This is a genomic window from Cupriavidus sp. GA3-3 (assembly GCF_000389805.1).
Lineage (GTDB): Bacteria > Pseudomonadota > Gammaproteobacteria > Burkholderiales > Burkholderiaceae > Cupriavidus > Cupriavidus necator_D.
In genome coordinates, this window is the sequence record NZ_KB944479.1 from 1 (window position 1) to 381,134 (window position 381,134).

Genomic DNA, 381,134 nt, shown 5'->3' on the forward strand with positions numbered 1-381,134 from the left:
GATTCCCTGGCGGCTTGACCGCCTTGAAGGGTCGTTCGAGACCAGGACGTTGATAGGCTGGGTGTGGAAGCGCAGTAATGCGTTAAGCTAACCAGTACTAATTGCCCGTAAGGCTTGATCCTATAACCAGTGTGTTTTGCCTGGTGAGTCGATCGCCTTGTGCCAGATACGCACAACCCCAACTACATCCCTATTCGCAGCGTTGACCTCAACCTCAGCGCTGCAACCCCTCATGCCTGGTGACCATAGCGAGCTGGAACCACCCCTTCCCATCCCGAACAGGTCCGTGAAACAGCTCCGCGCCGATGATAGTGCGGATTCCCGTGTGAAAGTAGGTCATCGCCAGGCTCTTATTCCCAAAACCCCTCGACAGCGTGTGCTGCGAGGGGTTTTGTCTTTTCCGGCTCGGAATCTTGCGGGCTCAGTAGTCCGCCAGCTTCTCGCCGTCGACTTCCAGGAGCTGGTCCAGGCGCAGGGTCTCGCCAGTCTTGAGCGTCAGATATTCGGCGCCGCCCAGGCTGTACACGTCGGTAATGGTCTCGGTGCGCTGCTGGAGCAAGCCATCGGCGTCGCGGTAGTGGATCTGCGTGGGCCTGCGCACGGTGGCGAGGTCTTCCAGGCGGTCGTGGAACTCGCAGCTGATCGGGCTGTACTGGGCGGCTGTGCTGGTCATGGCTATGGATCCTGTGTGCTGGTTCATTCGCTGTCTTTCACCGACTGGATCAGGTTGTTGCGCAGCGACGCAACTGCCTTCTGGATCCGGGCGAATTCGTCCGGGGCCAGGCCGGTCGCTCCGGCGAGGCTGGATTCCAGGCGCCGCTCGCGCAGCTTGCGGCCGGCCTTGGTCAGGCGCACACGTACCTGGCGCTCGTCTTCGGGGTCGCGCTGCCGCTCCACATAGCCCATCGCCTCCAGCTTCTTCAGGATCGGCGTCAGGGTGTTCGATTCGAGAAACAGCTTCTCTCCCAGGCTGCCGACGGTCTGGTCGTCCTGCTCCCATAGCGCAACGATGGTGATGTATTGCGTATAGGTCAGCCCCAGTTGCTCAAGGACCGGTTTGTAGGCCTTGCCGAAGGCAAGGTTCGCGGAATAGACCGCGAAGCACAGGAAGTCCGAGAGCATCGGGGTTGCGGCGGGCTTGTCGGTGGGTTTCATTTGCTGCCTCGTTGGCCAAAGACGGATGGATCGCAAGCGTCGATTATAGATCGTATGCGATTTTATCGCAGGTGCGATAACTTTCCGCGGCGGTTCCTGGAGCCCGAGGGAAGGGCGCCCGGAACCGGCAGAGAATCGTGCGCACAATCTGGCCTCCGCGGCGCTACGCGGTCTCAGGCGCGTGCGCCGTCGAGGTAAGGGTCGACCTTGCCGCGGGCGCCGTCGTAGTACGGGCTGCGCGTGCCGTGTACCGAGCGTGCGCCGTCGGTGTACGGATCGGCTGCGCTGGTGACCGAGCGGGCGCCCTCGGTGAAAGGGTCGCGCGCCGAACCGGCGGCTTGCGCGGCGGCGGCGGTCAACAGAGCGGCGGCGACAACGGTGTAGCGGGCGATGGAGATGAGCGTGGTCATGGTATGCATCCTTGTATCAGGTGATGTTTAGTCGTATCCGATTACATCGCATACGACTAATGGGAAATAACGAAAAGGTCAGGGAGTTACGACGTAAACACGTTCAGCGCCACCTCGATATTGCCGCGGGTTGCCTTCGAGTAGGGGCAGATCGCATCGGCGGCGTGAGCGAGTTGCGTAGCGACATCCTGCGGCAGGCCCGGCGCGCGCAGATTCAGGCGTGCCTGCAGGAAGTAATCCGCGCCGGTCTGGCCCAGGTCGACTTCGATGTCCACGGCCAGGTCGGACGGCAGTTCCAGCTTCATCTCCTTGGCCACGAGGCCGACCGCGGCGATGTAGCACGCCGACCAGGCACCCGCGAACAATTGTTCCGCGGTCGGGTGGGGCTGGACGGTCGTGAACACGTGCGCCGGGGTGGTGCTGTTGCCGGGCGACAGCGCGATGTCCAGCGTGCCGTTGTGGCCGCGTGAGGTAACGCCGGCGCTGCTGTGCATGGTGTGGGTCTTGCCGGTGGCGAGGACTTTTTCGATCTTGCTCATGGAATGGATCTCTGGTGGTTGTCAGTTGTATTTGAATCGCATCCGCTTAGATCGCATGCGATGGAATGCATAGTGGAACATGGGGCTTCCCTTGTCAAGGAAAAATATCGTGTGCCCGGAAGAGGGCCGGAAATGCGTCCTTGCCTACGCTTGCGCAGTGCTGTTTGACATCTTAAGACGACTGGTCATATTATTCCGCCATGGCACGCACTGCAGACAAGACCGACATCCCCAACCGTTTGACGAAGGCGGGGCGCGAACTGTTTACGCGCCACGGCTACAACGCCACCGGCATCCAGCAGATCACCGACCACGCCGGCGTGCCGAAGGGGTCGTTCTACAACCATTTCGAGAGCAAGGAAGCGTTCGCGGCGGTCATCGTCGCGCAATACGCGGGTTTCCTGCAGCGGTCGTGGGAGGCGATGATCGATGAGGCGCCGTCTGCGCCAATGGCAGCGATCCGCTATGTCTTTGCCCGGATGATTGCGTACCACGAATCGAGGAAGCTGCAGGCTGGGTGTCTGATAGGTAACTTCGCGGCGGAGATTGCCTTGTCGAGCGAAGTCTGCCGGGCCGCCCTGCAATCCGCGCAACTGGCGTGGCGCGAACGCCTCGCCAGCATGATCTGCGAGGCCCAGGCGCACGGCGATATCCGTGCCGACATAGCGGCTGCCGAGCTATCCGGGCTGGCGTGGGATGCCTGGGAGGGCGCCTTGCTGCGCATGAAGCTCGAATGCTCTGTCGAGCCGCTGCGCCGCAGCGTCGACCTGATGTTTGACCACCTGTTCCAGCCGGCCGCTAACGGCGGTTCTCGCCGCAACAAGCCATAGACCAACTACGGAGTAAGTGATTCATGGGTGTACAGAACGAAGCCTTCCTTGCCGACGCGCTGTTCCAGCCAATCAAGCTGGGCAAGCTCGAACTGGCCAACCGCATGGCCATGGCGCCGCTCACGCGCAGCCGGGCCGACGACAACCTGGTGCCGACCGAAATGGTGGTCGAGTACTACAGCCAGCGCGCCAGCGTAGGCCTGATCATCGCTGAAGCCACCCAGGTCTCGACCACTGCCCAGGGCTACACCAATACGCCGGGCATCTACACCCCCGAGCAGATTGCTGCCTGGAAGAAGGTGACCGACGCGGTCCACGCTAAGGGCGGCAGGATCTTCCTGCAGATCTGGCACACCGGCCGCATGTCGCACACGCACTTCCAGCCGGACAACCAGGCCCCGGTCGCACCGTCGGCCATCGCTGCCAATGCCAAGACCTATATCAATGGCAAAGGCTACGTCGAATGCTCGGTCCCGCGCGCGCTCGAGACGGCCGAGATCGCTGGCATTGTCAACGACTTCCGCACCGCTGCAGCCAATGCCGTCCAGGCCGGCTTCGACGGTGTCGAAGTCCATGGCGCGCACGGCTACCTGCTTGACGCCTTCCTGCGCGATGGCACGAACAATCGCACCGACGCGTATGGCGGCAGCATCGAAAACCGCGCGCGCTTCCTGCTCGAAGTCATGGCTGCCGTGGTTAAGGAGATTGGTGCCGACCGGGTCGGCGTTCGCCTGGCGCCGGTCTCGCCCGTCAACGACGCGCTGGAGAGCAACCCACAGCCACTGTTCGAACATGTCGTGCGTGAACTGGAGAAGCTGCATCCGGTGTATATCCATGTCGTGGAAGGCCACACCGGCGGCCCGCGCGACAACGCCCCGTTCGACTATGAAGCGCTGCACCGTCTGTACACCGGCGTATGGATGGTCAACAACGGCTACTCCAAGGAAATGGCCGAAGAGGCGATTCGCCGTGGCAGTGCCGACATGGTCTCGTTCGGCCGCAAGATGATCACCAACCCCGACCTGCCGCGCCGCTTCCGCGAAAACAAGCCGCTGAACCGTCCGTTTGAAGACGCGTCGCTGTACGGCGGCAACGGTGCGCACGGCTACGTCGACTACCCCGAGCTGGGCTGACGCGGGCTCCGGCCAGCAAAAAAGCGCCCTTTGGAGCCGGGAGAAATACGTTCCAAAGGGCGCGTAAGCGCGTTTGACGATGGCTGCCTGCCTGAGGCAGGCTCGCTATGCGCGGGCTTATGCCAGGGCGCCATCAGTATAAACGTCGAACTTGCGCGCGGGATCTGCCGATACCCCGCTGCGGTCCATGCCGGCCAGCGCGCCGTCGGTGTAGATGTCGAATTTGCGGGCAGGGTCGGCCGACACACCACTGCGGTCGAGGCCGGAAACGGACTGCTCGTTGATGGGTGAAGCCTCAACGCGAGTACCGTCGATGAAGACGTCGAAGCGGCCGGCCCGCGCAGCTTCGCTATAGACGTCGCGCATGTCGACGCGGAAGGTGTAGCCGGACTTGTCGCCGGCAGGAGCGCTGTCGCGGGCGGCGGCATGGGCAATGCCGGCAGTGCAGGCGACTGCAATCGCGGCGGTGGCGAAGATCGTGTTGGCGAGCTGGCGGATCATGGCGGTACTCCGATTTGCGGTAAGGAGGGCAGAACGCGGCGGGCGTCCTCTCGCTTATACGCAGAAGCTGTGCCACCGGATGCGGACCGACAAAAATGGAGTCGCAGCCCCGTCATCAGCGAATTCCGCCCGGCTGGCGGAGCAAATGTTGGGCAGAAACAAACTTGCGGCGTATCAGCCGCCCACCCAAACCAACAGCTTCAGCCATCAGCCGCTTCTCGCGCCGGCATCCCCGCCTCCAACTGCTCCCGACAACGTCATGCTCGCCAGGCCAGTGCGGGCATTGCCCGCGCTGATGGACGGCGCCAACGCCATGCTCCCCCTGTAGAATCGGCTTCCACGCAACCCTGGAACGTCCCGCATGGACTCTCACGCCCCGGATCGCGGCGCGCTGGTGCCGCTTGCCTATCACGCAACGGTGGTCGACTACCTGCGCCGCCATGAGCCCGAGGTCTGGCGCTGGGCCGGCGCCCGCGCGACCGGCGCCGATCACCGCGAGGCACTGCGCTCGATGCTGCTGCGCGACACCTACCGCATCGAGGCGGACGCACATGCCGACGTGCACGCGGCGCTGGCCGAGGCGATGGCGCGCCTCGGCATCGACGCCCCCGCGACGCTTTACCAGTCGCCGGGCCATGACATGAACGCGTCGCTGGTCTACGTGCCGGGCGAGGTCCACATCATCCTGCAGGGGCCGCTGTTGGATCGGCTGTCGCCGCCGGAGCTGCTGGCGGTGTTCGGCCACGAACTGGCCCACTACCTGCTGTGGTCGCGCGACGACGGCCAGTTCCTGGTGGCCGACCGCATCCTGAACGACGCGCTGGCCGCGCCCGGCGCCAGCGCCAGCCATCGCGAGACCTGGCGCCGCTACGCGCTGCACACCGAGCTGTTCGCCGACCGCGGCGGCGCCGTGGCCGCCCGTGCGGTGGCGCCGGCCGTGTCGACGCTGGTCAAGGTGCAGACCGGGATCGGCAGCGTGGACGCGGCCGCCTACCTGCGCCAGGCGGCCGAGATCGAGGCCCACGAAGCGGGCGCGAGCGCCGCCCACAGCCATCCCGAGACCTTTATCCGGGCGCGCGCACTGGCGCTGTGGTGGGAGGGCGCGGCCGATCTCGATCCATGGATCGAAACCCGGCTGCACGGCCCGCTGGCGCTGGAGAAGCTGGACCTGCCGGGCCAGATCCGCCTGCAGGCGCTGACGCGCGGCTTCCTGGCCCACTTCCTCGCCGGCACGCCGCTGGCGAGCGAGGCAGTACTCGCGCAAGTGCGCATGATGTTCCCCGACTGGCGCGACGACGAACCAGCGATCGGCCCCGAGGGGTTGGGGCCGGACGTGGCCGACGACAGCGTGCGCGGCTACCTCAACGCGCTGATGATGGACCTGGCGCTCGCCGACCCCGACCAGCAGGACGCGGCGCTGCTGCGCGCCGGCCAGGTGGCGCAGGCGCTCGGCAGCCTGGAAGCGCTGCATGGCAACCTGCGCCGCGACGCCGGCTTCGGCAAGCGCGAGCTGGACCGCTACCAGCGCCAACTCCACCGCGAACTGGCCAGGGAGGGCCGGGCATGACTGACAGCACGACCCACGGCACCAATACCATTCCGGATATGACCGGCAGCGGGGAGCCGCGCATGCTGCGCGCCCTGATCGAGGCGCAGGCGGGCGCGGCGCTGCCCACCGACGACGTCCTGGTGCTGGTGCTGCCGCTGTTCGCGCAGGTTGCCACGCTGCACGCGCAGGGCAGGGTGGCCGCGCTCGATCGCGACAGCATCCTGGTGGACGAGGATGGGGCGCTGCGCCTGCGCCGGCCCGATGGCGAGGCGCCCGTCATGGACATCGGCGCGGTGCATCGCGTGCAGCCGCATCCGGCCTCGGGCCTGAACATCGTCGGCGCGCTGCAGCTCGGCCATGCCGACGACGGACAGCGCGACCAGGCCGACCTGGCGCTGCAGCTTGACGCTACGGCGCCCGTCGCGCGCCCGGTCTACCTGCCCGGCCCGGCCAGCTGGGAACGGCTCGTCGGCCACCACGACGAAATCGGCGACATCTTCCTGCTCGGCATGGTGCTGGCGAGCCTGGCCTGCGGCCTGGACTTCGCCGACGAGGACGACCTGCGCAGTTTCGTGGCGCATCGCCGCAACCTGTTCCTGCTGCATGAGCGCTTGCATCCGATCGTCGCCGCGGTGATCGTCGAGATGACCGAGATCAACCGCCACGACCGCGCCACCGATGTCGCCGCGCTGGCGACCCGGCTGCGCACGTGGCGCGACCAGCCACTCGGCCTGGACGTCGAGCGTGCGCTGGCCGGCACGACCGGTGCCACGCCGCGCCGCGCCGCCGTGCTCACGCACCTGCGCGACCGCCTGTTCGATCTGTCGCGGCGCAACCGCCTGCTGCATTTCCGTCCGACCGCGGTCAGCGTCAACGTCACCGTGGCCAGCGTGCCGCTGATGCTGCAGATCGAAAGCGTGCGGCCCGAGCATATCTGCACCTGGGGCGGACCGTTCGCAGCCGACCTGGTGGCGGGCAAGCCGGTGTCGCTGCAGCGCTGGCTGCGCTTCGACGACCAGCCCTACCTGCCGGCGTCGCTGGACCGCCTGATCGCCGAGACCCGCCGCGACCGCGCCGAGTACGGCTTCAGCAACCTGCGCCTGGTGGTGGCGTTCCTGCGCTGGCACAACCTGAAGGAGGCGCCGGACGAGCGCATCGTGACGCCGCTGCTGTGGCTGCCGGTGGAGCTGGTCAAACGCAAGGGCGTGCGCGACCAGTACGTGATCCAGTGCGCGGGCGGCGAGGCCGAGTTCAACCCGGTGCTGCGCCACTACCTGAGCCAGCTGTACGACATCCGGCTGGATGAGACGGTGGATCTCGGCAAGACCTCGCTCGAGGAGATCCATGCCGGCATCCTCGCGCAGATCCGCCGCTCGGAACCGTCAGTGGAGCTGCGCCTGGTCGACAAGGCCGCGGTGCGGCTGGTGCGGCAGAAGGCGCTGCAGCGGATGCAGCAGTTCCAGCGCCGCAAGCCGGGCCCGGCCGCCGCGCGCACCGGTGGCTGGCTGCCGCCGTACAGCTATGCGCAGGACGACTACCGGCCGCTGGGACGCGCGCTGTTCGAGCACTGGGTGCGGCCGAGCGAGCTGCCGCAGCGCTTCGAGGCGGGCGCCGCACCGGGCGCCGGTCCGCGCCAGCCGCACATGAGCGGCCCCGCCGCCGCGGAAAGCGACGAGCGCCAGGGCTACGTGCTCGAGGAGTCCGAAGGCCACCGTTATGCCTGGGACCTGGACCTGACGCAGGTAACGCTCGCCAACTTCAACTACCGCAAGATGTCGCTGGTGCGCGACTACGCGCAGTTGCTGGACGAGCCCGGCGCCAATCCGGCGTTCGACCGCGTGTTCTCGATCGATCCGCGCGATGTGGAGACGCAAGCGCCCGCGCCGCTCGCACCGGCCGAGCAGTGGAACGTGGTGGCGGCCGATGCGACGCAGAACGCCGCGGTCGGCCTCGCGCGCAGCCAGCGCAGCTTCATCATCCAGGGCCCGCCGGGCACTGGCAAGTCGCAGACCATCACCAACCTGATCGCCGACTACGCGGGCCGCGGCAAACGCGTGCTGTTCGTCTGCGAGAAGCGCGCCGCGCTCGACGTGGTGTTCCACCGGCTCAAGCAAAGCGGGCTGGACTCGCTGTGCTCCCTGATCCACGACTCGCAGACCGACAAGAAGGCCTTTATTGCCGACCTGCGTGCCTGCTACGAGCAGTGGATCGCGCAGCCGCACGATGGCGACGCGCTGGCTGCGCGCCGCACGCAGGTCGTCGAGGCGCTGGCCGCATACCAGCAGCGCATCGACGCATTCGAGTCGGCGATGGCCAGCGCGCCCGAGGCACTCGGCGACAGCGTGCGTGCGTTGCTGCGCCGCGTGGCCGCGTTGCCCGCTGTGCCCGAGGCAGGGCCTGCGCTGCGCGAGCGCCTGCCGGCGCTGGCCGCCTGGGACCGTCAGCGCGATCTCGCGCACCGCGTGCACCGCGCGATGCGCGAGCGCTTCGGTGTCGACAGCCTGGCCGCGCACCCGTTCGCGCGCCTGTCGCCGCAACTGCTGGCCGACGAGCGCGCCTATGGCCGCGCCGAGCAGCTGTGCCATGACGCCGAGGCGCTGTTCGATGCGCTCGACCCGCTGCTCGACAGTACCGCCAGCCTGACCGGCCAGGACACCGCGCTGGAGCAGGCACGCGCAATCGCCGCCGACAGCCAGTGGCTGCTCGACACGGGCCTGGCCGCGCATCTGGACCTGCTCGATGCGGCCTCGCCGGCGCAAGCCGCGCTGCGCGAGATCCGCGCGGAGCTGGAGTCGCGCGCACAGGCACTCGCCGACGCGCAAGCCGCAACGTCTAACTGGCAGGACAAGCTGAGCCCCGGCGATACCGAATCGGCGCTGGCGCTCGCGCGGCGGCTGGAGCCGTCGTTCGCGCGCTGGCTGCAGCCCGCATGGTGGCGGCTGCGCGGCGAACTGAAGCGCCGCTATGACTTCGGCAAGCACGCCGTCCATCCGGGCTACGGCAAGGTGCTGGAAGCGCTGGCCGCTGAGCACGCCGCGAGCGCCGCGCTGGCGGCGGCCGATGCCGACAGCCGCCGCCGCTACGGGGTCGGCGAGATGCGGGCTTTCCTGCGCGCGCTCGGCGAACTCGAGCGGCGCCTGCAGTCGGGCGCAGGCCCGCGCGAACTGGTCGCGCACTTGCGCCAGGCTGTCGACCCGGTCGCGGCGGCGCGCGCCGAGGCCGGTGCGCGCGAGTCGCTGGAGAAGCTCGCGCAGCGTGTACGCGACGGGCTGGCGCTGGCCGCCGATGCGCGCCTCGGCGACATCGCCGAACTGCTGCGCGACCTGCGCGAGGCGCTGGACGACCTGCCAGACCTGTTGCCGCTGTTGCGCGCGGTGCATGCGGGCGACCCCGCCTGTGCCGCCACGCTGCAGTGGCTCGATCACGCACCGGTGCAGCTCGAGGCGCTGGTCGCCGATGAGGCACTGCGCCGTCTCACGCGCGAGAACCCGGTGCTGGCGCGCTTTGGCGGCGCGGCGCTGGCGCAGGCTGCGCGCGCCGTGGCGCAAGGGCAGCGTGAACTGCTCGCGCTGAACGCGCAAGTGGTTCGCGCCACGCGGCACCGGCAGTTTGCCGAGCACGTGCGCGTGTCCTCGCTGTCGGCCACGATGCTGGATGCCGACGGCAAGGCGTTCAAGAAACAATACGCCACGGGTCGCCGCGAACTGGAGCACGAGTTCGGCAAGAGCATGCGCCACCGTTCGATCCGCGATCTCTGCGACGACGAGACCGGCCTCGTCATCAACGACCTGAAGCCGATCTGGCTGATGAGTCCGTTGTCGGTGTCCGACACGCTGCCGCTGTCGCCTGATCTGTTCGACGTGGTGATCTTCGACGAGGCCAGCCAGATTCCCACCGAGGAAGCCGTGCCGGCGCTGAGCCGTGCACGCCAGGTGGTGGTGGTCGGCGACGAGATGCAGCTGCCGCCGACAAGTTTCTTCACGGCCGGCGGTGCCGAGGGCGACGACGAGATCGTCGTGGAAGAGGAGGGCGAGCGCATCGCGATCAATCTCGATTCGGACAGCCTGCTGAACCAGGCCGCGCGCAACCTGCCCGCCACGCTGCTGGCGTGGCACTACCGCAGCCGTCACGAGTCGCTGATCAGCTTTTCCAACGCGGCGTTCTACGACGGGCGCCTGGTCACCATTCCCGACCGTTTGCTGGAGCAGGCCGAGGACGAGGCGCCTGCGCTGCGCTCGGACCAGGAAGATGCCGACATCGCGGGCGCCGACGCGCTGCTGGCGCGGCCGGTCAGCTTCCACCGGCTGGCCGACGGCGTCTACACGGACCGCCGCAATGCGCAGGAGGCGAACTACATCGCCCGGACCGTGCGCGAGCTGCTGCGGCGCGAGACCGGGCTGAGCCTGGGCATCGTGGCGTTTTCAGAGGCGCAGCAGGGCGCCATCGAGTCCGCGCTCGAGGCGCTGGCCGCCGAGGACGCGGACTTCGCGATGCGCCTCGAGCGCGAGTACGTGCGCGAGGACGACGACCAGTTCAACGGACTGTTCGTCAAGAACCTGGAGAACGTGCAAGGCGACGAGCGCGACGTGATCATCCTGAGCATCTGCTACGCGCCGGGGCCGGACGGCAAGATGCTGATGAACTTCGGCCCGATCAACCAGCGCGGCGGCGAGAAGCGGCTGAACGTGATCTTCAGCCGCGCGCGCCATCGGATGGCGGTGGTGTCGACGATCCAGGCCGAGGCGATCACCAACGTGCACAACGATGGCGCGGCCGCGCTGCGTGCGTTCCTGCAGTTCGCGCAGGCCAGCGCGCGCGGGCAGTTCGAACGCGCCCAGTCGGTGCTCGGCGCGCTGAACCCCGGCGCGCGCGACGCCTTCACGCGCGAGGCCACGCCGGACAGCGTCCGCGACGCACTGGCCGAGGCGCTGCGTGCGCGCGGCCACCAGGTGCACGCCAACGTCGGCCGCTCGCAGTTCCGCTGCGACCTGGCCATCGCCGATCCGTCGGGACAAGGCTACGCGCTGGCGATCCTGCTCGATGCGCCGTCCGAGCCGGTGACGGACACCGCCGAGCGCTATGTGTTCCGCCCCGGCGTCCTGCGCGGCTTCGGCTGGCGGGTGCTGGACATCCCCGGCAAGGACTGGCTCGACGATCGGGACGCGGTGCTGGCCCGCATCGAGGCCATGCTGGCCGATGGCGAGGATCGCGCGCTGGACGTGGAGGTCGAGATGCCGGTGCCGTTGGCGAAGCCGGCCGCGGCGCAGGATCCGGCGTCAACGGGCGAGGCCCGGACGGACGCGGCGACGGCATCGGCTGCGCAAGCGGAACTGGTTCGGAGCCTGCGCTTCGAACAGGGCACATCGCGCAAGTTCTGGCGTGTCAGCGTACGCGGGGCGGAGCTCTCCGTCACCTACGGCCGCATCGGCAGCACAGGGCAGACCAGCGTGAAGACCTTCGACAGCGCCGAGCGGGCACGGCGCGAGGCGGACAAGCTGGTGTCGGAGAAACTGCGCAAGGGCTACATAGAGGCGTAGCGCCTGGACAGGGCACAGGAGGCGGCACTACTAGCCGCCTTCGTCCTTGGGCCAGAAAGTAATGAGGATATTGGACGGTGCAACGCCGTTTTCGTCGCGCGGCAGCGGGTCGGATCGCTGCACCGCGCGCAGCACGGCGTTGTCCCAGGCCGCATTGCCGCTTGACTTGGCGAGCCGCGTCGACAGCACCGAGCCATCCGGCGCCATGCCCACGGCCACCACCGCCGCCGGATTGCCGCTGACGTCTTCATTGAAAATGATGTTCGGCTTGACCCGCTGCCGGACCCGCTCGGCATAACCGGACGAAGGCTTGGTGCCGGAGCCGGAGCCGACCCGTGTTCCCGAATTGCCCGCCTGCGACCGCAATCGCGCCAGTTCGCCCTGGCGCTGGGCATTGTCGGCCTGGCGCTGCGCTTCCGTCGCCTTGCGCTGCGCCTCCTTGCGGGCCGCTTCGGCACGGGCCTGGTTCTCGCGCTGCCGTGCTTGTGCCTGGTCGCGCGCGGCCTGCTCGGCCTTGCGCTGCTTTTCCTGCAGCGAGATGTCGGCGTCTTCCTCTTCGACCGGCTTCGGGCTTGGCGCCGGCGTGATTGCAGGCGCTGGCGTTGCGGCTTCCGGGATCGCCTCCCACAGTTCGGCCGCGATACCCTCCGGCGCCGCGCTGCGCCAGCGCACGCCATAGTAGAGCAGGGCACCCAGCAGCAGGTGCATGAACAAGGCCAGCAGGAAGCACCTCAGGGTGCCCCGTTCAGGCACTGGCTGATAGGGATAGGCGACGGTCTGCATGGATCGCGCGCCTTGCCGCTGCTCGTTTTGCGCTTGCTCTCCTAGGTACCGCCAGTTCCGCCGGCGGACGCATCCACGTGCCGCTCCAGTTTCAGATACGAGTCAGCCGCGACCAGGCCGAACACGATGTGGGCAATGGCGGTCACCCAGCCTCGCGCTTCGGCAAACCATGGGAAGACGGCAGTCATGCCGTGAAAATTGACCAGGTACAGGACCAGGCCGAACAGCGCCCCCACCACCGAGGCCATGCCGACGCTCGAATCGAAACGGAACGGCGCCATGATCGCTGCCAGGATCACCGCGAACACGACAGAGAGCACGAAGTGGACCACCACGGCCGCTACCAGCACGCTCATCTGGAAGGTGGCAGCTTGCGCCAGCACATCAGGGCCCAGCATGATGGCCGCGATCATGGTCAGCGGCTTCCAGACGCTGGCCCCCATCAGCATGGCCGCCAGCAAGTCGAGCACCAGGAATACCACCCCGGCGACGAGGCCCGCCAGCGCCGCCGCACGCCAGTCCGGCCACCGGTGCGTGTAGCGATGCGATTGCATATGAAGTTCCATGACATCCTCCTTTGATGCGGCAGAAACCAGAGCCGCTTTCCAAGGCGCAACTTCATTCTATGGGGTGCAACCGCATCAACCAAGCGCAGTCAACGCTGCAAAGCATCGAGCTGGCGTGGCAGGGCGCCAGTGTCTCGTCAAAGGCTCATGACAGGACACTAGCCCTTCGTAAAGATCTCCAGAAAGTGCTTGCTCGGATCCTCGAAGTAGATCCGACGGCCGCCATCGTCGGTGTTGACCTCGCCTGGGCGGCGGCGGTACGGGTCCGCCCAGTAGGTCAGGTTGCGCGCGCGGACGCGGGCAAAGCCCTGATCGAATTCGGCGTCGCTGACCAGGAAGGCATAGTGCTGCAGGGCAACATCGCCCTCCGCGTCCATGAAGTCCAGGGTCACGTCATTGTCCAGCCGCACGCCGAGAAACGGCCCGAACGGCTCGGCCGGGGGACGTCCGAGGATCTCGCAGAGGAAGTCGGCGGAGACCTTCTTGTCGTGAGAAAAGACGATGGTGTGGTTGAGCTGGATGGCCATGCCGCAATCTCCGGGAAGGATATGTGCAAGGAACGGCGAGCAAGCCGGCCGGGGACGGCCAGCCGGCCGTCACGCAGAAGCTGGCGTGCGCCACGCTTGCAGCGTAGCCAGCGCGGGCAATGACGGCAACCTTGCCTTGCAGGCCAGGCTTGGCTGGCGCATCCCTTCAGGCGTGGCGTTAGCGCCTGAAAGTCCGGCCGGGTCAGATGCATCCTGCATGGCTTCACTTCCAACCATCCGCCCCGTAGCCACCATTCGGCCATCACCAAACGCGATGGCACGCTCGCCATTTATTGCTTTACGACACCCTTCACCTCTTTCATCCTCATCGAATCACGGCTTGCTGCTTATGCTTCACAACTGGTGGCATGCCGCTTCAAAGGAGACATGAATTGAAAGGTATCAAAGGGAAGGCATTGCGTCTTCTCCGTACTGGAGGCTTGGTTCCGGCGCTAATGATAAGCGGCTCAGGCTGGGCGAGTGGGTATCCGGTGAAGCCGGTGACACTGATCGTTCCACAAGCGCCTGGTGGTGCCAACGATGCCGTGGCGAGAATCGTGGCGCAAAGACTCGGTGCGGTGCTGGGCCACCCCATTGTCGTCGACAACCGGCCGGGCGCCGGTGGCAATATCGGCATCCAGGTAGCCGCGAAGGCACCGCGCGACGGCTACACGCTACTGCTGACAGTCGGCAGTTCGTTCACCATCAACCCGTCGCTATACCGGAAGATTCCGTTTGATCCGGTCAAGGACTTCGAGCCGATTACGCTGGTGGCAACGGCGCCGTACGTGCTGGTCACGAACCCCGCAATCCAGGCCAGGTCTGTCCACGATCTGATTGGCCTGGCCAGGTCGAAGCCAGGAAAACTGGACTATGCCTCCGCGGGCAATGGCACGCTGAATCATCTGCTCGGGGAAATGCTGAAGGCAAAGGCTGGCATCGATATTACTCACGTTCCGTACAAGAGCGCAGCGGCAGCGGCTACTGACGTGGTTGCCGGCCAGGTTCCCATAACGTTCGGCAGCTTGCCAGGCGTGATGCCGTTCGTGAAAACGGGGCAACTCCGCGTACTTGGCGTGGCCACAGAGAAACGGTCAAGACTGATTCCCGAGGTGCCGGCGATAGGGGAGGCCATTCCCGGGTACAGCGCGGTCTCCTGGTATGGGTTGCTTGCGCCAGCCGGTACGCCAAAGGAAATTCTTGCCCAGCTTCATGCGGAGGCCACCAAAGTCCTGAATAGCAAGGACGTGCAGGACAAGCTGGCCGCGCAAGGAGCAGAGGCCGCATCCAATACGCCAGAGCAGTTCCGCGTTCTGATCAAGGACGATCTGGTGAAATGGGCGAAGGTCGTCAAGGACTCGGGAGCACAGGTCGATTGAGTGACGGGGGGCGAGACAGTCGGCGTGTCCATCGGGCCGGACGGCATGTCGGCCCGCCTTGCTATCCCCGCTGCCGTTTGCTGCGACATTCTTTCTGGAGCCGGGCCTGCTTTACCTCCGTGGTCGTCTCCGTTTGCGCCCGTTGATCGGGCGCTTTTTCCCGCCACAGATTGGCGCTATGCAATGCAGGTGTTCCAATGGCGAAACCCTTCAGCGGCTGCCCTATTCAATTTCCACCACATCGACAACCTGGTGCTGATTTTTGTAGCGAACTTCCTGGCGCATGACGAATCGCCGGGCGGGACAATACCAGTCGGTCATGTCGAGCACCGTCGGCTCCAGTTCGATATCCGTATCGACCAGCCGAAAGCGGCCAGGATCCACGAACTTGGTATATCGGATCGGCCAGCAGAGGAGGGTGCCGGTGGCAAGCTTCAGGCGCTGCAGCGGACCCACCGTCCGCTCAGACAAGGTCAGGCGAACATTGGAACCAACGAAATCAGAGACCGTGGTGCCGGTGCGGCGATCCACAATACGAAAGTCGTAGCGGGACGCAAACGTTTCCGCCGGGAGTACCTGGCCCTCTGTCAGCGCCGGCGGATACAGCAGCAGTCCGTTCGAGTTGGTACTCATTTCCCCGACCAGCTCGGTGTACTGGCCGTGGGCCTGAACGCGTGCATTGAGGCTGCGCACGACTGGCTGTCCCGAGCGTTCGTCAATCACGAGCCGGTGACGCTGCACGGTCTCGACGGGCGGCCCCATCAAGCGCCGGAGGGCGGACCTGGAATAGATGTCCAGATCGAACGAGCAAAGGTCGCGCTCGAAGTCGTTGACGTTGCGGAAGAAGGCAATGGTTGTCATCGGCGTCAATCCGTCCGCTTCGAAGCGGATCCGTCCGCCGTCATGGACATAGGGCGCATCGCATATCTGTCCGGCGTGCACGCGGTGCGACGCGGTCCCGAGCAGACCGCCTGCGGCGAGCCAGGCCGCGGCAAGCGAACGCCAGACTGGGGCCGCTCGTATCTTCATCACGGTTCGTTTCAGCATTCGAGTGGGAGTTCAAGTGTGTAGGCGCGGTGGAGTCATTCCGCGCCGGCAAGGCTCTATCATGCTGGATAATGAGCAAAACTGTATCCTTCATCTTCATGAAAAGAGGTGTGACAAATGATCCAGATCCTGGGAATTTCCGGCAGCCTGCGGGCACAGTCGTACAACACCGCACTGCTGCGGGCGGCGCAGGCTGAGGCGGGCACGCAGGTCCGGCTTGATATCGCCACCCTGCATGGCATTCCGCTTTACGATGCGGATCTGGAGGCGCGTGAGGGCTTGCCTGCCGCCGTGGTGGCGTTGCGCGAACAGGTCATGGCGAGCGATGGCCTGATTCTGGCCACGCCTGAATACAACAATGGCATCCCCGGGGTCTTCAAGAACGCTATCGACTGGCTCTCGCGGCCGGCCGGGGATATTCCCGTGGTCTTCGGCAATCGCCCGGTTGCGGTGCTCGGCGCCTCGGCCGGGGGCTTCGGCACGGTGCTGGCACAGAACGACTGGCTGCCGGTGCTCAAGACGCTGGGCACGCGGCACTATACCGGCAACCGGCTGCTGGTTGCGCGCGCCGGCCAGGTATTCGACGCGCAGGGCGAACTCACCGATGCCGGCATGCGTGCGCGGCTCAGGGAGTTCGTTGCCGGCTTCGCCGCGTTCGTGGAGGGCCCGCGCGCGGGCTGAGCATAATCGGGCCGGTGCATCCTTGCCGCGCGCCATGATTCGCGCTTCGCGTGCGGCCCCAAACTCAAAGTGGCGCCAGCACCCGCAGGACGATCTTGCTCCCTTCCGGGCGATTTCTTGCGCCCCATTCCTTGTATGCGTTCAGCAAGACCTGCCAGCCATCACCTTGCACCAGCAGTCCGGGCCCCGCGCCGAACACGCGCTCGCGCGAATCCGCCTGGCGGATGCCGTCGATGCGGTCCTCGCCGAGCTGCGTCAGCATGTAGCTCGCCACACCTGCCCGCAACCCCGATGATGCTGATGTGCTCGAGAAATCCCGTGAACAAAAGCATGCGCTGTGCGCCTTTCTGGTTCCAGAAGTCATAGAGGACCACTGCAGTCGCCAGCGTGAAGGCCGCCAGCAGGAGGGCGGCAATCCCGGTCTGGTAGCCGGCTACGATGGCCAGGCCACATGTCAGCTGCACGAGGATGGTCAGCGACAGCACCAGGCGCGGGAACGGCAAGTTGCGCGAGCGCACTTCGTCCAGGCCGTGGCTGAAGAAGATCAGCTTGTTTGCGCCGCTCAGCACGAACATGAAGGCAATGAACAAGCGGCGCGAAACGAGATAGTAGTCGGCCATGCCGGCTCCCGTCTGAACGGTGTTGGGTGAGAAGGAAGAGGGATGGCGCCCCGCGCAGCGCGAGGCGCATGATGGAACGGGCCGGCATGCCGGCCCGCCTGCACGTCAGGTGCGATCGTAGGAGAACTGGATGCCCGCGGTGCCGCCGGTCTGGATAAAGAGATCCATGAACGCCGGCACGGTCTCGCTGCGCGACCAGTCGCGCTGTAGTTCACAGAACAGCTGCGGCACGCTGATCATCTTGCCGCCGGCCTGTTCGATGCGACGCAGCGCAGCCTCGTGCGCGGCCACGGAAGTTCCGCCCACTGCATCGGCCACAACATAGACTTCATAGCCTTCCTTGAGCGCGTCCAGCGCCGGGAAGGTAAGGCAGGCTTCCGTCCACAGCGCGGTCATGATCAGCTTCTTGCGGCCCGTTGCCTTCACCGCTTCGCGGAACTCAACGTCTTCCCAGGAGTTGATGGTGGTGCGGTCGTAGGTGGGGAAGTCGCCCAGCACCTTCTGCAACTGCGGGATCGGCGGCTTGTTCAGGCCGGTCTTCACATTGACGGTGGAATGCACGATCGGCAGTTTGTACGCCACGGCGGCACGCGAGGCGCGGGCACCAGCACGGCAAGCCTGCAGGCCGCGATGGCGGCGATGAAGAGCGACGGCGCCGCGGTGGGCTACAGCGTCGCATACCCAGTCGGCGTGGCAGGGCCGATCCTGTTTCTGTATGCGCTCACCGCGCTGCTCAAGCCGAATATCGTGCGGCCGCCGCCAAAGCTGATCGAGACCGCCGAGATTGCGCTGACGAACCCGGCGTTTATCGGCGCGCGGCTGTCGGAGGTGGTAGCGCGCCTACCGGACGGGGTGGCGATTGCCGCCGTGCGTCGCGCCCACCACAACCACCCCTCCGCCGACGACCTGGTCCTGCAGGCCAACGACGTGCTGCTCGCGACCGCCACTGACCCGGCCATGCTGCGTGAAGCCACTTCGCTGTGCGGGGAACTGCAGCCGGGCCGCATGACAAGCCATCGCGAAGACCTGGACTATATGCGCGTGTTCGCCTCTAGCCGGCTCGTGGTCGGGCACACGCTGCGCGATATCCGCTTTCCCGAAGGCATGGTCTGCTCGATCGCCCATGTGCGGCGCGGTGATGCGGACCTGATGCCCCGCGATGACCTCACCCTCGAGTTCGGTGACCGCGTCGGCCTGCTGGTCAATCGCGCCCACATGAAGCCGATTCGCGCGCTGTTCGGCGACTCCATCAAGGGCACCGCCGAGCTGAGCTTTATCTCGATCGGCATCGGCGCGGCCCTCGGGCTGCTGGTGGGGCTGATCCCGGTGCCGATTCCGGGCGTCGGCACGCTGGCGCTGGGGCTGGCGGCGCTGCTGCTGGTCGCCCTCATGCTCGGCCGGGTGCGCCGTCTCGGACCGTTCGTCTGGACCATGCCGCTGTCGGCCAACCTGGTCCTGCGCAACTTCGGGCTGACCATCTTCCTGGCACAGGTGGGCATTGCATCCGGGCCGAAGTTCTTCGCCACCATCGGCGTAACCGGGGTGTCCTTCCTGATCTATGGCGTGGTGATCCTGCTCGCCCTGCTGCTGATTACTGCGATTTTCTGCCTCTGGGTCTTCAGGCTGCCGTTCGACCTGGCGGTGGGCGTGATCTGCGGCGCCACCGGCAATCCCGCCATCCTTGCCTTTGCCAACCGCGTCGCGCCCACCGACCGGCCCGACCTCGGCTACTCGATGATCTTCCCGTCAATGACCATCGTGAAAATCCTGTTCGTACAGGTCGCCGCCACACTGGCTGGCGGATAGTGCAGGGCAACCTGGGCGAAGCGCGCCATGCGATTCGCCGCGGAGACACATCATGGAAATCGCCGTCTTCAGCGCAAAGTCCTACGATCGTCAACATCTCGATGCCGCGAATGCGGCCGAAGGCCATCAGCTCAAGTACTTCGAAGTTCCCTTGGACAATGAGACGGTGGGCCTCGCCGCGGGCCACGGCGCAGTGTGCATCTTCGTCAATGACCGGGCCGATGCGACCGTGCTGGAAGCGCTCGGACGCGGCGGCACCAAGCTGGTCGCGCTGCGCTGCACGGGGTTCAACAACGTCGACCTGAAAGCCGCGCAGGCGCTCGGGATCAAGGTGGTGCGCGTTGTCGACTACTCGCCCAACGCGGTCGCCGAGCACGCGGCGGCCCTGCTGATGGCGGTCAACCGCAAGATCCACCGGGCCTACAATCGCACGCGGGACTTCAATTTCTCGCTCGAAGGCCTGATGGGCTTCGACCTGTGCGGCAAGACCGTGGCCGTGATCGGCACCGGCAAGATCGGGCGCGTGTTTGCGAAAATCATGGTCGGGTTCGGTTGCAACGTGATCGGCTACGACAAGTACCCGTCCCCGGAATTCGAGGCCCTTGGTGGACGCTACGCGGACGAGGGAGAAATCGGCGCAAGCGCGGACTGCATCTCGCTGCATTGCCCGCTCACGCCCGAGACCCATCACATCATCAATGCCGAAACGCTGTCGCGCGCCAAGCCGGGGGCCTTGCTCATCAACACTAGCCGCGGCGGGCTGATCGACACGGAAGCAGTCATCGAAGCGCTCCGGAGCGGGCAACTCGGCGGGCTGGCGATCGACGTGTACGAGCAGGAGGCGGGCCTGTTCTTCCGCGACCTGTCCGGCATCATCGTCGACGACTCCGTGCTGCAGCAGCTAATCACGTTTCCTAACGTGATCGTGACCGGGCACCAAGCCTTCCTCACGCGCGAGGCCGTGACGACCATTTGCGAAACAACCTTGCGCAGCGTGACGGAGTTCGAAAGCGGCAAGCCGCTCACGAACGAAGTCGGTGCCGGTTGAACACGGCTGTTGGCCTCAAATCGTGCCGCGCTAATGGCTTAAACCGCTCCCCGAAAAGCCCACGGTCGGGAGCAGGGCGCATGAAGAAGACTTCGGGAAATTCAAGCCGCTCGAAGGGAATAGGGCAGCAAGGTCAAGGAAGCCAAAGCCGCGATGACCCTGGCGTGGTGGAAATTCTTGCATCGACTTCAACGTTGCGAGCCGTCCTCCGTGGTTCCGCAATGCGCCTGGCTGCCCGCTCCGGCGAATGAACTTGCGAGCGAGCTACTACAAGGCAATTTGCATCAGCGTCCCGACATCGGCTGGGGGACGGTTGAGTTCCTGCGAGCGCATTACGGCAGGCGGCAGGTCAGAAAGGTTGATTGGCGCGAAGCCGAGGCGCGCGAAATAGCCGGATGCGGTCTTGGTCTGCAACACTATTGATGCGACCCCTTGCAGCCGGACGTCTGCCACGATTGCGGAAAGCAGAAGCTCGCCGAGACCTGCAGACCTTGCGCGCTGCGCAACAGCCAGTCCTCGAAGAAGTCCTGTTTCCCCATAGCGCTCCACGCCGGCACATCCGAGGAGCCCGGCATTGTCGCGGACCATGATGAAATGGGTGATATGTTCGCGTACCCCCTCGACGCAAAGTGAGGAAGCACGCAGGAGGGCCTCAACCTCAGGCCAATCCTTCTCAGTCGCATAGCGGGGACGCATGACATATTCCTTCATGCAAAGTTCGTCCCGTCATCCTACTTTTGCCGGGATGCTTCCGCCCGTAGGGATTCTTCTTAAGTAGATTTGCTATCTCCCGGAAGCAGTCTGGCCGGCATGCCGGGAAGACAACATTCTTGCTCTTCAGCGGAGTTCTTTTGCGATGGCATGCGAGCGCGAAGTCCCTTGCCTGCGTCAGCCGGTGGCCCGACATGCGAGATGCCGCCCAACGTATCGCTGTTGGGACAGCATGAACTGGCTAGTTCCAGATGAGCGTGGCTTCTTGCAGCAAGTGACCAGGCAGGATGTAGTCGCCGTGCTTGATAGCGAGTGCCTCGAGTTCGCACAGACAGTCCTCGGATAATGCCGTCATGTCGAACCGGCAGTAGAGGTGTCGCTGTCGGAATGTGAGTTTTTCTCCGCGGAGCCCTCTGGCTAGCGCATCTGCAGACTCCACACAGACATGTTCGATGGTTCGGAACTGTACGACGATGCCGCGCTGTTGCCCAAGTCGTCCGAGTTCGAGCGCGTCTTCCCACGCGGTTTCATAGTCTAGATCGACAGTACTATCTACGCGCGAACTGATGTGCTCAAGCGCGCTTGCTCGATCACGTGCGACGTATACGCTCATAGGGGAGTCTCCCCGATGGGGTCTTTGTGGAGAAAAATATATTCCGAAATCGGGGGCTGGGCAACCCCAATCGTACATGCCTTCGCAGCCCAGTTATATCCCGCGCAATCGACCGGAGTCGGTTGGGCCGCAGCAGCCGGGCGGCTCGGCGCAGTGTCAGGGCCCGCACTGGGTGGCTACCTCCTGAGCCAGCAGTTTCCTAACACGTTCAACTTCATGGTGTTTGCCATCCCCGGCGTGGTGGCCGCGATCGCGGTCTTCCTAATCTCGGATCACGGCAAGAGGGAGTCAGGCGTCGTGCGGGTTCTGGCCGGCTCTGCCGATTGATGACGCTGGCGATATTCCTACAGTATTTGCGGAGACATTAATGACCAATAGCAATTCATGCGCATGGGAAGGGCGGATCTTCTCGAACGGTTGGGTGCCTGGCACTGGCAGCGTTGCGGACGTCGTCGAGCCGTCGACGGGGAAGATCCTGGCGACGATCGGAATCGGCCTTGCGGATGATATCGACCGGGCAGCTAATGCCGCGCAGCGTGCGCAGCCAGGATGGGCGTCCACAAGCTTCGATAAACGCGCTGAAATCCTCCGCGAAGCCGCGCGCCTATTGAAGGCGCGGGCCGACGAGATCAACGGATGGAACGTCCGCGAGTGTGGCTCGACGGCGGCGAAGGCAGAATGGGAGCTGCACGCTACCTACGAGCAGCTGCTCATGGCGACGGCAATGCCGATGCAACCCGAAGGCGCGCTGTACGCATCGGCGATGCCTGGCCGCATGAATATCCCACAGGCCCAGGATGTCGCGCGTGCCATCCGGCAGCACGCCCAAGGCCAGGTTGACGGCCTTGTTACGTACCACGCCGTCCTCACGCATCTTGACACGGTGGCGTGGGATATCGACCCGCAGTGGACCGTCCTCGGTCAGGACAGTCTACTCCGCCCAGGGCGCGCTCAATCAGGGCCTTTTTGAATGCCATCGAGGCGTCTTGAACCGCCTCGGCAGGCATCGGACCCATTTACGAAATGGGCAATCAGGTCCTCGGGAATGGGGCGGCGGTTCACGGTTGGCAGCCTGACTGGTCGTGGTTTTTAGTGGCATACATGCTCCTTGGTGACATGTTATGCCTAAACACAAAATTTCTGACGGATCCATCGGTTGCCCTAGTGATGTGACGCACTTTCGCTTTCAGGAAGACCCAGCCCTTGGTACTGTCGGTAGGACCACCAGGCGAGAAGCACGGATACCAACAAGCACACCAAAAGCGGAGCCAGACACAACGATCAGGCCAGTCTGGCAACCAATCGTGCAGACGCCGCTCGCAAAGCTACAGACGGCAGCGACGATAAAGGAAATCTGTCCGCGTATGTAAGACCACGGCCTTGAGCATGGCGATGAGGATTGCAACGAAGCGCGAGCTGGCGATTGCGAGGGTGTTGCGTCCGCTTGGGACGGCTCCCCTCACGCTTAAGCAAGCTGAGACTGCTGGCAAATTGCTTGGAATCCATTGGGCCACGGTTTATCACTTGCGCCGGCGCTTTCTCGCGGATCCTGTGGCGAGCGCATTGATACCTTATGACCGAGGCCCAAAAGTGGGAAAGCCGCGTCTACCAGCGACCATCGAGGAAATCGTGAATGAGGTCCTGACCGATTGGCTGCCGCGACAGCCTCATCTCGCTCATCCGCTCTTCGAGCTCGACGTCGAAATTCGGAAGCGATGCGCAGGGGCAAGTGTTAGTCCGCCAAGCAGATCTACCATTTCGCGACGATGGGCCGCCCATCGGAAAGAGGACGCCCTTCGGCTCGCAACGCAGCCGGGCTCTGAGATTCCACCAGGTCATCTTGTGGCGCGCTGTCCGATGGATATTGTGCAGATTGATCACACGCTGGCCGATCTGATCCTGGTTGATGATGCGAGCCGACGCCCAATTGGCCGGCCATGGCTAAGCATAGCCCTCGACGTTTCGACAAGATGCGTCGTCGGCGTATATGTCGGGATGGATCGCCCTAACGCCATGGTGACGTTCGGCGCACTTTTGTCCCATCCCGCTCACCGACTTGGGTCTCGAACTACTGTAGCAATTGGTTTCCGTCATTTCGGACCGCGCCACTGTCGCTCTGGATTCTGGCGGCGAGGCCATGGCCCCGGAAGAACCGGTCTTGGGGTGCACGGTCTGATTCCTGTCCCATCAAGCTCAGTTGCACATGCGAGGGATGCCGCACGGAACGGCGCATCCCACCTCTGCCACGCTCACAAGGAAGTGAGATGGGTCCAATTGTTCAACGGTGCGCCATTGTGTAGCGCCCCTGTCGGTTATGGACCTGAATTCGGTGAAGAGGCGGGAGAAGGCCACTGTGAATGACGATCTGAAGTTCGGCTTGACGGTGCTTGCTGTGCTAGGGGTCGTAATCTTTGCGACCACCCAAGCCATAAGTATGGACATGAGCATTGCCGATCTGGTTGTGCAACTGGTGCAACATGCCATTGATCTGCTACGCCATCTGTTCATACAGGTGCGCGCGGAGAATCCACCTCACAACTTGGCTTAGCGGTCATGGGCCTCTTCTCCAGGATATTTGCGCCAAGTCCCAGCAGGTGCATGGCCTTTCAGTAGTTGTCGCGCTCAGGATCATTAGGCTGACGCCCGACCACTTCCAGCGGTTGCCACTGCCCGCCTACAATAGCCACTCGGGGAACTTCGCCGCGGGCGATTGGACGCCAAGAACGGGAATACATCGGCTGTCGCTCGACACGGCTTGGCTTGAGAGGGCTGACGAGTCGCTTGATTTTCCGGACGGCGACGACCCGGACTCAAACGCGTCGTAACCGCCGTAGCACCCTTTCGACTGCCGACAGGTGCTCCGGCGATGCGTGGGCAATGGCCTGGAATGCGGCCGCCATGTCCATATGCACGCGCAGATCGATATGCCCGGCCATCGCGCAGCAGGCGCTTGACCATGCGGATCGCATCGGCAGGATGTCGGCGATGGCGTGGGCGAGTGCATTTGCATCCCGCATCAGGTTGTCGCCCTCGGCAACTGCGGAAACCAGGCCGATCCGTAGCGCCTCGCTGGCGTCGATTGGCGCGGCGGTGAAGGTCATCTCCATCGCCTTGGACAGGCCGAGCAATTTCGGCAGGCCCCATGAGCCGCCATCGCCGGAGACGATCCCGAATTGGGCGAACGTTACGCAGAAGGTGGCATGCGGGCTGGCGAAACGGATGTCGCAGTAGGTGGGGATGTCGGCTTGCTGCAAGGCCAGCGGCACCGCTGTACGGTATCGCGATATCGCAACTGCACGTCTTCGGGCGTGCCTGCGGAAAAGCCTTCGCGCCGGGCCATCTGGCCCAGGTCGCCGCCGGCGCAGTAATGAACATTCCTACCGCGATAGGGAATGAGGTAAAGCGTCAAGGTCTCGACATTGGCGGAAATAGCGATCCGCAACACTTGCTGCGGCGCAGCGCATGACAGGAAACGTTGTAGAGCAATCATTAGTGATGGCGCCATCGCAGAATACGATGGCGGACCTCCGCACTTCGATATATATAGGGAAGGACGGTCGGTCGAGCGTAAGTTTCCAAGATTCCCACCTTGAGTTGCTCGAAGTGAGCATGCATCTTCCCCATGAAGGTTCTCGTGGGGACGACGAGCTACCGGGGGGAGCTGCCAGCAACTATGCGTATTGCTACAAAACCGCTCAACGCATATGCAATCAGTGGTGCTAGCGGACACTTTGCGCCGTGCTTCAGAAGCCCTCGCATTTCGTGGCGATGGCACGCCCGGGACCGGCCAGCCGCGCAGAACGCCCTCCAGAGGTTGACGGAGAGCTATTAGGGACATACAAATTTGCAAGTATTGCCAGCCGTACCCGCAGTGCAGCAGGTATGACCAAGCGTGTTTGGGCCGTGCAAATTCTTGTACCCGGACGCGCATCTACGAGGAGCCCAAGATGAGCAAGACCTACAAGCGTCTGGACAAGAGCCAGGCGGCGGTATTGATGGTGGATCATCAGGCCGGCCTGCTGTCGCTGGTGCGCGACATTGAGCCGGACAAGTTCAAGAACAACGTCCTCGCGCTGGCGGATCTGGCGAAATACTTCAAGCTGCCGACGATCCTGACCACCAGCTTCGAAGACGGCCCTAACGGCCCGCTGGTGCCGGAACTGAAGACGATGTTCCCCGACGCGCCGTTCATTCCACGCCCTGGCCAGATCAATGCCTGGGACAATGAGGACTTCGTGAAGGCTGTCAAGGCAACGGGCAAGAAGCAGTTGTTGATCGCCGGAGTGGTGACCGAAGTCTGCGTGGCGTTTCCCGCGCTATCTGCGATCGAAGAAGGATACGATGTGTTCGTCGTGACCGATGCGTCAGGGACATTCAATGAAGTGACGCGCGAATCGGCATGGCACCGCATGGCCGAAGCCGGTGCACAACTGATGACCTGGTTCGGCGTCGCTTGCGAACTGCATCGCGACTGGCGCAACGACATCGAAGGGCTGGGAACCTTGTTCTCGAATCATATTCCGGATTATCGGAACTTGATTACGGCATATACGACCGCGAAGGGCGGAAGATAACGCAATCCGCCCACGATCAGCCATCAAAGAAGAACGCGATCAGGCCACGCGAGCCTTTGACAGGCGACGAGATTCGAGCGACCGTTGGCGTTGGTAGATAACCCGGTCAGCTTCATCGCTGACCACAACCACACTGTTGTTCGAGTGCAGGTCGATTTCACTAAACTTGTTCATGCCGGCCTCCTGTGCGTCACGTCGGTATTCGCAATTCGACTCTACGCCAGCCGTTCGACCCGAACGGAGGGAGGCTGGCTATATGATTATCAGAACCTCTTCTCGCCCCGCTGGAAACGAGAATGGCTGAGTCCGTCGGCCGACGGTCTGCGAGGTTCACGACCGCCGCCTCGAGACCATCCCTTCGTCCACAGCGGCAATCTCAATGCTGTGATCAGTCGGATCGGGCGAGGAGCGGTCCGGCGTCGCGAACGCTACCAACACCTTGCCGACACGCCACGGTCGCGGAGTTAGTGGCCGCCAGTCATAGAATTAGCGGTCCTCAACAGCAATGTTGGCGAGGGAAGGAACAGCCAGCGGCTTCATGGCAACGACAGGACCGAAAGCCGACACAATAGCTTTCTGCGCCATTGAACGGCGGTCGTCTGCACCCGCTCACGCCACCTCAGGGAGCGACGGTGCGTCAGCCCGCCTGCGTCGTTGCGAGCTCCGGCACCACGCCACTCGTCTGCAGCAACGTCTTGCGGAAGATCTCCACCAGCGGCCGCAGGTTGACCTTGTGCCAGGCCGCCCACAAGGGCGTGCGATAGCTGAACCACGACAGCTCGTGCAGCACCACGCCCGGTGGCGCCTGGTGGCGCAGGCTTTGCTGGATCGTGGTCACGCCGAGTCCCGCGGCCACGAGTCCCAGGGCGGCTAGCGGTTCGGTCGCCTCCATGGTGATCGTCGGCGTGAAGCCGGCTCTGGCGCAAGCCGCGATGAACGTGTCGTGCCGCAGCGCGGTTTCTTGGTGCATCACGCCGATCCATTTTTGCGCAGCCAGGTCATCCGGGCTGAGCTGCTCCGCTTTGGCAAGCGGGTGACCTTCGGGCAGCGCCAGCAGCATCGGATCATTGAGCACCTGGGCAGCCTCGAGGTCTGGATCGTCAGGTGGCGGCGGCTCGCAGACGAGTGCGATATCGAGGCTGCGCTGGCGCAGCCCCTCCAGTTGAACGTCCGACTGCTGGTTGTACAGCGCGATATGCACCGCAGGCCGGCTGTCGCGCAGTTCGCGCAAGGCATTCGGCAGCACGCCCGAGTGCATCGCGTATTCCAGGTAGCCGATGCACAGCCCGCCTTCGTCGCCGCGGCCAAGCCGTCGCGCCAGCGATTCGAGCCGGTTGGCATGCGTGAGGAATGCGCGGGTTTCGGCCAGGAACGTGCGGCCGTCGCGTGTGAGCCGGATGCGTTGCTGGGAGCGCTCGAACAACACCAGCCCGAGCTTTTCCTCGAGCTGGGCAATCTGCCGGCTAAGTGGCGATTGGGAGATATGGAGCCGTTCGGCGGCGCGTCCGACGTGCTCGTCTTCGGCCACGGCCACGAAATAGTGAAGTTGGCGGATATCTAGCATGTCCAGTCCTGAATTCAGACCTCTAAGGAATCAAGTCTTTCAAATTCTGTCTTGGACAGACTTAATTGGCAACCCTAGACTGCCTTCACCCCAACTTAATTTGTGGAGCAGTCATGAGCATCAAGGACAAACTGGCCGGTAACGTACTCGGCTTTGGTACCGCCCCGCTGGGCAATATGTTCCGCGACATCCCGGAAGCGGAGGCGCAGGCCACCGTGGACGCGGCCTGGGCGCAAGGCGTGCGCTACTACGACACCGCGCCGTTCTACGGCGCGGGCCTGGCCGAAATCCGGCTGGGCGAAGCGCTGTCCCGGCACCCGCGTGACGAATACGTGCTCAGCACCAAGGTCGGCCGCCTGATCCTGGACGAAGTCGAAGACGCCAGCGCGCGGGCGCTGGGCGAGAAAAGTGGCCTGTTCGCCGCCGGCCGCCCGAACAAGCTGGTCAACGACTACTCGGCGGACGCCACGCTGCGCTCGATCGAGGACAGCCTCAAGCGGATGAAGGCCGACCGCCTCGACATCGTGTGGGTCCACGACATCGCCCAGGACTTCTACGGCGACGAGTGGCTGGCCTATTTCGAGACCGCCCGCAAAGGCGCTTTCAAGGTGCTGACCCGGCTGCGCGAAGAGGGCGTGATCAAGGCCTGGGGCCTGGGCGTGAACCGCGTCGAGCCGATCGAACTGACGCTGGACCTGACTGAAGCGCAGCCGGACGGCTTCCTGCTGGCGGGCCGCTATTCGCTGCTCGACCATGAGCGCGCGCTGCAGCGCCTGATGCCCAAGGCCGCGGAGCGCAAGACCGAGATCGTGGTCGGCGGCCCGTACAGCTCGGGCATCCTGGCCGGCGGCTCGCACTTCGAGTACCAGAAGGCGCCGCCCGAGATCATCAGCAAGGTCGAGCGCATCAAGGCGATCGCGCAACGCCACGGCGTCAGCATCAAGGCCGCCGCGCTGCAGTTCGTGCTGGCCAACCCGGCGGTCGCCGCCGTGATCCCGGGTGCAAGCCGGCCCGAGCGCATCGCCGAGGACACCGCCGCGCTGAAGGCGGTCATTCCAGCCGATTTCTGGCGCGAGCTGCGCGAGCAGCACCTGGTCGCGGCAAATGCGCCGCTGCCTGGCGACAGCAACTGATCCGGGACCACATTCGATTCAAGGAGTCCACCATGGCACAAGCTTCTGCAACGATCACGCTGCCGGTTGCACCGGACCGCGTCTGGCAACTGATTGGAGGCTTCGATTCGCTGCCCGACTGGCTGCCGTATATCCCCAAGAGCGAACTGAGCGAGGGCGGCCGCGTGCGCAGCCTCGTCAATCCGGACGGCGACGCCATCGTCGAACGTCTCGAGGCCTTCGACAACAGCGCGCGCAGCTACACGTACTCGATCCTGCAGGCGCCGTTCCCGGTCACCGGCTACCGCTCCACGCTGCGCGTGGTCGGCATCGACGGGGACCAGGCATCGCGCGTCGAATGGTCCGGCCAGTTCACGCCGGCCGGCGTGAGCGATGACGACGCATCGCGGCTGTTCGAGGGCATTTATCGGGATGGCCTCAAGGCCCTGGAGGCAACGCTGGCCGGGGCGGCATCATGAGAGGGCCGATGGCCTTGTCGCTGGCTTTCGCGCTTATGTTCGGCGCGTTTGCACCGGCGCAGGCGGCTGTTGGCGTGCCTGGCGAAGGGCGCCTCCTGTTCCAGTACGGCGAGTAAATCCGTGGGGTGGCGCGCCGTCGCGCCACCTGCAGTGCCATTACGACGGTATCTTCATCAGGCCGTTATCGATGGAAATCCGATTCGCATCGATGGCGCGAGGCTGCAGAGGAGGGAGCGACTCTGCCGTGGTCGGTGCGGCTTGCCCGGGCCTGCCGGCGCGGGGAACGGGATGAATCACCTGGCTGTCCGGCAGCGGCTTCCCTTCACGGAGATGCGCCAGCATGGCCTCCAGCGCGCGCACTTGATAAATGGAAACCGGTGCCATGCGCACATCGAAGCCAGGTGAAGAGATACGGCTCTCTCCGTGCATGCCGCCGACGACCTCGATATAACGCAGCCGGCTCGCGCTCGGCTCATTCCGCGATTGGGTCGCGGCGTAAGGGCGACTGGTGAAATTCGGGCCCTCGATTTCGTCGCTTCTGCCATGAACGATGATGGCAGGCTTGCCGCGCAGTCGCGCCGAAGCCGCAATCGCATCGATGCCCCGGCGCACCCGCATGGCGGCGGGGTCTTCGCCGGTGAACAGGCGGCGCAGGCAAAGGGCGGCATCCATATCGTAGTCGTTGCGTCCCGTCGAGCGGGAGATCGATCGACCGTCTTCGCGAGGCCCGCGCGGATCGTCGTCATTGATCAGCGCAACTTGCGATCCATCGGGCGTTCCGCCCCAAAGCCGGGCGAAACGCTGCGCCAGCAATTGCGGGTCCGCCGCCCTGGGTGCGCCGTCACGGTCGACCGACGCGAAGCTGAGCTTGCACAGGTGCTCGTGGACCCGGAACTGGCCGAACTGGCTGGCCTGGCCCAGCACGCCCTGGTTGCCGATAGCAGAGGCTGCCGTGGCGATGTCGGCATCCGGCAGGAAGCCGAAATCATGCAGCTTGCGTAGCGCCTCTTGCGCCTGGGCTTTCACGGTCTGGCTGCGTAGCAATCCTTTCTCGGCGAGGGACTGGCAGCGATTGCTGGCAAAGGCGAGTCCGGAGGCGAGGGGATCGTCGGCGACTGCCAGTGCCGCACAGGCCTTGTACAGGTTTGCATACGACAGGAAATCATAGCTGCTGCGAGCGGATCCGGCCCAGCGCCTGCCCCGGTCGTCGATCACGATGTCCGGGTCGGCACGGATATAGATCTGCGGCGCAAGCGAAACGACCCCGTCGAGCAAATGGTGGTGGTCCTGCTCGGCCGCCCGCAGCACTGCCCCGCCGCCGTTCGAATATCCCGATGCAATCACCGTGATGCGCTCACGCGATAGTCGCTGCTGGCCTGGCCACGTGCGCGATTCGAGCTCGGCAAGCGCGAACGCGGCGGCATTCAGGACGGCGCGCCCCCAATCCGCCTCCTGGTTCCACCCGGCACTCGCCCATTTGAAGGCCAGCCGGTTTGGCTTGGCATGGGCGAATTGCCGGGCTTCCGGCGCCCCTGTCAGCACGTCAAGACGCAGGTCGGGGGCTGCCGTGGCGGTGGTCCCATCCTGCGTCGTCGAAGTTCCGCTATCGAGATCCTGGATGCCTGCGCCCGTGCCCTTGTCAGTCCACGCGACGGCACAGCCGCGCCTCAGTCCCCAGTACCCCGCCCGTTGCATGTCGGCCCAGACATTCTGGCTGCCCGGCGTGGCGGTGACCACCAGGCAAGCTGCGTCGGGCCTGAACGTGACCGGAACCTGAAGCAGGATGCTTGTGCTTCGCCCGGATGGACCGGCAGTGAACGCCAGCACTTCATCGCCGGCGAGCTTGCCGTCATCCTCATACAGTTTCCCCGTCGACGGATCGACGTTGGGTCCATACAGCGTGCCGAAGCCATTGGCGGGATTGCCAGGCCTGAGCAATACGGCGCGTCTCAATTCGGCCGCCGAGGGACGCAGCGGATCCTCGTAGGCCGGCCTGGCGGATCCGGAGAGCATGGCGGCGACGCCGTAGCCGCCGGTGATCAGGTCATCGCGTATCCCATCGTAATGGGTACGCCGGACAATATGCGTGTCCGGTGGCGGCATGGTCTGCGCCATCGATCCCGTTGCCGACAGAGAGGCCAGGCATGCGAGCAGGCCGAATTTGGCGCGCGTGGCGCCACGAAGTATCAATGCGTTCAAGATTCCGTCTCCTGAGCCATGCGGATGGATTGCCGCTGCATCCCAATGAGTAATCGTTGTAGCGGTATGGGACCGGCATAGATTAGGAGGCTGCTCCAGCCGCGAAAAATTCTTTTTTTTGCGACAAGAATAATTTTTTGTTATAGGCGTGGCATGAAGCGCGTTTGCACCGCGCGTTTGCACCGCGCGTTTGCGACGGTACGGCTACCCTCCGCGTGCAGCAGGCCCCGTGGATTCCCGGCGCACAAGCTTGATGGGCAGGATATCGTGGACAGGCGGCGTCAGCGCTCCCGCGCGAATGCGCTCTATCATGCGGCGTGCCGCCGTCCGGGCCATGGCCTCGACGGGTTGCTGGATCGACGTCAGCCCCACCAATGGCGATCCGGCGAGCGGCATGTCGTCGAAGCCAATGATGGACAACTGCCCCGGGACTTCGATGCCTTGCCGCTTTGCGGCCTCCAGCACACCCAGGGCAATCGTGTCATTGCCGGCAACAATGGCCGTGACCCGGTCCGGCCCATCGAGCATTCCCATCGCGCTGGAGTAGCCCGACTCGCTGGTGTAATCCCCCCACACGAGCGCGACACGGTTCGCATCCACGCCCGCATCCGCCAGCCACCTGAGTGCGCCTTGTGCCCGATCGCGGCTGGTCGAGGTGTTCTGCGGCCCCATGAACAGGCCGATGCGCCGATGGCCAAGCTGGAACAGATGCTCGACGGCGACCGCGCCGGCGTGGATGTTGTCGATCTCGACAATGTCGGTCCTGACCCTGTCCACGGACCGCACGACGAGAACCAGCGGCACGCCTCGGGCCTGCATTTCCGCAACGACGGGCGAATCCAGCGTCGCGGTGGCGAAGATCAGCCCATCCAGGTATCCGTCGATCAAGGGCCGGAACGCCAGGAGATTGCGGGCATCGTTCATCGAATCGATCATCAACGTGATCTGATAGCCGTACTCCTGCAAGGCATCGTGCAGATGCGTCAGGAACAGCGTCATGAAGCGGTTATGCAGCGCCCCGACGACGACGCCAATCAGCTTCGTCGATGTCTTCTTGGCGCGCCGCCCCTCCGTTGGCACGCGGTAGCCCATGTCTGCTGCCACCGCCATCACCGCGTCACGCGTTTGCATGCTGATGGCAGGGTGCCCGGCCAATGCCCGGGACACTGTCGAAACGGATACGCCAAGCCGTTGCGCGACCGCGTCCAGCGTGACCTTGTTCGTCGGCTTGTCGCCTCGCTTGATGTTTTCTGGCTGCATGATTTGCATTCGTTTGCGTGAATGCTAATGCCTGTTGGGCCGGATGCTGGTGCCAGATAGGGAAATTCTTGAGGTTTTGCACCAGCCTTGCATGCAAATCTGCGCGTACATTGCATTTCACTGCGCTTGCCGCATCACAGGGCAAGTTTCCTTTCCCACCTCAGGAACAGCAAATGGCAATCCAGCACCTCAAGCATGGCCGCAGCGCCAACGCGTCGTCGCGGGACGCAGCGAAAGTACGCGACACCGTGACCGCGATTCTCGCGGATGTCGCCGAACGTGGCGACGCAGCGGTCGCGGAACTGTCCGCGAAGTTCGATGACTGGCAGCCGGCAAGCTTCCGTCTGTCCGAAGACGAGATCGCAGCCTGCGTGCGTTCCCTGTCGCCGGGGCAGCTCGATGACATCAGGTTCGCCCAGGCACAGGTGCGCAACTTTGCCCAGGCGCAGCGCGAATCGCTGCGCGATATCGAAGTGGAAACGCTCCCCGGTGTAGTCCTCGGCCACAAGAACATGCCGGTCGACAGCGTGGCCTGCTATGTGCCGGGCGGCAAGTTTCCCCTGGTGGCTTCTGCCCATATGGGTGTCGTGACGGCCAAGGTGGCAGGCGTGTCCCGCATCATCACCGCTTCTCCGCCGGTTCAAGGCAGGCCGAATCCCGCAGTCGTCGCGGCCATGCATCTCGGCGGCGCGGACGAGATCTACACCTTCGGCGGGGTGCAGGCCATCGCTGCCATGGCATTGGGCACGCAAACCATCGATCCGGTATCGATGGTGGTAGGCCCCGGCAACGCGTTTGTCGCGGAAGCGAAGCGCCAGCTCTTCGGGCGGATCGGCATCGATCTGATTGCCGGGCCCTCCGAAACGCTCGTCATTGCCGACGACAGCGTGGATGCCGAACTGTGCGCGACGGACCTGTTGGGCCAGGCCGAGCATGGCTTCAATACGCCGGCCGTGCTGCTGACGAACTCGCTCAAGCTGGCGCAAGAGACCATGGCCGAGGTCGAGAGAATCCTGAACATTCTGCCGACGGCCAACACCGCCGGCGTGTCCTGGCGCGACTATGGCGAGGTCATCGTCGTCGATACGCTGGAAGAGATGGTCAGCGAGGCGGACCGCATTGCATCCGAGCACGTGCAGGTGATGACGCGCGACCCGGACTACTTCCTGAAGCACATGAAGCACTACGGCGCGCTGTTCCTCGGTCCGCGCACGAACGTCGCTTACGGAGACAAGGTCATCGGCACGAACCACACGCTCCCCACCGGAAAGGCGGCCCGCTACACGGGCGGCTTGTGGGTCGGCAAATTCATCAAGACCTGCACCTACCAGAAGGTGCTGACCGATGAAGCCAGCGCCATGATCGGGTCGTATTGCTCGCGGCTGTGCGCCATCGAGGGCATGACCGCGCACGGCGAGCAGGCCAACATCCGCGTACGGCGCTATGGGCACAAGGACGTTCCGTACGGATCGGCGGTTCCCGCCTGAGTCAGGCTTCTCAGTGAGAGGCAAGCGGGCACTCGTCACCGGCGCAGGACGCCTGCTCTCTCACTGGATTGGTGCGAGACGCGTGGGCGCCGACACAGCGCTCACGAAGCGACCAGGGCGCGCCTGTCTGCCCGGCTGAGCCACACCACCAGGAATCCCGCCGCAGCCAGCAGGCCGCCAGCGACTGGCACCGCACTGTAGCCGAGGTCCAGGCTGATGACACCGCCACCGAGCGCTGCGCCCAGGGCATTGCCGAGATTGAACGCGCCGACGTTGATCGACGAGGCGAGTCCCGGTGCTTCCGCCGCGGCTTCCATCACCCGCATCTGCACCGGCGGGACGACCGCGAAGGTCGCGGCTCCCCAGGCCAGTAGTCCAAGGGCCGCGGTGACGTGGTGGGAGAGGGCCAAGGGGAGCACCAGCATGATGATGGCGAGCGCCGAAAGGACGATCTTCGTCGCGCCATCGAGCGACCAGTCCGCGAGCCGTCCCCCCACGTGATTGCCGACCGTGAAACCAATGCCGATCAGCACGAGCGAGACGGTGACGAAGGTGTCGGATGCGCCGGTGAGATCGGCAAGCACTGGCGCGATATAGGTGTAGAGCGTGAACATGGCGCCCGCGCCCAGCACCGTTGTCGCCATCGCCAGCAACACCGGCGGGCGGGTGAGCACGGCCAGTTCCCGGCGCACATTGGGCGGGGTGCCGCGCTCGCCCTGCGGCAACGCCAGCCAAAGCGCGGCAATGGCGACCAGCCCCAGCACCGCGGTGCCGGCGAACGCCAGGCGCCAGCCGACCTGCTGCCCGATCCAGGTTGCCGCCGGCACGCCGCCGATGTTGGCGATGGTCAGTCCCATGAACATCGTTGCCACGGCGCTGGCCTGCTTCTCCTTCGGCACCACGCTCGCGGCCACCACGGCGCCAAGGCCGAAGAAGGCGCCATGGTTGAGGCTGGTGACCAGGCGCGACGCCAGCAGCGTGGCGTATCCCGGCGCCAGCGCCGACAGCAGGTTGCCGACGGTGAAGATGGCCATCAGCGCCATCAGTGCGGCGCGCTTGCCAAAGCGGCTGAACAGCAGGGTCATCACCGGCGCGCCGACCATCACCCCAACCGCGTACGCGGTAATCAGCATCCCCGCGGTGGGGATGCTGACGTCGACGCCTTCGGCGATCACAGGGAGCAACCCCATCGGGGCGAATTCGGTGGTGCCGATGCCGAAGGCGCCGATGGCGAGCGCTAGCAGTGCGGTATTGGATTTCATCGTGGCAGATCCTGGCAGGTGCCTTACGCCGCGGCCTTGCCGTCGTAGGCGGGATAGTCGGTGTAGCCTTCGGCGCCGCCGCCATAGTGGAGCGCGCGATCGGACATGGCCAGGGGCCAGTCATTCTCGAGGCGTGCCCTCGGTCACGATCAGGCCGGCGTCAGCGCGTTGGCTGTAGTAGAGCGCGTTGAGGTCGTTGGGAACCCCGTCCGGATTGCGGGAACGGGTCAGCGGCGCCATGGCGATCCGGTTAGCGAGCTGGCGCTCGCCCATGGTAAAGGGCTTGAACAGTAGACTCATTTTGGGACCTTGATCAGGGAGGGTGCGGCCACCGGGGGTACGTGGCCGCGGGCTCGGGAAGTTCGTCGATGGACCGCAGTTTGCGCGGTTTATATTTGTTGATTAAGCCGTGTATGGGTCAAATACTTTTGATTTCATATCAAATGTCAGGACCCGTCGTGCCGGGAGGGCAGGGCAGCAGCGGAGGCCGCCGCGCAGACCAGGCACGGGTGACCGCGATGACCCGGCGCTTATGCCGAAAAGTGCTCACCGGACCCATTGGCGCCGCGAGCGCCTTCTGAATAGGGATCGCGCGGGCTGTTGCCGCGTGCGCCATCCAGGTACGGGTCTGCCTGGCGCGCAGGACTGGCCGAGACACAGGTGCCGTCGAGTCCGGCAACCACTTGCAGGTCGGGATGCGAATCGGCTGCGTTGGCGCCGTCGTAGAACGGGTTGCGACGGTCATTGCCGCGCGCACCGTCCAGGTAGGGGTCGACCTTGCGGGTGGCAATGTAGCCATCCCGATTGGTGATCCTGGCGCCATCGGTATAGCCGTCCCGGTTGCTGATGCGGGCGCCGTCGGTGTAGGCGTCACGAGGCGTGTTCACGCGGAATGCTCTGCCGGCGGTTTCCGGCTGAGCGGCGGCGTGGGCCATGCCGGCGGTCAGGGCGGCGGCCAATGTGATGGCCGTGAGGATGGTCTTTGCTTGCATGATGCTCTCCTGTCTAGTCCGATCGGCCAGGCAACCCTTGGGTTTGGTCGCAGGGCCAGTCTGTCATCGAGATTGCAGCTTTTAAGTGATGCTATCTACTGGTAGATAGATGAGCGAATCAAAAAAAAGACTGCCGGGTTTCACTGTTAAGAATCCGGGCATTGCCCGGGGGTGACTGGAGTCTAGGTAGGGGCGATATGTCTGTCCAAGACGGAATACGTCGGACTTGAGACCTTGCAGGTCTTGTGGGCCGGTTTGCTCCCCTCTTCCGCCCGCGGGAGGGGCCCGGGGGTGGAGGCTGGCGCCTCAACGAAGTCCGGCCGCCACCCCGCAGCTCAGCGATGCCCCTTACTTTTCGACAAGACGGCCCAGCGTCTCCGGCACGATCGTAGCGCCCACCAGATAGACCAGCGTGACGGCCGCGAGGAAAACACCAAGGATCACCGGAAGGTCGGCGGGCGTGCCGGCGGCGAGCGAGGCCAGCGTCGGCATCATCCCGCCGATGGCGAAGCCGATGTTCCACGACAAGCCCGTGCCGGAGGCGCGGATGCTGGTGGGAAACCGCTCGTTCAGGAAGATGAGGATCGGCGCGAAGCCGGCGCACCCGAGCATGCTGAGCGCCACCGCGTAGACGCCGCGCAAGGTGGCGGTTGGCGCGGCCGGCATCCACTGGTAGAGCAGGGGCATCAGCACCAGGCTGAGGGCGCCGATCAGCAGGAAGGCGCGCTTGCGCCCGACCAGCGTGCTGAAATGCCCCGCTGCCACCGATGCGACGATCACACCGAGGCTGCTCAGCATCAGGATGGCCGAGGACTCGCCGGGGGATGCCTTGACCACGACCTTCAGAAAAGTGGGAAGGTAGCCGGAAGTCAGGTAGTAGGCGCTGCCCGCGCCCACGGTCAGCAGGATGTTGACCAGCAGGATGCCACGATACTCGCGCGAGAACAGCGTGCGCAGCGGATGCGCTTGCGGCTTGGCGTGGCCGCTGGCGGCCTTTGCCGCCTGCAGCTGCTTCCACAGCGGCGACTCCTCCAGCGAGTTGAAGATGACCAGCCCCAGCACCGAGCTGACGATGCCGGCAAAGAACATGCAGCGCCATCCCCAGACCTCGAAGGCGTCGCCGGGAAACAGCGCCGTCATTGCCATGTAAGTGATCGACGCCAGCAGCGCGCCGATGCCCGCGCCGCCGCCGCCCACCAGGCCGGAAACCGCGCCGCGCCACGACGGCGGCACCGATTCCGTGCCTATGGTATGCGTCGAAGCGACCACGCCGCCGACGAACACGCCCTGCACCAGCCGCAGCAGGATGAACAGCGCCGGCGCGAAGAGGCCGACCTGGGCGACCGTCGGCAGCAGCCCGAACGCCGCAGTCGACAGGCCGACGCCGGTGACGGCCACCACCATGGCACCCTTGCGCCCGTGCCGGTCCGCGTACGCGCCGAAGATGGCCGAGCCGAGCGGGCGCATCAGCAGCGTCACCGCGAATGACGCGTACACGGCCGCCAGCGACAGCATCGCGTGCTCGGACGGAAAGAACAGCTTGCCGATCACCGGCGCCACGAACAGCAGGATAAACAGGTCGAACAGGTCGAGCGCCCATCCCATGCACGAAGCCGTCACCGCGCCCAGCACCTGCCGGTTGTTCGCGGCCACGGGCGCCGCGCTCTGCGCGCCGCTGGTCGGCACCTTGTCATTTGCCAGCACTTCCATCGTTGTCTCCATATATTTTTGAATGAACGGCTCCCCGCGATGCCCGCCAGGGGCATCGTCGATAGGTCCGTATGCGTCCGTATCTCCGGCGCGGCAGGCGGGTCAGCCCCGCCCGCGCTCAGCTGCCGCGGAAATCGGGATTGCGCTTCGCGTGGAACGCTTCCACGCCTTCGCGGAAGTCGTCCGAGCTGCGCAGGCGGCTGTAGCAGTGCCCTTCGAGTTCGATGGCGGTCGACAGCGGTGCGTCCTCGGTGTCGTTGAGCAGCTTCTTGGCGGTGCGCTGGGCCAGCGGGGAGAAGGCACGCAGTTCGTCGACCAGCGCATCGGTGGCGGCTTCCAGCTCGGCGTCAGCGACGCAATCCACGGCGATGCCCCACTCGTACGCCTGGCGCCCCGGGATGCGGCGCGAGCGCATGACGATGTCCTTGGTGCGGCCCACGCCCACCATCTTCTGCAAGCGCGCCGAGCCGCCGGATCCCGGAATCTGGCCGAGCTTCTGCTCGGGCAGCGCGTATTCCGTGGTGGCGGTGGCGATGCGGAAGTCGCATGCCAGCGACAGTTCGAAGCCCACGCCGAAGCAGTAGCCCTGGTTGGCCGCGATCACCGGCTTGCTGCAGCGCGCCGGCGCCGCCACGTTCCACGCGAGCTTCGACACATGCTCCGGCGACGCTTCCAGGAAGCCGCGGATGTCGCCGCCGCTGGAGAAATGCTTGCCCAGCGCGCGCAGCACGATGACGCGCACGCGGTCATCGGCGTCCAGCGCCTCGAACACGGCACGCAACTGGTCGCGGGCCGCCATCGAGATCACGTTGTAAGGCGGGCGGTGCAGGATGATGTCCGCGCGCTCGCGGGCCGGGTCGATCTCCACGGAAAAACCGTCGAGGTCCTGCAGGCGCTGCTGGTCGGGATGGGTCAGTGCGAAGGCCTGGGTCATGTCGTTACTCCTTGATGGGGTCGCTGTGGGGAAGAGAGGAAAGTGCGCTGTATTCGCCCGCCGACAGCTTGCGGCGCAGGATCTTGCCGACCGGCGATTTCGGGATGTCGGCGACAAACACGTAGTCGCGCGGGCGTTTGAAGTTGACGAGGTCGGAGCCGCGGCAGTAGTCGTCGAGCGCGCCCGCGTCGACACAGCCGCGCGGCTTGACGAAGGCCACCACCTTCTGGCCCCAGCGGGCGTCGGGCACGCCGGCCACCGCCACCTCGTCCACGGCGGGGTGCAGGGACAGCACCGATTCGATATCGGCGGGCGAGATGTTTTCGCCGCCGCTGATGATCATGTCGTCGACCCGCCCGGTGACGAACAGGTCGCCGTCAGCGTCGAGGTAGCCGATGTCGCCGGTGAAGTACCAGCCGTCGCGCAGGGACTTGGCATTGGCGTCGTCGCGGTTCCAGTAGCCCTCGAAGGCCTCGTCGCCGCGCAGGTCGGCGATGATCTGGCCTTCCTCGCCGGGCGCGGCCAGTTCGTCCGGCGAGGCCGCGTCAAGCCGCGCCACGCGCAGCCGCGTGTTGAGGCCGGCGCGGCCCGCACTGCCGGGTTTGCGTGCCGCGTGCTGGTCGACGCTGAAGGTGTAGACCTCGGACGAGCCGTAGTGGTTGACGAACAACTCCGGTCGGAACGCGTGCTCGAGCCGGGTCAGCAGGCCATCGTTCATGGCGGCGCCGGCGAAGCCGAGCTTGGTGACGGTGCACACATCGTTGCTGTCGAAACCGGGCTCGGCCAGCAGGTCATGGTAGAGCGTGGGCACGAGATAGAGGCAGCTGACGCGATGGCCGGCGATGGCCTGCAGCGCCTGCGACGCGCTCCAGCGCCGCACGCAGACGAACAGGCCGTCCACCAGCGCCATGGCCAGCAGGGACCGCACGCCCATGGTGTGGTACAGCGGCATTACGCCCAGCGTCCGTTCGCCGCGCCGGTACAGGTTCTGCGCAACATGCGCCAGCGCGGCTGCGCGTTCCTGCCGGTGGCGGCGTGGAACACCTTTTGGCTTGCCGGTGGTGCCGGAGGTGTACAGCATGAGCGAGATGTCGCCGGCTTCAGCCTGCGTGCTGTCCCGGCGGGGCGTGGCACGGAGCAGGGTGTCGAACGACAGCGAGCCGCCCGGCGCGCCGTCCAGCGCGATGCAGGGGATTTCCTGCGCGGCGGGGCTGTCCAGCACCGCGTCGGCGCTGACCGGCTCGAACACCAGCGCCTTCACGCCGGCGTCGCGCACGCAGTAGTCCAGTTCGTCCGGCTTGGCGCGCCAGTTCAGCGGGACGATGACCAGGCCGGCGAACTGGCAGGCCCAGTGCAGGGTCGCCATCTCCCAGCGGTTCTGCAGGATGGCGAGCACGCGGTCGCCCGGCTGCAGGCCCAGGTCGAGCAAGCCGGCGGCCACGCCGCGAATGCGCGCAAGCCATTGCTCGTAGGTCAGCAGCAGGTCGCCGTCGACGATGGCGGGGGCGTGGGGGCTGCGCTCCACGCTTTGCAGGAAGGTGCGGCCGAGATCAAGCATCGCAGTGCTCCTCGGCAAGGGGTGCCGCAATCCGGCGCAAGCGCGCGCGGCTGGCGGCCACGTCGAGGACGGCGGCGACGATCGGCGTGTAGCCCGTGCAGCGGCACAGGTGGCCGGACAGCATGTCGCGCACCTGCGCCTCGGTCGGCTCGGGCACCCGCTCCAGGTAGTCCGCGCACGACATCAGGATGCCGGCCGTGCAGAAGCCGCACTGCAGCGCATGGTGGCGGCGGAAGGCTTCCTGCAGGTCGCCCAGGCCTTCGCGCGGGGCCAGTCCTTCGACGGTATCGATGGCGCGGCCATCGGCCTGCACTGCCAGCATCAGGCAGGAACGCGCGGCGACGCCGTCCACCCGCACCGTGCATGCGCCGCAGACACCGTGCTCGCAGCCGACGTGGGTGCCGGTGGCGCCGAGCTCATGGCGCAGGAAGTCGGACAGCAGCTCGCGCGGCGCGCATAGGCCGCTGCGTTCGGTGCCGTTCAGGGTCAGGGTGATGCGCTGGCGCTCATCGCGCCGCATCACCGGGGGCGCACCCAAAGGTGCGCCGTGGGGGGTCTTGCTCATCTTGCCTCCTCGATTACGCGCATGCCCAGTTGCCGCACCAGGTGGCGGCGGTACTGCGCGCTGACATGGGCGTCGTCCTGCGCGCCCAGCTTCCAGCTGAAATCGTTGATTGCCTCGGCCAGCGCCTTGCCCTGCAGGCGTGGCCAGGTCTCGAGCACCGGCCGGTCAGCCACGCCGCCCACGGCCAGCGCAATGGCGTCGTCCGTGACGATGGCGGCGCACGCCGCCAGCGCGAAGTCGCCATGCCGGGCCGAGAACTCCGCAAAGCCGTAGCGCGCGCCGGGGCGCCGAAGCGGGAAGCGCACCGCTTCCACCAGCTCGTCGGGCTCGCGCGCCGTCATCAGCATGCCGCGGAAGAACTCGGCGGCCGGCAGCACGCGGCGCCGGCGCAGCGAGCGCAGCACCACCTCGCCGCCGAGCGCGGTGAGCACCAGCGGCAGCTCGGCGCTCGGATCGGCGTGGGCGATGGAGCCGCACACGGTGCCGCGGTTGCGGATCTGGAAATGCGAGATATGAGGGAAGGCGAGCGCGAGCAGCGGCACCTCGCTGGCCAATGACGGGCGCCATTCCACGCTGCCTTGCGTGGCGGCAGCGCCCACCACCAGATGGCCGTCTTCCACGCGCACGGTATCCAGGTCAGGGGTGCGCGAGATGTCGACCAGCAGTTGCGGCTGCGCGAGGCGCATGTTCAGCACGGCCATCAGCGACTGGCCGCCGGCCAGCACGCGGGCACCCTCGCCGGCATGGGCCAGCGCTTCCAGCGCATGCTGCGCGGATTCGGCGCGCAGGTAGTCGAATGCGGCGGGTTTCATCGACGGACTCCCAGGAGCGCCAGCAGGCGCGCGATCCAGCCCGGCTTGCGCGCGGGCTTGCCCCCGGCCTGGCGGCCGAGCGATTCGAACAGCTGGCGCAGCACCACCTTGGCCGCGCCTTCGAGCATGCGGCCGCCGACCGCGGCGACCTTGCCGGACACCTCGGCCTCGTAGTCATAGGTGAGACGGGTGCCGGCACCGTGCGGGGCCAGTTCGACCAGGCCCGCGCCGCGCGCGCTGCCGAGCGACGACAGGCCCGCGCCCGCGAGCCGCAACCGATGCGGCGGCTCCAGGTCGGACAGCGCGATCTCGGCTTCGTAGCGGGCCTTGATCATGCCCACGCCCACGGTCACGTCGGCGCGATAGCGGTTGTCGCCGATGGGCACGAGCGCGTGGCAGCCCGGCACGACCTTGGCCAGCGCCTGCGGGTCGAGCAGGACGGCGAAGACGGCCTCGGGCGTGGCGTCCAGGTCGACGGTGCCGCGCGCGCTCAGGGCCTTGCCGCCCTTGCCGCCGCTCTTGTTGTTTGCCGAGGCCTCTCTTGCTGCCTCGGCCAGTTCCGGACGCGATGGCGGCGGGTCGTCGAAGCCGATCATCGCCATCACCCTGGCGGGCGTGAGCGGCAGGCGGATGTCGCGCACGCCGAGCGCATCGGCCACCGCGTTGGCGACGCATGGCGGCGTGCTCATGTTGTTGCCCTCGCCGAGGCCCTTGGCACCGAGCGGCGTGAACGGGCTCGGCGTCTCCAGGTGGACGATGAGCGGGTCGGGCACCTCGCACGTGGTCGGCATCAGGTAGTCCGCCAGCGTGCCGGACTGGAAGCTGCCGTCCGGGCCGTAGCGGAACTCCTCCATCAGCGCCGCGCCCAGCCCCTGCGCGAAGGCGCCGCGGATCTGGCCGTCGGCCAGCGCCGGGTTGAGCAGCTTGCCGGCGTCGTGCGCGGTTACGTACCGGTCGATGCGCACGCGTCCGGTGGCACGGTCGATCTCGACGCCGCACAGGTCGAAGGCAAAGCCGTAGCAGGCGGAGGTGTTGACGCGGTCCTGCTCGTCCGGAGCGTCGAGGTTGGGGGGCGACCAGAACACGGTTTCGCGCAGGCCGGGCTCCTCACCGGCCGGCAGCAGCTGCGGCGACCAATGCGGCGCGTTACTGGCCGCGCGCGCAAAGGGCAGGGCGGTATCGGGCGCGCCCCGGCGCACGATGCGGCCATCCGCGAAGACCAGTTCGGCCGGGTCGCAGCCCAGGTGCGAGGCCACGATGCGCGCCAGCTTGTCGCGCACGCGCGTGGCGGCCAGGTGCACGGTGCCGGCCACGGCGCCGGCGAAGCGGCTGGAATAGTTGCCGGCGGCCACGGACCACGCATCCTTGTGCGTGTCGAACTCGACGTTGACCACGACGTCGCCCGGATCGATGCCGAGCACGTCGGCCACGACCTGCGCCGACACGGTCATGTGGCCCTGTCCCGCCGGCGTGGACGCGATGGTCACCACCACGCCGCCGAGCAGGTCCACGCTGACCGTGGCGCTGGCGATGGCGCCGTTCTTCGGGCCCGCCTTGCGGCGTGCCTCGGCCGGCGTCGCGGTGGTGATATAGCCCATGTTCGACACCGAGGGCTCGACGATGGCCGCGAAGCCGATGCCGTACAGCCTGCCCTCGGCGCGCGCGGCGTCGCGGCGGCGAGTGAGTTCACCGTAGTCGCCCGCTTCCAGCGCGCGCGACAGCGCCAGCTGGTAGTTGCCGGAGTCGAGCAGCGCGCCCGCCGCCGCGCGATAGGGAAAGGCATCGGCGGGCACGAAGTTGCGGCGGTAGACGTCGAGCGGATCCAGGCCCAGCTCCACCGCGATCCGCTGCACCAGCCGCTCCAGCGCGAAGTACACCTGCGGCCCGCCGAAACCGCGCACGAGGCCGGTCGGTGTCTTGTTGGTCAGCACCACGCGGTTGCGCACCAACAGGTTCGGGATCGAGTAGGCACCGGTCAGCAGGCCATGCATGCGGTAGAAGGTGGCGGGCTCCGGCGCACGCAGGTAGCCGCCGCAATCCTCGAGCTGGTCGTACGAGAGCGCGACGATGCGGCCGTCCGCCTCGACCGCGGCTTCCAGGGTGGAAAGCCGCGCGGTGGCAGACGTGGCGGCGCTCAGGTGCTCGAGCCGGTCTTCCACCCATTTCACCGGCGCGCCCGCCTTGCGCGAGGCAAGGCACATCAGCACCACGTAGGGGAACACCGCCTGCTTGACGCCGAAGCTGCCGCCCGAGTCGCGCGGCGCGACATGGCGCAGGCGGTTGGCCGGGACCTGCAGCGCCATCGCCATCACGGCATGCAGCGAGAACGGCCCCATGAAGTTGGAAGTGACCTGGTAGCCCTCGTTGCCCGGCAAGTGCTCGGCAACCACCACGCCACACTCGATCGGCGTGCATGTGTTGCGCGGGTAATGGGCGGTCAGCGCCACGCGGTGCGGCGCGGCGGCAAAGGCGGCCTCGGGGTCGCCGTAGCGGAAATGGCGGTCGCTGGCCACGTTGCTGCCGAGACCGGGATGCAGCACGCTCGCGTCGTCGGCGATGGCGGCCTCGATCGACACCACCGGCGGCAACACGCGGTACTCCACCCGCATGAGATCGAGCGCATCCTCCGCCAGTGCGCGGCTCTCGGCCACCACCACGGCCACCGGCTCGCCCACGTAGCGCACGCGCTCCATGGCCAGTGCCCACTGTTCCATCGGCGCCTTCACGCCCACCACGAAGGGCTTCGACCAGGAAGGCAGGTCGGCCCCCGTCAGCACGGCACGCACGCCCGGCGCCTGCAACGCGGCGGCGCAGTCGATGGCGCCGAGTTCGGCATGCGCGTGCGGCGAGCGCAGGATGGCGGCGTGCAGGGTGCCGGGCCTGACGCCGAGGTCGTCGGCGTAGCGGCCGCGGCCGGTCAGGATGGCGGCGTCCTCGACGCGCGGCATCGGGCGGCCGACATGTGGCGCCGGCCGGGTCTGCTGTGTCTCCACCGTGCTGGTCGTTTCGCCAGCATCGAATCTTTTCATTCGCGACTCCGTTCCGTGCGACGGAACCGCGCCGGAAGGCGATGGGGCCGTGCAACGTCAAACGGAGATTAGTGACATCTCGATATAAGATCTAATATTGATTTCTGATTAAGTTCATCATTGTTGATGATGGATAAGGGTCTTCCCGGAGGCAAGCGGATGCGCAGTAAGCTGGTTAAATGCCCAAGTTTTCGCCATCGCGAGCCGCCCTTGCTTCATCACTAAAATTGATGCCGGAACGACAATGCCATTGATACCAACCCATGGACCTTAAGCAAATCCAGTACTTCATCGCGCTGTTCGAGGACGGCTCCGTCACGCGCGCGGCCAAGCGCCTGAATATCGTGCAGCCGGCGCTCAGCATGCAGATCGCGCGGCTGGAAGAGGAGTTCGGACAGAAGCTGTTCGACCGCATCCCGCACGGCATGGTGCCGACTGCTGCGGGTCGCATGATGTACCGCCTGTTCCTGCCCATCGTGCGCGACATCGCCGGCGCGCGGCAGCAGATGATGCAGCGCGAGGAGCAGATGGCCGGCCGCATCACGCTTGGCATGGTGGCCTCCGAGACGGAGAGCGTGCTGGTGGGATCCCTGGCCCGCTTCAATGCGCGCTATCCGAACGTAGAGGTATCCGTGGCGGACGGCTTCAGTGCCGCGCTGATCGATCTCGTTTCCGCCGGCCAGCTTGACGCGGCCGTGGTGCATCGCCAGCGCGGCCGGCCGGCGCTGCATGTGCAACCGCTGCACGACGAGGAAATGGTGCTGGTGACCAGCGTCGAACACGGCCCCGAACTGCCGGAATCGGTAGAGATGGCGAAGCTGCCAGGACTGGAACTGGTGCTGCCGACCAAGCGGCATGGCCTGCGCGTGGTGCTGGACACGGCGACGCAGGCGCAGGACGTCACCCTTGCGCCGAAGTTCGAGATCGACATCCTCGGCACCATCGTCCAGTTCGTGCAAGCGACGCGCTTTGCCACTGTGCTGCCGCGCATCGTGGTGCTGCGCGCCGTGGAAGAGGGACGGCTGCGGATGCATACCATCATTGCGCCGCGCATCGTGCGGCATCTGGTTTGCGTGAGCCATCCGCAACGGCCGCTGAGCACGGCGGCCGAGGCGTTGATCGCGATCGTTGCGGAGGAAATTAGGCGGGTTTCCGGGGTGGCTTAACGAGGTGGCTTAACGGTGGGGGTGATCGCCTGGGCACTGACGCAGGGGCCGGTGCGGTTGTCGCAACCGTTATCGGTCAATCCAGTCTTTTCATTACCGGGATCGGCCTGGCTCTCTTACTGTTCAGGCTGCGGTCCAGCGACACGCCGCGAGTGCCGCGCGTGCAAGAGGCCAACCCGCTCGGCCTCCAACGGCTTGTGAAAGGAAGAATCGAATGCTCAAACGCCTCTGGAAATCTCTTGGTGTCGCACTGGCCCTTTGTTGCGGCTTTGGCCCGGTCCATGCGCAGTCCGCCGCGCCCATCACGATGGGCCAGATCAACCGGACCTTCTACGTGGCGACCGGCGCCGTGATACAGGCCGTGCTCGAGGACCTTGGCCATGGCGTCAAGGTGACGGAAGGCAATCATCCGGCCATATACGATCGCCTTGGCAAGGGGGAGGTCGATATGCTTGTCGCCTCCTGGCTGCCGCATGCGCATGGCAAGCTGCAGGCACCACTTGCCAGCCAGCTGGTTGAGGCGGCCACGCTTTACGAGGGGGCCCGCCTGTATTGGGCAGTACCGGCCCATGTGCCGGCATCGGTGGTGCGTTCGGTGGATGACCTGAAGAAGCCCGATGTCATCGCCCGCATGGACAAGGAAATCGTCGGCGTGGGCCCGGGATCGGGCCTGATGGTCGGATCCGCAGAAATCATGCAGCGCTACGGCCTCGAATCCGCCGGCTACCAGTTGAAGCTGGGCAAGCCCGACGAATGGGCGAAGCGGCTGGCAAACGCTTCCGCGTCCGGCAAATGGATGGTGATGCCGTTGTGGCAGCCGCAGTACCTCAACGCGCTGTACCCGGTGCGCGTGCTCGACGAGCCCGCGGGATTCTTTGGCACGGACCGCGCGGTGGTGGTGGTGCGTAAGGCCGTCTGGGAATCGTGGCCCGCGCGCACGCGTACCGTGGTGTCGCGGATCCAGCTGGGGATTCCAGTCGTGACGGACCTTGAACGGCAGATCGTCGTCGACCGGAAGCCGCCGGCGGCTGTCGCGCGCGACTGGATGAAGGCAAATCCGGAAATCGTGCGCGCATGGTTTGCCTCGTGAACGTGCGGCTTGTGCCCGGCTTTCTTTCGTTTCGCAGGGGATGGACGGCGCGCTAGCGCAATGCGCCCTGGCTATTTCCCTGTTCACTACCCTTACTAAATGCGCCAGGATCCCTGAATGCATGTCGCTGCCAGGCGCAGCGACATGTAGTTCGGTGGCATCCTGATTTGGCAGATCCCTCGCGCATTCCTGCCCCAGGCCGTCGGGGCCGCCATACCACTCAACCCACTCAGGGGCCGTTCCATCGGCCTCTCTTTGCGCTCCAGCCGTGACTGGATCGAGCAGACCTCCCTCCGGCTCGACGCAACCTTCCGCTTGCCACCGCTGCGCCGACCAAGCCAGCCTGGCCCGACAACAGCCCGATTTGCCTCTCTGAACCATTAGCGGCCTGGCCGGGTTAACGCTGATGGAAGGCCCATATTTGTGTACATAGAATCCATAAAAACACACGAAGTATAAAAACGAACACGCAGTTCAATTTCAACGGAGCACACAGCCATGGGTGAAATCCGGGCGGAAACGCGCAATGCGATCCGCATCCTGACTATCTGCAATGAACGCATCCGCAACGCGTTCGACGAGGCCATGTCAGTAGCGTTGCTCGCCGCATTCGACGAGGCAGAGGCGGATCCGCGCATTCGCGTCGTGGTCGTCACTGGCGCCGGCGACCTTGCATTTTCGAGCGGGCACGACCTGAAGGAACTTGCTTCAGGTGCGCATGCCCGCAGCACTGTCGGCGAGGCGCCGTTCGTGCGGCCGTTGACCATGAAGAAGCCGGTGCTCGCGGCGATCAATGGCCACTGCTGGGCGGCGGGTTTCATGCTCGCGCTGTCTTGCGACCTGCGCATCGCCAGCAATAACGCGGTGTTCGGCTCGCCGGGCGCACGCCTCGGCATCCTGCCCGAGGGCGGCCAGCTGTACCGGTTGCCGCAGTTGATTGCGCCGACGCGAGCGCTCGAAATGATGCTGACCGCGACCCCGATGAGCGCCTATGACGCCGCGAGCTGCGACCTGGTGTCACGGCTGGTGCCAAATGGCGGGGCGCTTGCCGAAGCCATCGCGCTCGCCGAAGTGATCGCATCGCGCTCGCCGGCGGTCGTGCAGGCGGTGAAGTCGGGGTTCAACCTCGGCCTGCGCGAGGGCAGCGTGCGCGCCGAGCGCTACGAGGCCGAGACCGCCCACATCCTGCATCAAGGCGACGACGCCCGCGAAGGGATTGCCGCGTTCCTCGAGAAGCGGGCGCCGCGCTTCGCGGACCAGCCTGCCTTGGCCAACCCGTTGTCCGCCGAACATCCTGGAGCCTGATCCGAACATGACTACCACGCATCCTCTGCAGCGCCTCTTCCGGCCACGTCACGTCGCGTTGCTGGGCGTATCCCGGGACACCGACAAGGCCGGCTACAAGTTCCTGCGCTCGTTGCTTGACGCCGGCTTCGCCGGGCGGATCTCGCTGCTCGGCAGGCAGGCCGGCGAGCTTGACGGCCTGACGATCCACACCGAGCCGGACGATCTACCGGGCGATATCGATGTCGCCTTCAATCTGCTGGGCCCCGCGCAGACGCCGGCGGTGCTTGAGGCGGTTGCCGCGCGCGGCGCTGCATTCGCGGTGGTGTTCACCGCGGGCTTCGCCGAGATGGGCGAGGAAGGCGAGCGGCTGCAAGATGAGATGGTGCGTGCCTGCAACGCGCATGGCATGCGCATCGTCGGGCCGAACTGCATGGGATTGGCCAACCTGCATGTCGGGCTGAACCTGACCGAGATCACGCCGCTGCCGGCCGGCCCGGTTGCGCTGGTGTCGCAAAGCGGCAATGTCGCGGTCACGCTGTGGGACCAGGCACGCAAGCACGATCTCGGGTTCTCCTGCTTCGTTGGCTTCGGCAACCAGGCCGACATCCCGATGCACGAGTACATCGACTACCTTGGCCAGGACGACGACACGCGCGTGGTCGCGGTCTACCTGGAAGGCCTGCGGCCCGGCAGCGGTGATGCGTTCTTCGAAGCCTGCGCGCGGGTTTCCCGCAAGAAGCCGATCGTCGTGCTCAAGGGCGGGCGCACCTCGGCGGGACGGCGCGCGGCGCAATCGCACACCGCGTCGCTGTCGTCATCCGAACGGGTTTACCAGGCGCTCTTCGACGAGGCGGGCATGGTCGAGGTGAGCCAGCTGGAGCATCTGCTGCCAGCGGCCGAGGCGCTGATGCGCTGCCCGCCGATGATGGGGGACGATGTCGCAATTGTCGGCTCGGGCGGTGGCCACTCGACCGTCTGCACCGACGAGGTGGAGTCCGTGGGCCTGCGCGTGCCCGAATTCCCGGCAGCGGTGGTCGAGACACTGTCCGGCCTGTTGCCGTCGTGGGCGCCAAAGCGGAATCCGGTCGACATGACCGGCGCCTACATCAACGATCCGAGCCTGTTCTCGTCGCTGACCGAACTGGTGATGCGCGCCTGCCCGTCGTTCGATGCCGCCGTCAATTACGGGCTTTACGGGCTGTGGAAGGGCGGCGTGCTCGGCAAGGAAAGCCCGCACGACTACGCCAGCGCCGCGCCGTTGCTCGGCGCCTTGCAGACGAAGCTCGGCAAGCCGCTGGTCTTCTACACGCCTTACGCTGACCGCGCGCATCCGTCGTTCACTGCGATGCGCCAATCCGGGGTGCCGTGCCTGGAATCGATCGAATCGGTCGGCGTCGCGCTCGCGGCGTTGCGGCGGCGCGGCCGCTATCTGGCACGCGCCGGTGAAGCGCTGCCGCAGCGCCAGGTGGCACCGCTGCCGGCAGCGGCCGCCACGTCCGCGGTGCCGTCGCAGGACTACTCGTCCGAAGTCGCCGCGTACCGCCTGCTGGCGCGCCACGACGTGAAGCTGCCCGAGGTGCTCACGGCGGAGTCGCCCGAGGCGGCCGTAGCGCAGGCGGAACGGATCGGATATCCGGTCGTCGTCAAGGCGATCCTGCCTGGCGTCGCGCACAAGAGCGACATTGGTGGCGTACGCACCGGCCTGGGCGATGCCGGCGCGGTGCGCGACGCGGCGCGCGCGATTTCCCACAGCGTGTCGCAGGCGCTCGGTGCCGCCGCGCTCGACGGCTTTACCGTCACGCGCGACCTGGGCCGCCGCCGCGAGCTGATCGTTGGCGTGCGGCGCGACGTGTCACTGGCGTCGCTTGGCCTGATTGGTCTTGGCGGCGTGCTGACCGAAGCGTTCAACGACGTTGCCGTGGTGCTGCTGCCAGCCACGCCAGAACGCGTGTCGCGCGCACTGGCACGCCTCACCAGTGCGCGTGCCTGGGGCGAGTTCCGTGGCGAGCCCGCCGTGCCCGCCGATGCGCTTGCCGACCTGCTCAATCAGCTTGACGCCGCCCTGGGATCCGATCCCGTCATCGACAGCGTCGAATGCAACCCCGTGATGGTAGTCGGCCGGGAACTGGTTCCCGTTGACGCCGCCATCACCATCACCGAAAAGGAGCCGACGTGACTATCCCGATGCCGCTTACCGAAATGCGGGACAACGTGCTGACCATCACGTTCAACCGTCCGGAAAAACTCAACGCGCTCACGCCGGAAATCTACGCGTTTGTGGGTGACCGCGTCAGCGAAGCGAGCGCGGATCCCGCCTGCCGCGCGGTGGTGTTGCGCGGCAATGGCCGCGCCTTCTCGGCGGGCTTCGACCTGTCGCTCCAGATGGGAGAGCGCTCGCACGAAGACCGGCTGCACTCGCTGCACGAAATCGCGAACCGCGCGCGTTGGGCGGTGTGGCGCTGCAAGAAGCCGGTGATCGCGGCGATCCACGGCTACTGCATGGGGGGCGCGTTCGAACTGGTGCTGCCGTGCGACTTCACGATCGCCACCGAAAGCTGCACGCTGGGCGAGCCCGAGATCCTTTTCGGCGAAGGGCCGGCATTCATGATGGTGCCCTGGCTGGTCAACCACAAGATCGCCAAGGACATCCTGCTGACCGGCCGGCAGTTCACCGCGCCAGAAGCGCTGCGCATGGGCATCGTCAGCACGGTAGTGCCGGACGACGGGCTGGACGCCGCGGTGGCATCGCTGACGCAGAAGCTGTTGCGGCTGCCGCCTGCCGCGGTGACGATCAACAAGGTCGGCATCAACCGCGCCTACGAGACGCAAGGCATGGCTGCGCATATCGACAGCTGGGTGGAGACGGCGGCGTACCTGTCGTTCATGGACGACGAGGCGCGCGGCGAGTTCGCGCGCCGCGTGAAAGAGCAGGGGCCCAGCGCCGGCATCCAGTGGCGCACGCAGTATTACGCCGACGGCAAGACAGCCGCCGGGAGCTGACGCCATGCTGAACCTGATCAGCAAGCAGATCGGACTGGGGCTCGCGGTCGTCATCACGGCGGTCACGCTGACATTCTTCATGGTGCGCATGAGCGGCGATCCGACCGCGCAGATCCTGCCGCAGGACGCGACCGCCGAACAGCGCCTCGCCATGCAGAAGCAGCTCGGGCTGGACCAGCCGCTGCCACGCCAGTACATGAACTACATGCAAGGCGCGGCCAGGGGCGAGTTCGGCAACTCCTACTTCGATGGTGACACCGTGACGGCGATCATCATGCGCCGCCTGCCCAACACGGCGCTGCTTGCGTCGAGCGCGCTGGCCATCGCACTGGTCTTCGCCATTCCACTTGGTGTGCTGGCCGCCACGCGGCGCGGCGGCCTGCTCGATCGCTCGGTCCAGGTGATCAGCGTGCTGGGCGCGTCGGTGCCGTCGTTCTGGATGGGCCTGCTGATGATCCAGGTCTTCGCGGTCGGGCTGGGCTGGCTGCCGACTTACGGCATCGGCGGATGGCGGCACCTTGTGTTGCCGTCGCTCACGCTCGCGCTGTATGTGTTTCCCAGTGTCACGCGGCTCACCCGTTCGTCGATGCTCGAAGTCTTGCCATCGAGCTACGTCAATGCGGCCAGGGCGAAGGGAATGCCTGAGCGCCGCGTGATCTTCCGCACGGTGATGCGCAACGGCATCGTGCCCGTGCTGGCGCTGATCGCGCTCGAGATCGGCTCGCTGTTCGGCGGGGCCGTGCTGACCGAGACGGTGTTCTCCTGGCCGGGCATCGGCCGGCTCGCGATCGAATCGATACAGCGCCGGGACTTCCCTATCACCCAGGGCGTCGTGGCCTACGTGGCGGTGATCTTCGCGGTGCTTACCGTGCTCGTCGAGATCGTCATCCGCATCGTCAATCCGAGATTGAGGCAAGCATGATATCCACCACCACATCCGCTTTGCCTGCGCCGGCATGGCGACGGCTGAGCCGGCGCCTCGCGCACCAGCCGGTCGCCATGCTGCTGTGCGCAGCCTTCATTGCCCTCACGCTGGTCGCGGCAATTGCGGGAGATGCGCTGACGCCGTTCGACCCCACCTTCCAGGATCTCGGCAGCCGGCTGCTGCCGCCTGGCACGATCGGCGCCGAAGGGCGCTATTGGTTCGGCACCGACGCGCTCGGCCGCGACGTGCTGTCGTTGCTGGTGATGGGTGCGTGGCCCGCGCTGTTCGTGTCGGTTTGCGCGGTCTCGCTGGCGGCCGTGGCCGGGATTGGCGCGGGCATCCTGGCCGGCTACCGCGGCGGGCGCTTCGCGGTGCTGCTGCTGTACCTGTCGAACATCCAGCTGTCGTTTCCGTTCTTCCTGCTGGCCATCACGATCGTCGGCATCCTGAGCCCGAGCGTGCCGCTGGTGATCGCGGTGATCGGGCTCGGCACCTGGGTGCGCTTCGCCCGCGTCACCTACTCGGACACCAACCAGATCCGGCAGCTCGAATACGTCGAAGCGGTGCTGGTCATGCGCGGCAGCATCTGGCGCGTGCTGTTCCGGCACATCCTGCCCAACGTGCTGCCCAACGTGCTGGTGCTCGCGACCTTCGCCTTCGGCACCGCCATCGTCATGGAGAGCGGGCTGAGCTTCGTCGGCCTTGGCGTACCGACCGATTCGCCGACCTGGGGGCGCATGCTGAGCGAAGGCCGTGACTATATGGAGACCGCCTGGTGGCTCACCGTGTTCCCGGGCTCCTGCATTTTCCTGCTCGTACTGTCGATCAACGTGCTTGGCGAGCAGGTGCGCGACATATCCGATCCGAAAGTCAACCGGCGCTGAAGACGCCGGGTCCGCTCCGCCAACCAAGCTGTTCACCTCCAAGGAGAAGGTCATGAAAACGGGAGACTTTGTCGAAACGACAGCCATGCGCAGGGCAGCGCTGCGCGCCTGCCGTACGCTTGGGCTGGCGCTGGCCATATCGGCCGGCCTGGCCACCACGCCACCTGCGTACGCGGCAGGCACGGACGTGCGCATCGCGCTGTCGGGCGGTATCGACCAACTCGATCCGGCACGCACCGCCAATGGTCCCGACCTGGCGATCATCAGCCAGATCTACGACACGCTGCTGGTGCTGGATCCCAAGACCGGCAAGCTGCTGCCCAACCTGGCAACGTCCTACGCGCTCAAGGAGCCGACGTTGTGGGAATTCAAGCTGCGCAGCGACGTCAGGTTCCAGGATGGCAAGCCGCTGACCGCGGATGACGTCAAGTATTCGATCGACCGCATCCTCAATCCGGCGACGAACTCACTGCACGCGCCGCAGCTCGCGTCGGTTGCCGAGGTGATCATCGTCGATCCGGCCACGGTGCAGATCCGGACCAAGACGCCGGATCCGCTGTTGCCGCGTCGCATGCAGCCGATCGGCGGCAGTGGCCGCGTGTTCATCGTACCGAAGCACTATTTCGAATCACACAGCCAGCAGGAAGTCAATGACAAGCCAATGGGCTCCGGCCCGTACAAGCTGGCCGAATGGCGCAGGGGCACCTCGCTGACGCTCGAGCGCAACCCCGGCTACTGGGGCCAGAAGCCGGATGCGACCAGCGGACGCTACACGTTCATTCCCGAAAACGGAACGCGTGTGAACGCGCTGCTGCAGGGCGAGGTGGATATCATCCAGCGCGTGCCGATTGCCGATGTCGATCGCATCGAGAAGGCGCAGAACACCAAGGTCATCACCAGTATGGACGGCCTGGTGCACACCCTGCTGCTCGACTCGCGCAAGCCACCGTTCAACGACATCAAGGTGCGCAAGGCCTTTGCCGAATCGCTGGACATCAACAACATCGTCACGCACCTGCTGGGCAAATACGGCCGCGTCCTGGCGGTGCCGATGGCGCCGACTGTCGTGCAGTATGACAAGTCGATCAAGCCATACCAGACTGACCGCAAGGCGGCGAAGGCGGTGCTCGGGGGCAAACCCATTGAGCTGAAGACCTATACGTCAGACGGGCGCTATGTGAATGACCGCGATATCTATCAGGCGATCAACGCGCAGCTCAACTCGACCGGGTTCAAGATCCAGCCCCAGGTAATGGAGTGGGGGCGTCTGATCAGCCTGATGCAGACGAAGAGCGGCGGCCCCTTCTACATCATCGGCTGGGACTTCGGCGAAGGCGATGCGAGCAAGATCAACTCGTTCCTCAATTCGGTCTCGCCACTCAGCGTGACCAACGATCCCGAGTTTGACCGGCTGGCCGCGCAGGCGGGGAGCCAGATGGACGATGCGAAGCGTACCGAGGACTGGAAGGCCGCGCAGAAGCTCGTGAACGACCGCTACTACGTCGCTGCGGTGTGGCAGGCCGCATCGATCTACGGCTTCTCGAAGCGGCTGCAGTGGGATGCCCGCTTCGGTGACAATTTCGACCTGGCCACGGTCAAGGTTTCGGCGAAATGACCGTGTCCACGCTACGTGAACCGTCCGATGCGCCGGTGCTCGAGGTTGCCGACCTGGACGTGTCGTTCCGCACCCGCACGGACGACGTGCGGGTGGTGCGCGACCTGTCCTTCACGGTCGCGCGCGGCGAGGTGTTCGCGGTCATCGGTGAATCGGGCTCCGGCAAGTCGACGATGGCGCAGGCGGTGATGGGCCTCTTGCCTGGCACCACGCACACCAGCGGGCGCATCTCGCTTTGCGGGCAGCCCATCCATAATCTTGCGCCGGCCGCGCGCCGGCGCCTGTGCGGCGAACGGATGGCACTGATCAGCCAGGATGCCCTCGCTGCGCTCAATCCGTGCACGACAGTCGGCTTCCAGATCGCCGAGACGCTGATGGTGCATCGCGGCCTTGGGTACGGCGCGGCGATGCGGCGTGCGGTCGAGTTGCTGAAGCTGACCGGCATCCCTTCGCCCGACGAGCGCGTGCATCACTATCCGCATGAGTTCTCGGGCGGCATGCGCCAGCGCGCGCTGATCGCGATGGCGCTGGCGCTCGAGCCCGACATCCTGATCGCCGACGAGCCGACCACCGCGCTGGACGCGACCATCAAGGCGCAGATCCTGCAGTTGCTGATGCGCCTGAAGCGCGAACTCGGCATGGCCGTCCTCATCGTGACGCACGACATGGGCGTGGTCGCGCGCATGGCGGACCGGATGCTGGTGATGTACGCGGGACGGGCGGTCGAGACCGGTCCCGTGGTCGAAGTGTTCGACGCGCCTGCTCATCCCTACACGCGTGCGCTGCTCAAGGCGATTCCGCGGCTCGACCAGCCTGGCTTGGCGCTGCGCGCGATTTCCGGCGCGCCGCCGGCGCCGCAGGCAATGCCGCCGGGCTGCCCCTTCCATCCCCGCTGCCCGATGGCCGTGGCCGCCTGCGCCAGCGAGCTGCCACAGCCGATCCGGTTTGCCGGCGGGCGAACGTCGCAGTGCCGAATCCCACCGGGCGAGGTTCCATATGCAGAACGTGCATGATTTCCCGAAGGTGAAGCCTTCCAACGACGACACGCCGGTGCTGTGCACAAGCGGCCTCGGACGGCGCTTCCGCATCCCGCAGCCGTGGCCGGCAAAGCCGCTCACGCTCGATGCGGTCGACGACGTGACGCTGTCGCTCGCGCCAGGGAGGACGCTTGGCATCGTTGGCGAATCGGGCTGCGGCAAGTCGACGCTGTCGCGCATGCTGGTCGGTATCCTGCCGCCGTCCGAGGGCAGCCTGTACGTGGACGGCATCGACATCACCACTCTGCGAGGCGAGCGCTGGCGCGAGGTCATGCGCGATGTGCAGATGGTGTTCCAGTCGCCCTATACGGCGCTCAACCCGCGGCTGACCATTGGCGAGATCGTGCGCGAGCCGCTCGACATCCACGAGGCGCACCTGCCGAAAAGCGAGCGCACCGCACGCGCGGCCGCGATGCTCGAACGCGTCGGGCTGAACGCCGGCCATGCGTCGCGCTACCCATACTCGCTGTCGGGCGGGCAGCTGCAGCGGGTGGGCATCGCGCGCGCCCTGGTGCGGCCCGCGCGCGTGGTGGTCTGCGACGAGCCGGTGTCGGCGCTTGATGTATCCGTCCAGGCGCAGGTCGTCAACCTGTTGCGTGAACTGCAGGACGAACTCAAGGTGTCGTATGTGTTCGTGTCCCACGACCTGGCGGTGGTCGCAAACGTTTCGCACGACATCGTGGTGATGTACATGGGCCGCATCGTCGAGTCAGGCGTCGCCGCCGACGTCCTGCAGTCGCCGCGTCACCCCTATACGCAGGCGCTGGTCGACAGCGCGAACGTTCCCGATCCTCACGCCGAGCGCGCCCGCAAGCCGCGCGTGCTGACCGGCGATCTGCCGAGCCCGACCGATCCGCCGTCCGGTTGCCGCTTCCGCACGCGCTGCTGGATGGCGAGCGACGAGTGCGCGCGTTCGGTGCCCGCATTGATCCAGCGCTCGGGAGCGCCGCAGCGGGTCGCGTGTCATTTCGCCTGAGCCCTTTTTTGCCTGAACCATTTCGCACGGCCCCTAGCGGGCGCCATCGGGGATCATGAGATGAAGCATTGCCATACCTACGCCGCTGGAGCGTGGTTTGAATCGGGGGGATCGGAGGAAATCGATCTCGTCGACAGCTATACGGAAGCGGTGTATGCGAGGTTGCGCGCCAGCTCGCGTGCTGACGTCGATGTTGCGGTAGCGAGCGCGCGCAGCGCGGGGCGTTCCTGGGCGCAGACGCCGGTCGAAGTACGAGCGAACGCGCTTGTGCGCATCGCCGAAGCGCTGGCCGAACGCGCCGATGAACTCGCGCAAGCCATCACGCGCGAAGTTGGCATGCCCGGCAAGCTGAGCCGGCGCATCCAGGTCGACGTACCCATCCGGGCGTGGCGGCGCCAGGCGGAACTGGCTGAGACGCTGGCACGGCCAGAGCGAATCGGTCATTCGATCGTAGAACGGCTGCCGGCTGGCGTGGTGGCGTGCATCACACCGTGGAACTATCCGCTGCATCAGCTCACGGCCAAGGTGGCTTGCGCGCTCGCCGCGGGCTGCACCGTGGTCGTCAAGCCTTCGGAAGTGGCGCCCGCGAGCGGGCTCATTTTGGCCGATGCGGTAGCGTCGGCGGGGCTGCCGGCAGGGGTTTTCAATCTTGTCAACGGTCGCGGTGAAAATGTGGGCGCGGCGCTCGCCGGGCACCCGGATATCGACATGGTCTCGTTCACCGGCTCTACCTCGGTGGGGCGCAGGATTGCCGCCGATGCGGGGGCACAGCTCAAGCGCGTCGCTTTGGAATTGGGTGGAAAGTCTGCCGCACTGATCCTGCCGGATGCGGACCTGGCAACGGCAGTCAAGGCCACGTTAGCTAATTGCCTGCTCAATTCCGGTCAGACCTGCTCGGCGCTGAGCCGGCTCCTCGTGCCACGTGAACGCTACGCGGAAGTCGTTGCCATGCTGCGCGAACAGGTCAGGACCTACGTCATGGGCGACCCTTCGGATCCTGCGACGCGGCTTGGCCCGCTGGCTTCGATGTCCCAGTTGGCGCGGGTGCGGTCCCTCGTCGACGCTGCACTGGCGGATGGCGCGACGGTCGTCGCAGGTGGGCCCGACGCGCTGCCGGTGCCGTCGCACGGCTATTTCTTCGCGCCGACAGTGCTGGGCAATGTGGATCCGTCGATGCCGGTCGCACAGCAAGAAGTGTTTGGGCCGGTGCTGGTGCTGCTGGCCTACGACAACGTTGACGAGGCCGTGGAGATCGCCAACGGCACGCGTTACGGGCTCGCCGCCAGCGTATGGGGGCCAATGCCCGACGCCGCATGGTCGGTAGCACGCCGGTTGCGCGCGGGACAGATCGACGTGAACGGCGCGCCGTTCAATCCCGACGCACCGTTCGGCGGCTTCGGCGACTCGGGCATCGGGCGGGAAAACGGCCTGCACGGCCTGCATGAGTTTGTCGATACCGTTTCATATCAATTACCTGCCGACCACATCGGGAACCTGGTCGGCGCAAGCTGAGGAAGCCACGACATGGACTACACAGAGTTGAACTACGTCGTACAGGACGCCGTTGCCACGATCGAGCTCAATCGGCCGGACCAGCTCAATGCGCTGACGTTCAGGCTGGAGGCGGAGTTGTACCAGGCGATTGCCGACGCCGATGCCGACCCGGAGGTGCGGACCATCCTTGTCACTGGCGCGGGCCGGGCATTTTGTGCCGGCATGGACATTTCCCAGCTGGAAGGCTTGCCGCCCGAGGATATCCGCTCGCGGCGCCACATGCGGACGTTCGACATGAACCGGCGGGCGGACTACCAGACGCGCTATTCCTACTTTCCCGCCTGCAGCAAGCCCATCATCAGCGCCGTCAACGGTGCGGCCGCTGGCCTGGGGCTTGTGCTCGCGCTTTACAGCGACTTTCGGCTCGCATCGCGTTCGGCGGTATTCACGACGGCATTCGCAAAGCGGGGGCTGGTCGCCGAGCATGGCGTGGCGTGGATCCTGCCGAGGATCGTCGGCGCCGCGCATGCGACCGATCTGCTGATGACGTCGCGCAGGGTGGAAGCGGACGAGGCGTTGCGTATGGGGCTGGTGCACCAGTTGTCGGATGCCACTGATTTCCGCGCCAGCGCACATGCCTTCGCGATGCGGCTCGGTCGCGACGTGTCGCCGCGCTCGCTACGCGTGATGAAGCGGCAGCTCTGGGAGGCCCCTTTCCAGGCCCTGGCCGAAGCGGTGCGCCTGGCCAACGACGAGATGGTGAAAAGCCTCGGAAGCGATGACTTCCGTGAAGGTGTCGCGCATTTTGTTGAACGTCGTGCACCGGCGTTTACCGGCCAATAGGCCAAGCGGGCGGGGCATAGGACCGCCTTTGTTAGAATCGCTGACTTGACATGTGAGAGAGGGGAAGTCGATGACGGCAGACTCGCTTGCCGGGGCGGGCGACGTACCATCGTCACTGAGATTCGAAGAGATGCTGGGGCGCAAGTCCCTGGATCGGTCGTTGTCGAAGCGCGAGCGTACCCGCTATGTATTCATGACGATCGCGGCGCGTTGCCTCCAGGATAATCCCGCGGAGAATCCCACGGTAGAAGTCGTCCTCTCGCAATCCGGGCTGGCGCGCAGCACCTTCTACAACCACTTCAAGGACATCGACGACTGCATCTTCGAAGTGCTCGACCTGTTCTTCGAGTACATCGAGGGCAGCCGCGTCAGCAGCTCGCGCGAACTGTCGACCTTCGATGCCATTGTCGAAGCCAATATGTGGTACGCGCGCGCCTACGCGGCGAACGCGAACCTGTTCGCGGCCATTCATCGCAACAGCGCCTTGCGCAAGGTGCGCGAACAACGTAACGCGCAGTGGGCGATGAAGATCGTGCATGTATCGGGGCGTCGGCGTGGCCGCGAATTCATTGGCGCCGAGCGCATCGAATATGCCGGCACGATCCGCATGCTGATCACGATGACGATCGAAGTCCTGCGCGAGCGTTTCGTGGCCAATGACGTGCTCCTCGCCGAAGCGTTTCCGACGGCCGACGAGGTCGCAATGAAAGTGAGTGAAATCTGGTACGAGGTGATGCAGCGCTATGAGCAGAAGGCGTGAGCGGAACCGGCTCCGGCTGCGGCTCCGGTAACGAGCCGCTGGTCCGCCAGCGCCCGTGAACTGCACGCCAACAGCCGGACACCGGCTGTTGGCGTGCAGTTCAAATCGGCCGGACTTCATGCGCGTTTGATGGCAGCGCCCAGCGTCAGACCGCGGCCGTCACGATGATTTCCACCAGCAATTCGGGACGTGCGAGCTTGGCCTCGCAGGTTGCGCGCGTCGGCACGGCGTCCTCGGGAATCCAGGCTTCCCAGGCGGCGTTCATGCCGGCAAAGTCCTTGTCGATATCCTTGAGCCAGATCTGCGCGGACAGCAGCCTGGTCTTGTCGCTGCCGACGGTGGCGAGGTAGCCCTCGATCTTTTCCAGGACATCGCGCGTCTGGGCGCCGATATCCCCGGAGATGTCGCTGGCCGTGACACCGGCCACGTAGACCACGCCGCTGTGCACGACGAGACGGGAAAGACGTTTGGTGGACTGGAAGCGCTGGATATTGCTCATCCGTATGACCTCGAAGAAGAATGAAGGGTGGAGCGGCCGGCTGGAACCTGCTCCCGTAGTGCGCCGGCCAGGGCACTGCGGGGCTTGCCGAAGCGGCCGATGGCAAAGGCATCGATCGGCAGGGTGGAGCGTTGCTCGGTGATGAGTTCGGCGACGATCTGGCCGACGATGGGGCCGAGTTCGAAGCCGTGCGCGGAGAAGCCAAAGGCATGCACCACGCCTGGAGCGGACTGGCTGGGGCCGATGACCGGAATCTGGTCGGGCATGAAGGCCTCGACGCCGGCCCATGCGCGGTTGATGCCAAGCGGGCCAAGGTGCGGGAACAGCGCCGTCACCGTCCGCGCGCTGGTGCCGAGCCTGAGCATGTCGACTTCGCCATGACGTGCCTGCGCATCGGCAGGGCAGCGCAAGCCGCCGCCGATCAGCACGGTGCCGTTGTCGAACTGCTTGAACGAGAGCGCACGCCCGGTGGCGCCGAGCACAGGCTTCACGAACGGGGCCACGCGGTGCGTGATCATCAGCATCAGTCCGCCGGCCTCGAGCGGCACGGGTTCGCCGAGCTGTGCCGCGAATTCCCCGGCCCAGGCGCCCGCCGTGTTGACAAGGCGTTCGGCGCGGAACACGCCCCGCGGCGTATGCACATGCCAGCGGCCGCCGGCCTGTTCCAGGCGTCCCGCCGGCGTGGCTTCGTGCACCACCACGCCTGCCGCTTGCGCGGCCCGGCGGAACGCCATGACGGCACGATAGGGCAACGCGTGCCCGTCGCGGCACGCCCAGATGGCGCCGGTGACATGCGGCGCGATGGACGGGACCAGCTCCCGCACCGCGTGTCCGTCGACAAGCCTTTCGTGCGTAAAGCCGAGGGCTTCGAGCCGGGTCACGCGCTGGCGCAGCGTGTCGAGCTCGGCATCGGTTTCCGCCACCTTCAGCTGGCCGCTGGGGACGAAGCCGGCGTCGTCGCCGGTGAGTTCGCCAAGGCGATGCCAGAGCTCGCGCGAGGCCAGCGCCAGCGGAATCTCGGCGAGGTGGCGGCCCAGGGTGCGCACGCCGCCGGCATTGACGCCGGACGCGTGCCGGCCGCAATACTCGGCTTCGAGCAGCGTGACGCGCAGCCCCTTGCGCACGAGATGGAGCGCGCTCGAGGTGCCATGCAAGCCGCCGCCGATGACGATCACGTCGGCATCGGCACCGCGATCAGGCTTCACTGGCCAGTTCTCCGAGCGTGACCGGCTTGATCGGCGGCCGGATGCGGTAGTAGCCGACCTCCTGCGGCGGCACGCCACGCGCGTCGGCGATGACCTCGGTCACCGTCAGCCCGCATTGGCGCCCCTGGCAAGGCCCCATGCCGCAGCGCCCGAAAGACTTGGCCTGGTTGGGGCCGCTGCAGCCCAGCGCGACGAAGCCGCGGATATCGCCGGCGGTCACTTCCTCGCAGCGGCATACGACCACATCGTCGGCCGGCACTCGGTTGGCCGGCTTGGGGCGGTACAGCGCGTCGAGGAATGGCCGGATGCCCAGGTGCGAGCGCAGCGCGGCGCGCAGCGGCACGGCCAGGCGGTCCCGTTGTGGGGCGCCGAGCTTGCCCACGTTGTGGGAGGCCGCCAGGCCGGCCAGCTCGCCCTGCAGCGCGGCGGCCACGGCGCCGCCAATGCCGCGGCCATCGCCCGCCACGAAGATGCCGGGCACGTCGAGCGTGCCCCATTCGTCCACCACCGGCTGCCAGCACAGCTGCGTGTCGTCCCAGCGGTGCGCCGCGCGCAGCGCCCAGCTGAACTGGGTGTTGGGCACCACGCCCTGGTGCAGCAGCACCGCATTGGTGGCAAGGCGGTGGGCCTGCCCGCGGCTGGTGAAGTGGAGGGCCCGCACCGCGTCGTCGCCCTCGATCGACAAGGCCGACGCCCCTTTGTAGAACGGCACGCCGCCGCGCTTCAGGGCGCGCATCAGCGCCAGGCCCTTTTTCAGGTAGCGCCAGCCGGCCAGCGCGCCGCCCAGGTGGGCCAGCGCGCGCTTGTAGTCGGCGCCATCGGTGGTGTCGACGATGGCGCGGATCGGCACCCCGGCCCGCACATATTGCCAGCCCAGCAGGTACAGCAGCGGGCCGCAGCCGGCCAGCACCACCGGTTCGGCAGGCACCACGTCGGCGCTCTTGAGCAGGATCTGCGCGGCGCCGGCAGTCAGCACACCGGGCAGTGTCCAGCCCGGGATCGGGAAGGGGCGTTCCATGGCGCCAGTGCACAGGATCACCTGCCGGGCCTGCAGGCTGGCCACGCTGCCGTTGCGCAGGTAATGCACCGTGTGCTCGCGCGTGACCTGCCACACCGCTGCGCCGGTGATGTGCTGCGCGCTGCTGGCGGCAAATCGGTCTGCCAGCGCGCGGCCGGCCGCGTAGTCGGGGCCCAGGATACGCAGTCGCTCCGGCGGGGCGCTCTGGATGCTGCGATAGATCTGGCCGCCACAGGCTTCCTGCTCATCGAGCAGGGCCACGCGCGCGCCGGTAGCGGCGGCGGCCACCGCGGCAGCCATGCCGGCCGGGCCGGCGCCGACGATGGCGATGTCCACCTCGAGGTCAGCCATGTTCCACCTCCGGGGCACGGGCAGCGGGCACGGCGGGCGGCAACGGCAGGGTGCGCGCGCCATCCTGGGTGCGCACGCGCATGCCTTCGCTGACGGTCACCAGGCAGCTTTGCCGGCTCGGTTGCCCGTCGATTTCCATCAGGCATTCGAAGCAGACGCCCATCATGCAGTACGGTGCGCGCGGCTCGCCGCTGACCGGCGAATTGCGGAAGCGGGTCACGCCGCTGGCCAGCAGCGCCGCGGCAACGCTGCACCGGGCCGGCACCCGCAGCGGCGCGCCGTTGAATTCGATGGCGACCGTATCGGCGCCGGCGCTGCTGCCGGCATTGCCGCCGGGGGCGGCCATCCGTTTGAACAAGCGATCAGTGGGCATGGTGGAAGGTCTGGTTGGAGTTCAGGAAGCGGTCGCCGGCGAACACGTCGATACCGTGCGGGCGCTCGCCGCCCGCCACCCAGGGTGCGACCCGCAGCGCATGCGAGGCGGCCAGCGTGACGCCGCTATGGCACGTGGTGACAAAGGCGCCCGGACAGGCCTGGCTCTCCTGGTAGATCGGGAAGCCGTCCGGGCTCATCACGCGCAGCGCACCCCAGGCCCGCACCAGCTTGAGGCCGGCCAGCGCGGGGAAACTGCGCACGCCGCGCCGGGCAATCTGGGCGAGCACGTCGGCGGTGGTGCCGTCGTCGAAGCCGACGTCTTCCATCGAGTCGCCCAGCTGGATCGTGCCTTCGTCGGTCTGGCGCACGTAGGTGGTCGGGAAATCGAGGAAGGGCGTGGCGCGTTCGCCGATCAGGACCTGGCCGCGGTTCGGCGCCACCGGCGCATGCAGGCCAACCTGCGCCGCAAGCTCGCGGTTGCCGAGGCCGGCGGCCAGCACGACGCGTGGTGCGGCAAAGCGCGCCTTGCCACCTTCGCCCGCATGGACGGTGAAGCCGCCCGCCTCGGGCGTGATCGATTGCGCGCCATGCCGGCCGACGATGCGGACGCCGCGCGCCTGGCAGGCGGCATGCAGCGCGCGCAGCAGCTTGAGCGGATTGGTGTGCCCGTCCATCGGCGTATAGCTGGCACCGGCCACGGCCGGCCCGACGCCGGGTAGCCGCTGCGCCACCTCGCGGTGGTCGAGCATCTCGAACGGATAGTCGCCGTCCAGAGCGTCCTGGATGCCCTGAAGGCGTTGCCGGCGCTCTTCGATCTCCTGCTCGGAAAAACACAGGTGGAAGCCGCCGGGCTGCCTGAGGCAGACGTCGATGCCGGTTTCGTCGCGCAGCGCATCGCGCAGCTGCGGCCACAGGCGCGCCGAGCCCAGCGTCCAGCGCGCGTAGGGCGCCATGCCGAAGCCCTTGCCCTGGACCCATACCAGGCCGAAATTGCCGCGCGAGGCGCGCAGGGCATCGTCGCCCTCGTCGAGCACGGTGACACGCGCGCCTTGCCTGGCCGCGCCGTAGGCGATGGCAGTGCCAACCAGGCCGCCGCCAATCACGATGAGATCGGATGTAGTCATGTCAGTCGGGGGTTCAGTTCTTGCCGATCAGCACGCGGTCGAGGCCGACGATACGGTCCAGCAGCACCATCAGCACGAGCGTGCCGACGATCAGCACCGTGGATACCGAAGCGACCAGCGGATCGATAGTCTGCGCGATCTGGTTGTACATCGCCACTGGCAGCGTGGTGGTGCCGGGCGTGGCCACGAATACGGTCATGGTCAGCTCGTCGAAGCTCTGGATAAAGGCGAGCATCCAGCCGCCAACCACGCCGGGCAGGATCAGCGGCAGCACCACGCGGCGAAATGCCGTGAAGCGGCTGGCGCCGAGCGAGAGCGCCGCGCGCTCGGCATCGCGGTCCAGGCCCGTGGCCGCAGCCAGCACCAGCCGCAGCGCATAGGGCATGACCACCACCACGTGCGTGAGCGCCAGCCAGAAGAACGAGCCGGTCGCGCCCAGCGTGGTAAAGAAGCGCAGGAAGGCCACGCCCAGCACCACATGCGGGATCATCAGCGGCGACAGGAAGAAGGCCATCAGCGCGCCACGGCCGGGAAAGCGATGGCGGACCAGCGCCAGCGCGGCGGGCACCGCCAGCGCCACCGCGATGGTGGCGCTGGACAGGCCGAGCGTCAGCGACAGCCAGAAGGCGTCGACGATCTCGTGCGCATCGGCAATGGCGCGGAACCAGCGCAGCGAGAAGCCGTCGGTGGGCATGGAGATATAGCCCTTGCCGGTGAAGGACACGGCCACCACCATCAGCAGCGGCGCCACCATGAAGACGATGAACAGGGCGTGGAACAGCAGGGAAAGCGGACCATTCTTGCGCATGGCGTCGGCTCCTTATGCGTCGAAGACTTGGCGGAAGCGGCGCTCCACCAGCCGGTTGCAGCCGACGATGACGATCACGTTGGCCACCAGCAGCAGCACCGCGATCGATGCGCCCAGCGGCCAGTTCAGCGTGTTCAGGAATTCGTCGTAGGCGGCGGTGGCCACCACCTTGAGCCGGCGGCCGCCGAGGATGGCCGGGGTGGCAAAGGCCGATGCCGACAGCGCGAAGACGATGATGCTGCCCGACAGGATGCCGGGCAGGATCTGCGGCAGGACCACGCGGCGGAACACCGTGAACGGCGAGGCACCGAATGCCTGGCCGGCCTGTTCCACCTGCGGGTCGAGTTTCTGCAGCGACGCCCACACCGAAATCACCATGAACGGCATCATCACGTGGGTCAGCGCGACAATGACGCCGGTCTGCGTGAAGACGAGCTTCAGCGGCGCGTCGACAATGCCCAGCCATTGCAGTGCCTCATTGATCAGCCCGTTGTTGCCCATCAGGATGGCCCAGCCCAGCGTGCGCACCACCACCGAGATCAGCAGCGGACCCAGGATGACGATCAGGAACAGCCCGCGCCACGGGCTGCGCATGCGCGACAGGATGATGGTCTCGGGCACGCCGAACACGATGGACAGCACCGTCACCGCCAGCGCCATGCCCGCCGTGCGCAGGAAGATCTCGTGGTAATAGCTGTCGCCGAGGATTTCCAGGTAGTTGGCAGCCGTCATCTCCGGCAGCACGCCGCGCGTGCCGTCGAACGCGTGGAACGACAGCAGCGCCGTGAGTGCCAGCGGGACCAGCAGCATCGCGCAGAACAGCAGCAGGGCGGGGCCGCACAGCAGCCACGGTGCGGCGCCGGCGAACGGCTGGCCGGCCGGGCGTGGCGCCGACACGGGCGCGCCGGCCAGGTTGGGGCTTGCGGTATCAGCCATGCTTCGACTCCGATGCCAGCACGCGTAGGTCCTGGTCTTGCCAGAGCACGCTGACCGCGGCGCCTTCCGCGGGTGGCGCCTCGCCAAGGTTGGGCTGGCTGACGCGCAGCCGGCCCAGCGCGCTGTCGACCTCGAGCATCCAGTGGTTGCCGAGGAACAGGCGTGCCTGCACCGTGCCGGGAATGCCGCCGTCGCCGGCCCGGCCGAGCCGGATCTTCTCGGGGCGGACGTAGACGTGCACGTCGCGCCCGACCTGGCGGCCTTCATGCGGCACGTGCGCAAGCGTTTCGCCCAGGCGCACTTCGCAGCAACGCGGATTGGTCTGTTCGACCACGCCCGGGATACTGTTGGTCTTGCCCAGGAATCCCGACGCGAACGCCGACTGCGGGCGCTCATAGGCCTCGAACGGCGTGGCAAGCTGGACGATGCGCCCGCCATGCATCACCGCGATGCGGTCGCTCATCGTCATCGCCTCGACCTGGTCGTGCGTGACCAGGATGGTGGTGATGCCGAGGTGGCGCTGGATCGCGCGCAGCTCGATGTGCATGTCCTCGCGCAGCTTGGCGTCGAGGTTCGACATCGGCTCGTCGAGCAGCAGCACCTCGGGACGGATCGCCAGCGCCCGGGCAATGGCCACGCGCTGGCGCTGGCCGCCCGATAGCTCTTTCGGAAAGCGCTTGCCGAGGCCGCCCAGGCGCACCAGCTGGAGCGCCTCGTCGATCCTGCAGGCGCGCTCCGCCGCCGCCACGCCGCGCATTTCCAGCCCGAAGCCGATATTGCCGGCCACGGTCATGTGCGGAAACAGCGCGTAGCTCTGGAACACCACGCCCATGCCGCGCTTTTCCGGGCGCAGCGCGGTGATATCGCGCCCGTCGAGCACGATGCGCCCGCGCGTTGGGTCGACAAAGCCGGCAATCATCTGCAGCGTGGTGGTCTTGCCGCAGCCGGACGGGCCCAGCAGCGACAGGAATTCGCCGCGCCGGACTTCGAGGCTCAGGTCTTCGACGGCATGAAAGCTGCCAAAGGATTTCGCGAGGCCGCTCAGTGTAAGGAAGCTCATGGTTATGCAGGGGCGGTCATGTTGACGGTGTCGAGGGGCGGGAGGATGGCCGGACTAGCGTTCCACCGTCCGGTTCCAGCGGTTGGTCCACTCGGCGCGCTTTTCGTTGACCAGGGTCCAGTTGGTGGGCAGCAGCTTGTCGACCTGCGCCTGGCCATACGGCACCTTGGCGGCCACCTTCGGCTCGAGTTTGGCCTTGCCATTGACCGGCCCCCAGCCCTGGCTGTCCGCCAGGATGGCCTGGACTTCCGGCGTGAGCAGGTATTGCACGAAGGCCTGGGAGGCTTCGGGCACATCGCTCTGCACCACCGGGCACGCGGCGGTCAGCAGCGCCGGGGCGCCTTCCTTCGGATAGACGAATTCCACCGGAAAGCCGGTGTCCTTCAGGCTTTGCGCGCGCCCGCTGCCCCACACGGCCAGCGTGACATCGCCGTTCTGGAACAGCTCGGTCATCTTGCCCGGCGACGGCTCCCACGCCAGCACATTGGGGCCGACCTCCCTGGCCAGCGCGCTGAAACCGGGGTCGATGTTCTGGTCGCTGCCCTTGCGCAGCTTGGCGAACACCATCAGCGTCTGCAGCCCATAGGTGTTGCTGATCGGCGGGATGGCGACCTTCTGGCGGAATTTCTTGTCGGTCAGAGCTTCCCAGGAATCGGGCTTCGGCAGGCCCGTCTTCCTGAACGCTTCGGTGTTGTAGACCAGGCCGGTTGCCACCACGCCGATGCCGGTGGCCTTGTTGCCGCCGATTTTCGCGATCGGGTAGAGGTCCTTGTAGATCGGCGCGTCCTTGATGGTGTCGCAGAAGCCGAACTGCACGGCCTGGTACATCGGGCCGTCATCCAGCAGCACCACGTCGAGTTCCTGCTTGGCTTTCTGTGCCTGCAGCTTGGCCAGTGTGTCGGTGGAGTTGCCGGCCACGTAGACCACCTTGACCTTATGCCTGGCCTCGAAGGCGGGAATGATCTTTTCCTTGAACGCCTTTTCGGTGGAGCCGCCGTACGAACCGACGTAGAGGGTCGGCTGCTGGGCCATCGCCGCTGACGCACTGCATAACGCGACCACTGCCGCGGCCAGAACTTGCTGCTTCATGCTTTCCTCCGTGGTATGCACCAATAAAATGCAAGTCGATCACCACATCCATGCATTAGGGTTATCCCTGCACCATAACGACTATGCTCAGGAACTATGCGGCGTTGGGATAGATTAGGAGGATGGAGCGGCCGTGAAAAATTCTTTTTTTTGGCACATCCATAATGGCATGTTATAGACTTGCCGCATGAAAATCCGCCAGCTCGAAGCCTTCCGGGCCGTGATGCTCTGCCAGACCGTCACGCGCGCCGCCGAGATGCTGCACATCTCGCAGCCAGCCACCACGCGCCTGATCGCGGATCTGGAAGAGGCGGTAGGGTTTGCCCTGTTCGAGCGGTTGCGCGGCCGGCTCCATCCCACCGCCGAGGCGCAGGCGCTGTTCGAGGAGGTGCAGCGCTCGCTGGTGGGGATCGACCGGATTGCGCAGACGGCCCTGGAGATCCGCGACATGCAGCGCGGGTCGCTGCAGATTGCCGCCGCACCGGCGCTGGCGCTGTCCTTTCTGCCGCGGGCGATCGCCGCGTTCATGCAGGATCACCCCCAGACCCACATCACCATGCTGCCGCATTCGTCACGCACGGTGGTCAATATGGTGTCGGAGCAGCGCTGCGACGTGGGCTTTGCGATCCTGTCGATGAACCACCCCAGCACGCACGGCGAGCGCCTGCTTTCGACCCGGATGGTCTGCGCCATCCCGGCGGGACACCGGCTTGCCGGCAAGGAGGTGATCCGGCCCGAGGATCTCGCGGGGGAGCGCTTTGTCTCCCATCCGCGCGTGCTGGACTCCCGGCTGCAGATCGATGCGCTGTTCGCTTCCTACGGCATCGAGTGCAAGGTGCAGGTGGAGACGCAGGTGTCCTGGAGCATTTGCGCGTTCGTGGAGGAGGGGCTGGGCGTGGCCCTGATCGACCCGATCACCGCGCTCGAATACAAGGGCACTGGCGTCTGCTTCCGGATGTTCGAACCGTTGCTGACCACTGACTTTTCCGTGCTGTTTTCGGCCCAGCGTTCGCCGTCGATATTGCTCAAGGCGTTCGTCACCCACACGCGCGCCTTCGCGTTGGCCAGGCTGGATCCCCGCTTTGTGGTGGCTTAGCGGTGGGCTAATGGTGGATTGGCGCGGCAGCGCGACGTCCCGGCCGGGACGTCGCGCTGCTGATGCCGGGCTGGCCTGGGTCAGGCCTGAGCGGCGGTGATGACGATTTCAATGCGCCAGGCGGGATTTGCCAGCTGTGCCTGGACCGTGGCCCGGCTGGGACATTGGCCCTTGGCGACCCACTCGTCCCAAACGCTGTTCATGCCTGCAATGTCCGCGATGTCGGTAAGGAAAATCTGGCAGGACAGGATTCGCTCCTTGCTCGAACCGGCTTCGGCAAGCAGATTGTCGATCGTAGCCAGGACCTCTGCGGTTTGCGCTTCAATCCCTTGATCCAGGGTCTTCCGGGGTACCTGGCCGGCGAGGTACACCGTGCCGTTATGAATGGAGACGTCGGACAGGCGAACGCCGGTGTTGATGCGCGAGATGGTGTTGCTCATTTTCTGTGTTGGGGTTTGGGAGGGTTTAAACAAAAATTTTGCCGTTGCGCTGTTTGACAATGTCCATGACAGATTCACGGCTGCGCTTGATGCCAGCGAGGGTCCGGCTGGCCGCAAGGTCGCCGTCGCCGGAAACCAGGACGTCAATCATGCCTTCGTGCCCGTGTCGCCACGAAGCCGAGCGGTCGCTTGCACTGATACTCAGATAAAGCACCCGCAGACTTTGGTCATGAAGTTGTTCCAGGATCAAGGCGAGGCGACTATTGCCGCAGGCCCTGGCAATGCCTACGTGGAACGCGGCATTGGCCAGCAGGAACGCCCGCTTGGCGTCCGTGTCGTCAAGGTCGTATTCCTTCGTGCAGGCCGCGTTAAGCTGCTCCAGCGTGGCTTTCGATATCTGGCCGGCAGCCAGGCGCGCCGTTTCAGGTTCGATGAGCTCACGCGCATCGAAGATCTCAATCACGTCACGCAACAGCAGGGGTGACACGACGTGCCCCTTGCGTGGAGAACTTACCAGCCAGCCGGCCTCCGTCAGGCGTGTGAGGGCGCTGCGGATCGGGGCTTTCGTCACGCCGTACGCTTCCGCCAGGGCCTTTTCCGTGACCTCGACTCCCGGCAGCAAGTCGCAAGTGATGACGCGTCGCTTGATGTCGTCAAAAATCTGGCGCTGCAGCGGACGGTTATCTCCGGTCTCAGCCAGCAAAGCAGGGTCGATGGCATTCATTGCTGCTCCTTACGCAAAGCGCGAGATGGAAAACTCGCGCCACGTTTCACTGATGACGCTGTTTGCCGCCGCGAGTGCAACCGCGCGCCCCGTGAACGACGCGGCAGTCAATCCGATGTGGCCATGGCCAAAGGCACAGATAATACGTTCGTTGCCTGGCAGCGGGCCAAGGACGGGGAGCGAATCAGGGGTGCAAGGCCGGTGGCCCATCCATTCCTTCCGATCCTCGGTCCTGGCATCCGGGTAAACCTCCCGCAGCGTCGCCAGGAGCTGATCAAAGCGGCTCCGGGTCGGCGCGGCATGCAATCCGCCAATCTCGGCCGTTCCGGCAACACGCAAGCCGTCATTGATCGGTGTCACGAGCGTCTTCCGCTCTGCCCACATGACGTTGCGCGAGACACCTACGCCGGTGTCACTCACTTGCAGGTGATATCCGCGGTGACTTTCCAGGGGAACCCGCCAGCCGAGCGGCTGGACCAGAGACTTGGAATGGATGCCGGCCGCAATCACAACCTGTCCGGCGAGACGTTCGCCGCCGCTGGTGCGTACGCGAACGCCATGGCTGCCTGGCCGGAGGTCAATCACATCTTGCTGGACAAGCCGGGCGCCCCCCTTGTTGACGCATGCCCTGACGATGCGCTCCACGAACTGCTGTGGATTGGAGCAGTGGCCGTGGCCTGGGAAGTAGATAGCATGCCTGAAGATGTCCGACAGGGCTGGCTCATACTCCCTCAGTTCCCGAGCGCTCAGGACGCGCTGTTCGATCCCGAGCTCGGTCCGGGTGCGCAGCGCACGCTGCTCATCCTGAAAGCCCTCGTCGGTGCTGTAAAGATAGAGCTGACCCACGTGGTGGACCAGGTCTTCCGCGCCGGCGAACGCGATGATCGGCGCATAGTCGTCGAGGGAGTTTCGCATCATCTTGCGCACGCCTTCGGCTGCAACGCGTGACCTGGCGGGGGTTGCCTCGTGCAGGAACTTCAACAGCCAGGGCAGCGCAGCCGGCAGGTGCTTCCACAATACCGTCACCGGACTCGCGGGATTCACCAGCCACTCCGGAATGTGCCGGTAGATGCCCGGCATGGCGAGCGGGAAGCTGATGCCCGGGCTCAGTCCGCCGGCATTGCCGAACGAGCAGCCATATCCAGGCGCCTGCCGGTCAATGATGGTCACGCGCCGACCTTGCTGAACCAGGTTGTAGGCAGCGGTTGCGCCGATGATGCCCGCGCCGATGACGACCACGTCGTCTTGTACAGGATCGCTCGTCATGCTGCGCTCGCGAGTTTGGCCGACTTGCGGCGAAGGAGGTAGGAGATCGCCATCACCATCAGGATGGCGGCAAAGAGCAGGACGGATACCGCCGCCAGGGTCGGGCTGACCTTCAGGAGGGCGTCGTCCCACATCTGCTTCGGCAGCGTCGTAAACATCCCGCCACTGACAAACAGCGCCAGGGTCAGGTCGTCAAACGAGGTGACGAATGCAAAGATGAATGCGGACAGGATTCCCGGCGCAATAATGGGAAGGGTAATCAGCCGGAGCCTTGTTAGCGTATTGGCACCGGAGATACTGGCCGCCGCATCCAGCCGGCGGTCATAGGAACGCAGTGCCGCCGATACCGTGATGACCACATACGGAACCGCCAGTGCCGTGTGCCCGATAACCAGGGCAAGCGACGAGCCCAGCCAGCCGATACGGGAAAGCACGTAGAAAAGGCCCAGGGCAACGATGATGCGAGGCAGGATCATCGGCGCCAGGATTGCACCGAGAACCAGCGAGCGCAGCGGAAGCTTCTGTTGGGCAAAGGCGAACGCCGCCGGAATGCCGATGACGCTTGCCAGAATCGCCGTGCCCACGGCGACTCCCAGGGAGCGCTGGATTGCCGAGGTCCAGAGCGGCGACGCGAAGATCTCCTCGTACCAGTGAAGCGTGAATCCTTGGGGCGGCCAGTCGATGAAGGCGCTCGTGGTGAAGGACTCTGGAATCAACAGCAGCACCGGAAGGCTCAGGGCAACGATGATGCCGACCGCGATTGGCCTGGAGATGCCCTGCGCCCCATCGGCCTTCGGGCGACGCGAGACGGCGGGTCCGATGAACCGGTCTACGGCCTTGCCCGCAACCCAGCATGCGCTGAAGGCGGCATTGCGAATGAACCCCGTGCCAGAGCGGTTGCCGGCCTTGGTATTCGATGTGTCGCCCGTCATTGTCGACAGGCCTACCAGTTTGTCATAGAGCCAGTAGATGATGAGCGTTGCCAGCAATGTAACGACGGCTAGTGCAGCTGCCAGGCCCCAATCGAGCATTTCCTGCACTTGCTGGATGATGAGCTGGGCCATCATGGTTTGTTTGGGGGAGCCAAGCAGCGCCGGTGTAATAAAGAAACCCAGTGCGGAAATGAAGGTCGAGAGCCATGCGGCAGTCACCCCGGGGGCGCTCAACGGCAAGTAGACCGTGAAGAATGTCACCCCTGGCTGCGCGCCGAGCGTGTGCGCGGCTGAAAGGAGCCGTCTGTCGATGGATTCGAACACCGGCAGCATGGTCAGGATGGCGAGAGGCAGCAATACGTGAACCAGGCCAACGACGACGCTGAAGTTTGTATACAGAAGCTCCATCGGTTCGCTGATCACCCCCATGTTTACGAGGGAGCTGTTCACCACGCCGGTCCGGCCAAGAATCACGATCCAGGCAATGGTGCGAACCAGAAAGCTCGTCCAGAACGGGAGCAGTACGCCAAGCCAAAGCCATTGACGCCAGCCGGGTGTCGCCCGCGTGATGGCCGCGGCCACGGGGAAGCCGGCGATAACGGCAATGGTTGCCGCGGCGGCCGACAGATAGAGACTCTGGATGAGCACCTGGGTGTAGACAGGCGTGCGCACCAGCCGCGTGAACGAGGTGGACGAGAAGCCGTCATTGCCAAGCAATGACGCGCTCAGCAAAAGCACAACGGGAACGAAGACCGTAGCCAGCAGGAAGATCAGTGTGGGGGCGACCAGGGCCGGGCCGGTCCAGCGCCCACGGAAGGTGGCCGCGCTAGACATGCTTCTCTCCGAAGATGATGGCGGTTGGCGCGTCGAATGCAATCTGGCTCCTGCCCCCCGTTATCGGCTTTGTGGCTTGGGTCAGGCCAACCGAAACCATCGTCGAACCGTCGTCCAGCTTCATGCGCGTGCGGGAAAGCGAACCCATCACCGTGCATTCCTCAATGGCACACGAGATCTGGTTGACATTGGCATCGGCCTTGTCAGCGCCGACCCGGATGGATTCGGGTCGGACCAGTAGAACTGCCGAGGCGCCAACCTTTGCAGAGTCCGCGACGCGCCCGCGAAGCGTCATACCGCAGGGGAGGCTCAGCGTCCCCGTGCCAGAGGCCGCGTCGATGCCAGAGAGCTTGCCGCGGACGCAATTCGAATCCCCCAGGAATTGGCCGGCAAACAATGTGCGCGGGGAGAAATAAAGGTCTTCCGGCGAGCCGATTTGCTCGATCGCCGCATTGTTCATCAGGCAGATGCGATCCGACATCGTCATCGCCTCTTCCTGGTCATGGGTGACGTAAAGAACGGTGATACCCAGCGCCTTCTGCAGTTGACGAATCTCGGTCTGCATATGGGAGCGCAGGGCTTTGTCGAGCGCGGCCAGCGGTTCATCCATCAGCACGATCGACGGCTTGTGGACAATCGCCCGCGCCAGCGCAACTCGTTGCTGCTGGCCACCGGAGAGCTGGGTCGGAAAGCGGCCATGGATGCCGGGAAGCTTGATCAGGTCGAGGATGGCGTCGACTTCCTGCCGGATCTGCTCCGCACTCATGCCGCGCATGCGCAGGGGAAAGCCGATGTTCTCCGCCACGGTCATATGCGGGAACAGCGCGTAACTCTGGAACATCATGCCGATGTCACGGCGATGAGGCGGCGAGAAGGTAGCGTCCTTCTTCTCGATCCAGATTTCGCCGCTCGTTGGCTGGGTCAGCCCCGCAATCATCATCAGCAGCGTCGTTTTTCCCGAACCCGACGGGCCAAGCAGCGTGACGAATTCGCCTTGCTGCACAACCAGGTCAGTGGCGGTCAGGGCGAACGTCTCGCCATAGCGCTTGGACAGGCCGGCGATCCGGAGCTTTTCACTGCTCTGGCCGCCTTGGATGACCGGCTCGCTCATCCGTGCCACGCGCGCTATGCCGCCGACTGCGGAACGATGCTCAAGCATATTTCTATTCATGACTTCCATTTCCTTCCACCGTCTTCTGCTCAGGCCAGCAACCAGGTATTGAACGATTCCGTCAGCTTGTCCTTGCTCTTGCCCCAGTATTTCGCGTCGATCTGGATGGCCCTGGAAATGTTGTCGGGATGGGTGGGCAGCGCTTTCGCCCGGACCGGATCGATAAACTTGTACGCGTCCGGATTGGAGGGACCGTAAGTCAGAATCTTCGTGTACGTTGCCTGGCGCTTTGCATCGCACGTGAACTTGATGAACTCGCGGCAGATGTCGGCCTTTGGCGTGCCTTTCAGAATGCAGAATCCTTCCGTGCTCCAGAGACCCTGATTCCAGATGATCTTCACCGGCGCCCCTTCATCGATGGCCGCCTGTGCCCGGGCATTCCAGGTGGGGCAAATGTCCACCTCACCGCTCTTCAGGATCTGGGAAGTCTGGGCGCCACTGGTCCACCAGACGTTGACGTTCTTCTTGATCCGGTCAAGGCTGGCGAATGCAGCCTTCGCATCAATCGGATACAGGGAAGCGGCCGCCCCGCCACCGCCGAGGAAAGCTTCTTCGAGCGTGTCTTGCGGCGCGCGACGCAACGCGCGGCGGCCAGGGAAATTCTTGATGTCCCAGAAGTCAGCCCAGGAATTCGGCAGCGGCCGGTCCTTGAACTTATCGGTGCGGACCGCAAGCACCGTCTGCAGAACCAGCGTGGCGATCATGTACGGGCTGTTGTACCTGGCCGGAATCTCCGGGGCATTGACGCGAACCTCTTCCAGGAACACGCCCGTGGAAGGATCCGTCAGGACTTCCTGAGACTGGCGATTCAGCAACGCCATGTCCCAGGCAAAGTTCTTTGCCTCAACCATTCCCTTGATCATCGCGGTGGGATCCGATTGCGCAACCACCGGAACCACTTCGATGCCAGTCGCTGCCTTGAACGGGCGATAGAACGCCTCCGCAAAGGCTTCCGAGTAGGGGCCGCCCGGATCACGGACTACGATCCGCTTGTCGGCAGCAAGCGCACCTTTGTTGATGAAAGGGAATGCCAGGCTGGCGGTGCCAGCCATGGCAAGTTGCCGCAGTACACGACGGCGCGGCGTACTGACTTCAGGGTTTTGGGTAGGGGTGACCATGAACGACTCCGTAGGCTCTGCTGTTATTCATGACAACGGTTACTGACATGTCACAGGCATCGTAGACATGTCAGAAATCGAAGTCAAAGATCTTCTTATGAGCGTTTACCCGTGAGCAGTGCTATTCCTGTGATTCGCGCTTTGCACAAATGCCTGCGCACGCACTTGTCGGTGCACGAGGTCATGGATTGACGATGGGAACAGCTGTAGCGCTCTGCAAACAGGGCCAGGGCGACTATGGCGATGAGGAGGAAAGGGAGGGGCGAAAAAGCGTGCCGCCGAAGCGTTCGGATCGACGGTATTCAGGACAGCCTGCGATGCAGGCTGTCCTGTCCATGAGAGGGAAGAAAGTCAGAAGAAAAAGGAGTCCGTCGCCGACGCGGTGGGCAGGATTTCCGCGGTGCCTTTTGCGGAACGCTGATAAGCCATCAGCGCGTCGTGTGCCAGTCGCGCCATCTCGCGCGTCGCCGGAGACAGCAATTGACCTCTGCGCTTGACCAGCGCGAGCGTATCGTAAAGGGGTTCTTTGAAAGAGACGTGGAACAGCGATGGCGGAAAGCGATCGCTTGCGATGGCGGCACGGCAGGCAATCGTGTCTCCGATCCCCTCGCTGACAAGCGCCAGGGCGGACGTCAGGTATTCCACCTCGATCATCGGCGAGATGCGAATGCCAGCGACCCTTGCACGGTCGATGATCTGGCGCCTGGCGGGGTCGGTGTCGGCATAGTGCGCGTCATAGAAGACGAGCCGGGCTTCGCTCAGATCCTGGATCGAAACGGGTTTTGCGCAGTGTTCCGTATCTGCACTCACGAAGCAGACTTCGTCGCGAACGAGGGGCACGACATCCAGATCGGTATCGTCGACCGGGAGCGTGACAAGACCTGCCTCCAGGTAACCTGAGGCCACATCAGTGGCCGTCTCCGCGCTGTTCTGGCCGATCAGCCGGATGCGTACATTTGGATAAAGGGCGTGGAACTGCTTTGCCAGGTTGGTACTGAGATAGAAGTCCGCATTGCGCAACAACCCGAAGGTCGCGGTTCCCCCGCCGAGCGACATCATAGCTTTGACGGCTCGTTCACCTTGCTCGGCTGACACCGTGGATTGCTCCGCAAATGGCAGAAGCTGCTCCCCCGCCACGGTAAGCACGAGTTGCTTGTTTGCGCGATAGAAGAGTTTCGTACTGAGCTCAGCCTCCAGACGCCCCACCAGGTCGGAAACGCCAGGCTGGCTGATGCCCATTTCAGCGGCCGCGGCACTGAACGTGCCAAGGCGAGCGGCCCGGATAAATGCCTCAAGCTGCACAAGTGTCACAAGTAAACCTTATGGAAGGTACAAGGATTTGCACATTGTCTCACGCGCGGCGCGGCGCCGTTGCGTGAGAGCCAGCTTGAGAAGCCGGGACCGCCGAAAGGAAGCAAGCATTGCCCTGCCAATGGCGGGCAATGCTCGGAGCTTGTCAGTGAAGGGTCGAACTTCTGCCGATTGAGATCGCGCTTCTCACGCGCCGGTTTTCACCGCCCAGTCAGGCCTGGTGCCTTTGGCACGGGCAACACGCACGTCCCCCGATCGCGCATGCCCTTCGAAATTCTCGGCACGTGATGCGCGCGCGCACAGCTCCCCCATTGCGGCGCTTGCTTCCAGCGAAGCGATTTCCTGGTACGTCACTGTCTTCAGGAACTTCCCCACCCAAAGCCCGCCGGTGTAACGGCTGGCGAGGCGGGTCGGCAGAACGTGATTGGTACCGATGACCTTGTCGCCGAAGGACACGCAGGTATTCTCCCCCATGAACAGAGCGCCATAGGTTGTCAGCTTTTCGAGCGCGTACCGGGGGGTCCTGGTCAGCACCTGGACGTGCTCGCTGCCGTAGCGATCGGATACGGCAAAGGCCTCTTCGATGGTGTCCGTAATGATGATCTCACCGAAATCGCGCCATGCGGCCTGGGCCACCTCTCGCGTCACCAGGTTTGACATCTGGGCATCCATTTCCTTGAGTACGACCTCGCCCAAAGCCCGCGACGTCGTGACCAGCACTGCCGGTGAATCGGGACCGTGCTCGGCCTGGCTGATCAGATCCGTGGCGACGATGAACGGATCCGCGGATTCGTCCGCGATGATGAGCACCTCGGTGGGGCCCGCGAACAAATCGATTCCGACTTCACCGAAAAGCTGGCGTTTCGCTTCCGCCACGTAGGCGTTGCCCGGGCCTGCGAGCATGTCGACGCGCTGCATCGTTTCCGTACCAATGGCCATGGCGCCAACGGCTTGCACCCCGCCCAACAGATAGATTTCATCGGCACCGGCGTAATGTGCGGCGGCCACGGAGGCATAAGGAATTTCACCGCGATTCGGCGGCGTGCAGGCGATGACGCGCTTGACCCCCGCAACTTTGGCCGTCGTGATAATCATGTGTGCCGACGCCAGCAGCGGATAGCGCCCGCCGGGGATATACGCCCCGACCGAGTTGATTGGGATGTTTTTCTGTCCGAGCACGATGCCAGGCTGGACCTCGGATTCGAAATCCGTGATGGACGCGCGCTGGAGTTGGGCGAAGCGCTGCACGTTGGCCTGGGCCTGGCGAATATCGGCCAGGGTTTGCGCTGGCAGTTGGGCGATGGCAGCTTCAATCTGCTCGGGCGTCAGACGAAACGACGCCGGGTCCCACTTATCGAATTTCACGGACAGATCGCGCACTGCCGCGTCGCCGCGGCTCCGAATGCCGCGCAGCGCGTCTTCCACGACTTGCCGTACCTGCGGCGACGAGGTCTCGGCGGCACCATATTGGATGGCAGGGGATTTGAGGTGGTATTCCATGTTGACGATCTCCTTGTTGCCCGGCTTTCGCGACATGCGTCGAGCAGTGCGTCGGAGCATAGAATTCACCGCAGCATTAGACAATCACTGATGATATTATGCTTTTCATAACCTAATCTTATGGGTGAAAAGGTGGACACTGATTCGCTTCAAGAGCTGATTGCATTGGCTGAGGAGCTGGCTAACGCCGCGCGGTCAAAGGCAAGACACTACTTTCGATCTGGCGTGGCAGTCTCGACCAAATCGGACGCCAGCCCCGTCACCCAGGCCGACAGGGAGATTGAGTCGGAATTGCGATCCATGATCGCAAGCCGCTACCCAGGGCACGGCGTATTCGGCGAGGAGCATGGCGGCTCGATTGAAGCGGGGCTGAGCTGGGTAATCGATCCCATTGACGGCACCAAGAGCTTCGTCTGCGGTGTGCCGCTGTTCGGTTCCCTGATTGCCCTTCTCAATCACGGCAAGCCGGTTCTGGGCGTCCTGGAAATGCCTGCGCTCGGCGAGCGCTGGATCGGACATTCCGGGCGAACCACGCTGAACGGAACTGAAGCGCGCGTGAGTTCATGCACGTCGATAGGAGAGGCTCGACTCTTTGCCACATCGCCGGACATGTTTTCCGGCCCGGATGCGGAAGCGTTCGCTGCGCTCAGTCGCAAGGTCGGCATGCGCAGATTTGGTACGGATTGCTATGCGTACGGGCTGCTCGCATCGGGGCATTGCGACCTGGTGGTTGAAGCCAGTCTAAAGACTTACGACGTGATGGCGCTTGTGCCCGTGATAGAAAACGCGGGCGGCGTTGTGACCGACTGGGACGGGCATCCAATCGACATGGATTTTTCGGGCCGTATTGTGGCGGCGTCGACCCCTGCACTGCATGAGCAGGCGCTGGCGCTGCTGAAGCACGCTGATTGACCATCCGACGCCAGGTGTACAGGTGTGAAGCCCAGTGTCATGGAGCGGAACGAACGCGCCTGAACGCGGCAATTCCTGCGACAATGTCGACATTCGACATTTGATCATCGGGGCTATGCAAACCAAATTCGAGCCGCAACTGCTGCAGACCTTGCCGCTGCAGATCGCGGAGCAATTGGTGCAATCGATCATGACTGGCAGTTTCTCGCCAGGCACGCGGCTGCGTGAAGTCGAGCTGGCCGAGGCATTCGGCGTCAGCCGGGCAACGATTCGCGAGGCGCTGCGCCTGCTGGAGCAGCGGGGACTGGTGAAGATCCAGCCGCAACGGGGCGCGCACGTCACTCAGTTGTCGGCACAGGAACTGAACGATCTGTATGAAGTGCGCGCCTCGCTGCTGGCCACGGGCTCGGCGCTTGCCGCCGGGCGCTGCACGCCCGAGCACATTCCTGTGCTGCACAGGTCGCTTGACCAATTGGCAGCGGTCATCGATGACCTGTCCCGCTATGCCACGCTGAGTGGTGAACTGGTGGCCTACATCATGGACATGTCCGGTAATGTGGTGCTGGCGGCATATGTCGCCGACTTCGCCCAGCGCATCGGCCGCTATATCCGCATGGGACTGACGACGCCCGAGCGGCGCGCCGCGTCGATGGCGATGTGGCGGCAGATTGTCGACGCCATCATTGCCGGAGACGGCGAGGCCGCCGGTGCGGCACACCGCAAGCTGGCGCTGGAAAACCGCGACGCGGCGATGGCAGAGTTCGCCAGGCTCGAATCCAGTCCTTCGCCGGCGGCGTCTCCAGTCACAGTGACAGCGTCCTGATCTTCCTTGCGCACGCGATGCGCGTTTGCTAAAGTTCAAATGTCGACATTTTAAATGACAACACCGGAGACAACGTCCATGATGCTTCAGCGAACCCGAGCTGTTGCGGTCGCGCTGCTCTGCGCGCTCGGCGCAACCATCGCGGCGGCGCAGCCTGACACCAAGCTGCTGCCCGCCAAGCCTGTCCGGATCATCGTGCCTTTTTCTGCCGGCGCACTGACCGACATCATTGCCCGCATCTATGCCGAAAAGCTGACGCCCAGGCTCGGCCAGCCTGTCCTGGTGGAGAACCGCCCCGGAGCGGGCGGTGTGGTGGCGTCCCAAATGGTGTTGAAGGCGCCTGCGGACGGGTCTTCGATCCTGTTCGTCTCATCGGCGCATGCGGTCAATCCGGCGCTGCAGAACAACCTGCCATACGACACGCTGCACGATTTCTCAGGCCTTGCCTTGCTCGCCTCGTCACCCTCGGTGATCGTCGTCAATGCCAACCACCCGGCCAAGACCTTGCCGCAGTTCATTGCCATGGCCAAGCGCAAGCCGGAGAGCATGAGCTACGGCTCCGCCGGGGTCGGTGCGGCCACGCATCTGGCTGGGGAATATTTCAACCAGGAAGCCGGCATCAAGATGCTGCATGTCCCCTACAAGGGCGTGCAGGAAGCCGTCGCGGAAGTGGTCGGCGGCCGGCTCGACGCCGCCTTCCCGCCGGTCGCGCTCGCGCTACCGTTCACGCGTTCGGGCCAGCTGCGCGCGCTTGCCGTGACCAGCTCCGAGCGCTCGCCGATGCTGCCGGACGTGCCGACGGTGCAGGAGCTCGGCATTGCCAGGTTCGACTACAGCATCTGGTACGCGCTGGTCATGTCGTCGAAAGCGCCGAAGCCGGTGATGGAAATGCTTGCCGGCGAAATGCGGGCGGTGTCCGACCTTCCCGACGTCCGTGAAAAGCTCCTCTCGCAGGGCCTGGTCACGCAGCAGCTCACGCTTGCCGATTTCGACCGCTTCATCAAGGCGGATATCAAGAAAATGGACCGCATCGTCAAATCGAGCGGCGCCAAGGTTGAATAAACAAGGAGACCCTTTACATGAGCGCAATCACTGGCGGCCAGGCCGTTGTCGAATCCCTCCGGATCGAAGGCACCTCGCATGTATTCGGCTTGATCGGCTCCGCCGGCATGGAGATCTTCGACGCGCTATACGATGCCGATTCGATTCGCTTCATCGGAGTGCGCGATGAAAAGACCGGCGTGCATATGGCGGACGGCTTTGCCCGCGCGTCCGGACAGGCCGGCGTATTCCTCGCTGGCCAGAATGGCCCCGGTGCCACCAATCTGGTGACTGGCCTGGCGCAGGCGTACGCCGCTTATTCACCCGTGGTGGCGCTTGCCGGTTCGCTGTCTTCCGCCCACATCTACCGCGATGCTTTTCAGGAGGTGGACCAGCAGGCGCTGTTCCGCCCGGTGACCAAGAAGACCTGGACCCTGACGCAGTCCTCGCGCATTGCCGAGATGATGCGCGAGGCCTTCCGCACGGCCCTGAGCCCGCGCCGGGGTCCGGTGCTGCTGAACCTGCCGCGCGACCTGTTGGCCGAAACCATCGAGTCTGGCGCCACTGCCTATGCGCCGGATGGCCGCCAGTTTGACGGCGCCTTCGGTGCGCCGAGGGGCGTGACGGAGCGTGCCGCACAATGGCTGCGCGGGGCCAAAAAGCCGTTGATCGTTGCCGGTGGCGGCGTCAAGAATGGCCGCCACGCCGCGAGCGTGCTCAAGCTGGCCGAATTGCTGAATGCTCCCGTAGCTATGTCGCCGGGTCATGGCGATGCCATCCCGTGTTCGCATCCGCTCTATGCAGGCCAGATGGGCCCGCGCGGCAACGTGGTCGCGTCCGATCTCGCGCGCCAGGCTGATGTCATCCTGGCGCTCGGCACGCGCCTGGGATTCAACACGACGTTCTATTCAGCGGAGAATATCAACGCGGCGGCCGCCATTATCCAGGTCGAGGTCGAGCCGACCGCGATTGGCCGTTTCTTCCCCGTGGAGGAGGGAATCCTCGGCGATGCCGGCACGGCAGCCGACGACATTGCAAACGCCCTGCGAGGTCACCAGCCGGGCGCCGACGTTGCGGCCTGGACGACCGGGTTTGCCGAGCGCCGCCGCGCGTTGCTGGAAACACGCGACATCGAAGCCGGCACCGCGCAGGATCCGCTGCAGCCCGGCTTTCTGTTCAAGACCTTGCGCGATGTGCTGCCACAGGACGCCATGTTCACGATGGACGCGGGCACCCTGTGCCTGCAGGCTACCGACCAGCTCAACTATTTCCAGCCACCCGCGCTGTTCACGCCGCTCGACTTCGGACTGGTGGGATTCTCATATGCATGCGGCCTCGGCGTGAAGCTCGCTCACCCGGGCCGCACGGTGGTCAGCCTGATGGGCGACGGCGGCTTTGGCATGACCAGCAGCGAGATCGGCACGGCCGTGGCGAACGGCATCAACACGGTCTGCATCGTCATGAACAACGGCTGCTGGGGCGCGGAAAAGGCTTATCAGCGCGACTTCTTCGGCAAACGTTACCTTGGCGCGGACGTGCCCAACCCGCCGTATGACAAACTGGCCGAGCTTTGGGGGGCGAAAGGATTCCGCGTCGACCGCGCCGCGGACCTGGCGCGAACCGTCGCGGATGCCGTCGCCTGCGGCCAGCCCGCCATCGTCGACGTGCAGGTCGATCCGAACGCGCTCTACAGCTTCCGGCGCGATTCCTTCAAGCATCGTGCTACGGGTGCGAAATGAGCCGCGAGGATTTCGATTTCATCGTGGTCGGGGCCGGCTCGGCCGGCTGCGTGGTCGCCGCGCGGCTGACGGAAAGCGGCAAGCACCGCGTGCTGCTGCTGGAGGGCGGCGGCAAGGACAACCATGTGTGGATCCATATCCCGCTGGGGGTGGGCAAACTGCTGACGAACGACACCTACGCATGGCGCTTCCAGACCGAGCCGCAGCAGTACATGCAAGGCCAGAACATCTACTGGCCGCGCGGCAAGGTTTTGGGCGGTTCCAGCGCACTGAATGGCATGGCCTACGTCTGGGGCGATCCGGCCGAGTACGACAGCTGGGCCAGCCAGGGCGTCACCGGCTGGAGCGCCAGCGACGTGCTGCCGTACTTCAGAAAGCTCGAGTCGACCGAGTACAGCGCCAATCCGCTGCGGGGCAGGGACGGGCCGATCCGCATCACGGACCGCGCCGTGCGCGAGCCCGACCAGATCTCCGATGCATGGATCGCCGCCTGTAAGAGCCAGGGCATCCGCGAGACGCTGGACTACAACGCGGTCAGCTACGAAGGCGTGCGCTATCTTGAGCAGACCGCCTACAACGGCCGCCGCTGGAGTGCCGCCGTGGGTTACCTGAAGGACGCGCAGCGGCGCAGCAACCTCGTGATCCGTACGCACGCGGTAGTCAGCCGCGTGATCGTCGAAGGCGGGCGTTGCACCGGGGTCGAGTACACCTGGCAAGGCCGCCGCCACGTAACCAATGCGCGCTGCGAGGTAGTCGTGAGCGCGGGCGCGATCCAGTCGCCGCAGATCCTGGAGTTGTCGGGCATCGGCCAGCGCGCCCATCTGGAAAAGCTGGGCATTCCGGTCCGGTGCGATTTGCCAGCGGTGGGCGAGAATATGTCCGACCATCTGCAGGTCCGCTGTACCTACCGGACGCGTATTCCGGAAACCATCAATGACCTGATGAACAGCCCGTGGCACAAGATGCGCGCGGGACTCAAGTACCTGCTGCAGCGCAAGGGACTGCTTGCGGGAACGTCTTCCACGGCGCACGCCATCACGCGGTCCTCGCCGCAGGCGATGCATCCGGATGTGATGATCCGCATCTACCACATCAGCGGCGCGGACCGTTACTCCCGCAGCAAGATCGCCGGCATGGACCGGTGGTCGGGCTTCTCCGTGGGCGGCTTCATGCTGTATCCGTTCTCGCGCGGCAACATCCACTGCATGTCGGCCGATCCGACCGCGGCGCCGGCGATCCAGCCCAACTACTTCGCGGACGAGCGGGACCGGCGCACCACCGTCAACATGCTGCGCCTGATCCGCGAGGTCGCCGATCAGCCGACGATGCGCGACATCGTCATCGAGGAGAACCGGCCCGGACCGGCCGTCACGAGCGACGAGGAACTGCTCGACTACGCCAGGCAGATCGGGCAGACCGCATGGCATACGGTCGGCACCTGCCGCATGGGGACGCCCGACAGCTCCGTGGTCGATTCCCGGCTGCGCGTGCATGGCATCGCGGGCCTGCGTGTCGCCGACGCCTCGGTGATGCCAACGATCGCCTCATCCAATACCAATGCGCCGGCCATGATGATCGGCGAGCGGGCGTCGGAGCTGTTGCTGGCCCAGGCAAATCACTGGTAGGAGACGCGGCATGACCGAAACCGAGCGTATTCCGACCCCGTTGTGCGAGGAGCATATCGCGCGGGGTGACTGGAACGTCCTGTGGGACCAGATGCGCGAACTTGACCCTGAGTTCATGGAAGCCTATCTGGCGTTCCGCAGCGTGCCGCACCGCAAGGGCCCGCTGCCCCCGAAGGTCAAGGAGCTGATCATGGTCGCCATCAACGCGGCGACCACCCACTTGTATGCCCCCGGCGCGCGCAGGCATATGCGCAATGCCATCCGGCATGGCGCCACGCGGGAAGAAATTCTCGAGGTGCTGCAACTCACCACCGTGATGGGTATTCACTCCTGCAATATGGCCATCCCGATCCTGATGGAGGAGATCGAAGCCGCGCGGCAGTCCTGAGATTCCGCGATATCACCGATCCGTCCACGTCGCCGCCCCGCGCGCGGGGCTCCTGCTGCCGAGCACCTCGATCAGATACTCGACGAACGACGCGATCCGTGACGAGATTGCCGTGTTGCGGTAGTAGACCGCATGCACCGGCTGCCGCACGTCCTGCGTGTGGCGCGCAAGGACCTGCACCAGGCGCCCGGACTCGCGATCCTGCGCGGTCATGAAATCCGACAGGCAGACGATGCCTGCCCCGTCGAGCGCAAGTTGCCTGAGCGTCTCTCCGCTCGACAACCACAGGGCCGGCGCGATCCGGTACGGTTCGCCGTCCGCGCCAAGTACCGGTCACACGTTCAGCGACTCGGGCTGGTTGAAGCCGAGCAGGGGCATGCCTGCCAAGGTCCTCGGCCTTGCGCGGCTGGCCATGTGTGTCGAGATAGGCGGGGGTGGCGAGAATGCGCACCCGGCTGTTGCCGATCAGCCGGCTGTGCAGCGTCGAATCCTTCAGGCGGTCGATCCGGATCGCCACGTCGGTGCGCCGCTCGAGCAGGTCGATGATGCCTTCATTGCTGTTCATCTCCAGTTCCACCTGCCGATAGCGCTCGCGATAGCCGCGCACGAGCGGCAACGATCACGTGCAGCATGAACGGCGTCGCGGCGTCGACCCGCAGGCGTCCAGACGGCTTCTCGCGCCGCGCCAGCATCTGTTCTTCGGCGCTTTCGACCGAGTCGATGATTGCCCGCGCGTTCTGCAGGAATGCCCGGCCTTCCTCGGTCAATTCGAGGCGGCGCGTGGTCCGGCGAAGCAGCGTGGTCTTCAGCTTTTCCTGAGCCGCGCGAGCGTGCGGCTGGTGGCCGACACGGTCAGGTCCAGCTGCTGCGCGGCGGCGGTGATCGAGCCGGTGTCAACCACCGTCGCAAACGCCTGGGGTTCGTCGAGCGTGATGTTCATTGTTGATCTGAAATCAAGACAGTTTGGTTTATAGACCACTTTTTTGGCAATAGTAAAGCGGGCACACTGATGGCCCATCGCTTCCTAATTTCACGCCTTCGCAGGAAACCGTCCATGAACGCACCGACCCATCGCCCACCGTTTGCCGGCAAGACGTTCGACGTCCGCTACGCCGGGCTGACCGCGATCAACGCCTATGCCGAAGACGGCATCCACATGCGCTACGAGATCACCGAAGGCGATTTCGCCGGTGCCACGGGCGAAGTCGCCTACACGTGGCAGCACGTTGCCGGCGAGATCTATGCGATCTCATGGCAGGAAGCCGACCGGGCCACGGTCGTCCACCTCGACGACTTTGCCGCCGGCACTTCGCGTTCGTTCTTCACCGCGCCGTCGCTGGACTTCTACCGGCTGGAAGGCAGCCTGCGCGCCCTCTGAACGGCGCCCTTGAACGGATTTAAAGCCCGTTCCGGGCGGCATCAATACTTGATTTGAAATCAAATATTTTTGTCCAGTAACGGCGTTTATTTCATCAGTTTCCGCCGGCAGAATCTCCTCCAGATCAAACCGGTCCCTTCCAAGGAGCACACCATGCGCAATATCCCCGCTTTCGGCCTCGGCACGTTCCGCCTGCAAGGCCAGGTTGTCATCGACTCGGTCCGCAACGGCCTCGAACTCGGCTACCGGGCGATCGACACTGCCCAGATCTACGGCAACGAAGCGGAAGTGGGCGAGGCGATCGCCGCTTCCGGCGTGCACCGCGACGACCTTTTCCTGACGACGAAGATCTGGGTCGACAACTACGCCAAGGACAAGCTCGTGCCCAGCCTCGAGGAAAGCCTGGCGAAGCTGCGCACGGACTACGTCGACCTGACCCTGATCCACTGGCCGGCCCCCGGCAACGGCGTGCCGCTCGAGGCCTACATGACCGCGCTCGCCGAGGCGAAGGAGAAAGGCCTGACGCAGCAGATCGGCATCTCGAACTTCAACATCGAACTGACAAAGCAGGCGATCGCCGCGGTCGGCAAGGACGCGATCGCGACGAACCAGATCGAGCTGAGCCCCTATCTGCAGGGCCGCAAGCTGGTTGACTTCCTGCAGCGCGAGGGTATCCACGTCACGTCGTACATGACGCTGGCGTATGGCAAGGTGCTCGGTGACCCGGTGATCGGCGCGATCGCGCAGCGGCACCAGGCGACGCCGGCCCAGGTCGTGCTGGCCTGGGCGCTGCATCTCGGCTTGTCGGTGATCCCGTCGTCCACCAAGCGCGAGAACCTCGCCAGCAACCTGCTCGCGCAGACGCTACGCCTGAGCGACGAAGACATGGCGCAGATCGCCGCGCTCGAGCGCAACGGCCGCGAAGTCAGCCCCGACGGCCTCGCGCCGCAATGGGACTGAACGCGCAGCGACCCTTTTTCGACTCTTTTTCGACCCGTCTTTCATCGATCCCTCCGCGGCCAGCAGGCCGCGGATCCGACAGGACACGCACCATGACCCAGGATCCGCTGTTCCAATCGCTTCAACTCGGCGGGCTGACGCTGCCGAACCGCGTCGTAATGCCACCGATGACGCGCTCGCGCGCCAGCCAGCCCGGCGACGAGGCCAACGAGCTGATGGCCGCGTACTACGCGCAGCGCGCGGGCGCCGGCCTGATCGTCAGCGAAGGCACCTACATCGCGCCGCTCGGCAAGGGCTATGCATGGACTCCCGGCATCCACACGCCCGCGCAGGTGGCCGGATGGCGCAAGGTGACCGATGCCGTGCACTCGGTGGGCGGCCACATCTTCGCGCAGCTCTGGCACGTGGGCCGGCTGAGCCACGCGAGCCTGCTTGGCGGGCAACAGCCCGTGTCGTCGTCGCCGATCCAGGCGCAGGGCGTGAACGTGTTCATCGCCGGCGAGGACGGCAGCACGCCCGGCTTCGTCCAGGCCTCCGCGCCGCGCGCGCTGACCGCCGACGAGATCCGCGAAGTCGTGGACCAGTACCGCGCCGGCGCGCGCAACGCCATCGATGCGGGCTTTGACGGCGTCGAGCTGCACGGCGCGAACGGCTACCTCGTGAACCAGTTCATCGACTCGAATGCCAACACGCGCACGGACGCATACGGCGGGTCGCTGGAAAACCGCTTGCGTTTCCTTGGTGAAGTCGCGCAGGCGCTGATCGCAGGCACGGGCGACGCGTCGCGCGTCGGCATCCGTCTCGCGCCGCTGACCACGCTGAACGGCTGCGTCGACGACGATCCCGAAACCACGTACCTTGCCGCGGCCAGGCTGCTCGGTGAACTCGGCGTCGGCTACCTCCACGTCGCGGAAGCGGACTGGGACGATGCGCCGCTGATGCCGGCGGCATTCAAGCGCAAGCTGCGCGAAGCATTCCCCGGCGTGCTGATCTATGCGGGCAAGTACACCGCGGAACGCGCGCGCGAAGCGATTTCGGCGGGCTGGGCCGACCTGGTCGCCTTTGGCCGTCCGTTTGTCGCGAACCCGGACCTGCCCGAGCGCCTACGCGTTAGCGCGCCGCTCGCGCAGCATGACCGCGGCACGCTCTTCGGTGGCGGTGCGCAAGGCCTGACCGACTACCCAACGCTGGCCGAAGCCGCAGCCTGAACGGGACCCGGAGATCGATGATGAAGACGACTTTCGCGAAACTTGCGCTGGCCGCCATGCTGCCGCTTGCCATGCACGCTGCCTCCGCAGCGGACTGGTATCCGTCCGCCTATGGTCCGAACGACGAAATCGGCGCGGCGAACCTGCTGACCCCCGATGTGGTCAGGCAGGCCGTCACGCTGGTGAAGTCTGGCAAGACATATCCGCTGGCCGTGCCCGTGCACAAGGAGCTGCCCGCGTTCCGCCACCGTAGCTTCCGGCTCTACAACGTGCAGGTGGGCCAGCAGGGTGGAAAGTCGCTGGGGCCCAACAAGTTCACCTTCAACGATGAACTCGTGAATGCCTGGACGGGTGTCGGCACGCAGCTCAACGGCATCGGCCACATTGGCATCGACAATGTCTACTACAACGGGAACAAGGCGGAGGATTTCGTCACCGTCGACGGCGTGAAGAAACTCGGGGTCGAGAAGGTGCCGCCGATCGTCACGCGCGGCGTGGTACTCGACATGACCGCGCACTATGGCAAGGCGATCGTCCCGGGCGGTACCGAGTTCACCGTCGCCGACATCCAGGCAGTGCTGAAGAGGGAAGGCCTCACCCTCCGGAAGGGCGACGTGGTGCTGTTCAACACCGGCTGGCTGGAACTGGTCGGCAAGTACAACCAGCAGTTCCTGGAAGCAGAGCCGGGCATCGGCATGGAAGCCGCGCAGTGGCTGGCCAACCAGGGCATTGTGGCCTTCGGCGGCGACACCTGGGCGTCTGAGGTCTACCCGAACCCGCACAGCAAGGAAGAGTTTCCGATCAACCAGTACATGCTCGCCAGGCGCGGCATCTACAACCTGGAACTGATCGACAGCCGCGCACTCGTGCGCGACAAGGCGTGGGAGTTCCTGTTCGTACTCGGTCAGCCGCTGTACGTGGGTTCCACACAAGTCAACATCAATCCGGTGGCCATCCGATGAACACGAACACTCCCCAAAAGCCGCTCTTCGCCGGCCGCAGCTTCCGCGTCGACTACGACGGCCTGTCTGCACACAACATCTATTCCGAAGATGGCGAGTCGATTCGCTACGCCATCGTCGCCGGCCCCTACGCCGGGGCCACTGGCGAGGCGCGCTGCCAGTGGCAGCAGGTCTCGGAGGGTGTGTATGCCATCTCATGGCAGGAGGCCAACGGTGCGACCGTGGTGCATATCGACGATTTCGTCAACGGCCGGTCCATGGCGTTCTTCACTGCCGCCGACATGACCTTCTACCGGATGCAGGGACCGTTGACGGCGCTGAGTGGCACCGATGCCTGAAATGGCTCGGGCGAAGAGGAAAAAAAACATGCGTATTTCCGTACCTGCGAAACGCCGCCCTGTAGTCCTCGCTGGCGCATCCGGGCGTGGCCGCGGTCATCCCGGGCGCCAGCCGGCCGGAGTGCATCGCCGGGAATCTGGCGCTTGCCAGGGCGGAAATTCCCGCTGCGTTCCGGCAGGCATTGCGCGAGAAAGCATTGGGGTTCGGCAGGGCATAGCGGGAAAGGGCCGGGGCAGGGTGCCGCCCGGCCCTTTCCCGCTTTGGAGTGGTCGCGCCCGCCGCATTCAGGTCGGCTACCTGATTACCAACGAAATGGCCGGTACGTCTCTGGACCAGGTAGGGTGCGAGCAATTGCAGGGCATGCCTGCTGCGGCCCACCGGTCGCCATCGACCAACACCGTGGCGGGAGCGGGATACACCATTTATAGACTCTTCAGCTTCAGCTTTTGGACCAGCTCCTTGTAGAACGCATGGTCGTGGGCCATTACCGCGCCGAACGCGTCGCCATCGGCGTACGCATAGCCCATGTTCTGCTTGTCCAGCGCTTCGCGCAGGCTGGGCTCCTGCACGGCCTGCGCAGTCATCGTGCGCAAGGCGGACACGATCGCCGGCGGCGTGCCCTTGGGCACCCCCAAGCCGCGCCAGGTGCCGATCTGGATGTCCAGGCCGCGCTCCTTCAGCGTGGGCACGCTCTCGAAGCCCTTGATGCGCTGGTCCGACATCACGCCCAGCACGCGCAGCTTGCCGCCAGCGACATAGTTGTAGACTTCGGCGGCGCTGACGGTGATGGCCTCGATGTGGCCGCCCAACAGCGCCAGTGCGGCAGGGCTCGCACCGGCGAAGGGGATGTGGTTGAAGCGCACGCCGGTCTTGTTCTCGATCGCCGCCGCAGCCAGGTGCCAGGTTGAGCCGTTGCCGGAGTTGCCGATGCGGAAGTCGCTCTTCTTGGCGGCCGCGATGAACTCCTCCACTGTCTTCCAGGGCGCATCGGCGCGCACCGTGATTGCCGCCGGGTCGTAGTTCAGGCGCGCGATCGGCGTGAAATCCTGGTAGGTGATCTTCGTGAACCCCATGTTCGGCTGGGTCATGAGGTCGGTCGCCAGCAGCGCCATCTTATAACCGGGTTCTTTGCTGGTCAGGACATCGGCCCAGCCGATCGCGCCGGAGGCGCCCGGCTTGTTCATTACGATCAGCGGCTGCGCAAAATGCTTGCTCGCGGCCAGTGCGAAGGCGCGGCCCAGCACGTCGGTGCCGCCGCCGGCCGAGTAGGGCACGACCAGTTCGACCGGCTTGGTCGGGTAGGCGGCCTGTGCAAAGGCCGCCACGGGCAGCGCCGCGGCGCAGAACAGTCCGAGAAGGCGGCGTTGGAAGCAATGGATCATTGTCTTATCTCCTTTGGTTGATTTATTTAATGTGATTCGGTGCAAACAGGATCGCGCCGGCCGGCACTGTGGCGCGGGCATCCACCCTCCACGGCGTCCGGCCGGAGGTGGACGCGTCCATCAGAGCTTGCCTGTCGCCAGCAGCCCGCACCGTGCCAGATTGGCGATCAGGGCGCGCAGGCCGAAGGTCCAGGGCGCCGCCTATTGGTGCGCGGCGATTGCCTGGTCGACGATATCCTGCGGCTCGCGGCTGATGAACGCCATGGAGTTCACGCCTTCCAGCACAAAGCCCTCGGGTCCGTCCACGCGCAGGTCGATCCTCTCCTGGCGCACGTCAGCCAGGCGCCAAAGCTGGCGTCGAACAGGCGCATGAAGGGGCCGATGGCGCAGGAGGCGTTGTTGTCCTTGGCCGTGGACAGCAGCAGGGCGCTGCGGCCTTCCAGGTCGCGCAGGTTGACGTCGTTGCCCAGCGTGGCGCCCACGATGCGGCCGCGACTGTCGATGCCAGCACCACTTCGGGCTCCGGGTTGTTCCAAGAGGAGTCGCTGCGGATGCCGATGTCGGCGCCGGTGCCCACCGACGAGAGCACCGGCGCCTTGGAGAACATCTCGGCATCGGGGCCGATGCCCACCTCCAGGTACTGGGACCACAGGCCCTGTTCCTCCAGAAGTGTTTTCAGCCGCATGGCCTGCTCGCTGCCCGGCTTGAGCGCGGCCAGGTCGGTGCCGATCTGGGCGACCACGCGGGCGTGCACTTCCTCGGCCTTAGCCGGGGCGCCATCGGCCTGCTCTTCGATCAGCCGCTCGATCAGGCTGGTGGCGAAGGTGACGCCCGCCGCCTTAATCACCTGCAGGTCGCAGGGCGCCAGGAAGAACGGCTTGCCGGCGTCGCGCTGCGACTCGTCGCTGTTGGCCAGGATATCCTCCAGGCTGCCGATTCGCTGGCCTGGGGCCTGTTGCACGCTGTGCGCCGGCTCGGGCTGCTCCATCCTCGTGGCCATGGTGGGGAATTCGGCACTGACGTCGAAGACGCCTTCTTCGCGCAGGGTCACCACGGACGGCCCCTGGACAGCGGGGCGCCAGACGCGCGCCACCAGCGTGCCGGCATAGCCGTCATCCGGCAAGAAGCGCCGGGCTCGTAGAGAAAGGGGAACGGACTTCATCACGGCGCAATGGGGCGGGCTGCGTCCGCAAGCTTCTTCATGTCGGTCATGCCGTAGTACCTCCTGTAGATCGGGGTGAACTTGGCTAGAGGGCGCGGCTCGCCCCACATGATGCTGATCGCGAGGTCGAAGGTGAGGATCACGAACTTCGACTCCCAGGACTTCTGCGGGCTTCTGGCGGAGATTTGGTTCACGTGAATTGCGCTGCAAATGACGCAGTTTTGGAGGTGCATCAACCAACAACCTGTTGAAGCCTCACCCCGTTCGTCGCAGCAGCTGACGGAGCGAATCAGAAGGTGCCAGGATAGGCACCGCCGTCAAGCAGGACGTTCTGGCCCGTGAAATAGCCGGCGTGCGCACTGCATAGGAGAGCGCAGAACGCGCCGAACTCTTCGGGCGATCCGAAACGCCCGGCCGGAATGAGTTGCCGCTTTGCCTCCAGCGCCGCGTCGTAGCTCTTGCCTTGCGCCTTCGCCGCGGCATCCGTCGATTGGCGCAGGCGGTCGGTGTCGAACAGCCCGGGCAGCAGATTGTTGATTGTCACGTTGCGTTCCGCGATGCGCTTCTGCCGGGCGATTCCAGCGATGAAACCGGTCAGGCCCGAGCGCGCACCGTTCGACAGCCCCAGCACGTCGATCGGCGCCTTCACGGCCCCGGACGTGATGTTGACGACGCGCCCGAAGCCGCGTTCGGCCATACCGTCGACGGTCGCCTTGATCAGTTCGATCGCCGTCAGCATGTTGGCGTCGAGCGCGGCAATCCAGTCTTCGCGCGACCAGTCGCGGAAGTCTCCCGGCGGCGGGCCGCCCGCGTTATTGACGAGTATGTCGAATCGCGGCGCGGCCGCGAGCGCCGCAGCGCGGCCCGCGCTTGTCGTGATGTCGCCGGCCACGGCCGTCACCGTGACAGCCGGATTGAGCTGCCGCAACGCCTGAGCGGTCGCTCCGAGGGCCTCGCTGCCGCGCGCCGTGATGACGACGTTCACGCCCTCGGCAACGAGCGCTTGCGCGCATCCCTTGCCAAGTCCCTTGCTTGCCGCGCAGACCAGCGCCCAGCGGCCCTTGATATTCAGATCCATCTGCCTTGCTCCTCGATTCCAACGATGGCCGGCCCGGCGGCAAGCCGCCGCCGGGCCGGAAAAGTTAATTAGCCGTCGCGGCCCTTCCTGTATCTGTATCGCGCGCGGCGTCTTACATGGATGCCTCGAGCATTGCGCTGTAATCGCTTTCGGAAGCCACGCGCGGATTGGTCTTGTGGCTATGGTCCTTGAGGGCCCCCCTGATGATGTCCGGGAACATTTCCCGCGTGACGCCCAATTGAGCGAGTCCCGTCGGCAAGCCGAGCCGCTCGGTCATTGCCCGTACTGACGGCGCCACGCCGGCACCGCTACCGAGGTCCATCGCCTTCGCCATGCGGTTGAGCTTGTCCTCGTCGCGCACTGACGGGGCATCCTTGTTGAAGTCGATCACCGCTGGCAGAAAAATCGCATTCAGCGTGCCATGATGCAGGCGCGGATTCATCCCGCCGAGCGAATGGCTCAGGCTGTGCACGCACCCAAGCCCCTTCTGGAACGCCAGCGCGCCCTGCATCGACGCGCTCATCATGTTCAGGCGGCCCGCACGGTCGTCGGGCTGATGCATCACGCGCTCGATGTGACGCCATGCGCGCCACAACCCGTCGAGCGCGATACCATCCGCCGGTGGATTGAATGCGGGCGACAGGAAGGTCTCGATGCAGTGCGCGATGGCGTCCATGCCGGTCGCCGCCGTCATTATCGGCGGCAGGCCCAGCGTCAGCGTCGGATCGCAGATCGCCACCTTGGGCACGACAAACGGCGAGATCACGCCGACTTTGCGGCCATCGTCCAGAATCAGGACCGCGCCCCGGCCCACTTCGCTGCCGGTGCCGGCTGTCGTCGGCACCGCGACGACGGGTGCCGTCCTTGACGTGATGCGAGCCGCGCCGCCTTCAATCACGGCAAAGCTCTGCAGCGGACCTTCGTGCGTCGCGCAGACAGCAACGCCTTTCGCGAGATCGATGGCCGAGCCGCCGCCCACGGCGACGATGCCGTCGCAATCGCTCTCCTTGTATGCCGCCACGGCCTCGCGCACGGCGGCCTCATTCGGATTCGGCGGTGTGCCGTCATAGATCGGAACGGGCTCGGCGTTCGCAAGCGCCCCGAGAACGATGTCGATGATGCCCGCCGCCCTGACGCCCTTATCCGTCACGACCAGCGGACGACGCATACCGACTCGCTCACATTCTTCCTTGAGCAGGTGAATGGCGCCGAAATCGAACTGGATCTGGGTGATGTAGTTGATGAGAGACATGGCAATGAGCTTTAGTTATATAGTGCGTGCAAATACCGCAGTGCCGATGCATCGGCACACGAAGCCGCGCAACCCATGTGCGCCGGAAAATTCCCTTGTTTCGTGCGAGTATAGGGAGGCCTTCGTCCGCGCAGCAATTGAGAAGATCTGATACTGGTATAACTTATTCGCAACCCAAATGACGCCCTCGCTCAATTCGATCATCTCCCGGCTCCATCTGAAGCAGTTGCGGCTCCTGATTGCCCTCGGCGATCACGGCTCGCTCTTGAAAGCCGCCCAACAGGTCGCGCTGACGCAGCCAGGCGCAAGCAAGGCATTGCAGGAAATCGAAACGACGTTTGGCACGCCGCTGTTCAATCGCACCAATCGGGGACTGGAACCCAACGAAGTCGGCCATTGCGTGATTCGCTATGCGCGCCTGATTCACACGGATGTCGCCCATCTGCGCGAGGAGATCGTCGGGATCCTGCGCGGGCATGGCGGGCGGGTGACGGTGGGGGTCATCATGGGCGCGGTGCCGCTGCTCACCGACGCCATTTCCACGCTGGTCGAGCGGCATACGGAAATGTCCGTCGAGATCGTCGAGGACACGAGCGCAACCCTGCTGAGCCAGATCGATGCAGGCAGGCTCGACCTTGCGATCTGCCGTACGACGATCAGTCAGCTGCCGCAGCTCTACGACAGCGTAAAGCTCCAGGATGAGACGCTCGCCGTCATTGCGAACGTCCGTCATCCACTCAGGCACGCGAAGACGCTGACGCTCCAGGACCTGGCGGAGTATCGATGGGTGGTGTACCGCGCGAACATGCCGATGCGGCTTCTGCTCGAGCGCGAGTTCCGCGACTCCGAAATCCGGTTTCCGCCGCACCTGCTCGAAACCACGTCCGCCTTTGCTACGCTGACGCTATTGCAGGGCAATCCGTCGTTCGTTGCACTCGTGTCGATCGACGTGGCACAGTTCTTCGCCCATCACAAGATGACATGCATCCTTCCGCTCACCCTTGCGTCGCGCAGCGAACCTTATGAGCTGGTCACTCGCAAAGGGGCGCCGATCTCGCCCGGTTCGAAACTGCTGATCGATGAACTGATTGGCAAACGGGGGGCGCAGCCGATCCTTTGCCCACGGACGCTCTGATCAATCGCCGATTCTGAGCACAAGGTGTAGCGCTGTGGGCAGCGTAGGCGTCGATTGCAGGCCCTGTACTCCAGGCAGCCTGGGCGTGAGGATTCGGACCGCGGCTCGCAGTATGTCAGCATTCGCTACACTGAACATTTGGCTGAGGCGGCATCGAGCCCTCGGTGGGCAGCAAGGGCGACTCCTACGACAACGCCCTGGCCGAGACGATCAACGGGCTATACAAGGGGAGTTGATCCATCGCCGCGCACCTTGGAAGCCCAAGGAGTCTGTGGAGCTGGCAACGCTGTGTCCTGGTTCAACAATCATCGGTTGATGGCACCTCTGGGATACGTGCCCCCGGCCGAGTAGGAGGCCAACTACTATTGCCAACTTGAGCAGCAGGCCATGTCGGCCTGACTCAAGCCAAGGGGCCTCCACGAAAGCCGGGGCGGTTCAGCCAATCCTGCGATCGAGACTTTTACTGAACGCCCGGCTCGAATTGCCGGTCCGGGCAGCGCCGTGATTGAGTTCTGGGTCCGCGTGCGCGAAGTGCCGGTCAGTGGCTATCGCGTAGCCCCAGCACGTTTGCGCCGATCTTCGGGTCGATGCCGCATTCCAGTTGCTGCGGGTAGGCCGTCACCGTCACTTCCAGCAATCCGGTGCCGACCTCCATCGACAGGCGCTGTCGCCGGCCACGCCCTGCGCATGGATCGACGGCTTGCCTTCTTTCCACGCGAGGCTGCCGACGATGCTGGCCATCTCCACGTTGCGGAAGGTGCGCGGGTTGAACTGCTTCTTCGCGGCATCTCAGGAGCCGCAGGCTTCAATCTCCGTTGGTTGCTCCGGGCCATTGCCCGCCTGGGCGTCCACGGGTTTTTTTCGTCTTGACTCTGCTCACGGGCATGGCTCGATCCGCCAGGGATGCAGTCAATCAGTCAATCGACCTGGTCCGCACGCAGCAGTCAATTGATGGGGTTCATCCACCCTTCAGCCACGCTGAGCTCTCAGACTGAATTTTTCAGGTCCGACTATTGATGTCGGCCTGGATCAGGCGCGCAAAGCGCAGCGCACTGGCCCGCCCCGGTAGGTAATAACCCTCGATTTGTCCGCTCGAGCAGCTCCACGTGCAAGGTCTGCTCCAGCTCGCGCAAGGCCTTGCTCGCACCGGGCTGGGTGAGCCCAACCTTGTCCGCAGCGCCAAGCAGGGAGCCGCTTTCCTCGATGGCGATGAGCAGCCGCAGCTGCTTGGCATGTAGGCGCGACATCATGGAATTCAGGCTGGGTACTGCGGTTGCCATGAGGGAAAGTTATATCGCTATGGAAAGCTGTCAGTGTACCGAAACCGGCTGCCTCCTTAGACTTCGCCATCTCGAATGCACAGCAACAGGGAATGGCAAATGAGCACCTTTAATTTCTATATTCCGACGCGCATCCAATGCGGAAGCGGCCTGGCCAAGGAAACCGGCAAGTTGCTGAAGCCGTATGGGATCCAGAAGCTGCTGATCGTCACCGATCCCGGCCTGAAAGCCACCCCCGTGGTCGACGTGGTGGTGCAATCGCTGAAGGCTGCGGAAATCGGCTACGAGATATTCAGCGATGTGGAGCCCAACCCCACGACGGACGTCTTGGATGCCGCCGTCGACTTCATCAAGCAGACCGGATGCGATGCGGTCCTGGGGCTGGGCGGGGGAAGCTCCATCGACACCGCCAAGGGCGTGGCGGCCATGGCCACCAATCCGGGCGGCATCCTGGATTACGAAGGCTACGAAAAGATCGGGGCGACGCCGCTGCCGCTGTTCGCCATTCCGACGACGGCGGGCACGGGCAGCGAATGCACCGCCTCGACCGTATTCACCAATACGCAGACCCGCTTCAAGACGGTGATCGTCAGCTCGCTGCTGCTGCCCAAGCTGGCCATCCTGGATGCTGATCTCACCGTGAAGCTGCCCCCGGAAATCACGGCGGCCACCGGCATGGATGCGCTGACGCACGCCATTGAGTCCTATGTCTCCAAGCAGGCCAATCCCATCAGCCAGAGCATGGCGCTGCATGCCATCAAGCTGATCGCGCAAAGCCTCTACAAGGCCTATATCGTGGGCTCCGATATCGAGGCTCGCGAGAACATGCTGGTGGGCTCCCTGCTGGCCGGAATGGCTTTTGCCCAATCCAAGCTGGGCAATGTGCATGCGATCTCGCACACCTTCGGCGGGGTTTTCAATATCCCCCACGGCATTGCGAATGCGGCGCTGCTGCCGTACGTCATTCACTTCAATATCGATGCCTGCCCCGAGAAATTCCGCGATATCGCGATCGCCATGGGCCAGGACGTCTCGGGCCTGACGGCCACTGAAGCCGCCCGCACGCTGGTCAAGGCCGTCATCGATCTCAATGCCAGCCTCGGTATTCCCAGCAATACCAAGGATCTCGGCGTGAATCTGGATGCACTGCCGAAAATGATCGATGACTCCATGCGCAGCGGCAATGTGTTGGTGAATCCCCGCATCACCCGGGCGCACGATGTGAAGCAGATCATCGAAAACGCCTACCACGGCACCTTCTGAATTTAGTTTATGTCGCCTCGACAAGGAGAATCCCATGTACTACGAAATGCGCACCTATACCTTGAAAGTCGGCACGGTCAAAGAATATCTGAAGCATTTTGAGGAGGTCGGCCTGCCAGTTATCTCCAAATACGCCAAGCTGGTGGGCTGGTGGTATTCGGAGATCGGCGAGCTGAACCAGATCATCCACATCTGGGCCTATGAAAGCCTGGATGACCGCACCGAGCGTCGCACCGCCCTGTACCGCGACAAGGCCTGGCTGGAGGAGTTCATCCCCGTTGCATTCCCGATGCTGCTCAGGCAGGAATCGGTTCTGATGCGCCCGGCGGATTTCTCTCCGATCAAGTAATGGAAATGGACGCCATCCGGCCAATGCAATGCCCTGGCATTGGCCTGGTGAAGCGTGAAAAAACCTGGGAAATACCAGGCCATCATAAAAAAGGAGACAGGTCATGCGAGTTCTGACGGATGGATTGAATCGCTTGCTGGGAATCGTGATCGGTGTTTGCCTGGCCGTCATGGTGGTGCTGGTTTTCGGAAATGTCGTGTTGCGATATGCCTTCAATTCCGGCATCACCATCAGCGAGGAAATATCGCGCTGGCTATTTTTGTGGATGACCTTCCTGGGCGCCATCATTGCGCTGCGCGAAAACGCACACCTCGGAACCGATGTGCTGACCTCGCGGCTTCCTTTGGTGGGGCAGCGTATCTGCGCCGTGCTGGCCCGGCTGCTCATGCTGTATATCAGCTGGCTGCTTCTGTCCGGCAGCTGGGCGCAGATGCAGATCAACCTGGATGTCCAGGCGCCGGTCTCGGGCGCATCGATGGCGATTTTCTATGGATCCGGCTTTGTATTCGGCTTGGCCAGCATGGGGATACTGGCGGTGCAGCTGTGGCAGTCGCTGAAGGGTGACCGGAGTGCCTTCTCGCTGAGCCAGGAAAGCGAAGAGCTGACCCAGTACGAAGCCAGGCTCGATGAGGCCAAGCAGGCGCGTTAAGGCGCCCCCATAACCATCCATTGCCATCGATTCAAGAGGTCCCGCAATGACTGTATTTATCTTTCTTGGCTCGCTGCTGGCTGCCATGGCCATAGGGCTGCCGATCGCCTATGCGCTTTTGGCTTCGGGTGTCGCACTGATGTGGCACCTGGATCTGTTCGATGCACAGATCCTTGCCCAGAACGTCATCAACGGGGCGGACAGCTTCCCCCTGCTGGCGGTTCCATTCTTCATGCTGGCCGGCGAAATCATGAATGTGGGCGGTCTGTCGCGTCGCATCGTGCATCTCGCCTTGACCCTGGTCGGCCACAAGCGCGGCGGCCTGGGCTTCGTGGCCATCGTCGCCGCCTGCATGCTGGCCGCGCTTTCCGGCTCGGCGGTGGCGGATACGGCAGCGCTGGCCGCGCTGTTGCTGCCGATGATGAAGCGCGCCGGCCACGACCCGGCGCGTGCCGGCGGACTGGTCGCCTCGGCGGGCATCATCGCGCCGGTGATTCCCCCGTCCATCGGCTTCGTGATCTTCGGGGTGGCGGCGAACCTCTCCATCAGCAAGCTGTTCATGGCGGGCATTGTTCCCGGGCTGCTGATGGGCCTGAGCATTGCCATCGCCTGGTGGTTTGTGGCCAAGAAGGAAGCCATCACCACGCCGCCTAAGGCCAGTTGGGAAGAGCGCCTGGCGGCGCTCCGGGAGTCGACCTGGGCGCTCTTTCTGCCGTTGATCGTGATCGTCGGCCTGAAGATGGGTGTGTTCACGCCGACCGAAGCCGCGGTGGTGGCAGCGGTGTATGCGCTGGCGGTGTCCATGCTGGTCTACAAGGAGATGAGCTGGCGCCAGCTGTGCGCGGCGTTCCTGAGTTCGGCCAAGACCACGGCCGTCATCATGCTCCTGGTTGCCGCCGCCATGGTGAGCGCGTGGCTGATCACGGTGGCCGAAATCCCCGACCAGGTGATCGCGCTGCTGGAGCCGTTCATGGGCAACAAGACCTTGCTGCTGATCGCCATCATGGTGCTGGTCATGGTGGTGGGCACTGCCATGGACATGACGCCAACGATCCTGATCCTGACCCCGGTACTGATGCCGGTGGTGAAGGCGGCAGGCATCGATCCCATCTATTTCGGCGTGCTTTTCATCATCAATAACTCCATCGGCCTGATCACGCCGCCGGTGGGCACGGTTCTGAACGTGGTGGCAGGCGTCGGGAAGATGAAGATGGACCAGGTGACCCGTGGTGTCCTGCCATTCATGAGCGCGCAGCTCATCGTGATGTTCCTGATGGTTTTCTTTCCGGTATTGGTGACGGGGCCCGCCCGCTGGTTCTACGGCTGATGCCTTCGGCTGCCCGCAATCGTTTTGGTATTCAAGGAGATAGTCATGCAGTATTCGTTTTCCGTCACGGCGAAGATCCTCGCCGCCTGCACCCTGTTCACGGCCGTGCTGGCGTCCAACGCCCAGGCCCAGGTTTCGGACCGCACCCTCAAGGCGGCAGCCAGCGTTCCCCCGGACCACCCCGTGGTGATCGGCCTCAAGAAATTCGGCGAAATCGTCAACAAGAGCAGCGGTGGAAAGATCAAGGTGCGCGTCTATCCCAATGCGCAGCTGGGCAACGACCTGCAGGCGCAATCGGCACTGCAGGGCGGCACGCTGGATTTCTTCCTGGGCGCCACCACCACCCTGGGCGGGATCGTCAAGGATTTTGGTGTCTACGACTTCCCATTCCTCTTCAACAAGCCGGAAGAGGCCGATGCGGTGCTCGATGGCTCGTTCGGCAAGAAGCTGGAGGCCAAGCTGCCCGAGAAAGGCCTGGTGTCGCTCGGCTACTGGGAAAACGGCTACCGGAACGTGACCAACAGCAAGCGCCCGATCGTCAAGTGGGAGGACCTGGGCGGCCTGAAGATCCGCACCATGCAAAGCTCGGTGCTGCTGGATGTCTTCAACAACTTCAATGCCAATGCAGTGCCGCTGGCGTTTTCCGAGATCTACTCGGCGCTGGAGACCCGCGCCGTGGATGCCCAGGAGAACCCCAATGCGCTGATCGAGGCATCGAAGTTCGATGATGTCCAGAAATACATCAGCCTGACGCGCCACGTATACAACCCCTTCATCCTGCTGATCAGCAAGAAGACCTGGGACAAGATGAGCGCGGACGAGAAGAAGCTGATCAGCGCCGCGGCCGAGGAGGCCAAGCTGTTCGAGCGCCGCCTGAACCGCGAGAACGACAACAAGGCGCTGGCGGAGCTGAAGAAGCGCGGCTTGCAGGTGAATGACTTCTCGGATGCCGAGCGCGCCCGCATGGCAGAGCGGACCAAGCCCATCATCGCCAAGCACTCTGCACAGATCGGCGACACCGTCGTGAGCGAACTGCAGGCCGAGATCGCCAAGGTCAGGGGCGCGAGGTAAGCCCTTTGCCCCGCCTCCTTCCCTGTTTCCAGCCCTTCATACCGACAACGGACTTTTTCCCATGCAACCCACCGGAGCAATGCTGTTCGGACATGCCGCCGTGCGCGGCCAGGCCGGAAGCCAGCGCGCCTTCAACCCCGCAACCAATGCTGAGATTGCCGAGCCCCAGTTCGGCTTCGGCACCCGCGACGACGTGGATCGGGCCGTGGGCCTAGCCACCCGCGCTTTCGACAGCTATCACAGCCTGCCGCTGGAGCGCCGCGCCGCGTTCCTCGAAGCCATTGCCGACGAAATCATGGCGCTGGGCGATGCGCTTATCGAGCGCGCCCATGCCGAAAGCGGCCTGCCGCTGGCACGCCTGACCGGCGAGCGTGGGCGTACCGTGGGGCAGCTGCGGCTGTTCGCCCAGGTCGTGCGCGACGGGCATTTCCTGCGTGCCACCATAGACACGGCCCAGCCCGAGCGCCAGCCGCTGCCGCGCGCCGATCTGCGGCTGGCCAAGGTCCCACTTGGGCCGGTGGCCGTGTTCGGCGCCAGCAACTTCCCGTTGGCCTTCTCGGTGGCCGGCGGCGACACCGCCTCGGCGCTTGCCGCGGGTGCACCCGTGGTCGTGAAGGCGCACAGCGCCCACCTGGGCACCTCGGAGCTCGTCGGCCGGGCCGTGCAGAAGGCGGCGCAGAGCCAGGGCATGCCCGAAGGCGTGTTCTCGCTGCTGATCGGCGCCGGCCGCGAGATCGGCGAGGCGCTGGTCGCCCATCCCGGTATCAAGGCCGTGGGCTTCACCGGCTCGCGCCAGGGCGGCTTGGCCCTGCTGCGCATTGCCAACAACCGCCACGAGCCGATTCCCGTCTATGCCGAGATGAGCAGCATCAACCCGGTGTTCCTGCTGCCCGAGGCGCTGGCCGTACGGGCCGAGGCACTGGCCCAGGGCTTTGCCGATTCGCTGACCATGGGCGCCGGGCAGTTCTGCACCAACCCTGGCCTGGTGCTGGCCGTCGACGGCCCCGACCTGCAGCGCTTCGTGGCTGCGGCCGGCAAGGCGCTGGGCGTCAAGGCCGCGCAGACCATGCTGACGCCGGGCATTTACGCGGCCTACCGGGAAGGCAGGGCCCAGGTGGAGGCCGTGGAAGGGGTCGAGCGCGTGGCCTGCGGCGCGGATGCCGCCGGCCAGCCCAACGCCGCCCAGGCTGCACTCTATGTGACGGACGCCCAAAACCTGCTGCGCAACCCGGCGCTGCAGGCCGAGATGTTCGGTCCCGCGTCGGTGGTTGTGAAGGCACGTGATATTGACGAGATGCGGCAGGTGGCCGATCTGCTCGAGGGCCAGCTTACCGCGACCCTGCTGCTGGACGAGGGCGACCACGAGGCCGCGCGCCAACTGCTGCCGGTGCTGGAGCGCAAATGCGGCCGCATCCTGGCCAATGGCTTTCCGACCGGTGTCGAGGTCTGCCATGCGATGGTGCACGGCGGCCCGTTCCCGGCCACTTCCAACGCCATGTACACCTCGGTGGGCGCCAGTGCGATAGACCGCTTCCTGCGGCCGGTGTGCTACCAGGACATCCCCGATGCGCTGCTGCCCGCGGCGCTGCAAAGCGCCAATCCGCTGGGCACCTGGCGGCTGACCAACGGGGTGATGGCGCAGGCCTGACGCCGGGGCATGCCCGACCGCGCAGCGGCCATGGCTGCTGTGGCCGGCCGGGCACCGGAGCCGGTTAAAGTCGCACTTGGTTGTCCATGGCGACTTTTGCAATCCCGCGCCGACGGCGCATTTCGTATGCCCAGAAAAATCCCCCCCCTGAACCCGCTCCGCGCCTTCGAAGTATCGGCGCGGCAGATGAGCTTTACCAAGGCGGCCGAAGAGCTGTTCGTGACGCCTTCGGCGGTGAGCCACCAGGTCAAGTCGCTGGAGGAGAACCTGGGCATCGCGCTGTTCATCCGCGACTCCAAGACGCTCACGCTCACGCCGGCGGGCAAGGCGTATCTGCCTGGGGTGCAGGAAGCCTTCCGCCAGCTGGAGGTCGCGACCTACCAGCTGCACCGCGAGAAGAGCGCTTCGCTGCTCAAGATCAATCTGCCGCCGACATTCGCCGTCAAGTGGCTGATACCGCGCCTGCGCGGCTTCGACCAGGCCCATCCGGACCTGGACCTGAAGGTTTCCACCTCCAAGCACATGGCGGACTTCTCCCGCGACGACGTGGACATGGAGATCCGCTACGGCCGCGGCGTCTATGCCGGCCTGCATTCCGAGATGGTGCTGCCCGTCGAGGTCTTTGCCGTGTGCAGCCCGGTGCTGCAGCAGGGGCCGCACCCCATCGAGGGGTTTGCAGACCTGAGGCACCATGTGCTGCTGCATGACGACAGCACCTATGACGACGTCAGCAACCCGAACTGGGCCACCTGGCTGACGCACATGGGGGTGCATGACCTGGACACCACCCGCGGGCCGTCCTTCTGGCCCAGCCACCTGGTGATCGATGCCGCGATCGACGGGCAGGGCGTGGCGCTGGTGAAGAAAAGCTGGGTGCAGCAGGACCTGGCTTCGGGCAGGCTGATGCGCCTGTTCCCGGAATACGGCCTGCCTGTCGAGTTCGCGTACTACCTGGTGTTTCCGCAGGATCGGCTGGGCGATCCGCGCATCGCGGCCTTTGTCGGCTGGATGCGCGAGGAGCTGGCCCGGGGACCGTGATAGGTTTCGGGGCCTTACCTGCCGCCAGCGACCTGCCCGATCCGGTAGATGCGCGCCGCATTGCCGGCCCACAGCGCCTGCTGCTGGGCGGGCGCCAGAGGCGCAATGGCCTCGGCAAAAGCCGCGACGATGGCCGGGTAGCTGGTGACCAGGCTGTCGACCGGGAAGTTGCTGGCGAACATGCAGCGGTCTGCGCCGAAGATGGCAATGGCGTCGCGGATCACCGGGAGGTTGGCCTCTGCGGACCAGGGGATGTTGCGCTGGCCCAGTCCCGAAATCTTCAAGGCGGCATTGGGGGCCTGGGCAAGGGTTTCCAATGCCCTCCTCCAGCCGGCCAGTCCTTGCGTGCTGCGGTCCGAGGGCAGGCCGGTGTGGTTGAGTACCAGCGTGGTGGCCGGAAAATCGCGCGCCAGCTCCAGGGCCTGCTCCAGGTGCCACCACGGCGCCTGGAGGTCGAAGGACAGGCCGAACTGCTGCAGCAGCGCATATCCGTCGCGCCAGCGCATGTCGTCCATAGAGCCCGGTTCGCCGCGGCAGAAGTCGCCGATCCGCGCCGCCACCACGGGCTTGTGGCGGATGCCGCGGACCATGTCAAAGGCGGCCTGCGCCGCCAGCACCTGCCTGGCATCAGCGGCGCCCAGATCCGCGTGCGCCACCACCACCGAGGGCCGCTGGTAGCGCTGCGCCAGCGTGGCCAGCCATTGGGTTTCGTCCACCGGCGTGCCGCGATCCCACTCCGCTTCGATATGGACCGTGGCCACCGGCGCGCAGCCCCGGGTGTCGGCCGCGAAGTCGTCGGACAGGTAGTTGCGCTGCAGCGCCTCGTAGCTGCCGTACCGGAAGTCATGGACGGTTTCGCCCTGCAGCCAGGGGTAAGGGTTGCGGCCGAGGTCCCAGAAGTGGTGGTGGGCGTCGATGAAGGCCGGAATCCCGGCGTTTGCAGAAGTCATGGTCGATGAGGGCGCGCAGAAGGGCTGCAGGAATGTACCGCTTATGCGGCCACGGCGACCTTGCCCTGAGCGCCGAACGCGCCCGCATTGTGCAATTGTTCAATGCGCTCGGACGACAAGCCGAGTTCGGCAAAGACCTCTCGCGTGTGCGCGCCGAGCAGGGGCGCCGCGCGGCGGATCTGCTGCGGTGTGCCCCGCAGCTTGACCGGAAAGCCCAGCACCTTGACCTTGCCTTCGACGGGGTGGTCCATCTCCATCACCATGTCGCGGGCCACGGACTGCTCGCAGGCCAGGGCTTCTTCGTAGTTGTGGATCGGCGCTGCTGGCACGCCCGCGGCGAGCAGCAGATCCACCCATTCGGATGCGGGCCAGCGCGCAAACTCGGCCTCCAGCAGCGGGATGAGCACGGCCCGGTTCTTGATCCGTTCCACGTTGTCGGTGAAGCGCGGGTCGGCGAGCAGGTCCTGGCGCTCGATCACCTTGCACAGGGCCGCCCACAGCTTGGGGTTGGCGGCGCCGATGACGAAGTGGCGGTCCGCGGCCTTGACGGCCTGGTAGGGCGCGCTCATGCGGTTGGCGCTGCCCAGCGGCGTCGGCACGCGGCCGGTGCCCCAGAATTCGGCGCTTTCCCAGATCGACAGCCCCAGCGCGGTCTCGAACAGCGAGGCATCGATGTACTGGCCCTGGCCCGTCTGCTCGCGGCCGATCACGGCACTCAGGATGGCATAGGCGGCAAACAGGGCGGCGCCCAGGTCGGCAAAGGGCACGCTGGACTTCATGGGCGCACCGCCGGGTTCGCCCATCACGCTCATGGGGCCACAGCTGGCCTGGGCGATCAGGTCCAGGCCGGGGCGCATGGCCCAGGGCCCGGTCTGGCCAAAGCCCGAGATGCTGGCATAGACCAGGCGCGGGTTGATGGCCTGCAGCGTGGGGTAGTCGATCTTCAGCCGCGCGGCCACGCCGGGGCGGTTGTTCTCCACGAGCACGTCGGCGCTGCGCACCAGCTCGTAGAAGGCCTCGAGTCCCTGCGGGTTCTTCAGGTCAATCTCGACGCTGCGCTTGTTGCGGTTCAGCGCGATGAAGCCACCGCTGTCCTCGCCCTTGAGCTTGAAGCCCATGGCGCGGCGGGTCTGGTCGCCCACGCCGGGCGTTTCGACCTTGATCACGTCGGCGCCCATGTCGCCCAGCAGCATGCAGCAATAGGGGCCGGCCATGATCTGGCTGACGTCAAGGACGCGGATGCGGGAAAGTGGAAGAGTCATTGCAGTCGGAAGGAAGAGATGGGGAAGACGGGTTCAGCGGCCGACGAAGCTGGGGCGCTGCTTGGCCAGAAAGGCCTGGAAGCCGATTTGGAAATCCTCGGTCTCGAAGCACTCGTAGGCGACTTCCTGCTCGGCGTCGGTCAGCGATCCGGGCTGGGCCAGCCGGTGGACGAAGCCCTTGTGCCAGCGCGCCACCAGCGGTGCGCCGGCAGCGATGCGGCGGGCCGCGGCATAGCCCTCTTCCAGCACGGCTGCATCGGGCACCACACGGTTGATCAGTCCTTTCTGCATGGCTTCCGCCGCGTCGAACACGCGGCCTTCGAGAACGATCTCCAGCGCCACGGCGCGGCCGGCGAGCGCGACGAGGGCGCCCAGCTCGCCGTAGGACATCACCAGGCCCAGGCGGTTGATCGGGGCGCCGAAACGGCTGGACTCGCCGCAGATGCGCATGTCGCAGACCGCGGCCAGTTCCAGCCCGCCGCCGACACAGGCACCCTGGATGACGGCCAGCGTTGGATGCCGGCTCTCGGATACCGCTTTCATGGCCCGGTTCGTCACCTTCCCATAGGCCATGGCCTGGGCCTTGTTCAGCCGGGTGCGGGGAAACTCCTCGATGTCGGCACCCGCCGAGAAGGCCCGCTCCCCCGAGCCCCGCACCACGATGCAGCGGACCGAGTCATCGGCCTCCAGTTCCTGCATCAGGTCGCCCAGGCGCTGCCACATCTCCAGGTTCATGGCGTTCATCTTGTGTGGGTTGTTCAGCGTGAGGGTGACGATCTGCTGTTCGTCGCGGGAGAGGAGGATGGCGTCTTCCATGGTTCAAATGCCTTTGTCGAATGGGGCGATGGGGTCACGCATGGAAAGAAGTGTAGGAAAGGCGCTGCTGGCTCTCAACCGAGAAAAACTGGGCGTCTGCACAAGAAAAATTCAGCCTGCAGTGCATGAGAAAATCTCGTCGATCGCTTGAGTTAATCCACGTTGTTGCGCGTGATCGCGACTTCTAAACTTTCTGCCAAACAAGCCTGCCAACCCCTACGGACTGGCCCGGAAAAGCAGGCCCTGGACAAGGAAATCAAGGAGGCAGCACATGCAACGACGTCAATTTCTGGCCGCCACAGGGCTGGCCGCCCTGCACGGGATTTCGCTGGCAAGCGAGACCGAAGCGCTGTTGCCCAAGACCCCGATCCGGATCATTGTGGGATTTCCGCCGGGCGGCGGAACCGACGTCATGAGCCGTGTGCTTTCGCAGCAGCTGAGCCTGCGCTGGAACCGTACCGTTATCGTCGAAAACAAGGCGGGCGCTGCGGGCGTCATCGCTGCGGAGTACGTTGCGAAGCAGCCGCCGGACGGCGCTACCCTGCTGATGACCAATTTCAGCAATCACACCATTGCCCCCAGCCTCTATCCAAAGATCGGCTATGTCGCGGAACGCGATTTCACACCCATTGTGCTTGTGGGCACTACGCCCTGCCTGCTCATCTGCCGAAAGGAGCAGCTCGCGCAGACGATTGCCGAGATCATTCAGCGCTGCAAGGAAAACCCGGGCACGGTGAGCTTCGGGTCGTCGGGGCCTGGCTCCATCCAGCATCTGGCGCTGGAGATGTTCCAACTGCGCGCCGGAGTGAAGGCGCTGCACACCCCGTATCGCGGCTCCGCGCCCATGATTTCGGACCTGATGGGCGGCCAGATCGACTACAGCTTTGAAACCATGACTTCGGCCGCTCCCCATGTGAAGAGCGGCAAGGTGGTGGCGATTGCCCAGACGGGGCTGGCACACGCCAAGGCACAGCCGGACGTTCCCACGGTGGCGGAGAGCGGGTTCCCGGGTTTTGACGCCAAGGTCTGGTATGGCCTTGCCGGCCCGCGCGGCTTGCCGGATGCCCTGGTGCAAGCCATGAACAAGGATGTGAACGAGGCACTGCTGGTCCCTGCGGTAGCAGAAAAGCTGGTGTCGTTCGGTGCCGAGGATGGCGGCGGATCCGCCGCCCAATTCAACGCTTTCATTGCCAGCGAAAAGAAGAAATGGACGCAGGTGATTCGTGATGCAAAGGTGACGGTCTGAAGATGAATACGGAAAAATTTGTAATCGATTGCTCTCTTCCCGAGGACCGGGCCGCAGCGGCCCTGGTGGGCCGGGTGTGGCGCCCGCAAGGCGCAGAGGGCCGCCTGGAAGGCCCGTGTGTCGTGGCGGTGCGCGGCGGGCGGCTCGTCGATCTGAGCAGGCAGGTGGCGACGATGTCCGACCTGCTGGAGCGCGACGACCGGCTGCAGCTGGTCCTGAATGCAGGAGGCGAGGACCTGGGGCCGGTGGAGGACTGGCTGGCCAGCAGCCTGTGCCACGGCGGCGATCCGCGGCATCCGCATCTGCTGGCGCCCTGCGATCTGCAGGTCGTGAAGGCGGCTGGCGTGACCTTCGCGGCCAGCATGCTGGAGCGGGTGATCGAGGAGCAGGCCAGGGGCGAGCCCGAGAAGGCGCATGCCATACGGGCCTCGATGACGGCCATCGTGGGAGAAGACCTGTCGGCCATCAAGCCGGGCTCTGATGAGGCGCGCAAGCTCAAGGAGGTGCTGTCCGCCCAGGGGCTGTGGTCGCAGTACCTCGAGGTAGGCATAGGGCCCGATGCCGAGGTGTTCACCAAGGCGGCGCCGCTGTCGTCGGTAGGGCATTGCACGGCGGTCGGCCTGCATCCGGCATCGCACTGGAACAACCCGGAGCCGGAGATCGTGCTGGCCGTGAACTCGCGCGGCAAAATCGTGGGCGCGACCCTGGGCAACGACGTGAACCTGCGCGACTTCGAGGGGCGCAGCGCATTGCTGCTCGGCAAGGCCAAGGACAACAATGCCTCCTGCGCCATCGGTCCCTTTGTGCGCCTGCTGGACCAGCATTTCACGCTTGAGGACATAGCCTGCGCCGAGGTGCAGCTGACAGTCTCCGGCACGGACGGTTTTGTGCTGAACGGCAGCAGTTCTATGCAATACATCAGCCGCTCGCCCGAGGGCCTGGTCCGGCATGCGATGGGCCGGCACCACCAGTACCCCGACGGCATCTTCCTGCTCTGCGGAACCATGTTTGCCCCGACTGAGGATCGCGGCGCGCCGGGGGCCGGTTTTACCCACCATATGAACGACCAAGTCTGCATCTACAGCGCCAGGCTGGGCGGGCTGTTCAACCCCGTCGGGCTCAGCGACCAGTTGCCGGCCTGGACCTTCGGTATCGGCGCGCTGATGCGCAATCTGGCCGCGAGAAAGTTGATCTGACATGAGTTTTCCTAATATTGGTTTTGTCGGCATAGGCCTGATGGGCGAGGCCATGACGCTGCGCCTGCGCGATCTCGGCTATCCGGTCTTTGTCTCGAACCGCGAGCCCGAGCGGCTGGCCGCGGTGGCGGCTGCGGGCGCTACGGCGCTGGCATCGCCGGCTCAGGTGGCCCGGCAGTGCGATGTGGTGCTGATGTGCGTGCTCGATGATGCGGCGGTCGACTTCTGCACCCGGGGGCCGCAGGGCATTGCGCAGGCTGAAGGGGGAGCGGGCAAGCTGATCATCGATTTTTCGACCATCTCGCCCCGCACCACGCGGGACCTGGCAGCGTATGCGCGCCAGCATGCGGGTATGAACTGGATGGATGCACCGGTGTCTGGCGGGCCGCAAGCGGCACGCGACGGCCAGCTCACCATCATGGCGGGCGGCAGTGCGGAGGATTTCGAGCGGGCGCGCCCGGTGCTGGAAGCGTTGGGCAGCCAGGTGTCGCTGATGGGCCCGGCAGGTGCCGGCCAGACGGCAAAGATCATCAACCAGGCCATCGTCGGCGTGGGCTTTGTGCTCATGAGCGAGGCCGCCTTGCTGGCCGAGGCTTCCGGCATCGACGCGGCGCGGTTGCCGGCTTGCCTGAAAGGCGGGTTTGCGGACAGCGTGCTGCTGCAGAAGGTCTATCCGCGCATCCATGAGCGCCGCTTTGATCCACCCATTGGCTATGCGCGCCAGCTGTCCAAGGACATGGACGCGGTGCAGGCCTTTGCGCGCGATGCCGATTGCGATCTGCCCATGGTGCAGGAGGCTGCGCGGCTCTTCGCACGCTATGTGGAGGGCGGCGCCGCGATCGCCGATTCGGCCTCCATCATCCGCCTGTACGAAATGGGGCAGGCCAGAAATCAGGATCGCCAGGGCGGCAACGAGGGAGAGGGCGCATGAAGCAGACCATCACCTGCGTAGAAGACCTGCGCGTGCTGGCGCAAAAGCGCGTGCCGCGCATGTTCTACGACTATGTGGACGTGGGCTCCTGGACCGAGAGCACTTACCGGGCCAATTCCGCGGACTTCCAGAGCATCCTGCTGCGCCAGCGCGTGGCGCTCGATCTGTCACAACGCTCGGTGCGTTCGACCATGGTGGGGCATGACGTGGCGATGCCGGTGGCCATCGCGCCCACGGGCCTTACCGGCATGCAGCATGCGGACGGTGAGATCCTAGCCGCCCGCGCGGCCAAGGCCTTTGGCGTGCCGTTCACGCTGTCCACGGTCAGCATCTGCTCCATCGAGGATGTGGCCGAGGGTACGGACGGCCATCCCTTCTGGTTCCAGCTGTATGTGATGCGCGACCGTAAGTTCGTGCAGCGGCTGATGGAGCGGGCCGAGGCCGCAGGCTGTTCGGCATTGGTGGTGACGCTGGACCTGCAGATCAGCGGCCAGCGCCACAAGGACCTGAAGAACGGGCTTTCCGCGCCACCCAAGCTCAGCCTGCTCAATCTGCTGAACATGGCCGGCAAGCCGCGCTGGTGCCTGGGCATGCTGGGCACCCGCCGGCACAGCTTCGGCAACATCATTGGCCACGTCGATGGGGTGGACAGCATGACTTCGCTGGCCGAATGGAGTTCGCAGCAGTACGACCCCGCGCTGAGCTGGGACGACATTGCCTGGATCCGCCGCCTGTGGAAGGGCAAGCTGATCCTCAAGGGCATACAGGACGTGGAGGATGCGCGTCTGGCCGTGGCCAGCGGCGCCGATGCCGTGATCGTCTCCAACCACGGCGGGCGGCAGCTCGATGGCGCGCCGTCCTCCATCCGCGCACTGCCGGCCATCGCCGAGGCGGTTGGCCAACACATCGAGGTCCATATGGACGGCGGCGTGCGCTCGGGCCAGGACGTGCTCAAGGCCATTGCCCTGGGCGCCAAGGGCGTCTACATCGGGCGGGCCATGCTCTACGGCCTGGGCGCCATGGGCGAGCAGGGCGTGGCCCGGACGCTGGAAATCATCCGTAAGGAGCTAGACCTGACGATGGCGTTTTGCGGAAAAACGGACATCAGGAATGTGGACGCATCCATTCTGCTTTTCTCTTGAGAACGAATTTAAGAGCGTGTTCACGATCTCTACGCGGCGCGAGGAGATCGTGAACACACTCTTACAACACCTAACCGGAGACACTCATGAACCATTCCCTTGCCCAAACCATGTCGGCGGCTCGCCGCAAGCAGCTGCTTGCCGGCATAGGCCTGCTGTCGCTGGCCGCCGCTCCAGCCTTGGCCCAGCCCGGCGCCTATCCGCAGCACTCGATAGAGCTGGTCGTGCCCTACCAGGCCGGCGGCGGTGCCGACGTGATGGCTCGGGCCTTCTCCAAGGCCGCGGCCAAGGTGATGCCCCAGGGCATCGTCGTCGTCAACAAGCCCGGCGCGGCCGGCGTGATCGGCTGGCAGGAGGTCATCCGCGCCAAGCCGGACGGCTACAAGCTGGCACTGACCACGGTGGAAGTGACTTTTCTGCATTACCTGGGCCTGGCCAAGTTCGACCAGCATGCGCTGCGCCCGATTGCCAAGCTGAATGCGGACCCCGCCGTGATCGTGGTGCGCAGCGATGCGCCGTATGCGAGCATCGAGGACTTCCTGGCACAGGCGCGCAAGCCTGATTCCAACGTACAGATAGGCAACGCAGGCCAGGGTTCCATGTGGCACATGGCCTCGGCCGCATTGGCCGAAAAGGGCAAGGCCAAGTTCAACTACATCCCCTACCAGGGCGGCTCGCCGGCACTGCTGGCGCTGCTAGGCAGGCATATCGATGCCGTGATCGCGAGCGCACCGGAAGTGATTCCCTATGTCAATTCGGGCAAGCTCAAGGCGCTGGGCGTGATGTCGGAAAAGCGGATCAAGGGACTGGAGAACACGCCCACCATGCGTGAGAAGAACATGGACCTGGTGCTGGGCACTTGGCGCGGTCTGGCCGTGCCCAAGGACACGCCGGAGCCGGTGGTCCAGGTGCTGCGCGAGGTCGCGGAGAAATCCATGCGCGATCCGGAGCTGCGCCAGGTGATGGAAAAGCAGTTCTTCACCACCGACACCTATGAGAATACTGCCGCCTTCACCAAGAGCATGGCCAAAGAGAGCGCGGAGCTCAAGGTGATTGCCAGCGGCATCTCGCTGCAATAAACACGTTCCAGCACGCATTGAAGGCTGGCCGCTTAGTCTAGCCAATTGACCCGATTGCCCGGCCGCCACGCACTTGTCGTCTTGCACCCAGCGGGACGGATCGAAGTGAAGGTGGAATTGGAGGGGGAGGGCGCTGCGGCTACTGTAACAAGAGCGGCCCTCGTTCGATCGGCACGCAAAATCATAGAAGGCCAGCTCCATCTGCCCGATTATGTCTTCTCGCGGCCGGAAGGCAGCCGAGCAAAGCAGGCATCGTCTCGGCATTCGCTGCGGATTATCGTACCCACCCGTGCGGGGGGCGGCAACGATCTTGGTCGCCCACATGAAGCGCGAGCCTGGAAGGTTTCGCTACGCGTCCGCAGGGGACGGTACACCGCCCCACTTTGCCGCAGGGCTTTTCCAACTGGCCACTGGTACTTCGGTGCGCAGTACCACCTTCGAGGGCGCAGCGCCTGCCATCGCGTCGACCATTGACGGACAGACACAGGTTATGTTCGCCAGCCTGCTGACAGCGTATCGGCCAGTGGGTGCCGGTCAGTTGCGAGCCCTGGCAGTCGCCGGACCCAAACGTCTGCCAGTGCTGCCAGAAGCACCGACGCTTGCGGAGTTGGGCGTTAGGGGCATGGAATTGACTCAGTGGTATGGTCTGTTCGCCCCGGCGGGAACCGCTGCCACGATGGTGGAACAGCTCAATGGCGCCTTGTCTGCAGTCCTACGGGATCCAGAGGTCAAAGCGGGCTTCGAGAGGTATGGCGCAACCCCCGAGCCAGGCGGTCCTGAGCTGCTCGCAAGACGGGTAGAGACTGAACTAGAGCGCTGGCAGCGCATTATTAAGGTGTCAGGTCTTGCGCCTTCGTCGATCGACGGTGACCCAGTGCAACAGTTTCTGGAGCCCTGCTAAATTGCCTCGCAAGGGTGGTGGTCGGTACCCGATGTGGTGCTTGAAACTGGGCACGCTCGATAGGTGGGTTTCGCCTGCCGTGAAGGAGAGCGTGCAAAGGTTGGGGAGGCCACCAAGAAAGTGCCGCTTAGGGACCGCGCCGGTTGTGTGTGGACTAGGCTGATCGGTATCGCAACGGTCGGAGCAAACCATGCGGTTGATCATCGAAGCCAGGTTGGCGGACGAGGGCAGCGATAATGGCCAGGGCGTCGACGGCGTTTTGGCAGTGATTGAGCGCTGTGACGGTAGTCTTGCGGATCTGGGCCTGACCCTCGCGGAGGGCCGGTCGCTGTTGGCCAAGGTTCAGACCGAGTTGGTTTCGAAACAGGTCGCGGGATGGCTCTCGGGCCAGACTCGTTGTCGGTGTTGCGGGGCGGCCTTGAGCCACAAGGACCGCCGATCGACGGTGGTGCGCACGGTGTCGCACGCGGCAGGATTCTCGATTGGTTCCACATCGCTATGAAGTTCAAGGCGGCGCAGCGTTCCGTGTTCGGCAGTAAGGTCATCGATTCACTGGAACGAGAGTCGATAGAGACCGAAATCATGCACGCCAAGTGGCTCGCATGGCATGGCAAGGGCCGCAAAGCGTTGGAGCGCATCAAGGCATTGGACGCGCAGCTCCTGACGAGGACGGGGTATGAACTCAGTACGCTGTGGTGGAACCTAGATAGAGTCTGCGGGTACCTTCGGAGCAACGCGTCCACGTTGGTCAACTACGGCGGCCGGCATCGAAAGGGCTTGCCGATCAGCGGCGGAGTCCGCTGTGAATCAGGTCATCAGCCAACGCATGGCTAAGAAGCGACAGATGCGCTGGACGGACGAGGGGGCGCACTGCATGGTCCAGGTCAGGGTGGCGGTTTTGAACGGAGAACTCTCACCCGAGCGCATCTCCGCACTGGCGATCGGCTCGCGTCACAGCAGATGCTTCAATAATTGTTCCCCCCCGCCGGCATCAGCCAGACAGAATCGACCGCGACATCCTCGTCGCAATCCAGGGCGCCTGACGAAACGGTCTCCCCAAATTTTGCACGCTCTCACTTGGATCGAAGGCAAAAGTGTCATTTCGCACGCAGTCCGCATGAATTTTGCCACTTCGCATCCTAGACTTCGAGAGCTGAGAGCTGAGAGCTGAGAGCTGAGAGCTGAGAGCTGAGAGCTGAGAGCTGAGAGCTGAGAGCTGAGAGCTGAGAGCTGTCCGTTAGTTCTTGATCTGATGGTAAATTTTCCGCATTTCACGCAACCGGTCGCGCTTGTTTGACCGTCTGGCGCACACCCATTGGAAGCCTTTAGCCCGAGGCTGGGACGACGATTGACGGGTCGGGAAGCTGCGCGCTCCCGAAATTGCCTCAAACAAAAAGGGGAACCTAAAATGCGCCATTTCGCTGCACTGGGTTGTCTGACGGCTGTCGTTTTGTCCATTCAGGCCGCGCCGCTGCCCGACTCGAACCGGCCGGCACCCGGCACGGAGGCAGCGCGTTCGGCCCGCCTAGTCGACCGTGACGGCGACCGGGTCTCCGATGATCTGCAGGCGCGGATCGCGGCGGCACGGCCAGGTGACCTCGTCCGTGTCGTCGTCACGTTCAGCGGCCCGGGCACTGCGGCCACGGCGCGGCAGGCGGTCGGTGCTTTCACGCTGGACCGCGAATTCAGGATCATCCGCGGATTCTCCGCCACCATGACGACCGCCCAGATAAGGGCGCTGGCGCAGCAGCCTGGCGTGCGGCGGATCGAGGAGGACTTCACCGTTTCGACCAAGCTCAACGCCGCCCGCGCCGACTTCGGCACGGAAGCGGCACGCGCCAGCTTCGGGGTTGACGGCGCCGGCATCAAGGGTTGCATCGTCGACACGGGCGTCGATCCGAACCACGAGCAGCTTGACGCGCGACCGATCCCGTTCTTTGATGTCATCAATGGACGGACCAGTGCATATGATGACCACGGCCACGGCACCCACGTCGCGTCGATCGCCTTCGGCGACGGCACGGGCGGCTCGGGCGCCGCCACCTACAAGGGCGTGGCGCCCGGCGCAGCGATCTACGCGGCCAAGGTGCTCGACCAGTCCGGCTCCGGACTCGAGAGCCAGGTCATCGCCGGCATCGACTGGTGCGTGTCCCAAGGGGTGCGGATCATTTCCATGAGTCTGGGCTCCAGCGCGCCGTCAGACGGACAGGACTCCCTGAGCCAGGCCGTCGATGCAGCGGTGAGCAGCGGTGCTGTCGTGGTGGTGGCGGCCGGAAATTCCGGCGACGAACCAGGGACGGTCGGCTCGCCCGGGGCCGCAGCGCAAGCCATCACCGTGGCGGCATGCGCGGAGTGGTCCGCTCCCGCCGGCGCGCCCAACCATTCGGACGGCATCTACGTGACGCCGTTTTCGAGCCGGGGACCGACGCTGGATAGCCGTGTCAAGCCGGACATCTGTGCACCCGGACTGACCATCACGGCTGCAGAGGCCGGCACGGTCAGCGGTTATGTAACCTACAGTGGCACCTCCATGGCCACGCCGTTCGTCTCCGGCATCGTCGCCCTGGCGCTACAGGCGAATCCGATCCTGTCGCCAGCGGGCCTGCGGCAGAAGCTCGAAGCCACGGCGCAGGACCGCGGCCCCGCCGGCAAGGACAATGATATCGGCGCCGGGCTCCTTGACGGCTACGCCCTGGTGGCCAGCGCCAAGGGGGGCACCAGCTACCAGCCGACCGTCTTTCCGACGTATCGCAGGGTCACCGGCAGCGTGGCGAATCATGGTCAGTGGAGCTACACGTTCTCCATCGCCCAGGCTGACCTCGGTGTTCCCATCGGTGCCATGGTCACCATTAACGGCCAGGCGAAATGCATCCTGCCGCTATTGGGCGGCTGCTTCGCCGCGCAGTGGGATCCCGATCTCGACGCCCGGCTGCTGGACCCCAATGGCGTCGTGCTGTCCGAGAGCCTGTGCATGGCCGGCGTCGAATGCGGTGGCATCGGCCGTCAGGAAACGCTGCACGCACTGCCAACCGTGGCCGGGACGTACACCATCCAGGTGTCCCCGTCCGAGGACAGCGTGAACCTGGGCAAGGGCGGCAGCTTCGCCCTGGACCTGTCGAGCGGCCCTCGAGCCGACATCGCGAGTCTGCCCGTGGTGCACGTGGGCGGCCTGAGCGCCAGCAGCACCGGAAACAAGACGGGATGGACCACCACCGTCACGGTCACGGTGCACGATGCCAGCCACAACCCGGTGCCGAACGCAACCGTGAGCGGAACCTGGAGCGGCGGCTACAGCGGGAGCTCGGCCTGCACAACGGGCGCCGGCGGACAGTGCATGGTCACGAGCGGAACGATCTCCAAGCGAAAGAACAGCGTGACCTTCGCCGTGACCAACATCACCGGCACGCTCACCTACCAGGCCAGCAGCAACGACATGACAAGCGTCACGGCGACAAAGCCGTGATGCGTTCGCGCGCGGCTGCGACCGGCATCGCTTCGATCTCAGCCCTGACCGCGTTCCACAGGTCGTGGCTCAGGTAGCGCGTGATCCGCGGCCGGGTCGGGGGCGCCCCGGCGAGCGAGCGCGAGCGGATTGCCGGCCAGGTAGCCGGCTTCGGTCAGCCACGCGAACACTCGTTAAGGATAGCCAGCGCCTGGCGCACGCAGGGGGGCGCGAGCTTGCCTTGGCTCGTTTCCCAGGGATTGGCCAGAACGATGCCGACTCCTTCACCCGCGCGATTCCTGCCTGGTACGGACCGACATATACGATTGCACCGGATGTCCTGCCGGGCCTTCACTCCCCGGTGACGACTACGATCAACTCCGTCCTGGCAATCTGGTCCGTGGAAGTCGCTCTGCTTCTGGGCATTCTGCTGGTTGTTGCCACCGCTTTCCGCGAACTGCGTGACCGGTTTGCCGCTGGAACCAGGGATGCGGTCGCCGGGGCGTTGCTCGCGTCGGTCAACACCGCTTCGGAGTACGGTTTCGGAGGTGTCGTCGCCGCGTTGCCGGGCTTTGCTGCTGTCATCGGCACGCTCGGGAGTATCCCCAACCCGCTTGTAAAGGTCGCGGTGTCTGTCAGTGCCCTCGCAGGCATGACGGGTTCGGCGTCGGGCGGGATGAGCATAGCCCTCGCTGCGATGTCAGATCTGTTCGTGAAAGGTGCACAAGCCGCGCAAATCTCGCTCGAGGTGCTTCACCGTGTCGTGGCAATGGCGAGCGGAGGCATGGATACGCTGCCGCATAACGGTGCCGTCATCACATTGCTTGCAGTGACCGGTCTGACGCACCGGGAATCCTATCGTGACATCTTTGCGATCACGATGATCAAGACGCTCGCCGTATTCTTCGTGATTGGTCTCTATTACTCATTCGGTGTGGTCTGAGAGAGGACTCACGGCTGTCGCCCGAGGCAGCACGTGCAAGCATGCACGTTCATACTTTCAATGAATCAGGAGCAAACCATGGATCAAAAGGTCGCCCTAGTTACGAATGCCTCTGGCTACGCCGGTCCGCCTGCGGTGGCCGCATTGCTGCAAGCAGGCTTCCGCGTTTTCGTGGAAGACGACACATTCACCGTCCAGGATGGCTGGAACAAGTTCGTCGCCTCGCATCCGGGCGCAGAACTTCTGAGCGCCGAAACGCCTGAGCTCCTGCTCGAGGCATTGTGGCAAAAAGCGGGTCGCGTCGACGCCATCGTCAGCAATGACCATTACCCGGCGATACACCGATCCTCGACCGATGTATCGCTGGATGACCTCCGGCAGACGCTCGAAATGCTCGTGGTCCGGCCGTTCGCACTAGTGAGGGCCGCAATCCCTCATTTCAAGGCCCAGGGCGGCGGGAACGTCGTCATGATCACCTCATGCCGAACGCATCTTCCGATGTATGGCGCGGCAATTCCCGATGCGGCCAGGGCTGGAGCAAATGCCCTGCTTCGTTCTTTCGCCATTGAACTTGCCCCGCTCAATATTGCAGTGAACGCAGTCGCCCCAAACTTCCTTTACAGCGAAGCCTACTACCCGCGCGCCGTTTTCATCGACGCCCCGGCCGGGAGGGAATACGTGAAGTCCGAGGTACCTGTGGGTCGACTTGGTCATCCCGAGGAAATCGGCGATCTGATTCGGTACCTGGCATCAACCCAGTCTCGCTTCCTGACCGGTGCGGTGGTCGATTTCTCCGGTGGATGGCCGGCAGCAAAGGTCCGCCCCGGGAGCTGACACCAACCTTGTACCGTAGCCAGGCCCGCAATCATTTTTTTACAAATCCCGCAGCCAAGCCCGCATACGATGCACCAGCAGGTCAGCGCGCCCGTAAAAAAGCAGGGCTACCATGGCTGGCGACGTGAGGCGCGGTTCAGGCGACGACAGCTTCCCGGCTGCCGGTCAAGCTGCACAATCCGAGCTCCTCGGGCGTAAACTCCGGGCCGCGTATTGCCCCGAATGCCTGAGCCGCAGCCAGCGTCCGGGTCGGCGCTTCGTTCAGGCGGTCTGGGCCTTGCAAGCGGAACGAGACCGGCGACAGGGGGCCGAACAACAGCGCGCGTTCGAGCTCGGGCCAGCGCGCCAGATCGGGCTCCACGCCGATCTGGCGTGCCAGCGAGACCGCAAGATCATGTAGCACTGGCTGTTGCCCGCGCTGCCGCATCGCCCGGCACGCCGCCAGCCCCTGAGCCATCTGTGTCGGCGACGGCATGGGTGCCAGGCCGGCCAGCGTGTAGGCAATCCCATGCGGCCAAGATCGGCGAGGATGCGGCGTGGGGACAGCATACCTGGCTGGAAGCGTAGAGCCGAGATCAGGCTGGGCGTCAACCTCGGAGGCGCCCCCGATGGTGCAGAAATACTTCTGGCTTGCCGCGCGGGTCGCGCCTTATGTCTTGCTGGTCCAGCCGATACGATGCCGCTCCTGCGTAGCTTCGTGTCGCGCATCCTCTTCGCTGTGCAGGTAGGCGCTGGTGGTCGCGATCGAGGCATGGCCAAAATTGTCGCGCACAAAACGCAGGTCGACCTGCTGATCGGTCATGTGCGAGCCGGCGGTGTGGCGCAGCCAGTGCGCCGAGGCGCTCGCCAGGACATCGGCCTGCGCTTTCCATTCGGGCCCGCGCGCGCGCAGGCGCGCGGCTGCCATGGCGAACACTTCCTTCAGCACCAGGTGCAGCGCCCCGCGTGACAGGGCCTTCTCGCGACCCTCGCGACCCGTCTCACGGCCGATCACCGGCAGCACCAGCGGACGCGTTTCCCCAGGCTGCGGGGTCGGCGCCAGGCCGTGGGCGCGACGGTAGCGCGCCAGTTCGGCGACCAGCTCGTCGGAGGCCGGCACCAGCCGGGTCTGGTTGCCCTTGCCGGTCACCTCCAGCCACCAGCGCTCCACGCCCGAGCCGTCGCGCCGACAAAAGAACGCCCCCATGGGGGTGCTCGTTAGTTCCGACGCGCGCAGCCCGCCTAGGTAGAGCACCGTCAGCACCCAGCGGCAGCGCGCCGCATGCAGCCGCTCGCGCTCGGTGCCAACCGGCATCGCCTCGACGGTTTCCTTGACGGTCGCCCACAGCTCGTGGCTCAGGTAGCGCGTGATGCGCGGCTTGGTGGGGGCGCGCCGGCGCCGGGCCAGCGCGAGCGGGTTGCCGGCCAGGTAACCGGCCTCGGTCAGCCAGGCAAAGAGCGCATTCAGGATGACCAGGGCGTGTCGCACGCTGGCGGGCGACAGTGGCCCGGCAAACGGGCGCCAGTCGGGGTGGCTGCGCGCGAGCTTCTTGCTGCCGGTCAGGACCCAGCGCGCGGCCGGCTGGGGGGCGGCCAGGAAGCGTTCATAAACGAGCAGGTCTTCGTGCGTCAGTGAAGACAGTGGCTTGCCCAGTTGCAGCACGGCCCACAGGATCAGTCGCTCGACCTCGCGGCGGTAGGCGGAGAGCGTCGCCGCGCTGTCGGTATAGCGCGCGAGCCAGGCGGTGACGGCGGCGAGGTCGTCGGTCGCGGCAATGCGGGTGGCCGTGGCCGGTGCGCGGTTGCTGCCGGCCGCGCCGGACAGCGCCAACGGCAGCCGCAGCTGCTCCAGTGGCGTGGGCAATGCGGTGAGGAGGCCGGACACAGGCGGGCAGGGCGGATGGGCGGGCGATTCCAAGGTCGGGTCAGCGTGGGAGGCGGTTCGAGCTGTTATTATAGACATAAGCGCAGTTATGTCTAAAGTCGTCCCTAGAAAATTGGATATAGATCATATTACGTAGTAATATTTATCATCACTTTTCCGTTTTTCTCCCGATGGCCGCTGCCGACCTGGATCTGACCGACACTGCGCTACAGGCCGCGATGGCCAACGACATTGCCGAGCTGCGCGGGCGCTTTCCCGAGACCCGCGCGCTGTACCGCGAGGTGTGCGGCCTGCTGTTCTTCCGCTACGGCGTCACGCCCACCGCCAACAAGCTCTACAGCCTGGTGCGCAAGGGCAGCATGGGCACGCCCGCCGAGGTGCTGCAGGCGTTCTGGCAGGAGCTGCGCGGCCGTACGCGCGTCACCATCGACCATCCCGACTTGCCGGAGGCGCTGAAGGACATCGCGGCCGGGGCGGTGCAGACCATCTGGCAGGCGGCCAACGAGGCCGCCACCGGCGAGCTGGCCACGCTGCGCGCCGAGGCCCGCCATGCGGCCAGCGCCGCCGAGGCCGAGCGCGACGCCGCGCGGACCGAGACCGCGGGCGCGCGGGAGGAGGTGGCCGCGATCTCGGCGCAGCTGGCCGAGGCGCGCCAGGCGCACGACGCCGTGCAGGCGGAGTTGGTGGCGGAGCGCCAGGCGCACGCGGCGACGCAGGCCCGGCTGGACGCGGGGCGGGCGGAACTGGAGGCCGCGGGTAGGCAGTTGGCGGAACTGCGCACCCAATTCTCGACCGAGCTCGCGCGCGCCCGCGAGGCGGTGACGCTCGCCCAGGAACGGACCGAGGCCAGTGAGCGGCGCGCCTTACGCGAACTGGACGTGGAGCGTACCGCGCGCCAGCAGAGCGAGCGCACGGCCGAAGCGTTGCGCGGCGAACTGGTGGCGGCGCGCAGCGAGGCCCGCGACGCGGCCGTGGCGCAGGCCGAAGCCCGCGCCCGGCTCGAGGCCCAGGCCACCACGCTCGCCGATCGGCTCGCCAGCGCCGAGCAGGCGCAGCGCAAAGCGGCGCACGACCTGGACGCGGTGCAGGCGGAGCTGGCTGCGGCGCAGCGCCGGGCCGAACGGGCCGAGGCCGAAGCGGCGCTGGCGCGCCAGCTGCTGGCAGAATTGCGGATGGGACCACCTGAGCGGCGGGGGGAGAGTGGTGGCGGGCGGCGGCGCAAGGCCGGGAGCCCGGCGCCGACCGAGCAGGCGGTGCCAGGCGAAAAACAGGACCAACAGCTGGACGAACAGCAAGACGACAAGCAGGGCGCGCCGACCGCCGCCTCCAATCCGGAAGACGGCAGCGACAGGCAGTGACGACAGCAACGACAGCAAAAACTGAGCGGGCGGCGGCGATCCGCTGGATCCAGGCGGAGATGGCCGACTACGGGCTGACCATGGAGGAGTTGGAAGCGGCGGGGTGCTTCGATCCGCCACCGCCACCGCCACCACCCGCACCAGCGCCAGTGGTCTGCTACCGCAACGCCGCGGGGCAGAGTTGGGACGGGCAGGGCCACATGCCCGACTGGCTGCGGCGGGCGGTCAATGCGGGGCAGAGCGTGGAGTTTTTCCGGGTCGGATAGTCGCCGGGTTCGCCGCTTGCCGCTGCCCGCGCATTCCGGAGCACCTCCCTTGCGCTATCATCCGGCCCATCTGGTCCACAGCAAACGACAGGAGCAGCCAATCATGCGACACATCGGTCAGACCGTCTCGTTCATCCGTCCCGACGGCCAGTCGGTCAACGGCTACCTTGCCAGGCCGGATCTCACCGACGGCGCCCCGGCCATCATCGTTGTCCAGGAGTGGTGGGGGCTGAACAACCAGATTCGCGGCGTGGCTGACCGCCTTGGGCGTGCCGGTTACTACGCGCTGGTGCCTGATCTCTACCGCGGCGCCAGCACGGTCGAGCAGGAAGAGGCCCACCACCTGATGTCCAAGCTGAACTTCGGCGACGCCGTGGCGCAGGACATCCGCGGCGCCGTGCAGTACCTCGGCACCCTGAGCAGCCGCATCGGTATCACCGGCTTCTGCATGGGTGGTGCGCTGACGCTGCTGTCGCTGAACGCCATCCCCGAGCTGAAGGCAGGTGTGCCGTTCTACGGCATGCCGCCGCTGGAAGCCATCGACCCTGCCAATATCAAGGTGCCGGTGCTCGTTCACTCGGCCGCGCAGGACGCGTTCTTTGCGGCCGAGGACTTCGACAAGCTCGAGGAGAAGCTGCGCGCCGGCGGCGTCGACGCGACGTTCCACCGTTACCTCGCGCACCATGCCTTTGCCAACGAGGAAGCCATCGGCGACGGCCGCATCGCCGGTACCCAGTACGACGCCGCTTGGGCGCAGGTCGCCTGGGACCGCACGCTGACGTTCTTCGCGCGCCACCTCTGGCGCTGATCATCGCCTGCCGGGAAGCATCCCGTCTGCGGCTAGGCCGCCCTGAACGCGGCGATAAGGCGCGATAACGTTCTGCTTATCGCGTCCTCGCCAGCACTGAAACTGCCGAAAGCGTAGTGCGTCGTGGTAGCGTCGGCACCTCAGTCGGCTGTCGACGTGCAGGCGCTCGGAACGGGGGCAAAGTCGAAATGGGCAGCGGCATAAACGGCGTTGCAGGCCCACACCTCTTCACCGTCCTTATAGAACGTGACGCATTTGCCGTCGCTGACGCAGTGCGCGCCGGGGAAAACTTCGTCATGGCCGTTCGAACCGTCCAGTGGGAACGGCGCATGCGGCGTGGCCCAGTAGTGGCCGCTCGGTAGGGGCGAGATCGATTTTTAAGGCATTCTCATCAGCCCCGCAATGCGGGGTCACACAACGCGCGAGCTGCTTCGTGACGGCAAAACAGAGGCACTGTCAATCCTCCAAGGGCGTAGCATCGTCTCGCAGCATCCTCGTGTAGGCTCGCGACCAAACCACCCCCTGCTAGCCGGTGCGATTTCCATGGAACGATACCTTCAGTTTGTGGCCAGGGCCTTCATCGCTGGTGCCATCATTGTGATCGTCGCCATGGTCTCCCGGCAAGTATATCTGCGCAACGCCGCTGAAGCCGGCATCGCCGGCGCGGATGAGGACCCAGCGGTAATGATGCTGATCAGCTGCGAGACGATGCACAACCGCCTTCAACAACGGCATGGTCCGATAGATGTAGCGGATTCTCACGAGCCACGCGCTCGTTGTCGGGAGTCCTGAGTTCGCGCAACGCATGCCTACGGTTTGGCAGTTCACATTGCTTGCGTAACGCTGGCGGCCTGTTCAACTATTGCCACTTGGGGTAATCGTCCTTTTCTTGCCGATTGATACGGTTATCCCAATCAGCCCCGAGTCCCCTGTTGGCGTGGCGTTGCAGCCCATTCGTTGACGTTATTGCGGCCATCCGAGCACTTGTCGTACAGTTTTGACCCGAACGACACCCCAAAAAGTGCAGATGTCGGCATTTGCGTATCGCTACGTTGGCAGGGAAGAGTTGCCTGCCCGCTTGACAGAATTTGACCTGCAGCAGTTCTTTCAGCTCACCAGTGCTGACATCGCGGCAATACGGGAGCGGTTTCGGGCCGACAGATTCGCCGCGGTCGGCCTGCAGCTCGTTTGCCTCCGGGCCTTCGGTCGGCCGTTGGACCGGTTTGCTGTCGTTCCGCGCAATCTCCTTCAGTACGTGTGCGAAGCTTTCTCCGCGCCGTTGCTGTCGATTGCCAGCCTGAAGTCACTGTACCAACGACGTCCGACGTTGTACGAGCATCAGCAATGGGTCAAGGAGTACCTTGGCATCAAGCCGTTCGATGTCACCAGCCAGACCGCTTTGCAAGAGATGCTCCGCGTACAAGCTGCCGCTGCGCCAGACGTGGATGAGCTTGTCACCACCGCTCAGCGATGGCTATACGATCGCTGCCGCCTCATTCCCGGCCAGCGCCAGATCACCAACTTGGCACGGCATGCATTTTCCAGCTACGAGGCGCAAATGCTCGCAGCGGTCAACCGCGCAGTGTCGGCGGCCACGCTGCAGCAATGCATGGAATCCGTCCGCAGTCCACGGGCTGACAGCTCTGCAACGCACCTCGAGTGGATCAAGGCGCCTTCCAGACGCAACGGCCCCAAGAACCTCGCTGAAACGCTGGACAAGATCCGCTACCTGAAGTCCCTCGCTGTGCATGAGTGGAATCTGGATGACATCGCTTTGCCTAAACTGCGTGCCTATGCGCAGAAGGTGCAAGCAAGGCGTCCGGCCAAGACCAAAACACTGAAGGAGAGCACCCAGGCGCTTGAACTGGTGTGCTTTCTACGGATGAGTTTGCTGGAACTCACCGATATCGCGATGCACCAGACCAGCCGACGCAGCCAGGATCTATTCCGACGCGCGGCCAGCACGGCGCAGTTGACGCACACCCGCTCCGCCGTGGAAGACAGGCAGCAGGCGCTCAAGGCCAAGGCCGTCCTGCAAGACAAGAGCAAGTCGACCGAGCAGCGAGTGGATGAAGCCCTGGAGCATCTGGCCGTCGTCACCGACGCGGCGCATTCGAGCTTTGCGTCACACGTGCGCGCGGCCTTGACCGGTGACCATCAGCGGATTCACGCTCTGCTGTCGGGCCTGGAAGGCCTGGAATTCGGCGGCAGGGAAGACGATCCCGGCTTTGCGAACCTCAAGACGTGGCGCGACCTGCAGACACGGAAGCTCAATGCTCTGCCAGAAGACTTTTCGGAGACCGGCGTTGGCACGGCGTGGCATGACCTCGTCCATGATCCTGACCCAAAGCGCGGCTATCAGGCCTTCTCTGCCTGCACGATGTCGAGCGCTACATTGACTCGCTGATCCGCAGTGGCGCAACAACCCGACAGGCTATGGCATAACTGCCATCGAACGCCGCAGAGCAATCTGCCACAGATTGGCACAGGCTGGGACAGCAAAACCGCGGCGGCAATACGGACCCGGCTCGCCAAGCTCACCACTGACGCCGCGCCATTTCCCCCGGCCTCCATGGGCGGCAGCAGGTGGGGCCCTGCCAGAACCGGTGCGCCGCGCTGGGTCAAGCCATGCCTTGTGGCCGAGGTTGAGTTTGCCGAATGGACGCCGTCGAATCAGGTACGCCAGGCATCGTTCAAGGCGTTGCGTAGTGAAACGCCAGCGAGCGAGGTCCGCAAGGAAGCCGTTCGGGTCGAGGCCGGTGCAACGCTCGCTGCCCTGAAGATAACCCACCCTGAGCGGGTGATTGACCCTACCACGGGTATCACCAAACTCGACCTGGTGCGGTACTACGAAAGCGTGGCGGACTGGATGCTTCCGCATCTCGCGGTGCGGCCCGTGGCGCTTCTCCGCGCGCCGGATGGCATCGGTGGCGAAGCCTTCTTTCAGAAGCATGCCGAAACCACGAAGCTGCCTGGGTTGACCGAGCATCCGGCATCCCTATGGCCGGGGCATGGCCGCTTGCTGACCGTTGACTCGGCAGATGCGCTCATCGGGGCCGCGCAACTGAACGTGGTCGAATTTCACACGTGGAATTCGACGACCGTCGATCTTACTCACCCGGATCGCATCATCTTCGACCTGGATCCCGGCGAAGGCGTGTCCTGGCAGCATGTCCAGGAAGCGGCGTTACTGGTGCAGACTCTCCTAGGCGAACTCGGCCTGGCGGCCTGGCTCAAGACCAGCGGCGGGAAAGGCCTGCACGTCGTCGTGCCGGTGGCACCCGAGTTTGACTACGATGTGGTGAAGGCCTTCTCACGCGCGGCAGTGCAGCACCTGGCCAAGACCCTTCCTCAGCGGTTCGTGGCCAAGTCAGGGCCAAGTAATCGCAAGGACAAAGTGTTTGTGGACTATTTGCGTAATGGCATCGCGCAGACCACGGCTGCGGCATTCTCGGCCCGAGCACGGCCCGGCATGGGCGTGTCGATGCCGGTAGCGTGGGATCAACTGCCGCAACTCAAGAGTGCCTACCAATGGACGGTGCGAAATGCCCGGGAGTACCTGAGTTTCCGGACGAATGACCCATGGTGTGATTTCTGGTCAACGACGCAAAGCCTGCGAGGTCCCATGGAACACTTGAGCTGATAGCGTCATGGGTACTCGCTCGTGGAGAGTTGATTTTTCCGCTTACTCAACGCGGGTCGCGCATCACCACAAAGCCCGGATCGCAGTGGTCGTGGCCCGCCGCGATAGCTTCCTCCTCTGTTTCGAATACTCCGGCATCGGTTAGGTTCGGTGTGTAGCCAACGTCCCCGCCTTGAGGAAACAGGTAGTCATTCCCAGTGCGAACGATCCATCCCTTCCGCGTGCTATCCGACATCCTCATCCTTGCGTAGTTGTTTCAAATAGGGTGTCAGCCTCAGGCGCTCTCTTGTGAGAGAGTGCGGCAAGCCAGCCACGATTCAATGGTGGTAACCATCGTTTGATCAAGCACCATCTGCTCTCGGACGCACTGGGCTTTTACGCTATCGGCTAACTTCATACCGAGAGATGCAGTGTCATTGGGGCCGTCTTCAAACGAGTGACCGCAAAAGAGAAGACCACGAAGGACGTGGTTAATGTCCGAGCGACTGATTGGCGTCCCCGATGCCTTGCATCGGTCGCGCACGCGCTTTGTGGTCTCGATGAGATGGAATGGATGAGCGAGAACGTCTGCCTGCACGTTCCCCAGCAGCAGCCGGTACCGCTGCGGGGAAAGCAGCGGCATCCCCGTCACCTCATGCACCTGCTTTGCAGCTGAGTGAAGGTGCTGAGCGTCGCCCCACAGGTCCAGCGGTCGTTGCATGGGAGCGGTGCTCGCCCCGTTGGAGACAATTCCGCCTGAGGTAGACCAGTCGAATACAGCGGGGCGCACATCGAGAGACTCAGCAAACTTGCGGAACGTGCCGCGGCCATTCCAATCCACAGCGAGTTGGGGGTACTTCTGGATAATCAGGTTCGCCAGCGTGGCGCATTGGATCGGTTGTTTAGCCCCGCCCACCTCGAGTTTCACAAAGTCGGTGACCGCCCTTGCCAGGCCATCGGAGTCGCCACCGCCTTGCCGGCGCACTGGCGTTGATGCGGCATGGCGCTTCGGGTCGTGCACGGTCCCGCCTCCGTCCCAGCTAACCTGCAGGGGAGCCAAACCTCGAGAGTCTAGCAGCGCCTTGAAACTGCCGAAGCCCGCCCAAGATGAGGCGTCCATGCCGTCCACATCGGACAGCACCAATGCCGCGAGGCGCGAGAGAGCCACCGGACCAGGAGCCTCCGCCACAACCTGATGCATCAGCTTGAACGCGGCGTCGGCGAGCTCTCCACGAGATGCGCCTGGCTCGCCGGCCGGCGCCGGAGCTTCGACATCGTCGTCAAATCCCAACGCGTTGCGAATGAAATCGTCGGGGTTGATGAGCAGATCGGCGGATGCCCGGTACGCTGCCGAAGGAAAGCCGATGGCAAGAACTGTCGTGCGGCGGTCCCAGCGACGCAGCTTTCGGAGAACGGGGGTGAAGTCGGCGTCCGCAGAGAAGACAATGAACTCCTCGTATCCGGCTTCATGCTGGAGGAGATCAACAATGTCTAGCACCATATGAATATCGGTGCTGGTCTTCCCATCACTGGTAAGGGCGGGGCAATCCACGATCTCGAATCCGGCCAGATTGAACGGTGGCCGAAAACGTTGGTAGGCCTGGGGATTGAGGTAACAGCGGCGAACGAGCACGCGTCGTCTTGCGCCAACGGGTGCGTGATCGGGCGAACTCAGCGTGCCAATGAGCCATTCCATCCACTGGGTGGGATGGCGAGCGAAGCGGTCTGCATACGCAGGGTCGAGCCGCCTCAAGCCCGAATAGACGTTATCGAAATCGACGAACAGTGCGCTCTTCATTGTTCCTTGCAGCAATCTGGGTTGACACGTCCTGTCAACCGGTGAGCAACTCGAGCTCCGATTGTATTACGAGCCAGTCAGCCGGGGGGCACGCCATGCACAGCCGGCGTAAATGCTAGTCCTCGGATTCCGCACGATGCGGACGGAGTTAGCAGAAATTACGGCTCGCCGTATCAAGGCGGCCAAGCATCGCAGAGAGATCCACGACGCGCTGCGCGATCAGATGGCGAACTTCGCCTTCGCATTGCCACTGTCCGTAGACGCCGGCCATCCTCGCGCCGAGGACCTCTTTGCGAAAGCGTTCGAAGACGCCAGGCCACACGATCACGTTCACAACGCCAGTCTCGTCCTCCAACGTCATGAAGATGACGCCATTCGAGGTGCTCGGGCGCTGCCGCACCGTCACAATGCCGGCCGCGCGGGCGGTCTGCCGTGGCTGGTATTGCGCCAGCTCCGACGCTGGCACGAAGCGCCGAGAGGCCAGCATCGGGCGTAGCAAGGCAAGCGGGTGGCGACGAAGCGTCAGGCCCATCGCCCTGTAGTCCCCAACGATCTCTTCACCCTCCGTCGCCGGCGCGAGTTCCGCCGGCTCTTCGACCAGTTCAGCGGCCCGCAGTATGTCCTTGTCGGGTACCGCTGCAGCGGCCAACCAAAGGGCCTGCCGGCGCCCGCCGGTCATCGATGCCAGGGCATTGCCTGCGGCGAGCGCTTGCAGGTCGTTCCGATCGAGCTCCGCACGCCGAGCCAGTTCCGCAGTGCTGGCGAACGGCCGAATCGCGCGGGCCTCCTCGATGCGGTGTGCGGCCTCACGCCGCATCCCGCGCAGCAGGGACAGGCCGAGTCGCACTGCAGGCCGCGCGCCGTCACCGAGCGAATGTTCGAGAGCGGAATCCCAGCCGCTCACCGATACGTCGGCGGGCAGTACGATGACGCCGTGGCGCTTCGTATCCTGCACCAGCTGAGAGGGCGTGTAGAAGCCCATGGGCTGGCTGTTCAGCATCGCGCATAGGAAGGCCTCGGGCTCATGGCATTTCAGCCAGGCGCTGGCGTAGACGAGCAGGGCGAAGCTGGCCGCGTGGCTCTCTGGGAATCCGTACTCGCCGAACCCCTGGATCTGGCGAAAGATGCTCTCGGCAAACTCGCGGTCGTAGCCGCGCTCGAGCATGCCCGAGACGATCCGATCGTAGTATTTGTCGATACCTCCCTTGCGCTTCCATGCGGCCATGGCGCGCCGCAACTGGTCGGCTTCGCCGGCCGAGAAGCCGGCGGCCAGCATGGCCACCTGCATCACCTGCTCCTGGAAGATCGGCACGCCCAGCGTGCGCGATAGTGCCTTCTCCATCGCGGCACTGGGGTAGGTGACTGGCTCGAAGCCTTGGCGCCGGCGCAAGTAGGGATGCACCATGCCGCCCTGGACGGGTCCGGGGCGGACAATGGCGACCTCGATGACCAGATCGTAGAACGTGCGAGGCTTCAAGCGTGGCAGCATTGACATCTGGGCGCGCGATTCGATCTGGAACACACCCACGGTATCGGCCTGGCAGATCATGGCGTAGGTCGCCGGGTCTTCCGCGGGAATGTCCTGCAGCTCGAAGGCTTCGCCGCGCTGGTCGGCGACGAGGTCCAGTGCGCGTCGCACGGCGGAAAGCATGCCGAGCGCCAACACGTCCACCTTGAGAAGGCCCAAGGCGTCCAGATCATCCTTGTCCCACTGGATCACGCTGCGGTCCACCATCGCGGCATTCTCGATAGGCACGAGTCGTGACAGCTTATCGCGCGCGAGCACGAAGCCGCCCGTGTGCTGGGACAGATGGCGGGGAAAGCCGAGCAACGCGACGGCCATGTTTGCCCATCGTTGGGACAGCTCGGCGTCGGCGTCCACACCGCTTTCCGCAAATCGCTTGAGCAGGTCCGCCTTGCCATCGAACCAGTGGTGCGACTTGGCCACGAGGTCCACGATAGCCGGATCCACGCCCAGCGCTTTGCCGGTATCGCGCAAGGCGCTGCGCGGGCGGTAAGTCGTCACCGCGGCCGCAAGCGCTGCCCGATCTCGCCCATATTTGCGGTACAGGTACTGGATGACCTCTTCGCGTCGCTGGTGCTCGAAGTCGACGTCAATGTCCGGTGGCTCGCCGCGCTCCTTGGAAATGAAGCGCTCGAACAGAAGGTTGCCCCGTGCCGGGTCGACCTCCGTAATGCCCAGGCAGTAGCAGACCGCGGAATTGGCCGCCGAGCCGCGGCCCTGGCACAGGATACCGTTGGAGCGTGCGAAGCGGACAATGTCATAGACGGTCAGGAAGTACCGCTCATAGTCCATGTCCCTGACGAGCGCGAGTTCGTGCTCGAGCTGCTGTTGCACGACAAGAGGAATGCCGGCGGGGAAACGGCGGTGCCCCCCGGCGTATGTCTCTGCGCGCAGATAGTCCGCGGCTGTGGTGCCGTCCGGAACCACTTCGTCGGGGTATTCGTACCGCAACTCGTCCAGAGAAAACTGGCAGAGGTTGGCGATGTGGATGGATTCGGTGAGATAGCGGTGCGGGTAGATGTTCGACAGACGCAGGCGCGAACGCAGGTGCTGCTCGGCATTGGGTGCCAGGTCGTAGCCGCACTCTGGAACAGGACGGCCCACGCGGATCGCCGTCAGCACGTCGTGCATTGGCTTGCGCGAGCGCACGTGCATGGTGACACAGCCGGTGGCCACGAGCCGCAGATGGTGGCGCGCCGCGGCCGCCTCGACCGTCCCGCGGTGGATATCGTCCATCGGGCGGTACAGCAGGTTCAGGCCCATCCAGGCCCGACCGGCGAAGGTAGTGCTCACCCATGTCGCTTGTATGTCGAGCTTGTCCGCCGGCACGCCGTAATCCGGCGTGAAGACAATCAGGCAGTCGGGCAACCCCTTGAGGTGCTGGTGGGGCGCCTCCGGTGCCGCGAGGTCGCGTGGCGTCAGAACATAGGAGCCTTTGGCGACGCGCATGCGAGCCAGCGTGATCAGTTCGCATAGGTTGCCATAGCCTTCCCGGTTTCTGACCAGTGCCAGAAAGGACAGGGCAGGGGAGCCATCGGCATTCTGCAAGCGGAACGAAGCCCCGACGACCAGGCGCATGCCTGCCCTCTTCGCCTCGGTGTGCGCGCGCACGATTCCCGCCAGCGAGCATTCGTCCGTGATCGCGAGCGCGTGGTAGCCCAACTGCGCCGCGCGCTCGGCCAGCTCTTCAGGACGGGATGCGCCCGTGAGAAACGAAAAGTTGGACAGACAATGCAGTTCGGCATACTCGGGCAGGCCTGCTGCGAGGATCTCACTCATGGTGGCTACCCGAAGAGGCCGTGCAGGTACCACCGCGATTCGTCCCCTTCGCGGCTACCCATACGTTCCTGGAAGATCCAGTAGCAGGTGTGGTCCTTGCCTTCCGCCACGAAATAGTCGCGCGTGACCAGTTGCCCATCCCACCAGCCGGCTTCGATGCGCTCGGGTGGCGAGACGATGTGCAGCGGCGAGCCGTAGAACGGCCGATGATCCCGCTCGATGAGCGGAACCGGCTTGCCCAGGAGCCAGGTCGGCCGAGGCAGGGCTGCCGGCAGGGACACGCGTGCTGGCTTCTCCGTAGCCGGCTGCCAGTCGTTGGCCACTTCGGGGCGGTAGTCTGCCCGCAAGCAGGACTGGCGAACCTTGTCGGCGCCGAGGCGAGCGCTGAGCAGCTCGAGCAGCCGGGCGTGATCGGCGGGCGTCCCGCCAGGTTCCGGGAAGAGGGAATCCGTAGGCGGCGCCACGGGCTCCGTGTCGATCGCAGACACGGCCACGGCGATCATTGGCGCTTCAACGGCAACGAGGGCGAGCCGCTCCTTGAGGATGCGGACCAGGTGTTCCTCATGCCAGTTGGGCTCCGCGAGCGCGATCTCGATGGCCGTCGGCGCGATTGCCGCGCGGCCGCGCTCATGGCGCAATTCGACCCGAAACCGCTTGATGGCGAGGTGCCGGGCAGTTAGCCAGCCGACCATCTGCACCAGCAGGCCGCGGACATACGCCAGTGTCTGTTCGGCATTTTCGATGCGGTCAGGCAGGTCCACCGCCGCATCGAATGCTGGCGGCGCCTCGGCCCACTCGAAAATTTCCGGCGCTTCCCCGTAGGCGCGATCCAGCGCATCCAGGAAGTCGGCGCCACAGCGACGCTGCAGACCGGCACGAGGCAGGCGGCGCAGATCCTCCAGCGTGCGGCATCCGAGCCCATCGAACCAGTCGGCAAACTTGCGCGCCGCGGGTAGGGTAAGTATCGGCAGGCCGGCCAGCCGGCTTTGCAACGACGCCATGGTCAAAGCAGTACCACCACCCGAGCGCGCGATCAGCCACGCTCCTTGCGCCGTCGGGGCGCTGCCGACCATCGCGCTGAAGCCCATCGCCGCGACGGTCTCGATGATCCGTCGGCGGAGCTTACGCGGCCCACCGAAGAGCCGCAGCGTAGTGCTGACATCGATCAGGATTGCCGCCTCTTCCGCTGCGGCCACATTCGGCGAGAACTGCAGCGTCGCCATGGTGATTCGTGCAAGCGCATCGCTTTCCCGGCCGGAATCGCGGTCGAACAGGATGGTGGCCGGCGCGATGGTTTGCACACCGCCGCGGCGCATGCCCAGCTTTACGCCTGCGGCTAGTGCCAGGGGCGTAGCGAGATGGACCCGTTCCTTGTCGAGGACGGCAACGGCCAGTTCAGTGGTGGACCAGGTCGGCCGGAAGACTTCGAGGGGGAGCGACGGCAGGCGTAGGCAGATCCACAGGCGCAGCATGGCGGTACAACAGAATGGGTGACGGTTCCAGCGCGACGAGCAGAGGGGTCTCTTGCTGCGGCCCGCGACGCTTCACAAAGTTGACGGTCACGCCGCCGACGGCCGGCTCGAGGGCCAGGCGCAACGGTGCCGGCGAGGCATCCCGCGCACACGCGGCGGGGCGCACCACGAAGAAGAGCGTGTCCGACGTCTGCGCGGCGAGGTGCAGGCGTCGTAGCGCCTCGTTTCGAAAGTGGGACTGCCAGAGAATCAGCGCGCCACAGGTGCCGGCCCGCAAGGTTTGCTCGGCCGCCCACAAGACATCGGCGGTCCGTTGCGCATCGATCCAAAGCAGCCGCTCCGGCGGAATTCCCCAATTTGCCAGTGACAGGGCTTGTGGCGCGTGCGGGGGAGCCAGGAGCGCGATCGGCCGCCCAGAGCGGGCAACGAGTGCAGGGCGGAGCAGTCGGAGTTCGCCGATGCCTGGCTGCTGCAGCAAGAGTTCCGTCTGGCTCCCGACCGGCCAGCCGCTGCCCGGCAATTCCTTATCCAGTGCGGCATAGCCGGTCGATACAGTGCGCGCGTTGCCTCGGGCAAGCTGTGCAGCGACCCAAAGTGACGGATGGATGGTTTCAGGGGCGATGGTGAGCATGGCATGTCCTGTCACCAGAGTACTGTATATTTATACAGTTGTCACCTGGACGGAACGCCACGCCGGGTCCCCGCGGTGGTCATCCTTTGATATTCCGCGGACCGTGACCGAAAGAATTGCGCTCGCGGATTTTTTCGTCCCGGCCATGGATGAGGAGCTCGACCTTGTCGCGTTTGGCACGCTCGGTACCGGCGGCGATAGCAGCCTCTTGTGTGGCGTGGATAGTTCGGTCAGCTTTACCGCCAACTTCAACGGCCCAGCCATTGTCGGCCGGCACGACATGGACGTCTTTCATGACGCCCTCGCTATAGGCTGCTATGGCATCAGTCCCGCGTTAGACCGGCGCGGCGGGATATCCGAAGCTGTCCTACACGGGCGGATGCGATTTGTCGGCATGCACTGGTTAGGTTGGCGATTTAGTCGCGATGTGCAGACGCGCGGCTCGGCCTTCGATGTAGCCGCTGCTCCAAGCCAAGGATTGGCCCGAAGCGAGTGGGTAGGGGCAGGCGGTCGATGAGATGCCTCGACCTGCGTCGAAGCCGGAACGCCAAGCTCGTGCATCGAGGGCGATGGCGGGCGGCGTTGAGACTTGTTTCATTCTGGCTGCGTCAACAACCTATGAAATCCGCGGATTAACGGTGCACTTCCCATCCGCCCGCGTAAGGCAGACGCGTCAGCCGTCGTCGGCAAGAAAGGGCGGATGTTGCCAGAGCGCGGTCAAAAAAACAGCCCTCAACCCGATGGAATAGAGCCGTAGAACGTCCAAGAAGAAATCGGGCACCGCCTTACGGGTTGCCCGCAGCATCAGTATCCGCCAAGTCGCCGTGGCCGGCAATTCGCCCACGCCGCGCGGGGCGTCGGATCGCAAAAAGAACCCGCGCTCACCGGGGACGGGGCGCGGGTAGTAGCAGGCCTACCCCCGCAGGATACGGCGATATAAACATTGGGCAATACTGGATTAAACGCCAGTTTCCCCGGCAGTTCTGGGGGCGACGTTGACGCCGCGTCGACCCTGCAATCGCAATTGCCGTGTTGTGACACGGACTGAAGGAGAGAGGAGCACTTTCACGTGTGAAAGTCAGTTGGCTGTCGAACCCATGCGTCACCGTGCAGGAAGATCACCGTCATTCCGATGCCCTATCAGCGTCGACTTCCGGGCTGGAGCGCAACAACGCGCGGCGACAGTAAGCCCGATCACACCAGCAGCCCGCAACGCTGAACCGCCGGCTTCCAGAACCTCCCGACCCGGACATCAGACCCGGTTAAGGCCGGCTTCCAGTAATGCAGCCTGCGCCGAAAAGTCGCTGGGTCGTCGCTGGCGGAAGGTTTCCAGATTGCTGAGCTTCCATCGCAGTGCCGGCATTTCCGTGGCATGCCGGCATTGCAGCAGGGACCAATCAGGTTCCGCACGGGCCAGGCCACACAGGAATTGCTTCTGAGCCGCACTCAGCCGTCGCGGCAATTCCTGACGCAGTCGCGCGCGAGCCTCCAGCAAAGTTTCCAGGGAACAGGGAACTTCAGTCATGCCGACAAATGCCCGGTCGTACTCTGCGGCAATATCCTTGTCGTTGCCGAGAAGGACTTCATGCGTGGGCCGGTTGTGGCCTGCTAGATAGACCACGAAGCATTCCACCATGCCGTCGGTAAGGCTGCCCGATTCATAGAGTTGCCACACGTCGAACAAGTCGCGGGGATGCTGCCGGTCCAGCGCGGCCACCAGCTTGCCTGCGTAAAGTTCATCCTGCGCGAGGATCGGCAGCTCAAACTCGACGCCGAACAGGTCGCTGGCCTTGGCACACAACGGCCGGTGCTCCACCGGCAATACGGTGCCACGGAACACCACGTTCACCTCAACCTTCACTTGGCTCGTCTCGTTCTCAACGATCAGCTTGGTTTCTCCGAGATCCTTGGCCCCGGATCAGGCGCGTTTGTAGGCCCAGCGGCTGAACCCGTTCCCCGACGGCAGCCAACTCCTGGTTGATCGCCCGGAGCGCCTCATCGCGCGGCACTTGCCACGGCAGGTACACCACGTCGATATCAACCGACAGACGTGGCATGTTCTGCACGAAAAGGTTGATGCCGGTGCCGCCCTTGATGGCGAAGATGTCGTTGGCGAACACGTCGGGAGCGACGGTCAGCAGCAAGCGAACGGTGTCTGCGTAGGATTTATCCACGGGGTTTTAAGCTAAGCAAAGTGCCGTCGTCCAGTCGGCTCATCCAGCGCTTGGGGCTGCCAGTACGGACCGCGTACTGGTCCAGCAGGGTATCTACGTCCACGAGGTTCGTTTCGCGTGCCCATGTGAGGAACAGGCGTACTGCCTTCACGCTGGTACAGCATGTCAGCAACCGTCCCAGCAGATCCTTTCGGGGCGAGCGCAACCCGTCAAAAAGATTACGAGCCTCTTCCAGGCTTTGCTTGACACCCACCTCGTACAGCAGCTCGAGCATGGCGCGTTCGGGCGTGGCAACGTGCAACCCTTCAGGCAGGCTCGGCGGGGTGGTCAGCGTTTTTCGTGTCAATTCGTCGTCGGGCCAATCGAACAGGTGAGCATGGACGTAGCGCGCGGGAAAACGCTTCGTGAACCAGGTCGGCAAGGGAAAGCGGTTGTCGCCCCAGAGCACCAGTGCATCCCGGCTGACTACGTTGTGCCTCACCCCTTGCCATGCCAGCGCACTTTTGCCGCCGACATGAAGCCCCGGCACCCTCCTCTGGAGAAACAATAATGCGCCGTAGACACTGAAGTCGTCGTTCGGGTAAGCGTAGACCCCTTGGGCGAGACGCACGAGCCACCCGCCGTCGGCGTAATGGGCGGCGAGCTGGGGCGAAACCCCGAATTGACTCAGCACCGCAAGGTCGAACGGGGCTCCGCGGGGCAGTTCCGCCTGTAGGCGCTTGATTACATCAAATCGAGAATTTAACTCCATGTTTGTAATTTTAAACCCGATGTAATCAGTCGCGGCTAAAACAGGCGGAATGCTCTGGAAATAGTAGATAGCTTTATTATTCCGACATAATCTAATCACTCTTGTTCCCCGACAGAATGGCCATCCCGCCCTGACGAACTACGCGCGTAGGCTACGCTTGTACGTTGAAACAAACCATCCGCAGGTCGCAGCAAGCCGTCGTTGATGCGTCGCCGCCGACGTACCAGGGCGGCGCTACGCTGGTGTCTCAATATTCTGCTTACCGTTCCGATGCGTGGCGGCCGGCACGGCCTCGATGCTCACCATGGCCGTTCACGCCAAATCAGTGCCATCCGAACCTGTTACCACTCCGTTTCCTCCTCCCACGGCCCGGGCCGCCACAGAAAGCGACAAGACGCTGGGCGCCATCGTTGTTACAGCGAAGCGATTGGATGACGCGCGCAACGCGTTGTCGCCGCAAACAGGTAGTTCGGTCTATCGCTTCGACGGTAGCGACATCAATGCGCTGCCAATGGGAGAAAACACACCTCTGAACAAAGATCGTTGGTGGCGAAGTCGGCGGCGTGATTGGCAGTCACACCGACCGCGAAGTCAATGCGCAAGTCCAAGGTAAATTGGGTCATGTGAGTTATTACTTAAGTGGATCCTTCGTTGATAACAATCTTGGCATCGAAAATCCTACAGATGGACGCCTAGCGATTCACGATCATACGAATCAACGCAAAGCGTTTGGTATGCTGTCCTATCTTTTAAATGATGACAGCCGTGTCAGTTTACTTTTTGGGAGCGCCAACAGCCAGTTCGAAATCCCAAACCGACCGGGCATCACACCTCAATTCACGCTTGTCGGTGCGAATGCGCCAGCTTCGGAGAACCTGACTTCGAGCCAGCGGGAAAAGACAGATTTCCAGATACTCTCGTACCAGAGAAAAGTGTCGGATGCACTGGATTACCAGATCTCGCTGTTTCACCGGAATAGCCGCCTGGAATACACTCCCGATCCCGTCGGGGACTTGGTATACAACGGCATTGCATCCTATATTGCACGTAGCAATGAGGCGTATGGTATCCAGACGGATGTCAGCTATGTTCTCAATCAGCGGCACACAGTTCGCAGCGGTTTGTTCGCGCAGCACGAACAATTTGGTGTGCGCAATACATCCAGTGTGTTTCCCGCTGGGGCCGATGGCATGCAAGTCAGCAGCGTACGATTTGGGATCGTCGACAACACAAGCCACACCGGAACTACCATCGGCATCTATCTGCAAGACGAGTGGAAGGCTATGGAAAATCTAACCATAAGCTATGGTGCGCGCTACGATCAGGTTGGAACGGTCGTGGATGAACAACAATTAAGTCCTCGCGTCGGACTAACCTACGAACTTTCCAACATCACGCGTTTGCATGCCGGCTACGCACGCTACTTCACGCCTCCGGCGACCGAGAAGATCGATACCACCGACGTGTCAAAGTTTGTCGGAACAACGAGTGCTTTACCTTCCGACGCCAATAATTCGGTGCGTTCCGAACGGTCGGATTACTTCGATGTGGGCGTTTCTCACCAGGTCACACGTAACCTGACGCTTGGTCTCGATGCATATTTTCGGAGATCTCGCCACTTGCAGGATGAGGGGCAGTTTGGTAATGCGCTGATCTTCTCTTCTTTCAACTTCGGACGTGGCAAGATCTACGGCATCGAAGGTACCGCCAGTTATCGTAATGGCAACTTCGCATCATACCTAAACGTCAGCATTTCGCGTGCGCGCGGAAAAGATATTGAAACAGGTCAGTTTAATTTCAGTCCGATGGAGCAGGCTTTTATCGCAAGAAATTGGGCACATCTGGATCACGAGCAAACCGTCGCGGCATCATTCGGCGCCTCGTATCTATGGGATGGTATGCTACTGACAGCCGACGCCATCTATGGAAGTGGTCTTCGAAATGGTTTCGCCAATACTACCCATCTTCCGGCATATCTTCAATTCAACATCGCGTTGGAGCGTAGCTTTGATGTTTCCGTTTTCGGAAAAATAAAGTCTAGATTTACTGTGCTGAATCTGTTCAATCGTTCCTATCAACTTCGGGATGGGACCGGAATTGGTGTGGGTGCGCCTCAGTATTCACCCCGACGCAGTTTTTATATATCCGTATCCAAGCTATTCTGACGATGTAAGCGTCTGAGCTAGTCTTTCACGTTCTATCCTTGACGGTGTCCCAATACCTGCAATGCTAGCCGGCTAGCTAAACGTGTGAGTCATAGATGCGACTACCCCGCAAGCACCTTCAAACATCTTTACTGCTGGCCGCTCAGCTGGCCGCATTCCTTGCCGCAGTTCCCGTGATGGGCCAGACGACCGCGGCGCCTTACCCGACTCACGCTGTCGAGCTGGTGGTGCCAAGCTCAGCGGGCGGTGGGACTGACACGGTTGCGCGCGCCTTCAGCGAAGCCATGCGAAAGTACCTCTCGCAGCCGCTGACCGTGGTGAACAAGCCAGGCGCCAGTGGCGCAATCGGTATGACAGAAGTGGGTCGCGCCAGGCCGGATGGCTACAAGCTCGGCATCATCATCGCGGAAGCCGTGATCTTCCCGCATCTCGGGCCGACCACGTTCGACGCTGCCCAGCTGGTGCCGATCGCGCGCCTGAATGCCGATCCGTCCGCGATCACGGTCAAGGCCGACTCGCGCTGGAACACCATCGAGGCATTCCTTGCATTCGCCAGGGCGCACCCTGGGGAGGTGCAGGTCGGGAATTCCGGCCCGGGCTCGATCTGGCACCTGGCGGCGACGGCGCTGGAGGACAGGGCGCACGTCAGGTTCAATCATGTGCCGTTCACCGGTGCGGCGCCGGCGCTGGTGGCGTTGATGGGCGGGCATATCGATGCGGTGGCCGTCAGTCCCGCGGAGGTGTCGGCCTATGTGGCCGCGGGCAAGGTGAAGACGCTCGCGGTGATGGCCGACCAGCGTGTCAGCGGTTTCGAGAACGTGCCCACGCTGCGTGAGAGGGGTATCGCCCTCTCGATCGCCACATGGCGCGGGCTTGCCGCGCCCAAAGGCACACCACCCGAGGTGCTTGAAATCCTGGCGGCCGCCAGCCGCAAGGCAGTGGCGGATCCAGTCTTCGTGGCGACGCTGCGCCGGCAGAACCTGGGCATTGCCTATGCCGACGCGGCGACGTTCAAGGCGATGATCGAGGCTGACAACGCGGTGATGAAGGCGCTGGTAGCCAGGACCAACCTGAAGAATTGAGGCAGCGCGTTGGGCCTGCCGCTCGCGTCGCAGGGTTATCGGGAACTCCGTCGAAGCCTGTGCAGGTGATGACAAGCGGGCGGGTATGGGTTATCGGAGTGTGAGCGTCAGAAGGCAAGGGGCGGCGGGGGGTTAGGACAGGCGGGCAATCTCCTCGAGCAGCGCCGTCTCCATCGCCTCGATCGGCGCGCGTGCGCAGCCGGTGGAGAACTCGACCTGGGCGCAGGCCTGGTGCAGCATCATGCGCGTGCCGTCGATGGTGCGGCAGCCGAGCGCGGCGGCATCGTGGATCAGCTTGCTCCTGACCGGGATGAAGGCGGCGTCCATGACAATCAGGTGCGCGGCGAGCTGTCCGGCGACCGGGTTGACATCGGGTGCGCGGAAACCCGCGGCAGTCGCGTTGGCGAGCAGGTCGAAGTCCGCCGCGCGGAAGTCGGATAATTCGCCGCCAAACCGCAGGCCAAGCGAGCCAGCCAGTTCCTCCCCGCGCGCCGCCGTTCGGTTGAACACGGTCACGCTGGCGCCGGCCTCGCGCAAGCCATAGGCCATCGCGCGCGCGGCGCCGCCCGCGCCCAGCAACGCAATGCGCTTGCCGGCCACTTCCGTCACCTCCTTGAACGCCCGCACGGCGCCGATGCAGTCGGTGTTGTAGCCGGTCAGCACGCCATCGAGATTGTTGATGGTGTTACCTTCTAATTTATATAGTACCGTACGGTACGGGTTAATTATATTTGAATCTGAGAGGTGCGGGGCAGGTGCCCCGGCCGACACAAGGTTCTTCTTAGTGGAAAAGGAGCAAGTGATGAAAAAGGCATCGATTGGCGCAATCTTGATAGTGGTGATGGCGGCCGGGGCGCAAGCCGCCGTGTGCGCCCCGGACGTTTACACAAACGGGGGGCATGTCGCCGAGGCCCTGCAGCGTGCGCAATCCGGCCGCCTGGCCGATGAGCAGTTCCGCCGGATTGCCGTGCGCAAGGCGGATCCGTTCACCGATGGCGCACTGCGGCAGATGGATCCGTTCACCGACGGCGCAGTGCGCCAGGTGGATCTGTTCACCGACGGCGCCCTCGCAAAGATCGGCAGCGCCGACCCGTTCACGGATGGCGCCTGAACGGCAAGCCGGTCCTGTACGACATGCAGTGCCGGCCGCACGTGACGATGGCGGGTGCGGGTTTACCGTTCTACTTCCTGTTCCTGCTGACCGGCCGCGAGCCCGACGCAAAGCTGGTAGCGATCACCGATGCCTGCCTCGTGGCGATCGCGGAGCATGGCCTGGTCCCCTCGGTGCAGGCAGCCCGCATGACGCTGGCCGCCGCGCCGGATGCGTTGCAAGGCGCCGTGGCGGCTGGAGTGCTGGGTTGCGGCTCGGTGATCCTGGGTGCATCGGAAACCGCGGGCCAGCTGCTGGCGGAAGTGCTCGCCGGTCGGGAACACGGCACGCTGGCCGAGAGCGCGAACTCCGTGGTCCGGGCCGTTCGCCAGGCGCGCAAGCCGCTGCCCGGCTTTGGCCATCCGACGCACAAGCTGGGGGATCCGCGTGCGCACTGGCTGCTGGCCGTCGCGCGTGAGCTGGGCATCGCCGGCGACCACGTGGCCGCGCTGGAAGCGGTAGCCGCCGCCGTGCCCGAGCACTACAGCAAGCCCCTCCGGCTGAATGTTTCGGGCGCGATCCCCGCCGTCCTGCTGGACGCCGGCTATCCCGCCACCGCGCTCAAGGGAGTGCCGCTGCTGGCGCGCGTGGCCAGCCTGATCGCCCATCTGCAGGAGGAACGCCGCCAGCCCATCGGCTTCATCCTGGCCGATGCCGCCGAACAGGCCATCGCCTACAGCGCCGCGCCGGCGCAAGCATCATGAGCGCGCCCGCCACCCGCACCGGCACGATGGCGCCGCTCGACGTGCTCACGCAGTATCCGGCGCATGACTTCACGCTGACCGGTTTCCTCGGGGCCCGCATGGCGGCGCATCCGGACAAGCCGGCGTTGCTCTTCGAGGGTGAGACCTGGAGCTATCGCGAGCTCGAGGGACGGATCGCGCAAGCCGTGCAATGGCTGCCCAGGGCGGCACGCTCAAAGGATTCGCACGCGAGCTCTCAATCAGCAATGTAACCGTGCAGAAGTTCGTCCACGCGGGGGCATTCCCCGAGCGCGCGCCCAAGGCTCGGGGTCCGACGCCTTTGGATCCCTATCGCGACTATATCGAGGAACGAATCGCCCAGGGCTGTCGCTTTCCTGAGCTGATCTGGCAAGAACTCAAGCAGCGAGGCTAGAAGGGTAGTCCCGCCTGCGTGCAGAGTTGCGTGGCCTGCCTTCTCTTTCCGCAGGGCAAGGCACCGCTTGTCCAAGTACCCGTGCGTACGATGCCGTGCCCGTCGGCTCGGCGCGTATTCGGACGGCTTTTCGGATAGAGAAAGCTCGCTGTCGCGAAGCCAAAGCGCGCAGACCACGAGCGCTTCGTGCAGGCGCTGTGCAAGATCGAACCCGTGGTGGGCGAGGTCCGCAGCCTGGCGCGAGAGTTTCTCGGACTCATGCACCGGCGAAGTCTGCGACATTTCGATCGATGGTTGAAACGTCTGTCGTGCTGCGACGCTGCGGAAATGCGTCGGCTCGCGCAAAGCCTGCGCGCCGACCTGCCGGCAGTGCGGGCGGCCTTCAAGCTGCCATGGAGCAATGGCCAGACCGAGGGTCATGTCAACCGGCTCAAGCTCCTCAAGCGCCAAATGTATGGCCGCGGGAATATCGAGCTTCTGCGGCTGCGGGTGTTGAAGCCGAACTGAATGACCGGCCTGCTTGTACTGCTGGACCCGCTAGTCCAGTCGCCATCGCAGGCGCGCGAGTTCGTGCGGGCAAGGACGAGGCTGGCGGGCTCGCCCATCAACGAGGTCTCGAAGGCTAAGCTTGTAACGCAGGTACCACCGCACGCACAGAACGATGACTTCGCGGTCGAAGTGCCGCCCGTTGAACAACCAGTCGATGTCTCTCAGCGTACTCATTGCGGCTAGCACTTGTCAAAAAGCACATTGGCCCCTCCGATTTGCACCCGAACCGTCAGGCGCGGCCGGCAACTTCCCTTGCGGCGGGCAGGCGCTGGTCCATCGCGCCTTGAGCGCGATGCCGAGAAAGGCGGCAATCTCCAGGATCTGTCCGCTCAGCATATGCTCGCCGTGATGCACAAGGCAGCCCCGCGCGCGCGCGGCTTTCAGCAGCGCCGTATCGCCATCGCGTACGACCGCCTCGCAGACCAGTGTGCCGCGGGCCAGCTGTTCGGCGGCAAGCGGCAGTGCATCGCTGTCCTGCAGCCCCAGTGAGGTGGCGTTGACGACTACGTCGAAATCGCCTGGATCGGCTTCCCCGCCGCGTATCGTCACGGAGGGCAGGGCGCGACGCAGCCCCTCGGCCAGCTCGGCCGCGCGCCCGGCTGAGCGGTTGTGGATGACGAGTTCCACAGGCTGTTCGCGCGCAATTGCGTAGGCCATGGCCTTGCCGGCGCCGCCCGCGCCGATCTGGAGCACGCGCTTGCCGCGCAGGCTATGCCCCTGCTGTCGCAAGCCCTGCACGAAGCCATCGCCGTCGAAGTTCGCGCCTTCCCAACACTGGCGTACCGGATCGAAGCGCATGGCATTGACGGCGCCGACCAGGCTGGCTGTCTCCGTGAGGGCGCCGCACGCTGCCAGCACCGCTTCCTTGTGGGGAATGGTTACCACCAGGCCGCGCAGGTTGCGCAGCACGGTGGCGCCGGCAAGCGACGCTTGCAGGCGCTCTGGCTCGACGTGAAAGGGCACGCAGACCGCATTGATGCCCTGCTCGGCAACCAGGGCGTTGATCCGTTGTGGTGTGCGCACGTGCGCAATGGGATGGGCGATGATGCCGATCAGCTGCGTATTGCCATCGATATGCATAGGGGATTCCGTGGTGAAGTGGTCACGGACTCAGATGCCGGCCATGCAGGTGTACTTGATGACCAAGTAGTCCTCGATGCCGTAGTGCGAGCCTTCGCGGCCCACGCCCGATTGCTTGACGCCGCCGAAAGGCGCGACTTCATTCGAGATCAGTCCGGTATTCACGCCCACCATGCCGTACTCCAGGCGTTCGGACACGCGCCAGACGCGACCGAGGTCGCGCGCATAGAAGTAGCTGGCTAGGCCGAATTCGGTGTCGTTAGCCATGGCGACAACCTCGTCCTCGGTGTCGAAGCGGAACAGTGGCGCCAGCGGACCGAAGGTTTCCTCGCGCGCGACCAGCATGGCCGGGCTAACGTCGGCCAGCACGGTCGGCTGGAAGAAGGACTGGCCCAGTGCATGGCGATGTCCGCCATGCAGCACGCGCGCACCCTTGCCGACCGCGTCGGCAATATGCTCCTCGACCTTGGCCACGGCCTTGTCGTCGATCAGCGGCCCGATGCGCACGCCGTCATCCATGCCGTTGCCGACCTTCAGCGCGCTGACGGCAGCCACCAGCTTCTCTGCAAAGGCGTCATAGACCTTGCTTTGCACGTACAGCCGGTTGGCGCAGACACAGGTCTGGCCGGCATTGCGGTACTTGGAGACGATGGCGCCTTCGACGGCTGCGTCCAGGTCGGCGTCGTCGAAGACAATGAAGGGGGCATTGCCGCCGAGTTCCATCGACACTTTCTTGATGGTCGACGCCGTCTGCGCCATCAGCACGCGGCCCACCTCGGTGGAGCCTGTGAAGGTGAGCTTGCGCACCACCGGATTGGTGCTCAGCTCGCCGCCAATGGCATTGGCCGAGCCGGTCACCACCGACAGCACGCCGGCAGGAATGCCGGCGCGTTCGGCAAGCGCCACCAGCGCCAGTGCGGTCAGCGGTGTTTGCGAGGCGGGCTTGAGCACCATGGTGCAGCCGGCAGCCAGCGCGGGGCCGGCCTTGCGGGTGATCATGGCGGCGGGGAAATTCCACGGCGTGATGGCCGCGCACACGCCCACGGGCTCTTTCGTGACCACGATACGCTGGTTGCTGAGCGGCGCGGGAATGGTCTCGCCGTAGATGCGCTTGCCTTCCTCGGCAAACCACTCGATGAACGAGGCGGCATAGGCGATCTCGCCGCGCGCTTCCGCAACCGGCTTGCCCTGTTCGGCAGTCATGATGCGGGCCAGGTCTTCCTGGTTGGCCATCAGCAGCTCGAACCACTTGCGCAGCAGCGCGGAGCGCTCCTTGGCGGTGCGTGCGCGCCACGCGGGCAGCGCGCGGTTGGCCGCCTCGATCGCTTGGCGCGTTTCACTTGCGCCGAGTTGCGGTACTTGGCCAACGCGCTCGCCGGTGGCCGGGTTGGTAACTTCGATATGACGTTCGCCGTCGATCCAGCGGCCGTCGACATAGCATTGATGCAGCAGCAGGGAAGGGTCTTGGAGGTTCAGCATGGTCCGTTTGATCCGGGCGGGTTGAAAGTCAGCCGGCGATGTAGAGGCCACCATTCACATGCAGCACTTCACCGGTGATGAAGCTGGCGGCGCTGCTGCACAGGAAGCCGATGGCAGTGGCGATCTCACGCGGCTGGCCGAGGCGCCTGAGCGGGGTCTGCTCGACGGAGTCGGCGCCGCGCTTTGCGATCAGCGCAGCGGTCATGGGGGTTTCGATGATGCCGGGCGACACGGTGTTCACGCGGGTCCGGGGCCCCAGTTCTCGCGCCAGGCTGCGCGTCAGGCTCAGCAATCCGCCCTTGGAAGCCGAGTAGTGGGCATTGTAGTAGGCGCCGCGATGTGCCGCGACCGAGGTCAGGTTGACGATCGCACTCTGCTGGCGCAACGCCGGCATGGCGCGGCGGACCAGGTAGAACACGCCGTCCAGGTTCACGGACAACGTGCGCCGCCATTGCTCGTCGCTCATCTCCCCGACCGGCTGGGCCTCATAGATGCCCGCCGACGGCACCAGGAAGTCGATGCCGCCAAATCGGTCTTGCGCCAGCGCAACGGCGCGGTCGCAGTCCTCCGGAGTGCCGGCGTTCATGCGCAGCGTCGCCACGCGCTCACCGCAGGGGTCCAGTTCCTGCGCGAAGCCGGCAAGGCCGGCCTCGTCCAGATCAGTCAGGAGCAGCCGCGCGCCATGCGCGTGGAAAAGCCGCGCGGTCTCGCGGCCGATGCCGCCGTTGGCGCCGGTCAGGAGCAGGGTGCGTTGGTCGAAATCGTACATGGCAGTGTCCTTCATTCAGATATGCAGTGCCCGTCCATAGGCGGCGAGCACAGCCTCATGCATGGCTTCCGACAGGGTCGGGTGCGGCAGGATGGCCGACATCAGCTCGGCCTCGGTGGTTTCCAGCGTTTGCGCAATGGCGTAGCCCTGGATCATCTCCGTGACTTCCTCGCCCACCATGTGCGCACCCAGCAGCTCGCCGCTGCCGGCGTCGAACACGACCTTGACCAGCCCGGCAGTGGTGCCCATGGCGATGGCCTTGCCGTTGCCGACAAAGGGGAAGCGCCCGACCTTGACGTCGCGGCCTTGCTCTCGCGCCTGTGCCTCGGTCAGGCCCACGCTGGCCACTTGCGGATGGCTGTAGGTGCAGGCCGGAATGCGCAATGGATCGATCGCGTGCGAATGCAGGCCGGCAATGCGCTCTACGCACACCACGCCTTCGTGGCTGGCTTTGTGGGCCAGCCACGGCGCCCCCGCCACATCGCCAATGGCATAGATGCCGGGTTCGCCGGTGCGGCCGAACTCGTCGGTCACGATATGGGCCTTTTCGACCCGCACCGCAGTGCCCTCCAGGCCCAGGTTCTCCACGTTGCCGACGATGCCCGCGGCCACCAGCACGACATCGACCTCGAGCCGCGTGGCCTGGCCCTGCCTGGGTTGCAACTCGACTTCCCACGCGCTGCCCTTGCGCACCGTGCGCTCGACGCCGGTGGCCGTATAGAGCACGATGCCCTCGCGCCCCAGGCTGGCGGCGACCTGCGCGGAAATCTCGGCGTCCTCGGCGGGCAGGATGCGGTCGGCCATTTCGACGACCGTCACCTGGCTGCCGACGGCGCGATAGAAACTGGCGAACTCGATACCGATGGCGCCGGCGCCGACGATGAGCAGCCGCGCCGGCGCTTGTGGCGGCGACAGGGCCTCGCGGTAGGTCCAGACCGTCTTGCCATCGGCCGGCAGGGCCGGCAACTGGCGCGCGCGCGCGCCGGTGGCCAGGATGATGTGGGGCGCCGACAGCGTCTGGTGCGTGCCGTCGGTCGCCGTCACCTCCAGCCGCCCCTTGCCCGCCAGCTTTCCGTGCCCGTCGATCACGACCACGCCGTGCTTTTTCATCAGGTGGGTCACCCCCTTGTTGAGCTGTGCGGCGACGGCGCGCGAGCGCGCCACCATGGCCGGCAGGTCGGCGCTCGGCGCCGCGGCGCGTACGCCGAATGCCGCCGCATCCCGCACCAGCCGCAGCACGTCGGCCGAGCGCAGCAAGGCCTTGGTGGGGATGCAGCCCCAGTTCAGGCAGATGCCGCCGAGTTGCGCCTTCTCGACCAGGGCGGTCTTCATGCCGAGCTGGGCCGCGCGAATGGCGGCCACGTAGCCGCCCGGGCCGCCGCCGACAACGATCAGATCAAAGCTTGAGTTGGCCACGTCCGCTCCTCAGATCAGCATCGACAGCGGGTTCTCGATCAGGCGCTTGAAGGCTGTTAGCCATTGCGCCCCCAGGGCGCCGTCGATGGCGCGATGGTCGGCCGACAGCGTGCAGCGCATCACCTGGCCGGGGCGGATCTCGCCGCCTTCCACCACCGGCACCGCCTGCGTGGCGCCCACCGCAAGGATGGCGGCCTGCGGCGGATTGATGATGGCGGAGAACTCCGCGACGCCGAACATGCCGAGGTTGCTCACGCTGAAGCTGCCGCCCTGGTATTCCTCCGGACGCAGTTGCGAGGCGCGCGCGCGCGCGGCCAGGTCGGCGATTTCGGCGCTGATGACCGACAGCGGCTTCTGGTCTGCCGCACGCACGATCGGCGTGATCAGGCCGGTGTCGGTGGAAACGGCCACAGCCACATCGGCCTGGTGGTACTGGCGCATGGTGGTGTCGGTCCAGCCGACGTTGGCGCCGGGCACCTCGCGCAGCGCCACGGCAACAGCGCGCACGATGAAGTCGTTGACTGAGATTTTGTGCGCCGCGCCGGTGTTGATCTCCGCGCGCAGTGCCAGCAGGCGTTCCATGCGGCAGTCCGCGCTCAGGTAGAAATGCGGGATGGTCGCTTTGCTTTCGCCCAAGCGCCGGGCAATGGTGCGGCGCATGCCGCTGTGCGGCACTTCGGTGTACGCCCCCGCGGGGAGCGCCGCAGAAGCCACGCCAGCGGCGTTTGCCGCTGCCGGGGGCTCTGCCTGCCCTTGACCAGCTTCGCGCTCGATATCGCGCTTGACGATGCGTCCGTTGGGGCCGCTCCCCCTGAGGCCGGCCAGAGCCACGCCGTGCTGGCTTGCCAGCCGGCGTGCCAGCGGGCTGGCGAAGATGCGTGGGGCTGCGGCTTCGGCAGGCATTGCGACCGGGGCGGGAGGCGCTTCGGCGGGCTGCGGCTGCGCGGCCTGCGCCGCCGGCGCGCCGCCAGCAGCGGTAATCAGCGCGTCGATGTCGATGGCGGTCTCGCCGTTGACCAGCACCACGCCGATCGGTGCGCCGACCTCGACTTCCTGCCCGGCGCGGATCAGCTGGCGGCCCAGCACGCCGGCCGCTTCGGCATTCAGTTCGACCACGGCTTTGTCAGTCTCTATTTCCGCAATGCAGTCGCCGACGGCGATGGCTTCGCCTTCGTTCAGGGCCCATGCCTGCAGCGTGGCGTGGGTGGCATTGGCCGCCACCTCGGGCATACGCAAGAGAACGGCCATGTCAGCGCTTCTCCTGCTGGTGTACGTCGGGGCGGTAGGCGGCGATGTCGCTATACTGGACGATTTCCAGCACATTGCCCTCGGGGTCGTGGCAGAACGCCAGGTACACCCCGGGGCGCACTTCGATCCGTTCGGGACCGGTCAGGAAATGCACGCCGGCCGCCAGCAACTGGTCGACCACGGCCTGGATGTCCTCGACGATGAAGGTCAGGTAGCTGGCGTTGGGGCGCTCGAGGATGAACGCGGGTGCCGGTGCGGCCGCCGGCGTGTTGGCCGGTGCCAGCAGCTTGATGCGCTCGCCGCGGTTGGTCTGCAGGCGCACGGCGGTATAGCCGTCCAGGTGCATTGCCGCGCGCGCGGCGCTGGCCGGCGGCACGGCCACTTCGCTGACAAAGGCAAAGCCCAGCACCTGCTCATAGAAGCGGCGCATGAGCGGGAGGTTGCGCACGGCGACGCCTACCTCCAGCGGGACAATCATATTCACGGTCATCGTGGGTCCTTTGCTACATCGTTCGGTTGCGGCGCGCCGGCGGTCAGGCAGCGCCCTTGTTGCGCATGGCTAGGCGCAGGCCCTCTGCGACTTCGTCGGTGCGCGCGGCGGCGGCGCGTTCGAGCACCTTCGAAATGCTCGGTGCGGCCTCTGCACCGGTGACGCGCTGCACCGGCTGGTCCAGCCAGTCGAAGCAGCGCCGCTGGATCTCGTCGGCCAGCCAGCCGCCGTACGATGTGCCACGCGCGCCTTGCTCGACGATCAGCACATTGTTGGTCTTCCTTACGCTGGCCTCGATGGTGTCCCAGTCAAGACTGGCGCGATCCAGCCAGCGCAGATCGATCACCTCGGCGTCGATCCCGGTCTGCTCGACGGCTTCGAGCGAATGGCCCACCATCGACAGGTACGTGATGACTGTCAGCTCGGCCCCCGGGCGTCGCACGGCGGCCTTGCCGACCGGCAGGTGGTAGTCCAGGTCATCGACCGGACCGATGCCCGTGCCGTTGTAAAGGTCGACGTGCTCGATCACCAGCACGGGGTCATTGCAAGCCAGCGCGGTGTTCATCAGGCCCACGTAGTCGAACGGGTTCGACGGCGCCACGATGCGCCAGCCGGGATTGGTGGCGAAGATGCCGGCCGGGTCCATCGAGTGCTGCGAGCCGTAGCCGGTGCCCATCGCCACCTTGGTGCGCAGCACCAGCGGCACATCGCTCTGGCCGCCGAACATGTGGCGTGCCTTGCCGATCTGGTTGAAGACCTGGTCCGCCGCGACCCACATGAAGTCCGGGTACATGAACTCGACCACCGGCTTGAAGCGGCCGTCCAGCGCCAGCCCGCCGCCGAGGCCAACAAAGGCGTTCTCGCTGATGGGGGTGCCCAGCACGCGCTCCGGGTAGCTGTCGCGCAGGCCGCGGGTGGCGCCGTTGGTGCCGCCCTTGAGCCGGTGCACGTCCTCGCCCATCACCACCACCGAGGGATCGGTCTGCATGCGGCGGTGCATGACATCGGCGACCACATCGATGAACTTGCGCGGCTCCAGCTTCCCCGCAAAATCGTCCTGGTCCGCGAGCCGCAGGCCTTCGAGTTCACGCAGGTCGCCGCGGATGCCGACGTCGCGGAAGTCGGGGCTCGGCCACAGTTCCGGCCGGATGCGGCGCTTGCCGGGCTTGCCCGACGGATCGGCCTCGGTCAGCGCGGCGGCGGCATCGCGCATGGCCTGGCGGACGCGTTCGCGCAAGGCGGCAATCTCGTCGGCGCTGATCAGGCCACGCGCCTCCATGCGGCGCGCCATCAGGTCGAGCGGATCGCGCGTGCGCCATTGCTGTTCCTCTTCCTTGCTGCGATAGCCGAAAGCACTGCCGGGGAAGGGGCCGTTCTGATGGAAGAAGCGGTAGAGGTCCGCCTCGATCACGGTCGGCCCCTTGCCGGCACGCATGTGCGCCAGTGCTTCCTGCGTGGCGAGGTGGACCGCCAGCGGGTCCATGCCGTCCACCTTCCAGCTCGGGATGTTGAACGCCAGGCCGCGCGCGGACAGGCGGGGCTCGGCAGTGGACTCTTCCACCGTGGTCGAGACCGCGTAGCGGTTGTTCTCGATAAAGAAGCACAGCGGCAGCTTCCAGGCGGCGGCCAGGTTCATCGTCTCAAGGACCGAGCCGATGTTCACCGCGCCGTCGCCGAAGTACGTGATGGCCACCGCGTCGGTGCCGGCATGCTTGTGCGACCAGGCGGCGCCGGCCGCCATGGGCACGCCGCCGCCGACAATGGCGTTGGTGCCGAGCGCGCCGGCCTCGGCCCATTGCAGGTGCATGGAGCCGCCGCGGCCCTTGCAGAACCCCTGGGCCAGGCCCAGGATCTCGGCCAGCGTGCGTTGCAGCAGGGTCTGGACCTCGGCCGGCAATGGCGCGCGCGGATTGATGCCGGCGGGTGCCAGGTAGCCCAGTGCCTTCGACAGGAACTGGTGGTGACCACGGTGTGAGCCGTTGATCTGGTCGGCCCCTGTCAGCGTGACCAGCGAGCCGGCGGCGCCGCCCTCCTGCCCGATGCTGGAGTGGGCAGGGCCGTGCACCAGCCCCTCGGCGGCGAGTTGGAGCACGGCTTCTTCAAACGCGCGGATCAGGTGCAGATGGCTCAGCATGGTGCCAAGCAGGGCCGGATCGGCACGCACCCAGTCCTCGTCGGTGGCGCGCAGTTCCACCCATTCGGCGCCGGGGCGCAGAAGGCTACGTTCAGACATGCGGAATTCCTTGATTACCAGTCGATAGTGTTGGGGGCGGCCTCAGAAGCCGTCGGCGGTCCAGCCGCCATCGGAGACCAGGGCGTGGCCGGTGATGAACGCGGCCGAATCGGAGGCGAGGAAGAGGGCCACTTCGGCCATCTCTTCAGGTGTGCCGAGTCGGCGCAACGGTGTGCGCGCCAGCAAGGCCTCGCCGTCGAGGGCCTGGCGTGCGAGCAGGGTGTCCACCAGGGCCGTGCGCGTGTAGCCCGGGCATACCGCATTGACGCGGATGCAGTATTCGGCCCACTCGGCGGCCAGCGACTTGGTCATCGACACCACGCCGGCCTTGGCCGCGCAGTACGCGAGGCGGTTGGCCGAGGACGTCAGGCCCCACATCGACGCCGTGCTGAGGATGGTGCCGCCCCCCTGGCGCACCATGCGGCGGCCGGCTGCCTGCGAGCAGTAGAACACGCCGGACAGGTCGATATCGATGGCGCGCTTCCATTCGAACGGAGTCAGCTCCAGCGACGGCTTGTTCATCGAAATGCCGGCGTTGTTGAGCAGGATGTCGATGCGGCCAAAGCTTGCCTCGGTGGCGGCGCAGGCGTCCTCGACCGCGTCGGGGTCGGTGATCGATGCGGTTACGGTCTCTACCTCGAGTCCCGGATAGGCGGCAGTCAGCTCGGCGCGGGCGGCGGCCAGGCCGTCTGCGTCCAGGTCCAGCAGCATCAGGCGCGCGCCGTGGCGCGCAAAGCCATGTGCCATGGCGCGACCGATACCGCTCGCGCCGCCGGTGTTGAGCACGACCTTGCCGGCCAGTCCGGCGTACTGCGCAGGCACAAACGGCTGCGCGTTCGGGTATCCATTGGGCATTGCGGAGCTCATACGGCTAACCAGTCCTTCATCAGTTGGGTATTGGCGGTGAGTTGTTCGGGCGTGCCTTCGTAGACGATGCGGCCGTGCCCCATGACGCAGACGCGGCTCGACACTTTCAGGGCAATCGCCAGCTTCTGCTCGACCAGCACCACGGAGACACCGCGCCGGTGGATGTCCTGGATGGCTTCGCCGACCACCTGCACGATCTTCGGCGCCAGCCCCTCGGTCGGCTCGTCGATCAGGATCACCAGCGGACTGCACAGCAGCGAGCGGCATATCGTGAGCATCTGCTGTTCGCCGCCGGAGAGGCTGCCGGCCTTGGTGTTGCGGCGTTCCTTCAGGCGCGGGAAGTAGTCGAACATCTGCTCCACCGTCCATTGCGGTGCGCCTTCGGTGGCGCGCTGCTCGCCCATGCGCAGGTTTTCGTCCACGGTCAGGTTGGCGAACACCTCGCGTTCTTCGGGAACGAAGGCGATGCCGCGGCGGCAGATGGCATAAGGCGGGGCGCCGGCCAGGTCGCGCCCGTTCAGCTTCACTTGCCCGGCGCTTGGCGGTACCAGGCCCATGATGGCCTTCAGCGTGGTGGAGCGGCCCGCGCCGTTGCGGCCGAGCAGGCTGACCACTTCTCCGCGCCCGACGTGGAAGTCCACGCCGTGCAAGATGTGGCTTTTGCCATAATGCGCGTGCAGCCCCTCCACCGAGAGTAGTCGCTCGCCCGCAGCTTTCGACATGGCGTTCATATGGCCACCTCCTCGCCCAGATAGGCTTCCTTCACGCGCGCGTTGTTGCGGATCTCGTCGGGTGTGCCGGTAGCGATGATTTCGCCGTAGACCAGCACGCTGATGCGGTCGCTCAGCGAAAACACCACGTCCATGTCGTGCTCGACGATCATCAGCGTGCGCCCCCTGGAGATATCGCGGATCAGCCCGGCGATGTAGTCGCTTTCTTCCTGCGACATGCCGGCCATGGGTTCGTCGAGCATGATCACCTTGGGGTCGGATGCCAGTGTCATGGCGATCTCTAGCGAGCGCTGCTCCGAGTAGGACAGTTCGCCGGCAATGGCCTGTGCGCGCGGGACAAGCCGGACCTGCTCGATCAGGTGCATGACTTCCTCTCTTACGGCACGCACGCGATGGGCGAAACACCACAGCGTGTATTGCAGGCCGTAGCGGCGCATCACCGCCAGGCGCAGGTTCTCGAACACGCTCAGGCCGGCGAAGATGTTGGTGATCTGGAAAGAGCGGGCGAGGCCGCGCCGGTTAATCTGCTGGGGCGAGAGGCCGTGGATCGGCTCGCCGTCCAGCAGGATCTCGCCGCGCGTCAGGGGCAGGCGCCCGGAGATCAGGTGGAACAGCGTCGACTTGCCGGCGCCGTTGGGGCCGATCAGGGCGTGGCATTCGCCGGCTATCAGTTCGAGGTCGACGCCGCGGATGATGTCGGCCTCCCCGAAAGACTTGCGCAGTCCGCGCAGGGAAAGAATGGCTTGCGGATTCATGCCGGATTCCTGTGAGCGTTGGCGGTGGCGTGAGCGCCGGGCCGGGCGGGCGCGGCATCCTTCAGGCGCAGCCAGGCGGCGCCGGCAAGGCGGGCAATTGCCACGCCGGCGCCTGTCACCAAAGCAGGCACCAGCCAGGTCAGGGGCGAGAGCGGATCCCATTCGCGCCCGAACAGCGCGATCGGGGGCCAGCCGCTGGCCAGCGCAATCGAGCGGTAGTCCTGCGAGAAGAAGCGTTGCAGCATCTCCACCGTAAAGACAATGCCACCGGCCAGCAGAAGGGTGCTCAGCAGGAAAGCCAGCGAGACCGGCAGCATGCGCCGGAGACCGTGCGCCCTGAGGTGGCCGGCCAGCGCCTGGATCAGGCCCGCCAGCCCGGCCGGCATGAACAGCATGACCAGCACGAAGACAATGCCCTGGTAGAGCAGCCAGGAGCGGGTCAGGTCCGATACGGCATAACCGAAGAACGTCATCGCCGCCGCGCCCAGCGCCGGACCCAGGAAGACCTTCACGCCGCCGATATAGCTGTTCAGCACTACCGCGGCCGATGCCTGCGCATCGAAGACCACATAGTTGGCGGCCTCCATGTTGATCGCTTGCAGGGCACCGGCAATGCCCGAGAACATGGCCGAGACGGCAAAGACCAGTACGCCCAGGCGGTGCACGTCATAGCCCAGAAAGCGCAGCCGGTTGGCGTTCTCGCGCAGCCCCAACGTCAGCCGGCCCACCGGCGTCAGCGTGTACAGGTAGAGCAACGCCAGTGACAGCAGCACCCAGGCTAGCGTCAGATAGTAGACCTGGTTGCTGTCGCCGAAAGTGAGGCCCCACGCAGGCATGCGCATGGTCGAAATGCCGGCCTCGCCGCCGAACCATCCCTTCAGGTGCGGCGCGAGCGCATGCAGCAGTTCGGCCAGCGCCAGGGTGATCATGGAGAAGTACACGCCGCTGCGCTTGGTGGCGAACCAGCCTGCCGCCACGCCGGCAAGCAGGCCCATGGCGGCGCCGGCAAGCGGCAGCAGGGGCGTTGGCAGGAGGCCGTTGCCGCCCAGCGCGCTCATGGCGTGCACCGTGGCAAAGCTGCCGATGCCGAAGTAGGCCGCGTGCCCGAACGACAGCATGCCACCCTGGCCGCTCAGCAGGTTGAACGCGACGGCGAACAACACCGCAATCAGCATCTGGATCGAAGCATTGACCAAGGATGGCGAAAGCAAGACCGGCAGCGCGGCCAACACTGCCACGCCTGCGGCGACGACGATTTTCTGGGCGAGGATCATACTTACTCCTTTTCTCCCATCAGGCCAGAGGGCCGTACCAGCAGGATCAGCAGCATCAGCGCAAAGGGAATCGTTGCGGCAAGGCTCGAAACTTTCAGCGTGAGCAGCCCGCCCACCTGTTCGGCCCACTCGCGCGCGCCGAACGCGGCGCAGAGGTCGGCCAGGCTGGCGTCGATGCCGACCGACAGCGAGGTGATCAGGCCGATCAGCAGGGAGGCCAACATGGCGCCTTCCAGCGAACCCAGTCCGCCCACCACCACGACTACGAACACCAGCACGCCGAGTTCGAGTGCCATGTTGGGATTGGTCGTATAGAAGGCGCCGGCCACCGCGCCGGCCAGCCCGGCCAGCGCGGCGCCGACGCCGAACACGCCCATGAAGACCAGCGGCACGTTGTGGCCAAGGGCCTCGGCCATGCGCGGCTTGTAGATGGCCGAACGCACGACAATGCCCACCCTCGTGCGCGTCAGCATCAGGTAGATGGCGCCGAACATCGCCAGCGCGATGCCGCCCATCAGCATGCGATAGAACGGATACGAGGACATGCCGAGTTGGAACGCGGCGAAGTCCAGCGCGGGCGGCACCCGGTAATCGACGGGGAAGTTGCCGAAGAAGAGCTTGACCAGCTCGGCGATGATGAACGAAAGGCCAAACGTCAGCAGCAACTCGTGCGCGTGGCCATAACGATGCACGCGGCGCAGGAAGAAGCGCTCGACCGCGACCCCGATCAGCCCGACCAAGATGGGCGATACCACGATGGCGGCCCAGAAGCCGAGGGCCCTCTGCAAGCTGTATGCAAGGTAGGCGCCCAGCATGTAGAACGACGCATGGGCAAAGTTCAGCACGCCCATCATGCCGAAGATCAGTGTCAGGCCAGCCGAGACCATGAACAGCAGCAAACCGTAGATCGTGCCGTTCAGTAGCGAAACGATGAGATAGTCCATGAGGCTTCCTTTGGGGACAAGCCGGTCCATTGCGCGGCCAGCTCATAGCCGGCCGCGCATGCCAGTGCCGACGCCGCGAAGGCGCCAGGCTGGTAGCACTACGAGTGTTGCGGGATCAGACGGGGCGCTGCATCTTGCAGCTGGCCTGCGGCGGCGTTGAAGCCTCGGCGGCGGTGAAGGTCTTGATTGGCTTGAAGCCCATGCTGGTGCCGTCGACTTTGAAGCGCGCGTCTTTGCTTACCACCGAGACCACCATTGGCAGCTGGACCTGGTGATCGGCCGCGCGCATGCTCAGTTCACCCTGCGAAGTCTTGATCTTTGCGCTCTCGAGTGCCAGCGCCAGCGTGCGGGTGCCCAGCTTTCCGTTGTCCGGCTTCACCGACTTCAGCGCCTCGCCGAGCATCTGCATGGCAAAGATCGTCTGGGGTTCGATGAAGACCGGCATATGGCCTTCCTTCGCCTTGAAGTCGTTGGCCAGACGCTCGCCTTCGGCACCGCCCGCTTCGGGATTGAATGGGTGCGCCACGTAGTGGCCGAGCGCCACGTCGCCCGCGTTGCCGAGGTTGCCCGGCTGGTCGAGGAAGACCGTGGCAAAACGCGTCTTCAGGCCGGCCGCCTTGGTTGCCTTCATCAACAGCAGCAGGTCGTTGGACCAGTTGCCGGTAATCACGGTATCGGCCCTGGCCGCGGCGATCTTTGCCACGTAGGGCGAGAAGTCCTGCACCTTATTGACATCATGCAAGGTCTTCTCCACCACAGCATAGCCGCCGGCGCTGGCGTAGTCCGCGATGGCCTTCTCCATGTCGATGCCCCAGGAGTAGTTCTGGTTGATCGAGTATTCGCGGGTGCCCAGTGCATTCAACGGCTTCATGGCACTCACCAGTGCCTTGACGCGGATCTGCGCGTTGGTGGCAAAGCGGAAATGGTAGAAGTGGCACTTTTCGCCGGTGAGCTCGAGGGCTTCACCGCCCGCATTGAGGTACAGGATTTCCTTGCCCGGGTTGCGCAGGTTGAACTTGCGCACGTCCTCCGTGATCTGGCCGGATACCGCCGAAGACGACCCCTGGATCACGATCTGCGCGCCATCGGCGATGGCGGCCTTGAGCTTGTCTGCGGCCCCGGCCGGACCACCCTGGTTGTCATACTCGAGCAGCTGAAGTGGCTCGCCGTTCCATCCGCCGGCGGCATTGATCTTGTCGATCCCATAGCGCGTGGCGGCGCGGAACATCAGCCCGGTCGACGCCTGCGGCCCGGACAAGGTCTCGACCAGCGCAATCTTTACCGGGGCCGCCACGGCGGCGCCTGCCAGCAGCGAGAATGCCGCTGCTGCCAGCAATGGACGGGAAATACGGCTACCGCACATGCATGTCTCCTTTCTTGTTTAGGCCCTCTGTCGTCGCGGCTGTCGTCGCGGCGGCAATCTGGTCTGACTGCTATAAAAAGTGGTCAGACAGGTTTACTATAGGGAGATGACCGGTGGCCGTCAACCGTCACGACTCATCCGAGGGTTTACGCCTAACCTGGGAAGCCGCCTGCAGCAAGGATCAGAACGGATCGTGGAGCAGCCAGCCCTTATTTGGCGATATACAGGGGGGCTCCTCAAGCAGAGCGCCAGCGTCTCGCATGTCCGAGATGGCAACCACCGCAAGACGTGATACATTGACCTGTAAGACCAATTTCAACATGATGCGCCAGCGGGCGCGCAGGGGAGTTCCTTGTGAGCAAGACCGTGTCGGCCATGGCACCTTCGAACAGCCAACGCACGGAGGGCAACACGTTCCAGCCCGAAGCGAAACATCTGCCCGATGAAATCGCGCGGCGCCTAACCCAGGCGATCCAGTCGGGGACGATCGCAGTGGGCGACCGGCTGCCGAGCGAGCGCGTGCTTTGCGAGCAGTACTCGGTGAGCCGCGCGGTGGTGCGCGAGGCCTTGTCGCAACTGAAATCAGAAGGACTTGTCACATCCCGGGCGGGTAGCGGCGTATTCGTGACCGAGCGAACGCAGCGACAGGCATTCCGCATGCAGGACGTGGCGATCGACGAGAAGGATTCGCTCGAGATGGTGATGGAACTGCTGGTCACCATCGAGGTTGCCGCCACCCGCTTCGCGGCGATGCGCCGCACGCCTGATGATCTCAAGCGGATTCGCCGGGCGCTGATCGGCATGGAGTATGAGATCGCCAACGACCGGCTCGGCGATGAAGAGGATTTCGCCTTTCACCAGGCCATTGTCGACGCCACCCATAACCCGCATTTTCAGGCGCTGAGTGCTCACTTGGAGCATGGTGCGCGGCGCGTGATCCGCCAGGCCAGGAGCAACACCAAGGTCAATCACGCCGACCTCGTCGAGGCCGTGCAGCAGGAGCACAAGCAAATCTACGACGCCATCGTTGCGGGCGACGCCCAGCTTGCTGCCGAAGCGGCGGAACTTCACCTGCGCAATGCGGCCGAGCGGCTCAATATGTATCTGAGGAGCTAATAGAACAGACATAGAGAATGCAGCGCGAACCTTGCTCTGCTCTCTTGAGGGTGTCAGGCCTTGGCCTGTTGCTCCGCGCCCCTTCGATGACGAAGCGTTTGGCGGTTGGCTCGGTCGCCTGACCGCAAGGTATCAGAGCAGTGGTGACCAGTTGTGGCAGATTGGCGACCTTGGTGCGTTTCCCGCGTTGACCAATACAGGCTGGCTCCTATTCCCCCCGATGAACGAGCAGGCACTGTGCCGCCTTGCGCTACTGACTCATATTGATATCCCAAGGCTCGAAGCACTTCAAACGCCTATGGCTTGGGTGTCAGACCGAGATCAGCTCCCATACTGCTTCGACTGCCTTGTTCTGAATCCTTTCGACGTTACCTCACCTCGCTGGAAGCGGGATTGGCTGGATCCGCACACGGGTGTCTGCCAAGTCCCTGGCCATAGGCTGAATACGCTCCCGCCATGTACGCTACGCATTGAGATTTCGATATTGGCGGAAATTGTGACCGCCATTGGCGGAAATGGCGATCTGCAACAGGTGCCAAGCGGTGAATGCGCCGGAATTCTGGCCGACGACCCGAAACGGGCGATAACGTCCTTGCTCACACCGAATCTCGCGTCGAATTCGGGGGAATCGCTCATCGATCTCACTTGGCCACGCTCACACGGTCAATTCGGTGCTGCGGACGTAGTTAGAAACACCATACTTAACGCTCTTCAGATTTCAACCCGGACCCAGGGGGCGCAGCCTGTGCCATCCCTACTTCCGCGTGACCGCCTTCATCCACTCAGTCGTCTCCCACGCCGCGCCGAGCACGTCTCCCTGCCCGTGGTCGCAGCCCTCCCACTTGAAGAATTGCAGTTCGTCCGTGCTGGCCAAGCCGTTGGCCAGTACCTGCATGCCGAGCGTGTGTGCCAGCGCGATCACAGCGCGCGCGATGGCGGCGCGCTTGGCGTCGGCTGCTACGTTTCGCACATAGCCAAGCGGAATCTGCAGCCGGTCGGGCAGCAGGCGCTGCAGGTTCGCCAGGGAGATGGGCGTGTTGCCCACGTCCGCCAGCGTGACCGACGCGCCTTGCTCCTGAATCCGGGCGCAGGCGAGGCGGGCGGCTTCCGTGGCCGTGCCCAGCATGGTGATGGGCAACTGCAGGTCGAGCACATTGCCCGGCTGGCCTGTCTCGCGCAGGTACTGCCTGAGCAGCTCCGGTAAGGCCAGCAGCGCGGACACTTCTGCGCCGGCCACCTGCGGCAGCAGGATGGGAACGCTGACGCGGCTCGGGCCGGACATGGCGGCCTGCGGGTCCGCGTGCCAGGCTTGCGCGAATTCGCAGGCGCGGCGCAGCAGCGCGGCGTTGATCTCGGTAATGAGTGCGGGTCGGCGGATACTGCCGGCGATCTCGGTATGTGGCATCCAGCCATCCGGCACCGGCCACTCCGGCAGCAGCGCGATCGCCGCAATGGCGGCGCAACCCAGGTCGAACTGGGATACCGCCTGCAGACGGTACTGCCCGCTGCGCAGGCTCTGTTCGATGGCGGCTTCCACGCCGGCGTCGCTGGCTGCCGCAGCGCTTGAGAGGTCCGGCGCGTGGTGGGCAGCAAGCGGCCTACCTTCGGGCTGCAGGGCATTGGCCTGCTGCAATGCCTTGACATACTGGTACGTGCGCAGGCCACCGATGACCACGGACGTCAGCTTTTGCGCGGTCAGTTCCGTCTTGAGAAAGTAGCCGTTGATTTCGTACCCGGTGATCACCTCGCGTTCCGGCGCCAGGCCGGGATGCCCGGTGCGCAGCACGATCTGCAGGTCCGCATTGCGCAGTTGCTCGCGGATGTAGCGTACCGTCGCCAGGCCGGCGTCATCGGTCTCCATCACCACGTCGAGCAGCACCAGCGCCGTGTCGGGATGCGCGGCCAGGTGCGCCTTGCATTCCTCGCCGGAGTAGACGCTGTGGAACTGGATCTTGCGCCCGGAAAAAGTCAGGTCCATCAGCACCAGTTGCGTGATCTCGTGCACGTCGGGATCGTCGTCGACCAGCAGGACCTGCCACGCGGGCATGGACAAGGATGTGTTCATGATGGGCTCTTTGCGGACGCGATCGGAATGGTGGCTTTCGTGGGGGGCGCGACGCGCGGCATACGGATGGTGAAGACGGTGCCGCCACCATCCCTGGGCTCGCCATTGCCCACCGCGATGGTGCCGCCCAGGCGCTGCGTGGCCAGGTTATAGACCAGGTGCAGGCCCAGCCCGCTGCCGCCCTTGCCGCGGCGCGAGGTGAAGAAGGGTTCGAAGATCTTCTCGTGCAGGGCGTCCGGAATGCCGCTGCCGTTGTCGGCGTAGCGGATCACCACCTCGTCGCCGGGAGCGAGCCGCGCGGCGATGCGGATGGTGCCGGCCTCGCCGCTGCCGAATGCGTGCACCAGCGAGTTCATGACCAGGTTGGTCAGGATCTGCGCGATCGCGCCGGGATAGCCGTTTATGGCAATGCCGGCCGGGCAGTCGATCTGCAGCTGCACCCGCGTGTCGCGCAGCCTGGGGTCGAGGCTGAACACGGTCTCGCGGATATAGTCGCCGAGATCGAAGCTGCGCCGCTTCTCGCCGGTCTGGTCGACCGCCATCTGCTTGAAACTCTGCACCAGTTCCGCCGCGCGATTTGCGTTGGACAGCAGCAGCCGGGCGGATTGCGCGGCGTCCGCCAGGTAGCGCTGCAGTTCCGCCGGCGTCAGCCCGCCGCCCGCCACCAGCGCCTGGATGGCGCTGGTGCGATCCTGGAGGTAGGAGGCGGCACTGACGGCGATCCCCACCGGCGTATTGATCTCGTGCGCAACGCCTGCCACCAGCCCGCCCAGCGATGCCATCTTCTCCGCTTCCACCAGGCCCTTTCGCGCCGACTCGAGATGCCGCAGCGATTCCATCAGTTCGGCCTGCGCCAGTTCGCGGCTTTCATGCGACAGCACGATCCACCAAGCGCCGAATGCCAGCAGGGGCAGGGTGGCCGAGTACACGCGCAGCAGCAGGTCGCCGAGTCCGCCGGCGGACGGCGGGCCGCCCTCGCCGAGCAGCCGGTAGGCGAGCAGGAACACCGCACCCATGGCCGCAGCGGCGATCACGAACAGGCCCAGGAAGCGCACCAGCCGCCGCAGGAAACGCGGCGGCAGTATCCGCAGGAAGCTGCTTGCCCGCGGCGATGCCTGCGTCTGCGAGGCGGTGCCGGGTTCTTTGCAGACATCGTGGCAATGGTTGTCCAGGCCGCAGCACAGCGAGCAGATCGGCCCCTCGTAGAAGGGGCAGTGCGCCATGTCCGGTGCTTCATAGTCACGCTCGCAGATGCAGCAGCGGATCGGCTCGTCGGCTTGGTGGTCGCGGTAGTGCGGATCCTCCCGCGCGATATAGTAGCGGCCGCCGGTCGCATAGGCGATCAGGATGGCGCTGGCGAACGACGCGCCCAGCGCGATAAAGGCCGAATAGGCCTGCGCCAGGGGCCCGAGCAGGCCGGAGTAGGCGCCGATGCTGGCGCTCGAGGCGATCAGCATGGCGCCGCAGCCCACCGGGTTGAAGGCGTATAGGCAGGCCCGCCGGAACTCGATGTGCCGCGGGCTGATGCCCAGGGGCTTGAGCACGACGAGGTCGGCCACCAGCGCGCCGAGCCAGGCGATCACCAGGTTGGAATAGACACTGAGCACGGCCTCCAGCGTGCTGAAGATACCAAGCAAGGTCAGCAACAGCGCGATCAAGACGTTGAACACCAGCCAGACCACGCGGCCCGGATGATAGTGCGCCAGCCGCACGAACACATTGGACCAGGCTAGCGAGCCCGCGTAGGCGTTGGTCACGTTGATTTTGATCTGCGAGACCAGCACGAACAGCAGCGCCACCGCCAGCACCACCTCGGGCCGGTCGAAGACCTGCCCGTACGCCCAGACGTACATGTGCATGGGTTCCATGGCCTGACCGGCGGCCATGCCGGCCTGCACCGCCAGTACGGCCAGTAGGCTGCCAGCCAGCACCTTGAGTCCGCCAATCAGGATCCAGCCGGGCCCTGCCAGCAGCAACGCGCTCCACCAGCTCCACTGGTTCTTCGCGGTGCGGTCGGGCAGGAAGCGCAGGTAGTCCACCTGCTCGCCGATCTGCCCCATCAGCGAGAATAGCACTCCGGTAGCGGCACCGAAGGCCAGCACGTTGAACGCCGGCAACGTTCCGTCGCGCCCAGTGAACGCGGCCCATCGTTCGAGCACACCGGGATCGTGGCGCAGGATATAGATGAAGGGCAGGACCAGCAGCAGCACCCACAGCGGCTGCGTCCACATCTGCAGCTTGTTGATCAGGGTGACGCCGAAGAACACCATTGGCACGATCACCAGCGAGCAGACCAGATAGCCCACGGTCAGGTTCAGGCCGGTGGCAATGGTCAGCGCCTGGGCCAGGATGGCCGATTCCAGCGCGAAAAAGATAAAGGTAAAGGACGCGTATATCAGCGAGGTAATCGTGGACCCGGCATAGCCGAAGCCGGCGCCGCGCGTGAGCAGGTCGATGTCCACGCTGGCTGTGCTGGCGTGGTAGGCCACCGGCAGGCCGATCACGAAGATCAGCAGGCAAACCAGCAGGATGGCCGGGAATGCGTTCTGGAAGCCGAAGCTGAGCGTGACGCTTGCGCCTATCGCTTCCAGCGCCAGGAAAGACACGCCGCCGATGGCCGTGTTGGCCAGCGTGAACGGCGACCACCGCCGGTAGGAGCGTGCCGCATAGCGCAGCGCGTAATCCTCCAGGGTCTCGTTCGCGACCCAGGATTGATATTCTCGTTTGATGCGCATGGCGTGGTGGTGCGTCGAGTGCGATGCGGGCCCGGGGAGGTGTATGCGATTTAGGTCGAATGGATGTGAATGGACGCGAATCGAGGCGGAGGGTTGCCGGCGAGCGCTTCGATTATTGACTGAATCCGGCCCCCGCGCAATGACATGCGTACGCGTGCGGCAGGAGGAGGGTTCAGCGACGGCGTGCAGCAGGAATGCTGCGCGGCAGCAGGGTGCGCATCTTGACTTTTAGGGGGGCAGCGGAAACACTTGCCGGCAATCCTTATATCGAAGAGACCGAGGCAGCCGGCATATCCCCGAAAGCTGCCTGAATCCACTGGGCCCAATGCCATGGAGGACGCGCGGTTGCCCCCCAAGAATACCGATAGCGCCGATCCCCGGGCCGGCGAGCTGGTTTACCGTATCCATGCCGCGCGCGACGACGAGGGGTGGCGCGGTGTCATTGCGCTGGTGCGCGAACAATTCGCCGCGGGGACGGCCGTGCTGGCGCGGCGGCACCTGGCCGGCGGGCAGGGCGCGGTGCTGTACGGCGCGCCGGAGGATGCGGCGTTCTTTCGCACCTTCGCGGAGTACTCGCCGCGCAATCCCTGGTTCCTGTCCAGCCATGCTTATCAGCCCCTGCAGGTGATCGGCGGCGACGACATGCTCAGCAGCAGCGACCTGATCAGGACGGACTATTACCATGCGCTGCTGCGGCCCCACCAATATCTTCATCGCCTGTGCGGGGTAGTCGCCCGCGAGGCCGACGTGGTCTACTTCCTCGAGCTGTACCGGCGCGAAGACCAGCGGCGTTTTGGCGCGAAGGAAAAGGCGGAATTCCGCGGGCTGCTGGCGCATATGGCGTTATCGCTGGAGAACCGCTGGCAGCGGCACAGCGCCGCCGACCTGAGCCAGGCGCTGATGCGTATCATCGACGGCCATCCTAACGCTACCTTCCTGGTGGAGCAGGACGGGCGCATCGTCTACTGCAACCGCAGCGCCCACGCGCTTTGCGGGCAGGGCAGCGGCCTGTACCGGGACGGCGAGTATCTTGCCGCCGTCATGCCGACCGACCACCGCGCCTTGCGCGAGATGCTGGCCGGGCTGGCTCGCGGCGCGGGCGACATGCGCGATGCGCACGCGGCCCATGCCACGCTGGTGCCGACGCAGGTCCTGTCGGTCTGCGCGCCGGGTTTCACGTTGCCCACCACGCTGACGTTGCAGCCCGCCGCTGCGTCCCTGCGCACCGGCTTCGGCGAGGAGCGCGCGGTGGTGGTGGTCAGCGCGCGCCGGCAGGGCACGGAGCACGCGCACCATGACTGCCTGTTCGCACGCCAGTTCAAGCTGAGCGAGGCCCAGGCGCGGGTCAACGCGCTGGTCTTTGCCGGCCATTCCATTGCCAGCCTGGCCGAGGTGCTGCACGTCTCCGAGAACACGGTGCGCAGCCACCTCAAGCAGATATTCCAGAAGACCAACACGCATGGCCAGATGGAGCTGGTGCGCCTGCACGCCCAGCACTGTCCGCCCGCCTGAACGCTGCCTCGCTGTACGCTCGGAGCGCTTCGGCGGCAGGACTTTTCTTGTCACACCATCCTTACCCATTGCAATTTGCCACGCTGGCTTCGTGCCCGCTTGCGCCGTCGCCTCATGTGGCTGGATGAGATCGACTCACCCAGCTGGATGAGACGGAAATCCTCGCCGTGAAGGATTCGCATCCACCCGTCCCTGCATATAGTTGATCCGACACCACGCAGCAAAGCGCGGCGCCAGGGCATCGGGACCGGACGCGCAATGGCATCTACATCGCGCTTGCCCAAAAATCAAAAACCACGAGCACCTATTAAAACAAAACCATTTCACGGGGGAGACTCGACATGCTAGGCCTGACCTTGCTGTACGTCGGAGCAGTACTGTGTCTGAACGGCATATGGCTGCTCGGCAAAATTGGCGACCGCGAGATCTGGGTCGTGAATATCTTCGCCGGCGGGGTGACGATGCTGGTGTCGCTACGGCTCATCTTCGGTGGCGAGGCCGATAGCGCATCGATCAAGGCCGGCGCGCTGACGCTACTGTTCACCTTCACCTATCTGTGGGTGGCGCTCAACCGCTTCAATGGCGCGGACGGGCGCGGCCTGGGCTGGTTCAGCCTGTTCGTCTCGGTCACGGTGATTCCCGTTGCCATCGACGCGTTGCGCCACGCCAGCTCCGTCTGGGACGTCTGGTTCGCCTGGTGCTGGGTCGGCTGGGGCGTCCTGTGGTTCCTGTATTTCCTCTTGCTGGCGATGCAGCGCCCGATCCTGAAGTTCACCGGTGTCGCCACCGTGCTGGCAGGCATTGCGACTGGCTGGCTGCCAGGCTATCTGCTGCTGAGCGAATCATTCAAATAGACAGCAACGGAGCGGCAACCGCGCAATGAAGCTGGTTCAGGCTGCAGCCATAACGGCTGCATGGTTAACGGCCGTAATCCGGCGATTGACCGGACCCACACCAAGGAGACAGGCAGATGGCAGATACCCTTATCAAGGTCGATCTCGCGCAGTCGGCGTACGAGAACGAGAAGGTGCACAACCGCTGGCACCCAGATATCCCGATGGCCTGCTGGGTCAATCCAGGCGACGAATTTATCCTGGAGACCTACGACTGGACCGGCGGTTTCATCAAGAACAACGAGTCGGCCGACGACGTGCGGGACATCGACCTGTCCATCGTTCACTTCCTGTCCGGGCCGGTGGGCGTGCATGGTGTCAAGCCGGGCGACCTGCTGGTGGTCGACCTGCTCGACGTGGGTGCCAAGCAGGAAAGCCAGTGGGGCTTCAACGGCTTCTTCTCGAAGCAGAACGGCGGCGGATTCCTGACGGATCATTTCCCGCTTGCGCAGAAGTCCATCTGGGATTTTCACGGCGTCTACACTACCTCGCGCCACGTTCCCGGCGTGGAGTTCGCGGGGCTGATCCACCCGGGACTGATCGGTTGCCTGCCCGACCCCAAGCTGCTCCAGACCTGGAACGAGCGCGAGGTGGGTCTGATCAAGACCGACCCCGACCGCGTGCCGCCGCTGGCCAACCCGCCATTCGCGGCGACCGCGCACATGGGCAAGCTCCAGGGCGACGCCGGCAAGAGGGCGGCGGCCGAGGGCGCGCGTACCGTCCCGCCGCGCGAGCACGGCGGCAACTGCGACATCAAGGATCTCTCGCGCGGCTCGCGGGTGTACTTCCCGGTGTATGTGGACGGCGCGGGGCTGTCGGTCGGCGATCTTCACTTCAGCCAGGGCGACGGCGAGATTACCTTCTGCGGCGCCATTGAGATGGCCGGGTGGGTGCATATGCGGGTGAACGTGATCAAGGACGGAATGGCGAAGTACGGCATCAAGAATCCCATCTTCAAGCCCAGCCCGATCACGCCAACGTACAACGACTACCTGATCTTCGAAGGCATCTCCGTCGATGAAGGCGGCAAGCAGCACTACCTTGACGTCAACGTCGCCTACCGGCAGGCCTGCCTGAACGCGATCGAATACCTGACCAAGTTTGGCTACTCGCGCGCGCAGGCCTACACCATCCTGGGCACGGCGCCGGTCCAAGGGCATATCAGCGGCGTGGTGGATATCCCCAACTCCTGCGCCACGCTCTGGATACCGACACAGATCTTCGACTTCGATATCCGGCCGGAAGCCAACGGCCCCACCGTGCATATCAAGGGAGGTGCCGATGTCCTGCTGTCGCCCGACGTGTCCTGACGTGCCATGACGTGTGCTGAAGCGATTGAAGCAGCGGCGGCCGGCGTGGACTCCCGTCTTCCCACGGGCCGCGCCGGCCGATCTCAACCGAGCGGAGACCCGAATGCCCATTTATGAATACGCGTGCGCGGAGTGCGGCAGCTTCAGCGCGGTACGTCGCATCGACGAACGCGACGCGCCACAATGCTGCCCTGGCTGCGGGCAGGAAGCCCGGCGGCTGGTCACGGCGACGATGCTGGCCCTGATGCCATCGGCCCGGCGCGTCGCGCATGCCGGAAACGAGCGCAGCGCCCATGCGCCGGTCAGTTCCCAAGGACATCGCCATGGGCCCGGCTGCGGCTGCTCGGCGGGAAGCGCCGCACTGGCTGGCAAGGGTGCGGCCAAGTCCTTTCCCGGCACGCGGCCGTGGATGATCAGCCACTAGTCCATTGCGTCATTGAAAAAGCACCCGTTTGTGACTGAATTAGGTGCATGGAAAAGATGAACTTGACCGAGTGGACCTCGCGCCCGACCTCGGGGCTGCCGGTGAAGGTGACCTTATACGCGCCGGGATGCTCGCACAGCGCGCAGCCCACCACCTCGCCGGCGCCGGGTCACGACGTTCAGCACGCCGTTGGGGAAGCCGGCTTCCTTGCACGGCGCGGCAAGGTGCAGCGCGGACTGCAGGGTTTCCGCGGCAGGCTTCAGCACCACGGAGCAGCCCGCCGCCAGGCGCCGGGCCGATTTTCCAGCAGGTGATCATGCACGGCGTGTTCCACGGCACGATCGCTGCGATGCTGTCTGCCGCATGGAGCCGTTACGCCGAAATTTAAATGCAATTAATCGCCAAGCTTTACCCGCAACCGTCAATCGCTGCTGGAATGACGCAGTTCCCCCGCAGCATAGAAGATATGCCAATCTCGTTTCGGTGATAATTTCACTATCATGAAATGTGTGCCAAGAACGTGAGCATCAGGTGACCGATGTTCGCGGTGCTTTACTGAAGATGAGGGACGGCCCCTCGAAGTCGGCTTGCAGGAGCAGGCTTCAAACCGCCACAAGCTGCGTGGGTAAAGAGCCCTCGTGGTGAGCGTTGTTGGAAAAGTCGGGGGGAACCCCGGCAGGTGGGAGTCAAAGAGACGAACGCGAGTGAACCGCTGATGACGTGTCGTAATAGTGATAATCGATGTCAAAACCGGGGGGGGTTCATGCTCCGGGACAAGTTTGGGCGATGCCTGCTGACGGCCCACTCGGCATCCGGCATATAGGTGGCGTGACTTTGACTCAGGCTTCAGTAAGGAACTTGGGAACCTGTCGTCCCGATGCGAAGGGAGAAATCCAAGCGGAAGGCCTCCGCAAGGATGAGAGTACCGATGCGGGGCACAGGGGCGGAGACGTCCGTAGTAGGGCTGAAGGTCCTGTAATGGGGCTGGACCGAAGGGGCGCCATCGTCTGGCTTTGTGCTGCGGGCAACCCGCAAGGGGAGGACCCGCATGGATAAAGCAAAACCGTTTTGTATTTCCAAACGTGAGGTGTGGGAAGCATATCAGCAGGTGAAGGCCAACCGTGGGGCGGCGGGCGTGGATGGACAGTCGATGAAGGAATTCGAGGCGGATTTGAAGAACAATCTGTATCGGATCTGGAATCGGATGTCCTCCGGCAGCTACATGCCGCCGCCGGTGCTGCGGGTTGACATACCCAAAGCGGGAGGTGCGGGAACGAGGCCGTTGGGGATACCGACGGTGATCTCATAATGCACCTCTCACAGTTGAGTGTGGGAATGTTGCCCCCGAAGATGCCCTGAAGTGCGCACCCAGTCCCGCAGTTGCTGTTCCTTGACGGGATCCAGCGTGATCCACCATGGACCCCGCCCGTCGAGCTTACGAGCGTGGACCACCTGGCGCTCAATCCAGTAATACACGACGTGTGGACTGATGCCTAGTCGGTGAGCGAGTTGCTGGACCGTGAGTTCGTCGGGCCGCATGAAGTTGGTCGCCGCAATCCCGTACCGGTAGCGGATCCATTTGACCATGGCGAGCGTGAACGATTTGCCAGTTGGGCTGCGCAGGCCTTCCTGATTGAGGTGCGCAACGATTTGTGGCTCGGACAAATGTTGCGACAGTTTGCGCACGTGCTCGACGGTTGCAGTGGGATAGCGCACCGCGTCGGCGACCGGCTTGGGCAAAGTCACGGTGGTGTCGGTACAGGTGCCGCCCTGCCAACGCACGTGTAGGACCACCTGTCTCGTTGCGGGCAGTTTCTCGACCGTAATGTCCCGGATGAGCAGTCGCAGCATGCGCTTGCGATCCTTCGCCGGGGTCGCCGGAGCACGCCAGAGGCGCGGCAGATTGCGCGCCAGTGCGAGGATCTCGGCCTTCTGTTCGGGCGTGGCAACGCGCGCCTTCTGGCTCTGGAACTGGGCGGCTTCCGTCTTGATCGCTTCGAGGCGAAGCATCGCGTCATTCCAGCGCCGCTCGAGGGTGCCCGTGACCAGACGGTTGGCGGGATCGCATTCCTGATAGCGACGCTCGGCAAGAGCGACTTCATACTCGGCGCGTTCGATGCGCATATGCCACTGACGCATGATGGCGTGATCCCGTTGCTCGAGTTCGTTCAGGGCGGTCACGGCGAGTTCGAGTTCGGCTGGCCGCAGGGCCGCGAGCATCGCTTCGCCGATCGCGTTGTCGAGCAGGTCGCTGCGCACGCTCATGCAATCGGTTGTCGCCAGACCCTGGCGGCGGCGCGCATTGCACAGGTACAACGGATAAAGGCCACCGTTACCCTGGTACCGCACGGTCAGCGCCCGACCGCAGCAGCCACAGATCAGCATCCCCTGCAGCAGCGCCAATCCTTCACGCGCCGCACCGCTGAGCACGGAACCTTCGCCATTGGTTCGGTTGCGCGCCAGTCGCGCCTGATTGCGCTCGAAGTCCTCCGGCGTGATATAGCCTTCGTGATGGTCGGGCAGATGGACGCGCCAGTCCGCCTTGGGTACCGGCTGCACGCGCTGATGGACCTCTCCCTGTGGCGTGATGCGTCGGCGATACTGGTAACGGCCGAAGACATAGATGCCCGCGTACGAGGGATTGCGGATCAAACCGAGCACGCGCTCGTGTCTCAGGCTCCCCCAGATGAGTCGACCTGCCCAGGCACCGCCGTATGCGCGCTTAGGAAAGCGCAGCCCATCTTCGGCAAAGCGCTTGACGACTGCGTATGCGCTGCCGGTCTCTTCAAATAGACGAAATACCAGTTGCACGGCGCCGCGAACCTCGTCATCGGGGTCGAGGACGATGTGACCCTCATCGTCATAGCACAAGCCAACTGGCAGCGGAAAGCGCAACTCACCCTTCTGCGCCTTATTGAGCTTGCCGCCTTGGAGGCGCCCGCGCAAAAAGTGAAGTTCGGCCTGTGCCATTGTGCCTTTGAGACCGAGCAGCAGACCGTCGTTGAAGTCGCCCGGATCGTAGCAGCCATCGGCGTCGATGACGAGCGTATGGGTGAGTGTGCACACAACTCGAGCAGGCGATGCCAGTCCAGATTCGAGCGCGCCAGGCGCGAGACTTCCAGCGCAAACACGGCGCCCACGTGCCCCATCGAGACATCCGCCACCAGCGTCTTGAAATCCTCGCGGCCCGTCATCTGCGCGCCTGACTGACCGAGGTCCCGATCCAGGATCCGGATCGACGATTGTGGCCAGCCCAATGCCAGCGCTTTGTCGCGCAATGCATATTGGCGCTCTGTGCTCTCCTGATGGTGTCGCACCTGGGCCAGCGTCGATTGGCGGATATAGATGTACGCCGGCTTGCTCTGATGTTGGGGGGTGATCTTGGTGTTCATCGACGGCCTCCTCGGTCAACTCCAGCGCGGGCTCTGCGGTGAGCCAGGCTTCGAGCATGTTGGCGATGAGTACGCCGGCCGATTGCAGGTCGATGGAGTTGGTGAGCGACAGCGGCGACTGGCTCACCGGCGCCCCTTATAGCGCCTCGCGGCGGCGTAATAGTTCGCGGTTGATCTCGCAGATCTCCTCGATGATCTCGCGGACCCGGTGATAGTTCGCCAGGTGTTCGGTGACCTCGGCGTAATCGGCCTGTGGCACGTAGTCCATTTGTGGTCGGCGCCCGGGAAAACTCACCGACAAGTAGTACTTGGGGCCATGACCGGGGCCATCGGCGCACTTGCAGCCAGGCTTGCCACAGCGCTTGTAGCGTTCGATGAGCGAGCCCCGCAAGAGCGTGTCCAATGCCGGCATTTGCTTGAGCAATTGCGCGCGGCGCTTGCGTAAAGCGGACGATGAAATATCTTCCATTGTCAGACCATGTAAAAAACTGGTCTGATAGTAGATCAGTGTGATGCATTGATCAAGCTCCTTTGGTTGATGACTTCTTGGAGGACGAAGCGGAAAGCTGATCGATTAACGCGATCAGCTCCAGCAGCATGCCCAGATCGAAGCGAGACACAGGGATCTCGCAATCGTCTTCGACGGCAGGCGCGCCCCAGTCGGTCCATTCGCGGGCAATGCTGAAGCTGCCGCGCTCGACATGACCCAGCAGCAATGTGTCGACGCCCGCCACCCGGCGCGTCTTCAGTACCGGAAAACGTTGGCCTCGGAGCGGATGAAACGGATGGCGGATCTCAGCCCATCCCAAATGCTCGTTGAGCGCTTGTGCAGTTCGCGCTGACCGTCCCAACGATCTCCGATCGCATCGCTCAGACGGTGGTCAAACGATACCTGGAGCCGCTCGTGGAACCGGTGTTTCACGGCGACTCATATGGGTATCGCCCCGGACGATCGGCGCATCAAGCGCTGAGCGTCACCCGGCAGCGATGCTGGGAGTACGAGTGGGTGCTCGACCTCGATATCAAGAATTTCTTCGGTAGTATCGATTGGGAACTCATGATGCGCGCGGTGCGCTGCCACACAGACTGCGCGTGGGTGCTGCTGTACATCGAGCGCTGGCTCAAGGCACCTGTACAAATGCCTGACGGGGCCGTGGAGTACCCGGACAAGGGCACGCCGCAAGGCGGTGTCATCAGTCCGGTGCTGGCTAACCTGTTCCTCCACTATGCGTTCGACCGGTGGATGCAGAAGCATCATCCGGACGTGCCATTCGAGCGTTATGCCGATGATGTCATCTGTCATTGCAAGAGCGAAGCGCAGGCGCGGCTGCTCAAGCAGGGGCTAGAGACGCGGCTGGCCGAATGCAAGCTGGATTTGCATCCAGAGAAGACCAAGATCGTGTATTGCAAGCAGGCCAACAGGCATGCAAGCTATCCGCTATGTCAGTTCGACTTCCTGGGCTATACGTTCAGGCCGCGAAGTGTCAGAAATCGGGTGGGCAAGCTGTGGGTTGGCTTCGTACCTGCAGTGAGCAACAAGGCTGCGAAAGCGATGCGGCAGGAGATGCGTCGCCGTAGTGTGTTGCACCGCTATGACCTGAGTCTGGCTGAGTTGGCGGACCGAACGCGTCCGACTTTGCGGGGTTGGATTCAGTACTACGGTCGATTTTATCGGTCTGCGCTGGCGCAGGTGCTGCTTGCGGTCGATGCCGCGCTAGTCCGCTGGGCCCAACGGAAATACAAACACCTCCGCGGTCGGAAGGTGCGTGCAGCGGCATGGCTGAAAGACGTCAAGTCTCGGCAGCCAGGCTTATTTGCGCACTGGGCCATGGAGCGCACGGTTGGACGATAGGAGCCGGATGAATCGAGAGGTTCATGTCCGGATCTGTGAGGGCGTGAGGGTGCGATTCCCTTGCGCTACTCGACAATCTGGTCAGCAGCCTCCACGCTGGCTTGCTTGTTTCACGGGACGGGCCTCCATGCCGCGACCCCTACCTGATCCTACCTCACCTTCGCGCGCAACGATTCGCACCCTTCATCAACTGGGCGACCGCATTCGAGCCACCCGGGCAGGGGAAGGGATGCCCATAGACCAGGCGGCGAGGCATTGCGGCGTCGCTGTCGGCATGCTGTCCAGGCTGGAGAACGGCAAAGGCGTCAAGCTCGAGCACGCTCTGCGGGTGCTGGACGGGCTGGGTTTGACGATGCTGGTCGTGCCCAAGGCGCATGCACTTGGCTCGAAGAGGCTGCGGCCCATGCGTCCAAGACTGGCTTTGTTGAAATTAACCGGACCGCCCAGGTGGGCGGGGATAGACGTCAAACCGAATCAACGCGGCGCGCACTGGCCTCCGATTCCGCATGCCGCTGATGTCAAACACGCCGGTCTCAATCGACGTGATGAACCCATCCGAACGGGTCGGCGGTCTTGCCGCGCTGGATGCCGGTCAGCAACGAACGGAGGCGTTGCGTGACTTCGCCTTCCCCACCATTGCCGATCGTGAACTCTCCACCAGCGTGACGCACCTGCCCGATGGCGGTGACGACCGCGGCCGTGCCGCAGGCGAAGGTTTCCTTAACCCGTCCACTGGCTGCATCTGTGCGCCACGTCTCGAAGTCGTATGGTGGTTCGTTGACCGGAATACCCTCGTGCCCGGCCAGTTCGATGATCGAAGCGCGGGTAATGCCCGGCAGGATTGTCCCTGTCAATGGGGGAGTACGCAGAGAGCCGTCATCCATCACGAAAAACACATTCATGCCCCCGAGCTCCTCGATCCAGCGGTGCTCTGCAGCGTCAAGGAATACCACCTGGTCGCAGCCCTTGGCCGAGGCCCCGGTCTGCGCGATTAGGCTGGCCGCGTAGTTGCCGCCGCACTTGGCCGCGCCGGTGCCGCCAGGGGCCGCGCGCGTGTATTGATCCGAAACCCATACGGTCACCGCCGACTTGCCGGCCTTGAAATACGGGCCGACCGGGCACGCGATCACGCAGAATATATATTCGGCCGCCGCGCGCACGCCGAGAAAACTCTGCGACGCGAACATGAACGGGCGCAGGTAGAGGCTAGCCGACTCACGCGCTGGTGATGCGTGCGCTCGGGAAACTCCAGGCGCATCGCGTCCGCTATAACGTGCTGGCGTGCGTCAACCGCCGCAGCGCAGCCGAGCCACTGCGGGTCTACGAGTTCATGCGGACCCACGGCATCAGCCATATCCAGTTCATTCCCGTGGTCGAACGCCTGCCCGGCGCGGCGGACCGGGCCATTGGCCTTGACGGCAATCGTGTCGATGTCAAGAACGGTGCCTACAACCGGGCGCTCGTCGGGCAGTATGGGCAGGACAACCAGGCATATGTCAGCCAGACCGGACTCGGTGGCGCGGTGTTGGTGCCCCAGTTTGGCAATAATATGACCGCCACCATCAGTCAGCGCGGAGGGCGCCAGGTTCGTTGTGCCCGGTCGAGCGGGACGAGCCTGATTGCCCATGTCGAACGTCTTCAGAACTGATGCTTGATGCCCGCATAGGCCATTCGAGCATGAGCCCCCGCGTTCGCCGTCGACAGCTGGGATCCTGACGTCAGTCCGCCAACCCAGAAGTTATATCGCCCGTTACGCTCGTTCCGCAGTTCCACATAAGAGACATCGAGTGTGGTGCGCTTGCTCAGGCTGTACTGATAGCTGATGGAGAGCATCTTTGCGCCGGTGTCATCTACCGTATTGCCGTTTTCGTGCATCGAGAACGCCTGCCCCCAAGTCAGGGCGACCAAGTGCGGGCCAAAGCTGTACCCAAGCGGGACGGCGTAGGCAATCCGGTCCTGCCGCAGATTGGTTGCACGGTTGGTCACGCGGTTACGGTCAACCACGACGCCCACGCGGAAGCCGTTCCACGTGTAGCCAATGGCCAGCTTGTCGGCCGTCTGGTCCAGCGAGCCGACGGTCTGCAGCGGCAAGGTACCCTGGCTGTCACGCTGCATGTGGAAGTAGCCGGCCTTGAAGCCGCCGTTGGTGTACGTCGGACTGACGTACCAGGTATGGTTGCGGCCAGCGCCCGGCTGTTCGGCGTCAAAGGAGTAGGATGCCATTCCCGAGAAGCCGGCGATGATCGGAAACTCGTAGCGGACCGTGTTGTTCAGGAAGTTGCCGGCGAAATTGGCGCCGTTGATGGTGCCGAGCACATTGAGCGAGTTGGCGGCATTGGGCGCTGCATCAAATGAGCCGTGCGTGTCGTTGATGAACCAATGGTGGCTGAAATAAACCGACTGGCGGCCTAGTTTCAGGCGCCCAAAGCGTTCTTCGTCAAAGCCGACGTAGAACGTACGGCCGGCACCCTGGACGCCGGTGTCAAGCGCAAAGTCCCATTCCAGGTGATACAGGGCTTTCAGGCCCGGCGCCAGTTGTTCCTTGCCGTCGATGAACCAGAAGCTCGTGTTGTTCGATTCGCGGTAGGCGCGGGCGGACGTGCCGCCTGCGCGGCCGGAGCCGCTGATGGAGGTCATGTCGAGGCCGAGCTTGAGCTGGCCGCCGACCAGCATGGTGGTCTGTGCACTGGCGAGTGCCGGTGCGCAGAGCAAGGCCAGCGCAGCGGCGCGGGTGAGGGATTGCATGGGTTGTCTCCGTCCTTTCAATGGATTAGCTGGACCTCTGCGGGTCCTGCCGCGGTGCCGGCGCGCAGCCGGGGCGCGCCGACTGGCTCAGTAGTTGCCCTGCAGGGCAGCCTCGAAGCCGGCGTCGAAGCCGGGCAACATGTCCGGTGTGGCCCAGAATGCGTGCGCGCCGGTGGGCACCTGTTGCGGCAGCACGATCCGTGCGACGGGTCCCCGCGTGATGTCACGTGCATCGAAGATGGCGCACTCGCCCTTGCCGGTACTGAGGTTGGTCAGGAACGTGACGAGGTAGCCGTCGTCTTCCGCAGTGGCGCCACGCCGTTGCGCGAAGGGCGCCTCGCTGAGGTAGCAGCCTTGCGGCAGCATGTAGGTCTGCGTCTGGCCGGTGAGCAGGTCATACTTTTTCAGGCCCTCGAGCAGCCAGAATCCCTTGCTCGGAATCGCGTTGTAGCTGTAGCGGTACGAGCGTCCGTTGTGCAGGCCGTTGACCATCGGGAACTCCGTCACCTGGTCGTCGAGATCTTCCTCACGTGTCTGCCCGGTGCGCAGGTTGAAGCGCCAGCGATGCATGCGTGCCTTCTGCAGGTGTAGGTCCAGCATGGCCTTCAGCCGCTCGTAGCCTTCGGTCGGCAGGCCGGAAAGGTCGGGCAGCGGATTGGTCTGGATGCAGCCGTCCATGACTACTTCGTCCCCGTCCTCGAAGGTATTGGATAGATGCAGCACGTAGCAGGGCTCGGCTTCGAACCAGCGCACGTCTGCGTTCTTGCCGAACCGTGGAATGACGCCGAAGCGTGACGGAACGTCACGCCAGAAGCCGAGCCTGTGCGAGCCCTGGCGCAGGCGTTCCGGATCGAAGAACAGTGGCAAGTCATGCAGCACGCAGTAGTTCTCGGTCATGCCAAGGTCGTGCGGCCAGCGCGGACCGGGCAGGTCGATGGGCTCGAAGTGGATGAGCTGGTTGTCCCGGTCCACCACGCCGTAGTTCATGTAGGGCGGGGTTTCGCCGAAGTTGAAGAACATCATGTGACCGGTGTGCTCGTCGACCTTGAAGTGCGAGCAAATGCCGCGCGGAAACAGCGCACGCGCCCAGTTCGGCTCCACGCCGGTGGTTTCCAGGCTGAACGGCGACATGCGGTACGGCTCCGAACACTGCGACATGGCCGCCAGGATCTTGCCTCCGTGGACGATGATGTCCGTCCCTGCGTTGTCTTTCATGGCGCCGATCGAGCCCCAGCCGCGCAGCGCGGCCTTGCGCGGTTCGATGATGCCCGGCCACAGCGACTTGCCGGCCGCCTGTTCGGCGAGGAAGCCCACCGTGCGCACCCAGCGGTTGCGGTACTGGACCTTGCCGCCGTGGAAGGCCATGGCGTGCACCATGCCGTCGCCGTCGTACGGGTGATAGCGACCCATAGACTCATGCACCGGGTTGTGTCCGTTGCGAACGTACAGGCCGCTGAGGTCGCGCGGGATCTCGCCGATGATTTCCAGGTCGGGCGAGGTGGCGGTCCACTCGGTGTCGACCGGACGCCAGGCATCGTTCAGGTAGGGGTTCTCGTTCGGCCAGACGATGGTGGGACTGGCGTGGAAGCTGATGGTTTTCATGGTCGGAACAAGAGTCAGTCGCCGATGCGACGTTGGAGGAAATCGAGCAGGTGCCCGTTGAAGGCCTCGGGCTGTTCCGCCCAGGCGAAATGGCCGACACCGGGCATGCAGACGAACTCGCCATGGGGCAGTCGGGCGGCCAGTTTTTCCATCACGGCAGGCGGAGCGGCGGAGAGGTCGTGCTCGCCGGCAATGCACAGCACCGGCACCTGCATACGGGGCAGGATGTGGCGGCCGTCGAAGCCGACAATGGCATGAATCGCGGCGCGGAAGGTTTCTGGCCGCATGGCCGAGACCACATCGATGACGCGGGCCACACCGGGGCCAGCGGCGCCAGGCGCCATCATCCTGCGCAGCATGTCCGGGCCGAACTCGGCAATGGTCCTGCCGGCATCAAGCGGCGCCACGCGGTCGCGTACGAACTTCTGCTGCCATTCACCGTCGGCCTTGCCGAACGCGGCGCTGGTCGCCGACAGGACAAGGCCATGCACGCGCTCGCGGCGCAGGTCGAACGCGGCCTGGGCAATCATGCCGCCCATGCTGTGGCCGAGCAGCACGTTGCGTCGCCCGCCGACTGCGTCGATCAGGCGCACCAGCGCGGCGGCGGCAACGTCCACATTGAACGGATCGGGCAGCGGACTCATGCCGTAGCCGGGGGCGTCCCAGGCCACCACGCGGTAGCCGTTGGCGACCAGCGCGGCGATCTGGTCGCGCCAATAGTCTTTCGCGCCAAAGGCGCCGTGAAGCAGGAAGACTGTGGTGTCACCGTCGCCGGTGACGCTGTAGTCGGGGAGTCGTGTCTCGGTCATGGTCTGCGATGGATGTGGAAGGCGGTCAGGCGGTGGCATCGGTGGCCTGCTGCGCCAGTTCGCGCAACGGAGCCTTGAGGATCTTCCCGGCGGGATTCCGGGGCAGTTCGGCAACGATCAGCAGGCGCTGCGGCAGCTTGAAGATGGCGACCTGGCGCACCTGCAGCAGGTATTCGCACAGCGCCTGCAACGTGGGCGGGTCGTTTGCAGCGGATGGCGCCGGCACGATCACGGCGCACACCTTTTCGCCAAGCTTGTCGTCGGGATACCCGACCACGGCCGCACTCTCAACCGCAGGGTGGCTGATCAGCAGCGATTCCAGCTCCTCCGCCGAGATGTTGATCCCGCCGCGCACGATGATGTCCTTCGCGCGGCCAACGAACTCCAGGTACTCGCCGTGCTCGCCCGCGATGCGGAACAGGTCGCCGGTGCGATAGAAGCCGTCATGAGTAAAGGTGCGGGTCGTGACCTCGGGCATGTTGAAGTAGCCGGAGAACACATTGGGACCACGGAAGCACAGCTCACCGGCCTGGCCCCCCGTCTCGATGGTCTCGCCGGTGCCGGGGTCGATCAGCCGCGTTTCAACATACCTTGCCGAGCCCTGGGTCGACGCACACTGCGGCGAACCGTAGCGCGGGAAATAGCGGCCGCGCAGGCGTGGCTCGGGAAGGTCGAGCGCCGTGGCGGCCAGCGACGCGCCCTCGCTGGAGCCGAAGAAGTTCAGGATCTCCACGCCGTGCCGCTCGCGGAACGCGCGTACCACATCTTCCGACAGCGCGGCCGAGCCGGAGCCGATATGGCGCAGGCGCGAGAAATCAATTCCCTGCAGTAGCGCCTCGTGCTTGAGCAGCTCATGCAGCATGGCGGGTGGCGCACTGGTAAACTCGATCTGCTCATCCCGGATCTGCTGCAGGAACACGTCCATCGTCATCGGCTGATGCAATACCAGCCGCGCGGCGCGGTCCAGCCACGTCACTACGCTGCCCGAAATTCCGCCCATGGTGCTGAGCAGGCGCGGCGAAAGAATGTGACAACCGGTCCGCAGGCTGGCGGCATCGGTCATCAGCCGGCGCGACACCAGCCACTGGTTGTGCGTGCGCGGTACGGCCTTTGGCCGCGATTCGGTGCCAGAGGTCCAGATGATGGTGGCGATGGCGTTGGCGTCCACCGGATGCCGTGTCTCGTGGCGAGCCAGGCGTTCGCGGTCGGCAGGTTGGCGCAGGCAGTCGTCCAGGCTCGTCATGCCGGAAGGAACGTTATCGCCGAACAGCAGGGTGCGCGTCAGCGTGGCATGTCCTTCTGCAAGCGCGGCGGCCACGGAGGCGTGGCAGGTCTTGCCGAGGCGCCGCACGCCGATGTAGGCGCTGGCGCCAAGGTGGTCGGCGATCTGGCGCAGTTCATGTTCGCGATACTGCATCGGCACTGGCGAAATGATAATGCCGAGCCGCCAGCAGGCGAGGTAGACCAGCGGGAACTCGCTGGTCGTCGGCAACTGTGCCACGACGATGTCGTCGGGGCGCAGGCCGGCGTCAAGCAGCACGCAGCAAAGGCGGTCGACGCGGTCCGACACGTCGCGCCAGGTGAGGCGTACGGGAGCTCCGTCGGTGAAATCGGGGCGGTTGGGCGGATCCACCAGCGCAATAGCCTCCGGTGCGGTGGAAGCGGCGGCGCGGAAGACGTCGTACAGTGTCTCGCTGCCCCACCAGCCGGCGCGGGTGTACTGCTCGATGTCCTGTTCCGGAGTGATGATCATGGTGCGTCTCCGGTTCTGTTCACAGTTGGCCGGCGCGCGCGCCGTTGCTCCAGCGGTCGTCGCTCAGTCGCGCTACGGCCTGCCGGTACTCCGCGCGCAGGCGGTCGATCACGCTGGCTGTCGATTCCACGGCATGGACCTGGCCCACGCCGTGCCCGGCAGACCACAGGTCCTTCCACGCCTTGGCGTCCTGCTCGCGGTTGCTCAGATCGAAGCGGTCGCGTGGCTTCAGGTTGTCCGGATCGAGGCCGGCCGCCACCAGGCTGGGCCGCAGCTTGTTGGCCCAGGCGCCGGTGATGGCGTTGGTGCAGACGATGTCGGCGAAGCCGCTGTCCACCACCATCTGCTTGTAGGCTGGGACTGCGTGGCTCTCCTCGGTAGCGATGAACCGCGTGCCCATGTAGCCGAAATCCGCGCCCATGGCCTGCACGGCGCGTAGCGACGTGCCGTCGCACAGGCCGCCGCCGACGACGATGTACCCGTCGAAGAATTCGCGTACCGCGCTGACAAAGGGTGGCGCCGCCATCGGGCCGGTGTGGCCACCGGCCCCCGAGCAGACCAGCACCAGGCCGTCCACACCGCTGGCCGCTGCCTTGCGTGCGTATTCGGGCGTATTGACGTCCGCGAACACCAGGCCGCCATAGCCGTGCACCGCCTCCACCACGGCACGCGGACCGCCGAGCGCCGTAATGACCAGCGGCGCCTTATGCCGCACACAGATCTCCAGATCAGGCTGCAGTCGCTGGTTGGAGGTATGCGCGACCAGGTTGACGGCCCAGGGTGCGCACGGCTGGCCGGCCGACAGGCGCGCGTCGCGAGCCGCGGCGATTCGGCTGATCCATTCGTCGAGGATTTCCGGTGTCCGGGCATTCAGGGAGGGCAAGACGCCGATGGCGCCATTGGCGCATGCGGCGTTGACCAGTTCGACCGAAGACACCAGAAACATCGGCGCGACGATCAGCGGCAGACGCAGGTGCTCGAACAGGGAAGCTGTGGGGGCGGATGGCTTCATGATGGGGCGTTGTACTTGTCCTATTACTTCAATATATGAACCATATGGGCAAAACATTGCCACATCCCTGACGAAAGAACTCCGCCGGATGAGCATGGCACGCTCGTCCGGATTCAGGTAGGTGGCACATACTTCAACATATGAACCAATATATTTGGTGGGGCCGGCAGTGGTCAAGTTTCGGGGCTCAGGGTCTTCCCTGACTCAGTTGCAGATCCGGGCGCGGAGTGATGCCGGGGGTACAATACGCAATTTTTCAACGAACCATTTTCATGCCAGCGACTCAGCGGCACATCGCCAACAGCTCCGTGGTCCGAGCCCTAGCCATCGTCGGTGATGGATGGGTCCTGCGCCTGTTGCGCGAAGCCTTTCGCGGCGTCAGGCGTTTTTCCGACTTCCATGGGCGGCTTGGCATTCCCAAGGCGGTGCTCACCAAGCGGCTCAACCATCTGGTGGAGTCGGGGATGTTCGTGCTGGAGGAGTACCAGAGAGTGCCCCAGCGCTACGAGTACCGGCTGACCGAGATGGGCCTGGATTTCTGGCGCGTGCTGCTGACCATGTGGGACTGGGAGGTGAGCTGGGACCCGGACCCGAACGACATGCGTCTCAGGCTTGAGCACCTTGACTGCGGCCACGCGATCCGCCCAGTGTCGTCGTGCAGCCATTGCGCGCAGCCGTTGCAGCTTGCCGACATCTCGCGCCGCCCCGGGCCTGGCCAAGGCACCGAGCCGATGCTGCCGCCGCGTTCGCGGCGGCGCATGAACGCCAGCAGCGTTAAGAGCCCTGGCGAGCACGCATTGCGCTCACAGATCATCCAGTCCGTTGGCGATCGCTGGACGCCGATGGTCATGGGCTGCATCTTCCGCGGCAGCCGCCGGTTCAACGAAATCGAGGCGGAACTGTACATTCCGCCCTATATCCTCGGCCAGCGCCTGGAAGAACTGGTGGGACTGGAACTCATCGAACGCCGCCGCTACCAGGACTCCCCGCCGCGCGACGAATACTTGCTTACGATCAAGGGGCTCGCGCAGCACCACTACACGCTGCAGCTGATGCGCTGGGGTGACCGTTGGCTCGCCGGCGACAAAGGCCCGCCGCAGATCATGATCCACAAGGCCTGTAGCCATGCCTTCTATGCCGACCTGCGCTGCAGCCACTGCGGCGAGGTGCTGGAGCGCGAGCGCGTCAAGCTGTTCTAGGCTCCAGGGGTTCTAGGGAAAACACCAGAGTCAATTTTCTTTACATGGTCGGCACATAGTTCGTATATTGAAGTTAATGTGACCGACAGCAAAGGAGCAAGGAATTGGATGCCTTTATCGTGGACGCCGTGCGATCCCCGCGCGGACAGGCTCGTGCGACAGGTGCGCTGGCCGGCGTCAAGCCCGTACACCTTCTCGCGCAGATGTATGAGGCGCTGGCCGCGCGCACCGGCATCGACACCGGTGCGGTGGAGGATGCGGTGATCGGCTGCGTGTCGCAGTCCGGCGAGCAAGGCTCGAATATCGGCAAGATCGCCGCGCTGTACGCAGGTTGGAACCCGTCGATGTCGGCAGCGACGATCAATCGCTTCTGCAGTTCCGGCCTGTCGGCCGTCAGTTTTGCGGCCTTGCAGGCTGGTGCAGCTGACGGACTTGCCGTAGGTGGTGGCGTGGAAATGATGTCGCGCGTGCCGATGTTTAGCGACAACGGCGCGTGGCGCAACGACCCCGAAATTGCCGAAGCCACGCATTTCATGTCGCCAGGCATCGGGGCGGACCTCGTGGCGACGCGGTACGGCTTCAGCCGCGAGGCTTGCGACGACTACGCCGCATTGTCGCAGCAGCGCGCAGCCGCCGCGCGGGATGCAGGGCGTTTCGCTGCCTCCGTGGTGCCAGTGCGCGACATGGCCGGCGAGATCGTCCTTAACCAGGATGAGACAATCCGGGTCGGCGTCACTGCCGCGAAGCTCGCGTCCATGGAACCAGCCTTCGCCGCCGAGGGCGAAGCGGGGGGCGATGCGCGGCTACTGCGACACTTCCCGGAACTCGACGTAGTCCGCCACGTTCACCACGCCGGCAACTCTCCTTGTATGGCCGATGGCGCGGCGCTCGTGCTCGTGGCGTCCGCCAATGCGTTGCGACGGCACGGCTTGCGGCCGCGCGCACGTATCGTGGCGGTGGCGGACGCCTGCGTGCCGTTCGTGCAGACCGGTGCGGTGGAGGCCACGCAGAAAGCGCTGCAGCGCGCCGGCCTGGCGCACAGAGATATCGACCTTTTCGAGGTCCGTGACTCGTTTGCCGCCGTCACGCTACATTACATCGATACGCTCGGCATCGACATCGAGCGGTTCAATGTTAACGGCAGCTCGATTGCGCTTGGCCATCCGATGGGCGCCACCGGTGCCATGCTCGTGAGCACGGCACTCGACGAACTCGAGCGCATCGACGGCCGGTACGCGGTGCTGGCTATTCCTGGTGCTGCCGGCGTTGCTGTGGCGATGGTAGTCGAGCGCGTTTGAGCGGCGGGAAGAGTCGTGCTGTGCCGTCTATACGGTTCATATGTTGAAGTTATAACGGTCGCTGGCGGTGGGTGATGCGCGCCGGCGACCGACAAAATAAAGCGCACCCGAAGGAGACAACCATGAAGCGCCCCTTTGCCGCCTTGCGCATTGCCGCGCTAGGCCTGGCGGCTTTTGCCGCCGCCGTACCGGCGTACTCGCATGCCGAGCCGTCGTGGCCCAGCCGCCCGATCACCGTGATAGTGCCGTTTCCGCCCGGCCCCGTGGATGCCAATGTGCGCATCCTGACCACGAAGGTGTCAGCCATACTGGGCCAGCCACTGGTGCTGGAGAATCGTCCAGGCGCGGGTCAGCGCATCGGTGGCGCGGCGCTTGCGCGCGCGCCTCGCGATGGCTACACCATCGGCGTCATCACGCAAGCCGGGGCAGTGGTTGCCCCCGTGCTGGACGCGACCACTCAGTATGACGTCCGCAAGGATTTCACCTATCTGACGATGGGCTACGAGTCGCCGTTCATTGTCACGACGCCGGCGTCCAGTGGCATTCGGACGCTGCGCCAGCTGGTGGACCAGGCCAAGGCAAAGCCCGGTGCTTACAAGTTCGGATCGACCGGCGCCGGCACGGCCTTCCATATCTGGGGCGAGGCGTTCAACAGCACAGCGGGGATCAAGCTCCTGCATGTGCCTTACAAGGGCGAGTCTCCGCTGCTGCAGGACCTAGTCGGCGGGCAGGTCGACATGGCCTTCTCTTCGCCGACCGTGCGCAACCTGGTGGAGTCGGGCAAGCTGGTGGCGCTCGCCACCACAGGCGATACGCGCGCGCCGCAGTTCCCCAATGTGCCTACCGTGCGTGAGCAGGGCGTGCCATTCAGCGCCGTGTCGTGGCTTGGCTTCGGCGCTCCGGCGGGAATTCCCGGGGCGATACGGGACCGGCTCGTCGCGGCATTCCATGAAGCCATGCGCGATCCGCAGGTGCAGGCCACCTTCCTGGCCAACGGCCTGCAATTGCAGCCGACCAGCCCGGAGCAGTTCCGCCAGCAAGTGAACAGCGAGACGGCACGCCTGAAGACGATGGTGACCTCTTTGGGCATCAGGCTGGAGTAAGCCCTATTGCCGGCGTTCCCGCGCCGACCCTTCAAAACCCTGCGGCCGTCACTACGGCCCGGTCCGGAGCACACCATGAACCAACCCACCACGCTCGCCGGCGTCCATCCCGGCGGCGAGTTGGCTCACAGCCGCCTCAATGCCGAACACTACCGCGTGCTTGGCCTTTCCACGCTGGGCGGCGCGCTTGAGTTCTACGAGTTCATCATTTTCATCTTCCTTGCGCCGATGCTGAGCGCGGTGATGTTCCCGCCCGAGGTGCCGGCGTGGCTGAGCCAGCTCCAGACGCTGGGCATTTTCGCCGCCGGCTAGGCTGGGTGCCGGTAATCACGCTGTTCGCGCTTGGCACGGCGATCGGCGGACATGGCCTGACCGGCTGACCGGCGACGCCTGATTCCTTTTCTACCAAGGAGATGTCGATGGATGGATTTACCTTGCTGCCCCCGCGCGGCACACGTGTCGCCGTCGTGGGCGGCTGTGGCGGCATTGGCCGCGCCGTGGTGGCACAGGCCGTGGAAAGGGGCCTGCGCGTCGCCGTGCTCGACCTGCCGCGGTCGATGGCGCTGTTCCCGCCGCCGGACGGCACGCTCGCGGTCGGCTGTGACGCCATGGACGAGCAGAGCGTGGCCGCTGCCTTCGAGGCGGTGTCACGCGAATTCGGCGGGCTTGACGCGGTCATCAACCTGGTCGGTTTCACCAAGGAGCGGATGCGTCTTGACGACATGCCCCTGGCCGAATGGCAGGAGATCACGAGCGGCACGCTGACCAGCGCGTTCCTGGTGAGCCGCGCCGCACTGCCGTTGTTGCGGGCTGCCGGCGGCGGGGCCTTGGTCCATACCGCGTCGACCTTCGGCGTCGCCGTGTCGCTGCCCGGCTATGGGCCGTACGCTGCATCCAAGGCCGGCGTGATCAACCTGGTCCGTGCGCTGGCCACGGAGTGCGGGCCCGACATCCGCGTCAACGCCGTGGCGCCCGGAATCGTGCAGACCGCCTTCCTGCAGGGCGGCACCGGCCGGCCGGAGAAGCAGGAGCGGATCGATGCCGACGCCGTGACGCGCATGCTGCCCATGCGGCGGATCGCGCAGCCGGAGGACATGGTAGGCACGTTCCTGTTCCTGATCGGACCGGGGTCGGCTTATATCACGTCGCAGACCATCCATGTGAACGGAGGCCTGTGGTCATGAGCTTCCCGATTCCCGCCGATACCACGAGCTTCATCGACGGCGACTTCGTGTCGCCGGGTGCCGCCACCACGCTGCCGGTCATCAATCCCGCGGACGAGCAGGTGGTCAGCCTGCTGCACGAGGCCGATGCCGGGGAAGTGGACCGTGCCGTAGCCGCCGCTCGCGACGCGTTCCTGCACGGTTCCTGGCCCCGCATGGCGCCGGCGGCGCGCAGGGAGGTGTTCGCCCGCATCGTCGACCTTGTCGGCCGCCATCTCGACGAGCTTGCATGGCTCGAGACCGCCAACACCGGCCAGACGCTGCACTATGCCCGCCAGTACCAGCTGCCGCGCATTCTCGGCAACTTCCGCTTCTATGCCGAATGGCTCGGCCAGGCGACCGAACTGGCCACGCAGGACGGCGAAGCCACGCTGCGCTACGTGCTGCGCGAGCCGCTGGGCGTCGTCGCGCTGATCTCGCCGTCCAATGCGCCTACCGCGCTGGCGTCGACGAAGATCGCGGCGGCACTGGCTTTCGGCAATACGTGTGTGGTCAAGACCTCGGAGCAGACGCCGCTGGCGCTGGCCAGGCTCATGGCGTTGCTGACCGAAGCCGGCGTGCCGCCAGGCGTGGTGAACCTCGTCAACGGTCGCGGCCACGTCACCGGGGACGCGCTGGTGCGGCATCCCGATGTGCGAGGCATCTCCTTTACCGGCGGCACCGCCACGGCTCGCTGCATTGCTGCCATTGCGGGGGAAGGGCTCAAGCGCGTGGATCTGGAGCTCGGCGGCAAGTCGGCGAACATCATCATGCCGAGCGCCGACCTGGAGCGCGCCGTGGACGCCGCACTGCTTGCCATCTATACCAACAACGGCCAGCAGTGTTTCGCCGGTTCCCGCATCGTGCTGCACCGGGACATCGCCGACGCCTTCATCGACCGCTTCGTGGCACGCACCGAGCGCATCCGCGTGGGGCATCCGCACGATCCGTCGAGCGACAACGGGCCACTGGCCTTCCGCGCCAGCTATGAGCGCGTGCAGTCATATGTCGATATTGCTCGTGCCGACGGTTGCAAGCTGCTGGCCGGCGGCACACGCGCAGCGGGCTTCGAGCGCGGCTACTACTTCCGGCCGACGGCGGTGCTGGCGCCGTCCAACGCCGCGCGCGTCTGCCAGGAGGAAGTCTTCGGGCCATTCGCCGCGCTGCTGGTGGTGGATTCGCTCGACGAGGCGGTCGCGGTCGCGAACGATTCGCGCTATGGGCTGGTGTCCTACCTGTGGACCGGTGAACTGTCGGAGGCCATGGATGCGACGCGCCGCATCCAGGCTGGCAACGTGCTCGTCAACACGCCGATGCTCTCGCTCGATCCTCGCCTGCCGTTCGGTGGCTACAAGGAGTCTGGCGTGGGGCGTGAGGGTGCCCTGCCGTCACGGCATTTCTATACAGAGGAGAAGACGGTAACGGTGGCACTGACGCCGCCGGGCTTGCCGAGGCTCGGGGTCTAGGTGGGGTCACGCCAAGATAAGGGCAATCGGCTATCATAAGCCAATAGGTTATATAGACTAGCAAAAACATTCCCGTCAGTTATAACGCGGGTCTGGAAGTTTGCCATCGTCCTCGGCTAGACTGGCTGGCCCTTCAGAGATTGCCGAGATCCTGTTTGGCCACCGTCGAGCGTACCGCCTACCCGCGTTTCCCGAAGGTTTTCTCCACCAAGGAGCTACAGGCGTGTTACACGCCGGATGCCGAGGAACTGGAGTGGGCCACCCGCTCAACCCGTGGACAGGGTCCGCGACTTGGCTTGCTGGTGCTGCTGAAGGTCTTCCAGCAACTGCATTACTTCCCCAACCTGGACAGCATTCCCGTCGTCGTGATCGACCACGTGCGGGGCAGCGCCGGTCTGGCGCCAGATGCCGCGTTTGGCTATGACCGCAAGCTATCCCCCACGCTGTACCGGCATTACACGGTGGTGCGCGAATTTCTCGGCGTCCAGTCCTACATTGGCACCGATGCCAACGAGGTCACGATCCGCGCCGCGCGCGAAGCCGCGGAAACGATGGACCAGCAGGTGGACATCATCAACGCCACCATCGATGCGCTGATCCTGCACCAGGTCGAGCTGCCAGCGTTCTCCACCCTAGACAACATTGCCGAGCAGATTCACACCCGCACGCAGACCGCGCTGTTTCGACGCGTCGCAAGGCGCTTGTCCGATGAGGAGCGGCAGCGGCTGGACGGGCTCCTCACCCGGGAATTCACCAACCGCCTGACCGCCTACAACAACATCAAGCGCCACGCGCGCCGTCCATCACGCAAGCATCTCAACCTACTCATAGAACACCTGACCTTACTCGATGGTCTCGGCGATTTCTCTCGCGCAATCGCAGGCGTGCCCGCCTCGAAGCTGCGCTCGCTGGCCAGCCAGGCCATGAGCCTGGATGCGGCCAATCTACGGGAGATCCTGCCTGAGAAGCGCTACACGCTGATCGTCACCTTGCTCAACCATATGCGCGTGCGCACCCGCGACGATCTCGCGGAGATGTTCATCCGTCGCATGGGCGCCATCCACAAGCGGGCGCGCGATGAGATGGAGCGCATCCAGTCTCGTCAGCGCACGCAGATGGAGAAGCTGGTCACCTTGCTCGACGGCGTGGTCGATATTGTCGCCGATGGCCAGGACGACGCGCTAATCGGCCGGCAGGTGCGCTGCTTCCTCGCGCCGTCCGGCGATCTGGAGCCGCTGCGCGAGAGCTGCGCCGAGGTGCGGGCCTTCAGCGGCAACAACTACCTGCCGCTGCTATGGCGGCATTTCCGTGGGCACCGCTCCGTGATGCTGCGCCTGGCGCAGGTGCTGGAGTGGGAGTCGACCAGCCAGTCGCGCACGCTGCTGGCGGCCCTAGCGGTGATGCTGGACAATGAATCCCTGCATCGCGAATGGATCGCCGCGGAGGTGGATGTGAGCTTCGCCTCGGAACGGTGGCGAAAGCTGGTGCGCCGCCCCCACGACCAGGGCGCCCCCACCAACCGGCGCTACCTGGAACTGTGCGTGCTCTCACATATGGTCAACGAGCTGCGTTCCGGCGACTTGTGCGTGGTGGGGTCGGATGCCTTTGCCGATTACCGGGCACACCTGCTGCCCTGGCGCGAATGCGAACGGCGCCTGCCCGAATACTGCGCCAAGCTGGACATGCCGGGCAACGCGCAGGACTTCGTGGCGCATCTACGCCAATGGCTGGCCGATACGGCGCGTACCCTGGATGCCAGTTTTCCCGACAAGCGCCAGCACGTCACCATCGGCCAGGACGGCGAACCCGTGCTCAAGCGGACGATCGCCAGGGAGATCCCGGCCAGCGCGATCGCCCTGCAACAGGCGCTGATCCGGCGCATGCCGACGCGCAATCTGCTGGACGTGCTGGCCAACATCGAGCACTGGACCCACTTCACGCGGCACTTCGGCCCACTCTCTGGCAGCGACCCCAAGATCCGCAATGCAGCCGAGCGCTACCTGCTGACCATCTTTGCCATGGGCTGCAACCTGGGGCCCACCCAGGCCTCCCGCCATATGGGGGATCGGGTCACGCCGCACATGATGTCGTTCGTCAACCGCCGGCATCTGAGCCTGGAGCGTCTCGAAACCGCGCAGCGGGAATTGATCGAACTGTATCTGCGGCTTGACCTGCCCAAACACTGGGGGGATGGCAAGACCGTCGCCGCTGACGGCACCCAGTACGACTTCTACGACAACAACCTGCTGGCCGGCTACCACTTCCGCTACCGCAAGATGGGTGCGGTGGCCTACCGGCACGTGGCCGACAACTACATCGCGGTGTTCCGGCATTTCATTCCGCCCGGCGTGTGGGAAGCCATCTACGTGATCGAGGGTCTGCTCAAGGCCGGTTTGAGTGTCGAGGCCGATACCGTGCACAGCCGACACCCAGGGCCAGTCGGCTGCAGTGTTCGCCTTCACGCATCTGCTGGGCATCAACCTGATGCCGCGCATCCGCAACTGGCAGGATCTGAAGCTTTACCGTGCCGATGCCGACACCAAATACAAGCACATCGACCGGCTGTTCTCGGACACCGTGGACTGGGACCTGATTGCCTTCCACTGGCAGGACCTGATGCAGGTGGCGCTATCGATCCAGGCCGGAACAATCTCCTCGCCGCTCCTGCTGCGCCGGTTCGGCTCGGAAAGCCGCCGCAACCGCCTGTTTCTGGCGGCGCAGGAACTCGGCAAGGTTGTGCGCACGGCGTTCCTGCTCGAATGGATTGGCAGCCGCGAACTACGCCAGGAGATCACCGCCACCACCAATAAGATCGAGTCCTACAATGGCTTTGCCAAATGGTTCTCATTCGGCGGTGACGTGCTAGCCGAAAATGACCCCGACGAACAGCAGAAGCGCCTGCGCTACAACGACCTGATCGCCTCGGCCGTGATTCTGCAGAACACGGCGGACATGATGCAGGCCCTGCGCGCGATGGTAAAGGAAGGGATCAAGATCGACGTGGCCGACATTGGCTTCCTGAGTCCCTACCTCACCAGCAACATCGAGCGCTTCGGCGACTATAAGCTGAACCTGGAACGGGTGCCGGAAGCCTGGATTCGCGACAGCCTCTTTGCCGCGCCCGCCCATTCCGTCCGCAAGCCTCGCCATGCCTGACACCGATACCCCTTACGGCAGGGTCGACGCCGAGGCGTTGCAAGCGCTTCGGGACACGTTCGACACGACCACGATCCTGCGCGTGGTGGACCAACTCGATGCGATCCGCGCGCGTTGCTGTGAGCCAGCCGGACTGCGCGACGATCTGCTGCGCTTGCACGGCATGGCACATACTCTGATCAACGGCGCCGCATTGTCGTATCCAACCACTGGTCCGACCCTCGTGGACCAAGCCGAGGCCATCATAGAGGAACTGGACGACTGGATCGTGCTGCTCAAGCAAGCCGTGCAAGCGCTGCGCCCGCTGGAGCCGCTTCGTCCCGGCGAAGGTGGCTGACCTGGCCCGGTTGCCCGCGTCGGTCACACTGGCCAGTATTGGAACCTGTGTCGTTACGAAGCGATTCAGTGCGGATGCCTTGTGATGAATATCCGGGTAGTGAGGATGCTTGTGGACGATCGGAGCATGCCGGTGTGCGTGCACATGTGGTTCCTTCCCGTTCCACGGAAAATCATGCTCATGCTGATGATGCTCATCATGGCGATGAGCATGCGTGTGTTCCATCGGCTCATGGGTATGGTCGTGCTCGTGCCGTTCCCGGAGATGCAGACATACGCCTAGCGCCATGAGCACCGCCGCGAGCCAGAACAGGAAATTTGGCACCTCAGGCCACAGCAGGAAGGAGATCACCACGCCAAACAGGGGGCCACTGAAAAATAGGCCCCTGTCCTGGCCGTACCAAGATGGCGAAGGGCGATCACGAACAGCGCCAGGCTCACGCCATAACCGGCAAAGCCGATCACCATCGCCAATGCTAAAAGAGCAGCGCGCGTGGCGACAAGGCAGCGGCCTCTGGTTGCCACGAAAGGATGATGCCCCCAGCACCGGCAGGCGGGCCAGCGGGGTGGCAGCGTGCATCTGCTGCATATCATGGCCCTTCGTGTTGTGGGTGACCCGTCATCGCGACCGATCCTAGGCGATTTGACGCGCGCCAATTGACATCGGAGCATCGCAAAAAGAAGCCGCCAGGTCTTGGCGGCTTGCGGGAGTCGCGCTGTGGGGAGTGAATTAACCCATACGCATATCTGATCTTAAATCAATTGAATACGAGATGTCACGCATCGAGAGGGCACCCCCTCCAGAGTGGGGTATGACCGGAAGGACTTGTAAATCAAATCGGATCGAGCCGACGGGTGTTGCGCTGACACGCCTGGAGGAAACCGCGGCGAGGATGGTCTGACGTCGATGGTCAGGCGGAACACCGAGCGCGCACTTGCCGCCAGCCGATCTCGTCGACCACCAGCAACCTGGGACCCATCACCGCCCGATTGAAGTATTCGCGCGGCCGCCCTTGCTGCCGGGCAGTCGCCAGTTGCATCATCAGGTCGGCCGCCGTCAGGAAGCGGCTTTTGATGCCAGCCTGCGCGGCCCGATAGGCCAGCGTCGCCAGATGTGTCTTGCCTACGCCGGACGGCCCGAGCAGCACGACGTTCACCAAGAGCACTTTATAGAATTCCGGCGCCACGGATTTGAAAACTATTCTTGGAGGTGTTTAGCTTCGCAGGCGCGTGGCGAGCACTCGATCCAGGTGCGAAATTTGGCGTTGAATGAGCTCGCGTCTACGTCGGCGGCGCGCTGAGACCATGGTCAGCACGCATAGCATGAAGCTGAGTCCAACTACGAGGGCAACGGTAGCGAGGGAGTTCATTTGATGTTTGCCTTGCCGATTTCGGCGTCCAAGCCTGGAATCATAGAAGCCGGACTCTTGGATGCCTATGTCGAAATAAGGCCTTATTCGGTGCAATGGACTACTGCAAAAGGCGGTAATCTGTGCTATTAATCCTGTTTCTCCTTTGTCGACGAGCACACACCGGTGCCGGCTCGTCGTGGAAGGCGCCCACGCGGAAAGGCGCGCCTCCGCTCCGTCTCCAGCTTCGACACGCGGCGCCTCTCGGTAGGCGGGCGGCCGCCGAGAGACTCGGCTAGACCTGCCGTGATCGGATTGACGAAATACGCCAGCCGCTGCATCCGGAGGGAGACGCTCACGTGTCTCATAGAAGGCATTGACTCTCGCGTTTGTAATCGTGGACGAGGGCTTCCAGCATCAGCCACTGCGACCGTAGGGCGCGTTTGAGGAGGGACGTGACGGCCAGGTAAAAGTGCAATCCGGCCTCCCTCAGCGCATCCCCTTATACAGAAGTAGGACCGTCTCGGCAGCGGGGCATGGAGCCTGAGGCCGCGGAAATTTCGAGGTAAGGGGTTGTTAACTTCGCCAGACTCGCGTTTACTCTCGGATTTTGGGCAGCAATGGGCAACGAGTCGGGGGCATGGGTGGACGAGGAATTTGAGAGTCTGGATCTTGGCGATCCGCGGCGGGATCGGCGGGCCAAGGAATTGCTCAAGCGGTTTGCGGCCCTGCCTACGGCGAGCATTCCCGGTGCGTGCGATGACTGGTCGCAAACCATTGCGGCGTATCGGTTTCTCGGCAATGAGCAGATCGATTGGCGGGACGTGATGCAGCCCCATTGGGAGCGCACGGCGGAAAGAGTCGCGCAGTTTCCGGTGGTGCTGTGCATCGCTGATTCGACCGAGCTGAACTTCAATGGCCAGGAAATGGAGGGGCTGGGGCCGCTGAGCTACGAAGCCCAGCGGGGCATGTTTTTGCATCCGACCTACGCGGTGACGCCTGACCGTGAACCGCTGGGGGTGATCGATGCCTGGATGTGGGCGCGGGAACCAAAGGACGCCGACGGCAACCGCGGCGGGATCAAGGAAAGCGTACGCTGGACTGAAGGGTATGAACGCGTTGCGGAGCAAGCCGCGCTATTGCCCCACACGGCTGGTGTATGTGACGGACCGCGAGGGTGATATTGCCGAGTTGATGGCGCGCGCCCAGGAACTTGGCCAACCGGCCGACTGGCTGATCCGCAGCCAACACAACCGCAACCTTGCCGAGGGCGGCAAGTTGTGGGATAGCGTCGACGCCAGCCCGGTACTCGGGGAAATCACCTTTATCTTGCCGGGGCGTGCAGGCCAGAAGGCGCGCGAGGTCAAACAGGAGCTACGCGCAAAACGCATGAGGCTGCCCGGTCTGGATGGCCCTGCGCTCACCTGTGTAGAGGCCAGGGAGATCGGAGCGCCCGCAGGCGTCAAGCCAGTGGTTTGGCGGCTGTTGACGAACCGAGAAGCGCAGGACGCCGATGCTGTCATCGAGCTCGTCGACTGGTACCGAGCCCGATGGGAAGTGGAGATGTTCTTCCATGTCCTGAAGACCGGCTGCAAGGTCGAAGCGCTACAGCTCTCGCACATGGACCGTGTGGAGCGGGCCTTGGCGTTGTACATGGTGGTGGCGTGGCGCATTGCCCGCTTGATGCGGTTGGGCAGAACCTGCCCGGATCTGGATGCGTCCCTGTTCTTCGACGCCGACGAGATTCGGGGGGGCATACGTGCTCGCCAAGAAGGCCCGCCCGAAGACACCAGTCACACTCAATCAGATGATTCGGTTGGTTGCTTCCCTGGGTGGGTTCCTCGGGCGCAAGAGCGATGGCGAGCCCGGTGCTAAGACGATCTGGATCGGCATGCAGCGAACCATGGACGCCGCGCTCACCATTCAAGCACTGCGGGAAGAGTCATGACTTCTGTATAAGGAAATGCCCTCAGCGCGCGACCGGCCCGCTGGGGCCGCTAACGTACTGCGCTCCCGCGAACGGACAATACGTGCTGAGCCACTCGAGTACAGGCGGTTTTCCCTGTTTACGTCTTTGACGCTGGTTAGTTCTTGAATGTCTCCATTATAACGCTGCGCGCTTCCGATCGGGCAACACTGAGCGCTGAAACGGCGTCTGCTGCGTGCTTAGCTCTATCGCACACACCTCGCGGCAAGATTCGCCGCCTGGCACGAATTCACCGAAGTGGCCAAAACCCGTCAACTGCGTTCTGAGCAGTGGGCCCGCAATGCCACTGCCTGTCCCGCTATCGACAAGGCTGCGCTAGCGATTCGTTGAGCTTGTCGCAGTTTTTCCGCCAGTTACTGTCCTGTGAATTTCTGGCAACTAGCGTAAAAAACTCGTCCATATTTTTAGATGGACGACTGCCGTTTCAATCCACACTTCGAAAAAAATCCCGCATCGGGAGTGTATGCGGGAAGCGCCAAAACGGGGTAAGGCGCTTGGTAACTAAATTATTTACTGGGCAGCCAAAAATCAGGTTATAAACGCTCTCTCGGGCCCAGTAAATTAAAAATGCTTCGGCATAATTAATCTCCACTGCGGTCTTTTGCAAGAAATTTACGGCAATGCTATAACCCCGAACACGGGGGCGCAAAAATCAGGAGTGATGTTATATTTTCAATGACTTGCGATTTTTTTAATGCTTTGTTACAGTCTATAAAAAATAAATTTATCCTACTGGGTCATCGTTGAAGCTCCGGACTAAGGGTCCCTGCCCTCTGCGCGGAAGGACTTTAACTCCGTAGGGAACTACAGAGTCAAGCAGGTGGGTTACACGATTGGTCAATTGGCGCAGCAAGCGGGTGTCGGCGTTGAGACGGTCCGCTACTATCAATCCTTGGGCTTACTGGATGTGCCCAATAAGCCACTTGGCGGACAGCGCCGTTATGAGGACGCTCACCTCCGGCAACTACGTTTAATTCGTCGCGCCCAGACTTGTGGGCTTTCCCTTGCAGACGTCGGGATTCTTGTTGGGCGGGATTCCTCTTGTCAGACAATCTGTGGCGTGATCGCAAGGCGTCTAGCGATGATCGAAGCCAAGCTTTCCGAATTTCAGACAATGAAAGCCGAGTTGCATGGTCTTCTGAATCAATGTTCCAATGCAGCTCCTGACTCCTATTGTCCGGCGCTGGACCATCTTGCGAATAAAACACGTAGCTAATGATCCGAAACTCCTCCGATTCTGGTTGTCGAGGATGTGCAAATGACCTTCTACTCGGCAGGCATACATTTGATTAAGCTGTTGCGACGGCCTTACCTCTTGGCGGCCACGCTGGTGGGCCTAGTCAGTGTTTCGCTGGCAATATTCGTGCTCGACATGAATCATGAGGACACGCTGGCCCGCTATCAACGTGGCCAAGCGTTGCGAGTAGGGTACGCCATCGAAGAACCATTCGCGATGGTCGAAGCAGATGGCAGAGTTACCGGCGAGGCGCCGGAGGTCTTGCGTCATGCTTTGCGCTCCCTCGGCAGGGAGAATGTGGTCTGGCTGCAGGCGGATCTCGCTAGTCTCATTCACGAACTCGAAAGCGGTCGCATTGACATCATCGCCGCCGGCATGTTCGTCACGCCTGCGCGCGCGCAGCGCGTGCTCTTCACTCGCCCAACGGCAACAATTCAGCCAGGTTTGTTGGTTCGTTATGGGAATCCACTTCATCTTCGTTCGCTAAGCCACATAGCAGCGCAGCCGACCGTAAAGTTGGCCGTTATCGACGGCTCCGTCGAGCAGCAGTTGGCACATAAAGCAGCGCTGTCGGAAGCGAAAATTCAAGCCTTTCCGGACGCGGCTGCAGCGGCGGGCGCAGTTAGAACAGGCCTAGCAGATGTTTTTATGCTCTCTTTCGTATCGCTGCATTTTTTGGTCACAAGAGCAGAGGCTGGCATATTCGAACTCGTCGTGCCGGATACCACGCGCGACGGGAATTTCGCAGGCCTGCCGGCATTTGCCATGCGTCTGGAAGATAAGCGACTGCGCGATGCTATCGACAATGCATTGGCGGACTTCTTGGGTAGCCCCGCGCATCTGGAACTGATGCGACGGTTCGGCCTTCTCGACGACAATATTGCAGTTGCACCGGGCATCTCGGGATAATGACCAGGCATCCGAACCAGTTTCCGGGTACTGCGCCACTTTTGGTTGCGCTCACGTTGTTCGCCTGCATAACGATGGCGCTGATGACCTGGTCAAATTACCGTTCCGATCAGACATTGCGTGGAGGCTTGATTGCCCTCGACCGTCTATCTGAGAGCCGCCGCGCGGCCACTGCGGCCGAGTTGCACCTGGAGCGTATCCTAAATGGCGATCCCTCCTCGACCCGAGGTCTGCTGATTGCAAGTCTCGCTCGTGCGCGTGAGGCCGGCCATGGCCTTGTGAAAGGCGACGGGAAACTTGCTGATTTCGCCGTCACGCAGGGCTCCACCGTCCGCATCGACGCGGCCGCGATCGCTTATGGTGACAAGCTCGAGACGATGGCTGGTGCTATTCGTCAGAGGCTCGCTAATCCACGTAGTACTACGCAGCTCGAATTGCGGATGCATTACAGAGCGGTCGAGCAAGCGGCGTCAGAAGTGGAGAGCATCCTGCTTCGAGAGATCGCTGCCCGGCGTAGCACATTGCATCGGCTCGATGCATTGAATATCGCGCTTGTCGGCCTGTTGACACTGGTCCTGTTTGCGTTACTCGCGCGAACCGAGCGACGTCATGCCTGTGCTCTGGAAGAGCTCTCCAAGAGGGAGTCACATCTACGCGCCTTTGTCTCGGCGATGCCCGGCGTATCATTTCTACTCGATGCTGAGGGGCGGTATCTTGGAGTATTTGGCAGCGACACCGAGCTACTTCTTCAGCCAGCCACGGCCATCCTGCAACGCAGGGTCACGGATATCTTGCCGGCAGACGCCGCTGACGGCTGCCTCAGTGTCGTCAGGGGAACACTCTCGAGCCGACGCACTACGGCATACGAATACCGGTTGACAATCGATGGAAGCGAACGCTGGTTCGATGCCCGCGTTGCTCCGATTGGTAATACCGACAGCGTGATCTGGCTGGCTTGGGACGTCACCGAGCGGCACGGCGCCGAACAGCGTGTGCGTGAACTGTCTCGCCTATACGGCTTCCTAAGTCACGTGAACCAGGCAAGCATGCACGCGAGCACGCGGGAGATACTGTTTGAGCGTGTGTGCGATGCTGCGTTGCGATTCGGCGGGTTTCGCCGGGCCTGGATCGAAGCGATCGATATTGTCGGCATAACAACGCGCAAGGCAGACACTAAGGCCACCGTCCCTGATTCGGTCGATCTCCGCAACGGCGATCCGATCGATGCCTGGAGCCGCGGGGAAGTCGTTTATATCACCGGCTTTCGGGATGGTGACATCGCTCCGAATTGGGCGGTCGGAGACTTGACGGGTGGCATGAGCGCCTGCGCCGGGATTCCATTGCGGTGCGATAATGAGCTGATCGGAGTGCTCCATCTCGCCAGCGACGTGCTTGATCTCAAACGTAGCGAGGAAATGGATCTGCTGCGAGAGATCGGCGGCGACATCTCCCTTGCGCTGACTCGCCTCAATATTGTCGCCAAGCATGCTGCACAGGCCGCCCGGATTCACCTGCTGGCAGCAGCCTTAGAAAGCTCGCGAGACGGCATCATCATCACGGATCTGGATACCCGTATCGTTTCCGCCAACCGCGCGTTCAGCAGTCTAACTGGCTATGACGAGGTCGAAGTAGTAGGCCATCCCCTCAGTCTTCTGCGCTCGGGCATGCACCCGGTCGAATTTTATCGGGAGATGCACGATACGCTCGCGCGCGAGGGCTGCTGGCAAGGGGAAATTTGGAATCAAAGCAAGAGCGGCAAGGTACTGCCACACTTCCTGTCTATCAGCACCGTCACAGGCGACAACGGGAAGGCTGAGCATTATGTCACCGTATTAACCGACTTGACACGTTTGAAGCAGGCTGAGAATCGGCTGGACGCTCTGACTCATTTCGACCCATTGACAGATCTGCCGAATCGTCTCTTGATTCGTGCGCGCTTAGAGCAATCGCTTGCCGTCGCGCAGCAAGGCGGACGTCGCCTGGCAGTACTATTCATCGATATTGACCATTTCCAAACCATCAATGATGGACTCGGTCACGCGGTAGGTGATGAATTGTTAGTTGCTGTCGCACAACGTCTGCAGGCTCAGATGAGATCTCACGACATCCTCGGCCGGCAAAGCGGAGACGAGTTTGTGGTGGTTCTCCATGACATCGAAGTCGTCAGTGGGGCGGATGAGTTCGTCCGTCAACTCATTGAGGTTTTTTCTGCGCCATTCTGCTTGCCAACGGTCGGCGAGTTGTTCGTGCAGGTTAGCATCGGCGTTGCGGTCAACCCAGAGCATGGGAGTCATGCTGCGGAGTTGATCCGGAACGCGGAATCCGCCATGCACGAAGCGAAACGCTCAGGTCGTGCTACCTGGCGTACCTATGTCCCCGGCTTCACCTCTGCAGCCAACTCAAGACTGGCCCTAGAGGCGCGCTTGCGGCGAGCGCTACGGCAGGGGCTGTTCGAACTACACTACCAGCCGTTGGTCAACTTGGAAGATGGCAAGGTGATCGGGGCCGAGGCCCTGGTTCGCCTGCCGCGGGACGGCGGAAGCGACGTCGGCCCGTCCGAGTTTATTCCCCTGCTGGAGGACACCGGTTTAATCTTGCCGCTCGGCGCGTGGGTCCAACGCGAGGTCTGCCGTCAAGGCCGACAATGGCTTGATGAGGGCAAAGCAATCGAGGTGCTTGCCGTCAACTTGTCCGCTGCGGAGATTCGTAGCGGTCATGTCCAAGAGCAGTTGCGGGACATACTTGCAGAGACAGGTTTCCCGCCAGAACGATTGGAGCTTGAAGTCACAGAATCTGGGCTGATGTCGCGCGGCAGCCAGGCGGTGGAGTTTCTGCGCAGTCTGAAATCGCTGGGCATCAAGTTGGCCCTTGACGATTTTGGCACAGGCTACTCTTCGCTAGCCTATCTAAGGCGCTTCCCTGTTGACAAGTTGAAAATTGATCGCAGCTTTATCCGGTATATACCGGACGAAACCGGAGATATGCAACTCGTGGCCACCATTGTCGCGATGGCAAGGGGGTTGGGTCTGCGCGTACTAGCCGAAGGGGTAGAAACCGAAGCCCAGCGACTCTTCCTGAGGAAACTCGGGTGTGACCTTTGGCAGGGGTACCTGTGTAGCCCGCCGTTACCAGCAGCGGCTTTTGCGGACCGCTTTCTTTCCTCGTCGGGCCCTTCGGATGGGACACCGTAGGAGTACCGCCACCCGCCCGGTCTATTTCAGGGTCGGCATGGTTGCCATGACCATCGACAAGCGAGCGTTGGCTGCGTGCAGGAGTAAAAAAGGCGAGTGGCATGTTCGTCTGCCCTCCGCGCTGGACGCACCTCCTGGGCGCTATTGCGAGCGGCGTCCGGGCTTGCGGAGCCACGATGGCGTCGAGGCATCCTTGCGTAGACAAGGAGCAGTCTTTGATTGTTAAGACAATCAATATTATCATTGAGACTGCCCCTTGGCAGACTCTGAGCAGCAATGGCACGATCCATCGAATTCGATCGAGATGAGGTTATGGCGCGTGCTGTAGACGCCTTCTGGCGCTATGGCTACGAAGCCTTGCCTGCGAACGTCCTCGCAGGGGAGATGGGCGTGTCAAAGTCTTCCCTTTATAACACCTTCGGGTCAAAACGGCAGCTGTTTCTGGAAGCCATCGAGATTTATGCAAATGCAAAAGCTCTTGCCATTCGAAACGCTTCCGAGGCACCAAGATTGCAGGAACAACTTCGAGGGATCCTGTTGCATATCGTAAAAGACAATGATGGCGGCCGTGGATGTCTTCTCGTAAATACTTCCATAGAATTTGGCTTGCGTGACCCCGAGGTGCGTCGGTTGGTCCGAACCGGATTCCAATCCATCAAGGCTGCGTTTGAATTTCTATTAATTTCCGGCCAGCGATCTGGGCAATTTAAAAGAAATATAGACCCTGCAATCTGGGCGATGACGCTAATTGCCGGCATTGCCGGGCTGCGGGTGCTGGCAAAAGCAGGTTACACAGAGCGTCAATTGTCCCCTGTGATTGATAATCTTATGCGCATTGCAGCATAATTTTTTGCGCCTTTTTGGACCGCCTCGACCAGAATCAGCAATACCTACTTGTGCACCAGGTGACCCGATGACTCTATGCGCCCGTCTCTCCTTGCCTCTTGTGACCGTGGATACAGCAAGCCCCAATGCCAGGGACATTCTCGACAGTGTTAGAGACGAGATCGGCAGTATTCCCAATATGTATGCGGCGATGGCCAACGCACCGGGGTTGTTTGATGCATACCTTTACAGCTACACCCAATTCCGCCAGGAGTGTTCCCTGACGCCACTGGAACAAGAGGTGATACTTCTGGCGCTATCCGTTGCCAACGGCAGCTCCTACTCAGTGGCGATGCATAGCGGCATCGCCGCTACAGTCATCAACGGGTCCCCAGAAGTTGTAAATGCAATTCGTGATGGGCGGAGCCTATTGGACGCAAGGCTTCGCGCGCTGGTGGGATTCACACATGCAATGTTCGCCCATCGAGGGCGACCGAGCGCAATCGAACTAAAAGCATTTCTCGATGCTGGCTATAGTGAGAAAAATGTCTTGGACATCATTCTAGCCATTGCAATCACGACGCTCAGCAACTATACCAATCACGTATTCGAAACGGAGGTGGATAGATGCTTCCGACATTTTTCCTGGATTCCACCCTGTTAGTCTTCATATGCAATCGCATCGTTAATCATTTCACGTGGGAGGAATTTTGTTTTTTGCGTTATCCATCAGGAGACGTAGAAACAGCATGAAAGGCGAAATCAATGTCAAGGAAGAATTTTATTATGAAAATGCGAGTCAGCGATGTTGATCGACTCGTTTTTGGTTTCAATACGTTGAATTTCCTGGATTTTGCGTGGTTATACGAACGGATGGCGGACGCGAATCCGAAATTTGAAAAGAACCACGCAACTCGCTTCAGAGAGGTCTTTCCGGACCTTCCATTCACGCCGGAGTGGCTGGCGCAGGCATGGTCACTATATGTGTCTTATGCGCCAGATTGCGCGCGAGAAATTGGGCGCGAGGTTACCTTCTTGTACTTTATACTGGGGCTACAAGACGCTTGGCCGAAGCAGACAGCCTACTCGAAAGCCGTAGTGCAGATAGCTATGAAAAAAGGAGCGAAACGCGCACATCAGATACTAAATATTGTCACGATTTTTCATGAAAGCGACGGTGAATTACCCAGCTGACGCCGGCAAGTCAAATTGCGCGACCAAACGCGAACGTGAATATTATCCGCAGGATGTAAAATATTTGTGTTGAAAGCTGCGCATATAATATCTAATGAGAACGCCGCTTAGTTCGTGGCGCCCCACGTCGTTTACCTAAACATAGATTCCGGCAGGATGGCTAGAACACCTCCGCATATTGGGCCCGTTGCAGCAGTTGATGCGCAACCACTTCTTACGCTCGAACGCTGGCGGGTGTATGAGACAAATCGAGGTGATCGCCATTTCGTCGGATATTGCGTGGAAACGCATGATGGCCGTGTGACAACTGCGATTCTTTCGTTCAATGCTAGTACGAAAACTGGCGTTACGACGAGCGGGCGGCGATATTTGCTGAAAGGCTGGCCCTGCTTCGATAGTGATGCAGAGCATGTCTGGTCCTTTTACACATCGCAGAATGAGATAACAGAAACAAGAGATGTTAGTCTGGAATACTTGTCATCAGACCCTTGATGGCCTGACTTCGAGTTCCACACTGCGTCCGCATGCATGAGCAGCTGGCTGTCGAAGCGATCGCACGTGCCCGCCGCCGGGGCAGGGCAAGCTTCCGGTGGAGGCCAAGGCGATCGTCATGCCGGGCGCTCCACCGCTTTCGTGGCCTTGGCCACCAGCCGCAACCCCGTTCCCTCGTCGCCGGTGCGCGGCCGTTTCACCTCGCCCGCCAGCAAGAGGAACGGGTCCTCCAGCTAGGTTCACGCGCCATCCCACCCCAGCTTGCGCGCGACGACTACCGGCCCGGCCTCATCGACGCCTTTCAGCAGGACGTCGGGCGCGAGCAGGGTGCCGCAGGTCAGACGTTCAGCAATCTGCCTTGGCAAGCTCGCCAACCGCATGGGCGGAAAGTCCTGCGGACGCTCCATACCATTGGAACACCCTCCGCGTCGTGGGTACCGCTGGCCGTTACATTAGTCTAATCTTTCATTTATTCTCATACCCGGAATCGGGGGCATCATTTTGGACATAGTTTGGGACATATATTGCACGGCCGCCCCAATTGACTGAGGCAGTTCAATCTTACTGCGGCGAGCGGAACTCTGGAGAACTCTTATGAAGTGTCCCCCAGTATTGGCGACCGAGGCAGAACGACTAGAGGCGCTGTCCGGGTATGGACTCGAAAGCGATAGACCGTTGCCCAGCCTGGACCCAGTGGTCAAAATTGCCGCACGTGTCTTCAAGATGCCTGTCGCAGCGGTGAATATGATCGGCAGCGATCATGTCTTCTTTGCGGCAAGCACTGGTCTTGAGGGTGCGCAAGTTGACATGAGCCGCGACGTTTCGTTCTGTGCGCATGCAATCACCCGGAATGAAGTCATGGTGGTGCCGGATGCCACGCTCGACGAACGCTTTTACGACAACCCATTGGTCACGGGGCCGACCAAGCTGCGCTTCTACGCCGGCGTTCCCCTGATGTCGCCGGATGGCCATGCCGTAGGAGCGCTCTGCGTGATTGATGGGCAGCCGCACCGCGATTTCTCAGAGGAAGACTGCGAGCGTCTGCGCGAGCTGGCCAAAATGGCAGGGGACAGGCTGGAGTTGCGCCGCGTCGAAATTGCCGCGCAGGCGGTACGGCGGCGTTCCTCGGAGGCATTGGCTGAAGACCAGCCCACTGCATTCGTGCAGTTCGATGAACGACGGGGTGTCGTCGCCTGGAACGACGCTGCTGCTGCCCTGTTTGGATACGAGCCGAGCGAGGGCCCCGGCCGAGCCTTTGACAGCCTATTCCCCGAGCGAGAGAGGGCGGCATTGCACCAACTGATCTCGCGCGCGGAGGTCAGTTCGGTCAACGAACCGTCCATGCTCGCGCAACTGCACGGCTTGCGCAAAGACGGAACGGGATTCCTTCTCGGGTTGTCCCTGACTTGCCTGCGCACGAACGCGAAGCTGATATGCAACGCCCGTCTGCAGGATCTAACAGCGCTGCGGCGTGAGGAACAGGCGTTGCAACGGCTAGCGAACATCGACATGCTCACCCGACTCGCCAACCGCGCGTGCTTCTATCGGTGTGTGGAAGAGACGCTCACGCTCGCCTTGCCGGCCGCAGTAGTCATGGTCGACCTCGATGGGTTCAAGGACGTCAACGCCACGCTTGGCCACGCGGTAGGCGATGGCATTCTCCGCGAGGTGGCTCGCCGCTTGGAGAAAACCGCGAGACCGAACGATACGGTCGCGCGGATCAGCGGGGACGAGTTTGCTATCCTGCTACCGGAATGCGACAGTGTCGGGCAGGCGAAGGATGTCGCTCATGCGGTGATTGCCAACATGGCCGAGCCGATTGCCATTGATGGACATGAGGTGCGGCTATCGGTCAGTTGCGGCGTGGCCATGGCGCCGCTCCATGCACGGGAAGCGCTGGAACTGATCGCCAATGCGGACCTGGCTCTGTTCAAGGCAAAGAGCATCGGCCATGGCCAGTCGTTCGTCTTCGCCACCGCGTTACGGCATGAAGCGGTCGCGCGGCGGCTCTACAGCATGGAGTTGCATCGGGCAGTCAGCGACGGCGAATTCGTGCTCTTCTATCAACCGCAGGTTCGCCTGGCCGACGGCTCCCTCACCGGTGCTGAGGCACTGATCCGCTGGCTGCATCCGCAGCATGGTCTTTTGTCTCCTGCGGCTTTCCTGCCCGCGTTGGAAGAGGGGGCGCTCGCCGTGAGTGCTGGATCGTGGATTCTTGATGAAGCCTGTGCGCAGGCAGCGCTATGGCGCAGAAGTGGCGCAAAAGATTTCCGTATCGGCGTCAACCTGTGCGGCGCGCAGCTTCGTGCGGAGGACCTGGATTCACAGGTCGTCTCGGCCCTGGAGCGGCATGGCCTGCCGCCGCAGGCGCTCGAGCTTGAGATCACCGAAAACATCGTGCTCGAGGGCGACGACCGAGCCGTGGAAACGCTTCAGCGCTTGCGGGACCACGGCGTGGCGATTGCCTTCGACGATTTCGGAACCGGCTATGCATCGCTCAGCCTGCTCAAACGCTTCCCACTTACCCGGATCAAGATCGACCGTTCCTTCGTGCAACACATACATGAGTCAGATCGGGACGCTGCCATCGTCCGCGCGCTGCTCGATATGGCACGGAGTTTCGGCCTGGAGACGATTGCCGAGGGGGTCGAAACCGAAGAGCAACGTGACACCCTGCACCACCTTGGGTGTGAAGAGGGGCAAGGCTATCTATTCGGTCGCCCCTTACCAGCGCTGCAATTTGCCGAAATGTTCGAAATCGGGCTATGCGTGAGCCGACTGCGTCAATCGCCATAACGCGGTCGTCTGCGAGGTGTCGGCCGACGACATTCTATTATTGATGGGGTGGAAGTTGCATCGGGCAGTGCCTGGCCCTGCACCCATTGTCTTGGATGTGTAACATTCCCATTTTCTCGCGCAGATCGTTTGGCAAAGGGAAGAACCGATGCTATAACGCACTCCTGATCGTTACATCTCGTTACCAATGTTACTTGATGTTAAGGGTCGGGCGACGCGTTTGTGGTGCATCCGCCCCTCCTTGTAGAGCCAGTAGGGAAGAAGAGAAGAAGATGGAAGAAGCTAGCAGATTTCCGGATGAGATCAGGGAAGTTAACCTCGCTTATCTGCTGCTCGCGCAACAGCTGGTGCGCGAGAACCAGTTAGAAGCCATGTACCGGCGGGGTGTTGGCAAGGATATCGCTGACATCCTTGCCAAGCTCACGCCTGCGCAATTGGTCAAGCTGGCGGCATCCAATATGGTCTTGTGCCGGTTCCGGTTCGAGGACCATGCCTTGCTGTCGACGCTCACCCACAACCCGAAGAGCCATGATATGCAGCAGATGCACGCTGCCATCTTGCTGGCCCGCCAGCCGGTGGAGTCCTTCAATTGAGTGCGCTGCTGCAAGCTGCCCCGGCCCGGAGCCTTGCGGCCACTCCGGTGACCGGCCGCAAGAGCGTGCTACAGGATGCCAAGCAGACCCAGCTTGCCATTGAGTTGATCGGGCTGGGCGCGCGCTTGCAGGTGTTGGAAGCCGAGACCACGCTCTCGCGCGATCGCCTGATCCGGCTTTACAAAGAGTTGCGCGGGATCTCGCCGCCCAAGGGCATGCTGCCATTCTCGACCGACTGGTTCACCACTTGGCTGCCAAATATCCATTCGTCTCTGTTCTTCTCCGCTTACCAGTTCATGGTGCAGCAGGGCGGGGCGAGCGGCATCCGTACTTTGGTGGCCAGCTATCGGCTCTATCTCGAGCAAGTATCGCTGCTCGGCGGCGAGATTGTCTTAAGTTTCACCCGTGCCTGGACGTTAGTACGGTTTATCGAGCGCAATATGCTGCAGCTTTCCACCTGCCCCCGTTGCAGTGGGCAGTTCGTGACGCATGCATATGAGCCGCAGGCGAATTTTGCATGCAGCATGTGCCGCCCCCCGTCGCGCGCAGGCAAGACCAGGAAGCTCTCGCAGCGCACCGTCCTCAACCTCGTCAGCGATCCATAGCAGTCGACGCCGATGCCCCAAGCAGACGCTAGTGCGATACCACATTGGCGGGAGCGGGACTGCGAAGGGGCCGGGCGCACGCTTTTCTGACGAGATTCCATCATGCCAGTAGCAGCCAGTCACGCGGTCATGCGGGCGCCAATGCGTAGCGGGCCCGCTTGACTCGGCGACGCATGGGCGCGTTCTATCAATCAGTTGAACTTGTCGTCTTTGGCAGAGCGGTGCTCGGTGCCTTAGTCAGCGCTATCGGCGCTGACTAACCAGCGCCCGCTAACATTATCCCGGCGGCAGTCTCGATCCACCCCGCAAGCAGGGCAAGACCTAGACCGGCACCCGACGAGAAACTTTAGATACGCAAGCACGCCGCGATCACCAGGAAGGCGAGCGCCCTGGCGAGCGATAGAGCCGGCTTGAGCAAATCACTCAAAGCACAAGAGCCATGTTGGCCAACATGGCCGCAGAAACAAGATGATCAGTTCTCCCATATCCGAGACACGAGTCGCTCAAATAGCAAAGCGCCGATATTACTTGCCAGGAATGGCACTTGTCATAGCGCTTTGGCTCGCGCTTGGAAGCGCTATTGGCTGGGATGCCGACTCCGAGATTCGCACAGCACAGCGCCAGACAGAGGCACTGATTGACGTGCTCGATGCACATACCACGCGACTGATGCGCGAGGCAGAACAACTGGCCAATCTGGTTGCATGGCAGGTTGAAAAACATGGGGTGCAGCTTCCCATGGATGCGTATGTTAAATCTAATCGAGTCAAACTAGACGTCTTCCTGCAGATAGCCGTCATTGACCGAGACGGCATCCTACGGTCATCCACGGTGCCGGACTTCAAACCGGTCGATCTCTCTGACCGTGAGCATTTTCGCGTCCATCTCGAAAATGGCAGCCGTGGACTATTTATTGGCAAACCTGTATTTGGCCGAGCCAGCGGTAAGCCATCGATTCAACTATCGCGCCGTGTTGAGAATGACAAGGGCGAATTTATTGGCGTGGTCGTTATATCGATGGACCCGGCGTATCTAACACAATTATACGATGACCTTCGGCTCGGCAATCACGGGCTGGTCGCGGTCCTTGGTGCGAATGACTATGTCATACGTGCTCGACGCGCCGGCCCCAAGGATACAGTCGGTACAATCGCGCCGGAGCATAGTGCTCTGCGTCAGGCGCTCAAGAACGCACAATCTGGATCCTATCAATCGAAGAGCTTTATCGATGGTATTGATCGCATCACCAGTTATAAAAAGCTACGGGATTATCCACTTTTTGTTGTCGTCGGATTTTCCAGATTTGAGTATTTAGCCTCGTTCCGAGCGCGCCGCGATTTTCTTTTGATCGCCGGTCTCATGATGACCGCGCTTATTCTCTTCGCAAGTGCTCGCCAAGTAACGCTATTGAGGCGTGTCGTCGTATCGGGTAATCAGGAGCGCGCGGCGAGAGAGCGCGAGGCGAAGAAAGCAGAACGCATAGACGCGCTGTTTCAAGCCATCCCCGATGTCGCCTTCGGTCTATCCCCCGAGGGCAAGTTGGACGGGCTTAACCAGCATTTCCTGAAACTGCTTGCGGTCTCTAAGGAAGCAATCTGGAATGCGACGCCAGACGATATAGCGGCGGCCTTCTTTCGTAGCGACCTTAGCGCCGACCGCCTTGCCAAGCAGGGGACCTTGGGAACTGCCCTGAACAGCCCCACGGGTGAACGTGAATGCCTGAATTTCCGGGTCAAGAGTCCTACTGCGCTTGTGTACGAGGTTCGTCTTGAATCCCGCCGAGGCGGTGGTAGGGTGGTGTTGATTCGCGATATCACGCTGCAGACGCGCGTTCGCGAGAGCGAACGTGACCTCGACATTACGCTTCATGCCATCAACGATGCTGTCATCTCCACCGATGAGCAGGGACGTATCAAGCGGATGAATCCGATGGCCGAGCAGCTAACTGGCTGGCCGAAGCAGGAGGCGCTAGCTCGCCCCCTTGGTGAAGTACTTCGAATCGTCGGTCCAGACGCCCAGCGGGAGGTAATGGACCCGGCACAGGAAGTACTCGGTACGGGTGTCGATCTGCACTGGGACGGTCAAAGACTGTCGGCCGCCAATAACAACATGCTTCGGGATGTCATGATCAGCGCTGCGCCGATCCGCGCCGAGGATGGCGATGTCCGGGGTGCCGTACTTGTGTTACGCGACGTGAGCCGCGAGCGCGCCAATGCTCGCGCGTTGGAGCTGAGCGAAACGCGATACCGCCAGCTTATCGAGCTCTTACCATACGCGGTCTTCGTCCAACGGGCGGGGCGGATCTGCTATGCCAATCCAAAAGCGGTGGAAACGCTCGGAGCGCCATCGCAAGCTTCCTTGCTGGAACGGGAGGTGCTCGGCTTTGTCCACTCGGATAGCCAGTGGCTCGTCCGAGACCGCATGCAGCAGCTCCAAGAAGCGAGGATAGCCGTGCCGACAGCCGAGGAAATATGGCTGAGACTCGATGGATCAATACTGCAATGCGAAGTGGCTGCCGCCCCATACGACTGGGATGAGGAACCTGCGGCGCTCGTGCTTCTTCAGGACATTAGCGCGCGAAAGAATGCGGAGGCGCAGCGCGACCGATTCTTCGAACTATCGCTCGATCTGCTCTGCATTGCAGGGATGGACGGCTATTTCAAGCGCGTCAATCCGGCATTCCAGCAGGTGCTTGGCTGGACAACACAGGAACTCTTAGACCGACCCTTTACGGAATTCATTCATCCCGATGATCTCGCAGCGACGCGCCGCGAGATCGAGCGGCACCTGGCCGGAAATCCTACCGAGCACTTCGAAAATCGCTATCTATGCAAGAATGGCACAGTTCGTTGGCTTGCCTGGAAAGCCGTGCGGGCCCCAGACGGCCTCATCTATGCTACCGCGCGCGACATTACGGCTAGCCGTAGGGTGCGCCAACAGCTGGAGCGAGCCAAGTCTGATGCCGAGTCGGCTTCAAGGGCCAAGAGTGCCTTCCTCGCGACGATGAGCCACGAAATCCGCACCCCAATGAATGGGGTCATCGGCATGGTTGAAGTGCTGGCTCAATCGCAGCTGTCCCACGATCAGTCGAATATTATCCGAACAATCCGAGAGTCGGCCGACTCGCTCTTGAGAATCATCGATGACATCCTCGATTTTTCGAAGATCGAGGCCGGCAAGATGGAGATTGAGCGAACCCCCATATCGATCCGTCATATAGTCGAGAGTTTATGCGGATCGTTGATGCCGGTTGCTGGAAAGGCGGGAGTGCGATTAACCAATTTTGTCTCGCCAGGGATTCCTGATGAAGTCTTGTCGGACGGCACTCGCCTCCGGCAACTGCTTTATAATTTGGTCGGTAATGCAATCAAGTTCTCCGGTGGTAGATCCGACCAAGCCGGACGCGTCGAAATTCGGGCAGAGACGGTCGGTAGTAACAGGGCCGCTATACAAGTTCGTTTCACCATCTCCGATAACGGTATCGGCATGTCCCAGGACACGCTGACCAATCTATTCACGCCATTTACACAAGGTGAAGTCTCAACAACGAGGCGATTCGGAGGGACCGGCTTGGGCCTTGCCATCTGTCATCGCCTCGTCGAGCTGCTGGAGGGTGACATATCGGTCTCCAGCCAGCCGGGTGAGGGCTCAGTGTTCAGCGCGACGTTGCCATTCGAGATGGCAGAACAACCCGCCCCGCCGTGTGATCCGGCATTACCTGGCATCGATTGTATTCTGGTCGAGAGCCGTCTATTTTCCGCTGAAGATCTTGGCACCTATCTCATTGACGCGGGCGCGAGCGTAAGGATTGTGCAAGCGTCTCCTGGCTCGCTAAGTAATGAAAGAACGCGCGATTCAATATTAGTACTCATCGATGATGGCATGAATGACGAATGTCATAAAAATGGCTATCTCGAGGATGAGGATGTCCATCGAGATGTTGGACGCGTGGTGATCGCGCGAACAAAAGAGCGAATTTCCCGTGCTGAAGATGCTAATGTAGTTTTTTTGGGAATTGAGATGCTGGGCTATTCGTCACTTCAGGAGGCCGTGGCAACGGCGGCCGGTCTGGCCTCCTGCCAGAAGACGTGCGGCGATAGCAGTCGCCAAGATAGACCCCCTGCCGGCCCCGAGGAAGGGGATGACTTGGAACCGCCAAAGTCCGGCTTGATCCTTGTCGCCGAAGACGATGCCATCAACCAGCAGGTCATTCTGCGTCAACTTGGCCTGCTGGGATATGCAGCCGAGCTGGCCAAGGATGGCAAAGAAGCTTTGCTGCTGTGGCGGAGTTGTCGATTCAGCCTGATTCTGACCGACCTCAATATGCCCGAGATGGACGGCTATGAATTGGCCACTGCTGTCCGGCAGGAGGAGGACCTTGGCTCGCGCATCCCTATCTTGGCGCTGACGGCGAACGCACTTCAGGATGAGATGACACGGGCCAAGGCGGTAGGCTTCGATGGATATCTGACCAAGCCCTTGCACCTGAATTTGCTGAGGGAAGCCCTGGAGCGGTCCCTGTCTAGCGTTGAAGCGCCTACGCCAGTGCCGCCAAAAGCAGAACAAGCATCGTGCAACAGCTATGCATCGCAGCTAAAGCTGTCGGTGTTGACCGACCTCGTTGGCGACGACCGCGACATCGTCAATGGCTTGCTCTCTGATTATCTGATCGCGTTGAGAGGGCAGACTAAGGATCTACGCCTGCATGCGAGTAACGGCAACGCCCGCCAGGTCAGCTTGATCGCCCACAAGCTGAAGTCCTCCTCTCGGTCAGTTGGAGCTCTGGCGCTGGGCGACCTGTGCGCGAAGCTGGAGAGCGCCGGGAAAGCAGAGAATTATGAAGAGATCGATCACTGCATGTCACAGGTAGAGACTGAAGTGCCACTCGTCGAAGCCGCCATCGATACTTGGTTGGGCCAGGAATCATGAACGCGCCACCGTCTCGCCGCGACCTTTCCCATGCATTTGAGATACCCATAAGTCAGAAAGTAGGAGAAATCATGGATTTTATAGTTGCCAAACTGCATGGCAGGCTGCCATACAGAACCCGCCGTGCGTTGCGGGTGCCAATCGCGAGGCGGGCATCATGAAGGGCAATCCACCCATCCTGGTGGTGACACCCGCGGTCGCTGATGCGGAGCTGGTTGCTGCCCTGCTGAGTGAAGAGTTCGACAACATCCGTGTCTCAACCAAGCCCGAGTTCGCCGTCAGCGACTTCGAGGAGCACCGGCCTGAGGTACTTGTCCTCGCTTTCGACAAGCTGGAGGATGCGGAACAGTATTATCGAGACCTCTTCCGTTTGAGCTCGGTTGCGCCCACCGTGCCACATCGCACGCTCGTCTTATGCACTGGCAGCGAGCTGTGGAAGGTCTATGAACTATGCAAGAATGCGCATTTTGATGACTACGTCCTATTCTGGCCAGCCACAAATGACGCGCCGCGGCTACGCATGGCTGTGCATCACGCCCTGCGACAAACGCGCCAGCCGCCGCCAGACACGGTGTCAGCCGGGCAGCTAGTCGCCTGCGCCAAGCAACTCGCCAGTTACGATGTCCAGCTTGACGACCAGGCTGCCGAGAGCAGAGAACGTATCGACCTCGCGACCCGTTCGCTCAGCCTAGCCGAGCAAGCCATCGCGAGGGAGCTCGATGGTTTTTTGCACAAGGTTCGCGCAATGCCGAGCACGAGAACCATGGTTACCGGTGATGCGTCGGATTTCCAGCGCACTATCGAGCAGTTGAAGGCCGAGGCAATCGGTAACCACTTGGCGTCCATCAGACACACCATGGAGGATATTCGGGAATGGCTTGGCAGTCTCTCGCTGCAAGCGGGGCCGCGGATCGAATCCGCTCACGCACTGAGAGAGCTTGCAGAGAAGTTCCAGCCGCTAGTGCTAGTGGTGGAAGACGATGAGTTTCAGCACGACCTGTTGCGCGAGCTCTTGCGCGGTGCAGGCTTCAGACTGGTATTTGCTACCACTGGGCTGGAGGCGACGGCCGGCCTGCGCCAGTATCGGCCCGACCTAGTGCTGATGGACATCGAGCTCCCGGATATCAGCGGCATTGAAGTGACGCGGAGGCTGCGCCGCTTGCCCTACATGACCGATGTGCCGGTGATCATGATCACGGGAAACAGCGAACGAAGCGTGGTGATCGAGTGTCTGAAGGCTGGCGCCACGGATTTTGCGGTCAAGCCATTCGACAAGATCAGTCTGATCGCCAAGATTAATAGCTCCCTGAGCAAGCTCGGCGTTGAAAGCGGCAAGTCCTGATCTCGCTTTGGAATCCGTCGGGGTTGGGCTGCACGGCAGCGCGTTGACGCGATCCATGGGCAGAGAAATTTGTGCGGATCGACCTAATAAACATGGAAAACGACATAGAACGAATGAAAGTGCTGGTGGTCGATGACGATCCGTTCGTCCTCAATTTATTGACTCGTCAATTGACGCAACTGGGCTTTCGGGACATTGTCGCGTTCGAGCGCGCGCCGGAGGCCCTGGCTCTGCTGGAGAAGGAATCGCGGTCGATCGGTTTAATTTTCAGCGACTTGCAGATGCCGGATATGGACGGCGTTGAATTCGTCCGGCATCTGGTGGCAGCCGGCTATGCGGGGGGATTGCTGCTGGTGAGCGGAGAGGATCCCCGTGTCATACAGAGCGCCCAGAAGCTTGCCAGGATCCGAGGGCTGCATGTCGTCGGGGCCTTGCGCAAGCCCGCTTCGGCAAGCCAACTGAAGGAGCAACTGCTGGGCAAGCCACTTGCCTCCGCTCAAACCGGTCCGACTGCTCAGCGTTGCCGCTTTCAAGCGGGAGAGCTGCGACGCGCGATTGATACCGGGGAGATCATCAACTATTACCAACCCAAAGTATCGTTGCAAACAGCGGCGCTGGTGGGTATGGAAGCGCTGGCGCGCTGGCAGCATTCCAGTGCGGGCTTGGTGGCCGCAGGGCAGTTCATCGAGTTGGCGGAAGAGGGCGGGTTCATCGCCGAACTAACACGTTCGGTCTTGACAAGCGCGTTACGTCAGGCACGGTTGTGGCAAGACGCAGGCATACCGTTGTCGGTAGCAGTCAATCTATCCATGGACAACCTGACTGCACTGGACCTCCCGGACTTCATTGAACACACAGCCGACCAATCGGGGATCTCCCTTTCCCGCCTGGTGCTAGAAATCACGGAGTCGCGGGTAATGGCCGAACCGATGCTGTCATTGGATGTGCTGACGCGTTTGCGGCTCAAGCGCATCTCGCTTTCCATCGACGATTTTGGCACTGGGTATTCATCTCTGGCACAGCTGCGGGATATCCCTTTCGATGAGATGAAGCTGGATGGGAGCTTCGTCCACGGAGCATGGAGGGAACCACCGCTACGCACGATTCTTGAGGCCACGCTGGGGATGGCACGTGAATTGGGGATCCATACCGTGGCGGAAGGCGTCGAGGACGTCCAGGACTGGCAATTTCTGAGGGCGAGCGGCTGCAATCTGGCTCAGGGCTATTTCATTGGTCGGCCGATGCCTGCCGGGGAAGTGGAAGCGTGGATCGCATCTTGGGAAGCGCGGCGTGCTGGCTTGACAGGCTAACTCTCGGTACCGTTCCACGCGCCGACGTCGCCTTCACGACGGGATGCATGGATTGGTACCGCAGTAGAGCGTCAGGGCATGGGCGTCAGATTGCTTTTTGGCGCGCCTAGCGAGGTTCGGCCGCAAGCCTGCATAATTAGTGGAGTAACAGGCACTAGGATTAGTGCATCCACAGCTGTTTTGGAGTCATTACCGTGGACACAAGCCTCAAGATCTTAGTGGTCGACGACTTCCCTACCATGCGTCGGATCATCCGCAGTCTGCTCAATGAGCTCGGCTTTTCGAATATCGAGGAAGCCGAGGACGGCGCGATCGGCTTGGAGAAGCTTCGGGATGGTCGATTCCAATTTGTTATTTCAGATTGGAATATGCCCAATATGGACGGCCTCACTATGCTGCAGACTATCCGCAGTGACCCGACGCTGGCCAAGCTGCCGGTGCTGATGGTGACAGCTGAGGCGAGGAAAGAGAACATCATCGCGGCGGCAAAGGCGGGGGCCAATGGTTATGTGGTCAAGCCGTTTACCGCGGCAACGCTGGAGGGGAAGATCACCAGGATTTTTGAAAAACTGGCCGCCGAAGGGTATTAGGAAGGTATTCTTGCGACAGGTCGCGCTTGAACACAGCATTTGCCCACCTTGAGTCCAGCAGCGCCGGAAGGGAGTAGCGTCGCGCACGCAGGCGGCACGATAAACGTGCCCTGGTCCAGCCGGTGGCGGACCATTGTTTTCAGCTGTTCAAGGACCGGTTATCCGCATCGACGCCCGTTGGCTAGGGCCGAGCCATCTATGTCGGTGCATGCGCTGATCGGAGGCGCGCTTGCTGCTGGTCTTCGCGCGGAGCACTCTCACCACGCAACGAGGTGTCCTCGCCGGTAACGGGTAGCGCTGCTGTCAAGGCGCTGGATTACAGAATCATAAACTGGCTGGGCCGAGGCGCGGCTCGCTGGCGAGGCGAGCGTTGGTTCGCCAGGCCCAACGAGGAAAGGTTGCCAAGCAGGTGTCTTGCGCTGCGTGCTAGGCTGTTGCGGGGCCCGTTCAATGAGCGACGGCCCGCGCTCGGGTGTCGATTGGAACGAGACCAACCATGTCTATCGAGAAGTATCGAGGATACATTATCGAGGGATTCGCAAAACCCGCAGGCAGCGGGGAATTTGCATCCCTGGGGCGCGTGACCAAAGATCGCCACGTCATCGTGGAGTCGGAGGTGCTCGGGCTCTACGAGAGAAACGAGGACGCACAGGGGCATGCGATTCTGTGGGCTCAGGATTACGTCGATCGGCTGGAGAACCCTCACTGAGCCTAGTTCAAGTGTTGACGCTCCAGTGGCACAATCACGCCACTAAGAAATAGGGAGTGCCCGTTATCATGCTGCGGTCCTGCGCCGAGTGAGCTATGGGGCAGCTATTGCGATGGATTGTGGAGGAGTACCGGGGGATGTACGTCCACGCGACCGCCTTCAAAGTTCAAGTCTCAGACGACGTTGGGGCGCCCGAGCAGATGTGGCGCTACATCGTGGCAATCGGACGCAACGCGGACCACACCGATTGGGAGTGCGGGCCGGAAGCCGATTTCGCCAGTTATTTAACGCGCGAGGCCGCTGAGCAGGCCGGACTGGAGATCGGGAAGCGTGTGATTGATGTCATTCAAGATTTGGGCTAAGTTCACGGCGTTATTCTCGGATAAGGGCAAAAATGGCAAATCATGCAGCCACGGACCTGGCGCAGCGGCTGGGTGAGATCGTCGTCGGCGACGTAGGCGACGGTCATGCCGATATGCAGGCCGGTGGCTCTCCAGGCTCATACTCCACGCTGGAGGGGAACGCCCTTTCGATGCGTGACATCACCTATTCGATTGATTTAAGATCAGACATGCGTCGAAGTTAATTGACCCTTCCAACGCACTCCCGACAAGCCGCCAAAACCTGGCGGCTTCTTTTTGTGCGTGCCCAGCACGTCACGCATCGATGCTGCGCAGCTGCGCAAGAAAAAAACGGGGTGATCTTTCCGTTAAAATCTGGCGGCATGGTCGGAATTTCTCTTTCAAATCAGCCGGTTGTAGCCATCTGGCCTTCTTGGGAGATCCCGTATAGACGTTGTCAGATAGGGCCTCGCGGGCCAGCGACCGACACATTTGCATGGAAAGTACTACAAGGGCGATTTGGAAGATCCTAGCAGGCGGGCGTCCAGGCTGACTTTTCTACCGGCGAGTTGACTTTGGGCGAAACAAAATTCCCATGGGGAAGAGAGGAGATGCGCTCCCATCGGCGGCGACAAGGCTCGCGGTTCCAGATTGCCACGGCGTGCTCACAGAGGCTCCGGTTCATGAAGACGTCAACCCCACTGCTCAAATCCCTGACCGCCGCGGGGTTGGCCGCTGTCGCGCTGTGCGCGACAGCGCCGGCGCAGGCGCAGCCAGCGCGCATCGCCGCTGTGAATTCCGAACGGCTTCTGCGCGACTCGCAGCCCGCCAAGCGGGCTCAAAACAAGCTTGCGCAGGAGTTTGATAAGCGCGACCGTGAACTGCAGGGCATGGCCCGTAAGAACCGCGCCCTGGCCGCCCAACTCGACACGGACGCCGGCGCGCTGTCTGATGCCGAGTGGCAGCGCCGCCAGCACGAGGTGGCCGAGATGGACCGCGAGCTCCAGCGCAAGCAGCAGGCCTTCCGAGAGGACCTGCAGCGGCGACACAACGAGGAGCTGGCCCGGCTGGCGAAGCGCGCCAACCGGGTGATTCGCCAGCTGGCCGAGCAGCGCGGTTACGACCTGGTCATACAGGAAGCGGTGTACGTGAATCCGCGCATCGACATCACCGAGGACGTCATGAAGGCGCTGAACGCCAGCAGCGAGTAAGAGCGAATCGTTCGAATCGTGCTGACAAAGGTGGCTATTGCGATAACTATTCTTATCGCAATAGCTGCATCGGTGCAATAAACTGGCAGACATGAAAATGCTGTCAGCCACCCCCCAGACCCATCCCGCGCCGCCTGACTTCCCCGATGCGGCATCGCTGGCCGCGCTACGCGCCTGGTACGAAGGGCTGTCCGCCCGCGACGCGGTGGTGCGCTACCTGGGCGAGCGCAAGGCCAGCGGCCAGTCCGCGCGCGGCATCCTCGGCCATATCCGGCGACAGTTGGCCGATTTCGCGTGCCGCCGGCAGCGCCATGACCTGGCCGCCTTGTTCGCACACGGCGCGGCTGAGCGAGTCGGGCGGGCGAAGGCCATCCACCAAGCGGTCGACTGGCTGCGCCGCTTGCCCTCGCCGCAGCCGCAGGTCGGCGACGACATCGGCGAGTGGCTGCCGCCTCGTGCCGTGGCGGCGCTGCGCGCCCACGGCATTGAGACGCTGGCGGACCTGACCGTGAGTATTCCGCGCCGGCGTCGCTGGTGGACGGCGGTGCCTGGCCTGGGCCCAGCGAGCGCCCGGCGCATCGAAGCCTTCTTCGCCGAGCATCCTGCGCTCACCGAGCGCGCCCGCGCGCTGATCGCCGCGGCGGACCGCGGGGTGATCGTGCCCTGGGAGCACCTGCGCCTGCCCAACGAAGTCGACGGCTCGTCCGGGACCTTCCGCGCCCCGCGGCAAACCTGCACCCTCAATGCCGACAACGACTACGAGGCCGTCCAGGCCTGGCTGGCGTTGCATGAGTCACCGGCCACCCAGCGGGCCTATCGCAAGGAAGCGGAGCGGCTGATCCTGTGGGCGATCGTCGAGCGCGAGCGTCCGCTGTCGTCGCTGACCACCGAGGACGCGATTGCCTATCGCACGTTCCTGCGCCGGCCGACACCCCACAAGCGCTGGGTGGGACTGCCCCGGCCACGCACCTCGCCCGAGTGGCGGCCGTTTGCGCAGGGCCTGTCGGCCCGCTCGACGGCCTATGCCTTGTCGGTGCTCGGGGCAATGTTCCGCTGGCTGATCCAGCAGCGGTACGTGCTGGCCAACCCGTTTGCAGGCATCAAGGTGCGCGGCAGCGCGCGGGCTGCGCCGCTGGATACGTCGCACGTGTTCACCGAAGGGGAATGGCTGCTGGTGCGCACGCTCGCCAACGGACTGGAGTGGTCCTACGGGTGGGAGGCGCCGGCGGCCCAGCGCCTGCGATTCCTGCTCGATTTCGCTTATGCGACCGGCCTGCGCGCCAGCGAACTCGTCAGCGCGACCCTTGGCCGTATTGAAATTGATCCCCATGGCAACCACTGGCTCAATCTGGTTGGCAAGGGCGCCAAGCCGGGCAAGGTGGCGCTGCCGCCGTTGGCGCGCGCAGCGCTCGACCGTTATCTGTTGGAGCGCGGCCTGCCAGCCACGCGAGCACGCTGGGACCCGCGTGCTCCGTTGATCGGCAGCCTCGGCCAGGACCCGGCCGGCGGCATCACCGGCACGCGCCTGTGGGCCGTGTTGCGGCGCTTCTTCAGGCAAGCGGCGGACCTGATCCAAGCCGACCATCCGATGGCCGCCGAGAAGCTGCGACAGGCCAGCCCACACTGGATGCGCCACACCCATGCGACCCATGCGCTGGCGCGCGGCGCGGAATTGACGACGGTCCGGGACAATCTCCGGCACGCGTCCATCTCGACGACCTCAATCTATCTGCACGGCGACGAGGTGAAACGGGCACGCCAAATCGGGGCGGCGTTCTCCGCTCCCTAGCGACTTGGTGGTGGGCCAATTGGGGGTGGTCAGCGAATCCTTGCTTATATCGAAATGAGGTAGTCCTTTTCTTTCAATATAACCGCAAAGCTTATGATAGCGAACGGGCTGTATCTTGGCATGACCCCTTGTTCAACTGAGGCCGCCCGGCCGGCCAACACGGTCCCCGCCATGCCATGGTCAACCACGCCCAGCGCCGGAAGTCTCCTGCGCGCGATGCGCAAATGTCTAGGCCCGCGCGGCGCGCCATACCGCACGAAGGGCGGGAACACCTAGTTGAAGCTTTCTTGCAGATGGCAGACGAAATCGTCGCGGCCGCGCGCCGGCGGTCAGGCCAGTGCCCAGTGCACTGCCGAAGTTCGGGCACGGCGTCTTATCAGTAAAGCCCGTACGCGAGGCCCCTTGCGCAGTCCTTCTCGAAGTCGAACCACGCCGGGGCGTCTCGTACAGCACGCGATCTAGCTCTTCGAAGAGCATTCTGGAGGTTGATCGGCTCCGGTAGATGCGCATGCGCGCCTCCTCGGCAGCGCCTCCGCGCTCGTGCGCGCGAACGAAAGTGAAGCCTTTTGGGCGAGTATCATCGTGTCCATCTTCGACACGTTCATCTCCAGCCCCTACGACTCGGCACTGGTGCAGGACGCGGTCGCGGCTGACGAGGACGAGCTGACTCTACCAGTGGTTGCGCGCCGACTAGGCCAACATCCTGGCGGCCACGCGGGGCCTGTCGGGCGAGCAGGTCACACAGGCCTGGAGCAAGAGTAATTGCAGCAGAGCCCACCCCGCGCTGTTCGGGGGCGTGGCGGGCGCGCGGCTGGATCGCAGGTTGTCCCGCGATTTCGTGGAAGGCGCGCTGGGCGGCATGGGCTGTGGATGATGGCATCGCCGTTATGCAGTTGGCTGCCGATGACAGCCAAGGGCAGTCCCGACAGTCGACCGGGATTCGCCATTATGCGCTGCAGCGCAATGGCGAATCTTGGCAGCTCGCAAAGCGAGGATGGGCGTGGAGCAACGATCATGACGATGACATGCCGCGCGCTGAGGCCGCGACGCCTGGTGTTTGTGGGGGTATTACTGCTAGGTGCGGTGCTGCAATCAGCATTCGCCGCGCAGACGGCCATGGATCTGTACAGGCAATGCCGCGACAAGGCCACCACGGCGCTGCAGCGCCAGTGCTTTCCCGCCGCGATTCGGCAGTCAGAGATCGAGCTAACCGCTGCTGAAAAATTGGCGCGCGCGAATTTGGAGGAGTTGGAAGCCATCAGTCCGGGCAGTCGATCCGTGCATCCTGTGCGCGCCTTTGATGAGGCTACACGCGCGTTCCGGACCTTCCGAGAGGCCGAGTGGCGGCGGGTCTTGACCTCCTATGGGTCCGGCACTGGTGGCGACTTGGCTGCATCCGAGACCGTGATTCGCATGAACCTCGAGCGGGTGGATGCACTGACCGACGAAGCGGCAACGCGCTGACTTGGGCGATGTCTGGAGCGTCATGCATTTCGTGCATGCAAAGTGCCATCGAGAAACAGCTGCAAGTCGCGCCGAAGCCGCGCTGGCCAACTGGCAGGCTGCCTCGGCGGCCGCAGCCACGGATCTCGCCGCCCTGCGCGCTGAAGCGCGCCACCAGGCGCACGCAGCTGAGACCGCGCGCGACCAGGCCGCAGCCGAATGCGAAGCCTCCCAGCAGGCGCCGTCGGCTGTCACGCGCTGGAAGCCGTCCGCGCGCAGCTTGCCGAACTCCAGGAACACTGTCAGCTGAACGCCGCGCCATGCCGCGACCGATGTCCGCCTGCAGGAGGCCCGTAGGCAACTGGCCGAGCGGCGCGTCGGCTCACGGACACCCGGGCCGAATTCGGTGCCCAGCTGGATTGGGAGCGGCAACGCGAGGGGTCCGCGCTGCGAACTGCTTTTAATGGAGGTTTCTCCAATGAATTCTGACGAATCGCATATCGCTGGCGGGCCGGTGTCGACACGTTGCGCCAAGTGTGCGGCGAACGAAGCGATACTATTCTCATGCAGATGACTAGTAACTGACAGCCTCCATTGCTAGACTCCACTTTCTCAATGCGAGTGGTGGGTAGCAGGTGCCTGCTCTACGAACGCGTAAAATGCGGAAGATAACGGGTACCGAAATACTGCCAGACAAAGTATTTGGCAAAACTAGACAAGATGAATTACCGAGCCATTCTCACGCTTGCAAGCTTGACGCTTGCAAGCTGTATGCGCCATCCGGACGCGTCAGGCCATCTTATTCGTACTTCGCTCATTGCGAGTTGCCTCGCCAGCATAATGGGGCTGGATGTCGTCGACCAAGAATACATCCGCCTTGCAACGCCAGTTCATGACCTGGGTAAGTTGGCCATTCCGGATCATGTGCTGCTCAAACCGGGGAAGCTGGATCCTGAGGAACGGCGCATTATGGAGCGGCATTCGGGGATTGGGGCCGAGCTGCTCACCGGTAGTCTCCATGAATTGCATCAGTATGCATCCGTGATTGCCAGGCATCACCACGAGCACTTTGACGGCAGCGGATACCCCGACTGCCTCGCTGGCCAGAGCATCCCCTTGCCCGCACGTGTCGTTGCAGTGGCGGATGCGTTTGATGCGATGACTGAGGCTCGCTGCTATCGCGCGTCGATGACGGAGATGGCTGCGAAAGCCATTATCTCGGCAGGAAGCGGCACGCATTTTGATCCGGCCGCTGTCCATGCATTCTTGGAGGGATTTTCCAGCATCATGCGCGCCCGCCGGGCAGCAAATGAAATATTGTCGCTCGGAAGCGAGGCTGCAGTTGTTGCTCAGTTCTATGGACTCACTCGCCGAGATTTCCCCGGACTACGCGATCAATGGCGGACCACTTCGTGAGCCCGTTCGTCCGAGCAACGAGGGCACTCCGAGGAAAACTGACTTTTCAGCAAGCTCGGGTGTTCATTTCCTGCCTGGTTTACAACGCTGCGCGGGCGTTCTGCAGCACGGCGGCCTTTGGGCCATAGTGGCTGCCCAGGCGGCGAGGTGATGCGCATCAACGGGCTATACAAGGCTGAGTTGATCCCATTCTCTCACGGCTCGTTCAGGTACTTCAGCAGGAGCGCGTGCGGACGACACGACTGAGTTCGCGGAATGCAAAGATGAGCTGTGCGCACTGTCCGAACTCCGGAACCGCCTCCGCTCCGGCGACATCTGGGTCCAGGGTTCTCGACAGTTCAAGGACTTCGACGAGTACCTGCTGCCCGACGAGAAGTTCGTCGCACTCAGAGATAACCGGTTGCTGCCGCTGCCCATCTTCACGGATTGCGACTGCTACCTGAATGAGCGGCGCCGGCTTCTGGAAATGAAGCTGGAAACCGTCAACCGGTTGGCCGCCGCCAACAAGCTGCCGGACGCGATCATCACTCAGTCGGGCCTGAAGATCTCGCCGCTCGATGCGGCCGTCCCGATGGAAGCGCAGACCCTGATTGACCGGACCGCGCTGATGCTGCCGCGCGTCAAGATTACGGAGCTGCTGATGGAGGTCGACGGGTGGACCGGCTTCACCCGCCATTTCAAACACCTGAAGACCGGTGAGCCTGCGGCCGACAAGACGCTGCTGCTCACGACCATTCTCGCCGACGCAATCACATAGTACCGGCGATCGTACTGTACTTTCCACCACCGAGCGAAAGAGCCTGCTCTCATTTCCGGACACTGACGAAGAACTTATCCGTCACTACACGCTCAATGAATCGGACCTTGCGCTGATCCGGCAGCGCCGGGGCGCCGCGAATCGGCTCCGGCCATGGTCTGCAGGTGCGCGACGACCTCGGTATCGATGAGTTCATCCAACTAAACCGGCAGGTCTCGTATAAGGCCTGTGTGCGATTGCTATTGAGTGGCACGATGACACGCGATAGCACTCCTGCAATGTTGAGGTCGTAGCTTGCCGATTTGAAAGTGGAGACGCCTGTGGTGGCGAAGTCCTGTTTGACCAAGGCCCCACACATTTGCTCTGGTGACATGTGGCCCTCAGTGTCGTCGCGCAAGATTCTCAGGACAAGCAGGCGCGCTTCCGTCGGTGGAAGGCCTCTGCGACTCAATCGCATTTTCAGTAGTGCATCCGGGTCATTGCGCGCAGCCGCATTGCGATTCTCTGACCAGTCTGAAGCAGGCGAGGAGCCACGGTGACTGCGTGGCGCGTGACTGGGCTGCGGTACGTTCATTAGCATGAACGTCTCCATATCGCGGGAGCAATTAGCATAGTGCACCCAATAGTTATTCACCATCAGCGGCAGCGCTACTGGCCAGGCTGGTGCGGCACGCGCGCCCAATCGGGCGCTCAGGTTTCACGCCGATAGCCCGCCACCAACTGCTTCATAGCCCGGAACGCCGTGGCGCGGTCGTCGCCGAGCAGGAAGGCGTGGACGCCCTGTTCGCGCCAGTGTTTGCATTGCCCTGAAGCGCGCGGAATCGCACAGAACGGCACGCCACGTGCTTGGCAGGCTTGCACAATGCGCCGGATTGCTGCCTGCACCGAAGGATGCTGCGCGTCAGCGGGCACACCAAGGCTTTGCGACAGGTCGATGGCGCCTTCCAGCACCATGTCAATGCCCGGCACGGCGACGATCTCGTCGATGGCATCGACACCCTCTCGGTCCTCGATCATGGCCACCACCATCAGCTCACGGTTGGCCTGCTCGAAGTACTGCGGCAACGTTAGCGTGCCGAAGCCGGTGGTCCGGCCCCCGGTGATGCCGCGCGTGCCGAGCGGGTGATAGCGCGCGCTGTCGACTGCCAGCTCGGCCTCCGCCCGGCTGCGCACGTGCGGCACCACGATGCCTTGCGCGCCGGCATCCAGCACGCGCAGGATGATGTCCGGCGCCGCGCATGGCACGCGTACCAGGGCGGTGGTGCCGGCGCATTCCGCGGCGCGGATCATGTTTTCCAGCGTTTGCGGGTTCACGCCGACGTGTTCGAGGTCCAGGATCACGAAGTCAAAGCCGGCGTAGCCGATCATTTCTGTCATCAGCGGCAAGGGCAGCGAGTTGATCAGCCCGAACACATCGCGCCCGGCCGCGAGCGCGGCCTTCAGCCGGTTAGGCTGCAGCATGGGCATCCTCCGCGGGCAGGTAGCAGTGGTGCGGGTGCGGGTGGCGCAGGAAGTCATGATGCGAGATGTGCCAGGCGTAGGCGCCGGCATATGGGAACACCACCATGTCGCCGGCGCGTATCCTTGCCACCGGCGCGTCGTGAGCGAGGATGTCCTTCGGGGTACAGAGCTGCCCGACCACACTGACCCGTGCGTCCTGCACGCCGGGGCGGGAAAACGGATAGCGCCACGATTCTACCGGCAGCACGCGGAACGGGTGGCTGTGCCCCTGCGCGTACGGCGTGCGGAAGTGGTGCGTGCCGCCGCAGGCGACCACGAAGGTGCGATCGAAGGCGTGCTTCACGTCGATCACTTCCATCGCGTAGTAGCCGCAGAAGGCCGTGATATAGCGACCGCATTCGAAGCGCACGGCCAACCCGTCGCGCTGCGCCGACAGCGCCGGGAGGCCTGCGGCAAAGGCTGCCCAGTCGAACTGCCGTTCGGGCTCGCGGTAGTTGACGCCAACGCCGCCGCCGACGTTGACCTGGTCCAGCGCATCGAGCCCGTACTCCGCGCGCCAGCGCCTGACCTGCTGCAGGTAGGCGCCGAGCAGACGCAGGTGCGCGGCGGCGTCGAGCTGGTGCGACATCAGGTGAAAATGGAAGCCGCGCACCCGGATCTCCGGATGCGCGCGCAGCCACGCCAGGCAGTCCGGCAACTGGTCGCCGGCGATGCCAAACGGCGTGGGTTTGCCACCCATCATCAGCGTGGTGGCCTGCAGGCCTTCGATGGCAAGGTTGACGCGTAGCAGCACCGGCGCGGTGACGCCGCGCTCGCGCGCGAGCCAGGCCAGCCGTTCGAGTTCATGCAGGCTTTCCACATGCAGCGCCTCGACGCCGAGATCGAGCGCGCTGGCCAGTTCCGCATCGGTCTTGCCGGGGCCGCTGAAGATCAGCGGCACCTCGGCAAAGTGCTCGCGCACCCAGGCTAGTTCGCCGCCGGAAGAGATTTCGAAGCCGTGCGCGAGCGGCGCCAGCGTCTGCAGGATCGGCAGGTCGGAGTTGGCCTTGATCGCGTAGAACAACTCGAAACCCGGCGGCAGGCTGCGCGCCGTGGCCGCGGCGTGGCGCCGCAGCGCCTCCAGGTCGTAGACGTAGGTGCAAAGTGGGGCGCTGGCCTCGGCAAGCACGTCGTGCAGGTGGGCGGCAACGCGCGTCCAGCGCAGTTCGGGGGCGGTCATTGCCATGCGGCCTCCACGCCGGCAAAAGGAATGGGATTGGTGACAGGCACGTAGGTGGAAGCGCGGTCGGCGCGCTGGAAGAAGCGGTTGCTGAAATTGGTCTTGGCCGGGAAGGGGCTGCCGGCCAGCAGTCCGTTGACGCGCCGGGCCGAGGCCGCATTGCCGTAGCGATGCTGGTAGGTATGCAGATGATGGCGCACCACGGACCATAGCCGTGTGGTCATGGACGGCCTGCCGGCACCGAGCTGGGCGATGACTTCGCACAGGTTGTTGACGAACAGGCAATAGGCCACGCGGTTCCAGCCTTGTTCTTCGTCATACCACAAGGACGCCTGCGCGCGTTCGCTGAGCCCGGGCATGGAAGACGCGGGATGGCGCGAGGGCGTCAGCTTCACCCCCTCGAAGTCGCGCAGGAAGAGCTGCGCGGGCAGGCCCTGGCGCAGGCCGAGCACCACGTTCTGCAGGTGCGGTTCGAAGATCACGCCGTGCGCGAAGAAGAGGTGGAAGACCGGATAGAGCAGTTGCGACACATAGGCGGAGAACCAGCGTTCAGTCGTGACATCCGCAGGCGTCCCCGCCTGCGCGGCGAGCTCCGTCAGGAGCCGCTGCACGCGCGCTTCGCCGTAGTAATGGTTGCCGAACAGTGAGCCAGCCAGCAGGGGCACGCAGTCAGGCGTGCGCAGCGTATCCACGCTCTGGCGCAGGATCAGGCCGAAGCCTTCGATGACCTGGCGATTCTTCTCGATATCGGCGTCCCTGAGGTCGACCGACAGGAACGCCGGCTCCTCCATCAGCGCCAGGCCCGGGAACAGTCGTCCAAGGTCCGGCAGCAGCGGCCGCAGCACGCGGTTGACGTGCATGGCGCTCTCCAGCTCGTACCAGGCGTTCTTGCGCACGCAGTTGGTAATGCGGATGTTCAGCGACAGCTTGTAGAAGTACGGATTGCCGGGCTGGTACAGGGTCCGGATCGACGAGGTCGGAAAGAAGTCCGCGCCCTGCGTGCCCAGGTCCTGCATGCGGCCGCTCGCCAGCGCATCGCGCACCAGCGGATGCTCGCGCAGGTAGTCCGACTGCCAGGGGTGGACCGGCACCGCCACGCGATCGGCGGATACTGCCGGGGCATTCGCCGCGATCAGCTGGTCGCAGCTGGCGTCGAGCAGGGACTGCTGCGCGATGTCATCGCGCGGCACCGCGAACCACGCCAGCGGAAAGCGGGTGCGCAGCTCCGGCGAGTAGCGCAGCAGGTCATCATCGGAGAAGCCTTGCCGGCTCTTCGGCGTGGGGTGGAACGGATGGCCGAAGGTCAGCGATTGCTCGGAATCGATATAGGCCTCCACCGAATCGGCCGGGATCGTGGCGGGCACCGGCACGGACAGCACTTCCGTGCTGACGGCGACGCTATTGCGGATCTGCTCCATCAGCTCAATATTGGGCGGCAGCTCGTGCTGCTGCGCCATTTCGCGCAACAGCAGCGCGGCCAGCGCTTCCCAGTCGAGCAGTGCCCACGGCTTGTTCTCGGCCTTGTGGAACATCGGCGACAGATAGCGGTAGTTGCCGGTCAGCCAGGCACCGCCGACCACGGCCAGCAGACGGTCGTGGATATGCGGCAGCTGCACTTCCAGAACCTGGGCCGGCTCGCGCAGCAGCATCATGGCGATCGTCGCGGGCCAGTCATTCTGCCCGGCGGGCGGGCCGACGCGCAGCTGGCCGGCGGGCGCCGCGACCTCGCGGCAGTAGCAGTTCAACAGCGTTTCCTGGCAGCGACGCGCGGCAGCCAGTTCCGCCAGCAGGCGGCGCGCGCCGGTAGCTTCCATCTTGGTTTGCACTTGCATTGTCTTGTGACCTCGTTCTCGGGAGCGATCAGAGTGTGCTCATCCGCTGTCTGGCGGTAAGGATCAGGTAAGCGACGGCCGGCGCAAGCAGCGCGGCGCCAAAGAGGTAAGGCGCACGCTGGCCGGACAGGCTGACTGCCGCACCGGCGGCAAGCCCGGCCACAACGCCACCCCATTTCGAACTGCTTTCGAACCAGCCGAAGGTCCGGCCGGCGTTGCCTGCGTGCACGACGCTTGCCACCAGCGCATGCAGCGCGATGAAGCCGACCGTCATGGCGGTGCCCATCAGCAGGCGCCAGGCCACCAGCGCCGGCAGGCCGAGCGGCGCCGCCTGTGCCAGCAGGGTGATCACCAGCGTGCCGTAGGCGGTGGCGAGCAGCCCCAGTGACGGGGTCAGCCCCAGCCGCCGTGACAGCAGCGGTGCTGCGGCCAGGTACACTAGGTGTGGCAGGCCGAACAGCAGCCCGGCCGTCGCCGCGGATATGGCAGGCATGCGCTGCTGCATGTCGGGGATGAAATACGGGAACGTCACGACGGTGGCAAACACGAACGCGAACTGCAGCACGTAGATCTGCCGGGGCGTGGCTGGTGCCGCGGCGGTTGTGCCGGCGGCGCGTGCAGCCGGACGCTTTGCGGCGCTGGCGGCCTCGCCCGCGGGCAACCATGCGATCAGTGCCGCGGCGACCAGCGGCAGCAACGCCAGCCAGCGGTACAGCACGATTGGCGACTCCGCCCCCATCCACAGGCCGAGGCAGGCGGGCGCCGCCACCAGCGCGGCGCGCGCCGACCACTGCATCGCCGTCAGGCTGCGTGTGAGCGTGGTGCCGCTGGCGACAGTTGCCAGGTAGGCATTGGATGCCGAGAAGGTGCCGCCCAGCACGCCCTGCAGCACGAGCGCCGCCAGGAAGGTAAACGAGTTGGTCGCGTAGCTGGCAAACAGGAAGCTTGCCGCCAGGCCCAGTTGCGCTCGCATCAGCAGCGGCTTCTTGCCGAAGCGGTCCGCGAGCTGGCCCCACCATGGCGCCGAGACCGCTGCCAGCAGCGTCGGCACCACGTAGAATGCGCCTGCAAGCCACGGCACGTCGTTATGCAGTGATCGCTGCAGGATCAGCGCGAAGAACGGCGGCATGCCCAACGCCGCGAAGGCGGCGATGAAATGGCACAACATGACCACCGCGACCACCTGTCGCGTGCCGGGACTCATGAAGCCACCCGGAGGAAGTTGGGCGCGCGCTTGCCGTAGAACTTGTTGACGTCGGTTGCGCCGGTCTGTGCCTTCTCCACCAGCGACGCCGCGGTCAGCAGGTACTTGAGGTGCAGGCGGTCGTCGTCGAGCAGCACCTGGCGCGCGAAGGCGCTGTCTTCGCCGGCGGCGGCTAGGTCGGCAAGCACGGCCTCCACATGGCGCCGCACGCGCGCGTAACCCGCGGCGGGATCGGTGCCGCGACGCTGCGCGAGGCCTTCCACCAGGGCTGCAATGTTGAGCTGCAGCGTGATGGTGACGAACATCTGCGCCAGCGGCAGCACATCGGTCACGCCGATGCGCTGGTCCTCCAGCCCGTCGAGACGGGCCGCCAGTGCCGGCCAGCGGCGCGCGAGCGTGCCGCGGTCGATGCGTGCGGCATCGTTGTCTTTGAGCAGCAGGCGCAAGCCATCGTCGCCATAGACCAGCATCGAATTCTGCTGGTTCGACTCCAGGGCAATGCCGTAGCGCAGCCACAGCGTCAGGTGCAGCTGCAGCGTGAGCGCCAGGTAGGCGTCAAACCAGGCATCGAGATCGCCGCCGTGGTAGCGGCCGGCGAGTTCCTCGGCCACGCACAGGCCGCCGGCGGCGTCCGCCAGCAGGCCGGCCACCGACACCACCGTGGCGTGCGACAGTTGCTGTTCGGGGTAGCGGCGCAGGATGTAGCCCAGGAACGGGCGCTGGTCCACATGGGCGCCGTTGGCTTCATCGGTGAACAGCACCCGTCCGTTGAGGCCCGGTTCACGCCGGACGATATCGCCAAGCAGCGACTGGATGCGGTGCCCGTCGCCGATGGTGCTGGGCTTGATGGTGCGGATATTCTTGGCGCCCAGGGTGCGGATCGTGAGCGGCAGCTTGACGTGCCAATCGGGTGCATCGAGCAGAATCAGCGAGCGCACCGACAGGGTGGGCGACACGCGCAGGTATGCGCGCGGAGCGCGGATGACGTGGCCGTCGAGCCCGGCTTCCGCCATGAAGCCGTCCAGGTGATGCTGCCACACGAACGGATGCACGGGCACCAGCGCATGCGACCGACCGAGCGCGGGATCGAGGCCGACATCGGCAAAATCCGGCCAGTTCGGCGGCAGCGTGCCGCCGCTGGGATGATGGCGCTCGCGCGGCACCGCCAGCCAGTTCAGCGCGAATGTCGGCTGGAATTCCGGCGCGTAGTGGGCGAGATCGCTGGCGGCAAAGCCAAGCTTGGCACGCGCAGTGGGGTAGTAGGGATGGTCGAGGAAGCCCGCAATGCGGTCGTAGTGCAGCATGCGCTGGTCCCACGCCGGCAGCGCGTGGCCGGCTGCGCTGTCCGGCTGCGCGAACCAACGCGCGCGTTCGGCCATCGCCGCCTTGCGGTGCTCGACTGCCTCACGGCATTCGTCGCCGTAAGCGTTGAACAGTCGTGCTTCTGCGGCATCAAGGTCGCCGGCAAATGCTGCCAGGATGGTGTCGACGTCATTCAGCGCGGAGAATGCGCCGGCCACTTCGCGCAATAGCGGCGGGCGGGCCAGGCGCCATTCCTGCATGTAGCGGGTGGGCTTGACCGGGATCCAGAGCGTGCCGGCGCCAAGGTGCGCCACGCGCAGCCACTGCTGGCTGGCGTCGAAGCCATGCGCAGTGGCGGCCGGTACGGCATCGGCACCGTGCAGCTCGCCGCGGCTGGCGCACGCGCGGACATCTTCGCGCAGCAAGGTGTCGACGACACGGATGCAAATATAGGCGGCATCCGGATCGGGCCCCGCGACGGACAGGTCCGGTTGGTCAGGCAGGCGCGCGGTCATTGTGCGATCTCCCATGCGAGCTTGCTGCTGGCCAGCTCCACCGCGGCGGCCAGACCCGTGGTGTCCGGGCCGCTGCCGCGCAGCACACCCAGGTAATCCTTGTTGGAGTTCGTCAGCTGGATGGCGTCGCCCACCTTGCGCAGGGGCTGGTAGGTCAGGCGCACGCCTTCGCCTTCATGCTGGCTGTGGGCGGGCGCATGCCGCAGCGTGCCTTCCGCCTGTGCCGTGAAATAGCGGATCCAGGCCGCCCGCTTCGGTACCTCGAGCGCCGGCAGCGCCTCGCCGAGGTGCAGGCGCAGGACCTGCTCGAACAGCGGGAACTGCAGCGTGTCGGACAACAGGAACTCGCGGTAATCGCCGATGCTGCGGTAGTTGATCTCGATGAGCCGCGGGCCTTTCGGGGTCAGCACGTATTCCGTGTGGCAGGCGCCGAAGCCGATGCCGAAGCGGCGGATGGTGTCCAGGACCTCGGCCTCGACCGAAGCGGGCAGGCCGGTGTCCCATACTGCTTCCAGTTCTACGAAGTACGGCGGCGGTGATAGCCTCACGCGGAAGCCGCCCAGCGCGCGGATCTCCTTGCCATCCCCCAGCGTCTCGAGCGTGTACAGCGGTCCCTCTAGGTATTCCTCAAGCAGCAGCGCCTGGCCCGGGTGCCGGGCCCAGATCGCGCCGCAATGCTCGGCCAATTCGGCATGGCTGCGCGCCAGGCTGACCTGCTGGCTGGCCACGCCTTCGCGCGGCTTGACGATGCAGGGCATCGGCACGTCGGCGAGGGCAGCCAGGCCGGTGGTATCGCAGACGACTGCGTGCCATAGGGTATCAATGCCCGACTCAGCCAGTCGCCGACGCATTTCTGCCTTGTTCTTGGCGGCATAGGCGACACGCCAGTCCTTACCCGGCAGTCCGAAGTAGTCTGCTACGATCGCGGCCGCAGTCTGTAGATGATCACTGTTGGAAAAGACTGCGCCGGGCTTGCCACCTCGTCTGGTGATGGCATCGATGGCTGCCAGCGGATTAAAGACATCGCACGGAACAATATCATCCGGGTAGGCGGGCAGCCCTACGCTAGCGAAGTGAGCGCGATGGGCATCGGCGCAATCAGTCAGCATGACCACGGATAGGCCTAGTGCTCGTGCGGCAGGCAAGAACCCTTCGTTGACGGGGGCAGTAGGGACGTGGGCGAGTACAAAGATCTCTTGCATCGATATCTAGCCTCAAGAAAATTCTTGAAATTAACTAATAGTAAAATACAAGTAAAAATGATTCGTATTTGCGATACGTGGTGGAATTTCATCGCGACAATGCGCTTATTGAGATGCCGGGGCTAGAGAAGGGACGGCCCCGAGAGCCGCCCCTAGTGGCCTATGGCCTCACCGTGAGGACGCTTTACATTCGGTAGCGCAGCGTCGCCATCACGCTGCGCGGGGCACCCGGCATGTTCAGGTTGGGGCTGGTGCCATGCGCGGACACGATGTAGCCCTTGTCGAACAGGTTGTACAGGTTCAGCTGTGCCTCGAAGGCGCCGCGGCGGTACCAGGCCATCGCATCGGCGGTGACATAGCCGGGCAGCGTCACGGTGTTCAGCGGGTCGGCATAGCGCGCGCCCACCAGGTTCAGGCCGGCGCCAACGCCGAAGCCGTGGCCCAGGTCCTTGGTCAGCCACGCGTTGCCGGAGTGGCGCGGCGTGATGGTGGCGCGCTTGCCCTGCAGCGCGGCGGTGGACTTGGTGACGGTGGCATCCAGGTAGGCGTAGCCGGCCAGCATGCGCCAGCCGCCGCCGAGTTCAGCCGCGCCGGAGATCTCGATGCCGTCGGTGCGCTGTTCGCCGATCGGTAGCAGCGCCGTGTTGGTAGCGTTGGCGATCTTGATATTGCTGCGCTCCAGCCTGAACACCGAGATCGTCGTGCTCGCCTTGCCGTTCAGCCAGTCGTACTTTGCGCCCACCTCGGTGTTGTTGGTGGTCTCCGGTGCCAGGTCGGCATTGTTGGCCGCCAGCGCGAAAGCCTCGCCGGAGGGCTGGAACGACTTGCTCCAGGACACGTAGTACGACTGCGACTTCGACGGCTGCCACACCAGGCCGGCGCGCGGGCTCCAGGCGGTGTCGGTGCGCGACAGGTCGCGCTGGCCTGCGATCCGGTTCTTGGTCTCTTGCTGGAAGTTGTCGTAGCGCACCCCGACCAGCGCCTTCCACTGCTCGCTGAACTTGATCATGTCCTGGGTGTAGAACGCCAGGGTGTCGAACACGCCGAGGTTCGAGGTCGTTGGGTTGCCCGGCGCCTTCAGCGGCAGTGTCTTCAGCACCGGGTTGAACAGGTCGAACACCGCCGGGCGGCCGTTGGCGCCGAGCACTGGCTTGGTGTTGTTGACCTGGTCCTTGTTCTGCTGCCCGATCTCCATGCCGTACAGGAACTCGTGCTCGATGCCCAGGAAGGTGGCCTTCTGGGTCAGGTCGGTCTGGTTGAACCAGCCATGTTCCTCGCGGCGGACATTGCCGTGGTTCATGGTGAGGGTGCGCGCCGCTTCGTTGACGGCGCTGGTCAGCGTGTTGTTGCGGTCCAGAGAGTAGTGGTAGTAGCGCGTGGCGTTGCGGATCGACCAGTTCTCGTTGAAGCGGTGGTTGATCGTGGCGGTGCCCGAGAACACGCGCGACTGCGAGTAGTCGGCATCGCGCGCGTTGGCCGCGCCGTAGTAGCGCGAGGCCGGCACGTTGACCGGGCGGCCCTGGTAGGCCGGGATGCCGAAGTCGGTGACGCGGCGGTCTTCGAGGTAGTCGGCCTGGAACAGCACGGTGGTCTCGGGCGCCACGCGCAGCTCGAGCGACGGCGCGATCGCCTTGCGGTCCAGGAACTGCTGCGAGCGGTAGCTATTGGCCTTTTCCACGGCACCGGTGATGCGGAACGCGGCGGCGCCGTCGGCGAACACGCGGCCGACGTCGGCCTCGGCGCGGCGGTCTGCCCACATGCCGTAGCTCAGCGCGAAATCGGTGACGTCGATGCCAGGCTTCTTGGTAACGCGGTTGATCAGGCCACCGGCCGAGCCGCGCCCGTACAGCACCGCCGCCGGGCCCTTGACCACTTCGACGCGGTCCACGTTAGACAGGTCGCGGAAGTACAGCGCGTCATCGCGGATGCCATCGACAAACTGGTCGGCGATCGCGGTGAAGCCGCGGATCGAGACCTGATCGCGCTGGCCGTCGCCATGCGAGAACGACACCCCCGGCACGTTCTTCAGTGCGTCCTGCATCGACGTGGCGTGTTGGTCGCGCATCACCTCGGCGGTGACCACGTTGACGGTCTGCGGAACATCGCGCAGCGGCGCTTCGGTCTTGGTCGCGCTGACTGCGTTGGGCGGGTTGTAGCCGGCGCCCAGCTCGCGGCTGACATCGGCCTTGACGGTGACCTCGGGCAGCTGCGTCGCTGCCGCTGGTGTCGCCTGCGACCAAGCTGCGATCGGTTGAAAAATGAAGGTCCCTGCTACCGCGGCAGAGATCGGGTGAAGTCTTATTCTCATTCTGCTGCTCAAGTTTTGTAATGATTCGTAATAATTTATCGCAAACGCGACGCATTATCATTTGCGTTTGCTAGATTGGTCAACACTTCCTTGACCCAATCGGGGGACAGCTGTCGCAATTCACGGGACGACCTTGCCTAAGAGCAGTATGGTGCACATCGATCCGGCCTGGCGGCCGCCCTACAGACTCGCGTCTTGGCCACTCTATGGTGTAGCTTGGCCGGCCAAGTGCACTCTGCCGGGTGGCCGCACGCCAGGCAGTTCGACGTGGACAAAAAGCTGCCAGGCAAATAGCCGAGCTGCGGTACCTGGCTTCGAAATGGATCGGAAGGAGTCAGCCAACGGCTTGTGAGAGCTAATCCGGCATGGCGGCTTACGACACATCGGCCGTAACGCCAGTTCGCGAGCGAGCGGGATACATAGCCTTACAAGGCTCTCAACCGCGAAGGTCAACCGTGAAAACCCACTGCCGTTACAGGAGGTAACCAGCTTTAGGTTCTGCACATACCAAACAGGGCGAGAACGCTCTAAGGTATTGGCAGCATTCGACGGACATCACTTACATCTGGACCGACAAGGGCTGGCTGCATCTGGCCGTCGTGCTGGACCTGTTTAACCGGGAAGTCGTCGGTTGGGCGATCAAGCCGCGCATGACGGCGGACATCGTGTACGGACGCGCTTACGATGGCGTGGTTCCGACGCAGGCCAGAACCCGACGCGATGCATCACTCGGACCGCGGTCGCGCAGTATGGAAGTCACGACTTCCAGCGCAAGCTGGCGGAATATGGCATGCACTGCTCGATGAGCCGCAAAGGAAATTGTTGGGACACTCAGTCCAAAATACGTTTCGAACGTCGGACCGATCTGACCCGTGCTGGGATTGGCCGAGCTGCCTTGGCGTTGACCTGTCGATCGGGTTCCGGCGTTCCCCGAATGTTGCTGGATTTGCCCCCGTGTCCCGGACACGGTCACACCCTTAGGCTGATAAGGCCATCGCACGTCTGAACTCCCGCGGCGAGCGGTAATTCAGGGCGCTATGGGGTGCTGCTCGTTGTAATGCTCAAAGGCGATGGCCAGATTGCGAACGGCCGTCTCGGCATCAGGCTTTGGCATGAGGGCGACGTAGTCGCGCTTCATGGTCTTCACGAAGCTCTCGGCCATCCCGTTGCTCTGCGGGCTGCAGACCGGCGTGGTCAGCGGCTTCAAGCCGATGGCCGACGCAAACGCCCTGGTCTTGTCGGCCGTGTAGCCCGAGCCGTTATCGGTCAGCCATTCAATTTCCGTCGGCGTCTTCAGCGCGTTTCCAAAGCGATTCTCGACGGCGACCAACATCACGTCGCGGACCACGTCACCGCTATGCCCACCTGTGGTCGCCGCCCAGCTCATCGCCTCGCGGTCGCAGCAGTCCAGGGCGAACGTCACGCGCAATGGCTCGCCGTTGTCGCAACGGAACTCAAAGCCGTCAGAGCACCAGCGCTGATTGGCTTTCTCTACAGCAACCTTGCCGTCATGCCGGCGCTGAGGCCTCGGTGGAACCGCTCTGCGTTGCGACAGCAGGCCGTGCACACGCATGACCCGATAGATACTATGGAAGGGCTGGCCCAAGTAAGCCCCTGGAGTAAAACGAGGATTCGGATAACCCGTTTTTCGAAAGGAGCATGCAAATGAATGCGCCTGAAACAGCCCTTCAAGGACAGGATACGGCAGTCATCGGTCGGCTGTACATAGCCTTTGAATTGGGCGAGAAGAGCTGGAAGCTGTCGTTGGGTGACGGCGTGCACGCGCCGAGCCGGTGCACGGTCGCGGCAAGTGATATGGCGTCGGTGCTAACAGCGATCTCGAAGGCCAAGGCACGTTGCGGCCTGGCCGGGCAAGCGCCGGTGCGCAGTTGCTACGAGGCTGGCCGTGACGGCTTCTGGTTGCACCGCTGGCTCACGGAGCAAGGTACCCATAACCTGGTGGTCGATTCGGCCAGTATTGAAGTCAACCGCCGTGCACGGCGCGCCAAGACGGACCGACTCGACGGTGACAAGCTGCTGTCGATGTTGATGCGTTACCACGCTGGCGAGCGGCGGGTCTGGGCAGTCGCGCGGGTCCCAACACCAGAGCAGGAAGATGAGCGGCGTTTGCACCGCGAGCTCGGGCGGCTCAAACAGGAACGCACGGCCCACAGCAACCGGGTTCGTTCGCTGCTGATATTGCATAACCTGCGGGTCGCCCACATCGGTGACCGCCTTTGGAAGCCATGGTGGAACGAACATGGCCCGCAACTGCCCCCTGGCTTGCGTGCCGAGATCGAGCGCGAAGTCGTGCGACTGGCGCTGGTGAAAACGCAGATCAAGACAATCGAAGCCCAGCAGCGCGAGGCGGTGAAGCTCAGCGCGCAGCCAGCCATCGCGCTGCTCGCGCGGCTCAGCGGGATCGGCGTGGGCAGCTCCTGGCTCCTGGTCAAGGAGCTGTTTGGCTGGCGGCGCTTTCACAACCGGCGCGAAGTCGCAGGTTGCCTCGGACTGGCGCCGACGCCCTACAGCAGCGGCGAAAGCCAGGTCGAGCAAGGCATCAGCAAGGCGGGCAACAAACGAGCGCGCTGGCTGATGATTGAACTGGCCTGGAGCTGGTTACGCTACCAGCCAACGAGTCATCTCACGCAATGGTTCAATGAGCGCTTTGCGCCAGGCGGCAAGCGCACGCGGCGCGTCGGTATCGTTGCACTCGCCCGCCGACTGGCGATTGCCCTGTGGCGCTATCTCGAGTACGGCGAGATTCCCTCCGGGGCAAGCCTCAAACCAGTAGCGAAGGGATGCCGGCCTTGAGCGTGTCAGGGCTAAGCGGGTAACGATAGCAGGTCAGCGCGCCCGTAAACGGGTCGGGCTACCTCTGCCGGGTAGCCGTCGTTTTAGATGGGGCGCGCAGGTAACAGGGGCAGTTCCAGCGCTTTGCGCATGTGGTATGTGGTGCCCGGCCCTGCGCCGGCACGGATAGAAGATAGTCCGGGCAGTAGCCCGGGCCATTGAGCACCCCGACCTCCGGCTTCGTGCCGCGTCAGTTCGCGAACGAAAATTAATGGCTTGCAAGGAGGAAGAGTATCGCGCCCCAGATATGCCTGCGACTGAAATCCAATACTGAAGGGGCTTGACAACCTCGCCCCCATAGAAGACCCGTTTTACGTTGACGGGCGGTGCACTATGGCGCTCGCGCTCCCTGCGCAGTACACCCCAGACCCGGCGATAGCCGTAGCTGGGCAGATGCGCGACCGCATTGCGAATCTCCTCAACCAACCCTGCATCATCGGTTTGCCCGGCGCCGCGCCCATCCTGCCAATCTGCAGGACGGGTCAGCTTCTCTGCCACATTCGAGCGCGCTACACCGAGAACTTCGCAGACCCTCTTCACAGGTCGTCCCCCGGCAATGAGGGTGAGCGCGCAATCCATTTTCGCGACTTCATCACCTCCACTGCCTCGCGCAGAATCTCGTTCTCCATGGTCTTCTTGCCCAGCAGGCGTTGCAGCTCACGAACTTGCTTGAGCGCATCCTGTGTCCGGAGATTCAGGGGGCCGCTCCACCAACCTTGGGAAACATCCGGTTCATGAAGGGTGATCGTCGCGGACGCCGCAGCCCATGCCGGCTGTTGAAACCTGAACCGGATTGGCACGTATTGGTGGGCGGAATGACCGCCAATACGGCTTGAAAGCATCGGGGAACTGAATCGGCATCTAGTCGAGGCTGCGATCAACGAACGCCCGCCAGGTACCACGCCCCCAGCACAATCATTGCGACGCCACCTACACGCGCCACACAGGTACCGCCGGGGCCCAGTTTTTCCAACATGACAAGCAGCGCCAGGATCGCTACCCAGAGCAATGTCATCACGCCGCTGACGAACAGCACGCACATCAGCGCCCAGCAGCAGCCGAGGCAAAATGCACCATGGCGCACTCCCATTTCCAGCGCGCCACGCTTCCCGTCGCGCCAATGCGTCATCAGAAATCCGAGCGGACTACGGCAATGCATCAGGCATGCTCGCTTGAGCGGCGTCAACTGATAGGCACCGGCCACGAAAAGGATCATGCCCCCGGCCTCTCGGCTTGACATGGCCATCGCTGGCGACAGCATTGCGGCCTCGTGCATCGCCCATTGCGCGATTGTCGCGCACGCGCTGAAGGCAACCCACACGGCCAGATAGCCTAGGCCGAAGAGCAGAACGATCAGCGGCACTCGATGGCTATCGAGCCGTGCGTGCAGTCCTGCGTAAAGCAGCAAGACCGGCGCCGCCGATGCCGTCATCATGGCTGCCATCATGACGATCCACATCGCGAAGGTGAAGAAGACGTCAGCGCGCGTCCAGGCCCTTGGCTCGGACATGCCCATCTCGGCCATCATCGTGTCGTACTGGATAGCCGAAGCCATCTGATGATCGAGATAAAAAAGATAACCCCATGCCAGCGCCGTGATGGCAACCATACAGGCCCACACGAGTAGACGGTCGCAGCCAGGGAGTTCTGCGACCGGTCCGGAATCTGGGAGCCGAGCGGAGGTTGCCGGCTTAGGCGCTCTGCCAGGCAAACGGAGCATATTGACCATTGTTCCGCCCGCTGACATCGTCCCAGTCGATGCCCAGCGCGTGAACATGACTGTACGAGGCACGGGCAAGTGCGAATCGATTGGCGGCGGGGTGGCCTGTGTTGTCGAAATGCAGCGGCTCGGTGGCCTCGGGGTTCATGCCCATCGCGCCTTCAGCAGCCATATCGACTTGATTGGTCGACGTGACAGACCACTTGCGCCCATCCCGGTCAAAGCGGATCGCTGCAGGCTCGACGCCGACGAACGATGTGACGAGGGGCGCAAGCGCCGCCATGGGCCCTCCGGCGCTACCGCTGGCAATCGCCGTGATTGCACCGCGTTGGGCATTACTGGCCCGCTCGTCGGCAATGACGCCCACGGACCAGTTTCCCTTGACCATCGCATCTGGCGTCGACCCGAGCACGATGAATCCTAGGCCGTCAAGTGAAAGTCCGTCGTAATGGCCGTGCTCGATCTCGAATGCCATGGCGAATTTGCACGAGCCCTTGCTCGGTCTAACTGCCAGCTGGCCAGGCAGGCATGGGCAGATGAAATCACAATTACACGTCTCATAGTATTGACCTCTGATGTTCCAAGTCGGGGATGCCATCATCTGCCTCCTTACTAAATTGATGCGCACATATGTTGGCTGAGCGGGCGGCAACGTGCGCCGCCGTCGATGCAACCAGCGAGGCGCCCTTCCGGCCTGCAGCGACCAGTCGAGGATTCGACTTGACTATAGATGAATGGCACCCCGACGCAACGTAATCGGCGGCCGACGAGATCAGGCCCACAATGGGTACTTATCCAGATTTGACAGTGGCTTTGCCAGCCCACTGGCAAGGTCCGCGGAGCGCATTTCGGGGCGCACCTTGGTTCAACGCCTTTTGGCGCCAGAGGCTGCCCCGATCTGCGTGTGCATTCTTCACATCGTGCCGTCATGCCCGATGCGGGCCGACCGAACGCGATCATGTCGGCGCGCCCGTCGGCAATCGCCTGCTCCGCGGATGCTCCATCATAGCCGCCCGCCAGCATCAGCACGCCGCGGTACTCGGCTCGCACTGTGTGGATCATGCTGTCCCAGCGCGGGTCGGCAACTTCGTCATGACCGTGCCGACCATCGCCGGCTCTACCAGGTGCAGATAGGCTAGCGGCCAGGCATCGAGACTGCGTGCGATGTGGCCGAAGGTGGCTTCGGGCGTGGCATCGCCCGTCCGCATGAAGCGGCCCATCGGCGTGAGCCGTACGCCCACGCGTCCTGCGCCGATCTCCGCCGTCACGGCATCGACCACTTCCAGCAGAAAGCGTGCGCGGTTCTCGATGCTACCGCCGTAGGTGTCGGCGCGGTGGTTGCTTTCCGAGTTGATGAACTGGTCCAGAAGGCAGCCATTGCCCGCGTGGATCTCCACGCCGTCCATGCCCGCTTCCATGGCATTGCGCGCGGCCTGGAGGTAGTCTTGCACGATGTCTGCGATGCCCTCGGCAGTCAGTGCCTGCGGCGTTGGGATTTCGCTCCACACGCCATTGCCTTCCGCGTCGGCGATAAAGGTCTTGCCGGGCACGGGCAGCGCGCTGGGTCCCACCGGCAGCGCGCCGCCAGGCTGGAATGACGGGTGCGATACACGGCCTACATGCCACAGTTGCAGGAAGATTCGGCCGCCTTCGGCATGCACGGCGTCGGCCACGGCACGCCAGCCTTCGACCTGCTCGGCGGTGTGGATGCCGGGTGGTCACCGTTGCCCTGGATCGCTATGGCCCGCTGGCCGTTCCAGCGTAATCAGTTGGGATGGCGTGGCGCGGGACAGGCGAGACCTCCCAGCTGACAGATCTGGCCATTTCCCTGTTCCGCATCACACAGGAAGCGCTGACGAACGTTGCGCGCCACGCCAAAGCGAACGAAGTATCCGTAAGCCTCTCAGCGGTCTGGCGCATAGGCCTGGTGGACGCCAGCGGCAAACCATCGATGATCACCTGCAGGCCGTCCTGCCAGCCCGGAACCGGTGAGCGCGGCGTAAGGACCGAACCCGAGTCGCGGACAATCGCTTCTACGACCGCCAGGCCGAGCCCGCTGCCTTTCGCTGTAGTCGCGCCGCGCTCGAACGGTTTCGTCAGACGCTCAAGTTCATCGTCCGGCATCACTGGCCCTTGATTCCTTACGCTGAGCGTTCCGGTGTACCGACAGCACAATCCCCACCGGTTTCCCGGGCGCACCGTGCTTGAGCGCATTTTTCGACCAGATTGCGCACGACTATGGCGAATGCGTCCGGCTCGATCCACGACGGCGCGGGCTGGTCGGGCAGGTCGAGTTGGATCGGCTTCCCAGATGCAACGCGCCGAAGATCCTCGACGACAAGTTCCAGTACCGGGCGCAGATCCTGCGGCGCGTGCGCAACTCGTGCCTGCGAGGTTGCTGCTTCCAGTTGTCGAGCATTGCGCGGTCCGTTCGATTGTCGCATGGCGGATTCCAAAGCGCGGGCTTGGCTCGCCAGCGATGAACATGCCGCTGCGAGGTTTGCCGGCATCTGTGCTTCCGCGACCTGGGCATTGGTGATCTGTGCCTGATACTGACGGTTCTCGGCAGCGAGGCGCGGAAGGAATGCATGCTCCTGTGCAGGACCTGGGCGCCCCGTTCCCGATGTTCGAGACTGTTCCGTTCGCTGCCGTCATGATCGGTGTACCCCGATAGTCAGCATCGATCTTGCGTATACGGGGTGCTCTTGCCGATCCGGCATTTGGTCACATAGGCTGGGGTCGACCGCCAGTGTTCATGGGGAGCCACTGCTGATCGTAGCAAACGCGGGCGTAAGACCACGTGACGGATCACGCGCCTGGTCAACAAGGCGGGGGCGCTCGGCCGCATCGTCTTGGCGCTGGGTTGCGGGAGCTGCTTTCCCGCGATCGCCAGCCTGGGCGCGCTTATGTATGGGTTTTCAGCGATTTCTCGACCGGTTTTGTCGAAATCGATTCGGCCCTTTGTCGGGAATTTACTTGTGTCGGCCACGCGATTGCAGCGCCTTCCCGGCCGCTGCATTGAAGAGCTGATTGACGATGGCCGGCGGCGTGCCCGCGGGTGCCGCTCGGCCCCGTTCATCCCAGCGCGACAAGATCCCGGAGTTGGTTGTTGCGCCAGTAGCCACTGGCTGGCACGCCTTCGCTACGGGCTACTAGTTTGAACGCGCGCCATCGGTGTACGGATCGCGAGTTCGCGTGCGAGCCCCGTCAGTAAAGGTGTCGCGCTTGCCCTGGTTGGCACCTTCGGTGTACGGATCGGGCGTTGACTGGCGCGCGCGCGCGGCGGGTTGGCTCCCCTTGCTACGACTTGATAGTTTTTTTGCGCCATCAGTGTATGGATCGAATGTGCCGGATTTTGCACCATCGGTATAAGGATCCGGCGTTTTCTGCGCATATACGGACACGGAGGCCGCCGAGGCGACAACAAGCAATGTCATCACGAGTTTCCTATTCATTTCCTGCTCCTGCGTGTATGAGGTGATCGTTGCCGCGCTCGATAGCGGTGACCTCGTCCAGCCTTTGCACAGTGCTTCGACTGACGCTTTTAAGATAGTCGGGCACGGGGTTCCTGGATTGACGCGCATCAAGCTAGGGCGAAGTGGAGCGACATAGCGATTGACCTGCGGAGGCGGCAGGCCAAGCCCAACCTAGCGCGACGGATCGATGCGCCGATCAGAAATCGCCGCGCGCGCAGCGGGAATGGGCATGCAACTTTGGTTGTAACGCTGACAGCGAACTCGTCCATCGCTATCACCGTCGATACTAGGTCGACCAGCCCCAGTTCCTGCTCTGGATTGCGTAGATCGATGCGCTTGATCGTCGTCCAGGCCAACCGGTAGAAGCCCGCGAACTGACGCAACGACAACCTTGCAGAGTCGCACTACGCTAACCGCTAACCGAGTCGTGACCCGCGCAGTGGGCGCGAGCCAGTCCAGACGCTCCAGCTTTGGGCCACATCGCCGACAAGCTAGACGAAGCCGCGGCAATCGGCGAGGAAGCAGCCATGAGTTTCTTTAGCATTTAACATAAAAAGATCACCGAAAACGCTAGGAACTTCGTTGTGGGCAGGGGTAGGTGGCCCAGGGCTGTTGGAGGCCGGGCGGCCCGCCCCTCAGTCAACTGTCGGCGAGCGGTCGGCGGTAATGGGGACAAGGTCAAAACGGGCGACTGCATAAAGTGCATTGCACGCCCAGACTTCTTCGCCGCCCCTGTAGAAGGCGACCCATTTGCCGTCGCTGACGCAGTGCGCGCCAGGGAAAACTTCGGCATGACCGTTGCCACCGTCCAGCGGTAAGGGCGCGCGGGGCACGGCCCAGTAGTGGTCGCTCGGTAAGGCTTCGATCGATTTCCAGGTCATTCTTTTCATCACCGCCATGCGGCGTCACGTGACGCACGACTTCGCCGCCGCGGCGAAACGGACTGTGTCAATCCTCCAAAGGCGTTACACCGTGGCGAGACGGCCTCGTGTAGGCTCACTGCCAATCCACTCATGTTTGTACAGTAATTTCGCCATGGCGCAGTACCTCTCCATTGCCGTTCGAGCGTTCGGCGTCGGCGCCATCATTGTGATCATCGCCGTTGTCTCGCGGAAAGTCTATCTGCAGGCCGCAGAAGATGGCTTTGTCCGCGCTGACCAGGAACCCGCAGCTACGATGATGGTGCGGTGTGAGGTGATGCACAGCCGCCTGCAACGTCGGCATATTGCCGAAGACGCAGCGAATGCTGACGAGATGCTGCCGCGTTCGCGGTGTCTGGAGTCCTGAATTTCCGAATTCGTGGCGAGGGTCCATCGGCAGACGGCTCGCTCGCTAAACACCGAGTTGGAAGCGATTGGCGAGTTCTTCGACGATCAAAGCCTGTAGTCTGTCGCGGGAAACCTTGAGTGGATCGCGATCCGCGGTCGATGCCATCCAACGCTTGAAGTCGACAAACGCGGTTGGACTGATAGTTGTCATCCGAGCCATCCGTCCGGTCACGGAAACGATGGGCGCCGAGAATGGAGGCGACCCCAGCAGGACATTCGCGCGTCGCGCTTGGACTGCCCAGAGGTCGTCTTCATCGTCGGTCAACTGAAGCGGGTGGGGGTCAAGATCTGCGGCCTCACGGCGCAGGATGTCCACCTCAAAACCCTTTGCGTTCACTGCCGTAAAGAGTTGGTCATCCCGAATCTCGAATGTGCTATCTACCTTGCGTAGAACATCCAGCATCGACAGGTCCAGATTCTTCATTCGAGAGGCAAACAGGAGGCGTTTCCGCGTATCCCAAAGGAGATCGACGTCGCGAGTTGCGAGCGCGCGTTCTTGCAAGCGAACTCCGGCCGCGGCTTCGTATGCGTATAGGGCATGTGTCCCGATGACGATGAAGTGTTCGGCGATATTGAGCCGAGTCATCACGTGAAGGATGGCCACGAGGATGTCCGGCGCCCGGCCGACGTGGACCGCGCGGTTCAAGCGCCGATGTCGGTCAAGCTCGTCAGTGAGTGTCTTAAGCCTGTTTTCGGCGGCTTCTTTACGCGTGATGAACCGCGAGTACAGGTCCTCGGTCTTTTCGGAGCGCGGCCCAAGGCTTTTCTGTTTGTTGTCGACGCCGGTCCTAATGAGGTACTCGCGGCCTTTTGTGGTTCGCCAGAGCATGCCACCGCGGACTTCTGCGGCCTTGGCACGCGCAGATTCCCACGCTTCGAATACCGCCTTAGCGTCGATATACTGGCGCAGCGCGTCCTCGTCCAACTCGATCCATGGATCCATATCGCTTCAGTACAAAACAGCCATATTGCAATTTTATACTGAAACATCATGGATGTGGCTCAGGCGGCGCCTGCATTAGTCCGCTCGCGCAGCTTCACCATCGACAGCACCCCCGGCAAGGGGTTTTGCCTAGTCGTGCAAATTCCCCACGAAAGGGTGGCCTGATGCGACATGCATCTTGATTGGGGATGGCCTCGGCCCAAGCGACGGCGCTGAAAGCCGCGCCTTGAGCCAGGGTCTTCGATAGCAGCTGCAAATGCTGATGTGTATCAAGGCCCGTCTGCGCAACACATATACGTTAGAAGAATGGCTAAGAAGCCCTAACAAAATGATCTTGCAGGGCTGTTCACTTCAAGTGATCTTTGTTAACCTTTGCGTTGTTTAGTCAGCGCGAAGGACATGGCAAAACCAATACTCGACGACGAACTGTGGGCACTCATTCAGCCACTGCTGCCGCCTCCGAAAGCTCGGCGCGCTCGTTACCCCGGTCGCAAGCCGCTGGACGACCGGGCTGTGCTCACGGGCATCCTTTTCGTCCTGCAGTCCGGCATTCCCTGGGAGATGCTTCCCCAGGAAATGGGTTGTGGCTCCGGCATGAGTTGCTGGCGACGTCTGCACACATGGCAGAAGGCCGGTGTTTGGGACCGCTTGCACCAAGTACTTCTAGCCAAGCTGCGTGCAGCGGACCGCCTCGATTGGTCACGTGCCGTCGTCGATTCTTCTTCCATCCGTGCCGTGGGGTCGGGTCAAAAACAGGACCCAACCCCACTGATCGCGCGCGACCAGGTTCAAAGCACCACCTCCTGACGGACGCGCAAGGCATTCCACTGTCACTGATACTGACTGGCGCCAACCGCAACGACATCACAACTGCTACCGCTGATCGAGGCGATTCCTCCGATTCGTGGCAAACGTGGTCAGCCCTTGTCAAAGCCAAGCATTGTCCAGGGCGATCGCGGATACGACCACGACAAGTACCGCAAACCTCTGCACGCCGCTGGCATTGCTACGGAGATCGCCCGTCGCGGCGAGCCGCACGGCAGTGGTCTTGGCAAGACCCGCTGGGTCGTCGAACGAACGATCGCCTGGCTGCACAACTTCAAGCGGTTGCGTGTGCGTTTCGAGCGCCTAGCCATCATCCACGAAGCCTTTCTGAAAATGGCCTGTTGCATCATCTGCTGGCGCCACCTCAGAAAGTCATTTTGTTAGAGCTTCTAAGGCGCGAGTGCGCCATGTAAGAGGCCGAATAGGGGGTGACTTCAGAAAACGGAAAATAAAGCACGCTAAGCTCTTGAAGCCCTGCTAGACCCGGTGTAATTCGAGTATTCGAGGATGGCACAGGCGTGCTACTGCGGGGACCGCTTGATGAATGACTTCGGGGGCCAATGCTCGGCTCGCTCATCCCCGCTGTCGGCACCGACGAGTGGGAAGCGCTTCTGCTCCGAGGCTGACACAGCGAAGTGCATTTTCAGCCAGGGCGTTGCCTGATCCCCGCGCCTCCAGCGCTTGACATCGGCGATAATCGTGGCCGCACCGGCATGACGGCGTATCGAACGGTCGTGCCAGCATCCGGTATTCGAATCGGGAGGACGCCATGCGTGACATCATCGACGGCTTTCTGCGCTTTCAGCGCGAGGTCTATCCGCAACGTGTTGAGCTTTTCAAGCAGCTCGCAACGACACAAAATCCGAAGGCGCTGTTCGTCACCTGCTCGGACAGTCGCGTCGTGCCCGAGCTCCTCACCCAGCGTGAGCCGGGCGAACTGTTCGTGATCCGCAACGCGGGGAACATTGTGCCGTCCTATGGTCCAGAACCTGGTGGCGTATCGGCCACCGTCGAATATGCGGTCGCGGTCCTGGGCGTGCAGGACATCGTGATCTGCGGGCACTCGGACTGTGGCGCGATGGGCGCGATTTCGCGTTGCACGTGTCTTGACCATTTGCCGGCGGTCGCGAACTGGTTGCGCCATTCGGATGCTGCGAAAGCGATCAATGCGGCACATCAATTCGATTCGCCTCGCGCCAAGCTCGACGGCCTCGTGCGTGAGAACGTGATCGCGCAACTGGCTAACCTACGCACACATCCGTCGGTGGCACTTGCGCTCGAACAGGGACGCATGAGTCTGCACGGCTGGGTCTACGATATTGAGACGGGTAGCATCGATGCGCTTGATGGCGCGACACGACGCTTTGTGCCACTCGCCGAGTCACCGACCACCGTTGCCGTGGCTTCGCGCAATTGCGGACAGGTGTGATATGTGTTAGCCGGGATTCGATGTAACAGGTAGTCGAGCGGTCTGTCTGTGGCCAACGGGCAATCACGCCGTGGACATTGGTGAGGCGCTTACTTTGCGTATTGAAAGGCTAGCTGCCGCCCCAGCCGCAATAACGCTCAAGTAGGCCCACCTTTTCGAGGCCCCACATTATGTGGGATGCTCCTAGCCAGGCCCGGCCTGCTGATGGGTTATGCCAAGATAAAGAGCGGCTATCATAAGCATTATTGTTATAGATAACAAAAAACATTCCCTTCAGTTATAACGCTGGTCTAGAATTTCGCCACCGTCCTCGGCTAGATCGTTTCCCGAAGGTGTTCTCCACCAAGGAGCTACAGGCGTGCTACACGCCGGATGCCGAGGAACTGAACAGGCTGCTCCGGCGCATGCCGACGCGCAATCTGCTGGACGTGCTGGCCAACATCGAGCACTGGACCCACTTCACGCGGCACTTCGGCCCGCTCTCCGGCAGCGACCCCAAGATCTGCCATGCGGCCGAGCGCTACCTGCTGACCATCTTTGCCATGGGCTGCAACCTGGGGCCCACCCAAGCCGCCCGCCATATGGGCGAGCGGGTCACGCCGCACATGATGTCGTTCGTCAACCGCCGGCATCTGAGCCTGGAGCGTCTCGAGACCGCGCAGCGGGAATTGATCGAGTTGTATCTGCGGCTCGACCTGCCCAAGCACTGGGGGGATGGCAAGACTGTCGCCGCTGATGGCACCCGGTACGACTTCTACGACAACAACCTGCTGGCCGGCTACCACTTCCGCTACCGCAAGATGGGCGCGGTGGCCTACCGGCACGTGGCCGACAACTACATCGCTGTGTTCCGGCATTTCATTCCGCCCGGCGTGTGGGAGGCCATCTACGTGATCGAGGGTCTGCTCAAGGCCGGCTTGAGCGTCGAGGCCGATACCGTGCACGCCGACACCCAGGGCCAGTCGGCCGCGGTGTTCGCCTTCACGTATCTGTTGGGCATCAAGCTGATGCCACGCATCCGCAACTGGCAGGATCTGAAGCTTTACCGTGCCGATGCCAACACCAAATACAAGCACATCGACCGGCTGTTCTCGGACACCGTGGACTGGGGCCTAATCGCCTTCCACTGGCAGGACCTGATGCAGGTAGCGCTATCGATCCATGCCGGAACAATCTCCTCGCCGCTCCTGCTGCGCCGGTTTGGCTCGGAAAGCCGCCGCAACCGCCTGTTCCTTGCTGCACAGGAACTCGGCAAGGTCGTGCGCACGGCGTTCCTGCTCGAATGGATTGGCAGCCGCGAACTACGCCAGGAGATCACCGCCACCACCAACAAGATCGAGTCCTACAATGGCTTTGCCAAATAGTTCTCGTTCGGCGGTGACGTGCTGGCCGAAAACGACCCTGACGAACAGCAGAAGCGCCTGCGCTACAACGACCTGATCGCCTCGGCCGTGATTCTGCAGAATACGGCGGACATGATGCAGGCCCTGCGCGCGATGGTGAAGGAAGGGATCAAGGTCGACGTGGCCGACATCGGCTTCCTGAGTCCCTACCTCACCAGCAACATCAAGCGCTTCGGCGACTATAAACTCAACCTGGAGCGATTGCCGGAAGCCTGGACTCGCGACAGCCTCTTTGCCGGCCCCGGCCACTCAGCCCGCAAACCACGTCATGCCTCAGGCACGCGACCCGGCGCAGGCACTGCTGCTGCGCGCGGCATCCCCGCACTGGTTGCGTCATGCGTACGCGCGCACGCTGGTGGTCGACCACCAGGTGCCGCTGCCTGCCGCCCAGGCGCTGCTCGGGCATGCCTCGGTGCAAACCACGGCGGCCTATGCCCGGACCGACCTGAGCCAGCTGCGCACCTTTGTGGACCAGACTTTCAGCGACCAGTCGCGGAATGAGGGCTGAGAAGCCGAAAACTGCGGTAGGATGCTTTCTCGGTCTGCTCGGAGTGAATGCCGCACGATCATCTGCCAGGAAGCAGTGACCCTATCAATTGAAGCAACGTGTCGCGATCGACGGGCTTGCGCAATATCCCTTCGCAAAGGCCCGCCGGTGCGGACCAGTCGGAAGCCGTACAGACGATCAGCGGAATCGCATTCAGCGATTCGTCAGCCCTGATGGCTGTACACAAGCCCGCACCGTCAAGCACCGGCATGTTCAGGTCCGTCACCACGATTGCCGGTCGCGTGCTGCGTACCAACTCCAAGGTTTCAGCCCCATCGCTGGCTACCATCACGTGAAAGCCTGAGCCTTCCAAAACGAGAGCCCAGGCACGCAGCAGCAACTGCTCGTCGTCAACCAGCAGGATGGTTGCCATGGAGCGCGGCGCAAGAGTTTGACTGGCCATGGTCGCCCCTTGGTGTCCCTGTGTAAGTCAAGTGTACGCGATCGCTGGGCGCGGGGCCGCTATCGGCTGCGTTCGGACAGCCTGGCGTACAAAGGGTCATGCCACGATAAAGCCAATCCGCTATTATAAGTCTTGTGGTTATATAGAAAGAAACGAACCGCCACCCCGATTTGGCGCGCCCGTTTCACCTCGTCGCCGTGCAGGTAGATCGAGGTCGTCGAGATCGACGCGTGCCGCAGATTGTCCCGGGTAGTTGTCAGTTCCGCGCGGCGCGCCAGCGCGCGCGTTGCGTGAGTGTGCCGCCTCCAATGGGGGCTGGCCTGCCGCACTTTTCGGCGGCAGCCGGGTGGGCGGCCTGGATCAGGTCGGCCGCGTGCACAAAGAACCGCCGCAACACGCCCCATAGGCGCGTGCCGGTGATGCCGGCGGCCGGCTCCTGGCCGAGGCTGCCGATCAAGGTGGTATGCGGGTCCCAGCGCGCCGGCGTGACCGGCAGGCCGCGCTCCACCAGATAGCGGTCGAGCGCTATGCGTGCCAACGGTGGCAGCGCCACCTTTCCCGCCTTGGCGCCCTTGCCGAGCAGGTAGAGCCAGTGGTCGCCATGGGGATCGACCTTGATGCCGCCAAGCGTGGGCGCCAACGAGCTCACTCGCATGCAGTCCCGTCGCGTAGCCAAAATTCCAGCACGAAGCGCAGCCGCTGCGCCGCCACGGCCTCCCAGCCGTAGGACCAATCTAGTCCGTTGGCGAGCGTACGCATCAGCATCCATTCGCCCTCGGTGAACGCGTGCGACGTATCCCAACGGCGCAGTCCGCCCGCTGCCGCGCACCTTGATGCCTGCGAACGGATTGGCCAGCACATAGCGTTGTTGGAACGCGGTGACAGGCCCTGCGCAAACGGCCGCCATTCGGGCGAGGTGCGTGGCCGCGGCGGTCCTACCTAGCGCTTGTGTGGGGCCGTTGATGCGGTTGATCAGCTGGTCCAGCCTTCTCACGCCAGGGAGGTGATGAGTCGTAAGCATCACACCTAGAAAAGAAACGCGCGCTATGAAGTTCTTCGGCAACTCTGTTCAGGACCCTGGATGACGCCCGATTTCACTGAATGGTGACTTTCAGCATTTGGTGAAAGCCTTCGTTTCAGTGAAAATTTCGCCATTATTTCAAGAGTTATGGTATTTTCAGCGGATGTTGAAAGGGGTTCATTCAATGAAAGAGGCAGAAGCCTGTGCTGGGGAGGCGTTGCGACGGCTGCTTGAGAAGATCCCGATCCTTCAAATCGAAGACATCGAAGCCGCCGCTGTGTCCAGCGATTGGGGGCCCGACTTTATCGCCCGGTTGCTCGTGGACGGGCGGGAGCACCTACTCATCTGCGAGTACAAGTCGAACGGCCAGCCGCGGTATGCCCGTTCCGCAGTTCTCGAACTGCGTAATTACGTGGCGCAGCGAGCACCGCAGGCGACGCCCGTCCTCATTGCACCCTACCTCTCACCTGCGGTGAGGCAATTGTGCGCAGAAATGGGCGTCGGCTATCTCGACCTGGAGGGAAACGCGCGGATAGCCTTCGGCGGCGTGTTTATCGAACGCATGGTGGCAGACAAGCCCGCTGCCGAACAACGCGAACTAAAGTCGCTGTTCAGGCCGAAGTCGGCCCAGGTTCTACGCGCCATGCTGCGCGAGCCCGACCGTGCTTGGCGCGTCACCGAGTTGTCGGAAATCTCCGGAGTCAGCCTAGGGCACGTCAGCAATGTGCGCACCGGCTTGATTGATCGGGAATGGGCGAGCGCTTCGGACGATGGCCTCGTCCTCTCTGCGCCCGACGCGCTGCTTGACGCATGGCGGGACAGCTACACCGCGCCATCAGGTGAGCGGCTGCGGTTCTACACGCCATTGCATGGCAGCGCGCTGGAAGGCGCGGCCCGCAATGCGTTGGGCACACAAGACGGCCAGGGACATGCTGCCTTTGCGTCCTTTTCGGCCGCACAGTGGCTTGCTCCTTATGGGCGAACTGGCACCCACTACTTCTTCGCTGACGAAGATGGTTTGCGCAAGCTCCAAGCCGCACTAAAGCTCTCGACTGTCTCTAAGGGCGAGAACGTGGTCGTCACCGTCCCGAAAGACTTGGGCCTGCTTGCTGACACACTTGAACCTGCACCGGGCGCGATTTGCACGAGCCCCGTCCAGACCTACCTTGATCTATCCATTGCGGGCGAACGCGGCGCTGAGGCCGCCGAGCACCTGCGCCAAGAAAGGCTCTCATGGCCCAAATGACACCCCAGGAACCACAGTCGGCCGCCGAATACGACGACCGGACGACCGCAGCTGTGAAGTCGGTGCTGATCGAGATCGGCCAGATCCTTGGCAGCTTCAAGGGCAAGTTCGCCATCATTGGCGGCGCAGTTCCTTGGCTGCTACTGGCCAACGAGGATATGCCGCACGTCGGCACGCTCGACGTGGACGTAGGACTGGATGCGGAAGCACTCGGAGATGGCGAGTACGCGACCTTGATCGGCGCGCTTCAAGGCCATGGATACGCGCAGCGCGAGGGGCTTCGGCGCTTCCAGTTGGTTCGCAAGGTTACAACGCGAGATGGTGGGGAAGCGATCGACGTCGTGGTCGATTTCTTGATGCCGCGCGACGCGGAGATCGTCAAGAACAATCCTCCCTTGATTAGCGACTTCGCTGTGCAGCGGGCGGACGGCGCCGACTTGGCGATGCGATTTTACCAGCTGGTCGCTGTGGCAGGGCCGATGCCCGACGGCGGAACAAACCGGGTGGAGATCGCGGTGTGCTCAATCCCCGCTCTTCTTGCCATGAAAGGTCACGCACTGGCGGGCCGCTACAAACAGAAGGACGCCTACGACATCTACTACTGCGTGCGAAACTACCCCGGCGGTATCGAGGTGCTGGCACAGGAATGTTGCCTACTGCTGGGACATGCCAGTGGCGAGCGCGGTTTCCGACACATCGCCGACAAGTTCGACACCTTCGAGGGTTACGGACCCACCTGCGTAAGGCGTTTCGTCGAAGACACGCATGCGCTAGGCGATCGCACGCCAGAACAATGGCAGCAAGATGCGTTCGGGCAGATCGACGCGCTGCTGCGCGCCATGGCGCTGCGAGGTTGAGGCGCACGCCTATGAACTACGCGCGACTTCGCAACCTGCTGGAGCCTCTCGTCAACGCGCTGAAGGATGCCGCCACCCACAGCACGTACGAGGAGCAGCTACGGGCCTGCGGCAGCACAGTGGCCGCAGGCACTAGTCTTCGCGCGGAACCAGAATTTTTCACATAACGACCGTACTGAGAAACTTTGCCGGCCCCCGAGAAGTTACGTTCACTGGGGGCGGGTGGATGGCTGTCGGCACCGACAGCGCTTCAGTCGGTCGTCGGCGCGCCGGCGCTCAAAAAACGGTAGCAAAGTCGAAATGCGCGGCGGCATAGATGACATTGCCGCCCAGACTTCTTCGCCGTCCGTGTAAAAGGTGACTCATTTGCCGTCGCTGACGCAGTGGGCACTAGGGAAGACTTCGTCATAGTCGTTCAGACCGTCCAGCGGAAACGGCGCGTGTGGCGCGGCGTCGGCGCCCTCATCGTGATCGCCGCCATCGTCTGCCGGCAAGTATATCTGCGCAGCGCCGCGGACACTGCCGACGTCGGCGCAGACGAGAAGCCTGCAACAATGATGTTGATACGCTGCGAGACGATGCACGTGTCTGCAGAATAGGGACAGATTGACCGCGGATGCTGACGAGCGGCCACGTGCTCGATGTAGAGAGTCCTGACTTTCCGAGAGCTTCTGACTAGTCAGTTAGGAATCGCAGGCAAAAGAAGCCCGCTGCTCGGGCGGGCATGAATCCCTTTCGGAGAAAGAGAGGAGACGAGAGTAAGTATAAACCCTTGAGAAGACTCTCGCAGAGCCCTCCACAGAGGCCCAGAGATTTAGGCTGCAGGCCTGGTGGTGACACTTCGAAGAAGTGCCCAATCAATAATTTCATGATCACGAAATTGTTGTGACGGTGACGAGGGAGCCTGCGGAAGGTTCGTGCTCGTCGTCTCTAGCCGACCCCGAGCGGTCTATGAAGATTTCAGATTTGGGGGGCCGGTCTGGTACCGGAAACCGTCGTTGGCACATGCAGAGAACCGCTCAAGATTCAAAAAATTGAAAGCGAAAGCCGTCGTTATGTGACAAAAGTTTGCCAGCGGTCGGCGATGGGAAATGCATCGACAGCAGCGTGACAGGCGCATCGACGCAACGGGCCATCAGGCGTCGACGCGTGAGCATTGCCAGGTCCGGACGCCAGTCGCCGGTGTTCTTCAGGGACGGTTCGTTGAAGACAATGGGATGATGGAAGACGTCGCCCGTCATGATCGCTTCGTTGCCTGCACCCTTGATATGCACCGAGACATGACCTGGCGTATGTCCGCTCGCGTCCTCGATCCAGATGCCGTGAGATAGATCACCGTCCACGAAATGGTCCACGTCAATCAGGTCCGCTAGACCCGATTCGACAACTGGCAGTACGCTATCCGCGAACGAGCCCTGGTTGACCGGCAGGGCGGGGTAATTCGTGTGCACCTTCATGAAGTGATCGAACTCCTGCCGGGAGAACAGGTATCGAGCATTTGGAAAGGTCGGCACCCATTTTCCATTGTCCAGGCGCGTGTTCCAGCCGACGTGGTCTGTATGAAGGTGCGTGCATAACACCACATCGATGTTCTCCGGTCTTAGACCCCGAGCGGCGAGGCTCGTCATATAGTTGTCGGAGGCGAGCTGATGTTGCCACAGCGCGCGAGGGCGATCCTTGTGATTGCCATTGCAGGTGTCCACGAGAATGTTTCTTCCACCGGACCGGACGAGATAGCTATGAAAGCTTATGCAAAGCTGCGATGTCTGCGGGTGGATCAGTCGCGGGCCAAGCTGTGCCTTGTGCCTCGAAACTACCTCATCTGCGATGCCCGGATAAAGCCACGATGCATCGGCCCAGAACTGCTCCTGTTCGACAATTCGGTCGATCGTGACATTCCCGAATCGGAGCTGTCTCATCGTTTCTCCTTATGAGTGCGTCGAGTACTGGTGAGGTATCAGATGTTCTGTCGAACCACGCCGGCGTCCCGGGTGATGGCGGACCAGCGTGCGGACTCTTCAGTGATCAGTCTGCTGAACCCGGTGGGACCGAGCGATTCTGACTGCGCACCCATGCCTTGGAGTTTCTTCCGGACTTCAGGTTGCCGCATGACCTTGGCGGTTTCGGCTGCGATCACGTCGACGATAGCGGCCGGCGTGCCGGGCGGGGCCATAAGGCCGACCCAAAAGCCCTTGCTGTCCGCCGCCTTGCCCATGCCTGCCTGCGCCAGTGTCGGCGTCCCCGGCAAGGCGGCAGACAGCTCGCGTGACATCACGGCCAACGGACGGAGTTGTGCGCGGTTGGTGGAGATCAGCGGTATGGCGCCCATCATGGCATCGACTTGCCCGGCGAGCAGGGCCTGGACGGCCGGCGCGCTGCCGGTGAACGGCACGTGCAACATGTCTGGAATGCCGGCGGAGCGCATGAAGGCGAGCATTGCCGCATGGCCCGTCGTACCGATTCCCCAGGTGGAATAGCTGATCGTCTTCTTCTTGCACAGTTCGACGAACTCGCGCAAGTTGGTAACTGGCAGGTTTCGGTTCACGGCGAGCGCGAAAGGCACGAAGGCCAGCGTCGCGATCGGCACGTGTTTCTCCGGCACGAACTTCGAATTGTTGAAGAAATGCGGATAGATCGTGTGTGTATCGCTGCTGGCAGTAAGTAGCGTCTGTCCGTCAGGGGGCGCGTTGGAGAGCAGATAGGACCCGATGACCCCGGAGGCACCAGGGCGGTTATCGACGATGATGCGCTCTCCCAGGTCGTTGCCCGCACCGGCACCAAATACGCGCGCGACGATGTCGGACATGCCGCCAGCCTGGCCGGGAACGATTAGCTGTATGGGGCGGGTCGCCCGCCATTCGCTTTTGGCACCAGCCAACGTGTGCAAGCCCGTCAGGGCCGTAGCAACCGATGCCTGTATCAACATGCGTCGCTTCTGATCCATTGATCCTGTCTCCGTCAAGTCTTCTAATTTTCGAGGCGTGCCCTGTTGAGACACGCGTATGCAGCGTGCGGACTTGGAAATTCAGTCGCGGGAGAACGTGGCGCCGCCGTTGGGGCGGATATACCGTGGCGTTGGCAAGCCCATGGCCTTGGCGGCGTTGAGAATGCCGTCCTCGATCGCGCCGGCGTCACGCACGGACTGGTATTCGTTGTCCTTGAAGATGACGTTAGCGCCATAGACCACCATGAAGCCCTCAGCGGGTTCCTTGGCGTCGGCTGGCACCGAGAAAGTGTGAATGGAACCGCCCGGCTCGTACAGATAACTGCCGGCTGTTTGAGGGTCCTCGGGGTACTCGACGTAGTTCCATTCGCCCTTCGTTGTGAGGAAGTGGACGGTTCCGGTGTGGAAGTGGGGCGGCAGTGTCGTGCCCGGCTCGAATTTTCCGTACAACACCCAGACACCGTTCTCACGGTCGAGGAGGAGCGGGACGATGGTGGAACCGGCTTCCGAGCCTGGGAACTCGACTGAATCGTGAATGTTGACGGTCAGCAGACGATCCTGATGAGTAAAGACCTTGGGCAATGCCATAATGCAAATCTCCTGAGGCGACGGGGCAAATTGCGCAGATGCGGGCAAGTCCCGTCGCCGGTATGTTTAATGTTTCCGGGAAGTCCGGAATGGCTCAGAGATACAGCCCGCCATCGACTGTGATTTCGGTGCCTGTGATATAGCGCGATTCATCGCTGGCGAGGAACAGCGAAGCGTAGGCCACGTCCCAGGCGGTGCCTTGATGGCCCATGGGGCAGCGCTGGTTGCGCGCGTCGCGTGCTGCCTGGACTGCAGCAGCGTCACCGGTGGTGAGGTGCGCGGCGTGTGGTGTGTCGATCAATCCGGGTACCACGACATTGGCGCGAACGTGATTTGGGGCGTAGCGGCGCGCCAGCACGCGCGTCATATGGTTGAGCGCGGCCTTCGATGTGTTGTAGGCCAGGAAGGGCATCGGGCTCCATTTGCGGCTCGCGATCGATGAAATATTAACGATGGATCCGCCCCCCTGTTGCACCATGCGCGGGATCACCTGCTGGCAGGCCAGCATGACGCCTTTGAGATTGATGTCGAAGACGCGATCCCAGTCTTCCTCGCGGATATTCTCTAACTCAGCCACTATTTCGATACCGACATTGTTGTGCAGCACGTCGATGCGACCGTACTCGGATGCACAATAGCTGGCCATGGCTGCAAGCTGGTCCTTGCTGCATACGTCGGCCTCGAAGGGCAGGGCATTGCCGCCGGTTTCGCGGATCTGCTTGACGACGCGTTGCGCGGCCGCGGTGTCGCGGTCCACGCAGAGTACGCGCGCGCCTTCTCGCGCATAGACGATGGCCGCAGCCGAACCATTGCTGACGTCCGCGCCACTGGAGCCAGCGCCTACGACGATGGCGACCTTACCAGCCAGCCGGCCGTGCCCGCTAGATGTTGCGAGTGCTGGATTTCCCATCCCGTGCCCCTCAGAGCAGGCCGAGCGCGCGCAGCTTGGCGTCTGGCGCCGAGTACGGACGCTCGCAGATGATCTTGTCCGAGCCTGGCGCGAACTCGAACGTGGCGGCCATACGCACACGGAAGGTGCGACCAGTCGGTGCAAACGTCTTGCCGTTGGCCTGAAGCTGGCCGAGATGCGTGCCCTGCAGCCAGAACTCCACGAGCACCGTTTCGTCGACAGCAGCAATGGCGATGATTTCATTCTTAAGATCGGGGAAGGGGATACGCGACGAATCAAAGTATCCGCGCACCTCCGTTTCGCCGTCGAAGACGACACCGCTGCCATGCATTTCGTAGCGGGGGTGAGCAAACGTGTTGATGACGGCGTCCCAGTCATGCACACATTCCAGGGCCATGTGGTCGCGCACGGTTTGAATGCGTACGGCGTCGAGCGTAGCGGACATGAAGAGAATCTCCTGAGGTGGGTAGTGGGAATTCGAATAATGGATTGGGGCTGTGTACAGGTCCTGCGGCTCAGTCCAGCTTGATGTGGGCTTGCGTGGCGATTACTTTCCACATAGGAATGTCGCGGGCGTTGATGGCCTGTTGCTCCGGCCCCGGCACGTATTTGGCTGTGATGCCCAGCGACAGCAGCTTATTCACGACTTCCAGTTCCTTGAGCGTGGTTTCCAGGACGCGGGAAAGTTTGTCCACGATGGGCTTCGGCGTCTTGGCAGGCACATACATGACCCATGTCAGTTCGCGGTCGAAGTCCACGCCCTGTTCCTTGTAGCTGGCGACGTTCGGCAAGCTCGGCGAGCGTCGCGTGCACACAGCGAGCGCCTTGACCTTGCCTTCCTTCACGAAAGGGGTGGCGGTCACCATGTCGACGAATCCCACCGAGATGTGGTTGCCGAGGATGTCGGTCACGATTTGCGACGTGCCCTTGTATGGCACATGCTGCATCGAGATGCCGGCCTTCTGGCTCAGTACCTCGCCGCAGAAGTGGCCGGTCGATCCCGCCCCCCAGCTTGCATACTGGATCGGCGTCTTGTCCTTGCGCGACAGCGCAATCAATTCCTTGAGGTTGTTGGCCGGGTACTGGTTGGCAGCAATCATGACGATTGACGAGTTGCCGATCGCGCCGAGGCTCTGGAAGTCGCGCACGGGGTCGTACGGCAGCTTCGTGTAGGTGGCGGGTGCAAGCTGGTGAGTCGACATGCCGCCGATCATGATCGTGTAGCCGTCCGGCACCGCGGTGGCCGCAGCATGGGTACCGATCGTGCCGGCCGCGCCAGGCTTGTTTTCCACGACTACAGGCTGCTTGAGATGTGCTGCAAAGCGCTCGGCGAGCAGGCGTCCCAGAATGTCACCACCGCCGCCGGCGGAGAAGGGCAGCAGCATGCGGACGGGGCGATCGGGGTAGCCGGTGGCGTCGCCAGCTTGGGCGGCGGTGGCGGCAAGGGCGAGCAGGGTGCTGGCGAGAAATTTGTTCATGCTTGTCTCCATGGGTATCCGCCGCATTCTGCAATGCGGGCGTTGTCGGCCGCGTTCCATGTCGGTGGAAACGTTTCCAGAGAAGTTTGGTAGACGTGTGGGCGGACAACAATCATGGTTAACGCTATATGGCGAACTTTTATTCATCCGATACATTCATAGAATGGAAACGTTTCCAGAAAATTCAACGAGGAGGCAGAATGAGCTTGCTGTTCGGTGGCGTTTGCCAGATTGGCTACGTTGTGCGCGATATCGAAAAGGCCATGCGGCACTGGAGTGACGTGCTCGCCGTCGGGCCCTGGTTTTACAAGGAAGCGGTTGGGACCACGGAGTTCCGCTACTACGGACAAGCATCGGCGCTCCCGGACTTGTCGATCGCGCTGGCCAATTCGGGTGGTGTCCAGATCGAGCTGATCCAGCAACGCAACGACGCGCCGTCGCTGTACCTGGATTCGCTGAAGCACGCCGGCGAAGGCATGCAGCACATCGCCTACTGGACCGACGACAGGTTCGACGAATACGCGGAAGCGCTGCGGGCGCGCGGCTATGTGGAGGGCCACGGCGGCCGCATGGGCATGCGCGGCCGGTTTGCCTACTACATGCATGCGGACCTGCCGGGCAACATCGTGGAGATTTCGGAGATGGCCGGCGGCAAGGGCGAGTACTTCGCGACGATCGCCGCGGCGGCCAGGGGCTGGGACGGCGCTGATCCGATTCGCGGGATTGGAGCGGGGCAATGACCGCCAGCGAAAGCATGGAACCGGGACGGCGCGTCGCGGTGGTAACCGGCGGCGCGCGTGGCATCGGATTGGCGATTGGCGCCCGGCTTGCCGCCGACGGTTTTTCGGTGGCATTGTGGGATCGCGATGCCGGGCAGCTCGACGAGGCCGGGCAATCGCTGCGCGCAAGCGGCGCGAATGTGCTGCCCGTCCCGGTTGACATTACCGACCGCACACAGGTAGACCACGCACTTGCGCAATCTGCGGACGCGCTGGGCGGGCCCACCGTGCTGGTCAACAATGCCGCTATTCTCGGGCGCAGCGGTCCCACGATCGACGCCTCGCTGGACGAATGGAAGCGTGTCTTTGACGTGAACGTCTTCGGGGCATTGCAGTGCATGCAAGCGGTGGTGCCGGCGATGGTGACCCGTGGCTACGGCCGTGTGGTCAACGTGGCGTCGATTGCCGGCAAGGAGGGTAATCCCTTCGCCGGGGCCTACGCGGCATCGAAGGCTGCGCTGATATCGATGACCAAGAGCCTGGGCAAGGAGTTGGCCGAAACGGGTGTGCTGGTCAATTGCATCACGCCCAGCGCAGCCGATACCGATATCTTCGGCGTGTACCACGAGAGCCAGCGCGCGCAATTGCAGTCGCGCCTGCTTGAGCGCGTACCGATGAAACGCTTTGTCCGCGTTGAGGAAGTGGCCGAGATGGCCGCCTGGTTGTGTTCCGCGCGCTGCAGCTTCAGCACGGGCGCGGTATTCGACATCAGCGGCGGGCGAGCCATGTACTGAGGCCAGGACTGGACGGCCCGGAAATTCGGCGATAATCACGATCGACGAGTTTGCGGCCCGGCCGCCATCCGCTCGCATTTTCCCCTTCAGGATCACAGATGAGCAGCCGAACGCGCACCACCAGTCCCGATACGCCCACGCGCGTCACGATTCGCGACGTGGCGCGCGCTGCCGGCGTGTCGTTGGGCACTGCGTCGCGGGCGCTCAATCGTAGTGGTCCCGTAAGCGAGGCGGCCCTCCTGGCTGTGGAGCGGGCGGCGAAGGCCCTGGCGTATGCGCCCGATCCGATCGCGCAAAGCATGCGTACCGGAACGTCGGGGGTGGTGGGGCTGCTGGTCTCCGACCTGGCCAACCCGCTGTATGCCCGCATCATTACCGCGGTGGAGATCCGCCTGCAGCGCGAAGGCTACGCCATGGTGGTTGGCAATACACACAACAGCAAAGCGCAGGAAGAACTGATGGTGGACCTGTTCCGCCGGCGCCGAGTTGATGGGCTGATTCTTGGCCCCTGCGAAGTAGAACGCGCAGACTACCTCGAACAGGTCTCGCGTGATCTTGCCGTCGTGGCGATGGATCGCGACTTTGGCGCGCAGGGCTCGGGCGTTCACGTCGATCATTTCCGAGGCGCATATGAAGCCTGCCGGTACCTGCTCGACCTGGGTCATACGCGCATCGCGCTGTTGACATCCGACGGCGCCTTGCGGCCCGGACGCGAACGCATCGATGGATATCGCGCGGCGATGGCGGAGCGCGGCCTGACGGTGGACGAAACGCTAGTGCGCGCAAGCCGCTCGGCCATGGACTTGTCGTTCAGCGACGCGCTGGCCCTGCTTTCCGCAAAGTCTCGGCCCACGGCATTCATTTGCCTGGGCACCCGCATCCTGTCGGGCGTACTGCAGGCAACGCGACAAACCGGCTATCGCGTACCGCACGATGTCAGCCTGATCTGCGTCGGTGACGGCGATCTCCCCCAACTGTATTCGCCAGCGATCACCGCGATCAGTTGGGATCTCGAGGCAGTGGGCACGGCCGCCGCTGAAATTCTACTTCGAGCGATTGGCGGCGGCGAGGACCGGGCCCAGGCGAAGGCGCAACGGGGTCAGGAAGTGCGGCTGACCACACAGGTTGTCATGCGCGAATCCTGCGCACCGCCTCCCGTCGGCACGGCCTGAGCGCACCATCGCACGGGCGCTCAGCGTGCTTGGATGGAGCCCTCTACCACTGGTCCCGCATCGCGCGGTCGGAACCACGTGACCAGAATCACCGCCGCCAGTACCAGCGCCAGGCTCAGGAGGTAGAGGCTGAGCGTAAAGCTGCCGGTTGCCGCTTTGATCGCGCCGACTGCGGCGGGCGCCACCATGCCGGCACTGCCGCCTACGGTGCTGATGATGGCGATTCCCGCCGCGGCACGCTGGCCGGTCAGGATGCCGCCGGGCATCGACCACAGGACTGTGAAGGCGCTCGATGTGCCGATGCTAACCAGCGTCAGGCACAGGATGGCGGGCAAAGGATCCTTCGGAAACAGCGTCGTCAGCATCAGCCCCACGGCAGCCACCAGTGCGGCAATGGCAAAGTGCCAACGACGTTCGCCGGTCCGATCGGAGTGACGGCCGATTAGCAGGGAGGCGGCTACGCCGCAGGCTGCGGGAATGGTCGCCACCAACCCTACCTGCATGATGGACAGGCCCATTCCCTTGAGCAGCGTCGGCTTCCAGAACGCCAACGCATAGATGCCGAGGATAACCAGGAACGACACAAATCCAAGCACCCAGACGCGTGCATCGCGGATCGCCGCACGCACGCCGCCACCACCGTGGGTGGTGGACGTCGGGGCGTCGGCCCGGAGCAGGTGCGCGATCCTGTCGCGTTCGGCATCGTCGAGCCATCCCGCCTGCTCGGGCCGGTCCGGCAGCGTGGCGAAAGCCATGATGCCCAGTAGCACGCATGGAATGCCTTCGAGGACAAACAGCCATTGCCAGCCGCGCATGCCACGCGCGCCGTCGAGCCACGTCATGATTGCGCCGGCCGTTGGTCCCGCGACAATCGGCGCCAGGCTGAAGGCCATGAAGAAGAGGGCGGTTGCCTGGGCGAGCCGGCGGCGCGGAAACCATAGCGTCAGGTAGTACAGGACGCCCGGTGCGAAGCCGGCTTCGAATACGCCGACCAGGAACCGCAGGATGTAGAACTGCGTGGGCGTCGCGACGAACATCATCGCGGCTGAGGCCAGACCCCATAGCCCCATGATGCGCAGCAGCGTGGCCCGCACGCCGATGCGGGCCAGCAGCATATTGCTCGGCACCTCGAATAGTGCATAGCCGACGAAGAAAATGCTGGCACCGATACCGAAGACGGCATCGCTCAACGCAAGATGCTCTTTCATCTGCAATTGCGCGTAGCCTACGTTGGTACGGTCCAGGTAATTGAAGACGTAGCAGAGGCAAAGCACGGGTAGCAATCGCCAACTGATCTTGCGAAACAGCAGATCGTCGGTCTTGCCGGTCGTTGTCGAACTGGGGGCCATCGATGTCATACATCTCCTCTCGTTATCCGTGACAGCCGGAGCGCTGGCGCCAATTATCGAGAGTGGGCGATCCCCGAGACTGTCGCCTTTTGGCAGTCGCGGGTGGGGGATAACCCTTGCCATGTAAATTGGCCGGTAGCGCTGCGTACTTGCTATGCTCTTGTGGCCCCTGCCCAGCCCATGATTCCTGATGCCACGCACCGCGCAAGACCCCAGTCCCGCCCCGGAACTTCTGTCACCCGAGCTTGAACGATTGCTGCGTACCCATGCCATGCGCAAGCGTCTGGCCAAGGGCGAGGTGCTGTTCACCTACGGATCGTCACCCGATGCGCTGTTCTGCGTTGATAGGGGCATGATTCGTGTCAGCGTGACGGCATCGAACGGCCGCGAAGCCGTGGTCAGCATGCTGGAGCCGGGACAATGGTTTGGTGAGGTCTCGCTGTTCATCGACGCGCCGCGTGTCTATGACACGCGCGCCATTGTCGATAGCGAACTGCTTGTGGTGTCGGCACAGGCATTTCACGAGATTGTCGATGGGCGTCCGGACTTCCTGATGGAATTCATCCGCCTGATCTGCAGGCGCTACCGCTGGGCGCTGGAATGGATCGACGAGACCATCCTCCAGCCGCTACCGGTGCGGCTTGCCCGCCGGCTGCTGGCTGCGCAGCATGCCCATTTGCTGTCCGCTCCGGAGGGCAGCGGATCGGCCTTGCGCCTGTCGCAGGAAGACCTCGGTCAGATGCTTGGTGTGTCGAGACAGAGCATCAACCGGCAGCTCAAGGAATGGGAGTCGCAACGGTTGCTGCGGCTGGATTATGGACGCGTGACGGTGCTGGACCAGGACGCCTTGCGGCGCCTGGCCTGAGGGGGTGCTCCTGTTTCAGGCTAATGGTGCGGAGAACGCCGCGCCGCCATTCGGGCGGATATAGCGCGGCATGGGCATCATGCCGGCACTCACCGCGCCCAGGATTGCCGCTTCGATGGCACCCGCATCCATGATGCTGTGGTAGTTGTCGCCCACGAAATTGACATTGGCGCCGTGCACCACCATGAAGCCTTCGGCGGCCTCGCTGGCATCGGCCGGCACCGTGAACGTATGGATCGACCCGCCCGGCTCATAGAGATAGCTCCCGGCGGTCTGTGGATCATCGGGGTATTCCGCGTATTGCCACATGCCCCGGGTCGTATAGAAATGCACGGTTCCCGTGTGGAAATGCTTGGGCAGTATGGTTCCCGGTTCGAATCGCCCATATAGCACCCAGATGCCGTGTTCGCGATCGAGAAAGAGCGGTGTGATGGTGACCCCTGGCACTTCGGTGGGCAAACGCGGCGCAGTTTCCGTGTTGAGGGTGAGAAGGCGGTCCTGGTGGGTCGTGACGTTGGGTAGGGACATGATCGTTATCTCCACCGTCCTCAGGCAGTTGCCGGCATCGGGTCGCCCTTCGGCGACAGCATGCCCCGTAGGGCCTGCGCCTGCATCTCGGCGGGCAAGCCGGCAAGCAACTGCTGCATCAGCGTCAGCGAATCGAAGTAGATCCGCTCACAGGTCAGCGTCTCGCCATCGAACAAGAACAGGGCAATCATCCGGCAGCGAAACGCATTGCCGGTGGCGGGCAAGCCGTTCAGCGTGCCGCGATGCGTGCCAAGCAACCAGAATTCAACGATCACGGCGTCGTCGGTGTGGCGGAGGTGGATGATCTCGCTTCGTTGATCGGGAAATGCCTGACGGCTCTGGCTGTAGTACCGGCGGACCTCATCGTCCCCGTCGAAGACATTGCCGTTGGCAATGAGCTCATAGTGCGGGTGGGGAAAGGTCGACAGGACGGCGTCGAAGTCCTGTCTGATCTCGTCGGCAAAATGGTCGCGGACAATCTGTTCGCGGCGTTCCTGCAATCGTGTCGGGCTCTGTGGCGTGGTCATGCACGTCTCCATCATTTGATTGACTGATTGGCTGCCGCCGCCGCTAGGTCGACGGTGGCCGAGTGCCATTCTCATTGGATGGTTTCGCCAAGACTGTCGACAATTGGCAGTTCGCAGTCGGGAGTAACCCGGATGCAAGCTGCGAAAAGGCTTTGCCGTTGCGGCTGTCATCGAAGGCTGTCATGCGGGATGCATTGATGACCAAGGGCTAGCGTCGCTTCTGCCGCCACTCCTGCCGTTCGCTGGAATCGTCGTGACGACCGCTACTGGCAGCCGGCAACTGCAGTTGCGCCCCCCAGACTCGCCAGCAAACAGGGCGCTGCGCGCGCGACCAGGATGGACCCCATCTTGGCGTTACCAAGCCAGGCGATAAGGCACGATAACGGTGCCTTGTGTTATGTACTGCATTGAATGCAGGAACGTTGTGATCTATAAAGCATATATGCAGGGCATCCGCGGCAGCTGACTATCGAGTCGTATCGACGCGAAAGTCCTGCTGCGTCCTGCTCTGATACTCTACGGCCAAAAATTGAAGCGATTCGGCGGTGTTGGCCGCCGGCAGGCTGGAGTCAGACAATGAAAAGGGCGTCAACCAAGAAGAGTGACGGTGCGGTGGTGCGCGCCACCTCGAGCCTTGAACCGGCCGATGTACTGAAGCATCTGCATTTCAATCCGGCGGAGGGCCTCATCTGGCTCGAAGACCGCCGTATGGTCCTTCTCCATGTGGAGTCCCTGGGCGCCTTGCGGCAGGAGTTTGTCTTGGGAGTCGGCATGGAAGCGACGCGCGGCCTGCTGACGCGCTTCGGCTACTCGGCCGGATGTCGCGATGCCGAGCTTGCGCTGAAGCTGCAGCCACCCGGCACGTCCGTCGAGCAGCTTCTGATCACCGGCGGATATTTCCACGCCCTGCAGGGCATTGTCAGCCCGCCGGTCGTGCTGACCCAGGAGGTCAATATCGAAAAGGGCTCCTGCCATATCGACTTCTATTGGAAGAACAGCTACGAAGACCAGCTGCATATCGAGGCATTCGGCATTGGCGGCTCCCCCGCTTGTTGGATGGAGACCGGCTATGCCTCCGGCTTTCTCAGCACCTGCCTGGGCCGACGCATTCTCGTCCGTGAAGTCGAATGCCGGGCCATGGGCGCGGACGTTTGCCACTGCATCGCACGGCCGGTCGAGGACTGGCCCGATGCCGAGCTTGACCTGGCCTACTACGAGCCCAGGCCCTTCAGCCTCGCGCCAAAAGAACCGTCGGAGCGCCCCGCAGCGCAGGCAATGTCGGTCAAGATGGAGAGCGGCTCGCGCTCCGGCAATGCCGAGGGGGTGATTGGCGCCTCCGTCGCCTTCAACAACGTCATGCACAAGATCCAGCGCGTGGCATCGACCACGGCGACGGTGCTGTTGCTTGGGGAGAGCGGCGTCGGCAAGAGCGCCTTCGCGAGGCAGATACAGCGCCTCAGCGCGCGGGCCGACAAGCCGTTCGTGGAGCTTAACTGCGCGGCAATTCCCGAGTCGCTGATGGAGGCGGAGCTCTTCGGTGTTGAGCGCGGCGCGTACACCGGCGCCGGCGAAGCGCGGCCGGGGCGCTTCCTGGTGGCGGATGGCGGCACCCTTTTCCTTGACGAGGTCGGCAGCCTGCCGATGACCGCACAGGGCAAGCTGCTACGCGTGCTCCAGACCGGTGAGTTCGAGGCATTGGGCAGCGCGGCGACCCGCAAGGTCGACGTCCGGATCATTGCCGCGACCAACGAGAACTTGTGGGCCGCCGTGAACGAAGGCCGCTTTCGAGAGGATCTCTTCTATCGCCTGAATGTCTTCCCGATCCAGATTCCGCCGCTGCGGGAACGGCGCGACGATATTCCGCTGCTCCTCGAGCACCTGCTGCGCAAGTACAGCGAACGCTATGGCCGCCGCATCCGCGGCGTGACGGCGCAGGCGTTGCAGATCCTGCTCAACTATCGCTGGCCCGGGAACGTGCGCGAGTTCGAGAACGTGATCGAGCGCGGCATCATCCTGGGCGAGGACGACCAGCCGCTGGGCTACCATCAGCTCGTCACGATCGACAGCGAGATGGGCGCGCAGGGTCCGATGGCGCTCAATGAGCTGGGCCTGCTCGCGGAGAAGCGCGACTATCACCTGGACGCTGCCTCGCCCGAAGCCAGCCACGAGGCGGAGGCCCTAGCCGTGTGGGCTGAAGGCATTGTCGCGCGCTCGCAGGTATCGATGGACGTGATCGAGAACACGCTGGTCAAGGCTGCATTCAAGGCGGCGCAGGGCAACTTCACCCGGGCGGCCAGCCTGCTTGGCCTGACGCGCGCGCAACTGTCCTATCGGATCAAGAAGATGGGAGAGGACGGCGTTTCGCTGCACTGACCGGCCGGTACGCCGGCCGACCCCCGACCATGCCCGGAGGCGTCCATGCCTGCCGGGCATTCTTTTTTGCGCACGAAACTGCGCCTGCGAAAATTCGCAAGCGGCGCAACGCCGAACTCCCTGCATCTGCGGAAAATTATCAGGTGAATCGCCCCGACGCCGCGTACTGACGCGCGCCCCGCACACCCTCGCGCTCCAAAAAACTTCAGAAATATCAACGACATGAGCCTTTTCCCCGCGCGTCCCGAGACGCCCGCGGGCGGCACTGGCACGCCGATTGCGGATAGGTAGTGACGCCGAACAAAAACGGCAGATTTTCTCAACCAAAGAATTCCGCCCGTCATCACCCGCATGGCGGGCAAGCAAGGAGACAGCATGTCGGAAATTTCCGCCCTGGGTTACGTCGTCCTCAACGTGAGCGACCTGGATCTGTGGGAATCGTTTGCCACCAACATCATGGGTCTGCAGGCCAGCCGCCGCACCAGCGGCGCGTTGTCGCTGCGCATGGACGAGTGGGCGCAGCGCATCCTGCTGGAACGCGGCGAGGACGATGACCTGGTCGCGCTCGGCTGGCACCTCGATACCCCGGAAGCCTTGCAGGACTACGTGACGGGCCTGCGCGCACGCCATGTCGAAGTCGTGCACGGCGACCGCCAGCTCGCGCAGTCGCGCCAGGCCGAGGCCGTCTACTACTGCATCGACCCGGAAGGCTTCCGCCACGAGTTCTTTTGCGGCCCGACCCATGCGCCGATGTCCCAGCCGTTCCGTTCCCCGGCTCTCGTTGGCAAGGGTTTCGAGACCGGCCGCCTTGGCGTGGGCCATGTCTTCGGCGTGTCGCGCGACTACGCGGGCGCAGTCAAATTCTGCACCGACGTGCTTGGCCTGAAGATTTCCGATTACATCCGCGACTCGGAGACGATTCCCGGCGTGACGGTGGACTCCACCTTCTTCCACGTTGCCACGGGCCGCCACCATTCCTTCGCCACGGCGGGCATGCCGTTCCCGAAGAAGATGCACCACCTGCTGCTGCAGGTGCAAGCGCTTGACGACGTCGGCCTTGCCTATGACCGCGTGCGCAAGGCCGGCGTGCCGGTGATGATGGAAATCGGCCATCATCCGAATGACGGCATGGTGTCCTTCTACTGCGTCACGCCGTCCGGCTTCGCGATCGAATTCGGCTGGGGCGGCATCGTCATCGACGATGCGCAGTGGAACGTCCGCAACTACACCCAGCTCAGCGACTGGGGCCATCGTCCCCCGATGCCGCAGCAGGCGTGAGCGCGCGCCGCCATCAACCATTTCCCCAACCAGCCCAGACACAACCAATCCGAAAGGGAGACCCATATGAGCTTGTGGCTTGATTTCCTCGGCGCGGAGATCCGCTATGTGAAGACCAGCTTCGGCGCCATCCGCATCGCGGAAGCCGGCAAGGGCAATGCCGAAGCGCTGTTCCTGATGCACGGCATCGGCGGGCATATCGAAGCCTATGCGAAGAACGTGATGGCGCTGTCCGACACGTTCCACGTGATCGCGCTCGACTTCATCGGCCATGGCCTGTCGGAGAAGCGCGAAGACGTCGAATACACGCCCGTCACGTACGCCAGGCTGCTCGCCGAACTGATGGACGTGATGGGCATCCGTTCGGCCCATATCTCCGGCGAATCGCTGGGCGGGTTCGTCGCCGGTGTCTTCGCGGCCATGCACCCGGATCGCGTCAAGCGCCTGGTGCTGAACACCGCGGCGGGCATTCCCGTGGTCACGGAAAAGGGCCGGCAGGATCTGCGTGACCTGGACGAGCTGAACCGAAAGAACTTCGGCAAGCCGCCTTCGATGGAGACCATCCGCCTGCGCATGCAATGGCTGATGCACGAGTCGAACTGGCACCTGCTCGACGACGAGCTGATCGGGAGCCGGCTTGCCCTGTACAGCCGACCCGATTTCCAGAAGACCGCGCCGCTGGTGTTCGCGCTGGTCCGCCGCCACCACGAGTTGGCGGAGGAGGGCGCCATGATGCAGCCGCAGGACATCCAGTGCGAAACCCTTTACCTGTGGACGCGCTACAACCCGGTCCACGACGTCGCCGCCGCCGAGGCCGCCTGCGCCCGCACGCCGAGGGGCCAGCTCTACGTGATGAAGGCCGACGCGGCGCACTGGCCGCAGTACGAAGCGCCCGACGAATTCAACACCGTCATACGCAACTTCCTGACGACGGGCCAGTGCTGAGCCGAAGGGAACCCAAGAGAACCAAGGAGAAGACAAAGTGGGCGTCATTGTGGAAAAGAACATTGCTGTGCCGGGCACGGAAGAGCTGGTGCAGCGCGCGCAGGCCATGATTCCCTGGCTGCGCGAGCAGGCCGAAAGCGTGGAAGAGAACCGCGCCGTGCCGCCGTCTACCGTGGAAGCCTTTCGCCAGGCCGGCTTCTTCAGGATCCTGCAGCCGGCCGCCTGGGGCGGCTACGAGATGAACCCCGAAGCGTTCTACCGCGTGGTGATGGAGATCGGCCGCGGCTGTCCGTCGAGCGGGTGGACGCTTGCGATCCTGGGCATCCACCAGTGGGAATTCGGCAAGATGGACCCGCGCGTTGGCGAAGAAATGTGGGGAAAAGACCAAGAGGTGCTGGTCAGCTCGTCTTACGCGCCGCTCGGCAAGGCCCGCAAGGTCGAGGGCGGCTGGATGCTGTCCGGCAAGTGGCCCACGTCGAGCGGCTCCGAGCATGCACCCGGCGGCGCCTTCCTTGGCGCACGCGTGTACGACGACTCGGGCAACTTCCGCGACCTGCGCTCGTTCCTGGTCAATCGCGAGGACTATGAGCTGATCGACGACTGGCACGTGGTGGGCCTGTGCGGCACCGGCAGCAAGAGCCTGAAGATCAAGACCGAAGCCTTCGTTCCGGACCACCGTTCGCACAGCTTCCTTGACTATCAGCTGGTCCCGGGCGCTGCGGCAACCTACCAGCTGCCGTTCAACCAGGTATTCTCCGGCGTGATTTCTTCGGCGCTCGTCGGCTTTGCGCAGGGCATGGCCGATCTGTTCATCGAGCACACCAGGCCCAAGCAGAACCAGTTCGCGCTCGGACCCAACCCGGCCAAGAACCCGTTTATCCAGGAGAAGCTCGGCACGGCCATGCTGCAGATCCGCTCGGCGCGAGCGCGCATCCTCCAATGCACGCAGGAAGCCTCGGTCTACGCGCGGCGCGGCGAGCTGGTGCCGCTGGAAGTGCGCGTGCAGCAATTCCTGGACGTGCAGGCGACCGGCAAGGACTGCTTCGGCGCGGGCCACATGCTGTTCAAGAAGAGCGGTGCGCGCGGCATTTTCCTGAACACGCCGATGCAGCGCCAGCTGCGCTCCCTGCTGGCCGGATGCAACCACATCACCCAGAACGAGGACGACTTCTCCGCCGTCCTTGGTGCCTACCTGCTCGGCGAGCCGGTTCCGCCCGGCGTGTTCGGCGTGCCCGCGCCTGCGCGGGCCTGACCGGCACGGGCGCCTCTCCCGGGGAGGGGAGAAGCGCCACGACCGCCGCCCGGCGCGGCGGCCCGCAAGCATGACGAAGGTCCGGGATCACGGACCCATAACCAGGTCCATAAGCACAACCAGAAGACTGGTGGAGGAAGACATGAAGAAGTCCAAGGCATGGCGCAACGCCCACGTCGTGAGCCCCCTGTTTCTCGCGTATCTGGCGGCGCTGGTCGGCAGCGGCCGTGCACACGCGTTCGAGCTGGAAGGGTGGTCGGACGTGAAGGCGCGCTGGGACAACACGGTGAAGTATACCGCCGCGGGTCGTCTCAAGGACCCGGATCCGTACGTGACCAACCAGAACGGCATGCAGCCCAACGTCGACTTCGGCGACCTGGGCAACCGCAATGGCCTGATCAACAGCCGCTTCGACGTGCTGTCCGAGTTCGACCTGAAGTACCAGGACGTCGGGTTCCGCGTATCCGGCGCGTACTGGAACGACAGCCGCTACACGCGCGACCACAACGATTTCAACACCCCGGTGCCGAACACCCAGGCGGCAGTGCTTGGCGGCGCCAACAACGCGATTCCCCATGGCACGAAGCGGACCATGGGCGAGCGCGCCGAACTGATGGACGCGTTCATCTTCGGGCAGTTCGATATTGCCGACCGCAGCCTGACGCTGCGTGCGGGCCAGCACACGCTGCTGTACGGCGAGTCCCTGTTCCTCGGCATGAACGGCATCGCCGCCGCCCAGGGGCCGGTCGATGCGATCAAGGCGCTGTCGTTGCCCAATACGCAGTTCAAGGAGATCGCGCTGCCGGTGCCACAGGTATCGGGCAGTTTCACGATCGCGCCCGACGTGAGCGTTGGCGCGTACTATCAGTTCGGCTGGCGCGCCAGCCGGATTCCCGCCGCCGGCAGCTATTTCAGCGCGGCCGACTTCGTCGGCGATGGTGCGGATCTGTTGTTGCTGCCGCGCGCCATGCAGCAAGCGCTGGGGGCACCGACGCCGTTCGCCACGCGTGGCGCGGATGCCAAGGGTCGCAACAATGGCCAGTTCGGCATGCAGTTCCGCTTCAAGGCCGGGGACGTCGACTATGGCCTGTACGCGGCGCGCTATGACGACAAGGCACCGATCGCCGTGCTGAACGTGCCCTCGGTCGCGACGGGCGGTGGCAACTTCGGCAGCGGCACGTACAACCTGATGTACGCGCGCAAGATCGATGTGTACGGGGCGAGCTTCTCCACGGTTGTCGGCGAGACCAACATCGCCGGTGAGATCTCCACCCGGCGCAATGCACCGCTGGCGGTCCCGGGCGACCTGATCATGAGCGGCAGTCCGGCGGCCGACAATGACCGGAACACGCCGTACGCGCGCGGCAATTCCCTGCACCTGAACCTGTCGGCGATCAGCGTCTTCGGCGGCAACGCGCTGTGGGGCGGCGCCAGCCTCGTCGGCGAGCTTGCCTACAACCGGCTTCTCGACATCACCTACCGGCCGACCGTCGCGCCTGGCGTGCCGGACCCGGTCAGCACCACCAGCACCCGCGACGCGGCCGCGGTGCGCCTGGTGTTCACGCCGACCTTCTTCCAGGTCTGGCCCAACGTCGATATCGATATGCCGATCGGTATCGGCTATGGCCTGTTCGGCCGCTCGGCGGTCGTGCACATGGCGCCGGAGCGCGGCGGCGACCTGTCGCTCGGCATGGTCGCGACCATCCATCGCAACGTGAAGGTAAGCCTGAACTACACCCACTTCTTTGGCGGCAGCGGTACGGCACCGTCCCCGTCTGACGGGTTGACGCCGTCCTACGCCTCCTACAAGCAGTTCTACAAGGACCGGGACTTCGTCGCACTTACCGTGCAGACCACGTTCTGAAGCCCAGCCAGCACCACCACTCCAGGAGACCCGCATGACGCAGTACAAGCAGATGGCCGCGGCCATCGCCATCGCCACGCTCGCGGCGAACATCGCATGGGCCGCCGTTCCGGCCGACGAAGCGGCGCAGTTGAAGTCCACGCTGACCCCGCTCGGGGCCGAGAAGGCGGGCAACAAGGAGGGCACGATCCCAGCTTGGACCGGCGCGTATTCGGCGGCGCTTCCCGGCGCCGGCAACGGCAAGTACCCGGACCCGTTCGCCGCGGAGAAGCCAGTGCTGCAGATCACCGCGCAGAACATGAGCCAGCACGCCGGCAAGCTGACCGAAGGCACCATGGCGCTGCTCAGGAGATACCCGTCTTTCCGGCTTGACGTCTACCCGACGCATCGCACGGCTGGCGCGCCGCAATGGGTCTATGACAACACATTCAAGGCGGCAACCACGGCCAGGCTCACCGACAACGGCCTGAGCTTCGAGGGTGCGTGGGGTGGCGTTCCATTTCCAATCCCGAAGAACGGCAACGAAGTCATGATGAACCACCTCGTCCACCCGACGCCGGTGGCCTTCGACAGCGTGTCGCGCAACTTCGTCGGCACGTCGGATGGCAAGTACAGCATGGTGTCCAAGACGCAGCTGGCCAACCTGTCATCGTACTGGCAGAAGGATGGCAACGCCGACAAATACGGCAAGGTCTACCGGTATGTACGCCTGGAGACCGTCGCGCCGACCTTCAAGGCCGGCGAAGCCGTGGTGTCGCACGGCTCGCTCGACGTGTCGCAGGAGCCGCCGGCCTGGCAGTACCTGGTCGGCCAGCGGCGCGTGCGGCGCGCCCCGACCATCGGCTACGACACCCCTGACTTCATCGCGTCCGGCGCCAACTACTTCGACGAGGTCTACGGCTTCATGGGCCGCCTCGACCGCTACAACTGGAAGCTGGTCGGCAAGCAGGAGATCTACGTTCCGTACAACAACAACCGGTTTTTTGCCGCGGGCGAGGAGAAGGCCATTGTGCCGTTCCACACCAACCCAGATGCCGTGCGCTGGGAGCTGCACCGCGTGTGGGTAGTCGAGGCCACGCTGGCGCAGGGCAAGCGCCATGCGGTGCCGAAGCGCCGGCTCTATATCGACGAGGACAGCTGGGGCGTGCTGACGATGGACGGCTATGACGCCGAAGGCAAGCTGTGGCGCGTCTCTCACGTGATGAACCAGGTTGTCCCGGAGGCCGGCGGCGCGCTCGATTCCAGCTGCTCCGTGGTCTACAACCTGCAGGCCAACAGCATGTCGGTGATCCAGTACATGGACAGCCTGAAGCTGGTCACGCCGCGCCCGGTCAGCTACTTCACCGGCGATGCCTTGAGCAACGCCGGCGCACGCTGACGCGCGCGTGCTGCCTGCCGGAAACTCCGGCGGGCAGCACTCTGCAATGCCATATTGAAAGCCCCCAGATGCGTGATCCCATGATCGTATTGAACATCGCCGCCAGCCGGAACGGCTGGCTGCTACCGCTGGCGTTCGCGTGCTGCCTTAGCAGCGCTAATGCCGACGTACTCGACAAGCCCGCCGTGACCTCGGAGAAAGCGGCAACGCTGGTGCAGCTGTCAGTGGCCCGCGCTGGCAACCGCCTGGTTTCCGTTGGCGAGCGTGGCGTCATCCTGCTGTCGGACGACAACGGCAATCGCTGGCGGCAGGCGAAGGTGCCCGTCTCCGTAGCGCTGACGCGCGTGCGCTTTGTCGACGACAGGAACGGCTGGGTCGTCGGCCACAGTGGCGTGGTGCTGGCCACGCGCGACGGCGGCGAGAGCTGGAGCATGCAGCTCGACGGCACCAGGGCGGCGAGGACAGAGTTGGCCGCCGCCAAGCGCGAGGAGGGCGATGCATCGCGCCGCACGGCCGATGCCCGCCAGCTTGTCGAGGACGGCGCTGACAAGCCTTTCCTCGACGTGCGCTTCTCCGACGCGCAGCACGGCATAGCCGTGGGTGCCTATGGCATGGCATTCCGCACCGAGGACGGCGGCCGCAGCTGGCTGTCGTTCATGGGCAGCCTGGCCGCCGCCGATGCGCGCCATCTGTATGCCATCGTGCCGACGCGCGACGCCCTGTTGCTGCTCGGCGAGCAGGGCACGGTGCTGGCGTCCACAGACGGTGGCCGCCAGTTCCGCCGTATTGACTTCCCTGGCAAGGGCACGCTCTTCGGCGCGGTGTCCTCGGCCTCGGGCCAGACCATTCTTGCCTATGGCCTGAAGGGAAACGTCTATCGCAGCGCGGACGCAGGCATGCATTGGGAACGGGTGGAGTTGCCGCCAGTTTCCATCACGGCCGGCACGCGGCTCGGCGCGGGCGGCTTCCTGCTGGTCGACGAATCGGGCCAGACCTATCGCAGCGACGACGACGGCCGCCAGTTCCGCGCGGCGGCGCGCGGCCAGCCTATGACGGACATCGCACTGGCAGCGGATGGCGCGCTGGTGGGCAGCACCGTGCGGGGGCCGGTACGGTTCGCCGCCGGCAACGGGAAAGAGGCAGGCAAGCCATGAGCCATGTTCCGACAGGGTACGAGCCGCCGGTGATCCGGGACCTCAGCGACTTCGACCGGCAATCCGGCTCCTTCATCGAACGGCTGCTGTTCAACCATCGCGGGGTGGTGGTCGCGCTGTGCCTGCTCGTCACCGCCATCCTCGGCTTCCAGGCCACCCGGCTCACACTCGGCGCAAGCTTCGAGAAGATGATTCCGGCCCGGCACCCGTATATCGTCAACTACCTGGCGCACAAGGCGGACCTGGCCGGCCTGGGCAACGTGGTGCGCATCGCGGTGGAGAACACGCAGGGCACCATCTATGACGCGGAGTACCTGGAAACGCTGCGCAAGATCAACGACGAGGTGTTCCTGCTGCCGGGCGTGGACCGACCGTTCATGAAGTCTCTGTGGACGCCCGCGGTGCGCTGGATCGGCGTGACGGAAGACGGGCTGGACGGCGGCCCCGTGATCGAGGACAGCTACGACGGATCGCCCGATGCGATGCGCAAGCTGCGCGCCAACGTCGAGCGCTCCGGCGAGATCGGCAGCCTGGTCGCCGCCGACTTCCGCTCCAGCATCGTGCTGGTGCCACTGATGGAAGGTAGCGACGGCGCGGGTGAGCGGCTGGACTACCACCAGCTGGGCGACCGGCTTGAACAGATCCGCACGCGCTATGAGAGCGACCGGATCCGGATCCACGTCACCGGCTTCGCCAAGATCGTCGGCGACCTGATCAGCGGCCTGCAGCAGGTGCTGCTGTTTTTTGCCGTGGCGATTGCCTTCTGCACGGCCGTACTGTTCTGGTATACGCGCTGCTGGCGCAGCACCTTGCTGGTGGTGTCGTGCTCGCTGGTGGCGGTGGTCTGGCTGCTTGGCGTGCTGCCGACCATCGGCTTCGAGCTCGACCCGTACTCCATCCTGGTCCCGTTCCTGGTCTTCGCGATCGGCATGAGCCACGGCGCGCAGAAGATGAACGGCATCATGCAGGACATCGGGCGCGGCACGCACCGCCTGGTGGCCGCGCGCTATACCTTCCGCCGCCTGATCCTGGCCGGGCTGACCGCGCTGCTGGCCGACGCCGTCGGCTTCGCGGTGCTGATGGTCATCGATATCCGCGTGATCCAGGACCTGGCCATCACCGCGAGCATCGGCATGGCGGCGCTGATCTTCACCAACCTGGTCCTGCTGCCGATCCTGTTGTCCTTCACGGGCGTCAGCGCCGGGGCGGCGCAGCGCAGCCTGAAGGCGGAGACCGCAGGCATGCAGGACGGCCACGGCAAGCATGCACTGTGGGCGTTTCTCGACCGCTTCACGCAGCGCCGGTGGGCTGCCGTGGCACTGGCCGTGGCCGTCGTGCTGGGCGCCGCCGGCTTCGCTGCCAGCCTGCACCTGAAGATCGGCGACCTCGATCCGGGTGCGGCAGAGTTGCGCCAGGACTCGCGCTACAACCGCGACAACTCCTTCATGACGCAGAGCTATGCCGCCAGCAGCGACATCTTCGTGGCCATGCTGAAGACGCCGCCGGGAGAATGCGCGAGCTACGCCAACCTGGCCAGGGTGGACGCGCTGGAGTGGGAGCTGCAGCAGCTTCCCGGCGTGGAATCCACCAACTCGCTGGCAGCGGTGGCCAGGAAAATGGCGGCCGGCATGAACGAGGGCAGCATGCTCTGGTACGAAATCCCGCGCGCGCAGAGCATGATCAACGCGATCGTCACGCGCGCCCCGCGCGAGATCTTCAACCAGCGCTGCGACCTGCTGTCGGTCTACGCGTACCTGAAGGACCACAAGGCGGACACGCTGGCGTCCGTGCTGGCCGCGGTCGAGGACTTCGCGCGGCGCAACGACGACAAGGACGTGAAGGTGCTGCAGGCGGCCGGCAACTCCGGCATCGAGGCGGCGACCAATATCGTGGTGAGGACCGCCAACACGCAGATGCTGCTGCTGGTGTACGCGGCCGTGATCCTGCTGGCCTTCATCACCTTCCGCTCGTGGCGCGGGGTGATCTGCGCGGTGCTGCCGCTGATGCTGACCTCGGTGCTGTGCGAAGCCCTGATGGTGGCGCTCGGCATCGGCGTGAAGGTGGCAACGCTGCCGGTGATCGCGCTTGGCGTGGGCATCGGCGTCGACTACGCACTCTACATGCTGACCGTGATGCTGTCGTTCCTGCGCAAGGGGGAAAGCCTGTCGCGGGCCTATTACCAGGCGCTGCTGTTCACCGGCCGCGTGGTGGTGCTGACCGGCGTCACGCTGGGACTGGCGGTGGCCACGTGGAGCTTTTCACCAATCAAGTTCCAGGCGGACATGGGCATCCTGCTGGCCTTCATGTTCCTCTGGAACATGCTGGGGGCGCTGATCCTGCTGCCGGCCCTGTCGTGCTTCCTGTTTCCGCCGGGCAAGCGCACCGTGCCGGAGCCGGGCGTCACGCCGCTGCAAAGGGCCGAGCCGTCGACGCCGGCATCGTAAGGAACAAGGAGAGTTTCGATGAACCAGCCAATCAACCAGCGTCTTGACTGGACGCCCAACCCCGAGCTGCTCGCGCTGCCTGCCGTCAGCGCACAGGAGCACCGCGGCGGTCTGCGCAACTTCGCCGCAGCCGTCAGCATCGTTACCGCTCGACATGAGCAGGCGCGGGCCGGGCTGACCGCCACAGCAGTAGTCTCGGTCACCGCCGAGCCGCCGCGCCTGGCCGTGTTCGTCAACAAGAACGTCGTGGCGGCCAACATCATCATGGACAGCGGCGCGCTGTGCGTGAACGTGCTGTCGAGCCACCAGGAAGGCGTAGCCAAGGCCTTCGCCGGCATGATCGAAGGTGTGCACGGCGACGAGCGCTTCCGGCATGGCGGCTGGAGCACGATGGTGACCTGTTCGCCGGCGCTTGACGACGCGCTCGTCAACTTCGACTGCCGCGTGGTCAAGGTCTATGACGAAAGTACGCATCACGCCTTCCTGTGCGAAGTGCTCGCGACCAGGGGCTGCGCCAACGGCGCCGGGCAGGACGCCCTGGTCTACCTCAATGGCGGCTTCAGGCAGATCCCGCACTGAATGCCGTCAACCATTTTCAAGAAGAAGGAGTCCGACTTGAACCAAGAACTGATTGCCGATATCGCGCGCCGCCTGCGGGAGGCGGAGGCCACGCGCACGCCGTGCCCGCCGGTCCGCGAACTGATCCGGGAAGCGGCGACCGGCGCCGACGTCGTGGGCGCAGCCTATGCCGTGCAGGCGCACAACACACGACAGCGGCTGGAGATCACCCGCCTGGTCGGCCGCAAGATCGGTCTGACGTCGCTTGCCGTGCAGAAGCAGCTGGGCGTGGATGCCCCCGATTTCGGCATGCTGTTCGCCGACATGGCCGTCGGCGACGGCGAGGAGATCGCTTTGTCGCGCACGCTCCAACCCAAGGCGGAAGCCGAGATCGCACTGGTGCTGGAGCGTGACCTGACGCACGAGAAGCACACCTTCGCCGATATCATCGGCGCGACCGCCTATGCCGTTGCCGCGATCGAGATCGTCGGCAGCCGCATCGCCAACTGGGACATCACGCTCGCGGACACCATTGCCGACAACGCATCCAGCGGACTGTTCGTGCTGGGTTCCCGCCCGGTGCACCTGCACGATCTGGACCTGGTGAACTGCGCCATGACGATGGAGCGCGCCGGCCAGCAGGTGTCCGCCGGCACGGGCACGGCCTGCCTGGGCAATCCGCTCAATGCGGCAGCCTGGTTGGCGGACATGATGGTCAGGATGGGCTCGCCGCTGAAGGCCGGCGATGTGCTGATGAGCGGTGCCCTTGGTCCCATGGTTCCGGTCAGCGCCGGCGACCGCCTAGTGGCCCGCATCGAAGGCCTCGGCGAAGTGCGCGCCGTGTTCGCGGAATAAGACACCAGGAACCATGATGAAGCCAGACAGCAAGAAGATCCCGGTTGCCATCATCGGCTCGGGCAATATCGGCACGGACCTGATGATCAAGGTCATGCGCCACGGGCGGCATCTGACGATGGGGACCATGGTCGGCATCGACCCCGCTTCGGACGGCCTCGCGCGGGCCTCGCGCATGGGCGTGCCGGTCACGGCGCAAGGCATTGACGGGCTGCTCGCCATGCCGGACTTCGGAGACATCGGCATCGCCTTCGACGCCACTTCCGCTGGCGCGCATGCGCGCAACAACGCGCTGCTGCAGGAGCGCGGCGTGCGCGTGATCGACCTGACACCAGCGGCCATCGGTCCCTATGTCATCCCAGTCGTCAACCTTGACGCGCATCTGGATGCCCCGAACATCAACATGGTCACCTGCGGCGGGCAGGCGACCATCCCGATGGTGCGCGCTGTCTCCCGCGTCGCCCCGGTCCATTACGCGGAGATTGTTGCGTCCATTGCCAGCAAGTCGGCCGGTCCCGGCACGCGCGCCAACATCGACGAGTTCACCGAGACGACTTCCCGGGCCATCGTCGAGGTCGGCGGAGCGCGCCACGGCAAGGCCATCATCGTGCTGAACCCGGCCGAGCCGCCGCTCATCATGCGCGACACGGTCTACTGCCTGGCCGAGCTCGACGCCGACCAGGACGCGATCCGTGACTCGGTGCGCGACATGGCGGCCAGCGTAGCCGAGTACGTGCCGGGCTACCGCCTGAAGCAGGCCGTACAGTTCGAGCGCTATGCGGTGGAGCGGGCGCTGAACCTGCCGGGCATCGGTCGGCAGGCCGGCCTGAAGGTGTCGATCTTCCTGGAGGTCGAAGGCGCGGCGCACTACCTCCCGGCCTATGCCGGCAATCTCGACATCATGACCAGCGCGGCGCTGGCGGCCGCGGACCGGCTGGCCGCCGCGAAGCTCGGCCTGTGATCCCCGGAGGAATTCCCATGTTCGACAAGACCAAGAAGATCTACGTCTCCGACGTCACGCTGCGCGACGGCATGCACGCCATCCGCCATCAGTACTCGCTGGAACAGGCCGTGCGTATTGCGCGTGCGCTGGATGTCGCCGGCGTCGACAGCATCGAAGTCGCTCACGGCGACGGCCTGCAGGGTTCAAGCTTCAACTATGGCTTCGGCGCCCACACCGACCTCGAATGGATCGCGGCGGTGGCTGATGTGCTGAAGCACGCGAAAGTGGCCACGCTGCTGCTCCCAGGCATCGGCACCATCCATGACCTGAAGCAGGCCTACGAAGCTGGCGCCCGCATCGTGCGGGTGGCCACGCACTGCACCGAAGCCGACATCTCGAAGCAGCACATTGAGTACGCGCGTCACCTGGGCATGGACACCGTCGGCTTCCTGATGATGAGTCACATGACCACGCCACGGCACTTGGCCGAACAGGCAATGCGCATGGAGAGCTATGGGGCGCAATGCGTGTACGTGGTGGACTCCGGCGGCGCGCTGAACATGTACGACGTTGCCGACCGCTTCAAGGCATTCAGGGATGTGCTGAAGCCCGAGACGCAGACGGGCATGCACGCCCACCACAACCTGTCGCTCGGCGTGGCAAACTCGATCGTGGCGCTCGAGCATGGCTGCGACCGCATCGACGCCAGCCTGACCGGCATGGGCGCGGGCGCGGGCAACGCGCCGCTGGAGGTGTTCATCGCCACGGCGGATCGCATGGGACTGAACCACGGCTGCGACGTCAAGACGCTGATCGATGCGGCGGAGGACATCGTGCGTCCACTGCAGGAACGCCCGGTGCGGGTGGACCGCGAGACGCTGGCGCTTGGCTATGCGGGCGTGTATTCGAGCTTCCTGCGCCATACCGAAGTTGCCGCGCAGAGGTATGGGCTGTCGGCGTTCGACATCCTGATCGAGCTGGGCAAGCGGCGCATGGTGGGCGGGCAGGAGGATATGATCGTTGATGTGGCGCTGGATTTGCTGCAGCGGCGCGATGCTCGCGGTGCCGGAGCGCATTGAGCCGACGACGTTCCGGAATCAGGAGGTGACAACAGTAAATGGTGCAGTCATTCTGCTGGCGGGTGTGCTGGCGACCAGCATCCTCAGCGTGGCGTCTGCGGCGGACTCGGCTCCGCGCGGTGCGGACCAGCGGCCGAATACCCTGCTGATCTTGGCCGATGACCTCGGGTATTCCGACATCTGGGCCTTTGGCGGGGAAATCCATACGCCTAACCTCGACGCGCTGGCACGTCAGGGCGTGCGCATGACGCAGTTCTACGTCGCACCGACCTGCTCGCCCACCCGTGCCATGCTAATGTCCGGCGTGGACAGCCACCGCGCCGGCCTCGGCGCCATGGCCGAGACCATGGTACCCGAGCAGCGCGGCAAGCCGGGCTACGAAGGCTACCTGAACCAGAACTTGGTGGCGTTCCCGGATCTGTTGCGCGATGCCGGTTATTACACCTACATGACCGGCAAGTGGCACCTAGGCCAGAAGGAAGAGCAGAGCCCGGCGGCGCGGGGCTTCGAACAGTCCTACGGGCTTTGTCGCAATAGGCCTCCGATAGAATGAGCCGGTATCGAACTCAGGCAATGTGGGCAGCGATGATGAACGCGGAGATTGCGAAGGTATTGAAGCGCCTGCACTATCCGCTGGAGGTGATGCTGACCTGCATGCGCTGGTATGTCGCCTATCCGCTGCGTCATCTCGAGGAGATGATGGCCGAGCGTGACATCTCGGTTGACCAATCGACCGTGCACCGCTGGGCGCTGAAAATGCTGCTGCCGGCGCTAAACAAAATCTTTCGCCGCTCCAAGCGCCCGGTGGGGAAAAGCTGGCGCATGGACGAAACCTATATCCTGGTACGCGGCAAGTGGAAGTATCTGTACCGGGCGGTCGACAAGGGGGGCAATACCATCGACTTCCTGCTGCGCGCCCAGCCTGACAAGGCCGCAGCACGGCGGTTTTTCGAGAAGGCCATCGCGCAGCACGGCCAGCCTGACACGGTGACCATCGACGGCAGCGCATCTAACCTAGCGGCCCTGCATGACGTTAACGCCGAACGAGAAACTCCCGTCACCATCCGGCAGGTCAAGTACCTGAATAACATTGTCGAGCAGGACCATCGAGCCATCAAACGCTTGACTCGACCAATGCTGGGATTCAAGGACTTTCGCTGCGCGCGCATCCTGCTGGGCGGTATCGAGCTCATGCACATGATTGCCAAGGGCCAGATGCAGGCCCACGAAGGGCGCAATCCGTCCGCTGCAGAGCAATTCTATTCACTGGCAGCATAAGTCAGTTGTGCCCTCTGGGGTCTTCTCGTCCTTGCTCCCTTACAGCTACAGAGCCCTTCGTCGAGATAAATGGTGATCGCCACTGGCTGCCAACGGGGGATCACCGAGAGTTCATGAAAGTGAATGCCACGCGGCAAGAGTTGCCAGCGCTGACATACAGCAGGACACTACAAATCAATTAGGCATCCGATGAAAGTGCCAGGGCCACCAGCTGCATCGTGCCGCTTACGCCGCCTACAGACTGCTGGGGAAGGACGTGCTTCTCGCCAAGATAGCCCTGCACGCGAGCCCGCTGATAGCTGGCTCGCGTGGTGAGGCCTCGCGTCCCCTGGATCTTGTTCTGCTTCTCAAGCTTGGCCGCAAGATTGACCGTGTCACCAATCACCGTGTACTCAAGGCGGCTGCCATGCCCGAGTATGCCGAACAGCACCGGCCCGCTTGCCATCCCAGCGCCAACGTCAGGTGCAGGCTGACCGCTGGACTGCCGCCGAACCCGCCATTGGTCAACCGCTTCCAGGATGGCATCGATGGCACGCAAGGCATTTGCCGCATGGCAATCGTCGGCAGTGACGGCGCCAAAGCTGGCAAGGATGCCGTCGCCCATGAATTTGTCTATGCTGCCGCCATGCGCTTTGACAATCGGCACAACCAGGCTTTGGTATTCGCCCAGTAATTGGATCAGTGCGGAGGGCTGCAGCATGGCAGACGCCTGAGTGAAGCCGCGCATGTCGAGGAACACGACCGACGCCTCGCGCAGCTCGGCGTGGCCGACCATGACGCTTGCTTCGGAGTCGGTGATGCGATGGGCCACGGAATCGTCAAAGAATAGCGACAGGTCCGCGACCGCCAGTTGGCCCTTGACGGCCTTGACCACAAAGCCGCGCGCCCTGGCCAGGGCCAATGCCAGCGTGGCGCTGACGATCAGGATGGAAAGCAGCTTGTCGAACTCCGCTCCGTAGTGGATCTGGGTCGAGCGCAATGCGGTGACATAGTCCCAGGTGACAGGGTTGCCGCTCGCGTGTGTCAGCGCGTAGTGCAGCAACAGCAGCCAGCCCAAGGTCGCTGTGAGGCCCGACAGCGCCACCCAGAGCGGTTCGAAGCGCAGGGCACGCAAGGCGATTAAGCCGAAGATATAGGCGAATTCGGTGGTTTTCAGGTACATCTGGGCAGGCTGCTCGTACTGCAGGTGGTAGGCCCAGATGACGAAGATCAGGACTGCCATTTCGGCCACCACGCTCAGTCCCACCATCCAGTTGGCCAGTTGCCGGGTCATGGCAAGGTAGAGCCGGACCAACGCCAGCACCGCGAACAGCGAGATGCCGAGCGGTACCGCGCGTACGGGCGCGTCGGGTGAAAAGCCCGGGGGCGTTCCGAGATAAAGGACCGCGAACAGGAGCAGCACCAGCAGTTGCAGTGAGGTCACCAGCAACTCGCTCAGATACTGTTCACGCTCCAGCTCCCGCCGTACTCGTGGCGGCAACTGCATGCCCTGGCCCAACGCGGCGAGCTTCGCTGCTAGCCCCGCAGCGATTTTCCGTGCCATGCTTGCCGCAATACGTTCCGACTTCTGCCGGTGCGGTGCCGTCAGTGTCTGTCCTTCCTCTTTCATCGCGCGGTCCCGCAGCCACCGCTCAGGGTGCGGCAGACCTGAGGCTGCCACCCGCGATCCGGGCGCAGGTGCCGGCGGGCAGCATCAGCCATTCATCGCCGGCGGCGTCGTGGCGGGCGCGGCCCGCGCAAGCGTGCAGCGCGGTGCCGCAGTCGTTCCTGCCTGCCCTGGCTACGCCGAAGCACCGTTCACGGTCCAAGGCAAAGTGTGCCGGGGAACTGGCCAACAGATGCGTGTTCTGCTTGATCGCAAGCCCGACGGCAGCGAGCGCGGTCGCGATCACCAGCGCGTTCCCGATACGGTGGCTCATGCTTACTCCTTCAGACTGTCAGCAGTGCAACACGACTGGTCCTGCTAGTCTTGCCTAGGATTGCGGGGCGCCCGGAGTCGCAGCGGTCTGGCCAAGCCGACGCTGAAGCCATTGCGCGAGCGCGATGGTGACGCACATCGTGCCGAATGCGACCCATGCATACGGCCACAGCAGGGGCATGCCGACCAGCAGCAGTCCATCGTTGCCGCCCGGAATCAGCATGCCGCCCCAGCCCATGATGGCACCGCCTGTGAAGCACCGGAGACACTGCGCACTGGAAGTCGCGGGACCTTCGCGGCGGCCAGCGCTCATCCCGCCGAGGATGGCACCAGCGAGCAGCCCCAGCGATAGCAATGCCCGTGCCGGCAGCATGGCAGCGCTGCCACGTGCCAGTTCGGCCAGCACCTCGGTGTATGACCACGCGCCTGCCAGCAACAGGAGCAGCAAGAAGGTGACACCGATCACCGTGGTGGCATGGTGCGGTGACCAGATCCGGGCGGCAACGCGTGCATGCCACGTTTGCTCCAAGGGTGCAGGAGCGCCATGGCGTCGCGCCCGCTGCCACAGACGGAGCAGCCGCCATCCGACGAACAGAAGGAAAAGCACTGTCAGCAGCGGCGCAGCACCCCATACCGGCGAGGTGGCTGAGAGCGCCGGGCGCTCGGCTTGCGGCCACAGCGCAAGCAGCCCCACGCAGCCTGCGTAATATCCGAGGGGTGTGGCAGCATACGCCCATTGCCCGCTGCCCAGCCGGGCGATGGCGCCGAATACGCATGCGCCATTGATGAAGGCGCCCAGCCCGAGCAGGGCGCCTCCCAGGACGGTCAGGCCATCGACCGGATAGCCGGGCGGCATGGCCGGAAGCAGATGCAACCGCTGCGCGATCAGCAGTCCGCCACACACGTACAGCGACGCTTCTGCCATGGCACGGAGGCGCGAGCAACTGCGCGACGACGTGATCTCGCTGACCGCGGCGACCGCACAGGTTGCGCCGCGCTGGATGGCGAATCCCATCACGGCGGCGCAAAGCAGGGCGCCGGCAAAGGACAGACTCAGCAGCATGAGTTTCATGGGCGCATCATCCTCGGGCATGCGCAGGTAGCCGTCCCCACACCTGTTCACATAGTATGCGGGTCCATCTTCATTTCGACCGGGAAGAGATCGGACGACAGCAAGACTGCGGGGCTGCCGCCTTCATTCTTCCACCAGTGGGAAGTCCCGTTCCTCTCCGCGGTCACGTCGCCGGCGCGGTGTACGATCGGAACCGCGCAGTTGCTCGCGTACTCCACGATCTCGCCGGAGACGATATAGATGATTGCCGGGCGGTTGTTGTGGCTGTGCCATGGCACGATGCCACCGGGCTGCACGTCGAGCTGGCGCAGCCGCAGCAGGCGTCCCGCTACGGCTGCCGGCTCCTTCGAAAGGTCGGTCGAGGCGCGCACTGTATCGGCGACGCCCTTGGGTTCTGTCGCGCCAGGCCGCTGCCCCTGGCCATCCGCGACGCGCTTGTCGGCGGGGCACTGGCCGGCATAGGCCATCACTGAGACGAGGGACAGGGTGACGGTGACGATCGCGCCGCGCATCACGCGATGCCAGACGGGTACGGCTTGCTTGGTGGTAGTCATGGTCCTAAACTCCGTGGGTTGAGGAATCCGCGCCGACCGCTTCGGTGGCGCTACGTGGTGGATCAGAGAAATTCCTGGTGCAAGTCGACGCTGCACCGTTCACCGATTGCGCTGTAGTTCTGCTGCAACCAGCGCCCGGCCTCGTCCCGGCCCTGATCGCGCAGATAGCAAAGGAAGTCCCAGTCGGCATTGAGCTTGCTGGAGACGCCGAGCGCCATCATGGTCTGGTCCGAGCGGATCGAGTGGATCAGCATCTCCTTCATTTCCCCGCGGTTGACCTTGCCATCCTGGATGAGCCTGGTGACGAAGCTGATGGCGCGCAGTTCGCGGATCAACGAGGAGTTGAAGCTGACCTCGTTGATGCGATTGAGGATCTCCGCGGCGGTCTTCGGCACACCCTTGCGCACGATGGGATTGATATGGACGATCACCACATCCCGCGCGCCACAGTTGTAGATCAACGGGAAAATGGCGGGGTTGCCGACATAGCCGCCGTCCCAGTAGTGTTCGCCGCCAATTTCCACCGCCTGGAACAGGAACGGCAGGCAGGCAGAAGCCAGCACAGCCTTCAGGCTGATGTCGTCGCGCGAGAACACGCGTACCTTGCCGGTCTCGACATTGGTCGCACACAGGTAAAGGTGGATCGGGCAGTGCTGGTTAAGCGCGTCAAAGTCGACATGGCGGGCCAGCACGTCGCGCAGCGGGTTGAAGTTGAGCGGGTTGAACTGGTAGGGCGACAGCACACGCAGCATCATGTCCGTCAGCAGGTACATCGGCGAGTAATCGAGCCCGTAGCCGTTGTGCAGCAAGGTCTCCCATGGCAGCTTGCGGAACGGGTTGCTGGCGCGCGCGGCGTTGGCAACGTCGCGCCAGAAGTCGTGCAGGGCGGTGCGGGCGCGTGGCGGCCCGCCCTGGAGCAGGCCGTACGCGAGCACCGCGGCATTCATCGCGCCGGCGCTGGTGGCGCTGACGCCCTCGATTGCAAGCCGGCCGTCTTCGAGCAGGCGGTCCAGCACGCCCCAGGCAAAGGCACCATGGGCACCCCCGCCTTGCAGCGCCAGCGTGATCGGCTTCACGGCTTGGCCGGTTTCTCCGGCATCTCGCGTTCCAGGATTGGTCGACATGGCTCGCCCTCAGTGCTGGGTCCAGCCACCATCCATTGCGAGCGCAGTGGCGGTCATCGAGGCTGAATTGTCCGAGGCCAAGAACAGGGCCAGGACAGCAAGTTCGTCAATCCGCACGAACTCCTTGCGCGCCTGGTGCACCAGCAGGACATCGCGCACGACGTCGGCGGGCGAGATCCGGTGCGCGCGCGCCTGGTCGGCGATCTGCTGTTCCACCAGCGGCGTCTTGACATAGCCGGGGCAGATCGTATTGCTGGTAATGCCAAACTCGGCCGCCTCCAGCGCCACAGCCTTGGACAGGCCGATCAGCCCGTGCTTGGCGGCGACATAGGGCGCCTTGAACGGCGAAGCCACCAGGCCATGGGCGGAGGCGATATTGATGATGCGGCCCCAGCGCCTGGCCTTCATGCCGGGCAGGACGGCCTTGATCAGGTGGAACGCAGAGGACAGGTTGATGGCAACGATGGCGTCCCACTTGTCGTCCGGCATCTCTTCGGTCGGGGCAACATGCTGGATGCCCGCGTTATTCACGATGACGTCAACCTTGCCGAACTCGGATGCAGCAAATTCGGCCATTTCGCGAACCTGGCAAGGTTGGCTCATATCCGCCGGCGAATAGCGCACGCGCACGCCATACTCGCCCTCCAGCCCTGCACGCGTGGCTTCAATTTGCTCGGCATCGCCGAAGCCGTTCAGCAGTACATCGGCGCCATGGGCGGCAAAGGCGCGCGCAATGCCAAGCCCGATACCGCTGCTGGAGCCGGTAACGATGGCTGATTTTCCTTCAAGCATGTTGATCTCCTGTTAGCGTGGGGGCGGCGGGGGTGGCGTAGGGCGTCCGCGGTATCCCGGAAAAGTCATGCGTTGCAATGCGGGTTGCCGATGCACCCGGCGCTTGTGGGCGGTGGGGTGGCAGCCCATCGGGTGGCGATTCGTCTGCCTCGCTGGTGCGTGTAAAGCGCAGGTGGGTGATGTCAGTCGGGAAGAACATGGACAACGTCCATTCCGCCCAGAGGCGCAGCTTGCGCCCGAGCGTCGGCATGCGCATCAGGTACAGCGCACGCCAGGCCAGCCAGGCCGGCAAGCCCGAGAAGCTGAAGCCATACACCTGGGCAACGCCCTTCATATGCCCGATGCTGGCCATCGCGCCCTTGCTCTGGTACGAAAACGGTTTGCTTTCACGCTGTTCCAGGTGGCCGGCGAGGTTATGGGCAAGCTGGCGCGCCTGAGCCACGGCGAACTGCGCGGTTGGCAGCGAATCCTCGTCGGTGGCGGCGTTGGCCACCCGTGCGCAATCGCCGATGGCCCACAGTCCGGGCATGCCGCGCACCGACATATCCGGGTTGGTCTCGATGCGTCCGCGCCGGGTGGCTAGTGCGAGATTGCGCTCCAGGGTGGCGACCAGCGGATTCGGCTTGGTGCCGACGGTGCAGACCACCGTTGCACCTTCGATCATTTCGCCGTCAGCCAGCACCACCGTGTCGGCTTCGAAGCGGACGGCCCGGGTACCGAGCCTGAGCCGGATGCCGCGCGCGGCCATATGGCGTGCCGCGGCCATGCCAAGCGAGGCGGGCAACTCGGGAAGCAGTTGCCCGGTGTCATGGAGCAGCGTCACCGCCAGCTCTTCGCGCTGCACGCGCGGGTAGAAGCGCCGGATGCTGCAAAGATAATCGGCGAGTTCCCCGGCAACCTCCACGCCCGAAAAGCCCCCGCCCACCACGATGAAATGGCCCAGCCGGCGGCGCAGGACCGGGTCCGACTCCAGTTCCATGCGGGCCAGCTGGCGCAACACGCGGTTGCGGATAAACAGGGCGTCACCCACAAGCTTCAGGGGCAGGGCGTGCTCGGCCATGCCTGGCACCAGGTCGAGATTCGCTCGAGTGCCGAAGGCAAACACCAGATGGTCGAAGGGAATCTCGCGCAGGCCCGCCAGGGTCGTGCAGGACAGCTTGCCCTGGGCGTAGTTGACGTCCTGCACGGTGCCCATGATGAACTGGGTCCGCCTGAGCATCTGGCGGATCGGCACGATCACGTGTTCAGGGAAGACCGAGGCACCCACCACCTCGGCCAGCATCGGGTTGAAGGTGGTGTAGCTTTCGTCGCTGACGAGCATCAGCCGGTGAGTCGTCGGCAGCAGCTTCTCCAGCGCCTGGGCCAGCGTGGTGCCGGCGAATCCACCACCGATGATGACGATGTTGTTCTCTGCAAGCATGACGGTTCCTTTTGCCCCTGGCATGGCGCCCTGGGGCTTTCGAGCTAGTGGCTGCCCTTGCCGCGCAGCAGGAAGCGGTCGATCAGGTGGTCCAGCGAGAGCCGGCCGGGGCCGTGCAGCATCGTGACCAGCAGCAGGAGTCCCCAGTACTGGTGGTCCTTCAGGCCGACTTCGCCCAATCCCGGATACGAGATCACCGCGACGATGTTGAAGACGAACAAGGCCAGCGCGGCTGCCCGCGTACCGAGCCCGAGCACGAGCAGCACCGGCAGGCACAGCTCCGCTGCGGTACCAAGATAGGCGGCCAGGACCGGGTTCAAAAGCGGCACGGCGTATTCGCTTTCGAAGAGCGCAAGCGTGGTGGACCAGCTGGCGAGCTTGGTCAGCCCGGACTGGAAGAACACCAGGCCGATCAGTACGCGAATGCCGAGATCGAGCACAGGAGCCAGCATTTCCAGCAGGCGGATCGCCGCCTGCCCAGCGGCGATGATGTGCGAAGGCTTTGCGCCGGCCACATCCAGCGGCGCGGACGACAGAGGGGTGGTGCATTTCATTTGGGCTACCTCGCGAAGCGGTCAAGGACTTGGGGCGCGCTGGGCAGCCGTGACGCGGTTCGTGGCACGGCTTTCCGCTGCAGGCTCGGGTGCCGCTCAGGCCGGGTGGGCCGCCTTGGCGGCCGGGCTGAGTTCGCCGCTCTTGCCACCTGGCTTGGCGAACTCGGACATCTGCAGCCGGCCGCCCGCGATTCTTTCGCAAGTGCCCTTGGGCACCAGGATCCAGGCTTCCGCGTCGCGGTCGACCTTGGCCGTGGCGGCGCAGGAGCTCTTGCTGGTGCCGCAGTCGTTCTTGCCGGCCTTGGCAATGCCCGCGCATTTTTCGTTGTTGCCTGCCGCTGCCATGGCCTGGGAGGTGGCGCCGGCAATACCAAGGGCCAGCATGCCTGCAATCGCGCCGCGGATGATCTGTTCGCTGTTCATGACGCACTCTCCATATTCGGTTGAGTTCAGGACAGGAGGGATACCTGTCTCTGGACTGCAGTATGGAAAGGAGAGCTCACGCTTGTTTCGCCCAAATTTCAAATTTTCTTCACACGGGCGCGGGTGGTGATGGGCCGGGGCGTCAGCGACGCCGGCGGATGGCTTTCCATCCACGAAATGCGTTCTAGAATGGTTCAGTGACTGCCCGGCCGCAAACCGGGCGGCAAGGACGGTGTTGCCGACATCCCGCATGCTTCAACGATGAGGTGAAACCATGTCGCGCCAGGTTCTGGTGATCGAGGACGACGCGGATATCGCCGAACTGGTACGGCTGCAGGTGAGTGGCCTGTCTTGCGACGTGAAGGTGATCAACCATGGCAGGGCGGGACTGGAAGAGGCGCTGAGTCGTCCCTATGACCTGGTCATCCTGGACCTGATGCTACCGGGCGCCGACGGGCTGGAGATCTGCCGGCGCCTGCGTGCGGAACTGCGCTATACGCCTATCCTGATGCTCACCGCACGCTCCACTGAACTGGACCGGGTGCTGGGACTGGAGATGGGCGCCGACGACTACCTGACCAAGCCGTTCAGCGTCCTTGAGCTGGCCGCGCGGGTCAAGGCGATCTTCCGGCTGGTCGACACCCTGGCCAACCCGCCATCCGATGGCCCCAGGACGGTGCAGGTCAAGTCCCTGCACATCGATATCGACAAGTGTGAAGTGAGCGTGCGCGGCACGCCGATCTGCCTCACCGCCAAGGAATTCCAGCTGCTGCTCTACTTTGCCAGCAATCCGGGGCGCGTCTTCAGCCGCGCCCAGTTGCTGGACCAGGTCTGGGGCTATAGCCACAGTGGCTACGAGCACACGGTAAGTTCGCATATCAACCGGCTGCGCGCCAAGATCGAACTCGACCCCAACGAGCCGGAGTACATCCAGACCGTCTGGGGCGTGGGCTACAAGTTCTGCAATACGTAATAGGGCGCAATAGGGGAAGGGAAAGGGGATTCCATGATCCGCACCCTTTACGGCAGGCTGGCGGTGGTGCTGATGGCGGTGTTCATTACCATCGGCGCGCTGATGATCCTGGCCTCCCAGAAGATGATCGAGACGCAGCGCCTGATCGAACTGGCGACCGACCTCATTATCGGTACGGTGGCCTTCAGCCTGGTGGCGGCGCTGATCGTGTTTCGGCTGTTGACGGTACGGCTGCGCGTGCTGTCGGAGGCCATCGAGGCATTCCGGGCTGGCGGTTTTTCCACGCCGGTGCGACTGGCGCGAGACGGCCGTGCGGACGACGAGATCCAGAAGCTCAGCACGGCGTTCGAGGAGATGTCCGAGCGGATTGTCACGCAGCTCGCCCAGCTGTCACAGGTGGACCAGCAACGGCGCGAGCTGCTTGCCAATGTCTCCCACGACCTGCGTACGCCGCTCGCATCGATGCAGGGTTACCTGGAAATGCTGCTGCTGAAAGCCGAAGAGATGACGCCCGAGGACCGCAATCGCTACCTGCAGGTGGCGACCAGGCATTGCGAACGGCTCGGCAAGCTGGTGCAGGACCTGTTTGACCTGACCAAGCTCGAAGCGCGGGAGGTCCAGCCGCGGCTGGAGAGCTTCCCGTTGTCGGAACTGGCGCAGGACGTGGTCCAGAAGTTCGCCCTGGCGGCAAACAAGCGCGGGCTGGCCCTGCTGGCGACGTCAGGTCCCGGTTGTCCGCCGGTGAGCGCCGATATCGGCATGATCGAGCGGGTGCTGGAGAACCTGATCGAGAACGCCATGCGCTATACGCCTGCCGGCGGAGAAATCAGCGTCGACGTCCAGGCCGCCGGGGAGCGCGTCGAACTGACCGTGCGCGATACCGGCCAGGGCATAGACACGAGCCAGGTGCAGGGTGTGTTCGACCGTTACTACCGAGTGGAGCGTACGGAGTCTGACAATGGCAGCAACGTCGGTCTCGGGCTGGCCATCAGCCGGCGCATCGTGCAGTTGCACGGCGGCGAGATCCGTGTGCGCAGCGCGCTCGGCAAGGGCACTGCCTTTACGATCGACCTGGCGCGGGGATAAGGCCGGCGGCGCAGGCGTCGAAATCAGTGATCGTCGCGTCTAGGATGCGGCGCTGGATAAAGTCGGCCAGTGCGAAGCCGGGCGCTGCCTGCAGCGCCCGCTGATACGCCGGCTCGAGCGCGGCACCGCCATCCAGTGCGTCGAGCATGGCGTATTCGCCGACATTCAGGGACTGCACTTCGACCACAAAGCCGCTGCGCCTGACCAGCAGCCAGTCGCCGCCGCTGTCGGCGTCGATCTCGATAGCGTCCGCATGATCTGGCTGGTTCGCCTGCCAAATATGCAGCACCGGAAATGGGGACGCGAGTAAGCGGCAGGCCGGGTTCAGCTTCAGGCGCAGGCATGCGGCATCAGCCTCGGCGAGCGCGCCCAGGCGCTTCAGCGCGAGCGGCTCGGCGTCTGCCGCATGGAAAACCTCATGCGTCAGCCATTCGAGCCTTGCCACATCGGGCAGGTAGCGCACGCCCGCAGCCGGTCCGAATTGCGCGAGGAAGTCCGGAAAGCTCTTGCCGAAGCGCTGGATGTCGCCGCTGGTGGATGGGCAGGCCCGGATATACCGGCCCGCCGTGGCATCGAAGAACGGCTCGCCCACCAGGCGCTCGATCACGGGGAATACGGCGCGCAGCGCCTCGCACAAGTTGTGGCGCACGTTGCCGGCGTAAATGCCGAGGCTCCGCTGCGCGTCCATGGCGCCGCCGACGATGTGGTCGAACAGTGCAGCCGGGTCCTGCTCGAGCACCGCCCGGGCAAAACGACACTGGATCTCATGCAATGAAGGCATCGTCGGTCTCCAGCATCTGGTCTGCCCTGCGGGCTTCGTCGAGCAGTACCTCGAGCGGGGGAATGTCGGTATCCCACTCGATCAGGGTCGGAACCGGGCCAAAGCGGGCGAGCGCATGCCGATAGAGTCTCCATACCGGCTCTGCCACGCGCTGGCCGTGGGTGTCGATCAGCATGCCGCCGCTGTGGTCAAAGCCAGCCAGGTGGATCTCCTTCACCGCGCCCACGGGGATCGCATCGATATAGCCCGATGCATCGGTGTCGTGGTTGACCGCGTTGACGTAGATGTTATTGACGTCAAGGAGGATGCCGCAACCGGTTCGCGCCACCAGCGCGGCGATGAACTCGGGCTCGGCAATCGTCGAGTGGCTGAACCGGAGATAGCTGGTGATGTTCTCCACCAACAACTGCTGTTGCAGGTAGTCCTGTACTTCCTGCACGTGTTCGCACACGACGGCGAGCGATTCCTCCGTGTAGGGCAGCGGCAGCAGGTCGTTGAGGTAGCGGTCTCCAATGCGGCCCCAGCTCAGATGTTCGGATACCAGCCCTGGCTGGAAGCGCCGGAGCAGGGCAGCCAGCCGCTGCAGGTGCGCGCGATCCGGCCGGTCCGTAGCGCCCAGGCACAGGCCGACGCCGTGCAGGCTCAGCGGGTGGGCGGCCCGCACCTGTGCAAGGTAGTGCAGGGGCTGACCTCCATCACCGAAGTAGTTTTCACTATGGACTTCGAACCACCCTGTCGCGGGCGTTTCCGCGAGGACCTGGCGATAGTGTGGGGCGCGCAAGCCGATCCCGGCCCGGGGCGGGATGGCGGCTCCCATATTGGGGTGGAGGCTGGTGGATAGCATCGGAAGTCCTGTCGGTGGCGGTTTCCTTCAGCCCCACTCTGGCCGACAAAGATCACGAAACTCTCACGCGGCCTTCAATTAAGTCCTCCGATCAGCGCTATGGGCAGGGTGCGGGCGTGATTCCGCGGTACTGGTTGGTGGCGGGATCGTGGGCTATGTTAGGAAGGGCTCGCGCCGGCGTGTCACGCGAGGGTGGTGCGGACGTGGCATGCCTCCACAGAACCGCGCAAGCTGTAAAGCAAAAGGCACCTGTTGTGATGCGCGTCTGTAGCGACGGGGGCGGAACAGAAAGAGAATCATGATGGGCCTGAGAGCAAAGCTGCTGCTGCCGCCGGCATTGATCAGCCTGCTGCTGATTGCCTACCTCCTGCTCGGCTGGGTGCCCGGCGCGGGCCCGCCCGGCACGCGCACGGGCATCGCACTGGTGGCGGCGGCCGGGCTGGCGTTGCTGCTTGGCGTGCTCGCCCTTGCTATTCACGCCTTCTGGGGACGTCCGCTTAGCGCGCTGCTGCGCAGTTGCGCCGCATCCCAGGTATCACGCAACGATGGCGCCGGCCGCGGCAAGCCCCCTGATGAATTCGAGCAGATTCGCCAGGTCGTCACGGACTTGCGCGCGTGCGTCGAGTCGTCGCAAAGCACATTGGCGTTGTCGATGGAACAGCGCCGACAGCAGGAAATCGCGCTGCGTTCCAGCGAAGAACGCTATACCCTGGCCATGCGCAGCGCCGATGACGGCCAGTGGGAATGGAATTTCCAGACCAACGAATTCCACCTGTCGCAACGCTGGAAGGCCATGCTCGGCTTTGAAGAAGACGAACTGCCGGATAGCCTGCAGGCCTGGAAAGAACGGGTACATCCCGCCGACCTGCTCGCGGTCGAGCAGGCGATGGCACGCCACCTCGAGGGTGCCAGCCCGCGCTATCAGCAGCAGTGCCGCTTGCTGCACAAGGACGGGTACTACCGGTGGGTCAATTCGCTGGGCAGCGCCATTCGCCATGCCAACGGCAAGGCATTGCGGCTGGTCGGCCTGGATACCGATGTGACCCGTATCAAGCGCGTCGAAGAGATTCTCAAGCACATCGTCGAGGGCACCTCCGGCACCTGTGGCGACGAATTTTTCCGCGCACTGGTCCGCCACTTCGCTGGCGCACTGGACGTCCCCTGCGCCTTCGTTACGGAATGTACCGGGTGGCCGCCACGGCGTGTCCACACGCTGGCCTTCTGGTTCAAGGATGACTTTCGCGACAACGTCGAGTACGACCTGGCCGGCACGCCTTGCGAGGCGGTTTTCGACCATGGCTTGCCGGTGTTCTACCCGGAGGGGATTGGCAAGTTGTTTCCGCGAGAGCAGGGCTTCGAATCCTATTACGGCTTGCCCATCCAGGACAGTCAGGGCAAGGTGATCGGGCACATGGCCTTCCTCAACATTCGAAAGATGAAGGAGGAAGAAGTCCTGATGGACTACGTGTACCGCATCTTTACCGCGCGTGCCGCCGCCGAGATAGAGCGCAAAGCCGTCCTTGAACACCTGACCCGGGCACAGGCAGCGCCCGGTGCCGGGTAGCGCAGCGACGGGCGGCGCGGGAACGCCGCTTGTCGGCCACGCCATGTGTCGCCGCCTGACGCGTCATGGTCCGATGCGCGGCGCCAGCAGATCAGACACCCCCCCGATGCAGCGTTTCCACGCACGCGATCGAGCATGGCAATGCCCACATAAGGAATCACGAATCCGTCCTTGCCACCGTCCCGTCCTACGTCGCATGACAGCGTAACCGGTTTGCTGCTTGACCAGTTGCTCGATGGGGTGGCTTTAACCATCAGAGCGTGACGCGGCTAGCTTCATCGCTTCTGCATGGATAGCCGATAGCGGGGGACAAATAGGCGCTCAATGGTGCGCCGTGACGGAAATTTGATCTTTAACGGATAAAGGCGTGAGTTCTGTTGCGCACACTACATACCAAGGACAGACAATCAGTCTGTCCGAGTTTAAACCCGTCGCGGACCGTCATGAAAATGTCGAAGTGCGCTTGCGCCGGCCCGGCTCAACCCCTCTTAATGCCTAGGAAACAGGACCTGGACCAACATGAAACCCATCACGATCTCTTCCCTCGCCGCTGCCCTGCTCTTCTCGACGCTCGCTGTCGCGGCACATGCCGCCAACGCCAGCGGTGCGGCCCTTCCCCTGACGCGCGCCGAAGTGCGTGCCGACCTTGAAGCCTGGACACGCGCAGGCCTGGCCGAGTACTGGCACGGCGATAGCGGCCCCGATGTCAACAGCGCGGAATATCAACGGCGATTTGCCGTCTATGAAAGCCTGCGGGCGGCCCAGAGAGAGGCCGCCGCACGCTGATCCGGCAAGAATGACGAGTGCCCACAGCAACTGCGCCACCCGGGGCGATGCCGTTCAGATAACCACTGTCGTTCCCGCGAAGGCAGGAACCCAGTGACTTTAAAAAGACGCTGGATTCCCGCCTGCGCGGGAATGTCATCCCGAATCGTCTACTCAACTGCTTAAGCTACAGTGCGCAAATCATATTGAATGGAACTATGTAACCGCCTGAAAAGGAGGTGGAAAATGCTAAAGAAAGTCTTATTGCTCGTTGCGGCGAGTGCCGCGCTCGGTGTCGGGGTTGCTGATGCCGGCATCGGGATGCGCGATGTCTATACCGATGGCGCTGTGATGGGGCCGCGAGACCCCTATACCAATGGTGGCAGAGCAACCACCGATAGACGGGATGTGTTTACGGATGGCGCGAGAATCACCAACCGCGATGGGTACATCGAAGAGGGCTCACAAAAGTAAGGGCTTGAAGAAGTACCCCAAGTGATGGGCGCGCCCTCTATGCGTCCATTTGCGAGTCGCCCGCCCCCGGAGGATACCCTTGCGGGGGTGTTTCTTTTTTGAAGGCCACAGTGCATCGGGTACAGTAAGGCGCGCTTGACGACGCCGTCGCGCACATGGCCAGTGTAGCTGCTACTGATGCCTGTTGAGGCTGCGCGCAGACGACACCAGATCGATGCTACTGGGATCTCGACGCTGAGGCCATTCCCGAGGAGGCCAAGCTCCTCGGCAAGCTCGAGGAGTTCATCGTCTATCTGGATAACAGCCGGCACTTCATCGTGAACTGCGGTGACCGCTTCCGCCACGGGGAGCACGTTGCATCGGGTTTCGTCGAATCGGCCGTCAACCAGGTGATCAGCAAGCGATTCGTCAAACGGCAACAGATGGCCTGGCGACTGCAGCACGCGCACGCACTGCTACAGATCCGGACGGCCGTGCTCAATGACCAGCCCCGCATTCTGAACGATGGTATCCCTCCATCGCCGATGAAAACGACCACCGCTTTGCCGCTTAATCAGCCCCGGTTTGGCGCGGTCTCAAGCCGAGGCGGCGGCGCTCGCCGATCGGCTCGTGGTCGCCGAGCAGGCGCAGCGCCGAACCGCCTGTGACTTGGACGCCGATCTTAGCCTCGGCAACAAGGCCTGAATGGGCCCGGGGCGTCAGTCGCGACGACGCCATGAACGACCGGCGGGTCGGCGACATTGGGGCAGCGTATCGCAACGACCCTACATTTTTATAAATCAACGGCTTAGTCGAATAGGCCACCGGAAAGGTCATGCTCTAGGGAGAGCGATCATTGAAGCCGGCTGCAAGCAGCGCATGGGCTGGCCGGCTGTTCCACCAAACTGACAGCAGGGAGCTCAGCACGCGGAGTATGCGCATGGGGTGGATGGCGCATTGGCGGACCTGCTCGCTGCGGGCATCGCCATACAGGCACCAGGTACAGAAGTGTTCGCAGTTGTTGCTCAGCAGGCGATAGCGGTTCTCGCCCAAGCGCGAGCGTGCCCGCCTGACCACTTGGTCGCTGGTAAAACGCGGCAGCGACTCGGCTCTTACCTCGATGCCATGGCCGGCGCCGAAGTGTTCCAGGCTCAGCTCTTCCACCGGCCCGGTGTGCAGCCCACGGCAAAGGCCCGCATAGTGCAGCACGCGGCCGTTGCCCACATATATGCCGTGGTGGCTGTAGCCGCGACGCTGCGTGACCAAGTGTGCGCCAAGCGGCGGCTCGCCTGCCGCTTCGCACTGCGCGACCGGCGCCTGCCAGCCTGCCTCGCTACCCTTCATAGCTTGCTCGCCGTCGCCTCGCGCGGCAAGTACCTGCGTGGCAGCGTCGGCGATGCACTGCGCGAGCATGGTTGCATTGGCACCGCGGCTGATCTGTTCTCTCTTCATGATTCATACCCCGACATCAGATTTGGATGGACAGTAGGGGTAGCTGTCTCTGTGCTGCAGTATGAGAAACAGGGCTCACGCTTGCGTCGCACAAACCTCAAATTTTCTTCACGATGCCCACGGACGGCGGCAACCGCGGCGTGGGCGACTCCAGCGGTTTCGGCGCAGCGGTACTTGCGGGCGGCAAGGGAAACGCTTTCCATCCAGCCAATGCGCGGGGATCAGGCGGCGAGCGTGAACCGTTCCGCTGCCGACGAGCAGTTTCCTCGCGAGAGGTGGCCTTGCCCCTTGCGTGGCTGTGTTGCAGTAAGCCTTCGGTAGAATGGCCCGGGAGAGATTCCACTCGGGGCAACACTCAAGCCCTCTCTCTCCATCTTTCAGATAGCGCCACAGGGCGATCGCCAAACGGCGCGCGAGGGTCACTATGCCGACAGGGATCGCAGGTTTGGATCGAGCGCGCCTGGCGCCTCGACCGCCTGCCGCCCAAAGACAAGAACAAGCTGTACGCGCTGCATGCGCCGGAGGTTGAATGCATCGGCAAGTCTGCCTGACGATCACCGCCAGGCAGGGATGGATCGTGGGGCGCGCGCAGCTTCCCCGGCAACCCGTATGGCGGTCATCGCTCTATGCAGAACAACGCCGTTGGCTCAAACGTCGCCAGGCTGTTGAGCCTCATCGGCCATACAACCACGGCATGCGCAGGTGCTGGCTGAAGGGCAAATCGGCGACGCGCTGCGCCCAGTGCTCTGTGCGGTGGGATTCAATATCCGCTGGCTGCTGCGTGCCATTACCCGTGGTGGAATTCCGACGCGATGTGGATCGCCGACCTGCTGGCGCATGGCCTGATCCGCGCCAGCTTCGTGCCGCCCGCAGCGACACAGGAATTGCGCGACCTCACGCGCACGCGCAAACAGCTCGTGCACGAGATCGCCCAGCCCGCTTCGCTCCGGCGAACGAGTCTCCGTCACTGGGCTCGCTCATGACCAGCTGTGCCGCGTCTCCATCTTTGTTCAAATGCAGCACAACCAGCGCGAGATCGTCGTGTCCCTTGCCCAACTCGTCCCGGTTCGCGCCGGCCAGAGTACGCGACTTGCTGTCTCAGACTGGCACTACCGGTGCGACCAAGGTTACAACTTCTGAGCTTCTCACTGTCGCCGGCTGCGTCCTCCGACTGAGTTCCCCCGAACAATACAGGCTCGATGGCCGGGAAGGGCTCGTTCGGCCCACTTTCAAGATCAATCGCACCCCGCAAAGCCTTGCCTGTTAAGGGCTGGCGGGAGATTTCCAGTTTTCGGGGGACGGGCAAAAATAGCCTTCTACATCCAGGTTGGCTGCGCCTGACATTAGTCCAGTGCGTCAGGCCCTAGGGCGCGCCGCGCTCGACGATGCGATATACCCTGCCGCTCGTGCCGGACGCAAGGGTATCGGCCAGCACGTAGAGTTCGCCCTGCGCATCTGCGCCGAACGAGAACACGCTGCCCGGGATGGCAACGCCCCAGTCCAGTTGCTCGGCCGCCGCGTCCCGGTAGGCAAAGCTGCGCAGCCAGCCGCTGCACAGGTCCGAATAGAGGTAGCGTCCGCGCAGTGCCGGCATGGCGCTGCCGCGGTAGACGTAGCCGCCCACCACCGCGCATCCGCCAGCGGCGTCGTGGCCGTATTCCAGCAGGGGCAGGACAAAGCCCTGTGGGCTGCATGGCACGGACGCCAAGCACAACGAGCCTTCGGTCAGGTTCCAGCCGTAGTTCAGGCCGGCGCTGGCCAATGGCGCCACATCGATTTCCTCGCGCTGGTTCTGTCCCACATCGGCAATATAGAGACTGGCTTCGGCGGGATCGAAGGCAAAGCGCCAGGGATTGCGCAGGCCCATGGCCCAGATCTCGCCGCGCAGGCCGGCCTGGGCGGCGAAGGGATTGTCGGGCGGGATGGCATACGGCTGGCTGCCGGCGCGGCTGACATCGATCCGCAGCAGCTTGCCCAGCAGGGAGCCGGTGTCCTGCGCGTGTCCGGACGGATCGCCTGCGCCGCCGCCGTCCCCGGTGCCAAGGTAGAGCATCCCGTCGGGGCCGAAGGCCAGCAGCCCGCCGTTGTGGTTGTTGAAGTTCGGATGCGCGATGCTCAGCACGATGGTCCCGGCCGTGTCCGCCACGTTGGGATTTGCCGCGGACACCTGGTAGCGGGCGATCGTGATATCGCCTGCGGTGTCGGTGTAATAGACGTAGAAGCGACCGTTGGCGGCATATGCCGGATCGAACGCCAGCGAGAGCAAGCCGCGCTCGCCGTCCGTCGTGGTCAGGTTCGAGATATCCAGGAACGGCGTCGCCAGCAGCACACCGTTCTGCACGATGCGTATGCGCCCGGCGCGCTCGGCCACGAACAGCCGCGTGTCATTGGCCGGCGCGGTCAGGAAGACTGGCCCAGCCAGCCCGGAAGCCACCTCCCGCAGCGCGAGGCTGAAGGACTGGGCGGCCGTATAGGTCACCGTGGCTGTCGCGGTTGTGCTGCCTACGGCCACCTGCTGGGTGCTGGGCTGCGGAGTCAGCGTCGTGCTGCCGGTCAGCACTGCTGCAGCCTTCACCGTGTAAGCCCCGCTTGCCAGATTGGTCAGCGTGGCGGATGCGCCCAGGCGCTGGCGGAAGCCGCCAGGGCCGGTCACGGTCACATCGCCGCTCGTGCCGGCGGGCAATCCCAAGATCACCACCGAGAGCGCGCCGCGTGACGACCCGCCGCTAGTGATGACAACGTCCACGCTGCCGCCACAGGCTGCCAGGATGAATCCAGCCAGGAGCAGGATGATGCTGCGGATGACGTTTCGCGCGTGTATCATCGATCCAGTCTCGCAGATTGGCCTCGGGACTAGCGCCGTGCGCACCGGTGCGCCGCCGCTGGATGGTCACCCTTAAAAGCCTAGCGAGCCGAAGCCGACGTGCCAAGGCATGGCACCATCCCGCATCTCAGGAATCTAGGTCGCCGCCAGCGCCGGCGGCCGCCGGCACGAGGCCGCGGCGAATGCGATTTGTGCCAGCCCGGCGGCCAGGTCCAGCCCGACGCCGGCCTGCCAGGCCACCATATAGGAGTCGAGCGCGTCATATCATATACCAGCCCGCCGCCGAAGGCGTCGGCGAGCTGCCGATCTGGTGGCTGAAGAAGGGAGAGTAATGGGTGCCATTCGGCCCCAAATCGGGTTCAAACCACTCCCACTCTCCCGAATTGTGAAAGTCGGATGTCAAACAAGCGCTGACGCTCCGCTCAGCGGCTATTGATCAGCGATTCCCGCAGGCCATGAGCGATGCCCCGCGCTTGCGGATCGAGCATGGGCCGATGGTCAACGTCGAGTCGCACTTGCCGGCGGACGTGATCGCCACTCTGCGCGAACGGCGCCACAACCTCGTGGTCGCCCGGCGACTGGCGACACTTTCGCAATTTCCGAGTTCATGACCGCTATCCACACGTGCTAAGTTCGACACCGGGCCATGCTATCGAAGGCTTACAGCGAAGACGCCCCGGTTTGTCAATTCGCCTTATGGCGAATTGAAATTGCCAGTTCGGTTTCTAAGCTGTGAAGTCCATGCGTAACGCATTGATTTTGTGGAATATGGTTTTCGGTTGCCTGGGCCCTTGAAAAAAAGAGAACCTTGATGACGCTGCAACTCAGATCAGGAAAGCCGGAAGACGCCGCGCGATGCGGCGCCATCTGTTTCAGCGCCTTCGCGGCGATTGCCCAGGCACATGCCTTCCCGCCGGATTTTCCCTCGCCCGATGTAGCGGTTGGCCTGATGGCCGACTTGTTCTCGCGCGAGGATGTCTTCTCGGTCGTAGCCGAAATCGACGGCGACGTCATCGGCAGCAATTTTCTGTGGGAAGGTGGGCCAATCGTCGGCATTGGCCCCATCACCATCGACCCCTCGGTTCAAGACAGGAAAGTTGGACACGCCCTGATGGAGCACGTACTGCAGCGCGGCCGCAGCAGGAATGCCGCCGGCATTCGACTCGTCCAGGCGGCATATCACAATCGCTCGTTGTCGCTTTACGCCCGTCTTGGCTTCGAAGCGCGGGAACCGCTTTCAGTACTGCAGGGCAGCGCAGTGAATGCAAAAGTCCCTGGCTACCCAGTGCGGGCGGCTGTACCATCAGACCTCGACGCCTGCAACCGCCTCTGCCTGCAGGTTCACGGACATGAGCGCGCAGGCGAACTGCGCGATGCAATCGACCAGGGGACGGCGAGTGTGGCTGCACACGACGGACGCATTGTGGCCTATGCGACCGCCATCGGATTCTTCGGGCACGCCGTCGCTGAAAACAACACGGGCATGAAAGCGCTGATCGGCGCCGCCCCCGCCTTTGCCGGCCCCGGATTCCTTCTGCCCACGCGCAATGGGGAGTTGCTGCGCTGGTGCCTGGAACGCGGGCTGCGCATTGTGCAGCCGATGACCTTGATGAGCATCGGGCTATACCAGCAGCCGGAAGGTTCGTTCCTGCCGTCGGTCTTGTATTAAGGCGAGAACGCCTACCGCCGCAGCAGCCAAACCAAAAGCCTGATCACACCTCCGGCCACTACAGGCCACTTCGGGGGGCGCTTTCAACTTGCCGATAGCGAGACAAGGCAGTGGCACGCAGGTGCACCGCACAAAAAGGAGACCGCTTTGGCGCGGTCTCCGACCGACGCCGCGCTGCAAACCGACCTGGCTGAGCTGCGCAGCCGCTTTCCCGAGACCCGCGCGCTGTACCGCGAGGTGTGCGGCCTGCTGTTCTTCCGCTACGGCGTCACGCCCACCGCCAACAAGCTCTACAGCCTGGTGCGCAAGGGCAGCATGGGCACGCCGGCCGAGGTGCTGCAGGCGTTCTGGCAGGAGCTGCGCGGCCGCACGCGCGTCACCATCGACCATCCCGACTTGCCGGAGGCGTTGAAGGACATCGCGGCCGGGGCGGTCCAGACCATCTGGCAGGCGGCCAACGAGGCCGCCACCGGCGAGCTGGCCACGCTGCGCGCCGAGGCGCGCGCCGCCGCCAGCGCTGCTGAAGCCGAGCGCCAACCCATCGAGGAGGGTCAGGGGACGCTGGCCGCGGAGCGGCAGGCGCACGCGGCGACCCAAGCTCGGCTGGAAGCGGGGCGGGCGGAACTGGAGGCCGGGGGCGGCAACTGGCGGAACTGCGTACCCAATTCTCGACCGAGCTGGAGCGTGCCCGCGAGGCGGTGACCCTTGCCCAGGAGCGGGTCCGAAGCCAGCGAGCGACGGGCCTTGCGCGAACTGGACGCGGAGCGTACCGCGCGCCAGCAGAGCGAGCGCACGGCCGAAGCACTGCGCGGCGAGCTGGTGGCGGCGCGCAGCGAGGCGCGCGACGCGGCGGTGGCACAGGCCGAAGTCCGGGCCCGGCTCGAGGCCCAGGCCGCGGCGCTCGCCGATCGGCTCGCGGCCGCCGAGCAGTCGCAGCGCAAAGCGGCGAACGACCTGGACGCGGTGCAGGCGGAGCTGGGCGCGGCGCAGCGCCGCGCGGAGCGCGCTGAGGCCGAAGCGGCGCTGGCGCGGCAGCTGCTGGCAAAATTGCGGGGGGCGCCTCTGGGGCGGGGCGAGGGTGGTGGCGGACGGCGGCGCAAGGCCGGCGGCCCGGCGCCGAACGACGAGGCGGTGCCAAGCGAAACACGGGACGAACAGCAAGACGACAAGCAGGGCGCGCCAGCGGCCGCCTCCAAGCCGGATGACGGCAGCGGACAGCAGTGACGACAGCGATGACAGCAAAAACTGAGCGGGCGGCGGCGATCCGCTGGATCCAGGCGGAGATGGCCGACTACGGGCTGACCATGGGGTACCGGTGCTGAAAATTTCAGCCAAATCGGAGGCTTGCCGAGGGATGTGGCGGATTTTTAGATACCGGACACCCATCCCCAACCGAAGCCACTGAAAGGAGCCCTCGTTGTCGAGGATTGCTACGCATCGATCTTCTTCATAATTTTTGCAGAAAACTTTGCGCTTGAGGATTACATGCAAGCCCAACGTAAAGTGAATCAACGATGGACGAGTTCAGATTTTTATATATGCTGCGTCATTCCAATCTAAAAGAATTTAAGATCGGAATAGCAAGAGATGTTTGGCATCGCTCTTTGCGTGTCGGCAGCCTATAGATCACGAGTCATCCATTATTTACAAGGGGACTTCGCGCTCCTGTCGCGCAGCAGAAAAGGGTCCTGCACGAACTGCTATATAAACATCGCTAAAACCGTTGCCAGGATCGGGTGGTACAGAGTGGTTTCACATCAGGACGTGGGATCACGCGCGGAAATTGATAAGAGACCGTTTCAAAATGACTGCTCCGTACGCCTGAAGATGTTCCAGCAGACAAGGGACCAACCGAGTTTGAGGAATGCTTCGTGAATGTCGGCCCTACGCTCAAAGCGAATGCGAAGCCGGAAGACCTCGACCTGATGCGCGAGCAGATCGCCGCCGTCAATGCCCGTCCCGACGTGCTGGTGCTGCGCATCGAGACTCGGGGCCTGCATTCTGCAGCGGCTTCAATATCGGAAAGGTCGGCAGTAGCGACGCCGGCGAGCGCTTCGAAGCGCTGGCCAACGCGCTGGAAGCGGCGCGGCCCGTCACCATCGCTTTGATCCAGGGCGGCCTGTACGGCGGCGCTACCGATCTCGCGCTAGCCTGCGATTTCCGGCTTGGCGCGCATGGCGTCGACATGTTCATGCCGGCGGCGCGGCTGGGGCTGCTGTTCTACCGCGGCGGGCTGGAGCGCTACGTGTCTCGGCTCGGCCTGGCCACCGCCAAACGCGTACTGCTGGCCGTCGATAAGCTCGATGCCGCGCAGATGCTGGCATGCGGCTTCCTTGACCGCGTGGCCGGCGACCCGGATGCGCTGCAGACGCAGGCCGCTGAGTTGAGCGAAAGCTGGCCGGCATAACGCCGCTGGCCCTGCTCGGGATGAAGAAGCACCTGAACTGCTGATGGGGGAGGACTGGGAATGACATCATTGGATATGAACTTGGACAACTACTTCGCCAGGATGCAGCGCGGACAGGTGCCGCCACCCCCCATCTGCTCGTTGCTTGGTGGAAGAATCGGTGCGGTCGACCTGAAAGCGGGAACGCTGGAATCCGCCTACCACGCCACGCCGGCCTTCCTGAACCCGGCAGGCCAGGTCCAGCGCGGCATGCTGGGAGCGATGCTGGATGACGTGACCGCCATGCTGGTGACAGCTAGCCGGACCCAGATCTCTGACTTACCCATTCTGGATCTCTCGCCATGACACACGCCACGCCCCCTCCCCACACCCCCCTCACGATAGTCGCGCACGCGCAACGCGTGGTGGATTGGCTCGATCGCATGCCATACACAATCCTGGCCATTCCGTTGCGGCTCGCGGTTGCCACCGTCTTCTGGAATTCAGCCATGGCCAAGCTGGCGAACTGGGCAACGGCGGTGGAACTGTTCCGGGAGGAATACCGGCTGCCGCTACTGCCGCCCGAACTGGCCGCTACCTGGCGGTATCCGTTGAGCTGACAACGCCAGTACTGCTGGTGCTCGGCCTGGCAGCCCGCCCCGTGGCGCTGATACTGCTTGGCATGATCACGGTGATCCAGCTGTTCGTCTATCCGCTGGCATGGCCCACGCATATCCAGTGGGCGGCGATGCTGCTGGTACTGCTGGCACGGGGGGGCGGGGCGCTCTCGGTTGACTGGCTGATTCACCGGCGTCTCATGGACGCTTCGGAGCACTGAGCCATGTGGACGGGAAGCGCGGGCGATCTGTCTGATCTTCAACGACGATAGCGCGATGCATGACGTCATCCTCGAATCAGTCGTGACCTGTCCACATTGCGGGTGGGCGCAGCGGGAGACCATGCCTATGGATGCGTGCGTGTTCTTCTATGAGTGTCGGTATTGCAGAGTGCTGCTGAAACCCAAGTCGGGAGACTGCTGCGTGTTCTGCTCATTTGGCTCGGTCCGATGTCCGCAGGTGCAGCAAGGACAGTGTTGTGAGCGGTCGCGATTTGAGTGATGTCTTATACCGCCTTGACGCATGGCCCGCCATTGCCCGCGAAGGCCGCCGAATATCTCCAGCAGCGGGAGGCCGTCAACCGCTTTCGCGAGGAGGCATATTCTGGCCTTTCTTCCACGCAATTCGTGTACTGGCGTGGAAGCGAGCCGCTTGAAGGTCGCCAATTCCGTTGGGGTTGGAGAATGTCGAATGTCCGGTAGATTGAGCGAAGCCGACGGGTGGGTGTCCGTCTTTTTGACTTCGCGCGACCACCGCTCGGTCAAACGGCGTGTCACCGCGTATGATTTCAGTCATAGAGCGAGCCGGATACCGGCACTAGACTGTGAGCATACTTTCGATTGAAGTGATCCATGAAACGCCATTCAGCCACTGTAATCGCGGCATCGACCGGCATCCTGCTTGGTGCCGCTGCGCTGTCGTCGTCCGCCATCGCCGAAGTCACGGCGCGCCAGAAGGACGTTGGGCAACACGGCGCGGAGGTGATGCCGTTCACCCTTGCGGCTACGACCCACATCTTTACGAAGACGGCGGACGGTGGGAACCAACAGGTCGTCACAAAGCATCACCACCCGAAGCAGGTTACGCTGATCCGCGGGCATCTGACCGCGATCGCTCGGCAGTTCTCGGCGGGTGACTTCGAGGCGCCGGAGCGGATCCACGGCAACAGTATGCCGGGCCTAGCCGCGCTGCGTGCAGCACAGCCGGGAGAACTGAAGATCCACTATCGCGACTTGCCCGATGGAGGCGAAATCGAATTTCACACGGACGAGCCTCGCCTCGTCGCCGCGCTGCACGTCTGGTTCGATGCCCAATTGTCCGATCATGGCCACGACGCGATGGCAGGGCACGCCCCTGGCATGATGCATCATCGTCCGGCGAACGCCTCGACAGCGGAATAAGCCGCGCATACGACCAGGATGCCAGTCGACGATTTGCCAGATTCGTCCCCCGCTCCGGCGGTGGCGGCCCTGCCGGCGTGGCCTGCCGCGCTGCGCGAATCGGCTCGCTTGCGCCGGTACGATCCTGACACGTACGTATTCAATCGCGGACAGCGGGTCGAGTCGATCTACCAGGTGCAGACAGGGCAGGTGCTATTGCGACGTGACGGAGCGGACGGCGAACCCCTCACGCTGCAGACTGCAGGCCCCGGCGATTTCGTGGCCGAAGCAAGCCTCTTCAGCTCCCACTACCACTGCGACGCATTTTGCGGGAGAGCGAGCGAATTGTTTGCCTTTCCTGCGAGGACGTTGCTCGCGTGTCTGCAGGGCGATCCATCGTTCGCGGTGGAATGGGTACGGCTCCTGTCGCGGCAACTCATGCGCAGCCGTGCACGCGAGGAACGCCTGACGCTACGCTCGCCGCGCGACCGCATCCTGCATTGTCTGCAGCTCGAGCACGATGCTTACGGACGGTTCACACCGCCCGGAACGCTCATGCAATGGGCGGGCACGCTTGGGATCGCGCATGAAACCTTGTATCGCGCGCTGGCACAGGTGGAACAGGAGGGCCTGATTGTGCGCGACGGGATCCAAATTGTCCTCTCCGAGATTCAACGAAAAAATGCCGCACGATCACGTCGGCCGCAATGCCGCTGATCGTCGCGTGAGGAGTTGGGTGTACCGCACGGCGTGCGATCCCGCACAGACCGACCAGCTCGTTTGCACTAGATTTCCCTTCAAAGGGCTTGTTGGCCCGGAACTACTGGAGGAGGAAATGAGACTCTTCTCGAGAGCATTACTCGTTATCTCGTTCGCACTTTGCGCTTGCTTTGGCCCGGCAGTATTGGCGCAACAGGTCGGCGCACAGGCATCACTTTATGATCGATTAGGGGGGCTGAAGGGGATCACGATCGTGGTCGACGACTTTATCGACAGGCTCGTCACGAATAAGACACTAAACAGGAATCCTGCCATCAACGCCGGCCGAAAGAGTTCTCCGCCACCCTATCTTAAGTTCCAGGTTGCACAATTGGTCTGTGAGGCAAGCGGGGGACCATGCAAGTACACCGGAAAGCCGATGAAGGAGTCGCATGCTCATCTGAACATCAGCGAGCGAGAGTGGGACGTGATGGCCGAGGAGTTCAAGAAGTCCCTGAACAAGTTCAAGGTTCCGGCTGCTGAGCAAAAGGAATTGTTTGATATTGTCGGCAAGACGAAGGCGGATATCGTCGTCAGGAAATGAGCCTTGACACGCAGGACATTGGGCGTGCGGAGGTCGGAAGGCCGCTGGGCGGTTATGCCCAGTGGCATGGCCATCCCTCGACTTCAAGGCAGCGCCGCCTGCAATCATGCAATGACAATGGGCCGTTGGACTACCGCGGAAAGGAGCGCACCATGTCTGCATACCTGATTGCCGATGTCGATATCACAGACCCGGCCCTTTTTGAAGAGTTCAAACGAGAAGTCCCGGCTACTGAGGCGCGCTACGGTGGAAGATATTTAGGCCGCGGTGGTCGAACCAAGGTTCTCGAAGGCGACTAGCAGCCGCATCGTCTCGTCATTGTCGAGTTCCCGGACAAGGATTCCCAGGAGCGACCCGTCGCCTTCGTAGTTCAGGTCTTGATTCGCACCTGACGCTCAAATCAGCGCAGCACGCGATAGGTCGACTGCACCAAGCCGGACGGAAATTGCCGGCTCGACTCGAGCGCCAGACTCACGTCCCGCGGCAGGGCTCCGAACAATGATCTTCCTGCCCCGATCAACACCGGCACAGTAGTGACGACCAGGTCGGCGATCAATCCCTCGCGCAGGAATGACTGGACCAACTGGCCGCCATCGACGTATACCCTGCGCATGCCTGCGGCCTCCAGTTGCGACATCGTCTCCGTGGGCGTGCAATCCGAGAAACGCACCTTTCCCTGTAGCCCCTCTGGCACTGGCGTGCCGGCCAGCTTTCGGGACAGCACCAGCACTGGCCTGTCGTAAGCCCATTCGCCCATCGTGAGGACCTTTTCATAGCAGCCCCGGCCCATGACGATCGCGTCCTTGTCGGCGACGAAGGCCGGATAGCCATGGTCTTCGGCCGGGTCATCCCGCTCCAGAAGCCAGCCGATGTCGCCATCGGGCCGGGCGATAAAGCCGTCGAGGCTGGTGGCAATGAAGACGTGTCCTGTGATCATTGTTAGTCCTCAAGAAGTGCTCGGCGTGAATGATGGCACCGTGTGCCAGAAGAACCTGTGGCATGCGGTCAACAGAACAACCGTTCGCTCCTCGGCGCCAAATTTCTCTTGAAAGAGAGGATCGGTCGGACGCCAAAAGAAATCGTCCGATTCCAGACCGCGCGCATGGGTTGCGAAGCCGACTGAGTGCGCTAGCGTTGACGTACTGGAGCCTGCTGCGCCCGTGATCAGGATATGCATTGCGAGCGTTGAGAGTGCGAATAGAACAGCGAAGTCTACCAAGCCGACGAACGGGCGAACAGCAGCTCGCAGATCTGCCTGTTAGCGACCCTTCTGAGACGTCCGAGCGCTTCGAGCCGAGTGGCTGGTTCACCGAAAGGCGGTCATCCGAGACAAGAGAAGGAGAGGGCGCCATACCGACCCTTCCTACTCCGTCGGGATACCAGCTGGGGGATTTGGACTGCCTACGTCGCGACAAAACCCCCAGGCAAGCGCCTGTCCGACAGCGTCACCGCCATGGCGCATCGTTTGCCCGAGAGCAGGGAGGCCATCAGCCACTGCGCGAAGTCATTGAACTGCTCGCTCTTGTTGGTCGCGGCATGAATACCTGCCGGCCGTCCTTCGTGCCTGCACATAAAGGTTCGCGCCGTAAAACCCAACGAACTCGTCACCGTAGACCCCTTCGAAGGTGAGGGCGACTCGCTATAGCGCCTCGACCAGCCGCTCAGGCGTCACCGGCCCGGCAATCTTGACTCTCATATCCGCGTTTCCTAGATCATGGCATCCGTGTGCGGCAATATGGTACCCGCCCACTCAAGCAGATAGCGAGATATCTGAAGAATCACGTTGGATCTCATAGCTGATCGTGACACCTGCCTCGGGCAGGGGCTCGAACACGCGCGGATCGAACATCGGCGCCACCCGGGGCAGCAGCGGCTTGGGTTCGAGCAGCTGAAAGTATTCGAGACAGAAGTCGACATCCCAAGTCGCTAGCCACTGGAATAGGGCGCGCGCCGCAAGCACATTGTGGGGCTGCTGCAGCGCCGCCCAGCTACCGGCTTGCAGCCACGGGCGCCATTGCGAGGCAGCTTCGCCGGCGTCCGGCGTCTCGTTGATGTCACGAAACCACTCGGGCGCGGCGAAGCCAGCCGCCCCCACGGCCTCACGTGCGGCGGCCAGGCTGTTGCGCTTTCTGGCCCCAACAAGGCCGGCCGCCAAGGTGTCGAACCGGACGCTGAACGCCAGCGTTTGCTCGTAGCCGCCGCGCGGAGCGCCGGGGCTTAGCGCCACCTGGGCGGCCAGGGGCGTCGGTGGCGCTTCCGGGTCGGCCTGCCCCGGCGCTGCGCCAAGATTTCTGCCGCCTCCTCCCAGGAGATTCCTCGGGCGACCAGCTGCTCTCGCAACCGTTCGCGGCCGAATGCGCCGAATCGCTATCATGCCGAGATCACTCTATGGTGAGGGAATCCCAAAATCCAGCGATCCGAGCCGAAGCGCACTAGCGCCCGCTCATAGGGCGACGGCCCCGACCAGCCTCGGGCCTACGCTGGGCGTGGGCGGCTCCGCGAGGCAAGGACCAATCGCGATCGAACGCCTCGGCCATCTCCAGGCTGCGCGCGAGCTGGCGCAGCCGCTCGGCCAATCTGCGCGCCGAGGTGCCTCGGGTCGGCGGCGATGGTCCGTAGGGTGTCGGCGGCGACATCGAACAACAGGCCGTAGATCACGGCCTTGTTGTATCTGATCGCTCCGGGGAGTGCGGTGGGGATCGTCTTTCAGGCATTACGCCATGTCGGACCTGTGCGTGCCGCCGACGTTGCACAGATTGCGGCCCATCGCCTGTCGGCCAGCGACAAGAAGACTCTCGCATCCACAGCGTACCAAGCGCCGGCCTGGATGCGCCCGACGCTGACCTCGATCGCCAACACGGCGTCGGTTGAAATCGATGGATAAGGTTGCCCGACTTCCCGCAGAAGATCGGGCGGCCCTATTTGGTGAGAGCGGCGCCAACCGAGGGATCGCGAATACGATCATCGACAAAGACTTTTGGGTCTGCTGGACCTTGAAGCGCCTCTTTGGCCTAAGGGAAGGGGAGGCCGCCACGCTTGTCTTCAAGGGCGGCACGCCCTTTCCAAAGCGTTCGGCGCCATCCGCCGCTTTTCTGAAGATATCGAACCTTCGACCGGGCCGACCTTGGCTATACGGGGGGTCGGGATCCCGAGCAGGGCGGAATTAGCAGGAAGAAAGCGAATCAGCTCATCGAAGATCTTGTGGGCGATGTCGAGCGGCACATCGCCGAGAACCTCCTTCCGGCCCTTCGCGCCGCGATTGCACAGCAACTTGGCGAGCCGACCAAAGGCGAGTGGTCGCTTGAGATCGACTCCAACGATGCCCAGACGGTGAACTTCCACTATCCGACGGCATTGCCCGAAACCGAATATATGGGCATGACGTACATCACTCCGCGGGTGAAGCTCGAGTTGGGAGCGCGCGGCGATCCCTGGCCTACAGAGGAAAAGATTATTCGCCCTTACGCGGCTGAAGACTATCCCGACTTCTTCGAAGACCCCGACTGCACCGTGACCGTCCTGTCAGCGCAGCGTACCTTTTGGGAAAAGGCCACGGCCTTACATGCGGAAGCACACCGTCCGGCCGAATCGCCAACACCTCAGTATTTCTCTCGGCATTACTACGACCTGGCCATGCTTCTCGGCACCAACGGAGGGCAAGCTGCCGCCACTAACTTCGGCCTTCTGGCACAAGTGGCGAAGCACAAGGCCATCTTCTTCCGATCGGCCTGGTCCAGTTACGGTACCGCGCGGCCGGGGACGCTGCGTCTGATGCCGAACGAAGCACGGGTCAAAGACCTGCGAATGGATTACAGGGAGATGGCGCCCATGATGTTCGATGAAGAGCCGGTCGCCTTCGACGATATCTTGCCAAGATCAAAAAGCTCGAAACAGCCATCAATAGCTAGCACAAGAGGACACGAGCAGTCCGTCGCGACTAGCGATTGGCCTACGCGAAACTGATATTTTTGTTATGCGTCATAAAAATTTAACATAATATACATTATGCGCTTTTTGCATGTCAGGGCCAAATAGAATTGTCGTACCTGAGCCAATTAGAAATGTCACCCACCGACTTTAGCGGCCTATCCTAGCCAGCTTTCCGAGGCAAACGGGAGCCGGCCATGTATGGATTTGCCCCCGTGTCCCCGGACACGGTCACACCCTTAGGTTGATAAGGCCATCGCACGTCTGAACTCCCGCGGCGAGCGGTAATTCAGGGCGCTATGGGGGTGCTGCTCGTTGTAATGCTCAAAGGCGATGGCCAGATTGCGAACGGCCGTCTCGGCATCAGGCTTGGGCATGAAGGCGACATAGTCGCGCTTCATGGTCTTCACGAAGCTCTCGGCCATCCCGTTGCTCTGCGGGCTGCAGACCGGCGTGGTCAGCGGCTTCAAGCCGATGGCCGACGCAAACGCCCTGGTCTTGTCGGCCGTGTAGCCCGAGCCGTTATCGGTCAGCCATTCAATTTCCGTCGGCGTCTTCAGCGCGTTTCCAAAGCGATTCTCGACGGCGGCCAACATCACGTCGCGGACCACGTCACCGCTATGCCCACCGGTGGTCGCCGCCCAGCTCATCGCCTCGCGGTCGCAGCAGTCCAGGGCGAACGTCACGCGCAATGACTCGCCGTTGTCGCAACGGAACTCAAAGCCGTCAGAGCACCAGCGCTGATTGGCTTTCTCTACAGCAACCTTGCCGTCATGCCGGCGCTGAGGCCGCGGCTACACCCAGTTCGGGCGCGCGCTGTTCGAACTCAACATCGACATCCTGTGTGCCAATTCGAGCCCGGCCAAGGGCCGCGTCGAGCGGATGAACGGCACGCTGCAGGACCGGCTGGTCAAGGAGTTGCGGCTGCGTGGGATCAGCACCATGGCCGGCGCCAACGCCTTTGCCCCGCATTTCATGGCGGACTTCAACGCCCGCTTTGCCAAGGTGCCCAAGCGCGATTTCGATGCGCACCGGCCGCTGCGTGGCGACGAGGACCTGGCGCGCATTTTCAGCTGGCGCGAGTGGCGCAAAGTGTCGGCCAGCCTCACGCTGCAATACGACAAGGTGATGTACCTGCTCGAGGACCGCCCCGAGCACCGGCGCCTGATCCACCGCTATCTCGAGGTCGCCGAGTATCCGGACGGCCGGATCGAGTTGTGGGCCGATGGCGCCGCCCTGCCCTACACCACCTATGACCGGCTGGGCGAGATCGACCAGGGCGCGATTGTCGACAACAAGCGGCTCGGGCACGTGCTTGACCTCGCCGCCAAAGTGCAGGCGCTGCGCGACAGCCGGCAAACCGTAGGGCCGTCGCGCACGCTGGCCGGCGAGCCGCCGCGCCCGTACCAGCCGGCGCCGAACACCAAGCGCCAGCGGCTGATCAACCGGCTCGATCTGGAGCGCGCGCTCGCTGCGGCCCCGCTCAATCAGAAGGCAGACATTTTAACGTTGCCCACCGCGCTGCCACCGCCCCACCCTGGGCCAGACTCGGTCGTCTCAGGCCAGCACCACCGCCCCACCAAAAACCCGCAAAAGACTCCAACCCCGCACAAAAAGCACGCCCGCACCGACATTTGAATTTGGCTGACATCCCGACAAGTCAAAACCGGCTGGACAGCAGCAGATGTTGGCCGTTTTTCTAATGTCGTACTTGGGATGAATTCAGTCCTCTAACGTAAAGTTGTCCGGTAACTCGACGTAAAGGTGTCATGCATTGATCTATGAGACGCTTTTTATCTTTTCCGTACTGCTTTACGTCGCGGTTTAGCTGCCCGACTTGGGTTCGGGCGCGGCTTATCTTCCCGCTCGGGAAGAAATCCTCGGCTTTGAGTCCCTGGGCGGCTTGGTTTTGGCCATCTCACGTTGGATGGCAGCGCTCTGGCGACTACGTGTAGTTCCCACTGAGGTCACTTCGGCCAACATTCTGACTCGCCCACTGGAATCCGCTTTACCATCACAGATGGGAACGGAACGGCGTCTTAGCCAGATCTGCTATGTCACTGCAACAGAAAATGCGGCTTTTGTCGGCCTGGCTGCCGGCCGGGCTTCCTTACGTCGAGACTGAAGTCGGCTCCTACCTTTACCTGCACGACGTCCCGTACGAATTGGAGAGCATCCTTGCTCGTTGGCTACTGCTCCGGCCTGAGCTTACAGACAGAGATCTCTCAACCTGCGTTCTGGTCGAGGGTGGCAAGGGTTTAGCCATTACTCGGGAAGGATGGGAAAGTTTCCTCTGCTGGCTCGTCGAAACACTTCGAGCCAAGCTTGACGACATGGAGCAAGCCCAGTAGCAACGCCTTCGCGCCCCCTTTTTTGGCCGCCTTCAGTGTCACGACGGAAGGCACGGCGCATAAAGGTGTCCATCCGGTGAACCAATCAAGCAAGGAACCACTATGTTGCGGGTACGCATTGAACTGCGGTGATGCGATGCTCCGCAAACAGGCGGTCGAGCAGCGCGCGGTCGCGCACATCACCTTTGACAAAATGCGGGGTTTTTCCCGAAATTGCGGCAATTCGCTCGACCACTATCTGATTGCTGTTGCACAGATTATCCAGGCCGATGACATCGGCCCCGCCGTCAAGCAGCGCCACCCACATATGCGATGCGATATATCCGGTGGCGCCAGTCAGCAGCAGTGACTCAGACATGAGGATTTTTCAGGTTGAAGAAGATGGGTTAAGGAAGCCTCATACAGCCCTTGCTATCGGCGCAGGTGCGCAAGCCTGCCATGTTCAATGGGCAAGCACATACTCAGAAGGGCAGCCGCGCATCCGGCTTCTCGGCCAGGATCATACGTTTGAATTCAGCCTGGATCCTCGCCAGCGCGGCGTCGTTGTCCGCCTCGAACCGCATCACCACCACCGGGGTGGTATTGGACGGACGGGCCAGACCGAAGCCATCGGCGTACTCGACACGCACGCCGTCGATGGTGATGACCTCACGAGCGCCCTCAAACTTCGCGTTGGCCCTGATCTTGTCCAGCAGCGTGAACGGCTCGCCCTCGGCGCACTTGAGCTGGAGCTCTGGCGTATTGTTGGCGTTCGGCAGCGCATTCAGCATGGCGCTGGGGTCAGCATGACGCGACAGGATTTCCAGCAGGCGCGCGCCCGTGTACAAGCCGTCATCAAAACCGTACCAGCGATCCTTGAAGAACACGTGCCCGCTCATCTCGCCGGCGATCGGTGCGCCGGTTTCCTTGAGCTTGGCCTTCACCAGCGAATGGCCGGTCTTCCACATTAGCGGCTCGCCGCCATGCTGGCGAATCCACGGGGCCAGCTTGCCCGTGCACTTGACGTCGTAGATCACCTGCGCGCCGGGGTTGCGCGACAGGATCTCCTCGGCAAACAGCATCAGCTGGCGATCCGGGAAGATCACCTGGCCGTCCTTGGTCACCACGCCGAGGCGGTCGCCGTCGCCATCAAAGGCCAGGCCCAGCTCGCAATCGGTCTCGCGCAGGCACTTCATCAGGTCCTGCAGATTCTCGACGTGGGCCGGGTCCGGATGGTGGTTGGGGAAATGGCCGTCGACCTCACAGAACAGCTCGGTCACCTCGCAGCCCAGGCCACGAAACAGGTCGCCCACGAAGGCGCCGGCGACACCGTTGCCGGCGTCCAGCGCGATCTTCATGGGGCGTGCCAGCTTCACGTCGCCGATGATGCGGTCGAGGTACTGCTGACGCACATCCACTTCCCGGTAGGAGCCGGCCCCGCTCGCGAAGGCGCCGGCCTTGATCCGCTGGCGCAGCGCCTGAATCTGCTCGCCGTAGATCGCCTTGCCCGCCAGGACCATCTTGAAGCCGTTGTAGTCGGGTGGGTTGTGGCTGCCGGTGACCATGATTCCGGAAGTGGCTTTCACGCTATTCAGCTCGACATTGGTCCCGAAGTAGACCATCGGGGTGGCGACCATGCCCAGGTCGATCACGTCCATGCCGGCGGCACGGAGGCCTCCGACCAGGCCGCCGATGAGGTCGGGGCCGGAGAGGCGGCCGTCGCGGCCGACTACGACGGCCTTTTCGCCGGCTTCCGCAGCAGCCGAACCGAACGACAGGCCGATCTGGCGGGCCACGTCGCGGGCGAGGGTTTCGCCGACGATGCCGCGGATGTCATAGGCTTTGAAGATGGAAGGGCTAACTTGCATGGGATATGTCTCGTTAAGATCGGTTGAAGCCTCGCCGGCCGCTCGTCTCCGAAATCGAAGTCATCTGCCGCTTCTGAGTTCCCTACGCAAACAGTTCAGCATGTCCGATTGGTCTCGCGGCGGCATCTTTGGCGGCGAGGACAGGTTCGCCATGGATCGGCCAGTCGATGCCTACTCGCGTATCGTTCCAGAGCAAGCTACGCTCATGCTCCGGATACCAATAGTCCGTCGTTTTATAGAGAAACTCCGCATATTCAGATATCACTACAAATCCATGGGCGAAGCCTTCTGGCACCCACAGCTCGCGCTTGTTCTCTGCGGATAGCATGACACCAACCCACTTGCCAAAATTTGGCGAGCTCATGCGCAGGTCCACTGCGGCATCAAACACCTGGCCCACCACCACCCGCACCAGCTTGCCTTGGGGATGTTTGATCTGATAGTGAAGCCCGCGCAATACATTGCGTGTGGAGCGCGAATGATTGTCTTGCACAAAGGTTCGTTTGACACCGGTTGCCTCCTCAAACAAGCGCCCATTGAAGCTCTCATAAAAGAAGCCGCGATCATCGCCGAACACCTTTGGTTCGATGATCAAAACCTCGGGAATGTCAGTTTGAATAACGTTCAAGCTCATTTGACAGGCTCCATTGAGATGATCAGGATGTCGCGAATCCTTGCCAGCATCAGAGTGGGCAGCGGATAACAGACCATCGGCTTGTCGGAGACCGGCAGCAATTGCTTCGATACCGATCGTGTAATCGGATAGCGCCGGGTGCCGGAACGGCCGGGATAATGCCTTTGCGCATGGTAAGCAGGCTCAGGAAAAAATCTGGTCCAGTAGGAAATGCACGCCCTGCTGCCAGTCTGGAAGGTGGATATCGAAAGTCTGGCGCAGCTTGCTGGTGTCCAGGCGCGAGTTGGCCGGTCGTGGCGCCGGCAGAGGATAAGCCGTGGCGGGAATCGGCTCGATACACCCCGGATCGACCTTCAACTCGATACCATGGGCGGCGGCATAGCGCAGCACTTCTGTTGCGTAGGCGTGCCAAGTGGTTTCACCGGCAGCGGCCAGGTGATAGAGGCCGGAGGGGAACGACATGCGGTCGCCACACAGCCAGCGTCGTCCCACGATCTGCGCGGTCACGTCGGCAATCAGCGTTGCAGTGGTGGGTGCGCCAAACTGGTCGGCAATCACGCGTAGGCTCTCGCGCTCACGGCCCAGGCGAAGCATTGTCTTGGCGAAATTGCCGCCATGGGCGCCTGCCGCCCAGCAGGTCCGCAGGATTAACGACTGTGCACCGGTGGCGGTAATGGCCTGTTCACCGGCGAGCTTGCTCTTGCCGTACACCGACAGTGGATTGACCAGGTCGGTTTCAATATAGGTCCCGTTTTTGGTGCCGTCGAAGACATAATCCGTAGAATAGTGGACCAGCAGGCTCCCGAGCGCCTTGGCTTCTTCTGCCAGAATTCCGGCAGCCGTGCCATTGATGGCGAAGGCCAGATCGGGTTCGGTTTCCGCCTCGTCCACCGCGGTATAGGCGCCCGGGTTGACAATCACGTCGGGCCGGTACTCGCGCACCATGCGGCGGATTTCGTCCGGGCATGACAGGTCGCAGCCGGTTCGATCCAATGCTACGACACGGCCCAGCGGGGCCAGGCTACGACGCAGTTCGAAGCCGACCTGGCCATTGCTGCCGGTCACCAAGAACGTGGGGACGCTGATCGCTTTATTCGGCATATTGGTTCGCCATCCAGTTCCGGTAGTCGCCGGACGTCGCGTTCCGCACCCAGGCTTGGTTGTCCAGGTACCACTGCACGGTCTTGCGCAGGCCGGTTTCTAAAGTCTCGGCGGGCTTCCAGCCCAGCTCGCGCTCGAGCTTGTGGGCATCGATCGCGTAGCGGCGGTCGTGGCCCGGGCGATCCTTGACGAAGGTGATCTGGTCGCGATAGGAGCCGATAGCCTTGCGGCGGAGCTCATCCAGCAAGTCGCACAGGGTGTGGACCACGTCGAGGTTAGTCTTCTCGTTCCAGCCGCCCACGTTATAGGTCTCACCCACGCGGCCTCGTGCCAGCACTGCGCAGATTGCGGCGCAGTGGTCACCCACGTAGAGCCAGTCGCGCACATTGAGGCCATCGCCGTAGATGGGCAGCGACCTTCCAGCCAAGGCGTTGGTCATCATCAGCGGGATCAGCTTTTCGGGAAAGTGATAGGGACCGTAATTGTTCGAGCAGTGGGTCGTCAGCACCGGCAGCCCGTAAGTGTGGTGATAGGCCCGGACCAAGTGGTCTGACGCAGCCTTGGAGGCCGAATACGGACTATTCGGCCGATATGCGGTGGTTTCCGAGAATTGCGGATCGCCGGGGCCCAGCGATCCGAACACTTCGTCGGTGGAGACGTGCAGGAAGCGGAAGGCAGCCTTGGCGGCGGCGTCCAGACCTCCCCAATAAGTGCGCGCGGCTTCGAGCAAGTTGAAGGTGCCGACGATATTGGTCTGGATGAACTCCGCCGGGTCATGGATGGAGCGGTCGACGTGGCTTTCGGCGGCAAAGTGAACCACCGCGCGCGGCTGATGGGCGGCGAACAGCTTGTCCAGGGCGGCGCGATCGCAGATATCAGTCTGCGAGAAGATGTGGCGGGCGTTACCTCCGAGGGAGGCCAGGGTGTTGCGGTTGCCGGCGTAGGTCAGCTTGTCGACATTGATGATACCGTCCGTGCCATCCTGGCTCAGCCAATTCAGGACAAAGTTGGCGCCGATGAAGCCGGCACCGCCGGTGACGAGCATATATGACGTGCTCTTGCCCCCGTCAGCGCGGTGCGGCCTTGTGATAGCGGCTTGGCCGTATCGTGGCATGATCCCTCCATCGCAAGATTTGCGGCCCCCGCTATCGCCCGACAATCCGCTTGGCCAACGCTTTCGCATAAGGCGGCGTAATGCCATGCAGGATGTCCCGTGCGGTTAAGCCGTACCGCTCGCCCGGCCGCGTCTGGAAGCGTGTGGAATGCTCATCGGCAGCATCCGGCTCGGGCCGGCCGTTGGAGTAGTAGTAGAGCGCGATTGACCGTCGCGTGACGCCTCGCGGGCACGCAAGGGGTTCGGGATGCCCGTGCCATGAGCACTCATTGGTATTGAAGACGACCAGCCGGTTTCCGATCGGCGCGATCTTCCGCACGCAGCGCTGGACCTCGTTGTCCCACAGTTGCAGATGGCCGGCCCAACTGTCCTCCCACTTGTCATTGAGATACAGCAGCACATTGAGCCGCCGGTCAAGCCTCCATTCGAGATGGTAGTTGTAGTCGATATGCAGGCCCAGGTGGCCTCCAGGCAGCGTCTGGTGCAAGCCGCCGCCATGGAGGTGAGGGTCCGGCACCAGCCCCTGGATGCCGGACAGCGTCTCCAGGAAGCGGGTGAATCCGGGCGCATTGAACTCCATGATCAGCGCCCGCAGCGCAGGCGGGATGGCGTAAAAGTCCTGGCTTTGCAGCTTCAGGTTCTCGGTGGCCGAGTGAAACTTGAACCAGACGCGCTCCGTGGCGCCTGGAAACGCATCGCTGGCTTTCCGATAAACGTCTTCGTCAAGAAAGTTGTCGATGCAGATATGGGGAAACGGGTCGGCGCAACGGTAGGTTTCCGACAATTCACGCGACATCCACTCAAGTTTCGCGACATCCAGCAGGTCGTGGCGCATGCTCAGATCTCCCCCAGTAGCTAGGTTGTCTCGCACTGCTTTGTCTTGCCCTGATTGCGGTACGCCGTGGGCGACAGCGAGAAGCGCTTGCGGAAAATCTTGGCGAGCCGGTCTCCGTTTCCCATCCCGCAGCGCCGCGCTATTTTGTCGACCGGCAGGTCCGTTTCCATCAGCAGCCGACAAATCATGTCTAGCCGCGCGCGAAGCAAGTACTCCGACGGCGTCACGCCCAAGGCCCACTTGAAGCGCCGCAGGTAGTTGCGCTCGCTCATGGCGGCAACGCGCGCCGCGTCGGCCACCGAGATCGCCTCCGTGTAATGCTCCGCGATCCACCGTGCCGACGCGCGAATCTTTTCGTTGGTTTCGGACGATGCGATGTCGGGCGCGTCGCCAGCTTCCTCGGCATCCGGGCGCACCATCGGCATGTCCCGTTGCGGCGCGAGCTGCCTTGCAACTTCCCGGGCCATGACGAAGCCAAGGTCCGACTCGATCTGTGCCAGAGCCATATCGACGGCCGAGGGCATGACGTCCGGAGCGGAGTCCACGCCTCCCCGGCACCAGAATACGGAAGGCGCGGCATGGCTGGTGCCGACGACGTTGTCCCTCTCGGCGATACGCAGCGGATGTGCCCGGGAGACGCGGGGCAGGATCGGCTCCCGTCCCGCGCGGGAGCGCTCCAGCACCATTGCGCTGATCTCGAGCATGGCGGTCATGAGCCGCGCATCGCGCTCAACGACCGGCTCGCGCTCGCTGCAGGCAATAAAGATCGCATTGAAGCCTCGCTGACCCAGCGCGTCCAGGCTCTGCGTCCAGATCCGGATGGAAGAGGAGCACGCGACATTGCCGCCGCGGTAAGACAAGAGGGAGAGCTGGTAGACAGGTCGCCTGCGACGCAGGAGTTCGAGTTCGTTGGCCACGCGGAAGGCTTCCGCGATGATGCCGGCAGTCAGCAGCGAGCAGCCTTCAAACAACAGCAACCCGATGCGCTGAATTTCCCGTTGGCCGGCTACCGGTAGCGGACCGAGGGACCGGACCGGCGGCGGCATATCGACAAGGTGCTCCATGGCATCACTACCCCCTTGCGTCCAATCCAAAAATCAAATCTGTTGCATTGCATCATAACGGCAATTGGACGCCGCGCAGGGTCGACTGGCTGAAAGTTCCGCTATGTTGGCGGATCATTACTTGGCACTAGTTGGTTTTCTGCAAAAATGCGGCGTGCCAATCATGTGATGTATCTGATTTGAGCCACTTTCCCTAATTCTGGGATTTTAAATTCGGCAAAGATAATGACTGAATGTCCAATAGAGTGGCCCCTGCACTGGGATTGGGCAAGTCGTTACAGAAAGTAACGGATCGCCAGAATTATGGGCATTGCGACCGAATTCCAAGTGGCGCCGTTGCCATTCCATATATTTCAGCATTTTCTCCCGTAGCTATAGGTGGCTCGCGCATTACTTTTGATAATGGATTTTCAGGTTAATCGGCCAATCATTCTGCATTTTCCGCCAGTCCGCTTCTGAGGCTTTTCGGCGCGTCTATGCTTCGCTGCAACAAAGACGGCTTCCCCGTTTCCTTGCTGCAGCCCACGCCGGACAGGAGCAGATCATGCGCACAACGGACCCGCTGGATGTAGTGGATGACACCGCCACCGATGCGCTCGCCGGGCAGGACCGGGCATCGCCGCCCGCCCTGGGCATGCGGCTTGCGGCGGTGGTGCTTGCCGGGGGCTCCGGCACCCGGTTGTGGCCCCTGTCGCGCAAGCACTTTCCCAAGCAGCTGATCGACATCATTGGCCGCGATTCCCTGCTGCAGACCACCGTACGCCGCCTGGCCGGCCTCCATGGCAGCGCCAGCGCTGACGCCGCGCCGATCATCGTCTGCGGCGAAGCACACCGTTTCATGGCTGCGCAGCAACTGGCCGAGGCAGGGGTGGACGCGCGTATCGTCGTTGAGCCAGTCGGGCGCAATACGGCGCCGGCACTGACGCTCGCCGCGCTGCTGGCCTGCGAGCAGGGCAACGACAGCATCCTCGTCGCCATGCCCGCGGACCACGTGATTGCCGATGGCAAGGCGTTCCGCCTCGCCGTACTGCGCGCGGCACGCTTTGCAGAACAAGGGGCCATCGCCACACTCGGGGTGCCGCCTACGCGCGCCGACACGGGCTTCGGCTATATCCGGCTCGGTGCGCAGCTCGAAGGCATGGCACGCCGGATCGACGCGTTCGTGGAGAAGCCCGCCGCCGAACTTGCGGCGCAGTACCTCGCGTCCGGCGAATACTGGTGGAACAGCGGCATCTTCGTGGTGCGCGCCAGCACCTGGCTGACCGCGCTGCAACAGCTTCAGCCGGCGATGCACGTAGCCTGCGTGAGCGCCTGCACGGCCGGCCGCAGCGACGGCGCGTTCTTTTATCCGCACGCGGCGTCGTTCACCGAGGTGCCATCGGACTCGATCGACTATGCCGTGATGGAGCACCTGGCGCGCGCCGACGCGCTCAAAGGCGTTGTGGTCCCGCTGGAGGCGGGCTGGTCTGACCTCGGTTCTTGGGATGCCGTATGGGATGCCATCGACAAGGACGACGACTGCAATGCCGCGCGCGGCCGCGTGATGTTCGAGGGCGCCTCCTCGTGCTACGCCCATTCGGAGGGACGGCTGGTGGCCTGCGTGGGTACGGTCAATCTGATCGTGGTCGAAACCGCCGATGCCGTGCTGGTGGTGGACCGCTCGCGGGTCCAGGCGGTCAAGGGCCTGGTCGAGCGCATCGCGCGCCAGCATGGGCCGGAGGCCGAGACCCATCGAAAGGTTCAGCGGCCATGGGGCAGCTATGACTCGCTCGACCATGGCGAGCGCTTCCAGGTCAAGCGCATCGTGGTGCATCCCGGCGCCGCTCTCTCCTTGCAGTTGCACCACCACCGCGCGGAGCACTGGACGGTGGTCCGCGGCACCGCGCGGGTCACGCGTGGGAACGAGCAGTTCCTGCTCAGCGAGAACGAATCCACTTACATCCCCATCGGCGTGACGCACCGGCTCGAGAACCCCGGAAAGCTGCCGCTCGAGATCATCGAGGTGCAGTCCGGCGCGTATCTCGGCGAGGACGACATTGTCCGCATCGCCGACACCTACGGGCGCTGCGGCTGACGGCCGTCCGACAGCCGCAGCCAGCGCCAAGGGAGATCGACTGCAGTCCAACCTCTACCATGGAGCGTCGTCATGTTTACAGTGAAATCACTCTTTGCAAGATCCGGTATCGTCCCCAGCCGCCTGACCGCGGCCTCTGCTGCCGCGCCGGGCATGGAGACTGGCTTGTCCGGCGCAATGGCGGCATTCGGGGCGCCCTCGCAGCCGTTGCCAGCAGGCGTGGACCTGCGATTTCCGTCACCGCTGGGACTGGGCGCCAAGCGGGCGTTCGATGTCGCTGCAGCGCTTGCGCTGTTGCTGCTGCTGTCGCCACTGCTGGCCATGGTGGCAATGCTGGTGATGCGTGACGGCGGACCCTGCGTGTTCGGACACACCCGCGTTGGCGTGGATGGCAGGAAGTTCAAGTGCCTGAAGTTTCGTTCGATGGTGCTCAACGCAGACGCCGTGCTGAAGGAATTGCTGGCGACCGACCCGGCGGCGCGCGCCGAATGGGAAAAGGATTTCAAGCTCAGGAACGATGTCCGGGTCACCCCGCTCGGGCGCTTCATCCGGCGTACCAGCATCGATGAATTGCCACAACTGTGGAATGTTGTGCGCGGCGACATGAGCCTTGTCGGTCCGCGCCCCGTCGTCGAGAAGGAGCTCGAGCGGTACGGCGACGCTGCGGCGTATTACCTCCGCGTCCTTCCCGGCATTACCGGCCCCTGGCAGGTCAGTGGCCGCAATGAAACGGATTACGGGACGCGCGTCTCGCTCGACGTCGCCTACGTCAGGAACTGGTCGTTCCTGGGTGACATCGGAATCCTGTTCAAGACGATCGGGGTGGTCCTGCATGGCCGCGGCGCGTACTGACCAGCTGCGTGGCCGGATCCTGGCGGCGACGCTGCTGCCAGGCCTGGCGGCCCTCCTCGGCGCCTGCACGATGGCGCCGGGGATGTCGTTCCAGTCCCAGTCCGGTCCTCTGCCCGATGCCGCTCGCGCGACGCAGCCGTCGTCCGTGGGGACCGTACCCGAGCTGCCATCGATAAAAGGCGTGCAGTCGGTCACTCCCGACAACCTGGTCGAGATTACCGGCACCCTGATCGATGCACAGCAAGCCGCCCGGCCCCAGGGTGTGCCGCAGGAGGTTCGCGCGCTGTTCGACAAGCCACGCGCCTATGTATTGGGGCCCGGCGACGTGCTGAGCATCGTGGTGTGGGGCCATCCGGAACTGAACATGCCGGCGCTGCAGGTCACTAGCGGCGTGGATACTGCCGGCTCCAACGCGGTGGTAACCGGCTATACCGTGGACGCTCGCGGCATGGTGCAGTTCGCTTTCGTCGGCATGGTCCCTGTAGCGGGCCTCACCGAGGCTGATGCGCGCGAGCTCCTCGCCAGGCGCCTGTCCGAGTACGTGCGCAATCCGCAGATCACCCTGCGCATCCAGGCATATCGCAGCAAGCGCGTCTATCTGGACGGCGCCGTGCAGAGCCCCGGCCTGCAGATCATCAATGATGTGCCAATGACCCTACCCGAGGCGATCAATCGCGCCGGTGGCTTCACCGCGACAGCGGACCGCTCCTGGGTGGCCCTGACACGTGGCGACAAGACCGTACGCATCAACCTGCCAGACCTCATCGCCAAGGGCGGGAATCCATCCGACATCCTGCTGCGCGACGGCGACCTGGTACGTTTCTACGCCGCCACCGACAGCAAGGTTTTCGTACTTGGCGAAGTGGCACGGGCGTCCACACTGACGCTTAATAACGGCAAGCTGAGCCTGAACCAGGCGCTTGGCGATGCCGGTGGCGTCAGCCAGTACTCTGGCGACGCGCGACACGTGTATGTCGTGCGTGGGGACAATGGCAACAAGCCAGTGGTGTACCACCTCGACGCGAGTACGCCATCGGCGATGGCGTTGGCAGACGGCTTTTCGCTGCAGGCCAACGATGTGGTGTTCGTCGATGCGTCGGCGCTGGTTCGCTGGAGCCGCGTTGTCAACCTGCTGTTGCCCACCGCCCAGACTGCGACCGTCGGCCGGGCGCTTGTCCCGTGAAATCAGCGCCTATGCACGATCGATACCCACGCAGGAGTGCGGCATGAAGAGCCCTTACATCGCGAACCCGGTCTATGAACTGCCCGGTCGCGCACCGGCCCGAGCCCTGAACAATCTGACGACACTGTACGCCGGCAGGTGGCTGATCGTGGTCGCCACTTCCGTGTGCCTGCTCGCCGGAATCGCGTATGCATTGTTCACGCGCCCCCTCTACCGCTCCGACATCCTGATCCAGGTCGAACCCAGTTCCATCGGGACCCGGTCCACGTCCGATGACCCCAAGCTGACCTCCGAGATCAAGCCGGACACGACTTCTGAAATCCAGGTGCTGAACTCGCGCATGGTGGTATCACGCGCGGTCGAGAAGCTCAAGCTGTATATCGAGGCCGGTCCCCGCTATGTGCCGGTGATTGGGTGGTGGCTCGCCGCGCGCACGGATGGCTTGTCGCATCCGCTCGGTGGCTACGTGTACGGCGCGGAACGCATCGACGTGGCGATGTTCGACGTGCCGGCTTCCCAGCAGGGCAAGGCCTTCGTGCTGACGCTCGGTCATGAGGGTGCTTATGTCCTCTCCCTGCCCGGCTCGTGGGACGCGCCGCTGCTAATGCTTCACGGCAAGGTCGGTATGCCGCTACATGCCGAAACCCTGCATGGACCGATCGACCTGCTGGTCCGCGCCGCCGACGGCGAGCCGGGCGCGAGCTTTTCGATCAGGCGCTACTCCGAGATCGCCACCACCGAATGGCTGCAACGGACCATGGCCATCGGGGAACGCGGCAAGCAATCGAGCATCATCGGCGTGGCGCTGGACAGCGTCGACCCGGTCCGCGCCAGCCAGATCCTGAATGAGGTGGGCAAGGAGTACGTCGAGCAAAACGTGCGACGCCGCTCGGAAGAGGCCGACAAATCCATTCGCTTCCTGGATGAGCAATTGCCGCAGCTCAAGCGGCAACTGGAGGAATCGGAAAGCCGCTACAACGCGTTTCGTGCGCAACAGGGCACCGTGGACACCAGCCAGGAGGCGCGCGCCCTGCTCCAGCAATCCGTGGAAGCCGAAACGCGCGTCGTCGACCTGCGGCAGAAGCGCCAGGAACTGTCCATCCGTTACACGGACAAGCATCCCGCACTGCTGGCACTCGACGGCCAGTTGCAGGGAGCCATGGCAGAGCTCTCTGTCATCGAGGCGCGTACGCGCAGACTGCCCCTGATCGAGCAGAAGGTCCTGCAATTGCAGCGCAACATGCAGGTGGACACCGAGCTCTACACGAGCCGCCTTAACGCCCGCCAGCAGCTTACCCTGGTGCGCGCCGGCAAGGTCGCCAATGTGCGACTGATCGACCCCGCGACGCCACCCGAGACGCCGATCATGCCGCGGCGCGGCGTCGCAGTGGGCGGTTCGCTGCTAACCGGTTTGCTGGCAGGCGTGGTCCTGGCCGTCCTCCGCCGCCGCGTGGCGGGTACCGTCCAGGACCGCGAGGAGATCGAGGCAGGCACGGGGCTGCCGGTTTATGCCACGGTGCCGCGCAGCCGACTGACTTCCGATTTCCGCCCTGCCTGGCCCCGCATGCTCGCGGGCAGCACAGACCGCACGTTGTTGCCCGATGCAGCGATCGAAAGCCTGCGCGCCGTCCGCACCACGCTGCACTTCGCCTTGAACGATGCACCCAACCGTGTGGTGCTGATCACCGGCCCTACGGGCGGGGTTGGCAAGTCCTTCGTAGCCGCCAATCTCGCCACGCTGGCGGGTGCCTCGAAGCGGCGGGTGCTGCTGATTGACGCCGACCTGCGCAATGGCGTGCTGCACAAGCGATTCCATGTGGACCGCGGTCCGGGACTGGCCGAGGTGATCGCTGGTACGAGCCGGTACGAGGACGTGCTTCGCCACGATGTATCGCACGGTCTCGATTTCCTGGCCACCGGATGGCACATGTCCGGGCCAAGCGAGCTGTTGCTGCAGCCAGAACTGGCCACACTTGTTCAACGCGTTGCCGGCCAGTACGACATGGTGGTGCTTGACGGACCGCCATTGCTGCCGGTGGCAGATGCGCTTGTGCTGGGACGCATGGCGGGCACTGTCTTCATCGTGGCACGGCACCGGGTCACCACGGTGGAACAGATCGACGAAAGCACGCGCCGACTGGCGCAGGCCGACGTCGCCGTACGGGGCGTGATCTTCAACGACTTCACCGGCCACCTGCACCGCTACAGCTATGCCTACGGTGCCGACGCGTCCCGCCCGGGCGCGCCTGCATGATCAGCGGAAATGAGCGGTAATCAGCAGAAAAAAGGCAGTTATGAAATACACCCATCACAAGCGCATCACGTTGGTCACCGTAACCTACGGCGCGCGCCTGCACTTTTGCGCCGAACTCTTGCAGCGGGCGTTCGAGCACGAGGGCGTGGCGCACGCTGTGATCGTCAGCAACAATTCCTCGTCCGACCTTAGCCGGCTCGAGGACGACTGGGGCGCGCGGGTTACCGTGATCCGGTTGCCGACCAACACCGGGTCGGCCAATGGCTATGCCGTAGGCATCGACGCAGCGCTCAGCCGCGACACGGACTACCTGTGGCTGATGGACGATGACAATGCCCCGTGCCCCGGCGCACTCGACGTCCTCTGCCATCAGCTGGATCGGCTGACGCGCGGATTTGGCCGCAACCGTGCGGCGGTGCTTGGCTTCCGCCCGGATCACCAGGCCGATATCGCGATGGGTGTGCCTGTGGCGCTGGCGATGCCGCCGCGCTCCAGCTACTTCGGCTTTCATGTGGCCCGCATTCCCTACAAGCTATGGCGCCGCACGCCGTGGGGCCGCCCGAAGCCGACGGACATGCCGGAAGTCCTGCCGTTGCCTTTTGCGCCGTATGGCGGCTTCCTCGGGCACCGCGATCTCTACCTCGATCTCGGCTTGCCGGAACGGCAGCTCGTGCTGTATGCGGACGACATCGAATACACATGGCGCCTGACCGCGCGCGGCGGCCGCATTGCGCTGGTAACCGGCGCCCGCCTGGAAGACCTGGAGGGATCGTGGAACGTCAAGCGAGACTGGAAGAATCATTTCGAGTGCCTGCTGTTGAGCCGGTCGGACTTCCGCGCCTACTACAGCAGCCGCAACCAGGCATGGTTCGACAAGCACTACTGGTCGACCTCCAGCCTGACATACCGCCTGAACCGCCTCGTCTTCCTCGCCCTGCTGCGGATCTACGGCAGACGTCATGGTGCTGCTGCCAGGCTCGCTCTGCTGGAGCGCGCGATCGCCGACGGCGAGGCATGCCGCCTCGGCTTGCACGCCGACTATTCCCTGTAGCCAACATCCACCGCAGAGGCCGTCATGCCGACCAACTCCTCCCCCGCCCTTCTGACGATCGTCATCTGCAACTACAACTACGCGCCGTACCTGGGGGGAGCCATTGACTCCGCGCTATGCCAGACGGCGCCAGGGGTCAGGGTAATGGTGATCGACGACGGCTCCAGCGATGGTTCGCGTGACATCATCCTGGGCTACGGCGACAGGATAGAAGCCGTGTTCCAGCCAAACGGCGGGCAGGTCTCGGCCTACAATCACGCGCTGCGTCGGCTCGATACGCCCTGCGTGATCTTCCTTGACGCCGACGACCAGTTGCAGCCGGACGCCGCCGAGGCGGTGCTGGCCGCCTTCGCAGCCGGCGACTATGTCAAGGTTCAGTTCCGACTGGAGGTAATGACCGAGGACGGGACCCTCACCGGGGTGCAGGTTCCGCAATCCAGCGACGTGACAGACTGCGGCATGCGGCTGCGGGACGGATGGCTGTACCCGTCACCGCCCGGGTCGGGAAACGCCTATCGCGTGGATGCACTCCGGCGCATCTTTCCTGTCCCGGTCACCGCAGACAACATACACGGTGCCGACTTCTACGCCATCTATGGCATTGCGCTGGTCGGCAGCGTTGGCTCGCTTGATCGTGCGCTCGGCCGCTATCGCGTGCACCGGCATACCACGGCGCAAGCAGGCGATGCGGGCAGCGCCAACCTGTCGCTCGCCAATGCCGAAGATGCACTGGCGGGAGCCAGGCAGTCTGCCCGGCGCTGGGCCATCCTGCGCGGGCTGGCCTGGGAACGGCTTGGCGTCGTCCTGCCTGCCGAATTTCTGGATTTCTCCGCGGAGAAGGCCCACTTTGCCACCCTTCTCCATGGCGCGCCGTTGACTCGGCGATGGCGCTGGTTCCGTCATGAGTCCAGCCGCTACTTTCATACGGTTGCCGCCAATCCCTTCTGGAGCGCGCGCAAGAAGCTCGCCGTATGGTGCCTGACCGCACTTTGCCTGGTGCCGGTGGCATCCATCAGCAATCGGGCGGTTCGCTACATCGCCAATCCCCTCGCCCGTGCGGGGTACTGAACCGTATCGGAAATGGCCACCGTGTCCGCCTCCGCAACCGTCTCCATCAACGGCCGCTTCCTGGGCAGGCGCGCGACCGGCGTCGACCGCTTTGCCTACGAAGTCGTACGCGGCATCGACCAACTCGTTGCGGACCACGACCCTATTACTGCCGGGCTGTCGTTCGAGATTCTGGTGCCGGCATCCGTCAAGGTGGATCCACAGCAGTTCCCGCACTTGCGGATCCGGACGGTCCATGGCGGCACGGGCCAATACTGGGAGCAGGTCAGCCTGGCGCTCGCTGCCCGCGGCACGCTGCTGCTGAACCTTTGCAACGCGGCGCCGTTGCTGTTTCCGAACCAGGTCACAGTCATGCATGACGCCGCGCCAGTACGGATTCCGCAAGCCTACACACGCGCGTTCCGCGCCTGGTACCGCATCATGGCACCGTGGGTCGGACGCATCGCGCGGCGTGTGCTCACTGTGTCGGAGTTCTCACGCCGCGAACTCTCCCAGGCCTATCGCATTCCCGACCGCAAGATCGGCGTGCTGCCAATGAGCGGTGATCACATGCAGCGCCTGCCGCAAGCCCCGGACGTCCGCAGAAAGTTCCAGCTATCGGGCCGGCCCTACGTCCTGGCTGTCAGTAGTGCCAGCCACCACAAGAACTTCAGGCTCGTGGTAGAGGCCATCGAGCTGCTCAAGACGACGGAATACGAAGTGGTCATCGTGGGGGCCACGTTGCCCGTGTTCCAGTCGGTGCAGCAGGTAGCGCCAGATTTCGTCAAACGCGTGGGCTATGTTGATGACGACGACCTCAAGGCATTGTTCCGCCATGCTGCCTGCTTTGTTTTCCCGTCGCTCTATGAAGGCTATGGCTTGCCCCCCGTGGAAGCCATGACGCTTGGCTGTCCGGTCCTTGCGTCCAATCTGCCTTCGGTGCGCGAGGCCTGCGGCAACGCCGCGCTCTATTTCCGCCCGACCAGCGCTCGCGAACTTGGCGAGCTGCTGACTTACGTCATGCGTGACAGCACCTTGCGAGACAGATTGCGCGCGCAAGGTTATGCCCACGTGGAACGGAATTCATGGCGCACCACTGCCGCCAAGCTACTTAGCGAGATCACTCCATGGCTCCCACGGCGATGAATCCTCCCCCATTGCGCACCGCAGACGAGTTCGGCAGGGTCGCGGTGGTACACGAGTGGCTGACTACCTACGCCGGCTCCGAACGCGTCCTCGAACAGATTCTGAAGATCTGGCCTGATGCCGACCTGTTCAGCGTGGTTGACTTTTTCCCGGACGCAGAGCGGGCCGTCCTGCAAGGCAAGCATGCCAGGACGTCCTTCATCCAGCACCTGCCGCGCGCCCGGCAGTCGTTTCGCGCCTATCTGCCCTTGATGCCGCTGGCGGTGGAGCAGTTCGACCTGTCCGGATACGACCTGGTGATCTCGTCCAGCCATGCCGTGGCCAAGGGCGTGATCACCGGCCCCGGCCAGCTGCATGTCAGCTATGTGCATTCACCGATCCGCTACGCGTGGGACCTGCAACATCAATACCTGGAAGAATCCCGCCTGACCCGTGGCCTCAAGAGCTGGCTGGCCCGCGCCATCCTGCATTACATGCGGATCTGGGACCACCGGACCGCACACGGTGTCGACCTGTTCGTGGCCAACTCCGCCTACGTCGCGCGTCGCATCCGCAAGGTCTACGGCTGCGATGCCTCGGTGATCTACCCCCCAGTCGATATTGAACGGTTCAGCCTGGGCGATCGCCGCGAGGATTTCTTCCTCACCGCATCGCGTCTGGTGCCGTACAAGAAGGTCGGGCTGATCGTCGAAGCCTTTGCTGCCATGCCGGACAAACGTCTGGTTGTCATCGGCGCCGGTCCTGATCTCGCACGCATCCGGGACATGGCGCCCTCCAACGTCCAGCTGCTCGGCTATCAGTCGACGGACGTGCTGATCGACCATATGCAACGCGCCCGTGCCTTTGTCTTTGCAGCGGAAGAAGATTTCGGCATTGTGGCCCTGGAAGCGCAGGCGTGCGGGACACCGCTGATCGCCCTGGGACGGGGCGGTTCTCGCGAGACGGTCATTGACAGCCTGGACCGTAATATCCGCACCGGCGTCTTCTTTCCGCGCCAGACCGTAGAAGACATCGTGCGCGCCGTGTGCCGATTCGAGGAGAGCGGACCATTCAACCCTGCCGCATGCCGGCGCAATGCGCTCCAGTTCTCACCCGAGCGTTTCCGGCGGGAGTTTCTCGCCATGGTGCGCAGCGCGATGGCGCAGGCATCGACCACGCCGCTCGCAGGGATTGGCCATTCGGCTGACATCCAGCGCGACGTGGCAGCGTTGCCGGTGCCGGTGATCGCCGACACGCTCGAATCGCTGCCGCGCTGACGGAGCCGCTACGATGCCCAACACGCCCGATCACCATGAAGGCTATTGGTGGGAAGACCCCGCCAGGCTACTGCTGTACTTCATCCTGCCGCTATACATGCTGATTGCACTGGACCTGCTTGGCGAACAGAAGGCCATCGAGCGAGTCTACTTCACCAGCTTCCATGCTCTTGCCGGGGCCCTCTTTCTCGGTGTACTCACCGTCGCGGCATACGCCGAACGTATCCTCGTGCCGCCCGCCCGCGCCGAGCCCCCCGAAATTCCGGTACGAGTCCTTGATGCCATGTTCGGCCTCGCACTGGCCGGTTACCTGGTCATGATGGGCGGCGTGATCGCCCAACCTGCCATCCTCCTGTCCTTCCTGAACGGCGGAGCAAATACCTACGACGTCCTTGAACTGAAGGGCCGCATTGCCGGCATCAGCACGCTCACGCAAGCCACCGTGGCTTACGTGCCGCTGTACTTCTATGTCTTCCGCACGCCTGTGCGCGGCTTCAATCGTTACAAGGCCTACATGGTCGTGCTGGGCGTGCTGACGTTGTTGCGCAGCTTCATTTTTGCCGAGCGGCTCGCGCTGGTAGAGGTACTCCTTCCCTGGGCCCTGATGGCTGCCCGCTTCAGCAACCTCCCGAGGCACTCGGTGCTGCTCGCGCTAGGACCCTTCGCCGCGATCGTGCCGATGATCGGCTTCTTCATCGCGAACGAATACAGCCGCTCCTGGCAAACCTACTACGTCAACATCTACGACAACATCCTCGACTTCGCCCTTGAGCGGCTGGCGATGTATTACTCGACCGCGCTGAACAACGGCGCTGGCCTGCTGACGATCATGGGCTGGGGAACCGGCGAGCCAACCTTTACGTTCGACTGGCTCATCAGATTTCCCGTACTCGGGGAGTTTTTCCGGCCGCTAGTGGGTGGCGGCAACGGCTACGGGCTGTTTCTGAATAACTTTGGCGATCCCGAGTTCAACAATCCGTCCGGTATCTTCGTGCACTTCTACGAGTGGGGATGGTTCGCACTGCTGCTGGCAGCGCTCATGGGCTGGATGCTGGCACGCAGCTACGCCGGCTGGAGGGCGGGCGATGGCTTCTGGTGTTGCGCCCATGCCGTGCTGCTGGTGTCGCTGATGGAGATACTGCGCGTGCCGAACCTGTTCAGCGGGCGGAACTTCGTGCCGCTCGCGCTGCTTTGGCTGGTCTTCCAATGCTTCGGCCAGCCGGCCCGACACCGGATCTCGCACAAGGTGCCCCCGCACCATGCCAGGCGCAGCGCCCCGCTACCGGGCCCACCATGACGTCTCCATATATCAACAAGCCCATGCCCCCATCGATCCGTGCGACCGCTGCCTACCTTCTCCTCATCCAGGCAGGCAACTACCTGTTCCCGCTACTGCTCTTACCGTTTCTGGGCCGAGTGCTTGGCGTCAAGGAGTTTGGCGTCCTGGCCTACTGCCAGGCGCTGGCGCAATACCTGATTCTGCTGACCGACTATGGCCACAATCTCACGGCGACCCGCCTGGTGTCCCTGCAACGCGACGATCCGCAAGCGGTGGCCGAGGTGTACTCAGCCACCATGGGCGCCAAACTGCTGTTGACCCTTGTGTCGGCGCTGCTCATGCTGGGCGCGGTGGGCATGGTGCCAAGCTTGCGGGAGCACTGGGAGATCCTGGCCGCGGCGTTCGTAGGCGTCGTCGCCAACGCGATCACTCCGTTCTGGCTGTACCAGGGGCAGGAGCGCATGAAGTCGCTCGTGCTGCCAAATTTCATCTCCAAGGCGGTCAGTCTTTCATGCGTCATCGCGTGGGTTCGGGGGCCCGGCGATGCAGCGCTGGCGGCGCTGGGGATCAGCATCGGCACTGCCATCCTGGCCGCCGCAGCGCTATGGGAGGTGCACCGGCAGCGCATTGCCACGCTGGTCGCCGTGCCAATGCGCGCGATCGTGGCGTCCTTGCGCGAGGGGTATCCAGTGTTCCTTTCCCTTGTGCTGGTCAGCTTCTACGTGAACTTCAACGCGATCCTGCTCAATTATTTCCACGGCCCGGTCGCGGTCGGGCAATTCTCCATGGCGGACAAGATCCGCATTGCGGGCCAGACTGTCTTTACCGTCATCGGCACCGCGTTCTTCCCGCGTATCAGCCAGTACAACGCCACGGATGCTGCCGCAGCGCAGGCGCTGATGCGCAAGGCCATGCTGGCGGTGTTCGGCAGCTCGGTGGCGATGTTCATCGCGATCGAGCTGTTCGCGGATCTTGGCATCCGGATGTGGCTGGGCGAACCGTTCCACGCCGCGATCTTCTTGCTGCGGCTGGAGGGCGTGCTGCTGCCGGTTACCAGCATTGCCTTTGTTTTCGGCAACCTTGGCCTGCTCGCGTTGGGGCGCCACCGCCTCGTGCAGAACATCTACGCGGCGGCGACGTTGCTCCATCTCGTTTATGTGGTCCCACTTGTGTGGTACCTGGGCGCCGAAGGGACGGTGATTTCCGTCATCCTGACTGAAGCGTTCGGAGCCGCGGCCTTCGCGGTCTGCTATCGCCGCGAAACAGCTTCCAGCGCATCGATCCTGAAGATACAGGAAAGACCATCCACGACGGAGATTCAGGCATGACCCGAAAAGGCATCATTCTGGCCGGTGGATCCGGCACCCGACTGTATCCGGTCACGCAGAGCGTTTCCAAGCAACTGCTGCCGGTCTACGACAAGCCGATGATCTACTACCCGCTGTCAACGTTGATGACTGCCGGCATTCGCGACGTGCTGGTCATTTCCACCCCGCAGGACACCCCTCGCTTTGCCGGCATGCTCGGTGATGGCAGCCAGTGGGGTCTCGACATCCGGTACGCGGAACAGCCTTCGCCCGATGGGCTGGCGCAGGCATTTATCATCGGACGTGAGTTTGTCGGCCGGGATCCATCGGCGCTGATCCTCGGCGACAACATTTTCTATGGGCACGATCTCGCCAGACAACTGACCCGGACGAGCCGACGCGAGGAAGGCGCCACGGTATTTGCCTATCACGTCCACGATCCCGAGCGGTATGGCGTGGTCGAATTCGATGAAGACTTCCGCGCATTGTCGATCGAGGAAAAGCCCGCTTCGCCACGGTCCAGCTATGCGGTGACCGGTCTGTACTTTTACGACCATGAGGTGTGCGACATTGCGGCAGATATCCGGCCATCTGCCCGCGGCGAACTGGAGATTACCGACATCAATTCGCGCTACCTCGCAGCGGGCAAGCTAAGCGTCGACATCATGGGCCGCGGCTATGCCTGGCTCGACACCGGCACGCATGATTCGCTCATCGAGGCGGCGCTGCTGGTCTCCACGTTGCAGAAGCGCCAGGGGCTGATGGTGGCATGCCCGGAAGAAATCGCGTACCGTCATCGCTGGATCGATGCAGAGCAGTTGAGTCGGCTCGCCTCCCCGCTCGTAAAAAGCCACTACGGCAGATACTTGCTGCAACTGTTGGCGGAAACGCCGCGGGTCAGGTGACCATCTTGCGCAGATTGCGCCAACCGGGGGCGAAGCGCTGTGCGTGGGCTTCCCTCAACCCGAGCGTGCCTGGCACGCTGGCATCGAGGCCTGCAGGCCTTGGCGCAGGGAGGTACGCACCGGCGGCAGGCGGCCCGCGTCCGCGCCGGAAATCGGGATGGTGCCCGCGCTGGAACATCCTGGTGGGGCTGCGAGGCTCACACCATCGAGCGTATTGGCGTCGCAGATAAACTGCGTCGCCGTACAGTTTCGGTACTGCAGCGACAGGGCGAGGCCACCGATCGCAGCAAAGCGGTTGCCTGAGACGCGGACGCCGCAAACATTGTTCATGGCCCGGAATCCGTCGAACCTCGCGCGCGTTACCTGGTTTCCCGTCACCAGTACCTGCGTCACTGCTCCGCTGCCCGTGTTGATGTCGATAGCTGCATGGCCTGCGGCGGGACGGTCGTTCCCAGGTTGTGTCGCGTTCTGGTCGTCGGAGATGATATTGTTCGCGACCAGGACATTGGTCACGCTGGCCGTACGGTAGCCATCCTCCTGCGCCACCAGCACCGCCGCAGCCTTCTGCACACCTTCGATCCGGTTGCCGGCGACCGTCACGTCGGCACCGCCGACGATAGCAACGCCCCTGCCCCACGCGTTGCCTGCCAGATAATTTCCCGATACGTAGATGTTCTGGCTGAGCACACCGTCCCGCTGGTAGCTGACGATCCCCACCATGTCGTCGCCGGTGGCGGTGACCGCGTTGTCCTGCACGAGCACGTCGCGTGAACCGCCTGTGATGTGGATGCCGTCGGCCAGCGTGCCATGGACCTTGTTGCCGACCAGCGCAATGCTGCTGCCGCGCGAGACAAAGATGCCGACACTCGCACCGCCATTGATGTTGACATCGAGCACCTGGATGCCCTGTCCGTCCACGGCGACCTTGGTCGACGTGGCCGACTCGAGCCGCTGCGTGCCGATGCCCGTCAGCGTCACGCCAACCAGCGTCGAGTTCGCGCCAGTCATCATGATGGCCTGCTCGTCAGGGTTCGTGGCGACCAGCGTCGCGCCATAGCCCGATACCACAACCTGCTCGCCGCGCACTGCAAGCACGTGGCCCACCACATAGGTGCCCGGCGCCAGCACCAGGCGCTGTCCCGCCTGCAGGTTGTCGAGCGCCGCCTGCAGGCTATCTGCCTGGTCTGCGCCGCCGGGTGCAGGCTGCACCGATACATCGGCCGTCGCGCCTACCGCGGCGAACGCGCGGACCGAAGCTCGCGGACTACCGGTCAATACGGCGACAGTACCCGCGACCAGACCTGCCAGCATGGTGCCTGCGACGCAGGCTCTGCGTAGGGATGACTTCACGATGGCCTGCCTGGCTCAGCATCGACCACGGCCTTCAACGGGTTGCCGGGATGTTTCATCGCTGCCGCCTCCATCCAGTGCTGGTCGATTTTCCGCTTGCATCATAGCTTCTAAGGCTGACAGGAACGGCCGCCTGTCCGGAAGTGCCGAGAACTTGGCGGATATTGACGGACGTCGCGCGCATGCGCGGGGTAAGAAAGTCGGCCGAGAGTCGCATCGGCAGCAACGGTTGCCGTGTCGGCGCGATACGACACCGCCGTTCGCCTCACTGGCTATTCCGCCAATCCCTCGGCGCTATCGGACATGCGCCTGATTCTGCCCAGACTGCGGTCTATGCTTGCCGGAAGCTAGCGGAAGCTGTCGGCGTCGTTCCGTCAACCGAGGCCGGCTTAATGAAAAAGGGGGGCATATGAGGCTCGCGCACGTCGCCGGGGGAAGAAAGGACGAAAACAATTTCAACCTGATGCGGATCACAGCCGCGCTCGCTGTGCTTGTCACCCACAGTTACTCACTGGTCTCCGGCGACGTCAATGACGAGCCCTTGCGCAGGCTGATCGGGGTGACCCCCGGAACGATTGCCGTCGACGTGTTTTTCGTCACCAGCGGCTTCCTCGTGACCAAAAGCCTGCTGACGCGCGGAAGCGTGCTCGAGTTCCTGTGGGCGCGCTTCCTGCGGATCTATCCGGCGCTGCTTGTCATGGTCACGCTGGTGGTGTTCGGCCTGGGCATGGTGTTCACGGCGCTGCCGGCCTCTGCATACCTCATCGATCCGGCAACGCGCCAGTTCTTGCTGAAGACGACCACGCTGGTCGCCGGCGCAGTCTATCCCTTGCCCGGTGTATTCGCGATCAATCCGTATCCGGATACGGTGAATGGCTCGCTGTGGACCATGATGTACGAGATCCGAATGTACTTCGCACTGGCCGCGATATGGGTCATCTCCATGGTCGCATGGCACGCTCACCAGCGCGCGTTCCGTGCGGCGGTACTGGTGGTCACGGCGGCCTCGTTCCTGTATTGCGTCTTCGCAATCCTCGGCGGCTCTGCAATGCAGAAGACAGCATTGCCGCTGATGTTCTTCGCGGGCGCCAGCCTGTTCATCCTAAGCGCGCACGTGGAACTGTCCGCTCCCGTCGCGGGGCTGCTACTCGCCGCCGTCGTCGGCAGCGCCTTCGTGCCGAATCACCATGTGTTCGCGCTGATGTACCTGTTGGCAATGCCATACCTGGTGCTTTTTGCAGCGTTTGTTCAGTTACCTGCCCTGTTCCGCTACAACCGCCTGGGCGACTTTTCGTATGGCATCTATATCTACGCCTTCCCGATCCAGCAGTCGATCGTCGCCTTGTTTCCAGGCATCTCAGTCATGATGTTGCTCCTGTCTTCCGGTGTCGTGACGCTGGCGCTTGCGGTGCTGTCGTGGCATCTGGTAGAGAATCGTGCGCTCAAGCTCAAGGCCCCTCTGGTCGGGGCGACCATGCGCGCGCTGGGGCAGGCGTCATGATGGGCCGCGGCTGAGCATGTCCGAAAGTCAAGTTGAGGCCCCAGCCGAGCCAGAGATCTTCTGCACTGCCCCGGGTAGGGGTATCAGCGTGCCCGTCATGGGGCAATCTATATGAACGCGTCTCACCCGTTTCTTTGCTTTCGTATCGCACGGCTTTCTGGCCGGTATTCTGGCCAGCTTCTGGCGCCCAGGCCGTGTTGACAAGGGCGTGGGCTGGTGGATCTTCGATGGCCTGCGGCTTGCGCTGCTTGGCGAGCCAGCGAAGGTAGAGCTCCATCTGTCCCTCGTCGGCGGCCTTGAACTCGCCCAGCTTCATCTCGATCGCCACCAGGCGTTTGAGCCGGCGATTGTAGAACAGCAGGTCGATATAGAAGTCGTCGTTGTCAATCTGCAGCCGCTTCTGGCAAGCAACAAGGGTGAAGCCTGCTCCGAGTTCCAGCAGAAAATGCTCCAGCTCGCGCAGGATGGCGTCCTCCAGGTCGCGCTCTAGCAGGCTGTTGAAAAGCACTCCGTCACGAAGGGCGCAGCGCAGCTAAACACGACTCAACATGCAAATGGCCGCTGAATTCCTACCATGCCATGCAATTGGGTGCCCCAATTCCGAGGCACGCCAGCATGGCGCCGTGCGGCAGCCCCGCTTTGGCCGCTCATTGCACCGCTCCTCGCGGCACCGCAGCCAGTATTCGTGCAATTCGGGTCAAATTGCTGGCGATCATCGTCAGCTTGAAGTGTTGGTCCACGCGTTCGAGGCCACGATATACAGTTTGTCGAAGCCGTCCGACGTCGCGCAGCATTACGTCGATGCTGCGCTTGAGCGATTGCTCGAGGGCAAGCCTGAGCGGGCGGGCATCATCCTTGAACCAGCCGTTGTCACCGGTGAAGGGCTTTGCCTCGGCGCTAGCGGAGATATACCGGGTGCTCCATACCTGAGCGCCCGATGCATCCTTCAGCGTGGTCTTTACCACCACGTAGGGCCGCACGTCGGTGGGCGTGTGAGCTTAGCATTGCTGCTTATGCCGGAAACCTCAGCGGAAAGTGGGGTTGTCGTGGACGCACAACGCCGCTGATCCGCCCCTCGGAGTTCTAAAGGCGAACGCCCGCCCCCCCTGCGCTTGCTTTGTCCCGCCCGTGACACCGGGGACGTGCTGTTATATGCTCCAAGCCACACTTGCCTTTCAGGCCGGCGACACAAGAACAAGGCACCAGCCAAACCTGCATGTTCAAATTCATCGGGCATTTTCGACAACGGCTGCGCTACCTGGACCTGAGCCTGAAGGCCAGCCGGTCCGTCCGGATCCGGGTCGTCGAGCGGCCCGGCTTGTGGATGGATGCCCGGCAGCTCGAAGCCATGCTGGCCGAGATGCGCGGCATCGTGCAGCGGGGAATCGGCAAGGACCTCGATTACGGGGTGCTTTCCGGCGATCCTGAAAGGCTGCGGCGGGCCGTGATCACGCTGCTTTATGACCGGGACAGCGGCCAGCCGATTGCGTTCAATGCGCTGTCGGTCATGCCGATCGAGGTCAAGGCCCGCCCGGTCGAGGCGATTCACCTTGGGCTGGTGATGGTCGATCCGGGCTATCGCACGCAAGGACTGTCCTGGGTGCTGTACGGGCTGACCTGCATCCTGCTTTTCTTCCGCCGCGGCCTGCGCCCGATCTGGATCAGCAATGTGACCCAGGTGCCGGCCATTATCGGCAAGGTCGCCGAGGTCTTTGTCACGGCCTATCCCAATCCCTTTGAGCCGTCGCGGCGCAGCTTTGAACACCTGAGCGTGGCCCGCGAGATCATGAAATCGCATCGGCATGTCTTTGGCGTTGACGGGGCGGCGGGATTTGACGAGGCGCGGTTCGTGATTACCGATGCCTATACCGGCGGCTCGGACAATCTCAAGAAAACGTTCGAGCAGGCGCCGAAGCATCGGGACGAGCGCGCCAACGAACTCTGCCGGCGGGAACTCGATTACCAGCGCGGCGACGATTTCCTGCAGGTCGCCTGCCTGGACCTGGCCAGCGCGCGGAAATACCTGTTGCGGGAAGTGCCTCGGGACTCGTTGCCCGCCATCCTTTATCAGATTGCGTTCCTGGCTGTCGGTCGGATCGTCCTGCCATTGTTCCACTGGCTGAATCCGCGCGAGCCGCTGGGAGACCTGCGCGCTAGGAAGAGTCAATGATTCCACCGTTCTCCTACGAGGAATTCACGACCCGCAACATCGGTTTCGTGACCGACGCGGAACAGCAGCAATTGCGCAATGCACGGGTGCTGATCTGTGGCGTCGGCGGCATGGGCGGCGCCTGCCTGCAGGCGCTGGCACGGGTGGGCATTGGCGGCTTTGCGCTGGCGGACTTCGATGCGTTCGACGTGTCGAACCTGAACCGCCAGGTGTTTGCCAGCCTGGATACCGTTGGCGTGAACAAGGTCGAGGCCACCGTGGCGCAGATCCGGCGCATCAACCCGGAACTTGCCATCGAGACCTTCGGCGCCGAGTGGACCGACAGGCTCGACGACCTGCTGGGCCGCTACAAGATCGTGGTCAACGGCATGGATGACATGGCCGCGGGCCTCGCGCTCTATCGCAAGGCGCGGGAGCATGGTGCGACCGTCATCGACGCCTATACCGCTCCCCTGCCCTCCGTCACGGTTGTCCGTCCGCAAGATCCCAGGCCCGAGGAGCGTCTTTCCTATCCCACGGCCGGCATTGACTGGAAGTCCCTGACGCCGGAGCTCAGGCAGGAATGCCTGGGCAAGGAACTGGAATATGTGATGGTCAACTCGAGTTCGGTCCGGCATGTGGAGCTCGGCATCGCCAAGGACCTGCTGACCGGCAAGCGCAAGCGCATGTCGTTTGCGCCGATGGTGATCACCACCGGCAACCTGATGGCGTTCGAGGTGATCAAGCTGGTGCTCGGTCGGCGGCGGCTGGCCGGTGTGCGCGGCTACTTCTTCAATCCCTGGACCATGCGTGTCGAGACGCCGCGCAATGCGCTGACGGCATGGGCCGTGCGCGCGCTGGTACGGCGCTTCATGGCGAGGTTGATGCGAGATGAGGATTGCGCGTGATTGACGCCCTGGCAAGCGATGTCGCCGTTACCTGGCTCGGCGCGGTGGGCTGCGGGCTCTGCCTGCATTTCCTTTGGTCCCGGCGCGAGGCCGGGGCCGGCACGGGCCTGTTCCTGTTCGGGGTGCTGACGGCACTGCTGGCAGTCCGGGGCTTTTCCTGGCTGATTGGCGGCACGCTGCTGGCGCAACTGGTGTTTGCAGCGGCAACCCTGTTGCCCATTGCCATGACCCTGTTTGCCGAGCACCTGGTGCGGCGCCACCACCCGTTGTGGCTTAAGCTGCTGGCGCTGGGCGTGTCGGTGGTGTTCTTCGTCATCAATCTCTTTACCGATCTGTCGGGCAATACGCCGCTGCTGCTGATGTTCCTTGGCTGCTTCGCCGTGGTGACCGCAAGCAATGGCTGGTTCCTGCTGTGGCTGCGCGATGCCGAGCTGTCCGACAACGAGGCACGCCTGGCCCGGGCGGTAGTGGTGGTCGTGGCCCTGGCCGTCCCGCTCGCGGCCACCGACTTCCGCGAGGAGCTCGGCCATGTGCCGGTTCGCCTGGGGGCGCTCGGGGCGCTGGCATTCGTCTATGTGTTCCTGAACCTGTCGGAATCGCGGCGGGTCGTGCGCGGGCTGCTGGTGCATATCGCAGCCGCCCTGCTCTTCGCCGTCGTGCTGGCCAGCGTGATGGCGCTGGCTTCGCGCGGGCCCGGCCCGGGCTTTGCCGAGGCGGGCCTGCGCAGCATGCCGGTTGCCATTGCATGGGTGCTGCTGACGGCCATTTTTGTCCGCATTCGCGCCGTTTCGCTGGCCGGTGATGGCAACGCGTTCCTGCGCTGGCTGCTCCATGCCCGGCTGGATACGCCAGAGGGTTTCCTGCATTCGCTCAGGCGCCTGCCGCAAACCGCCGACCATGTGGTGCTCGGCAACACGGAGCTTGCTGATTACGCCCTCGACGCGCTGTTCGACCTGGCCGGAAAGCGGCGGGAGCCCGTGTCGATCGGCGACGCCAGGGCGTGGACCAGGATCCGGGAAGGCGATCGGGTCGAGGCCGCGGAACAGCTGGTAGACCTGCTCGAGCGCCATGAAATGACCCATGCCCTGTTGATCGCGCGCCAGCCCGCGCAGGTGGTGTTGCTGAACCTGCCGCAAGGCGCCAACGCGGCGATCGGCGAGCTGCGCGCGGCGGTGATCCTGCGGCTGGCGCGCCATCTCGGGCAGCGGGAGGCGGCATGACAACCGTGCTGCGTGAAGGCGATTTCGACGCGTTCTTCGAGGCGCCGTTTGCCTGCTATGGCCGCGATACGCATTTTGTCTCGCCGATGAAGGGGGATCTTGCGCGCGCGCTGGACCCGGCGAAGAACCCGCTGTTCCGGCAGTTTGCGCGCCGCACCTGGTTCACCGCCCATCGGGACGGGCGGATCGTGGGCCGTATCCTGGCCCATATCCACGATGCATCCAACCAGCAATACGCTCAGAAGCGCGGCTGCTTCGGCATGTTCGACTGCGTCGATGACGTGGAGGTCGCGCAAGCGCTGCTCGACGCGGCGGCGGCCTGGGTGAAGCGCAACGGCTGTGACGAACTGGCTGGCAGCTTCAACCTGACCATCACGCAGATGATCGGCATCGTCACCGAGGGCTTCGAGCATCCGCCATACACCTACCAGGAATACACGCCGCCGCATATTGCCAGGCTGCTCCGGGCATGCGGCTTCGAGCCGTTCTTTCCGATGCGCACGTTCGAGCTCGACGTGCGCAGCTACGATCCGCAGCAGTTGATCGGCAACAAGCAACGCGCGCTGCTGGATGATCCCGCCTGGCAATTCAAGCCGATCCGGCGGCGCGGCTTTGACCGGCGCCTGCTGGAGGCATGCGCTGTCCTGAACGATGGTTTCTCCGGCAACCCGATGTTCGTGCCGCTGACGGAGGAGGAATTCCTGTTTCCCTGCGCCGGCATGATGTGGATCATCGACGGGCGGCTGTCCTATACCGCTTATTTCAACGGGGAGCCGATCGGGGTGCTGCTGTGCGTGCCGGATCTCAACCCGTTTCTGCGCGCCACCGGCTTCCGCCTGAAGCTGTCCACGCTCTGGCATCTGATCAGGTTCCGCGCCAGCCGCAAGCGTGCGGCGATCATCTTCTTTTCCGTGCGCAGGGACTACCACAGCCGCGGCGTCAACGGCGTCATGCTGCACCATCTGCTCACGGCGATGCGCGGTGCCGGGTACTCGCACCTGGGCATCAGCTGGGTGTCGGATTCGAATGGCGCCAGCCAGAAGCAAATGGAGAAGATGGGCGCCAGGCCACTGCATCGGCTGCATCTCTTCAAAAAGGCCATCTAGCGACATGCTCACGCGCGATCAGCATCTCACCCTGCTTGCACAGGCTGGCCGCGCACCCAGCGCGCACAATATCCAGCCCGCGCGCTGGCGCTTTGCCGGCGACAAGGTTGAACTGCTTGAAGACCCTGCGCGATGGCTGTCCGTGGGCGACCCCACCGGGCGGGACAACCAGATCGCCCTGGGCATGGCCTGGGAAGGCATGGCCATGGCGTTGTCGACGCTCGGGTTGGGGCTCACGCAGCCCGTGGTCTCCGGCCTGCCCTACCCTCCCGCTGCCCAGGGTCTGCGCCCGGCCGCATCCGGCCTGATCACATCTGGCGCAAGCCCGGATCCCCTTGCCGCCTTCGTGGACGCGCGCCGCGCCTATCGAGGCAAGTTTCTCCGTGCGACCCCGGCGCAGATCAAGTCGTTGGGCGAATGCGCTGCGGCCCACGCGGAGTTCGTCACGCTGGCCAGCGAGAACAGCACGGCGCAAATCGCCAGATGGTATGACGACGCCGCGGCTGCGGGATTGAATGACCCGCGGTTTGCCGAGGAGCTTTACCAGTGGCTGCGCTTGTCACCGCACGATCCAGGCTGGCCGCGCGACGGGCTTTCGGCCGAATGCATGGCACTGTCGCGGTGGGAAGCCTGGGGCGCGTCAATTGCGCTGAGACCTCGTGTGCTCCGGCTGCTCTCGGCGCTTTCGCTGACCCGCCTGCTGATATCGGAAAGCGCAAAAGTGAAAAGCGCGGCGCGGATCGTCCTGATCCATGCCGCACCCGAGGTCACGAGCTTTGATATCGGGCGCCGCTGGTACCGGTTCTGGCTGGCCATGACTGCCAGGGGCTTTGCCGGCGTGCCGATGTCGGCGCTGGCCGATTCACCTGGCCATGCCGCCATGCTTGCCGAAAGCCAGCGCTTGCCGCGGGGGAATCGGCTCGTCAATGTGATGCGCTTCGGGCCGGTGCCGGACCGTGGCATTGCGCAAAGCGCCCGGCTCCCAGTCGCGGAACTGCTGCAGGATTCCTGACGGCAGCTAGAGCAATTTCAGGAATTCCAGCAGCGCATCCTTGTCGCTTTCGGCAAGGGTCGAGAATTCCTTCTCGTGGCCGCGGTTGTCGCGCCCCGCCGTCGCCGTGTCGTAGAGCACGGGTTTCGACCACGGCCGGTAGCTGGCCGGATAGGTCCAGGTACCGGCCGCATCGAGCCTGCCGGCGATGCCCAGCTTGCCGTAGTCCAGGGCATGGCCTCCGACCCAGAAGCGCCTGGGCCGCGCCTGCGGATGCATGAGATGCCAGAGCGTGGGCACGGAGCCGTTATGAAGGTATGGTGCCGTCGCCCACACGCCGGAGAGGATGGGCGCGACATAGCCACTGGTGTTTGCCGCGTCGATATGCCTGCCCAGCTCGGAGCGCGAGATGGCTTGCAGCAGGCCGGGATCGATTGCTTGCCAGCGCGTCGGGTCAGTCCCGATATCCGCCTGTGCCACCAGCCGGTTGGGGAAGCTGACAAGGCGCGGGCGCTCTGGGTCCTGGCTGTAGCTGCCATGGCACTGGGCGCAGTTGGCATCAAAGACGGCGCGGCCGCGCGCGGCGCGGGAGCGGTCAACCGGCCCCGGAAACGGCGGCGGGGTGTAGCCCGCCATGAACCGCATGACGTCTTCCACCTGCGGAATCGCACGGACGGCGCGATCCGGTGGCATGCCCATGGTCGGCACGGTGAAGAAGGCCACGATATGCGCCAGCCGCCCGGCATCGTTGGCGGCACCGGGTGCCACTGGCGCAAAGCGCGGCGCGCCCTTGCTGGTATAGACGCCGTCATAGAGCAGCGATGAGCGCAGGCTGCGGTAGCCCAGTTCCGGAATCGAGGTGGAACCACTGGCGGCCGTGCCCGCCGAGAGCAGATGAAACTGGAACTTGAGTGCCGCGACCCCATTGGTGCTGCCGGCCGCGCCGTTGCTGAACGGCAGCGGCTCGTCACCGCTGGCTTCGAGTTCCGCCACCCGTTTTACCAGCCGCGGCCAGACGAATTTCCGGATGGTATCCAGTTCCTCGTTGCTGGTTTCGGGGTAAAGCTGGTGGATGGCGGAGAGGAGCTTTTCCGGATCGGATTTCACCTGCTTCACCGCCTGATAGACCGCGGTGACGAAGGCATCGAGGTTGAGGGAGGTATTCGGCAGGCCCAGCCAGACATCGTTGGTGGGACGCCCGTCCATGTCGTAGGTGATGCCCGCATGGCACGATGCGCATCCCAGGTTGGACACTTCCAGGCGGATCTTCGGGAGATCCCGGCCGATCACTCCGCTGACCACGCCCAGGGGCTTGTCGAACCTGGGCTGTTGCTGGCGCGGCCAGTTGCGGATCGCATCGGGATAGATGAAGCCAAACTCGCGCAGGGCCCGGCGCAAGGCGTCCTGAGTGACCGGAACGTTGGGGCCGCCGGCCAGCAGCAGTGCGGTCGTTGCCAGCTTCCACGGTAGCGCATTGGTCTCAAGGGTATCGGTGCTCAGGCCGCCGAAGTCATCGAAGACAAAGCGCGCCGCCCCGAGGTCATCGGCACGATCCCCGGCCCGGAAGTCCCGCATGACCTCGGATTCGCCCTCAGCGTAGCCGCGCAGGAAATCGCATCCCGCCAGCAAACCTAACAGCAGACCGATCGCGAGCACGCGTACAAGGGGCATCGTAGTCATCGTCCGACAATGCGCGCCAGGGGAATCCGGACCGCGCCGCGCTGATGGTAGCCGACCATGCATGCTGCCTCAATCCAAGCGCTGCAGCCAGGCCACTGCCCAGGTGGCGCTGGTCGACAGCACCAATCCGATCGCGACTGGCACGGTGAAGCGCAGGCCGCCCGCCGCGGATGCCACGATCTTTCCCGGCGGCGGCCTGGCTGCGCTCGCGCTCCAGCCCGATCGCCAGGCCGATGCCCAGTGCCACCGATGCGGAAATGATCATAGAGTCCATGGCCACCGCCCAAGGATCCTGTAGTCGTCATGAGCCTGGCTACAGTATCGGCGCAAGCGGCGATTTGCGCACGCCCAGCGATGACCTGCGACAAACTGGCGGGCAGCTTTATCCGGCGGGCGCCGTTACCATCACCACGTGCGCCTGCATCGGACCGGCCAATGGCCCGTCGCCATAAGCCTCCAGGAGCGCGTGTTCGCAATGGTCGGTTGCCCGGCCGAGCGCATCCGGCCCGCGCCGCTCCAGGTCGGCGCGCAGCGGCGTGCCCTGGCAGAATGCCACCGCCGGGATGCGGGCGGCGCTGGCGCGGCTGGTTGCCGCGACGGTTTCAAAGACCGGGGAGGACTGGAATCCGCCAAGGCGCAGGTCCTGCTCGATCGCGGCCTGGCTGTGGTAGCCATGCGGTACGCGGGCCATGAACTCGGGCGGTGCGTCGGGAAACAGCGTGGCGAGTGCCCCGGTGACATCGCGGGCAAAGGCGTTGAATTCCAGCTGGTCCCAGACATTGAAGATCAGGGTGCCGCCCGGCACCAGCACGCGGCGGGCTTCGGCGAAGGCGCGGCCCTTTTCGGGGAAGAACATCACGCCAAACTGGCAGGCGACCATATCGAAGCTGGCATCGGCGAACGGCAGCGCCATGGCGTCGGCCTCGCGCCAGTGCACCGGGCGGCTCGTGCCGGCCTGCTCCGCCCGCGCCAGCATCGGCGCGTTGAGGTCGGTGGCAACGATCAGGGTATCGGCCGGCAGCCGCCCGGCGATTTCCCGGGTCAGCACGCCGGTGCCGGCGGCCAGTTCCAGCACCCGGCGCGGCTGCAGCGCGGCGATGCGAGCAGCCATGTCGGCAGCGTATGGCGCAAAGATCATCGGCACCATCAGGGCCTCATAGACTTCCGGAATCGCGCCCGCGAAGACTTTGTCCGAGTGTTGCAAGTCCATGAAACCCCCTGCCCTGGCGTGGAAGATGCCGGCATCGCCTGACTGGGTGTAGGACACATTGCGGCGAAAGTAAACCGTCGCGGCCATACCTAGTCGCGGATGCGCGGCATCCAGCCGCTGCCGCGCGTGCGCGGATCCACCGGCAGCTGGCGCTGCAGCGCGGCCTTGGCCAGCATGTGGGCACTGATCGGCGCGGTCAGGAACAGGAAGGCGGTCACCAGCAGTTCATGCAGGCTGGCATCGCCCCGGAAGCTGAAGTACGCCACCGAGGCCAGCACTACCCCGCCCACGCCCAGCGTGGTCGACTTGGTCGGCCCATGCAGCCGCATGAAGAAGTCCGGCAGCCGGAACAGCCCGACCGCCCCGACCAGCATGAACACGCTGCCCACCAGCAGCAGCGCGCACACGATGAATTCCGCAACAGGATGCAGCATCTGGCGTTCCCTAGTATTCGATGATGTCGCCGCGCTGCAGGTACTTGGACAGCGCCACGGTGCCGACGAAGCCCATCACCCCGATCAGCAGCGCGGCCTCGAAGAACAGCGCCGAATCCAGGCTGATGCCTAGCACCACGATCAGCGCGATGGCGTTGATATTCAGCGTGTCCAGTGCCACGATGCGGTCCGGCAGGCTGGGTCCGCGCAGCAGCCGCGCCAGGGTCAGCAGGAAGGCCAGGCCCAGGATCACCAGGCAGACCGGTATCACGATGGCAAGCATTGGAAGATCTCCTTGAGCGGGGTTTCATAGCGCGACTTGATGAGCTCGACCAGCGCGGCCTCTTCCTCCAGGTCCAGCACGTGCACGAGCAAGGCGCGGCGGTCGTCGCTCAGTTCTGCGCACAGCGTGCCGGGGCTGAGCGAGACGATGCTGATCAGCGCGGTGGTGGCAAGCTCGTGTTCGACATCGAGCGGCACCACGATAAAGGCGGGGCGCAGGCGCGCGGTGGGGCCCAGCACCATGATGGCCACTTCCACGTTGGCTTTCACGATATCGAACAGCACATGGATGCTGAGCCGCAGGATCAGGTCGGGCCGCGACAGGCGGAACGCGCCCAGCACCAGCCAGCGGTCGGCCAGCCGGCCGATGGCCCAGCCCAGCAGCGCCCCCAGCAACCAGTGCCCGGGGGCCAGGCTGTTGGTCAGCAACAGCCACATGATCATCAGGATCAGGCTCAGCCACGGATGGGGAAGCAGACGCTGCAGCATGGCTTACCCCGGCTGCCCGGGCAGCACTGCCCGGAGATAGGCGGCGCGGTCCAGCAACTGCGCCGCCGCGTCGGCCACATAGTCGCTGACCGGCCGCGCGCATGCCGTCAGCGCGATATTGCCCGCCAGCAGCAGTGCGCAGCAGGCCAGCTTGCGCGCATCGGGCCGCACGCGCACGCGTGCCGCGCCGGGATGGTCTTCGTCTAAGTACTCATTCCCTTCCGGCACGTGCTCGGCCTCATGCGGCAGCCGCCACAGCAGCCGCGTGCCGGTGCGGGACACGGCAACCAGCAGCAGCAGGCCCGACACCAGCACCGCGGACCACAGCGCCGGCACCCACGGCGGCGGGGTCGCGCGCAGCACCATGGCCTTGCCGAGGAAGCCCGACAGCGGCGGCAGCCCCACCGCTGCCACCACGCCCACCAGGTACAGCAGCCCGGCCAGCCGCGAGGCACTGACCGGGGCCCCGTCCTCGCGCCCAGGCTCCGGCTCCAGCGCGTCGGCCAGCAGGAACAGCGCGGCAGTGCACAGCGTGGTGCTGAGCAGGTAGAACATCGCCGCGGCCCAGCCGGCTTGCGTCTGCATCGATACGCAGGCGGCCAGCAACCCGACCGATGCCACCACCAGGTAGCTGGTCATCGCGCGCAGCGTGCCGGCGGCGACGGCGCCCAGCGCGCCGACCGCGAGCGTGATCAGCGCCAGCAAGAACACCCAGTCATGCAGGAACGGCCCCAGCAGCCCTTGCGGGCCGCCGAAGATCAGCGCATCGCAACGCAGCATCGCGTAGATGCCGACCTTGGTCATGATGGCAAACAGCGCCGCGACCGGGCCGGTGGCGCTGGCGTAGGCGCGCGGCAGCCAGAAATACAGCGGGAACAGCGCCGCCTTCAGCGCAAAGACCAGCATCAGCATGGCGCCGGCGGCCACCGCAAGCGGCAGGTCCTGGGCCGGCAAGCCGGCCAGGCGCAGGCCCAGGTGCGCCATGTTCAGCGTGCCCGACAGCCCGTACAGCACGCCAACCGCCACCAGGAAGAATGACGACGCCACCAGGTTCAGGATCACATAGTGCAGCCCGGCGCCGATGCGCGCCCGCCCTGCCCCATGCACCAGCAGGGCATAGGACGCGATCAGCAGGATCTCGAAGAAGACGAACAGGTTGAACAGGTCGCCCGCCAGGAAGGCGCCGTTCAGGCCCATCAGCTGGAACTGGAACAGCGCATGGAAATGCCGGCCCTGCCGGGCCGTGCCCTCTCCCGCCGCCGCCAGCGCGGCGACGGCCAGCACCACGGTCAGGGCCAGCATCATCGCACCGGTGCGGTCCAGCTGCAGCACGATGCCGAACGGGGCCGACCAGTTGCCCATCGCGTAGACCACGATCTCGCCGCCAGCCGCCTGGCGCAGCAGGTGCACCGCCACTGGCGCCAGCAACAGCGTGGCCACGGCGCAGACGATGCGCTGCGCGCGCAGCCGCTGAGCCGGCATCGCGGTCAGCAGCGCACCGGCAAACATGGGGATCAGGATGGGCAGCAGCACGGCGTGGTTCATGGCCGCGGCTCCTGCTTGCCGCCATCGGTGGCGTGCCCTTCGGGCCGGCCGGCGGCGTCGACATGATCGCTGCCGGTAAGCCCCAGCGAGCGCAGCGCCAGCACTACCGCGAACGCCGTCATGCCGAACGCGATCACGATGGCGGTCAGCACCAGCGCCTGGGGCAGCGGATCAGCATAGCTGGCGCCCGCCACGATCACCGGCGGCCGCCCGATCGACAGGCGCCCCATGCCCAGCAGGAACAGGCTGACCGCATACGACAGCAGCGTCAGCCCCAGCACCACGGTGAAGACGCGCTCGCGCAGCAGCAGGTAGATGCCGCCCGCGGCAAGGATGCCGATGGTGATGGCGTAGAGCGCGGCCATCAGGCGTCCTCCGCGGCCTGTGCCGGCGGCAGGTTGCGCACGCCCAGGTGCGATACGATCACCAGCGTGGTTCCCGTCACGGTGCAGAAGACTCCCAGGTCGAAGATCATCGCCGTGGCCAGTTCCACCTCGCCGATGCCCGGTATGTGGAAATGCCCGAAGGCGGTGGTCAGGAACGGATAGCCGAAGGCCAGGCTGCCCAGTCCGGTCAGACCCGCCAGCAGAATGCCGCCGCCGGCAATGGCGCGATAGTCCGGCGCAATGCGCGCTTCGGTCCAGCGCACGCCGCTGGCAACGTACTGCAGCAGCAGCGCCACCGATGTGATCAGCGCCGCGACAAAGCCGCCGCCCGGCAGGTTGTGCCCGCGCAGCAGGATAAAGACCGCCACCAGCAGCGTCAGCGGCAGCATCAGCCGCGCCAGCATGGCCAGCAGCAGCGGATGCGCCTGGCTGCTCCACGGCAGGCCATCGGGCGCTGCCGACGGCGTGTCCAGCCGCATGCCCTTGAGCAGCGCCTGCACCGCCAGCCCTGCAATCAGCAGCACGCAGATCTCGCCCATGGTGTCGAAGCCCCGGAAATCCACCAGCAGCACGTTGACCACGTTGTGCCCGCCGCCGCCGGGCACGGACTGGTCGATGTAGAAGGCAGACACCGGGTCATACGGCCGCGTCATCACGGCGTAAGCCGCCACTGCCAGCAAGGTGCCACCGCCGAACGCCAGCACCGCATCCCGCCCGCGGCGCGCAGCCCCGGCGCGCTCCGGCGTCTCGCGCGGCAGGTAGAACAGCGCCAGCACCAGCAGCAGGATCGTCACCACCTCAACCGAGATCTGCGTCAGCGCCAGGTCCGGCGCGGAGAACCGCAGGAACGCCATCGACACCATCAACCCGCAGCCGCCCAGCAGCACCAGCGCGAGCAGCCGCTGGCGGTGCGTCACCACCACGCCCACCGCGCACAGCCCGAGCAGCGCCAGCGTGGCAGCCCCGATCAGGTCGATGGCGCCCGCCGGCACGCTGCCGCCGAGCCATTCCAGGTCGGCCAGGAAGTATGCCGGCACGGCCAGCAGCGCCAGCAGCATCCAGGCGACATAGGTCTGCAGCGAGCCGTTCTCGAGCCAGCGCGTGACGGCAGCGGCAAAGCGTTCCAGCGCATGCATGCCACGCTCGAACGACTGGCGCGCGCTCAGGTGGTCGATTGCCTGCTGCAGGCGCCGCAGCGCGTCGCGGCGCAGGAAGAACAGCGCCGCGCCGCCGGCCATCGACACCAGGCTCATCAGCAGCGGCAAATTGACCCCGTGCCACAGGTTCAGGCTGTACTCTGGCAGGGGCGCGCGCAGCGTGGCAAGCGAAGCCGCCGCCAGCAGGTCGCCCACGGTATAGGCCGGCACCAGCCCGACCACCAGGCAGATCACCACCAGGAACTCCACCGGCACCTTCATGAAGCGCGGCGGCTCGTGCGGCGGGTAGTTGGGCACGTCGGGCTGCCGGGCGCCGAAGAACACGCCGTAGATAAAGCGCAGCGAATAGGCCATCGTCAGCGCCCCCGCCAGCGTCGCCGCGGTCGGGATCACCCAGTTGAAGTCGCCCAGCAGGCCCTGCGCCAGGGTCTCGCCGAAGAACATTTCCTTGCTGAGGAAGCCGTTGAACAACGGCACCCCCGCCATCGACAGCGATGCCACGATGGCCAGCACTGCGGTGTGCGGCATGTAGCGCGCCAGCCCGTGCAGGCGGTCGAGGTCGCGCGTGCCGGTCTCATGGTCGATGATGCCGGCCGCCATGAACAGCGACGCCTTGAACACGGCGTGGTTGATGATATGGAAGATGGCCGCCACCGTGCTGAGCTGGGTATCGAGCCCGAACAGCAGCGTGATCAGGCCCAGGTGGCTGATGGTGGAATAAGCCAGCAGCCCTTTCAGGTCCCGCTGCAGCAGCGCCAGGCCGGCGCCCACGATGAGCGTGGCCAGCCCGGTCATGCTGACCAGGTAGAACCAGCTGTTGGTGCCGTCCAGCACCGGATAGAGCCGCGCCAGCAGGAACACGCCGGCCTTGACCATGGTGGCCGAGTGCAGGTAGGCCGAGACCGGCGTGGGCGCGGCCATGGCATGCGGCAGCCAGAAGCTGAACGGGAACTGCGCTGACTTGGTGAAGACTGCCAGCAGGACCAGCACCAGCATCGGCAGGTAGAGCGGGTGGTGCTGCACCTTGCCGGCCTGCGCCAGCACCACGGACAGCTCGAAGCTGCCGCAGATATGGCCCAGCAGCAGCACCCCGGCCAGCAGCGCCAGCCCGCCGCCGCCCGTGACCGCCAGCGCCATGCGCGCGCCCTGGCGCGCATCGGTGCGCCATGACCAGAAGCCGATCAGGAGGAACGACAGGATGCTGGTCAGCTCCCAGAACACCACCAGCAGCAGCAGGTTGCCTGCCAGCACCACGCCCAGCATGGCCGCCATGAACAGCAGCAGCAGGCAGAAGAAGCGCACCGCGGATTCATTGCGCGCGAGGTAGTAGCGCGCGTACAGGATCACCAGCAGGCCCACGCCGAGCACCAGCAGCGCAAACAGGTACGACAGGCCGTCCAGCCGCAGCGACAGGTCCAGCCCGAGCTGCGGCAGCCACGCCACGCGCCAGCCCAGCGCATGCCCCGGCTGCTCGAAGACCGCGCCGCGCAGGCTCAGCAGCAGCACCAGCGCGGCCAGCGGCAAGCCGATGATGACAGGCGCCAGCATGCGCGCGGCGCGCATGCCGATCAACCACGTCAGCGCCGCGGCCAGCAGAGGCAGCGCGATCAGCAGCACCAGCGCCATGCGCCCCCCTAGCCGTTGCCCGGGATCACGGCCGGCGTGTGCCGGGCGGCAAGCCGGGCCGATGGTGTGGGTCTTGCAAATGGGGCGGTGGTCATGGGCCAGGTCCTCTGTGCGGGCAGTCGTTCCCCCTACTTTCCGGATTCTGCCGGCATTGCGCAAGTCATGCGTGCCTTATTGCGCGGCGCACGAAAAAATTCATCGCCTTGCAAAAGGAATCTGAATACGCGCGGCGACGGCGCGTGCTGCGCAGCAGCGCCGCCGCGTAGTACCATCGGCCGCGAGGCGGCTTCCAGCTCGGTGGCGCCGCACATCATCGCCATGGCGGAGGCGCTGGGATTCGAGGTCGTGGCCGAGGGCATCGAGCATGAAGAGCAGGCGCGCTTCCTGCGAGAGCGCGGCGCGCAGTTCGGCCAGGGGTGGCTGTTTTCACGCGCCTTGCCGGCAGACGGCCTGCAGGCCTACCTGTCATCGCCGGCGCGCCCCTGAACGGCAACGCGTAGCTGGCCGAACGCTTCCTCGCCGACGGCACTTGGCGGCGATAGTCCCCGCGTGCGCGGGCCGGTTGTAAGATGCCAGCGTATCGCCATCACGCCTGCGCGCGCCGATACCGGCACGCGCGGCCATCTTCAGGAGACGCCCGTCCAATGAGCGAAGCGCTTTGTCTTGCCAGCGCCGCCGAACTGCAGCAGCGCATCCGGCGCAAGGAAATCTCGCCGGTGGAACTGACCGCTGCGGTGCTGGCGCGCGCCGAGCGGCTGCAGCCGGTGCTGAACTGCTTTATCACGCTGTGCGCGGACGAGGCCATGGCCGCGGCGCGCGCGGCGGAAGCGGAAGTGATGTCCGGCCGGCCGCTGCCTCCGCTGCACGGCATTCCGTTTACCGCCAAGGACATCGTCAACACGCGCGGCGTGCGCACGACCTTTGGCGCCGTGCCGATGCGCGACAACGTGCCGGCCGAAGACGCCGTGGCGGTGGCGCGGTTGCGCGCGCAGGGCGCGATCCTGGTCGGCAAGACCACCACGCCGGAATTCGGCTCCAAAAGCCTGACCGATTCGCCGCTGTTCGGGCGCACCCGCAATGCCTGGCACGCCGAGCGCACCAGTGGCGGCTCCAGCGGCGGCGCCGCGGTGGCAGTGGCCAGCGGCATCGCGCCGCTGGCGGTGGCGACCGATGGCGGCGGCTCCACGCGCATTCCTGCCGCCTGCAATGGCGTGGTGGGCATCAAGCAGAGCCAGGGGTTGATTCCGCACAGCCAGGCGCAGGACCTGTTCGGCAACCAGACCTACGTGACGCCGACCACGCGCACGGTGGCCGACACCGGCCTGATGCTGCAGGCCATGGCCGGCGAGCATGCGTGCGACCCGTGGTCGATCGGCGTGCCCGCCGCCGACTACGTGGCCGCAGCGCAGCCGCAGGGCGACCTGCGTGGCCGGCGCATCCTGTATTGCCTGGCGCCGCCGGGCCGTCCGGTGTCGGCGGACGTGGCGCGCGCGTTCGAGGCCAGCCTGGACAAGCTGCGCGCACTGGGCGCCGAACTGGAGCCGTTCGGCGGCGAGGGGTTCGACGTCGAGCCCGTCTGGCGTGCCATCAACCACACCGTATGGCGCACGCGCTTTGCGCCGATCGTGGCCCAGCACCGCGAGGCGCTGAGCCCGACCTTCGTGCGCCAGGTGGAATCCGCCGCCGCATTCACCGCAGTGGAATACCAGCAGGCGATGTTCGAGCGCTCGCAACTGTTCCTGCGCGTGCAGGCGCTGCTGGGACGCGCCGACCTGCTCGCCATGCCCACCATCACACGCACCGCGCTGCCGCTGGAGCAAGACCTGTTCGGCCAGATCGAAATCGACGGCCAGGACTATCCCGATGTGCGCGCGAACTGGTTCCCGTGGACCATGCCGTTCAATATGACTGGGCATCCGGCCATCAGCCTGCCCTGCGGCTTTGGTGGCGACGGGCTGCCGATCGGGCTGCAGCTGGTCGGGCAGTTCCGCGGCGACGCGCAGCTGCTGCGTGTGGCGGCCTTGTATGAATCGGTCCATGACCTCACGGGCCAGTGGCCCACCCTGCCCTGACACTCTCTCAACATCGTTCCCTGACTGCCATGACTGATCAAGTCCGATTGACGCGCCGGCTGCTGGCCATGACCGCCGTCGCTGCCGCCACCTTCACCATGACCGCTCCGGCTAGCGCGGCCGATGCCGAGCCGATGCATATCATCGTCGGCTACGCCCCCGGCGGCGCCGCCGACAGCCTTGCCCGCCTGTATGCCGAGCAGCTGCGCCAGGACGGCCACGGCACGGTGGTGGTCGAAAACCGCCCCGGCGCGTCGGCGCGCCTGGCGCTCGACTACGTGAAGCGCGCCAGGCCCGATGGCAAGACCGTGTTCATCGGCCCCTCGCCCCTGTTCACGATCTTTCCGCTGACCTACAAGAAGCTGTCTTACGACGCCGACAAGGACCTGGTGCCCGCAGCGGTACTGACCGATGTGCCGACCGCGGTCGCGACCGGCGTGCAGCAGCCTTACCAGAACATGAAGGAATACGTGAGCTGGGCCAGGCGCAACCCGGGCGGCGCCAGCCTGGGCCTGGCCACCATCGGCAGCGCCGGCCACCTCGGCACGGTGGCGCTGGGCAAGGCCGAAGGCATCGCCATCACGCCCGCGGCGTATCGCGGCGCATCGCCGATGCTGGTGGATGTGGTCAGCGGCAATGTGTCGATCGGCTGGGATGCCGTGGCCAGCATGATGCCGCTGTACAAGGGCGGCAAGCTGCGCTTCCTTGGCGTGAGCGGCACGCGCCGCGCCAAGGCGCTGCCCGAAGTGCCCACCATGAAGGAACAGGGCTTCAGCCAGTACGACCACGCCACCAGCTGGTACGGCGTGTTCGTCCCGGCAGGCACCCAGCCTGACGTGGTGGCGCAAGTGGAAAAGATGTTCCTCGCGGCCTCGGCCAACGCCGCCACCGCGGCCAAGCTGGAAGCGCTGGGCCTGGAAGTGGTGGCGCGCCCCGGCCACGAAGGCCGCCGCCGCATCCAGCTGGAACGCGCCGCCTGGAAGCCGATCGTGGAGGCGACCGGCTTCCAGGCCGAGGACTGAGGCCCGGCCCTGCCCTCAGGGCTTGGGCCGCACCGCGTCAGCGGTCCCCTGGATGAAGGCCTTGATCTTCTCGACATCGTCCGGCGTCAGCTTGCCGGTGAAGTCAGGCATGCCGCGCGCCATCGCCGGCCCCTTGAAGACCACCTTGTCCAGGTTCTCGATATAGGCGGCATCGATATAGCCCAGGTTGGGGATATTGCCGCCGCGGTCCACGCCGGGAACGCCGTGGCACAGGACGCAGTTGCTGACGTACAGGCCGGTGCCCGCCTTGACCTGCGCCGGGTCATATTTCACGCCCTGCAGCAGCTTGGCGGTGCGGTACTCGGCAAAGGCCGGCAGCGGTACCTTGCCACCGAGGGCGAAGGTGTAGACCGTGCCCGGCCCCTGCCGGTTGGTGGCGCGCTGGGCCTGCCCGTAGACCCCGCCCCAACCCACTGCCACCGACACATACTGCTTGCCGTTCAACTCGAAGCTGACCGGCGCCGCCACCACGCCGGTGCCGGTGGGCGACTCCCACAGCTTGTCGCCGCTGCGCGCGTCATAGGCGACAAAGCGGCCGTCGGCGGTGCCCTGGAACACCAGGTTGCCGGCCGTGGTCAGCGTGCCGCCGTTCCACGGCGACACATGTTCCTGCGTCCACGCGGCCTTCTGCTGCACCGGGTCCCACGCAATCAGCCGGCCGAAGGGCTTGCCCTTGGGCGGCTCGGCGTTCAGGAATTTGGCGGTGTTCCAGCCCACGTTGCCATGCGGCGTGCCGGGTTTGCCTTCATTGAAGTTCCAGGCCTTGTCGTCCATCAGGTTGATCGGCACGTTCTGCGCCGGCAGGTAGACCAGCCCGGTCTGCGGGTTGAACGACATCGGATGCCAGTTGTGCGCGCCGTACGGACCGGGGACCGAGTCATAAGGCTTGTCGGTGGCGCGCGCCTCGGGCCGCTCGATGGGGCGGCCATTGGCGTCATAGCCGGTGGCCCAGTTCACGTCGACAAAGTTCTTTGCCGAGATGAACTTGCCGTTGGTGCGGTCGATGACGAAGAAGAAGCCGTTCTTGGGCGCGTGCAGGATGACCTTGCGCATCTGGCCATCGAGCTTCAGGTCGGCCAGGATCATCGGCTGGGTCGAGGTGTAGTCCCAGTTGTCGCCCGGGGTCTCCTGGTAGTGCCAGACGTATTTGCCGGTGTCGGGATCGAGCGCGACGATCGATGCCAGGTAGAGGTTGTCGCCGCCGGCCGGGCTGCGCTTGCTGCGCGACCATGGCGCGCCGTTGCCGGTGCCCACGTACATCAGGTTCAGCTCGGGGTCGAAGGCCAGCGTGTCCCAGGCCGTGCCGCCGCCGCCCGCCTCCCAGTATTTGCCGCTGGGGTCCCAGGTCTTGGCCGCCGCAGCCATCGACTCATCCTCGAACGGCTTGGAGGGGTCGCCCGGCACCGTGAACCAGCGCCACTTCTGCTCGCCGGTGCCGGCGTCATAGGCGGTGATGTAGCCGCGCACGCCATATTCGGCGCCGCCGTTGCCGATGATGACCTTGCCCTTGAACACGCGCGGCGCGCCGGTGATGGTGTACGAGTACTTGCGGTCGATGATGGTGTCTTTCTCCCACAGCTTGCGGCCGCTGGCGGCATCCAGCGCGATCAGCCGGCCATCGTAGGCGGCCACGAACACCTTGCCCTGGTACAGCGCCACGCCGCGGTTGACCACGTCGCAGCAGCCGCGATAGCCGAGCGAGCGGTCCACCTTGGGATCGAAGGTCCAGAGCCGCTTGCCGGTGCGCGCATCGACCGCATGCACCACGCTCCATGACGCGGTGACGTACATCACGCCGTCCACCACCAGCGGGGTTGCCTCCACGCCGCGGGTCGACTCCAGGTTGTAGGTCCACACCAGCCCCAGGTCGCGCACGTTGGCGGCATCGATCTGCCTGAGCCGGCTGAAGCGGGTCTCGGCATAGTCCAGGCCGTGGCTGGGCCAGTCGCGGGCGGTGCTGGCGTTGGCACTGATAAAGGCGCCGTCAACCTTGGCGGCCGCATTGCGCGGCGCCGCGGCGCCGGCGGGCAAGACCTGCATCACCAGCGCCAGGGCCGCTGCCAGGAAGCCTGTGGCGCTTCTCATGGTGCGGTGGGGGTGCATTGCAACATCGGGGGCAACGGGGTCCGTCGCCTGCGTCAACGCATGGCTCATATCGTCTCCTGTAGGGCATTCTTGTTGGAATTCGGGACTGCAGGATTACGGAACTGCGCGATGCCGGGCGGTGGCCGGGGCCTATAGATAATCGGTGAGCGATTCGATTATGGGTACAGGGATTACCCGCAGAAAGTCGCGCCGCCGGCGCAAGATGGCTGGCGTCCCGGGCCTGCCCAGCGATATGTGCAGGATATTGCTGATAAAGAAATGAATATTGGACGGTGCGGGCGCCGGTGGCTTAGCCTTGGCGCCAAGGCAGGCAACCAGCCCGCATCGCCGCATCCGGAGACACCACCATGAGCAACTTCCTTCTCTACGAGCAGCAGGACCATATCGTCACCCTGACGATGAACGAGCCCGAGCGCCGCAACCCGCTGACCGGCAATACCGCCGTGGCGGAGTTCCTGGCCGCGATCGACCGCATCCACGGCGACCGCAGCGTGCGCGCGGTGGTCATTACCGGCGCGGGCACGGCGTTCTCGTCTGGCGGCAATATCAAGGACATGGAACGCCAGGCCTCCGGCGCAGTGCCGGGCATGGAAATCCGCCAGGACTACCGCTGCGGCATCCAGCGGCTGCCGCTGGCGCTGTTCAACCTGGAAGTGCCGGTCATCGCCGCGGTCAATGGCGCGGCCATGGGCGCGGGGCTGGACCTGGCGTGCATGTGCGACATCCGCATTGCCTCGGAGCGGGCGCAGTTTGCCGAGTCCTTCGTCAAGCTCGGCATCATCCCCGGCGACGGCGGCGCGTGGCTGCTGCCGCGCGTGATCGGCCTGTCGCGGGCGGCGGAGATGACCTTCACCGGCCAGCCGATCGATGCCAGGCTGGCGCTGGAATGGAACCTGGTGTCGCGCGTGGTCGCGCCCGAGGCGCTGCTGCCCACGGCCTATGAACTGGCCGGCCGCATCGCCGCCAACCCGCCGCACGCGGTGCGCCTGGCCAAGCGCCTGATGCGCGAGGCCATGCATACCCGCCTGGATACGCTGCTGGAACTGTCCGCCGGCTTCCAGGCGCTGTCGCACCAGACCGCCGACCACCGTGAGGCAGTGCAGGCGTTCCTGGACAAGCGCACGCCGGTGTTCACCGGCAACTGACCAGCTGAGCGTCAGGCGGACTGCTGTGCCGCTCAGCCTGCCACGCCCAGCGCTCCCTCTACATTGCGCACCAGGCTCACCAGGCGCGGGCCGATGTCTTCCTCCATCTGCTTGCTCTGCTGGCTGAATACCGGCACCGAGGCGGCAAAGATCCACGCCTCGCCGTCGCGGCGGGTGCGCATCGGCACGGCAACCGATTCGACCTCGCGGTGCAGGTCGCGGTGGCCGCGGCAGAAGCCGTGGTCTTGCAGGTCGCGGGCGGCATCGGCCAGGCGTTCCTGCAGCCAGTCGGCGCGCTGGGGATCGGCGGCGCGGAGCTGGGCGAGATACGCCTCGCGCTCGGCCTCGGTCAACAGCATCAGGTAGCCGCGTCCGGAACCCGTGCGCGAGACCGACACGCGCGTGCCGACCTCGGGCCGGAACACATGACTGCCCACGCCCTGGGCGATTTCGACGTAGGTCAGCGCATTGCCGCTGCCGACGATCAGCTCGACCTGTCCGGCAATATGGTCGGCCAGCTCCTGCATGGCCGGCCGCGCCAGCTGGCGGATCGTCATGCGTGCCAGCGCGGGCGCGGCCAGGTTGATCAGCCCGACCCCGGGAACGTAGCGCGACAAGCGTTCCGAATAGTGCAGCAGGCCCAGCTCGCACAAGGTGTCGAGCAGCCGGAACAGGGTCGGCTTGGCCAGGCCGGTGCGTTCCATCAGTTCGCGGCTGCTGAGCTCCTGCACTGTCGGCGAAAAGCAGTTGAGGATCGAAATGCCCCGCGCCAGCGCGCTGACAAGGCGCGCCTCGCCGTCGGCATCGGCGGGCGGCGGGGTCAGGGATGCGTGTGGTGCATTCGTCATGTTATTGCGTTGATTCAAGGTTTTTTGATACGTGCGTCTCAAAACCCGGATGTTGCCCTTCGTCTTTTCCAAAGTCAAACTGGGGTTTTTGAGTTTACAGGGCGATTTGCCGGGGCCAGAATTCCAATTCATCGTATTGGACGATCACATTTCGGTACAGACGTCTCAATATCCCAGCCACGACTCGCAACGTTCAGCCTTTTCAGGAGACACCGCATGCAACAAGCCGTCATCGTCGACGCCATCCGCAGCCCGATGGGCCGCTCCAAGCCAGGCTCGGCCTTTACCGAACTCCATGCCACCGAGTTGCTGGCCCAGGTCATCAAGGGCCTGGTCGAGCGCAACAAGCTGGACCCGGGTTTGGTCGACGACGTCATCACCGGCTGCGTGACCCAGGCGGGCGAGCAGTCCGCCGGCCCGGGCCGGGTGGCGTGGCTGGCGGCAGGCTTTCCTGACCACGTGCCGGCCACCACCATCGACCGCAAGTGCGGCTCCAGCCAGCAGGCGGTGCATTTCGCCGCGCAGGGCATCATGGCCGGCGCCTATGACATCGTCATCGCCTGCGGCATCGAGTCGATGAGCCGCGTGCCGATGGGCTCGGCCCGCATTGGCCAGAACCCGTACGGCCCGTCGATGGAAGCGCGCTATGCGCCGGGTTTGGTGTCACAGGGTGTTGCGGCCGAGCTGGTGGCCGCCAAGTACGAACTGTCGCGCCACGACATGGACAGCTATTCGGCCCGCTCGCACGAGCTGGCCGCCACCGCGCGCGAAAGCGGTGCCTTCCGCCGCGAGATCCTGGGCATCAGCACGCCCAACGGGCTGGTCGAGCAGGATGAAACCATCCGCCCGGGCACCTCGGTGGAGAAGCTGGGCACGCTGCAGGCCTCGTTCCGCAATGACGAACTCAGCGCGCGCTTCCCGCAGATCGGCTGGAACGTGACCGCGGGCAATGCCTCGCAGATCAGTGACGGCGCCTCCGCCATGCTGCTGATGAGCGAATCCATGGCGCAGCGCCTGGGCCTGAAGCCGCGCGCTCGCTTCGTTGCGTTCGACGTGTGCGGCGACGATCCGGTCATGATGCTGACCGCCCCGATCCCCGCCAGCCAGCGCGCGATCAAGAAGAGCGGCCTGAAGCTGGACCAGATCGACCACTACGAGATCAACGAAGCCTTTGCCTGCGTGCCGCTGGCCTGGCAGCGCGCGCTCGGCGCCGACCCGGCACGCCTGAACCCGCGCGGCGGCGCCATTGCGCTGGGCCATCCGCTGGGCGCCTCCGGCGTGCGGCTGATGACCACCATGCTGCATGCACTGGAAGACAGCGGCCAGCGCTATGGCCTGCAGTCGATGTGCGAGGCCGGCGGCATGGCCAACGCCACCATCATCGAGCGCCTGTAAGCCGCGCCTGAACCAGACATCCAGTCAAGGAGACACAGCATGAAACTGACCAATATGTCCGCCGTCGTGACCGGCGGCGCTTCCGGCCTGGGCCTGGCCTGCGTGCGGCGCCTGGTGGAACGCGGCGTCGACGTCGTGATCGCCGACCTGTCGGAAGAGCGCGGCAATGCCGCGGTCGACGAGTTCAGCGGCAAGGTCCGCTTCCTCAAGGCCGACGTGACCGACACCGACCAGATGAACGCCGTCTACGACGCCGCCGAAGCCATTGCCCCGCTGCGCGCGCTGATCCATTGCGCCGGCCTGGGCGGCCCGGTGCGCGTGGTCGAGAAGGACGGCTCGCCGGGTTCGCTGGAAAAGTACGAGTCGATCGTGCGCATCAACCTGATCGGCACCTTCAACGCGCTGCGCCTGGGGGCCGCGCGCATGGCCAAGAACGAACTGATCGACGGCGAGCGCGGCGCGTGCGTGCTGACCGCGTCGGTGGCCGCCTACGAAGGCCAGATCGGCCAGATTCCCTATGCCTCGGCCAAGGCCGGCATCGTCGGCATGACCCTGGTGGCCGCGCGCGACCTGGCACAGCGCGCGATCCGCGTCTGCACCATCGCCCCGGGACTGTTCGACACCCCGCTGCTGGCCAAGCTGCCGGAGAACGTGCGCGCCTCGCTCGGCGCCATGGTGCCGCACCCGCCCCGCCTGGGCGCACCGGATGAATACGCGTCCACCGCGCTGCACATCCTGGAGAACCCCATGCTCAACGGCGAAACCATCCGCCTGGACGGCGCCATCCGCATGGCACCGCGCTGAGCCGCGCGCTGCACCGATACCGACTTCTGACAAGGAATCCCGCATGAGCGACACGCTGCAACTGGAAACCCGCGGCAATACGCTGCTGATCACCATGAACCGGCCTCAGGCGAAAAACGCCATGGACTTCGAGACCGCGACCGCGCTGGCCGCCGCCATCGACCAGCTGGAAAGCCGCGACGACCTGAGCGTGGCCATCCTGACCGGCGCGGGCGGCACCTTCTGCTCGGGCATGGACCTGAAGGGCTTCCTGGAAGGCAAGCGTCCCAGCCTGCCTGGCCGCGGCTTTGGCGGGCTGACCGAGAAGCCGCCGCGCAAGGTGCTGATCGCCGCCGTCGAAGGCTATGCGCTGGCCGGCGGCTTCGAGCTGGCGCTGGCGTGCGACCTGATCGTGTCGTCGAACGCGGCCAGGTTCGGCCTGCCTGAAGTCAAGCGCGGGCTGGTGGCCGGCGCCGGCGGCCTGATGCGCCTGCCGCGCCGCGTGCCGTACCACATCGCCATGGAATACGCGCTGACCGGCAATATGCTGGGCGCCGAACAGGCCCACGCCTATGGCCTGATCAACCGCCTGACCGAACCAGGCCAGGCGCTGGCAGGCGCGCTGGCGCTGGCCGAAGAGATCGGCGCCAACGGCCCGCTGGCGGTTGCGGTCAGCAAGCAGATCGTGGCCGAGTCCGCCGACTGGAGCGCCGAGGAGATGTTCGAGCGCCAGCGCCCGCTGCTGGCGCCGGTGTTCACCTCGGCCGATGCCCGCGAGGGTGCCGCCGCATTCGCCGAGAAGCGCAAGCCGGTGTGGACGGGCAAATGATGGCACACGCCAGACCGAGGGCATCGATGTCATCCGCCCTGGGCTAGAGAACGGCCGGCCACAAGCCGGCCGTTCGCACATGCCAAGCAGCACACAGACCAGAACATGGAGGAGACCCATGAAACACAAGCTGCCAGAATCGCTGTTCAACACGTCCGCGGCCCTGCTGCTGGCGACCGCCGCCGCCACGCTGCCGCTGCCCGCCAGCGCCGCGTCCTGGCCTGAGCGCCCCATCACCATCATCGTGCCCGGCGCGCCGGGCGGCACCACCGACATCCCGACGCGCCTGGTGGCGCAGAAGCTGTCGGCCATCCTGGGCCAGCCGGTGGTGGTCGACAACAAGCCCGGCAGCGGCGGCATCATCGGCACGCAGGCCTTCATGCGCGCGGCGCCGGACGGCTACACGCTGCTGGTCGGCAATACCGGCTCGCACGCAATCAACTACAGCGCCTACAAGCAGTTGCCCTACCAGCCACAGGACTTCATGCCGCTGACGGACCTGATCTCGTTCGCCAACGTGCTGGTGGTCGGCGCGCAGGCGCCGGTGCGCAGCGTGTCCGAGCTGGTGGCGCAGCTCAAGCAGTCCCCGGGGAAGTATTCCTACGCCTCGGCCGGCATCGGGCAGACCACGCACCTGACGGCGGAACTGTTCCGGCTGCGCACTGGCACCGAAGTAATTCACGTGCCGTACAAGGGGTCGACACCCGCCACCACCTCGGTGCTGGCGGGCGAAACCACCTTCATGTTCGACAACCTGACGCAGGCGCTGCCGCAGATCCGCGCCGGCAAGCTGCGCGCGCTTGCGGTGACCAGCGCCGAACGCCTGCCGGCACTGCCGGACGTGCCGACGATGGCGCAGGCCGGCGTGAAGGATTTCGTGGTGATGGGCTGGCTGGGCTTCTTTGCGCCGGCCAGGACCCCGCCGGCCATTGCCGCCACGCTGCAGGAAGCGCTGGGCAAGGCCATGCACGAGCCCGAGGTGGTGGCCAGGTTTCGCGACATGGGCGGTATCCCTGGCGGCGAACCGCAGCCGAAGTTCGCCGCGCTGGTCAGCGGCGACATCAAGCGCTGGGGCGAGACCATCCGGGCATCCAAGGTCAGTCTGGACTAGCGAGGTGTGGGTCCGCCTTTGGCAAAGCGGAAGGCGGACCCGCCCAAAGCCAAATTGACACGGTTGGGCCTGGCGCATACGCTCGCCCTACCCTGCGGTATATTCAGCGCACGCTTAAATGTAAAGACATGGAAAGCGCCCCGGGGCTCACAACGATAACGACAAGCGACGAGACCACACCGTGCCTACCCCCACCGCGCCTTCCCGCTACGAAGCCCTGCGCCCGGCCTTGCCGATCCTGATCGGCGCCTCCGTGATGCTCAGCCTGGCCATGGGCCTGCGCCAGAGCCTTGGCATCTTCATGCCGCCGCTGACGCGGGACATCGGCATCTCGGTATCGGATTTCACCATCGCCATCGCGGTACAGAACCTGGCGTGGGGCCTGCTGCAGCCGCTGGCCGGGGCCTGGGCCACGCGGATCGGCTTCCGGCCGCTGATGCTGGCCGGCTCGCTGCTCTATGTGACCGGACTGGTGCTGCTGGCGACCGCGCACAGCATGGTCGGCGTCACGCTGGGCGCGGGCGTGGCCATCGGCGCGTCGATGGCCTGCACCGGCAGCGCCCTGGCGATGGCGGTGGCGGCGCGGCCGGTGTCGGCGGCGCTGCGCAGCACGGTGCTGGGGCTGGTGTCTGGCGCGGGCTCGCTGGGCGCGCTGCTGGCGGCGCCGATCGGGCAGATGGTGACGCAGGCCTACGGCTGGCGCGCCGGGCTGGCAGCGTTCGTGCTGCTGGCGCTGGTGATGCTGCCCGCGGCGTGGTTTGCCGGGCGCGTGGACCGGCTGCCGCTGGTGTCGCCCGCAGGGCGCGGCCAGGACAGCGCGCGTGAAGCGCTGGGCACCGCGCTGCGGCACGCGCCGTTCGTGGTGATGGCGCTGGCGTATTTCGTCTGCGGCATGCAGCTGGTCTTCCTGACCACGCACCTGCCGTCGTATCTGGACGTGTGCGGCATGGACCCGATGCTGAGCGCGCAGGCGCTGGGCGTGATCGGCGGCTTCAACGTGCTGGGCAGCATCTTCTTCGGCTGGGCCGGCGGCCGCTTCAACAAGCTGATGCTGCTGGGCGGCATCTATACGATTCGCTCGCTGGCGCTGACCTGGTACTTCACGTCCGCGCCCACGCCGCAGAGCACGCTGGTGTTCGCCGCGGTAATGGGCTTCCTGTGGCTGGGCGTGGCGCCGCTGGTATCGGGCTGGATCGCCGAGACCTTCGGCCTGCGCTGGCAGGCCATGCTGGGCGGCGTGGCGTTCTTCAGCCACCAGATCGGCAGCTTTTTCGGCGCCTTCGGCGGTGGGCTGGTCTACGACGCGCTGGGTTCCTACACCGTGGCGTGGCAGGTCGGCGTGACGCTGGGGCTGGCCGCGGGTCTGGCGCAAATTGCATTTGCCGTGGCCACGCGGCGGCGCCCGCCGCTGATGGCCACGTCCTGAAACACTGTGCCGGGCCGCCCCGAACGGGGGATGCGGAGCGCGCTCTTAGCACCTAGCATGAACACTGAGCGGTCCGGTCTTGGATCCTCAGGCCTTTTCAAGCCCGCCCCCGCGCGGGTTTTTTTATGGTTCGTCGCTGAATTGGGTGGCACGCGCGCCAGGCGCCCTTCCCTGGCCCATACCAATATGCGCGCTCGCCGGCGCCAAAGACAGCCCCCTAACACGTACAATCTCGGCTTTCCTTCCCGCCCCATCCGCTGCCATGACCACACTCGGAACGCCTCTCTCCCCCTCTGCCACCAAAGTGATGCTGCTCGGCTCCGGCGAGCTGGGCAAGGAAGTGCTGATTGCATTGCAGCGCCTGGGCGTGGAAACCATCGCCGTCGACCGCTATGACAATGCCCCCGGCCAGCAGGTAGCCCACCACGCGCGCACCATCGCCATGAGCGACCCGGACCAGCTCAAGGCGCTGATCGAGGCGGAAAAGCCGCACCTGGTCGTGCCCGAGATCGAGGCCATCGCCACGCCCATGCTGGAAACCCTGGAAGCCGCCGGCACCGTGCGTGTGATCCCCACCGCCCGCGCCGCGCGCCTGACCATGGACCGCGAAGGCATCCGCCGCCTGGCCGCCGAATCGCTCGGCCTGCCCACCAGCCCGTACAAGTTCTGCGATTCGCTGGATGAACTGCAGGCTGCCATCGACGGCGGCATCGGCTACCCGTGCGTGGTCAAGCCGGTGATGAGCAGCTCCGGCAAGGGCCAGAGCAAGATCGACGGCCCCGAGGGCGTCAAGGCGGCCTGGGACTACGCCATGGCCGGCGGCCGCGTCAGCCACGGCCGCGTGATCGTGGAAGGCTTTATCGATTTCGACTACGAGATCACGCTGCTGACCGTGCGCGCCATGGGCGCCAGCGGCCAGGTGGAAACGCAGTTCTGCGCTCCGATCGGCCACGTCCAGGTCAGCGGCGACTACGTCGAAAGCTGGCAGCCGCAGCCAATGCACCCCGCCGCGCTGGAAACCGCCCAGCGCATCGCGCAGGCGGTCACGGCAGACCTGGGCGGCATGGGCCTGTTCGGCGTGGAGCTGTTCGTCAAGGGCGAGCAGGTCTGGTTCAGCGAAGTCAGCCCGCGCCCGCACGACACCGGCATGGTCACCATGGCCACGCAATGGCAGAACGAGTTCGAGCTGCATGCCCGCGCCATCCTGGGCCTGCCGGTCGACACCACGCTGCGCAGCCCCGGCGCCAGCGCCGTGATCTACGGCGGCGTGGATGCCCAGGGGGTGGTCTTCGATGGCGTGGACCAGGCACTGAGCGTGCCGCAGACCGAGGTGCGCCTGTTCGGCAAGCCCGAGAGCTTCGTCAAGCGCCGCATGGGCGTGGCACTGGCGTACGCCGACGATGTCGACACCGCCCGCACCCGCGCCAAGGAAGCCGCCAGCCGCGTGCGTCCGCGCGCGGTCGGCTGAGCGTCAGGCGCAGCTCAGATCGGATGGCTGCTCGCGGCGGCGCCGTGGGCAGGCGCATGATGGACGGCGGCCTGTGCCGCCGCCACCTGCGCCGCGGCCAGCACCGGCGAGATGCGCACGCCGGTCAGGTCCGCGCCTGAAGGCGCCTGGTACAGGCGCAGGCCCAGCTCGGGCAGGATCGCCAGCAGGTGGTCGAAGACATCGCCCTGGATGCGCTCATAGTCCATCCACGCGGTCAGCGCGGTAAAGCAATAGATCTCCACCGGGATGCCCTGCGAATCGGGCTCCATCATGCGCACGTTCAGCAGCAGATCGTGGTGGATCTCCGGGTGCGCCTTCAGGTAGGCAATGCCATAGGCGCGGAAGGTGCCGACATTGGTCAGCCGGCGCCGGTTGACCGGGTCATTGCCGGCGGCAATCAGCAGGCGGTTGGCCTCGTCGACTTCGGCCTGCTTCTCCTCCAGGTAGTCGTGCAGCAGCCGGAAGCGCATCAGCGCCTGCACTTCCCGGTCCTCCAGGAAGCGCACGCTGCCCGCATCCAGCCGCAACGTGCGCTTGATGCGCCGCGCGCCGGATTCGAACATCTGCCGGTAGTTGCGGTAGCTCTCGGAGAACAGCTTGTAGGTCGGCACCGTGGTCACGGTGTTGTCCCAGTTCTGCACCTTGACGGTATGCAGCGCGATGTCCTTGACGTAGCCGTCGGCATTGCACTGGGGCATCTCGATCCAGTCGCCGATGCGCAGCATGTCGTTGGAGGTCAGCTGAGTACTGGCCACCAGCGACAGCAGCGTGTCCTTGAACACCAGCAGCAGCACCGCCGACAGCGCGCCCAGGCCAGACAGCATCCACAGCGGCGAGCGGTTGATCAGGATCGACAGCACCAGCACCGAGCACACCAGCCCCAGCCCGAGGCGCCCCACCTGGATATAGCCCTTGATCGAGCGCGTCTGCGCCTGGCGGCTGCTGGCGTATACGTCCTGCCAGGCACTCAGCACGCCGCCAAGCATCAGGAAGAAGCAGATCCACAGGCCGGCATGGGCCAGGCGCTCGATGGCCAGCGCATAGCGGCCCATGTGCGGCACTTCGCCGATGCCGACGGTGATCACCCCGAACCCGACCGCATAGCCGAAGCGCCGATAGGCACGATATCGCGTCAGCGCCTTGCTCCAGGGCGCCTTGCCCCAGACCGTCAGCAAGCGATGGGCGATGCGCGACATCACGTGGCCGAACAGCCACTGCGCGACCACGGCGATCAGCACCAGCACCAGCAGGTACGAGGCAATCTGGGCCCACGGATGGGCTGGAATACGTTGCTGGAACAACTCCAGCAGGGCATCGAAACTCATAGGGGGGCGTCTGCAGCCGGGTGAATCGACCTGATAGTGTACAAAACGCGCCTGACACCCTGCTCGTTCCGCCTCTACCGGCACCGCGAATCGCCCGGCACACGGCGTGTCTCGCGGCCCCCCCGTCAGCTTGCTCGGCTCGACGCAGTAGGCATGCATGCGCTGCTGCACGGCCGCAAGGCAGAGGCGTCGCGCGCATGCCCTTGAAGCTGGCGATGGGCGAGCCGGGCCCGACCACTACCATCGGCGCAATGCCGAAGATGCCGACTGGCACGAAGTCCTTGATCGGATCGAACGGCAAGGAATGGAACATGCCGGGATACATCGCCGTCGTCGACTATCAAACCGGGCATAGTACCAATACACATATGGTGCGGAACTTGCATTAATGCCGGATGCCTGTTGAGCGATGGATCCAGCAAGATCTCCACAGCGGGATCCATTGACGCCCAAAGTCTGGTGGATGGCGGGCTCCGACCGGGAAAGCGCTGAAGCCACGTCGGTTCGAAATGGCGGAACGGTTGAACGTCATAACTAGCCGAAGAGGGACACCCCCAAAATTATGAAGGCTTTAGATGCTCAGATAAGGCTATTCCTGGCGATAGCGCAGGCCCGCTCCATTTCAGGCGCTGCAATGACGCTTGGTCTAACCCAATCCGGCTTAAGCCGTCAGCTGGCCCACCTCGAGGCAGCAGTAGGTCAAAAATTGTGCGAACGCCACGGGCGCGGGGTCGCCCTTACTGACGCAGGCCACAAACTGCAGGCTGCCGCCCAGACCGCATATGACGTTATCGACAATACGATTCTCCAGTTGTGCGAGGAGCAGGGAGTCAGCCAAGGCAGCCTCCGAGTGGCTGTTATTCATACCCTCAGCTACTACTTCATGCCAGACGTTGTCTCCCGATTCATGAGCCAGCGCCCAAATGCCAACGTCTCGCTCATGGGGCGGAGTTCACCTGAAGTTGTAGAGCTGGTGGAGGCGGGCAAAGCGGATATAGGCTTTGTTTACGACGTCGCGGTAGCCTCAGATGCCGTGGAAATCGTGCCGCTATTCGACGATGTCATGACGTTGATCGTCAGCCAAAATTCGCCCTTGGCCGCACTCGAAGGGGTCGACCTAGAGGCGCAAAGAGTACCGCTTGTCGCTTTTCCTGCGCACTATGCGCTAAGACGAATGCTGCACAGGAAGGGATTTGACACAAATGTCGTGGCGGAAGTGGACACGGTCGATGCGATGCTCAGGCTCGTCGCATCAACCGGCGGTCAGTGTGTTTTGCCAGACCGAGTACCGACGCAACTGCTCGAGAACTATGGGCTGTCACGAGTGCGCATAATAAACCCTCGTCTCAGTCGGCGCGTTGTCGCCATTACCAAGCGAGAAAGAGCTCAAACAGCGCTGATAAAACACATGCTGAAGATCGCTCAAACGGTCTGAGGTAGTACGCCCAGTCATAGGAAGTATGAGCGCTCCGCGCTATCACAGCCCCTTCTGACTTCCCATAATCCAGTCGTACCGACATCCCACCGGCCAAGTCGGGATGGCGCCAAAGTGTGCTCCCCACGGGGGGCAGCAGAGGCGTTCTGGAGTCGCCGGGCCCAGTCTACGCCCGGCAACCAATACGACTGGAAACAAAATGGAACTTCGCTCTAAGGAATACTTCGACGAACGCGCAACGCAGGAGATGCGTGCCCATCTCAAGCCTCGCAAGCGCACGCTGCAGCAAACGCTGGCCTATGCTTGCCGCATCCTGGCCATGACCGGGCAGGAAGCTGGCTTGGCTGGCCAGATCAGTGCACGCTCGGAGCGCCCAGGCGCCTACTGGACCCTGCGCTTCGGTCTGGGTTTTGACGAAGCCACCGAAGCCGACTTCATAGAAGTCGACCAAGACCTGAATACCCTCAGCGGCACTGGGATGGCTAATCCGGCAACGCGGTTCCATCTGTGGGTTTATGCCGATCGCCCCAACACCCATAGCATCATTCATACGCATTCTCCGTATGTGTCGGCACTTGCCGCGGCCAAGCAACCGCTAATCGTCTCGCAAATGGACATGACGCCGTTTCACAACGATTGCGCGTTCCTTGCGGAATGGCCTGGCGTTCCCATCGCTGACCAGGAGGGCGTGATCATATCTGGCGCTCTGGGCAGCAACCGCTCGATCCTGCTGGCCAGCCACGGTCAGTTGAGCACCGGCTGTAGCGTGCAAGAAGCGACCTATCTTTCTGTCTACATGGAGCGCGCTGCCCGCATGCAGGTGCGCGCCCGTACCTTCGGGCCGCTTACCTCGCTACCCGACGATCTCGCCCGTGAAGCTCACGACTACCTGCTCAAGCCTTCGATCGTCAACGGTACTTTTGATTACTGGTGCCGTCAGACGGAGCGTTGAGTCGCACCACCTTCAGCCTTCGGTCCCAAAAGACGAGCCGACGACCTCCAGCATGATTTTGCCCCGTTAGCAAAGGTGGCAAGTGTTCCCATGGCCATCTTGGCCCGACTGGCACTACCAGCCAACCCGATTTTTTTCGGTAGCGAGCGGCTGGTCCTTCGGAAGCGGGACAGGGTCATACCGAGATTGGCACGCACAGATGCCGCTAGTCACCACCGGAGACGCAATGAATAACCCCGTAAGGCAAACATCGACCACCACCGGCGCAGTACATATCCCCCCAGCAAAGAAGCGTGCATTTGAGTGACCACGCTCGAGCACATCGCCCCCATCAAGCAAGTCACAGAGGCATTCTATGTATCCCGCCAATTCACAAGCAGGCATCGCCAGCGCAAATGCCGGGACGGCCAAGCAGCACACCGTCGCAGGCATTGCCAGCATGCTCGGCACGACTATCGAGTGGTACGACTTCTTCATTTACGGAACTGCCGCCGCGTTAATTTTCAACAAGATCTTCTTTCCCAGCTTCGATCCGATCAGCGGGACCCTCGCCGCGTTCGCGACCTACTCCGTCGGCTTCTTCGCCCGGCCCCTTGGAGGCATTGTCTTCGGCCACTTTGGTGACAAGGTTGGGCGAAAATCCATGCTGCTGATCACGTTGATGATGATGGGTATCCCGACCATCATCATCGGCCTCATTCCGACCTACGAGCAAATTGGTTACTGGGCCGCCGTGATCCTCGTATTGATGCGCTTTCTCCAGGGGCTCGCCGTCGGTGGCGAATGGGGCGGCGCCGTTCTCATGGCCGTGGAACATGCCCCCGAAGGCAAGAAAGGCTTCTTCGGTAGCCTTCCTCAAACCGGCGTCGCTCCTGGCCTTATCCTCTCATCGTTGGCAATGGCAAGCGTTGCGAGACTGCCTGAGGCGGATATGTTGAGTTGGGGCTGGCGCCTTCCGTTCCTGGCCAGTGTGTTGCTTCTGGCTGTCGGATGGTTCATCCGCATCCGCGTCGCCGAGTCCCCCGACTTTGAAAAGGTCAAGCAAAGAGGCCATGAGGTCGAGGTGCCGGTGGTCCATGTCGTCAAACACCACTGGTTGTCGTTGCTCAAGGTATCAGGCGCGCGGATGGCGGAAGTCACGTGGTTCTACACGGTCGCTACCTTTGCCCTGACCTACGGTACGGTAACACTTGGCTTACCCAAGACGATGATGCTGAATGCCGTGATCGCGGGTGCTGCCGTCGCACTGTTCACAATGCCTCTCACTGGCTTGCTCGGGGATAAGATCGGGCATAGGAAGATCTTTGTGGTCGGATCGGTCGGAATTTGCCTCTTCGGGTTCGCGTTTTTTAAGCTTCTTGGCTCGGGAAGCGTCGGCGCGGTATATCTCGCCATGGTGATCGCCATCGGCCTTATCTACGCCATGCTGTACGGCCCCGAAGGTAGCCTATTCTCTGTGCAATTTCCCCCGGAAGTTCGCTACAGTGGTATTTCCCTTGCCGTGCAAGTCTCGGGTGCTATCGGTGGCGGACTGGCCCCGCTGGTGGCGACCTGGCTGCTTAAGCTCGGCCAAGGTAGTCCGCTGTATCTCGCCGGCTACCTCACTGCCCTGGGGTGCTTGTCGATCTTCTGTGTATCTCGCATGAAGGCAACTGAGCAATGACCAAGGCAATTGACTATTACTTTTGGATCAATTCGGACTGGGCCTATCTCGGACACGGCCGTCTTGTGGAACTTGCCAAACGCCAAGGCGCCGCGATCAACTATATGCCTGTGGACCTGCCGTACGTTTACTCGCAGACGGGGGCATTTTGCTTGGGCAGCGCTCTCAGGAAAGGCAGGCTTACCGGATCACCGAACTCGCCCGTTGGTGCAAGCGGCTAGGGATTCCGGTCAATCCGCAGCCTAGATATATGTGCCCAAACGGTGATCTCGCTTCGTGCATGGTCATTTCTGCGAAGCACGCGGGACTTTGCGAAGGCACCTTGGCCCAAGCGATTCTTCATGCCGAATGGTTGGAGGACCAGGACATCTCCTCACCAGAGACGCTGCAAACCATCGCCCGCTCGCTGGACTTGGATGGCGAGGCGCTTCTCTGCCAAGCCGCATCTCCAGTAATCAAAGCGGAGTACAGACAATACACCGACAACGCTATCTCAGCCGGTGTCTTCGGCTCGCCTGCATACGTCTACCGTGGAGAAGTGTTCTGGGGCCAGGATCGCCTCGATTTCCTTGAGGACACCCTGGCCTGCACCTAAGAATGGGGCGGCTTAAGTGCAAGGCAGACGATGGGCTCCAGGCTGGGTGATCTGCCGCACGAACAGCTTTTCTTAGCGGTCGCGCAGCTGGATCATGTCGTTAGGCGGGCCCGCTGCTCTTCGTTGACGCGCCCCATCAGCTGGGGCTTCCAGGCTGGAAAGCCTCTATCGCGAGATCCGCGCCTTGCGCATCTGCGAAGGCGCCACCGAAGTGCAGCAGCTGATCATCGCCCGCGAGGTGCTCAGGCCGGGCGCCAGCCTTGGGGCACAACACGCCTGAGCGCGGCACGGCCAGGGCCGGGGCTCAGGCCGGCAGCAGCTTCAAGCCGCCAATCCCGACGAAGATCAGCCCGATCAACACCAGCCGCATCGGCGCCGCGCTTTCGCCCAGGAACAGGATGCCAACCACCGTCACCCCGATCGCCCCGATCCCGGTCCAGATTGCGTACGCCGTCCCGACCGGCAGGTGCCGCAGCGCCGCGCTGAGCAGGAAGATGCTGGCCAGCGCCGCCCCGATGCCCAGTGCCGTCGGCCCGGGCCGCGTCCAGCCGTCGGTATGTTTGAGCGCCAGCGCCATCACGATCTCGATCAGGCCCGCCAGCACCAGCAGCATCCACGCCATTGCCATGTCTTTCGTCCAGGTCTGCGGCCCGACACCCATTGCCGGGCACGCCACGCCACTGTAGGCTGTGCAGATCAGCACGAGAACTGGCGAATTCCGCAAAGGGGCTATGCAAACATGCAGGAAGCAGACTGGGATGACCTGAAGTATTTCCTTGCCGTGGGCCAGTCCGGCTCGCTCGCCGGCGCCGCGCGCGCCCTGCATGTCAACCATTCCACGGTGCTGCGCCGGCTGGCGCGGCTGGAAGAGACCCTGGGCACCCTGCTCTTCGAACGCCATGCCACCGGCTACGCCATGACCGCCGCCGGCGAGGCCCTGGCGCACCGCCTGGCCGGCGTCGGCGAGCAGATCGATGCGGCCCAGCGCCAGCTGTCCGGCCTCGACAGCCAGCTGAGCGGCCCGTTGCGCGTGACCACGACCGACACGCTGCTGGGTGGACTGCTGATGCCCCTGTTTGCGGAATTCCGGTCGATGCACCCGCGCATCCAGCTGCAGATCGTCGTCAACAACAGCTTCCTGAGCCTGAGCCGGCGCGAGGCCGATGTGGCGATCCGGCCGGCGAATGCGCCGCCGGAGTACCTGGTGGGCCGCCGTATCGGGCGGCTGCAGACGGCACCATACGCGGCGCGGCGCTACCTGCAGCAGCTCGGCCTGCCAACGGAAGCCGACCATCCGCGGCTGGCGGACTGGTCGGCCTATGACTGGGTCGTGCCGGACGAAGCGCTGTCACACCTTGCCCAGGCGCGCTGGATACGCGACCACGTGCCCGAACCCCGCCGCGCCGTCAGCGCCGACAGCCTGGTGGCGATGGCGGATGCCGTGCGGCACGGCATGGGCGCCGGCATGCTGCTGTGCCTGCTGGCCGGGGCCGACCCAGAGCTGGTGCGGCTGGCGCCAGTCGATGTAGCCATGGATACCGATTTATGGGTGCTGACGCATCCGGATCTCAGGCACAGCGCGCGCGTGCGGGTGCTGGGCGATTTCCTGTATGAGCGGCTCAGGCAAGGGGAATGGGTGGCGGGCTGAAGACTTGCCCCCCGGTTCATGCCGCCGCCGCATACATCTCCATCAGCTGCTCATCCGCATACCCCCAGTCAGCGGCATTCTCGAACGCCACCACCGTTTCGTCGCTGTGGCGCAGGTCGATCAGTTCGGTGGGAGTCGGCCTTGACTGCGACACGGAATAGAACGCCATCACCTTCGGCCGCAGCGGATCGGCCTCGTTCTGCGCGCAGACCACCGCCAGCCGGTTCGAACGCAGCCGCAGCACGGTGCCGAGCGGGTAGATGCCGACGGTGCGGGTGAAGGCCTTGAACACGCGCCGGTCGAACAGCGTGTCGACACGCACGGCCATGTATTCCATGGCGCGGGCCGGCGACCACGGCTGGTGGCCCGGGCGGCTGGAAGTGAGCGAGTCATAGGCATCGCAGATTGCGCCGATCTTGGCGTGCACGCTCAGTTCGCTCCCCGCCAGGCCGTAGGGGAAGCCGCGCCCGTCCACGCGTTCGTGATGGTGGACGCAGACATCGAGCGGGATGTTCGAATAGAGCCGGGCCTCGTTCAGGATGCGGTAGCCAGCCGAAGGGTGCCGGCGGTAGATCTCCTCTTCCTCGGGCGTGCGTTCGCTGGCCTTGTGCACCGGAGTATCGGGCAGCGTCAGCTTGCCGATGTCGTGGACCAGGCCGGCCAGGCCGAGCTCGCGCACCTCGTCGTCGGGCAGGCCCAGCGTGCGGCCGACGGCGATCATCAGCGCGCAGACGGCGAAGGCGTGCAGGTAGTTTTCGTCGCCACGCGCCTTGAGCCGCGCCAGCGCCAGCAACGCCTGCCCATGGCGCGACAGCGAGCGTGAGGCGGAATCGACCAGCAGCAGCGCGCCGTTGACCTCCAGCGCCCGGCCCATGCGGATGTCGGCGAACATCGAGCCGATCACGGCCTTGCCGGATTGCAGCAGCTCGCGCGCGCGGACAATCTCGGCATCAAGGGTGGCGGCGGGTGGCGGTGCGGTGGCCGGGTCCATGGGGTCGGGCGCGGACTGCGGGACCGGTCCGGGCATTTCCGGCGTGTCCGGCGCTGCTACGTTGCGGCCCTTCAGGATGTCGATCCAGACCTCCTGCACCCCTGCCGACTGTATCTGCCGAACCTGCTCCTCATTGGCGACCAGGAACCTGGCGCGCCAGAACGGATGGCTGATCCACGGGCCGCCAAGCCTGGCGACAAACATCCCGACCTGCAGTTGTTCCGACCGTATGCGTCTCAACATGCGCTACCCCCTCGGATGATGGTTTTCTTGTTTTCGATCCGGATATCGGCAGCCGTCGGCAGGACTTTAGTCCCCGTTGCGGGGAGAACCGTGCTGCCCGCCCTTGTCAAGCGCTGCCCGAATGCCCGGACGGCGTCCTCGGGCATTGCCGGGGGCGGTACCGCCGGCGCTACAATGGCCTGCCCAGTGCTCACAGACGCCAGCCAGTCGCCCCCGTTCACCCATGTCCGGAACGTACACGCTAGTCGGCATCGCCCGTGCCAAGACCCACCGCCGCGAGGCGCTGGTATCCCAGCTCACCACGCTGCGCTCGCGCGGGCTGACCGAGCCCGGCTGCCTGGACTACCACGTCGGGCAAGACGCCGAAGATGCGCGGGTATTCGTGATCTACATGGTCTGGGACTCCAAGCGCGCGCTCGAATCGCACCTGAACCGGCCCTATATGCGCGATTTCCACGCATCGCGCGCGGATTTCGTCGAAGGCGATTTCAGTTTCCGCTGGCTCAACGCCGCCTGATCCGCCCGGCCACGGGCAATCCCGATCACTTTCGGCCATCCCCCTGCTTGTCATTCCCGCCGCACCGATCTATCACTCAATGTGACGCCCGCAGCGGGCACGGCAGGAGTGCACCATGGAAGTCAGGGATGGATTTGCCGGCACCATCGGCCACACCCCGCTGATCCGGCTGGCCGGCCTGAGCGCCGAGACCGGCTGCGATATCTACGGCAAGGCGGAATTCCTCAATCCTGGCGGCTCGGTCAAGGACCGCGCGGCACTCTACATCATCCGTGATGCCGAACGGCGCGGGCTGCTGACGCCCGGCGGCACGGTCATCGAAGGCACCGCGGGCAATACCGGCATCGGCCTGGCCCACCTGTGCGCGGCGCGCGGCTACCGCTGCATCGTCGTGATACCCGATACGCAGTCGCCCGAGAAAATGGAGCGGCTGCGCATGCTCGGCGCCGAGGTCCGCGCGGTGCCCGCCAAGCCTTACGCCGATCCGGACAACTACCAGAAGATTGCCGGCCGGCTGGCCGACGAGACCGACAACGCGATCTGGGCCAACCAGTTCGACAACCTGGCCAACCGCCAGGCCCACTACGAGACCACCGGCCCCGAGATCTGGCACGCCACCGGCGGGCATATCGATGCCTTCACCTGCTCGACCGGCACCGGCGGCTCGCTGGCCGGCATCGCGCGCTGCCTGAAAGAGCACAAGCCCGGCGTGCGCATCGTGCTGGCCGACCCGCACGGCAGCGCTCTCTATAACTTCGTCAAACACCGCGAGCTCAAGGCCGAGGGCAGTTCGATCACCGAGGGCATCGGCACCAGCCGCGTCACCGCCAACCTGCAGGACACACCCATCGACGATGCGGTGCGGATCGACGACCAGACCTGCGTGGACATGGTCTACCGCCTGCTGCGCGAGGAGGGCTTGTTCCTGGGCGGGTCGTCGGGAATCAACGTCGGCGCCGCGGTGGCGCTGGCGCGCGAGATGGGGCCGGGCCATACCATCGTCACGCTGCTCTGCGACCGCGGCGACCTGTACATGGCACGGCTGTTCAATGAAACCTGGCTGGAGGGCAAAGGGTTGCAGCCGATTCCGTTCCGGCGCGCCGGCCCAGCCGGGTAAATGCCAGCGCGGTTCACGCTGCCTTGAGCCGCCGCCACAGTGTGGTCGGGCTGATGCCAAGGATATGGCAGGCCGCGGCGCGGTCGCCGCCGCACTCGGCCAGCACGCGCCGGATATGCTCGACTTCGCTGGACTGCTTCACGCCGGCCAGTGAACGGCGCGGGCGTGTTGCCGGCGCGGCGGGCTCAGCGTCGGCCTCGGCCTCGGCCTCGGCCGGCGCCAGCATGCCATCGCCGAACAGCTCCGGCACGGCCGCCTGCAGCTCGCGCTGCAGCGCCTCGCTGTCCAGCCGGCGCCCGGCCACCAGCACGGCGATCCGTTCGGTCACGTTTTCCAGCTCGCGGATATTGCCCGGCCAGCGGTAGCGCGCCAGCCGCGCGCGGGCCGCGGCGGGCAGGCGCTGCGGCCGGTCCATGCCCAGGCGCTCCTGGGCGCGCCGGTACAGCAGCTCGGCCAGCTCCTGCAGGTCTTCGGAGCGGTCGCGCAGCGGCGGCATCTCGATGCGCAGGATATTGAGGCGGTAGTACAGGTCCTGCCGGAAGGAACCATCGCGCACCATCGCGGCCAGGTCGCGGTGGGTGGCGCCGATCACGCGCACGTTGACCGGCACCGCGTCGAGCCCGCCGATCGGCAGCACCTGCTTTTCCTGCAGCACGCGCAGCAGGCGCGTCTGCAGCGCGGACGGCATGTCGCCCACCTCGTCGAGGAACAGCGTGCCGTTGTGGGCCGACTCGAACAGGCCGGCCTTGCCGCCGCGGCGCGCGCCGGTGAAGGCGCCCTCTTCATAGCCGAACAGCTCGCTCTCCAGCAGCGCCTCGGGGAAGGCCGCGCAATTGACCGCCACGAACGGGAAGGCGCGGCGCGGGCTGGCGTCGTGCATGCCCTGCGCCAGCACCTCCTTGCCGGTGCCGCTCTCGCCGCCGATCAGCACGGTGGAATCCACCGCCGCATAGCGCCGCGCCAGCTCGCGCAGCTCGGTCATGGCCGCGGAGGTGCCGGCCAGGTCGTCCAGGCTGTAGCGCACCCCGGCCGGCCGCGTGCGCGCGCGCGAGCGCAGGTTGCGGTCCACGCGCTGGATCGCGCTGGCGTCCTGGATGGTCAGCACCGCGCCGGTGGTCCCGGCCTCGCCGATGATGGGGATGCGGTTGACCACCACCATCTTGTCGCCGAGCTTGTGGATCGCTTCCAGCTCCTTGTCGCCGCTCTGCATCACGCCTTCGAGCGCCAGGTTTGGCGCCAGCGTCTGCAGCTTGCGCCCGACCGCGGCAGCAACGGAAGTGCCGAGAAAACGCTCCATCGCCGGGTTGAACGACTGGATGCGCCCTTCGGCATCCACTGCCGCCACGCCCTCGTTCAGGTGCGCCAGGATGGTGTTGACGTAGTCGCGCCGGGTGGCCTCGATGCGGCGCAGGCGCGCAGCCTCGATCGCGTCTTCGAGCGCCATGCGCACCGAGTTGCCGGAGTACAGGAACACGCCGGTCAGGCCATAGCGGTCGGCCAGGTCGGTCACCAGGCCGGGGCCGACCACGACCTGGATGCCCTCCTGCTTGAGCGCCTTCACGCGCGCCACGGCATCGTCCTCGGTCAGGTAGGTATAGGCCGGGACCGACAGCGAGAACGCGCGCACGAATTCATCCACCTCGGCATACGTCGACGCGTGCGTGACCAGCGCCACCCGCGGCGAGATGCGCCGCGCGGTGGCCAGCGCGCTCATCACGTCAAAGCCCGTGACCTTGACCAGCACCACCGGCACGTCCACGTGCTGGCGCAGGTAGGCGCCGTTGGAGCCGCCCGCCACCACCACGTCGAGCCGGCCCTCGCGCGCCTCGCGCGCCACGGCGCTGGCGGCGGCCTCGAAACCCTTGCCGACGATGCGGAATTCGGCCCGGTCGGCGTAGGCCGGAATCAGGTCGGCAAAGGCGCGCGCCAGGCGGCTGATGCCGATGGCCCAGATGCGCGGACGGGCTTGTGTGGAAACGGGAGGAGCCATGGTGCAATGCGGAAGGAATGCGTGGTGAAACCCGGGACGAACAGGCGTACAGTGCTGGCACATTGTCCGTCACGCAGCCCGGGATTTCAACTTTGAATTCCAAACTTGGGATTTTGAAATTCAATTGTGCTGAAAAGATGACATGAAATCGGCGGCGAGGTCAGCCACCCTGCCCGCCAGCCCAGCGCTGACAAGGGCTGGCGGATTTTCCGAGATCCCGTCCAAGGGCTTGGCACACCCCTTGCAGTATTGGGCCCGTCCTGTTCACCAACGCATACGCCATGACCTACTCCGCTTCCGACCTCGCGCGCTCCGCTGGCGCCCGCTTCCGCCAGGCGCTTGCCGACGAGCATCCGCTGCAGGTAGTCGGCACCATCAATGCCAACCATGCCCTGCTGGCCAAGCGCGCCGGCTACCGGGCCATCTACCTGTCGGGCGGCGGCGTTGCGGCCGGCTCGCTGGGCCTGCCGGACCTGGGCATCTCGAACCTGGACGACGTGCTGACCGATATCCGCCGCATCACCGACGTGTGCGACACGCCGCTGCTGGTGGACGTCGACACCGGCTTCGGCGCCTCGGCCTTCAACGTGGCCCGCACCACCAAGTCGCTGATCAAGTTCGGCGCGGCGGCCATGCACATCGAAGACCAGGTCGGCGCCAAGCGCTGCGGCCACCGTCCCAACAAGGAAATCGTCACGCAGGGTGAAATGGTCGACCGCATCCGGGCCGCCGTCGACGCCCGCACCGACGAGAACTTCGTCATCATGGCCCGCACCGACGCGCTCGCCGTCGAAGGCCTGGACAAGGCCATCGAGCGCGCCGTCGCGTGCGCGGAAGCCGGCGCCGACGCCATCTTCCCGGAAGCCATGACCGACCTGGCCATGTACCGCAAGTTTGTCGATGCGGTGAAGGTGCCGGTGCTGGCCAATATCACCGAATTCGGCGCCACGCCGCTGTTCACCACCGAGGAACTCGGCGGCGCCGGCGTGTCGATGGTGCTGTACCCGCTGTCGGCCTTCCGCGCCATGAACAAGGCGGCGGAAAACGTCTACGCGGCCATCCGCCGCGACGGCACGCAGAAGAACGTGGTCGATACCATGCAGACCCGCGCCGAGCTCTACGAGAGCATCGGCTACCATGACTTCGAGCAGAAGCTTGACGCGCTCTTCGCACAAGGCAAGGGCAAGTAAGCAAGACTCACGCGCGGCCGGGCTTTGTCCCGGCCGCTTGCACGACAACAGACAGGCAATACCAGGCATCACATAAAGGAGACCCAGATGTCCGAAGCGCAACCGCTCGTCACTCCCAAGCCCAAGAAATCCGTCGCCCTGTCGGGCGTGACCGCCGGCAATACCGCGCTGTGCACCGTCGGCCGCACTGGCAACGACCTGCACTACCGCGGCTACGACATCCTCGACATCGCCGAGACCTGCGAGTTCGAGGAAATCGCCCACCTGCTGGTGCACGGCAAGCTGCCGACCAGATCCGAACTGGCCGCCTACAAGGCCAAGCTCAAGAGCCTGCGCGGCCTGCCCGCCAATGTGAAGGCCGCGTTGGAATGGGTGCCCGCCAGCGCCCACCCGATGGACGTGATGCGCACCGGCGTGTCGGTGCTGGGCACCGTGCTGCCGGAGAAGGAAGACCACAACACCCCGGGCGCGCGCGACATTGCCGACCGGCTGATGGCCAGCCTCGGCTCGATGCTGCTGTACTGGTACCACTACAGCCACAACGGCCGCCGTATCGAAGTCGAAACCGACGATGACTCCATCGGCGGCCACTTCCTGCACCTGCTGCACGGCGAGAAGCCGTCGGCGCTGTGGGAGCGCGCCATGAACACCTCGCTCAACCTGTACGCCGAGCACGAGTTCAACGCCTCGACCTTCACCGCCCGCGTGATCGCCGGCACGGGCTCGGACATGTATTCGTCGATCAGCGGCGCCATCGGCGCACTGCGCGGCCCCAAGCACGGCGGCGCCAATGAAGTCGCGTTCGAGATCCAGAAGCGCTACGACAACCCCGACGAGGCCCAGGCCGACATCACGCGCCGCGTCGAGAACAAGGAAGTCGTGATCGGCTTCGGCCACCCGGTGTACACCACCGGCGACCCGCGCAACCAGGTGATCAAGGAAGTGGCGAAGAAGCTGTCTAAGGATGCCGGCTCGATGAAGATGTTTGACATCGCCGAGCGCCTGGAAACGGTGATGTGGGACATCAAGAAGATGTTCCCGAACCTGGACTGGTTCAGCGCGGTGAGCTACCACATGATGGGCGTGCCGACGGCGATGTTCACGCCGCTGTTCGTGATCGCGCGTACTTCGGGCTGGGCCGCGCACATTATCGAGCAGCGCATCGACAACAAGATCATCCGCCCGAGCGCCAACTACACCGGTCCGGAGAACCTGAAGTTCGTGCCG

323 protein-coding genes, 2 rRNA genes and 49 pseudogenes are annotated in these 381,134 nt (G+C 64.0%); 207 read left to right on the forward strand and 167 right to left on the reverse strand.

What is annotated here, in order from left to right; genetic code table 11:
* Positions 1 to 122 (forward strand): 23S ribosomal RNA (locus tag C265_RS15530); the annotation flags it as partial.
* A 113-nt stretch (positions 123 to 235) separates the two neighbouring features.
* Positions 236 to 348 (forward strand): 5S ribosomal RNA (rrf, locus tag C265_RS15535).
* Positions 349 to 421: 73 nt separating this feature from the next.
* Here rrf and C265_RS15540 read toward each other — a convergent pair.
* The 4 genes from C265_RS15540 to C265_RS15555 form a co-directional block, all read right to left on the reverse strand.
* On the reverse strand, positions 422 to 673 hold the full coding sequence (locus C265_RS15540) for a hypothetical protein (protein ID WP_010811758.1): 252 nt from the start codon (positions 671 to 673) through the stop codon (positions 422 to 424).
* A 23-nt stretch (positions 674 to 696) separates the two neighbouring features.
* Positions 697 to 1,155, reverse strand: a complete 459-nt coding sequence (locus tag C265_RS15545; protein ID WP_010811759.1) for a MarR family winged helix-turn-helix transcriptional regulator — start codon at positions 1,153 to 1,155, stop codon at positions 697 to 699.
* Positions 1,156 to 1,328: 173 nt separating this feature from the next.
* On the reverse strand, positions 1,329 to 1,565 hold the full coding sequence (locus tag C265_RS15550) for a hypothetical protein (protein WP_011615217.1): 237 nt from the start codon (positions 1,563 to 1,565) through the stop codon (positions 1,329 to 1,331).
* Between the two features lie 86 nt (positions 1,566 to 1,651).
* Entirely contained in the window at positions 1,652 to 2,104 is a 453-nt protein-coding gene (locus tag C265_RS15555) for an Ohr family peroxiredoxin (protein ID WP_010811761.1), read from the reverse strand.
* Positions 2,105 to 2,304: 200 nt separating this feature from the next.
* On the opposite strand from C265_RS15555, the gene C265_RS15560 reads away from it, so the two are divergent.
* Both C265_RS15560 and C265_RS15565 read left to right on the forward strand, forming a co-directional pair.
* Entirely contained in the window at positions 2,305 to 2,934 is a 630-nt protein-coding gene (locus C265_RS15560; RefSeq protein WP_010811762.1) for a TetR/AcrR family transcriptional regulator, read from the forward strand.
* Positions 2,935 to 2,957: 23 nt separating this feature from the next.
* Positions 2,958 to 4,067 carry an alkene reductase gene (locus tag C265_RS15565; RefSeq protein WP_010811763.1) on the forward strand — a complete coding sequence of 370 codons (1,110 nt, stop codon included), beginning with the start codon at positions 2,958 to 2,960 and terminating at the stop codon, positions 4,065 to 4,067.
* Positions 4,068 to 4,184: 117 nt separating this feature from the next.
* Here the strand turns inward: C265_RS15565 and C265_RS15570 are convergent, their stop codons facing one another.
* Complete coding sequence (locus C265_RS15570; RefSeq protein ID WP_010811764.1) at positions 4,185 to 4,568, reverse strand: hypothetical protein; 384 nt, start codon at positions 4,566 to 4,568, stop codon at positions 4,185 to 4,187.
* A 361-nt stretch (positions 4,569 to 4,929) separates the two neighbouring features.
* Between C265_RS15570 and C265_RS15575 the strand changes: the two genes are divergently transcribed.
* Both C265_RS15575 and C265_RS15580 read left to right on the forward strand, forming a co-directional pair.
* Positions 4,930 to 6,135 carry a M48 family metalloprotease gene (locus C265_RS15575; protein ID WP_010811765.1) on the forward strand — a complete coding sequence of 402 codons (1,206 nt, stop codon included), beginning with the start codon at positions 4,930 to 4,932 and terminating at the stop codon, positions 6,133 to 6,135.
* Positions 6,132 to 11,654 carry an AAA domain-containing protein gene (locus tag C265_RS15580; protein WP_010811766.1) on the forward strand — a complete coding sequence of 1,841 codons (5,523 nt, stop codon included), beginning with the start codon at positions 6,132 to 6,134 and terminating at the stop codon, positions 11,652 to 11,654. Before C265_RS15575 ends, C265_RS15580 begins: the two co-directional genes overlap by 4 nt.
* A gap of 30 nt (positions 11,655 to 11,684) precedes the next feature.
* Here the strand turns inward: C265_RS15580 and tolA are convergent, their stop codons facing one another.
* The 3 genes from tolA to C265_RS15595 all read right to left on the reverse strand — a co-directional run bounded on the left by tolA (position 11,685) and on the right by C265_RS15595 (position 13,530).
* Positions 11,685 to 12,437, reverse strand: coding sequence for a cell envelope integrity protein TolA (gene tolA, locus C265_RS15585; protein WP_010811767.1), 753 nt, complete (start codon positions 12,435 to 12,437; stop codon positions 11,685 to 11,687).
* Positions 12,438 to 12,478: 41 nt separating this feature from the next.
* A complete protein-coding gene (locus tag C265_RS15590) occupies positions 12,479 to 13,003 on the reverse strand; it encodes a hypothetical protein (RefSeq protein WP_010811768.1) in 525 nt (174 codons plus the stop codon).
* A gap of 158 nt (positions 13,004 to 13,161) precedes the next feature.
* Complete coding sequence (locus C265_RS15595) at positions 13,162 to 13,530, reverse strand: VOC family protein (protein WP_010811769.1); 369 nt, start codon at positions 13,528 to 13,530, stop codon at positions 13,162 to 13,164.
* 392 nt (positions 13,531 to 13,922) lie between these two features.
* Between C265_RS15595 and C265_RS15600 the strand changes: the two genes are divergently transcribed.
* Entirely contained in the window at positions 13,923 to 14,909 is a 987-nt protein-coding gene (locus tag C265_RS15600) for a tripartite tricarboxylate transporter substrate binding protein (RefSeq protein ID WP_037024407.1), read from the forward strand.
* Positions 14,910 to 15,131: 222 nt separating this feature from the next.
* Here the strand turns inward: C265_RS15600 and C265_RS32860 are convergent, their stop codons facing one another.
* Positions 15,132 to 15,956 carry a hypothetical protein gene (locus C265_RS32860; RefSeq protein WP_231881401.1) on the reverse strand — a complete coding sequence of 275 codons (825 nt, stop codon included), beginning with the start codon at positions 15,954 to 15,956 and terminating at the stop codon, positions 15,132 to 15,134.
* Positions 15,957 to 16,073: 117 nt separating this feature from the next.
* Between C265_RS32860 and C265_RS15610 the strand changes: the two genes are divergently transcribed.
* A complete protein-coding gene (locus C265_RS15610) occupies positions 16,074 to 16,637 on the forward strand; it encodes an NADPH-dependent FMN reductase (protein WP_010811772.1) in 564 nt (187 codons plus the stop codon).
* Between the two features lie 64 nt (positions 16,638 to 16,701).
* Here C265_RS15610 and C265_RS32865 read toward each other — a convergent pair whose 3' ends face one another.
* From C265_RS32865 to C265_RS15620, 3 genes and pseudogenes are all read right to left on the reverse strand, one after another.
* Positions 16,702 to 16,872 (reverse strand): transporter, encoded by a 171-nt coding sequence (locus C265_RS32865; protein ID WP_246840223.1) that lies wholly within the window; start codon positions 16,870 to 16,872, stop codon positions 16,702 to 16,704.
* The gene (locus C265_RS31430) at positions 16,799 to 17,257 is read right to left on the reverse strand and encodes a DoxX family protein (protein WP_010811774.1); all 459 of its coding nucleotides are present in this window, start codon (positions 17,255 to 17,257) and stop codon (positions 16,799 to 16,801) included. The genes C265_RS32865 and C265_RS31430 overlap by 74 nt, the downstream gene beginning before the upstream one ends.
* Positions 17,258 to 17,362: 105 nt before the next feature.
* Positions 17,363 to 17,851, reverse strand: a pseudogene (locus C265_RS15620) (hydrolase); the annotation flags it as partial.
* Here C265_RS15620 and C265_RS15625 point away from each other — a divergent pair.
* Positions 17,813 to 19,063: a TrkA C-terminal domain-containing protein gene (locus tag C265_RS15625; protein WP_010811776.1), complete on the forward strand. Its 1,251-nt coding sequence runs from the start codon at positions 17,813 to 17,815 to the stop codon at positions 19,061 to 19,063. The pseudogene C265_RS15620 and the gene C265_RS15625 overlap by 39 nt on opposite strands.
* 52 nt (positions 19,064 to 19,115) lie before the next feature.
* Positions 19,116 to 20,111: a 2-hydroxyacid dehydrogenase gene (locus tag C265_RS15630; protein ID WP_010811777.1), complete on the forward strand. Its 996-nt coding sequence runs from the start codon at positions 19,116 to 19,118 to the stop codon at positions 20,109 to 20,111.
* Positions 20,112 to 20,378: 267 nt separating this feature from the next.
* Here C265_RS15630 and C265_RS15635 read toward each other — a convergent pair whose 3' ends face one another.
* Together C265_RS15635 and C265_RS31435 are read right to left on the reverse strand one after the other, a co-directional pair.
* Positions 20,379 to 20,822, reverse strand: coding sequence for a GNAT family N-acetyltransferase (locus C265_RS15635; protein ID WP_011615230.1), 444 nt, complete (start codon positions 20,820 to 20,822; stop codon positions 20,379 to 20,381).
* A gap of 241 nt (positions 20,823 to 21,063) precedes the next feature.
* Positions 21,064 to 21,435, reverse strand: a complete 372-nt coding sequence (locus C265_RS31435; RefSeq protein ID WP_010811779.1) for a hypothetical protein — start codon at positions 21,433 to 21,435, stop codon at positions 21,064 to 21,066.
* 15 nt (positions 21,436 to 21,450) lie between these two features.
* Here C265_RS31435 and C265_RS33190 point away from each other — a divergent pair, with 15 nt between their 5' ends.
* A complete protein-coding gene (locus C265_RS33190) occupies positions 21,451 to 21,762 on the forward strand; it encodes an MFS transporter (RefSeq protein ID WP_010811780.1) in 312 nt (103 codons plus the stop codon).
* A 40-nt stretch (positions 21,763 to 21,802) separates the two neighbouring features.
* A pseudogene (locus C265_RS15640) lies at positions 21,803 to 22,201 on the forward strand (aldehyde dehydrogenase family protein); the annotation flags it as partial.
* An 18-nt stretch (positions 22,202 to 22,219) separates the two neighbouring features.
* Here C265_RS15640 and C265_RS31445 read toward each other — a convergent pair.
* Positions 22,220 to 22,534 (reverse strand): annotated as a pseudogene (locus C265_RS31445) (transposase); the annotation flags it as partial.
* 1,254 nt (positions 22,535 to 23,788) lie between these two features.
* Between C265_RS31445 and C265_RS15645 the strand changes: the two are divergent.
* Positions 23,789 to 23,983 carry a hypothetical protein gene (locus C265_RS15645; protein WP_081050336.1) on the forward strand — a complete coding sequence of 65 codons (195 nt, stop codon included), beginning with the start codon at positions 23,789 to 23,791 and terminating at the stop codon, positions 23,981 to 23,983.
* A gap of 262 nt (positions 23,984 to 24,245) precedes the next feature.
* On the opposite strand, the gene C265_RS32870 is transcribed toward C265_RS15645, so the two are convergent.
* Positions 24,246 to 24,689, reverse strand: a complete 444-nt coding sequence (locus C265_RS32870) for an enoyl-CoA hydratase/isomerase family protein (protein ID WP_231881402.1) — start codon at positions 24,687 to 24,689, stop codon at positions 24,246 to 24,248.
* A 693-nt stretch (positions 24,690 to 25,382) separates the two neighbouring features.
* On the opposite strand from C265_RS32870, the gene ycaC reads away from it, so the two are divergent.
* Entirely contained in the window at positions 25,383 to 26,009 is a 627-nt protein-coding gene (gene ycaC, locus C265_RS15655; RefSeq protein ID WP_010811785.1) for an isochorismate family cysteine hydrolase YcaC, read from the forward strand.
* Between the two features lie 39 nt (positions 26,010 to 26,048).
* Here the strand turns inward: ycaC and C265_RS33075 are convergent, their stop codons facing one another.
* Both C265_RS33075 and C265_RS15660 read right to left on the reverse strand, forming a co-directional pair.
* Positions 26,049 to 26,183 (reverse strand): hypothetical protein, encoded by a 135-nt coding sequence (locus tag C265_RS33075; protein ID WP_256375520.1) that lies wholly within the window; start codon positions 26,181 to 26,183, stop codon positions 26,049 to 26,051.
* A 463-nt stretch (positions 26,184 to 26,646) separates the two neighbouring features.
* Entirely contained in the window at positions 26,647 to 27,573 is a 927-nt protein-coding gene (locus tag C265_RS15660; RefSeq protein WP_010811786.1) for a LysR substrate-binding domain-containing protein, read from the reverse strand.
* Positions 27,574 to 27,686: 113 nt separating this feature from the next.
* Here C265_RS15660 and C265_RS15665 point away from each other — a divergent pair, with 113 nt between their 5' ends.
* Positions 27,687 to 28,706: an aldo/keto reductase gene (locus tag C265_RS15665; protein ID WP_010811787.1), complete on the forward strand. Its 1,020-nt coding sequence runs from the start codon at positions 27,687 to 27,689 to the stop codon at positions 28,704 to 28,706.
* A 32-nt stretch (positions 28,707 to 28,738) separates the two neighbouring features.
* Entirely contained in the window at positions 28,739 to 29,164 is a 426-nt protein-coding gene (locus C265_RS15670; protein ID WP_010811788.1) for an SRPBCC family protein, read from the forward strand.
* 156 nt (positions 29,165 to 29,320) lie between these two features.
* On the opposite strand, the gene C265_RS15675 is transcribed toward C265_RS15670, so the two are convergent.
* Together C265_RS15675 and C265_RS15680 are read right to left on the reverse strand one after the other, a co-directional pair.
* The gene (locus tag C265_RS15675; protein ID WP_144062248.1) at positions 29,321 to 31,363 is read right to left on the reverse strand and encodes a 3-hydroxybutyrate oligomer hydrolase family protein; all 2,043 of its coding nucleotides are present in this window, start codon (positions 31,361 to 31,363) and stop codon (positions 29,321 to 29,323) included.
* Positions 31,364 to 31,567: 204 nt separating this feature from the next.
* Positions 31,568 to 32,632 (reverse strand): LacI family DNA-binding transcriptional regulator, encoded by a 1,065-nt coding sequence (locus tag C265_RS15680; protein ID WP_010811790.1) that lies wholly within the window; start codon positions 32,630 to 32,632, stop codon positions 31,568 to 31,570.
* A gap of 164 nt (positions 32,633 to 32,796) precedes the next feature.
* On the opposite strand from C265_RS15680, the gene hisD (C265_RS15685) reads away from it, so the two are divergent.
* The gene (gene hisD / locus C265_RS15685) at positions 32,797 to 34,110 is read left to right on the forward strand and encodes a histidinol dehydrogenase (RefSeq protein WP_010811791.1); all 1,314 of its coding nucleotides are present in this window, start codon (positions 32,797 to 32,799) and stop codon (positions 34,108 to 34,110) included.
* A gap of 101 nt (positions 34,111 to 34,211) precedes the next feature.
* On the opposite strand, the gene C265_RS15690 is transcribed toward hisD (C265_RS15685), so the two are convergent.
* The 9 genes and pseudogenes from C265_RS15690 to C265_RS15730 form a co-directional block, all read right to left on the reverse strand.
* Positions 34,212 to 35,372: an MFS transporter gene (locus tag C265_RS15690; RefSeq protein ID WP_010811792.1), complete on the reverse strand. Its 1,161-nt coding sequence runs from the start codon at positions 35,370 to 35,372 to the stop codon at positions 34,212 to 34,214.
* A gap of 129 nt (positions 35,373 to 35,501) precedes the next feature.
* Positions 35,502 to 35,672 (reverse strand): annotated as a pseudogene (locus tag C265_RS15695) (alkene reductase); the annotation flags it as partial.
* A gap of 230 nt (positions 35,673 to 35,902) precedes the next feature.
* Positions 35,903 to 36,364, reverse strand: coding sequence for a hypothetical protein (locus C265_RS15700; protein ID WP_010811793.1), 462 nt, complete (start codon positions 36,362 to 36,364; stop codon positions 35,903 to 35,905).
* A gap of 348 nt (positions 36,365 to 36,712) precedes the next feature.
* Complete coding sequence (locus C265_RS15705) at positions 36,713 to 38,074, reverse strand: MFS transporter (protein ID WP_010811794.1); 1,362 nt, start codon at positions 38,072 to 38,074, stop codon at positions 36,713 to 36,715.
* A gap of 118 nt (positions 38,075 to 38,192) precedes the next feature.
* Positions 38,193 to 39,008 carry an enoyl-CoA hydratase/isomerase family protein gene (locus tag C265_RS15710; protein WP_010811795.1) on the reverse strand — a complete coding sequence of 272 codons (816 nt, stop codon included), beginning with the start codon at positions 39,006 to 39,008 and terminating at the stop codon, positions 38,193 to 38,195.
* Positions 39,009 to 39,012: 4 nt separating this feature from the next.
* Positions 39,013 to 40,566, reverse strand: coding sequence for an AMP-binding protein (locus C265_RS15715; RefSeq protein ID WP_010811796.1), 1,554 nt, complete (start codon positions 40,564 to 40,566; stop codon positions 39,013 to 39,015).
* Complete coding sequence (locus tag C265_RS15720) at positions 40,559 to 41,131, reverse strand: (2Fe-2S)-binding protein (protein WP_010811797.1); 573 nt, start codon at positions 41,129 to 41,131, stop codon at positions 40,559 to 40,561. Before C265_RS15720 ends, C265_RS15715 begins: the two co-directional genes overlap by 8 nt.
* On the reverse strand, positions 41,128 to 41,943 hold the full coding sequence (locus C265_RS15725) for a xanthine dehydrogenase family protein subunit M (protein WP_010811798.1): 816 nt from the start codon (positions 41,941 to 41,943) through the stop codon (positions 41,128 to 41,130). Before C265_RS15725 ends, C265_RS15720 begins: the two co-directional genes overlap by 4 nt.
* Complete coding sequence (locus tag C265_RS15730) at positions 41,940 to 44,972, reverse strand: molybdopterin cofactor-binding domain-containing protein (RefSeq protein ID WP_010811799.1); 3,033 nt, start codon at positions 44,970 to 44,972, stop codon at positions 41,940 to 41,942. Before C265_RS15730 ends, C265_RS15725 begins: the two co-directional genes overlap by 4 nt.
* Before the next feature lie 263 nt (positions 44,973 to 45,235).
* Here C265_RS15730 and C265_RS15735 point away from each other — a divergent pair, with 263 nt between their 5' ends.
* The 13 genes from C265_RS15735 (at position 45,236) to C265_RS15795 (ending at position 60,049) form a co-directional block, all read left to right on the forward strand.
* A complete protein-coding gene (locus C265_RS15735) occupies positions 45,236 to 46,138 on the forward strand; it encodes a LysR family transcriptional regulator (RefSeq protein ID WP_010811800.1) in 903 nt (300 codons plus the stop codon).
* A gap of 307 nt (positions 46,139 to 46,445) precedes the next feature.
* Entirely contained in the window at positions 46,446 to 47,228 is a 783-nt protein-coding gene (locus C265_RS15740; RefSeq protein ID WP_010811801.1) for a glycine betaine ABC transporter substrate-binding protein, read from the forward strand.
* 498 nt (positions 47,229 to 47,726) lie between these two features.
* The gene (locus C265_RS15745; RefSeq protein WP_010811802.1) at positions 47,727 to 48,533 is read left to right on the forward strand and encodes an enoyl-CoA hydratase/isomerase family protein; all 807 of its coding nucleotides are present in this window, start codon (positions 47,727 to 47,729) and stop codon (positions 48,531 to 48,533) included.
* Positions 48,534 to 48,540: 7 nt separating this feature from the next.
* Positions 48,541 to 50,691, forward strand: a complete 2,151-nt coding sequence (locus C265_RS15750; protein WP_037024410.1) for an acetate--CoA ligase family protein — start codon at positions 48,541 to 48,543, stop codon at positions 50,689 to 50,691.
* Positions 50,688 to 51,515, forward strand: a complete 828-nt coding sequence (locus C265_RS15755) for an enoyl-CoA hydratase/isomerase family protein (protein ID WP_081645129.1) — start codon at positions 50,688 to 50,690, stop codon at positions 51,513 to 51,515. The genes C265_RS15750 and C265_RS15755 overlap by 4 nt, the downstream gene beginning before the upstream one ends.
* Before the next feature lie 4 nt (positions 51,516 to 51,519).
* Positions 51,520 to 52,437, forward strand: a complete 918-nt coding sequence (locus C265_RS15760) for an ABC transporter permease (protein ID WP_010811805.1) — start codon at positions 51,520 to 51,522, stop codon at positions 52,435 to 52,437.
* Positions 52,434 to 53,324, forward strand: coding sequence for an ABC transporter permease (locus tag C265_RS15765; RefSeq protein WP_052181628.1), 891 nt, complete (start codon positions 52,434 to 52,436; stop codon positions 53,322 to 53,324). Before C265_RS15760 ends, C265_RS15765 begins: the two co-directional genes overlap by 4 nt.
* A gap of 52 nt (positions 53,325 to 53,376) precedes the next feature.
* On the forward strand, positions 53,377 to 54,939 hold the full coding sequence (locus tag C265_RS15770) for an ABC transporter substrate-binding protein (RefSeq protein ID WP_010811807.1): 1,563 nt from the start codon (positions 53,377 to 53,379) through the stop codon (positions 54,937 to 54,939).
* Positions 54,936 to 55,952 carry an ABC transporter ATP-binding protein gene (locus tag C265_RS15775; RefSeq protein ID WP_010811808.1) on the forward strand — a complete coding sequence of 339 codons (1,017 nt, stop codon included), beginning with the start codon at positions 54,936 to 54,938 and terminating at the stop codon, positions 55,950 to 55,952. The genes C265_RS15770 and C265_RS15775 overlap by 4 nt, the downstream gene beginning before the upstream one ends.
* Positions 55,936 to 56,952 carry an ABC transporter ATP-binding protein gene (locus C265_RS15780; protein WP_010811809.1) on the forward strand — a complete coding sequence of 339 codons (1,017 nt, stop codon included), beginning with the start codon at positions 55,936 to 55,938 and terminating at the stop codon, positions 56,950 to 56,952. The genes C265_RS15775 and C265_RS15780 overlap by 17 nt, the downstream gene beginning before the upstream one ends.
* Before the next feature lie 60 nt (positions 56,953 to 57,012).
* A complete protein-coding gene (locus tag C265_RS15785) occupies positions 57,013 to 58,464 on the forward strand; it encodes an aldehyde dehydrogenase family protein (RefSeq protein WP_010811810.1) in 1,452 nt (483 codons plus the stop codon).
* A 12-nt stretch (positions 58,465 to 58,476) separates the two neighbouring features.
* Positions 58,477 to 59,289 (forward strand): enoyl-CoA hydratase, encoded by an 813-nt coding sequence (locus tag C265_RS15790; protein WP_010811811.1) that lies wholly within the window; start codon positions 58,477 to 58,479, stop codon positions 59,287 to 59,289.
* A gap of 70 nt (positions 59,290 to 59,359) precedes the next feature.
* On the forward strand, positions 59,360 to 60,049 hold the full coding sequence (locus tag C265_RS15795; RefSeq protein ID WP_037024413.1) for a TetR/AcrR family transcriptional regulator: 690 nt from the start codon (positions 59,360 to 59,362) through the stop codon (positions 60,047 to 60,049).
* A 145-nt stretch (positions 60,050 to 60,194) separates the two neighbouring features.
* Here the strand turns inward: C265_RS15795 and C265_RS15800 are convergent, their stop codons facing one another.
* The 9 genes from C265_RS15800 to C265_RS15840 all read right to left on the reverse strand — a co-directional run bounded on the left by C265_RS15800 (position 60,195) and on the right by C265_RS15840 (position 68,514).
* Positions 60,195 to 60,548 carry a RidA family protein gene (locus tag C265_RS15800; protein WP_010811813.1) on the reverse strand — a complete coding sequence of 118 codons (354 nt, stop codon included), beginning with the start codon at positions 60,546 to 60,548 and terminating at the stop codon, positions 60,195 to 60,197.
* On the reverse strand, positions 60,545 to 61,753 hold the full coding sequence (locus tag C265_RS15805; RefSeq protein WP_010811814.1) for an FAD-binding oxidoreductase: 1,209 nt from the start codon (positions 61,751 to 61,753) through the stop codon (positions 60,545 to 60,547). The genes C265_RS15800 and C265_RS15805 overlap by 4 nt, the downstream gene beginning before the upstream one ends.
* Complete coding sequence (locus tag C265_RS15810; protein WP_010811815.1) at positions 61,743 to 63,122, reverse strand: NAD(P)/FAD-dependent oxidoreductase; 1,380 nt, start codon at positions 63,120 to 63,122, stop codon at positions 61,743 to 61,745. The genes C265_RS15805 and C265_RS15810 overlap by 11 nt, the downstream gene beginning before the upstream one ends.
* The gene (locus C265_RS15815; protein WP_063048021.1) at positions 63,115 to 63,495 is read right to left on the reverse strand and encodes a (2Fe-2S)-binding protein; all 381 of its coding nucleotides are present in this window, start codon (positions 63,493 to 63,495) and stop codon (positions 63,115 to 63,117) included. Before C265_RS15815 ends, C265_RS15810 begins: the two co-directional genes overlap by 8 nt.
* A complete protein-coding gene (locus C265_RS15820; RefSeq protein ID WP_010811817.1) occupies positions 63,485 to 64,621 on the reverse strand; it encodes an FAD-binding oxidoreductase in 1,137 nt (378 codons plus the stop codon). The genes C265_RS15815 and C265_RS15820 overlap by 11 nt, the downstream gene beginning before the upstream one ends.
* Positions 64,622 to 64,634: 13 nt before the next feature.
* Complete coding sequence (locus tag C265_RS15825; RefSeq protein ID WP_010811818.1) at positions 64,635 to 65,429, reverse strand: ABC transporter permease; 795 nt, start codon at positions 65,427 to 65,429, stop codon at positions 64,635 to 64,637.
* 12 nt (positions 65,430 to 65,441) lie between these two features.
* Positions 65,442 to 66,239: an ABC transporter permease gene (locus C265_RS15830; protein WP_234788257.1), complete on the reverse strand. Its 798-nt coding sequence runs from the start codon at positions 66,237 to 66,239 to the stop codon at positions 65,442 to 65,444.
* Positions 66,240 to 66,357: 118 nt separating this feature from the next.
* Positions 66,358 to 67,425, reverse strand: coding sequence for an ABC transporter ATP-binding protein (locus tag C265_RS15835; RefSeq protein WP_010811820.1), 1,068 nt, complete (start codon positions 67,423 to 67,425; stop codon positions 66,358 to 66,360).
* Positions 67,426 to 67,479: 54 nt separating this feature from the next.
* A complete protein-coding gene (locus C265_RS15840) occupies positions 67,480 to 68,514 on the reverse strand; it encodes an ABC transporter substrate-binding protein (RefSeq protein ID WP_010811821.1) in 1,035 nt (344 codons plus the stop codon).
* Between the two features lie 187 nt (positions 68,515 to 68,701).
* On the opposite strand from C265_RS15840, the gene C265_RS15845 reads away from it, so the two are divergent.
* A complete protein-coding gene (locus C265_RS15845) occupies positions 68,702 to 69,610 on the forward strand; it encodes a LysR substrate-binding domain-containing protein (RefSeq protein ID WP_010811822.1) in 909 nt (302 codons plus the stop codon).
* 80 nt (positions 69,611 to 69,690) lie between these two features.
* On the opposite strand, the gene C265_RS15850 is transcribed toward C265_RS15845, so the two are convergent.
* The 8 genes from C265_RS15850 to hisD (C265_RS15885) form a co-directional block, all read right to left on the reverse strand.
* Positions 69,691 to 70,050 (reverse strand): RidA family protein, encoded by a 360-nt coding sequence (locus C265_RS15850; protein WP_010811823.1) that lies wholly within the window; start codon positions 70,048 to 70,050, stop codon positions 69,691 to 69,693.
* A gap of 25 nt (positions 70,051 to 70,075) precedes the next feature.
* A complete protein-coding gene (locus C265_RS15855; RefSeq protein WP_010811824.1) occupies positions 70,076 to 70,774 on the reverse strand; it encodes a GntR family transcriptional regulator in 699 nt (232 codons plus the stop codon).
* Positions 70,775 to 70,783: 9 nt separating this feature from the next.
* A complete protein-coding gene (locus C265_RS15860; protein WP_010811825.1) occupies positions 70,784 to 72,040 on the reverse strand; it encodes an FAD-binding oxidoreductase in 1,257 nt (418 codons plus the stop codon).
* Entirely contained in the window at positions 72,037 to 73,806 is a 1,770-nt protein-coding gene (locus tag C265_RS15865) for an ABC transporter permease subunit (RefSeq protein WP_010811826.1), read from the reverse strand. Before C265_RS15865 ends, C265_RS15860 begins: the two co-directional genes overlap by 4 nt.
* Positions 73,799 to 74,965 (reverse strand): ABC transporter ATP-binding protein, encoded by a 1,167-nt coding sequence (locus tag C265_RS15870; RefSeq protein WP_010811827.1) that lies wholly within the window; start codon positions 74,963 to 74,965, stop codon positions 73,799 to 73,801. Before C265_RS15870 ends, C265_RS15865 begins: the two co-directional genes overlap by 8 nt.
* Before the next feature lie 41 nt (positions 74,966 to 75,006).
* Complete coding sequence (locus C265_RS15875) at positions 75,007 to 76,095, reverse strand: ABC transporter substrate-binding protein (protein WP_037024414.1); 1,089 nt, start codon at positions 76,093 to 76,095, stop codon at positions 75,007 to 75,009.
* A 351-nt stretch (positions 76,096 to 76,446) separates the two neighbouring features.
* Entirely contained in the window at positions 76,447 to 77,406 is a 960-nt protein-coding gene (locus tag C265_RS15880) for a LysR family transcriptional regulator (protein ID WP_010811829.1), read from the reverse strand.
* 186 nt (positions 77,407 to 77,592) lie between these two features.
* Positions 77,593 to 78,906, reverse strand: a complete 1,314-nt coding sequence (gene hisD, locus C265_RS15885; RefSeq protein ID WP_010811830.1) for a histidinol dehydrogenase — start codon at positions 78,904 to 78,906, stop codon at positions 77,593 to 77,595.
* A 120-nt stretch (positions 78,907 to 79,026) separates the two neighbouring features.
* Here hisD (C265_RS15885) and hisN point away from each other — a divergent pair, with 120 nt between their 5' ends.
* Genes hisN through C265_RS15915 form a run of 6 tightly spaced genes read left to right on the forward strand, consistent with a single transcriptional unit; the run spans position 79,027 to position 85,434 of the window.
* Positions 79,027 to 79,818 (forward strand): histidinol-phosphatase, encoded by a 792-nt coding sequence (gene hisN / locus C265_RS15890; RefSeq protein WP_010811831.1) that lies wholly within the window; start codon positions 79,027 to 79,029, stop codon positions 79,816 to 79,818.
* A gap of 34 nt (positions 79,819 to 79,852) precedes the next feature.
* Positions 79,853 to 80,641, forward strand: coding sequence for a GntR family transcriptional regulator (locus C265_RS31005; protein WP_143010744.1), 789 nt, complete (start codon positions 79,853 to 79,855; stop codon positions 80,639 to 80,641).
* A gap of 54 nt (positions 80,642 to 80,695) precedes the next feature.
* The gene (locus tag C265_RS15900) at positions 80,696 to 81,703 is read left to right on the forward strand and encodes a tripartite tricarboxylate transporter substrate binding protein (RefSeq protein WP_081050339.1); all 1,008 of its coding nucleotides are present in this window, start codon (positions 80,696 to 80,698) and stop codon (positions 81,701 to 81,703) included.
* A 17-nt stretch (positions 81,704 to 81,720) separates the two neighbouring features.
* Positions 81,721 to 83,421, forward strand: coding sequence for a thiamine pyrophosphate-binding protein (locus C265_RS15905; protein ID WP_010811834.1), 1,701 nt, complete (start codon positions 81,721 to 81,723; stop codon positions 83,419 to 83,421).
* Positions 83,418 to 85,046, forward strand: a complete 1,629-nt coding sequence (locus C265_RS15910) for a GMC family oxidoreductase (protein WP_010811835.1) — start codon at positions 83,418 to 83,420, stop codon at positions 85,044 to 85,046. Before C265_RS15905 ends, C265_RS15910 begins: the two co-directional genes overlap by 4 nt.
* A gap of 10 nt (positions 85,047 to 85,056) precedes the next feature.
* Entirely contained in the window at positions 85,057 to 85,434 is a 378-nt protein-coding gene (locus C265_RS15915; protein WP_010811836.1) for a carboxymuconolactone decarboxylase family protein, read from the forward strand.
* Between the two features lie 12 nt (positions 85,435 to 85,446).
* Here the strand turns inward: C265_RS15915 and C265_RS33080 are convergent.
* Positions 85,447 to 86,374: pseudogene (locus C265_RS33080) on the reverse strand (LysR substrate-binding domain-containing protein).
* Between the two features lie 114 nt (positions 86,375 to 86,488).
* Here C265_RS33080 and C265_RS15925 point away from each other — a divergent pair.
* The 5 genes from C265_RS15925 (at position 86,489) to C265_RS15945 (ending at position 90,280) form a co-directional block, all read left to right on the forward strand.
* A complete protein-coding gene (locus C265_RS15925) occupies positions 86,489 to 86,812 on the forward strand; it encodes a hypothetical protein (protein ID WP_010811839.1) in 324 nt (107 codons plus the stop codon).
* Positions 86,813 to 86,965: 153 nt separating this feature from the next.
* The gene (gene dkgB, locus C265_RS15930) at positions 86,966 to 87,772 is read left to right on the forward strand and encodes a 2,5-didehydrogluconate reductase DkgB (protein WP_010811840.1); all 807 of its coding nucleotides are present in this window, start codon (positions 86,966 to 86,968) and stop codon (positions 87,770 to 87,772) included.
* Positions 87,773 to 87,864: 92 nt separating this feature from the next.
* Positions 87,865 to 88,980 carry an alkene reductase gene (locus C265_RS15935; RefSeq protein WP_010811841.1) on the forward strand — a complete coding sequence of 372 codons (1,116 nt, stop codon included), beginning with the start codon at positions 87,865 to 87,867 and terminating at the stop codon, positions 88,978 to 88,980.
* A gap of 20 nt (positions 88,981 to 89,000) precedes the next feature.
* A complete protein-coding gene (locus tag C265_RS15940) occupies positions 89,001 to 89,942 on the forward strand; it encodes a cyclase family protein (RefSeq protein WP_010811842.1) in 942 nt (313 codons plus the stop codon).
* Positions 89,939 to 90,280 carry an adenylate cyclase gene (locus C265_RS15945; RefSeq protein WP_010811843.1) on the forward strand — a complete coding sequence of 114 codons (342 nt, stop codon included), beginning with the start codon at positions 89,939 to 89,941 and terminating at the stop codon, positions 90,278 to 90,280. Before C265_RS15940 ends, C265_RS15945 begins: the two co-directional genes overlap by 4 nt.
* Before the next feature lie 423 nt (positions 90,281 to 90,703).
* On the opposite strand, the gene C265_RS15950 is transcribed toward C265_RS15945, so the two are convergent.
* From C265_RS15950 to C265_RS15970, 5 genes and pseudogenes are all read right to left on the reverse strand, one after another.
* Positions 90,704 to 91,663 (reverse strand): tripartite tricarboxylate transporter substrate binding protein, encoded by a 960-nt coding sequence (locus tag C265_RS15950; protein ID WP_010811844.1) that lies wholly within the window; start codon positions 91,661 to 91,663, stop codon positions 90,704 to 90,706.
* Between the two features lie 204 nt (positions 91,664 to 91,867).
* Positions 91,868 to 92,825: pseudogene (locus C265_RS15955) on the reverse strand (fumarylacetoacetate hydrolase family protein); the annotation flags it as partial.
* A complete protein-coding gene (locus C265_RS15960) occupies positions 92,825 to 93,019 on the reverse strand; it encodes a hypothetical protein (RefSeq protein WP_143010746.1) in 195 nt (64 codons plus the stop codon). The pseudogene C265_RS15955 and the gene C265_RS15960, both read right to left, overlap by 1 nt.
* 95 nt (positions 93,020 to 93,114) lie before the next feature.
* Positions 93,115 to 93,903, reverse strand: coding sequence for an SDR family oxidoreductase (locus C265_RS15965; protein ID WP_010811846.1), 789 nt, complete (start codon positions 93,901 to 93,903; stop codon positions 93,115 to 93,117).
* Between the two features lie 112 nt (positions 93,904 to 94,015).
* Positions 94,016 to 95,155: an iron-containing alcohol dehydrogenase gene (locus C265_RS15970; protein WP_010811847.1), complete on the reverse strand. Its 1,140-nt coding sequence runs from the start codon at positions 95,153 to 95,155 to the stop codon at positions 94,016 to 94,018.
* Positions 95,156 to 95,333: 178 nt separating this feature from the next.
* On the opposite strand from C265_RS15970, the gene C265_RS15975 reads away from it, so the two are divergent.
* Together C265_RS15975 and C265_RS31455 are read left to right on the forward strand one after the other, a co-directional pair.
* Positions 95,334 to 96,290, forward strand: a complete 957-nt coding sequence (locus C265_RS15975) for a LysR family transcriptional regulator (protein ID WP_010811848.1) — start codon at positions 95,334 to 95,336, stop codon at positions 96,288 to 96,290.
* 57 nt (positions 96,291 to 96,347) lie between these two features.
* Positions 96,348 to 96,641: pseudogene (locus tag C265_RS31455) on the forward strand (IS3 family transposase); the annotation flags it as partial.
* A 187-nt stretch (positions 96,642 to 96,828) separates the two neighbouring features.
* Here the strand turns inward: C265_RS31455 and C265_RS15980 are convergent.
* The gene (locus C265_RS15980; RefSeq protein ID WP_246840212.1) at positions 96,829 to 97,005 is read right to left on the reverse strand and encodes a hypothetical protein; all 177 of its coding nucleotides are present in this window, start codon (positions 97,003 to 97,005) and stop codon (positions 96,829 to 96,831) included.
* A 297-nt stretch (positions 97,006 to 97,302) separates the two neighbouring features.
* Positions 97,303 to 97,537: pseudogene (locus C265_RS15985) on the reverse strand (LysR family transcriptional regulator); the annotation flags it as partial.
* A gap of 108 nt (positions 97,538 to 97,645) precedes the next feature.
* On the opposite strand from C265_RS15985, the gene C265_RS15990 reads away from it, so the two are divergent.
* The 7 genes from C265_RS15990 (at position 97,646) to C265_RS16020 (ending at position 104,915) form a co-directional block, all read left to right on the forward strand.
* Positions 97,646 to 98,833: an iron-containing alcohol dehydrogenase gene (locus C265_RS15990; protein ID WP_246840213.1), complete on the forward strand. Its 1,188-nt coding sequence runs from the start codon at positions 97,646 to 97,648 to the stop codon at positions 98,831 to 98,833.
* Positions 98,834 to 98,867: 34 nt separating this feature from the next.
* Positions 98,868 to 99,182, forward strand: coding sequence for an NIPSNAP family protein (locus C265_RS15995; RefSeq protein WP_010811852.1), 315 nt, complete (start codon positions 98,868 to 98,870; stop codon positions 99,180 to 99,182).
* Between the two features lie 103 nt (positions 99,183 to 99,285).
* Positions 99,286 to 99,831 carry a TRAP transporter small permease gene (locus tag C265_RS16000; protein ID WP_037024415.1) on the forward strand — a complete coding sequence of 182 codons (546 nt, stop codon included), beginning with the start codon at positions 99,286 to 99,288 and terminating at the stop codon, positions 99,829 to 99,831.
* Between the two features lie 46 nt (positions 99,832 to 99,877).
* Positions 99,878 to 101,158, forward strand: a complete 1,281-nt coding sequence (locus C265_RS16005; RefSeq protein WP_010811854.1) for a TRAP transporter large permease subunit — start codon at positions 99,878 to 99,880, stop codon at positions 101,156 to 101,158.
* Positions 101,159 to 101,203: 45 nt separating this feature from the next.
* Entirely contained in the window at positions 101,204 to 102,229 is a 1,026-nt protein-coding gene (locus C265_RS16010; protein WP_010811855.1) for a TRAP transporter substrate-binding protein, read from the forward strand.
* Between the two features lie 61 nt (positions 102,230 to 102,290).
* A complete protein-coding gene (locus C265_RS16015) occupies positions 102,291 to 103,877 on the forward strand; it encodes an aldehyde dehydrogenase (NADP(+)) (protein ID WP_010811856.1) in 1,587 nt (528 codons plus the stop codon).
* Between the two features lie 126 nt (positions 103,878 to 104,003).
* The gene (locus tag C265_RS16020) at positions 104,004 to 104,915 is read left to right on the forward strand and encodes a transcriptional regulator GcvA (RefSeq protein ID WP_037024416.1); all 912 of its coding nucleotides are present in this window, start codon (positions 104,004 to 104,006) and stop codon (positions 104,913 to 104,915) included.
* A 14-nt stretch (positions 104,916 to 104,929) separates the two neighbouring features.
* Here the strand turns inward: C265_RS16020 and C265_RS16025 are convergent, their stop codons facing one another.
* The 3 genes from C265_RS16025 to C265_RS16035 are packed head-to-tail and all read right to left on the reverse strand — an operon-like array spanning position 104,930 to position 107,943.
* Positions 104,930 to 105,865, reverse strand: a complete 936-nt coding sequence (locus C265_RS16025; RefSeq protein ID WP_010811858.1) for an amidohydrolase — start codon at positions 105,863 to 105,865, stop codon at positions 104,930 to 104,932.
* 41 nt (positions 105,866 to 105,906) lie between these two features.
* On the reverse strand, positions 105,907 to 107,127 hold the full coding sequence (locus C265_RS16030) for a CaiB/BaiF CoA-transferase family protein (protein WP_037024417.1): 1,221 nt from the start codon (positions 107,125 to 107,127) through the stop codon (positions 105,907 to 105,909).
* Positions 107,128 to 107,160: 33 nt separating this feature from the next.
* On the reverse strand, positions 107,161 to 107,943 hold the full coding sequence (locus C265_RS16035) for an enoyl-CoA hydratase-related protein (RefSeq protein ID WP_010811860.1): 783 nt from the start codon (positions 107,941 to 107,943) through the stop codon (positions 107,161 to 107,163).
* 271 nt (positions 107,944 to 108,214) lie between these two features.
* On the opposite strand from C265_RS16035, the gene C265_RS16040 reads away from it, so the two are divergent.
* The 11 genes and pseudogenes from C265_RS16040 (at position 108,215) to C265_RS16085 (ending at position 119,657) form a co-directional block, all read left to right on the forward strand.
* On the forward strand, positions 108,215 to 109,189 hold the full coding sequence (locus C265_RS16040) for a tripartite tricarboxylate transporter substrate binding protein (RefSeq protein ID WP_010811861.1): 975 nt from the start codon (positions 108,215 to 108,217) through the stop codon (positions 109,187 to 109,189).
* A gap of 2 nt (positions 109,190 to 109,191) precedes the next feature.
* Positions 109,192 to 110,385 carry a fumarylacetoacetate hydrolase family protein gene (locus C265_RS16045; RefSeq protein ID WP_037024419.1) on the forward strand — a complete coding sequence of 398 codons (1,194 nt, stop codon included), beginning with the start codon at positions 109,192 to 109,194 and terminating at the stop codon, positions 110,383 to 110,385.
* Position 110,386: 1 nt separating this feature from the next.
* On the forward strand, positions 110,387 to 111,316 hold the full coding sequence (locus C265_RS16050) for an NAD(P)-dependent oxidoreductase (RefSeq protein ID WP_037024421.1): 930 nt from the start codon (positions 110,387 to 110,389) through the stop codon (positions 111,314 to 111,316).
* A complete protein-coding gene (locus C265_RS16055; RefSeq protein ID WP_010811864.1) occupies positions 111,313 to 112,458 on the forward strand; it encodes an alpha-hydroxy acid oxidase in 1,146 nt (381 codons plus the stop codon). The genes C265_RS16050 and C265_RS16055 overlap by 4 nt, the downstream gene beginning before the upstream one ends.
* Positions 112,459 to 112,544: 86 nt before the next feature.
* Complete coding sequence (locus tag C265_RS16060; RefSeq protein WP_010811865.1) at positions 112,545 to 113,537, forward strand: tripartite tricarboxylate transporter substrate binding protein; 993 nt, start codon at positions 112,545 to 112,547, stop codon at positions 113,535 to 113,537.
* Between the two features lie 322 nt (positions 113,538 to 113,859).
* A complete protein-coding gene (locus tag C265_RS31460; RefSeq protein WP_143010748.1) occupies positions 113,860 to 114,438 on the forward strand; it encodes a tripartite tricarboxylate transporter substrate binding protein in 579 nt (192 codons plus the stop codon).
* 190 nt (positions 114,439 to 114,628) lie between these two features.
* Positions 114,629 to 114,940, forward strand: coding sequence for a hypothetical protein (locus C265_RS16065; RefSeq protein ID WP_010811866.1), 312 nt, complete (start codon positions 114,629 to 114,631; stop codon positions 114,938 to 114,940).
* Positions 114,937 to 115,272 (forward strand): hypothetical protein, encoded by a 336-nt coding sequence (locus tag C265_RS16070; RefSeq protein WP_010811867.1) that lies wholly within the window; start codon positions 114,937 to 114,939, stop codon positions 115,270 to 115,272. The genes C265_RS16065 and C265_RS16070 overlap by 4 nt, the downstream gene beginning before the upstream one ends.
* 574 nt (positions 115,273 to 115,846) lie before the next feature.
* Complete coding sequence (locus C265_RS16075) at positions 115,847 to 117,901, forward strand: S8 family serine peptidase (RefSeq protein WP_037024422.1); 2,055 nt, start codon at positions 115,847 to 115,849, stop codon at positions 117,899 to 117,901.
* 214 nt (positions 117,902 to 118,115) lie between these two features.
* Positions 118,116 to 118,823 (forward strand): annotated as a pseudogene (locus C265_RS16080) (GntP family permease); the annotation flags it as partial.
* Positions 118,824 to 118,901: 78 nt separating this feature from the next.
* Positions 118,902 to 119,657 (forward strand): SDR family oxidoreductase, encoded by a 756-nt coding sequence (locus C265_RS16085; protein ID WP_010811870.1) that lies wholly within the window; start codon positions 118,902 to 118,904, stop codon positions 119,655 to 119,657.
* A 136-nt stretch (positions 119,658 to 119,793) separates the two neighbouring features.
* Here the strand turns inward: C265_RS16085 and C265_RS32670 are convergent, their stop codons facing one another.
* Together C265_RS32670 and C265_RS16095 are read right to left on the reverse strand one after the other, a co-directional pair.
* Positions 119,794 to 120,132, reverse strand: a complete 339-nt coding sequence (locus tag C265_RS32670; protein WP_176844256.1) for a hypothetical protein — start codon at positions 120,130 to 120,132, stop codon at positions 119,794 to 119,796.
* A 174-nt stretch (positions 120,133 to 120,306) separates the two neighbouring features.
* Entirely contained in the window at positions 120,307 to 121,521 is a 1,215-nt protein-coding gene (locus tag C265_RS16095) for a tyrosine-type recombinase/integrase (protein WP_052181629.1), read from the reverse strand.
* A gap of 170 nt (positions 121,522 to 121,691) precedes the next feature.
* Here C265_RS16095 and C265_RS16100 point away from each other — a divergent pair, with 170 nt between their 5' ends.
* From C265_RS16100 to ligD, 6 genes and pseudogenes are all read left to right on the forward strand, one after another.
* A complete protein-coding gene (locus C265_RS16100; protein ID WP_010811873.1) occupies positions 121,692 to 122,879 on the forward strand; it encodes a DNA-binding protein in 1,188 nt (395 codons plus the stop codon).
* Between the two features lie 59 nt (positions 122,880 to 122,938).
* Positions 122,939 to 123,145 (forward strand): H-NS family nucleoid-associated regulatory protein, encoded by a 207-nt coding sequence (locus C265_RS31470; RefSeq protein WP_371258361.1) that lies wholly within the window; start codon positions 122,939 to 122,941, stop codon positions 123,143 to 123,145.
* Between the two features lie 103 nt (positions 123,146 to 123,248).
* Positions 123,249 to 123,953, forward strand: a complete 705-nt coding sequence (locus tag C265_RS16105; protein ID WP_010811875.1) for a dienelactone hydrolase family protein — start codon at positions 123,249 to 123,251, stop codon at positions 123,951 to 123,953.
* Between the two features lie 543 nt (positions 123,954 to 124,496).
* Positions 124,497 to 124,745, forward strand: a complete 249-nt coding sequence (locus tag C265_RS16110; RefSeq protein ID WP_037024426.1) for a hypothetical protein — start codon at positions 124,497 to 124,499, stop codon at positions 124,743 to 124,745.
* A gap of 235 nt (positions 124,746 to 124,980) precedes the next feature.
* Positions 124,981 to 126,342: pseudogene (locus tag C265_RS16115) on the forward strand (DUF4158 domain-containing protein); the annotation flags it as partial.
* 90 nt (positions 126,343 to 126,432) lie between these two features.
* Positions 126,433 to 127,596: pseudogene (gene ligD / locus C265_RS16120) on the forward strand (DNA ligase D); the annotation flags it as partial.
* Positions 127,597 to 127,870: 274 nt separating this feature from the next.
* Here the strand turns inward: ligD and C265_RS16125 are convergent.
* The 7 genes and pseudogenes from C265_RS16125 to C265_RS16150 form a co-directional block, all read right to left on the reverse strand.
* Positions 127,871 to 129,373 carry an NYN domain-containing protein gene (locus tag C265_RS16125; protein ID WP_010811878.1) on the reverse strand — a complete coding sequence of 501 codons (1,503 nt, stop codon included), beginning with the start codon at positions 129,371 to 129,373 and terminating at the stop codon, positions 127,871 to 127,873.
* Positions 129,374 to 129,521: 148 nt separating this feature from the next.
* The gene (locus tag C265_RS16130; protein WP_010811879.1) at positions 129,522 to 132,677 is read right to left on the reverse strand and encodes an error-prone DNA polymerase; all 3,156 of its coding nucleotides are present in this window, start codon (positions 132,675 to 132,677) and stop codon (positions 129,522 to 129,524) included.
* A 5-nt stretch (positions 132,678 to 132,682) separates the two neighbouring features.
* Positions 132,683 to 134,149 (reverse strand): DNA polymerase Y family protein, encoded by a 1,467-nt coding sequence (locus C265_RS16135; protein ID WP_037024428.1) that lies wholly within the window; start codon positions 134,147 to 134,149, stop codon positions 132,683 to 132,685.
* Entirely contained in the window at positions 134,073 to 134,780 is a 708-nt protein-coding gene (gene imuA, locus C265_RS16140; RefSeq protein ID WP_010811881.1) for a translesion DNA synthesis-associated protein ImuA, read from the reverse strand. The genes C265_RS16135 and imuA overlap by 77 nt, the downstream gene beginning before the upstream one ends.
* A 79-nt stretch (positions 134,781 to 134,859) precedes the next feature.
* Positions 134,860 to 135,075 (reverse strand): DUF2188 domain-containing protein, encoded by a 216-nt coding sequence (locus C265_RS31480; protein ID WP_010811882.1) that lies wholly within the window; start codon positions 135,073 to 135,075, stop codon positions 134,860 to 134,862.
* 957 nt (positions 135,076 to 136,032) lie between these two features.
* A pseudogene (locus C265_RS16145) lies at positions 136,033 to 136,954 on the reverse strand (nucleotidyl transferase AbiEii/AbiGii toxin family protein).
* Positions 136,947 to 137,705, reverse strand: a complete 759-nt coding sequence (locus C265_RS16150) for a type IV toxin-antitoxin system AbiEi family antitoxin domain-containing protein (protein ID WP_010811883.1) — start codon at positions 137,703 to 137,705, stop codon at positions 136,947 to 136,949. The pseudogene C265_RS16145 and the gene C265_RS16150 overlap by 8 nt, the downstream one beginning before the upstream one ends.
* Before the next feature lie 295 nt (positions 137,706 to 138,000).
* On the opposite strand from C265_RS16150, the pseudogene C265_RS31485 reads away from it, so the two are divergent.
* A pseudogene (locus C265_RS31485) lies at positions 138,001 to 139,870 on the forward strand (TonB-dependent receptor).
* A gap of 95 nt (positions 139,871 to 139,965) precedes the next feature.
* Positions 139,966 to 140,952, forward strand: coding sequence for a tripartite tricarboxylate transporter substrate binding protein (locus C265_RS16155; protein WP_037024431.1), 987 nt, complete (start codon positions 139,966 to 139,968; stop codon positions 140,950 to 140,952).
* 132 nt (positions 140,953 to 141,084) lie between these two features.
* Here the strand turns inward: C265_RS16155 and C265_RS16160 are convergent, their stop codons facing one another.
* Complete coding sequence (locus tag C265_RS16160) at positions 141,085 to 141,615, reverse strand: shikimate dehydrogenase (RefSeq protein ID WP_010811885.1); 531 nt, start codon at positions 141,613 to 141,615, stop codon at positions 141,085 to 141,087.
* A gap of 139 nt (positions 141,616 to 141,754) precedes the next feature.
* Here C265_RS16160 and C265_RS16165 point away from each other — a divergent pair, with 139 nt between their 5' ends.
* The 4 genes from C265_RS16165 to C265_RS32900 all read left to right on the forward strand — a co-directional run bounded on the left by C265_RS16165 (position 141,755) and on the right by C265_RS32900 (position 143,725).
* Positions 141,755 to 142,063, forward strand: coding sequence for a hypothetical protein (locus C265_RS16165; protein ID WP_010811886.1), 309 nt, complete (start codon positions 141,755 to 141,757; stop codon positions 142,061 to 142,063).
* Positions 142,064 to 142,110: 47 nt separating this feature from the next.
* The gene (locus C265_RS16170) at positions 142,111 to 142,806 is read left to right on the forward strand and encodes a citryl-CoA lyase (RefSeq protein WP_246840224.1); all 696 of its coding nucleotides are present in this window, start codon (positions 142,111 to 142,113) and stop codon (positions 142,804 to 142,806) included.
* Complete coding sequence (locus tag C265_RS16175; protein WP_010811888.1) at positions 142,803 to 143,057, forward strand: AMP-dependent synthetase and ligase; 255 nt, start codon at positions 142,803 to 142,805, stop codon at positions 143,055 to 143,057. Before C265_RS16170 ends, C265_RS16175 begins: the two co-directional genes overlap by 4 nt.
* 347 nt (positions 143,058 to 143,404) lie before the next feature.
* Positions 143,405 to 143,725 (forward strand): transposase, encoded by a 321-nt coding sequence (locus tag C265_RS32900; RefSeq protein WP_305728165.1) that lies wholly within the window; start codon positions 143,405 to 143,407, stop codon positions 143,723 to 143,725.
* Positions 143,726 to 143,956: 231 nt separating this feature from the next.
* Here the strand turns inward: C265_RS32900 and C265_RS16190 are convergent, their stop codons facing one another.
* The 13 genes from C265_RS16190 to C265_RS16250 all read right to left on the reverse strand — a co-directional run bounded on the left by C265_RS16190 (position 143,957) and on the right by C265_RS16250 (position 158,416).
* Positions 143,957 to 144,847, reverse strand: a complete 891-nt coding sequence (locus C265_RS16190; RefSeq protein ID WP_010811892.1) for a shikimate dehydrogenase — start codon at positions 144,845 to 144,847, stop codon at positions 143,957 to 143,959.
* Positions 144,848 to 144,877: 30 nt separating this feature from the next.
* Positions 144,878 to 146,326: an NADP-dependent succinate-semialdehyde dehydrogenase gene (gene gabD, locus C265_RS16195; protein WP_010811893.1), complete on the reverse strand. Its 1,449-nt coding sequence runs from the start codon at positions 146,324 to 146,326 to the stop codon at positions 144,878 to 144,880.
* Positions 146,327 to 146,354: 28 nt separating this feature from the next.
* Positions 146,355 to 147,095: an SDR family NAD(P)-dependent oxidoreductase gene (locus tag C265_RS16200; RefSeq protein ID WP_037024523.1), complete on the reverse strand. Its 741-nt coding sequence runs from the start codon at positions 147,093 to 147,095 to the stop codon at positions 146,355 to 146,357.
* A 15-nt stretch (positions 147,096 to 147,110) separates the two neighbouring features.
* Positions 147,111 to 148,511: a dihydrolipoyl dehydrogenase gene (gene lpdA, locus C265_RS16205; protein ID WP_010811895.1), complete on the reverse strand. Its 1,401-nt coding sequence runs from the start codon at positions 148,509 to 148,511 to the stop codon at positions 147,111 to 147,113.
* 9 nt (positions 148,512 to 148,520) lie between these two features.
* On the reverse strand, positions 148,521 to 149,759 hold the full coding sequence (locus C265_RS16210; RefSeq protein WP_010811896.1) for a pyruvate dehydrogenase complex dihydrolipoamide acetyltransferase: 1,239 nt from the start codon (positions 149,757 to 149,759) through the stop codon (positions 148,521 to 148,523).
* Between the two features lies 1 nt (position 149,760).
* Positions 149,761 to 150,249, reverse strand: a complete 489-nt coding sequence (locus C265_RS16215; protein ID WP_010811897.1) for a VOC family protein — start codon at positions 150,247 to 150,249, stop codon at positions 149,761 to 149,763.
* Positions 150,250 to 150,292: 43 nt separating this feature from the next.
* Positions 150,293 to 152,482: a thiamine pyrophosphate-dependent enzyme gene (locus C265_RS16220; protein WP_010811898.1), complete on the reverse strand. Its 2,190-nt coding sequence runs from the start codon at positions 152,480 to 152,482 to the stop codon at positions 150,293 to 150,295.
* Between the two features lie 42 nt (positions 152,483 to 152,524).
* Entirely contained in the window at positions 152,525 to 153,337 is an 813-nt protein-coding gene (locus C265_RS16225) for an SDR family NAD(P)-dependent oxidoreductase (protein WP_010811899.1), read from the reverse strand.
* A gap of 8 nt (positions 153,338 to 153,345) precedes the next feature.
* On the reverse strand, positions 153,346 to 154,080 hold the full coding sequence (locus tag C265_RS16230; protein WP_010811900.1) for an ABC transporter ATP-binding protein: 735 nt from the start codon (positions 154,078 to 154,080) through the stop codon (positions 153,346 to 153,348).
* Entirely contained in the window at positions 154,077 to 154,835 is a 759-nt protein-coding gene (locus C265_RS16235; RefSeq protein ID WP_010811901.1) for an ABC transporter ATP-binding protein, read from the reverse strand. Before C265_RS16235 ends, C265_RS16230 begins: the two co-directional genes overlap by 4 nt.
* Positions 154,832 to 156,109, reverse strand: a complete 1,278-nt coding sequence (locus C265_RS16240; protein ID WP_010811902.1) for a branched-chain amino acid ABC transporter permease — start codon at positions 156,107 to 156,109, stop codon at positions 154,832 to 154,834. Before C265_RS16240 ends, C265_RS16235 begins: the two co-directional genes overlap by 4 nt.
* Before the next feature lie 2 nt (positions 156,110 to 156,111).
* Entirely contained in the window at positions 156,112 to 157,053 is a 942-nt protein-coding gene (locus C265_RS16245; protein WP_010811903.1) for a branched-chain amino acid ABC transporter permease, read from the reverse strand.
* Positions 157,054 to 157,168: 115 nt separating this feature from the next.
* Entirely contained in the window at positions 157,169 to 158,416 is a 1,248-nt protein-coding gene (locus tag C265_RS16250; RefSeq protein ID WP_037024433.1) for a branched-chain amino acid ABC transporter substrate-binding protein, read from the reverse strand.
* A 375-nt stretch (positions 158,417 to 158,791) separates the two neighbouring features.
* Here C265_RS16250 and C265_RS16255 point away from each other — a divergent pair, with 375 nt between their 5' ends.
* Positions 158,792 to 159,532 (forward strand): FadR/GntR family transcriptional regulator, encoded by a 741-nt coding sequence (locus tag C265_RS16255; RefSeq protein WP_037024528.1) that lies wholly within the window; start codon positions 158,792 to 158,794, stop codon positions 159,530 to 159,532.
* A gap of 754 nt (positions 159,533 to 160,286) precedes the next feature.
* Here C265_RS16255 and C265_RS16260 read toward each other — a convergent pair.
* Together C265_RS16260 and C265_RS16265 are read right to left on the reverse strand one after the other, a co-directional pair.
* Positions 160,287 to 161,597 (reverse strand): EAL domain-containing protein, encoded by a 1,311-nt coding sequence (locus tag C265_RS16260; protein WP_010811906.1) that lies wholly within the window; start codon positions 161,595 to 161,597, stop codon positions 160,287 to 160,289.
* Positions 161,594 to 164,332 (reverse strand): ATP-binding protein, encoded by a 2,739-nt coding sequence (locus tag C265_RS16265; protein WP_010811907.1) that lies wholly within the window; start codon positions 164,330 to 164,332, stop codon positions 161,594 to 161,596. Before C265_RS16265 ends, C265_RS16260 begins: the two co-directional genes overlap by 4 nt.
* 345 nt (positions 164,333 to 164,677) lie before the next feature.
* Here C265_RS16265 and C265_RS16270 point away from each other — a divergent pair, with 345 nt between their 5' ends.
* The 4 genes from C265_RS16270 to C265_RS16285 all read left to right on the forward strand — a co-directional run bounded on the left by C265_RS16270 (position 164,678) and on the right by C265_RS16285 (position 168,471).
* The gene (locus tag C265_RS16270; protein ID WP_144062251.1) at positions 164,678 to 165,844 is read left to right on the forward strand and encodes a LuxR C-terminal-related transcriptional regulator; all 1,167 of its coding nucleotides are present in this window, start codon (positions 164,678 to 164,680) and stop codon (positions 165,842 to 165,844) included.
* A 341-nt stretch (positions 165,845 to 166,185) separates the two neighbouring features.
* Positions 166,186 to 166,698, forward strand: coding sequence for an AmiS/UreI family transporter (locus C265_RS16275; protein WP_010811909.1), 513 nt, complete (start codon positions 166,186 to 166,188; stop codon positions 166,696 to 166,698).
* A 116-nt stretch (positions 166,699 to 166,814) separates the two neighbouring features.
* Positions 166,815 to 168,047: a formamidase gene (fmdA, locus tag C265_RS16280; RefSeq protein ID WP_010811910.1), complete on the forward strand. Its 1,233-nt coding sequence runs from the start codon at positions 166,815 to 166,817 to the stop codon at positions 168,045 to 168,047.
* Between the two features lie 103 nt (positions 168,048 to 168,150).
* Positions 168,151 to 168,471, forward strand: a complete 321-nt coding sequence (locus C265_RS16285) for an FmdB family zinc ribbon protein (RefSeq protein WP_010811911.1) — start codon at positions 168,151 to 168,153, stop codon at positions 168,469 to 168,471.
* A gap of 64 nt (positions 168,472 to 168,535) precedes the next feature.
* Here C265_RS16285 and C265_RS32675 read toward each other — a convergent pair.
* A pseudogene (locus tag C265_RS32675) lies at positions 168,536 to 168,822 on the reverse strand (aldehyde dehydrogenase family protein); the annotation flags it as partial.
* A 697-nt stretch (positions 168,823 to 169,519) separates the two neighbouring features.
* Between C265_RS32675 and C265_RS16300 the strand changes: the two are divergent.
* A complete protein-coding gene (locus tag C265_RS16300; protein ID WP_081645130.1) occupies positions 169,520 to 169,780 on the forward strand; it encodes a reverse transcriptase in 261 nt (86 codons plus the stop codon).
* A gap of 8 nt (positions 169,781 to 169,788) precedes the next feature.
* Here C265_RS16300 and C265_RS16305 read toward each other — a convergent pair whose 3' ends face one another.
* The 4 genes and pseudogenes from C265_RS16305 to C265_RS16315 all read right to left on the reverse strand — a co-directional run bounded on the left by C265_RS16305 (position 169,789) and on the right by C265_RS16315 (position 172,714).
* Complete coding sequence (locus C265_RS16305) at positions 169,789 to 171,537, reverse strand: recombinase family protein (protein WP_246840214.1); 1,749 nt, start codon at positions 171,535 to 171,537, stop codon at positions 169,789 to 169,791.
* Between the two features lie 53 nt (positions 171,538 to 171,590).
* Positions 171,591 to 171,863 (reverse strand): annotated as a pseudogene (locus C265_RS32910) (recombinase family protein); the annotation flags it as partial.
* Positions 171,864 to 171,999: 136 nt separating this feature from the next.
* Positions 172,000 to 172,332: a DUF6788 family protein gene (locus C265_RS16310; RefSeq protein WP_037024435.1), complete on the reverse strand. Its 333-nt coding sequence runs from the start codon at positions 172,330 to 172,332 to the stop codon at positions 172,000 to 172,002.
* 52 nt (positions 172,333 to 172,384) lie between these two features.
* Entirely contained in the window at positions 172,385 to 172,714 is a 330-nt protein-coding gene (locus tag C265_RS16315) for a DUF5372 family protein (RefSeq protein WP_371258356.1), read from the reverse strand.
* Between C265_RS16315 and ltrA the strand changes: the two genes are divergently transcribed.
* Both ltrA and C265_RS32225 read left to right on the forward strand, forming a co-directional pair.
* Positions 172,690 to 173,715, forward strand: a complete 1,026-nt coding sequence (ltrA, locus tag C265_RS16320; protein ID WP_010811918.1) for a group II intron reverse transcriptase/maturase — start codon at positions 172,690 to 172,692, stop codon at positions 173,713 to 173,715. The two genes, C265_RS16315 and ltrA, sit on opposite strands and share 25 nt — an antisense overlap.
* A gap of 229 nt (positions 173,716 to 173,944) precedes the next feature.
* On the forward strand, positions 173,945 to 174,334 hold the full coding sequence (locus C265_RS32225; protein WP_246840215.1) for a helix-turn-helix transcriptional regulator: 390 nt from the start codon (positions 173,945 to 173,947) through the stop codon (positions 174,332 to 174,334).
* On the opposite strand, the pseudogene C265_RS16325 reads toward C265_RS32225, so the two are convergent.
* Positions 174,249 to 174,923, reverse strand: a pseudogene (locus tag C265_RS16325) (branched-chain amino acid aminotransferase); the annotation flags it as partial. The gene C265_RS32225 and the pseudogene C265_RS16325 sit on opposite strands and share 86 nt — an antisense overlap.
* Positions 174,924 to 174,943: 20 nt before the next feature.
* On the opposite strand from C265_RS16325, the gene C265_RS16330 reads away from it, so the two are divergent.
* A complete protein-coding gene (locus C265_RS16330) occupies positions 174,944 to 175,363 on the forward strand; it encodes an arylsulfatase-activating protein (protein WP_010811921.1) in 420 nt (139 codons plus the stop codon).
* Here the strand turns inward: C265_RS16330 and C265_RS16335 are convergent.
* The 5 genes from C265_RS16335 to C265_RS16355 all read right to left on the reverse strand — a co-directional run bounded on the left by C265_RS16335 (position 175,354) and on the right by C265_RS16355 (position 181,636).
* Positions 175,354 to 176,460 carry a porin gene (locus C265_RS16335; RefSeq protein WP_010811922.1) on the reverse strand — a complete coding sequence of 369 codons (1,107 nt, stop codon included), beginning with the start codon at positions 176,458 to 176,460 and terminating at the stop codon, positions 175,354 to 175,356. The genes C265_RS16330 and C265_RS16335 overlap by 10 nt on opposite strands.
* 87 nt (positions 176,461 to 176,547) lie before the next feature.
* Complete coding sequence (locus C265_RS16340) at positions 176,548 to 178,062, reverse strand: carotenoid oxygenase family protein (protein WP_010811923.1); 1,515 nt, start codon at positions 178,060 to 178,062, stop codon at positions 176,548 to 176,550.
* 14 nt (positions 178,063 to 178,076) lie between these two features.
* Positions 178,077 to 178,871 carry an alpha/beta fold hydrolase gene (locus tag C265_RS16345; protein WP_010811924.1) on the reverse strand — a complete coding sequence of 265 codons (795 nt, stop codon included), beginning with the start codon at positions 178,869 to 178,871 and terminating at the stop codon, positions 178,077 to 178,079.
* Positions 178,872 to 178,896: 25 nt separating this feature from the next.
* The gene (locus C265_RS16350) at positions 178,897 to 180,624 is read right to left on the reverse strand and encodes a class I adenylate-forming enzyme family protein (protein WP_010811925.1); all 1,728 of its coding nucleotides are present in this window, start codon (positions 180,622 to 180,624) and stop codon (positions 178,897 to 178,899) included.
* A 19-nt stretch (positions 180,625 to 180,643) separates the two neighbouring features.
* Positions 180,644 to 181,636: a nitronate monooxygenase family protein gene (locus tag C265_RS16355; protein ID WP_010811926.1), complete on the reverse strand. Its 993-nt coding sequence runs from the start codon at positions 181,634 to 181,636 to the stop codon at positions 180,644 to 180,646.
* A 272-nt stretch (positions 181,637 to 181,908) separates the two neighbouring features.
* On the opposite strand from C265_RS16355, the gene C265_RS16360 reads away from it, so the two are divergent.
* From C265_RS16360 to tnpC, 8 genes and pseudogenes are all read left to right on the forward strand, one after another.
* Entirely contained in the window at positions 181,909 to 182,835 is a 927-nt protein-coding gene (locus C265_RS16360; protein ID WP_168163312.1) for a helix-turn-helix domain-containing protein, read from the forward strand.
* A 104-nt stretch (positions 182,836 to 182,939) separates the two neighbouring features.
* Positions 182,940 to 184,133, forward strand: a complete 1,194-nt coding sequence (locus C265_RS16365; protein ID WP_010811928.1) for an acetyl-CoA C-acyltransferase — start codon at positions 182,940 to 182,942, stop codon at positions 184,131 to 184,133.
* 122 nt (positions 184,134 to 184,255) lie between these two features.
* A complete protein-coding gene (locus tag C265_RS16370; RefSeq protein ID WP_010811929.1) occupies positions 184,256 to 185,236 on the forward strand; it encodes a tripartite tricarboxylate transporter substrate binding protein in 981 nt (326 codons plus the stop codon).
* Between the two features lie 75 nt (positions 185,237 to 185,311).
* The gene (locus tag C265_RS16375; RefSeq protein WP_010811930.1) at positions 185,312 to 185,548 is read left to right on the forward strand and encodes a hypothetical protein; all 237 of its coding nucleotides are present in this window, start codon (positions 185,312 to 185,314) and stop codon (positions 185,546 to 185,548) included.
* 122 nt (positions 185,549 to 185,670) lie between these two features.
* Positions 185,671 to 186,420, forward strand: a complete 750-nt coding sequence (locus C265_RS16380) for an SDR family NAD(P)-dependent oxidoreductase (RefSeq protein ID WP_246840216.1) — start codon at positions 185,671 to 185,673, stop codon at positions 186,418 to 186,420.
* Positions 186,417 to 187,904 (forward strand): aldehyde dehydrogenase family protein, encoded by a 1,488-nt coding sequence (locus C265_RS16385; protein WP_010811932.1) that lies wholly within the window; start codon positions 186,417 to 186,419, stop codon positions 187,902 to 187,904. Before C265_RS16380 ends, C265_RS16385 begins: the two co-directional genes overlap by 4 nt.
* Positions 187,905 to 188,059: 155 nt before the next feature.
* A pseudogene (locus C265_RS16390) lies at positions 188,060 to 191,060 on the forward strand (Tn3 family transposase).
* Positions 191,053 to 191,397, forward strand: a complete 345-nt coding sequence (gene tnpC, locus C265_RS16395; RefSeq protein WP_037024439.1) for a Tn3 family transposase post-transcriptional regulator TnpC — start codon at positions 191,053 to 191,055, stop codon at positions 191,395 to 191,397. Before C265_RS16390 ends, tnpC begins: the two are co-directional and overlap by 8 nt.
* A gap of 78 nt (positions 191,398 to 191,475) precedes the next feature.
* On the opposite strand, the pseudogene C265_RS31510 reads toward tnpC, so the two are convergent.
* Both C265_RS31510 and C265_RS31010 read right to left on the reverse strand, forming a co-directional pair.
* Positions 191,476 to 191,876, reverse strand: a pseudogene (locus C265_RS31510) (EamA family transporter); the annotation flags it as partial.
* Positions 191,877 to 192,337: 461 nt separating this feature from the next.
* Positions 192,338 to 192,550, reverse strand: a pseudogene (locus C265_RS31010) (ATP-binding protein); the annotation flags it as partial.
* 860 nt (positions 192,551 to 193,410) lie between these two features.
* Between C265_RS31010 and C265_RS16410 the strand changes: the two are divergent.
* From C265_RS16410 to C265_RS32230, 7 genes and pseudogenes are all read left to right on the forward strand, one after another.
* Positions 193,411 to 194,693: pseudogene (locus C265_RS16410) on the forward strand (IS4 family transposase).
* 859 nt (positions 194,694 to 195,552) lie between these two features.
* Entirely contained in the window at positions 195,553 to 195,948 is a 396-nt protein-coding gene (locus C265_RS31515; protein ID WP_010811935.1) for a MerR family transcriptional regulator, read from the forward strand.
* A gap of 42 nt (positions 195,949 to 195,990) precedes the next feature.
* Positions 195,991 to 196,878 (forward strand): transporter substrate-binding domain-containing protein, encoded by an 888-nt coding sequence (locus C265_RS16415; protein ID WP_010811936.1) that lies wholly within the window; start codon positions 195,991 to 195,993, stop codon positions 196,876 to 196,878.
* Positions 196,879 to 196,952: 74 nt separating this feature from the next.
* Positions 196,953 to 200,069: an EAL domain-containing protein gene (locus C265_RS16420; protein WP_161940244.1), complete on the forward strand. Its 3,117-nt coding sequence runs from the start codon at positions 196,953 to 196,955 to the stop codon at positions 200,067 to 200,069.
* 276 nt (positions 200,070 to 200,345) lie between these two features.
* Positions 200,346 to 200,915 carry a TetR/AcrR family transcriptional regulator gene (locus tag C265_RS31520; protein ID WP_010811938.1) on the forward strand — a complete coding sequence of 190 codons (570 nt, stop codon included), beginning with the start codon at positions 200,346 to 200,348 and terminating at the stop codon, positions 200,913 to 200,915.
* A 67-nt stretch (positions 200,916 to 200,982) separates the two neighbouring features.
* On the forward strand, positions 200,983 to 201,558 hold the full coding sequence (locus C265_RS31525) for a carboxymuconolactone decarboxylase family protein (RefSeq protein WP_010811939.1): 576 nt from the start codon (positions 200,983 to 200,985) through the stop codon (positions 201,556 to 201,558).
* A 101-nt stretch (positions 201,559 to 201,659) separates the two neighbouring features.
* Positions 201,660 to 202,088, forward strand: coding sequence for a hypothetical protein (locus C265_RS32230; RefSeq protein WP_144062253.1), 429 nt, complete (start codon positions 201,660 to 201,662; stop codon positions 202,086 to 202,088).
* A 731-nt stretch (positions 202,089 to 202,819) separates the two neighbouring features.
* Here the strand turns inward: C265_RS32230 and C265_RS32535 are convergent.
* Positions 202,820 to 202,987, reverse strand: coding sequence for a hypothetical protein (locus tag C265_RS32535; RefSeq protein ID WP_161940243.1), 168 nt, complete (start codon positions 202,985 to 202,987; stop codon positions 202,820 to 202,822).
* Between the two features lie 268 nt (positions 202,988 to 203,255).
* Here C265_RS32535 and C265_RS16430 point away from each other — a divergent pair, with 268 nt between their 5' ends.
* The 16 genes and pseudogenes from C265_RS16430 to C265_RS33195 form a co-directional block, all read left to right on the forward strand.
* Positions 203,256 to 205,376 carry a bifunctional diguanylate cyclase/phosphodiesterase gene (locus C265_RS16430; protein ID WP_234788313.1) on the forward strand — a complete coding sequence of 707 codons (2,121 nt, stop codon included), beginning with the start codon at positions 203,256 to 203,258 and terminating at the stop codon, positions 205,374 to 205,376.
* A 272-nt stretch (positions 205,377 to 205,648) separates the two neighbouring features.
* On the forward strand, positions 205,649 to 205,969 hold the full coding sequence (flhD, locus tag C265_RS16435; RefSeq protein WP_010811941.1) for a flagellar transcriptional regulator FlhD: 321 nt from the start codon (positions 205,649 to 205,651) through the stop codon (positions 205,967 to 205,969).
* Positions 205,966 to 206,574, forward strand: coding sequence for a flagellar transcriptional regulator FlhC (gene flhC / locus C265_RS16440; protein ID WP_010811942.1), 609 nt, complete (start codon positions 205,966 to 205,968; stop codon positions 206,572 to 206,574). The genes flhD and flhC overlap by 4 nt, the downstream gene beginning before the upstream one ends.
* Before the next feature lie 537 nt (positions 206,575 to 207,111).
* Positions 207,112 to 211,503: a PAS domain S-box protein gene (locus tag C265_RS31015; protein WP_058698906.1), complete on the forward strand. Its 4,392-nt coding sequence runs from the start codon at positions 207,112 to 207,114 to the stop codon at positions 211,501 to 211,503.
* A gap of 157 nt (positions 211,504 to 211,660) precedes the next feature.
* A complete protein-coding gene (locus C265_RS16450; RefSeq protein WP_010811944.1) occupies positions 211,661 to 212,845 on the forward strand; it encodes a PleD family two-component system response regulator in 1,185 nt (394 codons plus the stop codon).
* 92 nt (positions 212,846 to 212,937) lie between these two features.
* Positions 212,938 to 214,155: an EAL domain-containing protein gene (locus C265_RS16455; protein WP_201025230.1), complete on the forward strand. Its 1,218-nt coding sequence runs from the start codon at positions 212,938 to 212,940 to the stop codon at positions 214,153 to 214,155.
* A 194-nt stretch (positions 214,156 to 214,349) separates the two neighbouring features.
* A complete protein-coding gene (gene cheY / locus C265_RS16460; protein ID WP_010811946.1) occupies positions 214,350 to 214,745 on the forward strand; it encodes a chemotaxis response regulator CheY in 396 nt (131 codons plus the stop codon).
* A gap of 496 nt (positions 214,746 to 215,241) precedes the next feature.
* Positions 215,242 to 215,454: a hypothetical protein gene (locus C265_RS16465; RefSeq protein ID WP_010811947.1), complete on the forward strand. Its 213-nt coding sequence runs from the start codon at positions 215,242 to 215,244 to the stop codon at positions 215,452 to 215,454.
* 137 nt (positions 215,455 to 215,591) lie between these two features.
* Positions 215,592 to 215,816 carry a hypothetical protein gene (locus C265_RS16470; protein ID WP_144062254.1) on the forward strand — a complete coding sequence of 75 codons (225 nt, stop codon included), beginning with the start codon at positions 215,592 to 215,594 and terminating at the stop codon, positions 215,814 to 215,816.
* A 662-nt stretch (positions 215,817 to 216,478) separates the two neighbouring features.
* Entirely contained in the window at positions 216,479 to 217,006 is a 528-nt protein-coding gene (locus C265_RS16475; protein ID WP_010811949.1) for an OmpH family outer membrane protein, read from the forward strand.
* Positions 217,007 to 217,103: 97 nt separating this feature from the next.
* The gene (locus C265_RS16480; RefSeq protein WP_010811950.1) at positions 217,104 to 218,795 is read left to right on the forward strand and encodes a site-specific integrase; all 1,692 of its coding nucleotides are present in this window, start codon (positions 217,104 to 217,106) and stop codon (positions 218,793 to 218,795) included.
* Positions 218,796 to 219,698: 903 nt separating this feature from the next.
* The gene (locus C265_RS16490; RefSeq protein ID WP_246840217.1) at positions 219,699 to 220,259 is read left to right on the forward strand and encodes a lysozyme inhibitor LprI family protein; all 561 of its coding nucleotides are present in this window, start codon (positions 219,699 to 219,701) and stop codon (positions 220,257 to 220,259) included.
* A 22-nt stretch (positions 220,260 to 220,281) separates the two neighbouring features.
* Entirely contained in the window at positions 220,282 to 220,548 is a 267-nt protein-coding gene (locus tag C265_RS16495) for a hypothetical protein (protein WP_010811952.1), read from the forward strand.
* 410 nt (positions 220,549 to 220,958) lie between these two features.
* Entirely contained in the window at positions 220,959 to 221,654 is a 696-nt protein-coding gene (locus C265_RS31535; protein WP_010811953.1) for an HD-GYP domain-containing protein, read from the forward strand.
* 265 nt (positions 221,655 to 221,919) lie between these two features.
* Positions 221,920 to 222,405 (forward strand): annotated as a pseudogene (locus C265_RS16505) (Tn3 family transposase); the annotation flags it as partial.
* Between the two features lie 16 nt (positions 222,406 to 222,421).
* Positions 222,422 to 222,559, forward strand: a pseudogene (locus C265_RS33195) (DUF4158 domain-containing protein); the annotation flags it as partial.
* 542 nt (positions 222,560 to 223,101) lie between these two features.
* Here C265_RS33195 and C265_RS16510 read toward each other — a convergent pair.
* From C265_RS16510 to C265_RS16540, 7 genes and pseudogenes are all read right to left on the reverse strand, one after another.
* Entirely contained in the window at positions 223,102 to 223,872 is a 771-nt protein-coding gene (locus tag C265_RS16510) for an HpcH/HpaI aldolase/citrate lyase family protein (protein WP_010811955.1), read from the reverse strand.
* Positions 223,859 to 225,091 (reverse strand): type III PLP-dependent enzyme, encoded by a 1,233-nt coding sequence (locus tag C265_RS16515; protein WP_010811956.1) that lies wholly within the window; start codon positions 225,089 to 225,091, stop codon positions 223,859 to 223,861. Before C265_RS16515 ends, C265_RS16510 begins: the two co-directional genes overlap by 14 nt.
* The gene (locus C265_RS16520; protein ID WP_010811957.1) at positions 225,088 to 226,923 is read right to left on the reverse strand and encodes an IucA/IucC family siderophore biosynthesis protein; all 1,836 of its coding nucleotides are present in this window, start codon (positions 226,921 to 226,923) and stop codon (positions 225,088 to 225,090) included. The genes C265_RS16515 and C265_RS16520 overlap by 4 nt, the downstream gene beginning before the upstream one ends.
* A gap of 28 nt (positions 226,924 to 226,951) precedes the next feature.
* Positions 226,952 to 228,136 (reverse strand): annotated as a pseudogene (locus C265_RS16525) (MFS transporter); the annotation flags it as partial.
* On the reverse strand, positions 228,124 to 229,959 hold the full coding sequence (locus C265_RS16530) for an IucA/IucC family siderophore biosynthesis protein (RefSeq protein WP_246840218.1): 1,836 nt from the start codon (positions 229,957 to 229,959) through the stop codon (positions 228,124 to 228,126). The gene C265_RS16530 and the pseudogene C265_RS16525, both read right to left, overlap by 13 nt.
* Complete coding sequence (locus C265_RS16535; RefSeq protein ID WP_037024451.1) at positions 229,941 to 231,146, reverse strand: ATP-grasp domain-containing protein; 1,206 nt, start codon at positions 231,144 to 231,146, stop codon at positions 229,941 to 229,943. The genes C265_RS16530 and C265_RS16535 overlap by 19 nt, the downstream gene beginning before the upstream one ends.
* A gap of 184 nt (positions 231,147 to 231,330) precedes the next feature.
* Positions 231,331 to 233,454 (reverse strand): TonB-dependent siderophore receptor, encoded by a 2,124-nt coding sequence (locus C265_RS16540; RefSeq protein ID WP_010811961.1) that lies wholly within the window; start codon positions 233,452 to 233,454, stop codon positions 231,331 to 231,333.
* A 545-nt stretch (positions 233,455 to 233,999) separates the two neighbouring features.
* Here C265_RS16540 and C265_RS31545 point away from each other — a divergent pair.
* Positions 234,000 to 234,283: pseudogene (locus tag C265_RS31545) on the forward strand (DDE-type integrase/transposase/recombinase); the annotation flags it as partial.
* 148 nt (positions 234,284 to 234,431) lie between these two features.
* Here C265_RS31545 and C265_RS16545 read toward each other — a convergent pair.
* A pseudogene (locus C265_RS16545) lies at positions 234,432 to 235,039 on the reverse strand (DDE-type integrase/transposase/recombinase); the annotation flags it as partial.
* Positions 235,040 to 235,119: 80 nt separating this feature from the next.
* On the opposite strand from C265_RS16545, the gene C265_RS16550 reads away from it, so the two are divergent.
* The gene (locus C265_RS16550; RefSeq protein ID WP_010811964.1) at positions 235,120 to 236,268 is read left to right on the forward strand and encodes an IS110 family transposase; all 1,149 of its coding nucleotides are present in this window, start codon (positions 235,120 to 235,122) and stop codon (positions 236,266 to 236,268) included.
* 339 nt (positions 236,269 to 236,607) lie between these two features.
* On the opposite strand, the pseudogene C265_RS31550 reads toward C265_RS16550, so the two are convergent.
* The 6 genes and pseudogenes from C265_RS31550 to C265_RS33205 form a co-directional block, all read right to left on the reverse strand.
* Positions 236,608 to 236,987, reverse strand: a pseudogene (locus tag C265_RS31550) (IS3 family transposase); the annotation flags it as partial.
* Between the two features lie 197 nt (positions 236,988 to 237,184).
* Entirely contained in the window at positions 237,185 to 237,916 is a 732-nt protein-coding gene (locus tag C265_RS16560) for a DUF2182 domain-containing protein (protein ID WP_010811966.1), read from the reverse strand.
* A gap of 82 nt (positions 237,917 to 237,998) precedes the next feature.
* A complete protein-coding gene (locus C265_RS16565) occupies positions 237,999 to 238,628 on the reverse strand; it encodes a DUF1326 domain-containing protein (RefSeq protein ID WP_371258357.1) in 630 nt (209 codons plus the stop codon).
* A gap of 457 nt (positions 238,629 to 239,085) precedes the next feature.
* A complete protein-coding gene (locus C265_RS16570) occupies positions 239,086 to 239,700 on the reverse strand; it encodes a glycerol trinitrate reductase (RefSeq protein ID WP_010811968.1) in 615 nt (204 codons plus the stop codon).
* 64 nt (positions 239,701 to 239,764) lie between these two features.
* Positions 239,765 to 240,241 (reverse strand): sensor histidine kinase, encoded by a 477-nt coding sequence (locus C265_RS33200; protein ID WP_371258358.1) that lies wholly within the window; start codon positions 240,239 to 240,241, stop codon positions 239,765 to 239,767.
* Positions 240,169 to 240,471, reverse strand: coding sequence for a hypothetical protein (locus C265_RS33205; protein WP_371258362.1), 303 nt, complete (start codon positions 240,469 to 240,471; stop codon positions 240,169 to 240,171). Before C265_RS33205 ends, C265_RS33200 begins: the two co-directional genes overlap by 73 nt.
* 363 nt (positions 240,472 to 240,834) lie before the next feature.
* On the opposite strand from C265_RS33205, the pseudogene C265_RS32915 reads away from it, so the two are divergent.
* A pseudogene (locus tag C265_RS32915) lies at positions 240,835 to 240,930 on the forward strand (mercury transport protein MerC); the annotation flags it as partial.
* A 249-nt stretch (positions 240,931 to 241,179) separates the two neighbouring features.
* Here the strand turns inward: C265_RS32915 and C265_RS31565 are convergent.
* On the reverse strand, positions 241,180 to 241,482 hold the full coding sequence (locus tag C265_RS31565; protein WP_081050399.1) for a hypothetical protein: 303 nt from the start codon (positions 241,480 to 241,482) through the stop codon (positions 241,180 to 241,182).
* Between the two features lie 656 nt (positions 241,483 to 242,138).
* Complete coding sequence (locus C265_RS31570) at positions 242,139 to 242,402, reverse strand: hypothetical protein (protein ID WP_246840219.1); 264 nt, start codon at positions 242,400 to 242,402, stop codon at positions 242,139 to 242,141.
* A 136-nt stretch (positions 242,403 to 242,538) separates the two neighbouring features.
* Here C265_RS31570 and C265_RS16585 point away from each other — a divergent pair, with 136 nt between their 5' ends.
* Positions 242,539 to 242,790, forward strand: a complete 252-nt coding sequence (locus C265_RS16585; RefSeq protein ID WP_010811971.1) for a hypothetical protein — start codon at positions 242,539 to 242,541, stop codon at positions 242,788 to 242,790.
* 45 nt (positions 242,791 to 242,835) lie between these two features.
* Here the strand turns inward: C265_RS16585 and C265_RS16590 are convergent, their stop codons facing one another.
* Complete coding sequence (locus C265_RS16590) at positions 242,836 to 243,774, reverse strand: GSU2403 family nucleotidyltransferase fold protein (protein WP_010811972.1); 939 nt, start codon at positions 243,772 to 243,774, stop codon at positions 242,836 to 242,838.
* 399 nt (positions 243,775 to 244,173) lie between these two features.
* Here C265_RS16590 and C265_RS31575 point away from each other — a divergent pair.
* The 4 genes and pseudogenes from C265_RS31575 to C265_RS31580 form a co-directional block, all read left to right on the forward strand.
* Positions 244,174 to 244,983 (forward strand): annotated as a pseudogene (locus C265_RS31575) (IS5 family transposase).
* 385 nt (positions 244,984 to 245,368) lie between these two features.
* Positions 245,369 to 246,028, forward strand: a complete 660-nt coding sequence (locus tag C265_RS16600; RefSeq protein ID WP_010811975.1) for a carbonic anhydrase — start codon at positions 245,369 to 245,371, stop codon at positions 246,026 to 246,028.
* 392 nt (positions 246,029 to 246,420) lie between these two features.
* Positions 246,421 to 247,689: pseudogene (locus tag C265_RS16605) on the forward strand (transposase); the annotation flags it as partial.
* Positions 247,690 to 247,714: 25 nt separating this feature from the next.
* Positions 247,715 to 247,939, forward strand: a pseudogene (locus tag C265_RS31580) (tyrosine-type recombinase/integrase); the annotation flags it as partial.
* A 58-nt stretch (positions 247,940 to 247,997) separates the two neighbouring features.
* On the opposite strand, the gene C265_RS16610 reads toward C265_RS31580, so the two are convergent.
* Both C265_RS16610 and C265_RS16615 read right to left on the reverse strand, forming a co-directional pair.
* Positions 247,998 to 248,351 carry a response regulator gene (locus C265_RS16610; protein WP_010811978.1) on the reverse strand — a complete coding sequence of 118 codons (354 nt, stop codon included), beginning with the start codon at positions 248,349 to 248,351 and terminating at the stop codon, positions 247,998 to 248,000.
* Positions 248,352 to 248,548: 197 nt separating this feature from the next.
* Positions 248,549 to 249,320 (reverse strand): annotated as a pseudogene (locus C265_RS16615) (tyrosine-type recombinase/integrase); the annotation flags it as partial.
* 245 nt (positions 249,321 to 249,565) lie between these two features.
* Here C265_RS16615 and C265_RS16620 point away from each other — a divergent pair.
* The 3 genes from C265_RS16620 to C265_RS32925 all read left to right on the forward strand — a co-directional run bounded on the left by C265_RS16620 (position 249,566) and on the right by C265_RS32925 (position 252,104).
* A complete protein-coding gene (locus tag C265_RS16620) occupies positions 249,566 to 250,648 on the forward strand; it encodes a type IV toxin-antitoxin system AbiEi family antitoxin (protein ID WP_037024453.1) in 1,083 nt (360 codons plus the stop codon).
* Positions 250,636 to 251,505, forward strand: a complete 870-nt coding sequence (locus C265_RS16625; RefSeq protein WP_010811982.1) for a hypothetical protein — start codon at positions 250,636 to 250,638, stop codon at positions 251,503 to 251,505. Before C265_RS16620 ends, C265_RS16625 begins: the two co-directional genes overlap by 13 nt.
* Before the next feature lie 440 nt (positions 251,506 to 251,945).
* Positions 251,946 to 252,104, forward strand: a complete 159-nt coding sequence (locus C265_RS32925; RefSeq protein WP_010811983.1) for a hypothetical protein — start codon at positions 251,946 to 251,948, stop codon at positions 252,102 to 252,104.
* A 420-nt stretch (positions 252,105 to 252,524) separates the two neighbouring features.
* Here the strand turns inward: C265_RS32925 and C265_RS16635 are convergent, their stop codons facing one another.
* From C265_RS16635 to C265_RS16660, 6 genes are all read right to left on the reverse strand, one after another.
* Entirely contained in the window at positions 252,525 to 253,424 is a 900-nt protein-coding gene (locus C265_RS16635) for an MBL fold metallo-hydrolase (RefSeq protein ID WP_010811984.1), read from the reverse strand.
* 38 nt (positions 253,425 to 253,462) lie between these two features.
* A complete protein-coding gene (locus tag C265_RS16640) occupies positions 253,463 to 254,449 on the reverse strand; it encodes a tripartite tricarboxylate transporter substrate binding protein (RefSeq protein ID WP_037024455.1) in 987 nt (328 codons plus the stop codon).
* A gap of 81 nt (positions 254,450 to 254,530) precedes the next feature.
* Positions 254,531 to 255,037, reverse strand: coding sequence for a 2,4'-dihydroxyacetophenone dioxygenase family protein (locus C265_RS16645; protein ID WP_010811986.1), 507 nt, complete (start codon positions 255,035 to 255,037; stop codon positions 254,531 to 254,533).
* Between the two features lie 94 nt (positions 255,038 to 255,131).
* Positions 255,132 to 255,947 carry an SDR family NAD(P)-dependent oxidoreductase gene (locus C265_RS16650; RefSeq protein ID WP_052181636.1) on the reverse strand — a complete coding sequence of 272 codons (816 nt, stop codon included), beginning with the start codon at positions 255,945 to 255,947 and terminating at the stop codon, positions 255,132 to 255,134.
* A gap of 10 nt (positions 255,948 to 255,957) precedes the next feature.
* Entirely contained in the window at positions 255,958 to 256,392 is a 435-nt protein-coding gene (locus C265_RS16655) for a nuclear transport factor 2 family protein (RefSeq protein ID WP_010811988.1), read from the reverse strand.
* A gap of 70 nt (positions 256,393 to 256,462) precedes the next feature.
* A complete protein-coding gene (locus C265_RS16660; RefSeq protein ID WP_010811989.1) occupies positions 256,463 to 257,425 on the reverse strand; it encodes a tripartite tricarboxylate transporter substrate binding protein in 963 nt (320 codons plus the stop codon).
* Positions 257,426 to 257,625: 200 nt separating this feature from the next.
* Between C265_RS16660 and C265_RS16665 the strand changes: the two genes are divergently transcribed.
* The 3 genes from C265_RS16665 (at position 257,626) to C265_RS16675 (ending at position 260,110) form a co-directional block, all read left to right on the forward strand.
* The gene (locus C265_RS16665; RefSeq protein ID WP_010811990.1) at positions 257,626 to 258,165 is read left to right on the forward strand and encodes a VOC family protein; all 540 of its coding nucleotides are present in this window, start codon (positions 257,626 to 257,628) and stop codon (positions 258,163 to 258,165) included.
* Positions 258,162 to 258,938: an SDR family NAD(P)-dependent oxidoreductase gene (locus C265_RS16670; protein ID WP_010811991.1), complete on the forward strand. Its 777-nt coding sequence runs from the start codon at positions 258,162 to 258,164 to the stop codon at positions 258,936 to 258,938. The genes C265_RS16665 and C265_RS16670 overlap by 4 nt, the downstream gene beginning before the upstream one ends.
* Positions 258,939 to 259,036: 98 nt before the next feature.
* Positions 259,037 to 260,110, forward strand: a complete 1,074-nt coding sequence (locus C265_RS16675) for a LacI family DNA-binding transcriptional regulator (RefSeq protein WP_010811992.1) — start codon at positions 259,037 to 259,039, stop codon at positions 260,108 to 260,110.
* A 20-nt stretch (positions 260,111 to 260,130) separates the two neighbouring features.
* Here C265_RS16675 and C265_RS16680 read toward each other — a convergent pair whose 3' ends face one another.
* On the reverse strand, positions 260,131 to 261,468 hold the full coding sequence (locus C265_RS16680; protein WP_052181637.1) for an MFS transporter: 1,338 nt from the start codon (positions 261,466 to 261,468) through the stop codon (positions 260,131 to 260,133).
* A gap of 181 nt (positions 261,469 to 261,649) precedes the next feature.
* Here C265_RS16680 and C265_RS16685 point away from each other — a divergent pair, with 181 nt between their 5' ends.
* On the forward strand, positions 261,650 to 262,324 hold the full coding sequence (locus C265_RS16685; RefSeq protein ID WP_037024457.1) for a Crp/Fnr family transcriptional regulator: 675 nt from the start codon (positions 261,650 to 261,652) through the stop codon (positions 262,322 to 262,324).
* A gap of 15 nt (positions 262,325 to 262,339) precedes the next feature.
* Here the strand turns inward: C265_RS16685 and C265_RS16690 are convergent, their stop codons facing one another.
* Entirely contained in the window at positions 262,340 to 262,852 is a 513-nt protein-coding gene (locus tag C265_RS16690; protein WP_037024459.1) for a 2,4'-dihydroxyacetophenone dioxygenase family protein, read from the reverse strand.
* Positions 262,853 to 262,872: 20 nt separating this feature from the next.
* Complete coding sequence (locus C265_RS16695; protein ID WP_010811996.1) at positions 262,873 to 263,379, reverse strand: ester cyclase; 507 nt, start codon at positions 263,377 to 263,379, stop codon at positions 262,873 to 262,875.
* A 615-nt stretch (positions 263,380 to 263,994) separates the two neighbouring features.
* On the opposite strand from C265_RS16695, the gene C265_RS16700 reads away from it, so the two are divergent.
* The 14 genes from C265_RS16700 to C265_RS16765 all read left to right on the forward strand — a co-directional run bounded on the left by C265_RS16700 (position 263,995) and on the right by C265_RS16765 (position 280,780).
* Entirely contained in the window at positions 263,995 to 265,752 is a 1,758-nt protein-coding gene (locus C265_RS16700) for a sigma-54-dependent Fis family transcriptional regulator (RefSeq protein WP_168163313.1), read from the forward strand.
* A 375-nt stretch (positions 265,753 to 266,127) separates the two neighbouring features.
* On the forward strand, positions 266,128 to 267,030 hold the full coding sequence (locus C265_RS16705) for a VOC family protein (protein ID WP_010811998.1): 903 nt from the start codon (positions 266,128 to 266,130) through the stop codon (positions 267,028 to 267,030).
* Positions 267,031 to 267,096: 66 nt separating this feature from the next.
* Complete coding sequence (locus C265_RS16710) at positions 267,097 to 267,975, forward strand: alpha/beta fold hydrolase (RefSeq protein WP_010811999.1); 879 nt, start codon at positions 267,097 to 267,099, stop codon at positions 267,973 to 267,975.
* Positions 267,976 to 268,012: 37 nt separating this feature from the next.
* The gene (locus C265_RS16715; RefSeq protein WP_010812000.1) at positions 268,013 to 269,227 is read left to right on the forward strand and encodes an acyl-CoA dehydrogenase family protein; all 1,215 of its coding nucleotides are present in this window, start codon (positions 268,013 to 268,015) and stop codon (positions 269,225 to 269,227) included.
* A gap of 142 nt (positions 269,228 to 269,369) precedes the next feature.
* Positions 269,370 to 271,091, forward strand: a complete 1,722-nt coding sequence (locus C265_RS16720) for a DUF1302 domain-containing protein (RefSeq protein WP_010812001.1) — start codon at positions 269,370 to 269,372, stop codon at positions 271,089 to 271,091.
* 34 nt (positions 271,092 to 271,125) lie between these two features.
* The gene (locus C265_RS16725; protein WP_010812002.1) at positions 271,126 to 272,469 is read left to right on the forward strand and encodes a DUF1329 domain-containing protein; all 1,344 of its coding nucleotides are present in this window, start codon (positions 271,126 to 271,128) and stop codon (positions 272,467 to 272,469) included.
* 80 nt (positions 272,470 to 272,549) lie between these two features.
* On the forward strand, positions 272,550 to 273,623 hold the full coding sequence (locus tag C265_RS16730; protein WP_081645136.1) for a YCF48-related protein: 1,074 nt from the start codon (positions 272,550 to 272,552) through the stop codon (positions 273,621 to 273,623).
* Positions 273,620 to 276,067, forward strand: coding sequence for an RND family transporter (locus C265_RS16735; RefSeq protein ID WP_010812004.1), 2,448 nt, complete (start codon positions 273,620 to 273,622; stop codon positions 276,065 to 276,067). The genes C265_RS16730 and C265_RS16735 overlap by 4 nt, the downstream gene beginning before the upstream one ends.
* Before the next feature lie 18 nt (positions 276,068 to 276,085).
* On the forward strand, positions 276,086 to 276,646 hold the full coding sequence (locus tag C265_RS16740) for a flavin reductase family protein (protein WP_010812005.1): 561 nt from the start codon (positions 276,086 to 276,088) through the stop codon (positions 276,644 to 276,646).
* Entirely contained in the window at positions 276,647 to 277,480 is an 834-nt protein-coding gene (locus C265_RS16745; protein ID WP_010812006.1) for a 2-keto-4-pentenoate hydratase, read from the forward strand. It abuts the gene before it with no gap.
* A 16-nt stretch (positions 277,481 to 277,496) separates the two neighbouring features.
* The gene (locus C265_RS16750; RefSeq protein WP_010812007.1) at positions 277,497 to 278,441 is read left to right on the forward strand and encodes an acetaldehyde dehydrogenase (acetylating); all 945 of its coding nucleotides are present in this window, start codon (positions 277,497 to 277,499) and stop codon (positions 278,439 to 278,441) included.
* A 17-nt stretch (positions 278,442 to 278,458) separates the two neighbouring features.
* Positions 278,459 to 279,502 carry a 4-hydroxy-2-oxovalerate aldolase gene (dmpG, locus tag C265_RS16755; RefSeq protein ID WP_010812008.1) on the forward strand — a complete coding sequence of 348 codons (1,044 nt, stop codon included), beginning with the start codon at positions 278,459 to 278,461 and terminating at the stop codon, positions 279,500 to 279,502.
* Positions 279,447 to 280,055 (forward strand): sulfatase-like hydrolase/transferase, encoded by a 609-nt coding sequence (locus C265_RS16760; protein WP_305728166.1) that lies wholly within the window; start codon positions 279,447 to 279,449, stop codon positions 280,053 to 280,055. Before dmpG ends, C265_RS16760 begins: the two co-directional genes overlap by 56 nt.
* A gap of 32 nt (positions 280,056 to 280,087) precedes the next feature.
* Positions 280,088 to 280,780, forward strand: a complete 693-nt coding sequence (locus C265_RS16765; protein WP_010812010.1) for an IS6 family transposase — start codon at positions 280,088 to 280,090, stop codon at positions 280,778 to 280,780.
* Positions 280,781 to 280,958: 178 nt separating this feature from the next.
* Here C265_RS16765 and C265_RS16770 read toward each other — a convergent pair whose 3' ends face one another.
* From C265_RS16770 to C265_RS16810, 9 genes are all read right to left on the reverse strand, one after another.
* Entirely contained in the window at positions 280,959 to 282,389 is a 1,431-nt protein-coding gene (locus C265_RS16770) for an adenylate/guanylate cyclase domain-containing protein (protein WP_011615324.1), read from the reverse strand.
* Positions 282,390 to 282,411: 22 nt separating this feature from the next.
* Positions 282,412 to 282,699, reverse strand: coding sequence for a DUF2282 domain-containing protein (locus C265_RS16775; protein WP_010812012.1), 288 nt, complete (start codon positions 282,697 to 282,699; stop codon positions 282,412 to 282,414).
* A 54-nt stretch (positions 282,700 to 282,753) separates the two neighbouring features.
* A complete protein-coding gene (locus C265_RS16780) occupies positions 282,754 to 283,770 on the reverse strand; it encodes a YeeE/YedE thiosulfate transporter family protein (RefSeq protein WP_037024571.1) in 1,017 nt (338 codons plus the stop codon).
* Positions 283,771 to 283,817: 47 nt separating this feature from the next.
* Entirely contained in the window at positions 283,818 to 284,324 is a 507-nt protein-coding gene (locus C265_RS16785; protein ID WP_010812014.1) for a cupin domain-containing protein, read from the reverse strand.
* 62 nt (positions 284,325 to 284,386) lie between these two features.
* Positions 284,387 to 285,448: a patatin-like phospholipase family protein gene (locus tag C265_RS16790; protein ID WP_011615327.1), complete on the reverse strand. Its 1,062-nt coding sequence runs from the start codon at positions 285,446 to 285,448 to the stop codon at positions 284,387 to 284,389.
* Positions 285,449 to 285,457: 9 nt separating this feature from the next.
* The gene (locus tag C265_RS16795) at positions 285,458 to 286,240 is read right to left on the reverse strand and encodes a 3-hydroxybutyrate dehydrogenase (protein ID WP_010812016.1); all 783 of its coding nucleotides are present in this window, start codon (positions 286,238 to 286,240) and stop codon (positions 285,458 to 285,460) included.
* Entirely contained in the window at positions 286,233 to 287,660 is a 1,428-nt protein-coding gene (locus C265_RS16800; RefSeq protein WP_010812017.1) for an NAD(P)/FAD-dependent oxidoreductase, read from the reverse strand. The genes C265_RS16795 and C265_RS16800 overlap by 8 nt, the downstream gene beginning before the upstream one ends.
* A 44-nt stretch (positions 287,661 to 287,704) precedes the next feature.
* Positions 287,705 to 288,214 (reverse strand): DoxX family protein, encoded by a 510-nt coding sequence (locus C265_RS16805; protein WP_010812018.1) that lies wholly within the window; start codon positions 288,212 to 288,214, stop codon positions 287,705 to 287,707.
* Between the two features lie 96 nt (positions 288,215 to 288,310).
* Positions 288,311 to 288,637 carry a DUF2282 domain-containing protein gene (locus C265_RS16810; RefSeq protein ID WP_010812019.1) on the reverse strand — a complete coding sequence of 109 codons (327 nt, stop codon included), beginning with the start codon at positions 288,635 to 288,637 and terminating at the stop codon, positions 288,311 to 288,313.
* A gap of 274 nt (positions 288,638 to 288,911) precedes the next feature.
* On the opposite strand from C265_RS16810, the gene C265_RS16815 reads away from it, so the two are divergent.
* Together C265_RS16815 and C265_RS16820 are read left to right on the forward strand one after the other, a co-directional pair.
* On the forward strand, positions 288,912 to 289,610 hold the full coding sequence (locus C265_RS16815; protein WP_010812020.1) for a response regulator transcription factor: 699 nt from the start codon (positions 288,912 to 288,914) through the stop codon (positions 289,608 to 289,610).
* A gap of 33 nt (positions 289,611 to 289,643) precedes the next feature.
* Positions 289,644 to 290,696, forward strand: coding sequence for a cell wall metabolism sensor histidine kinase WalK (locus tag C265_RS16820; RefSeq protein WP_010812021.1), 1,053 nt, complete (start codon positions 289,644 to 289,646; stop codon positions 290,694 to 290,696).
* Here the strand turns inward: C265_RS16820 and C265_RS16825 are convergent.
* Together C265_RS16825 and C265_RS16830 are read right to left on the reverse strand one after the other, a co-directional pair.
* Positions 290,671 to 291,477 carry a DUF2063 domain-containing protein gene (locus C265_RS16825; RefSeq protein WP_010812022.1) on the reverse strand — a complete coding sequence of 269 codons (807 nt, stop codon included), beginning with the start codon at positions 291,475 to 291,477 and terminating at the stop codon, positions 290,671 to 290,673. The two genes, C265_RS16820 and C265_RS16825, sit on opposite strands and share 26 nt — an antisense overlap.
* Positions 291,461 to 292,321 carry a DUF692 domain-containing protein gene (locus tag C265_RS16830; protein ID WP_010812023.1) on the reverse strand — a complete coding sequence of 287 codons (861 nt, stop codon included), beginning with the start codon at positions 292,319 to 292,321 and terminating at the stop codon, positions 291,461 to 291,463. The genes C265_RS16825 and C265_RS16830 overlap by 17 nt, the downstream gene beginning before the upstream one ends.
* A gap of 298 nt (positions 292,322 to 292,619) precedes the next feature.
* Here C265_RS16830 and C265_RS16835 point away from each other — a divergent pair, with 298 nt between their 5' ends.
* The 4 genes and pseudogenes from C265_RS16835 to C265_RS32930 form a co-directional block, all read left to right on the forward strand.
* On the forward strand, positions 292,620 to 293,885 hold the full coding sequence (locus C265_RS16835; protein WP_246840220.1) for a PAS domain-containing protein: 1,266 nt from the start codon (positions 292,620 to 292,622) through the stop codon (positions 293,883 to 293,885).
* Between the two features lie 519 nt (positions 293,886 to 294,404).
* The gene (locus C265_RS16840) at positions 294,405 to 294,671 is read left to right on the forward strand and encodes a DUF4148 domain-containing protein (protein ID WP_010812025.1); all 267 of its coding nucleotides are present in this window, start codon (positions 294,405 to 294,407) and stop codon (positions 294,669 to 294,671) included.
* A gap of 225 nt (positions 294,672 to 294,896) precedes the next feature.
* Positions 294,897 to 295,124 (forward strand): hypothetical protein, encoded by a 228-nt coding sequence (locus C265_RS16845; RefSeq protein ID WP_010812026.1) that lies wholly within the window; start codon positions 294,897 to 294,899, stop codon positions 295,122 to 295,124.
* Between the two features lie 221 nt (positions 295,125 to 295,345).
* Positions 295,346 to 295,677, forward strand: a pseudogene (locus tag C265_RS32930) (ISKra4 family transposase); the annotation flags it as partial.
* 266 nt (positions 295,678 to 295,943) lie between these two features.
* On the opposite strand, the gene C265_RS16850 reads toward C265_RS32930, so the two are convergent.
* On the reverse strand, positions 295,944 to 296,555 hold the full coding sequence (locus tag C265_RS16850; RefSeq protein WP_010812027.1) for a lecithin retinol acyltransferase family protein: 612 nt from the start codon (positions 296,553 to 296,555) through the stop codon (positions 295,944 to 295,946).
* 428 nt (positions 296,556 to 296,983) lie between these two features.
* On the opposite strand from C265_RS16850, the pseudogene C265_RS32935 reads away from it, so the two are divergent.
* The 3 pseudogenes from C265_RS32935 to C265_RS31590 all read left to right on the forward strand — a co-directional run.
* A pseudogene (locus C265_RS32935) lies at positions 296,984 to 297,344 on the forward strand (IS5/IS1182 family transposase); the annotation flags it as partial.
* A 14-nt stretch (positions 297,345 to 297,358) separates the two neighbouring features.
* Positions 297,359 to 297,481: pseudogene (locus C265_RS32235) on the forward strand (transposase); the annotation flags it as partial.
* Positions 297,482 to 297,524: 43 nt separating this feature from the next.
* Positions 297,525 to 297,695: pseudogene (locus tag C265_RS31590) on the forward strand (calcium-binding protein); the annotation flags it as partial.
* A gap of 223 nt (positions 297,696 to 297,918) precedes the next feature.
* Here C265_RS31590 and C265_RS16860 read toward each other — a convergent pair.
* A complete protein-coding gene (locus C265_RS16860; RefSeq protein ID WP_010812029.1) occupies positions 297,919 to 299,379 on the reverse strand; it encodes a sorbosone dehydrogenase family protein in 1,461 nt (486 codons plus the stop codon).
* A 135-nt stretch (positions 299,380 to 299,514) separates the two neighbouring features.
* Positions 299,515 to 299,701 (reverse strand): annotated as a pseudogene (locus C265_RS32940) (MFS transporter); the annotation flags it as partial.
* A gap of 133 nt (positions 299,702 to 299,834) precedes the next feature.
* Between C265_RS32940 and C265_RS32540 the strand changes: the two are divergent.
* The 4 genes and pseudogenes from C265_RS32540 to C265_RS32945 all read left to right on the forward strand — a co-directional run.
* On the forward strand, positions 299,835 to 299,990 hold the full coding sequence (locus C265_RS32540) for a hypothetical protein (protein ID WP_168163314.1): 156 nt from the start codon (positions 299,835 to 299,837) through the stop codon (positions 299,988 to 299,990).
* A 200-nt stretch (positions 299,991 to 300,190) separates the two neighbouring features.
* Positions 300,191 to 301,048, forward strand: coding sequence for a GNAT family N-acetyltransferase (locus tag C265_RS16865; RefSeq protein WP_010812031.1), 858 nt, complete (start codon positions 300,191 to 300,193; stop codon positions 301,046 to 301,048).
* 186 nt (positions 301,049 to 301,234) lie between these two features.
* A pseudogene (locus C265_RS16870) lies at positions 301,235 to 302,297 on the forward strand (DNA-binding protein).
* A pseudogene (locus tag C265_RS32945) lies at positions 302,281 to 302,355 on the forward strand (H-NS histone family protein); the annotation flags it as partial. The pseudogenes C265_RS16870 and C265_RS32945, both read left to right, overlap by 17 nt.
* Positions 302,356 to 302,847: 492 nt before the next feature.
* On the opposite strand, the pseudogene C265_RS31595 reads toward C265_RS32945, so the two are convergent.
* A pseudogene (locus C265_RS31595) lies at positions 302,848 to 302,958 on the reverse strand (IS5/IS1182 family transposase); the annotation flags it as partial.
* On the opposite strand from C265_RS31595, the gene C265_RS31600 reads away from it, so the two are divergent.
* From C265_RS31600 to C265_RS31610, 8 genes and pseudogenes are all read left to right on the forward strand, one after another.
* Positions 302,913 to 303,455: an enoyl-CoA hydratase/isomerase family protein gene (locus C265_RS31600; RefSeq protein WP_011615340.1), complete on the forward strand. Its 543-nt coding sequence runs from the start codon at positions 302,913 to 302,915 to the stop codon at positions 303,453 to 303,455. The pseudogene C265_RS31595 and the gene C265_RS31600 overlap by 46 nt on opposite strands.
* Before the next feature lie 81 nt (positions 303,456 to 303,536).
* Positions 303,537 to 303,800, forward strand: coding sequence for a hypothetical protein (locus C265_RS16880; protein WP_174549471.1), 264 nt, complete (start codon positions 303,537 to 303,539; stop codon positions 303,798 to 303,800).
* Positions 303,797 to 304,272: pseudogene (locus C265_RS16885) on the forward strand (DoxX family protein). Before C265_RS16880 ends, C265_RS16885 begins: the two are co-directional and overlap by 4 nt.
* Positions 304,273 to 304,327: 55 nt before the next feature.
* Complete coding sequence (locus C265_RS32950; RefSeq protein ID WP_010812036.1) at positions 304,328 to 304,552, forward strand: GDCCVxC domain-containing (seleno)protein; 225 nt, start codon at positions 304,328 to 304,330, stop codon at positions 304,550 to 304,552.
* Positions 304,553 to 304,902: 350 nt separating this feature from the next.
* Positions 304,903 to 305,451: a hypothetical protein gene (locus C265_RS16890; protein WP_010812037.1), complete on the forward strand. Its 549-nt coding sequence runs from the start codon at positions 304,903 to 304,905 to the stop codon at positions 305,449 to 305,451.
* Between the two features lie 18 nt (positions 305,452 to 305,469).
* On the forward strand, positions 305,470 to 306,147 hold the full coding sequence (locus C265_RS16895; protein ID WP_010812038.1) for a Crp/Fnr family transcriptional regulator: 678 nt from the start codon (positions 305,470 to 305,472) through the stop codon (positions 306,145 to 306,147).
* Between the two features lie 118 nt (positions 306,148 to 306,265).
* On the forward strand, positions 306,266 to 306,733 hold the full coding sequence (locus tag C265_RS16900) for a group 1 truncated hemoglobin (protein ID WP_011615347.1): 468 nt from the start codon (positions 306,266 to 306,268) through the stop codon (positions 306,731 to 306,733).
* Between the two features lie 152 nt (positions 306,734 to 306,885).
* Positions 306,886 to 307,032, forward strand: coding sequence for a DUF1330 domain-containing protein (locus C265_RS31610; RefSeq protein WP_081645132.1), 147 nt, complete (start codon positions 306,886 to 306,888; stop codon positions 307,030 to 307,032).
* Positions 307,033 to 307,133: 101 nt separating this feature from the next.
* Here C265_RS31610 and C265_RS16905 read toward each other — a convergent pair whose 3' ends face one another.
* The gene (locus C265_RS16905; protein WP_010812040.1) at positions 307,134 to 307,670 is read right to left on the reverse strand and encodes a dihydrofolate reductase family protein; all 537 of its coding nucleotides are present in this window, start codon (positions 307,668 to 307,670) and stop codon (positions 307,134 to 307,136) included.
* Between the two features lie 813 nt (positions 307,671 to 308,483).
* Positions 308,484 to 308,960 (reverse strand): hypothetical protein, encoded by a 477-nt coding sequence (locus tag C265_RS16910; RefSeq protein WP_010812042.1) that lies wholly within the window; start codon positions 308,958 to 308,960, stop codon positions 308,484 to 308,486.
* A gap of 435 nt (positions 308,961 to 309,395) precedes the next feature.
* Between C265_RS16910 and C265_RS16915 the strand changes: the two genes are divergently transcribed.
* Both C265_RS16915 and C265_RS16920 read left to right on the forward strand, forming a co-directional pair.
* Complete coding sequence (locus C265_RS16915) at positions 309,396 to 309,617, forward strand: hypothetical protein (RefSeq protein WP_234788280.1); 222 nt, start codon at positions 309,396 to 309,398, stop codon at positions 309,615 to 309,617.
* A 317-nt stretch (positions 309,618 to 309,934) separates the two neighbouring features.
* Positions 309,935 to 310,696 (forward strand): nucleotidyl transferase AbiEii/AbiGii toxin family protein, encoded by a 762-nt coding sequence (locus tag C265_RS16920; RefSeq protein ID WP_010812044.1) that lies wholly within the window; start codon positions 309,935 to 309,937, stop codon positions 310,694 to 310,696.
* Positions 310,697 to 310,899: 203 nt separating this feature from the next.
* Here the strand turns inward: C265_RS16920 and C265_RS16925 are convergent.
* A pseudogene (locus C265_RS16925) lies at positions 310,900 to 311,454 on the reverse strand (DDE-type integrase/transposase/recombinase); the annotation flags it as partial.
* Here C265_RS16925 and C265_RS16930 point away from each other — a divergent pair.
* Positions 311,447 to 312,298: pseudogene (locus C265_RS16930) on the forward strand (ISNCY family transposase); the annotation flags it as partial. The pseudogenes C265_RS16925 and C265_RS16930 overlap by 8 nt on opposite strands.
* Positions 312,299 to 312,714: 416 nt before the next feature.
* Positions 312,715 to 313,011 (forward strand): hypothetical protein, encoded by a 297-nt coding sequence (locus C265_RS16935; RefSeq protein ID WP_010812047.1) that lies wholly within the window; start codon positions 312,715 to 312,717, stop codon positions 313,009 to 313,011.
* Positions 313,012 to 313,132: 121 nt separating this feature from the next.
* Here the strand turns inward: C265_RS16935 and C265_RS16940 are convergent.
* The 8 genes and pseudogenes from C265_RS16940 to C265_RS16970 all read right to left on the reverse strand — a co-directional run.
* Positions 313,133 to 313,369, reverse strand: a pseudogene (locus tag C265_RS16940) (NAD-dependent epimerase/dehydratase family protein); the annotation flags it as partial.
* Between the two features lie 103 nt (positions 313,370 to 313,472).
* On the reverse strand, positions 313,473 to 314,858 hold the full coding sequence (locus C265_RS16945) for a phosphomannomutase/phosphoglucomutase (protein WP_010812049.1): 1,386 nt from the start codon (positions 314,856 to 314,858) through the stop codon (positions 313,473 to 313,475).
* 82 nt (positions 314,859 to 314,940) lie between these two features.
* Positions 314,941 to 315,492, reverse strand: coding sequence for a dTDP-4-dehydrorhamnose 3,5-epimerase (gene rfbC / locus C265_RS16950; RefSeq protein WP_011615353.1), 552 nt, complete (start codon positions 315,490 to 315,492; stop codon positions 314,941 to 314,943).
* Positions 315,493 to 315,506: 14 nt separating this feature from the next.
* Positions 315,507 to 315,737, reverse strand: a pseudogene (locus C265_RS31620) (sugar phosphate nucleotidyltransferase); the annotation flags it as partial.
* Positions 315,676 to 316,593, reverse strand: coding sequence for a dTDP-4-dehydrorhamnose reductase (rfbD, locus tag C265_RS16955; RefSeq protein WP_010812051.1), 918 nt, complete (start codon positions 316,591 to 316,593; stop codon positions 315,676 to 315,678). The pseudogene C265_RS31620 and the gene rfbD, both read right to left, overlap by 62 nt.
* A complete protein-coding gene (rfbB, locus tag C265_RS16960; protein WP_010812052.1) occupies positions 316,583 to 317,638 on the reverse strand; it encodes a dTDP-glucose 4,6-dehydratase in 1,056 nt (351 codons plus the stop codon). Before rfbB ends, rfbD begins: the two co-directional genes overlap by 11 nt.
* 100 nt (positions 317,639 to 317,738) lie before the next feature.
* Positions 317,739 to 318,542, reverse strand: a complete 804-nt coding sequence (locus tag C265_RS16965; RefSeq protein WP_010812053.1) for a 2OG-Fe(II) oxygenase — start codon at positions 318,540 to 318,542, stop codon at positions 317,739 to 317,741.
* A 20-nt stretch (positions 318,543 to 318,562) separates the two neighbouring features.
* Positions 318,563 to 319,606 (reverse strand): GlxA family transcriptional regulator, encoded by a 1,044-nt coding sequence (locus C265_RS16970; protein WP_010812054.1) that lies wholly within the window; start codon positions 319,604 to 319,606, stop codon positions 318,563 to 318,565.
* Between the two features lie 544 nt (positions 319,607 to 320,150).
* Here C265_RS16970 and C265_RS16975 point away from each other — a divergent pair.
* The 11 genes and pseudogenes from C265_RS16975 (at position 320,151) to rfbA (ending at position 333,960) form a co-directional block, all read left to right on the forward strand.
* Positions 320,151 to 321,680, forward strand: a complete 1,530-nt coding sequence (locus C265_RS16975) for a mannose-1-phosphate guanylyltransferase/mannose-6-phosphate isomerase (RefSeq protein ID WP_010812055.1) — start codon at positions 320,151 to 320,153, stop codon at positions 321,678 to 321,680.
* Between the two features lie 258 nt (positions 321,681 to 321,938).
* Positions 321,939 to 322,532, forward strand: a pseudogene (locus C265_RS16980) (sugar transferase); the annotation flags it as partial.
* The gene (locus C265_RS16985) at positions 322,513 to 323,715 is read left to right on the forward strand and encodes a polysaccharide biosynthesis/export family protein (protein ID WP_010812057.1); all 1,203 of its coding nucleotides are present in this window, start codon (positions 322,513 to 322,515) and stop codon (positions 323,713 to 323,715) included. The pseudogene C265_RS16980 and the gene C265_RS16985, both read left to right, overlap by 20 nt.
* 43 nt (positions 323,716 to 323,758) lie before the next feature.
* Positions 323,759 to 325,969, forward strand: a complete 2,211-nt coding sequence (locus C265_RS16990; RefSeq protein ID WP_010812058.1) for a GNVR domain-containing protein — start codon at positions 323,759 to 323,761, stop codon at positions 325,967 to 325,969.
* Positions 325,970 to 326,009: 40 nt separating this feature from the next.
* Entirely contained in the window at positions 326,010 to 327,020 is a 1,011-nt protein-coding gene (locus C265_RS16995; protein ID WP_010812059.1) for a glycosyltransferase, read from the forward strand.
* Positions 327,021 to 327,044: 24 nt separating this feature from the next.
* Entirely contained in the window at positions 327,045 to 328,088 is a 1,044-nt protein-coding gene (locus C265_RS17000) for a glycosyltransferase family 2 protein (RefSeq protein WP_037024469.1), read from the forward strand.
* Positions 328,089 to 328,100: 12 nt separating this feature from the next.
* Positions 328,101 to 329,213, forward strand: a complete 1,113-nt coding sequence (locus C265_RS17005) for a glycosyltransferase family 1 protein (RefSeq protein ID WP_010812061.1) — start codon at positions 328,101 to 328,103, stop codon at positions 329,211 to 329,213.
* Complete coding sequence (locus C265_RS17010) at positions 329,195 to 330,469, forward strand: glycosyltransferase family 4 protein (protein ID WP_011615360.1); 1,275 nt, start codon at positions 329,195 to 329,197, stop codon at positions 330,467 to 330,469. Before C265_RS17005 ends, C265_RS17010 begins: the two co-directional genes overlap by 19 nt.
* Before the next feature lie 13 nt (positions 330,470 to 330,482).
* The gene (locus C265_RS17015; protein WP_010812063.1) at positions 330,483 to 331,766 is read left to right on the forward strand and encodes an oligosaccharide repeat unit polymerase; all 1,284 of its coding nucleotides are present in this window, start codon (positions 330,483 to 330,485) and stop codon (positions 331,764 to 331,766) included.
* Between the two features lie 23 nt (positions 331,767 to 331,789).
* Complete coding sequence (locus tag C265_RS17020) at positions 331,790 to 333,076, forward strand: oligosaccharide flippase family protein (RefSeq protein ID WP_010812064.1); 1,287 nt, start codon at positions 331,790 to 331,792, stop codon at positions 333,074 to 333,076.
* Positions 333,073 to 333,960, forward strand: a complete 888-nt coding sequence (gene rfbA, locus C265_RS17025) for a glucose-1-phosphate thymidylyltransferase RfbA (protein ID WP_010812065.1) — start codon at positions 333,073 to 333,075, stop codon at positions 333,958 to 333,960. The genes C265_RS17020 and rfbA overlap by 4 nt, the downstream gene beginning before the upstream one ends.
* A gap of 54 nt (positions 333,961 to 334,014) precedes the next feature.
* On the opposite strand, the gene C265_RS17030 is transcribed toward rfbA, so the two are convergent.
* A complete protein-coding gene (locus tag C265_RS17030; RefSeq protein WP_051398480.1) occupies positions 334,015 to 335,271 on the reverse strand; it encodes a right-handed parallel beta-helix repeat-containing protein in 1,257 nt (418 codons plus the stop codon).
* A gap of 448 nt (positions 335,272 to 335,719) precedes the next feature.
* Between C265_RS17030 and C265_RS17035 the strand changes: the two genes are divergently transcribed.
* Entirely contained in the window at positions 335,720 to 336,811 is a 1,092-nt protein-coding gene (locus C265_RS17035) for an acyltransferase (protein WP_010812067.1), read from the forward strand.
* Positions 336,812 to 337,025: 214 nt separating this feature from the next.
* On the opposite strand, the pseudogene C265_RS31625 reads toward C265_RS17035, so the two are convergent.
* Together C265_RS31625 and C265_RS32050 are read right to left on the reverse strand one after the other, a co-directional pair.
* A pseudogene (locus tag C265_RS31625) lies at positions 337,026 to 337,301 on the reverse strand (PDDEXK nuclease domain-containing protein); the annotation flags it as partial.
* A 157-nt stretch (positions 337,302 to 337,458) separates the two neighbouring features.
* A pseudogene (locus tag C265_RS32050) lies at positions 337,459 to 337,599 on the reverse strand (IS5/IS1182 family transposase); the annotation flags it as partial.
* A gap of 428 nt (positions 337,600 to 338,027) precedes the next feature.
* Between C265_RS32050 and C265_RS17050 the strand changes: the two are divergent.
* The 5 genes from C265_RS17050 to C265_RS17070 are packed head-to-tail and all read left to right on the forward strand — an operon-like array spanning position 338,028 to position 343,206.
* Positions 338,028 to 338,981: a hypothetical protein gene (locus tag C265_RS17050; protein WP_010812070.1), complete on the forward strand. Its 954-nt coding sequence runs from the start codon at positions 338,028 to 338,030 to the stop codon at positions 338,979 to 338,981.
* Positions 338,978 to 339,868, forward strand: coding sequence for a ThiF family adenylyltransferase (locus C265_RS17055; protein WP_010812071.1), 891 nt, complete (start codon positions 338,978 to 338,980; stop codon positions 339,866 to 339,868). Before C265_RS17050 ends, C265_RS17055 begins: the two co-directional genes overlap by 4 nt.
* Entirely contained in the window at positions 339,865 to 341,088 is a 1,224-nt protein-coding gene (locus tag C265_RS17060) for a hypothetical protein (protein ID WP_011615364.1), read from the forward strand. The genes C265_RS17055 and C265_RS17060 overlap by 4 nt, the downstream gene beginning before the upstream one ends.
* Positions 341,085 to 342,194 (forward strand): GNAT family N-acetyltransferase, encoded by a 1,110-nt coding sequence (locus C265_RS17065; protein ID WP_010812073.1) that lies wholly within the window; start codon positions 341,085 to 341,087, stop codon positions 342,192 to 342,194. The genes C265_RS17060 and C265_RS17065 overlap by 4 nt, the downstream gene beginning before the upstream one ends.
* A gap of 4 nt (positions 342,195 to 342,198) precedes the next feature.
* The gene (locus C265_RS17070; protein WP_010812074.1) at positions 342,199 to 343,206 is read left to right on the forward strand and encodes a hypothetical protein; all 1,008 of its coding nucleotides are present in this window, start codon (positions 342,199 to 342,201) and stop codon (positions 343,204 to 343,206) included.
* A 6-nt stretch (positions 343,207 to 343,212) separates the two neighbouring features.
* Here C265_RS17070 and C265_RS17075 read toward each other — a convergent pair whose 3' ends face one another.
* On the reverse strand, positions 343,213 to 344,841 hold the full coding sequence (locus C265_RS17075; RefSeq protein ID WP_246840221.1) for a hypothetical protein: 1,629 nt from the start codon (positions 344,839 to 344,841) through the stop codon (positions 343,213 to 343,215).
* Positions 344,842 to 344,926: 85 nt separating this feature from the next.
* Between C265_RS17075 and C265_RS32240 the strand changes: the two genes are divergently transcribed.
* Complete coding sequence (locus C265_RS32240; RefSeq protein WP_144062256.1) at positions 344,927 to 345,163, forward strand: hypothetical protein; 237 nt, start codon at positions 344,927 to 344,929, stop codon at positions 345,161 to 345,163.
* 84 nt (positions 345,164 to 345,247) lie between these two features.
* Here the strand turns inward: C265_RS32240 and C265_RS17080 are convergent, their stop codons facing one another.
* From C265_RS17080 to C265_RS17110, 7 genes are all read right to left on the reverse strand, one after another.
* The gene (locus tag C265_RS17080) at positions 345,248 to 346,075 is read right to left on the reverse strand and encodes a class I SAM-dependent methyltransferase (RefSeq protein WP_037024597.1); all 828 of its coding nucleotides are present in this window, start codon (positions 346,073 to 346,075) and stop codon (positions 345,248 to 345,250) included.
* An 89-nt stretch (positions 346,076 to 346,164) separates the two neighbouring features.
* Positions 346,165 to 346,509 carry a Na+/H+ antiporter subunit G gene (locus tag C265_RS17085; protein WP_010812077.1) on the reverse strand — a complete coding sequence of 115 codons (345 nt, stop codon included), beginning with the start codon at positions 346,507 to 346,509 and terminating at the stop codon, positions 346,165 to 346,167.
* 10 nt (positions 346,510 to 346,519) lie between these two features.
* Positions 346,520 to 346,792: a K+/H+ antiporter subunit F gene (locus C265_RS17090; protein ID WP_010812078.1), complete on the reverse strand. Its 273-nt coding sequence runs from the start codon at positions 346,790 to 346,792 to the stop codon at positions 346,520 to 346,522.
* Positions 346,777 to 347,280, reverse strand: a complete 504-nt coding sequence (locus tag C265_RS17095; protein WP_010812079.1) for a Na+/H+ antiporter subunit E — start codon at positions 347,278 to 347,280, stop codon at positions 346,777 to 346,779. The genes C265_RS17090 and C265_RS17095 overlap by 16 nt, the downstream gene beginning before the upstream one ends.
* A 3-nt stretch (positions 347,281 to 347,283) precedes the next feature.
* Complete coding sequence (locus C265_RS17100) at positions 347,284 to 348,825, reverse strand: monovalent cation/H+ antiporter subunit D (protein WP_010812080.1); 1,542 nt, start codon at positions 348,823 to 348,825, stop codon at positions 347,284 to 347,286.
* Positions 348,822 to 349,190, reverse strand: a complete 369-nt coding sequence (locus C265_RS17105; protein ID WP_010812081.1) for a Na+/H+ antiporter subunit C — start codon at positions 349,188 to 349,190, stop codon at positions 348,822 to 348,824. Before C265_RS17105 ends, C265_RS17100 begins: the two co-directional genes overlap by 4 nt.
* The gene (locus tag C265_RS17110) at positions 349,190 to 351,994 is read right to left on the reverse strand and encodes a monovalent cation/H+ antiporter subunit A (RefSeq protein WP_010812082.1); all 2,805 of its coding nucleotides are present in this window, start codon (positions 351,992 to 351,994) and stop codon (positions 349,190 to 349,192) included. Before C265_RS17110 ends, C265_RS17105 begins: the two co-directional genes overlap by 1 nt.
* 93 nt (positions 351,995 to 352,087) lie before the next feature.
* On the opposite strand from C265_RS17110, the gene C265_RS33210 reads away from it, so the two are divergent.
* The 3 genes from C265_RS33210 (at position 352,088) to C265_RS17125 (ending at position 355,088) form a co-directional block, all read left to right on the forward strand.
* On the forward strand, positions 352,088 to 352,480 hold the full coding sequence (locus C265_RS33210; protein WP_081645133.1) for an EAL domain-containing protein: 393 nt from the start codon (positions 352,088 to 352,090) through the stop codon (positions 352,478 to 352,480).
* 158 nt (positions 352,481 to 352,638) lie between these two features.
* A complete protein-coding gene (locus tag C265_RS17120) occupies positions 352,639 to 354,066 on the forward strand; it encodes an amidase (protein ID WP_010812084.1) in 1,428 nt (475 codons plus the stop codon).
* A 68-nt stretch (positions 354,067 to 354,134) separates the two neighbouring features.
* On the forward strand, positions 354,135 to 355,088 hold the full coding sequence (locus C265_RS17125) for a tripartite tricarboxylate transporter substrate binding protein (RefSeq protein WP_037024599.1): 954 nt from the start codon (positions 354,135 to 354,137) through the stop codon (positions 355,086 to 355,088).
* Positions 355,089 to 355,103: 15 nt separating this feature from the next.
* Here C265_RS17125 and C265_RS17130 read toward each other — a convergent pair whose 3' ends face one another.
* The gene (locus C265_RS17130; protein ID WP_010812086.1) at positions 355,104 to 357,263 is read right to left on the reverse strand and encodes a PQQ-dependent dehydrogenase, methanol/ethanol family; all 2,160 of its coding nucleotides are present in this window, start codon (positions 357,261 to 357,263) and stop codon (positions 355,104 to 355,106) included.
* Positions 357,264 to 357,562: 299 nt separating this feature from the next.
* On the opposite strand from C265_RS17130, the gene C265_RS17135 reads away from it, so the two are divergent.
* Complete coding sequence (locus tag C265_RS17135) at positions 357,563 to 358,360, forward strand: crotonase/enoyl-CoA hydratase family protein (protein WP_010812087.1); 798 nt, start codon at positions 357,563 to 357,565, stop codon at positions 358,358 to 358,360.
* Positions 358,361 to 358,392: 32 nt separating this feature from the next.
* Here the strand turns inward: C265_RS17135 and C265_RS17140 are convergent, their stop codons facing one another.
* On the reverse strand, positions 358,393 to 359,208 hold the full coding sequence (locus C265_RS17140; RefSeq protein WP_010812088.1) for an IclR family transcriptional regulator: 816 nt from the start codon (positions 359,206 to 359,208) through the stop codon (positions 358,393 to 358,395).
* 216 nt (positions 359,209 to 359,424) lie between these two features.
* Here C265_RS17140 and C265_RS17145 point away from each other — a divergent pair, with 216 nt between their 5' ends.
* The 6 genes from C265_RS17145 to purT all read left to right on the forward strand — a co-directional run bounded on the left by C265_RS17145 (position 359,425) and on the right by purT (position 366,220).
* Entirely contained in the window at positions 359,425 to 360,603 is a 1,179-nt protein-coding gene (locus tag C265_RS17145) for a thiolase family protein (RefSeq protein ID WP_010812089.1), read from the forward strand.
* 39 nt (positions 360,604 to 360,642) lie between these two features.
* The gene (locus C265_RS17150; protein WP_010812090.1) at positions 360,643 to 361,407 is read left to right on the forward strand and encodes an SDR family NAD(P)-dependent oxidoreductase; all 765 of its coding nucleotides are present in this window, start codon (positions 360,643 to 360,645) and stop codon (positions 361,405 to 361,407) included.
* A gap of 43 nt (positions 361,408 to 361,450) precedes the next feature.
* Positions 361,451 to 362,215: a crotonase/enoyl-CoA hydratase family protein gene (locus C265_RS17155; RefSeq protein ID WP_010812091.1), complete on the forward strand. Its 765-nt coding sequence runs from the start codon at positions 361,451 to 361,453 to the stop codon at positions 362,213 to 362,215.
* 118 nt (positions 362,216 to 362,333) lie between these two features.
* Positions 362,334 to 363,326 carry a tripartite tricarboxylate transporter substrate binding protein gene (locus C265_RS17160; RefSeq protein WP_010812092.1) on the forward strand — a complete coding sequence of 331 codons (993 nt, stop codon included), beginning with the start codon at positions 362,334 to 362,336 and terminating at the stop codon, positions 363,324 to 363,326.
* 181 nt (positions 363,327 to 363,507) lie between these two features.
* Positions 363,508 to 364,752 carry an MFS transporter gene (locus C265_RS17165; protein ID WP_010812093.1) on the forward strand — a complete coding sequence of 415 codons (1,245 nt, stop codon included), beginning with the start codon at positions 363,508 to 363,510 and terminating at the stop codon, positions 364,750 to 364,752.
* Positions 364,753 to 365,014: 262 nt separating this feature from the next.
* On the forward strand, positions 365,015 to 366,220 hold the full coding sequence (gene purT, locus C265_RS17170) for a formate-dependent phosphoribosylglycinamide formyltransferase (protein WP_010812094.1): 1,206 nt from the start codon (positions 365,015 to 365,017) through the stop codon (positions 366,218 to 366,220).
* A 14-nt stretch (positions 366,221 to 366,234) separates the two neighbouring features.
* Here purT and C265_RS17175 read toward each other — a convergent pair whose 3' ends face one another.
* Positions 366,235 to 367,566 carry a mechanosensitive ion channel family protein gene (locus C265_RS17175; protein ID WP_010812095.1) on the reverse strand — a complete coding sequence of 444 codons (1,332 nt, stop codon included), beginning with the start codon at positions 367,564 to 367,566 and terminating at the stop codon, positions 366,235 to 366,237.
* A gap of 197 nt (positions 367,567 to 367,763) precedes the next feature.
* On the opposite strand from C265_RS17175, the gene C265_RS32545 reads away from it, so the two are divergent.
* The 6 genes and pseudogenes from C265_RS32545 to C265_RS31635 all read left to right on the forward strand — a co-directional run.
* Complete coding sequence (locus C265_RS32545) at positions 367,764 to 367,955, forward strand: hypothetical protein (RefSeq protein ID WP_010812096.1); 192 nt, start codon at positions 367,764 to 367,766, stop codon at positions 367,953 to 367,955.
* 173 nt (positions 367,956 to 368,128) lie between these two features.
* Positions 368,129 to 369,001, forward strand: a complete 873-nt coding sequence (locus C265_RS17185) for a LysR family transcriptional regulator (protein ID WP_010812097.1) — start codon at positions 368,129 to 368,131, stop codon at positions 368,999 to 369,001.
* Between the two features lie 199 nt (positions 369,002 to 369,200).
* A complete protein-coding gene (locus C265_RS17190) occupies positions 369,201 to 369,953 on the forward strand; it encodes an aldolase (RefSeq protein ID WP_010812098.1) in 753 nt (250 codons plus the stop codon).
* A gap of 355 nt (positions 369,954 to 370,308) precedes the next feature.
* Positions 370,309 to 371,616: an MFS transporter gene (locus tag C265_RS17195; protein WP_052181638.1), complete on the forward strand. Its 1,308-nt coding sequence runs from the start codon at positions 370,309 to 370,311 to the stop codon at positions 371,614 to 371,616.
* A pseudogene (locus C265_RS17200) lies at positions 371,613 to 372,211 on the forward strand (2-hydroxychromene-2-carboxylate isomerase). Before C265_RS17195 ends, C265_RS17200 begins: the two are co-directional and overlap by 4 nt.
* Positions 372,212 to 372,365: 154 nt before the next feature.
* Positions 372,366 to 372,491 (forward strand): annotated as a pseudogene (locus tag C265_RS31635) (acyl-CoA dehydrogenase family protein); the annotation flags it as partial.
* A gap of 24 nt (positions 372,492 to 372,515) precedes the next feature.
* Here the strand turns inward: C265_RS31635 and C265_RS17205 are convergent.
* Positions 372,516 to 372,833 carry a multidrug efflux SMR transporter gene (locus C265_RS17205; RefSeq protein WP_010812101.1) on the reverse strand — a complete coding sequence of 106 codons (318 nt, stop codon included), beginning with the start codon at positions 372,831 to 372,833 and terminating at the stop codon, positions 372,516 to 372,518.
* Positions 372,834 to 372,950: 117 nt separating this feature from the next.
* Here C265_RS17205 and C265_RS17210 point away from each other — a divergent pair, with 117 nt between their 5' ends.
* Complete coding sequence (locus C265_RS17210; RefSeq protein WP_010812102.1) at positions 372,951 to 373,859, forward strand: LysR family transcriptional regulator; 909 nt, start codon at positions 372,951 to 372,953, stop codon at positions 373,857 to 373,859.
* Positions 373,860 to 373,875: 16 nt separating this feature from the next.
* On the opposite strand, the gene C265_RS17215 is transcribed toward C265_RS17210, so the two are convergent.
* Complete coding sequence (locus tag C265_RS17215; RefSeq protein WP_037024475.1) at positions 373,876 to 375,093, reverse strand: HD-GYP domain-containing protein; 1,218 nt, start codon at positions 375,091 to 375,093, stop codon at positions 373,876 to 373,878.
* Positions 375,094 to 375,316: 223 nt separating this feature from the next.
* Between C265_RS17215 and C265_RS17220 the strand changes: the two genes are divergently transcribed.
* Together C265_RS17220 and C265_RS17225 are read left to right on the forward strand one after the other, a co-directional pair.
* Positions 375,317 to 375,610, forward strand: a complete 294-nt coding sequence (locus C265_RS17220) for a putative quinol monooxygenase (protein ID WP_010812104.1) — start codon at positions 375,317 to 375,319, stop codon at positions 375,608 to 375,610.
* A gap of 115 nt (positions 375,611 to 375,725) precedes the next feature.
* Positions 375,726 to 376,727 carry a cysteine synthase A gene (locus C265_RS17225; protein WP_010812105.1) on the forward strand — a complete coding sequence of 334 codons (1,002 nt, stop codon included), beginning with the start codon at positions 375,726 to 375,728 and terminating at the stop codon, positions 376,725 to 376,727.
* A 13-nt stretch (positions 376,728 to 376,740) separates the two neighbouring features.
* Here C265_RS17225 and prpR read toward each other — a convergent pair whose 3' ends face one another.
* Positions 376,741 to 378,717, reverse strand: coding sequence for a propionate catabolism operon regulatory protein PrpR (gene prpR, locus C265_RS17230; protein ID WP_010812106.1), 1,977 nt, complete (start codon positions 378,715 to 378,717; stop codon positions 376,741 to 376,743).
* Positions 378,718 to 378,998: 281 nt separating this feature from the next.
* Between prpR and prpB the strand changes: the two genes are divergently transcribed.
* Both prpB and prpC read left to right on the forward strand, forming a co-directional pair.
* Entirely contained in the window at positions 378,999 to 379,907 is a 909-nt protein-coding gene (prpB, locus tag C265_RS17235) for a methylisocitrate lyase (RefSeq protein WP_010812107.1), read from the forward strand.
* Between the two features lie 87 nt (positions 379,908 to 379,994).
* Positions 379,995 to 381,134, forward strand: a 1,140-nt coding sequence (gene prpC, locus C265_RS17240; protein ID WP_010812108.1) for a 2-methylcitrate synthase, incomplete at its 3' end; no start/stop codon positions are given.

Bases quoted from the DNA above. Each gene is read 5' to 3' on its own strand.
- C265_RS15540 (WP_010811758.1), bottom strand. From the start codon at position 673: ATGACCAGCACAGCCGCCCAGTACAGCCCGATCAGCTGCGAGTTCCAC.
- C265_RS15545 (WP_010811759.1), bottom strand. From the start codon at position 1,155: ATGAAACCCACCGACAAGCCCGCCGCAACCCCGATGCTCTCGGACTTC.
- C265_RS15550 (WP_011615217.1), bottom strand. From the start codon at position 1,565: ATGACCACGCTCATCTCCATCGCCCGCTACACCGTTGTCGCCGCCGCT.
- C265_RS15555 (WP_010811761.1), bottom strand. From the start codon at position 2,104: ATGAGCAAGATCGAAAAAGTCCTCGCCACCGGCAAGACCCACACCATG.
- C265_RS15560 (WP_010811762.1), top strand. From the start codon at position 2,305: ATGGCACGCACTGCAGACAAGACCGACATCCCCAACCGTTTGACGAAG.
- C265_RS15565 (WP_010811763.1), top strand. From the start codon at position 2,958: ATGGGTGTACAGAACGAAGCCTTCCTTGCCGACGCGCTGTTCCAGCCA.
- C265_RS15570 (WP_010811764.1), bottom strand. From the start codon at position 4,568: ATGATCCGCCAGCTCGCCAACACGATCTTCGCCACCGCCGCGATTGCA.
- C265_RS15575 (WP_010811765.1), top strand. From the start codon at position 4,930: ATGGACTCTCACGCCCCGGATCGCGGCGCGCTGGTGCCGCTTGCCTAT.
- C265_RS15580 (WP_010811766.1), top strand. From the start codon at position 6,132: ATGACTGACAGCACGACCCACGGCACCAATACCATTCCGGATATGACC.
- tolA (WP_010811767.1), bottom strand. From the start codon at position 12,437: ATGCAGACCGTCGCCTATCCCTATCAGCCAGTGCCTGAACGGGGCACC.
- C265_RS15590 (WP_010811768.1), bottom strand. From the start codon at position 13,003: ATGGAACTTCATATGCAATCGCATCGCTACACGCACCGGTGGCCGGAC.
- C265_RS15595 (WP_010811769.1), bottom strand. From the start codon at position 13,530: ATGGCCATCCAGCTCAACCACACCATCGTCTTTTCTCACGACAAGAAG.
- C265_RS32860 (WP_231881401.1), bottom strand. From the start codon at position 15,956: ATGCTGAAACGAACCGTGATGAAGATACGAGCGGCCCCAGTCTGGCGT.
- C265_RS15610 (WP_010811772.1), top strand. From the start codon at position 16,074: ATGATCCAGATCCTGGGAATTTCCGGCAGCCTGCGGGCACAGTCGTAC.
- C265_RS31430 (WP_010811774.1), bottom strand. From the start codon at position 17,257: ATGGCCGACTACTATCTCGTTTCGCGCCGCTTGTTCATTGCCTTCATG.
- C265_RS15625 (WP_010811776.1), top strand. From the start codon at position 17,813: ATGCACGATCGGCAGTTTGTACGCCACGGCGGCACGCGAGGCGCGGGC.
- C265_RS15630 (WP_010811777.1), top strand. From the start codon at position 19,116: ATGGAAATCGCCGTCTTCAGCGCAAAGTCCTACGATCGTCAACATCTC.
- C265_RS15635 (WP_011615230.1), bottom strand. From the start codon at position 20,822: ATGAAGGAATATGTCATGCGTCCCCGCTATGCGACTGAGAAGGATTGG.
- C265_RS31435 (WP_010811779.1), bottom strand. From the start codon at position 21,435: ATGAGCGTATACGTCGCACGTGATCGAGCAAGCGCGCTTGAGCACATC.
- C265_RS33190 (WP_010811780.1), top strand. From the start codon at position 21,451: ATGGGGTCTTTGTGGAGAAAAATATATTCCGAAATCGGGGGCTGGGCA.
- ycaC (WP_010811785.1), top strand. From the start codon at position 25,383: ATGAGCAAGACCTACAAGCGTCTGGACAAGAGCCAGGCGGCGGTATTG.
- C265_RS33075 (WP_256375520.1), bottom strand. From the start codon at position 26,183: ATGAACAAGTTTAGTGAAATCGACCTGCACTCGAACAACAGTGTGGTT.
- C265_RS15660 (WP_010811786.1), bottom strand. From the start codon at position 27,573: ATGCTAGATATCCGCCAACTTCACTATTTCGTGGCCGTGGCCGAAGAC.
- C265_RS15665 (WP_010811787.1), top strand. From the start codon at position 27,687: ATGAGCATCAAGGACAAACTGGCCGGTAACGTACTCGGCTTTGGTACC.
- C265_RS15670 (WP_010811788.1), top strand. From the start codon at position 28,739: ATGGCACAAGCTTCTGCAACGATCACGCTGCCGGTTGCACCGGACCGC.
- C265_RS15680 (WP_010811790.1), bottom strand. From the start codon at position 32,632: ATGCAAATCATGCAGCCAGAAAACATCAAGCGAGGCGACAAGCCGACG.
- hisD (WP_010811791.1), top strand. From the start codon at position 32,797: ATGGCAATCCAGCACCTCAAGCATGGCCGCAGCGCCAACGCGTCGTCG.
- C265_RS15690 (WP_010811792.1), bottom strand. From the start codon at position 35,372: ATGAAATCCAATACCGCACTGCTAGCGCTCGCCATCGGCGCCTTCGGC.
- C265_RS15700 (WP_010811793.1), bottom strand. From the start codon at position 36,364: ATGCAAGCAAAGACCATCCTCACGGCCATCACATTGGCCGCCGCCCTG.
- C265_RS15705 (WP_010811794.1), bottom strand. From the start codon at position 38,074: ATGGAAGTGCTGGCAAATGACAAGGTGCCGACCAGCGGCGCGCAGAGC.
- C265_RS15710 (WP_010811795.1), bottom strand. From the start codon at position 39,008: ATGACCCAGGCCTTCGCACTGACCCATCCCGACCAGCAGCGCCTGCAG.
- C265_RS15715 (WP_010811796.1), bottom strand. From the start codon at position 40,566: ATGCTTGATCTCGGCCGCACCTTCCTGCAAAGCGTGGAGCGCAGCCCC.
- C265_RS15720 (WP_010811797.1), bottom strand. From the start codon at position 41,131: ATGAGCAAGACCCCCCACGGCGCACCTTTGGGTGCGCCCCCGGTGATG.
- C265_RS15725 (WP_010811798.1), bottom strand. From the start codon at position 41,943: ATGAAACCCGCCGCATTCGACTACCTGCGCGCCGAATCCGCGCAGCAT.
- C265_RS15730 (WP_010811799.1), bottom strand. From the start codon at position 44,972: ATGAAAAGATTCGATGCTGGCGAAACGACCAGCACGGTGGAGACACAG.
- C265_RS15735 (WP_010811800.1), top strand. From the start codon at position 45,236: ATGGACCTTAAGCAAATCCAGTACTTCATCGCGCTGTTCGAGGACGGC.
- C265_RS15740 (WP_010811801.1), top strand. From the start codon at position 46,446: ATGGGCCAGATCAACCGGACCTTCTACGTGGCGACCGGCGCCGTGATA.
- C265_RS15745 (WP_010811802.1), top strand. From the start codon at position 47,727: ATGGGTGAAATCCGGGCGGAAACGCGCAATGCGATCCGCATCCTGACT.
- C265_RS15750 (WP_037024410.1), top strand. From the start codon at position 48,541: ATGACTACCACGCATCCTCTGCAGCGCCTCTTCCGGCCACGTCACGTC.
- C265_RS15760 (WP_010811805.1), top strand. From the start codon at position 51,520: ATGCTGAACCTGATCAGCAAGCAGATCGGACTGGGGCTCGCGGTCGTC.
- C265_RS15765 (WP_052181628.1), top strand. From the start codon at position 52,434: ATGATATCCACCACCACATCCGCTTTGCCTGCGCCGGCATGGCGACGG.
- C265_RS15770 (WP_010811807.1), top strand. From the start codon at position 53,377: ATGAAAACGGGAGACTTTGTCGAAACGACAGCCATGCGCAGGGCAGCG.
- C265_RS15775 (WP_010811808.1), top strand. From the start codon at position 54,936: ATGACCGTGTCCACGCTACGTGAACCGTCCGATGCGCCGGTGCTCGAG.
- C265_RS15780 (WP_010811809.1), top strand. From the start codon at position 55,936: ATGCAGAACGTGCATGATTTCCCGAAGGTGAAGCCTTCCAACGACGAC.
- C265_RS15785 (WP_010811810.1), top strand. From the start codon at position 57,013: ATGAAGCATTGCCATACCTACGCCGCTGGAGCGTGGTTTGAATCGGGG.
- C265_RS15790 (WP_010811811.1), top strand. From the start codon at position 58,477: ATGGACTACACAGAGTTGAACTACGTCGTACAGGACGCCGTTGCCACG.
- C265_RS15795 (WP_037024413.1), top strand. From the start codon at position 59,360: ATGACGGCAGACTCGCTTGCCGGGGCGGGCGACGTACCATCGTCACTG.
- C265_RS15800 (WP_010811813.1), bottom strand. From the start codon at position 60,548: ATGAGCAATATCCAGCGCTTCCAGTCCACCAAACGTCTTTCCCGTCTC.
- C265_RS15810 (WP_010811815.1), bottom strand. From the start codon at position 63,122: ATGGCTGACCTCGAGGTGGACATCGCCATCGTCGGCGCCGGCCCGGCC.
- C265_RS15815 (WP_063048021.1), bottom strand. From the start codon at position 63,495: ATGCCCACTGATCGCTTGTTCAAACGGATGGCCGCCCCCGGCGGCAAT.
- C265_RS15820 (WP_010811817.1), bottom strand. From the start codon at position 64,621: ATGACTACATCCGATCTCATCGTGATTGGCGGCGGCCTGGTTGGCACT.
- C265_RS15825 (WP_010811818.1), bottom strand. From the start codon at position 65,429: ATGCGCAAGAATGGTCCGCTTTCCCTGCTGTTCCACGCCCTGTTCATC.
- C265_RS15830 (WP_234788257.1), bottom strand. From the start codon at position 66,239: ATGCTGCTGGTCCCGCTGGCACTCACGGCGCTGCTGTCGTTCCACGCG.
- C265_RS15835 (WP_010811820.1), bottom strand. From the start codon at position 67,425: ATGAGCTTCCTTACACTGAGCGGCCTCGCGAAATCCTTTGGCAGCTTT.
- C265_RS15840 (WP_010811821.1), bottom strand. From the start codon at position 68,514: ATGAAGCAGCAAGTTCTGGCCGCGGCAGTGGTCGCGTTATGCAGTGCG.
- C265_RS15845 (WP_010811822.1), top strand. From the start codon at position 68,702: ATGAAAATCCGCCAGCTCGAAGCCTTCCGGGCCGTGATGCTCTGCCAG.
- C265_RS15850 (WP_010811823.1), bottom strand. From the start codon at position 70,050: ATGAGCAACACCATCTCGCGCATCAACACCGGCGTTCGCCTGTCCGAC.
- C265_RS15855 (WP_010811824.1), bottom strand. From the start codon at position 70,774: ATGAATGCCATCGACCCTGCTTTGCTGGCTGAGACCGGAGATAACCGT.
- C265_RS15860 (WP_010811825.1), bottom strand. From the start codon at position 72,040: ATGACGAGCGATCCTGTACAAGACGACGTGGTCGTCATCGGCGCGGGC.
- C265_RS15865 (WP_010811826.1), bottom strand. From the start codon at position 73,806: ATGTCTAGCGCGGCCACCTTCCGTGGGCGCTGGACCGGCCCGGCCCTG.
- C265_RS15870 (WP_010811827.1), bottom strand. From the start codon at position 74,965: ATGCTTGAGCATCGTTCCGCAGTCGGCGGCATAGCGCGCGTGGCACGG.
- C265_RS15875 (WP_037024414.1), bottom strand. From the start codon at position 76,095: ATGGTCACCCCTACCCAAAACCCTGAAGTCAGTACGCCGCGCCGTCGT.
- hisD (WP_010811830.1), bottom strand. From the start codon at position 78,906: ATGGAATACCACCTCAAATCCCCTGCCATCCAATATGGTGCCGCCGAG.
- hisN (WP_010811831.1), top strand. From the start codon at position 79,027: ATGGGTGAAAAGGTGGACACTGATTCGCTTCAAGAGCTGATTGCATTG.
- C265_RS15900 (WP_081050339.1), top strand. From the start codon at position 80,696: ATGACAACACCGGAGACAACGTCCATGATGCTTCAGCGAACCCGAGCT.
- C265_RS15905 (WP_010811834.1), top strand. From the start codon at position 81,721: ATGAGCGCAATCACTGGCGGCCAGGCCGTTGTCGAATCCCTCCGGATC.
- C265_RS15910 (WP_010811835.1), top strand. From the start codon at position 83,418: ATGAGCCGCGAGGATTTCGATTTCATCGTGGTCGGGGCCGGCTCGGCC.
- C265_RS15915 (WP_010811836.1), top strand. From the start codon at position 85,057: ATGACCGAAACCGAGCGTATTCCGACCCCGTTGTGCGAGGAGCATATC.
- C265_RS15925 (WP_010811839.1), top strand. From the start codon at position 86,489: ATGAACGCACCGACCCATCGCCCACCGTTTGCCGGCAAGACGTTCGAC.
- dkgB (WP_010811840.1), top strand. From the start codon at position 86,966: ATGCGCAATATCCCCGCTTTCGGCCTCGGCACGTTCCGCCTGCAAGGC.
- C265_RS15935 (WP_010811841.1), top strand. From the start codon at position 87,865: ATGACCCAGGATCCGCTGTTCCAATCGCTTCAACTCGGCGGGCTGACG.
- C265_RS15940 (WP_010811842.1), top strand. From the start codon at position 89,001: ATGAAGACGACTTTCGCGAAACTTGCGCTGGCCGCCATGCTGCCGCTT.
- C265_RS15945 (WP_010811843.1), top strand. From the start codon at position 89,939: ATGAACACGAACACTCCCCAAAAGCCGCTCTTCGCCGGCCGCAGCTTC.
- C265_RS15950 (WP_010811844.1), bottom strand. From the start codon at position 91,663: ATGATCCATTGCTTCCAACGCCGCCTTCTCGGACTGTTCTGCGCCGCG.
- C265_RS15965 (WP_010811846.1), bottom strand. From the start codon at position 93,903: ATGGATCTGAATATCAAGGGCCGCTGGGCGCTGGTCTGCGCGGCAAGC.
- C265_RS15970 (WP_010811847.1), bottom strand. From the start codon at position 95,155: ATGTCTCTCATCAACTACATCACCCAGATCCAGTTCGATTTCGGCGCC.
- C265_RS15975 (WP_010811848.1), top strand. From the start codon at position 95,334: ATGACGCCCTCGCTCAATTCGATCATCTCCCGGCTCCATCTGAAGCAG.
- C265_RS15990 (WP_246840213.1), top strand. From the start codon at position 97,646: ATGCACAGCAACAGGGAATGGCAAATGAGCACCTTTAATTTCTATATT.
- C265_RS15995 (WP_010811852.1), top strand. From the start codon at position 98,868: ATGTACTACGAAATGCGCACCTATACCTTGAAAGTCGGCACGGTCAAA.
- C265_RS16000 (WP_037024415.1), top strand. From the start codon at position 99,286: ATGCGAGTTCTGACGGATGGATTGAATCGCTTGCTGGGAATCGTGATC.
- C265_RS16005 (WP_010811854.1), top strand. From the start codon at position 99,878: ATGACTGTATTTATCTTTCTTGGCTCGCTGCTGGCTGCCATGGCCATA.
- C265_RS16010 (WP_010811855.1), top strand. From the start codon at position 101,204: ATGCAGTATTCGTTTTCCGTCACGGCGAAGATCCTCGCCGCCTGCACC.
- C265_RS16015 (WP_010811856.1), top strand. From the start codon at position 102,291: ATGCAACCCACCGGAGCAATGCTGTTCGGACATGCCGCCGTGCGCGGC.
- C265_RS16020 (WP_037024416.1), top strand. From the start codon at position 104,004: ATGCCCAGAAAAATCCCCCCCCTGAACCCGCTCCGCGCCTTCGAAGTA.
- C265_RS16025 (WP_010811858.1), bottom strand. From the start codon at position 105,865: ATGACTTCTGCAAACGCCGGGATTCCGGCCTTCATCGACGCCCACCAC.
- C265_RS16030 (WP_037024417.1), bottom strand. From the start codon at position 107,127: ATGACTCTTCCACTTTCCCGCATCCGCGTCCTTGACGTCAGCCAGATC.
- C265_RS16035 (WP_010811860.1), bottom strand. From the start codon at position 107,943: ATGGAAGACGCCATCCTCCTCTCCCGCGACGAACAGCAGATCGTCACC.
- C265_RS16040 (WP_010811861.1), top strand. From the start codon at position 108,215: ATGCAACGACGTCAATTTCTGGCCGCCACAGGGCTGGCCGCCCTGCAC.
- C265_RS16045 (WP_037024419.1), top strand. From the start codon at position 109,192: ATGAATACGGAAAAATTTGTAATCGATTGCTCTCTTCCCGAGGACCGG.
- C265_RS16050 (WP_037024421.1), top strand. From the start codon at position 110,387: ATGAGTTTTCCTAATATTGGTTTTGTCGGCATAGGCCTGATGGGCGAG.
- C265_RS16055 (WP_010811864.1), top strand. From the start codon at position 111,313: ATGAAGCAGACCATCACCTGCGTAGAAGACCTGCGCGTGCTGGCGCAA.
- C265_RS16060 (WP_010811865.1), top strand. From the start codon at position 112,545: ATGAACCATTCCCTTGCCCAAACCATGTCGGCGGCTCGCCGCAAGCAG.
- C265_RS31460 (WP_143010748.1), top strand. From the start codon at position 113,860: ATGAAGCGCGAGCCTGGAAGGTTTCGCTACGCGTCCGCAGGGGACGGT.
- C265_RS16065 (WP_010811866.1), top strand. From the start codon at position 114,629: ATGCGGTTGATCATCGAAGCCAGGTTGGCGGACGAGGGCAGCGATAAT.
- C265_RS16070 (WP_010811867.1), top strand. From the start codon at position 114,937: ATGAAGTTCAAGGCGGCGCAGCGTTCCGTGTTCGGCAGTAAGGTCATC.
- C265_RS16075 (WP_037024422.1), top strand. From the start codon at position 115,847: ATGCGCCATTTCGCTGCACTGGGTTGTCTGACGGCTGTCGTTTTGTCC.
- C265_RS16085 (WP_010811870.1), top strand. From the start codon at position 118,902: ATGGATCAAAAGGTCGCCCTAGTTACGAATGCCTCTGGCTACGCCGGT.
- C265_RS32670 (WP_176844256.1), bottom strand. From the start codon at position 120,132: ATGCCGTCGCCGACACAGATGGCTCAGGGGCTGGCGGCGTGCCGGGCG.
- C265_RS16100 (WP_010811873.1), top strand. From the start codon at position 121,692: ATGGCCGCTGCCGACCTGGATCTGACCGACACTGCGCTACAGGCCGCG.
- C265_RS31470 (WP_371258361.1), top strand. From the start codon at position 122,939: ATGGCCGACTACGGGCTGACCATGGAGGAGTTGGAAGCGGCGGGGTGC.
- C265_RS16105 (WP_010811875.1), top strand. From the start codon at position 123,249: ATGCGACACATCGGTCAGACCGTCTCGTTCATCCGTCCCGACGGCCAG.
- C265_RS16110 (WP_037024426.1), top strand. From the start codon at position 124,497: ATGGAACGATACCTTCAGTTTGTGGCCAGGGCCTTCATCGCTGGTGCC.
- C265_RS16125 (WP_010811878.1), bottom strand. From the start codon at position 129,373: ATGAAGAGCGCACTGTTCGTCGATTTCGATAACGTCTATTCGGGCTTG.
- C265_RS16130 (WP_010811879.1), bottom strand. From the start codon at position 132,677: ATGAGTGAGATCCTCGCAGCAGGCCTGCCCGAGTATGCCGAACTGCAT.
- C265_RS16135 (WP_037024428.1), bottom strand. From the start codon at position 134,149: ATGCTGCGCCTGTGGATCTGCCTACGCCTGCCGTCGCTCCCCCTCGAA.
- imuA (WP_010811881.1), bottom strand. From the start codon at position 134,780: ATGCTCACCATCGCCCCTGAAACCATCCATCCGTCACTTTGGGTCGCT.
- C265_RS31480 (WP_010811882.1), bottom strand. From the start codon at position 135,075: ATGAAAGACGTCCATGTCGTGCCGGCCGACAATGGCTGGGCCGTTGAA.
- C265_RS16150 (WP_010811883.1), bottom strand. From the start codon at position 137,705: ATGGAGTTAAATTCTCGATTTGATGTAATCAAGCGCCTACAGGCGGAA.
- C265_RS16155 (WP_037024431.1), top strand. From the start codon at position 139,966: ATGCGACTACCCCGCAAGCACCTTCAAACATCTTTACTGCTGGCCGCT.
- C265_RS16165 (WP_010811886.1), top strand. From the start codon at position 141,755: ATGAAAAAGGCATCGATTGGCGCAATCTTGATAGTGGTGATGGCGGCC.
- C265_RS16170 (WP_246840224.1), top strand. From the start codon at position 142,111: ATGGCGGGTGCGGGTTTACCGTTCTACTTCCTGTTCCTGCTGACCGGC.
- C265_RS16175 (WP_010811888.1), top strand. From the start codon at position 142,803: ATGAGCGCGCCCGCCACCCGCACCGGCACGATGGCGCCGCTCGACGTG.
- C265_RS16190 (WP_010811892.1), bottom strand. From the start codon at position 144,847: ATGCATATCGATGGCAATACGCAGCTGATCGGCATCATCGCCCATCCC.
- gabD (WP_010811893.1), bottom strand. From the start codon at position 146,326: ATGCTGAACCTCCAAGACCCTTCCCTGCTGCTGCATCAATGCTATGTC.
- C265_RS16200 (WP_037024523.1), bottom strand. From the start codon at position 147,095: ATGTACGATTTCGACCAACGCACCCTGCTCCTGACCGGCGCCAACGGC.
- C265_RS16210 (WP_010811896.1), bottom strand. From the start codon at position 149,759: ATGGCCGTTCTCTTGCGTATGCCCGAGGTGGCGGCCAATGCCACCCAC.
- C265_RS16215 (WP_010811897.1), bottom strand. From the start codon at position 150,249: ATGACCGTGAATATGATTGTCCCGCTGGAGGTAGGCGTCGCCGTGCGC.
- C265_RS16220 (WP_010811898.1), bottom strand. From the start codon at position 152,482: ATGTCTGAACGTAGCCTTCTGCGCCCCGGCGCCGAATGGGTGGAACTG.
- C265_RS16225 (WP_010811899.1), bottom strand. From the start codon at position 153,337: ATGCCCAATGGATACCCGAACGCGCAGCCGTTTGTGCCTGCGCAGTAC.
- C265_RS16230 (WP_010811900.1), bottom strand. From the start codon at position 154,080: ATGAACGCCATGTCGAAAGCTGCGGGCGAGCGACTACTCTCGGTGGAG.
- C265_RS16235 (WP_010811901.1), bottom strand. From the start codon at position 154,835: ATGAATCCGCAAGCCATTCTTTCCCTGCGCGGACTGCGCAAGTCTTTC.
- C265_RS16240 (WP_010811902.1), bottom strand. From the start codon at position 156,109: ATGATCCTCGCCCAGAAAATCGTCGTCGCCGCAGGCGTGGCAGTGTTG.
- C265_RS16245 (WP_010811903.1), bottom strand. From the start codon at position 157,053: ATGGACTATCTCATCGTTTCGCTACTGAACGGCACGATCTACGGTTTG.
- C265_RS16250 (WP_037024433.1), bottom strand. From the start codon at position 158,416: ATGTGCGGTAGCCGTATTTCCCGTCCATTGCTGGCAGCAGCGGCATTC.
- C265_RS16255 (WP_037024528.1), top strand. From the start codon at position 158,792: ATGGCACCTTCGAACAGCCAACGCACGGAGGGCAACACGTTCCAGCCC.
- C265_RS16260 (WP_010811906.1), bottom strand. From the start codon at position 161,597: ATGAACACATCCTTGTCCATGCCCGCGTGGCAGGTCCTGCTGGTCGAC.
- C265_RS16265 (WP_010811907.1), bottom strand. From the start codon at position 164,332: ATGCGCATCAAACGAGAATATCAATCCTGGGTCGCGAACGAGACCCTG.
- C265_RS16275 (WP_010811909.1), top strand. From the start codon at position 166,186: ATGCTAGGCCTGACCTTGCTGTACGTCGGAGCAGTACTGTGTCTGAAC.
- fmdA (WP_010811910.1), top strand. From the start codon at position 166,815: ATGGCAGATACCCTTATCAAGGTCGATCTCGCGCAGTCGGCGTACGAG.
- C265_RS16285 (WP_010811911.1), top strand. From the start codon at position 168,151: ATGCCCATTTATGAATACGCGTGCGCGGAGTGCGGCAGCTTCAGCGCG.
- C265_RS16300 (WP_081645130.1), top strand. From the start codon at position 169,520: ATGGATAAAGCAAAACCGTTTTGTATTTCCAAACGTGAGGTGTGGGAA.
- C265_RS16310 (WP_037024435.1), bottom strand. From the start codon at position 172,332: ATGGAAGATATTTCATCGTCCGCTTTACGCAAGCGCCGCGCGCAATTG.
- C265_RS32225 (WP_246840215.1), top strand. From the start codon at position 173,945: ATGCCCATAGACCAGGCGGCGAGGCATTGCGGCGTCGCTGTCGGCATG.
- C265_RS16330 (WP_010811921.1), top strand. From the start codon at position 174,944: ATGCGTGCGCTCGGGAAACTCCAGGCGCATCGCGTCCGCTATAACGTG.
- C265_RS16335 (WP_010811922.1), bottom strand. From the start codon at position 176,460: ATGCAATCCCTCACCCGCGCCGCTGCGCTGGCCTTGCTCTGCGCACCG.
- C265_RS16340 (WP_010811923.1), bottom strand. From the start codon at position 178,062: ATGAAAACCATCAGCTTCCACGCCAGTCCCACCATCGTCTGGCCGAAC.
- C265_RS16345 (WP_010811924.1), bottom strand. From the start codon at position 178,871: ATGACCGAGACACGACTCCCCGACTACAGCGTCACCGGCGACGGTGAC.
- C265_RS16350 (WP_010811925.1), bottom strand. From the start codon at position 180,624: ATGATCATCACTCCGGAACAGGACATCGAGCAGTACACCCGCGCCGGC.
- C265_RS16355 (WP_010811926.1), bottom strand. From the start codon at position 181,636: ATGAAGCCATCCGCCCCCACAGCTTCCCTGTTCGAGCACCTGCGTCTG.
- C265_RS16360 (WP_168163312.1), top strand. From the start codon at position 181,909: ATGCCAGCGACTCAGCGGCACATCGCCAACAGCTCCGTGGTCCGAGCC.
- C265_RS16370 (WP_010811929.1), top strand. From the start codon at position 184,256: ATGAAGCGCCCCTTTGCCGCCTTGCGCATTGCCGCGCTAGGCCTGGCG.
- C265_RS16375 (WP_010811930.1), top strand. From the start codon at position 185,312: ATGAACCAACCCACCACGCTCGCCGGCGTCCATCCCGGCGGCGAGTTG.
- C265_RS16385 (WP_010811932.1), top strand. From the start codon at position 186,417: ATGAGCTTCCCGATTCCCGCCGATACCACGAGCTTCATCGACGGCGAC.
- tnpC (WP_037024439.1), top strand. From the start codon at position 191,053: ATGCCTGACACCGATACCCCTTACGGCAGGGTCGACGCCGAGGCGTTG.
- C265_RS16415 (WP_010811936.1), top strand. From the start codon at position 195,991: ATGACCTTCTACTCGGCAGGCATACATTTGATTAAGCTGTTGCGACGG.
- C265_RS16420 (WP_161940244.1), top strand. From the start codon at position 196,953: ATGGCGCTGATGACCTGGTCAAATTACCGTTCCGATCAGACATTGCGT.
- C265_RS31520 (WP_010811938.1), top strand. From the start codon at position 200,346: ATGGCACGATCCATCGAATTCGATCGAGATGAGGTTATGGCGCGTGCT.
- C265_RS31525 (WP_010811939.1), top strand. From the start codon at position 200,983: ATGACTCTATGCGCCCGTCTCTCCTTGCCTCTTGTGACCGTGGATACA.
- C265_RS32230 (WP_144062253.1), top strand. From the start codon at position 201,660: ATGTCAAGGAAGAATTTTATTATGAAAATGCGAGTCAGCGATGTTGAT.
- C265_RS32535 (WP_161940243.1), bottom strand. From the start codon at position 202,987: ATGGAGCGTCCGCAGGACTTTCCGCCCATGCGGTTGGCGAGCTTGCCA.
- flhD (WP_010811941.1), top strand. From the start codon at position 205,649: ATGGAAGAAGCTAGCAGATTTCCGGATGAGATCAGGGAAGTTAACCTC.
- C265_RS31015 (WP_058698906.1), top strand. From the start codon at position 207,112: ATGGCACTTGTCATAGCGCTTTGGCTCGCGCTTGGAAGCGCTATTGGC.
- C265_RS16450 (WP_010811944.1), top strand. From the start codon at position 211,661: ATGAAGGGCAATCCACCCATCCTGGTGGTGACACCCGCGGTCGCTGAT.
- C265_RS16455 (WP_201025230.1), top strand. From the start codon at position 212,938: ATGGAAAACGACATAGAACGAATGAAAGTGCTGGTGGTCGATGACGAT.
- C265_RS16465 (WP_010811947.1), top strand. From the start codon at position 215,242: ATGTCTATCGAGAAGTATCGAGGATACATTATCGAGGGATTCGCAAAA.
- C265_RS16470 (WP_144062254.1), top strand. From the start codon at position 215,592: ATGTACGTCCACGCGACCGCCTTCAAAGTTCAAGTCTCAGACGACGTT.
- C265_RS16475 (WP_010811949.1), top strand. From the start codon at position 216,479: ATGAAGACGTCAACCCCACTGCTCAAATCCCTGACCGCCGCGGGGTTG.
- C265_RS16480 (WP_010811950.1), top strand. From the start codon at position 217,104: ATGCTGTCAGCCACCCCCCAGACCCATCCCGCGCCGCCTGACTTCCCC.
- C265_RS16490 (WP_246840217.1), top strand. From the start codon at position 219,699: ATGACAGCCAAGGGCAGTCCCGACAGTCGACCGGGATTCGCCATTATG.
- C265_RS16495 (WP_010811952.1), top strand. From the start codon at position 220,282: ATGCATTTCGTGCATGCAAAGTGCCATCGAGAAACAGCTGCAAGTCGC.
- C265_RS31535 (WP_010811953.1), top strand. From the start codon at position 220,959: ATGAATTACCGAGCCATTCTCACGCTTGCAAGCTTGACGCTTGCAAGC.
- C265_RS16510 (WP_010811955.1), bottom strand. From the start codon at position 223,872: ATGCTGCAGCCTAACCGGCTGAAGGCCGCGCTCGCGGCCGGGCGCGAT.
- C265_RS16515 (WP_010811956.1), bottom strand. From the start codon at position 225,091: ATGACCGCCCCCGAACTGCGCTGGACGCGCGTTGCCGCCCACCTGCAC.
- C265_RS16520 (WP_010811957.1), bottom strand. From the start codon at position 226,923: ATGCAAGTGCAAACCAAGATGGAAGCTACCGGCGCGCGCCGCCTGCTG.
- C265_RS16530 (WP_246840218.1), bottom strand. From the start codon at position 229,959: ATGGGAGATCGCACAATGACCGCGCGCCTGCCTGACCAACCGGACCTG.
- C265_RS16535 (WP_037024451.1), bottom strand. From the start codon at position 231,146: ATGCAAGAGATCTTTGTACTCGCCCACGTCCCTACTGCCCCCGTCAAC.
- C265_RS16540 (WP_010811961.1), bottom strand. From the start codon at position 233,454: ATGAGAATAAGACTTCACCCGATCTCTGCCGCGGTAGCAGGGACCTTC.
- C265_RS16550 (WP_010811964.1), top strand. From the start codon at position 235,120: ATGAATGCGCCTGAAACAGCCCTTCAAGGACAGGATACGGCAGTCATC.
- C265_RS16560 (WP_010811966.1), bottom strand. From the start codon at position 237,916: ATGGTTGCCATCACGGCGCTGGCATGGGGTTATCTTTTTTATCTCGAT.
- C265_RS16565 (WP_371258357.1), bottom strand. From the start codon at position 238,628: ATGATGGCATCCCCGACTTGGAACATCAGAGGTCAATACTATGAGACG.
- C265_RS33200 (WP_371258358.1), bottom strand. From the start codon at position 240,241: ATGCGCTCAAGCACGGTGCGCCCGGGAAACCGGTGGGGATTGTGCTGT.
- C265_RS33205 (WP_371258362.1), bottom strand. From the start codon at position 240,471: ATGCGACAATCGAACGGACCGCGCAATGCTCGACAACTGGAAGCAGCA.
- C265_RS31565 (WP_081050399.1), bottom strand. From the start codon at position 241,482: ATGAATAGGAAACTCGTGATGACATTGCTTGTTGTCGCCTCGGCGGCC.
- C265_RS31570 (WP_246840219.1), bottom strand. From the start codon at position 242,402: ATGGCGGTGATGAAAAGAATGACCTGGAAATCGATCGAAGCCTTACCG.
- C265_RS16585 (WP_010811971.1), top strand. From the start codon at position 242,539: ATGGCGCAGTACCTCTCCATTGCCGTTCGAGCGTTCGGCGTCGGCGCC.
- C265_RS16590 (WP_010811972.1), bottom strand. From the start codon at position 243,774: ATGGATCCATGGATCGAGTTGGACGAGGACGCGCTGCGCCAGTATATC.
- C265_RS16600 (WP_010811975.1), top strand. From the start codon at position 245,369: ATGCGTGACATCATCGACGGCTTTCTGCGCTTTCAGCGCGAGGTCTAT.
- C265_RS16610 (WP_010811978.1), bottom strand. From the start codon at position 248,351: ATGGCAACCATCCTGCTGGTTGACGACGAGCAGTTGCTGCTGCGTGCC.
- C265_RS16620 (WP_037024453.1), top strand. From the start codon at position 249,566: ATGTTGAAAGGGGTTCATTCAATGAAAGAGGCAGAAGCCTGTGCTGGG.
- C265_RS16625 (WP_010811982.1), top strand. From the start codon at position 250,636: ATGGCCCAAATGACACCCCAGGAACCACAGTCGGCCGCCGAATACGAC.
- C265_RS16635 (WP_010811984.1), bottom strand. From the start codon at position 253,424: ATGAGACAGCTCCGATTCGGGAATGTCACGATCGACCGAATTGTCGAA.
- C265_RS16640 (WP_037024455.1), bottom strand. From the start codon at position 254,449: ATGGATCAGAAGCGACGCATGTTGATACAGGCATCGGTTGCTACGGCC.
- C265_RS16645 (WP_010811986.1), bottom strand. From the start codon at position 255,037: ATGGCATTGCCCAAGGTCTTTACTCATCAGGATCGTCTGCTGACCGTC.
- C265_RS16650 (WP_052181636.1), bottom strand. From the start codon at position 255,947: ATGGGAAATCCAGCACTCGCAACATCTAGCGGGCACGGCCGGCTGGCT.
- C265_RS16655 (WP_010811988.1), bottom strand. From the start codon at position 256,392: ATGTCCGCTACGCTCGACGCCGTACGCATTCAAACCGTGCGCGACCAC.
- C265_RS16660 (WP_010811989.1), bottom strand. From the start codon at position 257,425: ATGAACAAATTTCTCGCCAGCACCCTGCTCGCCCTTGCCGCCACCGCC.
- C265_RS16665 (WP_010811990.1), top strand. From the start codon at position 257,626: ATGAGCTTGCTGTTCGGTGGCGTTTGCCAGATTGGCTACGTTGTGCGC.
- C265_RS16670 (WP_010811991.1), top strand. From the start codon at position 258,162: ATGACCGCCAGCGAAAGCATGGAACCGGGACGGCGCGTCGCGGTGGTA.
- C265_RS16675 (WP_010811992.1), top strand. From the start codon at position 259,037: ATGAGCAGCCGAACGCGCACCACCAGTCCCGATACGCCCACGCGCGTC.
- C265_RS16680 (WP_052181637.1), bottom strand. From the start codon at position 261,468: ATGACATCGATGGCCCCCAGTTCGACAACGACCGGCAAGACCGACGAT.
- C265_RS16685 (WP_037024457.1), top strand. From the start codon at position 261,650: ATGCCACGCACCGCGCAAGACCCCAGTCCCGCCCCGGAACTTCTGTCA.
- C265_RS16690 (WP_037024459.1), bottom strand. From the start codon at position 262,852: ATGTCCCTACCCAACGTCACGACCCACCAGGACCGCCTTCTCACCCTC.
- C265_RS16695 (WP_010811996.1), bottom strand. From the start codon at position 263,379: ATGACCACGCCACAGAGCCCGACACGATTGCAGGAACGCCGCGAACAG.
- C265_RS16705 (WP_010811998.1), top strand. From the start codon at position 266,128: ATGTCGGAAATTTCCGCCCTGGGTTACGTCGTCCTCAACGTGAGCGAC.
- C265_RS16710 (WP_010811999.1), top strand. From the start codon at position 267,097: ATGAGCTTGTGGCTTGATTTCCTCGGCGCGGAGATCCGCTATGTGAAG.
- C265_RS16720 (WP_010812001.1), top strand. From the start codon at position 269,370: ATGAAGAAGTCCAAGGCATGGCGCAACGCCCACGTCGTGAGCCCCCTG.
- C265_RS16725 (WP_010812002.1), top strand. From the start codon at position 271,126: ATGACGCAGTACAAGCAGATGGCCGCGGCCATCGCCATCGCCACGCTC.
- C265_RS16730 (WP_081645136.1), top strand. From the start codon at position 272,550: ATGATCGTATTGAACATCGCCGCCAGCCGGAACGGCTGGCTGCTACCG.
- C265_RS16735 (WP_010812004.1), top strand. From the start codon at position 273,620: ATGAGCCATGTTCCGACAGGGTACGAGCCGCCGGTGATCCGGGACCTC.
- C265_RS16740 (WP_010812005.1), top strand. From the start codon at position 276,086: ATGAACCAGCCAATCAACCAGCGTCTTGACTGGACGCCCAACCCCGAG.
- C265_RS16745 (WP_010812006.1), top strand. From the start codon at position 276,647: ATGCCGTCAACCATTTTCAAGAAGAAGGAGTCCGACTTGAACCAAGAA.
- C265_RS16750 (WP_010812007.1), top strand. From the start codon at position 277,497: ATGAAGCCAGACAGCAAGAAGATCCCGGTTGCCATCATCGGCTCGGGC.
- dmpG (WP_010812008.1), top strand. From the start codon at position 278,459: ATGTTCGACAAGACCAAGAAGATCTACGTCTCCGACGTCACGCTGCGC.
- C265_RS16760 (WP_305728166.1), top strand. From the start codon at position 279,447: ATGTGGCGCTGGATTTGCTGCAGCGGCGCGATGCTCGCGGTGCCGGAG.
- C265_RS16765 (WP_010812010.1), top strand. From the start codon at position 280,088: ATGATGAACGCGGAGATTGCGAAGGTATTGAAGCGCCTGCACTATCCG.
- C265_RS16770 (WP_011615324.1), bottom strand. From the start codon at position 282,389: ATGAAAGAGGAAGGACAGACACTGACGGCACCGCACCGGCAGAAGTCG.
- C265_RS16775 (WP_010812012.1), bottom strand. From the start codon at position 282,699: ATGAGCCACCGTATCGGGAACGCGCTGGTGATCGCGACCGCGCTCGCT.
- C265_RS16780 (WP_037024571.1), bottom strand. From the start codon at position 283,770: ATGAAACTCATGCTGCTGAGTCTGTCCTTTGCCGGCGCCCTGCTTTGC.
- C265_RS16785 (WP_010812014.1), bottom strand. From the start codon at position 284,324: ATGACTACCACCAAGCAAGCCGTACCCGTCTGGCATCGCGTGATGCGC.
- C265_RS16790 (WP_011615327.1), bottom strand. From the start codon at position 285,448: ATGTCGACCAATCCTGGAACGCGAGATGCCGGAGAAACCGGCCAAGCC.
- C265_RS16795 (WP_010812016.1), bottom strand. From the start codon at position 286,240: ATGCTTGAAGGAAAATCAGCCATCGTTACCGGCTCCAGCAGCGGTATC.
- C265_RS16800 (WP_010812017.1), bottom strand. From the start codon at position 287,660: ATGCTTGCAGAGAACAACATCGTCATCATCGGTGGTGGATTCGCCGGC.
- C265_RS16805 (WP_010812018.1), bottom strand. From the start codon at position 288,214: ATGAAATGCACCACCCCTCTGTCGTCCGCGCCGCTGGATGTGGCCGGC.
- C265_RS16810 (WP_010812019.1), bottom strand. From the start codon at position 288,637: ATGAACAGCGAACAGATCATCCGCGGCGCGATTGCAGGCATGCTGGCC.
- C265_RS16815 (WP_010812020.1), top strand. From the start codon at position 288,912: ATGTCGCGCCAGGTTCTGGTGATCGAGGACGACGCGGATATCGCCGAA.
- C265_RS16820 (WP_010812021.1), top strand. From the start codon at position 289,644: ATGATCCGCACCCTTTACGGCAGGCTGGCGGTGGTGCTGATGGCGGTG.
- C265_RS16825 (WP_010812022.1), bottom strand. From the start codon at position 291,477: ATGCCTTCATTGCATGAGATCCAGTGTCGTTTTGCCCGGGCGGTGCTC.
- C265_RS16830 (WP_010812023.1), bottom strand. From the start codon at position 292,321: ATGCTATCCACCAGCCTCCACCCCAATATGGGAGCCGCCATCCCGCCC.
- C265_RS16835 (WP_246840220.1), top strand. From the start codon at position 292,620: ATGATGGGCCTGAGAGCAAAGCTGCTGCTGCCGCCGGCATTGATCAGC.
- C265_RS16840 (WP_010812025.1), top strand. From the start codon at position 294,405: ATGAAACCCATCACGATCTCTTCCCTCGCCGCTGCCCTGCTCTTCTCG.
- C265_RS16845 (WP_010812026.1), top strand. From the start codon at position 294,897: ATGCTAAAGAAAGTCTTATTGCTCGTTGCGGCGAGTGCCGCGCTCGGT.
- C265_RS16850 (WP_010812027.1), bottom strand. From the start codon at position 296,555: ATGAAGAGAGAACAGATCAGCCGCGGTGCCAATGCAACCATGCTCGCG.
- C265_RS16860 (WP_010812029.1), bottom strand. From the start codon at position 299,379: ATGATACACGCGCGAAACGTCATCCGCAGCATCATCCTGCTCCTGGCT.
- C265_RS32540 (WP_168163314.1), top strand. From the start codon at position 299,835: ATGAGCGATGCCCCGCGCTTGCGGATCGAGCATGGGCCGATGGTCAAC.
- C265_RS16865 (WP_010812031.1), top strand. From the start codon at position 300,191: ATGACGCTGCAACTCAGATCAGGAAAGCCGGAAGACGCCGCGCGATGC.
- C265_RS31600 (WP_011615340.1), top strand. From the start codon at position 302,913: ATGCTTCGTGAATGTCGGCCCTACGCTCAAAGCGAATGCGAAGCCGGA.
- C265_RS32950 (WP_010812036.1), top strand. From the start codon at position 304,328: ATGCATGACGTCATCCTCGAATCAGTCGTGACCTGTCCACATTGCGGG.
- C265_RS16890 (WP_010812037.1), top strand. From the start codon at position 304,903: ATGAAACGCCATTCAGCCACTGTAATCGCGGCATCGACCGGCATCCTG.
- C265_RS16895 (WP_010812038.1), top strand. From the start codon at position 305,470: ATGCCAGTCGACGATTTGCCAGATTCGTCCCCCGCTCCGGCGGTGGCG.
- C265_RS16900 (WP_011615347.1), top strand. From the start codon at position 306,266: ATGAGACTCTTCTCGAGAGCATTACTCGTTATCTCGTTCGCACTTTGC.
- C265_RS31610 (WP_081645132.1), top strand. From the start codon at position 306,886: ATGTCTGCATACCTGATTGCCGATGTCGATATCACAGACCCGGCCCTT.
- C265_RS16905 (WP_010812040.1), bottom strand. From the start codon at position 307,670: ATGATCACAGGACACGTCTTCATTGCCACCAGCCTCGACGGCTTTATC.
- C265_RS16935 (WP_010812047.1), top strand. From the start codon at position 312,715: ATGTCACTGCAACAGAAAATGCGGCTTTTGTCGGCCTGGCTGCCGGCC.
- C265_RS16945 (WP_010812049.1), bottom strand. From the start codon at position 314,858: ATGCAAGTTAGCCCTTCCATCTTCAAAGCCTATGACATCCGCGGCATC.
- rfbC (WP_011615353.1), bottom strand. From the start codon at position 315,492: ATGAGCTTGAACGTTATTCAAACTGACATTCCCGAGGTTTTGATCATC.
- rfbD (WP_010812051.1), bottom strand. From the start codon at position 316,593: ATGCCGAATAAAGCGATCAGCGTCCCCACGTTCTTGGTGACCGGCAGC.
- rfbB (WP_010812052.1), bottom strand. From the start codon at position 317,638: ATGCTCGTCACCGGCGGTGCCGGCTTCATCGGCGCCAACTTTGTCCTG.
- C265_RS16965 (WP_010812053.1), bottom strand. From the start codon at position 318,542: ATGCGCCACGACCTGCTGGATGTCGCGAAACTTGAGTGGATGTCGCGT.
- C265_RS16970 (WP_010812054.1), bottom strand. From the start codon at position 319,606: ATGGAGCACCTTGTCGATATGCCGCCGCCGGTCCGGTCCCTCGGTCCG.
- C265_RS16975 (WP_010812055.1), top strand. From the start codon at position 320,151: ATGCGCACAACGGACCCGCTGGATGTAGTGGATGACACCGCCACCGAT.
- C265_RS16985 (WP_010812057.1), top strand. From the start codon at position 322,513: ATGGCCGCGGCGCGTACTGACCAGCTGCGTGGCCGGATCCTGGCGGCG.
- C265_RS16990 (WP_010812058.1), top strand. From the start codon at position 323,759: ATGAAGAGCCCTTACATCGCGAACCCGGTCTATGAACTGCCCGGTCGC.
- C265_RS16995 (WP_010812059.1), top strand. From the start codon at position 326,010: ATGAAATACACCCATCACAAGCGCATCACGTTGGTCACCGTAACCTAC.
- C265_RS17000 (WP_037024469.1), top strand. From the start codon at position 327,045: ATGCCGACCAACTCCTCCCCCGCCCTTCTGACGATCGTCATCTGCAAC.
- C265_RS17005 (WP_010812061.1), top strand. From the start codon at position 328,101: ATGGCCACCGTGTCCGCCTCCGCAACCGTCTCCATCAACGGCCGCTTC.
- C265_RS17010 (WP_011615360.1), top strand. From the start codon at position 329,195: ATGGCTCCCACGGCGATGAATCCTCCCCCATTGCGCACCGCAGACGAG.
- C265_RS17015 (WP_010812063.1), top strand. From the start codon at position 330,483: ATGCCCAACACGCCCGATCACCATGAAGGCTATTGGTGGGAAGACCCC.
- C265_RS17020 (WP_010812064.1), top strand. From the start codon at position 331,790: ATGCCCCCATCGATCCGTGCGACCGCTGCCTACCTTCTCCTCATCCAG.
- rfbA (WP_010812065.1), top strand. From the start codon at position 333,073: ATGACCCGAAAAGGCATCATTCTGGCCGGTGGATCCGGCACCCGACTG.
- C265_RS17030 (WP_051398480.1), bottom strand. From the start codon at position 335,271: ATGCTGGCAGGTCTGGTCGCGGGTACTGTCGCCGTATTGACCGGTAGT.
- C265_RS17035 (WP_010812067.1), top strand. From the start codon at position 335,720: ATGAGGCTCGCGCACGTCGCCGGGGGAAGAAAGGACGAAAACAATTTC.
- C265_RS17050 (WP_010812070.1), top strand. From the start codon at position 338,028: ATGTTCAAATTCATCGGGCATTTTCGACAACGGCTGCGCTACCTGGAC.
- C265_RS17055 (WP_010812071.1), top strand. From the start codon at position 338,978: ATGATTCCACCGTTCTCCTACGAGGAATTCACGACCCGCAACATCGGT.
- C265_RS17065 (WP_010812073.1), top strand. From the start codon at position 341,085: ATGACAACCGTGCTGCGTGAAGGCGATTTCGACGCGTTCTTCGAGGCG.
- C265_RS17070 (WP_010812074.1), top strand. From the start codon at position 342,199: ATGCTCACGCGCGATCAGCATCTCACCCTGCTTGCACAGGCTGGCCGC.
- C265_RS32240 (WP_144062256.1), top strand. From the start codon at position 344,927: ATGCTGCCTCAATCCAAGCGCTGCAGCCAGGCCACTGCCCAGGTGGCG.
- C265_RS17080 (WP_037024597.1), bottom strand. From the start codon at position 346,075: ATGGACTTGCAACACTCGGACAAAGTCTTCGCGGGCGCGATTCCGGAA.
- C265_RS17085 (WP_010812077.1), bottom strand. From the start codon at position 346,509: ATGCTGCATCCTGTTGCGGAATTCATCGTGTGCGCGCTGCTGCTGGTG.
- C265_RS17090 (WP_010812078.1), bottom strand. From the start codon at position 346,792: ATGCTTGCCATCGTGATACCGGTCTGCCTGGTGATCCTGGGCCTGGCC.
- C265_RS17095 (WP_010812079.1), bottom strand. From the start codon at position 347,280: ATGCTGCAGCGTCTGCTTCCCCATCCGTGGCTGAGCCTGATCCTGATG.
- C265_RS17100 (WP_010812080.1), bottom strand. From the start codon at position 348,825: ATGAACCACGCCGTGCTGCTGCCCATCCTGATCCCCATGTTTGCCGGT.
- C265_RS17105 (WP_010812081.1), bottom strand. From the start codon at position 349,190: ATGGCCGCGCTCTACGCCATCACCATCGGCATCCTTGCCGCGGGCGGC.
- C265_RS17110 (WP_010812082.1), bottom strand. From the start codon at position 351,994: ATGGCGCTGGTGCTGCTGATCGCGCTGCCTCTGCTGGCCGCGGCGCTG.
- C265_RS33210 (WP_081645133.1), top strand. From the start codon at position 352,088: ATGGGCCAGGTCCTCTGTGCGGGCAGTCGTTCCCCCTACTTTCCGGAT.
- C265_RS17120 (WP_010812084.1), top strand. From the start codon at position 352,639: ATGAGCGAAGCGCTTTGTCTTGCCAGCGCCGCCGAACTGCAGCAGCGC.
- C265_RS17125 (WP_037024599.1), top strand. From the start codon at position 354,135: ATGACCGCCGTCGCTGCCGCCACCTTCACCATGACCGCTCCGGCTAGC.
- C265_RS17130 (WP_010812086.1), bottom strand. From the start codon at position 357,263: ATGAGCCATGCGTTGACGCAGGCGACGGACCCCGTTGCCCCCGATGTT.
- C265_RS17135 (WP_010812087.1), top strand. From the start codon at position 357,563: ATGAGCAACTTCCTTCTCTACGAGCAGCAGGACCATATCGTCACCCTG.
- C265_RS17140 (WP_010812088.1), bottom strand. From the start codon at position 359,208: ATGACGAATGCACCACACGCATCCCTGACCCCGCCGCCCGCCGATGCC.
- C265_RS17145 (WP_010812089.1), top strand. From the start codon at position 359,425: ATGCAACAAGCCGTCATCGTCGACGCCATCCGCAGCCCGATGGGCCGC.
- C265_RS17150 (WP_010812090.1), top strand. From the start codon at position 360,643: ATGAAACTGACCAATATGTCCGCCGTCGTGACCGGCGGCGCTTCCGGC.
- C265_RS17155 (WP_010812091.1), top strand. From the start codon at position 361,451: ATGAGCGACACGCTGCAACTGGAAACCCGCGGCAATACGCTGCTGATC.
- C265_RS17160 (WP_010812092.1), top strand. From the start codon at position 362,334: ATGAAACACAAGCTGCCAGAATCGCTGTTCAACACGTCCGCGGCCCTG.
- purT (WP_010812094.1), top strand. From the start codon at position 365,015: ATGACCACACTCGGAACGCCTCTCTCCCCCTCTGCCACCAAAGTGATG.
- C265_RS17175 (WP_010812095.1), bottom strand. From the start codon at position 367,566: ATGAGTTTCGATGCCCTGCTGGAGTTGTTCCAGCAACGTATTCCAGCC.
- C265_RS32545 (WP_010812096.1), top strand. From the start codon at position 367,764: ATGCCCTTGAAGCTGGCGATGGGCGAGCCGGGCCCGACCACTACCATC.
- C265_RS17185 (WP_010812097.1), top strand. From the start codon at position 368,129: ATGAAGGCTTTAGATGCTCAGATAAGGCTATTCCTGGCGATAGCGCAG.
- C265_RS17190 (WP_010812098.1), top strand. From the start codon at position 369,201: ATGGAACTTCGCTCTAAGGAATACTTCGACGAACGCGCAACGCAGGAG.
- C265_RS17195 (WP_052181638.1), top strand. From the start codon at position 370,309: ATGTATCCCGCCAATTCACAAGCAGGCATCGCCAGCGCAAATGCCGGG.
- C265_RS17205 (WP_010812101.1), bottom strand. From the start codon at position 372,833: ATGGCGTGGATGCTGCTGGTGCTGGCGGGCCTGATCGAGATCGTGATG.
- C265_RS17210 (WP_010812102.1), top strand. From the start codon at position 372,951: ATGCAGGAAGCAGACTGGGATGACCTGAAGTATTTCCTTGCCGTGGGC.
- C265_RS17215 (WP_037024475.1), bottom strand. From the start codon at position 375,093: ATGTTGAGACGCATACGGTCGGAACAACTGCAGGTCGGGATGTTTGTC.
- C265_RS17220 (WP_010812104.1), top strand. From the start codon at position 375,317: ATGTCCGGAACGTACACGCTAGTCGGCATCGCCCGTGCCAAGACCCAC.
- C265_RS17225 (WP_010812105.1), top strand. From the start codon at position 375,726: ATGGAAGTCAGGGATGGATTTGCCGGCACCATCGGCCACACCCCGCTG.
- prpR (WP_010812106.1), bottom strand. From the start codon at position 378,717: ATGGCTCCTCCCGTTTCCACACAAGCCCGTCCGCGCATCTGGGCCATC.
- prpB (WP_010812107.1), top strand. From the start codon at position 378,999: ATGACCTACTCCGCTTCCGACCTCGCGCGCTCCGCTGGCGCCCGCTTC.